General features: G+C 69.1%; 401 protein-coding genes, 18 tRNA genes, 3 rRNA genes, 1 other RNA gene, 19 pseudogenes and 1 riboswitch (2 of these 443 cut by a window edge). Of the genes and pseudogenes, 225 read left to right on the forward strand and 217 right to left on the reverse strand.

Annotated elements, in window-relative coordinates; genetic code table 11:
* A pseudogene (locus FHX80_RS36580) lies at positions 1-153 on the forward strand (transposase); its annotated part reaches 114 nt to the left of the window's first position; the annotation flags it as partial.
* Positions 154-721: 568 nt separating this feature from the next.
* Here the strand turns inward: FHX80_RS36580 and FHX80_RS13705 are convergent.
* From FHX80_RS13705 to pdhA (FHX80_RS13725), 5 genes and pseudogenes are all read right to left on the reverse strand, one after another.
* Complete coding sequence (locus FHX80_RS13705; protein ID WP_244318255.1) at positions 722-1,144, reverse strand: DUF6193 family natural product biosynthesis protein; 423 nt, start codon at positions 1,142-1,144, stop codon at positions 722-724.
* Between the two features lie 221 nt (positions 1,145-1,365).
* Positions 1,366-1,449 (reverse strand): annotated as a pseudogene (locus tag FHX80_RS13710) (IS5/IS1182 family transposase); the annotation flags it as partial.
* Between the two features lie 61 nt (positions 1,450-1,510).
* A complete protein-coding gene (locus FHX80_RS13715; protein WP_145764455.1) occupies positions 1,511-2,977 on the reverse strand; it encodes a dihydrolipoamide acetyltransferase family protein in 1,467 nt (488 codons plus the stop codon).
* Between the two features lie 10 nt (positions 2,978-2,987).
* On the reverse strand, positions 2,988-3,968 hold the full coding sequence (locus tag FHX80_RS13720; RefSeq protein WP_145764456.1) for an alpha-ketoacid dehydrogenase subunit beta: 981 nt from the start codon (positions 3,966-3,968) through the stop codon (positions 2,988-2,990).
* Between the two features lie 2 nt (positions 3,969-3,970).
* Entirely contained in the window at positions 3,971-5,134 is a 1,164-nt protein-coding gene (gene pdhA / locus FHX80_RS13725) for a pyruvate dehydrogenase (acetyl-transferring) E1 component subunit alpha (RefSeq protein ID WP_145764457.1), read from the reverse strand.
* A 339-nt stretch (positions 5,135-5,473) separates the two neighbouring features.
* Here pdhA (FHX80_RS13725) and FHX80_RS13730 point away from each other — a divergent pair, with 339 nt between their 5' ends.
* From FHX80_RS13730 to FHX80_RS13740, 3 genes are all read left to right on the forward strand, one after another.
* A complete protein-coding gene (locus FHX80_RS13730; RefSeq protein ID WP_145764458.1) occupies positions 5,474-6,133 on the forward strand; it encodes a response regulator in 660 nt (219 codons plus the stop codon).
* A 169-nt stretch (positions 6,134-6,302) separates the two neighbouring features.
* On the forward strand, positions 6,303-6,740 hold the full coding sequence (locus FHX80_RS13735; RefSeq protein ID WP_145764459.1) for a pyridoxamine 5'-phosphate oxidase family protein: 438 nt from the start codon (positions 6,303-6,305) through the stop codon (positions 6,738-6,740).
* A gap of 58 nt (positions 6,741-6,798) precedes the next feature.
* A complete protein-coding gene (locus tag FHX80_RS13740; RefSeq protein ID WP_145764460.1) occupies positions 6,799-7,791 on the forward strand; it encodes a phosphotransferase in 993 nt (330 codons plus the stop codon).
* 41 nt (positions 7,792-7,832) lie between these two features.
* Here FHX80_RS13740 and FHX80_RS13745 read toward each other — a convergent pair whose 3' ends face one another.
* The gene (locus tag FHX80_RS13745) at positions 7,833-9,473 is read right to left on the reverse strand and encodes a protein kinase domain-containing protein (protein ID WP_145764461.1); all 1,641 of its coding nucleotides are present in this window, start codon (positions 9,471-9,473) and stop codon (positions 7,833-7,835) included.
* 293 nt (positions 9,474-9,766) lie between these two features.
* Here FHX80_RS13745 and FHX80_RS13750 point away from each other — a divergent pair, with 293 nt between their 5' ends.
* From FHX80_RS13750 to FHX80_RS13775, 6 genes are all read left to right on the forward strand, one after another.
* Positions 9,767-11,416 carry a protein kinase domain-containing protein gene (locus FHX80_RS13750; RefSeq protein ID WP_145764462.1) on the forward strand — a complete coding sequence of 550 codons (1,650 nt, stop codon included), beginning with the start codon at positions 9,767-9,769 and terminating at the stop codon, positions 11,414-11,416.
* Between the two features lie 254 nt (positions 11,417-11,670).
* On the forward strand, positions 11,671-12,453 hold the full coding sequence (locus FHX80_RS35675) for a hypothetical protein (protein WP_244318256.1): 783 nt from the start codon (positions 11,671-11,673) through the stop codon (positions 12,451-12,453).
* Positions 12,454-12,536: 83 nt separating this feature from the next.
* Positions 12,537-13,139, forward strand: a complete 603-nt coding sequence (locus FHX80_RS13760; RefSeq protein WP_145764463.1) for a PadR family transcriptional regulator — start codon at positions 12,537-12,539, stop codon at positions 13,137-13,139.
* A 123-nt stretch (positions 13,140-13,262) separates the two neighbouring features.
* On the forward strand, positions 13,263-14,030 hold the full coding sequence (locus FHX80_RS13765; protein ID WP_145764464.1) for an ABC transporter ATP-binding protein: 768 nt from the start codon (positions 13,263-13,265) through the stop codon (positions 14,028-14,030).
* The gene (locus FHX80_RS13770) at positions 14,027-16,876 is read left to right on the forward strand and encodes an FtsX-like permease family protein (RefSeq protein ID WP_145764465.1); all 2,850 of its coding nucleotides are present in this window, start codon (positions 14,027-14,029) and stop codon (positions 16,874-16,876) included. Before FHX80_RS13765 ends, FHX80_RS13770 begins: the two co-directional genes overlap by 4 nt.
* 153 nt (positions 16,877-17,029) lie before the next feature.
* Positions 17,030-17,584: a bacterial proteasome activator family protein gene (locus FHX80_RS13775; RefSeq protein WP_145764466.1), complete on the forward strand. Its 555-nt coding sequence runs from the start codon at positions 17,030-17,032 to the stop codon at positions 17,582-17,584.
* Positions 17,585-17,802: 218 nt separating this feature from the next.
* Here the strand turns inward: FHX80_RS13775 and FHX80_RS13780 are convergent, their stop codons facing one another.
* The 7 genes from FHX80_RS13780 to pdhA (FHX80_RS13810) all read right to left on the reverse strand — a co-directional run bounded on the left by FHX80_RS13780 (position 17,803) and on the right by pdhA (FHX80_RS13810) (position 26,440).
* On the reverse strand, positions 17,803-18,792 hold the full coding sequence (locus FHX80_RS13780; RefSeq protein ID WP_145764467.1) for an NAD(P)H-quinone oxidoreductase: 990 nt from the start codon (positions 18,790-18,792) through the stop codon (positions 17,803-17,805).
* Positions 18,793-18,964: 172 nt separating this feature from the next.
* Positions 18,965-20,038, reverse strand: coding sequence for a potassium channel family protein (locus FHX80_RS13785; RefSeq protein ID WP_145767280.1), 1,074 nt, complete (start codon positions 20,036-20,038; stop codon positions 18,965-18,967).
* Between the two features lie 20 nt (positions 20,039-20,058).
* A complete protein-coding gene (locus tag FHX80_RS13790) occupies positions 20,059-21,834 on the reverse strand; it encodes a molybdopterin molybdotransferase MoeA (RefSeq protein WP_244318257.1) in 1,776 nt (591 codons plus the stop codon).
* Positions 21,831-22,679: an NTP transferase domain-containing protein gene (locus tag FHX80_RS13795; RefSeq protein ID WP_145764468.1), complete on the reverse strand. Its 849-nt coding sequence runs from the start codon at positions 22,677-22,679 to the stop codon at positions 21,831-21,833. Before FHX80_RS13795 ends, FHX80_RS13790 begins: the two co-directional genes overlap by 4 nt.
* Before the next feature lie 175 nt (positions 22,680-22,854).
* Entirely contained in the window at positions 22,855-24,249 is a 1,395-nt protein-coding gene (locus FHX80_RS13800) for a dihydrolipoamide acetyltransferase family protein (protein WP_145764469.1), read from the reverse strand.
* Entirely contained in the window at positions 24,249-25,280 is a 1,032-nt protein-coding gene (locus tag FHX80_RS13805) for an alpha-ketoacid dehydrogenase subunit beta (RefSeq protein ID WP_145764470.1), read from the reverse strand. The genes FHX80_RS13800 and FHX80_RS13805 overlap by 1 nt, the downstream gene beginning before the upstream one ends.
* Positions 25,277-26,440, reverse strand: a complete 1,164-nt coding sequence (pdhA, locus tag FHX80_RS13810) for a pyruvate dehydrogenase (acetyl-transferring) E1 component subunit alpha (RefSeq protein WP_145764471.1) — start codon at positions 26,438-26,440, stop codon at positions 25,277-25,279. The genes FHX80_RS13805 and pdhA (FHX80_RS13810) overlap by 4 nt, the downstream gene beginning before the upstream one ends.
* Positions 26,441-26,704: 264 nt before the next feature.
* Between pdhA (FHX80_RS13810) and FHX80_RS13815 the strand changes: the two genes are divergently transcribed.
* A complete protein-coding gene (locus tag FHX80_RS13815) occupies positions 26,705-27,211 on the forward strand; it encodes an Lrp/AsnC family transcriptional regulator (RefSeq protein ID WP_145767282.1) in 507 nt (168 codons plus the stop codon).
* Between the two features lie 54 nt (positions 27,212-27,265).
* On the opposite strand, the gene FHX80_RS13820 is transcribed toward FHX80_RS13815, so the two are convergent.
* A complete protein-coding gene (locus FHX80_RS13820) occupies positions 27,266-27,856 on the reverse strand; it encodes a TetR/AcrR family transcriptional regulator (protein WP_145764472.1) in 591 nt (196 codons plus the stop codon).
* A gap of 123 nt (positions 27,857-27,979) precedes the next feature.
* Here FHX80_RS13820 and paaN point away from each other — a divergent pair, with 123 nt between their 5' ends.
* Positions 27,980-29,680, forward strand: a complete 1,701-nt coding sequence (gene paaN, locus FHX80_RS13825; RefSeq protein WP_145764473.1) for a phenylacetic acid degradation protein PaaN — start codon at positions 27,980-27,982, stop codon at positions 29,678-29,680.
* Positions 29,681-29,783: 103 nt separating this feature from the next.
* On the opposite strand, the gene FHX80_RS13830 is transcribed toward paaN, so the two are convergent.
* The 3 genes from FHX80_RS13830 to FHX80_RS13840 form a co-directional block, all read right to left on the reverse strand.
* Positions 29,784-30,443: a TrmH family RNA methyltransferase gene (locus FHX80_RS13830; protein ID WP_145767283.1), complete on the reverse strand. Its 660-nt coding sequence runs from the start codon at positions 30,441-30,443 to the stop codon at positions 29,784-29,786.
* A gap of 158 nt (positions 30,444-30,601) precedes the next feature.
* Positions 30,602-31,948 carry an HTTM domain-containing protein gene (locus tag FHX80_RS13835; protein WP_145764474.1) on the reverse strand — a complete coding sequence of 449 codons (1,347 nt, stop codon included), beginning with the start codon at positions 31,946-31,948 and terminating at the stop codon, positions 30,602-30,604.
* Positions 31,945-32,880 carry a DUF5819 family protein gene (locus FHX80_RS13840; protein ID WP_208764650.1) on the reverse strand — a complete coding sequence of 312 codons (936 nt, stop codon included), beginning with the start codon at positions 32,878-32,880 and terminating at the stop codon, positions 31,945-31,947. The genes FHX80_RS13835 and FHX80_RS13840 overlap by 4 nt, the downstream gene beginning before the upstream one ends.
* Positions 32,881-32,994: 114 nt before the next feature.
* Here FHX80_RS13840 and paaA point away from each other — a divergent pair, with 114 nt between their 5' ends.
* The 6 genes from paaA (at position 32,995) to FHX80_RS13870 (ending at position 37,966) form a co-directional block, all read left to right on the forward strand.
* Entirely contained in the window at positions 32,995-33,999 is a 1,005-nt protein-coding gene (paaA, locus tag FHX80_RS13845) for a 1,2-phenylacetyl-CoA epoxidase subunit PaaA (protein ID WP_145764475.1), read from the forward strand.
* Positions 33,996-34,286, forward strand: coding sequence for a 1,2-phenylacetyl-CoA epoxidase subunit PaaB (paaB, locus tag FHX80_RS13850; RefSeq protein ID WP_145764476.1), 291 nt, complete (start codon positions 33,996-33,998; stop codon positions 34,284-34,286). Before paaA ends, paaB begins: the two co-directional genes overlap by 4 nt.
* A complete protein-coding gene (gene paaC / locus FHX80_RS13855) occupies positions 34,283-34,984 on the forward strand; it encodes a 1,2-phenylacetyl-CoA epoxidase subunit PaaC (protein WP_145764477.1) in 702 nt (233 codons plus the stop codon). The genes paaB and paaC overlap by 4 nt, the downstream gene beginning before the upstream one ends.
* Positions 34,978-35,484, forward strand: a complete 507-nt coding sequence (gene paaD / locus FHX80_RS13860) for a 1,2-phenylacetyl-CoA epoxidase subunit PaaD (RefSeq protein ID WP_145764478.1) — start codon at positions 34,978-34,980, stop codon at positions 35,482-35,484. The genes paaC and paaD overlap by 7 nt, the downstream gene beginning before the upstream one ends.
* A complete protein-coding gene (locus FHX80_RS13865) occupies positions 35,485-36,543 on the forward strand; it encodes a 2Fe-2S iron-sulfur cluster-binding protein (protein ID WP_145764479.1) in 1,059 nt (352 codons plus the stop codon).
* 133 nt (positions 36,544-36,676) lie between these two features.
* Positions 36,677-37,966 carry an acyl-CoA dehydrogenase family protein gene (locus FHX80_RS13870; RefSeq protein ID WP_145764480.1) on the forward strand — a complete coding sequence of 430 codons (1,290 nt, stop codon included), beginning with the start codon at positions 36,677-36,679 and terminating at the stop codon, positions 37,964-37,966.
* 186 nt (positions 37,967-38,152) lie between these two features.
* Here the strand turns inward: FHX80_RS13870 and FHX80_RS13875 are convergent, their stop codons facing one another.
* From FHX80_RS13875 to FHX80_RS13890, 4 genes are all read right to left on the reverse strand, one after another.
* On the reverse strand, positions 38,153-38,497 hold the full coding sequence (locus FHX80_RS13875; protein WP_145764481.1) for a rhodanese-like domain-containing protein: 345 nt from the start codon (positions 38,495-38,497) through the stop codon (positions 38,153-38,155).
* Between the two features lie 46 nt (positions 38,498-38,543).
* Complete coding sequence (locus tag FHX80_RS13880) at positions 38,544-39,590, reverse strand: J domain-containing protein (protein WP_145764482.1); 1,047 nt, start codon at positions 39,588-39,590, stop codon at positions 38,544-38,546.
* A gap of 58 nt (positions 39,591-39,648) precedes the next feature.
* A complete protein-coding gene (locus FHX80_RS13885) occupies positions 39,649-41,100 on the reverse strand; it encodes a DUF2252 domain-containing protein (protein WP_145764483.1) in 1,452 nt (483 codons plus the stop codon).
* Positions 41,101-41,264: 164 nt separating this feature from the next.
* Positions 41,265-41,609, reverse strand: a complete 345-nt coding sequence (locus FHX80_RS13890) for a winged helix-turn-helix transcriptional regulator (RefSeq protein ID WP_145764484.1) — start codon at positions 41,607-41,609, stop codon at positions 41,265-41,267.
* 141 nt (positions 41,610-41,750) lie between these two features.
* On the opposite strand from FHX80_RS13890, the gene FHX80_RS13895 reads away from it, so the two are divergent.
* On the forward strand, positions 41,751-42,362 hold the full coding sequence (locus FHX80_RS13895) for an FMN-dependent NADH-azoreductase (RefSeq protein ID WP_145764485.1): 612 nt from the start codon (positions 41,751-41,753) through the stop codon (positions 42,360-42,362).
* A gap of 262 nt (positions 42,363-42,624) precedes the next feature.
* On the opposite strand, the gene FHX80_RS13905 is transcribed toward FHX80_RS13895, so the two are convergent.
* Positions 42,625-42,707 (reverse strand) — tRNA-Leu (locus FHX80_RS13905).
* Between the two features lie 317 nt (positions 42,708-43,024).
* Between FHX80_RS13905 and FHX80_RS13910 the strand changes: the two genes are divergently transcribed.
* From FHX80_RS13910 to pknB, 6 genes are all read left to right on the forward strand, one after another.
* Positions 43,025-43,918, forward strand: a complete 894-nt coding sequence (locus FHX80_RS13910; protein WP_145764486.1) for an FhaA domain-containing protein — start codon at positions 43,025-43,027, stop codon at positions 43,916-43,918.
* A gap of 10 nt (positions 43,919-43,928) precedes the next feature.
* Positions 43,929-44,444: an FHA domain-containing protein FhaB/FipA gene (locus FHX80_RS13915; RefSeq protein WP_145764487.1), complete on the forward strand. Its 516-nt coding sequence runs from the start codon at positions 43,929-43,931 to the stop codon at positions 44,442-44,444.
* A 129-nt stretch (positions 44,445-44,573) separates the two neighbouring features.
* Positions 44,574-46,070, forward strand: coding sequence for a Stp1/IreP family PP2C-type Ser/Thr phosphatase (locus FHX80_RS13920; RefSeq protein WP_145764488.1), 1,497 nt, complete (start codon positions 44,574-44,576; stop codon positions 46,068-46,070).
* A 23-nt stretch (positions 46,071-46,093) separates the two neighbouring features.
* Positions 46,094-47,551, forward strand: coding sequence for an FtsW/RodA/SpoVE family cell cycle protein (locus FHX80_RS13925; RefSeq protein ID WP_145764489.1), 1,458 nt, complete (start codon positions 46,094-46,096; stop codon positions 47,549-47,551).
* A gap of 330 nt (positions 47,552-47,881) precedes the next feature.
* Positions 47,882-49,354 (forward strand): peptidoglycan D,D-transpeptidase FtsI family protein, encoded by a 1,473-nt coding sequence (locus FHX80_RS13930; protein ID WP_145764490.1) that lies wholly within the window; start codon positions 47,882-47,884, stop codon positions 49,352-49,354.
* 167 nt (positions 49,355-49,521) lie between these two features.
* Positions 49,522-51,513, forward strand: a complete 1,992-nt coding sequence (gene pknB, locus FHX80_RS13935; protein ID WP_145764491.1) for a Stk1 family PASTA domain-containing Ser/Thr kinase — start codon at positions 49,522-49,524, stop codon at positions 51,511-51,513.
* A gap of 112 nt (positions 51,514-51,625) precedes the next feature.
* On the opposite strand, the gene FHX80_RS13940 is transcribed toward pknB, so the two are convergent.
* From FHX80_RS13940 to FHX80_RS13965, 6 genes are read right to left on the reverse strand one after another with little or no spacing between them, the layout of a single operon-like run.
* Positions 51,626-52,354 carry a class E sortase gene (locus FHX80_RS13940; RefSeq protein ID WP_145764492.1) on the reverse strand — a complete coding sequence of 243 codons (729 nt, stop codon included), beginning with the start codon at positions 52,352-52,354 and terminating at the stop codon, positions 51,626-51,628.
* 34 nt (positions 52,355-52,388) lie between these two features.
* Positions 52,389-53,852: a class E sortase gene (locus FHX80_RS13945; protein ID WP_145764493.1), complete on the reverse strand. Its 1,464-nt coding sequence runs from the start codon at positions 53,850-53,852 to the stop codon at positions 52,389-52,391.
* Positions 53,849-54,487, reverse strand: a complete 639-nt coding sequence (locus FHX80_RS13950) for an aminodeoxychorismate/anthranilate synthase component II (RefSeq protein WP_145764494.1) — start codon at positions 54,485-54,487, stop codon at positions 53,849-53,851. Before FHX80_RS13950 ends, FHX80_RS13945 begins: the two co-directional genes overlap by 4 nt.
* Complete coding sequence (locus FHX80_RS13955; RefSeq protein WP_145764495.1) at positions 54,484-54,666, reverse strand: hypothetical protein; 183 nt, start codon at positions 54,664-54,666, stop codon at positions 54,484-54,486. Before FHX80_RS13955 ends, FHX80_RS13950 begins: the two co-directional genes overlap by 4 nt.
* 56 nt (positions 54,667-54,722) lie before the next feature.
* On the reverse strand, positions 54,723-55,466 hold the full coding sequence (locus tag FHX80_RS13960; RefSeq protein WP_145764496.1) for a class E sortase: 744 nt from the start codon (positions 55,464-55,466) through the stop codon (positions 54,723-54,725).
* Positions 55,467-55,491: 25 nt separating this feature from the next.
* On the reverse strand, positions 55,492-56,259 hold the full coding sequence (locus FHX80_RS13965; protein ID WP_145764497.1) for a DUF881 domain-containing protein: 768 nt from the start codon (positions 56,257-56,259) through the stop codon (positions 55,492-55,494).
* A gap of 143 nt (positions 56,260-56,402) precedes the next feature.
* Between FHX80_RS13965 and crgA the strand changes: the two genes are divergently transcribed.
* Positions 56,403-56,657: a cell division protein CrgA gene (gene crgA / locus FHX80_RS13970; protein ID WP_145764498.1), complete on the forward strand. Its 255-nt coding sequence runs from the start codon at positions 56,403-56,405 to the stop codon at positions 56,655-56,657.
* A 298-nt stretch (positions 56,658-56,955) separates the two neighbouring features.
* On the opposite strand, the gene FHX80_RS13975 is transcribed toward crgA, so the two are convergent.
* Together FHX80_RS13975 and FHX80_RS13980 are read right to left on the reverse strand one after the other, a co-directional pair.
* Positions 56,956-57,855 (reverse strand): rhomboid family intramembrane serine protease, encoded by a 900-nt coding sequence (locus FHX80_RS13975; protein WP_145767285.1) that lies wholly within the window; start codon positions 57,853-57,855, stop codon positions 56,956-56,958.
* Between the two features lie 156 nt (positions 57,856-58,011).
* A complete protein-coding gene (locus FHX80_RS13980; RefSeq protein WP_145764499.1) occupies positions 58,012-58,539 on the reverse strand; it encodes a peptidylprolyl isomerase in 528 nt (175 codons plus the stop codon).
* Between the two features lie 372 nt (positions 58,540-58,911).
* On the opposite strand from FHX80_RS13980, the gene FHX80_RS13985 reads away from it, so the two are divergent.
* Positions 58,912-59,637: a DUF5324 family protein gene (locus tag FHX80_RS13985; protein ID WP_145764500.1), complete on the forward strand. Its 726-nt coding sequence runs from the start codon at positions 58,912-58,914 to the stop codon at positions 59,635-59,637.
* Between the two features lie 201 nt (positions 59,638-59,838).
* Here FHX80_RS13985 and FHX80_RS13990 read toward each other — a convergent pair whose 3' ends face one another.
* The gene (locus FHX80_RS13990) at positions 59,839-61,380 is read right to left on the reverse strand and encodes a UvrD-helicase domain-containing protein (RefSeq protein ID WP_145764501.1); all 1,542 of its coding nucleotides are present in this window, start codon (positions 61,378-61,380) and stop codon (positions 59,839-59,841) included.
* A 459-nt stretch (positions 61,381-61,839) separates the two neighbouring features.
* Between FHX80_RS13990 and FHX80_RS34705 the strand changes: the two genes are divergently transcribed.
* Positions 61,840-62,397: a hypothetical protein gene (locus FHX80_RS34705; RefSeq protein ID WP_167523533.1), complete on the forward strand. Its 558-nt coding sequence runs from the start codon at positions 61,840-61,842 to the stop codon at positions 62,395-62,397.
* A 512-nt stretch (positions 62,398-62,909) separates the two neighbouring features.
* On the opposite strand, the gene FHX80_RS14005 is transcribed toward FHX80_RS34705, so the two are convergent.
* Positions 62,910-62,982: transfer RNA gene (locus tag FHX80_RS14005), tRNA-Ala, on the reverse strand.
* Positions 62,983-63,151: 169 nt separating this feature from the next.
* Between FHX80_RS14005 and FHX80_RS14010 the strand changes: the two genes are divergently transcribed.
* The gene (locus tag FHX80_RS14010) at positions 63,152-63,700 is read left to right on the forward strand and encodes a helix-turn-helix domain-containing protein (protein ID WP_145764503.1); all 549 of its coding nucleotides are present in this window, start codon (positions 63,152-63,154) and stop codon (positions 63,698-63,700) included.
* A gap of 111 nt (positions 63,701-63,811) precedes the next feature.
* Positions 63,812-65,269: a serine/threonine protein kinase gene (locus FHX80_RS14015; protein WP_145764504.1), complete on the forward strand. Its 1,458-nt coding sequence runs from the start codon at positions 63,812-63,814 to the stop codon at positions 65,267-65,269.
* A gap of 73 nt (positions 65,270-65,342) precedes the next feature.
* Here FHX80_RS14015 and FHX80_RS14020 read toward each other — a convergent pair whose 3' ends face one another.
* Positions 65,343-66,707 (reverse strand): hypothetical protein, encoded by a 1,365-nt coding sequence (locus FHX80_RS14020; protein ID WP_208764651.1) that lies wholly within the window; start codon positions 66,705-66,707, stop codon positions 65,343-65,345.
* Positions 66,708-66,723: 16 nt separating this feature from the next.
* The gene (locus FHX80_RS35175; RefSeq protein ID WP_208764652.1) at positions 66,724-67,128 is read right to left on the reverse strand and encodes a hypothetical protein; all 405 of its coding nucleotides are present in this window, start codon (positions 67,126-67,128) and stop codon (positions 66,724-66,726) included.
* Positions 67,129-67,373: 245 nt separating this feature from the next.
* On the opposite strand from FHX80_RS35175, the gene FHX80_RS35180 reads away from it, so the two are divergent.
* Positions 67,374-67,640 (forward strand): hypothetical protein, encoded by a 267-nt coding sequence (locus FHX80_RS35180; protein ID WP_208764653.1) that lies wholly within the window; start codon positions 67,374-67,376, stop codon positions 67,638-67,640.
* A gap of 296 nt (positions 67,641-67,936) precedes the next feature.
* On the opposite strand, the gene FHX80_RS35680 is transcribed toward FHX80_RS35180, so the two are convergent.
* On the reverse strand, positions 67,937-68,071 hold the full coding sequence (locus tag FHX80_RS35680) for a DLW-39 family protein (RefSeq protein WP_003958712.1): 135 nt from the start codon (positions 68,069-68,071) through the stop codon (positions 67,937-67,939).
* A 373-nt stretch (positions 68,072-68,444) separates the two neighbouring features.
* Between FHX80_RS35680 and FHX80_RS14035 the strand changes: the two genes are divergently transcribed.
* Positions 68,445-68,816 (forward strand): DUF6344 domain-containing protein, encoded by a 372-nt coding sequence (locus tag FHX80_RS14035; protein WP_145764506.1) that lies wholly within the window; start codon positions 68,445-68,447, stop codon positions 68,814-68,816.
* A gap of 655 nt (positions 68,817-69,471) precedes the next feature.
* Here the strand turns inward: FHX80_RS14035 and FHX80_RS14040 are convergent.
* Positions 69,472-69,942 carry a hypothetical protein gene (locus FHX80_RS14040; RefSeq protein WP_145764507.1) on the reverse strand — a complete coding sequence of 157 codons (471 nt, stop codon included), beginning with the start codon at positions 69,940-69,942 and terminating at the stop codon, positions 69,472-69,474.
* 267 nt (positions 69,943-70,209) lie between these two features.
* Between FHX80_RS14040 and FHX80_RS14045 the strand changes: the two are divergent.
* Positions 70,210-70,644, forward strand: a pseudogene (locus FHX80_RS14045) (tyrosine-type recombinase/integrase); the annotation flags it as partial.
* A 55-nt stretch (positions 70,645-70,699) separates the two neighbouring features.
* On the opposite strand, the gene FHX80_RS14050 reads toward FHX80_RS14045, so the two are convergent.
* The 9 genes from FHX80_RS14050 to dnaA all read right to left on the reverse strand — a co-directional run bounded on the left by FHX80_RS14050 (position 70,700) and on the right by dnaA (position 83,484).
* Positions 70,700-70,776: transfer RNA gene (locus FHX80_RS14050), tRNA-Ile, on the reverse strand.
* 70 nt (positions 70,777-70,846) lie between these two features.
* The gene (locus tag FHX80_RS14055; protein ID WP_145764508.1) at positions 70,847-71,455 is read right to left on the reverse strand and encodes a DUF3566 domain-containing protein; all 609 of its coding nucleotides are present in this window, start codon (positions 71,453-71,455) and stop codon (positions 70,847-70,849) included.
* 93 nt (positions 71,456-71,548) lie between these two features.
* The gene (gene gyrA, locus FHX80_RS14060; protein ID WP_145764509.1) at positions 71,549-74,200 is read right to left on the reverse strand and encodes a DNA gyrase subunit A; all 2,652 of its coding nucleotides are present in this window, start codon (positions 74,198-74,200) and stop codon (positions 71,549-71,551) included.
* A 46-nt stretch (positions 74,201-74,246) separates the two neighbouring features.
* Complete coding sequence (gene gyrB / locus FHX80_RS14065) at positions 74,247-76,334, reverse strand: DNA topoisomerase (ATP-hydrolyzing) subunit B (RefSeq protein WP_145764510.1); 2,088 nt, start codon at positions 76,332-76,334, stop codon at positions 74,247-74,249.
* A gap of 392 nt (positions 76,335-76,726) precedes the next feature.
* On the reverse strand, positions 76,727-77,320 hold the full coding sequence (locus tag FHX80_RS14070; protein WP_145764511.1) for a DciA family protein: 594 nt from the start codon (positions 77,318-77,320) through the stop codon (positions 76,727-76,729).
* Positions 77,317-78,483 carry a DNA replication/repair protein RecF gene (gene recF, locus FHX80_RS14075; protein ID WP_145764512.1) on the reverse strand — a complete coding sequence of 389 codons (1,167 nt, stop codon included), beginning with the start codon at positions 78,481-78,483 and terminating at the stop codon, positions 77,317-77,319. The genes FHX80_RS14070 and recF overlap by 4 nt, the downstream gene beginning before the upstream one ends.
* Before the next feature lie 84 nt (positions 78,484-78,567).
* A complete protein-coding gene (gene gnd, locus FHX80_RS14080; protein ID WP_145764513.1) occupies positions 78,568-79,446 on the reverse strand; it encodes a phosphogluconate dehydrogenase (NAD(+)-dependent, decarboxylating) in 879 nt (292 codons plus the stop codon).
* Between the two features lie 132 nt (positions 79,447-79,578).
* Positions 79,579-80,709: a DNA polymerase III subunit beta gene (gene dnaN, locus FHX80_RS14085; RefSeq protein WP_145767286.1), complete on the reverse strand. Its 1,131-nt coding sequence runs from the start codon at positions 80,707-80,709 to the stop codon at positions 79,579-79,581.
* A 978-nt stretch (positions 80,710-81,687) separates the two neighbouring features.
* Entirely contained in the window at positions 81,688-83,484 is a 1,797-nt protein-coding gene (gene dnaA / locus FHX80_RS14095; RefSeq protein WP_145764514.1) for a chromosomal replication initiator protein DnaA, read from the reverse strand.
* A 381-nt stretch (positions 83,485-83,865) separates the two neighbouring features.
* Between dnaA and rpmH the strand changes: the two genes are divergently transcribed.
* The 9 genes from rpmH to FHX80_RS14140 all read left to right on the forward strand — a co-directional run bounded on the left by rpmH (position 83,866) and on the right by FHX80_RS14140 (position 90,640).
* The gene (rpmH, locus tag FHX80_RS14100) at positions 83,866-84,003 is read left to right on the forward strand and encodes a 50S ribosomal protein L34 (protein WP_030930485.1); all 138 of its coding nucleotides are present in this window, start codon (positions 83,866-83,868) and stop codon (positions 84,001-84,003) included.
* Positions 84,004-84,024: 21 nt separating this feature from the next.
* A complete protein-coding gene (gene rnpA / locus FHX80_RS14105) occupies positions 84,025-84,396 on the forward strand; it encodes a ribonuclease P protein component (protein ID WP_123460437.1) in 372 nt (123 codons plus the stop codon).
* Positions 84,393-84,752, forward strand: a complete 360-nt coding sequence (gene yidD, locus FHX80_RS14110; RefSeq protein WP_145764515.1) for a membrane protein insertion efficiency factor YidD — start codon at positions 84,393-84,395, stop codon at positions 84,750-84,752. Before rnpA ends, yidD begins: the two co-directional genes overlap by 4 nt.
* A 3-nt stretch (positions 84,753-84,755) precedes the next feature.
* Positions 84,756-86,018, forward strand: a complete 1,263-nt coding sequence (gene yidC / locus FHX80_RS14115; RefSeq protein WP_145764516.1) for a membrane protein insertase YidC — start codon at positions 84,756-84,758, stop codon at positions 86,016-86,018.
* 14 nt (positions 86,019-86,032) lie between these two features.
* Positions 86,033-86,542, forward strand: a complete 510-nt coding sequence (locus tag FHX80_RS14120; RefSeq protein WP_145764517.1) for a Jag family protein — start codon at positions 86,033-86,035, stop codon at positions 86,540-86,542.
* 108 nt (positions 86,543-86,650) lie between these two features.
* Positions 86,651-87,367 (forward strand): 16S rRNA (guanine(527)-N(7))-methyltransferase RsmG, encoded by a 717-nt coding sequence (rsmG, locus tag FHX80_RS14125; protein WP_208764654.1) that lies wholly within the window; start codon positions 86,651-86,653, stop codon positions 87,365-87,367.
* Positions 87,368-87,658: 291 nt separating this feature from the next.
* Complete coding sequence (locus FHX80_RS14130; protein ID WP_145767288.1) at positions 87,659-88,735, forward strand: ParA family protein; 1,077 nt, start codon at positions 87,659-87,661, stop codon at positions 88,733-88,735.
* Positions 88,732-89,823: a ParB/RepB/Spo0J family partition protein gene (locus tag FHX80_RS14135; RefSeq protein ID WP_208764655.1), complete on the forward strand. Its 1,092-nt coding sequence runs from the start codon at positions 88,732-88,734 to the stop codon at positions 89,821-89,823. Before FHX80_RS14130 ends, FHX80_RS14135 begins: the two co-directional genes overlap by 4 nt.
* Positions 89,824-90,022: 199 nt before the next feature.
* Complete coding sequence (locus tag FHX80_RS14140) at positions 90,023-90,640, forward strand: GNAT family N-acetyltransferase (protein WP_145764519.1); 618 nt, start codon at positions 90,023-90,025, stop codon at positions 90,638-90,640.
* A gap of 82 nt (positions 90,641-90,722) precedes the next feature.
* Here FHX80_RS14140 and trxA read toward each other — a convergent pair whose 3' ends face one another.
* From trxA to FHX80_RS14175, 7 genes are all read right to left on the reverse strand, one after another.
* Positions 90,723-91,055, reverse strand: coding sequence for a thioredoxin (gene trxA, locus FHX80_RS14145; protein ID WP_145764520.1), 333 nt, complete (start codon positions 91,053-91,055; stop codon positions 90,723-90,725).
* Positions 91,056-91,099: 44 nt separating this feature from the next.
* Positions 91,100-92,062: a thioredoxin-disulfide reductase gene (gene trxB / locus FHX80_RS14150; protein ID WP_145764521.1), complete on the reverse strand. Its 963-nt coding sequence runs from the start codon at positions 92,060-92,062 to the stop codon at positions 91,100-91,102.
* A 134-nt stretch (positions 92,063-92,196) separates the two neighbouring features.
* Entirely contained in the window at positions 92,197-93,132 is a 936-nt protein-coding gene (locus tag FHX80_RS14155) for an anti-sigma factor family protein (RefSeq protein ID WP_145764522.1), read from the reverse strand.
* Positions 93,129-93,848: an RNA polymerase sigma factor SigM gene (gene sigM, locus FHX80_RS14160; RefSeq protein WP_145764523.1), complete on the reverse strand. Its 720-nt coding sequence runs from the start codon at positions 93,846-93,848 to the stop codon at positions 93,129-93,131. The genes FHX80_RS14155 and sigM overlap by 4 nt, the downstream gene beginning before the upstream one ends.
* Before the next feature lie 84 nt (positions 93,849-93,932).
* Positions 93,933-95,645 (reverse strand): protein kinase family protein, encoded by a 1,713-nt coding sequence (locus tag FHX80_RS14165; RefSeq protein WP_145764524.1) that lies wholly within the window; start codon positions 95,643-95,645, stop codon positions 93,933-93,935.
* Positions 95,646-95,773: 128 nt separating this feature from the next.
* Positions 95,774-97,930 (reverse strand): murein biosynthesis integral membrane protein MurJ, encoded by a 2,157-nt coding sequence (gene murJ, locus FHX80_RS14170; protein ID WP_145764525.1) that lies wholly within the window; start codon positions 97,928-97,930, stop codon positions 95,774-95,776.
* A 49-nt stretch (positions 97,931-97,979) separates the two neighbouring features.
* Positions 97,980-100,277 carry a DUF6049 family protein gene (locus tag FHX80_RS14175; RefSeq protein ID WP_145764526.1) on the reverse strand — a complete coding sequence of 766 codons (2,298 nt, stop codon included), beginning with the start codon at positions 100,275-100,277 and terminating at the stop codon, positions 97,980-97,982.
* Positions 100,278-100,457: 180 nt separating this feature from the next.
* On the opposite strand from FHX80_RS14175, the gene FHX80_RS14180 reads away from it, so the two are divergent.
* Positions 100,458-101,900: a CCA tRNA nucleotidyltransferase gene (locus FHX80_RS14180; RefSeq protein WP_145764527.1), complete on the forward strand. Its 1,443-nt coding sequence runs from the start codon at positions 100,458-100,460 to the stop codon at positions 101,898-101,900.
* A 213-nt stretch (positions 101,901-102,113) separates the two neighbouring features.
* Here FHX80_RS14180 and FHX80_RS14185 read toward each other — a convergent pair whose 3' ends face one another.
* From FHX80_RS14185 to FHX80_RS14195, 3 genes are all read right to left on the reverse strand, one after another.
* Positions 102,114-103,382 carry an MFS transporter gene (locus FHX80_RS14185; RefSeq protein WP_145764528.1) on the reverse strand — a complete coding sequence of 423 codons (1,269 nt, stop codon included), beginning with the start codon at positions 103,380-103,382 and terminating at the stop codon, positions 102,114-102,116.
* Between the two features lie 124 nt (positions 103,383-103,506).
* Entirely contained in the window at positions 103,507-104,589 is a 1,083-nt protein-coding gene (locus tag FHX80_RS14190) for an inositol-3-phosphate synthase (protein ID WP_145764529.1), read from the reverse strand.
* A gap of 61 nt (positions 104,590-104,650) precedes the next feature.
* Positions 104,651-105,355, reverse strand: a complete 705-nt coding sequence (locus FHX80_RS14195) for a PadR family transcriptional regulator (protein ID WP_145764530.1) — start codon at positions 105,353-105,355, stop codon at positions 104,651-104,653.
* Between the two features lie 400 nt (positions 105,356-105,755).
* On the opposite strand from FHX80_RS14195, the gene FHX80_RS14200 reads away from it, so the two are divergent.
* The gene (locus FHX80_RS14200; protein ID WP_145764531.1) at positions 105,756-108,509 is read left to right on the forward strand and encodes a transglycosylase domain-containing protein; all 2,754 of its coding nucleotides are present in this window, start codon (positions 105,756-105,758) and stop codon (positions 108,507-108,509) included.
* 135 nt (positions 108,510-108,644) lie between these two features.
* Positions 108,645-110,141: a glycosyltransferase family 87 protein gene (locus FHX80_RS14205; RefSeq protein WP_145764532.1), complete on the forward strand. Its 1,497-nt coding sequence runs from the start codon at positions 108,645-108,647 to the stop codon at positions 110,139-110,141.
* 75 nt (positions 110,142-110,216) lie between these two features.
* Here FHX80_RS14205 and FHX80_RS14210 read toward each other — a convergent pair whose 3' ends face one another.
* The 3 genes from FHX80_RS14210 to FHX80_RS14220 all read right to left on the reverse strand — a co-directional run bounded on the left by FHX80_RS14210 (position 110,217) and on the right by FHX80_RS14220 (position 112,993).
* Entirely contained in the window at positions 110,217-111,248 is a 1,032-nt protein-coding gene (locus FHX80_RS14210) for an alanine racemase (protein ID WP_145764533.1), read from the reverse strand.
* A gap of 118 nt (positions 111,249-111,366) precedes the next feature.
* Positions 111,367-112,485, reverse strand: coding sequence for a lipid II:glycine glycyltransferase FemX (locus FHX80_RS14215; protein WP_145764534.1), 1,119 nt, complete (start codon positions 112,483-112,485; stop codon positions 111,367-111,369).
* Between the two features lie 190 nt (positions 112,486-112,675).
* Positions 112,676-112,993 carry a hypothetical protein gene (locus FHX80_RS14220; protein ID WP_145764535.1) on the reverse strand — a complete coding sequence of 106 codons (318 nt, stop codon included), beginning with the start codon at positions 112,991-112,993 and terminating at the stop codon, positions 112,676-112,678.
* A 280-nt stretch (positions 112,994-113,273) separates the two neighbouring features.
* On the opposite strand from FHX80_RS14220, the gene rpsF reads away from it, so the two are divergent.
* The 4 genes from rpsF to rplI all read left to right on the forward strand — a co-directional run bounded on the left by rpsF (position 113,274) and on the right by rplI (position 115,014).
* Complete coding sequence (gene rpsF, locus FHX80_RS14225; RefSeq protein WP_018101872.1) at positions 113,274-113,564, forward strand: 30S ribosomal protein S6; 291 nt, start codon at positions 113,274-113,276, stop codon at positions 113,562-113,564.
* Between the two features lie 74 nt (positions 113,565-113,638).
* Positions 113,639-114,268 (forward strand): single-stranded DNA-binding protein, encoded by a 630-nt coding sequence (locus FHX80_RS14230; protein WP_145764536.1) that lies wholly within the window; start codon positions 113,639-113,641, stop codon positions 114,266-114,268.
* 44 nt (positions 114,269-114,312) lie between these two features.
* On the forward strand, positions 114,313-114,549 hold the full coding sequence (gene rpsR / locus FHX80_RS14235; RefSeq protein WP_003967857.1) for a 30S ribosomal protein S18: 237 nt from the start codon (positions 114,313-114,315) through the stop codon (positions 114,547-114,549).
* Between the two features lie 18 nt (positions 114,550-114,567).
* Entirely contained in the window at positions 114,568-115,014 is a 447-nt protein-coding gene (rplI, locus tag FHX80_RS14240) for a 50S ribosomal protein L9 (RefSeq protein ID WP_145764537.1), read from the forward strand.
* Positions 115,015-115,202: 188 nt separating this feature from the next.
* Here rplI and FHX80_RS14245 read toward each other — a convergent pair whose 3' ends face one another.
* Positions 115,203-116,540: an MATE family efflux transporter gene (locus FHX80_RS14245; RefSeq protein WP_145764538.1), complete on the reverse strand. Its 1,338-nt coding sequence runs from the start codon at positions 116,538-116,540 to the stop codon at positions 115,203-115,205.
* Positions 116,541-116,999: 459 nt separating this feature from the next.
* Between FHX80_RS14245 and dnaB the strand changes: the two genes are divergently transcribed.
* The 5 genes and pseudogenes from dnaB to FHX80_RS14270 form a co-directional block, all read left to right on the forward strand.
* Complete coding sequence (gene dnaB / locus FHX80_RS14250) at positions 117,000-118,478, forward strand: replicative DNA helicase (RefSeq protein WP_145764539.1); 1,479 nt, start codon at positions 117,000-117,002, stop codon at positions 118,476-118,478.
* A gap of 47 nt (positions 118,479-118,525) precedes the next feature.
* Entirely contained in the window at positions 118,526-118,852 is a 327-nt protein-coding gene (locus tag FHX80_RS14255; protein ID WP_145764540.1) for a transposase, read from the forward strand.
* Between the two features lie 5 nt (positions 118,853-118,857).
* Positions 118,858-119,616: an IS3 family transposase gene (locus tag FHX80_RS14260; RefSeq protein ID WP_244318574.1), complete on the forward strand. Its 759-nt coding sequence runs from the start codon at positions 118,858-118,860 to the stop codon at positions 119,614-119,616.
* 198 nt (positions 119,617-119,814) lie between these two features.
* Positions 119,815-120,885 carry an IS110 family RNA-guided transposase gene (locus FHX80_RS14265; RefSeq protein WP_167523537.1) on the forward strand — a complete coding sequence of 357 codons (1,071 nt, stop codon included), beginning with the start codon at positions 119,815-119,817 and terminating at the stop codon, positions 120,883-120,885.
* A 16-nt stretch (positions 120,886-120,901) separates the two neighbouring features.
* Positions 120,902-121,123 (forward strand): annotated as a pseudogene (locus FHX80_RS14270) (integrase core domain-containing protein); the annotation flags it as partial.
* Positions 121,124-121,197: 74 nt separating this feature from the next.
* Here the strand turns inward: FHX80_RS14270 and FHX80_RS14275 are convergent.
* Together FHX80_RS14275 and FHX80_RS14280 are read right to left on the reverse strand one after the other, a co-directional pair.
* Positions 121,198-121,608: a RidA family protein gene (locus FHX80_RS14275; RefSeq protein WP_145764543.1), complete on the reverse strand. Its 411-nt coding sequence runs from the start codon at positions 121,606-121,608 to the stop codon at positions 121,198-121,200.
* Positions 121,609-121,860: 252 nt separating this feature from the next.
* A complete protein-coding gene (locus FHX80_RS14280) occupies positions 121,861-122,616 on the reverse strand; it encodes a dienelactone hydrolase family protein (protein ID WP_145764544.1) in 756 nt (251 codons plus the stop codon).
* A 395-nt stretch (positions 122,617-123,011) separates the two neighbouring features.
* Between FHX80_RS14280 and FHX80_RS14285 the strand changes: the two genes are divergently transcribed.
* Entirely contained in the window at positions 123,012-124,394 is a 1,383-nt protein-coding gene (locus FHX80_RS14285) for a serine hydrolase domain-containing protein (protein WP_145764545.1), read from the forward strand.
* Between the two features lie 36 nt (positions 124,395-124,430).
* On the opposite strand, the gene FHX80_RS14290 is transcribed toward FHX80_RS14285, so the two are convergent.
* Genes FHX80_RS14290 through FHX80_RS14300 form a run of 3 tightly spaced genes read right to left on the reverse strand, consistent with a single transcriptional unit; the run spans position 124,431 to position 126,583 of the window.
* Positions 124,431-125,594, reverse strand: coding sequence for a winged helix DNA-binding domain-containing protein (locus FHX80_RS14290; RefSeq protein WP_145764546.1), 1,164 nt, complete (start codon positions 125,592-125,594; stop codon positions 124,431-124,433).
* A gap of 30 nt (positions 125,595-125,624) precedes the next feature.
* Positions 125,625-126,077: a GNAT family N-acetyltransferase gene (locus FHX80_RS14295; protein WP_145764547.1), complete on the reverse strand. Its 453-nt coding sequence runs from the start codon at positions 126,075-126,077 to the stop codon at positions 125,625-125,627.
* Positions 126,078-126,124: 47 nt separating this feature from the next.
* A complete protein-coding gene (locus FHX80_RS14300; RefSeq protein WP_145764548.1) occupies positions 126,125-126,583 on the reverse strand; it encodes a MarR family winged helix-turn-helix transcriptional regulator in 459 nt (152 codons plus the stop codon).
* Positions 126,584-126,725: 142 nt separating this feature from the next.
* Here FHX80_RS14300 and FHX80_RS14305 point away from each other — a divergent pair, with 142 nt between their 5' ends.
* From FHX80_RS14305 to FHX80_RS14315, 3 genes are all read left to right on the forward strand, one after another.
* Entirely contained in the window at positions 126,726-127,937 is a 1,212-nt protein-coding gene (locus FHX80_RS14305; protein ID WP_145764549.1) for an MFS transporter, read from the forward strand.
* 86 nt (positions 127,938-128,023) lie between these two features.
* Entirely contained in the window at positions 128,024-128,449 is a 426-nt protein-coding gene (locus tag FHX80_RS14310) for a GlcG/HbpS family heme-binding protein (protein WP_145764550.1), read from the forward strand.
* Between the two features lie 70 nt (positions 128,450-128,519).
* On the forward strand, positions 128,520-129,149 hold the full coding sequence (locus tag FHX80_RS14315) for a hypothetical protein (RefSeq protein WP_145764551.1): 630 nt from the start codon (positions 128,520-128,522) through the stop codon (positions 129,147-129,149).
* Between the two features lie 124 nt (positions 129,150-129,273).
* Here FHX80_RS14315 and FHX80_RS14320 read toward each other — a convergent pair whose 3' ends face one another.
* The 4 genes from FHX80_RS14320 to FHX80_RS35185 form a co-directional block, all read right to left on the reverse strand.
* The gene (locus FHX80_RS14320; protein WP_145764552.1) at positions 129,274-130,179 is read right to left on the reverse strand and encodes a GNAT family N-acetyltransferase; all 906 of its coding nucleotides are present in this window, start codon (positions 130,177-130,179) and stop codon (positions 129,274-129,276) included.
* 320 nt (positions 130,180-130,499) lie between these two features.
* Positions 130,500-130,979, reverse strand: coding sequence for an NUDIX domain-containing protein (locus FHX80_RS14325; RefSeq protein ID WP_145764553.1), 480 nt, complete (start codon positions 130,977-130,979; stop codon positions 130,500-130,502).
* A 63-nt stretch (positions 130,980-131,042) separates the two neighbouring features.
* Entirely contained in the window at positions 131,043-131,939 is an 897-nt protein-coding gene (locus FHX80_RS14330; RefSeq protein ID WP_145764554.1) for a LysR family transcriptional regulator, read from the reverse strand.
* 102 nt (positions 131,940-132,041) lie between these two features.
* Positions 132,042-132,407, reverse strand: a complete 366-nt coding sequence (locus FHX80_RS35185; protein WP_208764656.1) for a hypothetical protein — start codon at positions 132,405-132,407, stop codon at positions 132,042-132,044.
* Between the two features lie 231 nt (positions 132,408-132,638).
* Here FHX80_RS35185 and FHX80_RS14340 point away from each other — a divergent pair, with 231 nt between their 5' ends.
* Positions 132,639-133,400 carry a hypothetical protein gene (locus FHX80_RS14340; RefSeq protein ID WP_145764555.1) on the forward strand — a complete coding sequence of 254 codons (762 nt, stop codon included), beginning with the start codon at positions 132,639-132,641 and terminating at the stop codon, positions 133,398-133,400.
* Positions 133,401-133,450: 50 nt separating this feature from the next.
* Here the strand turns inward: FHX80_RS14340 and FHX80_RS14345 are convergent, their stop codons facing one another.
* Positions 133,451-134,677 carry a DNA cytosine methyltransferase gene (locus FHX80_RS14345; protein ID WP_145764556.1) on the reverse strand — a complete coding sequence of 409 codons (1,227 nt, stop codon included), beginning with the start codon at positions 134,675-134,677 and terminating at the stop codon, positions 133,451-133,453.
* A gap of 300 nt (positions 134,678-134,977) precedes the next feature.
* Between FHX80_RS14345 and FHX80_RS34710 the strand changes: the two genes are divergently transcribed.
* The gene (locus FHX80_RS34710) at positions 134,978-135,154 is read left to right on the forward strand and encodes a hypothetical protein (protein WP_167523539.1); all 177 of its coding nucleotides are present in this window, start codon (positions 134,978-134,980) and stop codon (positions 135,152-135,154) included.
* Positions 135,155-135,672: 518 nt separating this feature from the next.
* Here FHX80_RS34710 and FHX80_RS14350 read toward each other — a convergent pair.
* Positions 135,673-136,803 carry a cystathionine gamma-lyase gene (locus FHX80_RS14350; protein WP_145764557.1) on the reverse strand — a complete coding sequence of 377 codons (1,131 nt, stop codon included), beginning with the start codon at positions 136,801-136,803 and terminating at the stop codon, positions 135,673-135,675.
* 66 nt (positions 136,804-136,869) lie between these two features.
* On the reverse strand, positions 136,870-137,247 hold the full coding sequence (locus tag FHX80_RS14355) for a phage holin family protein (RefSeq protein WP_145764558.1): 378 nt from the start codon (positions 137,245-137,247) through the stop codon (positions 136,870-136,872).
* 68 nt (positions 137,248-137,315) lie between these two features.
* Between FHX80_RS14355 and FHX80_RS14360 the strand changes: the two genes are divergently transcribed.
* The 4 genes from FHX80_RS14360 (at position 137,316) to FHX80_RS14375 (ending at position 139,627) form a co-directional block, all read left to right on the forward strand.
* Complete coding sequence (locus tag FHX80_RS14360; RefSeq protein WP_145764559.1) at positions 137,316-137,633, forward strand: cupin domain-containing protein; 318 nt, start codon at positions 137,316-137,318, stop codon at positions 137,631-137,633.
* A 145-nt stretch (positions 137,634-137,778) separates the two neighbouring features.
* Positions 137,779-137,991, forward strand: coding sequence for a DUF5326 family protein (locus FHX80_RS14365; RefSeq protein ID WP_145764560.1), 213 nt, complete (start codon positions 137,779-137,781; stop codon positions 137,989-137,991).
* A 326-nt stretch (positions 137,992-138,317) separates the two neighbouring features.
* Positions 138,318-139,088, forward strand: a complete 771-nt coding sequence (locus tag FHX80_RS14370; RefSeq protein ID WP_145764561.1) for an IclR family transcriptional regulator — start codon at positions 138,318-138,320, stop codon at positions 139,086-139,088.
* 101 nt (positions 139,089-139,189) lie between these two features.
* On the forward strand, positions 139,190-139,627 hold the full coding sequence (locus FHX80_RS14375) for an SsgA family sporulation/cell division regulator (protein WP_145764562.1): 438 nt from the start codon (positions 139,190-139,192) through the stop codon (positions 139,625-139,627).
* 81 nt (positions 139,628-139,708) lie between these two features.
* On the opposite strand, the gene FHX80_RS14380 is transcribed toward FHX80_RS14375, so the two are convergent.
* The gene (locus FHX80_RS14380) at positions 139,709-141,040 is read right to left on the reverse strand and encodes a YibE/F family protein (RefSeq protein WP_208764791.1); all 1,332 of its coding nucleotides are present in this window, start codon (positions 141,038-141,040) and stop codon (positions 139,709-139,711) included.
* A gap of 211 nt (positions 141,041-141,251) precedes the next feature.
* Between FHX80_RS14380 and thiC the strand changes: the two genes are divergently transcribed.
* From thiC to FHX80_RS34715, 3 genes are all read left to right on the forward strand, one after another.
* Positions 141,252-143,087 (forward strand): phosphomethylpyrimidine synthase ThiC, encoded by a 1,836-nt coding sequence (gene thiC / locus FHX80_RS14385; RefSeq protein WP_145764563.1) that lies wholly within the window; start codon positions 141,252-141,254, stop codon positions 143,085-143,087.
* A 496-nt stretch (positions 143,088-143,583) separates the two neighbouring features.
* Complete coding sequence (locus FHX80_RS14390) at positions 143,584-145,275, forward strand: DUF885 domain-containing protein (protein WP_145764564.1); 1,692 nt, start codon at positions 143,584-143,586, stop codon at positions 145,273-145,275.
* A gap of 18 nt (positions 145,276-145,293) precedes the next feature.
* Positions 145,294-145,449 (forward strand): hypothetical protein, encoded by a 156-nt coding sequence (locus FHX80_RS34715; protein ID WP_167523335.1) that lies wholly within the window; start codon positions 145,294-145,296, stop codon positions 145,447-145,449.
* Positions 145,450-145,544: 95 nt separating this feature from the next.
* On the opposite strand, the gene FHX80_RS14395 is transcribed toward FHX80_RS34715, so the two are convergent.
* From FHX80_RS14395 to FHX80_RS14405, 3 genes are all read right to left on the reverse strand, one after another.
* A complete protein-coding gene (locus tag FHX80_RS14395; RefSeq protein ID WP_145764565.1) occupies positions 145,545-146,381 on the reverse strand; it encodes a hypothetical protein in 837 nt (278 codons plus the stop codon).
* A gap of 182 nt (positions 146,382-146,563) precedes the next feature.
* Entirely contained in the window at positions 146,564-147,622 is a 1,059-nt protein-coding gene (locus FHX80_RS14400; protein ID WP_145764566.1) for a metallophosphoesterase, read from the reverse strand.
* 173 nt (positions 147,623-147,795) lie between these two features.
* A complete protein-coding gene (locus FHX80_RS14405; RefSeq protein ID WP_078617615.1) occupies positions 147,796-148,908 on the reverse strand; it encodes a LacI family DNA-binding transcriptional regulator in 1,113 nt (370 codons plus the stop codon).
* Between the two features lie 371 nt (positions 148,909-149,279).
* Between FHX80_RS14405 and hisC the strand changes: the two genes are divergently transcribed.
* The 5 genes from hisC (at position 149,280) to FHX80_RS14435 (ending at position 158,707) form a co-directional block, all read left to right on the forward strand.
* On the forward strand, positions 149,280-150,359 hold the full coding sequence (hisC, locus tag FHX80_RS14410; protein WP_145764567.1) for a histidinol-phosphate transaminase: 1,080 nt from the start codon (positions 149,280-149,282) through the stop codon (positions 150,357-150,359).
* A gap of 307 nt (positions 150,360-150,666) precedes the next feature.
* A complete protein-coding gene (locus tag FHX80_RS14415) occupies positions 150,667-152,175 on the forward strand; it encodes a cytochrome ubiquinol oxidase subunit I (RefSeq protein WP_145764568.1) in 1,509 nt (502 codons plus the stop codon).
* Between the two features lie 18 nt (positions 152,176-152,193).
* On the forward strand, positions 152,194-153,195 hold the full coding sequence (cydB, locus tag FHX80_RS14420; protein WP_145764569.1) for a cytochrome d ubiquinol oxidase subunit II: 1,002 nt from the start codon (positions 152,194-152,196) through the stop codon (positions 153,193-153,195).
* Positions 153,196-153,241: 46 nt separating this feature from the next.
* Positions 153,242-156,775: a thiol reductant ABC exporter subunit CydD gene (cydD, locus tag FHX80_RS14425; RefSeq protein ID WP_145764570.1), complete on the forward strand. Its 3,534-nt coding sequence runs from the start codon at positions 153,242-153,244 to the stop codon at positions 156,773-156,775.
* 153 nt (positions 156,776-156,928) lie between these two features.
* Complete coding sequence (locus FHX80_RS14435) at positions 156,929-158,707, forward strand: GAF domain-containing sensor histidine kinase (RefSeq protein ID WP_244318260.1); 1,779 nt, start codon at positions 156,929-156,931, stop codon at positions 158,705-158,707.
* Between the two features lie 144 nt (positions 158,708-158,851).
* Here FHX80_RS14435 and FHX80_RS14440 read toward each other — a convergent pair whose 3' ends face one another.
* Positions 158,852-159,718 carry a Cof-type HAD-IIB family hydrolase gene (locus FHX80_RS14440; protein ID WP_145764571.1) on the reverse strand — a complete coding sequence of 289 codons (867 nt, stop codon included), beginning with the start codon at positions 159,716-159,718 and terminating at the stop codon, positions 158,852-158,854.
* A gap of 296 nt (positions 159,719-160,014) precedes the next feature.
* Here FHX80_RS14440 and FHX80_RS14445 point away from each other — a divergent pair, with 296 nt between their 5' ends.
* Positions 160,015-160,857 (forward strand): isocitrate lyase/PEP mutase family protein, encoded by an 843-nt coding sequence (locus tag FHX80_RS14445; protein ID WP_244318261.1) that lies wholly within the window; start codon positions 160,015-160,017, stop codon positions 160,855-160,857.
* Positions 160,858-161,113: 256 nt separating this feature from the next.
* Here FHX80_RS14445 and FHX80_RS14450 read toward each other — a convergent pair whose 3' ends face one another.
* From FHX80_RS14450 to FHX80_RS14480, 7 genes are all read right to left on the reverse strand, one after another.
* Positions 161,114-162,007, reverse strand: coding sequence for an LLM class flavin-dependent oxidoreductase (locus FHX80_RS14450; protein ID WP_145764573.1), 894 nt, complete (start codon positions 162,005-162,007; stop codon positions 161,114-161,116).
* A gap of 114 nt (positions 162,008-162,121) precedes the next feature.
* Positions 162,122-162,484, reverse strand: coding sequence for a hypothetical protein (locus FHX80_RS14455; RefSeq protein ID WP_145764574.1), 363 nt, complete (start codon positions 162,482-162,484; stop codon positions 162,122-162,124).
* 81 nt (positions 162,485-162,565) lie between these two features.
* Positions 162,566-163,801, reverse strand: a complete 1,236-nt coding sequence (locus tag FHX80_RS14460) for an SWIM zinc finger family protein (RefSeq protein ID WP_145764575.1) — start codon at positions 163,799-163,801, stop codon at positions 162,566-162,568.
* Positions 163,798-166,659: a DEAD/DEAH box helicase gene (locus FHX80_RS14465; protein ID WP_145764576.1), complete on the reverse strand. Its 2,862-nt coding sequence runs from the start codon at positions 166,657-166,659 to the stop codon at positions 163,798-163,800. Before FHX80_RS14465 ends, FHX80_RS14460 begins: the two co-directional genes overlap by 4 nt.
* Positions 166,660-167,363: 704 nt before the next feature.
* The gene (locus FHX80_RS14470; protein WP_145764577.1) at positions 167,364-168,332 is read right to left on the reverse strand and encodes a MerR family transcriptional regulator; all 969 of its coding nucleotides are present in this window, start codon (positions 168,330-168,332) and stop codon (positions 167,364-167,366) included.
* Positions 168,329-170,110: an SDR family oxidoreductase gene (locus tag FHX80_RS14475; RefSeq protein ID WP_145764578.1), complete on the reverse strand. Its 1,782-nt coding sequence runs from the start codon at positions 170,108-170,110 to the stop codon at positions 168,329-168,331. Before FHX80_RS14475 ends, FHX80_RS14470 begins: the two co-directional genes overlap by 4 nt.
* A complete protein-coding gene (locus FHX80_RS14480; protein ID WP_145764579.1) occupies positions 170,107-170,958 on the reverse strand; it encodes a M24 family metallopeptidase in 852 nt (283 codons plus the stop codon). Before FHX80_RS14480 ends, FHX80_RS14475 begins: the two co-directional genes overlap by 4 nt.
* A gap of 260 nt (positions 170,959-171,218) precedes the next feature.
* On the opposite strand from FHX80_RS14480, the gene FHX80_RS14485 reads away from it, so the two are divergent.
* From FHX80_RS14485 to FHX80_RS14510, 6 genes are all read left to right on the forward strand, one after another.
* Positions 171,219-172,253, forward strand: a complete 1,035-nt coding sequence (locus FHX80_RS14485; protein ID WP_244318262.1) for an ABC transporter ATP-binding protein — start codon at positions 171,219-171,221, stop codon at positions 172,251-172,253.
* The gene (locus FHX80_RS14490) at positions 172,243-173,151 is read left to right on the forward strand and encodes an ABC transporter permease (RefSeq protein ID WP_145764580.1); all 909 of its coding nucleotides are present in this window, start codon (positions 172,243-172,245) and stop codon (positions 173,149-173,151) included. Before FHX80_RS14485 ends, FHX80_RS14490 begins: the two co-directional genes overlap by 11 nt.
* On the forward strand, positions 173,148-174,059 hold the full coding sequence (locus tag FHX80_RS14495) for an ABC transporter ATP-binding protein (RefSeq protein WP_145764581.1): 912 nt from the start codon (positions 173,148-173,150) through the stop codon (positions 174,057-174,059). The genes FHX80_RS14490 and FHX80_RS14495 overlap by 4 nt, the downstream gene beginning before the upstream one ends.
* Before the next feature lie 30 nt (positions 174,060-174,089).
* Entirely contained in the window at positions 174,090-174,809 is a 720-nt protein-coding gene (locus FHX80_RS14500; RefSeq protein ID WP_145764582.1) for an ABC transporter permease, read from the forward strand.
* Positions 174,810-175,106: 297 nt separating this feature from the next.
* Positions 175,107-175,802: a hypothetical protein gene (locus tag FHX80_RS14505; protein ID WP_145767294.1), complete on the forward strand. Its 696-nt coding sequence runs from the start codon at positions 175,107-175,109 to the stop codon at positions 175,800-175,802.
* Positions 175,803-176,071: 269 nt separating this feature from the next.
* A tRNA-Ser gene (locus FHX80_RS14510) sits at positions 176,072-176,159 on the forward strand.
* Between the two features lie 93 nt (positions 176,160-176,252).
* Here FHX80_RS14510 and FHX80_RS14515 read toward each other — a convergent pair.
* The 9 genes from FHX80_RS14515 to FHX80_RS14555 form a co-directional block, all read right to left on the reverse strand.
* The gene (locus FHX80_RS14515) at positions 176,253-177,050 is read right to left on the reverse strand and encodes an HAD family hydrolase (RefSeq protein ID WP_145764583.1); all 798 of its coding nucleotides are present in this window, start codon (positions 177,048-177,050) and stop codon (positions 176,253-176,255) included.
* A complete protein-coding gene (gene serS / locus FHX80_RS14520; RefSeq protein WP_145764584.1) occupies positions 177,047-178,336 on the reverse strand; it encodes a serine--tRNA ligase in 1,290 nt (429 codons plus the stop codon). Before serS ends, FHX80_RS14515 begins: the two co-directional genes overlap by 4 nt.
* Positions 178,337-179,010: 674 nt before the next feature.
* A complete protein-coding gene (pheA, locus tag FHX80_RS14525; protein WP_145764585.1) occupies positions 179,011-179,946 on the reverse strand; it encodes a prephenate dehydratase in 936 nt (311 codons plus the stop codon).
* A gap of 27 nt (positions 179,947-179,973) precedes the next feature.
* On the reverse strand, positions 179,974-181,299 hold the full coding sequence (gene efeB / locus FHX80_RS14530; RefSeq protein ID WP_145764586.1) for an iron uptake transporter deferrochelatase/peroxidase subunit: 1,326 nt from the start codon (positions 181,297-181,299) through the stop codon (positions 179,974-179,976).
* A gap of 8 nt (positions 181,300-181,307) precedes the next feature.
* On the reverse strand, positions 181,308-183,383 hold the full coding sequence (locus tag FHX80_RS14535; RefSeq protein WP_145764587.1) for a copper resistance CopC/CopD family protein: 2,076 nt from the start codon (positions 183,381-183,383) through the stop codon (positions 181,308-181,310).
* Between the two features lie 14 nt (positions 183,384-183,397).
* On the reverse strand, positions 183,398-183,847 hold the full coding sequence (locus tag FHX80_RS14540) for a copper chaperone PCu(A)C (protein WP_145764588.1): 450 nt from the start codon (positions 183,845-183,847) through the stop codon (positions 183,398-183,400).
* Positions 183,844-184,497, reverse strand: a complete 654-nt coding sequence (locus tag FHX80_RS14545; protein ID WP_145764589.1) for an SCO family protein — start codon at positions 184,495-184,497, stop codon at positions 183,844-183,846. Before FHX80_RS14545 ends, FHX80_RS14540 begins: the two co-directional genes overlap by 4 nt.
* Before the next feature lie 49 nt (positions 184,498-184,546).
* Positions 184,547-185,287 carry a YcnI family copper-binding membrane protein gene (locus FHX80_RS14550; protein WP_145764590.1) on the reverse strand — a complete coding sequence of 247 codons (741 nt, stop codon included), beginning with the start codon at positions 185,285-185,287 and terminating at the stop codon, positions 184,547-184,549.
* 164 nt (positions 185,288-185,451) lie between these two features.
* Positions 185,452-186,270 carry a hypothetical protein gene (locus tag FHX80_RS14555; RefSeq protein WP_208764657.1) on the reverse strand — a complete coding sequence of 273 codons (819 nt, stop codon included), beginning with the start codon at positions 186,268-186,270 and terminating at the stop codon, positions 185,452-185,454.
* Positions 186,271-186,528: 258 nt separating this feature from the next.
* On the opposite strand from FHX80_RS14555, the gene FHX80_RS14560 reads away from it, so the two are divergent.
* On the forward strand, positions 186,529-187,131 hold the full coding sequence (locus tag FHX80_RS14560) for an ATP-binding protein (RefSeq protein WP_145764591.1): 603 nt from the start codon (positions 186,529-186,531) through the stop codon (positions 187,129-187,131).
* Positions 187,132-187,182: 51 nt separating this feature from the next.
* Here FHX80_RS14560 and FHX80_RS14565 read toward each other — a convergent pair whose 3' ends face one another.
* Positions 187,183-188,646 (reverse strand): aminopeptidase P family protein, encoded by a 1,464-nt coding sequence (locus tag FHX80_RS14565; protein WP_145764592.1) that lies wholly within the window; start codon positions 188,644-188,646, stop codon positions 187,183-187,185.
* 123 nt (positions 188,647-188,769) lie between these two features.
* Positions 188,770-190,257, reverse strand: a complete 1,488-nt coding sequence (locus FHX80_RS14570) for a PP2C family protein-serine/threonine phosphatase (RefSeq protein WP_208764658.1) — start codon at positions 190,255-190,257, stop codon at positions 188,770-188,772.
* Between the two features lie 481 nt (positions 190,258-190,738).
* Here FHX80_RS14570 and FHX80_RS14575 point away from each other — a divergent pair, with 481 nt between their 5' ends.
* Positions 190,739-191,449 carry a bifunctional DNA primase/polymerase gene (locus tag FHX80_RS14575; protein ID WP_145764593.1) on the forward strand — a complete coding sequence of 237 codons (711 nt, stop codon included), beginning with the start codon at positions 190,739-190,741 and terminating at the stop codon, positions 191,447-191,449.
* 756 nt (positions 191,450-192,205) lie between these two features.
* Here FHX80_RS14575 and FHX80_RS14580 read toward each other — a convergent pair.
* From FHX80_RS14580 to FHX80_RS14590, 3 genes are all read right to left on the reverse strand, one after another.
* Positions 192,206-193,171 (reverse strand): DUF5926 family protein, encoded by a 966-nt coding sequence (locus FHX80_RS14580; RefSeq protein ID WP_145764594.1) that lies wholly within the window; start codon positions 193,169-193,171, stop codon positions 192,206-192,208.
* A 238-nt stretch (positions 193,172-193,409) separates the two neighbouring features.
* A complete protein-coding gene (locus FHX80_RS14585; RefSeq protein WP_244318263.1) occupies positions 193,410-193,991 on the reverse strand; it encodes an ATP-binding protein in 582 nt (193 codons plus the stop codon).
* Between the two features lie 131 nt (positions 193,992-194,122).
* Entirely contained in the window at positions 194,123-194,941 is an 819-nt protein-coding gene (locus FHX80_RS14590; protein ID WP_145767297.1) for a glycerophosphodiester phosphodiesterase family protein, read from the reverse strand.
* Between the two features lie 232 nt (positions 194,942-195,173).
* Between FHX80_RS14590 and FHX80_RS14595 the strand changes: the two genes are divergently transcribed.
* From FHX80_RS14595 to FHX80_RS14605, 3 genes are all read left to right on the forward strand, one after another.
* On the forward strand, positions 195,174-196,658 hold the full coding sequence (locus tag FHX80_RS14595) for a S1C family serine protease (RefSeq protein ID WP_145764596.1): 1,485 nt from the start codon (positions 195,174-195,176) through the stop codon (positions 196,656-196,658).
* A gap of 49 nt (positions 196,659-196,707) precedes the next feature.
* Positions 196,708-196,794: transfer RNA gene (locus FHX80_RS14600), tRNA-Ser, on the forward strand.
* Between the two features lie 461 nt (positions 196,795-197,255).
* Positions 197,256-197,954, forward strand: coding sequence for a hypothetical protein (locus tag FHX80_RS14605; RefSeq protein WP_145764597.1), 699 nt, complete (start codon positions 197,256-197,258; stop codon positions 197,952-197,954).
* On the opposite strand, the gene FHX80_RS14610 is transcribed toward FHX80_RS14605, so the two are convergent.
* Together FHX80_RS14610 and FHX80_RS14615 are read right to left on the reverse strand one after the other, a co-directional pair.
* Complete coding sequence (locus FHX80_RS14610) at positions 197,912-199,072, reverse strand: DNA cytosine methyltransferase (protein ID WP_244318264.1); 1,161 nt, start codon at positions 199,070-199,072, stop codon at positions 197,912-197,914. The two genes, FHX80_RS14605 and FHX80_RS14610, sit on opposite strands and share 43 nt — an antisense overlap.
* A 731-nt stretch (positions 199,073-199,803) precedes the next feature.
* Positions 199,804-200,685, reverse strand: a complete 882-nt coding sequence (locus FHX80_RS14615; protein WP_145764599.1) for a bifunctional DNA primase/polymerase — start codon at positions 200,683-200,685, stop codon at positions 199,804-199,806.
* Positions 200,686-200,996: 311 nt separating this feature from the next.
* Here FHX80_RS14615 and FHX80_RS14620 point away from each other — a divergent pair, with 311 nt between their 5' ends.
* From FHX80_RS14620 to FHX80_RS14660, 8 genes are all read left to right on the forward strand, one after another.
* Complete coding sequence (locus FHX80_RS14620) at positions 200,997-201,308, forward strand: hypothetical protein (RefSeq protein WP_145764600.1); 312 nt, start codon at positions 200,997-200,999, stop codon at positions 201,306-201,308.
* A gap of 265 nt (positions 201,309-201,573) precedes the next feature.
* Positions 201,574-202,749 (forward strand): acyl-CoA dehydrogenase family protein, encoded by a 1,176-nt coding sequence (locus FHX80_RS14625; protein ID WP_145764601.1) that lies wholly within the window; start codon positions 201,574-201,576, stop codon positions 202,747-202,749.
* Positions 202,749-203,837, forward strand: coding sequence for a bifunctional MaoC family dehydratase N-terminal/OB-fold nucleic acid binding domain-containing protein (locus tag FHX80_RS14630; protein ID WP_145764602.1), 1,089 nt, complete (start codon positions 202,749-202,751; stop codon positions 203,835-203,837). Before FHX80_RS14625 ends, FHX80_RS14630 begins: the two co-directional genes overlap by 1 nt.
* A 1-nt stretch (position 203,838) precedes the next feature.
* Positions 203,839-204,921, forward strand: coding sequence for an acyl-CoA dehydrogenase family protein (locus FHX80_RS14635; RefSeq protein ID WP_145764603.1), 1,083 nt, complete (start codon positions 203,839-203,841; stop codon positions 204,919-204,921).
* Positions 204,918-205,313, forward strand: a complete 396-nt coding sequence (locus tag FHX80_RS14640; RefSeq protein ID WP_145764604.1) for a MaoC family dehydratase — start codon at positions 204,918-204,920, stop codon at positions 205,311-205,313. The genes FHX80_RS14635 and FHX80_RS14640 overlap by 4 nt, the downstream gene beginning before the upstream one ends.
* Positions 205,310-206,476, forward strand: a complete 1,167-nt coding sequence (locus tag FHX80_RS14645; RefSeq protein WP_145764605.1) for a lipid-transfer protein — start codon at positions 205,310-205,312, stop codon at positions 206,474-206,476. The genes FHX80_RS14640 and FHX80_RS14645 overlap by 4 nt, the downstream gene beginning before the upstream one ends.
* 350 nt (positions 206,477-206,826) lie before the next feature.
* On the forward strand, positions 206,827-207,375 hold the full coding sequence (locus tag FHX80_RS14655) for a SigE family RNA polymerase sigma factor (protein ID WP_145767298.1): 549 nt from the start codon (positions 206,827-206,829) through the stop codon (positions 207,373-207,375).
* A 221-nt stretch (positions 207,376-207,596) separates the two neighbouring features.
* Positions 207,597-209,246: a long-chain fatty acid--CoA ligase gene (locus tag FHX80_RS14660; protein WP_145764606.1), complete on the forward strand. Its 1,650-nt coding sequence runs from the start codon at positions 207,597-207,599 to the stop codon at positions 209,244-209,246.
* Positions 209,247-209,390: 144 nt separating this feature from the next.
* Here the strand turns inward: FHX80_RS14660 and FHX80_RS14665 are convergent, their stop codons facing one another.
* Positions 209,391-214,010 (reverse strand): PAS domain-containing protein, encoded by a 4,620-nt coding sequence (locus tag FHX80_RS14665; RefSeq protein WP_145764607.1) that lies wholly within the window; start codon positions 214,008-214,010, stop codon positions 209,391-209,393.
* A 212-nt stretch (positions 214,011-214,222) separates the two neighbouring features.
* Complete coding sequence (locus FHX80_RS14670; RefSeq protein WP_145764608.1) at positions 214,223-214,690, reverse strand: SSI family serine proteinase inhibitor; 468 nt, start codon at positions 214,688-214,690, stop codon at positions 214,223-214,225.
* A 223-nt stretch (positions 214,691-214,913) separates the two neighbouring features.
* Here FHX80_RS14670 and FHX80_RS14675 point away from each other — a divergent pair.
* Together FHX80_RS14675 and FHX80_RS14680 are read left to right on the forward strand one after the other, a co-directional pair.
* Positions 214,914-215,004, forward strand: a tRNA-Ser gene (locus FHX80_RS14675).
* A 216-nt stretch (positions 215,005-215,220) separates the two neighbouring features.
* Positions 215,221-215,293 (forward strand) — tRNA-Arg (locus FHX80_RS14680).
* A 225-nt stretch (positions 215,294-215,518) separates the two neighbouring features.
* Here the strand turns inward: FHX80_RS14680 and FHX80_RS14685 are convergent.
* The 3 genes from FHX80_RS14685 to FHX80_RS14695 all read right to left on the reverse strand — a co-directional run bounded on the left by FHX80_RS14685 (position 215,519) and on the right by FHX80_RS14695 (position 218,671).
* Positions 215,519-215,833 carry a hypothetical protein gene (locus tag FHX80_RS14685; protein ID WP_145764609.1) on the reverse strand — a complete coding sequence of 105 codons (315 nt, stop codon included), beginning with the start codon at positions 215,831-215,833 and terminating at the stop codon, positions 215,519-215,521.
* 579 nt (positions 215,834-216,412) lie between these two features.
* Positions 216,413-217,615 carry an NAD(P)/FAD-dependent oxidoreductase gene (locus tag FHX80_RS14690; RefSeq protein WP_145764610.1) on the reverse strand — a complete coding sequence of 401 codons (1,203 nt, stop codon included), beginning with the start codon at positions 217,613-217,615 and terminating at the stop codon, positions 216,413-216,415.
* A gap of 108 nt (positions 217,616-217,723) precedes the next feature.
* Positions 217,724-218,671: an RNA polymerase sigma-70 factor gene (locus FHX80_RS14695; RefSeq protein WP_145764611.1), complete on the reverse strand. Its 948-nt coding sequence runs from the start codon at positions 218,669-218,671 to the stop codon at positions 217,724-217,726.
* Positions 218,672-218,788: 117 nt separating this feature from the next.
* Between FHX80_RS14695 and FHX80_RS14700 the strand changes: the two genes are divergently transcribed.
* The 4 genes and pseudogenes from FHX80_RS14700 to FHX80_RS14715 all read left to right on the forward strand — a co-directional run.
* Complete coding sequence (locus FHX80_RS14700) at positions 218,789-219,697, forward strand: DUF2797 domain-containing protein (RefSeq protein ID WP_145764612.1); 909 nt, start codon at positions 218,789-218,791, stop codon at positions 219,695-219,697.
* Positions 219,698-219,806: 109 nt separating this feature from the next.
* Positions 219,807-220,691, forward strand: coding sequence for an amidohydrolase family protein (locus tag FHX80_RS14705; protein ID WP_145764613.1), 885 nt, complete (start codon positions 219,807-219,809; stop codon positions 220,689-220,691).
* 152 nt (positions 220,692-220,843) lie between these two features.
* Positions 220,844-221,584, forward strand: coding sequence for a response regulator transcription factor (locus tag FHX80_RS14710; RefSeq protein ID WP_145764614.1), 741 nt, complete (start codon positions 220,844-220,846; stop codon positions 221,582-221,584).
* A 4-nt stretch (positions 221,585-221,588) separates the two neighbouring features.
* Positions 221,589-222,188: pseudogene (locus tag FHX80_RS14715) on the forward strand (two-component sensor histidine kinase); the annotation flags it as partial.
* Between the two features lie 59 nt (positions 222,189-222,247).
* Here FHX80_RS14715 and FHX80_RS14720 read toward each other — a convergent pair.
* The gene (locus FHX80_RS14720; RefSeq protein ID WP_145764615.1) at positions 222,248-223,111 is read right to left on the reverse strand and encodes an endonuclease/exonuclease/phosphatase family protein; all 864 of its coding nucleotides are present in this window, start codon (positions 223,109-223,111) and stop codon (positions 222,248-222,250) included.
* Positions 223,112-223,252: 141 nt separating this feature from the next.
* Between FHX80_RS14720 and FHX80_RS14725 the strand changes: the two genes are divergently transcribed.
* Both FHX80_RS14725 and FHX80_RS14730 read left to right on the forward strand, forming a co-directional pair.
* Positions 223,253-224,776 (forward strand): MFS transporter, encoded by a 1,524-nt coding sequence (locus tag FHX80_RS14725; RefSeq protein WP_145764616.1) that lies wholly within the window; start codon positions 223,253-223,255, stop codon positions 224,774-224,776.
* Positions 224,777-224,868: 92 nt separating this feature from the next.
* On the forward strand, positions 224,869-225,630 hold the full coding sequence (locus FHX80_RS14730) for a TetR/AcrR family transcriptional regulator (RefSeq protein ID WP_145764617.1): 762 nt from the start codon (positions 224,869-224,871) through the stop codon (positions 225,628-225,630).
* A gap of 104 nt (positions 225,631-225,734) precedes the next feature.
* Here FHX80_RS14730 and FHX80_RS14735 read toward each other — a convergent pair whose 3' ends face one another.
* The 4 genes from FHX80_RS14735 to FHX80_RS14750 form a co-directional block, all read right to left on the reverse strand.
* Positions 225,735-226,205, reverse strand: a complete 471-nt coding sequence (locus tag FHX80_RS14735; RefSeq protein ID WP_145764618.1) for a PPOX class F420-dependent oxidoreductase — start codon at positions 226,203-226,205, stop codon at positions 225,735-225,737.
* A gap of 67 nt (positions 226,206-226,272) precedes the next feature.
* Complete coding sequence (locus FHX80_RS14740) at positions 226,273-227,091, reverse strand: YceI family protein (protein WP_145764619.1); 819 nt, start codon at positions 227,089-227,091, stop codon at positions 226,273-226,275.
* A gap of 177 nt (positions 227,092-227,268) precedes the next feature.
* Positions 227,269-229,692: an MFS transporter gene (locus FHX80_RS14745; RefSeq protein ID WP_483025192.1), complete on the reverse strand. Its 2,424-nt coding sequence runs from the start codon at positions 229,690-229,692 to the stop codon at positions 227,269-227,271.
* A gap of 101 nt (positions 229,693-229,793) precedes the next feature.
* A complete protein-coding gene (locus FHX80_RS14750) occupies positions 229,794-230,315 on the reverse strand; it encodes a MarR family winged helix-turn-helix transcriptional regulator (protein WP_145764621.1) in 522 nt (173 codons plus the stop codon).
* 573 nt (positions 230,316-230,888) lie between these two features.
* Between FHX80_RS14750 and FHX80_RS14755 the strand changes: the two genes are divergently transcribed.
* The gene (locus FHX80_RS14755) at positions 230,889-231,101 is read left to right on the forward strand and encodes a hypothetical protein (RefSeq protein ID WP_145764622.1); all 213 of its coding nucleotides are present in this window, start codon (positions 230,889-230,891) and stop codon (positions 231,099-231,101) included.
* Between the two features lie 30 nt (positions 231,102-231,131).
* Here FHX80_RS14755 and FHX80_RS34720 read toward each other — a convergent pair whose 3' ends face one another.
* The 9 genes from FHX80_RS34720 to FHX80_RS14800 form a co-directional block, all read right to left on the reverse strand.
* Positions 231,132-231,998, reverse strand: coding sequence for a hypothetical protein (locus tag FHX80_RS34720; RefSeq protein WP_167523541.1), 867 nt, complete (start codon positions 231,996-231,998; stop codon positions 231,132-231,134).
* 57 nt (positions 231,999-232,055) lie between these two features.
* Positions 232,056-232,922, reverse strand: a complete 867-nt coding sequence (locus FHX80_RS14770; RefSeq protein WP_145764624.1) for an RNA polymerase sigma factor SigF — start codon at positions 232,920-232,922, stop codon at positions 232,056-232,058.
* Positions 232,923-233,156: 234 nt separating this feature from the next.
* Positions 233,157-233,963, reverse strand: a complete 807-nt coding sequence (locus FHX80_RS14775) for an RNA polymerase sigma factor SigF (RefSeq protein WP_145767299.1) — start codon at positions 233,961-233,963, stop codon at positions 233,157-233,159.
* Between the two features lie 434 nt (positions 233,964-234,397).
* On the reverse strand, positions 234,398-234,691 hold the full coding sequence (locus FHX80_RS14780; RefSeq protein WP_145764625.1) for a Dabb family protein: 294 nt from the start codon (positions 234,689-234,691) through the stop codon (positions 234,398-234,400).
* Positions 234,692-234,700: 9 nt separating this feature from the next.
* Positions 234,701-234,865: a hypothetical protein gene (locus tag FHX80_RS34725; protein ID WP_167523543.1), complete on the reverse strand. Its 165-nt coding sequence runs from the start codon at positions 234,863-234,865 to the stop codon at positions 234,701-234,703.
* Positions 234,866-235,325: 460 nt separating this feature from the next.
* Positions 235,326-235,410 (reverse strand) — tRNA-Ser (locus FHX80_RS14785).
* 78 nt (positions 235,411-235,488) lie between these two features.
* Positions 235,489-235,917, reverse strand: coding sequence for a tRNA adenosine(34) deaminase TadA (tadA, locus tag FHX80_RS14790; protein ID WP_244318265.1), 429 nt, complete (start codon positions 235,915-235,917; stop codon positions 235,489-235,491).
* Positions 235,918-236,010: 93 nt separating this feature from the next.
* A complete protein-coding gene (locus FHX80_RS14795) occupies positions 236,011-236,568 on the reverse strand; it encodes a tRNA adenosine deaminase-associated protein (RefSeq protein WP_145767300.1) in 558 nt (185 codons plus the stop codon).
* Between the two features lie 187 nt (positions 236,569-236,755).
* Complete coding sequence (locus FHX80_RS14800) at positions 236,756-237,010, reverse strand: hypothetical protein (RefSeq protein ID WP_145764627.1); 255 nt, start codon at positions 237,008-237,010, stop codon at positions 236,756-236,758.
* A 103-nt stretch (positions 237,011-237,113) separates the two neighbouring features.
* On the opposite strand from FHX80_RS14800, the gene upp reads away from it, so the two are divergent.
* Complete coding sequence (gene upp / locus FHX80_RS14805; protein WP_145764628.1) at positions 237,114-237,749, forward strand: uracil phosphoribosyltransferase; 636 nt, start codon at positions 237,114-237,116, stop codon at positions 237,747-237,749.
* 79 nt (positions 237,750-237,828) lie between these two features.
* Here the strand turns inward: upp and FHX80_RS14810 are convergent, their stop codons facing one another.
* From FHX80_RS14810 to FHX80_RS14835, 6 genes are all read right to left on the reverse strand, one after another.
* Positions 237,829-238,428 carry a LytR C-terminal domain-containing protein gene (locus tag FHX80_RS14810; RefSeq protein WP_145767301.1) on the reverse strand — a complete coding sequence of 200 codons (600 nt, stop codon included), beginning with the start codon at positions 238,426-238,428 and terminating at the stop codon, positions 237,829-237,831.
* Between the two features lie 144 nt (positions 238,429-238,572).
* Positions 238,573-238,869, reverse strand: coding sequence for a type II toxin-antitoxin system VapB family antitoxin (locus tag FHX80_RS14815; protein ID WP_073736427.1), 297 nt, complete (start codon positions 238,867-238,869; stop codon positions 238,573-238,575).
* Positions 238,870-239,135: 266 nt separating this feature from the next.
* A complete protein-coding gene (locus FHX80_RS14820; protein ID WP_145764629.1) occupies positions 239,136-239,792 on the reverse strand; it encodes an HhH-GPD-type base excision DNA repair protein in 657 nt (218 codons plus the stop codon).
* Positions 239,793-240,016: 224 nt separating this feature from the next.
* The gene (locus FHX80_RS14825) at positions 240,017-240,934 is read right to left on the reverse strand and encodes a phosphorothioated DNA-binding restriction endonuclease (RefSeq protein ID WP_145764630.1); all 918 of its coding nucleotides are present in this window, start codon (positions 240,932-240,934) and stop codon (positions 240,017-240,019) included.
* Between the two features lie 485 nt (positions 240,935-241,419).
* Complete coding sequence (locus FHX80_RS14830) at positions 241,420-242,664, reverse strand: ATP-grasp domain-containing protein (RefSeq protein WP_244318266.1); 1,245 nt, start codon at positions 242,662-242,664, stop codon at positions 241,420-241,422.
* Complete coding sequence (locus FHX80_RS14835) at positions 242,603-243,832, reverse strand: MFS transporter (RefSeq protein ID WP_244318267.1); 1,230 nt, start codon at positions 243,830-243,832, stop codon at positions 242,603-242,605. The genes FHX80_RS14830 and FHX80_RS14835 overlap by 62 nt, the downstream gene beginning before the upstream one ends.
* Positions 243,833-244,746: 914 nt before the next feature.
* Here FHX80_RS14835 and FHX80_RS14840 point away from each other — a divergent pair.
* The 12 genes from FHX80_RS14840 to FHX80_RS14890 are packed head-to-tail and all read left to right on the forward strand — an operon-like array spanning position 244,747 to position 255,802.
* Positions 244,747-245,883 carry a DUF6421 family protein gene (locus tag FHX80_RS14840; RefSeq protein WP_244318268.1) on the forward strand — a complete coding sequence of 379 codons (1,137 nt, stop codon included), beginning with the start codon at positions 244,747-244,749 and terminating at the stop codon, positions 245,881-245,883.
* Positions 245,876-246,973, forward strand: coding sequence for a branched-chain amino acid aminotransferase (locus tag FHX80_RS14845; RefSeq protein ID WP_145764631.1), 1,098 nt, complete (start codon positions 245,876-245,878; stop codon positions 246,971-246,973). The genes FHX80_RS14840 and FHX80_RS14845 overlap by 8 nt, the downstream gene beginning before the upstream one ends.
* A complete protein-coding gene (locus FHX80_RS14850; protein ID WP_145764632.1) occupies positions 246,970-247,572 on the forward strand; it encodes a bacilysin biosynthesis protein BacA in 603 nt (200 codons plus the stop codon). Before FHX80_RS14845 ends, FHX80_RS14850 begins: the two co-directional genes overlap by 4 nt.
* On the forward strand, positions 247,569-247,718 hold the full coding sequence (locus FHX80_RS34730; RefSeq protein WP_167523545.1) for a hypothetical protein: 150 nt from the start codon (positions 247,569-247,571) through the stop codon (positions 247,716-247,718). Before FHX80_RS14850 ends, FHX80_RS34730 begins: the two co-directional genes overlap by 4 nt.
* Positions 247,712-248,965, forward strand: a complete 1,254-nt coding sequence (locus tag FHX80_RS14855; protein ID WP_145764633.1) for an ATP-grasp domain-containing protein — start codon at positions 247,712-247,714, stop codon at positions 248,963-248,965. The genes FHX80_RS34730 and FHX80_RS14855 overlap by 7 nt, the downstream gene beginning before the upstream one ends.
* The gene (locus FHX80_RS14860; RefSeq protein ID WP_145764634.1) at positions 248,962-250,044 is read left to right on the forward strand and encodes an aminotransferase class IV; all 1,083 of its coding nucleotides are present in this window, start codon (positions 248,962-248,964) and stop codon (positions 250,042-250,044) included. Before FHX80_RS14855 ends, FHX80_RS14860 begins: the two co-directional genes overlap by 4 nt.
* 14 nt (positions 250,045-250,058) lie before the next feature.
* Entirely contained in the window at positions 250,059-250,373 is a 315-nt protein-coding gene (locus FHX80_RS14865) for a 4Fe-4S dicluster domain-containing protein (RefSeq protein ID WP_145764635.1), read from the forward strand.
* 23 nt (positions 250,374-250,396) lie between these two features.
* Positions 250,397-251,932 (forward strand): coproporphyrinogen-III oxidase family protein, encoded by a 1,536-nt coding sequence (locus FHX80_RS14870; RefSeq protein ID WP_145764636.1) that lies wholly within the window; start codon positions 250,397-250,399, stop codon positions 251,930-251,932.
* A gap of 7 nt (positions 251,933-251,939) precedes the next feature.
* Positions 251,940-252,221, forward strand: a complete 282-nt coding sequence (locus tag FHX80_RS14875; RefSeq protein ID WP_145764637.1) for an acyl carrier protein — start codon at positions 251,940-251,942, stop codon at positions 252,219-252,221.
* Positions 252,222-252,234: 13 nt separating this feature from the next.
* On the forward strand, positions 252,235-252,804 hold the full coding sequence (locus FHX80_RS14880) for an RBBP9/YdeN family alpha/beta hydrolase (RefSeq protein ID WP_145764638.1): 570 nt from the start codon (positions 252,235-252,237) through the stop codon (positions 252,802-252,804).
* Positions 252,801-254,387: an amino acid adenylation domain-containing protein gene (locus FHX80_RS14885; RefSeq protein WP_145764639.1), complete on the forward strand. Its 1,587-nt coding sequence runs from the start codon at positions 252,801-252,803 to the stop codon at positions 254,385-254,387. The genes FHX80_RS14880 and FHX80_RS14885 overlap by 4 nt, the downstream gene beginning before the upstream one ends.
* Positions 254,384-255,802, forward strand: coding sequence for a S8 family serine peptidase (locus tag FHX80_RS14890; protein WP_145764640.1), 1,419 nt, complete (start codon positions 254,384-254,386; stop codon positions 255,800-255,802). The genes FHX80_RS14885 and FHX80_RS14890 overlap by 4 nt, the downstream gene beginning before the upstream one ends.
* Positions 255,803-255,828: 26 nt before the next feature.
* On the opposite strand, the gene FHX80_RS14895 is transcribed toward FHX80_RS14890, so the two are convergent.
* Positions 255,829-256,914 (reverse strand): branched-chain amino acid aminotransferase, encoded by a 1,086-nt coding sequence (locus FHX80_RS14895; RefSeq protein ID WP_145764641.1) that lies wholly within the window; start codon positions 256,912-256,914, stop codon positions 255,829-255,831.
* Between the two features lie 148 nt (positions 256,915-257,062).
* On the opposite strand from FHX80_RS14895, the gene acpS reads away from it, so the two are divergent.
* Together acpS and FHX80_RS14905 are read left to right on the forward strand one after the other, a co-directional pair.
* Positions 257,063-257,458: a holo-ACP synthase gene (gene acpS / locus FHX80_RS14900; RefSeq protein WP_244318269.1), complete on the forward strand. Its 396-nt coding sequence runs from the start codon at positions 257,063-257,065 to the stop codon at positions 257,456-257,458.
* 241 nt (positions 257,459-257,699) lie between these two features.
* Positions 257,700-257,855: pseudogene (locus FHX80_RS14905) on the forward strand (YdcF family protein); the annotation flags it as partial.
* A 176-nt stretch (positions 257,856-258,031) separates the two neighbouring features.
* On the opposite strand, the gene FHX80_RS14910 reads toward FHX80_RS14905, so the two are convergent.
* The 3 genes and pseudogenes from FHX80_RS14910 to FHX80_RS36755 all read right to left on the reverse strand — a co-directional run.
* Complete coding sequence (locus FHX80_RS14910; RefSeq protein ID WP_145764642.1) at positions 258,032-258,307, reverse strand: hypothetical protein; 276 nt, start codon at positions 258,305-258,307, stop codon at positions 258,032-258,034.
* Between the two features lie 1,182 nt (positions 258,308-259,489).
* Positions 259,490-261,007, reverse strand: a complete 1,518-nt coding sequence (locus FHX80_RS14920; protein WP_145764643.1) for an FAD-binding oxidoreductase — start codon at positions 261,005-261,007, stop codon at positions 259,490-259,492.
* 526 nt (positions 261,008-261,533) lie between these two features.
* Positions 261,534-261,623 (reverse strand): annotated as a pseudogene (locus tag FHX80_RS36755) (aminoglycoside phosphotransferase family protein); the annotation flags it as partial.
* On the opposite strand from FHX80_RS36755, the pseudogene FHX80_RS35685 reads away from it, so the two are divergent.
* From FHX80_RS35685 to FHX80_RS14940, 4 genes and pseudogenes are all read left to right on the forward strand, one after another.
* Positions 261,614-262,212 (forward strand): annotated as a pseudogene (locus FHX80_RS35685) (tyrosine-type recombinase/integrase); the annotation flags it as partial. The pseudogenes FHX80_RS36755 and FHX80_RS35685 sit on opposite strands and share 10 nt — an antisense overlap.
* 619 nt (positions 262,213-262,831) lie before the next feature.
* Positions 262,832-264,871, forward strand: coding sequence for a PrsW family intramembrane metalloprotease (locus tag FHX80_RS14930; RefSeq protein ID WP_145764644.1), 2,040 nt, complete (start codon positions 262,832-262,834; stop codon positions 264,869-264,871).
* On the forward strand, positions 264,868-265,383 hold the full coding sequence (locus FHX80_RS14935; protein ID WP_145764645.1) for a hypothetical protein: 516 nt from the start codon (positions 264,868-264,870) through the stop codon (positions 265,381-265,383). The genes FHX80_RS14930 and FHX80_RS14935 overlap by 4 nt, the downstream gene beginning before the upstream one ends.
* Before the next feature lie 252 nt (positions 265,384-265,635).
* A pseudogene (locus tag FHX80_RS14940) lies at positions 265,636-265,968 on the forward strand (HD domain-containing protein); the annotation flags it as partial.
* Between the two features lie 246 nt (positions 265,969-266,214).
* On the opposite strand, the gene FHX80_RS14945 reads toward FHX80_RS14940, so the two are convergent.
* Positions 266,215-266,943, reverse strand: coding sequence for a hypothetical protein (locus tag FHX80_RS14945; RefSeq protein ID WP_145764647.1), 729 nt, complete (start codon positions 266,941-266,943; stop codon positions 266,215-266,217).
* 172 nt (positions 266,944-267,115) lie between these two features.
* On the opposite strand from FHX80_RS14945, the gene FHX80_RS14950 reads away from it, so the two are divergent.
* The 6 genes from FHX80_RS14950 to FHX80_RS14975 all read left to right on the forward strand — a co-directional run bounded on the left by FHX80_RS14950 (position 267,116) and on the right by FHX80_RS14975 (position 273,759).
* Positions 267,116-268,411: a competence protein CoiA family protein gene (locus FHX80_RS14950; protein WP_244318270.1), complete on the forward strand. Its 1,296-nt coding sequence runs from the start codon at positions 267,116-267,118 to the stop codon at positions 268,409-268,411.
* 617 nt (positions 268,412-269,028) lie between these two features.
* Positions 269,029-270,003 (forward strand): LysR family transcriptional regulator, encoded by a 975-nt coding sequence (locus FHX80_RS14955; RefSeq protein ID WP_145764648.1) that lies wholly within the window; start codon positions 269,029-269,031, stop codon positions 270,001-270,003.
* Positions 270,004-270,282: 279 nt separating this feature from the next.
* Complete coding sequence (locus FHX80_RS14960) at positions 270,283-270,975, forward strand: PrsW family glutamic-type intramembrane protease (protein WP_167523547.1); 693 nt, start codon at positions 270,283-270,285, stop codon at positions 270,973-270,975.
* Positions 270,911-272,386 carry a CdiA C-terminal domain-containing protein gene (locus tag FHX80_RS35690; protein WP_244318271.1) on the forward strand — a complete coding sequence of 492 codons (1,476 nt, stop codon included), beginning with the start codon at positions 270,911-270,913 and terminating at the stop codon, positions 272,384-272,386. The genes FHX80_RS14960 and FHX80_RS35690 overlap by 65 nt, the downstream gene beginning before the upstream one ends.
* Positions 272,387-272,394: 8 nt before the next feature.
* Positions 272,395-272,763, forward strand: a complete 369-nt coding sequence (locus FHX80_RS14970) for a hypothetical protein (protein ID WP_145764650.1) — start codon at positions 272,395-272,397, stop codon at positions 272,761-272,763.
* 432 nt (positions 272,764-273,195) lie between these two features.
* On the forward strand, positions 273,196-273,759 hold the full coding sequence (locus FHX80_RS14975; RefSeq protein WP_145767307.1) for an HD domain-containing protein: 564 nt from the start codon (positions 273,196-273,198) through the stop codon (positions 273,757-273,759).
* Here the strand turns inward: FHX80_RS14975 and FHX80_RS14980 are convergent.
* On the reverse strand, positions 273,747-274,214 hold the full coding sequence (locus FHX80_RS14980; protein ID WP_097921667.1) for an NUDIX hydrolase: 468 nt from the start codon (positions 274,212-274,214) through the stop codon (positions 273,747-273,749). The two genes, FHX80_RS14975 and FHX80_RS14980, sit on opposite strands and share 13 nt — an antisense overlap.
* Positions 274,201-274,974 (reverse strand): XRE family transcriptional regulator, encoded by a 774-nt coding sequence (locus FHX80_RS14985; protein ID WP_145764651.1) that lies wholly within the window; start codon positions 274,972-274,974, stop codon positions 274,201-274,203. The genes FHX80_RS14980 and FHX80_RS14985 overlap by 14 nt, the downstream gene beginning before the upstream one ends.
* 98 nt (positions 274,975-275,072) lie before the next feature.
* Between FHX80_RS14985 and FHX80_RS14990 the strand changes: the two genes are divergently transcribed.
* The 4 genes from FHX80_RS14990 to FHX80_RS15000 all read left to right on the forward strand — a co-directional run bounded on the left by FHX80_RS14990 (position 275,073) and on the right by FHX80_RS15000 (position 277,423).
* Positions 275,073-275,765 carry an HAD family hydrolase gene (locus tag FHX80_RS14990; protein WP_145764652.1) on the forward strand — a complete coding sequence of 231 codons (693 nt, stop codon included), beginning with the start codon at positions 275,073-275,075 and terminating at the stop codon, positions 275,763-275,765.
* Positions 275,766-275,872: 107 nt separating this feature from the next.
* Positions 275,873-276,334: a radical SAM protein gene (locus tag FHX80_RS35695; protein ID WP_244318272.1), complete on the forward strand. Its 462-nt coding sequence runs from the start codon at positions 275,873-275,875 to the stop codon at positions 276,332-276,334.
* Complete coding sequence (locus FHX80_RS35700) at positions 276,331-276,774, forward strand: hypothetical protein (RefSeq protein ID WP_244318273.1); 444 nt, start codon at positions 276,331-276,333, stop codon at positions 276,772-276,774. Before FHX80_RS35695 ends, FHX80_RS35700 begins: the two co-directional genes overlap by 4 nt.
* Positions 276,767-277,423 carry a P-loop nucleotide/nucleoside kinase family protein gene (locus FHX80_RS15000; protein WP_244318274.1) on the forward strand — a complete coding sequence of 219 codons (657 nt, stop codon included), beginning with the start codon at positions 276,767-276,769 and terminating at the stop codon, positions 277,421-277,423. Before FHX80_RS35700 ends, FHX80_RS15000 begins: the two co-directional genes overlap by 8 nt.
* A gap of 6 nt (positions 277,424-277,429) precedes the next feature.
* On the opposite strand, the gene FHX80_RS15005 is transcribed toward FHX80_RS15000, so the two are convergent.
* Positions 277,430-277,517, reverse strand: a tRNA-Ser gene (locus tag FHX80_RS15005).
* A gap of 120 nt (positions 277,518-277,637) precedes the next feature.
* On the opposite strand from FHX80_RS15005, the gene ffs reads away from it, so the two are divergent.
* The 6 genes from ffs to FHX80_RS15035 all read left to right on the forward strand — a co-directional run bounded on the left by ffs (position 277,638) and on the right by FHX80_RS15035 (position 286,467).
* Positions 277,638-277,734, forward strand: an RNA gene (gene ffs / locus FHX80_RS15010) — signal recognition particle sRNA small type.
* A 118-nt stretch (positions 277,735-277,852) separates the two neighbouring features.
* Positions 277,853-280,063, forward strand: coding sequence for a DNA polymerase III subunit gamma and tau (locus FHX80_RS15015; RefSeq protein WP_145764653.1), 2,211 nt, complete (start codon positions 277,853-277,855; stop codon positions 280,061-280,063).
* A gap of 106 nt (positions 280,064-280,169) precedes the next feature.
* On the forward strand, positions 280,170-281,420 hold the full coding sequence (gene purD, locus FHX80_RS15020) for a phosphoribosylamine--glycine ligase (protein ID WP_145764654.1): 1,251 nt from the start codon (positions 280,170-280,172) through the stop codon (positions 281,418-281,420).
* Positions 281,421-281,828: 408 nt separating this feature from the next.
* Complete coding sequence (locus tag FHX80_RS15025) at positions 281,829-283,664, forward strand: hypothetical protein (protein ID WP_145764655.1); 1,836 nt, start codon at positions 281,829-281,831, stop codon at positions 283,662-283,664.
* A gap of 264 nt (positions 283,665-283,928) precedes the next feature.
* The gene (locus tag FHX80_RS15030) at positions 283,929-285,392 is read left to right on the forward strand and encodes a N,N-dimethylformamidase beta subunit family domain-containing protein (RefSeq protein ID WP_145764656.1); all 1,464 of its coding nucleotides are present in this window, start codon (positions 283,929-283,931) and stop codon (positions 285,390-285,392) included.
* Positions 285,393-285,552: 160 nt separating this feature from the next.
* Positions 285,553-286,467, forward strand: a complete 915-nt coding sequence (locus FHX80_RS15035) for a phosphoribosylaminoimidazolesuccinocarboxamide synthase (RefSeq protein WP_145764657.1) — start codon at positions 285,553-285,555, stop codon at positions 286,465-286,467.
* A gap of 60 nt (positions 286,468-286,527) precedes the next feature.
* Here the strand turns inward: FHX80_RS15035 and FHX80_RS15040 are convergent.
* The 7 genes and pseudogenes from FHX80_RS15040 to FHX80_RS15075 form a co-directional block, all read right to left on the reverse strand.
* Positions 286,528-286,600, reverse strand: a tRNA-Gly gene (locus FHX80_RS15040).
* Positions 286,601-286,622: 22 nt separating this feature from the next.
* Positions 286,623-287,234 (reverse strand): response regulator transcription factor, encoded by a 612-nt coding sequence (locus FHX80_RS15045; RefSeq protein WP_145764658.1) that lies wholly within the window; start codon positions 287,232-287,234, stop codon positions 286,623-286,625.
* 254 nt (positions 287,235-287,488) lie between these two features.
* Positions 287,489-288,262 (reverse strand): annotated as a pseudogene (locus tag FHX80_RS15050) (sensor histidine kinase); the annotation flags it as partial.
* Positions 288,263-288,457: 195 nt separating this feature from the next.
* Positions 288,458-289,444 (reverse strand): ABC transporter ATP-binding protein, encoded by a 987-nt coding sequence (locus tag FHX80_RS15060; protein WP_145764659.1) that lies wholly within the window; start codon positions 289,442-289,444, stop codon positions 288,458-288,460.
* A gap of 147 nt (positions 289,445-289,591) precedes the next feature.
* Positions 289,592-289,664, reverse strand: a tRNA-Gly gene (locus FHX80_RS15065).
* Positions 289,665-289,745: 81 nt separating this feature from the next.
* A tRNA-Gly gene (locus FHX80_RS15070) sits at positions 289,746-289,817 on the reverse strand.
* Between the two features lie 166 nt (positions 289,818-289,983).
* Complete coding sequence (locus FHX80_RS15075; RefSeq protein WP_208764659.1) at positions 289,984-290,319, reverse strand: histone-like nucleoid-structuring protein Lsr2; 336 nt, start codon at positions 290,317-290,319, stop codon at positions 289,984-289,986.
* A gap of 477 nt (positions 290,320-290,796) precedes the next feature.
* Here FHX80_RS15075 and purS point away from each other — a divergent pair, with 477 nt between their 5' ends.
* From purS to purM, 7 genes are all read left to right on the forward strand, one after another.
* On the forward strand, positions 290,797-291,063 hold the full coding sequence (gene purS / locus FHX80_RS15080; protein ID WP_145764660.1) for a phosphoribosylformylglycinamidine synthase subunit PurS: 267 nt from the start codon (positions 290,797-290,799) through the stop codon (positions 291,061-291,063).
* Positions 291,060-291,740: a phosphoribosylformylglycinamidine synthase subunit PurQ gene (gene purQ / locus FHX80_RS15085; RefSeq protein ID WP_145764661.1), complete on the forward strand. Its 681-nt coding sequence runs from the start codon at positions 291,060-291,062 to the stop codon at positions 291,738-291,740. The genes purS and purQ overlap by 4 nt, the downstream gene beginning before the upstream one ends.
* Positions 291,737-293,986 (forward strand): phosphoribosylformylglycinamidine synthase subunit PurL, encoded by a 2,250-nt coding sequence (purL, locus tag FHX80_RS15090; RefSeq protein ID WP_145764662.1) that lies wholly within the window; start codon positions 291,737-291,739, stop codon positions 293,984-293,986. The genes purQ and purL overlap by 4 nt, the downstream gene beginning before the upstream one ends.
* Before the next feature lie 540 nt (positions 293,987-294,526).
* Positions 294,527-295,165: a TetR/AcrR family transcriptional regulator gene (locus FHX80_RS15095; protein WP_145764663.1), complete on the forward strand. Its 639-nt coding sequence runs from the start codon at positions 294,527-294,529 to the stop codon at positions 295,163-295,165.
* A gap of 136 nt (positions 295,166-295,301) precedes the next feature.
* Positions 295,302-296,102 carry a maleylpyruvate isomerase family mycothiol-dependent enzyme gene (locus FHX80_RS15100; protein WP_145764664.1) on the forward strand — a complete coding sequence of 267 codons (801 nt, stop codon included), beginning with the start codon at positions 295,302-295,304 and terminating at the stop codon, positions 296,100-296,102.
* Positions 296,103-296,580: 478 nt separating this feature from the next.
* Positions 296,581-298,107, forward strand: a complete 1,527-nt coding sequence (gene purF / locus FHX80_RS15105) for an amidophosphoribosyltransferase (RefSeq protein ID WP_145764665.1) — start codon at positions 296,581-296,583, stop codon at positions 298,105-298,107.
* 59 nt (positions 298,108-298,166) lie between these two features.
* Entirely contained in the window at positions 298,167-299,240 is a 1,074-nt protein-coding gene (gene purM / locus FHX80_RS15110; RefSeq protein ID WP_145764666.1) for a phosphoribosylformylglycinamidine cyclo-ligase, read from the forward strand.
* Between the two features lie 142 nt (positions 299,241-299,382).
* On the opposite strand, the gene FHX80_RS15115 is transcribed toward purM, so the two are convergent.
* Both FHX80_RS15115 and FHX80_RS15120 read right to left on the reverse strand, forming a co-directional pair.
* Entirely contained in the window at positions 299,383-299,640 is a 258-nt protein-coding gene (locus FHX80_RS15115; RefSeq protein WP_145764667.1) for a DUF3073 domain-containing protein, read from the reverse strand.
* A 314-nt stretch (positions 299,641-299,954) separates the two neighbouring features.
* Positions 299,955-301,055 carry a Leu/Phe/Val dehydrogenase gene (locus FHX80_RS15120; protein WP_145764668.1) on the reverse strand — a complete coding sequence of 367 codons (1,101 nt, stop codon included), beginning with the start codon at positions 301,053-301,055 and terminating at the stop codon, positions 299,955-299,957.
* Between the two features lie 182 nt (positions 301,056-301,237).
* On the opposite strand from FHX80_RS15120, the gene FHX80_RS15125 reads away from it, so the two are divergent.
* Together FHX80_RS15125 and bldC are read left to right on the forward strand one after the other, a co-directional pair.
* The gene (locus FHX80_RS15125) at positions 301,238-302,083 is read left to right on the forward strand and encodes a DUF8083 family protein (protein ID WP_145764669.1); all 846 of its coding nucleotides are present in this window, start codon (positions 301,238-301,240) and stop codon (positions 302,081-302,083) included.
* 511 nt (positions 302,084-302,594) lie between these two features.
* Complete coding sequence (bldC, locus tag FHX80_RS15130; protein WP_003949541.1) at positions 302,595-302,801, forward strand: developmental transcriptional regulator BldC; 207 nt, start codon at positions 302,595-302,597, stop codon at positions 302,799-302,801.
* Between the two features lie 507 nt (positions 302,802-303,308).
* On the opposite strand, the gene FHX80_RS35710 is transcribed toward bldC, so the two are convergent.
* The 3 genes from FHX80_RS35710 to hrpA all read right to left on the reverse strand — a co-directional run bounded on the left by FHX80_RS35710 (position 303,309) and on the right by hrpA (position 307,987).
* The gene (locus FHX80_RS35710; RefSeq protein ID WP_145764670.1) at positions 303,309-303,722 is read right to left on the reverse strand and encodes a DUF6274 family protein; all 414 of its coding nucleotides are present in this window, start codon (positions 303,720-303,722) and stop codon (positions 303,309-303,311) included.
* Between the two features lie 140 nt (positions 303,723-303,862).
* Positions 303,863-303,937 (reverse strand) — tRNA-Asp (locus FHX80_RS15140).
* Positions 303,938-304,051: 114 nt separating this feature from the next.
* The gene (gene hrpA, locus FHX80_RS15145; protein ID WP_145764671.1) at positions 304,052-307,987 is read right to left on the reverse strand and encodes an ATP-dependent RNA helicase HrpA; all 3,936 of its coding nucleotides are present in this window, start codon (positions 307,985-307,987) and stop codon (positions 304,052-304,054) included.
* Between the two features lie 198 nt (positions 307,988-308,185).
* Between hrpA and FHX80_RS15150 the strand changes: the two genes are divergently transcribed.
* The 3 genes from FHX80_RS15150 (at position 308,186) to FHX80_RS15160 (ending at position 310,558) form a co-directional block, all read left to right on the forward strand.
* Entirely contained in the window at positions 308,186-308,596 is a 411-nt protein-coding gene (locus FHX80_RS15150) for a hypothetical protein (RefSeq protein ID WP_145764672.1), read from the forward strand.
* 115 nt (positions 308,597-308,711) lie between these two features.
* Complete coding sequence (locus tag FHX80_RS15155; protein ID WP_145767311.1) at positions 308,712-309,605, forward strand: DsbA family protein; 894 nt, start codon at positions 308,712-308,714, stop codon at positions 309,603-309,605.
* Positions 309,602-310,558 (forward strand): cytochrome c biogenesis CcdA family protein, encoded by a 957-nt coding sequence (locus FHX80_RS15160; RefSeq protein ID WP_244318275.1) that lies wholly within the window; start codon positions 309,602-309,604, stop codon positions 310,556-310,558. Before FHX80_RS15155 ends, FHX80_RS15160 begins: the two co-directional genes overlap by 4 nt.
* Before the next feature lie 38 nt (positions 310,559-310,596).
* Here the strand turns inward: FHX80_RS15160 and FHX80_RS15165 are convergent.
* From FHX80_RS15165 to FHX80_RS15180, 4 genes are all read right to left on the reverse strand, one after another.
* Positions 310,597-310,673: transfer RNA gene (locus FHX80_RS15165), tRNA-Phe, on the reverse strand.
* Positions 310,674-310,695: 22 nt separating this feature from the next.
* Positions 310,696-310,770, reverse strand: a tRNA-Asp gene (locus FHX80_RS15170).
* 46 nt (positions 310,771-310,816) lie between these two features.
* Positions 310,817-310,889, reverse strand: a tRNA-Glu gene (locus tag FHX80_RS15175).
* 80 nt (positions 310,890-310,969) lie between these two features.
* Positions 310,970-312,532, reverse strand: a complete 1,563-nt coding sequence (locus FHX80_RS15180) for a metallophosphoesterase family protein (protein ID WP_145764673.1) — start codon at positions 312,530-312,532, stop codon at positions 310,970-310,972.
* An 85-nt stretch (positions 312,533-312,617) separates the two neighbouring features.
* On the opposite strand from FHX80_RS15180, the gene FHX80_RS15185 reads away from it, so the two are divergent.
* From FHX80_RS15185 to FHX80_RS15230, 10 genes and pseudogenes are all read left to right on the forward strand, one after another.
* A complete protein-coding gene (locus FHX80_RS15185; protein WP_208764661.1) occupies positions 312,618-312,968 on the forward strand; it encodes a metallopeptidase family protein in 351 nt (116 codons plus the stop codon).
* 195 nt (positions 312,969-313,163) lie between these two features.
* Positions 313,164-313,724, forward strand: coding sequence for a hypothetical protein (locus tag FHX80_RS15190; RefSeq protein ID WP_145764675.1), 561 nt, complete (start codon positions 313,164-313,166; stop codon positions 313,722-313,724).
* A gap of 209 nt (positions 313,725-313,933) precedes the next feature.
* Positions 313,934-316,207, forward strand: a complete 2,274-nt coding sequence (locus FHX80_RS15195) for a DEAD/DEAH box helicase (protein ID WP_208764662.1) — start codon at positions 313,934-313,936, stop codon at positions 316,205-316,207.
* 269 nt (positions 316,208-316,476) lie between these two features.
* Complete coding sequence (locus FHX80_RS15200) at positions 316,477-319,494, forward strand: FG-GAP-like repeat-containing protein (protein WP_145764676.1); 3,018 nt, start codon at positions 316,477-316,479, stop codon at positions 319,492-319,494.
* A 152-nt stretch (positions 319,495-319,646) separates the two neighbouring features.
* Positions 319,647-321,788: an FG-GAP repeat domain-containing protein gene (locus tag FHX80_RS15205; RefSeq protein WP_145764677.1), complete on the forward strand. Its 2,142-nt coding sequence runs from the start codon at positions 319,647-319,649 to the stop codon at positions 321,786-321,788.
* Between the two features lie 77 nt (positions 321,789-321,865).
* On the forward strand, positions 321,866-323,476 hold the full coding sequence (locus tag FHX80_RS15210) for an amino acid permease (RefSeq protein WP_244318276.1): 1,611 nt from the start codon (positions 321,866-321,868) through the stop codon (positions 323,474-323,476).
* A gap of 91 nt (positions 323,477-323,567) precedes the next feature.
* Positions 323,568-323,640, forward strand: a tRNA-Lys gene (locus FHX80_RS15215).
* Positions 323,641-323,722: 82 nt separating this feature from the next.
* Positions 323,723-323,947 (forward strand): annotated as a pseudogene (locus FHX80_RS35715) (hypothetical protein); the annotation flags it as partial.
* A gap of 271 nt (positions 323,948-324,218) precedes the next feature.
* Positions 324,219-324,641 (forward strand): secondary thiamine-phosphate synthase enzyme YjbQ, encoded by a 423-nt coding sequence (locus tag FHX80_RS15225; protein WP_145764678.1) that lies wholly within the window; start codon positions 324,219-324,221, stop codon positions 324,639-324,641.
* Between the two features lie 31 nt (positions 324,642-324,672).
* Complete coding sequence (locus FHX80_RS15230) at positions 324,673-325,008, forward strand: hypothetical protein (RefSeq protein WP_244318277.1); 336 nt, start codon at positions 324,673-324,675, stop codon at positions 325,006-325,008.
* A gap of 227 nt (positions 325,009-325,235) precedes the next feature.
* Here FHX80_RS15230 and FHX80_RS15240 read toward each other — a convergent pair whose 3' ends face one another.
* The 4 genes from FHX80_RS15240 to FHX80_RS34740 all read right to left on the reverse strand — a co-directional run bounded on the left by FHX80_RS15240 (position 325,236) and on the right by FHX80_RS34740 (position 327,708).
* Positions 325,236-326,204: a hypothetical protein gene (locus FHX80_RS15240; protein WP_145767314.1), complete on the reverse strand. Its 969-nt coding sequence runs from the start codon at positions 326,202-326,204 to the stop codon at positions 325,236-325,238.
* A 370-nt stretch (positions 326,205-326,574) separates the two neighbouring features.
* Positions 326,575-327,060, reverse strand: coding sequence for a hypothetical protein (locus tag FHX80_RS15250; RefSeq protein ID WP_145764679.1), 486 nt, complete (start codon positions 327,058-327,060; stop codon positions 326,575-326,577).
* A 21-nt stretch (positions 327,061-327,081) separates the two neighbouring features.
* A complete protein-coding gene (locus tag FHX80_RS15255) occupies positions 327,082-327,228 on the reverse strand; it encodes a hypothetical protein (RefSeq protein ID WP_208764663.1) in 147 nt (48 codons plus the stop codon).
* A gap of 321 nt (positions 327,229-327,549) precedes the next feature.
* Positions 327,550-327,708 carry a DUF7848 domain-containing protein gene (locus FHX80_RS34740; protein ID WP_446447084.1) on the reverse strand — a complete coding sequence of 53 codons (159 nt, stop codon included), beginning with the start codon at positions 327,706-327,708 and terminating at the stop codon, positions 327,550-327,552.
* A gap of 407 nt (positions 327,709-328,115) precedes the next feature.
* Here FHX80_RS34740 and FHX80_RS15265 point away from each other — a divergent pair, with 407 nt between their 5' ends.
* The 3 genes from FHX80_RS15265 to FHX80_RS15275 are packed head-to-tail and all read left to right on the forward strand — an operon-like array spanning position 328,116 to position 329,745.
* Positions 328,116-328,376 (forward strand): hypothetical protein, encoded by a 261-nt coding sequence (locus FHX80_RS15265; protein ID WP_145764681.1) that lies wholly within the window; start codon positions 328,116-328,118, stop codon positions 328,374-328,376.
* Positions 328,348-328,872, forward strand: coding sequence for a DUF6879 family protein (locus tag FHX80_RS15270; RefSeq protein WP_145764682.1), 525 nt, complete (start codon positions 328,348-328,350; stop codon positions 328,870-328,872). The genes FHX80_RS15265 and FHX80_RS15270 overlap by 29 nt, the downstream gene beginning before the upstream one ends.
* An 18-nt stretch (positions 328,873-328,890) precedes the next feature.
* On the forward strand, positions 328,891-329,745 hold the full coding sequence (locus FHX80_RS15275; RefSeq protein WP_145764683.1) for a helix-turn-helix domain-containing protein: 855 nt from the start codon (positions 328,891-328,893) through the stop codon (positions 329,743-329,745).
* Positions 329,746-329,937: 192 nt separating this feature from the next.
* On the opposite strand, the gene FHX80_RS36390 is transcribed toward FHX80_RS15275, so the two are convergent.
* Together FHX80_RS36390 and FHX80_RS15285 are read right to left on the reverse strand one after the other, a co-directional pair.
* Positions 329,938-330,063, reverse strand: a complete 126-nt coding sequence (locus FHX80_RS36390; RefSeq protein ID WP_280118783.1) for a hypothetical protein — start codon at positions 330,061-330,063, stop codon at positions 329,938-329,940.
* Positions 330,064-330,368: 305 nt separating this feature from the next.
* Entirely contained in the window at positions 330,369-330,779 is a 411-nt protein-coding gene (locus FHX80_RS15285) for an SHOCT domain-containing protein (RefSeq protein ID WP_145764685.1), read from the reverse strand.
* A gap of 209 nt (positions 330,780-330,988) precedes the next feature.
* Between FHX80_RS15285 and FHX80_RS15290 the strand changes: the two genes are divergently transcribed.
* Positions 330,989-331,210 carry a hypothetical protein gene (locus FHX80_RS15290; protein ID WP_145764686.1) on the forward strand — a complete coding sequence of 74 codons (222 nt, stop codon included), beginning with the start codon at positions 330,989-330,991 and terminating at the stop codon, positions 331,208-331,210.
* A gap of 40 nt (positions 331,211-331,250) precedes the next feature.
* Positions 331,251-332,459: an SPFH domain-containing protein gene (locus FHX80_RS15295; RefSeq protein WP_145764687.1), complete on the forward strand. Its 1,209-nt coding sequence runs from the start codon at positions 331,251-331,253 to the stop codon at positions 332,457-332,459.
* A gap of 27 nt (positions 332,460-332,486) precedes the next feature.
* Here FHX80_RS15295 and FHX80_RS35190 read toward each other — a convergent pair whose 3' ends face one another.
* A complete protein-coding gene (locus FHX80_RS35190; protein ID WP_208764664.1) occupies positions 332,487-332,990 on the reverse strand; it encodes a hypothetical protein in 504 nt (167 codons plus the stop codon).
* Between the two features lie 468 nt (positions 332,991-333,458).
* Here FHX80_RS35190 and FHX80_RS15305 point away from each other — a divergent pair.
* The 6 genes from FHX80_RS15305 (at position 333,459) to FHX80_RS15330 (ending at position 340,310) form a co-directional block, all read left to right on the forward strand.
* Positions 333,459-333,532, forward strand: a tRNA-Met gene (locus tag FHX80_RS15305).
* A 203-nt stretch (positions 333,533-333,735) separates the two neighbouring features.
* On the forward strand, positions 333,736-334,899 hold the full coding sequence (locus FHX80_RS15310) for a PP2C family protein-serine/threonine phosphatase (protein ID WP_167523550.1): 1,164 nt from the start codon (positions 333,736-333,738) through the stop codon (positions 334,897-334,899).
* Between the two features lie 295 nt (positions 334,900-335,194).
* A riboswitch (cyclic di-AMP (ydaO/yuaA leader) is annotated at positions 335,195-335,348 on the forward strand.
* 11 nt (positions 335,349-335,359) lie between these two features.
* Positions 335,360-336,559, forward strand: coding sequence for a M23 family metallopeptidase (locus FHX80_RS15315; protein ID WP_244318278.1), 1,200 nt, complete (start codon positions 335,360-335,362; stop codon positions 336,557-336,559).
* A gap of 296 nt (positions 336,560-336,855) precedes the next feature.
* On the forward strand, positions 336,856-337,800 hold the full coding sequence (locus FHX80_RS15320) for an aldo/keto reductase (RefSeq protein ID WP_145764689.1): 945 nt from the start codon (positions 336,856-336,858) through the stop codon (positions 337,798-337,800).
* A gap of 253 nt (positions 337,801-338,053) precedes the next feature.
* A complete protein-coding gene (locus tag FHX80_RS15325) occupies positions 338,054-339,181 on the forward strand; it encodes an SPFH domain-containing protein (protein WP_145764690.1) in 1,128 nt (375 codons plus the stop codon).
* Between the two features lie 13 nt (positions 339,182-339,194).
* Entirely contained in the window at positions 339,195-340,310 is a 1,116-nt protein-coding gene (locus FHX80_RS15330) for a TFIIB-type zinc ribbon-containing protein (RefSeq protein WP_145764691.1), read from the forward strand.
* Positions 340,311-340,374: 64 nt separating this feature from the next.
* On the opposite strand, the gene FHX80_RS15335 is transcribed toward FHX80_RS15330, so the two are convergent.
* The 4 genes from FHX80_RS15335 to FHX80_RS15350 form a co-directional block, all read right to left on the reverse strand.
* On the reverse strand, positions 340,375-341,952 hold the full coding sequence (locus FHX80_RS15335) for a PrsW family intramembrane metalloprotease (RefSeq protein WP_145764692.1): 1,578 nt from the start codon (positions 341,950-341,952) through the stop codon (positions 340,375-340,377).
* 98 nt (positions 341,953-342,050) lie between these two features.
* The gene (gene trmB / locus FHX80_RS15340) at positions 342,051-343,001 is read right to left on the reverse strand and encodes a tRNA (guanosine(46)-N7)-methyltransferase TrmB (protein ID WP_145767316.1); all 951 of its coding nucleotides are present in this window, start codon (positions 342,999-343,001) and stop codon (positions 342,051-342,053) included.
* Between the two features lie 4 nt (positions 343,002-343,005).
* Positions 343,006-344,262: an L-2-hydroxyglutarate oxidase gene (lhgO, locus tag FHX80_RS15345; RefSeq protein WP_145764693.1), complete on the reverse strand. Its 1,257-nt coding sequence runs from the start codon at positions 344,260-344,262 to the stop codon at positions 343,006-343,008.
* A gap of 240 nt (positions 344,263-344,502) precedes the next feature.
* The gene (locus FHX80_RS15350) at positions 344,503-346,152 is read right to left on the reverse strand and encodes a collagen-like triple helix repeat-containing protein (RefSeq protein WP_145764694.1); all 1,650 of its coding nucleotides are present in this window, start codon (positions 346,150-346,152) and stop codon (positions 344,503-344,505) included.
* A 1,480-nt stretch (positions 346,153-347,632) separates the two neighbouring features.
* Between FHX80_RS15350 and FHX80_RS15355 the strand changes: the two genes are divergently transcribed.
* Entirely contained in the window at positions 347,633-349,750 is a 2,118-nt protein-coding gene (locus tag FHX80_RS15355) for an asparagine synthase-related protein (protein ID WP_145764695.1), read from the forward strand.
* Positions 349,751-349,883: 133 nt separating this feature from the next.
* Here FHX80_RS15355 and FHX80_RS15360 read toward each other — a convergent pair whose 3' ends face one another.
* Both FHX80_RS15360 and FHX80_RS15365 read right to left on the reverse strand, forming a co-directional pair.
* Positions 349,884-352,037, reverse strand: coding sequence for a sigma-70 family RNA polymerase sigma factor (locus tag FHX80_RS15360; protein WP_145764696.1), 2,154 nt, complete (start codon positions 352,035-352,037; stop codon positions 349,884-349,886).
* Between the two features lie 521 nt (positions 352,038-352,558).
* Positions 352,559-353,545: a TetR/AcrR family transcriptional regulator gene (locus FHX80_RS15365; protein ID WP_244318279.1), complete on the reverse strand. Its 987-nt coding sequence runs from the start codon at positions 353,543-353,545 to the stop codon at positions 352,559-352,561.
* Positions 353,546-353,882: 337 nt separating this feature from the next.
* On the opposite strand from FHX80_RS15365, the gene FHX80_RS15370 reads away from it, so the two are divergent.
* Together FHX80_RS15370 and FHX80_RS15375 are read left to right on the forward strand one after the other, a co-directional pair.
* A complete protein-coding gene (locus FHX80_RS15370) occupies positions 353,883-355,277 on the forward strand; it encodes an NAD(P)/FAD-dependent oxidoreductase (protein ID WP_145764697.1) in 1,395 nt (464 codons plus the stop codon).
* Between the two features lie 317 nt (positions 355,278-355,594).
* Positions 355,595-357,295 carry an ATP-binding SpoIIE family protein phosphatase gene (locus FHX80_RS15375; protein WP_145764698.1) on the forward strand — a complete coding sequence of 567 codons (1,701 nt, stop codon included), beginning with the start codon at positions 355,595-355,597 and terminating at the stop codon, positions 357,293-357,295.
* A gap of 40 nt (positions 357,296-357,335) precedes the next feature.
* Here the strand turns inward: FHX80_RS15375 and FHX80_RS15380 are convergent, their stop codons facing one another.
* A complete protein-coding gene (locus tag FHX80_RS15380; RefSeq protein ID WP_145764699.1) occupies positions 357,336-358,637 on the reverse strand; it encodes an MFS transporter in 1,302 nt (433 codons plus the stop codon).
* A 156-nt stretch (positions 358,638-358,793) separates the two neighbouring features.
* Between FHX80_RS15380 and FHX80_RS15385 the strand changes: the two genes are divergently transcribed.
* The 5 genes from FHX80_RS15385 to FHX80_RS15410 all read left to right on the forward strand — a co-directional run bounded on the left by FHX80_RS15385 (position 358,794) and on the right by FHX80_RS15410 (position 365,860).
* Entirely contained in the window at positions 358,794-359,348 is a 555-nt protein-coding gene (locus FHX80_RS15385) for a MarR family winged helix-turn-helix transcriptional regulator (RefSeq protein WP_145764700.1), read from the forward strand.
* A gap of 689 nt (positions 359,349-360,037) precedes the next feature.
* Positions 360,038-361,563: ribosomal RNA gene (locus FHX80_RS15395) — 16S ribosomal RNA — on the forward strand.
* A 299-nt stretch (positions 361,564-361,862) separates the two neighbouring features.
* Positions 361,863-364,987: ribosomal RNA gene (locus tag FHX80_RS15400) — 23S ribosomal RNA — on the forward strand.
* A 79-nt stretch (positions 364,988-365,066) separates the two neighbouring features.
* A 5S ribosomal RNA gene (rrf, locus tag FHX80_RS15405) occupies positions 365,067-365,183 on the forward strand.
* The 16S, 23S and 5S rRNA genes sit together here, the layout of an rRNA operon.
* 119 nt (positions 365,184-365,302) lie before the next feature.
* Positions 365,303-365,860: a GNAT family N-acetyltransferase gene (locus tag FHX80_RS15410; protein ID WP_145764701.1), complete on the forward strand. Its 558-nt coding sequence runs from the start codon at positions 365,303-365,305 to the stop codon at positions 365,858-365,860.
* A gap of 13 nt (positions 365,861-365,873) precedes the next feature.
* Here the strand turns inward: FHX80_RS15410 and FHX80_RS15415 are convergent, their stop codons facing one another.
* The 7 genes from FHX80_RS15415 to FHX80_RS15445 form a co-directional block, all read right to left on the reverse strand.
* Positions 365,874-367,472, reverse strand: coding sequence for a type IV secretory system conjugative DNA transfer family protein (locus FHX80_RS15415; protein ID WP_145764702.1), 1,599 nt, complete (start codon positions 367,470-367,472; stop codon positions 365,874-365,876).
* 1 nt (position 367,473) lies between these two features.
* Positions 367,474-368,892, reverse strand: coding sequence for an ATP-binding protein (locus FHX80_RS15420; protein ID WP_145764703.1), 1,419 nt, complete (start codon positions 368,890-368,892; stop codon positions 367,474-367,476).
* Between the two features lie 40 nt (positions 368,893-368,932).
* Positions 368,933-370,483, reverse strand: coding sequence for an SCO6880 family protein (locus FHX80_RS15425; RefSeq protein ID WP_145764704.1), 1,551 nt, complete (start codon positions 370,481-370,483; stop codon positions 368,933-368,935).
* A complete protein-coding gene (locus tag FHX80_RS15430) occupies positions 370,480-371,838 on the reverse strand; it encodes a hypothetical protein (RefSeq protein WP_208764665.1) in 1,359 nt (452 codons plus the stop codon). Before FHX80_RS15430 ends, FHX80_RS15425 begins: the two co-directional genes overlap by 4 nt.
* On the reverse strand, positions 371,828-372,700 hold the full coding sequence (locus FHX80_RS15435) for a DUF8175 domain-containg protein (RefSeq protein ID WP_145764705.1): 873 nt from the start codon (positions 372,698-372,700) through the stop codon (positions 371,828-371,830). Before FHX80_RS15435 ends, FHX80_RS15430 begins: the two co-directional genes overlap by 11 nt.
* 182 nt (positions 372,701-372,882) lie before the next feature.
* A complete protein-coding gene (locus tag FHX80_RS15440; RefSeq protein ID WP_024493027.1) occupies positions 372,883-373,191 on the reverse strand; it encodes a hypothetical protein in 309 nt (102 codons plus the stop codon).
* Positions 373,192-373,506: 315 nt separating this feature from the next.
* Positions 373,507-374,157, reverse strand: a complete 651-nt coding sequence (locus FHX80_RS15445; protein WP_145764706.1) for a ribonuclease FAU-1 family protein — start codon at positions 374,155-374,157, stop codon at positions 373,507-373,509.
* Between the two features lie 441 nt (positions 374,158-374,598).
* Between FHX80_RS15445 and lacZ the strand changes: the two genes are divergently transcribed.
* Positions 374,599-377,763, forward strand: a complete 3,165-nt coding sequence (gene lacZ / locus FHX80_RS15450; RefSeq protein ID WP_145764707.1) for a beta-galactosidase, LacZ type — start codon at positions 374,599-374,601, stop codon at positions 377,761-377,763.
* A gap of 18 nt (positions 377,764-377,781) precedes the next feature.
* Here lacZ and FHX80_RS36395 read toward each other — a convergent pair whose 3' ends face one another.
* The 4 genes and pseudogenes from FHX80_RS36395 to FHX80_RS15470 all read right to left on the reverse strand — a co-directional run bounded on the left by FHX80_RS36395 (position 377,782) and on the right by FHX80_RS15470 (position 379,636).
* Positions 377,782-378,033, reverse strand: coding sequence for a DUF397 domain-containing protein (locus FHX80_RS36395; protein WP_145764708.1), 252 nt, complete (start codon positions 378,031-378,033; stop codon positions 377,782-377,784).
* Positions 378,026-378,217 carry a DUF397 domain-containing protein gene (locus tag FHX80_RS15460; RefSeq protein ID WP_145764709.1) on the reverse strand — a complete coding sequence of 64 codons (192 nt, stop codon included), beginning with the start codon at positions 378,215-378,217 and terminating at the stop codon, positions 378,026-378,028. The genes FHX80_RS36395 and FHX80_RS15460 overlap by 8 nt, the downstream gene beginning before the upstream one ends.
* A 10-nt stretch (positions 378,218-378,227) precedes the next feature.
* Positions 378,228-378,824 (reverse strand): annotated as a pseudogene (locus FHX80_RS15465) (DUF5753 domain-containing protein); the annotation flags it as partial.
* A gap of 239 nt (positions 378,825-379,063) precedes the next feature.
* Positions 379,064-379,636 (reverse strand): dihydrofolate reductase family protein, encoded by a 573-nt coding sequence (locus FHX80_RS15470; protein WP_145764710.1) that lies wholly within the window; start codon positions 379,634-379,636, stop codon positions 379,064-379,066.
* 598 nt (positions 379,637-380,234) lie between these two features.
* Between FHX80_RS15470 and FHX80_RS15475 the strand changes: the two genes are divergently transcribed.
* On the forward strand, positions 380,235-381,434 hold the full coding sequence (locus tag FHX80_RS15475; RefSeq protein WP_145764711.1) for a hypothetical protein: 1,200 nt from the start codon (positions 380,235-380,237) through the stop codon (positions 381,432-381,434).
* Positions 381,435-381,492: 58 nt separating this feature from the next.
* On the opposite strand, the gene FHX80_RS15480 is transcribed toward FHX80_RS15475, so the two are convergent.
* Entirely contained in the window at positions 381,493-381,639 is a 147-nt protein-coding gene (locus tag FHX80_RS15480) for a P-loop NTPase family protein (RefSeq protein ID WP_244318280.1), read from the reverse strand.
* 82 nt (positions 381,640-381,721) lie between these two features.
* A complete protein-coding gene (locus tag FHX80_RS15485) occupies positions 381,722-382,459 on the reverse strand; it encodes a transposase family protein (RefSeq protein WP_145764713.1) in 738 nt (245 codons plus the stop codon).
* A 637-nt stretch (positions 382,460-383,096) separates the two neighbouring features.
* On the opposite strand from FHX80_RS15485, the gene FHX80_RS15490 reads away from it, so the two are divergent.
* From FHX80_RS15490 to FHX80_RS15500, 3 genes are all read left to right on the forward strand, one after another.
* Positions 383,097-383,840 carry an IPT/TIG domain-containing protein gene (locus tag FHX80_RS15490; RefSeq protein WP_145764714.1) on the forward strand — a complete coding sequence of 248 codons (744 nt, stop codon included), beginning with the start codon at positions 383,097-383,099 and terminating at the stop codon, positions 383,838-383,840.
* Positions 383,841-384,126: 286 nt separating this feature from the next.
* On the forward strand, positions 384,127-385,179 hold the full coding sequence (locus tag FHX80_RS15495) for an IPT/TIG domain-containing protein (RefSeq protein WP_145764715.1): 1,053 nt from the start codon (positions 384,127-384,129) through the stop codon (positions 385,177-385,179).
* A 169-nt stretch (positions 385,180-385,348) separates the two neighbouring features.
* Positions 385,349-385,846 carry an Ig-like domain-containing protein gene (locus tag FHX80_RS15500; RefSeq protein ID WP_145764716.1) on the forward strand — a complete coding sequence of 166 codons (498 nt, stop codon included), beginning with the start codon at positions 385,349-385,351 and terminating at the stop codon, positions 385,844-385,846.
* Between the two features lie 335 nt (positions 385,847-386,181).
* On the opposite strand, the gene FHX80_RS15505 is transcribed toward FHX80_RS15500, so the two are convergent.
* Positions 386,182-386,490 carry an immunity 53 family protein gene (locus FHX80_RS15505; RefSeq protein ID WP_123465949.1) on the reverse strand — a complete coding sequence of 103 codons (309 nt, stop codon included), beginning with the start codon at positions 386,488-386,490 and terminating at the stop codon, positions 386,182-386,184.
* Between the two features lie 69 nt (positions 386,491-386,559).
* Here FHX80_RS15505 and FHX80_RS15510 point away from each other — a divergent pair, with 69 nt between their 5' ends.
* Positions 386,560-387,681, forward strand: a complete 1,122-nt coding sequence (locus FHX80_RS15510) for an IS630 family transposase (protein ID WP_145764717.1) — start codon at positions 386,560-386,562, stop codon at positions 387,679-387,681.
* A 210-nt stretch (positions 387,682-387,891) separates the two neighbouring features.
* Here FHX80_RS15510 and FHX80_RS15515 read toward each other — a convergent pair.
* Together FHX80_RS15515 and FHX80_RS15520 are read right to left on the reverse strand one after the other, a co-directional pair.
* Positions 387,892-388,749 (reverse strand): annotated as a pseudogene (locus FHX80_RS15515) (IS1380 family transposase); the annotation flags it as partial.
* 140 nt (positions 388,750-388,889) lie between these two features.
* Positions 388,890-389,150 carry an IPT/TIG domain-containing protein gene (locus tag FHX80_RS15520; protein WP_167523552.1) on the reverse strand — a complete coding sequence of 87 codons (261 nt, stop codon included), beginning with the start codon at positions 389,148-389,150 and terminating at the stop codon, positions 388,890-388,892.
* A gap of 90 nt (positions 389,151-389,240) precedes the next feature.
* On the opposite strand from FHX80_RS15520, the pseudogene FHX80_RS36760 reads away from it, so the two are divergent.
* The 6 genes and pseudogenes from FHX80_RS36760 to FHX80_RS15550 form a co-directional block, all read left to right on the forward strand.
* Positions 389,241-389,403: pseudogene (locus FHX80_RS36760) on the forward strand (IS5/IS1182 family transposase); the annotation flags it as partial.
* A 400-nt stretch (positions 389,404-389,803) separates the two neighbouring features.
* Positions 389,804-390,067 (forward strand): hypothetical protein, encoded by a 264-nt coding sequence (locus FHX80_RS15530; protein ID WP_145767319.1) that lies wholly within the window; start codon positions 389,804-389,806, stop codon positions 390,065-390,067.
* Positions 390,064-391,875 carry an alpha/beta hydrolase gene (locus tag FHX80_RS15535; protein WP_145764719.1) on the forward strand — a complete coding sequence of 604 codons (1,812 nt, stop codon included), beginning with the start codon at positions 390,064-390,066 and terminating at the stop codon, positions 391,873-391,875. The genes FHX80_RS15530 and FHX80_RS15535 overlap by 4 nt, the downstream gene beginning before the upstream one ends.
* The gene (locus FHX80_RS15540) at positions 391,872-392,432 is read left to right on the forward strand and encodes a hypothetical protein (RefSeq protein ID WP_244318281.1); all 561 of its coding nucleotides are present in this window, start codon (positions 391,872-391,874) and stop codon (positions 392,430-392,432) included. Before FHX80_RS15535 ends, FHX80_RS15540 begins: the two co-directional genes overlap by 4 nt.
* A gap of 96 nt (positions 392,433-392,528) precedes the next feature.
* Positions 392,529-393,521 carry a C40 family peptidase gene (locus FHX80_RS15545; protein ID WP_167523553.1) on the forward strand — a complete coding sequence of 331 codons (993 nt, stop codon included), beginning with the start codon at positions 392,529-392,531 and terminating at the stop codon, positions 393,519-393,521.
* Positions 393,522-393,790: 269 nt separating this feature from the next.
* Positions 393,791-394,519, forward strand: coding sequence for a phosphatase PAP2 family protein (locus FHX80_RS15550; protein ID WP_145764721.1), 729 nt, complete (start codon positions 393,791-393,793; stop codon positions 394,517-394,519).
* A gap of 178 nt (positions 394,520-394,697) precedes the next feature.
* Here FHX80_RS15550 and FHX80_RS15555 read toward each other — a convergent pair whose 3' ends face one another.
* The gene (locus FHX80_RS15555) at positions 394,698-396,302 is read right to left on the reverse strand and encodes an FAD-binding oxidoreductase (protein WP_145764722.1); all 1,605 of its coding nucleotides are present in this window, start codon (positions 396,300-396,302) and stop codon (positions 394,698-394,700) included.
* Positions 396,303-396,353: 51 nt separating this feature from the next.
* Complete coding sequence (locus tag FHX80_RS15560) at positions 396,354-396,539, reverse strand: hypothetical protein (protein ID WP_145764723.1); 186 nt, start codon at positions 396,537-396,539, stop codon at positions 396,354-396,356.
* Positions 396,540-396,672: 133 nt separating this feature from the next.
* Here FHX80_RS15560 and FHX80_RS15565 point away from each other — a divergent pair, with 133 nt between their 5' ends.
* A complete protein-coding gene (locus FHX80_RS15565) occupies positions 396,673-397,650 on the forward strand; it encodes an SCO4651 family lipoprotein (protein ID WP_145764724.1) in 978 nt (325 codons plus the stop codon).
* A gap of 141 nt (positions 397,651-397,791) precedes the next feature.
* Positions 397,792-397,986 (forward strand): hypothetical protein, encoded by a 195-nt coding sequence (locus FHX80_RS15570; RefSeq protein WP_145764725.1) that lies wholly within the window; start codon positions 397,792-397,794, stop codon positions 397,984-397,986.
* 19 nt (positions 397,987-398,005) lie between these two features.
* Here FHX80_RS15570 and FHX80_RS15575 read toward each other — a convergent pair whose 3' ends face one another.
* Complete coding sequence (locus FHX80_RS15575; protein WP_145764726.1) at positions 398,006-398,401, reverse strand: metal-sensitive transcriptional regulator; 396 nt, start codon at positions 398,399-398,401, stop codon at positions 398,006-398,008.
* Positions 398,402-398,601: 200 nt separating this feature from the next.
* Here FHX80_RS15575 and FHX80_RS15580 point away from each other — a divergent pair, with 200 nt between their 5' ends.
* Together FHX80_RS15580 and FHX80_RS15585 are read left to right on the forward strand one after the other, a co-directional pair.
* A complete protein-coding gene (locus tag FHX80_RS15580) occupies positions 398,602-399,222 on the forward strand; it encodes a DUF47 domain-containing protein (RefSeq protein ID WP_024493297.1) in 621 nt (206 codons plus the stop codon).
* 5 nt (positions 399,223-399,227) lie between these two features.
* The gene (locus FHX80_RS15585; RefSeq protein ID WP_145764727.1) at positions 399,228-400,226 is read left to right on the forward strand and encodes an inorganic phosphate transporter; all 999 of its coding nucleotides are present in this window, start codon (positions 399,228-399,230) and stop codon (positions 400,224-400,226) included.
* A gap of 178 nt (positions 400,227-400,404) precedes the next feature.
* Here FHX80_RS15585 and pstB read toward each other — a convergent pair whose 3' ends face one another.
* The 12 genes from pstB to FHX80_RS15645 form a co-directional block, all read right to left on the reverse strand.
* On the reverse strand, positions 400,405-401,181 hold the full coding sequence (pstB, locus tag FHX80_RS15590) for a phosphate ABC transporter ATP-binding protein PstB (RefSeq protein WP_145764728.1): 777 nt from the start codon (positions 401,179-401,181) through the stop codon (positions 400,405-400,407).
* 22 nt (positions 401,182-401,203) lie between these two features.
* The gene (gene pstA / locus FHX80_RS15595) at positions 401,204-402,289 is read right to left on the reverse strand and encodes a phosphate ABC transporter permease PstA (protein WP_145764729.1); all 1,086 of its coding nucleotides are present in this window, start codon (positions 402,287-402,289) and stop codon (positions 401,204-401,206) included.
* Entirely contained in the window at positions 402,286-403,278 is a 993-nt protein-coding gene (pstC, locus tag FHX80_RS15600; protein ID WP_145764730.1) for a phosphate ABC transporter permease subunit PstC, read from the reverse strand. The genes pstA and pstC overlap by 4 nt, the downstream gene beginning before the upstream one ends.
* Positions 403,279-403,431: 153 nt before the next feature.
* Positions 403,432-404,568, reverse strand: coding sequence for a phosphate ABC transporter substrate-binding protein PstS (pstS, locus tag FHX80_RS15605; RefSeq protein WP_145764731.1), 1,137 nt, complete (start codon positions 404,566-404,568; stop codon positions 403,432-403,434).
* Positions 404,569-404,832: 264 nt separating this feature from the next.
* Complete coding sequence (locus FHX80_RS15610; protein ID WP_145764732.1) at positions 404,833-405,282, reverse strand: NUDIX hydrolase; 450 nt, start codon at positions 405,280-405,282, stop codon at positions 404,833-404,835.
* The gene (locus FHX80_RS15615) at positions 405,279-406,280 is read right to left on the reverse strand and encodes a CHAD domain-containing protein (RefSeq protein WP_167523555.1); all 1,002 of its coding nucleotides are present in this window, start codon (positions 406,278-406,280) and stop codon (positions 405,279-405,281) included. The genes FHX80_RS15610 and FHX80_RS15615 overlap by 4 nt, the downstream gene beginning before the upstream one ends.
* Positions 406,267-408,516, reverse strand: coding sequence for an RNA degradosome polyphosphate kinase (locus tag FHX80_RS15620; protein WP_145764734.1), 2,250 nt, complete (start codon positions 408,514-408,516; stop codon positions 406,267-406,269). Before FHX80_RS15620 ends, FHX80_RS15615 begins: the two co-directional genes overlap by 14 nt.
* A 419-nt stretch (positions 408,517-408,935) precedes the next feature.
* A complete protein-coding gene (locus FHX80_RS15625) occupies positions 408,936-409,907 on the reverse strand; it encodes an ABC transporter permease subunit (protein ID WP_244318282.1) in 972 nt (323 codons plus the stop codon).
* Entirely contained in the window at positions 409,904-410,806 is a 903-nt protein-coding gene (locus tag FHX80_RS15630; protein WP_145764735.1) for an ABC transporter ATP-binding protein, read from the reverse strand. Before FHX80_RS15630 ends, FHX80_RS15625 begins: the two co-directional genes overlap by 4 nt.
* Entirely contained in the window at positions 410,803-411,213 is a 411-nt protein-coding gene (locus tag FHX80_RS15635; RefSeq protein WP_145764736.1) for a GntR family transcriptional regulator, read from the reverse strand. Before FHX80_RS15635 ends, FHX80_RS15630 begins: the two co-directional genes overlap by 4 nt.
* A 119-nt stretch (positions 411,214-411,332) precedes the next feature.
* Positions 411,333-412,268, reverse strand: coding sequence for a mycothiol synthase (gene mshD / locus FHX80_RS15640; RefSeq protein WP_145764737.1), 936 nt, complete (start codon positions 412,266-412,268; stop codon positions 411,333-411,335).
* A gap of 106 nt (positions 412,269-412,374) precedes the next feature.
* Positions 412,375-412,713 carry a PDDEXK nuclease domain-containing protein gene (locus FHX80_RS15645; protein WP_145764738.1) on the reverse strand — a complete coding sequence of 113 codons (339 nt, stop codon included), beginning with the start codon at positions 412,711-412,713 and terminating at the stop codon, positions 412,375-412,377.
* A gap of 197 nt (positions 412,714-412,910) precedes the next feature.
* Between FHX80_RS15645 and FHX80_RS15650 the strand changes: the two genes are divergently transcribed.
* Together FHX80_RS15650 and FHX80_RS15655 are read left to right on the forward strand one after the other, a co-directional pair.
* A complete protein-coding gene (locus tag FHX80_RS15650) occupies positions 412,911-414,788 on the forward strand; it encodes a bifunctional metallophosphatase/5'-nucleotidase (RefSeq protein WP_145764739.1) in 1,878 nt (625 codons plus the stop codon).
* A 221-nt stretch (positions 414,789-415,009) separates the two neighbouring features.
* A complete protein-coding gene (locus tag FHX80_RS15655) occupies positions 415,010-415,903 on the forward strand; it encodes a phosphatidylinositol-specific phospholipase C (RefSeq protein ID WP_145764740.1) in 894 nt (297 codons plus the stop codon).
* 15 nt (positions 415,904-415,918) lie between these two features.
* On the opposite strand, the gene FHX80_RS15660 is transcribed toward FHX80_RS15655, so the two are convergent.
* Positions 415,919-417,004 (reverse strand): cell wall protein, encoded by a 1,086-nt coding sequence (locus FHX80_RS15660; RefSeq protein ID WP_145764741.1) that lies wholly within the window; start codon positions 417,002-417,004, stop codon positions 415,919-415,921.
* 226 nt (positions 417,005-417,230) lie between these two features.
* Positions 417,231-417,692 (reverse strand): ATP-binding protein, encoded by a 462-nt coding sequence (locus FHX80_RS15665; protein ID WP_145764742.1) that lies wholly within the window; start codon positions 417,690-417,692, stop codon positions 417,231-417,233.
* A gap of 238 nt (positions 417,693-417,930) precedes the next feature.
* Between FHX80_RS15665 and FHX80_RS15670 the strand changes: the two genes are divergently transcribed.
* The 3 genes from FHX80_RS15670 to FHX80_RS15680 all read left to right on the forward strand — a co-directional run bounded on the left by FHX80_RS15670 (position 417,931) and on the right by FHX80_RS15680 (position 419,696).
* Positions 417,931-418,782 (forward strand): helix-turn-helix domain-containing protein, encoded by an 852-nt coding sequence (locus FHX80_RS15670; RefSeq protein WP_145764743.1) that lies wholly within the window; start codon positions 417,931-417,933, stop codon positions 418,780-418,782.
* 13 nt (positions 418,783-418,795) lie between these two features.
* Complete coding sequence (locus tag FHX80_RS15675; protein WP_145764744.1) at positions 418,796-418,990, forward strand: DUF397 domain-containing protein; 195 nt, start codon at positions 418,796-418,798, stop codon at positions 418,988-418,990.
* Between the two features lie 292 nt (positions 418,991-419,282).
* Entirely contained in the window at positions 419,283-419,696 is a 414-nt protein-coding gene (locus tag FHX80_RS15680; RefSeq protein ID WP_145764745.1) for a hypothetical protein, read from the forward strand.
* A gap of 205 nt (positions 419,697-419,901) precedes the next feature.
* On the opposite strand, the pseudogene FHX80_RS15690 reads toward FHX80_RS15680, so the two are convergent.
* The 3 genes and pseudogenes from FHX80_RS15690 to FHX80_RS15700 all read right to left on the reverse strand — a co-directional run.
* Positions 419,902-420,498 (reverse strand): annotated as a pseudogene (locus FHX80_RS15690) (transposase); the annotation flags it as partial.
* A gap of 170 nt (positions 420,499-420,668) precedes the next feature.
* Positions 420,669-421,055: a hypothetical protein gene (locus FHX80_RS15695; protein ID WP_244318284.1), complete on the reverse strand. Its 387-nt coding sequence runs from the start codon at positions 421,053-421,055 to the stop codon at positions 420,669-420,671.
* 323 nt (positions 421,056-421,378) lie between these two features.
* A pseudogene (locus tag FHX80_RS15700) lies at positions 421,379-421,471 on the reverse strand (IS5/IS1182 family transposase); the annotation flags it as partial.
* A 91-nt stretch (positions 421,472-421,562) separates the two neighbouring features.
* Between FHX80_RS15700 and FHX80_RS15705 the strand changes: the two are divergent.
* The 3 genes and pseudogenes from FHX80_RS15705 to FHX80_RS15715 form a co-directional block, all read left to right on the forward strand.
* A complete protein-coding gene (locus tag FHX80_RS15705; protein WP_145764746.1) occupies positions 421,563-422,117 on the forward strand; it encodes a hypothetical protein in 555 nt (184 codons plus the stop codon).
* Between the two features lie 17 nt (positions 422,118-422,134).
* On the forward strand, positions 422,135-423,016 hold the full coding sequence (locus FHX80_RS15710) for a type 2 periplasmic-binding domain-containing protein (RefSeq protein WP_145764747.1): 882 nt from the start codon (positions 422,135-422,137) through the stop codon (positions 423,014-423,016).
* A gap of 19 nt (positions 423,017-423,035) precedes the next feature.
* Positions 423,036-423,158, forward strand: a pseudogene (locus FHX80_RS15715) (IS5/IS1182 family transposase); the annotation flags it as partial.
* Positions 423,159-423,655: 497 nt separating this feature from the next.
* On the opposite strand, the gene FHX80_RS15720 reads toward FHX80_RS15715, so the two are convergent.
* The 5 genes from FHX80_RS15720 to FHX80_RS15740 form a co-directional block, all read right to left on the reverse strand.
* Positions 423,656-425,071 carry a sensor histidine kinase gene (locus FHX80_RS15720; protein WP_145764748.1) on the reverse strand — a complete coding sequence of 472 codons (1,416 nt, stop codon included), beginning with the start codon at positions 425,069-425,071 and terminating at the stop codon, positions 423,656-423,658.
* Positions 425,068-425,799: a response regulator transcription factor gene (locus FHX80_RS15725; protein WP_145764749.1), complete on the reverse strand. Its 732-nt coding sequence runs from the start codon at positions 425,797-425,799 to the stop codon at positions 425,068-425,070. The genes FHX80_RS15720 and FHX80_RS15725 overlap by 4 nt, the downstream gene beginning before the upstream one ends.
* A 125-nt stretch (positions 425,800-425,924) precedes the next feature.
* On the reverse strand, positions 425,925-427,061 hold the full coding sequence (locus FHX80_RS15730) for a S1C family serine protease (RefSeq protein ID WP_145764750.1): 1,137 nt from the start codon (positions 427,059-427,061) through the stop codon (positions 425,925-425,927).
* A gap of 251 nt (positions 427,062-427,312) precedes the next feature.
* On the reverse strand, positions 427,313-428,365 hold the full coding sequence (locus FHX80_RS15735) for a LacI family DNA-binding transcriptional regulator (RefSeq protein WP_145764751.1): 1,053 nt from the start codon (positions 428,363-428,365) through the stop codon (positions 427,313-427,315).
* 24 nt (positions 428,366-428,389) lie between these two features.
* Positions 428,390-429,193, reverse strand: coding sequence for a response regulator transcription factor (locus FHX80_RS15740; protein ID WP_145764752.1), 804 nt, complete (start codon positions 429,191-429,193; stop codon positions 428,390-428,392).
* A gap of 303 nt (positions 429,194-429,496) precedes the next feature.
* Between FHX80_RS15740 and FHX80_RS15745 the strand changes: the two genes are divergently transcribed.
* From FHX80_RS15745 to FHX80_RS15775, 8 genes are all read left to right on the forward strand, one after another.
* Entirely contained in the window at positions 429,497-430,393 is an 897-nt protein-coding gene (locus tag FHX80_RS15745) for an alpha/beta hydrolase family protein (protein WP_145764753.1), read from the forward strand.
* 55 nt (positions 430,394-430,448) lie between these two features.
* Positions 430,449-430,703: a MoaD/ThiS family protein gene (locus FHX80_RS15750; protein WP_145764754.1), complete on the forward strand. Its 255-nt coding sequence runs from the start codon at positions 430,449-430,451 to the stop codon at positions 430,701-430,703.
* A gap of 10 nt (positions 430,704-430,713) precedes the next feature.
* Entirely contained in the window at positions 430,714-432,369 is a 1,656-nt protein-coding gene (locus FHX80_RS15755) for a hypothetical protein (protein WP_145764755.1), read from the forward strand.
* Between the two features lie 188 nt (positions 432,370-432,557).
* Positions 432,558-433,247: an LmeA family phospholipid-binding protein gene (locus tag FHX80_RS15760; protein ID WP_145764756.1), complete on the forward strand. Its 690-nt coding sequence runs from the start codon at positions 432,558-432,560 to the stop codon at positions 433,245-433,247.
* Between the two features lie 340 nt (positions 433,248-433,587).
* Positions 433,588-433,695, forward strand: a complete 108-nt coding sequence (locus FHX80_RS36765; protein ID WP_353962123.1) for a putative leader peptide — start codon at positions 433,588-433,590, stop codon at positions 433,693-433,695.
* Between the two features lie 144 nt (positions 433,696-433,839).
* The gene (locus FHX80_RS15765; protein WP_145764757.1) at positions 433,840-434,685 is read left to right on the forward strand and encodes a sulfurtransferase; all 846 of its coding nucleotides are present in this window, start codon (positions 433,840-433,842) and stop codon (positions 434,683-434,685) included.
* Positions 434,686-434,820: 135 nt separating this feature from the next.
* Entirely contained in the window at positions 434,821-435,108 is a 288-nt protein-coding gene (locus FHX80_RS15770; protein WP_018490348.1) for a DUF1416 domain-containing protein, read from the forward strand.
* 159 nt (positions 435,109-435,267) lie between these two features.
* Complete coding sequence (locus tag FHX80_RS15775) at positions 435,268-435,567, forward strand: DUF3099 domain-containing protein (protein WP_145764758.1); 300 nt, start codon at positions 435,268-435,270, stop codon at positions 435,565-435,567.
* A 13-nt stretch (positions 435,568-435,580) separates the two neighbouring features.
* Here the strand turns inward: FHX80_RS15775 and FHX80_RS15780 are convergent, their stop codons facing one another.
* Positions 435,581-435,943 (reverse strand): DsrE family protein, encoded by a 363-nt coding sequence (locus tag FHX80_RS15780; RefSeq protein ID WP_145764759.1) that lies wholly within the window; start codon positions 435,941-435,943, stop codon positions 435,581-435,583.
* Here FHX80_RS15780 and FHX80_RS36770 point away from each other — a divergent pair.
* The 4 genes and pseudogenes from FHX80_RS36770 to ygfZ all read left to right on the forward strand — a co-directional run bounded on the left by FHX80_RS36770 (position 435,942) and on the right by ygfZ (position 439,154).
* Positions 435,942-436,686 (forward strand): annotated as a pseudogene (locus FHX80_RS36770) (hypothetical protein). The gene FHX80_RS15780 and the pseudogene FHX80_RS36770 sit on opposite strands and share 2 nt — an antisense overlap.
* A 290-nt stretch (positions 436,687-436,976) precedes the next feature.
* Positions 436,977-437,549, forward strand: coding sequence for a heme-binding beta-barrel domain-containing protein (locus FHX80_RS15795; RefSeq protein WP_145764761.1), 573 nt, complete (start codon positions 436,977-436,979; stop codon positions 437,547-437,549).
* A 117-nt stretch (positions 437,550-437,666) separates the two neighbouring features.
* Positions 437,667-438,164 (forward strand): Fur family transcriptional regulator, encoded by a 498-nt coding sequence (locus FHX80_RS15800; protein ID WP_145764762.1) that lies wholly within the window; start codon positions 437,667-437,669, stop codon positions 438,162-438,164.
* A 21-nt stretch (positions 438,165-438,185) separates the two neighbouring features.
* Complete coding sequence (gene ygfZ / locus FHX80_RS15805; protein ID WP_145764763.1) at positions 438,186-439,154, forward strand: CAF17-like 4Fe-4S cluster assembly/insertion protein YgfZ; 969 nt, start codon at positions 438,186-438,188, stop codon at positions 439,152-439,154.
* A 111-nt stretch (positions 439,155-439,265) separates the two neighbouring features.
* Here ygfZ and dtd read toward each other — a convergent pair whose 3' ends face one another.
* On the reverse strand, positions 439,266-439,715 hold the full coding sequence (dtd, locus tag FHX80_RS15810) for a D-aminoacyl-tRNA deacylase (protein WP_145764764.1): 450 nt from the start codon (positions 439,713-439,715) through the stop codon (positions 439,266-439,268).
* Positions 439,716-439,829: 114 nt separating this feature from the next.
* Between dtd and FHX80_RS15815 the strand changes: the two genes are divergently transcribed.
* The 3 genes from FHX80_RS15815 (at position 439,830) to FHX80_RS15825 (ending at position 442,966) form a co-directional block, all read left to right on the forward strand.
* Positions 439,830-440,453, forward strand: coding sequence for an RsiG family protein (locus FHX80_RS15815; RefSeq protein ID WP_208764668.1), 624 nt, complete (start codon positions 439,830-439,832; stop codon positions 440,451-440,453).
* A gap of 46 nt (positions 440,454-440,499) precedes the next feature.
* Positions 440,500-441,483: an asparaginase gene (locus FHX80_RS15820; protein ID WP_145764765.1), complete on the forward strand. Its 984-nt coding sequence runs from the start codon at positions 440,500-440,502 to the stop codon at positions 441,481-441,483.
* A 229-nt stretch (positions 441,484-441,712) separates the two neighbouring features.
* Complete coding sequence (locus FHX80_RS15825; RefSeq protein ID WP_145764766.1) at positions 441,713-442,966, forward strand: GNAT family N-acetyltransferase; 1,254 nt, start codon at positions 441,713-441,715, stop codon at positions 442,964-442,966.
* Between the two features lie 57 nt (positions 442,967-443,023).
* On the opposite strand, the gene FHX80_RS15830 is transcribed toward FHX80_RS15825, so the two are convergent.
* A complete protein-coding gene (locus FHX80_RS15830) occupies positions 443,024-443,812 on the reverse strand; it encodes an ATP-binding cassette domain-containing protein (protein ID WP_145764767.1) in 789 nt (262 codons plus the stop codon).
* Here FHX80_RS15830 and FHX80_RS15835 point away from each other — a divergent pair.
* Positions 443,769-444,083, forward strand: a complete 315-nt coding sequence (locus tag FHX80_RS15835) for a TetR/AcrR family transcriptional regulator C-terminal domain-containing protein (protein ID WP_326592652.1) — start codon at positions 443,769-443,771, stop codon at positions 444,081-444,083. The two genes, FHX80_RS15830 and FHX80_RS15835, sit on opposite strands and share 44 nt — an antisense overlap.
* 139 nt (positions 444,084-444,222) lie before the next feature.
* Positions 444,223-444,906, forward strand: a complete 684-nt coding sequence (locus FHX80_RS15840; RefSeq protein ID WP_145764769.1) for a TetR/AcrR family transcriptional regulator — start codon at positions 444,223-444,225, stop codon at positions 444,904-444,906.
* A 39-nt stretch (positions 444,907-444,945) separates the two neighbouring features.
* Here FHX80_RS15840 and FHX80_RS15845 read toward each other — a convergent pair whose 3' ends face one another.
* Positions 444,946-445,404: a DUF2199 domain-containing protein gene (locus FHX80_RS15845; protein WP_244318585.1), complete on the reverse strand. Its 459-nt coding sequence runs from the start codon at positions 445,402-445,404 to the stop codon at positions 444,946-444,948.
* A 137-nt stretch (positions 445,405-445,541) separates the two neighbouring features.
* Between FHX80_RS15845 and FHX80_RS15850 the strand changes: the two genes are divergently transcribed.
* Positions 445,542-445,733 carry a hypothetical protein gene (locus FHX80_RS15850; protein ID WP_145764771.1) on the forward strand — a complete coding sequence of 64 codons (192 nt, stop codon included), beginning with the start codon at positions 445,542-445,544 and terminating at the stop codon, positions 445,731-445,733.
* Positions 445,734-445,748: 15 nt separating this feature from the next.
* Here FHX80_RS15850 and FHX80_RS15855 read toward each other — a convergent pair whose 3' ends face one another.
* The gene (locus FHX80_RS15855; protein ID WP_145764772.1) at positions 445,749-446,429 is read right to left on the reverse strand and encodes a sigma-70 family RNA polymerase sigma factor; all 681 of its coding nucleotides are present in this window, start codon (positions 446,427-446,429) and stop codon (positions 445,749-445,751) included.
* A 75-nt stretch (positions 446,430-446,504) separates the two neighbouring features.
* Between FHX80_RS15855 and FHX80_RS15860 the strand changes: the two genes are divergently transcribed.
* Complete coding sequence (locus FHX80_RS15860; protein ID WP_145767324.1) at positions 446,505-447,332, forward strand: alpha/beta fold hydrolase; 828 nt, start codon at positions 446,505-446,507, stop codon at positions 447,330-447,332.
* A gap of 407 nt (positions 447,333-447,739) precedes the next feature.
* On the opposite strand, the gene FHX80_RS15870 is transcribed toward FHX80_RS15860, so the two are convergent.
* The 5 genes and pseudogenes from FHX80_RS15870 to FHX80_RS15890 all read right to left on the reverse strand — a co-directional run bounded on the left by FHX80_RS15870 (position 447,740) and on the right by FHX80_RS15890 (position 451,089).
* Positions 447,740-448,819 carry a MerR family transcriptional regulator gene (locus FHX80_RS15870; RefSeq protein WP_145764773.1) on the reverse strand — a complete coding sequence of 360 codons (1,080 nt, stop codon included), beginning with the start codon at positions 448,817-448,819 and terminating at the stop codon, positions 447,740-447,742.
* 155 nt (positions 448,820-448,974) lie between these two features.
* Positions 448,975-449,266, reverse strand: a pseudogene (locus FHX80_RS35730) (N-acyl homoserine lactonase family protein); the annotation flags it as partial.
* A 176-nt stretch (positions 449,267-449,442) separates the two neighbouring features.
* Positions 449,443-449,703, reverse strand: a complete 261-nt coding sequence (locus FHX80_RS15880; RefSeq protein ID WP_145764774.1) for a hypothetical protein — start codon at positions 449,701-449,703, stop codon at positions 449,443-449,445.
* Positions 449,704-449,945: 242 nt separating this feature from the next.
* On the reverse strand, positions 449,946-450,740 hold the full coding sequence (locus FHX80_RS35735) for a TnsA-like heteromeric transposase endonuclease subunit (RefSeq protein WP_244318587.1): 795 nt from the start codon (positions 450,738-450,740) through the stop codon (positions 449,946-449,948).
* An 82-nt stretch (positions 450,741-450,822) separates the two neighbouring features.
* Positions 450,823-451,089 (reverse strand): hypothetical protein, encoded by a 267-nt coding sequence (locus FHX80_RS15890; RefSeq protein ID WP_127832453.1) that lies wholly within the window; start codon positions 451,087-451,089, stop codon positions 450,823-450,825.
* 57 nt (positions 451,090-451,146) lie between these two features.
* Between FHX80_RS15890 and FHX80_RS15895 the strand changes: the two genes are divergently transcribed.
* Entirely contained in the window at positions 451,147-451,740 is a 594-nt protein-coding gene (locus tag FHX80_RS15895) for a DUF4240 domain-containing protein (protein ID WP_145764775.1), read from the forward strand.
* Between the two features lie 18 nt (positions 451,741-451,758).
* On the opposite strand, the gene FHX80_RS15900 is transcribed toward FHX80_RS15895, so the two are convergent.
* Positions 451,759-452,172 carry a DUF5958 family protein gene (locus tag FHX80_RS15900; RefSeq protein ID WP_145764776.1) on the reverse strand — a complete coding sequence of 138 codons (414 nt, stop codon included), beginning with the start codon at positions 452,170-452,172 and terminating at the stop codon, positions 451,759-451,761.
* A gap of 402 nt (positions 452,173-452,574) precedes the next feature.
* Here FHX80_RS15900 and FHX80_RS15905 point away from each other — a divergent pair.
* Positions 452,575-453,707, forward strand: a protein-coding gene (locus FHX80_RS15905) for an IS3 family transposase (protein WP_145764777.1) whose coding sequence is annotated in 2 segments (ribosomal slippage) — positions 452,575-452,794 and positions 452,794-453,707 — 1,134 coding nt in all. Because the reading frame shifts where the segments join, the coding sequence is not laid out codon by codon here.
* Positions 453,708-453,730: 23 nt separating this feature from the next.
* Here the strand turns inward: FHX80_RS15905 and FHX80_RS15910 are convergent.
* Together FHX80_RS15910 and FHX80_RS15915 are read right to left on the reverse strand one after the other, a co-directional pair.
* On the reverse strand, positions 453,731-453,973 hold the full coding sequence (locus FHX80_RS15910) for a hypothetical protein (RefSeq protein WP_244318285.1): 243 nt from the start codon (positions 453,971-453,973) through the stop codon (positions 453,731-453,733).
* Positions 453,974-454,029: 56 nt separating this feature from the next.
* On the reverse strand, positions 454,030-455,139 hold the full coding sequence (locus FHX80_RS15915; RefSeq protein WP_145767325.1) for a barstar family protein: 1,110 nt from the start codon (positions 455,137-455,139) through the stop codon (positions 454,030-454,032).
* A gap of 244 nt (positions 455,140-455,383) precedes the next feature.
* Between FHX80_RS15915 and FHX80_RS15920 the strand changes: the two genes are divergently transcribed.
* The 3 genes from FHX80_RS15920 (at position 455,384) to FHX80_RS15930 (ending at position 456,959) form a co-directional block, all read left to right on the forward strand.
* Positions 455,384-455,839 (forward strand): helix-turn-helix domain-containing protein, encoded by a 456-nt coding sequence (locus FHX80_RS15920; protein WP_145764778.1) that lies wholly within the window; start codon positions 455,384-455,386, stop codon positions 455,837-455,839.
* A 27-nt stretch (positions 455,840-455,866) separates the two neighbouring features.
* Positions 455,867-456,508, forward strand: a complete 642-nt coding sequence (locus FHX80_RS15925; protein WP_145764779.1) for a hypothetical protein — start codon at positions 455,867-455,869, stop codon at positions 456,506-456,508.
* Between the two features lie 115 nt (positions 456,509-456,623).
* Positions 456,624-456,959, forward strand: coding sequence for a DUF2516 family protein (locus FHX80_RS15930; RefSeq protein ID WP_145764780.1), 336 nt, complete (start codon positions 456,624-456,626; stop codon positions 456,957-456,959).
* Here the strand turns inward: FHX80_RS15930 and FHX80_RS15935 are convergent.
* Positions 456,941-457,611, reverse strand: partial view of a PP2C family protein-serine/threonine phosphatase gene (locus tag FHX80_RS15935; RefSeq protein WP_145764781.1) — the 3' end only. The gene runs 673 nt beyond the window's last position; only the last 671 of its 1,344 coding nucleotides appear in the window; its start codon lies beyond the right edge, outside the window — the gene reads right to left on this strand; it ends in the stop codon at positions 456,941-456,943. The two genes, FHX80_RS15930 and FHX80_RS15935, sit on opposite strands and share 19 nt — an antisense overlap.

Below are 457,611 nucleotides of genomic sequence, written 5' to 3' on the forward strand. Positions count from 1 at the left end.
GCCTACGCGATGCGCGAGATCGTGAACGCGATCCTCTACCAGGGCCGGACCGGTTGCCGGTGGGCCTACCTCCCGCACGACCTGCCGCCGAAGAGCGCGACGTACTACTGCTTCGCCGCGTGGCGGGACGACGGGACTGACCAGGTCATCCACAGGTCATCCATGAACTCCTGCGCTGTTCATGCCGACGTATCGCCCGACCGTGATCCACCACACGGGATTATCTCAAAATGCAACCGAGGATCGGGTCTCCGCACGTCGGCCGCGGAGGAGCCAGAGCCCTCCGGCCGTGGCCAGGCAGATCAGGCCGGAGCCGACGCTCATCAGGGCCTGGAACGAGCCGCTCCAGAGAAAATAGGAGATGAGGTTGAAGAGGAAGGCGGCCAGTAGTAGCAGCCAGAGCAGGACCTTCACAGTGGGGCTCCCTTGGGGCGGAGGGGGTGAGTGATCGTCACGACCACCGTATGTGAGTGGCTCATCGCGCCGTACGCCAGCCCGGCCATCGCGGCATTGCCGCATTACCTCGAACGTAATCGACCGGCACCGGCCGCCCCGGCAGGGTTGAGGTCACTGGGCCTCGGGCGGCGCACCTCGGCGGTTCAGCAGCCGGAAGAAGACTCCCATGTCCCGCTCCGCGCAGGCCGCGAGGAACCGCTCGTCGCTGAGCAGCCCAGCGGTGACATGACGCAGGTCCTGCGGCTGACGACCGACACCGCCGTGATCAGCGAGCCTGGCCCGGAGCCAACCCGGAAACGGACATCAGCTCATGTGTGGCGAGTTCCTCGGGTGTGCCGTTGAACGCTGGGCCACGGTTGGACGGCAGTCGCTCAACGACCATTGCGACCGCCTCCCGCGCTGTACCAGCTCTACCGATCTTCTGAGTCCGCGAAGGCCCCTCGACGTAGTACGGCCCGGCATGGTCCGGACCGGCCGCCGCTGGGCCGATGTAGGGCACGTCCCACGTCCAGCGCTGCTCAGTACAGCGACTGAAATGCAGCTCCCACATACCGATCCAGGGGAATAGCTGCCGTAGCCGTGGCTCGGCGTATGCCGCCACGACCAACTCAGCGCTCACCCGGTCGGAGTCGAGCAGCTCCTGCCATGCCGCTTCCACCGTGTCTGTACCTGAGCCGTTCGTCGTCATGTCCGGATTCTCCACTGCGGCCCGGTCGAGCGGGTGTGGTGAGACACCCCCCTCGCGGTCTCCGATCGGCGGAACGAAGACGGGCACGTTCCGCAGTAGAAGCTGAGCTCGAAGGCAGGCCCGTCGTCGACCATGAGCAAGCGGCGCCGCGTCCCGCCGTCGGCCTCCTGCCATTCCGGGTCGAAGCGCAACCGCGCCTCGGGGGCAGGGAGGCTCGAGACCACGCCCTCGCCCTTGAGACAGCAGTCGCGGAGGATCTTCCGGGTCCCCATCCGGGCGCAGGCACGCTCGACGCGGGTGCGGACATGACAGCGGGCCCGCGCGCACTTCGCACGGGCCCACCTCACACACCTGCCGCAGGGGCGACTACGCCCAGGTGATCAGGCGCTTCGGCTGTTCCAGGATCGCGGCGACGTCCGCGAGGACCTTGGAGCCGAGCTCGCCGTCGACCAGCCGGTGGTCGAAGGAGAGCGCCAGAGTGGTGACCTGGCGGGGCTTCACCTTGCCCTTGTGGACCCACGGCTGGAGCTTGATCGCACCGACCGCGAGGATCGCGGACTCGCCCGGGTTGAGGATCGGCGTACCCGTGTCGACACCGAAGACGCCGACGTTGGTGATGGTCACCGTGCCGCCCGCCATCGCCGCCGGGGACGTCTTGCCCTCGCGAGCCGTCGAGACCAACTCACCGAGTGATGCGGCCAGTTGGGGGAGCGTTTGCTCGTGCGCGTCCTTGATGTTCGGCACGATCAGTCCGCGCGGGGTGGCCGCGGCGATGCCCAGGTTCACGTAGTGCTTCTGCACGATCTCCTGGTTCGCCTCGTCCCAGGCGGCGTTGACCTCGGGGTGCCGCTTGATCGCGACCAGGAGCGCCTTGGCGATGATCAGGAGCGGGTTGACCCGCACCCCGGCCATCTCCTTGTCCTCCTTGAGCTCCGCGACCAGCTTCATCGTGCGCGTCACGTCGACCGTCACGAACTCGGTGACGTGCGGCGCCGTGAACGCGCTGCCGACCATCGCCTGCGCGATGGCCTTCCGTACGCCCTTGACGGGGATACGGGTCTCCCGCGCACCCGCCGAAGCGACCACGGCCGGGGCCTGCGCCGGGGCCGGTGTCGGAGCCGGAACCTCGTCCCGCACCGGCGCGGGGGCCGGAACCGGGGCCGGTGTCGCCGCCGCGTGGACGTCCTCGCGGGTGATGACGCCGCCCGCGCCGGTCGGGCTGACCGTCGCCAGGTCGATGCCCAGGTCCTTCGCCAGCTTCCGTACCGGAGGCTTCGCGAGCGGCCGGGTCCCGGAGACGGCAGAGACGGCGGTGACCGCAGGGGCTGCGGGGACGGCGGAGGTGCCGTGCCCGTTCATCTCGCCCTGGATCGCGACGGACGCGGCGGCGGGCGCCGCCTCGGTGCCCTTGCGGGCGCGCCGCTTCGTGGAGGACTCGGCCACGCCGTAGCCGACCAGGACCGGCGTACGGCCCTTCGGCGCCTCGGCCTCCGGCTCGGCGGCGGGCGCGGGGGCCGAGGCCGGGGCAGAAGCCGCAGCCGCAGCCGCGTCGCCGCCGCCCGGCGCCACGTCCACCGCGATGATCACCTGGCCGACGTCGACGGTCGTGCCCTCGCCGAAGCGCAGCTCGTGCACCACCCCGTCGAACGGGATCGGCAGCTCGACGGCCGCCTTCGCCGTCTCGACCTCGCAGACGACCTGGCCGTCGGTGACGGTGTCGCCCGGCTGGACGAACCACTTGAGGATCTCGGCCTCGGTCAGTCCCTCGCCCACGTCGGGCATCTTGAACTCACGGAAGCGAGCAGCGTTGGAAGTGTCGGTCATCGTAGTCACGCCCCAGTCCTCAGTACGCCAGCGAGCGGTCGACGGCGTCGAGCACACGGTCGAGACCCGGCAGGTACTCGTCCTCGAGCCGGGCCGGCGGGTACGGGACGTGGTAGCCGCCGACCCTCAGCACGGGTGCTTCGAGGTGGTAGAAGCACCGCTCCGTGATGCGAGCGGCGATCTCCGCGCCGGAGCCGTAGAACACCGGCGCCTCGTGGACCACGACCAGCCGACGGGTCTTCTCGACCGACGTCTGGATGGCGTCGAAGTCGATCGGGGACATCGAACGCAGGTCCAGGACCTCGATCGACTTGCCCTCCTCCTGGGCGGCCGCGGCGGCCTCCAGGCAGACCTTCACCATCGGGCCGTACGCGACCAGCGTGAGATCCGCGCCGGCACGGGCGACGGAAGCGCGGTGCAGCTGGCCCGGGATGGACTCGGTGTCCACCTCGCCCTTGTCCCAGTAACGGCGCTTCGGCTCGAAGAAGATGATCGGGTCGTCGCTCTGCACGGCCTGCTGCATCATCCAGTAGGCGTCCGACGCGTTCGAGGGCGAGACCACCTTCAGGCCCGCGACGTGCGCGAACAGCGCCTCGGGCGACTCGCTGTGGTGCTCCACGGCGCCGATGCCGCCGCCGTACGGAATCCGCACGACGACCGGCAGCTTGATCTTGCCGAGCGAGCGGGCGTGCATCTTCGCGAGCTGCGTGACGATCTGGTCGTACGCGGGGAAGACGAAGCCGTCGAACTGGATCTCCACGACCGGCCGGTAGCCGCGCAGCGCCATGCCGATCGCCGTACCGACGATGCCGGACTCGGCGAGCGGGGTGTCGATCACCCGGCCCTCGCCGAAGTCCTTCTGGAGACCGTCGGTGATCCGGAAGACCCCGCCCAGCTTTCCGACGTCCTCACCCATGATGAGGACCTTGGGGTCGGTGTCGAGGGCCTTGCGCAGCGACTCGTTGAGCGCCTTCGCAAGGGACATCTTTTCCATGGCCATGACTACTTGCCTTCCTCGGCGAACGATGCCTGGTAGGCGGCGAACTGGGCGCGCTCCTCGTCGACGAGCGCGCTCCCGTCGGCGTAGGCGTGGTCGAAGATCGCCAGCCGGTCCGGGTCGGGCATGGCCCGTACCGCTTCGCGCACCCGCTTGCCGAGGACTTCGCTCTCCTCGTCGAGGCCGGTGAAGAACGCCTCGTCGGCCGCGCCCTGCTTCTCCAGGTACGTACGCAGGCGCAGGATCGGGTCCTTGGCCTCCCAGGAGACGCGCTCCTCGTCGGCCCGGTACTTCGTCGGGTCGTCGGAGGTGGTGTGCGCGCCCATCCGGTAGGTGAACGCCTCCACGAGGGTGGGGCCCTCGCCGCGACGGGCCCGCTCCAGGGCGGACCGGGTGACGGCCAGGCAGGCCAGCACGTCGTTGCCGTCGACCCGGACGCCGGGGAAGCCGAAGCCCTGGGCGCGCTGGTAGAGCGGCACCCGGGTCTGCTTCTCGGTCGGCTCGGAGATCGCCCACTGGTTGTTCTGGCAGAAGAACACGACCGGGGCGTTGTAGACCGCGGAGAACGTGAACGCCTCGGCAACATCGCCCTGGCTGGAGGCGCCGTCACCGAAGTACGCGATCACGGCCGAGTCCGCGCCGTCCTTGGCGACACCCATGGCGTAGCCGGTGGCGTGCAGGGTCTGCGAGCCGATGACGATCGTGTACAGGTGGAAGTTGTTGGTGTTCGGGTCCCAGCCGCCGTGGTTCACACCGCGGAACATCCCGAGGAGATTGGTCGGATCGACCCCCCGGCACCAGGCGACGCCGTGCTCCCGGTACGTCGGGAAGACGTAGTCGTCGTCGCGCAGTGCCCGGCCGGAGCCGATCTGGGCGGCCTCCTGGCCCAGCAGCGAAGCCCACAGCCCGAGCTCGCCCTGGCGCTGGAGGGCGGTGGCCTCGGCGTCGAAGCGGCGGGTCAGGACCATGTCCCGGTACAGGCCGCGCAACTCCTCCGCGGTCAGGTCGATCGAGTAGTCCGGGTGCTCGACGCGCTCGCCCTCGGGCGTCAGCAGCTGTACGAGCTCGGGTCCGGAAGTCTGTGGCGACTTCGCGGGCGCCTTCGCGGCGCTGGTCCGCTTGCTGCTGCGTCGCGGTTTGCGCGCGGCAGCAGTGCTCTCCACGGTCACGTGCGTGCTCCTCCGTCGGTCCGGCCCCCGGGGTCTGCCGGGAGACCAGTGCGGCTCGCCTGTGTCCGTACCCGTGCACGGGGTGGGTGCCGCTCGGTCCGGGAACAGGCGTGACAGGTGCCCCGGCGAGCACCCTGTACAAGGCACGTTACCCAGTGCCTCACGTAACTGCGACACCCTATCTGACCTGCGATTTTGCTTGGATATCCAAGTAAATCGCAGAATTCGGGAACTCTCGCTGGTCACAGCACTGGAAACAGCCTCGCAGGCCGCCGGAACAACGGCACGTTATCCCGCCCGACACCGGCAGGGAAGAGGGGAGTGTGTGAGACTGCGTTTGTGCGCAAAGAAGGAAAAATCACTGTTTTTCTGCTGGACGACCATGAAGTCGTCCGCCGCGGAGTCCATGAGCTCCTCTCGGTGGAGGACGACATCGAGGTGGTCGGCGAGGCCGGTACGGCACAGGACGCACTGGTCCGCATCCCCGCGACCCGGCCCGATGTCGCCATCCTCGACGTACGGCTGCCCGACGGCAGCGGGGTGGAGGTCTGCCGGGAGATCCGGTCGCAGGACGAGTCCATCAACTGCCTGATGCTGACCTCGTACGCCGACGACGAGGCGCTCTTCGACGCGATCATGGCGGGAGCCTCCGGATACGTGCTCAAGGCGATCCGGGGCAACGAGCTGCTGAACGCCGTACGGGATGTGGCGGCTGGAAAGTCGCTGCTCGACCCCGTGGCCACCGCACGGGTGCTGGAGCGCCTGCGCGACGGCAAGAAGGGCCGCGGCGACGACAAACTCGCCGGCCTCACGGATCAGGAACGCAAGATCCTGGACCTCATCGGTGAGGGGCTGACGAACCGGGTGATCGGGGAGCGGCTGCATCTCGCCGAGAAGACGATCAAGAACTACGTCTCCAGCCTGCTCTCCAAGCTCGGCATGGAACGCCGCTCGCAGGCCGCCGCCTATGTGGCGCGGCTCCAGGCCGAGAAGCGCTGAACGGCACCGGAGCCGGAAACCGGACGGAACGGGAAGTGCGACCCGTGCGCGTCCGCAGGAAAACCGTGCGGAAGAGGCCGCGGCCCGTGGCGGACTAGGGACTTTGGTCCCCCGGCGCCCGGGGCCGCAGCCTCTTATTCTCTCCGCCGCGGTGACGGACAGTTGGGTCATGTCCACCGAGGAAGAACTCCAAGCGATCGACCTGCTCGGCCGGGTCCCCTACGGCCGGCTGGCGACGAGCATGCGGGCCCTTCCGTTCCTGACGGTGGCCCGCCACATCGTGATCGACGGCCGGGTCGTCCTCCGGATGCACAGCGGCCTCGGCTACCACGACGCCTGCAACGGCACGGTCGTGGCGTACGGGGCGGACAACTTCAACGCGGCCACCTCGGCGGGCAGCCGGGACCTGTGGTCCGTGCAGTTCACCGGGCCCGCGGAGACCGTGGAGCCGACCCCCGCCCAGCGCGAGCTCTTCGGTCCCGTCCCCGTCGAGGTGAACGGGGAGCCCTTCACCCCGGCCTTTCTCCGGCTCGACCCGCATTTCGTCAGCGTGCACACTCTGGACTTCAACGCAACTCGACACAGCCCGCAACACAGCGTGATCTAACATCTGGCGAGTGCCGCGCTCATCTGTAACATTCCCGCCTGTTCCCCCGGTCTGCGAGGTGCTTCGCCGCTACCCCAACACAGGTGAGCCGCTCACCTGCAAACCCCTGGACCAGGGCCTGCTCAACCACGGATACCGGGTCTCCACCACCCGCGGTTCCTACTTCCTCAAGCACCACCTGGACGACTCCACCGGCGACCGCGCCACGATCGTCCGCCAGCACCGCGCCACCAAGCGGCTGCAATCACTCGGAGTACCCGTCGCCCCGCCCCTCGAGGACACCGAGGGCGGCACCGTCACCGAGATCGGCGGCCGCCGCTACGCCCTGCACCCCTGGGTCGACGGGCTGCACCGGGCCGGTGCCCAGCTCACCATCGCCCAGTCGGTACGGCTCGGGGCGCTCCTCGGAGCCGTACACACCGGTCTTGAACAGGTGATGGAGACGGGCGCGGGGGCCGCGGGCCGACCGCCCGGACATGCGAGCCCGGACCCCGCCGACACCTTCGCGCTGATCGACGAGCTGCTGACCGCGGCGCGCGGCCGGCGGCCCCGGGACTCCTTCGACGAACTGGCCGAGCACCGGCTCCTGGAGCGGCGCACCCTGCTGGACCAGCACGCGGGCCGCCGGCCGCCGCCGCCCGGGGTTCCGGCGACCGGCTGGGTGCACGGCGACTTCCACCCGCTGAACGTGCTCTACCGGGGCGCCGACCCGGTGGCGATCCTCGACTGGGACCGGCTCGGCGTGCAGCCCCGGGCGGAGGAGGCGGTGCGGGCGGCGGCGATCTTCTTCGTCCAGCCGACCGGTGAGCTGGAGCTGGCGAAGGTGCGGGCGTACGCGCGCGCCTACCGGCGGGCGGCCGGGGCCGGGGCGGCCGAGCTGGCCGCCGCGGTGCACCGGGTGTGGTGGGAGCGGCTCAACGACTTCTGGATACTGCGCTGGCGGTACTGCCTGAACGACCGAAGGGCCGACCCGCAGTTCCCTGCGGTGTCGGCCCTGGCGGTCTGGTGGACCCGTGAGTACGACGCGGTGTGCGAGGCGTTCACGGGGTGAGGCTGCGGGTGCGGGTGCTTACGGGGTGAGGCCGCGGGTGCTTACTGGGTGCCCGCGGTGACCGCGGAGCCCGCTGAGCCCGCGGTGGTGCCGGTGCTGGCACCCTCCGCGGTGCCGCCCGGCTCTCCGCCCGCTCCGCCGCCCGTCGCCGTGCCGCCCGACTCGCCGCTGGTGCCGCCGTCGGTCGTCGCGCCCGTCGTGTCGGTGCCCGTACCGCCGTCCGTCGACGTTCCGCCATCGTCGGTGCCCGTACCGCCGTCCGTCGTGGTGCCCGGGGCCGTTTCCGACTCGGTGGGCGTGGGGGGCTCGGCGGTTTCGCTCGGTGTGAACGACCTGGTGTGCGAGGGCCTCGGCGGCGGCTCCTGCTGGTTGCCGGTGGAGGTCCCGGGCTGCTCGGTGTCCTGGGTCTGCTCCTCGGTCGGCGAGGCCGAACTCTTCTTCGGAGACGGGGAGCTGGACGTCGACGCCGGCTTCTTCTCGTGCTTGTCGCCGCTGCCGTTCGCCGCGCTGAGCGCGATGGCGATGCCCGCACCGATCGCGATCAGCGCCAGCACGACGAACAGCCACAGCTTGCCGCGACCGCCACCGCCCGGCCGGCCACCGCCGTCGTATCCGCCGTCGTCAGGGTTCATCGGCGGCAGGATCGGCCCCTGCGAGGTGTCCCCGTGCTGCGGGTACCCCATCGCACGGGTGGCGCCGGTCATACCCCGGGGCGGGGTGGCACCGCCCTCGTGCGTCACGACCGGGCCCGTGTTCCACGTACCGGTGTGGCCGCCCTGCACCTGAAGCATCTGCAGGCTGTACTGGACGAGCCCGCGCATCTCCTCGGCGCTCTGGAACCGGTCGTCCGGGTCCTTCGCGAGCGAGCGCATCACCAGCCCGTCGAGCTCCGCGGGCACCGCGTCGGAGACCTCCGACGGCGGGACCGGAATGTCCTGGACGTGCTGGTACACGACGGAGAGCGGCGTCTCACCCGTGAACGGGGGCCGCAGCGCCAGGAGTTCGTAGAGCAGACAGCCGGTGGCGTACAGGTCGGAGCGGTGGTCGACGGCCTTGCCCAGCGCCTGCTCCGGGGAGAGGTACTGCGGCGTCCCCATGACCATGCCGGTCTGCGTCATCGTCGACTGCGCGCCGTGCAGCGCGCGGGCGATGCCGAAGTCCATCACCTTGACCGCGCCGGAGTGCGTGATGATCACGTTGGCGGGCTTGATGTCCCGGTGCACGATGCCGTGCTGGTGCGAGTAGGCGAGCGCCTCAAGTACCCCGGAGACAATGATCAGCGCCTGCTCCGGAGGCGGGGCCTCGGCGTTGAGCAACAGGTCACGGATGGTGCGGCCCTCGACGAGCTCCATCACGATGTACGGGACGGTCTGGCCGCCCACGGTGTCCTCGCCGGAGTCGTACACCGCCACGACAGCATGGTGGTTGAGCCCCGCGACCGACTGGGCCTCACGCGTGAACCGGGCCTTGGAGACCGGGTCCTCGGCGAGATCGGAGCGCAGCAGCTTCACCGCGACCGTACGTCCGAGCCGGACGTCCTCGGCCGCGAAGACCTCGGCCATACCGCCGGAACCGAGCCGGTGGGTCAGCCGGTACCGTCCGTCGCCGACAACACCTCCGAGGCCCGAGGCGTCGGTGTCATCCGGAACTCCGCCGCCGTTTGCTTCGGGTTCGGGTGCCATCAGTCCTCGCCGTCGTATATGTCCGCGCGTCCGCGGGTTCTCACGGTGCCTTGCTGCATTGCCACGTCACGCTACAGCCTTCGTCGGACACACCGTTTTCGAGAGGGACCGGCCATCAAACCGGCTGGTGCGCCGCCCGCGCAAATTCATGCGCTTCCTGTAACGCTTCCGAGACGCTTCTTGTGCGTAGGGTCACGGAACGGGCACCTGGCTTGACGTGTCGTACCCCTCGGGCAGACTGGCCCGTAATACGGATCTTCGCGTGAGTCGCGCGCCCGAGGGGGAAGCAAGTCATGAGCCACGACGGCGCACAAGGGGCCCAGGGGCGCTATGCGGGCGGTTCGGTCGCCGGTGGCCGCTACCAGCTGCGTGACCTGCTCGGCGAGGGCGGGATGGCGTCCGTATACCTGGCGTACGACTCGGCGCTCGACCGGCAGGTCGCGATCAAGACCCTCCACACCGAACTCGGACGCGAGCAGTCCTTCCGCGAGCGGTTCCGGCGCGAGGCCCAGGCCGTCGCCAAGCTCCAGCACACCAACATCGTCTCCGTCTTCGACACCGGCGAGGACGAACTCGGCGGCGCGCTGATGCCGTACATAGTCATGGAGTACGTGGAGGGGCAGCCGCTCGGCTCCGTGCTCCAGTCGGACATCCGCAGTCACGGTGCCATGCCCGCCGACAAGGCGCTCAAGGTGACGGCCGATGTGCTGGCCGCCCTGGACACCAGCCACGAAATGGGCCTGGTCCACCGCGACATCAAGCCCGGCAACGTGATGGTGACCAAGCGCGGTGTCGTGAAGGTCATGGACTTCGGCATCGCCCGCGCCATGCAGTCGGGCGTCACGTCGATGACGCAGACCGGCATGGTCGTCGGCACCCCCCAGTACCTCTCCCCCGAACAGGCCCTGGGCCGTGGGGTGGACGCGCGCTCCGACCTGTACTCGGTCGGCATCATGCTGTTCCAGCTGCTGACCGGCCGCATCCCGTTCGACGCGGACTCACCCCTGGCCATCGCGTACGCGCATGTGCAGGAGGAGCCGGTCGCGCCCTCCACCATCAACCGGTCGATCACCCCGGCGATGGACGCGCTGGTCGCCCGCGCGCTGAAGAAGAACCCGAACGAGCGCTTCCCGAGCGCCGCCGCAATGCAGGACGAGATCGCCCGCGTGCTGAGCGCGAGCGGCCGGACGGGCGCCCCGGTGATCATCGCCGGGGCCGGCGCCCCGGCGAACAGCGGCTCGGGTGTCGGTTCGGCGGTCTTCCCGCCGGTCGACCAGTCCACCGCCGCTCCGCAGAACGTCCAGACGCCGTACCAGCCCGGCCCGTACCAGTCGCAGCAGCAGCCCGGCCCCTACGGTCCGCCGACGCCCGCCCCGTCGTACGGCTATCCCCAGTCGGCCCCGGCGTACCAGGGCCAGGCGCCGATGTCGCCGATGTCCCCGATGCAGCAGCAGACCCCGCAGCCGTACTCGCTCTCGCAGCCGACGTCCGCCGCTTCGGGCGGTGGCGGCTCCAAGCGGAACCTGCCGGTGATCATGGGCTCGATCGTCGTCGCCCTGATCGCGATCGGCGGCCTGATCACGGTGCTCTCGATGAAGAACGAGGACAAGGGCGGCGGCACCGACGCCTCGTCGAGCGTGTCCCCGGCCGGTGAGCACCGCGGTCCGGAACGGAACCGGACGATGGACACCGAGAAGTGCACGGACGCGATGGAGGACTCCGACGACCCGAGCAAGGTCGATGCCCCGAGGTTCATCTTCAAGGACATCCTTTCGGCGAGGGCGTGCGCGGACGCGGCGGGCTGGACCGTCAAGATCATCAAGGAGCCCGGGAACGCGTACGCCGAGGACCAGGTCGTCGACCAGTTCCCGACGTCCGGAACCGCGGTCTCGAAGGTCGGAGCACACTTCGAGCTGAAGGTCTCGACCGGCGATCCGGCCTAGTTTCAGCGGGTACCCGGCAAGCACTTCATCGGCAGTACCCAAGCGTCATCGCGGAGGAACCGGACTCCGGACGCGCACCCGGCCGACGGCGCCCACGGCATCGGCGGACAGCCGCGACGAGTCATGGGGTACGCCGAACGGGCAGCCGGCGCCAGGGAGCAGACGTCAGCCGGCGCAACGGCTCCCGTGATCCGACAGGGCGAACGCGCATCGTCCGAGATGCCGGACATACCGTCACATGTGACGCTGGCCTCATGGCTTCAGGACATCCCTCCTCACGACCCTCGCTGTGCACGGCCTGCCTGGTACTGACCGCGGTCGCGGCACTGGGGGCCATGACCGGTGGCGAGGCGCACGCGGACGAGCGCGCGGCCGCCGGGGCCCCGGCGGCGGTCCACGCTTTCGTGGCACCGGTCCACACCTCCGTGGCGCCGGCCCACGCTCTCGTGGCGCCGCGCACGGCGGCGGTCGCCGAGCCCTCCGTCACCGTGCCCGGTCCGTCCGGCTCCCCGTCCGACGTGCCACCGTCCGCCACCCCCTCCGCGCCGCCTCCCGGCGCCCCGTCCGCCCCGCACCGACCCGGCACATCCGCGGGCCCGGCGGCCGCGCCCGCGCCTCCCGCACCCCTGCCGTCCGCACCCTCGGGCGCCCCGTCCGACGACGCCGGGCCGCCCTCGCCGAGCGCCGGGTCGCCGCGGTCCCAGGACAAGCAGTCGCCGTTGGCGGGGCGGCCCGCCGGGGAGGGCCGGGAGCGCCCCGGGCGACAGCTGACGCCCCAGGAGATCGCACAGGCGGACGACGCCGCCGAATCAAACAAGAACGATCCCACCGCGACGATCCCCACCCCGACGGACCCCGCCGCGGTGCCGGTCACCGTTCCTGACGCGAGCACGTCGCCCGAGGCCGGCCGGTACTCGCGGCAGGCCGTCGGCGAAGGGGCCGTAGGACAGGTCCAGGAGCTGTCCCTCGGCGTGGGAATCTCCCTGGTCGGACTGGGTATCGGCTTCCTCGCCATGCGCATCCGCCGCCTCGGCTGACCGCCGCACCCAGGCCGGCCCGCCCACTCCGTACCAGTCAACGGAACTTGCGTGCGGCGACATACTCGGTATACATACTCAGTATGTCGATCCGTCACGGGCTACTTGCCCTACTGGAACGGGGGCCGCGCTACGGCTCTCAGCTCCGGACCGAATTCGAGTCCCGCACCGGCTCCACCTGGCCGCTCAACGTCGGGCAGGTGTACACGACACTGAGCCGGCTGGAGCGTGACGGCCTGGTCGCCCAGGACGCCGAGGACGACCAGGGGCACTCGCTGTACTCGATCAGCGACGAGGGGCGTGCCGAGCTGCGCAACTGGTTCGAGACCCCCGTCGACCGCAGCAGTCCGCCGCGGGACGAGCTGGCCATCAAGCTCGCCATGGCCGTCGGCGCCCCCGGTGTGGACATCCGGGCCGTCATCCAGTCCCAGCGCCACCACACCGTGAAGGCGATGCAGGACTACACGCGCCTCAAGGCGCTCACCGACGCACCCACCAACCGCGACGAGGTCGCCTGGCTGCTCGTACTGGAACAGCTGATCTTCCAGGCCGAGGCGGAGGCCCGCTGGCTGGACCACTGCGAGTCCCGGCTGGTCCGTCTCGCCCAGGCCGCCGCCACGGAGCCGGAGGCCAAGACGTCCGCGCCCGGCCCCGCACGTACCGCCAAGGCCCGCGCACGCCGCTGAAACAGCACCCGCACACAGCTGAGCCACGGCCCCGGCGGCCCCACACCGCCGAGCCACGGCCCCGGCGACTCGTCCGCTCGCCGGACACCGACCGCAGAACCGTTCCGAGGGGGAACAACCGTCATGTCACTGCACGCCCCGTCCTCAGCAGCCCCGCCCCTGCCGGTGGATGCGCCGGTGCTCGAACTCCGCGCGCTCACCCGCACCCACGGCACCGGCATCGCCGAGGTGCACGCCCTGCGCGGCATCAACCTGTCGGTGCACGCCGGTGAGCTCGTCGCCGTGATGGGCCCGTCCGGCTCGGGCAAGTCCACCCTGCTGACGATCGCCGGCGGTCTCGACGCCGCGACCGCGGGCCAGGTCATCATCGAGGGCCAGGACATCTCCACGCTCGGCCGCAAGGGCGTGGCCGCGCTGCGCCGCCGCAGCGTCGGCTACGTCTTCCAGGACTACAACCTGATCCCCGCCCTGACCGCCGCCGAGAACGTCTCCCTGCCCCGTGAGCTCGACGGCTTCTCGGTGCGCAAGGCACGCAAGGAGGCCCGGGCCGCGCTGGAGGAGATGAACCTCCTGGAGATCGCCGACCGCTTCCCGGACGAGATGTCCGGCGGCCAGCAGCAGCGCGTCGCGATCGCCCGCGCGCTGGTGGGGGACCGCCGACTGGTGCTCGCCGACGAACCGACCGGGGCACTCGACTCCGAGACCGGCGAGACCGTCCTCGCGCTGCTGCGCAACCGCTGCGACCAGGGCGCGGCCGGTGTGATGGTGACGCACGAACCCCGTTACGCCGCCTGGGCGGACCGGGTCGTCTTCCTGCGGGACGGCTCGATCGTCGACCAGACGCTGTCCACCGACGCCAACTCGCTGCTCGCCGCCGAGGGCGCCCGGTGAAGATCTTCACGGGCTGGCGCGCCGCCCTACGAATAGCCCGGCGCGACGCCATGCGCGCCAAGGGCCGCAGCGCACTGGTGGTCGCGATGATCGCCATACCCGTGCTCGGCGTCACCGCGCTCGACGTGACGTACCGCAGTGTTGAGCTCACCCCGGCCGAACAGCTGATGACTCAGATGGGCTCGGCCGACGCACTGTTCAGCGACCCCGGGACGGGTCCGACGGAACAGTCGGCCAACGGAGACAACTACAGCCCCGTCAGCGACATCCCGCTGCCCGAGGACGCGCCCCCGCTCGACCTGCGGACCGCGTTCCCCCAGGGTGCGCGAGGAATCAGCATCCAGACCGTGCCCGCGAGCGTCACCACCAGGTACGGCGTCGCGGACGCGGAGATCTTCGAGTTCCGGACCTCGGACCGGATGGCCCGCGGAAAGCTCGACCTCGTCGACGGCGCGTTCCCCAAAGGCGCCGGCGAGATGGTCGCCACCGAGCCGTTCCTGAAGTTGTCCGGCCTGCACATCGGTTCACCCATCACCCTGCGCGGGCCCGAGCAGAAGTACACCATCACCGGCACCGTCGAGCAGCCGGAGAATCTGAAGGCCAGGGCCCTGTACGCCGATCCGGGCGCGGTCATCGCCCCGTGGAAGGCCACCGCCGCCCAGGACAAGAAGGTGCTGCCGCCGAACGCCGGCCCGTTGACCTGGCTGGTGAAGGGCAAGGACGGACAGGGCGTCAGCTGGCCCGACGTGATGGCGGCCAACAAGAAGGGCGCCGTCGTCGTCTCCCGGCAGGTCGTCCTCGACCCGCCGCCGGACTCCGAGGTCCCGTTCGCCAGAAAGCTGGGCGACAACACCACGCGCAGCTCCTCCACCGAGCTGAGCGCAGCCCTCGTCACGGTCGTCTCCATGGCGGTCCTGGAGATCGTGCTGCTCGCCGGACCAGCCTTCGCCGTCGGTGCGCGCCGCTCACGCCGTCAGCTCGGACTCGTCGGCACCTGCGGCGGGGACCGGCGCCATGTACGGGCCGTGGTCCTCTCCGGCGGGCTGGTGCTCGGCGGCGCCGGAGCCGTGGTGGGGGTGGTGGCCGGACTGGTGCTGACCATGGTGTTCCGGCCGCTGATCGAGAACCAGGCCGGACAGCGCTTCGGCTCGCTCGCCCTGTATCCGAAGGAACTGCTGGCCATCGCCGCGATCGGGCTGGTCACCGGTCTGCTGGCGGCGTTCGTCCCGGCGGTCGTGGCGAGCCGTCAGTCCGTACTGGAGTCGCTCACCGGACGCCGCGGCGTCCGTCGCAGCTCCCGGGTCCTGCCGATCGTGGGCGTCTGCGTCCTGGCCCTCGGCGTCGTGATCGCCGTCCTCGGCGGCACCTCGGGCAGCTCCGGCCAGGTCGCCGCCGGCTCGGTGATCGCCGAACTGGGGCTCCTCGGCTGCATCCCGGTAATCGTCGGGCTGCTCGGCCGGCTCGGCCGCAGGTTCCCGCTCTCGCCCCGGATGGCGCTGCGCGACGCGGCCCGCAACCGCGGCAGGACCGCTCCGGCGGTCGCGGCGGTCATGGCCGCGGTCGCGGGATCGGTGGCCATCGCCACGTACGTGTCCAGTAGTGCGGCCGGGTCGGACTTCGACCGCACGCCGATGCTCAGCGAGAACTCGGTCGTGGTGTCCAGCCTGGATGCCAAGGGCACCGAGCAGCTACCGCTGGCAGGGGCGGCGGTGGAGCGGAACATGACGCCCACGGGCCGGCCCGCCGGGATCACCCGGGTCTGGGCGGGCAGCGACTGCAACGTCTACTACGAAGAGGAGAACGGCTGCGGCACGCTCGAACTGGTCAAGCCCACCGGCAAGGGGCACAGCTGCCCGCTCAACACCAAGGGCGCCAAGGAGCTCGCCGAACGGATGAGCGGCGAGGAGCACCGCAGCATGATGCACTCCCCGGAGTGCGTGGACGAGCGCTTCACCCTGGACACGTTCAGCTCCGGCGGGAGCAACATCGTCGTGGGCGACGCGTCGCTGCTGAAGACGTACGTGAAGCTCGACGACCCGGCCGCCGCCAAGGCACTGGACGCGGGCACCCCCGTGCTGCTCAACCGGGCGTACGCGAAGGACGGCCAGGTCACGATCAAGGCGACCCACCGGTACAGCGACAAGGACAAGAAGAACCGCGCCCTGCACCCGGGACCGGCCAGGACGACGACGGACCGGCTGAAGGTGTACGTCGCTGACGCCGAGTACGCCGGGACACCCGGACTCCGCATGATCATGCCGGCGAAGAGCGCACAGCGGATCGGCCTGCACACCTCGGTGTACGGCAGCGTGTACAACGTCTCCCGCCCGCCGACGGACGCCGAGACCCAGCGGACCGATGCCGCGATCCAGCAGGCCGGTGGAGACGTCTACATACAGGTCGGAAGCGGATCCGATGAGCAGCGCCAGAGCACCATGCTGCTGGTGCTGACGCTGTTCGCCGGGGTGGTGACCCTGGGTGCGGCCGCGATCACGACCGGGCTGTCCAAGGCCGACGCGGAGGCCGACCTCACCACACTCAGCGCGGTGGGCGCGCCCCCGCGGGTGCGGCGGACCCTTTCCGGGTTCCAGTGCCTGGTGGTGGCGCTCACCGGGGTGCTTCTCGGCACGGCCGCGGGGCTGGTGCCCGCGGTGGCGCTGCGCCTGATCGACCTGCACAAAGCGGTGGAGGAGATGCGGCTTCGTCCCATGGAGTCCGCGTACACCCCGATCGTCTTGCCCTGGGCGACCCTGGGGTTGCTGGCTGTCGTGGTCCCGCTGCTGGCCGGGCTTCTGGCAGCGGTGTTCACCCGCTCCCGGCTGACGCTGTCCCGGCGCGTCGGATGACCGGGCGGGAGGCAGCGGCAGCGGGCTGACCGGCTGCTCAGGAGTTCTTCCGGTGCCGGATCGGTGCCGGTCCGGTGCCCTCGGAAACGGTGGATCACACGTTTCCGGGGGCACCACCGTGTTGTACGGCAGGTGTGCGAGACAATGGGCGGCATGGAGATGCCGAGGAATGAACGGTCGCAGGAGCACCCCCAAGTCCTCGTAGTGGGACAGGACGGAATGGCGATCGGCGGCGGTGGCGGTGGCACTACCGACGAGTCGCGCGAGATCCCGGTGACGGAGATGGTCGAACAGCCCGCGAAGGTCATGCGCATCGGCAGCATGATCAAGCAGCTCCTGGAGGAGGTCAGGGCGGCTCCTCTCGACGAGGCGAGCCGTGTACGCCTCAAGGAGATCCACGCCAGCTCGGTGAAGGAGCTGGAGGACGGCCTCGCGCCGGAGCTGGTGGAGGAGCTGGAGCGGCTCTCGCTGCCGTTCACCGAGGAGTCCGTTCCCTCCGAGGCGGAACTCAGGATCGCGCAGGCCCAGTTGGTGGGCTGGCTGGAGGGCCTCTTCCATGGCATCCAGACGGCGCTGTTCGCCCAGCAGATGGCGGCCCGCGCGCAGCTGGAGCAGATGCGCCGCGCCCTGCCGCCGGGCAGTGGTCACGAGGAGGAGGAAGGCGGAGCGGACCCGCACGGGGCAATCCGCTCCGGCCCCTACCTGTAGCCCGGACCCTGAACCGGACCCACAGCCCCGCACCCGCACCCGCACCCGCACCGATCAGCCAGGACGTCCGAAGGGCCCGCCACACGATCTTCGTGTGCCGGGCCCTTCGGGTTCGGGTCCTTCGGGTTCGGGTCCTTCGGGTTCGGGTCCTTCGGGTTCGGGTCGAAGTGGCTGTTGAGACGGCTCCGGCCGGATTCAGGCAGTCGGCCGCGTCCGGCTCAGGCCGCTGCGGGCGACCGGAGGAGCACCTTGCCGATGTGCGCGCTGGATTCCATCACCCGGTGCGCTTCGGCCGCGTCCTGCATCGGCAGCGTGCGGTCCACCACCGGCCGCACGACGCCGTCGGCGATGAGCGGCCAGACGTGTTCACGTACGGCCGCGACGATCGCGGACTTCTCGGCGAGCGGACGGCTGCGCAGCGCGGTCGCCGTGACGGCGGCCCGCTTGGCCAGCAGGGCCGCCAGGTCGAGTTCGCCCTTGGCACCGCCCTGGAGGCCGATGATCGCCAGCCGGCCGTTGACGGCGAGCGCCTGCACGTTCCGGTCCAGGTACTTCGCGCCGATGATGTCGAGGATGACGTCGGCGCCCGCCCCGTCCGTCGCCCTGCCGAGCTCCTCCACGAAGTCCTGTTCCCGGTAGTCGATCAGGATGTCGGCACCGAGTTCCGCGCAGCGCGCCAGCTTCTCGGGTCCGCCCGCGGTCACCGCGACACGGGCGCCGACCGCCTTGGCGAGCTGGATCGCCATGGTGCCGATGCCGCTGGACCCGCCGTGCACCAGCAGCGTCTCGGCGGGGCGCAGATGGGCCACCATGAACACGTTGGACCAGACGGTCGCGGTCACCTCGGGCAGCGCGGCGGCGAGGACGAGGTCCAGTCCGGCCGGTACGGGGAGCAGTTGCCCGGCGGGGACGGCGACCTTCTCCGCGTAACCGCCGCCTGCCAGCAGCGCGCACACCTCCTCGCCGACCGACCGGCCGGTGACGCCGGGGCCGATGGCCGAGATCCGGCCCGAGCACTCCAGGCCCGGGTAGGGGGAGGCGCCGGGCGGCGGGTTGTAGAAGCCCTGCCGCTGGAGCACATCCGCACGGTTGACCGCGCTGGAGACGACATCGACGAGAACCTCCCCCTCACCGGGTACGGGGTCGGGTACCTCGGCCCACACGAGCGCCTCGGGGCCACCGGGTTCGGGGATCGTGATCGCATGCATGGCCGCGAGGCTACTCCGTGCCATGCCGTGCAGACGGCCGCCACGAAGCGCTGCCCGCCGGGTTTGCCGACGGGCGGCGCGGCTCGGCTCAGGGGCGGGGGGAGGCTGGTGGCTCGCCTCAGGGGTGGGGGCTGTCGGCGGGTAGCGGGGTTCGGGTCGGGTCAGGGGCGCTTCAGGGGCGGGGGGCGGTCGGCGGGGTGTGGTTCGTGGGCTGTTCGTTCGTGGCCCGCACGATGCTGATCAGCCGGTCCGTCAGCTGGAGGGGACTGGCCAGCGGATCGTCGTAACCGAGCAGCCGGTGCCCGCGCAGAACGCTGACCACGAGATCGTCGGTCTCCCGGACGTTCTTGCCCACCTCGGCCTTTATCACCGGTCGTTCGACCAGATCGAGCCCACTGCCCTGCTGGATCAGGTCCTCCATCACCGTGCCCGCGCTCGGGCTGAGCACGGAGAGGCCGAGCAGCCGGCCGGCCGCGCTGGCACTGGTGATCACGGCATCGGCACCGGACTGCCGCAGCAGCGGGGCGTTCTCCTCCTCGCGCACCGCGGCGACGATCTTCGCGCCGCGGTTGAGCTGGCGCGCGGTCAGCGCGACCAGTACCGCCGTGTCGTCGCGCTGGGTGGCGATGATGATCTGACGCGCCTTCTGCAGCTCGGCCCGCAGCAGCACATCGCTGCGCGTCGCGTCACCGAGCACTCCGGTGTACCCCTCGGCGTTGGCGATCTCTATCACCTTGGACGCCGGGTCGACGATGACGATCTGTTCCTTCTTCAGGCCGGTGGCGCAGAGGGTCTGAATGGCCGAGCGGCCCTTTGTGCCGAAGCCGACGACAACGGTGTGGTCACGCAAGTTGGTTCTCCAACGCTTCAGCCGGAAGTCCTCCCGGGTCCGCTCCGTGAGGACCTCAAGGGTGGTGCCGACCAGGATGATGAGGAAGAGCACGCGCAGCGGTGTCACGAGCACCACATTGCTGAGCCGGGCCCCGTCGCTGTACGGGGTGATGTCGCCGTACCCGGTGGTCGAGAGAGTGACCGTCGCGTAGTAGACCGCGTCCAGGAGGTCGACCTTGGTGTCGGCCGCGTCGTGGTAGCCGCCGCGGTCGATCCAGACGATCAGCACCGTGGCCGCAAGCACTATCAGAGCCATCATCAGCCGCTTGGCGACCTGGCGCGCAGGTCCGTCGACGACTCGGCGCGGGAGCATCACCCGGGTGGGTACGACATGCTCATCGGCGCGCCTGGCCATCGCGTCATGGCCGGGAAGTTTCACGTGAAACACCCTTCAGTCCACGGCGTCGCCGGGGACCACGGTAGATCGAGGATCTCCACCTCGGTGCCGGACCGTACCCCGCCCGGCTCCACCACGGCCAGCCCGTCCGCGGCGGCGATCCCGCGCAGCATGGCCGGACCGTTGTAATGCAGAGGTACGACGTGATCGGCCCCGCCGCCGGTTGCGGCGCTGGCGCGGCAAGCGAAATCGCGGGTACCGGCGGTGCGATGGACCACGGGGACCAGCCGGGTGTCGTGCGGATGGCCATGCACTTCATCGCGGACCGCGACGCGGTAGAGGTCCTGCGAAGCCCGGCCCGCCAGTCCGCTGAGCAGTGGCTCGGCAAGCGTGAGCAGCCCGGACACGGCGGCCAGGGGGTTGCCGGGCAGCCCCACGAGATACGGCCCCGCGGCACCGAGCCGGGCCAGCAGCATGGGGTGGCCGGGACGCACGGCGACACCGTCGACGAGCAACTCGGCCCCGATTCCGGCAAGGACGGGGTGCACATGATCGACCGGCCCCGCGGCGGTGCCGCCGGTGGTGATGACCAGATCGGCAGCGGAGTCGACGAGCGCCTTCCGGAGGGCTTCCGCGTCGTCGCCGAGGCGGCGGGGCGCGGAGACCTCGGCGCCCAGCGCGCGCAGCCAAGGGCCGATCATCGGGCCGAGTGCGTCACGGATCAGACCGTCGTGGGGCAGCCCGGCCGTCAGCAGTTCGTCGCCCAGGACGAGGACGTCGACGCGCGGCCGGGGACGGGTGAGCAGCTCGTCGTACCCGGCGGCAGCGGCCAGGCCGAGAACGGCGGGCGTCACCAGCGTTCCGGTGGGAAGGAGCTGTTCGCCGGACCGGCACTCCTGTCCGCGCGGCCTGATGTCCTGCCCGGGGTTCACTTGTCGCTGCGCGTACAGCAGGCCCGTGGCCTCGTCGGCGTGGGCGTGTTCGCTGCGGATGACGGCGGTGGCGTCGGCCGGGACACGGGCGCCGGTGGCGATGCGTACGGCGTCGCCGTCGGGCAACGGCGTGGGAGCCGCATGACCGGCGAGGACGCCCTCGTTCTCCCGGAAGTTCCACGGACCCGGTCCTGCGACGGCCCAGCCGTCCATGGCGGAGGTGTCGAAGGACGGGAGATCGGTGAGCGCGGCGAGCGGCTCGGCCAGCACGTGTCCGAGCGCGCGGTCGAGGGGGAGGCGGCCGGTGCGGGCCGGAACCCTGCGACCGGCGCGGGCTGCGACGGCACGGGCCTCGCGCCAGGGGGTCGCGTGGGTGCGCCGCCGCTCATGCGCGGCGGTGTGCCGTTCGTCCGGGGAGGGGCGGTCGGCGGCCGGGTCGGTGGCCCGGTCAGTGGCCCGGTCGGTGCTGCGCGAGGAGCTGGCGGGAGTGGGGGCCGTGGCGGTGGCGGTGGCCGTCGCGGTGGCACTTGGGCCGGGCTCCTTGACAGGTTCGAACCCAGGACCCGGGTCGCGGTACGGCTGTCGGCCGACCAGTGCGAGGGCCTGCGCAATGGCCCGCTCCTCGTCGGCTGCGGCCTTGGCTGCGGACCTGGCTTTGGCCTCCGCTGCGGACCTGGCTTTGGCCTCCGCTGCGGCCTTGGCTTTGGCATCGGCTGCGCGGCGTGCTTTGACGTCAGCGGGATCGAGAGGCTCAGAGGGCTCAGAGGACTCGGGGGACTCGGGGGACTCGGGGGCGGACTTCCCGTCGTCCGGGCCCTGCCCCATGGCCGGGTTCTTCGCGGCAGCCGCGGGCCGCCCGGTACTGCCGCTGCGGCCCGTCATGGTGTCCCGGTCTCATCCGCCCACCGGAGAGCGAGCGCGACGGCCTTCCGGGCCGCCTCGGCCACCGCCTCGGGTCCGCCCCCGTCGCTGCTCGCCTTCCCCGCCGCGTACCCGACCAGGAAGGTCGTCAGAGGTGCGGCGGGCCTGGCGACACCGTGGGCGGCATCACGGGCGAGGTCGAGCAGGACGGCGGTGTCGACGTCGAGCTCGATGCCCAGTTCGTTCTTGACTGCGGTGATCCATTCGTCCAGCACGATCCCATGTTCTCTGATCCGGGCCCGGGCCGAAGCGATGTCCTCCCAGGTGTCGCAGTCGAAGGAGGCGAGCGGGTCCGCCGCCACCCGGGCAAGCCGCAGCTCGTGCGTCAGCAACCGCAGGGGCAGTCCGGCGAGTCCACCGTGCTCCGCGGCGAGCAGTGCCAGTTCGCGGCGCAACGGCTCCGCCCGGTAGACGGCCACCAAGGGCTGGTCCCGGCCGTCCTGATCAGTGCAGACAGCGCCCTCCAGATCGCCCCGGCCGGCCGCTGCCAGCAGGGGCCCGACCGTGTCCGCCCCAAGGAACGGCAGATCGGCGGAGAGCACGAGAAGGCGCTCCGCCGCCGTGTGTCGTACCCCGGCACCGAGCGCGGCCAACGGACCGCCGCCCTGAGGTTCTTCGCGCGCCCAGGTCACGGCGCGCACGGTGGGACGCCTGCCCCCCACCACCACCGTGGTCCCGGCGTCGGAGCAGGCCGCGAGCACCCGGTCGAGCAGCGCGCGGCCACCGATCCGGAGCCCCGGCTTGTCGGCCCCGCCGAGCCTCTTGGCGGCACCTCCGGCGAGAACGATGGCGTCATACGCGGTCATGCCCCGAGTATGCGTGCCGTCCGGACCGGCGGGCCCTCCCCGTCCGCGATCCCGTGGATCAACACGGAACGGAACAGGGAGAACCACAGGAACCAAGGCACCCGGCACCGGCACCCGAAGCGCACTGAAGCGCACCGAAGTACGCCGAAGTACGCCGAAGTACGCCGAAGTACGCCTAAAGCATCCGCAGGAGCAGCGCCGGCTGTTCCACGCAGTCGGCCACGTAACGCAGGAACCCTCCCGCGGTGCCGCCGTCGCAGACCCGGTGGTCGAAGGTCAGCGAGAGCTGGACCACCCGCCGCACGGCCAGTTCGCCCTCATGCACCCACGGTTTGGGGACGATGCGACCGACGCCGAGCATCGCCGCCTCGGGGTGGTTGATGATCGGGGTGGACCCGTCCACCCCGAACACCCCGTAGTTGTTGAGCGTGAACGTGCCCCCGGTCAGTTCCGCCGGCTTCAGCGTTCCCGTCCTGGCGGCCTCGGTGAGCCGGGTGATCTCGGCCCCGATCGACTCCGTGTTGCGCGCCTGCGCGTCCCGTACGACCGGAACGACGAGCCCCCGCTCGGTCTGGGCCGCGAACCCGAGATGGACACCGGACAGCCGCACGATCTCCCGCGCTTCCTGGTCCACCGTGGAGTTGAGTTCGGGATACCGGGCCAGGGCGGCCGTGCAGATGCGGGCGAGCAGTGCGAGCACCGACACCTTGGGCCCGGCACCGGGACCACCGTCGCCGTTCATCGCCGCTCTGGCCGCCATCAGCTCGGTGGCGTCCGCGTCCACCCAGCAGGTGGCGTCGGGGATCTCGCGCCGGCTGCGTGCCAGCTTGTCGGCGACCGCGCCCCGTACACCGCGCAACGGAACCCGTTCACCGGAGGTACGTGACGGTTCCTCAGCCTTCTGCGGGGCCGTGGCCCCGGACCGGATGGCGGACTCCACGTCGGCCCGAAGGATCAGCCCGGCGGGCCCGGAGCCCGCGAGCTGCCGCAGATCGAGGTCGTGCTGCCGCGCGAGCTTGCGCACCAGCGGGGAAACGACGGCGACCGGCCCCCGCGCCTCCTCCGGAACAGTGGCCGCCGCAACCGGCGCAGCCGCAACGGGAGTAACGGGAACAGCGGGAACGAAAGCCGGAGGAGCAGCGGGAGCGGTGGCGGGAGTGGCAGCGGTGGCGGGTGCCACAAGCCCCTCCGGCCGGACCCGCCTCCGGCGCACCGGCGGTGCGCCGGTCCCGTACCCCACCAGCACATTGCCGGACCCGGACGACTCCGCCTCGGCGGCCCCCGTACCGGACCCGGATTCCGCCGTTCTCCCGGACGGATCCTCGGACCCGACGGCGACCGTCAGCAACGGTGCCCCGACCGGAAGTTCCGTACCCTCTTCGCCGAACCGGGCGGTCACCACGCCCCCGTACGGGCACGGCACCTCCACCATGGCCTTGGCCGTCTCGACCTCGACGACGGGCTGATCGATGGCGACGACCTCGCCGACCTCCACCAGCCAGCGCACGATCTCGGCCTCGGTCAGTCCCTCGCCGAGATCCGGAAGCCTGAACTCGAATACCTGCGGCATCAGTGATCCGCCTCCCACTGCAGTCGTGCGACGGCGTCGAGCACCCGGTCCACACCCGGCAGGTGGTGTCGCTCCTGCATCGGCGGCGGATACGGGATGTCGAAACCGGCGACGCGCAGCACCGGCGCCTCCAGGTGGTGGAAGCAGCGCTCGGTGATCCTGGCCGCGATCTCGCCGCCGGGACCGCCGAAGCCGCTGGACTCATGGACGACCACCGCGCGGCCGGTGCGCCGCACGGAAGCGGCCACCGTCTCGTCGTCGAAAGGCACCAGTGAGCGCAGATCGACGACTTCGAGGTCCCAGCCCTCCTCGACCGCGGCCTGCGCGGCCTCCATGCAGACGGGCAGCGACGGCCCGTACGTGATCAGCGTCGCGCTGCGGCCGGACCGGCGCACGACGGCGCGCCCTATGGGCTCCACGGCCGCGGGCGCCTGCGGCGACCAGTCCGCCTTCGACCAGTAGAGCCGCTTGGGCTCCAGGAAGACCACCGGGTCGTCGGAGGCGATCGAGGCCCTCAGCAGCCCGTACGCGTCATCGACGGTGGCGGGCGTGACGACATGGAGACCCGGGGTCGCCATGTAGTACGCCTCCGAGGAGTCGCTGTGGTGCTCGACGCCGCCGATTCCGCCGCCGTACGGCACCCGGACCGTGATCGGCAGCGGCATCGCGCCCCCGGTCCGGTTCCGCATCTTGGCGACATGGCTGATGAGCTGCTCGAACGCCGGATAGGCGAAGGCGTCGAACTGCATCTCCACGACGGGCCGAAGCCCGTACATCGCCATGCCGACGGCCGCCCCGAGGATGCCGGCCTCGGCCAGCGGGGTGTCCGTGCAACGGTCCTCGCCGAACTCCTTCGCCAGGCCGTCGGTGATCCGGAAGACGCCGCCGAGTGTCCCGACGTCCTCCCCGAGGACGTGCACGGAGGGGTCCTCGGCCATCGAGTCGCGCAGCGCGCGCCCGAGGGCCTGCGCCATGGTGGCGGGCCTGGCCTTCGCCGTCCGCTCTCCGGCCGTGGCCGCTGCGGTGGTCATCGCCCTGCTCCTCCGTCGTCCGTGCCGTGCTGCTCGTTCTCCGCGTCCAGCTCGACGCGCAGACGGGCCGCCTGCTCGCGCAACTGGGTCGTCTGCTCCGCGTACACATGGGCGAAGAGGTCCATCGGGTCGAGGACCGGATCCGCGTTCATCCGCTCACGCAGCCCTGCCGCCATCCGCTCGGCGGCCTCCCGCGCCTCCTCGATGGCGTCGTCGCCGAGCAGTCCGCGCCCGGTCAGCTCCCGCTCCATGAGCTGGACCGGATCGTGCGCCCGCCACGCCTCGACCTCGCTGTCGCCGCGGTAGCGGGTCGCGTCATCGGCGTTCGTATGCGCGTCCATCCGGTACGTGATGGCTTCCACGAGCGTCGGGCCGCCGCCGCTCCTGGCCCGCTCGACCGCCTCGGAGAGCACCTGGTGCACGGCCGCCGCGTCGTTGCCGTCGACCAGCCGGCCCGGCATCCCGTAGCCCACGGCCTTGTGCGCCAGGGATGGTGCCGCGGTCTGCTTGGCCAGCGGTACCGAGATGGCGAAGCCGTTGTTCTGTACGAGGAAGACGACCGGGGCCTTCCAGACGGCCGCGAAGTTCAGCGCCTCGTGGAAATCGCCCTCGCTGGTGCCGCCGTCGCCGACCATGGCGAGCGCGACCACGTCGTCGCCCTTGAGCCGCGCCGCGTGCGCAAGGCCCACGGCATGCGGCAGCTGGGTGGCCAGGGGGGTGCAGAGCGGGGCGATGCGGTGCTCGCGCGGGTCGTAGCCGGTGTGCCGGTCACCGCGCAGCAGGGTCAGCGCCTCGACCGGGTCCAGCCCTCGTGCCACGGCCGCGAGCGTGTCGCGGTAGCTGGGGAAGAGCCAGTCCCGCTCTTCGAGCACCAGGGCGGCCGCGATCTCGCAGGCCTCCTGCCCTGTGCTCGACGGATAGACGGCGAGCCTGCCCTGCTTGGTGAGGGCGGTCGCCTGGGTGTTGTAGCGCCGGCCGCGCACCAGCTCGGCGTAGAGCCGAAGGAGCAGCTCGGGGTCTGCGGCGGCCGCGGCGTCCGTACCGAGCACGCGGTACGGCTCGGGGTCCGGGAGCAGCGGCGCCGGGTCGGTGAGCGGCTTCCACGCCGGGGGTGGCGTGGGCCGGTAGGCGGCCGCGCCGGGCAGCTCTTGGACCGTCATGACAAGCACCTCCTGGCATCGAGGGGTATCGAGCGGCATCTGTCGGCATCGGGGGGTGCCCCGATATCGAGGGGTGTCGAAATATGTCGAAATATCAATGACTACGTGAGGCGCGACTGTGGTGCGCCTCACCTACCGATTGTTCGGTCGCGAGCGCATTTTGGCTACAGGCACCGTCAGCCTGTGGACAAACGGTTCTGCACAGCCTGGGATGGAGACAGCTCGTCCAGGACAGGGAGGCGCGGGAACATGGCAGCTGAACAAATGGCCGACGGGGGCGAGGACCCCGGCCGGATTCCTCCGGCACGCCCGCTCGACTCCATCGACCGCGCCATCCTCCGGTTGCTCCAGACGGACGGCCGAGCCTCGATACGTTCGGTGGCCGATCGCGTTCACGTGTCGCGCGCCAACGCCTACGCCCGGATCAACCGGCTCATCGACGACGGGGTGATCCGCGGCTTCAGCGCGCGGGTGAACCACGAACGGGCGGGGCAGGGGGCCTCCGCCTACATCACGCTCAAGATCGTCCAGAATTCCTGGCGCACCGTTCGCAAGCAGCTCCAGGCGCTGCCGGGAGCCACCCACATCGCGCTGGTCAGCGGCGATTTCGATGTCCTGCTGCTGGTGCACACGCAGGACAACCAGTCACTGCGCGATCTGGTGCTGACCAGGATCCAGTCCATCCCGGAGGTGCTCTCCACCCGCACCCTGCTGGTGTTCGAGGAAACGGACCTGGCCCCGGGCCCGGACCGCCCCACGGAGCTCACCTGAGGCGCGGCAAAAGCAACCGGCCCAGACGCTCAGCGGCCGGTCCTCATCCCGACTTCATCCCGCCTTCATCCCGTCGAAGGCGAGGCGCACAACCGTGTCCGCGAGCTGGTCCCGCTCCGCACCGCCGTCCGGCAACGGCCGGTACCACTCCACCAGGGAGTTGACCATGCCGAAAAGCAGCCGGGTCGCAAGCCGTATGTCCACGTCGGAGCGGAGATCACCGTCCGCGACCGCGGCCTTCAGCAGATCACCCACCCGCTGGTCGAACTCACGCCGCCGCTCCAGCGCCCAGCGCTCGGTCTTCGTGTTGCCCCGCACCCGCAGCAGCAGCGTGACGTAGGGCAGTTCGGCTATCAGCACCTCGACGGTACGACGGGTGACGTACTCGACCCGCCCGATCGCGCGACCTCGCGTCGCACCCGATTCGCCGAGGATTCCGAAGAGCCCGTCCAGCGCCCGGCTGACCGCGCGCCGCAGCAGCTCTTCCTTGCCGGCCACATGGTGGTAGATGGACGACTTGGAGATTCCCGCCGCCTTCGACAGGTGCTCCATGGACGTGCCGTCGTAGCCGCGCTCGTTGAAGACACGGACAGCGACGGTGAGCAGAGTCTCCGGGGTGTACGTGTCCCGCTTGGCCGTGGTCATGCCAGCGATCCTCCCCTACGAGTTGTCCACAGGTTTCGTGGGGCCCCTTGTCCCGACCGATCGTTCGGTTACTCTAACTCTGTCCGCCCGTCCCTGCCCAGCTCGATGAGGAGTTGGTCCGTCATGGCCGCCGAGCTCTCCCCGCACCTGCTGACCGAGAAGCACCGCCCCACGCTCGACCGGGCCCTCGACGCGATCCGCTCGCGTGCGTACTGGTCCCCGCACCCCGAGCACCCGAAGGCATACGGCGAGGGCGGCTCCCCGGGCAGCCTGGGCGCCGCCGACGGCAAGGCCGCCTTCGACGCCGTGCTGAACACCCGTATCGACCTCGGCCAGCCGGGCACCGACGGATGGACGGGCGGGGAGGTCTCCCCGTACGGGCCGGAGCTCGGCGTCGAGTATCCGCACGCCGATCCGGACGTCCTGATTCCGGCGATGCGCGCGGGGATGCCGGCCTGGCGCGACGCGGGACCCGAGACCAGGGCCCTGGTCTGTCTGGAGATGCTGGCTCGGATCAGTGCCCGCACCCATGAGTTCGGCCACGCGGTGATGCACACCAGCGGACAGGCCTTCCTGATGGCGTTCCAGGCCGGTGGCCCGCACGCCCAGGACCGCGGTCTGGAGGCGGTGGCGTATGCGTACGAGGAGCAGATCCGCGCGCCGAGGACCGCGGACTGGTCCAAGCCGCAGGGCAAGCGCGACCCGATCGAGCTGCACAAGACGTTCACCGCGGCGGGCCGTGGCATCTCACTGCTGATCGGCTGCAACACCTTCCCCACGTGGAACGGCTATCCGGGCCTCTTCGCCTCGCTCGCCACCGGCAATCCCGTCCTGGTCAAGCCGCATCCCCGTGCGGTGCTTCCGCTGGCCCTCACCGTTCAGCTGGCGCGCGAGGTGCTCACCGAGGCGGGCTTCGACCCCAACCTGGTCGCCCTGGCCGCCGAACGGCCGGGCGAGGGCATCGCCAAGTCCCTGGCGATCCGCCCTGAGATCAAGATCATCGACTACACCGGGTCCACGGCGTTCGGTGACTGGCTGGAGGCCAACGCCCTCCAGGCACAGGTCTATACGGAGAAGGCCGGGGTCAACACGATCGTCGTCGACTCCACCGACGACTACCGCGGCATGCTCTCCAACCTGGCGTTCTCGCTCTCCCTCTACAGCGGCCAGATGTGCACCACCCCGCAGAACCTGCTGATTCCCCGGACCGGAATCACGACGGACATCGGCGAGAAGACGTACGAGGACGTGGTCGGCGACATCGCCGCAGCGGTCACCGGACTCCTGGGTGACGACGCGCGGGCCAACGCGCTGCTCGGCGCCCTGGTCAACCCAGAGGTGCGGGCCCGCCTGGAGAAGGCCGCGCAGCTCGGCGAAGTCGCCCTGACCTCAAGGGAAGTGGCCAACCCCGACTTCCCGGAGGCGGTGGTCCGTACGCCGCTGATCGTCAAACTGGACGGCACCAAGCCGGACGACGAATCGCCCTACCTTTCGGAGTGCTTCGGCCCGGTCTCGTTCGCGGTCTCGGTCGACTCGACGGCGGACGCCGTGGAGCTGCTGCGCCGCACGATCCGCGACAAGGGCGCGATGACGGTGGGCGCGTACACCACGTCTCCGGAGGTGGAGGGCGCGCTGGTGGACGTCTGCCTGGACGAGTCGGCCCAGCTCTCGCTGAATCTGACGAGCGGGGTGTACGTGAACCAGACAGCGGCGTTCTCCGACTTCCATGGCTCGGGCGGCAACCCGGCGGCCAACGCGGCCCTGTGCGACGGGGCCTTCGTGTCCAACCGCTTCCGCACCCTGGAAGTCCGCCGCCAGCGCTGACGGGCGCGCCCGTCACCCGCACTCTCGGCTCGTCCGACGTTGGGGGGCCGGGGGCCCGGGGCGGAGCCTCCGGATACGTGTGGGCGGCGCCCCGTGGCGCCGCCTACACCCCCGCCTCAGGGATATCCGCGTACCGCTGCACCCACGCGTGCATCGCGATCGCCGCCGCCGCCCCCGCGTTGATCGACCGTGTGGACCCGAACTGCGCGATCGAACACACCATCGACGCGTGCTTGCGGGCCTCCTCGGTCAGTCCGGGCCCCTCCTGCCCGAACAGCAGCACACATCGCCGCGGCAGCTCGGTCCGCTCCAGCGGCACGGCGCCGGGCAGATTGTCGATGCCGATGATCGGCAGCCCCTCGGCCTCCGCCCAGGCGGTCAGATCCGTGGTGTCGGGGTGGTGGCGGACATGCTGGTAGCGGTCGGTGACCATCGCCCCGCGACGGTTCCAGCGCCGCCGCCCCACAATGTGGATCTCCTTGGCGAGGAAGGCGTTCGCGGTGCGCACCACCGAACCGATATTGAAGTCGTGGCCCCAGTTCTCCACCGCCACATGGAAGTCGTGCCGCCGCAGATCCAGATCGGCGACGATCGCCTCCCGGGTCCAGTACCGGTACGCGTCGCCCACATTGCGCCGGTCGCCGTGGGCGAGCAGCTCGGGGTCGTACCGCTCGTCCTCGGGCCAGGGCAGTGGGTGCGGCCCGACGCCGATCTCCGCTCCGAAGCCGTCGTCGTACTGAGCCGGCTCGGCCGCACCGGACATCTCGCCCACGGCGGACGCCTCGCCCACCACGGACCGCCCGCCCACCGCACGCGTCTCGCCCACCACGTCCGGCTCGTGCGCTCCGGGCGGCGCGGCCGTCGCGGACTCATCGGTCGACGGATTCCTGCTGGTACTGCCGGTGCTGCCGGTCTCACTGCTCACCCGACGAGCGTATGGCCCCCGCCGCCGTTGTGCTGCGGTGCCTCCCCGCCCCCGGCCGCATCCCCGTCCCCGGCGGCGTCTCGGTCCCCCGCGGCGTCCTGGCTGTCGGCGGCGTCCCGGGGCCCCGGTACCTTGCCGCGCCCCCGGAACAGCAGCTCCCGGCCGAGCGCCGCCCGGCCCCCCAGCCACACCAGGAAGACGGTCGGCAGGAAGACGGCGTCCGCGGCGATCATGGCCATCGAGAAGAAGGGCAGCCCCAGCAGCAGGGCGATGCCGGCGTGCTCGCAGATCATCACGACGAGCAGGACGTTCTTGACCCGCCGGTTGAACAGGGTGAACGGGAACGCGACCTGCACGATGACCGTGGCGTACGTCAGCACCATCACCATCACGCCGCTCGACGCGAGGATGTCCGAGAGGCCGGGCCATGGCGTGAAGTAGTGCAGCTTGAGCGGGTAGTACAGCGCCGTGCCGTCCTGCCACCTCGAACCCTGGATCTTGTACCAGCCCGCGGTGGAGTAGATCAGGCAGACCTCGGCCATGATCACTACGAGGGTGGCGTTGTGGGCGAGATTGGCGACGACATCGAGCAGGGTGCGCGGCTCGCTGTGCGGTGCGTACCGGTTCACGGCCCACCAGGCGCCGTGGCCGGTCCACAGAATCCAGAACAGCGTCGGCAGCCAGACGGTTCCGCCCAGGTTGTCCGTCACGGTGGCCCAGAGAAGAACGGCGCCGAACGCCACCCACAGCAGCGGACCGGCCACGTCCCCCCGCACCGGACGCCCGCCGCCGGCCTTCCCGACCGGCTCCCCGCCGCCGTCCGTACCCCGGGCCGCCCGGGCTCCACGCGCCGCACGGCGGGCGTCCAGCGACCAGACCTGACCGCACCGGGTCAGCACCAGATAGATCGCCATCAGATGGATGACGTTGTCGCCGCCGTCGCCCATGAAGATGCTGCGGTTCTGGAGCGAGAGCACTCCGACCATGAACAGGACGGACATGGCGCGGGTGTGCCAGCCCACCAGCAGCAGCGCGGCCGAGAGCAGGGCCAGCCCGTACACGATCTCGAACCAGACGGTGCTGTCCGACCACATGAGTGTGGTGAAGGCCTGGTTGTTCGATATCAGCCGCTCCGCCATGTCCCAGCGCCACGGGGCGTGGGGGCCGTACATCTCGTGCCGGTGCGGCAGCTCCCGCAGCAGGAACAGCAGGTACGTGGCGGAGAAGCCGATCCGGATGACGGCGCTCTGGTACGGGCCGAGGGACGAAGCGGTGATGCGCTGGATTCCGCGGGCGAGCCTGCGGTCGGGGCCGGGGCCGGGGCGGGGGCGGGGCGTGCTCACTGGTCCGTCTCCTTCTGGTCCGTCTCCTTCTGGTCCGCCGAGCCCTCGGGGAGGTCGGCCGCGGCGACGGTCCACCAGGGCAGCACCCGGTAGGACGGTTTCGTGCTGATCTTCTCGGTGCTCCACGGAGGCGCCGCGACGGACCGCACCTCGGAGCGGACCTGGATCCGTTCGACGGTGCCGCCGTAGTCGTGCTCACCGAGGCGCAGCATCACTATGCGGCGGATGTACTGCTCGGAGAGCGTGCCGCGCAGCCCGTTGGCCCGGTTCTGGCTGTCGTGCGAGCCGAGGTAGAAGTCCCAGCCCCGCCGGAGTTCGTTCTGCTGGACGTGGCTGGGCAGCGGATTGCCGCGTATCGCCTTGCCGTCCTCGCCCGAGAGGTTCATCCAGGGGGTGGTGCGACGGCCGTCGGCACCGGCGATCTCAGCACGTACGTACACGGCGATGTTCTGCTGGAGCGGATTGGGGGCGAAGAGCTTCCAGTTCTGCTCGAACTCGGGATAGACCCATTCGTCGATCCCCTTGCCGTGCTGCTTGGTCAGCGTGTTGGAGGGGGCGACATGTAGAAACACCATCGCCAGCTGAACGCATGTGACCAGCCCGATCACCGACAGCGCCACAGCGGCGACGACCTGGTACGGGAACGACAGCCCTGCCATTCCGGCACGCGGCTCGGCCCTTCCGACACCGCGCTCGGGCTGATGCTGGGACTCGGGGTCGGGGTCGGGGTCGGTACGAGGCTCCGGATCGGTACGCACGTCAGGCTCAGCATGCGGCTCGGGCTCGGGGTCGATCCCGGTACGAGGCTCCGGATCAAGCCGGGTACGAGGCTCCGGATCGGGCTCGGTACGCGGTTCAGGAACCGCCCCCGAATCGGGACCGGCAACTCGTCCGTGCCCGCCGCCGACGCCCCTGTCGTCGTACGAATCCATCCCGCCCCGATCCCCGTCGATCCCGGTCAGTTATCCACAGGGTTGACACCCTACGGGCCGCAGACTCACCATTGAAGACAATGAACCGAACGATCGGTCGGTAGGGAGTCCGGGATGGCGGCAGTGACTGCGAGCCACACAACGCAGGCGACAGCGGGCAGCACCGATGGGGCGGACGGGGCCCTGGCGGCGGCTTTCGACGCCGCGGTGGCGGCCGAGGAGCGCATCGAGCCGCGTGACTGGATGCCCGATGCCTACCGAGCCTCACTGGTCAGGCAAATGGCCCAGCACGCCCACTCCGAAATCATCGGCATGCAGCCCGAAGCAAACTGGATCACCCGCGCGCCCTCGCTGCGCCGCAAGGCCATCCTGATCGCCAAGGTGCAGGACGAGGCGGGACACGGCCTGTATCTGTACAGCGCGGCCGAGACCCTGGGCACCGGCCGCGAGGAGCTGCTCGACAAACTCCACGCGGGCCGTCAGAGGTATTCGTCGATCTTCAATTACCCCACCCTGACCTGGGCGGACGTGGGCGCGATCGGCTGGCTCGTGGACGGCGCCGCGATCACCAACCAAGTACCTCTGTGCCGCTGCTCCTACGGCCCCTATGCCCGCGCGATGGTCCGTATCTGCAAGGAGGAGTCCTTCCACCAGCGCCAGGGCTACGAGCTGCTGCTGGCCCTCAGTAACGGCACGGCCGCACAGCACGAGATGGCCCAGGACGCGGTGAACCGCTGGTGGTGGCCGTCCCTGATGATGTTCGGACCACCGGACGACGCCTCTTCGCACTCCGCCCAGTCGATGACCTGGAAGATCAAGCGGCATTCCAACGACGAGCTGCGGCAGCGCTTCGTCGACATCTGCGTCCCGCAGGCAGAGGTCCTGGGCCTCACCCTCCCCGACCCGGATCTCCGGTGGAACGAGGAGCGCGGTCAGCACGATTTCGGAGCGATCGACTGGACGGAGTTCCAGGAGGTCCTGAAGGGCAACGGCCCGTGCAACGAGCAGCGCCTCACCCAGCGCCGCCGGGCACACGAGGAAGGCGCCTGGGTCCGCGACGCCGCCGCCGCCTACGCACAGAAGCAGACAGTTGTACCGAACGGGGAGGCGACAGCATGAGCAGCTCGACCGACTGGCCATTGTGGGAGGTGTTCGTGCGCTCGCGGCGCGGTCTGTCCCACACCCACGCCGGCAGCCTGCACGCCCCGGACGCCGAGATGGCCCTGCGCAACGCACGCGATCTGTACACCCGCCGGTCCGAGGGGGTCTCCATCTGGGTGGTGCCGTCCAACCAGATCACGGCATCCTCGCCGGACGAGAAGGACACGTTCTTCGAGCCGGCCGGCGACAAGCCCTACCGGCATCCGACGTTCTACCAGATCCCGGACGGGGTGAAGCACCTGTGACCGCGACCCTCGCCCTCGGCGACGACGCGCTGGTGCTGTCGCACCGGCTGGCGGAGTGGGCGGGCCACGCCCCCGTGCTGGAGGAGGAAGTGGCCCTCGCCAACATCGCCCTGGACCTGCTGGGCCAGGCCCGCCTGCTGCTCTCCCTGGCCGGGGACGAGGACGAGCTGGCGTATCTGCGCGAGGAGCGCGCCTTCCGTAACGTCCAGCTGGTCGAGCAGCCGAACGGCGACTTCGCCCACACCATCGCCCGCCAGCTCTACTTCTCCGTCTACCAGCACGGCCTGTACGAGCAGCTGTCGGCCGGCGACGGCGAGTTCGCCGGGCTCGCGGCCAAGGCGGTCAAGGAGGTCGCCTACCACCGCGACCACGCCGAGCAGTGGACGCTGCGCCTCGGTGACGGCACGCCGGAGAGCCACGACCGGATGCAGCACGCGGTGGACGCACTGTGGCGTTTCACCGGCGAGCTGTTCCAGCCCGTCGAAGGCGTGGAGGTGGAGTGGAAGACCCTGCGGAACGACTGGCTGGCCTCCGTCACCGCCGTACTGGAACGGGCCACACTGACCGTACCGGCCGGACCACAGTCCGGTGGCTGGACGGCCGGGGCGGGCCGTCAGGGCATCCACACGGAACCTTTCGGCCGGATGATCGCCGAGATGCAGCACCTGCACCGCAGCCACCCGGGGGCGTCATGGTGACCAGGACGGCACTGGAGGAGGAGCTGCGCAACCTCGCGGGCTCCGTCCCCGACCCGGAGCTGCCCGTACTGACCCTGGAGGAGCTGGGCGTGCTCCGGGGGGTGGAGGTGCTCGCACCCGGCCGCGTCACGGTCCAGCTCACCCCCACCTACACCGGCTGCCCCGCGATAGAGACCATGTCCGCGGACATCGAGCGCGTGCTGCTCGACCACGGCATGACCGAGGTCTCCGTGGTCACCGTCCTCGCACCGGCCTGGTCCACGGACGACATCAGCGCGGAAGGACGGCGCAAGCTCACAGAGTTCGGCATAGCGCCGCCTCGGCCGCACGACGCGGCCTCCCCCTCCGCCGGGCCCGTGCCGCTCACCCTGTCGGTGCGCTGCCCGCACTGCGGCTCCACCGACACGGAGCTGCTGAGCCGGTTCTCGTCCACTGCCTGCAAGGCCCTGCGCCGGTGTGTGGCATGCCGCGAACCATTCGATCACTTCAAGGAGTTGTAGATGTTCCATCCGCTCCGGGTCAGCGCGATCGAACGGCTCACGGACGATTCGGTGGCCGTCGACTTCGCCGTGCCGCCGGAACTGCGCGAGACCTTCCGCCATCAGCCCGGCCAGCACCTCAACGTCCGCTACACCGTCGACGGTGAGGAGGTCCGCCGCTCGTACTCGATCTGCGCACCGGCCACCGAGCAGCCTGCCGACCCGGGGCTGCGGGTGGGCATCCGGCTCGTCGACGGCGGCGCGTTCTCCACGTACGCGCTCAAGGAGTTGGCCGTCGGCGATCAGGTCGAGGCGATGCCTCCGATGGGCCGCTTCGTGCTCACGCCGCGCGCCGGGCGGTTCGCGGCGGTCGTCGGCGGCAGCGGCATCACCCCGGTGCTGTCCATCGCGGCGACGCTGCTGGCCCGGGAGCCCGACGCATCGTTCTGCCTGATCCGCAGCGACCGCACCGCTGCGTCGACGATGTTCCTGGACGAGGTCGCCGACCTCAAGGACCGCTATCCGGACCGGTTCCAGCTGGTCACCGCACTCTCCCGGGAGGAGCAGCAGGCCGGTCTCCCTTCGGGCCGGCTGGACCGCGAGCGGCTCACCGATCTGCTGCCCGCACTGCTCCCGGTGGCCGAGGTGGACGGCTGGTATCTGTGCGGCCCGCTCGGCCTGGTCCGGGCCGCCGAGGACGCGCTGCACGGTCTGGGCGTCGCGCGGACCCGTGTCCACCAGGAGATCTTCCACGTCGACGACGGGCCCGGCACGTCCGTACGGCCCCGGATCGAGAGCCCGTCCGGCAGCACGCTCACGGCGACCCTGGACGGCCGCTCGGGCAAGTGGCCGGTACAGGACGGCGAATCGCTGCTGGAGACGGTGCTCCGCAGCCGCTCGGACGCACCGTATGCCTGCAAGGGCGGCGTGTGCGGGACCTGCCGGGCCTTCCTGGTTTCGGGCGAGGTGCGGATGGACCGCAACTTCGCACTGGAGCCGGAGGAGACGGGGGCGGGCTATGTGCTGGCCTGCCAGTCCCATCCGGTGACCGGGGAGGTGGAGCTCGACTTCGACCGGTGACCGGGTGCGCGTCGCCGCGCCCGTGCATCGAACCGCCCCGCCCCGCACCTGTTCCGTTCTTGTAGAACCTGTTCTATCTTGACGACCCGTCAGGTCTGGGTACGGGCAAAGCGGTTCGCGGGAGGCCAGGACAGTGGACTTCAACTTCACCGAGGAACAGCAGGCAGCCGTAGAGGCGGCACGAGCGGTCTTCTCGGGCGTTGTGCCCGACGCGGTTCCCAGCCCCGCACTCGTACCGGGTGCGGTGGCCGAGGACATCGACAGGCCGCTGTGGGCAGCTCTCGCCGCCGGGGATCTGCTGAGCCTGCCGCTGTCGCCCGAGCACGGCGGGGCCGGCCTCGACCTGATCGCGCTCTGCCTGGTGCTGCGCGAGTCCGCGAAGGTCCTGGCGCGGGTCCCTGTACTGGAGACGTGCACGGTCGCGATGGCGATCCAGCGGTACGGCGACGAGGCACTGGCAGCCGAGCTGCTGCCCGCCGTCGGCCGGGGTGAGCTGGTCCTCACCGTCGGGGCCAATGGGCGCTCCGGCCACGATCCGGCCGAACTCGCCGTCACGGCCCGCCTGGACGACGACGCGAGCAGGGCCGCAGGGAGCAGGGCCGACGGCGACGCGAGCAGGGCCGCAGGGAGCAGGGCCGACGGCGACGCGAGCAGGGCCGCAGGGGGCACGAGCGGGACCACAGGGGACACGAGCAGGGCCGACGGCGACGGCGGCAACAGCTGCGAGGCTGTCTGGGTACTCGACGGTGTGCAGTCGGCCGTGCCGTGGGCGCAGACCGCGAACTGGATCGCGGTGCCCGCCCACACCGGGGAGGGCCGGGCCGTCCTGGCCCTGGTCAGCCGCGGCCAAGACGGTGTCACCATTGCCGAGCAGGTATCCACCAACGGCGAGCTGTTCGGCGAGGTACGGCTGGACGCGGTACGGATCAGGCGCCGCGAGCTGATCGACGCCGCCGGTGCCTGGGAATGGCTGCACGCGCTGCTCACCACCGGAACCTGCGCACTCGCGCTGGGACTGGGTAAGGCCGTACTGGCCATGACGAGCCAGTACACCGGAAAGCGCGAGCAGTTCGGCTTCCCCGTGGCGACCTTCCAATCCGTCGCCGTGCAGACCGCCGACCGCTACATCGATCTGCGGGCCATGGAGGTCACCCTCTGGCAGGCGGCCTGGCGGATCGCAAGCGGCGGGAGCGGCACGCTGCCGCCTGCGGGCGATGTCGCGGTGGCGAAGATCTGGGCATCCGACGGGGTTCGCCGGGTCGTGCAGACGGCACAGCACCTGCACGGTGGCTTCGGCGCGGACACCGACTACCCGCTGCACCGCTTCCACGCCTGGGCGAAGCAGATCGAGCTCTCCCTCGGCCCGGCCGCGGCCCACGAGGAGGCACTGGGCGACCTACTGGCCGCACACTCCCTCGACTGAACGCACCGAGGAGCCGGACGGGGCCCGGGCCGAAAGACTCCCGGGAACGGGGTCCAAGAGGCCCCGGTGGCAGGGTCGCAACCCAAGAGGCCCCGGTGGACGGGGCCCCGTTGGAAGAGACCCGGGCCGAAGAGACCGGGGCCGAAGAGACCGGGGCCGAAGAGACCGGGGCCGAAGATGTTCCGGTCAGGCGACGAAGGCCGGGTTGCCGCTGTCGGCGACCATCGGGCGCCCGGCACCGTCCCAGGCGAGCATTCCGCCGTCGATGTTCACGGCGTCGATGCCCTGCTGCACCAGGTACTGGGTGACCTGGGCGGACCGGCCGCCGACCCGGCACATCACATACACGCGGCGGCCGTCCTCGGCTGCCGCGGTCAGCTCACCGAAGCGGGCCACGAAGCCACTCATCGGAATGTGCAGGGCGCCGTCGACGTGCCCGGCCGCCCATTCGTCGTCCTCCCGGACGTCCAGCACGAAGCCGTCCACCGGCACCGCCGCGACATCGACCGTGGGAAGCGGGCCGTAATTCATGGGTCATGCCTTCTCTCGTGAATACGCTCCGAAGTCAACGGAAACGCTACTGCACCAGACCTGCCAGTTCCGCCTCACGCTGCGACACCTCGCCCAGCAGCTGATCGGCGATCTCTTCGAGCAGGTGATCCGGATCGTCCGGGGCCATCCGCAGCATGGCGCCGATCGCGCTCTGCTCCAGCTCCTGGGCGAGCACCGTCAGCAGTTCCTTGCGCTGGGTCAGCCAGTTCAGCCGGGCGTAGAGCTCGTCGGCCTCGCCCAGCTCCGCTTCCGGAGCGGCCGGACCGGCCGCCCACTCCTGGGCCAGCTCCTTGAGCAGTGCCTCGTCCCCGCGCCCGTACGCGGCGTTGACGCGGGTGATGAACTCGTCCCGGCGAGCCCGCTCCTTCTCGTCCTGTGCCAGATCCGGATGGGCCTTGCGGGCCAGCTCGCGGTACAGCTTGCGGGCCTCCTCGGTCGGCCGGACCCGCTTCGGCGGCCGGACGGGCTGCTCGGTCAGCATCGCGCTCGCCTCGGGGGACAGCCCCTCGGAGTCCATCCAGTCGTGGAACAGCTCGTCGACACCCGGCATGGGCATCACGATCGCCCGCGCCTCCTGCGCCTTGCGCAGATCCTCGGGATCGCCGGTCCTCGCGGCCCGTGCCTCCGCGATCTGCGCATCGAGCTCGTCGAGACGCGCGTACATCGGGCCCAGCCGCTGGTGGTGCAGCCGGGAGAAGTTCTCCACCTCGACCCGGAAGGTCTCCACCGCGATCTCGAACTCGATCAGAGCCTGCTCGGCCACCCGCACAGCGTGCGCGAGCCGCGCCTCGGGCCGCGCCTCGGGCCGCGCCTCGGGCCGCGCCTGCTCAGCGATTCCGCCGCCGCCGCCGTCAGCGTTTCCGCCACCAGCTCCTCCGGCCTCTGCGGCGTCGGCTGCCGGGGCACCGTCTGCCGGGGCACCGTCTGCTGCGGCACCGGTGGCCGGGGCCTCGGTGGGAGCGGCCTCCGCACGTGCGTCGGCAGGGCGGCCGGACTGCTCGTGCTGACGGTCGTGGTCCTGCCGGTCATCGTCGTTCCGGGTGGTCGGCACCCCGGCGGCTTCGTGGGTCACCCGTCCAGCGTATGGCCACCGCCCACGCCCCGGGGACGCGCGGTCGGCGGAACGGGCGTCACACCCCCGGCTCGACGGCTATGCGCCCCGCGCCTATCGCCCGCACGAGCTCGGCGTGGTCCGCCTCCGTACGGTCCGCGTAGGTCACGGCGAACGCCGCCACCGCCTCGTCCAGCACGTCGTTCTTGCCGCAGTAGCCCGCGATCAGCCTCGGATCGGCGCTGTGTGCGTGAGCGCGGGCCAGCAGCGCGCCGGTCATCCGGCCGTAGTCGTCGACCTGTTCGGCCATCAGGGCCGCCGGGTCGACGCTGCCCTTGCGGTTCCTGAACTGCCTCACTTGGAAGGGCCGCCCGTCCACGGTCGTCCAGCCCAGCAGGATGTCGCTGACGACCTGCATCCGCTGCTGCCCGAGCACCACCCGACGCCCCTCGTGTCCCACCTCCGGCACCTCGAAACCCGCGGCGGGCAGATGGGGCGCCAGCACCGAGGCCCTGGCCTCCTTCACCTGCAGCACCAGCGGCTCGCCCCGGTGGTCCAGCAGCAGCACCACATACGACCGGGTGCCCACACTCCCTGTGCCGACCACCCGGAACGCCACATCGTGGATCGCATACCGGGCGAGCAGCGGAACCCGGTCCTGCGAGACGGTGCCCAGATACTCGCCGAGCCCCGCCGCCACGGACGCGGCCTCCGCGTCCGGCACCCGGCGCAGCACCGGCGGTGCGTCGACGAACCGGCGTCCGCCGTCCCCGAAGTCCTCCGTGGACTTGGCCGCGAAGCGGGCGCTGGTGTTGTTACGGGCCTTCTCCGCGACCCGCTCCAGCGTGCCGAGCAGATCCCGCGCGTCCGTGTACGAGACGAGCTCCTCGTCGGCGACGGCATTCCAGGCGTCGAGCGCGGGCAGCTTGGCCAGCAGCCTCATCGTCCGCCGGTAGGCGCCCACCGCGTCGTACGCACCCCTGCGGCACGTTTCCTCGTCCGCGCCCGCCTCGCGGCCCGCGAGCACCAACGAGGTGGCAAGGCGCTTGAGGTCCCACTCCCACGGCCCGGCCACGGTCTCGTCGAAGTCGTTCAGGTCGATGATCAGGTTGCCCCGCGCGTCGCCGTACAGCCCGAAGTTGGCCGCATGCGCATCACCGCAGAGCTGGGCTTCCACTCCGGTGACGGGAGTGCCCACCAGGTCGTGGGCCATCAGCCCGGCCGAACCCCGGAGGAAGGCGAACGGGGTGGCAGCCATGCGCCCCACCCGGATCGGCGTGAGCGCGGGCACCCGGCCCCGGTTCGACTCCTCGACCGCCCGCACCGCGTCGGGCCGGCCCGCGGGCAGGGCCAGCGACTCGTGCGAGGAGCGGGGCACACGCTCACGCAGCGCCTTGCCCGCCTCTCTGGGCGGTTGCGGGTCACCCCGGTCCTTCGGGTGAGCGCGGCGGGCGAACCCGGGCACGACCGGAAGCCGCGGATCATCCTTCACAGCCCGCTGTACCGACTCTTCCGCTTCGGTCTCACCCATGGCGCACAGCTCTCCTGCCCCCGCCCAAAGCCACCGGGCACCGCACGCCCTCCGGCGGCCGGCGTCCGACATCCCGGTCCAACATCAACTACGGACGACGGTACCGCCGTTCAACGGCGGCCGTCTGCTCCTGTGGATGACGAACCGGGCCCGCCTGTGGACAACTAACAGCCGCCACCATCCTTCAGATGCGTCTCCGCCCAGCGTCCCAGCTCCTTGAGCGCGGGCTCCATCGCGGCACCGGCTTGCGTCAGGCGGTACGAAACCCGCAGCGGGGGCCCCTCGTCCACCTCACGGACCACCAGACCCGCCGCCCCCAGTTCGGAAAGCCGGTCCGAGAGCATGCGCTCGCTGATGCCCGGAATCGCTCGCCGCAGATCAGCGAAGTGCACGGGCCGCTGAAGCAGCACGGAGACGATCGGCCCCGTCCAACGCTTGCCGAACAGCTCGAAGACGCGACTGATGCTCCCGTCGACCTGTCGGCACGCCTGCTCGCTGTGATCCGCCATGAGCCCAGGGTACTGCGTGAGCGTGGGGAGCTTACGATTAGTAAGCCACTATGTTATTACTAGGTGCGCACAAAAAAGTACCTTGCCTCGCCGATCCGCCGCCACCTCCCCCCTCCCCTACCAAAACCCGTGGAGACCCCCATGGCCACACTGCTGCACCTCGACTCCGCCGTATTCCCCCAGGGCTCCGCGTCCCGCGAGGTCACCGCCGCATTCGTGCGGACCTGGCGCGAACAGCACCCCGACGGACAGGTCGTCTACCGCGATCTCGCCGCCGAGCCGCTGCCGCACCTGAACGCCGCGGCCGTCGCCGCCGGCGTCGAGCACCCGCTGCGTGGCGAACTCGCCGCCGAGCTGGCCGCCGCGGACGCGGTCCTGATCGGTGCGCCGATGTACAACTTCACGATTCCGTCGACCTTGAAGGCATGGCTCGACCACGTGATCATCGCCGGCCACAACGTCGGCCCCGACAGCCCGGTGGCCGACACCCCGATCACGGTCGTCGCCAGTCGTGGCGGTTCCTACGCTCCCGGTACCCCGCGCGAGGACGCCGAGTTCGTCCAGAACTATCTGGCGAAGCTGCTGACGTCGATGTTCGCCGCCGAGGTCGACTTCATCGTCCCGGAGCTGACCCTGGCCCGCACCAAGCCGGAGATGGCCGAGCTCATCCCGCTCGCCGACACCTCCCGCGCCAAGGCGTTCAGCGAAGCCGCGGAGAAGGCCAAGACCCTCGCGTCCCGGCTCGCCGCCTGAGGCGCGCCGAAACCATCGCCCGAGCCCAACGCAACCGGCAGCACCAGCACCAGCTCCAGCTCCAGCTCCAGCTCCAGCTCCAGCTCCAGCTCCAGCTCCAGCGAGAACCAATCGGGCGTTTCACGTGAAACCAAGCCCGGCACCAATCCCCTGGCAACCGGCCCCAATCTCCACATAGACCAGCGCCAACCCCCACCCGCCCCGAGCCGGAGAGCAAACCGAAGAAGCCCCGCAGACCGTGGTCTGCGGGGCTTCTCTCTTGTGCGCGAGGGGGGATTTGAACCCCCACGTCCCTAAGGACACTGGCACCTGAAGCCAGCGCGTCTGCCGTTCCGCCACTCGCGCATGAGTGGTGTTTCCAGAATCTCTCACTTTTCGGTGCGAGCCCCTGGCGACATCCGGAAGATTAGCACGCTGGGCAGGGTGGATTCACATCCGTTTGTTTCGCCGAACGCATGACGGGAAACGGGAACCCGGAGCGGCCGCCCCCCACTCCTCCTGAGTGCACCCAAGGTGCGGGACACTGTCAGGAGGCCGCCTCTACGATCCGTGTGAGGGGGGACACTCATCTGCAGTGCAGACAAGGGGAACCAGCCGATTTCCCGACGCGTGGATACGATCAGTAAGCAGTACAGGGACGACGACACCGGAGGAGGTGCCCCGTGGGAGTCATGAAGCGTTTCGAGCAACGTCTCGAAGGTCTCGTCAATGGCACTTTCGCCAAGGTCTTCAAGTCCGAGGTGCAGCCTGTCGAGATCGCGGGAGCCCTCCAGCGGGAGTGCGACAACAACGCCACCATCTGGAACCGCGAGCGGACCGTCGTCCCGAACGACTTCATCGTCGAGCTCAGCGCCCCCGACTACGAGCGGCTCAGCCCGTACTCCGGCCAGCTGGGCGACGAGCTCTCGGGCCTGGTGCGCGACTACGCGAAGCAGCAGCGGTACACCTTCATGGGCCCCATCAAGGTCCATCTGGAGAAGGCCGACGACCTCGACACCGGTCTCTACCGGGTACGCAGCCGCACTCTGGCGTCGAGTTCCTCGCAGCAGGGCCAGCCCGACCAGCACGGGTTCCAGAACCAGCCCGGACAGCCCGCCCAGCCCACGCGTCCCGGCCAGGGGCGCCCCGCCGCCCCGCAGGCCCCCGGTGGCTACGGCTATCCGCCCACCTCCGCCCCGCCCATGCCCGCGACCCCACCGCCGGGCGCCGGGCGGCCCGCGGCACCCGCATCCGACCGGCGCCCGCCGGCCACCCCCAGCCCCCTGCCGAACACGCAGGTGCGACGCTGGATCGAGATCAACGGCACCCGCCATCAGATCTCCCGCCCGACGTTGGTGATGGGCCGCAGCACCGACGCCGACGTGCGGATCGACGACCCCGGCGTTTCCCGCCGGCACTGTGAGATCCGGACCGGAACGCCCTCGACGATCCAGGATCTCGGGTCTACCAACGGCATCGTGGTAGACGGGCAGCACACAACCCGCGCTACGCTCCGCGACGGCTCGCGGATCGTCGTGGGCAACACCACCATCGTTTACCGGCAAGCCGAAGGGTGAAGCGGGGGCAATGTCAGAGCTGACCCTTACGGTCATGCGGCTAGGATTCCTGGCTGTTCTGTGGCTGTTCGTGATCGTGGCCGTCCAGGTCATCCGCAGCGACCTGTTCGGAACGCGCGTGACGCAGCGCGGCTCACGCCGCACTGCCACCGACGCGCGCCCGCCACAGGCACGCCAAACCGCCGCGGCACCACCGCAGCAGCGCCAGCAACCCGGCCGCCAGCGCCGTGGGGCACCGACCAAGCTGGTCGTGTCCGAGGGCACCCTGACCGGCACTACGGTGGCGCTCCAGGGGCAGACCATCTCGCTGGGCCGGGCCCATGATTCAACGATCGTGCTGGACGACGACTACGCGTCCAGCAGGCATGCCAGGATCTACCCCGACCGTGACGGTCAGTGGATCGTCGAGGATCTCGGGTCCACCAACGGCACGTATCTGGACCGGACCCGTCTCACCACCCCGACGCCTGTTCCGCTGGGCGCGCCGATCCGGATCGGCAAGACCGTCATCGAGCTGCGGAAGTAGTACGACAATGAGCGAGCGGAGCGAGCGAGCCGCGGCGGCCCGGGCATCGGACCCGTGCGGGCTCCCGACCGGAGGGTGGGCAGTGTGGCTCGAGACCGGCTGTACCCCGAACCGACGGGCGAGGTGCGCATGAGTCTTTCCCTGCGCTTCGCCGCCGGATCGCACAAGGGCATGATCCGGGAAGGCAACGAGGACTCCGGCTATGCCGGACCACGTCTTCTCGCCATCGCCGACGGCATGGGCGGCCAGGCAGCCGGTGAGGTCGCCAGCTCCGAGGTGATCTCCACGCTCGTCCAGCTGGACGACGACGTACCGGGCTCCGACATCCTCACTTCGCTCGGTACGGCGGTCCAGCGGGCCAATGACCAGCTGCGCATGATGGTCGAGGAGGACCCGCAGCTGGAGGGCATGGGCACCACGCTCACCGCCCTTCTCTGGACGGGCCAGCGTCTCGGCCTCGTGCACGTCGGCGACTCACGCGCGTACCTGCTGCGTGACGGTGTACTGACCCAGATCACGCAGGACCACACCTGGGTCCAGCGCCTGGTCGACGAGGGCCGGATCACCGAGGAGGAGGCCACCACCCACCCGCAGCGCTCCCTGCTGATGCGCGCACTGGGCAGTGGCGACCACGTCGAACCCGACCTCTCCATCCGTGAGGTCCGGGCCGGCGACCGTTACCTGATCTGCTCCGACGGCCTTTCCGGCGTCGTCTCCCACCAGACGATGGAGGAGACGCTCGCCAGCTACCAGGGCCCTCAGGAGACCATCCAGGACCTGATCCAGCTCGCCCTGCGCGGCGGCGGCCCGGACAACATCACCTGCATCGTCGCGGACGTCCTCGACGTCGACAGCAACGACACCCTGGCCGCGCAGCTCAACGACACCCCGGTCATCGTCGGCGCGGTCGCGGAGAACCAGGCCGCCCAGCTGAACGACGGCGGCGCGATGGAGACCCCCGCCGGACGCGCGGCCGGCCTCGGCCGCCCCGTCCCGCCGCCCTCGGGCGGCTTCGGCCCTCCCGGCAGCGGTGACGACGGCGGCTACGACGGAATGCCGGACGGGTCCTTCGGGTCCTACTCCGACGACGACTTCGTCAAGCCAGGCGGCCGCAGGTGGCTCAAGGGCTCGCTGTACGTCGTGCTCGCCCTGGCCGTCATCGGCGGCGGTCTGTACGGCGGATACCGCTGGACCCAGACCCAGTTCTACGTCGGCGCGAAGAACGACAACGTCGCGCTGTACCGGGGCATCAGCCAGGACCTCGCCTGGGTCTCGCTCTCGAAGGTGGAGAACGACCACCCCGAGATCGAACTCAAGTACCTCCCGCCCTACCAGCGCAAGCAGGTCGAGGCGACCATCGCCGAGGGCAGCCTCGCCGACGCCCGCGAGAAGATCACCGAACTCGCCACCCAGGCGACCGCCTGCAAGAAGGACGCACAGCGCCGCGCAGCCGAGAAGAACGCCCCCAGCGACGAGGGCCAGGCCGGCAGTACGGACACGGACGCCACCAAGACGTCCTCGTCGTCCGGCGCCACCAAGACCAAGCAGACTTCAGCGACTCCCACTCCTGGTCCCAGCCTCTCGGAGGAAGAGAAGAAGCTGGTCCCGCAGTGCGGTAAGCAGTAAAGCCGTAGGGGGCCTTCAGCACCATGAGCGTTGTCACCAACACGACCACCATCGGCGCGATCGACGCACCGAGCCGGCGCAACACCGAACTGATGATGATGGTCTTCGCCATCGCCATCTCGGTGTTCGCCTACGCCAACGTGGGCCTCGCCATCGACGGGAGCCTCCCGTCCGGCATGTTCGGTTACGGAGCAGGACTCATCCTGCTCGGCGGCGTTGCTCACCTCGTGGTGCGCAAGTTCGCCCCGTACGCGGACCCGCTGCTGCTGCCACTGGCCACACTGCTCAACGGGCTGGGGCTGGTGGTCATCTGGCGGCTTGACCAGTCCAAGCTGCTGCAGACCATCCACCAAGCCGGCTCGACGGCGTCCCGCCAGCTGATTTACACGGGGTTGGGGATCGCGCTGCTCGCGGCCGTGCTGATCTTCCTCAAGGACCACCGGGCCCTGCAGCGCTACACGTACATCTCCATGGTCGGCGCGCTGATCCTGCTGCTACTGCCGCTGGTACCGGGCCTCGGCGCCGAGCTCACCTACGGCGCCAAGATCTGGATCTCGGTCGCCGGATTCTCCATCCAGCCCGGTGAGTTCGCGAAGATCGTGCTCGCGATCTTCTTCGCCGGCTATCTGATGGTGAAGCGGGATGCGCTCGCCCTGGCCAGCCGCCGCTTCATGGGCCTGTACCTGCCGCGCGGCCGCGACCTCGGGCCGATCCTGGTCGTGTGGGCGATCTCGATCCTCATCCTGGTCTTCGAGACCGACCTCGGTACGTCGCTGCTGTTCTTCGGAATGTTCATCATCATGCTGTACGTCGCCACCGAGCGGACCAGCTGGATCGTCTTCGGTCTCATGATGTCCGCGGCGGGAGCGGTTGGCGTGGCCAGCTTCGAACCGCACGTGCAGGGGCGTGTCCAGGCCTGGCTCAACCCGATGGGCGAGTACAAGCTCAGCCGGATGGTGACCCACGACGGCTTCTTGCACTCCGACCAGCTCCAGCAGGCGCTGTGGGCCTTCGGATCCGGCGGCACCCTCGGCTCCGGCCTCGGCCAGGGCCACTCCGATCTCATCAAGTTCGCTGCCAACTCCGACTTCGTCCTCGCCACCTTCGGCGAGGAGCTGGGTCTGGCCGGCCTCATGGCGATCCTGCTGGTCTACGCCCTGATCGTGGAACGCGGCATACGCACCGCCCTCGCCGCCCGCGACCCGTTCGGCAAACTGCTGGCCATCGGCCTGTCCGGTGCCCTCGCGCTCCAGGTCTTCGTGGTCGCCGGCGGCGTCATGGGGCTCATCCCGCTGACCGGTATGACGATGCCCTTCCTGGCCTACGGCGGATCCTCCGTCATCGCCAACTGGGCACTGATCGGCATCCTGCTGCGCATCAGCGACACGGCCCGCAGACCGGCTCCGTCACCCGCCCCCAGCCCCGACGCCGAGATGACGCAGGTGGTCCGTCCCAGCAACTCCGGCCCCACTGCAGTGTGATCATTGCCACATCCCTCAAGATCCTTTGTGATGGTGTCACTCGTTTTCCGGGTGTCCGGCGGCGCCTCCGTGCCGAAGTGCTGAGCAGCGCCTCGGCAACCTCCTAACAAAGCGGCTTCCGGCCCGGCGTGCGCTGAGCTGGAAGCCGTTTGCATATCCCGGAACCCTCTGAGCATCTGGTGCGTCTACCGGTGAGCGACTGTCACGGGTCTGCCTGCGCCCATAGCCACTACCTCTAGACTGATAAGCAGCCAAGGATGAGCGCCTCAGACCAGCGCCCCGAGAAACTGAAGCAACAGGCGCGCCTGTTGGCTTGTGGAAAGGCCGGACGTGAACAAGCCCCTGCGCCGGATCGCTATCTTCTGTGGCTTCTTGATTCTCGCGCTGCTTGTCCGCGCCAACTGGCTCCAGTACGTCCAGGCCGACAGCCTCAAGAGCAACGAGAACAACCGCCGCGTCAACATCGCCCGCTACGCCGCCCCGCGCGGCGACATCACCGTCGGCGGCACCCCGGTCACCGGGTCGACGGAGACCAAGAGCAACGGGCTCAACGATCTGAAGTACAAGCGGACATACAAGGATGGCCCGATGTGGGCGCCCGTCACCGGCTATGCCTCGCAGGCGTTCGGCGGAAACTTCCTCGAGGGAGTTGAGGACGGCATCCTCACCGGCAACGACGACCGGCTCTTCTTCCGCAACACCCTGGATATGCTCACCGGCAAGCCGAAGCAGGGCGGCAACGTCGTCACCACGCTGAACTTGGCGGCACAGAAGGCGGCGTACGACGGCCTCAAGAACCGCGGCAAGGGTGCCGTCGTCGCCCTGGAGCCGTCCACCGGCAAGATCCTCGCGCTGGCCTCCTACCCGTCGTACGACCCATCGTCGATCGCCGGCTCCTCCAACGCCGACGGCGAGGCCTGGAAGAAGCTGCGGAAGGAGAACAACCCCAGCGACCCGATGCTGAACCGGGCGCTGCGCGAGACCTACCCGCCGGGCTCCACCTTCAAGGTGGTCACCGCGGCTGCCGCGCTGGAGAACGGCAAGTACACCTCGGCCGATCAGCACACCGACTCCCCACTGCCGTGGACCATGCCGGGCACCAACACCCAACTGACGAACGAGAACAACATCCCCTGCAAGAACGTCAGCATGCGTGAGGCGCTGCGGATGTCCTGCAACACCGTCTTCGGCAAGATCGGCGCCGACCTCGGCAACGACAAGATGCTCGAGGAGGCGGAGAAGTTCGGCTTCAACGAGGAGCAGTTCACCCCCGTTCGCTCCAACGCCTCGGTGTTCTCCAAGGACATGAACAAATCGCAGACCGCGCTGTCCTCGATCGGTCAGTTCAACACCGCCGCGACCCCGCTGCAGATGGCCATGGTCGTCGCGGCGATCGCCAACGACGGCAAGCTGATGAAGCCGTACATGGTCGACAAGGTCCAGTCGCCCAGCCTTGACACCCTGGAGCAGACCGCCCCGGAGGAGCTGAGCCGCCCGCTCACCTCGGAGAATGCCCAGATCCTGCAGTCGATGATGCAGACGGTCGTCCAGGACGGCACCGGCAAGAACGCCCAGATCCCCGGCGTCACCGTCGGCGGCAAGACGGGTACGGCGCAACACGGCCTCAACAACAGCGAGAAGCCGTACGCCTGGTTCATCTCGTACGCCAAGACCGACAAGGGCTTTCCCGTCGCCGTGGCCGTGGTGGTCGAGGACAGCGATGCGAACCGGGGCGACATCTCCGGTGGCGGTCTGGCCGCCCCGATCGCCAGGGCCGTCATGAAGGCCGTCACCGACAAGTGATGACCGCCACACCAGGCGTCATACCTGTGTCTTCGGATACCGGTCGGATATCAGGTCCGGACTCCGGACCGATCAGGTAGTGCGCGGCCGGTAGCGTATGCGCGAACAGCACACCGCCGGACCGCACACCGGTGCGGTCAGGACTGACGGAGAGGGCTGGAACAGTTATGGAAGAGCCGCGTCGCCTCGGCGGCCGGTACGAGCTGGGCTCGGTGCTCGGCCGTGGTGGCATGGCCGAGGTCTACCTCGCTCACGACACCCGGCTCGGACGCACCGTCGCTGTGAAGACGCTGCGGGCGGATCTCGCCCGTGACCCGTCCTTCCAGGCCCGGTTCCGCCGTGAGGCCCAGTCCGCCGCCTCGCTCAACCATCCGGCGATCGTCGCGGTCTACGACACCGGTGAGGACTACGTCGACGGGGTCTCGATCCCGTACATCGTCATGGAGTACGTCGACGGCTCGACGCTCAGAGAGCTGCTTCACTCGGGCCGCAGACTGCTGCCGGAGCGCACCCTCGAAATGACGGTCGGCATCCTCCAGGCGCTGGAGTACTCGCACCGCGCGGGCATCGTCCACCGTGACATCAAGCCGGCCAATGTCATGCTGACGCGCACCGGCCAGGTCAAGGTCATGGACTTCGGCATCGCCCGTGCCATGGGCGACTCCGGTATGACGATGACCCAGACCTCGGCCGTCATCGGCACCGCCCAGTACCTCTCCCCGGAGCAGGCCAAGGGCGAGCAGGTCGATGCGCGATCGGACCTGTATTCGACGGGTTGCCTGCTCTACGAGCTGCTGACGGTCCGGCCGCCGTTCATCGGCGACTCACCCGTCGCGGTCGCCTACCAGCACGTACGGGAAGAGCCGCAGACCCCCAGCAACTTCGACCCCGAGATCACGCCCGAGATGGACGCGATCGTGTTGAAGGCCCTGGTCAAGGACCCGGACTACCGCTACCAGTCGGCCGACGAGATGCGCGCCGACATCGAGGCGTGCCTCGACGGCCAGCCGGTCGCCGCCACCGCGGCCATGGGCGCGGCCGGTTATGGCGGCTACGACGGTTACGGCAACGACCAGCCCACCGCCGCCCTGCGCCCCGCGGACCAGAACGGCGCCCCGACGTCGATGCTGCCCCCGGTCAATCCGGACGACGGCGGCTACGGCTACGACGACCGGCCCGACCGCCGCCGGCAGAAAAAGAACAACACCTCGACGATCCTGCTGGTCGTCGCGGGCATCCTGGTGCTGATCGGGGCAGTCCTGATCAGCAAGGCGGTCTTCGGCGGTGACGGCGAGGACAACAGCGCGTTCAAGGCGCCCAATATGGTCGGCTCCAACTTCAAGGAAGCGCAGAAGCTCGCCGAGAACAGCACCATCGTGCTCAAGGCCGGTCCGAAGGAAGCGTGCAAGGACCAGCCCAAGGGGAAGATCTGCCGTCAGACCCCGACGACGGACGAGATGATGAAGGAGGGCGACACCCTCACGGTCTTCGTCTCCACCGGTGCGCCGAAGGTCACCGTCCCGGACGTCACGGGCAAGTCCAAGGACGACGCGCGCAAGACCCTTGAGGACCAGGGCTTCACGGTCACCATCGATTCGGTCGAGTCCGCCGACGAGACGCCGGACACGGTCCTGGAACAGTCCCCGAAGGGCGACGCCAAGGCCGAGAAGAACTCCGAGGTCAAGCTGTCGGTCGCGACGGAGAAACTGATCGTCGTGCCTGATGTGAGCAATAGCGACCGGTCGTACGATGAAGCGGTCACCCAGCTCAACGGCAACGGGCTCACGAACATCGCCAAGCGCGAGGTCGACTCCGACAAGCCGGCGAACCAGGTGGTCAACCAGAACCCGGCGCCCGGCAAGCGGGTCGCCAAGTACACCGCCATCATCCTGGAAGTGTCCAAGGGTCCGCCGGAGCCGGAGCAGGTCACCATCCCCGGTGACATCACCAACAAGTCCTACCAGGAAGTGAAGGCCCAGCTGGAGGGCATGGAGCTGGCGGTCACGCTCGCTCCCAACTCGGTCGACAAGCCGGATGCCAAGGTGGTCACGAGCATTCCGGGCCCCAACACCCCGGTCGACAAGGGCAGCACGGTCCAGCTGGTCACCATCGAGGGCGGCGGCAACATCTTCGGCGGCCCCGCCGGCTTCCGGCACTGAACCACGTCCCACCCGCCCGTGCTCACACCACGGACAACAGCACAGGGCCCCGGCACCGCAACGGTGACCGGGGCCCTGTGCTGTTGACCGGACGGGTCAAGGAGGACGCGCGTCAGCGCAGCTCCGCCGGCTTCGTACGGTCGCGGTCGACCTTCTCCGTACGGACCAGCTCGCCCCACACGACGTAGCGGTACTTCGACGTGAAGACAGGCGTGCACGTCGTCAGCGTGATGTAGCGGCCGGGCTTCTTCTTGCCCGAGCCCTCCGGGACCTCCTGGAGCACGTCGACGTTGTACTTCGACGTCTCGGGCAGTTCCTTGAAGACCTTGTAGACGTACCAGGTGTCCTTGGTCTCGAAGACGACCGCGTCCCCGGTCCGTACCTTGTCGATGTTGTGGAACTTCGCCCCGTGGCCGTCCCGGTGGGCGGCCAGCGTGAAGTTGCCCTGCTTGGCCGAGGGGAGCGCCGACTTCACCGGGTCGGTGTAGTAGCCGGCGACGCCGTCGTTGAGGTTCTCGGTGTCGGTGCCCTTCTTGACGAGCACCTCACCGTTCTTCATCGACGGAACGTGCAGGAAGCCGATGCCGTCCTTGGTGTCCAGCGCCCCCGGGCCGTCGGCCCAGCGGTCGCGGACGGTGTGGCCCTGTTTGGTGGCCTCGCGGTCGGCGAGCACGTTCGTCCACCACAGGGAGTAGACGACGAAGAGCCCGAGCACCAGGCCTGCGGTGATCAGGAGCTCACCGAAGCCACTCACCGCGGTCGCGACGGGATGGCGGCGCCTGCGCCGCACCGGGGGCGCGGACTCGCCGGTCTGCTCTAGGTCCTCGGTCCTCGCTGCCACCGCACCGTCCCCGTCCTGATGATGTTCGGCCCGTTCAGCCCACGAGCGCGTCGGGCTTTCCCTTGCTGCGCGGCCGTTCGTCGACCATCTTGCCCCAGACGATCAATCGGTACGTACTCGTGAATTCGGGTGTACAGGTCGTCAAGGTGATGTACCGCCCAGGCTTGGTGAATCCCGACTGCGGCGGCACCGGGCCGATCACCGACACGTTGGAGGGCGAGGTCTGGGGCAGCACGCTCGTCATCTCGTACGTGTAGTAGGCGTCCTGCGTCTCGACCACGATCGGGTCGCCGGGGCGCAGCCGGTTGATGTAGCGGAACGGCTCGCCGTGGGTGTTGCGGTGGCCGGCCAGTGCGAAGTTGCCCTGCTTGGCCGACGGCATCGCCGTGCGCAGCGGCGTCTCGCCGTAGTGGCCGACCATGCCGCGGTCGAGGACCTTGTCCTTGCTGATGCCCTCGGCGATCGGGGTGACCACGTCCAGTTTCGGGATGTGGATGATGGCGAATCCCTGCCCGGCCTCGAAGGCACCGGGGGCGCGTTTGCCGCTGGCCCAGTCGTCCTGGATCTTGTGCGTCTCGTTGCCGGCGATCTGGTCGGCGCGCACGTTGGTCCACCACAGCTGGTACGTGACGAACAGCAGCATCAGGACGCCCAGCGAGATGAACAGCTCGCCGACCACCCGGCTGACCACGACGGCCGGGCTGTCCTTGGCCGCCCGCGCCGCCCGTCGCGCCTCGACGCGCGACATCGGCTTCGCGGGGGCGGCCGGCTCGGACGCCGTGGCCGACGCCGGCCCGGAGGCCGGTCCCGGCTGCGGGTCGGCACGCCTGCGGCCGTGGCCCTTGGCGGCCGCACGGCGTCGCTCGGCCCGGCCTCCGGTACTCGGCGCGGCGTCGGCCGCGCCCGTCCCCGGACCCGCGCCGCTTCCGCCACCGGCACCGGTCTCATCGGTGCTCCTCGGCCCCTCTTCCGCGGATTCCACAGGTTCCGCGGCTGATCCGGACGGTACGGCTGCCATCACTTGCATGACTTCCGTGGCGTCTTCGGCCGCCGAACCGCGTTCCGGTTCCGTGCGGTGTGCCGTCCGCGCCCGGGGGACCGTTCGCCGGATGTCCGGCGCCCGCAGTGCGACGGTCTCGTCGTTGGGGGGAAGCACTTCGGCCGGGGCCACCCGCACAGGCTCCTGGTGGCCGTACCAGTCCCGTTCGAACCCCTCGGGGTCGTACCACTCGCGCGGAGGGTCCTGAGCCGCCTGCGGCCCGTGTGGCGCCTGCGCCGACGGCGTACCGATGCCGGCCGCGCCGCCGCCCGCGTCCGCCGTCCCCGCGGAGACGTCCTCCGCCCGGAACCAGGGTGCGGCGTGCTCCCCCGGCAGCGGATCGTTCAACGGGTCCGCCAACTGGCCGACCGCCGCCTCGAACGCGCCCGCCGCCCCGTACGTCCCCTCTTCGTGCGGGCCGTCCTGACCGGCGTCGCGACCGTGGCGGGGTGGGGTCACGCGACGGCCTTGCCCACCACCGGCGCGAGCCCCGCCGACCTCTCGACGGCTCCGGCGTCACCGCACTGCGCCAGCCAGTTCGCCAGCATCAGATGGCCGTGCTCGGTGAGCACCGACTCCGGATGGAACTGCACTCCCTCGACCGCAAACTCCCGGTGCCGCAGACCCATGATGATGCCGTCGGCCGTGCGCGCGGTGACCTCCAGCTCCTCGGGAATCGTGTCCGGTTCGGCGGCCAGCGAGTGGTAGCGGGTCGCGATGAAGGGGGAGGGCAGACCGGCGAAGACGCCCTTGCCCTCGTGGGTCACCGGGGACGTCTTGCCGTGCAGCAGCTCGGGGGCACGGTCCACCACACCGCCGTACGCCACCGCCATCGACTGCATCCCGAGGCAGACCCCGAAGACCGGGACGCCGGTCGCCGCGCAGTGCCGCACCATCTCGACGCAGACGCCCGCGTGCTCGGGAGTGCCGGGGCCCGGTGAGAGCAGGACGCCGTCGAAGCCGTCCTGGGCGTGCGCGGTGGTCACCTCGTCGTTGCGCAGCACCTCGCACTCCGCGCCCAGTTGGTAGAGGTACTGGACGAGGTTGAAGACGAAGCTGTCGTAGTTGTCGACGACCAGGATGCGAGCACTCATCGGACGACCCCCGTCGGGCCCGCGCTGTCGACCGTCACATCGCCGAACGGAAGCAGCGGCTCCGCCCACGGGAAGACGTACTGGAACAGCACGTAGACAACCGCCAGGGCGAGCACGAGTGAGACGAAACCTCGCACCCACGTGTTGCCCGGCAGATGACGCCAGATCCAGCCGTACATGCTGACCCCTCCATTCGGTACGGGACCAGACTAAAGGGCCGGGGCAGGGCCGTGGGTCAGCTGTGGAAAGCTGCCGGCCTTCCATCGGTCACGGGCTGGGTCGCGTCCAGGTGCGCCCAGGCGATCAGGCGGTGGCTGCTGCCCCACTCGGGGTCGCAGGTGGTCAGCGTCAGATAGCGGCCGGGCCCGTCGAAGCCGGACTTGCGCGGGACGGGGTCGATGACGCCGATATCGCTCGGCACCGTGCGGTAGGGCCTCTTGTCGATGCGGTACGTGAACCACGTCGTCCCGTCCGTCAGCAGCACCGGGTCCCCGGGGCGCAGCTTGGGGAAGTCCTTGAAGGGATCGCCGTAGGTGCGGCGGTGGCCGGCCACCGCGAAGTTGCCGGTCGCTCCGGGACGGGCGGTGCCGCGGTAGTGCCCGAGGCCCTTCTGCAAGGTCTTGACCTCGGTGTTCTCCAGGACGGGCCACTCCCAGCCCTTGCCGAAGCGGGGTATGTAGAGCATCGCGAACGGCTTCCCGTCGCGGTACGCCTTGGGAGCCGGGCTCTTCGGACCCGGCGATGACGGCGCACTCGGTGATGATGGTGATGCTGACGGTGATGTCCGCGATGCCGACGGGGCGGGTGCGGACACCGTCCCCCGCGCCCACTGGCGCTGCAGATCATCGATCTGCCCCTCGGTCGCACCGGCGGCCTTCACTCCGGTCCAGAACAGCACATACACCACAAACAGTACGATCAGGGCACCGATCGTGATGCACAGTTCGCTGAACGTCCTGACGATCAGTCGCACCGACACCGGTCGGCCTCCCCGCGTCTGCTCACTACTTCACCGGCTCCGCATAATGGAGATCCACTGTGCCCGAGTAGCCGGGAAGAGTCACCGCCTGGCGCTCGTCGACTTTCCAGCCGAGCCCGTACGCCTTCACGTACAGCAGGTAGTTCTGGATCGCCGAGGAGGCGTTGAGTGCCCGCTTGAGCTTTCCGGGGTCACCGACGGCGGTGATCTTGTACGGCGGCGAGTAGACCCGGCCCTGGAGGATCAGGGTGTTGCCGACGCAGCGCACCGCACTGGTGGAGATCAGCCGCTGGTCCATCACCTCGATACCGGCGGCTCCGCCCTCCCACAGGGCGTTGACGACCGCCTGCAGGTCCTGCTGGTGAATGACCAGGTCATTGGGTTGCGGATCGGGGTAACCGGGGTTCGCGGTGGCGTTCGGCGGGGCGTCGTCGAGGGTGACGGACACGGCATGGCCGGAGAGCTTCGTGCTGCCGGCGGCCCGCTCCAGCGCCTTGAGCCGGGCGTCCTGCGCGTTGGTGCCGCCGTCGTCACGCCGGGCAAGGGTGTCGATGTCCTCGCGCACGGATGCGGCGGATTCCTCCAGGCCCGCGTTCTTCTCGCTGCGCTGCTGAATCAGGTCGGAAAGCTTCAGCAGCGAGGAGTCGGTGCGGATGTTGGTGCCCTTGGCGGTGTTCGCGCTGGTGACGAAGATGAGGCCGGCCAGGGCGAAAACGGCAGCGGTGAGCACTCTGACCGGGTACCGGAGGGTGCGCCGGACCGGCCCGGGGGGAGAGTCGGCAGAATTGCTCAACGTACCCTTATCTCCTTCGGCGCCATGGAAGCACTACGCTAACGGACGCCCGGGGGAGGCAGGATTTCCCCCTCGCGCCACGCCCCGGCGTCAGCCAACAGTTCCCTGCGCGGTAACGCAGCGCATCGACAGGAGAGTTCCTCGTGCCGAAGTCACGTATCCGCAAGAAGGCCGACTTCACGCCCCCTCCGGCGAAGCAGGCAACCAACATAAAGCTGACCAACCGCAGTTGGGTGGCGCCGGTCATGCTGGCGCTCTTCCTGATCGGTCTGGCCTGGATCGTCGTTTTCTATGTGACCGACGGCGACCTGCCGATCAAGGCACTGGGGAACTGGAACATCGTCGTCGGCTTCGGCTTCATCGCAGGCGGCTTCGGCGTCTCCACGCAGTGGAAGTAGCTCCGCGGAGCGCGTAGTACGACAGCGGGCACCGGCCCCGCAACCCTTGCCCTGAGTTACCCACAGCGTTATCCACAGGCAGGGGAAAAGGTCAGACGATCTGTGGATAACTCCTCGAACGTTGACGCCGGTGTGACTGCATCCACCCCTGTTCGGGGCGGCACGCCCCTTGTCCCTGCTGGAAAAAGCCAGCTCAGCGACAAGGGGCGCAGTTATACCCACTGAATGCACAAGATCAGGTGCACGCTGTGGACAACTTCGATCACAAACGGTCCACATCGAGCTGACGGCGTGCTTCCTACGTCAGTGAGGCTGTTCTGAGGACCACGATCAGGACCACCACGACCAGGGCCACGGCGCAGGTGCCGTACTGCACCGCGTTCCGCCGCTCGCGCGGGGCGTGCACCATACCGATCGCGATCAGCGTGCCCGCGATCAGCCCGCCGACATGTGCCTGCCAGGCGATTCCGCCCCAGGGGTTGAAGGTGATGACCAGGTTGATCGCGAGGAGCGCGAAGACCGGGCGCATGTCGTAGTTCAGTCGGCGCATGAGCACCGCGGTGGCACCCAGCAGGCCGAAGATGGCGCCCGAGGCGCCCAGCGAGGGCTGGTTCGGCTCGGCGAGCCAATAGGTCAGGGCGCTGCCCGCCAGGCCCGAGAGCATGTAGAGCGTGATGTAGCGGGCGCGGCCGAGGGCCGCTTCCAGCGGGCCGCCGAGCCACCACAGCCCCAGCATGTTGAAGGCGATGTGCCACACCTCCTGGTGCAGGAACATCGACGTCACCAGCCGGTACCACTGGCCTTCCGCGACGCCCTCGAGCGGACCGTAGTCGGAGAAACGGGCCCGGCCCAGCAACACCAGATCGTCGAGAAGCGCACCCTTGGCCAGCACCGCGACGAACACCGCGACATTGATCCCCAGCAGGATCTTGGTGATCAGCCGGGGGTCCGCCGCGACCGTGCCGCCGGCGATCGTGCGCGGCCGGCTCGCGGCCGGGCTGTGTCCCGTACCGGATCCCTGGCGGACGCAGTCCGGGCACTGGAAGCCGACCGAGGCGCTGACCATGCAGTCGGGGCAGATCGGGCGGTCGCAGCGGGTGCAGCTGATCGATGTCTCACGGCCCGGATGCCGGTAACAGGTGACCGGGCCTTCCACGGGGACGGGCGGGGGCTGCTCGCCCGGCGGCTGCTGGTCCATCGGTCCAATCACTTCCCGGTCCCCTCGATCCTCGTCATCGCGGCAGAGCACACGAAGCCGCCCTGCACGTCCGTTCTGTCATCAAGTACGGATGGGCAGGGCAGTTTGTTCCCGGACGCTCCGATCAGAGCGTGACCGGAAGACGACGTTCGGCGATCAGCGGGTCTCGACGACGACCGACTCGATGACCACGTCCTGCACCGGACGGTCGGTGCGCGCGTTGGTCTGCGCGGCCGCGATGGTGTCCACGACCTTCTGGCTCGCCGGGTCCACCACCTCGCCGAAGATGGTGTGCTTACCGGTCAGCCAGGCGGTCGGCGACACGGTCACGAAGAACTGCGAGCCGTTGGTTCCCGGACCGGCGTTGGCCATGGCCAGCAGATACGGCTTGGTGAAGGCGAGGTCGGGGTGGAACTCGTCACCGAACTCGTACCCGGGGCCGCCCGTGCCGTTGCCCAGCGGATCGCCGCCCTGGATCATGAAGCCGCTGATGACGCGGTGGAAGACGGTGCCGTCGTACAGCCGGTCCTTGGACTTGTTGCCGGTCGCGGGGTGAGTCCACTCGCGCTCACCGGTGGCGAGCTCGACGAAGTTCTTGACCGTCTTGGGCGCGTGGTTCGGCAGGAGCCGGATCTCGATGTCGCCCTGGTTGGTCTTCAAGGTGGCGTAAAGCTGCTCGGCCACGATCTGCCTTCCGTAAGTCTTCGATGACGTTCACCGATCCTCGCACGGACCACACCCCTCGGCGTCCGGCCCGCCCGGGCCGCACGGGCCGTTTGCCCTCCGCCACCCGCCTCCCGGACCCCCGCCTTCGGCAACCGCTGCCGTGTCCGGCGGGAACGAATGCGGCCAAGTGCGTGACGAAGCGGCGCGTGCCGGGCCGAACCGTGGCATTGTCGTCAGCAGGCTCCCCTTGCACCTCATTGCCCAAGGGTGTCCCTCATGACCTGAATGACCCGGATGCCCGCCCCGCGTGCCGCACAAGCCCCTTGTAGGCATGATCTCGAACTGGGTGGAAAGGCGGAGTACCAACCCGCCACCAAGGAGGAGGATCCCGTGACCCGCATCGACAGCGTGCGCGCCGCAACCGACTCGGCGAGGGACAGCGTGCAGCACGCCGCGGAAGTGGTGGCCCCCTACGCCGACACGGCCAGGGAACAAGCCGTTCACTACGCACAAGAGGCCCGTACGCTGCTCGCACCGACGATGTCGAAGGCAGCTCAGCAAGCGCGCGACCAGTACGACGCGCACCTAGCACCACGTATCGAACTCGCCCTCACGCACGTGCCCCCCAAGGTCGACGAAGCCGCGCAGCGTGCCGCGCTCCGCACCCGGCAGGCCGCCCGGAGCGCCGCGGACTACACCGTCCCGCGCTTCGAGCAGGCGATGGCCGTCGCCCAGCCGGTCGCCGAGGAGGCCGGCTCCCGCAGCGCCGCCGCACTGGCCGCCCTGCGCGGGCAGGTCACGGCGAAGGAGATCAGGAAACTGGCCCGGAAGCACGAGCGGCGGGCCAAGGCCGGCCAGGCTCTCAAGGTGCTGGTCGTGACCGGCATCCTGGCGGGCGGTGCCTGTGTCGCCTGGCGCTGGTGGGACAAGCAGGCCAACCCCGACTGGCTGGTCGAGCCGCCCGCCCCCACCGAGGTCGACGACCGTGCCCCGCTGACCTCGGTCGACGGAAGCGGCTCGACGGTCCTCGACCCGGACGCCCGGGACGAGCAGTCCGACGCGGAGACCGACGGGCCGGACGCCGTGGACGGCACCGACCTGGACGACCGCCCCTGACCTCGGCCGACGGCCGAGCAGCACGGGCGCAACGGACGGACAGCGAACGGACAGCGAACGGGCGCCGGTGGGCCATGAGGCCTTCCGGCGCCGGTCCGTTGTACCCGTGGGAGTGTGCCCGTGCCCGTGTGCGTGTACCCGTGGACGTGTGCCCGTGCCCGTGTGCATGTACCCGTGCCCGTGGACGTGTACCCGTGCTGCTCAGAAGTCCCACGGTGAAGAGAGCGGCTTGGGTCCGGAGCCCTGCCCCGGGCGGATGCCGCCCGGATTGCCGCCCGGATTGCCGTCGGGGTGCTGGTTGATCCAGCCCAGGCCGCCGATGTCCAGCTGGTGACGGGCCCGGGTGACCGCCACGTAGGCCAGACGGGCCTCGGCGTCGTCGATGTCCCCGGGCAGCGGGTTGCCCTCCGCGTCCGTCTCCTCCTGGTCCGCCGGTTCGGTGAAGTCCTCCCCGATGCGGACAGAGGCCCACTCGCGCCCCTTGGCCTTGTGCGCGGTGGACACCACGAGGTCCGCGCCCTGTTCGTCGGACAGCTTGTCGACCGCCTCAAGGATGACGTCGACGCCGTGTTCGTCGACCAGGTCGACAAGAGGCAGCAGATCACGGCCGGAGGGGTCGTACTCGGCGTACTCCTGGAGCTCGCCCCACGACTCGAAGAGGATCAGCTCGGGGTGGCTGCTGCGCTTCCCGGCCTTGAGGTCCCTGGCGGCTCGTGCGAGGGCCCGCAGCGCCTCGCCCCCGCCGACCAGGGCGACCCGACGGCCGCCCTCCAGCAGCCGCATCACTTCGAGCATCGAGCCGACGTTGGAGCGGCACAGGATCGCGTCCGGCTCCTCGACCCGTTCCAGCCGCGTACTGATCGCGGGAGTTCCCGTGAGCCGGATCGGGGAGTCGACGATGTGCAGCCACCGGTTCGCCTCCTCGGCGAGCGCCGAGCCGAAACGGAAGGACTGGGAGAGCGCCAGCTGAGTGCCGTCGAAATCACTCATCACGTCCCGCGCCCCGCGCCAGCCGTAGATGGCCTGAGCCGAATCGCCGACCATCACCAGCTGTGTGTGGTGACGCTGGTCGTTGAAGATCCCCTCCACGACGGGATTGGTGTCCTGCGCCTCGTCGAGCAGCAGGAAGTCCGCCTTGACCACGGGATCGGTCAGGGCCCAGATCTTCAGGTAGTGGTCGTGGTCGAAGCGCACCACGCCTTCAAGAGGGTTCTGCAGGTCCTTCCACGCCTTGGCCGCGTACGGCAGGACGATTTCGACGAGCTGGGCGTGCAGATCTCCGGCTTCGATACCGCGTAGGTGCGGGACGTGGTGGCCCTGGAGGGTGCGGTCCGCGGACTGGCAGAACCGGGTGACGGTCCGCAGCACGGTGTAGGAGAGCGCCTTGTTGGTCACGTTCCGCTCGCCGATACGGACACGCATGTGGCCGGCGATGCCCAGCTGGAGACCGGTCTTCCAGCCGGGGACCCGGGGAGCGTCCATCCGCGAGGCGTAGCTACGGCCCACGGCGCCGAAAGCGAGCGAGTGCGCCGTTTTGCACAGCACGTTGCCGGGGAACTTGCGGGCCGCGTCGCCGGCGATGGCCTTGTTGAAAGCGATGTAGCGGCCGCGCCCTTGGGTCGCCGCGGCGAGCATGGCCAGCGTCGTGGTCTTCCCGGTCCCGGCTCCCGCCTGCAGGACGACGTGCTCTCCGCGCCGGAAGGCCTCGACGGCCGTGTACTGCTCGTCGGTGGGGGTGGGCATCGCACTCCTCAAGGGGTGACCGCGGCTTCATTGCGCGACACCACGGTGGCACAGCGGCATTGTGCGTGTCCGGCGATCACCGACGCCGCCACGCCTACGGCGGGACGGCCCCGCGCAGCATCTGCCCAGGTCGCACTCCGTGGCCCGGCACCGCTCCGGAGCAGCGGGAGCTACGCCTGTACGGGCGCGAGGATGGTGCAGATACCGTCCGCGTCGCAGGCCGCGGGGTCGGTGGTGGCGGCGCGGCCCTTTCGGCACCACTTTCAGCACCACTTTCAGCACCCCGATTTTGACATCACATCAGAAATGCCGGGATATGCGCCGAGGGAAACGATTGCACCCGATCAGCATCCTGATGTCACACTTTCAGTTGTCCCGATATGACAGCAAAAGAGCTGATAACTACGTTCGTCGTAGGTCGGCTGTCGAGCTGACATCTCTGAGACAGAGAGAAGTGACATGCCCTCGCGAATCTTCGCCGTGTCCGCCGCCGCGGTAGGCGCAGCGGTCTTTGCCACCACCGGCATCACCTATGCCGCACACACCGAATCCCCCCAGGCCGCTCCGCCGGCCAAAAGGGCCGCCCCTGCGGCCAAAAAGGCCGCCCCGCCGGTCAAGCAGGCCGCCCCTGCGGCAGCTCCCCTTGGTACCGGCAGCGCCGGGGGCAGCGAGGATGAGGACCGCGGCCATGAGGACCGTGGCCATGAGAACCGCGGCCACGGCGGCGGGGAGGAGGGACGAATCCACTTCAACGACCGGACCTATTCCGCCCCTACGGAGGGCTGCATCGCCGCGGCCAGTGGGCTGGGCTCAACCAGCTTCAGCATCTACAACGAAAGCGAGGAGACCGTGGAGGTCTACCGCGGGTTCAACTGCGACAGCGGTTCTCCGGTGGCCACGGTCGGCCCCTACGGCGCCACCCACGGTGTCGCCCCCCGGACCGGCCAAGGAAGCGTCTTCGTCGACGACGGGGTCGTGGCCAGTTTCCGGGTGATCGGCCACCACGACGCGTGGTGACACCACCGCCTCGAGCACGTGGGATCTCCGGCCCGTCGGAATCGGTCCGGTGTCTCCGGCTTCGCCAAGGCCCCCGGTGGACCCGGCCGTCAGCACGGCAGGCGGGCGTCTGCCTTCAGCAGTGCCGTCGGACTGGCTCCGGACTGTCCAAGCCCTCTGCACGCGGATGGCGGGGCGGCCGTTGCGCCGAGGGAGGTCACGGGGCTGAAGCGCGGTCGCCTCGCCCCACCGAAAGCCTGTCTCCGGGATGGTCTCGCCAAGATCCTGGGCATCGCCGCGAGACATTCGTAGATTCAGGGTCCTCGAAGATCTCCGACTCCTGCTTGCTGGTGCGGGCACCACCGGCTCTCCACATGACGATGCGGCTCGCCGTTCCGTCGCTCTTGCCCCATGTCTTGATGTGCGCCATGGAAGCCACCGCCAATCAGACCGCTGCCGACACGGTGCCGACGTCATGAACGCGAGAACCCCCTTGATCTGCGTTTCCGCAGGTCAAGGGGGTTCTGATGATGTGGAGCCTAGGAGATTCGAACTCCTGACATCTGCCTTGCAAAGGCAGCGCTCTACCAACTGAGCTAAGGCCCCGAAAAGTAGGCAGCACCCGACGCATCGGCATCGTGGTCACCGCCGCAGACCAGAGTACCGGTTGATTCGCCGAATCCTCCAAAAGACGGGGGCTCCCGGTCGACGACCACGCTCCGTAAGATGCTCGTCGTGGTTCGCAGCAGCGAAGCCGCAGCGAAGGGGAGACGCAATGGATGCAGCGCAGCAAGAGGCAACGGCCAGAGCCAGGGATCTTCAGCGCAGTTGGTACGGAGAGCCGCTGGGGGCGCTCTTCCGTCGGCTGATCGATGATCTCGGCCTGAACCAGGCCCGGCTCGCCGCAGTACTCGGACTCTCCGCTCCCATGCTCTCCCAGCTCATGAGCGGTCAGCGGGCGAAGATCGGCAATCCGGCCGTCGTCCAGCGCGTCCAGGCACTCCAGGAGCTGGCCAGTCAGGTGGCGGACGGCAGCGTCAGCGCGGGAGAGGCCGCCGACCGCATGGAAGAGATCAAGAAGTCCCAGGGCGGCTCCGTGCTCACCAATACCGGTCAGACGTCAACGACCGGCGGGGCACCCACCGTGCGCCGTGTGGTCCGCGAGATCCAGTCGCTGCTCCGGTCCGTCGCGGCCGCCGGTGACATCATCGATGCCGCGGACTCCCTCGCCCCGACGCACCCGGAGCTGGCAGAGTTCCTCAGGGTGTACGGGGCAGGACGCACCGCGGACGCGGTGGCGCACTACGAGGGGCACCAGAGTTAGGGCCTGATCCGAACGGCAGGCCCTTGACCGGGTACGGACCCGGCAGCCGCAGTATCCGGGCCCGGGCACGTGCTCGGGCCAAGTGCAGGAACGGGGAGCGAGCGCAGCGCAATGGGTGAGGTCTTCGCTGGTCGGTACGAGCTGATCGATCCGATCGGACGTGGTGGGGTCGGCGCTGTCTGGCGTGCCTGGGACCACCGGCGTCGCCGCTATGTGGCGGCCAAGGTGCTGCAGCAGAGCGACGCACACACGCTGCTGCGCTTCGTCCGCGAACAGGCACTGCGGATCGAGCATCCGCATGTGCTCGCTCCGGCCAGCTGGGCCGCCGACGACGACAAGGTCCTGTTCACCATGGACCTCGTCAGCGGCGGTTCGCTGGCCCATGTCATCGGTGACTACGGCCCGTTGCCCCCTCGGTTCGTCTGCACACTGCTCGACCAGTTGTTGTCCGGGCTGTCGACGGTGCACGCCGAGGGGGTGGTGCACCGGGACATCAAGCCCGCCAACATCCTCATGGAGGCGACCGGCACCGGCCGGCCGCATCTGCGGCTGTCCGACTTCGGTATCTCCATGCGCAAGGGCGAGCCGCGCCTCACCGAGACGAACTACGTGGTGGGAACGCCGGGTTACTTCGCGCCCGAGCAGATGATGGGCTCGGAGCCGGACTTCCCCGCGGACCTCTTCGCGGTCGGCCTGGTCGCCCTGTATCTGCTCCAGGGGAAGAAGCCCGACTCGCAGGCACTCGTCGAGCACTTCGCCTCGCACGGCACGCCCAGCGCTCCGCAGGGCATTCCCGAGCCGCTCTGGCAGGTGCTCGCAGGGCTGCTGCAACCGGACCCGCAGGCCCGCTTCCGTACGGCCACGGGCGCGCGCAAGGCGCTGACGGCCGCGGTCGAGATGCTGCCCGATCCCGGCTTCGACGACGAGCCGGTGGAGGTCTTCGACCAGATCGGCCCGCTGCCCGAGGGCTTCGGTCCCGCAGGGCCCATACCGGCCACCCAGCTACCCGGCCGCCCGGATCTCCAGCAGGCACAGGCGACGCAGGGACTCACGCAACAGGCCGTACAGCAGACCGGCCAACAGACCGGCCAACAAGCCGTACAGCAGTCGTACGCGCAGCCTCCGGTCTCGATGTCGGAGACGGGCAGCTTCCACCTCCCGCCGCCCCCGCAGTACCCCGCCCCCACGCCTCAGGCTGCGCAGCCCGGCACTCCCACCCCGCCCGGCACTCAGCATCCGGCGCACCCGGCGTCCCCCTTCCCCGCTTCCGCCGCACCGGACCTTTCACAGGCCCCCACGTCCGCGCTGCAGCACGAGCAAGCTCTCACTCGTGCCTACACCGCTCAGCATCTGCAGGTTCCCGCTGCCGGACCGGGAGTCTCCGGGGCCGGGGCTCCGCCGTACTTCGGCCAGCCGCCGTCGTCGTCGTCCCAGGTAACGCCGCCTTCGCGCACCGCGGCGCACGCTCCGGACAAGCGGCCGGGACCGTCCACGAAGGTGGCGGTCCCGGTGCTGCTGGTGGCGCTGATCTGCTTCGCCGTGGGGATCTGGGCGCTGACCCAGGCCTGAGCGACAGAAACTCCCGTCCAGCAGTCCGCCCGCCCGGACGGGCGCCCGGACGCCCGGCCATCGGACCATCCGGCTACCAGGCCTGCGGCGGCCCCCCGTACGGCTGTTGCTGTCCGACGTCGCCCGTCCCGGCCGGTGTCGCGGCCGCTGCCTGCCTGCGCCGTGCGAGCAGCGTCCACCCGCCGAGCCCGAGCACCAGCACGGCACCCGCCCCGATGCCGGCCGCGCCGAGCAGCTTCATCCTGCTGCTCCTGCTCTCGGCGGCCTGCGCGCCGCTCTGCCCGCTCCTGGCCATGTCCTGGTCGTCCTGTGTGACGCCGAAGATGCCCGCATCGCCCTCGTACGGCGTGGGCCCTGCCGTCCCCTTGACCGTGACCGTGAGGGTCAGCGGGAACGGCTCGGAGCCGTAGAACTTGCCGACCTCCGGGTTCAGCGTGACGGACAGGTAGTACCAGCCGGCGAAGCGCATCGCGCTGACGCCCGTGGCGGAGGCGAACCTGTTCCGGTACGCCACCGGAGGCACCGGATCCAGCGACACGGAGGCCGGTTTGCCCGAGTAGGACATGGGGGACGCGGCGTCCACATGGCCTTGCGCCGGGTTGTCCAGAGACATCGCGAGCGCGCTGCTGATGTACTCGTTCTCGTCCGGGAGGGTGCTGTTGCCGAGACCCGCGGTGGCGAAGATCTGCTGCCCCCAGTCCACCGGAACCCGGTAGAAGAGGGTCTGTCCGGGCTCGACCTCGTCCTTCCACTCACCGGTTGTCAGGCTCGTCGCGTCGTAGTAACCGCTGCCGCCGTGCCGTCGGTTGTCGCTGGCCGCGGTGGGCGGGGTCGGCGATGCGGACGGCCACTCGTCCGGCGCCTCGGTCCCCGTCGACGCACCCTTCGCGAGCTGCGGCTCAGACACGTACCGGATTTCCAGCTCCCAGTCCCCGCGCCCCGAGGTGTCCTTGCTCTCCCGCTCGATCAGGACGTTGTACGCACCGGGATCCTTGCAGATGCTGCTGTCCTTCTTCACGTTCCGGTAGGCGTACGCGGCGATGGGACGCGGGTACTCGGCGGACTGGAACCGGGCGTTCTGCGAGCCGCATTCCAGGTTCGACTGGTCCCTGATGCTGATCGTGATGCCGTCCCCGTAGGCGACCTTGTCGCCCCTCTTGGGCACGACGACGGCCGAGACGTACGCGTTCGTCGTCTCGTCCAGGTTCAGCCGGTAGTAGAGCTTCTCACCGAACTTGATCGAACTCCGGTAGACCGAACCGGTCTTGAGCTCCGCCGCTTCGGTATTGACCGCAGCACCGTTCACCGCCTTCGCCTGCGGAGCGAAGATGTACGTGGTGGACTCACCGGCTCCGTACGCCTGTCCCGGCAGCGCCGCCACCGCGCACATCGCCGCGACCACGGCCAGCGTCGCCCGGCCCCTGCTGCGCTGCCTCATCACGCGCTTCCCCTCGTCATCCGTGCGGCTGCCCCGCGGCGGTTGCGTACACATACGAACACGGCGACCAGCACAGCCATGACGGCAGCCCCGGCGGCAGCCGCGATGCCGGTCCATCCTGCCTCTCCGGCACCACCGCTGTCTCCGGACGCCGTCGGATCGCCCTTCTTGTGCAGAAACCGCCCCCGGCATGCACCGGCCGCACATTGTTCCGGCCCTCGTGGCGGTTGGTCCAGGAGACCGGAACTCCGCCCATCCGTAGGGCCGAAGGGCGGCCGTTGTACATCGTGGCCGAGGTGAACTCACCGCTGCCGGTGAGCGGGTAGCGGGCCGGTGTGCAGAGCCGGGTCGCCCCGTAGGAGTACGTGGTGGAGGTGCGGTCCACCGTGGGCTCGTTCGCGAACTCCACGTCGTAGCGCACCCGCCGGAACCTTGTACCAGCGTTCGGGACGGCAGGATCCGGTCGCGCCACACGCCCTGCCCGATCTCCCTGGCATCGTTGAAGCCGGTGCCGCGCCGGGCGTCGCGGGGATCGCCCACCGGCAGCGTGGCCTCCTTGCCACCGGCCGTACTCCGCCTGGGACCGGGCGGTGGCCACGCCCCTCGCCAGCGGCGTCCGACCCGTACAGGAGCTCCAGCGGCCGGCGCGCGGCAGCGGAGCCCTTCTTGCTCTCCCGCTCCACCACCAACCGGTACCGGCCCGCACGATCGCAGTCGCGGGTGCCGCCCTCGGAGCGGATACGGGCGACCGCCGATGCCAGCGGGGCCACGCCCGCCTTCTGGCGGAAGCGCTGGGTGTCCGCCCCGCAGGAGCCGTGCTCCTCGTACTCGATCCTGGCGCTCAGCGCGTCGAACGTGTCGACGGCCGCCCCCGGCCGCCGCACCACCGCCGCGAGGTCCACGGTGGACAGGGCGTCCAGATCAACCGCGTAGTACCGCTTCTCGTGCCCACGAAGCGGCGGGAGCCTCCCCGGGCACCGCCACAGCCAGCTGCGCGCTTGCCACCAGGGGTACAGCGCCCCGCCGACGCTGATCGATGTCGCCGCCCGTGCCCCTCGGTGATGACGGTGTGCCCTCATCCGTGGCCCTCGACCGAAACTCCCAGCCGCTTTGCTCAAGCAAGCTCTTGATGTGCACAAGCGAACTCAAGGGCACAGGTGCCACGGTCCCGCAACAGCACGAGGCCCCGGCCGCTCAAGCGACCGGGGCCCGCAACAGACTGTTCTGCCTCACACACCCGAACCTGCGGGCACGGAGTCAGTCGCCTCCGTCCACAGATCCTGCTCGGCGCGATCCGCCTGGATCTGGCGGTACACGAGGAGCCCGCCGATGGCGGCCAGTGCGACCAGGAGAAGCTTCTTCACCGCGCGACCTCGTCTTTCCTTGGCGTAGGGGACTTCTGCCGCCCGACTATACACACCGGCCGATATCGACCGGTGACCTCCCCGCAACCCAACTGGGGCCTATGGAAAAGCGATCGTCGGAGGATCGGGCCGCCCCCACCACCGACCCGTCACCACCCCGCGACGACTCCCGCCACCGCCCCCGGAGCGAACACCGGAGAGGGCCCGGAGAGGCCCCTGAGAGGCACCGCGCGCGGCCGATCCGGACCGGTTGCACCATACGAGTGGTGTTCATCCGAACATCGGCACATCGGCAGCGTCGGTCCGTGAATTCGCGAGCCGGATCCACATCATCAGAAAGGTAAGCAAACCGGACCACCGAAAGTGAGGGGCCATGAGCACCTACAAGGCCAAGAACATCTGGACCGCCTTCATCACCGCGTTCTTCGCACTTCTCGCCGCACTGGGCCTCGCAGGCTCCACCGCCTCGGCCACGGAAGCCACGGTCACGGAGCCGGCGGCCACGAACCACGAGCACACGGGTGCGACCGCGGCAACCGCGACCACTCCGTCGGTGCGATGGACCCTTCCGCGCGACCGGGCGCTGCCACCCACGATGAAGCAGCGCATCCGCGCCGAGGCGCACGGCTCCTCACCCGCCACCCGCCATCTGTCCGCAGACACGACGGACACCGCGAACACCACCAGCACCGCCCGCGCCTCACACGGTGCCCCGGCGGGCGACGCATCCCTGCTGCCACCCTGAGAGCGGCGCACCTGACCTCCAGAGCCCCTGGGCCGGTTCACACCGGACGGGGGCTTCTCCGTGCGCCCACCACGGCGCACCCGCCACAGCACCACATCGGCCCGAACCCGCCACCGGAGCGGCCGGAGTGACCGGGCGCCTGACGAAGTGACCGAAGCGACCGAAGCGACCGAAGCGGCTGAAGCGACCGAAGTGACCGGGTGACCGGACGCCGGGAGCCAGAGCGGCACACACCAGACGCCAGACACCAGGCAGCGGCGCCAGGCACTGAACATGGGCGCCAGGCACCAGGCACCAGGCACTGAACGCTGGACGCCGGGCACGGACGCCAGGCGCCGGAACCGAAGTTCACGGACGGGAGCTCCCCGAACCCCCACCCAATCCCCCACCCCGTCCCACTCCGCAAACGCAGAAGGCCCGGTCTCTCCGAAGAGAGACCGGGCCTTCTGTTGTCACTGTGGGGCTAACAGGATTTGAACCTGTGGCCTCATCCTTATCAGGTCGATCGAGGTGGTCTGTCGACCGCGATGAACGTCCGCTGGACCCTGGTCCGGCTGCCGCTGAGGTTCGGCGTTGGTCGGCGCCGTACGCGCTTGTTGGTGTCAGGCGTTGGTGTCAGACGATCCAGGCGCCCTTGACATGAAGACAGTTTGGGTCAGCTCCGGGACACCAGCTCGATGGTCAGCGGGGCCGCTGAGTCAAGGTCGATCGTGTCTCCTTCGTCCTCGGAGAGAGCCTCGTCGGGGTAGTCGGCAGGCACTACGACCAGCATCGTGTGTGGGCGGGGAAGCCAGCCCACATCCTGTGGAGGGTCGTAGCGGCCGATATCAATGATCCGCACCAGCGTCTCAGGTATGCCCACGAGGCAGCTGTCACCAACGTGCAGGTTCCACGGCTCAGGGTTGGTCTTGAACAGGCTCATGGTCCATTCCGAGGAGTCGGCCGACACCGCGAAGGCTCTCCGGCCATTCCACCTGACCTGAGATTCCGGATCGATCTCGGCCCATGGCCACTCGACCGAGGCATAGAAACGAGACACTTCGGCCACTCGACCCTGCGTCTGCGGGCAGCTCACACGCAGGACGTCGCCGACCCGGAAGTCTTGATGCGGTGCGTTCTCGCCCATGTTGTCCCTGTCGTCGTCCGCTCCGAGAGCTGCACGGTACCGATAGCCTCACTCACCACTCACCCCAGCTCCCATCCCGTCCGCCTTCGACCCACACACCGTGGAGCGGTCGTGGTTCAGGGCGTCAAGGTGGAGCGCGCCACTGTACGAACGACCTTGACGCCCTGGGCCGCGACTGCTCGGCTCTGCCTGGGTCGAAGGTGGTCGGCATGGGAGCCCACAACGCTCACCACGAATCCGCCGGCACCCGCGAACGGCGCCCCTCCCATCAAAGACCTCAAGACCGAGTCCTCCCACGCGGTGCTGCCGCTGCCTGAGTTCTGCGCCCGCGCCCTGGAGGAGCGCCGGACGCTGCAAGACCTGGAACGGAAGATCGTGGGGGACCAGTGGCACCAGAAGCCGGGGGAAGAGCTGATCTTCTCTTCCGAGCGCGGCGGCCTGATCGACCCTGTGGGCTTCTCCCGCAGCTTCAACGCCCTGGTGAAGCGCGCCGGCGTCCGCCGGATCACCGTGCGCCTGGCTCGCCACACCTGCGGCACCCTGCTGGCCTTCCTCAAGGTGCACCCCAAGGTCGCCCAAGCGATCCTCCGGCACAGCCAGATCAGCATGACCATGGACGTCCACACCCACGTAGTGGGCGACGGAGAGCGGGAAGCCGTGACGCTGCTCGCCGAACTGCTGGAAGATCCATTGATCGGCTGATGTCAGCCGTAGATGTCAAAGGCCCCCCACCGTTGCCGGTGGGGGGCCTTTGGACTGGTGGGGCTAACAGGATTTGAACCTGTGGCCTCATCCTTATCAGGGATGCGCTCTAACCAACTGAGCTATAGCCCCGCCGCGCTGTGCGCTGACTTCTGAAGATTAGCGCACGTCGTGGCCAGTCCCAAAATCGATGCCCTCGCGGCTACTCGTCCTCGGCCAGCGTGAGCTCGACACCGCCCACGAAGCCGGCCGACAAGTTGTAGATGAAGGCACCCAGCGTGGCCAGTGCGGTCGCCAGCACCACATCGATCACCGCGATGACCGAGGTGAAGACGAGGACCCGCGGCAGCGACAGGAACGCCTGCAGATCGAAGCCGTTGCCCTCGTTCGAGCCGGTTGCCTCGCTGATCGTGCCGCCCACGGTGTCGAAGACGCCCATGGCGTCCATCACCATCCACAGGACCGCCGACGCCACCACCGTGCAGATGCCGAGCGCGATGGACAGCAGGAAGCTGACCTTCATCACCGACCACGGATCGGCCTTGGCCACCCGCAGACGCGCCTTACGGGTACGCGGAGTGGTCCGCGCCCCCGTCCGCGGTTTACGGGACGCCTGTGCAGTGCCCACGCCCGGCGCGGAGCCCTGCTGGGCCCCGTGGGGCCGGCCACCCTGTGTCCCGCCCGGAGGCGAGGGGTAGGCCTGCGGCGGGTGGTACGGCCCCGCCTGGCCCGGTGCGGGTTCCCGCTCGCCGGGCAACGGCCCGGCTGCGTAACCCTCGTACTGGGGTTGAGGACCCCGGGTATCCGTCACAGTGCCCCCTTGGGAGTCCGTGGCAGGGCCACGGGCACCGTTCGCGCCGGCTCCGGAAGCGGCCGAACCGGCGCCCGTGGCTCCACTCACGCTTTACTCCTCGTGCTCCCCGGTCGAGGACGTCGTGCCCTCGACAGTGCTCTCACCAGCCGCCTCGGCCGTGGTGGCCTCAGCTGTCACTGCCTCGGCAGTCTCGCCGTCGGCGTCGTCGGGACCGTCGACCTCTTCGGCCTCGCGACCCGCCTCGGCGTTACGGGCGATGCCAACAACGGCATCGCGCTTGCCCAGATTGATCAGTTGGACGCCCATGGTGTCACGGCCCGTCTCCCTGACTTCATTGACTCGCGTACGAATCACACCACCGCCGAGCGTGATGGCAAGGATCTCATCCGTAGCCTCGACCACCAGCGCACCGACCAGTGAGCCCCGGTCCTCCACGATCTTGGCGGCCTTGATACCCAGGCCGCCACGACCCTGAACGCGGTACTCGTCGACGGGAGTCCGCTTCGCGTACCCGCCGTCAGTGGCAGTGAACACGAAAGTACCGGGCCTGACGACATTCATCGAGAGAAGTTCGTCTCCCTCACGGAAACTCATGCCCTTCACACCCGAAGTGGCACGGCCCATCGGGCGCAGCGCCTCGTCCGTCGCAGTGAACCTGATCGACTGGGCCTTCTTGCTGATGAGCAGCAGATCGTCCTTGGACGACACCAGCTCCGCACCGATCAGCTCGTCGTCCGAGCCGTCCGCCGTCTCGCGCAGGTTGATGGCGATGACGCCACCGGAGCGGGGCGAGTCATAGTCCTTCAGCGCGGTCTTCTTCACGAGACCGCCCTTCGTGGCCAGAATCAGGTACGGCGCGGCATCGTAGTCACGGATCGCCAGGATCTGCGCGATCTGCTCGTCCGGCTGGAAGGCCAGCAGGTTGGCCACGTGCTGACCGCGCGCGTCCCGGCCGGCGTCCGGGAGCTCGTAGGCCTTCGCCCGGTAGACGCGGCCCTTGTTGGTGAAGAACAGCAGCCAGTGGTGCGTCGTCGACACGAAGAAGTGGTCGACGATGTCGTCTTCCTTGAGCTTCGTGCCGCGCACGCCCTTGCCGCCGCGCTTCTGCGAGCGGTAGTCGTCCGTCTTCGTGCGCTTCACGTAGCCGCCGCGGGAGATCGTGACGACGATGTCCTCCTCGGCGATCAGGTCCTCGATGGACATGTCACCGTCGAAGGGCACCAGCTTGGAGCGCCGGTCGTCGCCGAACTTGTCGACGATCGCCGCCAGTTCCTCGCTGACGATCTGCCGCTGCCGCTCGGGCGACACCAGGATGGCGTTGTACTCGTTGATCTTCGCCTGGAGCTCGTCGTGCTCGGCGGTGATCTTCTGGTGCTCCAGGGCGGCCAGCCGGCGCAGCTGCATCTCCAGGATCGCGTTCGCCTGGATGTCGTCGATCTCCAGCAGGCCCATCAGGCCCTCACGCGCGATCTCCACGGTGTTGCTGCGCCGGATGAGGGCGATGACCTCATCGATGGCGTCCAGGGCCTTGAGCAGGCCGCGCAGGATGTGCGCCCGCTCCTCCGCCTTGCGCAGCCGGAACTTCGTGCGCCGGACGATGACCTCGATCTGGTGCGTCACCCAGTGGCGGATGAACGCGTCGATCGACAGGGTGCGCGGTACCCCGTCCACCAGCGCCAGCATGTTGGCGCCGAAGTTGTTCTGCAGATCGGTGTGCTTGTACAGGTTGTTCAGGACGACCTTGGCGACCGCGTCCCGCTTGAGGACGACGACCAGGCGCTGACCCGTACGCGACGAGGTCTCGTCACGGACGTCCGCGATCCCGCCGATCTTGCCGTCCTTCACCAGGTCGGCGATCTTCTGCGCGAGGTTGTCGGGGTTGGTCTGGTACGGGAGTTCCGTGACGACCAGGCACTGGCGGTTCTGGATCTCCTCGACCGCGACGACCGCGCGCATCGTGATCGAACCACGGCCCGTGCGGTACGCGTCCTCGATGCCCTTGCGGCCCACGACGAGCGCGCCGGTCGGGAAGTCCGGGCCCTTGATCCGCTCGAGCAGGGCGTCCAGGAGCTCCTCCTGCGAGGCCTCCGGGTGCTCCAGGTACCACTGGGCACCGGACGCGACCTCGCGCAGGTTGTGCGGCGGGATGTTGGTCGCCATACCGACCGCGATCCCCGCCGAACCGTTGACCAACAGGTTCGGGAAGCGCGCCGGCAGAACCGTCGGCTCCTGGTTGCGGCCGTCGTAGTTGTCCTGGAAGTCGACGGTCTCCTCGTCGATGTCCCGGACCATCTCCATGGACAGCGGCATCATCTTGCACTCGGTGTACCGCATGGCCGCGGCCGGGTCGTTGCCCGGGGAACCGAAGTTGCCGTTGGAGTCGACCAGCGGCATGCGCATCGACCAGTGCTGCGCCAGGCGCACCAGTGCGTCGTAGATCGAGGAGTCGCCGTGCGGGTGGTACGTACCCATGACGTCACCGACGACGCGGGCGCACTTGTAGAAGCCCTTCTCGGGCCGGTAGCCGCCGTCGTACATCGCGTACAGGACCCGGCGGTGGACGGGCTTCAGGCCGTCCCGCACGTCGGGCAGCGCACGCGACACGATGACGGACATCGCGTAGTCGAGGTAGGAGCGCTGCATCTCCGTCTCGAGCCCGACGGGCTCGACACGCATGCCCACGCCCTCGACGGGCGGGACCTCTTCGGGCGTCACGGGGACAGGGGTGTTCTCGTCGGCCATTGCTGGTCATAGTCCTTTCGCGCTGCGGCTTGCTTGTACGGCCGACTCAGATGTCGAGGAAGCGGACGTCCTTGGCGTTGCGCTGGATGAACGAGCGCCGCGCCTCGACGTCCTCACCCATCAGCACCGAGAACAGGTCGTCGGCCTGCGCCGCGTCGTCCAGCGTGACCTGGCCGAGCACGCGGTGGTCGACGTCCATCGTGGTGATGCGCAGCTCCTCGGCGTTCATTTCGCCGAGGCCCTTGAAGCGCTGGATCGAGTCGTCCTTGATCCGCTTGCCGTTCTGCTTGCCGAGGGCGACCAGGGCGTCGCGCTCACGGTCCGAGTACGCGTACTCGAAGTCGTCCCGGCCCCACTTGATCTTGAACAGCGGCGGGCGCGAAAGATAGATGTGCCCCTGCTCGACCAGCGGGCGCATGAAGCGGAACAGGAACGTCAGCAGCAGGGTGTTGATGTGCTGGCCGTCAACGTCGGCGTCAGCCATCAGAATGATCTTGTGATAGCGGAGCTTCTCGAGGTCGAAGTCCTCGTGCACCCCGGTACCGAACGCCGAGATCAGCGCCTGGACCTCGGTGTTCTGGAGGATCTTGTCGATCCGGGCCTTCTCGACGTTCAGGATCTTGCCGCGGATCGGCAGGATCGCCTGGTACATCGGGTTACGGCCGGACTTCGCCGAACCACCGGCGGAGTCACCCTCGACGATGAAGATCTCGCACTTCGTCGGGTCGTTGGACTGGCAGTCGCTCAGCTTGCCCGGCAGCGAGGCGCTCTCCAGGAGCCCCTTGCGACGGGTCAGGTCACGCGCCTTGCGCGCCGCCACCCGGGCGGTCGACGCGGCGATGCCCTTGCGGATGATGTCGGCGGCCTCGTTCGGGTTCCGGTCGAACCAGTCCGTCAGCTGCTCGTGGACGACCTTCTGCACGAAGGTCTTGGCCTCCGTGTTGCCCAGCTTGGTCTTCGTCTGACCCTCGAACTGCGGCTCGCCCAGCTTCACCGAGATGATCGCCGTCAGGCCCTCGCGGACGTCCTCACCGGTGAGGTTGTCGTCCTTCTCGCGCAGCAGCTTCTTGTCGCGCGCGTACCGGTTGACCAGCGAGGTCAACGCCGCACGGAAGCCCTCCTCGTGCGTACCGCCCTCGTGCGTGTGGATCGCGTTGGCGAAGGAGTAGACCCCCTCGCTGTACTGCGTGTTCCACTGCATGGCGATCTCGGCCGAGAGGAGACGGTCCTTGTCCTCGGCCTCGATGTCGATCACCGACTGGTGGATGACATCGCCCTTGCGGGAGTTCAGGTACTTCACGAAGTCGACGATGCCGTTTTCGTAGTGGTACGTGACCGTCCGGGTCGACTCCTCCTCGGGGACGTCGACCGCCTCGGCGCTGTCCGCGCCGATCGTCGCCTTCGCCGACTCCCGCTCGTCGGTGAGATTGAGGGTGAGGCCCTTGTTGAGGAAGGCCATCTCCTGGAAGCGGCGCGAGAGCGTCTCGAAGGAGTACTCGGTCGTCTCGAAGATGTCGCCGTCGGCCCAGAAGGTGACGGTCGTGCCCGACTCGTCGGTGGCCTCGTTGCGCTTCAGCGGGGCGGTCGGGACACCGAACTTGTAGTCCTGGGTCCAGCGGTAGCCGTCCGCCTTGACCTCCACGGCCACCCGTGTGGACAGGGCGTTGACCACGGAGACACCGACGCCGTGCAGACCGCCGGAGACCGCGTAGCCGCCGCCTCCGAACTTGCCGCCCGCGTGCAGCACGGTGAGTACGACCTCGACGGCCGGCTTGCCTTCGGACGGCACGATGCCGACCGGGATGCCACGACCGTTGTCGATCACGCGCACCCCGCCGTCGGCGAGGATCGTGACGTCGATCGTGTCCGCGTGCCCGGCCATCGCCTCGTCGACCGAGTTGTCGACGACCTCTTGGACGAGGTGGTGGAGACCACGTTCACCGGTCGAGCCGATGTACATGCCAGGTCGCTTGCGGACCGCGTCCAGGCCCTCCAGCACGGTGATCGCGCTGGCGTCGTACGAGGCTGTCACCTCGCCCGGGGCGGGAGCGGCGCCGCTCTCGCCCGGGGTGGACGGAATGTTCTCGTTGGGGTTGCCGGAATCGGCCACGAAGCGCCCTTTCTGGCACAGCACAGGCCGTCTCCGGGCAGGCGGGAGCGGCTGCGTCCTTCGGCTTGTATCGACGAATCCCGCAAGGACGCGGGATTGTCCATCAGTCTACCGGTAGCGCCGACCCGAATGGGGGTTTGCCGGTACCTGAGTCCGCATGTGCCGCCCTGAATGAGCGGCTGACGACTCCCCATATTCGGGAAGGGGCCTCAAGAGGCTCACACGGGCGTTGAGCGCTTCGGCCTGTCAACCTCCCGCTACCGTGAGGGACGCCCGCTCGGCGCCGTACGGTTTCGACCACCGCACGCCCGCACACCATGGAGTCCGCAGGCATCGGGGACAGCCGGGGCACACCCCCTCGCGACCCCCTCCGACAGAGCCGGCACACCTCCCTCAGGAAGGGGTATAAGGCCAGGTCAGCCGTATGTGTCGCCCGGTCCCTTACTCCCCGGCGCACGCAGCGGACCGAACCTGCGCTGCGGGCCGCCCGGCCCCAGCACCTTGATCATCCGTACGGTGCCGTGCCCCAGATCCGCGTTCAGCCGGGCCACCAGCTGCGGCGCCAGCAGCCGCAGCTGAGTCGCCCACGCCGTCGAATCGCACTGCACCGTGAGCACCCGCTCCGCGGGATCCTCGTCGTAACGCAACGGCACACAATGATTGGCCAGATCATCACCTACGATCTGCGGCCAGCGGCCCATCACACCGCCCACCGCCGCCGGCGCCTCCCAGCCGCGTTCGGTGATCAGCCGGTTGATCGCCGCACCCAGCGGCAGCGGATCGCGGCCGTCCGCCCGCGCCCCGGACCGCAGCCCGCCACCCCGCCGGGCCTGCTTCTTCTGCTGCGCCGCCGCACCGCGCGCCCGCGCCTGCTCCTTCGCCGCGCGCAGCGCCACCCGCGCCAGGTCCACCCCGGACGGCTCCGGCGGCTTCGCCCCCTCGGAGGACGGCTCGGCCCGGCCGGCCGGGCCCTCCGGGAACGGCTCCGGGCTGCCCTTGCCGCTGTTCACAGCCGCTCCACCTGGCCCGCGGACACCGCGTACCGCGTCCCTGCGAGCACCCCCGGGACGTCGTCGTCCACCGCGGCCGTCACCAGCACCTGTTCCCCCGGAGCCACCAGCTCGGCCAGCCGCTCGCGGCGACGTGCGTCCAGCTCGGCGAAGACATCGTCCAGCACCAGCACGGGCTCGTTGCCCTCCGAGCGCAGCAGGTCGTACGAGGCCAGCCGCAGGGCCAGCGCGTACGACCAGGACTCCCCGTGGCTCGCGTACCCCTTGGCCGGCATTCCGCGCAGCCCCAGCACCAGATCGTCCCGGTGCGGGCCGACCAGCGTCACACCCCGGTCGATCTCCTGCTTGCGCACCTCGGCGAGGGCCGCGATCAGCTGCGCGTACAGCTCCTCACGGGTACGGGCGGGGTCCGCCCCCGCGCCGGCCCCCGTCCCCGCCCCGACACCGACCTCGGTACCGACCGAACTCCGGTACTCCAGCGTCACCGGCCCGCCGCCGGGCGCCACGTCCCCGTACGCCTTGTCGGTCAGCGGCTGCATCGACGCGATCAGATCCAGCCGCTGCGCCAGCAGCTCGGCACCCACCCGGCCCAGATGCTGGTCCCATACGTCGAGCGTCGACAGGTCCATCGAACGCCCACCGTGCCTGCGCGCCATCGCCGCCGACTTCAGCAGTGTGTTCCGCTGCTTCAGCACCCGCTCGTAGTCCGAACGCACCGCGGCCATCCGCGGCGAACGCGCCGTGACCAGCTCGTCCAGGAACCGGCGCCGCTCACCCGGATCGCCCTTGACCAGCGCCAGATCCTCCGGCGCGAACAGCACGGTCCGTACGATCCCGAGCACGTCACGGGGCCTGACCTGCGACGATCTATTGATGCGGGCGCGATTGGCCTTACCCGGATTCAGTTCGAGCTCGATCAGCTGCGAGCGCTCGCCCTGGGTGACGGCAGCCCTGATGACAGCTCGTTCCGCGCCCATGCGCACCAGCGGCGCATCGGAGGCGACCCGGTGGCTGCCGAGCGTCGCGAGATAGCCGACGGCCTCGACCAGATTCGTCTTGCCCTGGCCGTTGGCCCCCACGAACGCGGTGACGCCCGGATCGAGAGGCACCTCGACCCGGGCGTACGAGCGGAAGTCGGCCAGCGACAGATGCGTGACATGCATGGTGTACGCCGACCTTTCCGGCTTCCTGCTCCGTGCTGCGTGTGGCGGGACGGACACTCCGGTCCGGCCCGCTCCTCGTTGCTGCTACTTCTTGTTCTCGACCGCGTGGCCACCGAACTGGTTGCGCAGCGCGGCGATCATCTTCATCTGCGGGGAGTCGTCCTGGCGCGAGGCGAACCGCGCGAAGAGCGACGCGGTGATCGCGGGCAGCGGCACCGAGTTGTCGATCGCGGCCTCCACCGTCCACCGGCCCTCGCCGGAGTCGGCGGCGAAGCCGCGGAGCTTGTCCAGGTGCTCGTCGTCGTCCAGCGCGTTGACCGCCAGGTCGAGCAGCCAGGAACGGATGACCGTGCCCTCCTGCCAGGAGCGGAATACCTCGCGCACGTCGGTGACGGAGTCGACCTTCTCCAGGAGCTCCCAGCCCTCGGCGTAGGCCTGCATCATGGCGTACTCGATGCCGTTGTGAACCATCTTGGCGAAGTGGCCGGCGCCGACCTTGCCCGCGTGTACGGAACCGAAGTCGCCCTCGGGCTTCAGTGCGTCGAAGATCGGCTGGACCTTCGCGACGTTCTCGGCGTCGCCGCCGTACATCAGCGCGTAGCCGTTCTCGAGGCCCCAGACGCCGCCGGAGACGCCGCAGTCGACGAAGCCGATGCCCTTGATGCCGAGCTCGACCGCGTGCTTCTCGTCGTCCGTCCAGCGGGAGTTCCCACCGTCCACGACGATGTCACCGGTCGAGAGCAACTCGGAGAGCTCGTCGATCGTGGACTGGGTCGCGGCACCGGCCGGGACCATCACCCACACGACCCGGGGGCCCTTCAGCTTGCCCACAAGCTCTTCGAGGCTGTGGACATCGGCGACGTCCGGGTTGCGGTCGTAACCGATGACGGTGTGGCCTGCGCGGCGGATGCGCTCGCGCATGTTGCCGCCCATCTTGCCGAGGCCGACGAGACCGATCTCCATCAGAGATTCCTTAAGCGTTGTGCCGATTCGTACCCAGGACCGAGCCTACGCCCGGCCGGGGACAGGACGACGGGCATGCTCGGCGCTGAGCGTGCCCGTCGTGGCCTGCCGTGAACAGGACCGGTGACCGGATCAGCCGGAGAGGCGGACCGGCATGATCAGGTACTTGTACGCGTCATCCGCCTCGGCATCCACGGCCGCACGGCCGCTGAGCAGCGCGGGCTTCGTGGACGTCGTGAAGGAGAGCTGGGCGACCGGGGAGTCGATCGCGCTCAGACCGTCCAGCAGGAAGGTCGGGTTGAAGGCGATCGAGATGTCGTCGCCCTCCAGGACTGCGTCCACGCGCTCCACAGCCTGTGCGTCGTCGCTGGAACCCGCTTCCAGGATCAGCACACCCTGCTCGAAGCTGAGCCGGACCGGGGTGTTCCGCTCGGCCACCAGCGCGACGCGCTTGACGGCCTCGACGAACGGGGCGGTCTCGATGACCGCGACCGTGTTGAACTCGGTCGGGAAGAGCGTGCGGTACTTCGGCAGGTCGCCCTCGAGCAGCCGGGTGGTCGTCCGCCGGCCCGCGCCCTCGAAGCCGATGAGCCCCTCACCGGCACCGGAACCCGACAGCGCCAGCGTCACCGTGTCGCCGCTCGTGAGCGCCTTGGCGGTGTCCAGCAGCGTCTTGGCGGGCACCAGGGCGACGGCGGAGGCGTCGGCGTTCTCCGGCTTCCAGAGGAACTCGCGGACCGCGAAGCGGTAGCGGTCGGTGGAGGCCAGGGTGACGGTGTCGCCCTCGATCTCGATACGCACACCGGTGAGGACGGGCAGCGTGTCGTCACGGCCCGCGGCGATGGCGACCTGGGCCGCGGCCGAGGCGAAGACCTCGCCGGGGACCGTGCCGGTCGCGGTCGGCATCTGCGGCAGCGCGGGGTACTCCTCCACAGGAAGGGTGTGGAGTGTGAATCGCGAGGAGCCGCAGGACACGGTCGCCCGTACACCGTCTGTGGAAATCTCCACCGGCCTGTTGGGCAGGGCACGGCAGATATCGGCGAGCAGCCGGCCGGAGACCAGCACCGTGCCGTCCTCCTCGATCTCGGCATCCACCGAGACCCGGGCCGAGACCTCGTAGTCGAAGCTCGAGAAGCTGAGGGCGCCGTCCTCAGCCTTCAGCAGAAGGCCCGCAAGAACGGGCGCCGGCGGACGGGCCGGGAGGCTACGGGCCACCCAGGCCACAGCCTCCGCGAGTACATCGCGCTCCACCCGGATCTTCACCGGAACCGCCTCCTGCTGTTGCTCGCTCGCCCTGCTGGCCTTCGTCGTCTGGTCGGGTCGCTCCACCGATGAGAGGGGGAGGACGCCGGGGACCAGTCTGACGTACGGCACCGACACTCGGTGCTGCTCGGGGTCAAGTCGCGACAAGAGGTTCGGGGAGCTCCGGCGCCGAGTTGTGCACAGGCCCCACTTCGAAGCAGATTCCGGGCTAACTAGAGGTAGTAGTAGTAGTAGGGCCTGTGGAAACCGTGGATAACGTCGTTTTCGCAGGTCAGGCCCTGTTTTTTGTCCACCGACCCTGTGGGTGGAGACGGTGGAAAACCCGGGGTTTCTGTGGACACCCGAAAGTTCTGCACAACCGGTACACAGGGCAGGGGGGTTTCTCCCCAGGTCTGTCCCCAGCTTTACCCAGCTTCCCCACAGCCCAACCGACCCTCTTGGTGTGACGCCTTTCACTCGGCGCGGTGAAAGCGGGTGTTGCGTTGCCGAACAGTGGACAGAGGTGTGGAGAAGCCTGCGGAAGCTGGGGACAAGCTGGTCCGGCCTGTGGGTCACCGGTGGACAACGACGACGGCCCCCTGTGGACGAAAATCTTGTCCACAGGCTGTGGATGAATGTTGACCACAAATCCCCAGGCCTCTGAGCTGGCCTGATGGAGTATCGGCTGCCGCGCCTGTGGAAGCAGTATGGACAACTTTTCAATCCCCAGGCTGTGGAAGGGGGATTGTGCCCAGATCTGTGGAGAACAGCCCCTCCACAGCAGGTATTCGAACAGCCGGGACGGGCGGGAGTCCCCGAGAATCTCGTGCGCGGCGGTCCGGGACCGCTGCTGGACCGCCTCTTGGCCGCTTTCGACCCCGCAAGCCAGGTGGCTCCGGTCGCGTTCCACAGAACCGAAGAAGGGCGCTCCGGGACCTGATGGGTCCCGGAGCGCCCTTCGGAGCTCGGACATGCGGCTGTGGACGCGGTGGTGGGCCGTCAGCCGTTCTTGATGCGGTTGGTGAGCTCGGTGACCTGGTTGTAGATGGAGCGCCGCTCCGCCATCAGCGCGCGGATCTTCCGGTCGGCGTGCATCACGGTCGTATGGTCGCGGCCGCCGAACTGCGCGCCGATCTTGGGCAGCGACAGATCCGTCAGCTCACGGCACAGGTACATCGCGATCTGGCGCGCGGTCACGAGCACGCGGCTGCGCGATGATCCGCAGAGATCCTCCACCGTCAGACCGAAGTAGTCCGCGGTCGCCGCCATGATGGCCGACGCCGTGATCTCCGGGGCCGAGTCCTCGCCGCCCGGGATCAGGTCCTTCAGCACGATCTCGGTCAGCCCGAGGTCCACCGGCTGACGGTTGAGACTGGCGAAGGCCGTTACCCGGATGAGCGCGCCCTCCAGTTCCCGGATGTTGCGCGAGATGCGGGAGGCGATGAACTCCAGCACCTCCGGAGGAGCGTTGAGCTGCTCCTGCACCGCCTTCTTACGGAGGATCGCGATGCGCGTCTCCAGCTCCGGAGGCTGTACATCGGTGGTCAGGCCCCACTCGAAACGATTCCGCAGCCGGTCCTCCAGGGTCACCAGCTGCTTGGGCGGCCGGTCCGAGGACAGCACGATCTGCTTGTTGGCGTTGTGGAGCGTATTGAAGGTGTGGAAGAACTCCTCCTGCGTCGACTCCTTGCTCGCCAGGAACTGGATGTCGTCGACCAGCAGGATGTCCACATCGCGGTACCGCTTGCGGAAGGTGTCGCCCTTGCCGTCGCGGATCGAGTTGATGAACTCGTTGGTGAACTCCTCCGAGCTCACGTACCGCACCCGGGTGCCCGGGTAGAGGCTGCGGGCGTAGTGCCCGATGGCGTGCAGCAGGTGGGTCTTGCCGAGCCCCGACTCCCCATAGATGAAGAGCGGGTTGTACGCCTTGGCGGGCGCTTCGGCGACGGCGACGGCGGCGGCGTGCGCGAAGCGGTTCGACGCCCCGATGACGAAGGTGTCGAAGAGGTACTTCGGATTCAGCCGGGCGTGCGGCTCACCGGGGCCGGGCGCGGGTGAGGGCTGCGCGCCCATCGGCCCGGGGACCCCGCCGGGCCGGCCGGTACCGCCGCCCTGCCGGTGCTGGGGCTCCTGCATGTCGTGGCGTTCGGGCCGCTGGGACTCGTAACCCTGGTGCTCGGGAGGCTGCTGACGGTAGTCGTGCTGCGGCTGGGAGCGGCCGCCCCCGTACGGCTCACGCCAGTGCTCGCCGGAGGTGTCGCGGTCCTGGAATCCGCCGAGCCGGGGCTGCTGCCAGGAGAGGTCCTCCTGGGTACGGGGCCAGGCGCCGGGCTCGGGGCGCTGCTGCTGGTAGTCGGGGTAGGCGGGCCTGGCGGTCGGCATGCCGTCGTCCGAGGGCCGGTGGCCGTAGCCGTCGTAGGAGTCGTTGTGCTGCCGCTCGTCGTGCTGCGGTCCCTGGTAGCGGTGCTGCTGCGGCTGCTGGGACTGGTGCATCGGCGGCGCCGGCGGGTTCGGCGGCTCGCCGGCGGAGTCGTCGACCGTGATCGCGATCCGGATCGGGCGGCCGCACTCGCGGGTCAGCGTCTCGCTGATGAGCGGAGCGAGCCGGCCCTCCAGGACGCGCTTGCCCCATTCATTGGGGACGGCGAGCAGCGCGGTGTCGGCAACCAGGGCGAGCGGCTGGCAGCGCTCGATCCACTGTTTGTCCTTCGGCTCGATGCCCTGCTGGCCCTCCCCGAGGAGTTGCTCCAGCACTCGTGGCCACACTGCGGCAAGATCGGCAGGTACGTCAGCCACAAGGCACGCTCTCTCGCTGGTCCCACGAATGTGTGTTTCTCGGGACGGGATGGGTCGGGATGGGTGAGGACCGGCAGTCGGGAAGAAATAGAACCGGGGTCCAACCACGGTAGTCAGGCCGACCCGCGTGGTTCAAGTCGTTGTCCACAGGCTGTGCACAATGGAGGCCGCCACAAGGCCGGTTTGACCGGATGGCGCAGCCGCGCGTACCGTGACCAGGTCGAGTTGTCGATGGCTGCTGCCGCCTGCCTCCGATGGGCAAAGATCACGATCTGTGATTGTGAAGCGGTGCACTAGGGCGTTTACGCGAGTCTCTCGTGGGCGCACGGTGACAGCCAGGCGATGTCCCGCCAACACACGAGTCATTTCTGGAGCCCCCGAGTGAGCAAGCGCACCTTCCAGCCGAACAACCGTCGCCGCGCGAAGACCCACGGCTTTCGGCTGCGTATGCGCACCCGTGCCGGCCGCGCGATTCTCGCGTCCCGCCGTGGCAAGGGTCGCGCCAACCTGTCCGCCTGATCGCGTACAGGTCGTTATGACGTGCTGCCTACCGAGAATCGGCTGAGGCGGCGCGAGGACTTCGCGACCGCAGTACGTCGAGGACGCCGGGCCGGACGCCCGCTACTCGTCGTCCATCTACGCAGCGGTGAAACGGACCCGCACGTGACTGGGGAGACTGCTCCCCCGCCGCGTGCGGGTTTCGTTGTCAGCAAAGCTGTGGGTGGTGCGGTCGTCCGCACAGCGGTGAAGCGAAGGCTTCGCCATCTGGTCCGAGAGCGACTGGCCCTGCTGCCCCCCGGTAGCCTGGTCGTCGTACGCGCGTTGCCCGGTGCGGGTGACGCCGACCATGAACAGCTGGCCCGAGACCTGGACGCCGCGCTGCAGCGGCTACTGGGAGGGGGCGCGCGATGAAGTACCCGCTGCTGGCTCTCATCAAGCTGTACCAGTGGACGATCAGCCCACTTCTCGGGCCTGTCTGCCGTTACTACCCGTCGTGTTCCCACTACGGATATACGGCGATCGACCGGCACGGAGCAATCAAGGGAACGGCGCTGACAGCCTGGCGCATCCTGCGATGCAATCCGTGGTCACCCGGCGGCGTGGATCACGTTCCGCCACGCAAACGTCCGCGTTGGCACGAACTGCTGCGAAATCTCTTCCGCGGCGGTAAGGGCGGGGACTCCGCCGCTGATGTGCCTCCCGGGGGATCGGCCACCGATTTCCCGAGCTCGGCCGCAGAGACTTCGCCCAATGCTCAAGGAGCCTGATTAGTGGACACGATTGCCAGTCTGTTCAGCTTCATCACATGGCCTGTTTCCTGGGTCATCGTCCAGTTCCACAAGTTGTACGGGGCGATCTTCGGCCCCGACACGGGATGGGCCTGGGGTCTGTCCATCGTGTCCCTCGTGGTGCTGATCCGTATCTGTCTGGTTCCGCTGTTCGTCAAGCAGATCAAGTCGACGCGGAACATGCAGGTGCTCCAGCCGAAGATGAAGGCGATCCAGGAGCGCTACAAGAGCGACAAGCAGCGTCAGTCCGAAGAGATGATGAAGCTGTACAAGGAGACGGGTACCAACCCGTTGTCCTCGTGCCTTCCCATCCTGGCGCAGTCGCCGTTCTTCTTCGCCCTGTACCACGTGCTCTCGGCCATTGCCTCGAACAAGAAGATCGGTGTCATCGACCAGTCGCTGCTGGACAGCGCTCGTCAGGCACACATCTTCGGTGCTCCGCTGGCCGCCAAGTTCATGGACAGCGCGGACAAGGTCGAGGCGCTCGGCGCCTCGCTGCTGGACGTCCGGATCGTCACCGCGGTCATGATCGTGATGATGTCGGCCTCGCAGTTCTTCACCCAGCGCCAGCTGATGACGAAGAACGTGGACCTGACGGTCAAGACGCCGTACATGCAGCAGCAGAAGATGCTGATGTACATCTTCCCGCTGATCTTCGCCGTCATGGGTATCAACTTCCCCGTCGGTGTCCTCGTCTACTGGCTGACCACCAACGTCTGGACCATGGGTCAGCAGATGTACGTGATCAACCAGAACCCGACGCCGGGCAGCAAGGCCCAGGACCAGTACCTCGGACGTCTGCTGAAGAGCATCACGACCCACGGTGAGGTACGCGGCAGGACCAAGCGCAATACGGTCAAGCGGATCGTCTCCAAGGGCCCGGACCGCAACGACATCGAGCGGAAGTTCGTCACCGGACTGGCCAAGCTCGGTCTCGCGCCCCAGGAAGACGGCTCGGTGGCCAAGAGCGACACCGCTGTGGCCGACGCGGAAGGCGGAGCCGCGCAGCGGCGTCAGCAGCCCAAGCGCCAGACCAAGGCGAAGCGTCATACCAGTGCGGGTCAGCAGACCGGGGCCAAGGACACCGAATCCAGCGAGTCGGAGCCCACGACCTCCCTGCAGAAGAAGGCACCGCAGGACGACAAGCCCAAGCCGGCGGGCAAGCCCGCGTCCGGCTCCTCACGCCAAGCCAAGTCCGGACAGCGCAAGGGCCCGCAGCGGCCCAAGCACCCGTCCAAGAAGTAAGAAGGAGTCCATCCGTGACGGAAGGCACCATCTCCACGGCCGCTGAGGGCAGCGACACCCTGACCCGCCTTGAGCAGGAAGGGGAGATCGCAGCGGACTACCTTGAGGGCCTGCTCGACATCGCCGATCTCGACGGCGACATCGACATGGACGTCGAGGCGGATCGGGCCGCGGTCTCGATCATCAGCGAATCGGCACGTGAACTGCAGAAGCTCGTGGGCCGCGACGGTGAGGTGCTGGAGGCGCTCCAGGAGCTGACACGACTGGCCGTGCACCGGGAAACCGGCGACCGGAGTCGTCTGATGCTCGACATCGCGGGTTTCCGGGCGCAGAAGCGCACAGAGCTTGCCGAGCTGGGTGCCAAGGCCGCGGACGAGGTCAAGAACTCCGGTGAGCCGGTGAAGCTGGATCCGATGACGCCGTTCGAGCGCAAGGTTGTGCACGATGCGGTTGCGGCCGCAGGTCTGCGCAGCGAATCGGAGGGCGAGGAGCCGCAGCGCTTCGTCGTCGTCCTTCCGGCCTGACCGGCCCTTCTCCTGTCGGCCCCGTCTGTTCGCAGGCGGGGCCGATCTTTGTCAGCCTGATAGTCAGCCACCCATGGTGCGGTAATGCGGTATGGAAGGACGGTTCCCGTGACGGAGGAAGTAGAGCTTCCCCAGGCGCCCGAAGAGGCCCGGGAGGTATTCGGTGAGTGCTTCCCTGAGGCCGTCCGATACGCGGAACTGCTGGCCGATGCGGGGGTGAAGCGAGGGCTGATCGGTCCGCGCGAGGTGCCTCGGCTGTGGGAGAGGCACCTGCTGAACTGCGCGGTGCTCTCCGAGGTCGTCCCCGAGGGGGTCACGGTCTGCGATGTGGGCTCGGGCGCCGGACTTCCGGGGATTCCGCTTGCGCTCGTGCGGCCGGATCTGAAGATCACCCTGCTTGAGCCGCTGCTGCGGCGGACGAACTTCCTCCAGGAGGTCGTTGAGTTGCTGGGGCTGGATCATGTGACAGTCGTCCGTGGCCGGGCCGAGGAGGTCCTGGGAACGCTTCAGCCGGTCCACGTGGTGACGGCTCGGGCGGTGGCTCCGCTGGACCGCCTGGCGGGCTGGGGAGTGCCACTGCTTCGCCCGTACGGCGAGATGCTGGCGCTCAAGGGCGATACGGCCGAGGAAGAGATCAATGGTGCGCGGGCGGCCCTGAGCAAGTTGGGTGTGCTGGAGACCGAGGTGCTGCACGTGGGCGAGGGCATCGTCGATCCGATGTCCACCGTGGTGCGTGTGGTGGTGGGTGAGAGCCCGGGTGGTGTGAGGTTCGCCGCAAAGAGAGCCAAGGCCGCGAGGGTCAGCCGGACCCGCCGCCGCCGCTGATCCGACGGTCACGCTGCGCGTACGACCGTTGCGCACCGTTTGGTGCGTGAATCGGTGACGCTTCAGACGGGGAGGTGCATGGTCCCCGCGCGGAGTGTCGTGCCCCTGTAGCTACGCTGCAGGGGCATCGTGTTTCACGTGAAACGTCGCTCTCTGCTGCATGGAATTATCAGCCGCGGTCGTGCGGCTGCCGCGCCTCGCCATCGCAGGCCCGTTAGGGCTACGGAGTTCTCCACAGAAGTGGATTCATCCACAGAAGAGCGGGCCTCGCTGGTTCGCGACCCCGAAAGCATGGCAGGCTCTGCTCATTGCGAGCCTGAAGTCGAGGAGAGTGAATCCTTGCGGTCCGACGCCAACATCGCGGGACCGATGACCGACCCGGTCCCCGGTCCCCGATCCGAATCGGCGGTGGACGGTGTTTCACGTGAAACACCGCCGCCGATGGACGACACACCCATCGGTCGCGCAGCCCAGCTGGCGGTCGAGGCCCTCGGCCGCGCCGGCGAGGGGCTGCCGCGACCTGACCAGACGCGCGTCATGGTGGTGGCCAACCAGAAAGGCGGGGTGGGTAAGACCACCTCGACGGTCAACCTTGCCGCGTCACTTGCCCTTCACGGTGCTCGTGTTCTGGTGGTCGACCTGGACCCGCAGGGGAACGCCTCTACGGCGCTGGGGATCGACCACCACGCCGAGGTCCCCTCGATCTATGACGTTCTGGTGGAGAGCAAGCCGCTCTCTGACGTGGTTCAGCCCGTCCCGGACGTCGAAGGTCTCTTCTGCGCCCCAGCGACCATCGATCTCGCCGGTGCGGAGATCGAGCTCGTGTCGCTGGTGGCGCGGGAGAGTCGACTCCAGCGGGCGATCCAGGCTTATGAGCAGCCGCTGGATTACATCCTCATCGACTGCCCGCCCTCGCTCGGCCTTCTGACCGTCAACGCCATGGTGGCCGGTGCCGAGGTGCTGATCCCGATTCAGTGCGAGTACTACGCGCTGGAAGGACTGGGGCAGCTGCTGCGCAACGTCGACCTGGTGCGGGGGCACCTCAACCCCGACCTTCATGTGTCGACGATCCTGCTCACCATGTACGACGGCCGGACCAGGCTCGCGTCACAGGTCGCGGAGGAGGTGCGCACCCACTTCGGCAAGGAGGTGCTGCGCACCAGCATCCCCCGCTCGGTGAGGATCTCCGAGGCGCCGAGTTACGGCCAGACCGTGCTCACCTACGACCCGGGCTCCAGTGGCTCCCTGTCGTACCTTGAGGCGGCACGTGAGATCGCTCTGCGGGGGGTGGGCCTGCAGTACGAGGCTCGGCAGGCCCATACGGGCAGTCGGAACAGTCAGCAGAATACTTCGGAGGGGATCCAGTGAGTGAGCGTCGTAGAGGGTTGGGGCGAGGGCTCGGTGCCCTGATCCCTGCCGCTCCGCAGGAGAAGCAGCTGCCGGCCACCGGCACTGGTGCATCCTCGTCCGGGACGGCTCCGGTCATGACGGCAGAGCGTGGAGTGGCTGTCGCCAAGGTGACCACGCTCGGTGTGGTGCCGGAGCCGAGCGCGCCCGTTTCGGAGTCGGGCGGAGCCGGCGGGCCGGGCGAGGTGGTGGGTGCGTACTTTGCCGAGATCCTTCTCGACTCCATCACGCCGAACCCTCGTCAGCCTCGAGAGGTATTCGACGAGGATGCGCTTGCCGAGTTGGTCACCTCCATCAAGGAGGTGGGTCTTCTCCAGCCCGTCGTCGTACGGCAGACCGGCTCGGATCGCTTCGAGCTCATCATGGGCGAGCGGCGTTGGAGGGCCTGCCGTGAGGCCGGTCTGGAGCGGATCCCGTCCATCGTCCGGGCCACGGACGACGAGAAGCTGCTCCTGGACGCGCTCCTGGAGAACCTTCACCGGGCTCAGCTCAACCCGTTGGAGGAGGCGGCAGCGTACGACCAGCTGCTGAAGGAATTCAAATGCACGCATGACCAGCTGGCCGACCGTATCGGTCGTTCCCGACCGCAGGTGTCCAACACCTTGCGTCTGTTGAGGCTGTCGCCTCCGGTGCAGCGAAGGGTCGCGGCCGGGGTGCTCTCGGCGGGACATGCGCGTGCGCTGCTGTCGGTCGACGACTCCGATGAGCAGGACAAGCTGGCACATCGCATCGTGGCCGAGGGGCTCTCGGTGCGTGCGGTCGAGGAGATCGTGACGCTCATGGGCTCCAGGCCCACGAGCGCCTCCAAGGCCAAGGGGCCCCGAGCGGGTGCTCGGCTGTCGCCGGCACTGTCCGATCTGGCATCCAGGCTCTCGGACCGTTTCGAGACCCGGGTGAAGGTCGATCTCGGGCAGAAGAAGGGGAAGATCGTCGTCGAGTTCGCCTCGATGGAGGATCTGGACCGCATCCTCGGCAGTCTCGCTCCCGGCGAAGGCCGCGTGCTGGACCGCAGCCCGTCGGAGGAACCGGCAGAGGACGACGAGAGCTGACGTTCTGAGCAGTGCTGGGCGGGCTGTGTTCCGGATTGACGGAACACAGCCCGCCCTTTGCTTTTTCTCGGTGTCGGCTTGATCCCGTGGTGGATACGATGCGTTCTGGTAGGCCACATCCAGTTGATCCACCTCCGCGAACGGAGTGCACCGCCCGTCGCACGTGATGCGGCGGCTAGGGAAGTGAGGAACAGCCTTCATGGGGCGTCGGCTCGCACCGCTCACGCTGGACAACCTTCCTGATCTTCCTGAGCGCTGCCGCTCGTGTGTGTTCTGGGAACTCGATCCGGTGCGTGGGGCAGCTGCGGTCAAGGCCGGTCGGCCGGGTGCGGAGAAGGAAGCCTGGATCTCCGGTGTTCTGCTGGAATGGGGATCCTGTGGCCGCGTTCTCTATGTCGATGATGCCCCGGTCGGCTTCGTTCTCTATGCACCGCCGGCCTACGTTCCGCGGGCGGCGTCCTTTCCGACGAGCCCTGTCTCCCCCGATGCCGTCCAGTTGATGACTGCCTTGATCCTGCCGGGGTACCAGGGGCAGGGCCTCGGCCGGGTCATGGTGCAGACCGTCGCCAAGGATCTGATCAGTCGCGGGTTCAAGGCGATCGAAGCGTTCGGGGACGCACGCTGGAAAGAGCCCGCCTGTCTGCTCCCCGCGGATCATCTTCTGGCAGTGGGCTTCAAGACAGTACGAACGCATCCCTCGCACCCGCGGCTGAGGCTGGAGCTGCGTACGACGCTTTCGTGGAAGGAAGATGTCGAGCTGGCCCTGGACCGACTGCTGGGCGCGGTCCAGAAGGAGCCAGTGCTCCGGCCGCTGTGATCCGCGCGTCCGAGAACGTGAAACGGGCCCATCCCTCAGGGATGGGCCCGTTTCACGTGAAACATCTGAAGGCTGTTCGGCCTTACTCGGTGATGAAGGCTTCGAGGTCGCGGAGGATCGCGGCCTTCGGCTTGGCACCGACGATGGTCTTGGCGACCTCGCCGCCCTGGTAGACGTTCAGCGTCGGGATGGACATGACCCCGTACTTGGCAGCGGTGGCCGGATTCTCGTCGATGTTGAGCTTGACGATCTCGATCTGGTCGCCGTGCTCTGCCGCGATGGCCTCCAGGGAGGGGGCGATCTGGCGGCACGGACCGCACCAGGCGGCCCAGAAGTCCACCAGTACGGGCTTGTCGCTCTTCAGGACGACCTCATCGAACGAGGCGTCGGTCACGTTCTTCAGGGCGCCGGCCACGGCGGCCTCCTTAACTTCGCGGGGGTGTGGGGGTGAGGCGTGGATCAGACGGTTGCTGCGGCAGCCTTCTCGTCGTCGGCGAGCGCGGCAAGGAAGCGCTCGGCGTCGAGGGCGGCGGAGCAGCCGGTGCCGGCAGCGGTGATCGCCTGCCGGTATGTGTGGTCGACGACGTCGCCGGCGCCGAAGACACCAGCGACGCTGGTGCGCGTCGAAGGAGCTTCGACCTTGAGGTAGCCCTCGTCGTCGAGGTCGAGCTGACCCTTGAAGAGTTCGGTGCGCGGGTCATGGCCGACTGCGATGAACAGGCCGGTCACGGGGAGCTCGGAGGTCTCACCGGTCTTGGTGTTGCGCAGGGTCAGACCGGAGAGCTTCTGCTCGCCGTGGACTCCGGCGACCTCGCTGTCCCAGGCGAACTTGATCTTCGGGTCCGCGAAGGCGCGGTCCTGCATCGTCTTCGACGCACGCAGCGAGTCGCGCCGGTGGACGATGGTGACCGACTTGGCGAAGCGGGAGAGGAACGTTGCCTCCTCCATCGCGGTGTCGCCGCCGCCGACCACGGCAATGTCCTGGTCCTTGAAGAAGAACCCGTCGCAGGTCGCGCACCAGGAGACGCCGCGTCCGGAGAGGGCGTCCTCGTTGGGCAGACCGAGCTTGCGGTGCTGCGAGCCGGTGGTGACGATGACAGCCCTGGCGCGGTGCACCGTGCCCGCGGTGTCGGTGACGGTCTTGATGTCACCGCTGAGGTCGACGGAGACCACGTCGTCAGGGACCAGCTCGGCACCGAACCGCTCGGACTGCGCGCGCATGTTGTCCATGAGCTCCGGGCCCATGATCCCGTCCTGGAAACCGGGGAAGTTCTCCACGTCGGTCGTGTTCATCAGCGCGCCACCGGCGGTGACGGCACCCTCGAAGACCAGCGGCTTCAGCGAGGCGCGCGCGGTGTAGAGGGCGGCTGTGTAGCCCGCGGGGCCGGAGCCGATGATGATCACATTACGCACGTCGCTCACGGGTTTCTTCCTCGTCTCTGCAGACTGCCTACTGTCCACGCCTACTGGGGTCGTTTCAACGACTCTCACCCCACCCAACGGATCCTACGGGGGATGCATTCCCGACGTGCCGGATGCGTCTGCCGCCGTGATACTCAGGGGCGAGGGTAGGCGTGGGTCAGCAAGAGCTTTCCCTTGGCCACAGGGTCCGTGCCGACGCATGCCGCATCGACGACGTAGGCCTCGACACGGGTCGTATCGGTGGGGTGAGGAAGGACGACGAGGAACGCATCCGCGCCTTCGTAGGTGCCCTTCTCGACGGCAAGGGCGGCGGTGTTCCGCCCTATGCCCTGCTCAACGCAGGAAGGGATGGCCACGACGGGAGCGCGAAGCGGCGTCTGCGGTGATGCGGAGTCGGGGAGCGCCGTCTTCGGTGAGGACTTCGTATCGACCGACGGGGCCTGTTCCCCGCCGGCTGCTTCCTTTGGAATGGTCGGGTCGGTGCGGGAGCTCAGGAGGCTGTGGACACGATCTTCGAGCGTGGACTGCGAGAACGTTTGTGAGCCGGTCTTCGAAGCGGCTCCGCGGTCTGCTGCTTTGACGCTGTAGGAGCTCTGGGACGCGGGGATGTTCTGCAGCAGGAAGACACTCACACCGACGACGGCGGCGCCCAGTGCGGTGCCCAGTACCGCCGTGCGGCGCCGCCGCCGCACCGACCGGCGGCCGGGTCCGGTGGCGGCACGTGAATGTCCGGCGGGGCGATCCGCCAGTTCCTGCACCGTGGTGGCGGCGTGCTCCGTTTCACGTGAAACATCTGCCTCCAGGTTGGATGCGGCGAGAACGGAACGGGCTTCGTCAGCCAGTGCGGCATCGATGCGGCTCGCTATATCGGCGGGCATGCGCTGCGGGGCAGGCATGGAGCCGAGCAGGCCGCGAATCTCCTCCAGGGAGGCCTGCACGTCGAAGCAGAGCTCACAGCCGTCCATGTGGCGGCGGATATCCGCTGTGCGGGAAGGCGCGAGCAGGCCTTCGGTCAGGTCGGAGATCTCCGAGACGTCCGGATGCTGGGTCGTGTCGCTCGCCGATGTCATGTGCGCCCACCTCCGCCCTTCACTCCAGCTGGATCGCTTGTTCCCGCGCCTCGAGTCCCCGCGTCTCGTGGTCCCGCTGCCGGTGGGACGGATGCTCTCGGCGTCCGGTTCCTCTCCTTGCATCGCTCACCGCTTTCGCCACCCCCGGTTCGGAGATGGATGAGCAGTGGGGCCAGCCGGGCACGGCCCCGGGCACAGCGGCTCTTCACGGTGCCGACGGGGACGTCGAGGATGCGAGCCGCCTCTGCCACCGGGTATCCCTGCATATCGACGAGGACGAGCGCTGCGCGTTGTTCGGCGGGGAGAGTGGCGAGGGCTGCGAGTAGTTCGCGGTGCAGGTCCTGCCGTTCGGCCGGCGCCTCGGCGGACTCGTGCGGTTCCAGGAGCTGGTCCAGCCGGTCCGGGTCATCCACGGGCGAGGTCTTTCGCGAGGATGCTTTGCGGACCCGGTCGAGGCAGGCATTGACGGTGATGCGGTGCAGCCAGGTGGTGACGGCGGACTGGCCGCGGAAGGTGTGGGCGGCGCGGAAGGCGGAGACCAGGGCGTCCTGTACCGCGTCGGCCGCTTCCTCGCGGTCGCCCAGCGTTCGTAGGGCCACGGCCCACAGCCGGTCGCGATGACGTCTGACGAGCTCGCCGAAGGCGTCGGGTTCGCCGGCTGCATGGCGAGCGAGGAGGTCTGAGTCGCTGAGTTGTTCGGACGGCTCGGCGGCCACCTCCCCCTCCCTCCCTCTCTGAGTCAAGGTGCGTCTGTCTATCACGGTTCCCGTGGGGAGGGGGAGAGGGAGGGGCAGAGGCGGTCAGCCGAGAACTGAGATCTCCGAGATGCCCCCGCGGTAGCCGCTGCCGGTGTCGTCCGACGGAAGCTCAGTGATGTGGATGAGGACGTAGCGGGTCCGCACCGGCTTGCTGAGGGTTTCCTTGAGGCTGCTTCCCGCCGTTTTGAGCTGAGTGAGGCGCTGAGGGAAGTCCGCGAGGGACGAGGGTGCGGAGGCACTCTTGTCGGCCGCCAGCACCTCGGCCTTCTGCCCGCTGCGGTACATGGTGATGTCGATGCCCGAGACGTCCTTCACACTCCCCAGGTCAACGACGATGCCGCTGCCGTCCTTACGGGAGGGGAGGTTGCCGAAATTTGCGTAGCCCTGGTAGCGCGGAGTGATCCACGCGGTGCCCGGCTTGCCGTCGATCGTGTTCGGGACCGCCTCCTGCTTGATCCCGGACCCGCTGGGCATGAACTCCGCCGCATCGGTGATCCGCAGGGGCACGGCAGGTGGCGGCGCGACTTCGTTCTTCGGGTTGGTCTGTGTGGTGCCGGGGTCACCCGAGCTGTTGTCCCGGTCCAGGAGCGTCTCGGCGAGCTGCCAGCTGCCGAGGCCCAGTGCGGCGATGAGCAGCGCGGAGACGGCCCACTTGAGTGTCTTGCCCGTGCGGCTCTGGAGCGGGGCCGGCGGTATGGCGTGCACGGACTGGGTGGGCGGGGTGCCGGGTCCGGTAGGGCGGCCGTAGGTGCCCTGCTGGTAGGTGGTCCGCTGGTACTCGGGCGGTGCGGTGAACGTGGGCTCGGGCGGACGGATGCGCGGCATGGCCGCGACGGCCTTGGCCAGTTCGTCGGGGGTGGTGCACGGCTGTTCCTGGCGGGATGCCGTGGCTCCGTCGTTGGCGAGTGCCCGCATGGCGATCTCGGAGAGACCGCGGTGGACTCCGGCCCGCACCTGGTCGGGTGCGATCAGGCCCACGCCCTTGGGGAGCCCGCTGAGGCCGTAGGCGTCGCTCTCGTACGGCCAGCGCTGGGTCAGCGCGGCGTAGAGCAGCGCGCCGATCGCTTCGGTGTCGGCGCGCTGAGGCCCCTCCGAGGTGATGCCCCGCAGCGCGGCGTTCACCGCGAGGCCGCGGATCCGGTACTGACCCGACGAGCTGCGCAGCACCGCTCCGGGAGTGAGCCTCAGATGAGCCAGGCCCTCACGGTGCGCGGCCGCCATGGCCTGGGAGATCTGGCTTACGAGCTGGTACGCGTCATGAGCGTCCATCGGGCCCGTGCCCAGTAGCGCGGTGAGCTCGGTGGCGTCCGGAAGCCATTCGTGGACGACATAGACGAGGTCGTTCTCCTCCACGGCGTCGAGGACCTGCACGAAGCGGGGGTCGCCGAGCAAGGCGGAGGAGCGGGCCGCGGCCAGTACGGAACGCGCTCGCGGGTGATCGGCGGGAAGGAGATGGACACCCACCGCGCGACGCAGTTTCTCGTCGACAGCGCGCCAGCTGCTGAATCCGTCCAGACGGGTGACGCACTCCTCGAGCCGGTAGCGCCCCGCAAGTTTGTGACCGCTGTGCAGATCAGGGGTTGATGCGTTGACTTCGGAGCCTGTCGGCTCGTCCACCACTTCCCGGGGGCCTGCGCCCGTTGAATCCTGAGCTTCTGCCGTGCCGTCGGTCGTGGCCTCGTCCGCCTTGGCGGACAGCGGCTCGTCACCGCTGTTGTCGGCCACGTCGACGGCAGCCGTGCTACGTTCCGCCACCGTCGTTCCTGCCTCCCCATCCGTTGCGCGATGCCAGCCAGCTCTGCACAGTCTCGCCAATTGTGCCCATACTCCGGCACCATGCACGACACGCGGGGACGGGCGATGGTTGTGCGGGCCGGTGATCTTCAGCGGCCGAGTCGTCCCCGGATCATGCCGACCATGCCGTTGATCTCTTCGATCCGCATCCGCTTCGCCGCGACGACGAAGACTCCCAGCAGCACGATTCCACCGCAGACCAGCGCGAGGAGCGAGCCCGATGCGCCGTCGCCGAGCGCGCGGAGAAGGGCGAATCCCACACCGCCGCCGATCAGTGCCGCGGGGATCGCGGCGAGGCACAGCCGGGCGTAGGTGCGCAGGACATGGGCGCCGTCCAGATCGCCGCCCAGACGGTTACGCAGCCGACGCCACGCGATACCGACGCCGACAGCGTAGGCGAGGCCGTACGAGGCGGCCATACCGACCACGGCCCACTGGGCGGGCAGGACGACGTAGCAGATGGCCGAGGCTGCCGCGTTGACCAGAGCGACGATGACGGTGTTGTAGAAGGGCGTGCGGGTGTCCTCGTAGGCGTAGAACCCTCGCAGCACCACGTACTGCACCGAGTAGGGGATGAGTCCGAGGCCGAAGGCCATCAGGATGAATCCCATGGAACGGGCGGCCTCGGGGCCGCTGGAGGAGTAGAGCAGGGTGCACATCGGAACGCCCAGGGCGAGGAACGCGAAGGCGACCGGCACGATGGCAACGGCGGAGTTGCGCAGTCCCTGCGAGATGTCGTCGCGGACCGCGCCCGGGTCGTTGTCGTGGGCGGCACGGGAGATGCGGGGCAGCAGGGCGGCCATGACCGAGACGGTGATGATCGCCTGCGGCATGCCCCAGATCAGCTGGGCGTTGGAGTAGGCGAGGAAACCGGCGCCGTTCCTGCCGGACGCCTTGCCGGCGGAGGTCGCGAGCTGGGTGACGACGAGGACGCCGGCCTGGTTGGCCAGGACGAACAGGACCGTCCACTTGGCCAGCTTGACCGTCTTGCCGAGCCCGTGGCCCCGCCAGTCGAAACGCGGGCGGAAACGGAATCCGGCCTCGCGCAGGTACGGGATCATGGCGAGGGACTGGACGATCAGGCCGAGCAGGGTGCCGATGCCGAGCAGCCGGACGCCCTCCGGCGGGATCGTCTGGACGCCCATGTGGGACTGGTGCGAGGTGCCGTAGACCCAGATGAACATGCCGAAGGTGAAGATCATCACGATGTTGTTGAGGACCGGGGTCCACATCATCGCGCCGAACTTCCCGCGGGCGTTGAGGATCTGGCCCATCACGACGTGCACGCCCATGAAGAAGATGGTGGGCAGGCAGTACCGGGCGAAGGTCGTGGCCACGTTGTTGGCGGCGGCGTCGTCCGCGATGGTCTGCGACATCAGACGGATGAGCCACGGGGCGGCGAAGACCGCGAGGGCGACGATCGCGCCGAGCGCGACCATCACGAGGGTCAGCAGCCGGTTCGCGTAGGCCTCGCCGCCGTCCTCGTCGTCCTTCATGGAGCGGACGAGCTGGGGGACGAACACCGAGTTGAGGCCGCCGCCCACGGTGAGGATGTAGATCATCGTCGGCAGCGTGTAGGCGATGGTGAAGCTATCACCGAGCAGGGCCGCGCCGAGCGCCGCGGTGATCACCAGACTGCGTACGAAGCCGGTGAGCCGCGAGACGAGGGTGCCGGCTGCCATGACCGCACTGGACTTCAGCAGGCCGGATGCCCGGCCGCCGCCGGACTTCGGCGCTACGGGTGCGGGTGCGGGGGCCGGCTCGGGACGGGCCGGACCGGGTGATCCCGCCGGGCCTTCCTGGTCCCGGAAGAGGTGGGCGAACGCATCGGGTTCGTCTCGGCCCGCGGAGGCCTGGGTGACGAGATCGTCCACGCCGACGAACTGAGTGGTCGCGGCGTCGTCGCCGTACGGCAGATGCCGGGACGGACCCCCGGGCTCGGGCGGCGGGGTCTGCGCCCAGATCCGGGGGTCGGGGGCGTACGGGGCCGCGGGCGGCTGCTGGTAGAGCGGATGGGGCTGCTGATAGGTGCCAGGAGGCGGCGGCGGATGCGCCGCGCGGTCGTACAAGGCCTCGCCCACCGGATCCTGGGCGGAGAGGTCCTGGGCCCGGTAGGGGTCGTAGTCGTACGCAGCCTGCAGGTACGGATCGGGGCCCGGGGGCACCTGCTCCGGCCCAGGAGGCCCGCCGGAAGACCCAGCTCCGCCCGTACCCTGACCGCGGTCACCGTCGTACGGCGCGTTCATCGAAACCCCACCTCATCGTCCCCGGCCGACCGGCCACGACAGACATCGCTCAACGGTCCACTTTCTCACCCGTGCCCGATGGCTCCGCGCTTTCGGGACCGGTGTCCGGCGTCGGGTCACTCGGCTGCTCGGGTTCACTGCCGTCATCGCCCGCCGCGCCGCCCGCGTTGGCGCGCTTGCGGTGTGCATACATCCTGATGCCGGCGAGGACCAGCAGCAGCAGCCCGCCCGCGATCACGAGAAGCACGGTCGGCGTGAGCTCCGACACCTTCACGGTGAAGTTCATCGCCGCGCCGTACGGCGTCCCGTCCTCGGTGTACAGCTGGGCGGTCATCTGGACCTGGCCGTTGATGTTGGCCGCGGCGTCGAACTTCACGGACTGACTGTGCCCGCCGGCGATCTGGATCGGCTGCTCAGCGACGGCACCGTCGTCGTTCAGCTTGAGGCGCGTCGCGTTCTCCGACCTCAGCCGCAGCACCAGATGGTCGACGCCCTGCAGCAGCCTGTTCTGCACCGTCACCGGGATCGTGGCGCTGCGGCCGGACAGGGTGACGTCCGACTTCGAGATGAGCTGGACCTCATTGACGAGGCTCTGCAGATAGGTGCGCACCGAGTCCCGGTACTGCTGGGCCTCCAGGGGCTTGCCCCGCCACGACGTCGACATGGAACGGTTGACCGCGTTACCGAAGGGCGTCACCACCCGCTCGGGCTGGGTGAGGATGACCTGGAAGTTGTTGAGGGAGGCCTGGGTGGACTTGATGTCCTGGAAGGCCTGGGTGGGCAGCTCCTGGCTGCGCAGCTTCTTCGGGTACCGGGACGCCGGAGGGACCTCCGTGGTCGCCTTCGCGTCGGGATTCGCCTCCGCCGCCTGGACCAGCCCCTGGGACTGCGTCCAGCGGCCGTCGTCGAGGGTGTGCAGGGCGCTTGCCATCGACTGGGCCTGCGCGATCGTCGGCATCCGCTGGGGTACGACGACGACGCTTCGGTCCTCGTCGGTGTCCTGTTCGGCCAGAGAGAGCGTGAGAGCGAGGAACCTCTGCACGGCGAGCGTGGAGTCGCCGGCCTTCGTCATGTCGCCCTGGAAGGCCGTGGAGAGCCGGGCGTCGGAGACCACGGCGGTCGTACCGCCGCCGATCGGCCGGGCAGCGGTGGGCGTGTACGCCAGGCCGCCGTTTTCCTGAAGACTGTCGCTGCGGGCGATCACGTTGTGGGCACCGGCCGAGGTGGCGACGTCCACGATGGACGGATCGATGGCACCGTCGACCGGCCATGCGAAGTCCGTCGACGGCTTCACATGCAGGATCGTCTGCACCGTCGTCACGGCCACCTCGCTGGCGTTCTGGAGGTGGCTGAGGGTGCCCGACACGTTCTTGCCGCGGTGCGCGATCGATGCCAGATCGGGGTCCCCGAACGGCAGCGCGATGACCTTGCCCTCGGCCACCGCCGCCTCCAGCGAGGTGAGCCACTGCTTCGCCACGTTCTGATTCGTACCGGCGATCGTGGTGTCACCGGACTTGACCCGGTAATCCCGCGTCATCGCGTCGACACTAGCCAGCAGATCCGGGTCGATGACCCAGGTCACGGGCAGTTGCCTGCCCAGCGACACCATCTGTTCCAGACGACCGCCCGGCGCGATCTCGGCGGCCAGGTCATCGTCGGCGAACACCGGCGTCTGCCGGGCGTCGGAGCCGGTCTCCGCGGTGAGATGCGCCGCTGCGATCAGCGGCCAGGCGTAACTGATCCGGGGCTTGGAGTCGCGGTCCTCGCTCTGCCAGGGGAGGAACGTCCGCTTGATCCCGAGCACCTGGTCGTACTGGGCATGGGGCGTCCGGCCCGACAAGGTGACACCGAGCTGGTAGACGCCGTCGTCGCCGAGTCCCAGCTTGCTGACGGGCACGGACAGCGTGAAGTCCTGGCTGATCCCGGAAGGAAGCTTGGCGATCTCGACCGTGTACTTGCCGCCGACCGGATACGGGTCGGCACCGGGCAGATATCCCGTGCGCCGGTTGGCCGCGTCGATCGAGGTCCTGCCGAAGAGCCGGGGTCCCACGCGGAGATCGACCTGGGCCGCGGTGACGGTCTCCTTGCTCTTGTTGATCAGAGTTCCGGAGACGGTGAGTGTGTCCCCCTTCACAGGGGCGCTCGGAGTCACCGTGTCCAGGGACACCGCGACCGTGCCGGAACCCGTCGGGGCCTTGTCCGTCGCGGCGGCCTGCGCCACCGGGGCGGCCGCCCCGGCCAGCAGGGCGGCGACGAGCGGAGCCCCGGCAAGCACGGCGGCTGTGCGCCGCAGCCACCGGCGGGCAGGAGAGGGATTCATCCCCTGGAAGTCTGCCGCCTCGGCCACGCGCCTACCCGTCCCTCGTCGTGAGCTGCTGTCGATCGTTGTCCGTTGCTGCGTCCACGCATGGTAACGATGTGCGCGGGGGCTAAGTGCTGGGGAGTGCGGTACATGATCGGCAGAGTCTCGCAGGGCTGAAGGAAACCATGACGCCCGGGCCGGTCCGGGCACGTACCCTTTTCTGTTGTGCCGAACGCCAATGAAGACAACTCCAGCGCCCTGACCCAGGTGCAGCACCGCGCAGTCAGTGAACTGCTCCGGGTGTCCCCGGTCGCCGACGATCTCGCCCGCCGATTCCAGGATGCCGGATTCAGTCTTGCCCTGGTCGGCGGCTCGGTCCGGGACGCACTTCTCGGCAGGCTCGGGAACGACCTGGACTTCACGACCGATGCCCGTCCCGAGGATGTCCTGAAGATCGTCCGGCCATGGGCGGACTCGGTGTGGGAGGTCGGGATCGCCTTTGGCACGGTGGGCGCGCAGAAGGACGGCTACCAGATCGAAGTCACCACATACCGGTCCGAGGCGTACGACCGAACCTCGCGCAAGCCGGAGGTTTCCTATGGTGACTCCATCGAGGATGACCTTGTCCGCCGTGATTTCACGGTCAACGCGATGGCCGTCGCGCTGCCGCAGAAGGACTTCATCGACCCACACGGTGGCATCGAGGACCTGGCGGAGCGCGTCCTGCGCACCCCCGGTACGCCCGAGGAATCCTTCTCCGACGATCCGCTGCGCATGCTGCGTGCCGCGCGTTTCGCCGCGCAGCTGGACTTCGAAGTGGCTCCCGATGTTGTCGTGGCGATGACGGAAATGGCGGGCCGGATCGAAATCGTCTCCGCCGAGCGGGTCCGGGAGGAGCTCAACAAGCTTCTGCTGTCCTCGCACCCCCGGAAGGGGCTGGCGCTCCTTGTCGACACGGGACTGGCCCAACAGATCCTTCCCGAGCTCCCCGCGCTTCGGCTCGAAAGTGACGAGCATCACCGTCACAAGGATGTGTACGAGCACTCTCTGACCGTTCTGGAGCAGGCGATCGACCTGGAGGAGGACGGCCCGGACCTCGTTCTGCGTCTCGCCGCCCTGCTTCATGACATCGGCAAGCCGAGGACCCGGCGCTTCGAGAAGGACGGCCGGGTCTCGTTCCATCACCACGAGGTGGTGGGCGCCAAGATGGTCAAGAAGCGGATGACCGACCTCAAGTACTCCAACGACATGGTCAAGGACGTCTCGAAGCTGGTGGAGCTGCATCTGCGCTTCCACGGGTACGGCGACGGAGAGTGGACCGACTCGGCGGTCCGTCGTTATGTGCGTGACGCGGGCCCCCTGCTGGAACGCCTGCACAAGCTCACCCGCTCGGACTGCACCACGCGGAACAAACGCAAGGCCGCTGCTCTCTCCCGGACCTACGACGCGCTGGAGGAACGCATTGCGCAGTTGAAGGACAAGGAGGAGCTCGATGCGATCCGGCCGGACCTGGACGGCAACGAGATCATGCAGATCTTGAGCGTCGGACCCGGACCGGTCATCGGTCAGGCGTATGCGTTCCTGTTGGAACTGCGCCTGGAGAACGGGCCGATGGAGCATGACGTGGCAGTGGCGGAGCTCAAGAAGTGGTGGGAATCGCAGGGCTGAGCCCGCGAGGGCTGTCCAGGCCGGAGAGCTGCCAGTCGTGTTTCACGTGAAACACGACCGGCAGTGCATGCACCGAGGGCGCTGTTTCACGTGAAACAGCGCCTTCAGCCGTCCTGTCTCCGGTTCCGGGAGATCAGCCCGCCGGCTCGACCGGTGCGAGGCGGAGTACCGCACTGGTGAATCGTGCACCGCTCTTCTCTCGATGCGAACGAGCTACAGGGCCTCGGCGGTCCGACTCCAGCGGAACATGGCCATGGCGACCAGGGCGTAGAGCACGGCGACCCCACTCACCACTGCGGCCGACTTCCCGTCAGGAGGCAGCACCAGGGCGGAGACCGCGGCGGCCCCCACGAAGGCCACGTTGAACAGCACGTCGTAGAGCGAGAAGACCCGGCCGCGGAAGGCGTCGTCCACCGATGTCTGCACCACCGTGTCCGTCGCGATCTTCGCCCCTTGGGTGACGAGGCCGAGGACGAACGCGGCGACGAGCATCGGTGCGGGAGTGAACCACAGCCCCAGCGCCGGTTCGAGGACAGCGGCCGCCGCGGCGCACACCATCATCCAGCGGAACCGGCCGAGCCGCGCCACAGCCCAGGGGGACACCACCGCCGCGGCGAAGAACCCCGCACCGGATACGCCCACAGCCAGCCCGAGCAGCGCCAGACCGTGGGACTCGCTGGTGGCCCAGGCGTACCGGCACAGCATCAGGAGCGTCACCGTCAGCGCCCCGTAACAGAAGCGGATCACCGTCATGGCGGCCAGCGCCCGGGCGGCGTGCTTGCGTTCCGCCAGATGGCGCAGCCCGTCGCCGAGCCCGCGTGCGGTGGTGACCAGAGCCGTGCTCAGGCGGAGGCGGCTGCTGCTCCGCTCCGGTCCGAGAAGTCCGGTGGCAAGGCTCAGGGACGCCACGGCCGAGGCGAGGTAGAGCGCCGCTCCCAGCAGTACCACCGCCGCATCGGAGTCCGCCAGCAGCAGCCGTACGGCGAAGGCGAGGCCACCGCCTGCCGTTGCGGCGAGTGTGCCCGCGGTCGGGGAGAGGGAGTTGGCCAGCACCAGCCGGTCCCGGTCGACGACACGCGGCAGAGCGGCGGAGAGGCCGGCCAGTACGAATCGGTTGACCGCGGTGACACACAGCGCCGAGCCGTAGAAGAGCCAGTCGGGGGCGGAACCGAGGATCAGGAGCGCGGTGCAGCACGCGAGCGCGGCGCGCAGCAGGTTGCCGTAGAGGAAGACCTGGCGGCGGGGCCAGCGGTCCAGGAGCACTCCGGCGAACGGGCCGATGAGCGAGTAGGGCAGCAGGAGTACGGCCATCGCGGAGGCGATGGCGCCCGCCGATGCCTGTTTCTCCGGCGAGAAGACCACGTGTGCCGCGAGAGCCACCTGATAGACCCCGTCCGCCGACTGGGACAGCACCCGCACGGCCAGCAGGCGGCGGAAGTTCCGAAAGCGCAGGAGAACGCGCAGGTCATGCACGACGGGCATGGGAGCAAGGGTCACATACGTTGAGGGTCCCCGGGCAGATTGCCCGGGGACCCTCAACGGTGCGGGAGTCAAGGAGCGTTGCCGCTCCCCGCTGCGCCGCGCCGACGCACCTTGTCAGGTGGCGTCAGTTGGAGACCTCGCCCTTGATGAACTTCTCGACGTTGTCGCGGGCCTCGTCGTCGAAGTACTGGACCGGCGGGGACTTCATGAAGTACGAGGACGCGGAGAGGATCGGGCCGCCGATGCCGCGGTCCTTGGCGATCTTCGCAGCGCGGACGGCGTCGATGATGACACCGGCCGAGTTCGGGGAGTCCCAGACCTCGAGCTTGTACTCCAGGTTCAGCGGAACGTCACCGAAGGCGCGGCCCTCGAGGCGCACGTACGCCCACTTGCGGTCGTCCAGCCAGGCCACGTAGTCCGACGGGCCGATGTGGACGTTGTCCGCACCGAGCTCGCGGTCACGGATCTGCGAAGTGACGGCCTGGGTCTTGGAGATCTTCTTGGACTCGAGGCGCTCACGCTCGAGCATGTTCTTGAAGTCCATGTTGCCGCCGACGTTCAGCTGCATCGTGCGGTCCAGGACAACGCCCCGGTCCTCGAACAGCTTCGCCATCACGCGGTGCGTGATGGTGGCGCCGACCTGCGACTTGATGTCGTCGCCGACGATCGGGACACCGGCCTCGGTGAACTTGTCCGCCCACTCCTTGGTGCCGGCGATGAAGACCGGGAGGGCGTTGACGAACGCGACCTTGGCGTCGATGGCGCACTGCGCGTAGAACTTCGCAGCGACCTCGGAGCCGACGGGCAGGTAGCAGACCAGGACGTCGACCTGGCGGTCCTTGAGGACCTGGACGACGTCGACCGGGGCCTCGGTCGACTCCTCGATGGTCTCGCGGTAGTACTTGCCGAGCCCGTCGTGGGTGTGGCCGCGCTGGACGGTCAGTCCGGTGCTCGGCACGTCGCAGAGCTTGATGGTGTTGTTCTCGCTGGCGCCGATGGCGTCCGAGAGGTCGAGGCCGACCTTCTTCGCGTCGACGTCGAAGGCGGCGACGAACTCGACGTCCCCTACGTGGTAATCGCCGAACTGGACGTGCATCAGACCGGGCACCTTGCCGGCCGGATCGGCGTCCTTGTAGTACTCGACGCCCTGGACCAGCGAGGCGGCGCAGTTGCCCACGCCGACGATGGCTACGCGAACCGAACCCATTCCGGTTGCTCCCTGTGTGTAATGGATGTTCCTGATGAGGCCCCGCGGATCTGCGGGGACCTCACTTGGCGGTGTCGCCGGACGGATCCGGCGGGTTGTCGTCCCGCCGGGGCAGGCCGTCCGGCTCTCCTGCGGTGTTCTGCTGAGCTGAGCCCTCGGGCGAGGATCGTCGCTGATCCCGCCCCGATCGCTCGCTCTCGATGAGCTCGTTCAGCCAGCGCACTTCGCGCTCCACGGACTCCATGCCGTGTCGCTGAAGCTCAAGTGTGTAGTCGTCGAGACGCTCACGGGTGCGGGCCAGAGAGGCGCTCATCTTCTCGAGGCGTTCCTCCAGCCGGCTGCGACGGCCTTCGAGCACCCGCATCCGCACCCCGTGCTCCGTCTGTCCGAAGAAGGCGAAACGAGCAGCGAAGTGCTCGTCCTCCCAGGAGTCGGGGCCGGTGTGCGAGAGCAGCTCTTCGAAGTGCTCCTTACCTTCCGCCGTCAATCGATAAACGATCTTGGCGCGGCGCCCTGCCAGAGAAGAGGCGGGGGCGACCGCACGGCCGGAGCCGGGCGGAAGGTCTGCTGGAGCGTTTCCCGGTTCCTCGATCAACCAGCCGTTGGCGACCAGCGTCTTGAGGCAGGGATAGAGAGTTCCGTAACTGAAGGCACGGAAGATCCCCAGCGATGTGTTGAGACGTTTACGCAGCTCATAGCCGTGCATAGGGGACTCACGGAGCAGTCCGAGGACAGCGAACTCGAGGATGCCGGAGCGTCTGCTCAACCTCGCCTCCTCCTTCTCCGAGTGTTTCCGCTTGTTCCTGTGCCGAGCTGTATGCCGAGCCGATGTACCGAGCTGATGTATCGACTCGATACATCAGCACGATAGATCGGACTCTCCGCCGGAACAAGTGGGGCCTTAGTGAGCGGCGTCACATCGCTAATTCTTAGGAACCGACTTGCGTAATTTGAGGTGAAGTTCGGTCCTGGGAGGGTTTTGACCGTGCGTAGTCTGTGCGGCATGCCGACCACCGGGAACCGCGTGACGCCCGACCGCGTCAGTCTCCGCGGACTGACCGGTTGCACTGCGGACGAGCCTGTCGCAGGGCTGGTCCGTAATTCGGGGGACCGGATCTCAACTGCCGCTTCCAGGCGTTCTCGCCTGCCCGAGGAGTAGTCGTTCGATGAGCGAGCACCGTCGCAAAATGCCGCAACCGCAAGGGGGCGGGCGCGCCGCGGCCAGACGAGCCGCCCCGCAGTCCCCAGGACGCCGCGCGGCACCGTCACGCGGAGTGACTTCTGAATCACCTTCCGGTTCGCACGGCGGGGACACCCCTTACGGCGGGCGTGCCGCCGCGAGACGGGCCGCCCAGCGCGGCGGTGGTGGCCGCGGTGGTTCCGACGGCGGAGGACGGCGTCGTGGCGGTGGCGGCGACGGGCCGGAGGGCCCCGGCCGGGGCCGCGGGCGAGGAAACCAGCGCCCGGTCAAGAAGCGCTTCATCGACTACCCGCGGGCCGGCAAGGATGGCGCGTGGCGCTGGGTGCCGTCGTGGAAGCTGGTCTCCAGCCTGTGCATCGGCTTCCTCGGCCTTCTGATGGGTGTCGCCGGTCTCGCGTACGCGATGGTCGCCAAGCCCGACGTGAAGGCGGCCGCGAAGGCGGAGAACAACGTCTACTACTGGGCCGACAACAAGCAGATGGTCGCCGCCGGCGGTGAGGTCAACCGCCAGGTGATCGGCTACGAGCAGATTCCCGAAGCGATGCGCAACGCCGTCATCTCGGCGGAGAACAAGTCCTTCGACCACGACAAGGGCATCGACCCGATGGGTATCGCCCGCGCCCTGTTCAACATGGCCAAGGGCGGCCAGACACAGGGTGGCTCGACCATCACCCAGCAGTACGTCAAGAACTCGCGGCTCTCCCAGGAACAGACCCTGAGCCGGAAGTTCGAGGAGCTCTTCATCACGCTGAAGGTCGGCAAGGAGGAGAGTAAGAAGAAGGTCATGGCCGGGTACCTCAACGTCTCGTACTACGGACGGGGCGCGTCAGGTCTCCAGGCGGCCGCCCGTACGTACTACGGCAAGGACGCCAAGGACCTGGACCCGAGCGAGTGCGCCTTCCTGGCGACCCTGCTCAAGGGCGCCGGCTACTACGACCCGGCCGGTGTACCGGAGGTCGACGCGAAGGAAGCCACCGCGGCGAAGAATCTGGACCGGGCGACGACGCGCTGGCGCTGGATCCTCGACGAAGAGGTGAAGGACGGCCGGATGAAGCAGTCCGACCGCGACAAGTACCAGGATTTCCCGATGCCCGATCCGCCGAAGAAGGCAGCCCAGCTGGGCGGCCAGACCGGCTACCTGGTCGATCTGGCGAAGGCCTACTTCCTCAACAACAACACCAGGGGCGTCACCGCCGAAATGCTCGACCAGGGCGGGTACGAGATCCACACGACCTTCGACAGGAAGAAGGTCAATCAGCTCAACGCGGCCGTCAAGAGGGTCTACGACGAGAAGATCGACCCCAAGAAGCGCCCCGGCAAGGACACTCACGTCCAGTTCGGTGGCGGGTCGATCGATCCGGAGACCGGTGCCATCAAGGCGATCTACGGTGGCAAGGACGCGACCCAGCACTACACCAACAACGCCGACCCGACGGGCGCGGCGGTCGGTTCGACCTTCAAGCCCTTTGTGCTGGCAGCCGCGATGGAGTATGGAAAGCGAGACCCCGCGGGCACCCAGGACCAGGGGGAGTCACAGCGCACAAAGGTCTCGCCGAAGAGCATCTACAACGCCGACAACAAACTCAAGATCAAGAAGTACAACGGCGACATCTGGACCGACGAGAACGGCAAGGAGTGGCTGCAGACCAACGACGGGAACGAGTCGCACGGCGACATCACCCTTCGTGAGGCCATGCAGTGGTCCGCCAACTCCCCGTACGTTCAGCTGGGCATGGACGTGGGCACCGACAAGGTGAAGAAGGCGGCCATGGCGGCCGGTCTGAAGGACGACAGGAACATGGCGGACTCGAACGTTCCGTCGTTCTCCATCGGTACGTCCTCGCCGAGCGTGATCCGGATGGCCGGCGCGTACGCCACGTTCGCGGCCAGTGGCCAGCAGCGTGAGCCGTTCTCGGTCACTGAGGTGAAGAAGGGCGGCAACACGATCTACCGGCACAAGACGGTCACCAAGCGCGCCTTCGACCCTGTCGTCGCCGACAACGTGACCGACGTCCTCAAGAACGTCGTCGAGAAGGGAACGGGTACGCCCGCCAAGCTCCCGGGCCGCGATGTGGCGGGCAAGACGGGTACGACGGACGACAACCTCTCCGCCTGGTTCGTCGGCTACACCCCGCAGCTGTCGACCGCGATCAGCATGTACCGGCTGGACGACAACGAGAAGCACAAGAACCGCAAGTTCGAGAAGATGTACGGGACCGGCGGTGAGGATAAGATCCACGGCGCCTCGTTCCCGGCCCAGATCTGGCACGACTACATGGCCGAAGCCATGAAGAACCAGAAGGTCGTGGCGTTCCCGAAGGCGGAGCCGATCGGCGAGACGCTCTACGGGGGCGGCGCGAACAGCCCCGAGCCGACGCCCAGCTACACGCCCCCCGAGTCCGAGTCCCCGTCCCCGTCGCCGTCCGACACGTCCTCGCCGAGTGCTCCGGTTCCGCCGTCGCCCGACCCGTCCGAGACCTGCAGCGTATGGGACCGGAACTGCCAGAACGACAGTGGCGGTACGTCTGAGGGCTGGGACAGCGGTGGCACCGGTCCCGGCACGACCGGCGGGGAATCGGGCGGCACACCCGGCACCTCGACCGGTGGGGCGGCTGACGGCGGTGGCGGCTCCAGCCCGCCCCCCGGCGACGGTGGCAATGGAAACGGAAACGGAAACGGCAACGGAAGCACCGGTTTCTTCGGCGGCCCGGCCGGGTAGCGCCCGGCCGGCAGTGCACCCCGCCCGGCCCGCAGGCCGGCGCGAGGTGGTCCGAGAACCATGACGAGGGCCGCCGCACCCCGAGGTGCGGCGGCCCTCGACGTTTGCACGGCCCGGTACGGCAGGATGTGCGGCATGCCAAGTGCAGAGGACACGAGCGTGCATCAGGAACAGTCCGTCGTACGGCCCACGCGCGAGGACGAGATCGCCGCGGCCGGCAGCGAGCTGATCGGCGGGAGGTCGGGCCGCTGGACGCGGCTCGGCAGCACCGCGCTCACCCCCGTGGGCGCCGTCGCGCTGGTGGCGATCGGGATGTTCGCGCTCGGCATGGTGCAGAAGCTGCCCTGTTACAACTGGGCATGGTTCCAGGGCGCCGGCTCCCAGTACACCCACGCCTGCTACTCGGACATTCCGCATCTGTACGCCGGACGCGGCTTCTCCGACGGCCTGGTGCCGTACTTCGACCGGCTGCCCGGCGACATGCAGTACCTGGAATACCCCGTTCTGACGGGGGTGTTCATGCAGATCGCGTCCTGGCTGACCCCGGGCGGTTCGATCCAGCACCAGGAGCAGGTGTACTGGCTGGTCAACGCCGGCATGCTGATGATCTGCACCGCGATCATCGCCGTCTGTGTCGCGCGCACGCACCGCCGCCGCCCCTGGGACGGCCTCCTGGTGGCGCTCGCGCCGGCCTTCGCCCTCACCGCCACGATCAACTGGGACCTGCTGGCCGTCGCCCTCACGGCCGCGGCGATGCTGATGTGGTCCAGGAGCCGCCCGGTGGCGTTCGGCATCCTGATCGGGCTGGCCACGGCCGCCAAGCTGTATCCCGTGCTGCTGCTGGGCCCGGTCTTCGTGCTGTGCTGGCGGGCGGGGAAATGGCGGGAGTTCTGGGTGGCGACGCTCGGCGCGGCGGCATCCTGGCTGGTGGTCAACCTGCCGGTGATGGTGCTCGCGCCCGAGGGGTGGAAGAAGTTCTACACCTTCAGCGAGGAACGCTCGATCGACTTCGGCTCCTTCTGGCTGATCATCACACAGCGCACCGGTGAGCCCATCGAGGTCAGCACGGTCAACACCGTCTCGACCCTGGCGACGGTCGCGCTGTGCGCCGCCATCGGCGCGCTGACGCTGGCAGCGCCGCGCAGGCCGCGGTTCGCGCAGCTCGCGTTCCTCGTCGTGGCGGTGTTCATCCTCGTCAACAAGGTCTATTCACCGCAGTACGTGCTGTGGCTGATCCCCCTCGCCGCGCTGGCCCGGCCGCGCTGGCGGGACTTCCTGATCTGGCAGGCGTGCGAGGTCATGTACTTCCTGGGGATCTGGATGTACCTCGCCTACACGACGAGCGGCGACAAGCACCAGGGGCTGCCGACGGAGGGCTACCAGCTGGCGATCGCCCTGCACCTGCTGGGCACGCTGTACCTCTGCGCCGTGGTCGTACGGGACATTCTGATGCCGGAGCGCGACGGAGTACGGCGTGACGGATCGGACGATCCGTCGGGCGGGGTGCTCGACGGGGCGAAGGACGTCTTCGTGCTGGGGCGCTCGGCCGCGCGTCCGCCGAGCCATGCCGCGTTCGCGGCCGAGGGACCGCGCGTGGAGTGGGGCGCCGGAGGTACGACGACTGCCGACTGAGCACCGGCACGGGGCAGACGTTTCAGGGCCGCCGGAGATCCGGCGGCCCTGGGCGTCTCAGCGGTCGACGGTGTCTCAGTGGTCGACGAGGCGGTCGAACTGCGTGGTGGTGTGGCGCAGGTGGGCCACCAGCTCGTCACCGACCTTCGGCTCCTCGGCGTCCGAGGGCACGAACAGGATCGACACCTGCATGTGCGGCGGCTCGGCGAACCAGCGCTGCTTGCCGGCCCAGACGAAAGGCGACAGGTTGCGGTTGACGGTGGCCAGGCCCGCACGGGCGACGCCCTTGGCCCGCGGCATCACGCCGTGCAGGGCCTTCGGGGCCTCCAGGCCCACCCCGTGCGACGTACCGCCCGCGACGACCACCAGCCAGCCGTCGGAGGCGGCCTTCTGCTGCCGGTAGCCGAACCGGTCGCCCTTGACGACCCGCGTGACGTCGAGCACGGCACCCCGGTACTCCGTCGCCTCGTGATCGCCGAGCCAGAGACGGGTCCCGATGCGGGCACGGAAACGGGTCTGCGGGAACTGCTGCTGGAGCCGGCCCAGTTCCTCGGCCCGGAGATGGCTGACGAACATCGTGTGCAGTGGCAGCCGGGCGGCCCGGAGACGGTCCATCCAGGCGATGACCTCTTCGACGGCGTCCGAGCCGTCCGTACGGTCCAGCGGCAGATGCAGGGCGAAGCCTTCGAGACGTACGTCGTCGATGGCGGCGTGCAGTTGCCCGAGCTCCTCCTCCTTGACGCCGTGCCGCCTCATCGAGCTCATGCACTCGATGACGACCCGGGCGCCCACCAGGGCGTGCACTCCGTCCACGGACGACACGGAACGGATGACCCGGTCGGGCAGCGGCACCGGCTCCTCGCCCCTTCGGAACGGGGTGAGTACCAGCAGATCGCCGCTGAACCAGTCCTTGATCCGGGCTGCTTCGTAGGTGGTGCCGACCGCGAGCGTGTCGGAGCCGAAGCGGATCGCCTCGTCTGCCAGCCGTTCGTGGCCGAAGCCGTAACCGTTGCCCTTGCAGACCGGTACGAGGCCGGGGAACTGGTCGAGCACGGATTTCTGGTGCGCCCGCCAGCGCGCGGTGTCGACGTACAGGGAGAGCGCCATGGCCGGTCCGGAACCTTTCTGGTGGCAGCGGTGTATCAGAGGTATGAGGAGCTCGAGGAGCTTCTTGAAGAGCCCATTGAAACGAATGAAGCCGGTTTCGTCAGCCTTGTCTCACGGATCAGCGGCGGGACATGTAGATGTCGAGCGCCTTGTGCAGCAGCTTGTTGAGCGGGAAGTCCCACTCACCGAGGTATTCCGCCGCCTGACCGCCGGTGCCCACCTTGAACTGGATCAGGCCGAACAGGTGGTCGGTCTCGTCCAGTGAGTCGGAGATGCCGCGCAGGTCGTAGACGGTGGCGCCCATGGCGTACGAGTCACGGAGCATCCGCCACTGCATCGCGTTCGAGGGCCGGACCTCGCGCTTGTGGTTGGCCGAGGCGCCGTAGGAGTACCAGACGTGTCCGCCGACGATCAGCATGGTCGCGGCCGCGACGTTCTCGCCCTCGTGGCGGGCGAAGTAGAGCCGCATCCGGTTGGGGTCCTCGTTGTTGAGGGCCGTCCACATGCGCTGGAAGTAGCCGAGCGGGCGCGGCCGGAAGTGGTCTCGCTCGGCCGTGATCTCGTACAGCCGCTGCCACTCGGCGAGCTCCGCGTAGCTGCCCTGGACGACCTCGACACCGGCCTTCTCGGCCTTCTTGATGTTGCGTCGCCAGAGCTGGTTGAAGCCCTTGTGGACGTCTTCGAGCGAGCGGTTCGCCAGCGGCACCTGGAAGATGTAGCGGGGCTGTACGTCACCGAAACCGGCACCGCCGTCCTCTCCCTGCTGCCACCCCATCTTCCGCAGCCGGTCCGCGACTTCGAAGGCGCGGGGCTCGATATGGGTGGCCTCGACGTCGCGCAGGCGCTTCACGTCGGGGTCCTGGATACCGGCCTTGATCGCGTGGGCGTCCCAGCGGCGGATGACGACCGGCGGGCCCATCTTCACCGAGAAGGCGCCCTGCTGCTTGAGATGCGCCAGCATCGGCTGCAGCCAGTCGGCCAGGTTCGGGGCGTACCAGTTGATGACCGGGCCCTCGGGCAGATACGCGAGGTACCGCTTGATCTTCGGCAGCTGCCGGTAGAGCACCAGGCCGGCGCCGACGAGCTCGCCGCCCTTGTCGAACCAGCCCAGGCTCTCCGAGCGCCATTCGGCCTTCACATCCGCCCATGCCGGGACCTGCATGTGACTGGCCGCGGGCAGACTCTGGATGTACGCCAGATGCTGCTCTCGGCTGATGGTCCTCAGGGTCAGGCTCATGCGGGGCGCTCCTCGGCAGGTGTGTCCCCATCGGTCAGGGGCTCCGGCTCTCGCGCCGAAGCCTACTGTGACCGGGAAGCGCGCGGTCTGGCCCTGTCGTACCCGGACGGTTCCGGCAGCCGGTGCCGGGGGCGGCGTCCGGCCGGTACGCCGCCCCGAGCCCGTGCCGGGACCGCTGATTCCACCGCGCTCAGCCCACCAGACCGCCGAAGAGGCCGCCGTGGGCCATGCCCAGGAAGAACCCGATGGCCGAGGCTCCCATACCGAGGATCAGTACGAACCTCTCCCGCGTCGTCACGGAGATGTACTGCCCGAAGGCACCTGTGAGAATTCCGACGAGCCCGGCCCACGAGCTGATCAGATGCAGGCTGGAGAACATCGCCGTCACGAACGCGAGGACACCGAGAACCAGCGTCACCGCCATCAGGGTTTCCTGAAGAGGATGGGGCCTGCCGTCCGTGGCGAGCAGGGAGACAGAGGGGCGGGGTCGTCGCGCTACGTGTGCCATGGAGTACCTCCTGGCCGAAAGGCGGCGCATCGTGGCGCCGCTCACACCCGATGTGTACAGATTGCGTCCTCTGACCACCGGATTTCAACCGGAAGCCTGTCTACAGGTACTCTGTACGGTCTGCACCGGTGTCTGCCCAGGCCACCACAGGTCAGCCCCTTCTCGAAGGAGGGCGTTGTCAGTGGCGGCTGTTCTACTCGGAGACACTGTTGCTCACGCATCACGACCCTCCTGCCACGGAACGACCGTGGCCGCTGAGTCCAAAGGAGGTGGGTTCCACATGCGTCACTACGAGGTGATGGTCATCCTCGACCCCGATCTCGAGGAGCGAGCAGTCTCCCCGCTGATCGAGAACTTCCTCTCCGTCGTCCGTGAGGGCGAAGGAAAGGTTGAGAAGGTCGACACCTGGGGCCGTCGTCGTCTCGCTTACGAGATCAAGAAGAAGCCCGAGGGCATCTACTCGGTCATCGACCTGCAGGCCGAGCCTGCGGTCGTCAAGGAGCTCGACCGCCAGATGAACCTGAACGAGTCGGTCCTCCGGACCAAGGTCCTCCGTCCCGAGATCCACTGAGCATCTAGCTCAGCGGTTATCGGGTTCGAGTAGCAGCAAGCAGCCAGAAGCAATCCCCGCCGAGAGGTTCACCCATGGCAGGCGAGACCGTCATCACGGTCGTCGGCAATCTCGTCGACGACCCCGAGCTGCGCTTCACCCCGTCCGGTGCGGCGGTCGCGAAGTTCCGCGTCGCGTCCACTCCCCGCATCTTCGACCGGCAGACCAATGAGTGGAAGGACGGCGAAGGCCTGTTCCTCACCTGCTCGGTCTGGCGGCAGGCGGCGGAGAACGTCGCCGAGTCGCTCACGCGAGGCATGCGCGTTGTCGTGCAGGGCCGGCTGAAGCAGCGGTCGTACGAAGACCGCGAGGGCGTCAAGCGCACGGTCTACGAGCTGGACGTCGAGGAAGTCGGCCCCAGTCTCAAGAGCGCCACTGCCAAGGTCACCAAGACCACCGGTCGCGGTGGCCAGGGCGGCCAGGGCCAGGGTGGATACGGCGGCGGTCAGCAGGGCGGCGGCAACTGGGGCGGCGGTCCCGGTGCTGGTGGCCAGCAGGGTGGTGGCGGTGCTCCCGCCGACGACCCGTGGGCCACGAGCGCGCCGTCCGGCGGCCAGCAGGGCGGGGGCCAGCAGGGCGGCGGAGGCGGCTGGGGCGGAAGCTCCGGCGGTTCCGGTGGCTCTGGTGCATCTGGCGGCGGCTACTCGGACGAGCCGCCCTTCTAAGGGCAGCTCGTACCCCCACTTCTTGATCACACAGGAGAAACACCATGGCGAAGCCGCCTGTGCGTAAGCCTAAGAAAAAGGTCTGCGCGTTCTGCAAGGACAAGACCCAGTACGTGGACTACAAGGACACGAACATGCTGCGGAAGTTCATTTCCGACCGTGGCAAGATCCGTGCCCGCCGCGTCACCGGCAACTGCACGCAGCACCAGCGTGACGTCGCCACGGCTGTCAAGAACAGCCGTGAGATGGCGCTGCTGCCCTACACGTCCACCGCGCGATAAGGGAAGGGTGACCGAATCATGAAGATCATCCTCACCCACGAGGTCTCCGGCCTCGGTGCTGCCGGCGACGTCGTTGACGTCAAGGACGGGTACGCCCGTAACTACCTGGTTCCGCGTGGCTTCGCCATTCGCTGGACCAAGGGTGGCGAGAAGGACGTGGCGCAGATCCGCCGCGCCCGCAAGATCCACGAGATCGCCACGATCGAGCAGGCCAACGAGATCAAGTCCAAGCTCGAGGCCGTGAAGGTCCGTCTGGCTGTTCGCTCCGGCGACGCCGGCCGTCTCTTCGGCTCCGTCACCCCGGCCGACATCGCCTCGGCGATCAAGGCTGCCGGTGGTCCGGACGTCGACAAGCGTCGCGTCGAGCTCGGCTCGCCGATCAAGACGCTCGGCGGACACCAGGTGTCCGTGCGTCTGCACCCCGAGGTCGCTGCGAAGCTCGGCATCGAGGTTGTTGCTGCCTGATCAGGCCGCATCCCAGCAGAACAGTGAAGGGCCGCACCTCTTGGGGTGCGGCCCTTCACCGTTTCCGGCTTCTGTTTCCAGTTTCGGCCGCGGCTGCGGTTTTGGCTTCAGTTTCGGCTTCGGCTTCGATTTCGGGAGACTGCTGGATCTCTGCCTGTTTCACGTGAAACAGGCAGAGATCCAGTGGCTCAGCGAGCGGCGCCGGTGACCAGCCACTTGCCCGATCGGGTGCGGAGCCAGAGCGTCGCCATGCGAACGACCATCATCAGAGTCATCGCGCACCACAGCGCCGTCAGCCCGCCGCCGAGGGTGGGAGTCAGCAGAGCCACCGGGGCGAAGACTGCAAGGGTGACGAGCATGGCCCAGGCCAGATACGGACCGTCCCCGGCGCCCATCAGTACGCCGTCCAGAACGAAGACGACTCCCGCGATCGGCTGGGTGAGGGCCACCACCAGCAAGGCGGGGAAGAGAGTGTCCTGGACGGACTGGTCACTGGTGAACAACGGCACGAACAGCGGGCGGGCGAGAACGATCAGTACGCCGAAGACCACGCCGGAGGCGACCCCCCACTGCACCATGCGGTGGCAGGCCTCACGCGCGCCCTTTGTGTCAGCGGCGCCAAGATACCGTCCGATGATGGCCTGCCCGGCGATGGCGATGGCGTCCAGCGCGAAGGCCATCAGGCTCCAGAGCGAGAGAATGATCTGATGCGCGGCTATGTCGGTGTCGCCCAGCCGGGCGGCGACGGCGGTGGCGATGAGCAGGACGGCGCGGAGCGACAGCGTACGGACCAGGAGGGGCACGCCTGCCTGGGCGCTGGCCCTGATGCCCGCGGCGTCGGGTCGCAGAGAGGCGCCGTGCCGTCGGGCCCCGCGGACCACCACGATGAGATAGGCGACCGCCATCGAGATCTGTGCGATCACCGTGCCCCAGGCCGATCCGGCAATGCCGAGTCCGGCGCCGTAGACGAGGCCCGCGTTGAGGGCTCCGTTGGCGGCGAAGCCGCCGATGGCGACATAGAGCGGGGTGCGGGTGTTCTGCAGCCCCCGGAGCACACCGGTCGCGGCCATCACCACGAGCATGGCGGGGATGCCGAGGCTGGAGATCCTCAGATAGGTGGTGGCGTAGGGGGCCGCGGTGTCGGAGGCGCCGAAGACCTCCACGAGCCAGGGGGCCAGGGGGAGCGTCAGGGCGATGACAGCGAGGCCGAGCAGGATCGCCAGCCAGATGCCGTCCATGCCCTGGCGGATCGCGGAGGTCAGGTCCCCGGCGCCGACCCGTCGGGCGACGGCTGCCGTGGTGGCGTAGGCGAGGAAGACGAAGATGCTCACGGCGGTCGTCAGCAGGGCCGCGGCGACGGCCAGGCCGGCCAGTTGCGGGGTCCCGAGATGGCCGACGATGGCGCTGTCGACCATGACGAAAAGGGGCTCGGCCACGAGCGCGCCGAAGGCGGGAACCGCGAGCGCGATGATCTCGCGGTCGTGCCGACGGCGACTGGGTGGCGGGCTCGCCGGTGCCTGGGTCATGAGGGTCAATCTAATCTTCCACAGGTAACAGATGCAACCATCTATTGATCCTTACATTTGTTGGAGTTCGGTGTTCTGCTGCGCAGGGGTTGCCGTGATCTTGCGCCGACTCGGAAAGTTTTTCTCCCCCACAGCCAGTGGATGGGGAACGTGCAGGTCAGACCGGTGTTGGTGAGGGCGCTATGAGTTTGTCCACAGTGCTGTCCCCCGGTCCGTGCACAGGTTCTGCGTGGTTCTCCACAGCATCTGGTCCGTCGTCCACATGCCCTGTGGATAACCAGATTGGCGGACGGTGCCGGGAGGCCTACCGTGGTGCGGCGCCCACACCCCGTTTCGGCCCTGGAAACCCGCAGAAGCCAACACCCCGGAACCGGAGTCGAGCGTCTTGTTTGTCGGTGCCGTGCCGTAAGAAAGAGTGGCACGGCTAGGTCCGCGGAGCGGACGGGAGGAGGTGGCCGGATGAGTATCCCCGAGCCTTTGGACGACCCCTGGGCCGACACCGGTCCCAGTGACCGGCTTCCCGTTTCCCGCCAACGCCGGGGCGAGGGCCGGGACCGTGGTGAGCAGCACGACCGCGGCCAGGAGAGCAACGGCTGGGAAGGCGGTTCCCCGGGATTCGAGCGGGTGCCGCCCCAGGATCTCGACGCGGAACAGTCCGTCCTCGGCGGCATGCTCCTGTCCAAGGACGCCATCGCCGACGTCGTGGAGATCATCAAGGGCCATGACTTCTACCGCCCCGCCCATGAGACCGTCTTTCAGGCGATCCTCGACCTCTACGCCAAGGGCGAGCCGGCCGACCCGATCACAGTGGCGGCCGAACTCGTCAAGCGTGGCGAGATCACCAAGGTGGGCGGAGCCCCGTATCTGCACACCCTGGTCCAGTCGGTGCCGACCGCGGCCAACGCCTCGTACTACGCGGAGATCGTCCATGAACGTGCGGTACTCCGGCGTCTCGTCGAGGCCGGCACGAAGATCACGCAGATGGGATACGCGGCCGACGGCGATGTCGACGACATCGTCAACTCCGCACAGGCCGAGATCTACGCCGTCACCGAGCAGCGGACCAGCGAGGACTATCTGCCGCTCGGCGACATCATGGAGGCCGCACTCGACGAGATCGAGGCGATCGGTTCACGCAGCGGCGAGATGACCGGTGTTCCGACCGGCTTCACCGACCTCGACGCCCTGACCAACGGCCTCCACCCGGGCCAGATGATCGTCATCGCGGCCCGGCCCGCCATGGGTAAGTCCACGCTCGCCCTGGACTTCGCCCGGGCCTGTTCGATCAAGAGCAACCTGCCCAGCGTGATCTTCTCCCTGGAAATGGGGCGGAACGAGATCGCGATGCGGCTGCTGTCTGCCGAGGCGCGGGTGGCACTGCACCACATGCGCTCCGGAACCATGACCGACGAGGACTGGACGCGGCTGGCACGGCGGATGCCGGATGTCTCCGCCGCCCCGCTCTACATCGACGACTCCCCGAACCTTTCCATGATGGAGATCCGGGCGAAGTGCCGTCGCCTCAAGCAGCGCAACGATCTCAAGCTGGTGGTCATCGACTATCTGCAGCTGATGCAGTCCGGTGGCTCGAAGCGCGCCGAGAGCCGTCAGCAGGAGGTCTCGGACATGTCGCGAAACCTCAAGCTGCTGGCCAAGGAACTGCAACTGCCGGTCATCGCGCTCTCCCAGCTGAACCGTGGCCCCGAGCAGCGAACGGACAAGAAGCCGATGGTCTCCGACCTTCGTGAGTCCGGTTCCATCGAGCAGGACGCCGACATGGTGATCCTGCTGCACCGTGAGGACGCCTACGAGAAGGAGTCACCACGGGCGGGCGAGGCGGACCTGATCGTGGCCAAGCACCGTAACGGTCCGACGGCGACGATCACCGTCGCCTTCCAGGGGCATTACTCGCGCTTCGTGGACATGGCGCAGACCTGAACCGCCCCGGGTCAGGTAGAGACTCGATTCCGTGAAAGGATTGAGTCATGGCACGACCTTCCCGTTACCCGCTTGAGCTGCGCCGTCGCGCGGTGCGCATGTTTGCCGAGGTCCGCGGCGACTACCCGACCGAGACGGCAGCACTGCAGTCCGTTGCCGAAAAGTTGGACATCGGTTCCCGAGAGACGCTGCGGAACTGGGTGAAGCAGCACGAGATCGACGCCGGACAGCGGCCGGGGACGACGACGGAGGAGTCCGCCCAGCTCAAGGCGTTGAAGAAGGAGAACGCCGAGCTGAAGCGGGCGAACGACATCTTGAAGGCGGCGGCGTCTTTCTTCGCGGCCGAGCTCGACCGGCCACACACACGCTCGTAGCGTTCATCGACGAGCACCGGGACCGCTTCGGCGGGGTCGAGCCGATCTGCAGAACGCTCACCGAGCATGACTGCAAGATCGCCCCTTCCACGTACTACGCCTGCAAGAAACGCCTCGAAACTCCCTCGGCCCGTTCCGTGCGCGACGAGGGTCTCAAGGAGTGGATCCAGGACGTCTACACGTCCAACTACCGCGTCTACGGCGCGAGGAAGATCTGGCGCGAGCTGAACCGGCAGGGACATGCCGTGGCCCGCTGCACCGTCGAGCGCCTGATGCGCGAGCTCGGCATCCAGGGTGCGGTGCGCGGCAAGCGCGTCATCACCACCCTCCCCGGCGGACAGACCGAGCGGGCTCCCGATCTGGTCGACCGCGACTTCGTCGCCGCCGCCCCGAACCGGTGCTGGGTCGCGGACTTCACCCACGTGAAGACCTGGGCCGGTGTCGTCTACGTCGCGTTCGTCGTGGACACCTTCTCCCGCCGGATCGTCGGCCGGTCCGCCGCGACCGTGAAGGAGACGGTCTTCGTGCTGGACGCCCTGGAGATGGCGATCTGGCAACGCGACCGCGACGAACAGCCCGTCCGGCCGGGTGAGTTGATCCATCATTCCGACGCCGGGTCGCAATACACGAGTTTCCGGCTCGCCGAGCATCTGGACGCCGCCGGCATCGCCGCCTCGATCGGATCGGTCGGCGATGCCTACGACTGTCAGTCTGTTCGTACCGGATCCCGCAAGGATCGGGTAGTCCCGGCCGTGACGGTCTGACTCTTGCTTACGACCGACCCCACGGGTGTCCTGGCGTTGATCTGTCGACCGTCCGGCCGGGCACGCAACAAGCGCTGCCGCCGGACGGACGTGACCTCATAGGAGCCTGGAGCCAACTCGTCAAAGCGTCCCCGTGACAGTCCTGTCCCTCCGGCCGGCGACAGCGTGCACCCCACGCTACCGACCGAAGGGAACGCGGTGGACAACAACGAGCAGCACAGGTCCGGGCACGTCGTGATCGGCGTCGACACACACAAGCATGTGCACGTCGCTGCAGTGATGGACACGATCGGCGGGATCCGGGCGACCTTGACGATCCCCACCGACACCGGCGGATTCCAGCAACTCCTGGACTGGGCAGGCTCATACGGCAGGATTCTGGCCTTCGGAATCGAGGGCACCGGCTCCTACGGCGCCACCCTGGCCTCGTTCCTTCGACGGGCCGGGCACAAGGTGGTCGAGGCCGGCCGCCCGGACCGGCGGCTGCGACGGATGAACGGCAAGTCCGACACCCTGGACGCCGAGAACGCCGCCCGAGCCGTCCTGGCCGGGTTCGCGACGGCCACGCCCAAGAGCGCCGACGGTGAAGCCGAGATGATCCGGCAGCTCAAGATCGCCCATGACCAGGCCGTCGAGCAGCGCTCAGCGGCGATGGTCACCATGAAAGCGATGCTTGTCCACGCTCCTGACCCCTTGCGCAACGAGACCGCGGGCAAAACTCAAATCGCTCTGGCCCGGCACCTGGCGGGCCTGCGTCCTCGGCAGCTGGAGGGCCCAGAGGACGCACTGCGTCACGCCCTTCGAACACTGGCCAAACGGTGGCAGTACCTCGACGCCGAGGCCAAGGAACTGACGAAAATGATCGCTGAGCTGGTCCACCGTGCCGCCCCACAACTCCTCGAACCATTCGGCATCGGTGTGGACACCGCCGCGGAGATCCTCGTCGTGGCCGGCGACAACCCTGAACGCATCAAGTCCGAAGCCGCCCTCGCCAAGCTTGCGGGCATCGCTCCTGTGCCCACAGGCTCCGGCATGACCAGCGGCAGGCACCGCATCAACCACGGCGGCCACCGCCAGCTCAACGCCGCGAACTACCGGACCGTCATAGTCCGCATGCGATTCCACCAACCGACGATCGACTACGTCACCCGCCGCACCGCCGAGGGCAAGACGAAACGCGAGATCATCCGATGCCTCAAACGCTACGTCATCCGCGAGGTCTACCACCTGATCCGACCCGCACCACGGACCGTCCCCACAGTGAGTTGACAACTATAGGAGCGTCAATGCCCTGATGGAAAGCACGATCGGCCTGTTCAAGACCGAGCTGATCAAGCCCCGACGGCCATGGAAGACGCTGCCCGATGTCGAGCTCGCCACCGCCGAGTGGGTCGACTGGTACAACCACCGACGACTCCACGGTGAGATAGGCCACGTCCCACCCGTCGAATACGAAGCCAACTACTACACCGAACTCACGAAACCCCAGGTCATCACCACAATCTGAGATCTCTACCGAACCCGGGGCGGTTCACCGTCTTGGTGGCACGAGCTGGGCATCCGGCTTGGTTTCGAGGGGTCTCAAGAATCGAGTACGGCGGCGACAGCCTCGATCTCGACGAGTTGGTCCTTGTAGCCGAGCACGGTGACGCCCATCAAGGTGCTGGGGACGTCATGGTCAGCGAACGAGTCCCGGACCACCTGCCAGGCGGCCACCAGGTCCTCCTGCCGGGCCGATGCGACGAGGACCCGGGTACTGATGACGTCCTGGAGCGACGCACCTGAGGCAGAAAGAGCGGTGTGCATGTTCTCGATCGCTTTCGCGGCCTGGCCTGCGTAGTCTCCGATCGCCGCAGTGGAGCCGTCATCGTTCAGCGGACACGCCCCAGCGAGGAAAATCAGGCGTGACTCGGCGGGCGCCGTGGCCGCGTAGGCGTACTCGGCGACGTCGGACAGGGAAGCGGAGCGGATCAAAGTGATGGCACGAGCCATGGTCGTGGGGTCCCTTCCTCTCGGGCGTGGAGCGTGAACATCCTGTCAGCGCGCCGTCGGCGTCCGCCTTCCCATTTATCGCCGCCCTGCGGCAACGTCGGCATTCCCGCACGACATTCACCAGCCTCCATACCCTCGCCGCGGGCTTCGACGCGACCGTGGCGCCGTCTCGCCGCTCTCAGCCGAGGCGGGATGTGAAGGCGCGCAGAGCCCCGGTCAGCGAAGAGAGACGAACGCCCCGTGACTGTTGTGTCAAGACGACGGCAGGGCCGACGCAGTGGCCGACTCCGTTACGGGCAGGCACTCGGCGAGCAGGCCGACGATGTCGCGCCAGGCTCGCTGCGCGTGCCGCGGGTGGTAGCCGACGCCGGGGAGTACGACCTGGTCGACCGGCGGGTGGTGGAAGGCGTGGAGGGCTCCGCCGTAGACCACGAGGCGCCAGTCGACGCCCGCGGCCTGCATCTCGGCGGCGAACGCGTCCCGTTGCGCGGGCGGCATGATGGGGTCTTCCGACCCGACCCCGGCCCACACCGGGCAGCGAATGCGTGCCGCCTCGCCCGGCCGGCCGGTGGTGGTTGCGTTGACTGTCCCGATCGCGCGCAGGTTGACGCCGTCGCGACCGAGTTCCAGCGCGATTGCGCCTCCGGTGCCGTAGCCGACGGCGGCGATCCGGTCGGGATCGGTCCGCGGTTCGGCCCGCAACACGTCGAGCGCCGCGTGACCGATGTCCCGCATCCGGTCGGGGTCGGCGAGTAGCGGGGTCACGTGCGCCAGCATCTTCTCGGGGTCGGTGAACCAGCGCCCGCCGTTGATGTCGAAGGCCAGCGCCACGTACCCCAGCTCAGCCAGGGCGTCGGCCCGGCGGCGCTGGAAGTCGTTCAGCCCGGTCCCCTCGGGCCCGACCAGGACCGCGGGCCGAAGGCCGGCGCCGGCCGGGAGCGCGAGGTGCCCGGTCATCGTCAGGCCGTCTGCCGGGTACTCGACCGTGCGCGTTTCAACCGTCGTCATGAGACAGGACAGTAGCGATGACCGAGTTCGTTCGAGCCGGTCTTCACCGTCGGCAGAACAACGCGGGTGTGGCGCCAGGGCCGCGCACTGTGGAGGGCTCTGACACCGGTGAAGTACATCGATACCGTTGCGAGCCAGGCCGCGGAGCCGGCAAACATCGCACCTGCCGCACCTGCACCGCTCCGAGCCAGGCCGCGGAGCCGGCGAACGCCGCACCTGCTGCGCCTGCACGGTTCAGGGCGGCGGGTAGCCACCTGCAGAATGCGAAGCGAGTTCCCACGCCGGTCACAAAGATGCCTGCCACAGCTGGAGTTCCCCGACCATGCCCGACGTCAATCTTGTGTGGGCCGCAAAATGAGGTCGCCCCTGGCGATTCGGGGCGGTAGTTGTTGAGGATGACTTCTTCTGTTGAACAGTTGCTTCCGGGTACGCAGCGGGCTCTGCTGCACCGCATCGCCACCGCCCAGGCCGACGGTCGTTCCCCCGCTCTGGTCGCCGCGGTGCAGCGGCAGGGGCAGACCGTCTGGAACGGTTCCCGCACCTGTGTCGACGGCCATGGCCCCGATGCCGACACCCAGTTCAGAATTGGCTCCCTCACCAAGACGTTCACTGCTGTGCTGGTCCTGAGGCTGCGTGACGAGGGCCTGCTGGATCTGGCCGATCCGCTGGAGAAGCACCTGCCCGGAACCGGGGTGGGTGAGGTCACCATTCATCAGCTGCTCTGCCACAGTGCGGGGTTCGGCGCGGAATCGCCCGCTCCGTGGTGGGAACGGACACCGGGCAGCCTGCGGCCCGAGCTCGCCGACGTGCTCGGCGAGCAGACCCGGATGCACCTTCCCGGCCGTCGGCACCACTACTCCAACCCGGGGTACACGGTGCTCGGAGCGCTGATCGAGGCCGTGCGCGGAGCGTCCTGGGCGCAGGTTCTGCGGAGCGAGCTGCTGGAGCCACTGGGGATGCACCGTACGGGTCCGCAGCCGGAAGCGCCGCATGCGGGGGGCTGGGCCGTCCATCCGTGGGCGGATGCCATGCTGCCCGAACCGGCAGAAGACCTCGGACTGATGGCGCCGGCCGGACAACTCTGGTCCACCACCGCCGATCTCCTCCGTTTCGCCGCCTTCCTTGCCGAGGGAGACGACCGGGTGCTTTGCGCCGCTTCCGTGGACGAGATGAAGGAGCCGTCCGCGCCGCCCGAGGTGGGGGACTGGGAGGGAAGTTACGGTCTGGGTCTGCAGCTGGTCCGGAGGAACGGCCGCACGCTCATCGGGCACACGGGGTCGCTCCCTGGATTCCTGGCAACTCTGTGGTTCTGCGCCGAGGAAGATGTGGCCGCGGTCGTGTTCGCCAATGTCACCTCGGGACCACTGATCGGTGAGGTGGCCGCCGAGCTCGTGGATATCGTCGCCGAGGCCGAGCCCCGTATTCCGGAGCCGTGGCGCCCGCTGCCCGAGGTGGACGTGGAGCTTCTTGCCCTGACCGGCCCCTGGTACTGGGGCACGCGTACCAACATCCTGCGCCTGAACCCTGATCGGGGACTGGAGCTCCGCACCATTCGCGACGGTGGCCGCGGTGCTCGCTTCACCGCCCGGCCGGACGGGACCTGGATCGGGCTGGACGGCTATTACGCCGGGGAGACGTTGCGGATCGTCCGGAACGAGGACGGGAGCGTGAACCATCTGGACCTGGGCTCGTTCGTCTTCACGCGTGAGCCGTACGATCCCGCGGCGGCCATTCCGGGCGGGGTGGACGAGAACGGGTGGCGCGGCCTGGGAGGTTGAGCGTCCTGTTTCACGTGAAACAGGGCAGTGGGCCGGTCAGGTCGTCAACTCCCGTTCCAGCGGGGTGCGGAAGCGTGGCGTGATCCGCGCTTCCCCCACCCAGCCCGCCAGCCTGGATGCCTCCTCCTCGATGGCCGCGGTGGCATCCAGGCCGGTGTCGGTCAGCAGTCGCCACACCGGCTCGCCGTTGGCATGCTGTGCCCAGCCGCCGACGATGCGGCCGTTCCACCACACGGTGGGGCCGATGTTGCCGGAGCGGTCGAAGAGGGCCGCCCGGTGTTCGGCAGCGAGGTGGAAGCCGCGGTCGGCCCAGCCCATCGCACTCGGGTCGAGCGCGGGCAACAGAGCCGCCCAGGGCTCGGGCGCCGGTTCGAACGCGGTGTCGCCCGGTGCGACCCAGGCGGTCGAGCCGTCGTCGAGCCGTACCTCCTCGGCCTCGACGGCTGCCAGTGCCTTGCGGACCTGCCCGAGCCCCCAGCCCGTCCACCACTTGAGGTCGGCCTCGGACGCGGGGCCGTACGAGCGGAGCCAGCGCAGGGCCAGTTCCGCTTGCGCCTCGGCGGTTGCCAGTACGGGCCGGGGTTCGGCAGCCGTCCAGCGGAACTGGCTGGACGTCCAGGAGCCCCGTGGCCGGTCCCGGCGGATCCGGCCTTCCGCCGCCAGCACGCGGATGACCCGGGAGGCCACCCCCTGCTCCGCCTCGTACTTCTTGCCGGGAAAGACCGTGATCTTCGTACGCAGGGCGGGTACGGCTGCGGAGAGCTCGCTGCCGGTGGCCGTGCCGCGGGCGGTCAGGGCCGCGAGGGCGGCCTCCTCCGTGTCGTTCAGCCAGCGCTCGTCCAGCCCCTTGCCGTCCTCGGCCAGGTGCTTCAGGAAGGTCCGGCGTTCCTTGGCCGCCACCGCGCGCGCGTTCGAGGCCTCGACCTGTGGGGCCAGCGCTTCCGACACGGTGAAGAGGGTGTTGCGCATGGAGAGGAGCCGGACCAGCGAGACGTCCTCGTACAGCGGTTTCTCCACTGCGGCGACGTTCGGTGTGCGGAGCCGGGCGCAGACGGAGAGGAAGACGGTGGCCGCGTCGGTGGCATGCAGCGCGACGACGGCGTCGGCCACGGCCACCGGGGAGTCGGTCCGCAGGGCGGGTGTCAGGAGATGACGCCTGGCGAGCCTGATGCGCCGCTGTTCGTCGCTGATGTGATGCACCGTTGACCCCCTCGGATGCCGGTCTGCGGGTCAGAGAGCGAGTTTGAAGCCCACATGACTGGCGACGAAGCCGAGCCGTTCGTAGAAGTGATGTGCGTCGGCCCGGGTCGCGTCCGACGTCAGCTGGACCAACTGGCAGTCCTGGCGACGGGATTCGTCCACTGCCCACTGGATCATCCGGGTGCCGAGTCCGCTGCCGCGTTCGTCCGCGTGGATACGGACGCCCTCGACCACGGAGCGCGTCGAGCCGCGTCGGGAGAGGCCTGGGATCACCGTCAGCTGGAGTGTGCCGACGATCCGGCCCGTGCGCACGGCGACCATCAGGTGCTGGTTCGGATCCTCGGCCAGCCGCTGGAAGGCCGCCCGGTACGGTGCGAGGTCGTCCGGAGACTCGCGCCCGGCGCCCAGCGGATCGTCGGCGAGCATGGCCACGATCTCGGACAGGTCATCGACGCCCGCGGCACGTATCTTCAGATCGCTCATGATCAGCAGCTTACGCAGCGGCCTCGGGCGATGAGGCGGCAAGCGGGCTATACGGGGACTTTGAGCTCTTCGACCGCCCGCACGAGCGGTACCAGCTCAGGGTTCTTGGCGGCGTCGTCGAGCGCTGTGCGCAGGGCGGTGTCATTGGTCGGCCTGGCCTCGGCGAGCAGGGCGAGACCGGCTTCGGTGACATCGGTGTAGATGCCCCTGCGGTCGGTGTCGCAGAGATACCTGGTCAGCAGACCGCGGTCCTCGAGGCGGGTGACCAGGCGGGTGGTGGCGCTCTGGCTGAGCACGACGGCGTCGGCCACCTGCTTCATCTGCAGATGTCCGCCCGGTCCGCTGTGCTGTCGGCTCAGGACGTCCAGCAGTGAGTACTCCCTCACGCTGAGGCCGTGCCCGCGCTGCAGGGCGCGCTCGATATGGGCCTCGATCTTCCCGTGGAGCAGGGAGAGCGCGCACCAGCCCTGAGAAAGGGCGGTCAGTGCCGGGTCCGTCGCTGTCATGGATCTCTCTCCTTCGTGCCGGAGCTGTTTACCTACAGGATAGGCGACGTGCGCAATAGTCCGCGCTTGCGATCAGTAGGCGTCTGCAATTATTGTGCTCGCTTGTAAGACGCAGGCGCAATCTCCAGGGAAGGTGTAATCCATGCCGCTCGCGCTCCTCGCCCTCGCCATCGGGGCATTCGGTATCGGGACCACCGAGTTCGTGATCATGGGGCTCCTGCCCGAGGTTGCTGCGGACTTCCAGGTCTCGATCCCGACCGCCGGCTTCCTCGTCACGGGCTATGCACTCGGTGTCGTCCTCGGCGCCCCGCTGATGACCGTTCTCGGCACCAGAGTCGCCCGCAAACGCATGCTGATGATCCTGATGGGACTGTTCGTCATCGGCAACGTGGTGTCCGCGACCGCACCTGTCTTCGACGTGATGCTCGCGGGCCGGGTCATCGCCTCGCTCGCCCACGGTGCCTTCTTCGGTATCGGATCGGTCGTGGCGGCCGATCTGGTCGCCCCGCACAAGAAGGCCGGTGCGATCGCGATGATGTTCACCGGCCTCACCGTCGCGAACGTCGTCGGTGTCCCGCTCGGCACCTACATCGGGCAGAGCGTGGGCTGGCGGGCCACGTTCTTCGCCGTCGCCGCCCTCGGGGTCATCGGCCTTCTCGGGGTTGCCGGGCTTGTCCCCGATCAGCCCCGTGCCGAAGGTGTCCGCCTCCGCCACGAGCTGGCCGCGTTCCGCAATGTGCAGGTCCTGCTCGCCATGGCGATGACGGTGCTGGGCTTCGGCGGAGTCTTCGCGGCGATCACCTACATCACGCCGATGATGACCGAGATCGCCGGCTACTCGGCTTCCTCGGTCACCTGGCTGCTGGTCCTCTTCGGGCTCGGCATGGTCGGCGGCAACCTCCTCGGCGGCAAATTCGCCGACCGCCATCTGATGCCCCTGCTGTACGTGTCCCTGGGCGCGCTCGCCGTGGTGCTGTCGCTGTTCACCCTGACCGCCCACAACAAGATCGCGGCAGCCGTCACCATCGTGCTGATCGGCGGCCTGGGCTTCGCGACCGTGCCCCCGTTGCAGAAGAGGGTGCTCGACCAGGCGGCAGGCGCCCCGACCCTCGCCTCCGCCGTGAACATCGGCGCCTTCAACCTCGGCAACGCCCTGTCGGCATGGCTCGGCGGCGTCGTCATCGCCGCTGGTCTCGGCTACACCGCACCCAACTGGGTCGGCGCGGTCCTCGCTGCCTCCGCCCTGGTTCTCGCCGTCGTCTCCAGCACCCTGGAGCGCCGCACGGCAACCCGGAGCCGCCTCATCGCCACCCACATCCCTGAGCCGGCCGCTGTACCCGCGGCCCAGCACTGATCCCCCACACACATCACCCCGCACGTCCCCCGCGTACCCACCGCACCGCATTGCGCTGCACCGCACCGAACCAAGGAGCCATCCCCATGAGCACCCTCACTGCCGCCGTAGCCCCGCTGACCACGCAGGACGCGGAGACGCTCGTCGAAGCGGCCCGTACGGCCGCCGAGGCCGCAGGCGTCGCCGCGGCGGTCACGGTCCTCGACGCGGGCGGCCATCTGCTGGTCTTCCGCCGCGACGACCGGGCCGTTCTCATCGCCGGCGAGACCAGTACCCGCAAGGCCTACACCGCACTTCAGCTCAACGCCCCCACGGCCGACCTGGTTGACGCGGTTCAGCCGGGCGGACACTTCCACACCCTGCCGACCGCGTTGGACCGGCCGCTGCTGTTCATCGCCGGCGGTGTCCCGGTCCACCGTGAGGGCCGGCTGATCGGCGCCATCGGCGTCGGTGGCGGGGCGCCCGAGCAGGACCACGGGTTCGCGACAGTCGCGGCGGAGAGCCTCGTCTGAGCTCCCATCTTCCTTGCGGAAAAGGTAATTCATTGGTGTCAGCTCCCAAGCGGCCGGAGAATCTCCGCACATGGGAGCTGATATCCATGGATTCATCGAGTGCCGAGCTCGTTGGACGGGTCCGGAGGGCGAGTGGGCGGCGGCCGTCGATCTCGACCTGCTGTACGTGGGCCGGAGCTACGACGCATTCGGTTGCCTGTTCGGCGTGCGCAACCACGCAGGTTTCGTTCCGCTCGCAGCGGAGCGCGGACTGCCCGAGCTGATGTCCGAAGCCGCACGCACGGAGTTCGATGACTGGGGCGGCACGGCGCACAGCCCCAGCTGGATCGGCTGGAACGAACTGAAGTGTGTCGACTGGGACGAGCAGGCAGAGATCACGGACCGGCGGATCCACGAGTACGAAGCGGTGAACGGTACCTGGGTCCTCGTCTCCAAGGCGGCCTGGAGCGCGCGGTTCGCCGCACTGGCCGGGCTCCCGGTCGATCCCACGACCGGTGTGATCGATGGCTACGGCCGGAGGGACTGGCCGGAGGGCACGGAGTGGCGGGACGGTGACCGCCTCTACCGGGTGGAACGGATGATCCGGCGTGATGCCGTGCCGCAGGAGGGCGAGTGGAAGCCGGTGTGGTCCGTGATGGAAGCCCTCGCAGCCGTTCACGGTGACGGGAATGTCCGGCTCACCGTGTGGTTCGACAACTGACCAGAGGGCGTCGGTCCCGGCGGTTCGGTCCTCCACCTGCCTGTCTGCCGTCCTGCCGCCCGCCCGCCACCCGACCGGAACTGCCGGAACTGCCGGAACTGCCCGAACCGAGCGAGGCCTCGGGTCAGCCCGTAGCCACGCTCAGCGGCGCGAAGCGTTGGGTCCAGTCCCCCGGCTGCCGCTCCCCGAGGCTCATCACCGTGGTCCCCGAGCCGGGCTGAAGGCCGCGCTCCCCGAGCCAGCCGAGCAGTTCCTTGTGACGGGCGTCGATGTCGGCGCGCAGCGGCCGGTCGGTCGCGTCGGCCAGCGAGGACACGAGCAGTTTCGCCGTGGCGGTGTCCCGCGCGATCAGTGGGCCGACCGCGTGGCTGCCCGAGCTCGGCCAGAGCGCCGCGTAGCCGACCAGTTCGCCGCCCTCCTCGGCCACCCGCAAATGGTCGGCGAAGGCCGGGAGGCGTGCCAGTAGGTGTGTGCGGTCGAGGCCGAACGCGTCCGCGTCCAGCCGGAGCATGGCCTGAAGGTCCCCGGCCGAGGCAGGGCGAACGGTCAGGCCGGGGCGAACCTCAAGGTCTGGGCCGGCAACCGCGTCCGGACCGCCGGGTTCTGCGGTCGGCCGGAAATGGCCGCTCATCCGCTCGGTCCGGCCCACCTCGGCGAATCCGAACTTCTCGTAGAGCGGTTGGCCCGATGCCGTCGCGTAGAGGCTGAGGGGAGCGCCCCCGGTCGATTCGATCACCTGGTGCATCAAGTGCCGGGCGACCCCCTGTCGGGCATAACGGCCGGCGACCAGCAGCATGCCGATGGCAGTCAAGCGCGGCCCGTAGGAGGTCGTCACACAGGTCGCCATCAGGCCCTTGCCGTCGGGGCTGTCGATGCCGAAGCCCACTCCCGCCGCAAGGAGCAGCCCCCATCGGTGCTCATCACGCGGCCAGTCGCGGTCCTCGCAGAGGTCGGCGCAAGGGACCAGATCGTCCCGGGTGAGACGCCGGACGGGCAGACCGGCGAGCGGGCGGGGCAGTGAGCTGGGCATGAGGGTCAGGCTGTCCGACGCAATGATCGCTCGTCCACCGTTTTAACGGATCTGGCCGAGACCCGCAGACGTCGACGACGCCGGGGCGGCCTCATGGCTTCAGTACCGAGACGGCTGTGATGCGGAGACAGGGCACCGTGAACACCGACGGAGCGACGACCGTCGGTCGCGAAAGCGGCGGTGTCGAGCGTCAGCAGACCAGCAGACCAAACGGTGCCGAGCGTCAGTAGATTTAACGGTGAGGCGGAGCCGGCTGACGGATACCACGACATGCGCGACTGGCGGGTGCGGCGGTTGAGTGGTTTCACGTGAAACACGGATCAGCCCAGGTCGGTTGCGTGCATCGCTCGGACGCCCTCGATGTTGCCGTCCAGGTAGTGCCGCAGTGACAGCGGTACGAGATGCACGGCAGCGATCCCGACCCTGCTGAACGGCACCCGTACGACGTCGTACTCCCCGCGGGGGGCGTCGATCTCGGGTCCATGGCGCAGGGACAGGTCCATCGAGTCGAGCCGGCAGACGAAGAAGTGCTGGACCTTGACACCCTTCACGCCGCTGCCCTCGATGTGTTCCACGGTGTCGACGAAACAGGGGACCACATCAGTGATCTTGGCGCCGAGCTCCTCGTCCACCTCGCGGTGCAGGGCGTCGACGACGGTCGCGTCCTCGGGCTCGACCCCGCCGCCCGGCGTGAGCCAGTAGGGATCCACCCCCGGCTTGGTGCGTTTGATGAGGATGAGGTCGTTGCCGTCGAGCAGGATGGCGCGTGCGGTGCGCTTGACCACGGGACGTTCGGTCATGGCAAGAGAGTGGCCCGCTGGACCCGTTCTGAAACACCCGAGGGCCGCCGGACCGCTCTGAGGTCACCAGTCGGCTGCGGCGCGCAGCAGCCACTCGTGCGCACGAGCGAGATGCGGCAGCGCGAGCGTGCCGGTCCGTGCGGCGAGGAAGTAGGTGCGCAGTGGTGGCACGGGAGGGTCGAGGAGTGCCACCACCTCGCCCCGCTCCAGTGCGCCCTCGCAGAGATAGCGGGGCAGTACGGCCAGCCCGGCGCCCGCTGCCGTGCATTCCAGGACGGCCCGAAGATCCGGTGCGATGACCGCCCCGGCGGCGGCGGGGCGGCTGTCGAAGACCGCGGCCCAGTAGCGGGAAACGAGCGGCAGGCTCTCGTGCACCTCCACCACCGGCAACTGCTCCAGGACCACCGGACCGTTGCGCCGCAAGGTCCCCGGACCGAGACGCCCGGCCCAGCGGGGTGCGGCGACCAGCACGTGCTCCTCGTCGCAGAGCGGGGTCGCGGTGAGCAGCCCGCCGCGCGGGCGGGCCGTCACGATGGCCAGGTCGTGGTGTCCGGCGGCCAGGCCGTCCAGCGTCGCGTCGGTGTCCGCGGAGAACGTGCTGCGCAGGGCGAGGCCCTGGGTGATGAACGGCGTGAGCGCGGGCAGGGCCCGCAGCGAGATGAACTCCGGTGGACCCGCCAGATGCAGTGTCCGTACGCCAGACCCCTCGTCGAGTTCAGTCTCGGCGATCTCCACCAGCGCGTCCAGGTGGGGAGCGGCCCGGTGCGCGAGTTCGTCCCCGATGGTGGTCGGGGTCACGCCGCGGGCCCTGCGCAGGAAGAGCGGGCGGCCCAGTTGCCGCTCCAGGGTGCGTATCTGCGAGGTCACGGCGGGCTGGGAGAGGCCGAGAAGTGCGGCGGCCCGCGTGAACGAACCGGCCCGGTGCACGGTGACGAACGTGCGCAGCAGGGACAGGTCCATGTCCCGTCCCCTCCCGCCCTTGTGCCTTGTCGGACCCGGACAACCATAAATATGTCGATAGGTCGCTGCCACTACTGTGATTGGACACTGACTCAGAGTCAACTAGCCTTGACGAGGCGGTTCTTCGTGCGGAGAACACGGAGGGCCGGGACGGTCCGAGCCACGAGGGGGGAGGCTCGGACCGTCCGTTGTACGTACCCCGACCAGCTGCGGTTTCTGGTCGGGGTACGTCTTCCAGGTCAGGCCGGGGGAGCGCCTGGGGAGTATGAGCGTCCGGGGAAGCTTGGCGGTCGCGGGTGGGCTGAGCAGGCCGTTCACCGCGCCCGCGCCCTTGGTCCCCGACTGCGGGATGAAGTGGGCGTAGTAGTCGAAGGTGATCGTCGGTGTCTCGTGGCCGAGCCAGTGCGACACGGTGACGATGTCCTCGCCGGCCTTCCGTTGCTCTCGTGCCTGTACCTCGTCGCTCACGAGCGACGCGTCCGAGAGCTCCAGCGGGAGCGCCGCGACTGCAAGATCGTTGGCGGAGTTGCTTTGGCCAGCTGTTCCGTTGCCTGTGGCTGCGTGGTGAGCGCGCCGAGATTCCGGACTCGGCGGCGCGGAGATCGTCACACAGCGTAACCGACACCATTTTCAGTGGTTGACAGCCTTGTCAGATCGGTGTTCCCCTTAGCGCCCGTTGACGTAGCGCGAGGTGGCTGAGTGGGGATTGAACAGCTGACGGAACAGGCGCGGCAACTGGATGACTCGCAGATTCAGCTCCTGTGTGAGATGGCCGAGTCATTGAGAGGCCCTTGTGATGTGTGGGTAAATCATGATTCCGATTTGGTTTCGGAACGGTTCAGTGATGCAATGTTGAATCGCCTGAAACTCCACCATGCGACGTCGGAAGAGAAGTTCAAGAAGGCTTCATTCGAGTACGCATTTGTGTCTGCCGCAAGGTATGCGGGAGCCTCTTCCTATAAAACGCGTTCGCAGACCTTTCAAGGTGCAGACGTAGTTGTGGACGGTGTCAGATGGTCCTTGAAGACTGAAGCGTCCGCGAAGATGAGTGAGTCGAATATCGCGGTCTCTAAGTTCTCCGAGGCTCGCTGGATACGCGATTGTTTTACTCCCGAAGATTTTGCCAACGAATGCGTTCCGCGCTTTCTCAAGCACTTGGGTGAGTATGATCGAGTGGTTACCCTCAGGGCTTTTGATGCGCCGGCTGATCGCGTTCGTTATCACTTGGTGGAAATCCCGAAGGGGCTCCTCGCGCTGGTCGGGCAGCTTAAACCGGACGACTTTTCAGCCAGGACGAGAAATGGGGGAAGTTCTGCACTAGTCTATGATTCTTCAGGAATTGCCTTCCGTGTAGTTCTTGATGGCAGTGTCGAGAAAGTGACGCTCGCGCGTATTTCAGTCGACCGCTGTGTGCAGCACGCCATTTGGACGGTGCCCACTATTCCTGATTCTTCGCAGTAGTTATGGATGAAGCGGAGGGGGTGTGCGATTCCATCGCACACCCCCTCCGCTTAAGCAGCGGCGAGCCCCAGTTGAATCGGATTTTCGGATGTCATGATATCTTCCGCTCGCAAGCTGGTTCCTGGCAGGATTACTGACTTGAGTTCAGGCCGTTCGCCGGTGAGGACCCACTCCGCCACCTTCGCCAGTTGATGAGAAATCATGGGAGGTACAGCGTCTCCGATGTGGCGGTACATGTTGGACACCGCCCCAGCCTTGAACTGGTAGTGCTCTGGGAAGCCTGAGAGTAGGGCCAATTCGCGCACAGTGCAGAGTCGATCCTGTTCGGGATGGGAGTACCGGCCATTTCCGAAATGCGAACACTCGCGCTTGATGGTCGGGGACGGTCGATCCCACCAGAGGCGTCCATAAATGTCTGGGTACGATCCGAACTTTCCTGCGGCGATTGTTCTCTTCATTGCAGGGGTGAGCACGACATCTGCATCAGGGTGATCGAGCATGTCGATCCACGACCCGCCATCGTGGGGTGTCGCCTGGAGCCGACGCCGGGTGACTTCGGTGCCGATTGATGGGGAAACATGCATCGGGTCCAGGGGGTGGACCTGGCCGGCGGCAACTTTGGGGAGGTGCTCGATCGCGTGGCGGACAGTCAAAGCGTCGGGCTGGACACGGTCTCCGTTCCACAGCTCCTCGAGTGTATGCAACTCGCGGTCTCGGCGAACGGCAATGACCAAAGCGCGTTCACGCTGTTGTGGAAGCCCAAAGCTTGAGAGCATGTGAATTCCGGAATGTACCTTGTAGCCCATGTCGCGAAGGTCGCTCTGCAAAGCGTTGAAGTGATGCTGGAAGTTGCCTTGGAGCATCTCCCGGGCATTCTCCATCACCACTACAGAAGGTGTCAGCTCGGCTACGAACTCGGCTGTCTTGGCGATCAGCGAGTTTCTGGAGTCGTCTTCCATGTGATTCTTGGGATTTGCCCTGGAGAGGCCCGTGCACGGGGGACACGCGCTCAGTACATCCAGGTTGCGGCCGTTGAGCTTCCCCTCCAGCAACCTGCGCAATTCGGGACCGGAGAGCGCGGCGATGTCCCGCTCAAATGGATCAATTCCCATGTTGGCGGCGTACGTCTTGTTGCATTCGAGAGTTCCGCGGCCGCTGCTGGGCTTCCCAACCTGTGCGTCCACGGCGCCCACGATTTCGAAGCTGCCATGTGCGTGGAAGCCGTAGCTCATGCCACCAGCCCCGCTGAACAGGTCGGCGAAAGTCCATTGCTGCATCTCTGTGCCTTCTCTCTGCCTAGCTGGCACGCCTGGAGGATCGTAGCGCGTGAGTCCGACATGCATCTACTGCCAGCTCTTAGGCCGGCCTGGCAGTGAGGATACGCACGAGGTTGGCGATGTTTTCCCTGGTCAGAGGATCGATCGAGGAAATATTGGAAGGGGCGTGTGGGTGAGGCAGCTGCACTGCCGCAGAACAGTTGCGGGAACGCGTGACCGCGCCTACGACATCAGGGGCGATTGCGTATTGAGGCTTCGTCCGGTTTCGGGACACGAACCCAACATGCGTTTGAGGGCCTGTTGATCGTCGTCGAGGGCATCGGGGTGATCGGCGAGGTGGTTCGTGGCCTGGCGGACGCGGCTGCGTACACAGACGTGGCGCACTGCCAACCGTCGCTGCTGCCGCAGTTGGTAGCGCCCCGGCTGGCAGCGGCGCTCGGCCGGAACGCCTTCTGCGCGCGCACCTTGTGCTCGTAGACGGTGGTGGAGGTGGTATCGAAGAAGTACAACGCTAGTACGTGCACCAAGCCCGAGCAGTCCGAGCATGCTGTCACCCAGCGTGAACGGAACGCCCTCCTTGTGTTGCGGCCAACTGTTCCGAACGACCGCTCCCTATGCCTGGCCAGCCAGTGACGGCAGCCAGAAGTGGCCGCAAGAGAAGGCGCTGGCTTTTGGGTTCTGGGCGTGGGGCGGCAAGCAGAGTCATCCTTCATTTGGCTCGGACATGCTTCTGCTTCGGAAGGGCCGGACGGCGGCCGTTTCACCGCGTTTCCCAGGGAGTCCCTGGGGAGTCCGGGGAGCCGTAGGGGAGCGCGGGCCCCATCGAACGCGCAACACGGGCAACGCCATGAAACGCATGTCTGTGCAGGTCAGCGCCGTTTATGGCCCCTCCTCCCCGGCCTCCCAAGCCTGGCCCGAGCCACGAGGGGGGAGGCTCGGACCGTCCGTACCGCACCGGCCGCTGCCGGTACGGCCGCTCAGCTTCCGACGGCGGTTCAGCGCGCGTCGAGCGACTCGGCCAGCGCCCGTTCCACGTCGGCCACCAGGTCCGCCGGGTTCTCGGCGCCGACCGAGAAGCGGATGAAGCCCTCCGGCACTGAGTCGCCGCCCCAGCGGCCCCGCCGCTCGGCGGTGGAGCGCACACCGCCGAAGCTGGTCGCGTCCTCGGCCAGCCGGAGTGCCAGGAGGAAGCGCTCGGCGGTCTCCCGGTCGGCCAGCACGAACGACACCACGGAGCCGAAGCGCCGCATCTGCCGTGCGGCGGTCGGGTGCGACGGGTCGGTGGGCAGCCCGGGATATCGCAGCCCGGTCACCTCCCGGTGCCCGGCGAGCACTTCGGCGAGGGCGAGGGCGTTCGCGCACTGCCGCTCGATCCGCAGTTCCAGGGTGGCCAGCGAGCGGTGTGCGAGCCAGGCCTCCATCGGTCCCGGGATCGCGCCGACGACCTTGCGCCAGCGCCGTACTTCCGCAGCCAGCTCGGGATCGAGGCAGGCCACGTGGCCGAGCAGGATATCTCCGTGCCCGGTCATGCCCTTGGTGTCGCTGGCCACCGAGAAGTCGGCGCCCAGCTCCAACGGGCGCTGGCCGAGCGGGGTGGCGAGGGTGTTGTCCACGGCCACGAGCGTCCCGCCCGCGTGCGCGGCCTCGACGAGCCGCCGCACGTCACAGACGTCGAGCCCGGGATTGGACGGGGTCTCGATCCACAGGAGCTTGGCACCCTCCAGGGCGGCCAGTTGGGCATCGCCCCCGGTCGGGGCGGTCCGCACCTCGACCCCGTAGGCCTCCAGCTGCGCCCGTACCAGCGGAAGCGCCTGGTACCCGTCGTCGGGCAGCACGATCACGTCACCGCTGCGTGCCTGGGAGAGCAGCACAGCCGAGACCGCCGCCATGCCGGAGGCGAAGACGGTGGTCTCGACACTCTTCCCGGGGGCTTCGAGCTCGCCGATGGCCCGTTCCAGATGGGTCCAGGTCGGGTTGGTCTCACGGCCGTAGGTGTACGGGCCGGTCGGCTCGCCGGAGAGGTGGAAGTGTGCGGCGAAGACCGGACCGGGGAGAGTGGGTTCGTACTGCTCCGGTTCCGGAAGGCCGGCACGTACCGCGCGGGTTCCGTCGCCCATGGTGCTCATTCTGCTTCCTCGCTTCTCTCCCCGGCCTGTCACCGGTCCTGCCTGCACTTTTCCAGGGGCACGCGGTCAGTCCTCGTCGGGCAGGACGACGTTCAGCGCCCAGGACACGATCGAGATGATCAGTCCGCCGAGGACGGCGGTCCAGAAGCCGTCGACGTGGAAGCTCAGATCGAACTTGTCGGCCAGCCAGGAGGTCAGCATCAGCATCAGTGCGTTCACCACCAGGGTGAACAGTCCCAGGGTGAGGATGAAGAGCGGCAGCGTGAGCAGCTTCAGGATCGGCTTCACGAAGAAATTGACCAGGCCGAAGATCAGCGCGACCAATATCAGGGTCAGTACTTTGCGTCCCGTGCTGCCGCCGGTCAGCGTGATGTCCTGGAGCAGGGCGATGGCTACGGCCAGTGCACCCGCGTTGGCGATCGTCTTGACTACGAAATTCTTCATGTGTCTGATCGTGGCAGACATGATCGGTGGCGGACACCGGCTGGGCAGAGGCAAGGGGCGGACGGGCCATGAAGGCATTCAGACTGGACGAGTTGGAGGCGGAACGGGCCGCCAACGACGGGGCGTATCTGCAGTTCGTGCGAGAACGGAACATGTCTGTCGGTCTCTACGCGCTGGACGCCGGTGAACTCGACCCGCAGCAGCCGCACGAACAGGACGAGGTCTACTTCGTCGTCAGCGGGCGCGCGTCGATCACCGTGGGCATGGAAACCACGCTGGTGGGCAGAGGAAGTGTCGTGTACGTACCGGCCGGCACCGCCCACAAGTTCCACCACATCACCGAGGACCTGCGGGTGATGGTGGTCTTCTCGCCGCCCGAGGGCTGAGCGGTCCGGGAGGCGGAGCCGCCTCTCGGGGATCCCTAAGGGTTCGATCAGGGGAGTTCAGGGGCTGCGATGTCCCCACCGACCACCCCCGCGCCTCTAGCATCGAAGCAGGAGAACTCACAGAGACGAGGTATGGACGATGGCCGTGCGGGAGATATTCGCGGGAATGCCCTGGTGGGTGAAGTGGATCGCGGTGCCCGTCATCGCGATCGTCGTGTTCGGCGGTCTGATCGCCAGCGTGGTCGGCTTCGTGGTCTGGCTGCTCTTCAAGGTCCTGATCTTCGTGATCCTGGTCGGCGGGGTTGTCTTCCTCGTGAGGAAGTTCATGTCGTCCTCCTCCTCGCGCAGCGACTGGTAGCCGCACGACCGGTCACGGTTGGCCCAGCTGAGCCAAGCGGAGGGCGAAACGGCACCCTCCGGTTAGCCCAGCTGAGCTAACCGAAGGATGAGTCGACACCCTCTCCGGTTAGCCCAGCAGAGCTAACCGGAGGACGAGTTGGCACCCCCCTCGGGCGCTCCGGATACAGTGGAGGTCCCCTGCCGTCGACTGGGAAGACACCGTCAGTCACCACCTGACCAGTGGTTTGTACGGCATCCGGCCTCCGGACCCAGGCCTGCGGCAGACATGTGGAGGCGGCCTCCACGGGCGGGCTCACCACCCGTCAACATGCCTGGGGGTGACCGTTGACCACGGCATCGAGTACCGCCGTACCGACGTTGATCGGATCGGTACAGCGGGCGCTGAGGCTACTGGAGGCCGTGGGCGCCCATCGCGACGGGGCGCCGGCCAAACAGCTCGCACGGGAGGCGGGGCTTCCGCTGCCCACCGCCTACCACCTGCTGCGCACCCTGACCCATGAGGGATACCTGCGCCGGGAGAACGGCGTCTTCCTCTTCGGCGCCGCCGCCGAGCGGCTGGTCGACGACGGTGCTCTGCACAACCGTCGCAGCCGGATGGCCCAGTCACTGGGCCGCTGGCGGGACATCATCGGGACCCCGGTGTACTGCGCCGTCTATCGCGACGGTGAGATCGAACTCGTCGCGGTCGCCGACACCCCGGCCGCGCCCGCGGTGGACGAGTGGGCCGCCTTCCAGGAGACCGGGCACGCCCACGCCATCGGCCAGTGCCTGCTGAGCCAGCTCGACGAGAAGGCCCGCGAGGACCACCTGGACCGGCATCCGGTGCGCCCGCTGACCCGGTACTCCGTACGCGACCGCCCGGCGCTCCTTGAACGGCTGCGGTCGCTGGAGCGAATGGAACCTGTCATCGAGCGACAGGAGTACGCCCTCGGGACGGTCTGCGCGGCCATCCCGATCACGGCCGGTTTCACGGCTGCGGCGATGGCCATTTCTGTACCCCTCGACCAGGAAGATCGGTTGCTCCCCGCGATCGAACGACTACGTGGCGAAGTGGCCAGCCTCTTGCGTTCGTTCGTTTTCTCTATCAGTATCTGAAAAATCACTCCTTGTGATCTGCTATCGAGTGCACCACGATGGCGTCAATAGGGCCATGGGGGATCATTCCTGGCCAGATTCATCTACTGCGGGGTTGAACGATGCGCGAGTCGGTTCAAGCTGAGGTCATGATGAGCTTCCTCGTCTCCGAGGAGCTCTCTTTCCGTATCCCGGTGGAGCTCCGGTACGAAGTGCGCGATCCGTACGCGATCCGGATGACCTTCCATCTGCCCGGCGACGCCCCCGTCACCTGGGCTTTCGGCCGCGAGCTGCTGCTCGACGGTCTCAACAGCCCCAGTGGTGACGGTGACGTGCACATCGGGCCGACCGAGCCCGAAGGGCTGTCCGACGTCCACATCCGGCTTCAGGTGGGGGAGGACCGCGCTCTCTTCAGGGCAGGTACGGCACCGCTTGTTGCGTTTCTCGACCGAACGGACAAGCTGGTCCCCCTCGGGCAGGAGTGCACGCTGGGTGACTTCGAGGGCAATCTGGAAGAGGCATTGGGGCGAATTCTGGCCGAGGAGCAGAACGCCGGCTGAAGGGATCCGTGTCCCGCGCCCCGGGTGCCGGTCGAACACCACACCTGCCGAACGGGTGAATCACGCTCCGTGTGCGGTCGTTCAGGACCTTGTCCGTCGGCGGCGTCCTCTGCCAGTCCGTACGGGTGCCGAAGCCAAGGCTTCCGCGCCGAGCCCCGTACGGTCCGCGGAGACGACCAGCGCCGCGAGCGCGGTGGTCACCGGCACCGAGGCAACGAGCCCGATCGAGCCGACCAGCGTACGCACGATCTCCTCCGCCACCAGTTCGCTGTTGGTCACCGTTCCCACGCTGCTCTGAGCGATCGAGAACAGCAGCAGCAACGGAAGCGCGGCGCCCGCATAGGCGAGCACCAGGGTGTTGACCACTGAGGCGATGTGGTCCCGCCCGATTCTGATACCTGCCCGGTAGAGCTGCTTCGCATGCATCGTGGGGTCCGCCTGGTGCAGTTCCCAGACCGCCGACGTCTGGGTGACCGTCACATCGTCGAGTACCCCCAGGGAACCGATGATGACGCCGGCCAGGAGCAGACCGCTCATGTCGATGTGCGGATACAGGCCGTGGATCAGGCCGGTGCTGTCGTCGGTGTTCCCGGTCAGGCTCGCCCAGCCGATGAAGAGCGAGCCGAGCAGCCCGATCAGCAGCAGTGAGATCAGGGTGCCGATGACGGCGACCGAGGTGCGGGCGGTCAGCCCGTGGCAGATGTAGAGGGCGATCAGCATGATCGCGCCGGCCCCGACGACCGCCACGAGCAGCGGATTCGAGCCCTGCAGGATGGCCGGGAGGATGAACAGGGTCAGCACGGCGAACGACAGGGCGAGCGCCACCAGCGCCATGACCCCGCGCAGTCTGCCCACGACGACCACCACCACGGCGAAGATCCCGGCCAGCAGCGCCATCGGGAACTTCCGGTTGATGTCCGTGACCGAGTACTGGAGGTCATGGGGCGCGGCGGGGGCGTAGGAGACCACCACCCCCTGCCCCTCCCGCAGCTGTCGCGGTGCGTCGGGCTGGACCACCTCGATGAATGTGCGCCCTCTGTCCTTGCCGCTCGTGACCTCGATCGTGGCCTTCCCGCAGAGGCGGGCCCCGCTGTCACCGGTGACCGGGTCCCCCGCCGGAGACGTGGTCTCGCCGCCGGCGGGCAGCTGGGCCGCGTTCACGTCCTTGCAGTCGACCTGGTCGACATTCACCACCTTGCCCTGCTGGGTCTGCCGGTCGAAACCGACACCGGTGCGTTCGTGCGCCGGCGCACCACCGGGCCAGAGCAGGGCGAGACCGACGACGACCGCGGCCGCGAACGGGATCAGCACGGCGGCGATCACCTTGCGCAGGTGCTTGGACACGGGTGCGGCGGGGCCGTGCGCGTGGGCGTGGGAGTGGGTGTGCTGATGACCCGACTGCTCGGGAACCATATGGGGGGACGTCACCGGCCGATCATCGCAAGAGGAGCGGGGCCCTCTGTTCAGCACACCCGCGAGGGCGTTAGCGTGGTGGCACCTTTGCACACGCGGGAGCTCGGAGCACCGGGCTGAGAGGGCGCTGATCTCCGTACATCCGTACGGGACAAGCTGCGCCGACCGCCGAACCTGTTACCGGGTAATGCCGGCGTAGGGAGTAGGTCTCATGACCACAGCGGACGCACGCACGCCTGCCTCCAATCAGAACGACGAGGCCGGGAAGTCCATCGGCTGGCACAAGGGATACGTCCAGGGTTCGCGCCCGGACCTCCGGGTGCCGGTCCGTCAGGTGCACCTCACCAACGGCAAGGACGTGACGCTGTACGACACGTCGGGGCCGTACACCGATCCCGCCATCGACACCGATGTCCGCCGCGGACTCGCACCTCTGCGGGAGAGCTGGATCACCGGCCGGGGCGATACCGAGGAGTACACCGGCCGCGCCGCGCGGCCCGAGGACGACGGGCTCAAGCACACCTCGCCGCGCAGGTCTCCCCTGCCCGAGCGAAGCGGAGAGGGTGGGGAAGGACTGCGCAATCTTGACGCGGTCTTCCCCGGCCGTCCGCGCCGGCCGCGGCGCAGCCGGGACGGGCGCCCGGTGACCCAGCTCGCGTACGCACGCCGGGGCGAGATCACCCCCGAGATGGAGTACGTGGCGATCCGGGAGAACGTCGCGCCCGAGGTGGTGCGCGAGGAGATCGCCGCGGGCCGGGCCGTGCTGCCGGCCAACGTCAACCACCCGGAGATCGAGCCGATGATCATCGGCAATCGGTTCCTGGTGAAGGTGAACGCGAACATCGGCAACTCCGCGGTCACGTCCTCCATCGAGGAGGAGGTGGACAAGATGACCTGGGCGACCAAGTGGGGCGCCGACACGGTCATGGACCTTTCCACCGGACGCAACATTCACACCACCCGTGAGTGGGTTCTGCGGAACTCCCCGGTGCCGATCGGCACCGTTCCCCTCTACCAGGCCCTCGAAAAGGTCGACGGCAGGGCGGAGGAACTGTCCTGGGAGATCTACCAGGACACCGTGATCGAGCAGGCCGAGCAGGGTGTCGACTACATGACGGTGCACGCCGGCGTGCGCCTGCCTTATGTGCCGCTGACAGCCCGTCGCAAGACCGGCATCGTCTCCCGGGGCGGCTCGATCATGGCCGCCTGGTGCCTGGCACACCACAAGGAGTCGTTCCTCTACGAGCACTTCGAGGAGCTCTGCGAGATCCTCGCCGCGTACGACGTGACGTACTCACTGGGCGACGGGCTGCGCCCCGGCTCGATCGCGGACGCCAACGACGAGGCGCAGTTCGCTGAACTGCGTACGCTCGGCGAACTGAACTCGGTCGCCAAGCGGTTCGGGGTCCAGACGATGATCGAGGGCCCGGGGCACGTGCCGATGCACAAGATCAAGGAGAACATCGACCTCCAGCAGGCGATCTGCGAGGAGGCGCCGTTCTACACGCTCGGCCCGCTGACCACCGACATCGCGCCGGCGTACGACCACATCACCTCGGGCATCGGCGCCGCGATGATCGCCTGGTGGGGGACGGCGATGCTCTGTTACGTGACGCCCAAGGAGCACCTCGGCCTGCCCAACCGGGACGATGTGAAGACCGGGGTCATCACGTACAAGATCGCCGCCCATGCGGCGGACCTCGCCAAGGGGCACCCGGGGGCGCAGGAGTGGGACGACGCGCTGTCGGACGCCCGGTTCGAGTTCCGGTGGGAGGACCAGTTCAATCTGGCGCTCGATCCGGACACGGCACGGGAGTTCCACGACGAGACGCTGCCGGCGGAGCCGGCGAAGACGGCGCACTTCTGCTCGATGTGCGGCCCGAAGTTCTGCTCGATGAAGATCTCCCAGAAGATCCGCGATGAGCACGGCGCCGGGTCCACGGCCGTCGACACCGAGTTCGACGCGGAGGCGTTGGCCGGCATGGCGGAGAAGTCCGAGGAGTTCGCCGCCCGGGGCAACCGGGTGTACCTCCCGCTGGTGGACTGACACCCGCACGCACAAGCGCTGTTCCGGGTGGGCGGAAAGAGCCATCCGGAACAGCGCTTCGACGTGCCGGGCCGACTTCCTGCCGGAGCCGCTCGACTCCGCCTGGCTAGTTGCCTCCGGGTTCCAGGCTGTGGTTGTCCAAGTACCCGGGCGCCCAGGTCTGTTCGGTGGGCTCGGAACGGCGCCGAAGCACGCCGTCCTGTGGTACTCGGCCCCCTCCGGGCCGTCCTCGGGACCGAGGTCCGGTTCAGGTGCGGCGCCTCAATGACGCGCTCCGTGACCGTTTCCTTGAAGGAGCGGCCTGCGGTCCGCTCGATGAGCTTGTCGGCGATGCGGAAGCCGAGCGAGTCGCGCTCCTGCTTGGTGCCGTGGGCGTCGGCCGCCCATTGCCGGGAACAGACCGTGCCGGTATCTCCGCGCAGGGAGCGGAAACGACTTCGGATCCGAGGGTCCGATCGTCATGAGGGGCGAGCAGACGGTACGTCAGGATGTATATATGGCAAAGGAATCGATCACCCCGCGCGGCATTGCCGACAGCCACCTCGACCAGGTGGCCGCACACGACCCGATGACCTCCGCATGGCTGGGCCTGAACCGGGGCGATGACCGGCAACCGGACCTCTCGCCGGATGGCTTCGAGGCTCACGCCGAGTTGGCCCGCCGCAGTCTCGCCGCACTCGAAGCCGCCCCCGCATCGGACGACCGCGCTGAACAGGCCTGCGCCCGGCTGCTGCGGGAACGCCTCACCGCTGAGCTCGCGATGCACGACACCGGCGAGAACTTCCGACAGCTGCGTACCGTGGGCGCGCACGTCGACCAGGTGCGGACGATCTTCACCCTCATGCCCACCACCACCGACGAGGACTGGGCCGCGGTGGCCGGACGGCTGCGCAACCTCCCCGGCGCGCTGGACGGTTACCGGGCCACTCTTACCGAGGGGATCTCCCGCGGCCACCTCGCTGCTCCCCGGCAGGCCGCCGGGGTGATCGGCCAGCTCACCGACTGGACCGGGGAGGCCGCCGGACAGCACGCCGGCAGCGCTGCGGGCTGGTTCGCCGACTTCGTTGCGGACGGCACCGACCGGCTGCGCCCCGAGCTGGACGCCGCCGCCCGCCAGGCCACTACCGCCGTCTCCGAGTTCCGCGACTGGCTGCGCGACACCTACGTCCCCGCCACGGCGGACACCCCGGACGCCGTCGGCCGAGAGCGCTACCTGCACGCCGCCCGCTACAACACCGGTGCCGAGCTCGATCTGGACGAGGCCTACGCCTGGGCCTGGGACGAGTTCCACCGGACGCTTGCCGAGATGCGCGTCGAAGCCGAGCGCGTCCTGCCCGGCTCCACCCTCCTTGAGGCCATGCACCACCTGGACGAGCACGGTCACGCGGTCAAGGGCGAGGAAGCCGTCCGCGACTGGTTGCAGCAGCTGATGGACGAGGCGATCAGCGCCCTCGACGGCAGCCACTTCGACCTCTCCGGCCCGATCCGCAAGGTCGAGTCCCGGATTGCGCCCGCGGGCAGCGCCTCCGGGCCCTACTACCAGGGCCCGAGCCTCGACTTCAGCCGCCCCGGACGCACCTACCTGCCCACTCTCGGGCAAAACACCTTTCCGACCTGGCAGCTCGTCAGCATCTGGTACCACGAGGGCGTCCCCGGCCATCATCTCCAGCTCGCCCAATGGGTCGCGGTCGCCGACCGGCTCAGCCGCTACCAGGTCACTGAGGGCATGGTCAGCGCCAACATCGAGGGCTGGGCCCTGTATGCCGAGCGTTTCATGGACGACCTGGGCTTCTTCTCCGAACCCGCGCGCCGCATCGGCTTCCTGGACGGGCAGATGCTGCGCACCATCCGGGTGATCGTCGACATCGGTATGCACCTCGAACTCGCCATCCCAGCCGACTCGGGCTTCCACCCCGGCGAGCGCTGGACCCCGGAGCTCGCCACGGAGTTCATGGCCGCCTACAACGGCAGCCCGGCTGCCCGCCGCAACGGAGAAATCGACCGCTACCTCGGCTGGCCCGGCCAGGCCATCGGCTACAAGCTCGGCGAACGCGCCTGGCTCCAGGGCCGCGCGGCCGCGAAGCGCCGCCATGGTGCCGCCTTCGACCTCAAGGCGTGGCACATGAAGGCACTCTCCCAAGGTTCGCTCGGGCTCGACGACCTGGTCGGCAACCTCGCGGCGCTGTAGAGCCGGAGACGTCCCGCCGTGCTGGTTCTGTTGAAGTACTGCTCGATGAAGATCTCGCACGACATCCGGCGTGAGCACGGCGGTTCGCAGTCGTGGATCGAGGCAGGCATGGCGGCGAAGTCCAAGGAGCGCGCGGCCGCGGGCAACCGTGTCTATCTGCCGATTGCGGACTGACGCACGGCGCGTCGTACCGGCCGCTGGGCTCACACCGGCCGGTACGACGCACTTCCGCGCTCCCGGAGATCCGGGTGACGGGTGCTCCGGCCCGGTCAGTCCAGTTCGTGTTCCGGCCCGCCGAAATCGGGGCTGGTGAAGTCCGGGCTGGTGAAGGTCGGCCGGGGCGCGGCCGCCGGGCCGTCGTCCGGGCTGGAGAAGTCCGGTCTGCTGTAGCCGATCTTCGGGATGCGGTTGGCCGAGCGGTACGGGGTGCGGGCGGCGGGCGCGGTGTCGGGGTCGGCGAGCGCGTCCCGCAGGAACGGCAGGATGCCCCGTTCCAGCAGTGCGTGTCGCCAGGCCTCCCTGGCACGCGCCACGTCCTCCGGCAGTTCCTCGCCGGGGTCCTCGGCGGACATGGACGTGGAGCCGTTGCGCAGGGCGGCGATGAGAAGACCGATGGCGGCGATCAGGATGGCGGCCGCGGTGACCGCGGCGAAGAACCAGCCCACGCCGACCATGGTCCCCGCGAAGGGCGGCGGCGGGCTGAGCATCTTCAGGATGTAGCCGACCAGCAGGAAGATCACCGCGGCAGTGCCCGCCAGCATGGGGGCCAGGACGGTGACGACGGCTCCTATGCCGGCGCCCGGCCGGCCGGGATCGTCGGCGGCGGTTCCCCAGGCCGTCTCCCGGTCGGTGTCCTGGTCCTGGGTGGCGGCCGTGGCGCGCAGTTCCTCGCGGGCCTTCACATAGTGCTCGTACTCGGTGGCGGCCGTGGCGGTGATCAGGGCGGTGGCAGCCATGGCCATGGTGCGCAGCTGCACTGGGTTGAGCCGTTCGCCGACTGTGGCCAGATCCGGTCGTTCATGGGCGTGACGCAGCGCGTCATCGAGGATCCGCTCGTATTCGGGGCGGTCCTCGGTCAGCAGGTGCGGAGCGCTGTTCATGTGCATCCCCCGATGCTCCGTAAGGCCGGTATGCCCGATCGGACCGGGCAGTTGGGCGGAAACGGAGGAGAGCCTGCTACTGATACGCCGATGGTAGAGCGCCCACGGCACAGGGTGACAGGGGGTTTCCGAAAATAGGCCCAGTGGTCGGCACGGTCACGTCGTGGATGCGTCTTCCCCGAAGACCGTCAGTCATGCAGCGGCAGCTGGACGACCAGTAGCTTTCCGGCCATGGTCACTCCGCCGTCCATGGCGATGGCGAGCCCGTCCGCGTACACATGGGGGCCGTCCACCAGCGGGCCGGCGTTGTCCTCGCCGTCCTCGGAGCCGACCTCGCCGAGCAGGTACGGAATGGGGCTGTGACCATGGACGACGCGTCGGCCGCCGTAGGCCGCCATCAGCTCCTGGACAGCCTGCGGGCCTGCCTCGTCACGGAAGGCGAACCGCTTGGTGAGCTTGCGGAAGAGGTCCCAGCACTCATCGGCGTCGTTCCGCGTCAGGATGGCGTGCACCGTTTCGTTGACGTCCTCGATGGTGGTGCCGTAGTCGAGGTACGCCGTCGTGTCCGAGTGCATCAGCAGATGCCCGTCCTCCTCGACGACCGCGTCGAGCCGGGACATCCACTGGAGGTGGACGTCCTGGAGCCGTTCCATATCCGTCTTCTGGCCGCCGTTGAGCAGCCAGGCGGCCTGGAAGGTGGCGGTGCCGGCGCCCGAGTTCACCGGGGTGTCGCTGAACCGCTTGGCGCCGATGAGCAGCAGTTCGTGGTTGCCCATCAGGGCCTTGCAGTAGCCACCCGCGGCCGCGGCCTCGGCGGACAGCCGCATCACGAGGTCGATGACGCCGATCCCGTCGGGGCCCCGGTCGGTGAAGTCGCCGAGGAACCAGAGCCGCGCGTTGCCCGCGGACCAGTTGCCCTCGCCGTCGATCAGGCCCTGTTCCGCGAGTGCGGCGTGGAGCTCGTCCAGATAGCCGTGGACGTCGCCGACCACGTACAGCGGTCCGAGTCCCGGGTCCTGGGCGGGCCGCGGTTCCGGCACGGCCCGCACCTGGGCGGTGTCGTCGAGGCTGATCACCGGAAGGTCGCGCTCGGTGGGTGTGTACCCCTCCGGCGGCTCACCCTCCGGGAACGCGTTTCCCGGGTGCGGGGCCGCAGGCGGCGCCGGGGACTGCGCATAGGGCGGTACGCGGAAGTCGCGCAACGTCGCCGTCCGCACCGCTGGTTCCTGACCGGCCCCCTGTGTCATCGACCCCTCCACCACCGTCGCGCCGCCGTACACCGTACGGGCCCTGCTGGTCGGGGTGGTCCGCGGTGTCGTTCGCCCATCATAGGAATGCGAATCGTGCTCTGTGATGCACCAGGGGTGGTGAATCCGAACGCGCGCCGGGTTCACCGGCCGATTAATCCCAATTGGTCTGATCAATCCCCCGCCGGAGAGCGCGGCGCGCTGACCGTGGTGCGGGGCGGACGGCGTTGCGAGGAGGTCCGGACGATGAGTTCCGTCGGTATCACCTGCTCCACCGGGCCGTCCTGGTCGACTCCTTCGATGGCGTCGATGAGCAGTTGTACGACCGCTGTGCCGATCCGGCGCGGTTTGAGCGAGAGCGTGGTGATGGGCGGCTCGGTCGTCGCGTAGACGGTGGATTCGCTGCAGCAGACCAGAAGCAGGTCCTCCGGGACGCGCAGACCGTACCGGCGGGCCGCTGCGAGCAGATCGGTGCCGTTGGGGTCGAAGAGTCCGTAGACGGCGTCGGGGCGGTCCGGGCGGGCCAGTAGTCGGTCGGCCGCCACCGCGCCCGCGCACGGGTCGTGGGCGGGGTAGGACTCGTACACCGGGTCCTGGCCCACCCGCTCGCACCAGTGGAGGTACGCGGTGGTGGACAGCCGGGTGTACGTGTCGGTGGTGGTGCCGGTGAGCAGCCCGATACGGCGGGCTCCGGCGGCGGCGAGGTGGTCGAGGAGGTCGAGCACGGCGGCCCGGTGGTCGTTGTCGACCCAGGCGGTGACCGGGAGGGTCCCGGCCGGCCTGCCGTCGGAGACGACGGGCAGCCCCTGGCGGACGAGTTCGGTGACGACCGGGTCCTGGTCGGAGGGGTCGATGACGACGGTGCCGTCGAGGGCGACGTTCGACCAGACGTCGTGGCGTGAGGTGGCGGGCAGGATGACGAGGGCGTAGCCGCGGGCCAGCGCGGCGGAGGTGGCCGCTCTGGCCATCTCGGCGAAGTACGCGAACTCGGTGAAGGTGAAGGGTTCGTCCCCGTAGGTCGTCACGGTCAGGCCGATCAGGCCCGACTTGCCGGTGCGGAGGGTTCGGGCCGCGGCGGAAGGGCGGTAGCCCAGGCGCTCAGCGACCTCGCGGACATGGCGACGGGTGGCGTCCGGGAGCCTGCCCTTGCCGTTGAGCGCGTCGGAGACGGTCGTGATGGAGACTCCGGCGGCGGCGGCCACATCCCGGATTCCTGCTCGTCCTCGCCTGCCGCCGCGCCGGGGGGTCTCCGTCCGGCTCACCTGGTGCTTTCCTGCTGCTGTCATGGCGAGCCGATAGTAGGGCTCGCGCGGCCAGTTGGTCCGATCGCATATTCACGCGTTGACAGGCACGTTTCTGCATGATCATCAGGGGGCAATCACCTTGTGAATCAAGGGCTTTGCCTGGCTCAACCATCATGAGTCGGGTGTCGTACCGGATAGGCCTGCCAGAGGGGTGATGTCTCGAAGAGGTCTCAACTCACCTCTTCGAGGGACGCGCGCCACGGAGTGAGCCACCGGCGCGCGTCGGCGAGAGGAGCGCTCCCCCTCATTCCGGGGCCCACCGGACGAATCCCCGGTCCTGCCGTTCGCAGCGGTGCTCAATCCTCATATGGTGAGCAGTATTGATGTGTACAGACGGTCGAGGAGGACCTGCGGTGAGCCAGACGAGCCCCAAGTTGCGCGCCGAGCTGGACGGCGTTCCCGCCTATGTGCCGGGCAAGCCGGCCGCGGCGCACGGACCGGTCGCGTTCAAGCTGTCCTCCAACGAGAATCCGTATCCGCCGCTGCCGGGGGTGATGGAGTCCGCGATGGCCGCGGTCGCGAACTTCAACCGCTACCCGGACATGGCCTGCACCGGTCTGATGAACGAGCTGTCCGAGCGTTTCGGTGTGCCGGTCTCGCACCTCGCCACCGGCACCGGCTCGGTCGGGGTGGCGCAGCAGCTGCTGCAGGCCACCTCGGGCCCGGGCGACGAGGTCATCTACGCCTGGCGCTCCTTCGAGGCGTACCCGATCATCACGCAGGTCAGCGGTGCGACGTCGGTGAAGGTGCCGCTGACCGACGGTGAGGTGCACGACCTGGACGCGATGGCGGACGCGATCACCGACCGGACCCGGATGATCTTCGTCTGCAATCCGAACAACCCGACCGGCACCGTGGTGCGCAGGGCCGAGCTGGAGCGGTGCCTGGACCGGGTGCCGGGCGATGTCCTGGTGGTGCTGGACGAGGCGTACAAGGAGTTCATCCGCGACGCCGACGTGCCGGACGGCATCGAGATCTACCGGGACCGGCCCAATGTGGCGGTGCTGCGGACGTTCTCCAAGGCCTACGGTCTGGCCGGGCTGCGGGTCGGCTTCGCCGTGGCGCACGAGCCGGTGGCGGCAGCGCTGCGCAAGACCGCGGTGCCCTTCGGTGTCAGCCAGCTCGCCCAGGACGCGGCGGTGGCGTCGCTGCGCGCCGAGGACGAACTCCTGGGCCGTGTGGGCTCCTTGGTGTGCGAGCGTCAGCGGGTGTACGAGACGCTGGTACGGCAGGGGTGGACGGTGCCGGAGTCCCAGGCGAACTTCGTCTGGCTGCGGCTGGGGGACCGTACCGCCGACTTCGCCGCGGTCTGCGAGAAGGCCGGTGTGGTGGTCCGGCCGTTCGCGGGCGAGGGTGTGCGGGTCACGATCGGCGAGGACGAGGCTAACGACCTGTTCCTGAAGGTGACGGAGTCGTACCACAAGGAGCTGTAGCGGACCGCCGCCGGACGCGCCGGGCGGCCGTGGCCGCACGCATCCGTACGAAGGCAGGCCCTGTACCTCGTTCGTCAGGTACAGGGCCTTCTGCGTGCCTCGTCCCGGTGGCGGAGCGGTGTCTGCTTCGGGGGGAATGGTCAGTACGTCCCCAGGGGGTACCCCGGCCGATAGTTCGATTTCTCTGTGCGTCATAATTGCTTGTGAATGTGAACGCGTTCACAAGCGTGCCTGCTTTCTCCCATGATCAGTCGGATTCAAGGGACAAACTGCCGGTGCGACGACGGCGACGTAAGGAGAAGACGACGTGGAGCTAGCTCTGGCGCCGGAGACCCTGGCGCGATGGCAGTTCGGAACGACCACCGTCTACCACTTCCTTTTCGTTCCCCTGACGATCTCGCTCGCCGCGCTCACCGCCGGCCTGCAGACCGCCTGGGTGCGGACGAACAATGAGAAGTACCTCAGGGCCACCAAGTTCTGGGGAAAGCTTTTTCTGATCAACATCGCCATGGGCGTCGTCACCGGCATCGTCCAGGAGTTCCAGTTCGGCATGAACTGGTCGGACTACTCGCGGTTCGTCGGAGACATCTTCGGTGCCCCGCTCGCGTTCGAAGCGTTGATCGCGTTCTTCTTCGAGTCCACCTTCATCGGCCTCTGGATCTTCGGCTGGGACAAGCTGCCGAAGAAGATCCACCTCGCCTGCATCTGGATGGTCTCGCTCGGCACCATCCTCTCCGCGTACTTCATCCTGGCGGCCAACTCCTGGATGCAGCACCCCGTCGGCTACCGCATCAACAAGGAACGCGGACGCGCTGAGCTCACCGACTTCTGGCATGTGCTCACCCAGAACACCGCGCTCGCCCAGTTCTTCCACACCATCACGGCGGCTTTCCTGGTCGGCGGCGCGTTCATGGTCGGCATCGCGGCCTTCCACCTGGCCCGCAAGAAGCACATCCCGGTGATGCGGACCTCGCTGCGGCTGGGACTCGTCACCGTGGTGGCCGCCGGTCTGCTGACCGCCATCAGCGGTGACCAGCTCGGCAAGGTGATGTTCAAGCAGCAGCCGATGAAGATGGCCGCGGCCGAAGCGCTGTGGGACGGGCAGAACTCCGCACCCTTCTCGATCTTCGCGTACGGGGATGTCAGCAAGGGACGCAACTCCGTGGAGATCTCGGTCCCCGGAGTGCTGTCCTTCCTCGCCGACGGCAACTTCAACTCGTACGTCCCCGGCATCAACGACATCAACAAGGCCGAGCAGGAGAAGTACGGGCCCGGCGACTACCGGCCGAACATCCCCGTCGCCTTCTGGAGCTTCCGGTGGATGATCGGCTTCGGAATGGCGTCCTTCGCCCTCGGGATCCTCGGACTGTGGCTGACCCGGAAGAAGTTCCTGCTGCCACCGGGGATGCGGACCAGTGAGGACGAGGTGCCGCACCTGGTTCTGTTCAGGAACAAGGCGCTGAGCCCGAAGCTCGCCAGGTGCTACTGGATCGTCGCCCTGTGGACCCTGCTCTTCCCGCTGATCGCCAACTCCTGGGGCTGGATCTTCACCGAGATGGGCCGCCAGCCCTGGGTCGTCTACGGCGTACTCCAGACCCGCGACGCGGTCTCCCCCGGCGTCTCGCAGGGCGAGGTGCTCACCTCGATGATCCTCTTCACACTGCTCTACGCGGTGCTCGCCGTGATCGAGGTCAAGCTGCTCGTGAAGTACATCAAGGCCGGGCCCCCGGAGCTCACGGACGACGACCTCAACCCGCCCACCAGGATCGGCGGCGACCATGACGACGCCGACCGGCCCATGGCCTTCTCCTACTGAGACCACAGGAGCCGAGAGATGGAACTCCACGACGTCTGGTTCGTGCTCATCGCCGTCCTCTGGACCGGCTACTTCTTCCTGGAGGGATTCGACTTCGGGATCGGTGTCCTCACCAAGCTGCTGGCCCGCGACCGCAAGGAACGACGGGTCCTGATCAATACGATCGGGCCCGTCTGGGACGGCAATGAGGTCTGGCTGCTCAGCGCCGGCGGAGCGACCTTCGCTGCCTTCCCCGAGTGGTACGCCACGTTGTTCTCCGGCTTCTACCTGCCGCTGCTGATCATCCTGCTCTGCCTGATCGTGCGCGGTGTCGCCTTCGAGTACCGGGCCAAGCGGCCCGAGGACAAGTGGCAGACCAACTGGGAACACGCGATCTTCTGGACCTCGCTGATCCCGGCCCTGCTCTGGGGTGTGGCCTTCGGGAACATCGTGCGCGGCGTGAAGATCAACGCGGACATGGAGTACGTGGGCAACTTCTGGGACCTCCTCAACCCGTACTCGATCCTCGGCGGACTGGTCACGCTCTCCCTCTTCACCTTCCACGGGACGGTGTTCGCGGGGCTCAAGACGGTCGGGGACATCCGGGTCAGGGCGCGCAGGCTGGCCCTGAAGCTGGGCGTGGTCACCGCGGCGCTGGCGCTGGGGTTCCTGATCTGGACCCAGGCCGACAACGGCGACGTCTGGAGCCTGATCGCGATGATCATCGCCGTGGTGTCCCTGGTCGGGGCGATCGGCGCTGTCGCGGCAGGGCGCGAGGGCTGGTCCTTCGCTCTCTCCGGCGTGACCATCACCGCCGCGGTCGCGATGTTGTTCCTGACGCTCTTCCCGAACGTCATGCCGTCCTCGCTGAACGATGCCTGGAACCTCACGGTCACCAATGCCTCGTCCACCCCGTACACGCTGAAGATCATGACCTGGTGTGCTGGGATCGCCACCCCCGTGGTGCTGCTGTACCAGGGCTGGACCTACTGGGTGTTCCGCAAGCGGATCGGTACGCACCACATCGCCGACGCGCACTGAACACAGTGACTGCCTTGACCGAGCCGAGCCCCCTGGGGTGTTTCACGTGAAACCGATCGACCCGCGCCTGCTCCGCCACGCCCGTGCCACCCGCTTCTTCCTGGTCGCTGTGGTGGTACTCGGACTGGCCGGGGCGGCGCTGGTCATCGCCCAGGCCATGCTCGTCGCCGAAGTGGTGGTGGGCGGTTTCGAGGACGGGCTCACCGGGTCGGGACTGCGCACCCCGCTCATCCTTCTCGCGGCGGTCGCACTCGGCCGGGCCCTGGTCGCCTGGCTCACCGAGCTGGCCGCCTACCGGGCCGGTGCGGCCGTCAAGTCGGAACTGCGCGGACGGCTCCTCGACCGGGCGGCTGCGCTGGGACCGGACTGGCTGAGCGGGCAGCGCACCGGCTCGCTGGTGACGCTCGCCACCCGGGGGATCGACGCGCTCGACGACTACTTCGCGCGCTACCTGCCGCAGCTCGGGCTCGCGGTGGTGGTTCCGGTGGCGGTTCTCGCCAGGGTGGTCACGGAGGACTGGGTCTCGGCGGCGATCATCGTCGTCACCCTGCCGCTCATCCCGCTCTTCATGATTCTGATCGGCTGGGCGACGCAGTCGCGGATGGACCGTCAGTGGCGGCTGCTCTCGCGGCTCTCCGGGCACTTCCTCGACGTGGTCGCCGGACTGCCGACGCTGAAGGTCTTCGGCCGGGCCAAGGCCCAGGCCGAGTCCATCCGCACCATCACCTCGCAGTACCGGCTGGCGACCATGCGCACTCTGCGGATCGCCTTTCTGTCGTCCTTCGCCCTGGAGCTGCTGGCGACGCTCTCGGTGGCACTCGTCGCCGTCACCATCGGCATGCGGCTCGTCCACGGTGAACTCGACCTCTACACCGGCCTGGTGGTGCTGATCCTCGCGCCGGAGGCGTATCTGCCGATCCGGCAGGTCGGGGCGCAGTACCACGCCGCCGCCGAGGGCCTCGCCGCCGCGGAGGAGATCTTCGCGGTCCTGGAGACCGAACCGCGTGCGGGCGGTACGCAGGAGGTCCCGCAGTCGCTGCGGCTGGAGCTGGAAGGCGTGACCGTCCGGCACGCCGGGCGCACCGAGCTCTCGCTCGCCGCGGCCTCGCTGGTGGTGGACGAGGGTGAGACCGTCGCCCTGGTCGGCCCGAGCGGTGTGGGCAAGTCCACCCTGCTGAACGTGGTGCTGGGATTCGCGGCACCCGACGAGGGCCGGGTGCGGGTCGGCGGCACCGATCTGGCGGCCCTTGCCCCCGAGCGCTGGCGCGAGCGGATCGCCTGGGTTCCGCAGCGCCCGCATCTCTTCGCCGGCACGATCGCGGAGAACGTTCGGCTGGCCCGGCCGGAGGCGGACGACAGTGCGGTGACGGCCGCGCTGCGCGACGCCGGGGCGTACGACTTCGTGACGGACCTGCCGGACGGCGTCGGCACTCGCCTCGGGGAGGACGGTGCGGGCCTCTCCGCCGGGCAGCGGCAGCGCCTCGCGCTCGCCCGCGCGTTTCTCGCCGACCGGCCGGTGCTGCTGCTCGACGAGCCGACCGCGAGCCTGGACGGCGAGACGGAAGCGGGCATCGTCGAGGCGGTACGCAGGCTGGCGGCGGGCCGGACCGTGCTGCTGGTGGTGCACCGGCCGGCGCTCCTGTCCGTCGCCGACCGGGTGGTCAGGCTGGAGCCGGGCGTGACGACCGAACCGGCCGATGCGGCGGAGCCCGCGGTGTCCGCCGTGGTGCCGAGCCCGGCGAGCGCACCCGATGACCTCACCGGCATCGAGGCGGAGCTGGAGCCCGAGGTGCTGCGGGACACCGCGGCCCGGACCGGGCACGTGCTGGCCCGGGTCAGGGAGGCCGCCGGGGCACAGCGCGGCCGGCTCGCGCTCGCACTGCTGCTGGGCAGCCTGGCGCTGGGCTCGGCGGTCGGTCTCATGGCCGTCTCCGGCTGGCTGATCTCCCGCGCCTCCGAACAGCCCCCCGTGCTCTACCTGATGGTCGCGGTGACGGCGACCCGCGCCTTCGGCATCGGGCGGGCGGTCTTCCGCTACGCCGAACGCCTCGTCTCGCACGACGCGGTGCTCAGGATGCTCGCCGAGCTGCGCGTCGCCGTCTACCGGGGCCTGGAACGCATCGCGCCCGCGGGCCTGCGCCGGACCCGGCGGGGGGACCTGCTCTCGCGGCTCGTCGCCGATGTGGACGCCCTGCAGGACTACTGGCTGCGGTGGCTGCTGCCCGCCGGGACCGCGGTCCTGGTCGGAGCGGCTGCCGCCGGATTCGCGGGCTGGATGCTGCCGGAAGCGGGCGCCGTGCTCGCCGCCGGACTGCTGCTGGCCGGGATCGGGGTACCGCTCGTCAGCGGCGCCTGTGCCCGGCACATCGAGCGGCGGCTGGCGCCCGCCCGCGCCGATCTGGCGACCCGGATCACCGACCTGCTCGGCGGCACCGCCGAACTGACCGTCGCGGGCGCCCTCCCGGGCCGCTCTGCGAGGACCCGGGAGGCCGACGGCGTCCTGACCCGGATCGCCTCCCGGGCAGCGACCGCCACCGCGCTCGGCGGCGGACTCAGCGCCCTGATCGGCGGCCTCACCGTCGTCGCCACCGCACTCGTGGCCCTTCCCGCGCTGGCAGACGGGCGGCTGGCCGGCGTGGAACTCGCCGTCGTCGTCCTCACCCCGCTGGCCGCCTTCGAGGCCGTGACCGGTCTGCCGCTCGCCGTGCAGTACCGGCAGCGGGTCAAGCGGAGCGCGGAGCGGGTGTACGAGGTGCTGGACGCCCCGGTGCCGGTGCGCGAACCCGCCACTCCGGCCGAGGCGCCCGCGTCGCCCTTCCCGCTGGAGGTACGGGGACTCTCGGCCCGGTACGAGGGAGCACGGCACGACGCCCTGGACTCCGTGGACCTCACGCTGGAGGCCGGCCGGCGCATCGCGGTCGTGGGACCGTCGGGTTCCGGGAAGACCACGCTCGCCCAGGTCCTGCTCCGCTTCCTGGACGCCCGGGCGGGGACGTACCGGATCGGCGGCGTGGAGGCGTCCGCACTGGACGGGGACACGGTCCGGCGGTTCGTCGGGCTGTGCGCCCAGGACGCCCACATCTTCGACAGTTCCATCCGGGAGAACCTGCGGCTGGCCCGTACCGGGGCGACCGACGCGGAACTGCGCGACGCCCTCGCACAGGCCCGGCTGCTCGACTGGGCCGAGGCACTGCCGGAGGGTCTGGACACCCTCGTCGGCGAACACGGCGCCCGCCTCTCCGGCGGCCAGCGTCAGCGGCTCGCGCTGGCCCGTGCGCTGCTCGCGGACTTCCCGGTGCTCGTGCTGGACGAGCCCGCCGAGCACCTCGATCTGGCGACTGCCGACGCCCTCACGGCGGACCTGCTGGCGGCAACCCGGGGGCGTACGACGGTGCTGATCACTCACCGGCTCGAAGGGCTGGACGCGGTCGACGAGGTGGTGGTCCTGGAGGCGGGTGCGGTGGTGCAGCGTGGCCGCTACGCGGCTCTCGTGGCGGTGGACGGTCCGCTGCGCCGGATGCTGGAGCGCGAGCGGGAGACCGTACGGGGGCCGGGCGAGGTCGTGAACGCACGGGCCTGAGGCGTTCGGGCCGGGTCCCGGCCCTTTTAACGGACCGGGCCCCGGCCCCTCCAAGGGACCGGGCCCCGGCCCCTCCAAGGGACCGGGCCCCGGCCGTCCTCACGGATCAGCTCTCGACTTTCCGCAACAAAAGGGACTAACTACTCTCTGGGTATGTCAGAGCAGGGCCCGAAGCACCCGAAGCACCCGAAGCACCCGAAGTACCCAAAGCCCCCAAGGCCCCCAAAGGACTCAAGGCACCCGGAGGACTCGCTCGAAGCCGCGACGGAGGCGACCCGCAGCCTGCAGGGCCCGTCCACCGAACTCACCGCCCGTGTACCGCAGCTGCTGGATGCCATGCGTTCCGTCGGCACCGGGCTCGAACTGCACACCACCCTTGACCGGATCTGTGAGACAGCGGCCGAACTGTCCCACGCCCGCTACGCGGCCATCGGTGTCGTGGACGAGGAGGGAGAAGGGCTCTCGGACTTCGTCACCCATGGAGTCCCGGAGCAGGTGGCGAACGAGATCGGCCACCGGCCGGACGGGCACCGGGGTCTGCTCGGTGCCCTGATCCACGACCCCCGCCCCGTGCGGCTCCCCGATCTGACGGCCGATCCGAGGTTCGCCGGATTCCCGCCGGGCCATCCCCCGATGCGGACCTTCCTCGGCGTACCGATCCGGGTCCAGGGCGAGGTCTTCGGCAATCTCTATCTGGCCGAGAAGGACGGCGGCGGCGAGTTCACCGACTACGACCTGCACATGGTGCGGGTGCTGGCCACCGAGGCCGGTATCGCCATCGGCAACGCCCGGCTGTACGAGGCCGCCCGGCAGCGAGAGCGGTGGATCGACGGCTCGGTGGCCGTGACCACCGCCCTGCTCTCCGGCGGGGACGCCGACGACGCGCTCGCGGTCGTCGCCGAGCAGGCCCGCCACCTCGCCGCCTCCGCCGCCGGGATCGTGCTGCTGCCCGCCGAGGACGGCGGACTGGAGATCGTTGCCGTGTCCGCGGAGGAGCCGACTTCGGCGCTCGGGGTGATCATCCCGGCGCAGAGCCCGGTGGTGGGGATGCTGCTGGGTGGCGAGGCCGTCTTCGTGGACGACTCGGCCACCGACCCCCGCATGGTCACCAGACTGGCGGACCGGTTCGGGCCGAGCATGCTGCTTCCGCTGCGCAGCGGGGGCCGAGTGCTCGGCGCGCTCGTCACCCCGCGCGCCCGGGGCGGCCGGCCGTTCACGGAGACGGAGCGGACCCTCGCCGCCCAGTTCGCCTCGCAGGCCGCGCTGGCGCTGATGATGGCCGAGGCGCAGCGGGACCGGGAACGGCTCGCGGTCTACGAGGACCGCGACCGGATCGCCAGGGAGCTGCATGACCTGGTCATCCAGCGGCTGTTCGCCACCGGGATGATGCTGGAGAGCGCTCAGCGCCGCTCGGACGTGCCGGAGGTGCAGTCCGGCGTCGGCCGGGCGGTCGACGAACTCGACGTGACCATCCAGGAGATCCGTACCGCCATCTTCGCGTTGCAGCAGGAGCCGGCCGAGGCGCCGTCCGGGCTGCGCACCCGGGTGCTGCGCGAGATCAACATGGCGGCCGTCCCGCTGGGCTTCAAACCGGCACACCACTTCCTCGGCCCGGTCGACTCCCTGGTCGGCGAGCTGACCGGCAAGAACCTGATCGCGGCGCTGCGGGAGGCGCTGTCCAACGCCTTCCGGCACGCCGACGCGTCCCGGATCGACGTGGTCGTGGACGCGACCGCCACGCTTCCCGACGGGCGGGACGCGGTACGGCTCACGGTCGCCGACGACGGTGTGGGCATCCCGCGGGGCGGCAGGCGCAGCGGGCTCCGGAACCTGGCCCGCCGGGCGGAGTCGCTCGGCGGGGCCAGCTGGTTCGGGCCCGGCCTCGGGGAGGCCGGCGGCGGTACGACAGTGGTGTGGCAGGCGCCCCTCTGACGCCGCGTGAGGCACGCCGCGTGAGGCACGCCGCATGAGTCATGCCGGGCGAGTCATGCCGGGCGAGGCACCTTGCGCGAGGCACGCCGTGCGAGGCACGGTTCGCGCTTCGGCAGATGCGTCGGTCGCGTGGGGCGCGTGGGTTCAGGGCGCCGTGCGGGACAGTGCCCGCTCGGCGATGATCCGCTCGATGACGAGCGCGACGCCGTCCTCGTTGTTGGTGATGGTACGGCCGGTGGCCGCCGCCAGGGCTGCCGGGTGGGCGTTGCCCATCGCGTACGAGGTGCCGGCCCAGCTCAGCATCTCCACATCGTTGGGCATGTCGCCGAACGCGACGACCTCGGCGGGGGAGATGCCGCGCTCGGCGCAACAGAGCTCCAGCGTGCTGGCCTTGGAGACGCCCGGTCCGCTGACCTCCAGGAGGGCGGTCGGGCTGGACCGGGTGAAGGAGGCGCGGTCGCCCGCGGTCGTACGGGCCAGGGCGAGGAAGTCGTCCGGGGCCAGCTCGTCGTGGTGGGCGAGGAGCTTCAGCACGGGGGCGCCGGTGCCCGGCGCCTCCTCGTGGAGCAGCTTCTCGGCGACGGCCACGGTGGCGCCGGGATCGAGGTGGAAGGGCGGGTAGGCCGGTTCGTAGTGGATACCGGTGGCCAGCTCGACGGCGAACGAGGTGCCGGGGGCTGCCGCGCGCAGCGTGTGCACGACGTCGAGGGCGGTATCGCGCTCCAGTGCGCGGACCTTCAGCAGCCTGCCGCCATCGTGCAGGTCGGCGACGGCGGCGCCGTTCGCGCAGATCGCCAGCCCGTGGCCGTGGACGTGGTCGCTGACGACATCCATCCAGCGGGCGGGGCGGCCGGTGACGAAGAAGACCTCGATCCCGGCCTCCTCGGCGGCGGCGAGCGCCGCGACCGTACGGTCCGAGACGGTCTTGTCGTCGCGCAGGAGCGTGCCGTCCAGATCGGTGGCGATCAGCCGGGGAACGGCAGGAAGAGGGGAATCGGTAGCTGAGGTCACCGCCCCATTCTCGCGTACCAGGGTGCACGGGCGTGCGCAGGGGCGCACATCTGAGTGGGTACGCGCCTGAGCAGGGGAAGATTCCACTGGCATATGCCGGGGGATTCGCCTGCGCCGCGACCAAGGGATTGGCTGCCGGAGTCCGGCACAGCCGCTTCCCGGACCGGCCCGCCGCCCGGCCGATGTGCTGATTGCATCGGTGGGTGGCGGCGCGCGTGCCGCGCCTCGGTGGGACATCCTGTCGAGGTGATCCGAGTACCTGATGGGGAGGGCGACCGTTGATGGGGAGAGTGACCGTGCGACTGTCCGAGAGCGAGTTGCGGTCCAGGGGCGCCGCGTTCCGGGAACTGCACGACGGACCCGAACCCTTCGTGATCCCCAACCCGTGGAACGCGGGCACCGCCCGGATTCTGGCCGGGCTCGGCTTCCCGGCGCTCGCGACGACCAGCGCCGGTCTAGCCGTTTCCCTCGGGCTGCCGGACGGCGCCAATCTGCTGGACCGTGAAACGGTGCTCGCGAACGCCCACGAGATCGTTACCGCGACGCCGCTGCCGGTCTCCGCCGATCTGGAGAGCGGATTCGCCGAGACCCCGGAGGGCGTCGCCGGGACCGTTCGCGCGGCGGCGGACGCGGGGCTGGTGGGCGGCTCGATCGAGGACGCGACGGGACTGCCCGGCGACCCGGTCCGTCCACTCGCGGAGGCGGTGGACCGGGTGACGGCGGCGGTGGAGGCCGCGCGCGGACTGCCCTTCCCGTTCACCGTCACCGCACGCGCGGAGAACTTCCTCTACGGGCGTCCCGACCTCGACGACACGATCCGTCGGCTACAGGCCTACGAGGAAGCGGGTGCCGACGTGCTCTACGCGCCCGGACTGCCGTCGGCCGACGCCGTGCGCGCCGTCTGCACCTCGGTCGGGCGGCCGGTCAACGCCCTTGCGGGCAGCCAGCAGCCGGCACTGGACGTGGCCGCGCTCGCGGCCTGCGGCGTGCGCCGGATCAGCCTCGGTTCGACCCTGTCCCGGGCGGCGCTGGGCGGATTTGTCCGGGCGGCCCGGGAGGTGCTCGACCACGGGACCTTCGGGTTCGTCGCGCAAGCCCCGCCCTACGGAGACGTGAACCAGTGGATGACGCATGGATGACTCATTTACCTCTCCGGTCTCCCAACTCCCAGGAGGGGTCCCACGCTTCCAGGCTGTGTGCTGCCCCGGAGGGAACCGACTTGTCCCTGGTGGCCATCAGCCAGTACTTCACGAGCCCTCCTGATTTCCGCTTCCGGCTCCATGCTGCCGATAGGTACTGACAGGCCGCCTGTGGCGCAGTGCTCGATGGGCGCGTGGGACGCCCCCCCCGCGATTCTTTTGAGGGCCTCTGGCCTGCTAATCGGCCGTATTCGGCTCAACCAAGCTGCATGGAGGCTTCCGTGGCGATCTTCTCGAAGGCGTCTTGGCTCGTGGCGAAGTCGGAGTTGGGGATCGGCCAGTGGAGCACGATCTCGGTGAAGCCGAGTTCGCGGTGACGGCCGGCGAAGTCGACGAAGGCGTCCACGGACTGCAGGGGACCGTTCCGGTCCGGGGTGAAGCCGGTCAGCAGGATCTTGTCGAGATCGGCCACGTCGCGGTCGATCTCCGCACACGCCTTGCCGAGCTTCTCGATCTGGCCGCGCAGGGCCTCCACCGACTGCTCCGGGGTCCCTTCTTCGAAAAGCTGCGGGTCGCCGGTCGTCACCCACGCCTGCCCGTATCGTGCGGCCAGCTTCAGTCCGCGTGGCCCGGTCGCCGCCACTGCGAAGGGCAGCCGGGGCCGCTGCGCGCAGCCGGGGATGTTGCGAGCCTCCTCGGCGGAGTAGTGGGCGCCTTGGTCCGTCACCGCGTCCTCGGTGAGCAACCGGTCGAGCAGCGGAACGAACTCGGCGAACCGGTCCGCCCGCTCCCTCGGCGTCCATTGCTCCTGCCCGAGCGCCGTCGCGTCGAAGCCGTTGCCACCTGCTCCGATACCGAGGGTGATGCGCCCACCGGAGATGTCGTCGAGCGAGATCAGCTCCTTGGCGAGCGTCACCGGGTGCCTGAAATTGGGCGAGGTGACGAGGGTACCCAGTCGCATACTGTGCGTAACGGTCGCCGCCGCGGTCAGGGTGGGAACCGCCCCGAACCACGGCTCGTCCCGGAAGCTGCGCCAGGACAGGTGGTCATAGGTGTAGGCGGCGTGGAACCCAAGGTCTTCCGCACGCCGCCAGATCTGTTGTCCCTTGCTCCAGCGGTGGATGGGAAGGATTACGGTGCTAAGTCGCATGACTGCGACCCTATGTTCTTGTGACCGCGAGCGACCAGGGAGAGCAGATGTCACCGGCTGCGGCCGCGTCGGTACGCGTCGCGTCCGTGCACTCCGGAGCGGTGCCACGGCCCTTCAGCTCTCGCGGTAGCGCGCGAAGACGCGGGCGCGCTCCTCTTCCCAGGTCCAGTCCGCCGCCCTCCGGTGAAACGGGGCTCCGCTCGCCAACTCGAAGAACTGGCCCGCCGGCCTGGAGGTCGCCTTCAGGATCACGATGGAAGAGAGCATCGGCTCGATCCCTTCGCTGTCACGCCGACAGGCGTCACTGAGCAGGTGGCTGATGATCGGGCCGCGGTAGTGGACGTGGTGGCCCTTCGCCTTCAGTCCTTCGCTCAGGGACTTGTACCAGCCATCGGTACGACCTTCCCGCGCCCAGCACCGAAGGATTTCCATCGTCTCGTCCAGCGCTGCCTCGTATTCGGCGTCGCCCTGTCGCATTCGGACCTCCCCATCCGCGGTGGTTGCCCACCGTATGCCGGTATCCGGTATCGGCCAATGCCGTGCTCACCACCGCCGATGTCACGTCCCGGTCTGCCTCCAGACCGAGGTGAGCGCGGCGACCGGGTCGGCATCCGGCGACGCTGCGGGCCACCATTGGCCGTCATCGTCCCGGAGACAGGGGTACCAGCGGGCGTCGGGGCCCAGGCGGAGCTGAATGCCGTGGTCGGTGAGGGTGAGGCGGTTGCGCCAGGCACGGAGAGGGGCGGGGCCGGCGGCCATCTCGACGAGGGCCGCGGTCAGGGCGGTGCGGGCGGCCGTCATCACCACCGGATCAGGGGTGTGCGGCTGTTCGGCGACGATCAGTCCGGTGGGGCCGCCGTGGCGCCAGGCGCGGGTGAGGCGGGCGAACGCGATCGGTCTGGTGCCGGTGTTCTGGACCAGGCGGTGGAACCATTCGGGTCCGGGGCCGCTGGCGGCGATCCGCACCGCGTCCTGGTGCTGGGTCAGGTGCAGGCCGGCGGTGTCGCCCGCGAGAAGCCGCGCTGCGCGTGCGGCGGTGTCGGTCATGAGGCGTTCCAGATCCGTGGTGGACAGCCCGGTGCCGGAAGGCGGAGTGACGGGGAGCGCGGCGGCGTGGGCGGCCGGGGCGAGGGGTTCGGGAAGCCGTGGGGTGTGTTCGGCCCAGCGGGTGTAAGCGGCGCTGGCCGGGATGCCCGTCGGGGCCGATGGGGCGGCAGTCTCCTGCTTTGCCGTACGGCGTGCGCGCAGCTCGGCGAGGACCTCTTCCCGCCTGCGGCCGCGCAGCGTGAAGAGCACGAACGGGTCGGCGTCGATGGTGGCGGCGATGGCGTAGCAGAGCGCGGCGGCGTGCTTGCAGGGGTACCCCCAGTCGGGGCAGGAACACTCGGGGTCGAGTTCGGTGGGCTGCGGGAGGAGGGGGACGCCCGCTTGGCGGGCGTCGTCGACGAGTTCGGCGGGCATCTCGTCGTCGAGGAGCGCGGCGAGATGGCCGGCGCGGGCCGCGATGGTGTCGAGCAGGGTGTCCCACTGGGTGTCGGTGAGGACGGGCAGGTGGACGGAGGAGCGGTACGGGCGCGGCTGGCTGCCCCGGACGGCGGCCTTGACCTGGCCCGGGGCGACGGTGGTCGGGCCGACCATGCCCTTGCGGGTGTAGGTGCGGCCGCGTGACAGGCGCCCGGTGTCCAGGCTGGAGTCCTCCAGGGCGGTGACCCATGCCTGGCCCCACCAGGTGGCGGCGAAAGCGCGCTTGCCGCGGGCGGGCGCACGGCGCGGGCCGGGGACCGAGGGGCTCATGACTGCCTCCCCAGGGCGACGAGTTCGGCAAGGTCGGCGTCGGACAGTTCCGTCAGGGCGGCCTCGCCGGAGCCGACGACGGCGTCGGCGAGCGCGCGCTTGGAATCGAGCAGTTTCGCCACCTTGTCCTCCACGGTTCCCTCCGCGATGAGCTTGTGGACCTGGACGGGCTGGTCCTGGCCGATGCGGTAGGCGCGGTCGGTGGCCTGGTCCTCTACAGCCGGGTTCCACCAGCGGTCGTAGTGCACGACATGGGTGGCGCGGGTGAGGTTGAGTCCGGTGCCCGCCGCCTTCAGCGACAGGAGGAACACCGGAACCTCACCGCGCTGGAAGCGTTCCACCATCTCCTCGCGCCGGGTGACGGGGGTGCCGCCGTGCAGGAAGAGGGTGGGGGTGCCGCGCTCGGCGAGATGGCTCTCCAGGAGGGCAGCCATCTGCTTGTACTGGGTGAAGACCAGCACCGATTCGCCCTCGGCGATGATGGTGTCGACCAGTTCGTCGAGGAGATCGAGCTTGCCGGAGCGGCCGGCGAGCGACGTGGACCGGCTCAGGTTGTGCTCCTTCAAGTACTGGGCAGGGTGGTTGCAGATCTGCTTCAGCGCGGTGAGCAGTTTCAGCACCAGGCCGCGTCGGGCGATGCCCTCGGACTCCTCGATCTTCGCCATGGTCTCGCGGACCACCGCCTCGTACAGGCTGGTCTGCTCGGCCGTCAGCGAGACGACGCGGTCGGTCTCGGTCTTGGGCGGCAGTTCGGGTGCGATGCCAGGGTCGGACTTCTTGCGGCGCAGCAGGAACGGGCGGACGAGACGTGACAGGCGCTCGGCGGCCGCCGAGCCCTCGCCGTCCCCAGCCCCCGTCTCGATGGCGCGGGCGTGCCGGTCGCGGAAGGCGGACAGCGATCCGAGGAGCCCTGGGGTGGTCCAGTCGAGGAGCGCCCACAGTTCGGAAAGGTTGTTCTCCACTGGCGTACCGGTCAACGCGACGCGGGCACGGGCCGGCAGGGTACGCAGTTCGCGGGCGGTGACGGCGTAGGGGTTCTTGACGTGCTGGGCCTCGTCGGCGGCGATCAGTGACCAGGCGGTCTCGGCGAGGACGTCACGGTCGCGCCGCAGCACCCCGTAGGTGACCAGGACGATCTCGTCGCCGGCCAGGTCCTCGAGGTGGCGGTCGCCGCCATGGTAACGGCGCACGGGGACGGTCGGCGCGAACCTGGCGGCCTCGCGCTGCCAGTTGCCGAGCAGGGAGGTGGGGCAGACGACGAGGGTGGGGCCAGCGGTGGCCGGGGCGGTCTGGCGGTGGAGATGCAGGGCGAGCAGGGTGATGGTCTTGCCCAGGCCCATATCGTCGGCGAGGCAGCCGCCGAGGCCGAGTTCGCACATCTCGGCCAGCCAGGCGAGTCCCCGCTTCTGGTAGTCGCGCAACGTGGCCTCGAGAGCGGCGGGCTGGGCTGCGGGAGTGCGGGACTCGGGATCACGGATCCGGGTGACAAGATCGCCGAGCGCGCCGACGGCCTCGCTGACGAACGTCTCCCCGTCCCTCTCCACCTCACCGGTCAGAGCGGCGCTCAGCGCCTCCATAGGGGTGAGCGGTTCCATCCGGCGGCGCTTCGCGCGGGCCACCAGCTTCGGGTCGGCGACAACCCATTGGTCGCGTAGCCGGATCAGAGGGCGGCGCGCCTCGGCGAGGTCGTTCATCTCGGCCTCGGTGAGAGGCTCGCCGCCGAGCGAGACCTGCCAGCGGAAGTCGAGCAGGGCGTCGGCGTCGAGCAGGCCGCCCGCGCTGGAGCCGGGAGCGGCGCGCTGCCCGATCTCCGCGGTCGCGGTGAGCGCCTTGACCAGTGCGCGCGGCCAGTGCACATCGATACCGGCCGCACGCAGCGCGTCGGTTGCTTCGCCCAGCAGGTCGAAGGCTTCGTCGTCGGTCAGCCGGAGCTCTTCGGGAGCGGCGTCCGCCAGCAGTCGCTGGAGCGGGGGCCAGACGCGGGCACCGCGGCGCAGCGCGAGCAGTGTCTCGGTTTCGGCGCGTGGGCCGAGCAGCCTCTCCACCTCACCGGGCTCGCTCCATAGCCGTGCGGCCTCCACGACGAGCGCCGGATCCGCCGCGGTGCGCAGTTGAAGGACGGCCCGGAACTGCCGTCGTCGACCCTCGGGCACGTCGACACGCAGCGAGACGCCGACCTCGGCGGTCAACGCGGCAGTTGTCTCCTCGGCCCAATCGCGCAGCGCGGGCACGGCCCGGGTATCGCGCCAGACGTACGGCACCGCTCCCACGGCGAGAGGCGCGGCCGGAGTACGGACCAGGTCGTCGGCGACCGCGTCGCAGAACTGGCGGACCAGCGCCGCCGGTTCGGCGATGCGTACCGGAGGCGGGCCGGGCTCGGGAAGGCAGTGGGCATGGGGTGGGAAGGCTGCGGCGAGGGCGTCCAGTGCCTGCCGCTGGGCAGCGGTGAAGGGGCCCGCCCGCCAGGTGTCGTAACCGGCCGGAGTGAGGGCCGGGTGGAGGCGGCCGTCGGCGAGCAGCCGCAGGGCGAAACAGGCGGCGCCCTGCCAGGCTGCCGCGGACGGGTGTGGTGGCTGAGCCCCGGTCAGAGCGGACACGGCGACCGCGACCGGCAGCGCGTAGCCGTCCACCCTGCGTCGTCTGACCGAGCGGCCATGCGGCAGCACCAGTTCCACCGAGTCGGTTTCCACACCCGCCGGCACGTCACCGCCCCCGGCGACCGCCCCGGCGGGCTGCCACAGCAGGAGCCGCCCGAGGCGGGCCGGCTCTCCGGGCAGGAACACCGCCGCCCAGCCCCTGTCGAGAAGCTCCCGCGCCCACGCGGCCGCCTCGGGTGCGGCAAGCGGTGATGCGCTCATCACGCCCGAGCCCGTGCTCACTTCTCGTACGACGACCCGTGCCACTCGTTTCCGTCCTAGCGCCATCCGGGGGCTCCCGAAGGTGGCCCCGCCCACCACCGGACTCCACCACGTGCTGTCACCCACCGGCAAGCCCTGGCCATGCCTTCACGGGTGGGAACGGGACTCCTACCGCAGGCACCGTATGTGTCAGGCGGAGGATCACCGCGGCCCGGTCCACGTCCGCCCTGGGCGCCGATTTCGTCATCAGAGCGAACAGCGTCAGGGAGGTCAGCCATGCACGGGTGAACGTGCCTCGACTGCCACGTACGCGACCGTCCGAGATGGCACTGCGCCGACCGGGCACGGTTGCCATGCCGACCTCGGCGTCGACGACATGGCCCACCCGTGCGGCGGCCGTGTACGGCTCTTCGATATCCGACCGGGCAACTGTGCTCGCCGACCGAAGGGAATCCTCGTAGCTCAGGCCGTGATAGGCGAAAAAGGCTTGACTGACGTGACGAGGGTGCCCAAGCGCAGGCGGTCCGTGGCCGTCGCGGCGGCGGCGAGGGTGGGCAGAGCACGGGTGCCCTCGGCATCGTCTCCGGCGCATCCGGATTTCGTTCAGGATTCACAGCGGCAATTTTTGTCCACAGGTTTGATCCACAGCCAACTCGGGTTATCCACAGGTAATTTGACGATTCTGTGGACAAGCGCCTTGGGATTTAGTCCATTTGGTCAATTTGACCTGTATTTTTATGAGATGAGGCAAGGGCGTCCAATGCTCTTGCTTGTAGCTCTCGTTCAGCGGCAGCGGTGATGAAGGCAGCAACGTGCTCTCGGCCAACCAGCCCCTCCACAGCTGTGATTGTTACGGCCGGCAGAGTGATCGGAACCGGTGGAAGCGAGGAGTCGCCCGAGGTGAAGGGCTTCTCCGCGGTGAGGTGGTGCTCCAGGTGCCGGGTGGCGAACGTCCGCATCGCACGCGCGAGTTCGGCGTCCACCGTCTGCTGGGCGAGTGGGCGGAGTCGGCGGACCATCGAGGCGGCCTCGGCCGCGCCCGCGTCCGCCGGCGGCCGATGGCCGAGATAGCGGGCGAAAACATGCTCCGTGGTGAACTCCAGGAAACGGGACGCTATCTGCTCGACCTGACCCCGAAGCTCCCTCAGATGGCCGGAGATCGCATTGAGCGGAACGCCCGCGGCATACAACTCCACCGCGACCGCCAGCTCTTGAGGACTCGGCACCAGGAACTCGTCGTCGCGGCCGGGGATTCGTTCGAGCACCCCGAGGTCCACCGCCTCGGCGACGGCCTGCTCGTCGGAAGTCCCGCCGAACTTCACGTCCAGTTCGGCCCGGGTGATCCGGTCCGCCCGCTCGTCGGTCCAGGGCCCGTGCACCTCGGCGACGAGTCCGAGCACCCCACCGAGGCCGCGGCCCGCGTCCCATGCCTCCAGCAACTCCTTGATGCTGGCCAGGGTGTAGCCGCGGTCGAGCAGGTCGGCGATCTGGCCGAGCCGGGACAGATGGGTGTCCCGGTACACATTCGCCCGGCCCCGCCGCTCCGGCGTCGGGAGCAGTCCGCGGTCCTGGTAGGCGCGGATCGTGCGGACCGTGGCGCCGCTGGCGTGCGCCAGGTCCTCGATCCGGTACTCCGCGCCCGCCCGCCCGGCCGACGGCCCGGGGCCGCTCACAGCGGCGGCTTCAGCCGGGCGATACCGCGCAGCACGCCGGGGCTGAGCCGGGACAGGAACCGGGCGGTATGGGACTCCGGCGTCACCGGGACGACGGCCTGGTTACGGACGACGGCCCGCAGGATCGCCTCGGCGACCTTCTCCGGCGGGTAGTTGCGCACTCCGTACAGCTTGCTCGTCCGATTCCGCAGCCGCTTCTCCTCCGCCGCGTCGGTCCCGGCGAAATGGGTGGTCGCGGTGATGTTCGTATGGACGATGCCGGGACAGATCGCGCTGACCCCGATCGACTTCTCGGCGAGCTCGGCGCGCAGGCATTCGCTGAGCATCAGCACGGCGGCCTTCGACGTGCTGTACGCGGGGAGCGCGCGCGACGGCTGATACGCGGCAGCGGAGGCCGTGTTGACGATATGGCCGCCCTGCCCGCGCTCGGCCATCTGCCCGCCGAAGAGCCGGCAACCGTGAATGACACCCCAGAGATTGACGTCGAGGACGTTCTTCCAGTCCTCGCTGGTCGTCTCCAGGAACGAGCCGGACAGCCCGATCCCGGCATTGTTGACCAGCACGTCGACGGTCCCGTATTCGGTGGCGACCTTCTCGGCCAGCTTCTCCATGGCCGCCTCGTCGCTGACGTCGACCGTCTCCCCCCAGGCGGCCGGGGCGCCGATCAGCCGGGCCAGCTCCGCCGTTCTGGCCGCACCCTCCGCATCCCGGTCCACGGCGATCACCCGGGCGCCCGCCTCGGCGAAGGCGAAGGCCGTGGCCCGGCCGATGCCGCCGGCCGCGCCCGTCACCAGGACGAGCTGTCCGCCGAACCGGTCCGCGTACGCACCCTTCGGCGCGGTGTCCCGCACCGGGATGCCCCCTTGCAGGGCCGCCTCGTTGGCGGCGGCGAACTCGTTGATCCAGGAAGCCAGCTGGTCCGGCCTGGTGCGCGGTACCCAGTGCTTGGCGGGCAGCGAGCGGCGGGTCAACTGCGGCACCCATGTGTCGAGTTCGTCGTAGAGGTGCTCCGACAGGAAGATGTCACCGGTCGGCGTGATCAGCTGGACCGGCACATGCGCGTAGGCGTCGGGGCGGGGTCTGCGCAGCCGGGCCCGGACATTGTCGCGGTACAGCCAGGCTCCGTGCGCCGCGTCGTCCGGCAGGGACGCCGTCGGGTAGTCGCCCGGCGGCACCTTCTCCAGCCGCTCCAGGATGCCGGGCCACCGCTTGCCGAGCGGGCCGCGCCAGGCGAGCTCCGGCAGCACCGGCGTATGCAGCATGTACACGTACCAGGACTTGGCGCCCTGGCCCAGCAGCTGGCCGACCCGGCGCGGAGTCGGCCGGGCCATCCGCCGCTTGATCCAGTGCCCGAAGTGGTCCAGGGAGGGGCCCGACATCGCGGTGAAGGAGGCGATCCGGCCCTCGGTGCGGCTGACCGTCGCGAACTCCCAGGCCTGGACCGAGCCCCAGTCGTGCCCGACCACATGCACCGGCCGGTCCGGGCTCACCGCGTCGATGACGGCCAGGAAGTCGTCGGTCAGCTTCTCCAGGGTGAAGCCGCCGCGCAGCGGAACGGGTGCCGTCGAACTGCCGTGACCGCGCACGTCGTACAGCACGACATGCCACCGCTCGGCCAGCTGCCGGGCGACCTGCGTCCAGACCTCCTTGCTGTCCGGGTAGCCGTGCACGAGCACGATCGTCGGACGCGTCGCCTCGCCCAGCTCGACGACGCACAGCTCGATACCGCCCGTGGCCACCCGGCGCTCGCGCGCCCCCGGCAGATCCCGCAGACTCATGCCGCCACCCTTTCCTCGGCCCAGCGCCGCACATGCGGCAGATCGTCGTCCAGCCAGAAGGCGCTCTGCTCGGGGTCCCGTGAGTCGGTCACGACCAGGATCTCCTCGAACTTCGCGCCGGTACCCCGGAATCCGAGGTGCGGTTCGACCGCCCACAGGCCCGGCCGCGGGGGATGACCGGAGAAGCGGTGCGGACTCCAGAGCGGCGACCAGCCGTCCCGGTGCCCGTGGACCGCATCACTCAGCAGGCCCTTGAGCGACTGGGTGCCGAACCCGAACACCTGCGGCGACCAACGGCGTTCGGCGACGCGGCCGACCTTGTGGGCGATGACCCCGAAGGGATACGCCCGATGCCGGTTGGCGTAGCCCTGCCTGATCATCAGGCGCTCCACGTCCTCGTATATCTCACGCAGTGGGCGCCGTTCGCGTATCTCGCGCAGGATCAGCTCGCGGTGCACCTCCAGGTCGGCGAGCAGCTTGTCGTGCAGGGGGTTCAGCCCCAGCCAGCCGGAGTAGCCGATGCCAGCGGTGAATCCCTTGTACACCGGAGCCACGTCGAGGATGAACGGCATCCCCGGCTCCAGTTGCCGGTTGGTCGGGAAGAACTGCAGCGGCACCTTGAAACCGGTGAACGCCGTACGGTCCCCGAACCAGGCGAAGGGGAGATGGAACCAGTCCCGCACCCCGCGCTCCCGCAGCCACTCGCGCTGCATCCCGGCCGCTTCCCGCTCGGTCACCCCCGGCCTCAGACGGGCGGCGACCGCTTCCGCGCAGGCGTACGCGAGACGCTGCACGTCTCTGAACCCCGGTAACTCCGGGGCCCGTTCGTCGATCACCCGCGAGGCCATGCCACCGTCCGTTCCCTGCCGATTGCGGTACGTGCCCGTAACGTGACACTGATGAATGTGACAATGTCCGGCGGCTACGTCAAGGGGTGCGCCGGACCTGTGGACAACTCCGCGGACCACCCGGCGCGGCGGCCCGAAACGGACTGCCGGGCTCCTCCTTCAAGGGGTCCCCCCCTACGGGTCCGTACATCTGGAGTCTGACGAGAAACCAGCCGCCAGGTCTGACGACCGGTGTGGCCCGCGCCACTACCGTCGATGAGGTGACTGTCATTGCGACCGAAAGCCTGAGCAAGCGGTTCCCCCGGGTGACCGCGCTTGACCGGCTCTCCTTGGACATCGGCCCCGGTGTGACCGGGCTGGTGGGCGCCAACGGAGCCGGCAAGTCCACGTTGATCAAGATCCTGCTGGGTCTGTCTCCCGCCACCGAGGGCCGGGCCGCAGTGCTCGGGCTCGATGTCTCGACCAGCGGCGCCGCCATCCGGGAACGGGTCGGCTACATGCCCGAGCACGACTGCCTGCCGCCCGACGTCTCGGCCACCGAGTTCGTCGTCCACATGGCCAGGATGTCCGGACTGCCGCCCACCGCGGCACGCGAACGCACCGCGGACACACTGCGCCACGTCGGCCTGTACGAGGAGCGCTACCGCCCCATCGGGGGCTACTCCACCGGTATGAAACAGCGGGTGAAGCTGGCCCAGGCCCTGGTCCACGACCCGAAGCTGGTCCTCCTTGACGAGCCGACCAACGGCCTGGACCCGGTCGGCCGCGACGAGATGCTCGGTCTGATCCGGCGGGTTCACACCGACTTCGGCATCTCGGTCCTGGTCACCTCGCACCTCCTGGGCGAACTGGAACGCACCTGCGACCACGTCGTCATCATCGACGGCGGAGCCCTGCTGCGCTCCAGCTCCACCAGCGATTTCACCCAGAGCACCACGACCCTCGCGGTCGAGGTCACCGACAGCGACACCCACCCCGACGGCACCGACGCCCTGCGCCGTGCCCTCACCGCCACGGGGATCAAGCTGGTGGGCCTCGACGGTCTGGACACCGAGGGACTGCCGGGAGCGGGCCGCATCCTGCTGATCGAGGCGACCGGCGAGGAGACGTACGACATCGTCCGCGACAGCGTCGCCGGCCTCGGGCTCGGCCTCGTCCGGATGGAACAGCGCCGCCACCACATCGCCGAGGTCTTCCGTACCGAAGAGGCACCGGCAGCGCAGGCCGTGACGCAGAACGCGTCCGTGGCCGCCGGGGCCGTACAGCAGAAGGGGAGCGGCAGCGATGAGCACTGAGACCGGCATCGCGACCGGGAGCGAGACCTCCCGGATCCACAACATCGGCTACCGCGCCTACGACGGACCGCGCCTCGGCCGGGCCTACGCGCGCCGCTCGCTCTACTCGCAGTCCCTGCGCGGTTCCTTCGGGCTCGGCCGTTCGGTCAAGTCCAAGGTGCTGCCTATGCTGCTGTTCGGCGTGATGTGCCTGGTGGCGGCGATCATCGTGGCGGTGGCCATCGCCGCCCCCGACACGACGAAGCTGCCGGTCAAGTACACCTCGTACGCGGTCTACCTCCAGGCGGTCATCGGCCTGTTCCTCGCCTCGCAGGCACCGCAGTCGGTCTCCAGGGACCTTCGTTTCAAGAGCGTGCCGCTGTACTTCTCCCGGCCGATCGAGCGGGGCGACTACGTCATCGCCAAGTTCGCCGCCATGGCCTCCGCACTCTTCGTCCTCACCGGTGCGCCGCTCGTCATCCTCTACGCGGGCGCGCTGCTCGCGAAGTTCGACTTCGGCGACCAGACCAAGTGGTTCGCCCAGGGAATGGTGTCGGTGGCGCTGCTCTCCGTACTCTTCGCAGGCCTCGGCCTGGTGATGGCCGCCCTCACCCCGCGCCGGGGCTTCGGCGTCGCCGCGGTGATCGCGGTGCTCACCATCTCCTACGGTGCGGTCTCCACCGTCCAGGGCATCGCCTGGTCGACGGGGTCCGCCGGATCCGTCCCGTGGCTGGGGCTCTTCTCCCCGATCACCCTGATCGACGGTGTGCAGACCGCGTTCCTCGGAGCGACCTCCGCCTTCCCCGGCGGACACGGCCCGGGAGCCGGTGCCGGAGTGGTCTATCTGATCGTTGTCCTCGCGCTCATCGCCGGTTCGTACGCCGTACTGATGCGCCGCTACCGGAGGGTCGGGCTGTGACCACCATCGAGATCGACCACACCTCCCGCTGGTTCGGCAATGTGGTCGCCGTCAACGACGTGAGCATGACCGTGGGACCGGGCGTCACCGGTCTGCTGGGCCCCAACGGTGCCGGCAAGTCCACGCTGATCAACATGATGGCCGGATTCCTCGCTCCGTCGACGGGCACGGTCACGCTCGACGGCAAGGCGATCTGGCGCAACGAGGCCGTGTACCGGGAGATCGGCATCGTGCCCGAGCGGGAGGGCATGTACGACTTCCTGACCGGCCGCGAGTTCGTGGTGGCCAACGCGGAACTGCACGGTCTCGGCGACGCCGAGGCGGCCGCAGCGCTGGCCACGGTCCAGATGGAGTACGCGCAGGACCGCAAGATCTCGACGTACAGCAAGGGCATGCGCCAGCGCGTGAAGATGGCGTCCGCCCTGGTCCACAACCCGTCCGTGCTGCTGCTCGACGAGCCGTTCAACGGAATGGACCCGCGTCAGCGGATGCAGCTGATGGATCTGCTGCGACGGATGGGAGGGGAGGGCCGCACGGTTCTCTTCTCCTCCCACATCCTCGAAGAGGTCGAGCAACTCGCCTCGCACATCGAGGTGATCGTGGCCGGACGGCACGCCGCGTCCGGTGACTTCCGGAAGATCCGCCGGCTGATGACGGACCGCCCCCACCGCTATCTCGTACGGTCCAGCGACGACCGCGCGCTCGCTGCCGCGCTCATCGCTGACCCGTCGACGGCCGGGATCGAAGTGGACCTGACCGAACAGGCCCTGCGCATCCAGGCGGTCGACTTCGGGCGTTTCACCACGCTCCTGCCGAAGGTGGCACGCGAGCAGGGCATCCGGCTGCTGACCGTTTCGCCGTCCGACGAATCCCTCGAATCGGTCTTTTCCTATCTCGTAGCGGCCTGAGTAGTGGCCGATAAGGAGCTGTGAAGCGTCATGTACGACCCCACAGTCGCCCGGCTCACCTACCGGGCCCTGCTCGGCCGGCGCCGGGCCGCCATCCTCTTCATCCTGCCCGCACTGCTGGTGATCATCGCAGTGGCGGTACGGATGTTCGCCGGGGCCGATGACCAGGTCGCCTCCGACGTGCTGGGCGGCTTCGCCATCGCCACCATGGTGCCGCTGATCGGCGTGATCGCCGGTACCGGAGCGATCGGGCCGGAGATCGACGACGGATCGATCGTCTACCTGCTGGCCAAGCCGGTGACCCGGCCGGCGATCATCTTCACCAAGCTGATCGTGGCGATCGCCGTGACGATGGTGTTCTCGGCGGTGCCGACCCTGGTCGCCGGCCTGATCCTCAACGGCAACGGCCAGCAGATCGCGGTGGCTTACACGATCGCCGCCCTGGTCGCCTCGATCGCCTACAGCGCGCTGTTCCTGCTCCTGGGCACGGTCAGCCGGCACGCGGTGGTCCTCGGACTCGTCTACGCGCTGGTCTGGGAGGCCCTCTTCGGCAGCCTGGTCCCCGGTGCGCGCACGCTCAGTGTCCAGCAGTGGTCCCTCGCGCTGGCCGAGAAGGTCGGCGGGGGCGGCGCCATCACCTCCGACGTCGGACTGCCGCTCGCGACGGTGCTGCTGATCCTGGTCACCGTGGCGGCGACCTGGTACGCGGGCCAGAAGCTGCGCACCCTGAAGCTCGCCGGCGAGGAGTGAGCGCAGGCATCCTGCGATACGACAACCCTCGTCCGACGGACGGGGGTTGTCGTATGTCGGACAGTCATACGCGTAACGGTACGGATATTGGTTCGTTGCTCAGGTCGCGTGGAGGCAACTGGCATCTGTGGCGTCGAGCTTTCGTGAATTCGGGGAATGCCGATGCCGATGGGACACGTCTACGGGCGAGACCCATCGGGTCGGCCATTGAGCAAGTGGCAACCGTGAGCGTCCTCCGCCCCTGAAGCCCGGGGAGAGGGCCGTCCCCCGCCGCTTTCACGATCGGAAGGCATGTCCATGCCCACGGAAGTCGCCCTGCTCGAATCGCGCGCGCTGCGCGTCGAGCAGATGGGGCGCGTCGACGCCCTCGACAAGGTCAAGAGCCTTGTCATGCTCCCGGATGGAGTTCACGTTCGCACAGAGGACGTGGCTCGTTACTTCGAAGTATCCACAGAGGTCGTCAAGAAGGTGATCCAGCGCCACCGCGCGGAGATGGAGGAGAACGGCCTCAGGCTGCTGCGGGGTGCTGACCTGCGCATTTTCAATAGGGACATGATGTCCCTATTGGGCGGCGGGCAGGGTGAAAGTTATCCACAGGCGCACGCGCAGCTCACGCTCTACACCCGCAGGACCGTCCTCAACGTAGCGATGCTTCTTCGCGACAGCGACATCGCGCGCTGCGTCCGTACGTACCTCCTCGACGCCGAGCAGGACCTGCGGGCGGGATACGCCTCGCTCGAACACCGCGTCACCCGGGTCGAAAGCTGCCTGGCCGGTGTCGGTACCGCTCTGCAGGAGCTGGGGCCGGTGCTCAACCGGATGTCGTTGCGGCTCGACAGTCTCGACCGGAGGCTGGAGGTCACGCAGCAGGTGGTCGGTGGCATGAGCGTGTGGCTGGGCGGGGTGTCCGAGGACATCGTCCGGCTCGACGGGCGGATGGACGAGCTCGCACGCGACCTGAAGGATCTGAGCCGCCGCAACAGGAGTCGCTGAGCAGGCCCTGATGTCCGGTGCCGCCCGCCACCCGTAAATGAGTGGCACCGGGCGTCGAGGGAACGGCACAGTGGGCGGTACGGCACACGCCGGGATCGGCACCACAGACCGGGAGAGGAGCGCGGCGATGACCGAGAGTCCGAGTCCGCCGAGCTCCCACCAGGGCGTGGCCGAGCGGGCACCGGAGTAGTCAGCGACTGCTCCGCCGAGCCGCTTCGAGCAGTACGCCCGGGCGGCCGTCCACGCGCATCGCGCACGGCCGCCCTCCCGGAGGATTGGCCGAGTGGTAAGGCAGCGGCTTGCTAAGCCGTCGTCGGGGCCGTAAACCCCGCGCGCGTTCGATCCGCGCATCCTCCGCCTCAGGCAGCCGGCCCCCGCAGGCTTCCGGATGATCTCTCGGTTTGGAACCGGCCGGACCCCACGAGCCCGGCACGACCCGAACGAGCGACCCTAGAGCAACTGCTCCAGCGCCACCGCGATCCCGTCGTCCTCGTTCGACGCGGTGATCTCGTGGGCCACGGCCTTCAGGTCCTCGTGCGCGTTGGCCATCGCCACGCCGTGCTGCGACCAGGCGAACATCGGGATGTCGTTCGGCATGTCACCAAAGGCGATCGTGTCCGCCGCCTTCACTCCCAGCCGACGCGCGGCCAGCGAGAGGCCGGTGGCCTTGCTGAGCCCCAGCGGCAGGATCTCCACGACCCCCGGGCCGGCCATGACCACGTCGACCAGATTGCCGACCGCCGCTCGCGCGGCCTTCGCCAGTGCGTCGTCGTCCAGATCCGGGTGCTGGATGTAGACCTTGTTCAGGGGGGCAGCCCACATCTCGGCCGTGTCCTGCACGAAGACGGCAGGCAGCGGACCCTCCTGCACGCGGTAGTCCGGGCCGACCAGCACCTCGCCTTCGAGCCCGTCCCGGCTGGCCGCCAGCGCCAGCGGGCCGACCTCTGCCTCGATCTTGGAGAGCGCGAGACCGGCGAGCTGCCGGTCCAGCGTCAGCGAGGTCAGCAGTTTGCGCTCGCCCGCGTGGTAGACCTGCGCACCCTGGCCACAGACCGCCAGGCCCTCGTAGCCCAGGTCGTCCAGGATGTGCCGGGTCCACGGGACGGCGCGGCCGGTGACGATGATGTGCGCCGCACCGGCCGCGGTGACCGCGGCCAGTGCCTCGCGGGTGCGCCCGGAGACCGTGTCGTCGTCACGCAGCAGCGTGCCGTCGAGATCGGTCGCGACGAGCTTGTAGGGAAAGGTCACTTGGCGACCGGTTCCAGAACCTCACGCCCGCCCAGGTACGGACGGAGCACCTCGGGCACCCGTACCGAACCGTCGGCCAGCTGGTGGTTCTCCAGGATCGCCACGATGGTGCGCGGGACGGCGCAGAGCGTGCCGTTCAGCGTGGACAGCGGCTGGAGCACCTTCTTGCCGTCGCGGGTGTCACGCATCCGGACGGACAGCCGGCGTGCCTGGAAACCGTCGCAGTTGGACGCGGAGGTCAGCTCGCGGTACTTGCCCTGGGTCGGGATCCACGCCTCGCAGTCGAACTTCCTGGAGGCCGAGGCCCCCAGGTCGCCGGTGGCGACATCGATCACCTGGAAGGGCAGCCCGAGAGCGGTGAGCCACTGCTTCTCCCAGTCCAGCAGACGCTGGTGCTCGGCCTGGGCGTCCGCCGGGTCGACGTACGAGAACATCTCGACCTTGTCGAACTGGTGGACCCGGAAGATGCCGCGGGTGTCCTTGCCGTACGTACCGGCCTCGCGGCGGAAGCACGGCGAGAAGCCGGCGTAGCGCAGCGGCAGCTTGGCCGCGTCGATGATCTCGTCCATGTGGTACGCCGCGAGCGGTACCTCGGAGGTGCCGACCAGGTAGAAGTCGTCCTTCTCCAGGTGGTACACGTTCTCCGCGGCCTGGCCGAGGAAGCCGGTGCCCTCCATGGCGCGCGGGCGGACCAGCGCCGGGGTGAGCATCGGGATGAAGCCGGCCTCGGTGGCCTGGGCGATCGCCGCGTTGACGAGGGCGAGCTCCAGCAGCGCGCCGACGCCCGTCAGGTAGTAGAAGCGCGAGCCGGACACCTTGGCGCCGCGCTCCATGTCGATCGCGCCGAGCGCCTCGCCGAGCTCCAGGTGGTCCTTGGGCTCGAAGCCCTCGGCACCGAAGTCGCGGATGGTGCCGTGCGTCTCCAGGACGACGAAGTCCTCCTCGCCACCGACCGGCACGTCCTCGTGGACGATGTTGCCGAGCCGCAGCAGCAGGCTCTTGGTCTCCTCGTCGGCCTCGTCCTGTGCGGCGTCGGCCGCCTTGACGTCGACCTTGAGCTGCTCGGCCTTCTTCAGGAGCTCGGCGCGCTCCTCCGGAGAGGCCTTGGGGATGAGCTTGCCGAGCGATTTCTGCTCGGAACGGAGTTCGTCGAACCGAACCCCGGACGACCTGCGCCGCTCGTCGGCGGAGAGAAGGGCGTCGACGAGTTCGACGTCCTCTCCACGGGCGCGCTGGGAGGCGCGAACACGGTCGGGGTCCTCACGAAGCAGGCGAAGGTCAATCACCCCTCCAGGCTACCGGTGTCGGCTTCCCCAGCTCGAACCGATATCGGCAAGCGTGTCACTTTGCCCGAATTGCCGGTATTAGTAACGCTGGAGGGGAATCCCTGGCGAGCCCGACGGATGTCGCCGTCAGTAAAGAGGCCCTATTCCCCTAAATGGGGCAGAAGGGTTCATGTGCCTTGACGTACCCGCCTTGCCCGCAAGGGGAGTTGGCCGACGCTTGTCCACAGGGGGTGGTGGTTCCCAAAAGTTATCCACAGGCTGTGAGGAAGATCTGTGGACATGGGGAGATCATTCCGAAAGCGGCGTGAAGGTTCATGGGGTCCCACCTCAAACCCGCCTTGCGTGCTCGTTCGGGTGGGAATTCCTCGCCTAAAGAGTTGATCAATGGAATTGGGGTGACACGGGGCGCCCTGCCGGCCTGTGGATGGATCTGGGCGGGCTGGGGGAGATTTGTCGACCATGTCGCATTGCGGTGTCGACTTGTCCCCAGGTCGAGACTCGCTCCTGTGGATAACTTTGCCGACGATGACAATCTGCTGATCGCACCAGAGAGAGGGGTGCGCGGAGGGGCAGGGTCGCGAGGGCGAATGGACGTGAGAGTGCGAGAGCGTGAAGGGGTGTGCGAGGGCGTGAGGGTGTGAAGGGGTGAGGGTCCGACGGGCGGCCGGGGGCCGTCAGGGCCGCCCGTCCTGGTTCCGGGCCAGCCAGTCGGAGGCCACCGTGAACTCCGAGTCCGACGTACCCGCACGCAAGGGGCCAACGTCCGCAGGCGTCACGCCGGCCCGCGGATAGGAGCCGAGGAAGCGGACGTTCGGGCAGATCCGCTTCAGCCCCATCAGCGCCTCACCCACCCGCCGGTCGGAGATGTGGCCTTCGGCGTCCACCGCGAAGCAGTAGTTCCCGATGCCCGCGCCCGTCGGCCGGGACTGGATCAGCATCAGGTTCACCCCGCGCACCGCGAACTCCTGGAGCAGTTCGAGCAGCGCACCGGGATGGTCGTCGCCCAGCCAGATGACCACCGACGTCTTGTCCGCACCGGTCGGCGCCGACGGCCGGGCCGGGCGTCCCACCAGCACGAAACGGGTCTGGGCGTTCTCCGCATCGTGGATCTCGGTCACCAGTGGTTCGAGCCCGTAGGTCGCCGCGGCGAACTCACCGGCGAAGGCGGCGTCGTACCGCCCCTCCTGCACGAGCCGCGCACCGTCCGCGTTGGACGCCGCCGACTCCCATACGGCCTGGGGGAGATGGGCTGCCATCCAGTTGCGCACCTGCGGCTGTGCGGCCGGGTGCGCGGTGACCGTCTTGACGTCGGACAGCTTGGTGCCGGGGCGCACGAGCAGCGCGAAGGTGATGGAGAGCAGCACCTCGCGGTAGATCATCAACGGTTCACCGCTGGTCAGCTGGTCGAGCGTGGTGGTGATGCCGCCCTCGACGGAGTTCTCGATCGGTACGAGTGCCGCGGCGGCCGTGCCGTTGCGCACCGCGTCCAGGGCCGCGGGTACGGACACCATCGGGACGAGCTCGCGGGTCGCGGCTTCCGGGAGCGTACGGAGGGCGACCTCGGTGAAGGTGCCCTCGGGGCCGAGATAGGCGTAGCGCGTGGCGGACATACCGTCACCCTAATGCGCCGGGGTGGCTCAGGACTCCAACAACCGCTGGCCCACGTACTCCCCGCTCGCCGCACCGCCGGGCACCGCGAAGAGGCCGCTCGCCTCGTGGCGGAGGAAGGGCGACAGGGCGTCTCCCCGGTCGAGTTTGCGCTGCACCGGTACGAAGCCCCGCAGCGGATCCGCCTGCCAGCAGATGAACAGCAGCCCGGCGTCCGGGGTGCCGTCCGCGGCGATGCCGTCGTGGTACGAGAACGGGCGGCGGAGCATGGCCGCTCCGCTGTTGCGCTCGGGGGACGAGATCCGGGCGTGGGCGTTGTCGGGGATCAGGAGTCTGCCGTCGGGGCCCGCCTTGTCGAGGTCCATTTCGGTGGTCTCGGTGCCGCCGCTCAGGGGTGCGCCGTCCGCCTTGCGCCGGCCGATGACCCGTTCCTGACGTTCCACCGGGAGCTTCTCCCAGTCGTCGAGCAGCATCCTGATCCGCCGGACGACCGCGTACGAGCCGCCGGCCAGCCATTCGTACTTCGCGTCGTCGGCGCCGGACGGGACGAAGACGCGCCGGTCGAAGTCGTTGTCGGCCGGTTTCGGATTGCCGGTGCCGTCGATCTGGCCCATCAGATTGCGGGCGGTCATCGGCTTGGCGGTGGCGCCGGGCGTGCGGTTGAAGCCGTTCATCTGCCAGCGCACGGTGGCCGTCGAAGCGGCCTCCTTCTGTACGGCTCGCAGCGCGTGGAAGGCGACGAGTGCGTCGTCGGCGCCGATCTGCACCCAGAGGTCGCCGTTGGAGCGGGCGGTGTCGAGGTGGTCGGCGGAGAACGGCGGCAGCGGGTCGAGTCCCGGTGGCCGGCGCCCGGCCAGGCCCGTGCGTTCGAAGAATGTGGCGCCGAAGCCGAAGGTGACGGTCAGCGAGGACGGTCCGGCGTCCAGTGCGATGCCGGTGTCGTGCCCTGTGCCGTCCGCCGCGCCACCCGCGGTGGGTTCGCCGGCCATCAGCCGCTGCGCGGCGGCGGACCAGCGGCGCATCAGGGCGGCCGCCTCCTTCCGCCCGGCGCCGGGGGCCAGGTCGAAGGCGATGAGATGGCCGCTCGCCTGAAGCGGGGTGGTGATCCCCGGTTGATGTTTCCCGTGAAACATCACCTCGGATGAGCCGATGGAGGCCAGCGCGGTCGGCGCGTCGTCCCGCGTCGCGGCGTAGCCGGTCGCACCGCCGGCCGCCCCGATCATCAGGCCGGTGGCCCCGGCCGCGCCCGCGGTGCCGAGCAGCCGCCGCCGGGAGAGGGCGCCGGTGGTCCCGGGCCCGGTCCCGGCCTCGTCGCCGGTCTTCTTGGTCTCGGTGTGTGTGCTGTTTCCGCTCACGATCCCGCTCAGCCGATCTTCACGTTCTTGTCGACCGTCGTCTGGTCGATGTCCGATGTCCGCACGGTCGCCGAGACGTTCCAGTTGCCCGCCATCGGGATCTGGACACCGCCGGCTATCCAGTGCCCCTCGGTCAGCCGGACCGGGACCACCGGAAGGGGGCCGATGTCCTTGGACTTCAGGGTGAGGGCGAGCTTCACCTCGGGGACGTCCATGGCCTTCCCGCTGATGTCAGCGATCCAGATGTGGAGCTCATTGGCCCCGGTACGGCCCGGGGCGATGTCCATTCGGACCGTGCCCCTGCCGTTCTTGCCGCCGGTGCCGAAGGGCAGCGTGAGGTTGACGGGACCGCTCGACGCAGGGGCGGCGGCCGCGTTCGACGCGCGGGCCGCCTCCTCCTCGGTACGGCCGGGCTCGGTCGAGGTCAGGATGGTGGTCACCGCCAGCAGGGCCACCGCGACGCCGACTTCGGCCAGCACCGAGCGGCGGAGGCCGGAGCGGTCGGGGTCGGCATCACGCACCCGCTTCTTCTCAGCGGTTGCCACGGCGGCCTTCTGGCGGGCGAGCTGGACGGCTCGCGCGGGGTCCTGCGACACCGGGTCCTGCGACACCGGGTGCTGCGACACGGGGTCCTGTGACACCGAGTCCTGCGACACCGAGTCCGAATCGGCCTTGGTCTCGGTAGCGGCTTCGGTAGCGGCCCCGGCCCTGGCCTCGGCCATGACTTCGGCCTCGACTTCGGCCTCGACTGCGGTCTCGGCTTCGGCCTCGACTGCGGCCACCGGCGCCGCAGCCGCGCCACCGCCGGCCGCCAGCCGTGCCGTCCACCGGCGTGAGATCGACGCGACCCCGACGAGGACCGCGACGAGCCCCACCTTCACGAGCAGCAGCTGCCCGTACCCGGTGTCGGTCAGCGCGGACCAGGAGCCCAGCTGACGCCAGGACTGGTAGATCCCGGTGGCGGCGACCACGAGGACACTGCCGAACGCGATCCGGGAGAAGCGCCGTACCGCGTCGGCGGTGACGTCGGGCGTGCGGTACAGCGCGACCAGCAGGGCCGCGAGCCCGCCCAGCCAGGTGGCTACGGCCAGGAGATGGAGCACGTCGACCGGCATGGCGACCCCCGGCTGGATGCCGGTCGACGCGTGCTCGGCGAGCGCCCAGGTCCCGGCGATCCCGGCGGCGATGACCGCCCCGCCGATGGCGAGGCCGAAGGTGAGGTCCTTCTTCTCGCGTTCGTCCTCGCGCTTCGCGTACGTCCCGAACAGCACGGCGATGAACAGCGCACTGGCTCCGAGCAACAGCAGCCGCGAGACGAGTGCGGCGCCGGGCTTGGTGTCGAGGACCGCCGTCAGCCCGTCGAGGTCGAAGGCGTCCGCGAGCTTCCCGGAGCCGGTGTAGGGGTTGCGCAGCAGCAGCATGGCGAGAGTGGCCGCGGTGAGGGTCGTCCAGCCGCGCACCACGAGGCGTTGCAGCGGGCGCGCGCCCGCCCCGCGCTGCCAGCAGGCGAGCACGAAGGCCGCGCCGCCCACGAGCACGATGAAGCCGGCGTACGCGGCGTAGCGCGCGATGCCGTAGAGCGTGCCGACGAGGCCGCCCCCGGCCTCGTTGTCCGGGAGGGCGACGGTGGTCTTCGAGGGGGCGCCGATGGAGAAGGTGAAGGCTCCGGAGACCGGATGGCTGTCGGCGGAGACGGCCTGCCAGGCGACGGTGTACGTGCCGTCGGGCAGGCCGGCGTGCAGGGCGACGCCGTATTGCACGGTGGAGCCGCTGTGCAGGTCGAGCGGGGCGGCCTCGGTGTCGGCGCGCTTGCCGTCGGGGTCCAGGACCCGGATGGATCCCTCGCCCATGGCCACCTGCTCGGAGAAGGTCAGCGTGACCTGTTTGGGTGCGGTGTCGACCACCGCCCCGTCCTGCGGGTCGCTCCCGGTGAGTGCGGCGTGAGCCGACGCGGGACCCGCTACGGCCAGCAGCAGGCCGAACACCATGCCGATCAGAGCGGCGAGGAGTCCGGCCGCGGCGAGCGGCCGGCGTATGGCGGGTACGGACGGGGGCGGCCCGAAGTGCGGGGCGGTGGCTGTCATGGTCTGTCAGTCCCTCACTGCTTCTTCGGGTTGTGGGTGGTCTCCTTCACGGGAAGGTCGACCTTGATCGGGCCGGCCTTCTCGAAGTGCAGCTCCATGGACACCTTCTCGCCCTGCTTGGGCTGCTGCTTGAGCTTCATGAACATGATGTGGTTTCCGCCGCGTTCCAGGTCCAGCTCACCGCCCGCGGGTACGGCGAAGGACGTCACCATGCGCATCGCCTGGTTCTTCGTCTCGTGGATCGTGACGTCGTCCGAGAGCGGGCTGGTGACAGAGGTGAGCCGGTCGGAGCTGCCGCCGCTGTTCTGCACGACGAGGAAGGCGGCCGCCATGTCGTTGACGGGCTGCGGCATGAACGCGCCGATGACCTTCAGCTCCGGCTCGCTGCCCGAGGAGGAGCACCCCGCCAGCGTCAGACCCGTGGAGAGGGCCAGGACGCCGGCGAGGGTGGTGCGGCGGTTCAAGGCTTCTCCCCCTTGATGAGCTTGGGGAGGTCCTTGGTGTAGTCGTCGGGCGTGGTGTCCTCGCTGTACAGCACGTATCCCTGGTCGGTCTTCGGGGAGAACGCGATGACCTGCGAGCCGTGCATCGAGACGATCGTGCCGTCCTTCTCCTTCTTCGGTGCGTCGATACCGATGCCGATCTGCCGGGCGCCCGCCTGGATGGTCGGGAAGTCGCCGGTGAGACCGGTGAAGGACGGGTCCTGGGACTTGAGCCAGCTGCCCAGTGAGGACGGAGTGTCCCGCTCCGGGTCGGTGGTGACGAAGACGACCTGGAGCTTGTCCCGGTCGGCCTCGGGGAGGGACTTCTTGGCGATCGCGATGTTGCTCATGATGAGCGGGCAGACGTCGGGGCAGTTGGTGTAGCCGAAGTAGATGAGCGTCGGCCTGCCCTTGGTCTTCTCACGCAGGTCGTACTTCTTGCCATGGGTGTCGGTGAGGACGAGATTCGGCTTGGTGAACGGCTGGTCGAGCACCGTCGCGGCCTTGGTCTTCGCCTCCATCGACACGTCGGCGATGGGCTTCTTGCTGTCGTTGTCACTGCCGCCGCAGGCGGACAGGGTGAGCGCGGCCGCGGCGACGAGCGCCGCGGCCAGCACAGACTTCTTAACCATGGAGCACTGATTCCTGATGGGTCGGTGTGGCGGGTGGGGCTTTGGACGGTCAGGCGGTACGCCGACGGCCGGCCAGGACGCCGAAGGCGACACCCGCGACGCCGATGACGATGCCGACGATGCCGAGGACGCGGGCCGTGGTGTCGCTGGAGGAGCCGGACGAGGACGCCGAAGCCGTCGTCTTCTCGTCCTTCGCGTGGTCTGCGGAATCGCTCGTGTCGCCGGAGGCGGCCGCCGCGCCGTGCGCGCCGTCGGTGGCGGCCGTCAGCTTGAGGACCGGAGCGGGACTCTCGGGCTCCTCGGCCCCGTCCTTCTGCTCCTCGATCCAGCGGACGACTTCCTTGTTGTCGTACGTCTGGATGGCCTTGAACACGAGCTGGTCGGCGTCCTCGGGGAGCTGGCCGACGGAGAGCGGGAACTGCTGGAAGCGGCCGGGCTCGATCTTGCCGCCGTCCGCGGTCCAGGTGACCTTGGAGACGGCCTTGTCGATCTTCTTGCCGTGCATGTCGAGCGGCTTGGCCAGCTTGCTCGTGGTGACGTCGATCTTCCAGCCGGGGATTGCCTCGGGCTGGACGGAGGCCAGCGGGTGGTCGGTCGGGAAGTTGACCTCGAGCTTGGTCGTCGCGGCGTCGTCACGCTCGTTGGGGACCTTGAAGTTGATGACGGCGTAACCGCCCTTGGCGGCCTCGCCCTGCGGCTGGACGCTGACGTGGGCGGAAGCCGTACCGGCCAGGATCAGCACGGTGGACGCGGCGACGCCGCCGACGAGGGCGATGCGAGAGACGTTCATGTCAGGAATCACTCCACGAAGCACGAAGGAAGGGTGCTCCGCCGCACGGGTGCGCGACGGAATCGCGACACCTCTTCCCTCACGAGCGGAATGTGTGCGCCGACCCGTACCGGCACCGGAGAGGTACCTGCGAGGGGCGCGTGCATCGAGTGGAGGGTGTCGCGTCAGGCTGCGAGGGCGAGTACGGGTGGCGGCCCGCGCCTGATCACCATGTGCTGCAAGGGATCCCCGGTGGCCGGGGATGGTGCGTCCACAGCCGTACGGAGGATGCGCGGCCCGGTCGTCGGTCCGCCCGGAAGACCCGCGCGCAGGGCGGACACGAGGACGAGTGCCGCGCGCAGCGCCCGCAGCCGGGCCCCGGCCGCCACCTGCTGGGCGCCGTGCGCCGACAGCCGGGCGAGCCGGAAGAGGGCGATCTCGCCGCGCCGCAGCAGCCAGCCGGTGGCCAGCGCGGCCAGCAGGTGGCCGAGCAGCATGGGCAGGCTGGGGAACATTCCGGCGAGGCCGGCCGCTCCGGTGCCGAGCATGCTCCCGGAGGGGGCGGCGGCCATGTGCTGATGGGCCTGCTCGGTCACCGACGCCGGGTCGATGCCCGCGGTGGTGACGATGCGATGGGCGTCGGTGGCGTTCAACTGCGCCGGGCCCGCCCCGCAGACGAGGCTCGCCGCGAACCGGATCAGTGAGTCCTCGCCGGCCGGCGGCTGGGGCGTCGCGGTGTGCGTACCCACACCGAAGAGCGTGTGCAGTGCGATCTGTCCGCCGGCCAGGCCCGCGGCGATCGACGGCAGCGAGCGTTCGCGTCCGGCCAGCGGTACCGCCACCGCGAGGATCCCGAGGAACCCGGCGAGCAGTGTCCATCCGGGCACCGCCGTGCAGGAGGCCAGTGCGTGTCCGGCCGCGGACAACGCGACGCAGACCGCGGCGAACACCGCGGCCCTCAGAAGCCGCAGACCGGCTCCGGCGCGTCCCACAGACGTAGACATGGCCGGGTCATCATCGCATTGCGCACCCAGCCGCCGTACGGCAGGTCCGGAAGGTCGCCTTCCGCCCGATTGGCTGCGAGCCGGGCTGTTGAAGGTGGTTGCGGATGGGGTAGGAACCGCCTTGTGGGCCGGGCAAGCACAGGTGTCGCGAGCCCGGGTATCCGCCGAATGAGCGGTCTCACATCCCGTCTGTGCTTACGAACGGCACCGGGCGGCAATACGTATCGGTATGTCGAGCCGCAGCCAGGAGGCTGGAGCATGAGCATGTGGTGGTCACTCCATCTGCGGCGCGAAGCTGCGAGCGTTCCGCTCGCCCGTCGGTTCCTGCTCGGCACGATGGAATCCGCGGGCGTGGACCCGGACATCTCCTACGACCTGTCGGTCGCGCTCAGCGAGGCGTGTGCGAACGCCGTCGAGCACGGCGGGGCGCATCGTGTTCCGGATGATGTCGGGGAGATCTGGGACGCGTGGGGAGAGCCGTCGGGTACGGCCTGCGGGCAGTACCAGGTCACCGCATATCTCAATGGCGAGAGATGCCGTATCGAAGTCGCCGACTCGGGCCCCGGCTTTCCCGCCAGACGCACGCTTCGCGATGCCGCACACCAACAACACCAAGCGCAGCAGTACGACCCGCACCAGCAGGATCCATATCGTCATGAACCGTGGCAGTTCCAGCCACAGCCGGCCGGGCAGCAGACCGGACATCCGCCGCTCGCCGCCGAGAGCGGGCGGGGCCTGTGCCTGATCGAGCAGCTCGCCGACCACGTCCACTTCGGCAACCGGCCGGGGCGCGGTGGCGCGGTGGTGAGCTTCGACAAGGTCCTGAAATGGCGGGAGGGCGCCCTGCTCATGGTGTCCTGAGCAGAGCGCCCTCCGGCGCGCGTCGACGGCCGGGAACCGGCCGTCGGCAGGTCAGCCCTTGAGCCGGGCCATCCACGCCTCGACCTCGTCGGCCTGCCGGGGCAACTGGTCCGAGAGGTTCCGGTTGCCGTCCTCGGTGACGAGGATGTCGTCCTCGATCCGGACGCCGATGCCGCGGTACTCCTCGGGGACGGTCAGGTCGTCGGCCTGGAAGTAGAGACCGGGCTCGACGGTGAGACACACCCCCGGCTCCAGCGTTCCGTTGACGTACGACTCCGTCCGCGCGGCGGCGCAGTCGTGGACGTCCATGCCGAGCATGTGTCCGGTGCCGTGCAGGGTCCAGCGGCGCTGCAGACCCAGCTCCAGGACCTCTTCCACGGACCGGTCGCCGAGCAGACCCCACTCGACGAGCTTCTCGGTGAGGACGAGCTGTGCGGCGACGTGGAAGTCACGGAAGCCGGCGCCGGGCTTCACCGCCGCGATACCGGCCTCCTGCGCCTCGTACACCGCGTCGTAGATCTTCCGCTGCAGCGGCGTGAACGTGCCGCTGATGGGAAGGGTGCGGGTCACATCGGCCGTGTAGAGGTCGTTGGTCTCCACGCCGGCGTCGAGCAGCAGCAGCTCGCCGGAGCGCACCGCGCCGTCGTTGCGCACCCAGTGCAGGGTGGTGGCGTGCGGTCCCGCGGCGCAGATCGAGCCGTAGCCGATGTCGTTGCCCTCGATGCGGGCCCGCAGGAAGAACGTTCCCTCGATGTAGCGCTCGCTCGTCGCCTCGGCCTTGTCGAGGACCTTCACGACGTCCTCGAAACCGCGGGCGGTGATGTCGCAGGCCTTCGCCAGCTCGGCGATCTCGAAGGCGTCCTTGACCACGCGTGCCTCGGAGAGGAAGACCCGCAGCTCCTCGTCGCGCTCCGCGGTGACCTTGTCGGTCAGCGCGGCCTCGATGCCGGCGTCGTGACCGCGGACGTTACGGACCGGGCCGGTGGCCTCGGCCAGCGCGGCGGGCAGCTCCCGTACGTCCTTCGCCGGGATGCCGAGCAGCTGCTCGGCCTCGGCGAGGGAGTGGCGGCGGCCGACCCACAGCTCGCCCTGGCCGTCGAGCCAGAATTCGCCGTTCTCACGGTTCGAGCGCGGCAGCAGGTAGACGGTCGCCTGGTGGCCGTCGTCCTTCGGCTCCAGGACGAGGACGCCGTCCTGGGTCTGGTCGCCGGTCAGGTACGCGTACTCGGTGGAGGCGCGGAAGGCGTACTCGGTGTCATTGGAACGGGTCTTCAGCCGGCCCGCGGGAATGACCAGCCGCTCGCCGGGGAAGCGGGCGGAGAGCGCGGCGCGACGGTCGGCGGTGTGTCCGGCCTGAGCGATCGGCTCCAGCCCGTGCAGCTCGGTGTCGGCCCAGCCGGACTTCATGCTCGCGGCGAGTTCGTCGGAGACGCCCGGGTACAGGCCGTTCTTCCGCTGCTTGACCTGCTCTGCCTCTTCGGTCTCCGGGTTCTCCGGGGTGAGCTCCTCAGACACGACTTGTCTCTCCTTGATACGACGCTGGACCCCCTCCATCGTACGGGCGTACGGAAGGGGTCCCAGGGCCGGAAGACCTCTTACAACCGGCGGCACCACGGAGGCGGGGCGCCGGGCGGCGGCTCAGTCGAACCGGGCCGCCAGCAGAACCACGTCTTCTGTGCCGTCACCCTGCTCGGGCCCGTCGGGCAGGACGGTGCGCAGCACATGGTCGGCGACCGATCCGGCGTCGTGGCGCAGCGCCTTGGGGACGCTCGCCGCCGCCGAGTGGAGCCGTGCGAACGCCCGGTCCATCGAGTCGCCTGCCCGGCGCAGGAGGCCGTCGGTGTACAGCAGCACGGTCTCGCCGGGCGCCGGGGCGACCTCCACGCTGGGCGCCTCCCAGCAGGCGAGCATGCCCAGCGGCGCGGACAGGGTGGTCTCGACGTACTCGGTACGCCGGTCGCCGACGATCAGCGGCGGGGTGTGACCGGCCCCGGCCAGCACGATCCTGCGGCGGGTGGGCTCGCAGTAGGCGAAGAGCGCGGTCGCGGAACGGGTCGGCTCGGTCAGCCGCAGCAGGAGCTCAAGATCGGAGAGTACGGCGACCGGGTCCTCGCCCTCCATCACCGCGTACGCCCGCAGACTGGCGCGCAGCCGCCCCATCGTGGCCAGGGCGGTCGGCCCGGAGTCGCTCACCGAGCCGACGGCGAGGCCGAGCGCGCCCTCCGGGAGTGCCAGCGCGTCGTACCAGTCGTTGCCGCCCTGCGGTGCGGTGTGATGGCGTACGGCCAACTCCACGCCGGGGACCCGGGGCAGCCGGCTGGGCAGGAGCTCCTCGGTGACGGTGGCGACATCGGTCCTGGCCCGTTCCAGTTCCAGCAGCCGGGCCAGGTGCTCGGCGGCGTACCCGGCGTACATGCCGACCAGGTGGCGCTGGCGCTCCAGCGGCTCGGCGGGTTCGTCGTAGAACCAGACGGCGGCGGCGAGCCGGCCGGTCCGGGCGGTGGTGATCGGCAGTGCGTAGCTGGCGGCGTAGCCGAGTCGGGCGGCCACCTCGCGCCTGCGGGGGTCCAGGCCGGTGTCGCCGAGCAGGTCGGGGGTGGCCAGCGGGCCTTCGGCGCCGGGCAGACCTTCCAGGATGCGCCCGTAGGACGTGGCGCTGCGGGGCACCGTCTCGATCTGGCCGAGTTCCGCGCGGGCCAGTCCGAGGCCGATGGTGCTGACGGGGCCGCGGCGGTCGGACGGTTGGAACGCGATCAGCCCGCGGCGGGCTCCCACCAGAGCGGCACCGGCTTCGAGCAGTTCGTGAAGTGCGTCGTCCAGAGTGCTGGTACCGGCCAGCCGCTCGGTGAGCTCGTGCAGCGTGGTGAGCTCGGAGACCCAGCCCGCCAGACGGTCCTGGATGAAGGCGCCGGGCGCGGCGGGCACCTCTGTGAGAGGCCCGTCAGTGTGCGTCGAAACCGGAACTGTGGGATCGATTCCAGCCACTTTCGGCAGGTGTGGGGCGCTCATGGTCGCCTGCTTTCCGACTGGTGTTTTTCGTCGAATAGCATCGCAAACTCCCATGCCATTCTGCGCCACTATCAATGCATCCACATGTACACGCACAAGCGAGGCGATGTCCAGCATTGTCCACACAGGATTTGTGGTGTCCAGGCGGCAGCCAACTTGGCCAAAAATTGCACCCTGTGGCAGCGATTGGCGGTCGACTGGGTCCGCTCGGCAGGGATGTCCTCGGGGTGAAGCCCCGAGGGGAGCGTCATTCCGGGCATGCTGGGTACGTAATCGGCAGATGACCAGGGGTGGTTCCCGACCGCTCCCGGAACCTGGCAGCGGGCCCGGACGTCCTCATCTGTGACGGCCACGCCCCACCCCCGAGTGGCGAGGTCGTACGCAAGGGCGGCAGGCGCGATACGCGCCCTGCGCCTCGCCATGATTTCGACTGGAACCGGCTCGATTCGGCTCAGCACAGCTCACGCTCGGTACCGACGATCAACCCGTACCGCAGGCTCGACGAGCATGCACACACAGTGAAATTCCGCACACGCGATGTGACGCACGCGTGGTGTGATGTGGACCCTCGGCGTTCAACGGAAAGGAACGAGCGCTCATGCGCGAGATCCTCGGAAGGCGACGCAGGCTCCGGCTCCGGGACAGGCCCGCCCAGCTCGACGCGGCTCTGACCTGTGCCACCGAGTGGCAGTGGCCCGTACTCCCGGGAGTGGGGCTGCAGCCGGCCGACGGTCGTGGTGAGCGTGGCTGCGCCTGCCCCGACCCCGAATGCGCCGTGCCCGGCGCGCACCCCTGCGACCCCGGACTGCTCGCGGCGACCACCGACCCGCGGATGGTGCGCTGGTGGTGGACGAACCGGCCCACCGCACCGGTCGTGCTGGCCACCGGCGGGCAGGCGCCGTGCGCCCTGAGCCTGCCGGCCGTGGCCGGTGCGGGGGCGCTGGCCGAACTCGACCGGATGGGGATGCGGCTGGGTCCCGTGGTGGCGACGCCGACCCGGTGGTCGCTGCTGGTCGCCCCGTACACCCTCGAACGGCTCGGTGAACTGCTGCACGCGCAGGACTGGGTGCCCAGTTCACTGCGGTTCCACGGCGAGGGGGGCTATCTCGTCCTTCCGCCGTCCGAGACCGGCGCGGGGCAAGTGCGCTGGGAGCGGGCGCCGGACAGGGTCTCGCGGCTGCGGCTGACCGGTGGAGCGCCCGTCGCGGTGGCCGCCTCGCCGTGGCTGCCGGATGTGGGGGCGGTTCTGGACGCGCTGGTCGAAGCGAGCAACAGCGCCCCGGACGGGGGAAGCCGGCTCGCCTACTGACGGGCGGGCGGGCGGTGGCATCGCGCCGGAGTTCGCGCCGCCGGAGTTCTCGGCGCATCGTCACGAATCGCTTCACGCCGGGCGGCCGGGGCCACCGGGGAACACTCGGAACGCGTGTTCCGCCGTATCTTCCGGGCCCGTCGGCCGCCGTCATGGCCTCGTGCCGACTGTGAAAAGGCTGCCGGTGCAAAGGTGTTCGACGGCGGTTTTCTGATGCATTTTCCGAAACGTGTTCGAGGAATGTTCGAGTATCCCTTTCGGGCTCTCCTCGGCCCCTCTTCGGAGTCACCGGACTGTCTCCGGACGGCCATCGGGCTTCCCACGGGCTGCCTACGGACTGGCTGCGGGATCTTCCCGGGAGCTCTTCCGGCGTTGCCCGAACGCAATCAGTTTTCTCCCGAGCCGGGTTGGCGCAGTGCCTCGGCCTGCTGCCGCCCGAGCTGTCGGGAGAGCCGTGACCTGATGGAAGGTCGGGTGGCCGACGGCGGGGGCTTGTGTCACTGAGGGGCTCGTCCGGGGACCTGTGCCAGGTCTGTGCGCTGGTTCGTGCGCCGTGCGGTACGCCGTGGGCGCCGTACCCGGAAATGAGGATGCCCGATCGCTGGCGACGGGGGATGCACCAGCGACCGGGCTTCTAGAACGGTAACAAGAGATCTGCCGTTCGCAAATTCGATCTCGTGTATTCGGACAGCGATTTACCTGTCAGTACGGCGAGTTGTGACGCGAGTCACCGTACGGTCCTGGTGATGGTCACTGTCAGCTGAGTGTCACCTGGCGGTTGGTGAGCCCGCCGCGCGCCCGTCGCTCCTCGGGGGTGAGGGGCGCGTCCGAGGCGAGCGCCGTGGCCAGTTGCTCCGCGAACACGGCGGCGGGCTTCTCGCACTCCTCGGCCCCCATCGCGCTCGGCAGATCCCAGACGGGAACCATCAGGCCGTGCGCGCGGAAGGAGCCGACCAGCCGGGTCCCCTCGCCGAGGGACGAGGCTCCGGCGGCGTGCAGCCGGGCGAGAGCGTCGAGGAGCTGCTCCTCGGGGTGCGGCATGACCCACCGGAGGTGGTTCTTCTCCGGCGTCTCGCACCAGTAGGCGGCGTCCACCCCGGTGAGCAGGACGGTCGGGATCGCGGCGTCGTTCGCGCGCTCCAGGGAGGCGGACACCTCGGCCGTGGCGTTCTCCGCGTCCGGTACCCAGAACTCGAAGCCGGAGTGCACGACGGGCGCGAAGGGCGCGTCCGGGTCCAGGACATCCTGCAGCCGAGGCCCGTCGGCCGGAACGCGCCGGGCGGCAACGGGCGAGCCGGGCTCGGTCTCCAGCGCCCGCTGCAAGGTGTCGGCGAGGTCCCGGCTGAGGTCACCGGAAGAGGTGTCGTTCTGCAGCGCGAGCAGAACCGAGCCGTCGTCGCGACGCAGCGCGGGCCAGGCCATCGGGAGCACGGTCGCGAGCGTCACGGACGGCACGCCCTCGGGCAGCCCGCCCTTCAGCGTCAGCTCGACCGTGGCGGCGGGGACCAGTTCGCGCAGCGCGACCCAGTCGCATTCGCCGGTCAGCCCCTCGAAGGGGCGCTGGACCAGCTCGGTCACGGCCTGGGCGGCGGCGCGGCCGTGACAGGCCTTGTAACGGCGGCCCGAACCGCACGGGCAGGGCTCGCGAGCCCCGACCACCGGGATCTCGCCGTCCTTGAGTTGCTGCTTCCCGGCCTTGGTCTGAGGGCGCTTCTTGGCCATGGTGGGCTTTCTCCCGGTTGCGACGGTTCCGACAGTGCGGTCTCGGCCGCGAGCCTAGCCGCCCGTACGGTGTCCGGGGCGCAGCCGCCCTCGCAGTCCGCGGGTACGGGCGTCCTCCGACGATGCCCCGGGGAGCCTTCCGGGTCCGGCAGCGCCTCGCCCGCGCTTCGCCCGCGTGCCGGCCTGCGCGTCAGCCCAAGTGTCAGTCCGCGCGTCAGCCCAAGTGCCGGCCTGCGCGTCAGCCCGCGTCGTCGAGGGCGTCGGCGAGATCCAGCCCGTCGAGTCCCGGTACGGCGGACGCTCCGGTCGGGCCCGGCCGTGTGGTCTTGCCCGTTGCCCGCCCGTTGCCCTGTCTGCCCGGTACCCCGCCGGGGCGGGGCGACTCCTCGTTGACCTGCACCCAGACCGTGACCTCGCCGGATGCGTCGTCGCGTACGCCCCACTTCTCGGCGAGCGCGCTGATGATGTTGAGCCCCCGGCCGCCGCGAGCGGATACCGATGGAGTGGCCGGAACCGGCCGGGTCGGGCCGCCTCCGTCCGTCACCTCGACGGTCAGCCCGCCCGTTCTGTCGACGCGCCAGGCGGCGCGCACGTCGCCGTCTCCCACGTCGCTGTGTCGGCCCAGTGGCCTGCCGTGCCGGCAGGCGTTGCTGAGCAGTTCGGAAAGGATCAATACAGCATCGTCGACGACCGAATCCGACACTCCGTGGCTGCGCAACTGCTCACGCATCCGGTGTCGTGCCTGACCCACGCCCGCAGGGCCATGGGGTACGGCCATGCTCGACGACGTGGGCACTTCTTGTGCCACCACCAACGCCACCCCCGAGACCTCCTTTGCCCCACGCCACGGAGTGGATGCCCCCCTGGGCTGGGCCGGAAACCGGCCAGTGGTCTGCCAGTGACGCACTCGTAACGATCGAGTACCGCTCGAATGCGCCGGTGCACTCCCTGTCACTGATACGAAGAACGTCTCAGTTGTTCCAGTACCTGCCTCGGACGATTCGTGATGATTGCCTCAACTCCGAGCCGGACGCAGAGGTCGACGTCCTCCGGTTCGTTGACCGTCCAGACGTGGGCCCGGTGCCCCGCGCGGTGCAGGCGTTCGATGTAGCCGGGGTGGCTGCGCACGATCCGCATCCCCGGTCCGGCGATCCGGGCACCGGCCGGCAGCCGCCCGTCGCGCAGTCGCGGGGAGACGAACTGCATCAGATATACGGTGGGCAGATCCGGTGAGGCGTCCTGAATGCGGTGCAGGGAACGGGCCGAGAAGCTCATGATGCGGACCGGTGAGGGGCCGTCGGCCGGCGGCACGTCGAGCTCGAAGCGCTTCAGCAGGTGCAGCAGCCGCTCCTCGACCTGGCCCGCCCAGCGGGTCGGGTGCTTGGTCTCGATGGCCAGCTGGAGAGGGCGTCCCGCGGCTCTTGTCTCGACGAGCAGTTCGAGCAGCCGTTCCAGGGTGAGTACGGAGGCGAGCTCGCCCGGTACCGGGTCCCAGTCCGGGGACTCCGATTCCTCGCGGTCCTTCCACGAGCCGAAGTCGAGGGCGGCGAGCGCGGAGAGCTCCAGGGCGGAGACCGCGCCGCGGCCGTTGGACGTGCGGTTCACCCGGCGGTCGTGTACGCATACGAGATGGCCGTCGGCGGTGAGCCGTACATCGCACTCCAGGGCGTCGGCGCCGTCCTCGATCGCCTTCCGGTACGCGGCCAGGGTGTGCTCGGGGGCGTCGTCGGACGCGCCGCGGTGCGCGATGACCTGGATGGGATGCTGCATGGTGTGCTGCTGCCGTGCTTGGGTCACCGCGTCATGGTGTCACCGGCGGGCCCGCAGGTGCGAAAACCGTGCGACGCGGGACCGTTTTGCCCGATGTAAAGGCCGGTGCGCGGATGCACAGGTCCTGCTTACAGTGGTCTGACGTGCTGTGGGAAAAGCTGACCACAGACACGTACACGTACGCAGCGGATCTCTTGCCGAATCATGATGTGGAACCGAGGAGTATAGAGCTGTGAGCACAGAGAACGAGGGCAACGAGGGCACTGCGGCCGAGGCCGCCTCGTCCGTTCCGTCCGCACCTCCAGTGCCGGCCGATGCTCCCCAGGGGCCCCCTGGAAGCACGCCCCCGGCCCCGCCGCAGCCGGACGCGACGGCCGTGCAGCCCCAGGTCTCCCCGGCGTACGACCCGGCGACCACGCCCATGGCCCAGGTTCCGGCGGCGCCGCAGCCCCAGTCGCCTCCTCCCGCACCGCAGTCGGCGGCGGATGCCGGCTGGCCCCCGCCCCCGCCGGCCGTTCCGGCCTACGCCCACGGCGCGCAGGGCGGCGGCCCCGTGTGGGGCCCGCCCGGTCAACTGCAGGCACCCGGCGCCCCCCGTAAGAGGGGCGCGGGCGGTCTGGTGGCCGCGGTGGTCGTGGCGGCGCTCGTGGCGGGCGGAATCGGTGGGGCCCTCGGCTACTGGGCCGCGGACAGCAACGACAGCTCCAACTCCTCCGGTTCGACCACGATCACGGCGTCGGCCAACCCGCAGGACCTCAAGCGCGACCCGGGCACGGTCGCGGGCGTGGCGGCCAAGGCGCTGCCCAGTGTGGTCACCATCGACGCGCAGGGCGGCGACGGCGAGGGCGGCACCGGCACCGGCTTCGTATACGACAAGGAGGGCCACATCCTCACGAACAACCACGTGGTGGCCTCCGCGGCGGAGAACGGTCAGCTCACGGTGACGTTCTCGAACGGCAAGAAGTACGGCGCCGAGGTGATCGGCCGGGCCGAGGGCTACGACGTCGCGGTCCTGAAGCTGAAGAACCCGCCGCAAGGACTCACCCCGCTCGAGCTGGGTAACTCGGACCAGGTGGCGGTCGGCGACTCGACGATCGCCATCGGAGCCCCGTTCGGCCTGTCCAACACGGTCACCACGGGCATCATCAGCGCGAAGAACCGCCCGGTCGCCTCCGGTGACGGCTCCGGCGGCAGCAACTCGTACATGAGCGCCCTGCAGACCGACGCCTCGATCAACCCGGGCAACTCCGGCGGCCCGCTGCTGAGCGCCGGCGGCGCGGTCATCGGGATCAACTCGGCGATCCAGTCGACCGGCAGCACCGGTCAGAGCCAGGCGGGCTCCATCGGCCTCGGCTTCGCGATCCCGATCAACCAGGCGAAGAACGTCGCCCAGCAGCTGATCAAGACGGGCCGGCCGGTCTACCCCGTCATCGGCGCCACGGTGACGATGGACGAGAAGACCGGCGGCGCGGTCATCTCGGACCAGGGCACGGGCGGCACGGACGCCGTCCCGAAGGACAGCCCGGCGGGCAGGGCCGGTCTCAAGCCGGGGGACATCATCACGAAGTTCAACGACACCGTGGTCGACAGCGGCCCGACCCTGATCGGCGAGATCTGGACCCACAAGCCGGGCGACAAGGTCACGCTGACCTACAAGCGCGGCGGCAAGACGTCGACCGCCGAAGTCACCCTGGGGGAGCGCAAGGGCGACAGCTGACCGGCTAGGCTGTCCTCGCGTCGAAAGCGGTCGTTGACCGCCGATGCGGGGTGGGTTGCCCGAGCGGCCTAAGGGAACGGTCTTGAAAACCGTCGTGGCAGCGATGTCACCGTGGGTTCAAATCCCACACCCACCGCAGGTGAACGGCCCCTGACCAGGTAAATCGGTCAGGGGCCGTTCTGCTATCCGGTGCCTGTCGGTGACCGCTGTTCCCCGTGGTTTCCCGCCATGTCGGGCATGGTTGGGGCACGGCGCCGTGGGCTCCTGCTTCGGGGTGATCGATGGTGCCGCAACTGGTCCAGACAACAAAGAAGCCCCCGGCCGCTGGCCTGGGGCTCTTTCGTGGAGCGGGTGACGAGACTCGAACTCGCGCTCTGAGCTTGGGGATCACTGATCGCTTGAGCGCCAAGGCGTGCGTTGAAGCCACGCTCGACCACTTGGCGGGCCGGCAGATTTCACCCTTCAACCGGAGCTTTCGGCGCTCCGTTGCTGCAAAGCGTCCCGTATCAGCCAACCATTGCAATGGAAACCATAGTAAAACGGTCGCTTTGCTTTAAGTTATAACCGCATCCGTCCACCTATGCCATGATGCCGGTCATGAGCGTGCAGGATGACAGGCGTGAAAGTCAGATGGTCGACCGCTTCAACCTTGAGGTCCCCGAAGACCGTAAAAGGTCGGATATTGATGCTTCGCTGACCATTGACGGCCAAATCGTAAACTTTGAGCTCAAGTCTGCGACCAGTAAGGGCGTCTCAACCGTTCGCGATTTGGGCCCTGGGCACTTCGCTAAATGGAAGACGATCCACTGGCTTTTCGGTGTCTATGATAGGCGAGGCGAACGCCTGCTTTATAGCCACTATGCCTCTCCTGAGGATATGGTCGAATGGATCTCGGGGAAAGAGGCGTACATTCGACCTGACATCTCTCTGGCTCACCATGCTGCGATGGGAGTATCGGTGGATTCGGTTATCGACATCCTCGGAGAGAAGGAGTTCTATACGCGAGAGGAGGCGAAGTGGATTATGAAAAACCAATGGTCAAGGGCTCAGTACGATGACGAAGCAGACTTGATTTCGGGAAACGAACTTGGCTACTCCTTGTATCGCATGGTGGAGATTATGCAAGAGCGCTGCCGGTACGTTATGGCCAGAGGGGCTACGCTCAATAACCCTCATATTCCGATGGGATACATCGACAAGCTTCCCAAGATTACATCGGAGCCAGCTATGAATCTGCGTCTGCTAGTGCGCGACTACCTGGACAGGACGTCCATGACGGAGGACGCAACAGCGTAGGCGAGCGGCGGCGGAACCGCGTTTCCAATCTGACCAAGAGTCATATAGGTGGCGCCCACGAATGGCCAGTCCTCCGGGAAGCCTTGAATCAAGGCAACGTCCGGGACGGACAGACGAAAATGCCCGTTCTTTGCGACAAACGCTCGGGCGGAAGCGCGGTCTGCCGCTACCCCGTTCGGCCAAATCTCCAAGCTTTCAAACCTGCGCTGCGCTGCCACACTATTGAGGATTGAAGTTGTGTGTCGTGGCCCGGTCAGGCTACTTCTGATAGTGGGAGAGAGGTCGTCGAAGCCGATATCTGGCAGGCCGAGCGCCTCGCGGAGCCCCATGCACCGGGCTCCACCGGTAATCGCCGCGTCACCCCACTGGTGAGTGGGTTCTGGTGCTTGCCATTGGTTAGCCATTTTCTTGGTTCGGAACCCGACAAAGAAAACGCGGCGCCGAACTTGAGGAACGCCGAAATCGCTGGCTTGGAGGATTACTTTTTGGATGTGGTAACTGCCTGCGAGCGGACTCATGATGTGTTCAGTGACGTATTCAGAGAATTTTGGGCTTGCAAGGGCCGGAACATTCTCACCTACAAATGCGGCTGGCCTGGTCTCTTTTACGGCCCGCACGAATTGGGGCCACATGTCACGTTCGTCCAGGTGTCCTTGCTGGCGCCCAGCATTTGAAAATGGTTGGCAAGGCGGGCCCCCGTGCAACAGGTCAACCCTTCCGCGCCATTGTTTAAAATCAACTCCTCGGACATCTCCATCTTGCCCGCTGAAAACGGCCCATTGATCGCGCGCCTTGCGCAGTGTGTCACCAGCCTCGGGCATCAGTTCGAATGAGGCGGTGTGGGAAAAGCCAGCCCGTTCAACCCCGAGGTCCAACCCTCCTCCGCCACTGAAAAGTGAAAGGGCGGTCCTGCCGCCACCGTCACGCTGAGGCATCAGATCCAGTGGGTGAAATTTCGGCGAGTTAATCTCGTGTAGCGGATCCGGACCTTCGCCAGCCAGAGCGGATCGTCGAGCTTCCCGCGAATCGCGCGACATCTTCCTGAATTTCTCACGCTGCGCTTCTGTAAGGTCGCGCGGCTGGTGAAAGGGAGAGGTCGTTTTGATTCTGCTCGGCACAGCTAGCTCCGCCGCCCCTCCTGGTGAGTCGGTGGGGCGGAATAGCTCTTGCGGCTGAACTGGATCTACGGGCATGCGTGAATCCTACGAGAAGTGAGGGCTTTTGTCAGCTGCCTGGTGATCCATGATGCCTGACCTGGGCTTATGTGGTGTGGCGGGCGGTGGCGGCTCGGTCGTCGACCACCACAATCCACCACTCACCCCAGCTCCCATCCCGTCCGCCTTCGACCCACACTCCGTGGAGCGGTCGTGGTTCAGGGCGTCAAGGTGGAGCGCGCTACTGTACGAACGACCTTGACGCCCTGGGCCGCGACTGCTCGGCTCTGCCTGGGTCGAAGGTGGTCGGGATGGGAGCCCACAACGCTCACCACGAATCCGCCGGCACCCGCGAACGGCGCCCCTCCCATCCCGGAGTCTGAGCGCCCCCGCCGGAGGCATGATTTGAAGCCGCGGGTTTGGTTCTCGTCTCATGCCCTCGGGCCTACACAGCGGGCGCGCGTCGGCGGCGGCAGCGCCGAGCGGGCCGCAAGCAGGAGCGCGGGCGCAGCCAGAGCCGGGAAGCGCGCCCGGCGGAGCGGAGCGCAGCCGGGTGCCTCGATGAGGTAGAGAAAACCGTCGTGGCAGCGATGTCACCGTGGGTTCAAATCCCACACCCACCGCAGGTGAACGGCCCCCGACCGAGGGAATCGGTCGGGGGCCGTTCGCGTGTTCGTGCACCGGAGCCCCCGGCGTCACCTCGGGGGTTCGCAGTGGGGTGAGGTGAGGCGGGCCGCGGAGGCGATGGTTGCGCGGGCCTCGTGTTCGGGGAGGCCGGTGCGGATGGCGGCTTCGGTGAGGGCGTTCGCGAGGTTGTCGCCGAAGCCGTGTTCGTAGGCGCGGCAGGCGGCCCAGAAGAGCCGGGTGTTGCGCTGCCCCTCGGTCGCTGCGAGGACGAACCGGATCAGGCCCCGGCCCCGGTCGTCGGGGTGGCTGTGGTGGCGACGCGTCGGTGCCCGGGGTCTCAGCAACTGGAGGAGGGCGCGGGGGCAAGGGGCCGGCGGGAGGGTGCCGGTGCCGGGTACGAGCCGGTAGGTGCCGTGGGTGGTGGCCGAGCCGGGGCCGACCAGGTAGCCGCCGGTGCCGCGGATGTCGATGCCGGGGGCGAGGCGGCCTGCGGAGTTCGGTACGGCCACTCCGGGTGGGCCGGACAGCCAGATGTGGCGGCCGCCGCTGGGGGTGAGCACCGTGACGGTCGGCGGGATGGTGAACAGATGGTGCAGCGCCAGCTGTTGGAGGGCTGCAACCGAGTCGTACCGGCCGGTGGCGTCGATGTCCAGGTCGATACCGATGAGGTGGTGCGGGGCCCGGCCGCAGGCGATGCCGTATCCGGTGGCCCATGGGGCGGCGGCGAAGAGGGTGCGTACGGCGGCGGGGTCGGTGGTGGCGTCGTGAACGCCGTGTCCGGGCAGCCCGCAGGCACCGCGGCAACTGCTTGGCCGGTCCTCGTCGCGGTGCGGGGAGCGCAGGGCGGGGAGCTTGGTGGCGGACAACGGGAGCACGGGGAGCCCGTGTTCGGCTGCGGACAACGCGTGGGCCAGGGCCAGGGTGGAGGCTCGCCGATCGGGGATGGCCATGCATCTATGTTCGTACGAATGTTCGAATATGGGAAGGGGGCGAGGGTTGCGGGCGAAGGTTCGAGATGTTGCGGCGGAACGCTTCTTCTCCTGCGGGGCAAGGGCTGCGCGTGGGCGTCTGGCTGACCTGGGAGTTTGTGATGCATAGGGGTTTATCTTCTTTTCCTCATGCTTGCGAGGGAATCGAAGAGCATGGGTGGTTCGCCCGGATGGCGGTGGGCAACCTTGATCTCGCGACGTCGTGACCGTCACCCGGGCGGTCGGCCAACCGGCCCGGACCAGTCCTGCTTTCGGTTCCTGGAGGAATAGACATGGCAAGCATCCGTACCGCTCGTGCCCTCGCCGTTGTTGCCGCTCTGCCCCTCGCCGCCGCCCTCTTCGGCGGCGTGGCCCAGGCCGACAACGGTTCGTTCGCGAACGACGGATCGAACGCGGGTGTTGCCGCGATCAGCGGTAGTGGCGTCGGCCGGGACAACTTCGGAAATTCGTCCACCTCGCTGCAGCAGGCCGTGGGGGACGGGGCGTCGAATCACAGCAACTCCGCCCAGGTGAACGGCTCCGCATTCACCGCCATTGACCAGTCCAGCCGCAACCTCGAGGTGAACTTCACCAATCTCTGGTGATCCGGTGCCTGCCGCGGGCCGGGCGGGGGGCCGGGCCGCGGTTGGGGGAACGACGGCCTGCGTGACGTCACTTCGGTGGCGGCGCGCAGGCCGTTCGGCGTTCTCGGGGGACGAAAAGGGGCAAAGGGGTCTGGGGATGGAGGGGGCGGGAAGGGGTGAAAGGGGAAGGGTGGGCAGGGGCGGCTGTCGCGTGCCTTGACAGTTGCGTGGAATCTGACGGACAGTCAGAAATCCGGATCCGAAGGCCCTTTCCCGGGAGACAGCCGTGCACCTGGCCCCTACGGAGCGCCAACTACAGCTGCGCGCCGAACTCCGCGCCTACTTCCGCGCTGTGATGCCGGAGCCCGGCGAACGATCCGTCCCGGAGGCCGAGAGGCCGGCCGAACAGCGGCGGCTGCTGCGCCGCATCGGCGCGGACGGGATGCTGGGACTCGGCTGGCCCGTGGAGTACGGCGGGCAGGGCCGCGGTGCGGACGAACAGTTCGTGTTCTTCGACGAGGCCTACCGGGCGGGCGCCCCGGTCTCGATGGTCACCCTCAACACCGTGGGCCCCACCCTGATGAAGTACGGGACCGAGGCGCAGAAGGAGTACTTCCTGCCGCGGATCCTGGCCGGCGAGATCGTCTTCGCCATCGGCTACAGCGAGCCGGAGGCCGGTACCGACCTTGCCGCGCTGCGCACCAGGGCCGTACGGCAGGGCGACTCGTGGGTCATCGACGGGCAGAAGATCTTCACCAGCAACGCGCAGAACGCGGACTGGATCTGGCTCGCCTGCCGTACCGATCCGGACGCGCCCAAGCACCGGGGCATCTCGATCATCCTGGTACCGACGGACGCGCCGGGATTCTCCTGGACGCCCATCGAGACCGTGGGCGGGCTGACCACGACCGCCACGTATTACGACGACGTACGGGTGCCCGCCACCGGGCTGGTCGGCGCGGAGAACGGCGGCTGGGGACTGATCACCAACCAGCTGAACCACGAACGGGTGGCACTGGCCGCGATCGGGATGCAGGCCGAGGACTTCTACGACGCGGCGCTTACCTTCGCCCGCACACCCGATCCGGTCACCGGGCGGCGCCCGGTTGACGAGCCGTGGATCCGGTCCAGGCTGGCCGAGGCCTATGCCCGCCTGGCGGCGACGCGCCTGCTCAACTGGCGTTTGGTGGGCGACGTAGGGGCCGGTGCGCTGGCCCCCGGGGATGCGAGCGGCGTGAAATTCGTGGGAACCGAAAGCGCCGTAGAGGTGTATCGGATGTGCCAGGAAATCACGGGCGACGCCGGACTGATCCGGGGCGGTTCGCCCGGCTCCTTCGGGGACGGGGAGTTGGAGCGGATGAACAGGGCGGCGCAGATCAACACCTTCGGGGGCGGGGTGAGCGAGGTGCAGCGGGAGATCGTCGCGACGATGCGGCTCGGGATGAAGAGGGGGAAACGGTGATGGGCGGGCAGGGCGTGCGGGACGAACTGTACGAGCGGCTCAGGGCGTACGAGGGGCGGTCGGCCGCCGTCGCCGGTATCGGCAAGGACCTGGTCAACGAGCCCATGATCCGCCACTGGTGCGAGGCCATGGGGGATGCGAACCCGGCGTACGCCGGTCCCGGTGCCGTTGCCCCTCCGACCATGTTGCAGGCGTGGACGATGGGCGGTCTGTCGGGGCACACGGACCGGGGCGAGGCCTACGACGAGCTGTTCGGCCTGCTCGACGGGGCCGGGTACGCCTCGGTGGTCGCGACCGACTGCGAGCAGGAGTACCTGCGGCCACTGCGGCCCGGCGACCGGATCACCTTCGACGCGGTGATCGAGGCGGTGTCGGAGCGGAAGACGACGAAGCTGGGGACGGGCTACTTCATCACCACACGCATGGACGTCCGCGCGCAGGACGAGCCGGCGGGGACGCACCGCTTCCGGATCCTCAAGTTCCGTCCGGCGGCGGCGAGTCCGGCAGGCGCGGGAGCGGGAGCGAGCGCTGGCGCGCTCGCGAGGACGGGCACGGGGAACGTGGTGAGGGTGGGGGCGAGGGCAGACGGGCGGGAGACACGGGGCAAGGAGGCGCTGGGCAGGGAGGCACAGCGCATCGGTTCCGAGCTGCCCGGGGAGCAGCGGGGTCGCCGGATCCTGCGGCCCAGGCCGGTGATCAACCGGGACAACGCCGGATTCTGGAAGGGCATCGCCGCCCACCAGTTACTGATCCAGCGCTGTGGGGCATGCGGCACCCTGCGCTTCCCCTGGCTGCCCGGCTGCAATGCCTGCGGGTCGCCCGAGTGGGAGACGGCCGAGGCCTCGGGCGAGGGCACCGTGTTCTCGTACGTTGTGATGCATCACCCGCCCTTTCCCGCGTTCAGCGAGTCCGACGAGGCCGGGCCGTACGCGGTGGCGCTGATAGAGCTCGCCGAGGGCGTCCGGATGGTCAGCAACGTGATCGGGGTGCCGTACGACAAGGTGCGGGTGGGAATGCCGGTGCGGCTGGAATTCCTGCGTACGGACTCCGAGTTGGAACTGCCGGTCTTCCGGGGGAGTGAGGGCTGACATGGATTTCACACCCACTGAGGAGCAGGCCGCCGCGCAGGGGCTCGCTGGCCGGATCTTCGGGGATCTGTCGACGCACGTCCGTCTGGTCGCGGCCGGTACCGGCACGGACGCCGAGCTCTGGAAGGAACTCTGCGCGGCCGGACTGCCCGGAGCGGTCGAGGAGATCGGACTCCTGGGGCTGGTGCTCCTCCTGGAGGAACAGGGCAGGACGACCGCGCAGGTGCCCTTCGCGTCGAGCTGTGCGTACGGGCTCCTCGCCGTCGCCGAACACGGTACGGACGAACAGCGCGAGCGGCTGCTGCCACAGTTCCGGGACGGTACGGCGGTGGCGACGGGCGCCTTCCCGGCGGGCGGCACCGTACAGGCGGATGCGGAGGCGGGATTGAGCGGCACGGTGCCGATGGTGCCGTGGCTGAGGGAGGCAACCCATGTCCTTGTCGCCGCTGCGGACCGGTCGTTGTGGATCGTGCGGACCGGGGGCGCCGGGGTACTGACCCAGCCGGTGGAAACCACGGCCCCGTGGTCGGCGGGACGGCTCGTGCTCTCCGGAGCACCTGCCGAACGGCTCGGTGAGGCACCTGGTGAGCAGCTTGGCGGGGCACCTGGTGAGCCGCTGGGTGGGGCGCAGGCGTACGAGAAGGTGCTGGCAATGGCCCGGACGGCGTTCGCGGGCCTGCAGGCGGGGGTGTGCGCCGGTTCGTTGGCCCGCGCTGTGGAACACACCAACACACGTGAGCAGTTCGGGCGCCCGCTCTCGACCAACCAGGGGGTGCTGCTGCGCGCCGCCGACGCCCATATGGACACCGAGGCGATACGCGTCACGGCGTACGAGGCCGCGTGGCTTCACGACCGGGCGCTGCCCTGCGCGGCGCAGGCGCTGACCGCCGCGTGGTGGGCGTCCGAGGCGGGGAAGCGGGTCGTGCACGCGGCGCAGCACCTGCACGGAGGTACGGGCGCCGACCTCGACCACCCCGTGCACCGGCACTTCCTCTGGGGACGTCAGCTCGACGCCTATCTCGGCTGCGGCAGTGAAGTGCTTCAGGAACTCGGTGGTCTGCTGGTGAAGGAGGGGTCGCGGTGAAGGTCGGCGAGGAACTGGCACCGCTGGAGATCGCGGTGACCCGCACCCTGATCGTGGCGGGCGCCGTCGCCTCCCGCGATTACCAGGACGTGCACCATGACGCGGAGCTGGCACGGGAGAAGGGCTCCCCGGACATCTTCATGAACATCCTGACGACCAATGGGCTGGTCGGACGCTACGTCACCGACCACTTCGGGTCATCGGCGGTGCTCAGAAAGGTCTCCATCAGGTTGGGTGTTCCGAACTACCCCGGAGACACGATGGTGTTGAGCGGCAAGGTGACCGCACTCGGCAACGACGGTTCGGTCGAGGTTTCGGTCGTCGGCGCCAACCGGCTGGGCAGACATGTCACCGGCACGGTGACCATCAGCGTTCCGGAGGGATCCGCATGAGCGTGCGCAGGGCCGATTCGCTCGGCGGACGGGCGGCCGTGGCCGGGATCGGGGCGACCGAGTTCTCCAAGAGCTCCGGACGCAGCGAACTCAAGCTGGCCGTCGAGGCCGTGCACGCGGCGCTCGACGACGCGGGGCTGAGCCCCGCCGATGTCGACGGACTGGTCACGTTCACCATGGACACCAGCCCCGAGATCACCGTCGCCCAGGCGGCCGGCATCGGTGAGCTGTCGTTCTTCTCCCGCATCCACTACGGCGGCGGGGCGGCCTGCGCCACCGTCCAGCAGGCGGCCCTCGCCGTCGCCTGCGGGGTGGCCGACGTGGTCGTCTGCTACCGCGCGTTCAACGAGAGGTCGGGGCGGCGTTTCGGCTCCGGGGTGCAGCAGCGGGAGCCCACGGCCGAGGGCGCGGCGCTCGGCTGGAACCTGCCCTTCGGGCTGCTCACCCCCGCCTCCTGGGTGGCCATGGCGGCCCAGCGGTATCTGCACACCTATGGGCTGACGCCGGAGGCCTTCGGCCATGTCGCGGTCACCGACCGGCGACACGCCGCGCGCAACCCGGCGGCGTACTTCTACGAGAAGCCGATCACCCTTGCCGAACATGCCGCGTCCCGCTGGATCGTCGAGCCGCTGCGGCTGCTCGACTGCTGTCAGGAGACCGACGGCGGACAGGCGATCGTCGTCACCAGTGCGGAACGGGCCAGGGACCTGCGGCAGCCGCCCGCGGTGATCGTCGCCGCGGCTCAGGGGGCCGGGCGGGCGCAGGAGCAGATGACCAGCTTCTACCGTGACGGGCTGACCGGCCTGCCGGAGATGGATGTCGTCGCCCGCCAGCTCTGGCGGAGCTCCGGCCTCTCCCCCGCCGATATCGACGTGGCGATCCTGTACGACCACTTCACCCCGTTCGTGCTGATGCAGCTGGAGGAGTTCGGTTTCTGCGGACCGGGTGAGGCCGCCGACTTCGTGGCAGCCGACACCTTGCCGTTGAACACCCATGGTGGCCAGCTGGGGGAGGCATACCTGCACGGGATGAACGGCATCGCGGAGGCGGTCCGGCAGATCCGGGGCACTTCGGTGAACCAGATACCCGGGGCGGCCCGGTCCCTGGTCACGGCCGGTACGGGGGTGCCCACCTCGGGCCTTGTCCTGGGCCGGGCGGAGTGAGCGGGGCGGCCGGTCCACGGGGCGCGGGCGCCGGGGCGACCCTGAGCCCGGTGGTACGGCCCCTCCACCTACAGGAGGTGGATGGGGGGCCGGTCCTACACCCTGAGGCGGACCCGGTTTCGGGACCTGGGGGCGATCCCCGGGGCGGCGCCCGCTCCTAGCGTGGAGGCATGACCACGCCAGTCTGCACGGACACCTCCAGGGGAGCCGCTGTCACCGCCGGACGCGCGCCGCACACTCCGCATGCGCCGCTCGCCGGGCACCAGCCGCAGGTAACGACGAGCCCGCGCGCACCGCTCGCGTCGGTCGGGCAGGTCGGGCCGTACGCGGTGCCGCGCACACCGTCCACCGTGCGCACACCGGTCGCCGCGCGTACACCGTACGGCGCACGCGCTCCGTACGTCCCGTACCCGTCGTTCACGTCGTTCGTGAAGGCCCGTGGGCCGGTGCTGTTGCGTGCGGCCCGCTCGCTCACCGCGAATCCCAGCGATGCCGAGGACCTGCTGCAGACCGCCCTCACCAAGACCTATGTCGCCTGGGAGCGGATCGAGGACCACCGGGCTCTCGACGGCTACGTCCGCCGGGCTCTGCTGAACACCCGGACCTCGCAGTGGCGCAAGCGCAAGGTCGACGAGTTCGCCTGCGACGAGCTGCCCGAGCAGGAGACGGTTCCCGGGCCGGACCCCGCGGAGCAGCAGTCGCTGCACGACGCCATGTGGCGGGCCGTGCTGAAACTCCCCGACCGCCAGCGGGCGATGGTCGTCCTGCGCTACTACGAGGACCTCAGCGAGGCACAGACGGCCGAGGTGCTCGGGGTGTCCATCGGTACGGTCAAGAGCGCCGTGTCCCGGGCGCTCGGCAAGCTGCGCCAGGACCCGGAGCTGACACCGGTCAGATGAGGCACCAGACCGGTCATGGACGTGTACGTGGACATGAGCATGGTCCGGTCATGGGCATGGTCATGCCCATGGGGGAGGGCGGAGTTCGGCCATGGCGCACGGGTGGTGTGATTTTGCTGGTCGGCACTGATTCGTACGTCCTGGAGTAGTGACATACCGCTCGGTATGTGCGCAGAATCAGCGGAACCTTACTGCCGCGTAGCGCCCACCGGGAGGACGCCGTGCTCAGCACCATGCAGGACGTACCGCTGACTGTCACCCGCATCCTGCGCCATGGGATGACCATCCACGGGAAGTCGCAGGTCACGACCTGGACCGGAGAGCCCGAGCCGCAGCGGCGCAGTTTCGCCGAGATCGGCCGGCGGGCCACCCAGCTCGCCCACGCCCTGCGGGACGAGCTCGGTATCGACGGGGACCAGCGGGTGGCCACGCTGATGTGGAACAACGCCGAGCACGTGGAGGCCTACCTCGCCATCCCGTCCATGGGCGCCGTGCTCCACACGCTCAACCTCCGGCTCCCCGCCGAGCAGCTGGTCTGGATCGTCAAGCACGCCGACGACAGGGTTCTCATCGTCAATGGCTCCGTGCTCCCGCTCCTCGCACCGCTCCTCCCCCAGCTGACGTCGCTGGAGCACGTGGTCGTCTCGGGACCCGGCGACCGTTCCGTCCTCGACGGCGCGGTGCCTCGGGTGCACGACTACGAGGAGCTGATCGCCGGCCGGGCCACCAGCTACGACTGGCCCGAGCTGGACGAACGTCAGGCCGCCGCCATGTGCTACACCTCCGGCACCACCGGGGAGCCCAAGGGCGTCGTCTACTCCCACCGTTCGATCTACCTGCACTCCATGCAGGTCAACATGTCCGAGTCGATGGGCCTGACCGACAAGGACACCACCCTGGTGGTCGTCCCCCAGTTTCATGTCAACGCCTGGGGTCTGCCGCACGCGACGTTCATGTCCGGCGTCAACATGCTGATGCCGGACCGCTTCCTGCAGCCCGCCCCGCTCGCCGACATGATCGAGCGGGAGAGGCCGAGCCACGCCGCCGCCGTCCCCACCATCTGGCAGGGGCTGCTGGCCGAGGTCACCGCCAATCCGCGCGACCTCACCTCCATGGCGCACGTCACCATCGGCGGCGCCGCCTGCCCGCCGTCCCTCATGGAGGCGTACGACAAGCTCGGCGTCCGCCTCTGTCACGCCTGGGGCATGACGGAGACCTCGCCGCTCGGCACCATGGCCAACCCGCCCGCCGGACTGACCGAGGAGCAGGAGTGGCCCTACCGCATCACCCAGGGCCGTTTCCCGGCCGGCGTCGAGGCACGGCTGGTCGGACCCAGTGGCGAGCACCTTCCGTGGGACGGGAAGTCGGCCGGTGAGCTGGAGGTGCGCGGCTCCTGGATCGCCGGTGCGTACTACGGCGGTGCGGACGGCCAGGTGCTGCGTCCCGAGGACAAGTTCAGCGAGGACGGCTGGCTGAAGACCGGCGACGTCGGGGTGATCAGCGACGACGGCTTCCTCACGCTCACCGACCGTGCCAAGGACGTCATCAAGTCCGGCGGGGAGTGGATTTCGAGTGTTGAACTCGAGAACGTGTTGATGGGGCACCCGGATGTGGCCGAGGCGGCGGTCGTGGCCGTCCCGGACGACAGGTGGGGCGAGCGTCCGCTGGCGACAGTGGTTCTCAAGGACGGCTTGAGCCCCGACTACCAGGCGCTGAAGGCATTTCTCGCGGAGCAGGGCATCGCCAAGTGGCAGCTGCCGGAGCGCTGGTCGGTCATCGCGTCCGTACCGAAGACCAGCGTCGGGAAGTTCGACAAGAAGGTGATCCGCAAGCAGTACGCGGAGGGCGAGCTGGACATCACCCAGCTCTGAGGCGCCAGCCGCCAGCCGACAGCCGGCGGCGGCCGGGGACAGGACAGGACGAGGGCGGTACGGGATCTCTCCCGTACCGCCCTCGTCGTGATCGTCCAGTCCAGTCCGGTTCAGTCCGGTTCGGTGCCGTTCGGTCTGGTTCGTTCAGTTCGTGCCGATCTTCGCGAGCAGGTCGACGATGCGTGACTGCACCTCGTCGCTCGTCGAACGTTCCGCGAGGAAGAGCACGGTCTCGCCCGAACTCAGCTTCGGCAGGTCCGCCTGGGTCATGTCGGCCGAGGTGTAGACGACCAGCGGGGTGCGGTTCAGCTGGCCGTTGGCGCGCAGCCAGTCGACGATTCCGGCCCGGCGGCGGCGTACCTGCATCAGGTCCATCACCACCAGGTTCGGCCGCATCCGGGTCGCGAGCGAGACCGCCTCGCTGTCGGTCGTGGCGCAGGCGACCTGCATGCCGCGACGCTCCAGCGTCTGCGTCAGCGCATACGCGATGTCCTCGTGCTCCTCGATCAGGAGGACCCGGGGCGGGTGCTGTTCGCTGTCGCGCGGGGCGAGTGCCTTCAGGAGTACGGCAGGGTCGGCGCCGTACGCCGCGTCGCGCGACGCCTGCCCCAGACCGGCCGTCACCAGTACCGGTACCTCGGCCGCCACCGCCGCCTGGCGCAGCGACTGAAGCGCCTTACGGGTGATGGGACCGGTCAGCGGGTCCACGAAGAGCGCGGCGGGGAACGCCGCGATCTGCGCGTCGACCTCCTCGCGCGAGTGCACGATCACCGGCCGGTAGCCGCGGTCGCTCAGCGCCTGCTGGGTGGAGACGTCGGGCGCCGGCCAGACGAGCAGCCGACGCGGGTTGTCCAGCGGCTCCGGCGGCAGCTCGTCGTCCACGGGCTGCGGGGAGGGGCGGTTGGCGACCTCGACCGCGCCACCGGGGCCGTCCAGCGGCTCCGGTCCCTCGGCGGCACCTTCGTCGGGTGCCCCGATGGCGTACGCGCGTCCTTCGGCCGCCGGAGCGGACAGCAGCTGCCCCGAGCCCGAGCCCTGCACCGGGCCGCCTGTACCGCCGGGGCCGTTGCCGGGGCCGTGGGCGCCGGTGCCGGACCCGGGCTGCGGGCTCGTCGGCACAGGCGCTGCGGCGGCGGGCGTCGGCAGAGCGGTCGGGTCGGTCTGGTCGGTCGGCTCACTCTCGGGCGGTGCGGCGAGCTTGCGGCGCCGGCCGGCGCCGCCGCCGAGTGTCTGGTTCTGCTGGTGCGCGATGTGCTGGGCGAACGGCACACCCTGCCCGAGCGTCCGCACGCTGAACGCGCGCCCCTGCGTCGAGTCCGAAGACCCCTCGGGCGTGGGCACCTCGGCGGGGAGTGGCTGCTTCCTCGCGCCCGGTCCGGGCACGAGGGTCCGCGGACGGGTCTCGTCGGGACCGGGAACGGGACCAGGACCAGGGAGGCCTACGGGGCCGTCGGGTCCCACAGAGCCAGGGGTGGCAGGGGTGCCAGGGGTGCTGCTGGGGTCATCGGCACGGCTGGAGCCGCGGGCGTTGCTGGTCAGGGCGGTGCCGGTGGTGTGCGTGGTGTGGCCTGCGCCGGGCCACTCCGCGTCGGCCTCGGGCGGCTCCCCGGCAGAACCGGTCGCCGTGGTCGGAGCCGCGGTCGGAGCCGCAGTCGGACTCTGGCCCTGCCTCTGGCCCGGACCCTGAGCCGGGGCGCCGTCCGGTGCCCAGCCGTTGTCCTGCTCCCAGCCACCGTTCGGCTCCCAGGGACCGGGCTGCGCGGGCGGTGTCGGCAGCCCGGACGGGGCAGCCTGCGCGGGCAGGGCGGAGGGAGCCGCGTCCGCGTGCCGGGCCCGGCGCCGCCCGGTCGGGAGCGGGTGGGCCTGCGGCGGGGTGTGGTCGTCGTCCGGCGCACCGGACACGGCGTCATGACGCCCCGGCAGCGAGGCGTCGGCCTCAGCGGCGGGCGGCATCTGAGCAGCGTCGGGCGGCAGCCGGTCGGCGGCGGCGGGCGGCAGGGCGAAGGGGACCCGGGGGCCCGTCGGTTCAGCCTGAGCGGCCCGGTCCTGTGCCGCGGAGAGCGTGCGCCGGGCCCGTCGCCCGGTCGGCTGCTGCCGCGCAGATGAGGGCGCGGATTCCGGAGCGGGCGCCGCCGAACCGGTCTCCTGAGCCGACTCCTGCGTCCGAGCGGCGTCGTCGAGCTCGGCGAAGGCCGCGGGATCCATGGTGTTCATGGGCTCCATGGCGCTCGCGGGCGGCACGGCGCTCGCGAGCGGTGCGACGTTTGCGGACGGCATGGCGTTCGCGGGCGACGCGGCGGCGGGAAGGGCAAGCCGGCTCTGCCCGCCCTGATGTGCCCGGTGTCCGGCGGCCGGGACCGGTGTCGGCGCATCGGCCGGAACGCCCGCGGGCGGCACGGTCTGCCCGCGCTGCGGACGGCCTCCGCCCCCCTGAGCACCCTCGGCCGCCGTCACCACGGACCCCTCGGACGGGGCGGCGGCAGCGGGCAGCGCCAAGGCGTGCCCCGGTCCGTGCCGGCCGTCGGCGGCCTGAGCGCCGGTCTCCGCCGGGCTGGGCCGACCGCGCCTGCGCCCTGAGCCCTGCCGGGCCGGAATCGGTTCGTGCGGGTTCGGCCCGTCGTGCTCAACGGCAGCCGCGGCCGCGGACGGGTCCACTGACTCGGCAACGGTTTCGGCCGCAGGCTGCCTCCGGGCCCGCCGCCGCCCGGTCGGTTCGGCCGCCCCGGTGTCCCCGGTGGCCGCCCCGGGTGCGCCCGCACCCTCGGAACCGCCCACCGGGCTCTCCAGGAAGGCATCCGTGGAGGACCTGCGCGCCCGGCGCCGCCCCCCGCCGCCCTCATGACCGCCCGCGACCCCGGGAGCCACCTCAGCCTGAGGCACCTGAGAGTCCTGAGGAACCTGAAAATCCTGAGGCACGTCAAGAGACATCGAAGCCCCAGGAGCAGGAGGAACCTCCGTAGCCATCGGAGTCCCCAGAACGTCCGGAACCCCGGGAACCTCAGGATTCTCAAGCCCCCCCGGCACCCCTGGCACGCCGGACAGCCCCGGAACCTCCGGCGGCATCGGAGGCATCACAAGCCCCGAGCCCGCGCCCAGCGGTACTTCGAGCACATACGCGCTGCCGCTCATGCCGGGCATCTCGTGTGTCTGGAGCACGCCGCCGTGCGCCCGCACGATCCCGCGCACGATCGGCTCGTGCACCGGGTCTCCCCCGGCGAACGGTCCGCGCACCTCGATCCGTACGACCTCGCCGCGCTGTGCCGCGGCGACGACGACCGTCGAGTCGACGTAGCCACCGCCCGGCATCAGCCGGGCCTTGCCGGTCGAGTCGACCCCGGCGACGTCCGCGACCAGGTGCGCGAGCGCGGTCACCAGTCGCCCCGCGTCGACCTCGGCCTCGATCGGCGGCGCGTGCACCGCGAACTGGGCGCGGCCGGGACCGATCAGCTCGACCGCCGCGTCGATACCGGCCGTCACCACCCCGTCGAGCAGCACGTTCGTCTTGACGAGCGCCTCGGAGCCGCCGTCCAGACGCTGGTAGCTCAGTACGTTGTCGACGAGCGTCGTCATCCGTGCGTAGCCCGCGGCCAGGTGGTGCAGGATCTGGTTGGCCTCGGGCCACAGCTGGCCCGCGGGGTCGGCGGCGAGCGTGGAGAGTTCGCCGCGCAGCTCCTCGAGCGGTCCGCGCAGCGACTCGCCGAGCACGGCGGTCAGCTGGCTGTGCCGGGCGGACAGGTCCGCCAGCCGCCCGGCCTGTTCCGCCATCCGTTCGGCCTGCTCCTCCAGCGCGGAGGCGTGCCGCTCGGTCCGGTCGGCCAGCTCGGCGGCGTGGAGTTCCGTCAGCCTGGTGATCTCGGCGGTGTGCTCTGCGGTCAGTTCGGTCACCGCGGCGGTGTGGCTCGCGGTCAGCTCGGTGACCTCGGCCGAGTGCTGTTCGCCGAGTTCCTCGTACGGCCTGCGGTCGGTGAACGTCATCACCGCGCCGACCAGTTGGTCGCCGTCCCGGACGGGCGCCGTGGTCAGGTCGACCGGCACCTGCGCGCCGCTCTTGGACCACAGGACCTGCCCGCGCACCCGGTGCTTGCGCCCCGACTTGAGGGTGTCGGCCAGCGGCGATCCCTCGTACGGGAACGGCTCGCCCTCGGCCCGCGAGTGCAGGATCAGCGGGTGCAGCTCCTTGCCGCCCAGATCGGTGGCGCGGAAGCCGAGGATCTGCGCGGCGGCGGGGTTGACCAGGACGACCCGGCCGTCCGTGTCCGTACCGACGACACCCTCGGACGCGGCCCGCAGGATCATTTCGGTCTGGCGCTGGGAGCGGGCCAGCTCGGCCTCGGTGTCGACGGTGCCCGACAGATCGCGCACGACGAGCATCAGCAGCTCGTCACCCGTATAAGTGCCGTTGTAGCCGGCCTGGACGTCGTTGTACGCGGCCTGCCCGTCCTCCAGGCTGGCGCTCGTCACCTCGACGGGGTACTCGTTGCCGTCGGTCCGCCGCGCGGTCATCCGCGTGGGCTTGGTCCGGCCTCGCTCGTCCGCAGCTTCCGGCCTTCGCATCGACCCCGGGATCAGCTTGGAGTCGAACTCCGGCAGCAGATCGAGCAGTCCGCGACCGACGAGCGCGGTGCCCGGCGTCTCGAACATTTCGAGGGCGATGGTGTTGGCGTTGACGACGGTGCCGTTGCAGTTGACGAGCAGAAGCCCGTCCGGCAGGGCGTCGAGTATGGCTGCGAGGCGAGCAGCGCCTCGGGATGGCCTGCTGCTCACGACGACGCTTCCTCCCTGATTACTGCATCTTGCCGACAGCGGCCCCATCTTGCCCCTCGGGCCTCAGGCTGTCACTGGAGGAGTCTAAAGGCAGGGGAGGGGCAAGAGGCGGCGGATGAGGGGGAGCTCTCACCAAGGTTCTGTGCATACGGTGTACGACTCTGGCCCATTACGCGCCCCGCGCGCCTCCCCCTGACGTGTGCAGCCGCTGCTCAGCGGACGTTCGGGAGCACCGGACGCAGGCTGTTCCAGCGCCCGATCTCGCACCCGTTGGTCCGGTCGAACGTGGCATCGATGCTTCGCCCCCGCCAGCTACCGGTGACCCGGGCGGTGGCCGGCCCGCCGAACTGCTGCGTGCACATCGCGTCCCGGGGCACCGGGGTGAACGGGTCCGCACCCTCGCCGGGCAGCTGCGCCAGCCGGTCGCAGGCCTGCCGCGCCACCGGATGGCTGCCGCCCGCCGGCTCGCACTCCAGCTCGTAGCTGCCGTCCGCCGCCGGGTTCCCCGACCCCGAGACGACCACGGTCAGATGCGTCCGGCCGTCGTCGCCCTGGAGTACGGGGAGCGGCAGCAACTGCAGCGGCAGCGGCAGTGGGCCGGCCGAGGCCGTTGCGGCGGGGGCGGCGGCGGACAGCGCGGCGAGGGACACGACGGCGGTGAGGGCGAGGCGACGCAGCATGCGAGCTCCTGTGGTCGTGCACGTCGGCGGCAGGGCCGACGACGGAGGGGAACGGCAGGGGCGGCGCCCCCGCATGACTAACGCTCCGCACGCCACGGCGTTGCGCAACCGCAGCGCTTTGCTCTCGCGGCCAACGGCCTAGTAACGTAGGCAGCGATTGGTGACGCAGCACGCAGCTGTGTCATCATCTGCACGCACCACTCGCGCTCGCGCGGGGTGTGCTGGAGGCGTCGCCTAGTCCGGTCTATGGCGCCGCACTGCTAATGCGGTTTGGGTCTTAAAGCCCATCGAGGGTTCAAATCCCTCCGCCTCCGCTTGATCACCGAAGCCCCGTGCCACTGGCCGGGGCTTCGGTCGTTCCCCAACCGGAAACGGGGCGGAACGGGTCGGAACCGGCCTGGGGTCGGACGCGGCCAAACCGGCGTTTCCACAGCTCAGCGGCGGTACGGCTAATGGATTTCGCGTGACGGCGCAGGTCATGTAATGTTGTTCTCGCAACGCAGACGGGGCAGAAAAGCCCGGGACGCCAAGCACTCGTAGCTTAACGGATAGAGCATCTGACTACGGATCAGAAGGTTGCAGGTTCGAATCCTGCCGAGTGCACAGCAGGCCAGAGGCCCTCAGGAGAGATCCTGGGGGCCTCTCGCGTTGGCTGTACAGCAGCGAAGTACGGCAACCGCACCAATCCAGCAGATACTTGCGGCGGCTCAGCTGGCCATCCGCAAATCGGGATATCTGTACTTCGTCGGAGACTAGTACTCCAGCCGGACTTCTAAATTGTTGCCGGTCAACGGCTTGGAAGTGGGAGAGTTTCGCGAGACGCCCCTCTCAGGGCGTGCCACTGCCCTGCCGATTACCGCCCGTGCGATAGCTCAGCATCATCACGATGAGGCCGGTCAGCAGCAGCGCGCTGCCGCTCAGTGACCCCCACTGGCGGGTGCCGGGGGCGTTGGGCACCCAGAAGAAGACCTGTTGCGAGCACAGGGCGCAGGCAGCCAGCAACTGGCCCCAGCCGTAGAGGCGAGGATGGTGGACCGTTCGCCGGTTCGTGGGGAGTACCCAGCCACGCGTGATCGCCGCTATGCCGGAGGCGGCGATGAGAAACGCCAGCAGAACAACAGGTATGGCGACGTAGAGCTTCATGGCCCCTCCCTGCGCACCGGGCTCGCGCCGGACGCCATCGTGATCATGACACCCGGCGCGCTGCGCGTCCACGCGCTTCCCCGCAACCCTCATGATCGGCCGGACAGATCCTCTACCGGGCGAAGTCACGGCACCTGCCCGAGTCGGCTGGTAAGAGGCCGTTCACGTGCGGTGGGTGTGGGATTTGAACCCACGGTGACATCGCTGCCACGACGGTTTGCTACTTCGTGTCCACGCAGGGGCACTGCCCCCGTTGGCCCCGCGTGTCCCTGGGCAACCTCAATCCGCACTTCTGACAGTGGGATGTGCCCTTCCGTATGTCACGCGACGGAGGCGTATGGGCTTTACCTTTCGGACGCTCGACGGGATGGTCCGGCCCGGCCCAGCTCGAACGGGTCGGCCCCCTCCACAGCGGGCCGGAACTGAGGGCCTCTCGGGTTGTCCGTACCGCAGCGAAGTACGCGAAGTGCGGCGTCCATGCCCGCCGGTGCGGCCCACTCGATGCCGCCCGCGAGGTTCGCCCGGGTGTTCGGGGATCTCGGCGGTGCGGCATCGCGTGTGCCTGGTCCGGGGTGTGGGTCAGGCCTGTGCCTGGATGGCCGAGCTCTCCCGGGCCGGCTGGCGCACGATGCGGCGGCGCCGGGTCGGGATGCCGAGGGTCGGGTTGGCGACGCCCCAGACCGCGCCCTTGCAGACCAGCTCCTTGTAGACGGCGGCGAGCCGTCCGGTCAGGGCCGCGCGGACGGCGCGGTCGTCGGCGGTGACGTACTGGATCACGCCTTCCTTGCGGCCCAGTGAGATGCACTGGTTGAAGTAGCGGATCGGGGCGTTCGGGAGCTTGCCGCCGGTCAGGCGGGCCGCGATGGAGTCGGCGGCGTGCCACGCGCTGGGGGTGCCCGAGGCGCACGACATCCGCAGGGGCTTGTCGCCGGGGCCCATCGCCATGGCCGCGTCGCCGATGGCGTACACGTCGGGGTGCGAGACCGAGCGCATGGTTCCGTCGACGACGATCCGGCCCGTGCCGGTGACCTCCAGGGTGGTGGCCTTCGCGATCGGGTGGACCGCGAAGCCGGTGGTCCACACGGTGACCGCGACCGGGAGGGAGCGGCCGTCGGAGGTGGCGACACGGTCGGGCTCGACGGCGGTGACGGCGGTGTGTTCGTGCACGGTGATGCCGAGCTTGTCGAAGACCTGCCGCAGGTGGCGTTGGCCCTTGGGTGAGAGCCAGTCGCCGAGCCCGCCGCGGGCGGCGAGGGTGATGTCGAGGTCCGGGCGGGCCTCGGCGAGCTCCGTCGCGGCCTCCAGCCCGGTGAGGCCGCCGCCGACGACGACCACGGGCTGTCCCGCGTCCAGGCGGGCCAGGCGCTCGCGCAGCCGGAGTGCTCCGGGGCGGCCGGCGATCTCGTGGGCGTGCTCGGTGGTGCCGGGCACGCCCTGGTTGTTCCAGCTGCTCCCCAGGGCGTACACGAGGCTGTCGTACTCCAGTTCCAGCTCCTCGGCGCTGTTCGTGTCCATGACGGCGACCGTCTTGCGGTCGACGTCGACGCCGGTGACCTCCGCGAGCCTCAGTTCGACGCCGGTGCCCGCGAACATCTCGCTGAACGGCCGCGGCCTGAGGTCCTGGCCGGCTGCCAGCTGGTGCAGCCGGACCCGCTCGACGAAGTCGGGCTCGGCGTTGACGAGGGTGATGGCGACGTCTTCGCGGTGCAGTCGCTTGGCGAGGCGCCCGGCGGCGATGGCTCCGGTGTATCCGGCTCCGAGAACGATGATTCGGTGCTGCATGTCCCTGCTCCTGTCTCGTGTCTCGCGGGTTCGCCCCTTGAACCGGGCAGCCCGCCGTTTCCTGACAGGAGTGGGATGTGATGCACCTCACGTGGGGGGCGGTGGTGCTCAGAAGGCGGTGAACAGGGGGTCTCCGTGGTCGCCGGCGGCCGCCCAGTGCTGGGTCGCGCGTTCGAGCTTGTCGGGGTTGGCCTGATTGCGGATCGCGGCGATGCCCTCGGCGGTGATCTCCATGCACATGACGCCGATGACCCGGCCCTCGAAGACCGCCACGACGGCGGGGGCGCCGTTGGCGGTCGTGATGTGGATCTCGGGTGAGCCGCCGACCAGGGCGCGTTTGGCCTTGCCGGGTTTGAACAGGCCCCGCATGAACGTCGCGACCGCGAGAGCACCCTCGAACGCCTTGGCACGGGCCGGGACCTTCCCGCCGCCGTCGCCGATGGAGATGACGTCTTCGGTGAGCAGCCGCACGAGCGGCTCGGTCCGGCCGCTGGTGGCGGCCGCGAGGAACTCCTCGACGATCCGCCGGGCGGTGGCCTCGTCGACCTCGGTGCGGGTCCTGCCCTCCGCGACGTGCTTCCCGGCGCGGTGGTGGATCTGCTGGCAGGCGGCCTCGGTGATGTCGAGGATCTCGGCGATCTCGCGGTGCCGGTAGCCGAAGGCCTCCCGCAGCACGTACACCGCCCGCTCGTTGGGGGAGAGGCGCTCCATGAGGGCGAGGACCGCGTACGAGACCGATTCGCGCTGCTCGGCGGTGTCGGCGGGGCCGAGCATCGAGTCCCCGGCGAGCAGCGGCTCGGGAAGCCATTGGCCCACATAGGTTTCGCGCCGGGCGCGGGCCGAGGTGAGCTGGTTGAGGCACAGGTTGGTGAGGACCTTCGTCAGCCAGGCCTCGGGGACCTCGATACGGTCGACGTCGGCGGCCTGCCAGCGCAGGAACGTGTCCTGCACGGCGTCCTCGGCCTCGCTCGCGGAGCCGAGGAGGCGGTAGGCGATGGCCTCCATGCGGGGCCTGGAGGCCTCGAACCGCTCCACGTCGTTCACGGTCAGGGGCATGGCCCGGATCCTAGCTCCACGGCGCGAGGCCGCCGGGCGAAATCCTGGCGGCCCCGCGCACGTTGTCCGTACAGCAGGCGCATCCGTACGCAGTCACAGCAGCCGGGGAGTTCGTCCATGGAATGGCAGTGCACCGGGCTTCGGTGGCCCGAGGAGCGGGGCGGTCCCGTGCTCGGGTGGCGGAAGGGGCGCGAGGTTCGGGGGAGTGCGCTGGCTTACGGGACGGAGTTCGGGTTCCGGGCCGAGGGGGTGCGGGGCTGTTCCGGGGCTCGGGGGAATGTGTGTCCGGTGGGGGCCGTGGTGGCGGCGCGGAGCACGGGCGGGCGGTGTCCGGAGTGCGGGCGGCTGGACCGGGCGCACTCGGTGGCAGCCGACACGATTCCCGATGATCCGCGCACGTACCGCGTGTACCTGGCCTGGTTCGGGCCCGGGCTGGTGAAGGTGGGGATCACCGGCGAGGAGCGGGGTGCGGCCCGGCTGCGGGAGCAGGGGGCGGTGGTCTTCAGCTGGCTGGGGCGGGGGCCGTTGATGGCGGCGCGCCGGGCCGAGGAACTTCTGCGGGCCGCGCTCGGCGTGCCGGACCGGATTCCGTACGCGCGAAAGCGGGCGGTGCGGGCGGAGCTTCCGGGGGCGGCCGAGCGGGCCGGTGAGGTGGCGGAGCTGTACGGGCGGGCGGTGGCGCTCGACGGGGGCGGCTGGCCCGAGGCGCTGGAGCGGTTGCCGTTCGAGGCCGCCGACCATGCGGGGATCTTCGGGATCGGTGGGGGTGGTGAGCGCGCTGGGGGCGGTGGGCCGGTCGGGGTGGTGCGGGCGGTGACCGGGCTGGTGGGCGGGGGCGCGGTCGCGGGGCGGCTGGTCGCGGCGGCCGGGCCGGATCTGCATCTGGAGACCGGTGCGGACGGCGTCGTCGTGGTGGACACCCGGCTCATGACCGGATGGGCGCTCGCCGCGGCCGGCCCGGACGCCGGGGTGAGTGTGCCGACCGTCGCGGTCGGGGGTGGCGCGTCGCAGGACGGGCTGTTCTGAGATCGTCGGGCGAAGGGTGAAAAGACGAATAGGCGAATAGGCGAAAAGACGACTGCGGGATCGTGTGAAAAGGCGACCGCGGCGTGTGACGAACAGGAGAGGGTGCCGGATGAGTGATGACCTCGGTGGCCGCGACGACGTGGTGCGGTTCTGGGAGCGGCTCGGGCTGCCGGGACTCATCGACGTCCATACGCACTTCATGCCGGAACAGGTGCTGCGCAAGGTCTGGGCCTACTTCGACTCCGCCGGTCCGCTGACCGGCATGGAGTGGCCGATCGCCTACCGGCACGAGGAGGACGAACGGCTGGCGCTGCTGCGCTCGTTCGGCGTGCTCCGGTTCACCTCGATGCTCTACCCGCACAAGGCGGGCATGGCGGCCTGGCTGAACGGCTGGGCGGCCGGGTTCGCCGACCGGGTGCCCGACTGCCTGCACACCGCGACCTTCTTCCCGGAGGAGGGCGTGGAACGGTACGTGGCGGAGGCGGTCGGGGCCGGGGCGCGGGTCTTCAAGTCACACCTCCAGGTCGGGGCGTACGACCCGAACGATCCGTTGCTGGAACCCGTGTGGGGGCTGCTCGCCGAGGCGGGGGTCCCGGTCGTCATGCACTGCGGGTCCGGGCCCGCGCCAGGGAAGCACACCGGGCCGGAACCGGTCGGCAGGCTGCTCGCCCGGCATCCCCGGCTGCGGCTGATCGTGGCGCACATGGGGATGCCGGAGTACGCGGAGTTCCTGGCGCTCGCGGAGGCGTACCCGCAGGTGCGGCTCGACACGACGATGGCGTTCACGGACTTCATGGAGGACTTCACCCCGTTCCCGGTGGCGGATCGGGGGCGGCTCGCGGCGCTCGGGGACCGGATCCTGCTGGGGACGGACTTCCCCAACATCCCGTATCCGTACGCCCACCAACTGCGCGCCCTGGAGCGGATGGAGCTCGGGGACGACTGGCTGCGGGCGGTCTGCCACGACAACGCGAAGGCGTTGTTCGACTGCTGAGGCGCTGAGGCGCTGAGGCGCTGAGGCGCCGAGACGGCCCAGGGCGGCCCGGGGCGGTCCGGGGCGGTGAGGTCCCGGGCTCCCGTGTCTTTCTCAGGGAATACACAGAATCGGAAAAGAACTCTCTCAGGGGCGTCTCACAGGGTTGGGGCATGACGACGACGACCGCGCCCCAGGGGCGTACCGAACTGCTCAGGCCGGACCGCAGCCCCGTCCGGGTTCTGGTCGTGGACGACGAGGCCCCGCTGGCCGAGCTGCTCTCCATGGCGCTGCGTTACGAGGGCTGGGAGGTGCGCAGCGCCGGGGACGGTGCCGGTGCCGTCCGTACCGCCCGTGACTTCCGGCCCGACGCGGTGGTCCTCGATGTGATGCTGCCCGACATGGACGGGCTCGCCGTCCTGGGCAGACTGCGCCGGGAGCTCTCCGACGTACCCGTGCTGTTCCTGACCGCGCGGGACTCCGTCGAGGACCGGATCGCCGGGCTCACGGCGGGCGGCGACGACTACGTCACGAAGCCGTTCAGCCTGGAGGAGGTCGTGGCCCGGCTGCGCGGGCTGATCCGGCGGTCCGGTACGGCGGCGGTACGCAGCGAGTCGACGCTCGTCGTCGGCGACCTGATGCTGGACGAGGACAGCCACGAGGTGAGCCGGGGCGGTGCCCACATCCATCTCACCGCGACCGAGTTCGAACTGCTGCGCTTCCTGATGCGCAATCCGCGCCGGGTGCTGAGCAAGGCGCAGATCCTGGACCGCGTCTGGCACTACGACTTCGGCGGCCAGGCCAACGTCGTCGAGCTCTACATCTCGTATCTGCGCAAGAAGATCGACGTCGGCCGGACCCCGATGATCCACACCCGGCGCGGGGCGGGATATCTCATCAAGCCCGGTGAGTAGCGGTATGAAGCTGCTCGGGAAGGGGCCGTGGACGCTGCGGACCCGGCTCGTCGTCTCCGCGGTGACGCTGATCGCGGTCGTCGCGGCCGTGATCGGTTCGGTCACCGCCATCGCCTTCCGCAGCTACATGTACAGGAAGCTGGACGACCAGCTGCGCGACATCGCCGTCCGGGCCGAGCACCTGTCGGGTGCGCCCGTTCCCGGTGGGTTCAAGAACAAGGAGCCGCTCGGATTCATAGGCGGGGGAGGCCGGCCCATCAATACGTTCGGCGTCGTCCTCACGGACGGCGCCGTCACCGATTCGGTGGTCGTGAGAGACGGCGGGCCCGGCGCGCAGCCCAGCAACGTGCCGCTGACCGGCACGCAGCAGGACGCCCTGGAGGCGGCCGGGGTCCGCGCGGACCGGCACGCGTACGACGTCGAGCTGCCCGGACTCGGCGGCTACCGGGTGGAGGCCGTCCCCGTGAGCGACGGCGCGACCGTCCTCGTCGGGATTCCCACCGCCGAGGTGAGCAAGGCCCTCAGCACCCTGATCCTCGTCGAGGTCTGCGTGACCGGGGCCGGGCTCGTCGCCGCCGGGACCGCGGCCTCCCCCACGACAGGCAGCCGATCCCACATCAGGTCGCCCATCCCTCAGCAGGCTGCTGACGCCGCAGCGGGCACCTAACGCCGCAGCAACAGGTCCGCGACAACAGGGCGGTGGTCCGAGGCAAGCGTCTCGGCCACCGCCGCGTCGCGTGCCCGCACGGTGTCCGTCGACACCGCCACGTAGTCGATCCGCTGCACCGGGTTCAGCGCCGGGAAGGTGGGGCCGCCCGGTTCGATGTCCGTCAGGTTCTCCCACAGCGGGGCCAGCTCGGGAGCGGTCGGCGCCGCGTTGAAGTCGCCGAGCAGGATCTGCCGCACCGGCCGCCGCTCCGACTTCTGGTCCTCGGCCATGATCCGGCGGGTGTCGGCCACCTGGGCGATCCGTACGGAGGGGTCGCCGCGGTAGTCGAGGTGTGTCGCGTACACGTGCACGGGCAGCCCCTTCACCCGGAGCACCACCTCGCCGAAGCCGGGCGCGGGCGCCGGTGTCGGGTTCGGGTCCTGGGTGGAGAGCCGGGTGATGTCGTGGTTCTCGGCGCTCACGATCTTGTACCGGGACAGCACCGCGACCCCGAACTCGCGCCGCGGCGCACCCGGCGTCGTCGGATCGAGGCTGTAGATCGGGGCGAACGACACCCGCATGCCGAGCCGGCCGGCCAACTCACCCGCCAGGTCCCGCCACTGGCTGCGGGTGTCCCAGTGGACGTCGACCTCCTGGAGCCCGATCACGTCCGCGTCCAGCGAGCGAAGCTCGGCCACCTGCCGGTCGAGATCGAAGACGTTGTCCATGCCGGCGCCCGCGTGGATGTTGTACGTGGCGACACGCAGGGGCACCAGTCGTTCCTGACCGTGCCCCGCGGCCGTCGCGGGAGGCACGAGCGTCGTCCCCAACAGGCCTGCGGCAAGCAGAACTTCCACCGTACGGCGACGCAGTGACATACCACTCCAGCCCTTGTCGGATCAGCGATCGGCACCGTATCGCGGGTAAGTCGGTTGTACGCCGGTCCGGAGCGCCTTTACGGTGTACAGCAACTTCCCTGTACACCGTATAGGGCCATGAGCGAACGTCCGGGAGTCCGTATGACGGCGACAGCCGCCGAGCAGAACCACCTCTCGCCGACGAGCCATCCCCAGCGCTGGCTGATCCTCGGTGTCATCTGCCTCGCACAGCTCACCGTGCTGCTCGACAACACCGTCCTCAACGTCGCGATCCCCTCCCTCACCCGGGAGTTGGACGCCTCCACCGCCGATGTGCAGTGGATGATCAACGCCTACTCGCTCGTCCAGTCGGGTCTGCTGCTGACCGCCGGCAGCTCGGCCGACCGCTACGGCCGCAAGAAGATGCTGATCACGGGGCTCGCGCTGTTCGGCATCGGCTCGCTGGTGGCCGGGCTCGCCCAGTCGTCCGCGCAGCTGATCGCCGCGCGGGCCGGCATGGGCATCGGCGGTGCGCTGCTGATGACCACGACGCTGGCTGTCGTCGTCCAGATCTTCGACGACACCGAGCGGGTGAAGGCGATCGGCGTCTGGTCGACCGTCAGCTCCCTCGGCTTCGCCGTCGGCCCGCTGATCGGCGGGGTCATGCTCGACCACTTCTGGTGGGGCGCGATCTTCCTGATCAACATCCCGGTCGCCGTGATCGGACTGGTGGCCGTGGCACGGCTGGTACCGGAGTCCAGGAGTTCGACCGGGGAGCGCCCCGACCTGCTCGGCGCGCTGCTGTCCACCATCGGCATGGCCGCGGTCGTGTACGCGATCATCTCCGGTCCGGGGCACGGCTGGGCGTCCGGGCAGGTGATGCTGACCGCCTTCATCGGGGTCGCCGTCCTGACCGGCTTCGTGCGGTGGGAGCTGCACATCCCGTATCCGATGCTGGACATGCACTTCTTCCGCAACCAGCGGTTCATCGGTGCGGTGGCGGGCGCGATCCTGGTCGCGTTCGGGATGGGCGGCTCGCTCTTCCTGCTCACCCAGCAGCTCCAGTTCGTGCTCGGTCACGGTCCGCTGGAGGCGGGTCTGCGGACGGCCCCGCTCGCCGTGAGCGTCATCGTCCTCAACCTCACCGGGCTGGGGGCACGGCTGGTGCCCAAGCTCGGCACGCCCGTCACCATCGCCGCCGGGATGGGGCTGCTGGCCGCCGGTCTGGCCGCGATCGCGCTGCTCGGCCGGGACGGCTACGGCGGCATGCTGCTCGGCCTCGTCGTGATGGGCGCGGGCATCGCGCTCGCCATGCCCGCCATGGCCAACGCGATCATGAGCGCGATCCCGCCCGAGAAGGCGGGCGTCGGCGCCGGGGTCAACGGGACCCTCGCCGAATGCGGCAACGGCCTCGGGGTCGCGGTGCTCGGCGCCGTGCTGAACTCCCGGTTCGCCGCTCTCGTTCCGACGGCCGTCGGAGCCGCCTCGCTGCCCGCCGCACTGGCCGCCGCGAGCGGCGAGGGGGAGCGCCGGCGCATCACGGACGCCTTCGCCTCGGGGCTGGAGACGAGCCAGTTGGCCGGGGCGGCGGCGGTGCTGGCGGGCGGGCTGCTGGCCGCGGTGCTGCTGCGCCGTGCGGAGCGAGGAGAATCGGCTCGGGCTGATCCGGCCGCGGCAGCGGCATAGCATCGGGTGGGACGTACCGGACCGTACGACTCCGTTTTTTGGCATGGAGCACATACCCGGTACGTCCCGCCGGCGAGACAAGGGAGTGCGCCATGGTGTCCGCGGCCGATCGCGTGAACAACCCTGCCAGGACCAGTGTGTGGCTCGACGGCAGGTCACCGACGCGCAGCCGGAAACCGGACCAGCCGGCCGGGCTGGACCGGGAGAGGATCACCGCAGCGTCGGTCCGGCTGCTGGACGCCGAGGGCCTCGCCAAGTACTCCATGCGCCGCCTCGCCGCCGAGCTGAACGTCACGGCGATGTCCCTCTACTGGTACGTCGACACCAAGGACGACCTGCTGGAGCTGGCCCTGGACTCGGTGTTCGCCGAGATCGCGCCCCCGCGCACGGACGCCGACTGGCGCGAACGGCTGCGCGAACTGGCCACCAGCTACCGGAACATGCTGGTCCGGCACACCTGGGCGTCGGCGCTGGCCGGGAACTTCCTGAACATCGGCCCGCACTCGATGCTCTTCTCGTACGCCATGCAGGACGTCGTCCGGGCCACCGGACTGCCGCTGCGGCACCAGACGGGCGCGATGTCGGCGGTCTTCCAGTTCGTGTACGGATTCGGCACCATCGAGGGCCATGTCGTGCAGCGTTCCGCGGAGGCGGGGCTCAGCCAGGACGAGTTCTACCAGCAGGCGCTGGGCACGATCAGTGCCCAGCCGCAGCTGACGGAACTGATGGCGGCCTCGCAGGGCCTGATGGAGGCGCGTGGCGGGGACACCGTCGAGGAGATGCGCGAACGGGACTTCACCTTCGCCCTCGACCTGCTGATCGCGGGCATCGAGGCGATGCGCGGCCGCGGGTAGCCCCGGCCGGGCTGCCCGCGCCCGCCGTCACCGCCCGGCCGACCGGGGGTGCCCGGCCGACAGGGGCTGCCCGGTCGGCCGGCGAGCCCCCGCCCGTCACCGGGTCAGCCGTCGGACGCCAAGCGGGCCGGGAAGCCGCCCGTCGCGACCGGGCTCCACCGCTCGGGAGTGATCCTGATGATCGACTTCCCCTGCTTCACCATCGCCGCCCGGTACTCGTCCCAGTCCGGGTGCTCACCCGAGATGTTGCGGAAGTACTCGACGAGCGGCTCGACCGATTCCGGTGAGTCGATCACCTCGGCCGAGCCGTCGATCTGCACCCACGGCCCGTTCCACTCGTCGGACAGGACGATCACGCTCACCCGTTCGTCCCGCTTGGCGTTGCGGGTCTTGGCCCGTTCGGGGTACGTCGAGACGACGATCCGTCCCGCGTCGTCGACGCCGCAGGTGAGCGGGGAGCCCTGGGGGCGGCCGTCGGACCGGGTGGTCAGCAGGATCGCCCGGTGCCTGGGCCGTACGAAGGCCAGCAATTCGTCGAGTTCCACGTTGGTGTTGGTCGCGATGTCGGATGCCATGGAACAGACCCTACGGCCGCGGACGGCTACGCGGCCGGAAGGAAACAGACCTTCCGGCCGTGGACGGCTACGCGGCCGGAAGGGACTCGCCCTGCACGGCCTGGATGTCGAGCTCCACCCGCAGCGTCGTGCCGATCGCCGAGATGCCCGCCTGGACCACCTGGTTGTAGTTCATGGCGAAGTCGTCGCGGCGCAGCTCGGCCGTCGCCCGGAACGCCGTGCGCACCCCGCCCCACGGGTCGGGGCCGGTGCCGAGGTAGCTCAGGTCCAGGTCGATGGGGCGCTCCACCCCATGCATCAGCAGCTGGCCGTGCACGGTCCACCGGTCGGGGCCGGCCGGGGTCAGTCCGCTGGAGCGGTACGTGATCTCCGGGAACCGGTCCGCGTCGAGGAAGTCCGGGGAGCGCAGGTGCTTGTCCCGCATGCCGTTGCCGGTGTCGATGCTGGCCGCGCTGATGACCGCGTCCACCCGGGACCGCTGCACGTCCTCGGTGATCTCGATCCGGCCGCCGAACTCGGTGAACCGGCCGCGCACGCTGGAGATCCCCAGGTGCTGGGCGACCGCGCCCACCGAGCAGTGCGCCGGGTCCAGCGACCAGGCGCCGGGCGGCGGCAGCTCCACTCCGCCCTGGCGGGCCAGCACCACCGTGCCGGCCTCGATCCGGCCGCTCGCCGTGACGAGGGCGGTCGAGGCGACGGGGGCGTATCCGACCGCCGTCACGATCACGGTGTACGCGCCCGCGGACAGCGGGGTGTCGGACCACACGGCCCCGTCCTCGTCGGTGGCGGTCCGCAGCACCTGCGTACCGGTCATGTCGGTGACCGTCACGACCGCGTGCTGGACGGCCCAGCCGTCCCGCGTCCGTACCTGTGCGCGAAGTCCCATCCCGTTTTCTCTCCTTGCTCAATGACCCGTCCGCTCACGGAACAGGTCACTCAATGAGTCGGGCCCCGGGGCGGGGACGGCAGGCCGTCCCCTGCCTGCCGTCCCCGCCGCCGGGGCCCATTTCCACCGGCGGGGACAGCCTCTCCGCTAGAAGTGCTGTCCCGCCAGGGGTCTTGACTACTCGCCGGGGTGAACGAGTTCGATGTCGTGGCCGTCGACCCCGCGACCGGCGACGGTCAGGGTGCCTGCCACCGGCGGGTAACCGGTCGCGACGACCGAGTACTCGCCCGCGTCCAGGTCGGTGAAGGCGTACGCCCCGTCCTCCCCGGTCGTCGAGCTGGCGATCACGTTGCCCGCCGCGTCGATCAGCGTGACACGGGCGTCCGGCAGCGGCCGCAGGCCGGTACCGGCCCGTACGACGCCCTGCACCAGCGCACCGGCCCGCAGCGCGGCGTCGACCCGGGTGACACCCTGGCCGCCGACCTCCACGGGCAGCGCCATCGGGCGGAACCCGACCGCGTTCACCGCGACGGTCACCGCACCGGGGACCAGCTCACCGAAGGTGAAGTCGCCCGTCTCGCCGGACTTGCCGGTGGCGAGCACGTCGCCGCGCACATCGGTCACGATGACCATGGCGTCCGCGACCGGCGTGCCGTCCTCGTCGGCCAGCACGGTTCCGGCCAGCCCGCTCGTACCGGAGAGCAGGATGTCGTACGTGAGCGCCTCCTCGGCGACGACCACGGTGGACGCCTGCGGCTGGAAACCGTCGGCGGACGCGATCAGCACGTACGAACCGGCGCCAGGGGCGCCCAGGCCGTAGCTGCCGTCCGCCTGCGAGACCGAGATGCCCAGCTGCCGGCCGTCCAGCGAGATCAGGGTGACGGCGGCCTGCTCGACGGGTGCGCCCTCGGCGCCGCGCACCACACCGTGTACCGCGGTGCCCTGCACGGTCGCCACCGGAGCGGCCTGAAGGGTCGGGACGGCGGTGACGCCGGCCGTTCCCTCGGCGACCAGTGCGGCGGTACCGGACGGGACCTCGGCGAGCACCGCCGCGTCCACCGGTGCGTCGACCGGTGCCGCAGCCTCGGACGCGGCCGGGGAGTCGCTCGCGGCAGTCGTCCGCAGCGCGACCTCCTTGATGAAGATCGTGATCAGGAAGGCGAGCAGTGCGGCCGGAGCCGCGTACAGGAAGACGTCGCCGACGCCGTGCCCGTAGGCGCTCTCCACGACCGTACGGATCGGGGCGGGCAGCTTGTCCAGATCGGGGATGCCCCCGCCGCCGGCGCCCATGGACCCGCCCTGGGGACCGAGGTCCGCCAGGCCGTCCTTGACGTAGTGGGTGACGCGGTTCGCCATGACGGCGCCCAGTGCCGAGACACCGATGGCCCCACCGAGCGAACGGAAGAAGGTCACGACGGAACTGGCCGAACCGAGGTCCGAGGGGTCGACCTGGTTCTGGGTGGCGAGCACCAGGTTCTGCATCATCATGCCGACGCCGAGACCCATCACGAACATGTAGACACCGATGTGCCAGTACGTCGTGTCGTAGCGGATCGTGCCGAGCATGCCGAGACCGGCCGTGACCAGGAAACCACCGCTGACCAGCCAGGCCTTCCAACGGCCCGTCTTGGTGATGATCTGGCCCGAGACGGTCGAGGAGATGAACAGACCCGTGATCATCGGGATCGTCATCACACCGGACATCGTCGGCGACTTGCCGCGCGCCAGCTGGAAGTACTGGCTGAAGAAGACGGTACCGGCGAACATCGCGATACCGACGAACAGCGAGGCGAGCGAGGCGAGCGTGATGGTGCGGTTACGGAACAGCCGCAGCGGGATGATCGGCTCGCTGGCACGGGACTCGGTGATGACGAAGAGCACGGCGAGGAGCACGGAGCCGGCCAGCATCACGCCGGTCTGCCAGGACATCCAGTCGTACTTGTCGCCCGCGAAGGTCACCCAGAGGAGCAGCAGCGAGACCGCGGCGCTGATGAAGAAGGCGCCGGTCCAGTCGACCTTGACCTTGCGCTTGACCACCGGGAGCTTCAGGGTCTTCTGCAGCACGATGAGGGCGATGACCGCGAACGGCACACCCACGTAGAAGCACCAGCGCCAGCCCATCCAGCTGGTGTCGGTGATGACACCGCCGAGCAGCGGACCGCCGACGGTGGCGACGGCGAAGACCGCGCCGATGTAGCCGCTGTAGCGACCGCGCTCGCGCGGGGCGATCATCGCGGCCATCACGATCTGGGCGAGGGCGGAGAGACCGCCGACGCCGATGCCCTGCACCACACGGCAGGCGATCAGCATGCCGCTGCTGGTCGCCATACCGGCGACGACCGAGCCCGCGACGTAGATGACGAGTGCTATCTGGACCAGCAGCTTCTTGCTGAACAGGTCGGAGAGCTTGCCCCACAGGGGGGTGGTCGCCGTCATCGCCAGCAGCGAGGACGTGACGACCCAGGTGTAGGCGCTCTGACCGCCGCCGAGGTCGGAGATGATCTCCGGCAGGGCGTTGGAGACGACAGTGGACGACAGGATCGCGACGAACATGCCGAGCATCAGCCCAGCGAGTGCTTCCATGATCTGCCGGTGTGTCATCGGCGTGCCGTCGGAGGAATCGCTCCCTCCGTGCTTGGCGTGGCCGCCCCGCACACCGGTCGGTGTGGTCGTAGCCATTTAATTCCTTGTCTTTGCTCCCGTTACACGGGTGTGCCGGTGTACGAGCTGTCTTGACTGTCGGCCGGCCGGGAGCGGCAGTCGCCGCTGTGCCCTCCGGGGGCGCGCCCGACGGATCCGCGACAGGAGAAGCTGTCGCGCAACCGGGCCAACAGTGTGTTGAGCTGCCCGACTTCTTCGTCGGACCAATCCTGGAGATGGTGGGCGAACATTTCGGTGCTCCGGCAGTTCAGGTCGTCGAGCACGCCCTCGCCCGCGGGGGTCAGCCGCAGGATCCGGGAACGCTTGTCCGCCGGGTCCGGGGACCGTTCGATCCAGCCGCGCTCCGCCACGTGGGCGACATGTCGGCTGGTCACAGACATGTTGACGTCGAGCAGTTCGGCCAGTCTGCTGATCCGTATCTCGCCGTGCCGACTCAGCAGGGCGAGTACGGCCGCGGAGCCCGCGGGGCATTCGGCCGGCAGGATGCGGGCGAGTCCTCGCTTCACGGCGCCTATGGCGCTGAGCTGCCGGGCCAGTTCTTCGTACTGACTCCGTGCAGCCACGGGACCCCCAGACATCTCACACTCGTCATCTTGTTGCTTAGGGCAACCATAGAAGTCGTTGATTACCGCAGGCAAACGAAAAAGGGCTTGCATAAGTAAAGGAACGCCAAAGGCTGCGTAGGCCTTGAGTCAAAGCCCCAGCGTGTGCGGTGCGAAAGTGGCGGATGTGTCTCGCGCCACACGGGAGGCGTGGGTGGAGCGGTCCGGGGCCCGGTTTCCGGGTGAGTCGGTTCGCTCGGGGGCCGATACCGGGCCGCCCGCGAGCGCCGCGCCATCGCCCCTCGCGCTTATATACGGGAGCGCTGCGCGGTGGGAGCCCACATGACCCCCAACTCGCCTGGGAGGTGCGGGCGTTGCGCGGGGCGTGCGATGTGCTGCCGGGTACGGGGTTCGCCGGGCAGGGAGGATTCCCCGCGCCTCGCTCGCCCCTTCAGCGCCGTTCCCCGCTCCTCTCCCGACTCCTCGCCCCGCTCCTGCCTCCACTCCTCTCCCACCGGTTCCCCGGCTGCGGCCTCGCGCCTTCACCGCCCCGGGGGTTGGGCACTCCCGCCGAGTTCGCTAGGGTCCTGCGACATGGCACACAACCCCCACGCCCCGCAGGGTCCCGAGGGCACAAGCGACCCGGCAGGCAACACGCAGATGTTCCGCGCCTTCGTCGACGAGGGCGAGCCGCAGCGCCGGCAGCAGCCCGCGGCCGTGTCGTCCGGACCGAGGACCGGACTGATCGCCGTGGTCGTCGCGGTGGTCGTCGTCCTCGGCGCGGTCGCCTGGCTCGCGCTCAGCTGACCGGACCGCCGGTCACCCCGTCCTCATCCGTCACTTCCAGACGGCGGTGACGTCCCGGGTATCGACATGCATGCCCAGGGGCACCCGCCAGGCGTCCACACAGACGGTGTACGTCTTCTTCCGCGCCGCTCCCGCGTCGATCGGCGCGGGCAGCGGCGCTGTCGATTCCCGGGTCGCCCAGTCGATCCCCAGCCCGCCGATGATGTGCGTGGCGAAGGTGACGGTGCCCGAACGCACCGGTGATCCACCGGTGTTGCGGAACGCCACGGTCACCTTCTCGCACCAGCGCTCGTCCGCCGCCGCGCGCTCGGGTGCGCCCACCTTCAGCAGGGCCGCCCCTGCGGGGGCGGAGGAACCCGGCGCGGACGGGGTCACGGGGCCGGTGGAGCCGCCGGAACCGGAGCCGGAGCCGCCGGAACCGGAGCCGGAGCCGCCGGAACCGGAGCCGCCTGTGGGGCTCGCGTTGCCGGTGGGGCTGGTGTTGCCCGTGGCGCCGGACCCGTCCGACGTACGACCCGGCGCACCGGGCCGCCCGGCATCGGTGCCGCCCGCACCGCCGTCCTCGGCGCCGCTCGTCCCGTGGACCGCGGCCGAGGAGCCCGGCGAGGGCGAGCCGCCCCCGCGTCTTCCGACGCCGTCGAGGCCCCCGCGCTCGTCGCCGTTCCCGGCCCTGCCCCCGTTCCTGTCGAGCGGGATCAGCGTGACCTTCCCCGAGGGCGCCACCGCCCCTGAGGGCGCCTTTCCGGCGGCCGCCTGCGCCGCGCCGACGGCCGTGTAGCCGTTGCCGCCCGTCCCGTCGCCGCAGCGTGCCAGTGTGCCGCCCAGGCACAGCACGGCCGCCGAGGCGGCGATCACGGTGCCCCGGCGGCCGTGCGGGCCGAATGTCTGACGTCGCATCGCGCCAGTGTGGCTGACGGTCCGTCAATTCGGAACCCTTGCGCGGCTGCGCGCAGGTCAGTCGGCGATGAGCCCCTCCCTGAGCTGGGCGAGCGTGCGGGTCAGCAGGCGCGAGACGTGCATCTGCGAGATGCCGACCTCCTCGCCGATCTGCGACTGGGTCATGTTGGCGAAGAACCGCAGCATGATGATCTGCCGTTCCCGGGGCGGGAGTTTGGCCAGCAGCGGCTTGAGGGACTCGCGGTACTCGACGCCCTCCAGCGCCGCGTCCTCGTATCCCAGCCGGTCGGCCAGCGAGCCCTCGCCGCCGTCGTCCTCGGGTGAGGGCGAGTCCAGCGAGGAGGCGGTGTAGGCGTTGCCGACGGCCAGGCCGTCGACAACGTCCTCCTCGGAGACCCCGAGCGCCTTGGCCAGTTCCGGCACGGTCGGCGAACGGTCGAGCTTCTGGGCGAGCTCGTCGCTGGTCTTGGTGAGGGCGAGCCGCAGCTCCTGAAGCCGGCGAGGCACCCGCACCGACCAGGAGGTGTCGCGGAAGAAGCGCTTGATCTCGCCGACGACGGTGGGCATCGCGAACGTCGGGAACTCCACGCCGCGCTCGCAGTCGAACCGGTCGATCGCCTTGATCAGGCCGATCGTGCCGACCTGGACGATGTCCTCCATCGGTTCGTTACGGCTCCGGAACCGCGCCGCGGCGTAACGCACCAACGGCAGGTTGAGCTCGATGAGTGTGTCCCGTACATAGACGCGCTCCGGGCTGTCCGTTCCATCGGGACCCGGTGCGGGACCCAGTGCGGCGAGCCGCACGAACAGCGAGCGGGACAGCGTACGGGTGTCGATGGCTTCCGACGAGCTGGTGAGCACAACGGGTGCGGGTGCGCTCTTGGTGAGCGTGAGCACCTTCGAGCTGCCCTGTTCTGCGGACATGCCACCCCCTTGAGGTCGCGGACGGTCGCGGTGGCCGCGACCATCGGAGGAACGCAGCCTCCACCTGAATACCGGAGGGGAGGCGGCGGCAAACGCGGTTCCCGCAGAATGTCACATGTCGGCAACGCGCTGTAGTGACTTGTCGACAACTCTCGGGGGAGTCTGTGCGCTTAACAAGTGGTGTGTCGCATTTGATCCGACGGGTTCGAACTGGGAGCGGATTACCCGTTTCGGTTACGCCTCGATCCTGTTTGCGGATCGAAGTCGGGCAAAGCTTCTGGCGAGGAGCCTTGACACATGCATCTGGGAGACCCCGAGTTCGGCGCTGATCTGGGACTGCGTCAGATTGCTGTAGTAGCGCAGAAGCAGGATCCGCTGCTCGCGCTCGGGCAGCTGGACGAGCAGGTGCCGGACCAGATCGCGGTGTTCGACCCCGGCCAGGGCCGGGTCCTCGTAGCCGAGCCGGTCCAGCAGGCCGGGCAGGCCGTCACCCTCCTGGGCGGCCTCCAGTGAGGTCGCGTGGTACGAGCGCCCCGCCTCGATGCAGGCCAGCACCTCGTCCTCGGAGATCTTCAACCGCTCGGCGATCTCCCCGGTGGTGGGGGAGCGGCCGTGAGCGGTCGTCAGGTCCTCGGTGGCGCCGGTGACCTGGACCCAGAGCTCGTGCAGCCGGCGCGGGACGTGGACGGTCCGCACGTTGTCCCGGAAGTACCGCTTGATCTCGCCGACCACGGTGGGCATCGCGAAGGTCGGGAACTGGACGCCCCGTTCGGGGTCGAACCGGTCGATCGCGTTGATCAGGCCGATCGTGCCGACCTGGACGACGTCCTCCATCGGCTCGTTGCGGCTCCGGAACCGCGCCGCGGCGTACCGCACGAGGGGAAGATTCGCCTCGATCAGCGCCGTCCGGACCCGGCCGTGCTCCGCGGTACCCGGCTCCAGCCCCTTGAGCTGCCCGAACAGCACCTGGGTGAGCGCCCTGGTGTCCGCGCCCCGGGTCCTGGCGGGCGTGACGGTGTCGTCGGGCGTCTCCGTCTCGATCGTCTGCGCCTGCTGGGCCGACTGGGCCGACTGGGCCGACTGGACGGGCTGGACGGGCTGGACGGTCTGGACGGGCTGAGCCGACTGGACAGGCTGGGCCGACGGAATCACCTGCGCCGCCTGCGCCGGCTGCGCCGACTGGATCGTCTGCTCCGTACGGGCGGTCGGTGCCGTCTGGGCGGCCGGTGCCGTCTGGGCGGCCGGTGCCGTCTGGACGGTCTGGGGAGGCACTTGAGGCGCTGCACTGGCCGGCACGATGACGCCACCCCTTCGCGGTCAATTTCGGTCAACTCATCCATCAAAAGCGGTCATAGCATCACAAGACATGTCCACTATGCGCAAGCACCCCATCGCGCCGTGTTGGCGTCGAATCGGTTTAAACACAAAGAAAAGCCCCTCACCGCTGTGGTGAGGGGCTCGCAGGGCCGAAGGGGTCAGAATGGGTAGTCGGCGATCACCCAGGTGGCGAATTCGCGCCACTGACCGGCTGCCGCCTGGTGGGCCGGATGCTCGATGTAGTTCTTCAGCGCGGCCTCGTCGGCGACGGCGGAGTTGATGGCGAAGTCGTACGCGATCGGCCGGTCGGTGATGTTCCAGGCGCACTCCCAGAACTCCAGCTCCGGGACCTTGTCCGCCAGTTCCTGGAAGGCCAGGGCCCCCGCGACGACCCGCGGGTCGTCCCGCTCGACGCCGTCGTTCAGCTTGAACAGGACCAGATGGCGGATCACGGGGTACTCCTACTTCACGAGCTCGGACATGAAGTCACCGACGCCCCGCGCGGCACTCGAAACGCCTTCGAACCCTACCAGGACGAGATCTGCTGCCCGTTCCGGTGACGTGATGATCGTGTAGAGCACGAAGACGACTATCAGGTAGAGAGCGGTCTTCTTCGCTTGCACCATCGGCCCCTGACTCCCCTTCGTTCCCCTGTGCAGTCGGGCGAGTCTATCCGCACGAATGGCCGTATCCGCCTGCTGTTTCCGATCACTCATCCGAACTTTAGGGACCAAGGGCCTGACGGTCTGAGTCCTTTGTCCTGCCGTGCGGCTTCTGCGGGGAGGCAGGATGGATGGCGAGCCCGGCGGATGTGGAATTCCGCAGGGCGAGGAACAGGGCCGCTCTGTGGGGTCCTCGCCGCGGCAATCCCCCGATCGCGGCGAGGGCTGGTCGGACCTGTTCTCATCGGGGGGAGCGGTTTGTCCCCCCGATGCCGCTTCCCCCGACCTGAACGCACGTACAACAGGCAGGCCCCGGCTCGTTCCCGAGCCGGGGCCCGCGTCGTATCGCCGGGGCGCCGCCCGGCTGCGTCCCGACACGCAGAGAAGGGACCGACCCAAACGGGTCGGTCCCTTCATTTACCTGCGGTAGCGGAGGGATTTGAACCCTCGGTGAGTTTCCCCACACTCGCTTTCGAGGCGAGCTCCTTCGGCCGCTCGGACACGCTACCGAGAGAGAGCTTAGACCATCCCGGCCGTCCTTCGAAATCCGATTCCCGAAGGCACCCCCCGGACGCGGGGATGCCAGGTCAGCGGTCGCGGAAGAAGGCGGTGAGGCGGGCCGCGCAGTCGGCCTCCAGGACTCCGGGGATCACCTCGGGGCGGTGGTTGAGCCGACGGTCGCGTACGACGTCCCAGAGCGAGCCGGCCGCCCCGGCCTTCTCGTCCCGGGCCCCGTAGACGACCCGGGCCACCCGGGACTGCACCAGCGCGCCCGCGCACATCGTGCAGGGCTCCAGTGTGACCACCAGGGTGCATCCGGACAGCCGCCATTCGCCGAGTGCCGCGGCGGCCCGGCGGAGGGCGAGGATCTCGGCGTGGGCGGTCGGGTCGCCGGTCGCCTCGCGTTCGTTGTGTCCCGTGGCGAGCAGTGCGCCGCCCGGGGCGAGGACGACGGCGCCGACCGGCACATCGCCGGCCGCCGCCGCCCGGTCGGCCTCGTCCAGGGCATGGCGCATGGGCGCCCGCCACGGGTCGCGTACGGGATCGTGCGGTGGATCGTGCGGTTGGGGCGGGTCTTGCGGGTGCGGTGCTTCGGTCACCCGCGGACCTTAACGGACGGTCTCCAGGACCTCGGCCGCTCCCAGCGCGTCCGCGATCTCCACCAGTGCGTCCGTCCGCAGCATCAGCAGCTCCGCCTCGGGGAGACCGAGGTCGGACAGGACCCCGGTGTCACCGAGGGGGCCTGCCGGTACGGCGTCGAGCCCGTCGTCGTCGTTGTCTTCGATGGTGTTGTCGTTGTCGGGGGTGGCGTCCGGCTCGCCGTCCTCAGTACCGTCGAGGCCGACGAGCTCTTCGAGGGCGGCAATCGAGTCCTCGGCCCCGGGTTCGCGGCCGAGCAGTTCATCGGTGAGCAGGATCTCCCCGTACGAGGAGCGGGCGGCGGCGGAGGCGTTCGAGACGTAGATACGCGGGTCCTCCTCACCGTCCACCCGGATGACGCCGAACCAGGCGTCCTCCTGCTCGATGAAAACGAGCACCGTGTCCTCGTCCACCGAGGCTTCACGGGCCAGATCCGTCAGATCGGACAGGGTCTCCACATCGTCGAGATCCGTGTCGCTCGCTTCCCACCCGTCTTCGGTGCGCGCGAGCAGTGCGGCGAAGTACACCGTGACTCTCCCACTGGTCATAGGGGTGTCGGTCCGGCGGGAGGGCAGTCGGTGGTCCGGCTGCCCTGCGTCCCGCCCACCGGAATCGTGGCAGAAAGGAGGGCTTCGCGAGAGCAGTTCGGCCGTTGCGTCGGCCACCAGTTCTCCCGGACACGGCCACTGGAGGGTTCTTCCGCAGGCCGGACGGCTACCAGCGAAACGTCCGCATCCGCATGGCCTGGCGCATTCGGGCGGCCTTGACCCGCCGCGGCTGGACCCGGTCGCGCAGCGCCTTGGCCTCGTGAAGCTCGCGGAGGAAATGGGCGCGGCGTCTCCGGCGCTGCGCGTCGGTCTCCTGCGCGTCGGCTTCTTGCGCACCGGATTCCTGTGCGTCGGTGTCCCGCGCGTCCTGCGGCTCGGGCGGGGCCACCCCGTCCCGTTTCCGTCGTGCCCCGTCCGGCATCGGCTCATCACCCCAAGGCTGGATCCGTATGCCCCCACCTTCCCTCCGAACGCGTGGTTGATGCCAGCGCACGGGTACGGGAGGCGCGGCTACTGTGGGGGCCATGCGGATCCACGTCGTCGACCACCCGCTGGTCGCGCACAAACTCACCACTCTGCGCGACAAGCGCACCGACTCCCCGACCTTCCGGCGCCTCGCCGACGAGCTGGTCACCCTGCTCGCGTACGAGGCCACCCGCGATGTGCGCACCGAGCAGGTCGACATCGAGACCCCGGTGACACCCACCACCGGCGTGAAGCTGTCGTACCCGCGGCCCCTGGTCGTGCCGATCCTGCGGGCCGGCCTCGGCATGCTCGACGGCATGGTGCGGCTGCTGCCGACCGCCGAGGTGGGCTTCCTGGGCATGATCCGCGACGAGGAGACGCTCCAGGCGTCCACCTACGCGACGCGGATGCCGGAGGACCTTTCGGGCCGCCAGGTGTACGTCCTGGACCCGATGCTGGCCACCGGCGGCACCCTGGTCGCGGCCATCCAGGAGCTGATCAAGCGCGGTGCGGACGATGTCACCGCCGTCGTGCTGCTTGCCGCGCCCGAGGGCGTCGAGGTGATGGAGCGCGAGCTGGCGGGGACGCCGGTCACCGTGGTCACCGCCTCGGTCGACGAGCGGCTCAACGAGAACGGCTACATCGTGCCGGGCCTCGGCGACGCGGGCGACCGGATGTACGGCACCGCAGGCTAGGGCCCGCCCCGAACGAGAGCCCCTGGCGAGAGAACCCGGGGCCTGCGCCGAGAGCGGCCCCGCCCGCGTCGTCCCCTCCTCAGCAGGTGGACGGCGCGGGTGACGGCTTTGTCAGGGCGGACAGGGCGGCGGAGGCCGCCTGCGGCGTGCTGAACGCCTTGAACTTCGTACCGATGATCAGATCGACGTCCGTGGACTTGCGGGCGTCGGTCTTCGTCGTGGCCCCCGGCAACTGTGTGCCGAGCACCGGGAACGTGCCGTTGACCGCGGTCGGAGCGCCCAGCAGCATGCCGGTCCCGGCCACCTTCTTGTCGTACGCGGCGGTGGCGTTGCCGACCTTGCCGATGGTGAAACCGCGCTTTTTCAGCTCGTCGGCCGCCGCCTTCGCGAGGCCGCCGCGCGGTGTCGCGTTGTAGACGTTGACCTTGATCTTCTCGGGCTTCGGCAGCGCCACGGCGGGCGCGGACGGCTTGGCGGACGGGCAGTTCGCCTTGCGGTCGGCGGCGCTGGCCGTCTTGTCGCCGCCCGTGAAGACATCGATGAGCTGCAACGTCCCCCATCCGGCCAGCCCTAGAGCGACCACGGAGGAGATGGTCACGAGGACCAGTTTGCTGCGGCGGCGGCGGGGACGCCGCATGCGCGGGTACTTGTCACCCGTGATGCGGTACTTTCCGCCCATGCCGGGGGGAGTGAGCATGGTCATGGGCGCAGCGTAATGCGGCCCGGTGATGATGCCTACTAAATGATCAATGGATCGCACCCGTCCGAGTGGGAAAACACCCGAACGAACCCCGCAGGATCCGGTGTGGAGCGGTGGGGTGTCTCAGCCGAGTTCGAGCACGCGGGCGTGCAGTACCTGGCGCTGCTGGAGCGCGGCACGGACCGCGCGGTGCAGTCCGTCCTCCAGGTAGAGGTCGCCCTGCCACTTCACGACGTGCGCGAACAGGTCGCCGTAGAACGTGGAGTCCTCGGCGAGGAGGGTTTCGAGGTCCAGCTGGCCCTTCGTGGTCACGAGCTGGTCGAGGCGGACCGGGCGCGGCGCGACATCCGCCCACTGTCGGGTGCTTTCCCGGCCGTGGTCGGGATAGGGCTGCCCATTTCCGATGCGCTTGAAGATCACACGGAAAGCCTACCGGTCAAGAGACTCCGGGCGCAGCCATGGGAGGGACTGCGCTGCCGGCCGCGACCGCATATAAGCGTCCATTCCGGAATTGACGCCGTGACGAGTGAGAGCGCCGGCGCGGGCGGGGCGCGCTCGGGGGCGTGAGGGTGGTGCGAGCGGTGCCACGGACGGCTGGACGGAGGACGGCAGGCGGCGGGCGGTAGCGGGATGGCGGACGCGGGGCCGTTCCGGGTGAGTGGGGGGCTTCGGAGCGGGTGGGCCACTCACCTGACCTTGGCGCCGGCCTTGGCATCGGCTTTGGCATCAGCCTTGGCGTCGGCCTTCGCGGCCTTGGTGGCCTCTTTGGCCGCCTGCTTGTACATGCGGACCTCGGCGAGCGATTCGGGTCCGGTGATGTCGGCGACCGAGCGGTGCGAGCCGGCCTCCCCGTACGGCCCCGCCGCCTCCCGCCAGCCCGGCGGCTGGACGCCGAACTGCTTGCCCAGCAGCGCGAGGAAGATCTGCGCCTTCTGGGTGCCGAACCCGGGCAGCGCGTTCAGCCTCTTCCGCAGCTCGGCCCCGGTGGCGGCGTCGCTCCACACCGCGCTCGCCACACCGTCGTACTGCGCCACCAGGAACTGGCACAGCTGCTGCACCCGCTTGGCCATGGAGCCCGGATAGCGGTGCAACGCGGGTTTGGCGGTGAAGAGCTCGGTGAACGCCTCGGGGTCGTACGCGGCGATCTCATGGGCGTCCAGATCATCCCCTCCCATCCGCTGCGCAAGGGTGTACGGGCCGGAGAAGGCCCACTCCATCGGCACCTGCTGGTCCAGCAGCATGCCCACCAGGGCGGCGAGCGGACTGCGCCCGAGAAGCTTGTCCGCCTCCGGCTCCTGGGCGATGTGGAGAGTGATGTCCTGGCCGTTGTCGCTCTTGGTCATGCCCCGATCATCGCGAGCGCGGGGTGCGACGGCCAGCACCATCACCGTCGGCGGAGTTGTTCGCGGACAATTGCAGCCATTTGCCGCTGTTTGTTGCTGCCCGTGGCCGATTCCGCTCCTCGACAGGCCCCTGGGTGAGCCCCTTCGGTGAGCCTCCTGGGTGAGCCCCCCGGACGTCCGCCGCCCCCCGTCCGGGTTGCCGGCCCGTTCCGGCAGGTGGGCGGTCAGGCGGTCGTGGCGGGGCGTGGGCTGCCGTGGAAGACCTCGCTCGTGTGCCAGGAACGGTGGGCGGCGGCGATGGGGCGGACGCCCGGCTGGGGGCCGATGACCGGACGGCCGGCGAGCGCGACGACGTGCTCGCGGGCGGCGGTGCTGCGGCCGACGAAGCTCTGCGAGACCAGGATGCGGTGGCCGTCCCCATGACCGTCCCCATGACCGTCGCCGAGGCCGAGTACGCCTTTGTCGAACAGCTTGTGGTGCAGCGAGCACAGGCACAACCCGTTCTCGACGTCGTCCGGTCCGTCGAACGCCCACCAGCGCACATGGGCGGCCTCAAGTCCGACCGGCACCGAGCCGATCCTGCCGTCGTACCCGCAGAAGGCGCACTGGTACGCGTACGCGGTCAGGACCACCTCCCGCATCCGCCGGTCCCGCTGCCTGCGCGCGGCCGGGAGCAGCCCGGTCCCGGCCTCCTCCAGCTCCAGGCCGACGGCTTCGCACAGCTCGGCGTGGAGGGAGGGCGGGAAGTTCAGATCGAGCAGTACCCGTGCCATCCGGCCGAGCAGGGACGGCGCCCGCCGCAGTGCTGCCCGTAGCTCCGGCGTCAGCCGCCCGGCGGCGCCGGTTGCGCGCAGCTCCCTGACCCCGGTTCCGGGGCTGCCCGGCCCGCGCTCGGTGCGCACCTCCCACACGCCGTCGCTCACCAGGTGGTGGAAGGGGTAGGCGGGCGTCGTCCGGTTGCCGGGACCGTATTCGGTGAGCAGCCGCCGCAGGTCCTCCTCCACCGCGCTGTACCGCAGCTCGTCGTCGGCGGCCTGCTGGAACCGGCTGAGCGCGTACAGGAACAGCAACGGCTTGTGCGGAGCCCGCACCCCACTTCTCGTCCACTGCCTCAACTGCGCGGTGCGTGCGACCCAGTCCATGGTCGGCGATCGTAGTGGCGGCTCTTCGCCGCGCTCGATCGCGGGGCATCGCCGTCTCGGCGGCCGTCCGAACACGGAGCACGGGATCGGAGGTCAGGCCCTCCACGATCTTCGCGAAGACGCTCCAGTCCGAGGTGGAGTCCGGCGCCTTCTGCTGACTCACCCACAGGTTGTCGTCGGTGCCACACACGGGTTTCCCTTGGGTTCCAACGGCGGTCCCCACGGTCCTCGCAACACCCGCGATCTGTGGGAGTCGCGAGGACCGTGGGCGCTGAGCGTGGTGATCTCGCGGAGTTGAGGAAACGTTTCCTTCCGCACCTGGCGGCCGGTCACCGCACAGCCGCTCGGCAAGTTCCTCGTCCTGCACCCGTTCCGCCTCGCCACCGCCCCGGGTGCGGCCACCACCGGCACACCGCTGCTCTGCCGCAGCGCCCACGTCGGCCCCGGCGGCGACGCCATCCAGACCATTCGCCTCTGATGTCCGGTCAGTTGGCCGATTCCTCACCGGAAGGCTTCTCGGGGGCGACGGGTTCAACGCGTATGGAAGAGAAGGCGTCACGGAGGAAACGGTCGAGTTCGGCCGAGTCGGCAGGGCCGACGATGCCGGCCAGAGGAATGTCGGTGTCCGCGTAGCTGAGCGTCGTCTTGATCGGCTCGTCCTCGGACCGCTGGCTCCACCGGTGAGCGAGTGGGCTCTCGCGGAATTCCGCTTCACCGCTGATCCGGCAGAAATCGGCGCCGAGTTGATGGCTCGGCCAGACGAACCAGCCGTAGCGGGCCCCGTCGCCCTCGGGCCGGGGCTGCGCCTCGACGTCTGCGCCGTCGGTGATCAACTGCAAGAACCGGGAGGGCAGGTGCAGTCCGGTGGCGAGCTCGAAGGTGTCCACCACGTCCGCGCCGCCGAAGCGGGCTCCGACCTCAAGGAATACCGGTCCGTCCGCGGTCTCGATGCCTTCGAGGTGAAAGAGGCTGGTGGTGATGCCGACGGCGGCGAGGCAGTCGGTGGTCCAGCGGCTCAACTCCGGCGTCAGCTCGATCTGTACCGAGCCGAGCGGAGTTCCCTCCGCGTATCCCAGGCAGGTGCCGACATAGCGGCTGGCCTCGATCGCCACGGGCTTGCCGTCTATCAGCATGCCGTCCACGTGGATGATCGGGCCGGTGATGAACTCCTCGACCTCGAAGCCCTCCAGCTCAGTACCGCCGGGCACCCCGACCTCGCGCACCGCGGCCAGGGCCTCGGCCGGCGTCGGGTAGACGTGAACGTTCAGGCTCGCCGCGCCATCCAGCGGCTTGAGCACTGTCTCGCCTGCCCAGGGCAGTTCACCGGGCTCGGCGTCGAGCGCTTCGGGCAGGGACAGGAACCTGGGGACCCGCAGACCCGCCGCGGCGGCCGCGGACTTCATGACCACCTTGTCGCGCCAGGGCAGGATGTCCGCCTCCCGGTCACCGGCCACGCCGAGGGCGGCCCGCACCCGGGCGCCGGCTATCAGGTCGAACTCGGAGAGCGCGATCACCATGTCGAAGGAGGGAAGCCCGGCGACAGCGGCCAGCACCTCCGCCGTGAGGTCACCGGTATCGGGGCGCTCGATGAGCGTGCAGCGGAGGCCGGGCGGAAGGGTGGCCAACCGGTCCGCAGGGCCGACGTAGGTGACGTCGTGTGCCGCGTGGTCAATTCCGGTCGCGTAGCGGATCATCTTGTCCGTGACTCGGTGCAGGACCAGGATGCGCATGGAAATTCCTTAGATGGGCGAGAAGCGGAACGAGTAGGACGACGGCGCAGGCGGAGCCGATGACGGAACCCAGAATAATATTCTGGGGGCTGAAGGAAGTGGTGAGGAGCGTGACCAGGAATCCGGCTATCGGCAAGGACAGCTGATTGAGGAGAATGATGATGGCGATCGTTTTGGCGAAGTGCTCGCGCGGAATTCTTCTGACCCGCTCGGTGCGTATGATGACATTAAAGAATCCGACGGTCCCGAGCAGGACCGCGTAGCTCACCGCGTACTCCGCGAACGTGTTCGCCAGACCTACTCCGATGCCGCCCAGGCAGATCAGGGAGTATGACGTCATCAGGGCGGCGAATGGATTCATCCGCTTGGCCAGTTTCGGGACGACGAAGAACGTCAGGATGCCGACGATCCCGGCCCCGGTGCTCAGGATTCCGTAGTACTTATCCGGCTGGCGGAACACGCCTACGGTGGTGGCGGCGCTGGTGGCCATGCCGATACCGACCATGAGATTGACGGTCATGGTCAGTCCGACCAGGCCCAGGATCGCGGGCAGCTTCCGCAGGGTTGACACACCCTCGCCGATGCCGGTGATCACCGAACGGAACGTGGTGGGTTCGGCGGCCGCACCGGCGAGCGATTCGGTCCGCAGCCAGCGGCGCAGGGACAGGGTGTTGAGCGTGGTCAGCCCGTACACCACGCCGATGACCGCGAGCAGACTGGTGGTCGGCAGTGCCGAGGCGAGCAGCGCTGCCAGCACGGGGCCCGCCACCTCGCTGGTCTGCTCCGTCCCTTGGATGATGGACTGGGCCCGGATCATCTGGTCCATCGGGATGAACCGGGGGAGCGTGGCCTCCAGCGCGACGTACGACTGCGCGCCACCCAGTGACATGCCGGCGGCCAGCACGCACAGCGTAAGAAACTTACCGTCGGGTATCACATACATCAGGGTGAACGCGGTCAGCGCCAGCCCGGAGCGGACGATGTCCGAGCCGATGTACAGGATGTAGCTGTGGATACGATCCGCGAACACCCCGGCCACGGGCAGGAAAATTACTCGGGGAAGCCATTCGACCAGGAAGATCAGCCCGGTTTGCGAGGCGCTTCCGGTCAGCTTGTAGGCGAGTAGCGGAATGGCGAACAGCAGGAACTGGTCGCCGAGTGCGGCCAATCCGCGACCGCCCACGAAACGCGCCACCTGAGGGCCCGGCATATAGGCGTGTCCAGGCTTCCCCGTATCGCCAGCGCCGGGCTTCCTGTTCCCCCCGGTCGTGCTCTCCCTTGCTTCGCGGCTCATACTCCCCCGTATTCCACGTCACCAAGTTCGTTGAACAGATTTTCAATGATCAAGGTCGGCCGGAGGGGCGAACCCATGACCATGTCCGCATTCCGAGATGGTGGCGAACGCGCTCACTCGCAGGGCGGGGCCAGAGTATAAGCAATCGGAAGGGTTGTGTGTATCGCACCCTGAATAAAGTTGGTTTTAATGTGCTTTGGGTTGGTTTGCAGTTCTTTGAATTCGGTACCCGGTCGGCCGGTGAAACCCGTACGTTCAGATGCTGAAAATCCTGCTGGAGTGCTTGCGTGCCGGCTGGTTCCGGGCAGGTCGTGGGAGCCGGCCGTGCCGTGCGTGAAACCGCAGATGTCCGTCTCCGGCTGCCGGTGCCGCGCGGAGAGCGCCGGCCGGTGCTTGCCCCCCACCACCCGTCCCTGCCCGTGCTGTTGCCCGCACACTGTCCGCAGCCGTGGCATCCACCCGCGCGACGTCCCCCGTGCCCTTTTCGGCGGCAACCCCTGGATGTCGCTCCGGCGGACATAGCCCGATGAACCGTCACGTGTGACGTGTCAGTATTCGAAACACCCCTTGCTGTACAGGAGTTCGGGAGCTAGCTTCCCTGATCGAGACACTTCGGGTGAGCTGCGAGCGACGCATTTTTGCCCTGTGGGTCTCATCTGGAGCCACTTACAGGGGGTGTTGTGGAGCCACGTGCTGTTGCCGAACTTCTGGAGTTCGAGCGAAGCGTCATCCCTGCGGTGAACCGTCTCCGGGAGTTACGGAGCGGGCCTCGCGGGGGCGACGGAGGGGTGCGCGGCAGCTCTCCGGTCGGATCCGACGAGGAGATACGTCTCGCCGTCGACGCCATCCGTGGGGCTGTCGAGGGTCTGCACGGCCTGATGTCGGAGCGGCAGATCTCGGCCACCTGCGAAGACCTGCGAGCCTGGCAGGAAACCGGCTGTGAGGGCGTGCCGCATTTCGACCGCACCCGGGACGTGGTGCCCGCGCCCGAGGACGGCGAGGCTGCCGCATACGTGGGACCCGTGACACTTCCCAACAGCGACCGACACGACGTCCAGATCGAGGCGTTCTCCGTGATCCGCCAGGACCCGGACAGCACGCCCCTGCTGCAGGCCGCCTACCCGCACCCCAAGGCCGTCTTCCAGTCGACCCGACTGCTGTCCGCCTCCCGCGGCCTGCGGGAGGGCAACTGTGTGGTGTTCTTCCCGGAGAACATCCCGGCCGCCACGCCCTGCACGGACCAGAGCTTCGCGTGGTTCTTCTTCAACCGGCACACCGAGATCTACGCCCACACCCTGTCGATCACCGAGCGTCTGTGCGGGCCCGGTTCGCCCTTCATGGGCGAGGACGAGCTCGTCTCCGTGGGAGTGGACCCGGAGGACACGTACCAAGCGCGGTGTGTCTGGGGGTACTTGCACGACTACTTCCATCACATCGGCCCGCGCCCCCTCGACCAGCATCTGGCGATCAAGACGACCTGGCGGCCCGGGCTCCTGGAGGAGCTCAAGGTCGACATGAAGTCGGCGATCGCCTGCTTCGAGGAAGAGGTCCCGTACGGCCCGATCGTCTTCGAGTACATCCTCCTGGAACGGCTGTTCCGCTACCCGGCGCAGCCCGAGCCGCTTCGCAACTTCGATGCCGGCACCGGCTTCGCACTGGGCACCTGGCTCGCTTCCCAGGGGCTGTTCACCCAGGACGATCAGGGGCGCCGCATCCTCGGGACGAAGGCCCGGATCGTCCAGTCGGTACGTGAACTCGTGCGTCTGATCGAGGAGATCGAGCGCATAGAGGATGACGCCGCCTATCGGGCCGGTGCCGTGGACTTCCTCTTCGGCACGTTGCTTCGTCGCCCCGCGACCAAACCCGACCGGTACGGCGGCCCGATCGCGCCGCTCGACCTGTGGGGCTCCGAAGTCCATGTCTGAGCCGCACCGCACCGCGGAGCTCGAAGCGATCCTCAAGGACCCGGGCTTCTGCCGTCACTCCACCGGACACACCGCCGTCGTCGACTGGGACGCCGACACCGGCTGGTCGGACCCGCGCGTCGAGCCCTGGCGCGATCTGGCGATGGACCCGGCCACCCTCGGGCTCCACTACGGGCAGGCGGTGTTCGAGGGCCTGAAGGCATTTCGTGCCATGGACGGATCGGTGCACCTGTTCCGGCCCGAGGATCATGGGCGACGACTGGCTCGGTCCGCCGCACGGCTCGCGATGGCTGAGATGCCCGCCGAGTTGTTCGCGCGGGCGTGCGCCGCCCTGGTCGCGGGCGACGAGCGGTGGGTGCCGGACGGCTACGGGCAGAGCCTCTATCTGAGACCGCTGCTCATCGCTACCGAGCCCGACCTGGGACTCCGGCCCTCGAAGCGCTACCGGTGCGTGATCCTCGCCTACCCCGCGGACCCCTGTTTCGGGGCCGGTTTCCGTCCGCTGTCGGTGACCACCTCGACCGAGACGGTGCGGGCCGTACGGGGCGGCACCGGCGAGGCCAAGTGCGCCGGGAACTACGCCGTCAGCCTCCTCACCCGCTCCGAGGCGCAGGCTTCCGGGTACGACGAGGTGCTGTGGCTCGACGGGCTCGGTCGGAGAAGGATCGAGGAACTCAGCACCATGAACGTCTTCCTCGTCTGGCGCGACGGGACGGAGCCCCGGGTGACGACCCCGCCGTGCGACGGGACCATCGTCCGCGGCCTGACCCGCGACTCGCTGCTCACCCTGGCCACGGATCGGGGGATCGCGGTCGCGGAGGAGCACACCACGATCGACGCCGTCCGCGCCGGCCTCCGCTCCGGTCGGCTGGCCGAGGTGTTCGCATGCGGCACAGCCGGTGTGGTCGTCCCGGTGGGCCGGCTCGGTATCGGTGGCGAGGACATGACCGTCGACGACGGGGGAGAGGGACCGATGACCGCGCTGCTACGGAACAGCCTGCTCGACGTCCAGCACGGACGTACGCCCGACGCACATGGCTGGCTACAGACCATCCTGCGGGCCGATGAGAACGGGGGACGTCGCGTATGAACGACAACAGCACCGACCTGAAGCACGACGCAGAGCGCGCACTGTCGAGGGTCACCGTGATCCACACCCTGGGCCCTTCGGGCACCAACCTGGAGAAGGCCGCCCATCACTGGCTCGCAGAGCGGGGGACCGCCGGGAAAGTGGTGCTCCACGCCGAGGTGGAGGACGGTCTCGACGCGATGGCTTTCGACGGCACCGAGGCCATCCTCGCCTGCGCTGTCTACCCCCGGCTGCATGACCTCGTCTTCATGAATCTGCGCCGCCTGGAAATGGTCGACAGCTTCATCCTCGACACCCACGACATGGTCCTGGCCGGGCGCCCGGACCACGCCGCCATGACCACGATCGTCAGCCACCCGGCGCCCAGCAGCCTGGTCGCAGAGCTCGGCGACGTCACGCTCACCAGCAGCAACTCCCTCGCCGCGGCGCTGTGTGCGGCCGGGCAGTACGACGCCTGCGTGACAACGGGAGCTGCCGCGGCATCCGAGGGACTGCGGCTGATCGAGAACTTCGGCCCCGTGCCCATGGTCTTCACTCTGCACGTCGGCCGGGCCTTCGCAGGCGACCCCAGCAGCGGCGCAGGGATCGGACAAGCATGAGGGAGACCACCCCTGCGCGGGACGGCCGGCCGGTCGCCCTCGCGTTCGGCACCGTCCACGGCCGGACCCCGTCCATGCGGGTCTTCGGCCGCGGCGACGCCGAGCGGTTCCTCATCGGTGCGTTCTCGGAGGTCCTGCCGTGCTGATCGTCGTCCAGCCCCTGTCGGCGGGGATCCGGCTCACCGCCCGGATGGTGGCCGCCGGGGTTCCCTGCCTCGTCCCGACCCAGTTCCCCGAGCTGCTGCCGCCCGAGGTGCGGTCCGGTGCGACCGTCGTCGACTGGCACCCCGACGCGGGCGTGGCCGGGCTGATCGGCCTGGTCGAGAAGGCCGTCGCGGACGCCGGTACCGCGCCCACCGGGGTGATCGCCGGCTTCGAGTACGCCGTGCCGGAGGCCGCCGAACTGGCCCGGACCCTCGGGCTGCCCGCGCTCGGCGCCGGGGCGGCCGAGGCCGTGCGGCAGAAGGACGTCATGCGGCGGCGGTGCGAGGAGCGAGGAGTCGCCGTCCCGCGCTCGGTCGTGGTCGGCCCCGGTACGGCGGGCCCCTGCCCGTTGCCGTTCCCGGTCGTGGTCAAGCCGGTCGACTGCGGCGGCAGCCTGATGGTGAGCCTCTGCCACGACCAGGAGGAGTACGCGCGGGCCTGCGCGGTCGTGCACGACCCCGGGGAGGACGTGCTGTTCCACCCGAATCCGCGCCGGACCGCCCTGGTCGAGGAGTACGTGGAGGGCCCCGAGTTCTCCCTCGACGGCTGGGTCGACGCCAACGGCCCGCACCTCGCGAGCGTCACCACCAAGTTCCTCTCCGCCCCGCCGGACTTCTTCGAGATGGGCCACATCGCCACGGCGCCGGAGCGCTCGCCGCACGGCGATGTCCTGGAGCGGTTCGCCCGCGAGGTCGTGGCCGCCTTCGACCTCACGGTGGGCCCGTTCCACATCGAGACCCGGATCGACCGCGACCGCGGCCCCGTCCTGATCGAGGTCGGGGCCCGGCTCGCCGGCGACAACATCCCCGAACTGGTGCTCGCCGGACCCGGCGTGGACCTGTGCGCCGCCACGGCGGACGCCGCGCGCGGGGTGCGGCACGACCCCGGCGCGCTGTCGCCGGTGAGCGCGGGTCTCGCGTTCGTCACCACCGACCGGCCCGGCACCTTCGCCGGAACGCTCACCGGTATCGGGCCCTTCACCCGGGCGGCCGAGTTCCGCGGCCTCCTCCCGGAGGCGGAGCCGGGGACGGTGCTCGACCCCGGCGACATCTTCAGCAACCGGGTCGCCCGTATCCACTTCGAGGGCGATCTCGACCGGGTCGAGCACCTCGTCGCCTCGGTCCTCGCAGACGTAAGGGTCGACGTCGACAGCGTCGGCCACCAGGACAAGGAAGGTGTCCGCGCATGAGCAACGAACTGACCGTCACCCCCACGACCACCCCACGCCCGAGGCCTGACGCGGACACGGCGGCCGGGACCGTCCTCACCGACCACGCGTTCTTCATGCGGTCCGGCAAGCGGCGCGGCTGGCAGGGGATGACCGTGGCGGACCGGGACAGCATCCCGGCGCTGCGGCCCACGGCTGCCGCCGTGCTCTCCGGCCAGACGGTCGTCGGCGAGTTCGCCGCGTACCGGCTCGCGGACGGCACGGTCGCCGTGTTCCGTCCCGACAGCCACATCAAGCGGCTGAACAACGGGGCCCGCCGGCTCGCGATGCCGCAGGTCGACTTCGACCGGGTGTGGAGCTCGGTCCGGGCGATGATCGAGCTGGACGAGGGATGGCTGCCGCAGGAGGCGGGTGCTTGCCTGCGGCTGCGGGCGGTGCTCGCGGCCGACGGCACGGGGCTGGCCGCCGCACCCGCGGACGACTGCCTCTTCTACGTGCTCGGGTCGCTGCCGGCCGCCACGGAGGCGAAGCCGCTGAAGGCCATGACCCTGGACGGGTACGTACGGGCCTGGCCCGGCGGCACCGGTGACCTCAACACGGCGGGCGGTCGCGCGGCGGGCGTGGTGCCCGGCGAGATCGCCGCCAACTACGGCAACGACCACGTGCTGTGGCTCGACGGCCCGCAGGGACGTTTCGTCCAGCAGATCGGCGAGCTGAACGCGTTCTTCGTGATCGACGGCGTGCTGACCACCCCCGCACTCGACCGCACCGTCCTGCCCGGCGTCACCCGGGACTCCGTCGTGAAGCTGGCCCGGGACGCGGGGATCACCCCTGTCGAGCGGCCGGTGGAGCTCGCCGAGGTCCTCAAGGGCATCGCCGACGGCTCCGTCACCGAGTGCTTCGCCACCGGCACGGCCGCTGGGGTGGCCCCGGTGGTCTCCCTCGGCCACCAGGGCGAGGAGTACCGGCTCGGGTCGGAGGAGGCCGGTCCGGTGACCGCCCGCTTCCGGGACCTGCTGACCGGCATCCACCGGGGCGAGTCCGTCGACCGGTTCGGCTGGATGCGGCGGATCACCGAAGTGGCACCCGTCCACGCCTGAGGGAGGAGAGAACCATGGCGTATGTCGTCACCGACGAATGCGTGGGCTGCAAGTACACGGACTGTGTGGACGTCTGCCCCGTGAGCTGTTTTCACGAGGGTCCCGACATGCTCTACATCAACCCCGAGGAATGCATCGACTGCAACGCGTGCGTCTCCGAATGCCCGCCCGAGGCGATCTGGGTGGACATCGACCTGCCGGAGGACAAACTCCAGTGGATCGAGATCAACGGCGAGATGAGCAACAAGTACCCGGTCATCTTCGAGAGCCGGGGCACCAGGGGCGAGCCCACCGAGGCCCCCACCGAGCCTTCCAGCCAGCCTTCCTGACCGAAAGAGCGGGAGCCGAGGTCATGACGACCCACGTCGAGAACCCCTTCATGCTTGGCCTCGACTCGAACTTCTATCTGAAGGACGAGTTCGAGAGCCCCGAGAAGCGCACCAACGTCACCTGGTTCTACCCGAAGATCTGCGCCTTCCAGGACGCCCTCGACTCCGCGGGGAAGAAGGCGGAGTACTTCTCCTTCCTGGACCGCCAGTCCCACCCGGAGCAGACCGACATCCTGCTCTACTTCCACATCCCGTTCTGCGAGGCCTTCTGCAACTTCTGCGCCTGCTTCAAGGAATCGGCGGCGAAGTACCAGGGTGAGCGGCAGAAGCGCTTCGTCCAGGCGATGGTCAAGGAGATCCAGCGCAACGCCCGCTCGAAGTACTTCGAGGGAACGAAGGTCAAGTACGTCCAGTTCGGCGGCGGCACCCCGTCCGCCCTGGAGCAGGAGTCGATGGCCACCATCCTGGAGGCCGTCCACCGCGAGTTCGATCTGAGCGAGGTCGACGGCATCTCCCTGGAAGGCAGCCCGCTCGGGCTTTCCAAGGACGGCTACATCGAGATGCTGAAGTCGCTCGGCATCACCCGCATCTCCTACGGCGTGCAGACCCTCGACGAGGACATCCGCCGCAAGCTCACCATCAAGGCCAGCGTCGAGCAGGTTCACCAGACCGCCGAGAACATCCGCAAGGCCGGCATCCGGACCTTCGCCCTGGACCTCATGTACAACCTGCCGGCGCAGGACGACGAGATCCTCGCCCGGGACCTGGAGGGCATCTGCAACGAGCTGCGCCCCAGCTTCGTGCAGACGTACCGCTTCAACCAGTGGGAGGGCACCCGCCTCGACCAGCAGATCCGGGCCGGCAAGGTCGCCGACGTGAAGCCGTCGGGCGCCATCGAGCGGGAGCAGTACCGGCAGATCAAGGACGGTCTGGCCGCGTACGGCTACGACAAGCAGCTCCTGATCAACTTCTTCACCCACCTCGACGACGCGGGCGAGATCGGCCTCAACCACGCCTGCGGCGGCAACGGTTACCGCGCCAGCTACACCCTCGGCATCGGCCCGGCCGCCGAGAACTACATGGGCGAGCGCAGCTACCGCAACCACACCGACGTCGAGCGGTGGATGCGGGAGGTCGAAGAGGGCGTCATCCCGATCGAGCAGGGCCGCATCTGCTCCGAGGACGAGGTCGAGAACCGGGTCATGGTCTTCTTCCCGGTCTTCGGCAGCGTCCGCAAGGCCGACGTCGCCAACTTCGAGAAGTACCGCCGCGAGGTGGACTGGCTGGTCGAGGGCGGCTACGCGATCGAGACCGACGAGGAGCTGACCCTCACCCAGGTCGGCCGGGAGAACGCCGGCAACATCGCGTTCCTCTTCTACTCGGACGAGGAGAAGGCCCGCGCCCGGCGCACGATGTACCTGTCGCTGAAGAACAAGCGGAACCCCTTCCACCAGGACGCGCAGAACATCCCGCGGACCCCGCTCTTCCTCCAGACCCGCCCGAAGACGGCGCAGGAGACCACCCAGGAGAGCACCTCCGCCAAGCCCGAGGGGAGCTGAACCACCGGTGGACGCCCGCAAGACCCAGACGGAGATCGAGGACGATCTCCGCACGGTGATCGCCCAGATCTTTCCGCAGAAGCAGGTCGAACTCGACTCCGACACCCCGCTGTTCAACGGCGGTCTGTCGCTCAACTCGACCCAGATGATCGAACTGACCCTGGGCTTCGAGACGTTCTACGACATCGAGCTCGAACCCGAGCTGCTGACGACGGAGAACTTCGCGACCCTGAGTTCCCTCTCCGGTCTCCTGGAGGAACTCCTCAGCGACGAGGTGTCCCCTGTCTGAGATCCGTTCGGACGTGCGCGTGGTACTGATCCACGGGAACGCCGGAGCGAGCGTCGAGGGCATCTGGTTCCCGTACGTGAAGCGGGAACTGGACGCCCTCGGCGTCGAGGTGGTGGCCGAGACCTTCCCCGACCCCATCAAGGGCCGGATGCGGTACTGGCTGCCGTACCTCACCGACGTCATCCGCCCGGACGAGCGGACGGTCATCGTCGGCCACTCGTCCGGCGCGCTGACCGCCTTCCGGTACGCGGAGACCGCACCGCTCCTCGGCACCTTCGCCGTCGCCGGCCACCACCACGACTGCGGTTTCGAACTGGAGCGGCGCAGCGGCTTCTTCGACACCCCGTGGGACTGGGACGCGATCCGCGCCAACCAGCAGTTCATCGAGCAGTTCCACTCGAAGGACGACCCCTGGGTGCCCTTCGAGGTCGCCGAGGAACTGCACGAGCTGACCGGGAGTACGTTCACCGCCATGCACGGCATGGGCCACTTCGGCTCGTACGACCAGCAGATGGACACCTTCCCGGAACTGCTGGAGGCGATCCGCCGCCGCCTCGAAGAGGCCCCGCGGGAGGAACGATGAACGTCATGTTCGCCGACGAACTGCTTGAGCGGCGGCGGGACAGCGCGGCCACGGCCGTCGTCGACCTGGAGACCGGCGAGCAGGTCTCGTACCGGACCCTCGCCCGGCGCGTCCAAGCCCTGACCGACCTCCTCACCGGGCTCGGCGTGGGCCGGGGCGGGTCCGTCGCGATGGTGATGGACAAGTCCGCCGCCTCGGTGGCGGTCATGTGGGCCACACTGCGCCTCGGCGCCCGCTACGTACCGCTGGACGAGTCGCTGCCGGCGGCCCGGATCGCCCTGATGCTCGGCACGTGCGCGCCCACGGCCACCCTGGTCCAGCCCTGCTACCGGGAGCTGATCGACGGGGTGCCGGCCGGGGCGGTGGTCACGGTGGGCGCGGGCCGCGTGGACACCGGCACCGGCTGGGACCCCGTGGCCGAGACCGAGCCGAGGCCGGCCGGCAGGTCCGGCCGGAGCCCCGACGACCACGCGTACGTCGTCTTCACCTCCGGCTCGACCGGCTCCCCCAAGGGCGTCGTGATCAGCCACCGGTCGATGTGCTCCCTGCTGACCGGGGTGCAGGAGACCGTCGGCTTCGAGGACGGCATGCGCTTCCTCAACGTGGCACCGCTCTTCTTCGACGCCTCCGTCGTCGACCTGTGGTCGACCTTCCTGGTGGGCGGCAGCGTCCATCTGATGCCCCGGCTGCGCATGCCCACCCAGATCACCCGGGCCATCGAGGAGTGGCGGATCACCGATGCGCTGCTCGTGCCGTCCGTGATCCGGATGCTGGTGGGCCGGTTCAGCGACGCCGGGCGGCGCGACCTCGGCTCGCTGCGGCGGCTCTGGTTCGGCGGCGAGTCGTGCCCGGTGTCGGTCCTGGAGGCGTTCGCCGCCCTCGTACCGGGACTGCGCTACGTGCACGGGTACGGGCCCACCGAGACCACGCACAGCGCCACGCTCTTCCTCACCGACACACCCGGCAAGCACGGCGAGGAGTTCTTGCCCATCGGCCATCCACTGCCGGCCGTCGACGTGCTCGTCGTCGACGACGAACTGCGGCCGGTGGACGACGGGGAGACGGGCGAACTCCTCATCGGCGGACCGCAGGTGATGGTGGGCTACTGCGGCGAGCCGGAGCGTACGGCCCGGTCCGTCGTCGAACTCCCGGCCGGCGCAGGGGGCCGCTACTACCGCTCCGGCGACTACGTGTGCCGGCGGCGGGAGGACGGCGCCCTGGTCTTCCTGGGCCGACGCGACGACGCCCTGAAGATCAACGGCAATCTCGTCCACCTCTCCGAGGTGGAGGCGGCGACCCTGGCCGTCGGCTGGGTGACGGACTGCTGCGCGGTCCCGGTCGCCCACCCGCTGACCGGCCGCGCGATCACGCTCTTCGTGCTGGGCCGGCAGGACGGCGGCACGGGCCCGCGTGAGGAGGAGCTGCGCCGTGAACTCGCGCTGCGGCTGCCCGAATACATGCTGCCGGCCCGGATCGAGTTCCTGGCCGACGGGGACGTGAGCCTGACGCCGTCCGGCAAGCTCGACCGCGCCCGGCTGCGGACGGTCGCGGACGCGAGCGGGAAAGGGACGGAGTCCAGTTGACGGACGCGGAGCTGGCCCGCTTCGAGCGGTGCGGCGTGGTGACGGTCGTGCCCCGCTCGGCCACCGGGCTCGCGCTCGGCGACGATCCCGCGCTGCTCCTGCGGCACCGGGTGGCGGAGTTCCTCCCGGCGCCCGGCACCGTGGACCGGCTGGCCGGCGCGTACGCCCGCGAAGGGCTCACGGTCGAGGCACGGACCGAGGTCGGCCTCACCGTCTCAGGTGACCCCACCCTGCTCGCGGAGGTCTTCGGCCACCCGGTGCGCCCGGTGCGGAACAAGTACATCCGGGGCACGGTCCGCTACGAGTTCGCCGCGGCGGGCCCCCTCCGCTCCCGGCTCCACACCGATCTGGTCGAGGAGGTACGGGTCCCCCGAGCGGGCTTCGAGCTGAGCGCCCGGGCCCCGGCCCCGGGCGGTGTCGCCGCGACCCCGGCCGCGCCTGTCGGCGCCACCCCGCCCCTTGCCCACGACGCGCGGTACCTGTGGCTGCCCGAGGACGCGGTCCGCGTCGCGGGGGCCGGCCGACCGCACGCGGCCGGGATCCGGGGCGGCGGGGTCCGGGTCGTGATGGTCGACACCGGCCTGTACGACCATCCGCACCACCGCGCCCACGGCTACCGCACGACGGTCGTCCCGGCGCTGTCCGCCCTCGATCCCGCCGTGGACGAACGCGGCCACGGCACCGCCATGTCGGCGCTGCTGCTCGCGGTCGCACCGGAGGCCGCGCTCACCATGGTCAAGATGGCCTGCGAGAGCTTCTCCTTCCCGGTGGCGGCCTTCCAGCGGGCGGTGGAGCTGGCGCCGGACGTCATCTCGTGCAGCTGGGGCACCCTGCGCGCGGAGCCGCACCTCCACCTGGAGGTCGCGAACGCGGTGCGGCGCGGGATCACGGTCCTGTTCGCCGCCGGGAACGGCTCCACGGACCGGCGTACCGCCATGTTTCAGTCGGTGGCGACGCCGGGCGCGATCACGGTGGGCGGGGTCCACGTCGGGCCGGACGGACGGAGGCGGGCCGCCGACCTGGCGTCCAGCTACCGCTCGGACGTCTTCCCCGGCCGACGGGTCCCCGACCTGTCCGGGCCGTGCGGCATGCTGCCGAACGGCGACTACGTCGTGTTCCCGACCCAGCCGGGGTGCATGTTCGACCGCCGCAACAGCGCGTACGACGGGACCGCCCCCGACGACGGCTGGCTGGTGTCCAGCGGGACGTCGGGGGCGACGGCGTACGCGGCCGGGGTGGTGGCGCTCGCGGTGCAGCAGGGCATCGGCAAGGGTCGTGCACTGACCACGGCGGACCTGGCGGACGCCTGTCTGCCGGTGACGGAGGGGCTGACGACGACCGGCGACGACTGCGGCGGGGTCTGCCCGAACGAGGCGGTGGGCCACGGCCTGCTCACGGCCTCGCCCACCGCCTGAGTGCCCGCTGCCCGGAACGCACGGGGTCAGACGAGGCGTCGCATCCAGCCGTAGTGATCCTCGGCGCGCCCGAACTGGATGTCGGTGAGGCTGCGGCGCAGCCCCATGGTGACCGAGTCCTCGGCGCCGGTGTCCGGGGCGGTCACCTCGCCGTCTTCCCAGACGAGGCGGCCGACGGGAGTGACGACCGCGCCGGTGCCGCAGGCGAACACCTCACGGATGTCGCCGGTGCGGGCGCCCTCCTGCCACTCGCGGATGTCGATGGGCCGCTCCTCGACGTCGAGGCCGAGATCCTTGGCGAGGGTGAGGACGGATGCGCGGGTGACGCCCTCCAGGATGGTGCCGAGCTCGGGAGTGATGAGACGACCGTCGCGGGTCACGAAGTACAGATTCATGCCGCCGAGTTCCTCGACGTACCGTCCCTCGGCGGCGTCCAGGAAACAGACCTGGTCGCAACCGTGCTCATCGGCCTCCAGCATGGGCGCGAGGCTGGCGGCGTAGTTGCCACCGCACTTCGCGGCGCCGGTGCCGCCGCGCCCGGCCCGGGCGTACTGGCGGGAGAGCCAGATGGACACGGGCTTGACGCCACCGGAGAAATACGGGCCGACCGGCGAGGCGATGACCATGTACGTGACCTCGGCGGCGGGCCGCACACCGAGGAACGCCTCGGAGGCGAACATGAACGGCCGCAGGTAGAGGCTCTGTTCGTCCTTGTCGGGTACCCAGTCGCGGTCGGCGCGCACAAGCTCGGTGACGGAGTCGAGGAAGACGTCGACAGGCAGCTCGGGCAGGGCCAGGCGGCGGGCCGAGCGGTTGAAGCGTTCGCCGTTGGCCTCGGGCCGGAAGGTCCACACCGAGCCGTCCGCATGGCGGTAGGCCTTCATTCCCTCGAAGATCTCCTGCGCGTAGTGCAGGACGGCGGCGGCCGGGTGCATGGGAATGGGGGCGAACGGCACGACGGCGGCGTCTCGCCAGCCACCGTCCTTCGTCCACACGGCACGGGCCATGTGATCGGTGAAGTACTGCCCAAATTTGGGATCTTCCAGGATCTCGGCGCGACGGGCGCGACTCACAGGGCTGGGGTTGGCCTCGAACGCGAACCGCACACTCATCGCGGGGACCCTCTCGGTTCCGTGGTGCATTGTTGGGCAGCGGCAGGCACCCTAGCCTGCGACCGGTCGTGCAGCAAGGAGATTGGATCTCGGAGTGGCGCCTCACCTGACATGGACAGAAGGCCTGGTCGGCAGGCGGGTTCTGTGCGTGGGCACGGACTTGATGGACGTGGCGGAGATGCGGGGCGTCCTCTCCCGCCAACCGTCCTTCATGGCAAAGGTGTTCACCGATGCGGAGCGCGCCTACTGCGACATGCTGGACGACCCGGCGGAGCGGTACGCGGTCCGGTTCGCGGCGAAGGAGGCGGTGTTGAAGGCACTGGGTACGGGCCTCGCCGGTTCGGCCCTCACGGACATCGAGGTCCGGCGGGCCCCGACGGGCAAGCCCTCCCTCCACCTCACGGGCCGCGCGGCGGCGCTCGCGGAAACGGCGGGCATCCGCTCCTGGCTGATCAGTCTCACCCATACGGCGACATTGGCGCACGCCTTGGTGGCGGGGGTGGGGGATGTGGGGGATGAGGCCGGCAGGGAAGTGTCCCCGTGACCATGGATGCGTTCTCGCTGCGCCGCGGGAGACCGTTCCTGCTGGTGGCGCAGGTGTGCAGGCGTGCGGGCGTGCCTCGTGGGGCGCGAGGGAGCCCAGCGGATGTGCTTACGCGGGCTGCGACGGCCGGTGCGCCGGGTGTGGCCGAGGACGCCGTGCTCGCGGGCGACGTCGGTCATCGTCCGTCCCGAAGAGCACACAAGTTCGATCGCGTCCCGCTTGTGCCGGTCTTGTACTCGTCCGAGTGCTGCTGGTCTCCAAGCCCCACATGGAACGGCGGTCGTTCGCGACCGCCCGCAAGCTGTGGCCCGACGTCGAGATCCTCTGCGCGTCGGAGCCGCTGGAGTTCGACGACTACGTGATGTCCATGGGCGGCGAGAAGCACGTCCTGGACATGCCGACGAAGTTGTTCGCGGCGGACTTCTGGAGGGAGTGCGAAGCGACGGACGGCAAGCGAGGCATGCTCGCGGATCCGGCCTCAGCAGCGGCCAGGGCGCGCGTACACCGTGATCTCCGAACCGCCGACCGATTGCTCGCTGCACGCCTCGAAGCGGTCGGCGAGTGTCTCCCGCTTCACACGGGGCATGGGGTCGTCCTCCACAACGACGCCGGGTGGTGAGGCGACGGCGCTGATCCGGTGGCGCGCGAGCATTCGAGCGCGGAGCTCGCGGGGCCCACTTCGGTGCCGTACAGGCTGTGCGAGGCGAGCGGGTTGTGCGCCCGTGCGAGATCCCACCCCGCGATGGGCGCCGTATCGGCGAGTTCCCAGGCCCTGCGCTTCACGGACAGGTAGACCACGCCGTCGTCGGGCTGGGTGGTCTCGCGCAGGACGGCGGCGAGTGCATTCATGTTGTCCGAGCGGCTCGCGGAAGTTCGCAGCTCAAGGGCAGTCGGCGTCAGTGCCGCGCAGGCGAGGACGCCCACGACGATCGCGCCCGCACGGATCCCGCGCCCGCACCCGCGCCGTGCAGGCCGCGACCCGCGCACCGCGACTTCGAGGACTCCACCGAACCCGACGATTCATGTTGTTGGCGACAACTTCAACCTCACTTATCCATAGGGGGATCCATGAGCATCAGCCACACCATCTTCATTAGCCCCGGCCAGCCAGTAGAAAGACTTATTTCCGACATCGGGTCCGCGTGCGGGGCCCTGCTGCATGTCAAGACGCCCGGATATATTGACGTCGCCGAGTTCGCCCGCGGCGGTCTGCCCGCAGCGGCGGACACCCACGACGGCAACACCTGGACCGATGGGCACTGCTGGCTCTACTGCGGTCAGGGCTGGACCCGCGTTCTGTGGATCGGCCCCGTGAGTGTGGCCAGCGGCCAGGAGGCCATGTACGCCTGCGGACCGTGCATCCGCGCCCTACAGGAACAGGTCTGGCAGTCCATACTCCTGCACGATGAACCAACTCGTCTGGCACCTCTGAGCACTTCCGTGGCGGCCGAGCAGTCTGCCGGATGCCGCGTGGGGAGGCATCGAGCGCGGGGCGGTCTGTTGCGTCGCGGGTGGGGCCGGCGGGGGAATCCTGTCCGTGCAAGTCCGCAGTGTCTGTTCTGTGCAACTGAGACCAACACTGAGACCACATACGTCGAAGGCCCCCGCAGCGAGCTGCGGGGGCCTTCGACGTATTGCCCGGTGAGAGCAATGGCGGAGGATACGAGATTCGAACTCGTGAGGGGTTGCCCCCAACACGCTTTCCAAGTTTGTTGGTCCGGTCCGGGACTCTGTCCGGCCTCGTTCACCTGCGTTCGGCTGCGTTCGGCTGCGGTCGATTGACGGGCGGCCTCTCGCTTCCGACCTCTCCCGAACGGGCCTGACCGTCGCTGAATGAGACGGAAACTGAGACGGTGCTCCCCATGAGCGAGACACCAGACCCCGGCAACCCGAACGGCCTCCAGGGATCGTCAGCAAGCTGACGATCCCTCATGCAAGATCGAGGCTAACGACACCCCTTCGACTGCGTCGGGCCCTTCTGCGTGAAAGGCCGAGCCTGACCGGGGCGGGGCTCCGACGGCGCACTGTCGATCAGCGTGACGCGGGCGGGATGCTCTGCTCGTACTGGAAGACGTTGTAGGGGTCGTACTTCGCCTTGATCTCGCGCAGCCGCTCGAAGTGGCGTCTCCCCCAGTAGGCGGTCTCCCACTCCTGCATGCCGACGTTCGGCACGTTGACGTAGGCACCGTCCACGAAGCTGCGCATCGCCTGGCTGAATTCGGCGGTCCAGGCCTGGCACGTCGAGGTGAGCGGGTCGCAGACGCCTGGTGTCGTTGAAGGAGTCCCCCAGGCTGCGCCGATCTCGCCGTAGAAGATCGCGTCGCGGTGCACGAACGCGGTGCCGCCGCGGGGCTCCTTCTTGATCGCCCCGCCGAAGGCATCGACGAAGTAGTTGCTGTCCTCCGTGGGAGCGTTTCGCATGTAGTAGCCGATGACGTCGATCGCCTTCTTCGGGAACAGCTTCTTGGCGAACTGTGAGAAGAACTTCACGTTGGCGGGCTCCTGCGAGCGCGGGACCTGGGCTCCGGCAAAGATGGGGCCCCAGTTACCGACCTGCACCTTCACATCGGGCGTGCCGATCGACAGGATCGGGCCCAGCATCTTCCTGGCCTCTGCCGCCGTGCCCTCCGCGAGCCACGCGAACAGCAGGATCTGGGACTTGTGGATCTCGACTTCGGATCCGAGGCGGTTGTCGGCGAACGGTACCGTACGCTGCCATGCATCGAAGATCCCATGCAGGTCCGTAAGGCCGTCCCAGGTCGCCTGCACATAGGCGATGCGCTTGAGCGGGCGCACCTTGTAGGTGAGTTGCGTGACGATTCCGAAGTTGCCGTTTCCCGCCCCACGGAGCGCCCAGAGCAGGTCTGAGTGGTCCTTCAGGTCGGCATGGATCACCTTGGCGCAGTCGCGACCCGACGGGACGACGACCTCGGTCCCGATCAGGCTGTCGCAGGCCATGCCGAGCCAGCGGTTGAGGGGGCCAAGGCCGCCGCCGACCGTCGCACCGACCAAGCCGACGCTGCCCTCGCTTCCGGTCGTGACCGCGAGGTCCTGCTTGGCGAGCGTCGTCACCGCTTCCAACTGGGTCAGGCCGGCGCCGACCTTCGCGATACGAGCGTCGGTGTCGATGTGGACCGACTTGAGCTGGCTGACGTCGATCACGATGCCGTTGTCGATGTTCGACCAGCCCTCCAGGGCGTGGCGGCCGCTGCGTACCCGCAGTGCGACGTTGTGCTGCCGCGCCCAGGTGAGGGCGTTCACCACGTCCTGGGTCTTCTGGGCGAAGACGATGACCAGCGGGTAGTGAGAGAACAGCTGGTCGTAGTCGATGCGATCATCCGTGTACGAGGCGTCACCGGGGCGGACGATGTGACCGGTCAGCTTCGCCGGCGACGACCCTTTAGTCGGGTCGCTCGCGGCCAGAAGGCCCGAGGTGCTCGCGGCCGCAATGTCCGGCGCGCCTGCGGCCATAAGGCCCGGGACGACGATCGCCCCAGCGCCGGCGGCCGCTGACGCCCTGAGCAGGTGGCGGCGGGAAAAATCGCTCAAGGTCCAGATCCTCTCGATCGGGCTACGCCGGTACGCGGCTGAGGAAGCCTTACCCGCCGGCCGCCGGGCAGCCCTTTGTGGTTGACCCCCGCACGGTAACGGGGCGACCATGCGGTGTTTCCCGACACGCCAATTGAGGACGATGACGCCAGTCTGAAGGAGTAACTCAGCGGGATCCCGTCATAATCGGTTTGGGATGCACCGACTCGGCCACTCTCGCCATCACACAGTCGTCTTGGTCCGGATCATCGAACCCGCAAGCAAGCTGCGCCGCGACTGAGTCGTTCGCCGGTGTGTGCTGCAAGTTCGAGTTGCAGCACACACCCATACCTCCGCCACCTCATCCCGGCTTCCATCCCGTCTGCCGTCGGCCCACACACCGTGGAGCGGGCGTGGTTCCTGGCGTCCAGGTGGAGCGCGCCACTGTACGAACGACCTGGACGCCAGGGGCCGCGTCTGCTCGGCTCTGCCTGGGTCGATGGCAGACGGGATGGAAGCACCCCCCACGCACGCCCCCGCGGGCCGGCACTCGCGCCGCGCCCCGGCCGTCCCAGTGGGCGAGCGCGGCGCGCTCGGTCTCCGGGCGGGCCCGCTGCGGCGCCAGCGCTCGGGCTGCACTGGGAAGACGTCGACCTTGGCGCGGGTTACATCCGTGTCCGTAAGAACCGGCTGCGCCCGAAGTACGCGCATGGCTGTGGCGCGGACCCGTGTGGTCGGAAGGCGGGGTACTGCCCCAAGCGTGAGCAGACGCGGCGCGAGCACAAGTCGACCAGTCGCGTGCCGGGCGCCGCACGATCGGGCTGCCTGCCCCGCTGATCAAGATTCTTTGCCAGCACCAAGAGGCACAGGTACGAGAGCGGATTGCGGCCGGTGTCGACTGGGAGGGCAAGGGCTACGTCTTCGCCTCGCCGGTCGGCGGGCCGCTGAGCCCGAACACCGACTTCCACGTCTGGAAGCGGCTTCTCCGAGACGCGGACGTACGAGATGGGCGCTTGCATGACGCTCGGCACACCGCGGCGACCGTGCTCCTGATCCTCGGCGTCCCTGACGTGGTGATCGACTCGATCATGGGTTGGGAGCCTGGGGGAGCGGCGAGGATGCGCGCCCGGTACATGCATGTGACGGGAGCCATACTCCGCAAGGTCGCTCAGCAAGTCGGGGACGCGCTCTGGATGCCATCCGGCACCGAGGAAGAAGCCGACTGAGACGGAAACTGAGACGGACAACGTCGAAGGGCCCCACCGCGAACGGTGGGGCCCTTCGAGTCGTGCCCGGTGAGAGCAATGGCGGAGGATACGAGATTCGAACTCGTGAGGGGTTGCCCCCAACACGCTTTCCAAATGTTCGTCTGGCTGTCCGGTGCGAGCCGCGCCCGTCCTGACCTGCGGCGCAGTACACGAGGCAGCCCCTTCTGGGCAGTCTCGGACGAAGGTGAACGAGACCACGAATGAGACCAGCTTTGGGCGCCTGCCAGTGATCACTACGGGACGATCAGCCGAGTAGGAGATACCAACCTCCGTGGCCAGAAGATCTGGTGAGAGGCGTCGGAGCAGGAAGACGACGAGATCACTGCCGTCGAGCAGGGATCGATCCCGGACACGCTCGGGCATCCTGCTCAAGGACCCGAGTGAGGCACGCGGGCAACGGGCCAAGCCGCTAACGCCGTTCAGGACCTGCCCCGCCGGTCTGAGGCAGGAGACTGATTGGGAATGAGGCGCATCCAGCCGACCGAGACCCATTGGATCTGCCTCTTGCCCTCCGCCAAGCACTTTCATAGCATTTTGTTCGCTACTGCGAACTGGATCTGTCTGTGGGGGTTGTGTCGTGGCGTTGTTAATGGTGGCGGCTGCCGTGTGGGGTGTGGTGCAGCTGTTTGCGTTGGCGTGGCCCACGCGGTCGGTGCGGTTGTCTACGGTGTTGCTGGCCCTGATGGTGGGTGTGTACGGGTGCGGCGTGGTGGTGGCGCTTGTGGAGGTGGCCTACACGCGCCTGTATGCGGATGGTTCAGGGCTTCCGGTGGCAGAGGTGGTAGGCACCGCCAGTTACACGGTGGCGCCATGGGTGGAGGAGTTGATCAAACTCTGTCCGTTGTTGCTGGCCGGGCTGTATGCCAAGGTGCGTCGGCAGTGGGGGCTGGCGGACTTCGTGGTGCTCGGCTCAGCTCTGGGGGCCGGGTTCGGGCTACTGGAGGCTTTGCTGCGATTTGCAGCTGAAGCCAAGCGGGCCATCCCCCGAGCCCATGGCGGCTGGGTGATCCCCGACGGGCTGTCCCCACCGTATGTGCCCGGCCCACACCAGGTGTTCACCAGCTGGCTTCCGGCCCCGTTCGCAACCTTGGAGATGGGCCAGGAGGCCGCCTCTGCGACGTTCTCGCATCTGGTATGGACGGCCCTGGCGGGCTTTGGCGTTGGGGTGTTGCTGCGAGGCCGCGGCTGGATACGGCTGTTGGCGGTGGTACCGGTAGCGGCCGCGATCGGGTATCACACGCTGAACAACTACGTGGCCCAGCACTATGACGCCACCGGCGCGGCGGATTGGCTGGAGAAGCTGGACGCAAAGTCGTGGCTGATGCCACTGATCTGCCTGTCCCTGGCCATGATCGTTGACCTGCGCCAACTGCACCACGGTAAGAGCCGAATACCGGGCGTGCTGCTGGCCGGCGAACGCGAGGCCGGCGACAGCCCCGCTGCCCTCATCCGCTACGCCGCCTGGCGCCTGCCTTGGACCGTGCTGATCGCTGTTCGTTTCGTACGGCTGCGCCGCGCGTTGTGCTACATGACTGCCCTCGCCTCATCTACGGAGACCGAGGAACTGCGTCGCCTGACCGCGAGCATCGCCGCCCGCATCGACACCTCTGACCGTGAAGATGCCTGGCAAGGCTTGGACATCCGCAGCCTGCTGAAGAAGACCCGTGCCGACAGCGGACGTTGGAGATGGCAACTGGTCGTTCCCTGTCTCCTGGCTCTGCCCTCTCTGATCTTCCTAGGTATCGGATCGTTCCACTCCGCCTCTGGTCTGCAGACGTATATCGCCACTGGACCGCGTCCTGAGATCCTTCTCTACTGCGCTCTAGCGGCCCTGGCCTGGATCGCCTGGCAGCTGACCGCCCTGCTCCGTACCTGGCGGGCTACGGCGGCCCAACCCATCGGTGAGCAAGTTGCCCTGCACCGCTTCCGCATCGCCACTGCCTTGGGTTCCGGCGCCGCCGGAGCATTCATGCTCTACCGCGGTCTGGGTGGCGCCGACGTCACCACCGACACGCTTCTCTCCCCGGCCCATCTACTGGAAGCCCTCGACCAGACCCTCTTCTGGGTCGGACTCCTGCTTCTTCTGCTCTCCCTGGCCGCACTCATCGGACCTGGTGCCGGTCTGGCCCTCGCAGGCGGGGGTGCCTTGGCCGGCCTGACTGTCGAAGCCGCAGCCAACGCAGCTCTCCTGGGCTCAGCGGGCATCGTGCTCATGGGGGCCAGTGCCAACGGAGGCTTCGGCGACAGCGGGACAGACGGGCAGGGTTCGCAATCATCGGGTGGGGGGGAAGTCAACTGGAAGCCGGCCAGCACCAAGACGTTCGGGCACACCTTCAAGACGCACGGCCGGAAGCGCACTCTCCAGCAGATGGCGGATCGAGCGCGAGGGAAGGGAACGCCCCAAGGTCAATGGCTTGACGACAACGCGGCCGCCGACCTGTTGCGCCGAGAACATCGCCCCGGCCTGACAGGAACGGAGGATTCATACATCGTTCAAATCCCCAAGGGGATGGGCAGGGTTGTATTCGAAGACGAAACCTGGAAAGAGGCAACTCACGCTATCCTCGTTCCGGGGCGAAATGGCCTGTTCAGGTCCGCCTATCCAATAATTCCATGAGGAGAAAAGTGTTTCACTTTCAATTTGAGGGGCCTTCGGGGGTCGTTTCGGGGCAGAGGCCGGAAGGGGGGCTGGAGGACAATGATGACTATCAGTACCTGGTCATCGAAGGGTGCTCCTCTCTGTCGGAGACTGATTGTCGGTTCGTGATTGGTGGATTCGGGCAGGACGACTGGAGGTTCGACATCGAATACGACATGTCTTCCTTCCTTGAATGCCTCCCCGAGCTACTCGCGGCACTTGAATCGGGTCGAGCCGTGGCGATAGACCTCTATCCGCAAGGGGTCGAACGTGTTCTCACGTTCACTCCCCAGGGTGATGCAGTCAGCGTTGAGTGCACATCGCGAACGTCGTGGACCCCAGATCCTCGGATGGAATACCATGACTTGGCCGAGCTTCTCAGAATGGCCAGGAAGCTGGCAACAGACTTCTCTGAAGCGGTGAGTGTTGCCGCGCCGGAGATCGGGAGGCTAGAGCCATTCACGTCATGGAGGGCTGGGCAGTTCAACTAGAGGTATCTCGGCGTGACGCAATGCGAGGGGGGTGGGGCTGTGTGGGGAAATCCACTCCGCTCGCGGCCGAGGACGCGGCGGGCCGGAATTCGGTAAGCATTTCGCGGACCGAAAATGGAGAGACCATGGCTCGCTGATCTGCTCGGTAAGCGCACTGAGTTTCTTCCATGAGTGCAGGGTTTCGGCGGTCCGTGATGTTTCGTCTGATTGCACGTTTCAGATGGGCGGCCCTCTACCCGGAAGGATTCACCTATGGACGAAGCAGCAGCAAGGCGAGCGTTCCAGGTGGCGGCAGCAGAGTTGTGTGAGCCGCTTCCGCGTCGATGGGCTCACTCCCAAGGAGTCGCTAAGCGCGCGGTCGAGTTGGCTGCGGTTCTGGGATCAAACGCCGAGCTGATGCTGTCTGCGGCCGTATTGCATGATGTCGGCTACGCTCCGCGGCTGGCCCTTACTGGCTTTCATCCGCTGGATGGCGCCCGGTTTCTTCGTGACGTCCATGGCGCGGATCGACGGCTGGTCCGGTTGGTAGCGAACCACTCGCTGGCCTTGCTGAAGGCTGAGGAGCGCGGCCTGCGGGACATCCTGGGGGCTGGGCTTTGCCCCGCTACGTCAACATGAGAGGGCGCCAACACAACTGGTGGGCGCCCTCTGTCATGGGCGGATCGCACTGGATCAGCGCTTGTTCTTCCAGTTTCGGATGGCCTGGTCGAGCTGCGAGCGCAGCCGCCTAGCGGCATCAGTGCCCGGCAGTAGTTCGGGGTACGACTCACTCGGGCGCCCAGCGATCAGGGCCCCCAGATTGGTGGAACTCTGCGACGGAAAAACGAGCGATCACTTCTTCGCACCCATTTCCTGGGCCAGCCCGAGGAACCCCCTGCCGACGCCAAGAGGAGGTGAGGAGCTGTAGCGCTTCGCTTCGATCGCCGCGACGAGCTTGCCGGTCCGTGGGTGCACCCTGGCCTGCCGGCTCCGCTCGGCTTCCTTGTAGTCGATGATGGCGACGTCGCATTCGTGTGCAACCTTAGAGTTGGCGGTGACGACGTACACGCCGAGGTGGACCTCCAGTTGCTTCCGGATGCCGGGGAAGCTGACCAGGATGTAGGTGAAGGTGCCCGACCAGAGGTTTCCCGGGGACCTGCGAAAGCGCAGCGCAGTGGCTGGAGTCGTGCCGTCCTGCGTGAGCATCGTGGTCCCGCCGGCCGCCCTCGCGGCATCGAGGCACAGCGTCAGCCCCGGGTCACCGAACTCGATGGTCAGCTCCATCCCGTGAGCCTCAGCTACGTCTAGCGCGGCCTTGCGCGATGCGTACATGGTCTCGGCGAGCGTCAGGAGGGCCCCACGGATGAGTTCGATGTTCTCGTCGTCCGTGTACGGAATCACCGCGACGTCGGACTCCTCAAGGCGTAGCAGTTTCCTCTCCGCCAGCCGACTGGCACGTGCCGCGTACTGGCTCGCCTGCTCCTGCTTGAGCTTCTCCTCCGAGACTGCCCGACCCTGCCGGACTTCTTGATCCAGCTGACTCGCCAGATCCCCCAGCTCGGCCTCTTTGAGCTGCTCCATGATGTGTGTACTGATCGCTTCCGAAAGACACGCGGTCCCTCCCCAAGTCTCCTTCCAGGACTGTACTCAGGGGCACCGACAGGCGAGGGCGGGTTGATCGACATCAGCCGATCGGGGCCGGACGCCTCCGGCGGAAGCGCGAGCGAGCCGCCGCCTTTCACCACGCACTCTGTTGGAGACTCACCGCCGTTCCTATGGTGGAGAAATGGCAAATGTGGTGTGGCACACCGGATATGGCCTAGAGATCAATCTGTCACTGTCTGACCTCGGTCACCCGGGGCGTCCCGATCTGTTGCGGGAGATCACCGCGAGCGTCGCCGAACGCGACCCGCAGCTGCTCGAATGCCTCGCGCACCATGACGGCCGCGACTGTCTGTCGGAGTCGGGCGGCAAGTCGCCGTGGATGTTCATCCGCCGAGGCCGCGTCGGGGGCCGTCGGCCGCTCGTCGCCTCGCACCTGCCGGTCACGCACAAGGCCACACCGGCGGAGAGCGAGCAGCACAAGGCCACGAAGGAGCGGGTCGTCGAGACCGCCTCGCGCTACGGCCTGGACGCCGATGCCGAGGTGCCTACGGCAAACCGCCGGAGCATCTCCGACGCCCTCGTCACCGGCCCCGGAGGTATACGCATCGGGTGGGAGATCCAGTACCACCACCTGAGCCCGAGCAGCGTGCACCGTCGCTCGGCCAACGCCGTGCAGCAGGACATCACTCCGTTGTGGGTCGCGAAGGACCGGACGGCTTCCCTTATAGACCGGGCGCCCTGGGCACGCGTGGACGACATGCCCTGGAGGGATATCGCCGGCGGGAAGGAGATGGTGATCCGCGGTGGCTACCGCCACCTCCAGGTCTGGAAATGCGTGGCCAGCAGCGAGCGCCACTGTCTGTTGACCGATGGCGCCGGTCACTGTGGCGAGGTTCACTCGGACTGGTTCCTGCCCGCCCTGTGCCTGCCGGAGAAGAAGGCGGTGCACCTCGAAGACCTTGTGCTGTCGAGCGCGACGGGGGAGAGCGTTCCGGTCTACGTGCCCAATCGGGGGAGCGGCCGGTCAGGGCGGCACATGTGGGTCTCGGCGGCCGACTGCGAGCGCTGGCTGGAGATGGTCGGCGAGAAGACTCCTCTTCCCGAGGCGCCGGGGCAAGAAGATGACGACAAGATCACCTTCGACGAGCAGGAGATCGACCTAAACTGCCGAGCGGGTGAGGAGGGTTGGTTCGTCAGCGACGCACGGCCCATTCGAGACCTGGGGCAGCCGACCGGCGGATTCACCCTGCCTCGGATGCCGGCACGGCGGTCGCGGAACCCCATGCTGATCTTGCCCGTCGAGCGGGCTGCTGCCTCTGCGGCACTGGGCTGTCCGCCGTGGGAGCTGGGGCCGTGCACGCGATGTGACCAGCTGATGCGCCGGTACGGGCGGGACGCGGCCATGTTCTGCGGCGTGTGCCGTGAGCTCCTGAACGCTCGGTAGGCCGCGGCGGCCTGCTGGCGACAACTGCAACCAAAACTGCAACCACCAACGTCGAAGGCCCCCGCAGCGAGCTGCGGGGGCCTTCGACGTATTGCCCGGTGAGAGCAATGGCGGAGGATACGAGATTCGAACTCGTGAGGGGTTGCCCCCAACACGCTTTCCAAATGTTCGTCTGGCTGTCCGGTGGGGGCCGTGCCAGTCCTGGCCTGCGGAGGAGTACACGAGCCGGCCCCGTCCGAACAGGCTCGGACGAAGGTGAATGAGACCACGAATGAGACCAGCTCTGGCCGGCTGCCAGTGATCACTGCGAGCGGAATGCGGTGACGAGCAGGCGGCGGATCCAGGCACTGCCCCTCCCAGTCCGGCTCGTGTTCCCGGACTGCTGATCTGGTTGGTCGGAGTCGCGGTCGCAGCGGGTCGCAGCGGCGGCAACGAGCATCTGCCCGCTGACCGCCAGCAACAGGGGAGACGGCGCCAAGGGGCTATCACGTCGGGGAAGTTCGTGGTGGGGCATGGCGTCTACGCTCGCCCGCGGCGCCCGCTGCGGTCCAACACCTGTCCCGTCCGCATTCACGCACTTGCGTTGTCAGTGCCGTCCGCGACGGTAGATTGCCCGGGTGTCCCGCGACTTCGACCCCCGTCTCCTGCGCGCCTTCGTCACCACCGCCGAGGAACTCCATTTCACGCGCGCCGCCACCCGGCTGTACGTGGCTCAGCAGGCACTTAGCCGGGACATCCGCCGTCTCGAACACGAGCTGGGCGGCGCGCTGTTCGTACGCACCACTCGCCACGTCCGCCTCACCGCCGAGGGAGCGCGGCTGCTGCCGTACGCCAGGCGCGTGCTCGCCGCACACGAGGCGTTCTCCATCGCCGCCTCGGCGCGCGAGCAACGGCCGCTCCTCGTCGACGTCGGAGCCCGGGCGGCCACCGGGCACGAGGTGCTGGAGGAGACCCGGCGCGCCCACCCCGAACTGGAACTCGTCGCCCGCTTCCACAGCGGCCTCACCGGCGCCGCCCAGGAAATCCTCGACGGCCGTCTCGACGCCTCCTTCGGGCGGTTCGCCGGAATTGCCCCCGTCGTGGCCGCACGGCTCGACCACCTCCCGGTCCGTTACGAGCGGATGGCCGTGCTCCTGCCCGACGACCATGCCCTGTGCGCGAGCGACCGCATCCCGCTGAAGGCTCTCGCCGGCCGGACCCTCTACGCGGCGGCGGGCAACCAGTCCGCCGCCGAGTGGACCGACCTCGCCACCCGGCTGTTCGCCGGGCACGGCATTCATCTGGCGGATCCCTTCCCGGAGATCGAGGGCCCGGAGGAGTTCATGCGCGTCGTACGGAAACGGGGCTGGTGGGTGCTGGCGAGCACGGAGTTCATCGACGTCCCCGGCATGGCCCTGCGCCTACTGAGCGACCCCGTGCCCCTCTCGCCCCTCTCTCTGGTCTGGCGCGCCGGCCTCGACCACCTGGCCCTCGACGCCCTCGCCGACACCGCACGGCGGCTCGCGCGAGAGCACCACTGGCTTGACCTGCCTTCGAACGCATGGCTGCCACCGGAGGACAGGACGGCCATGCAGGACGGTGTCGTGCTCTAGAGCGAGAGGCGCCGGGGCCGGAGGACGACGCCGAGATCACCTTCGCCGAGCGCGAGATCGACCTGGGACACGCTGAGGCATCCTGCTCGAGGACCTGGTGGAGCCAAGCCGCCAACGTCCTTCCAGCACCTACCCGCCGGTCTGAGGCAGGAGACTGATTGGGAATGAAGCGCATCCAGCCGACCGAGACGCATGGGATCTGGCTCTTGCCCTCGACCAAGCACTCCCATAGCATTTCGTTCGCTACTGCGAATTCAATCTAGCTGTGGGGGGTGCGTCGTGGCGTTGTTAATGGTGGCGGCTGCCGTGTGGGGTGTGGTGCAGCTGTTTGCGTTGGCGTGGCCCACGCGGTCGGTGCGGTTGTCTACGGTGTTGCTGGCCCTGATGGTGGGTGTGTACGGGTGCGGCGTGGTGGTGGCGCTTGTGGAGGTGGCCTACACCCGCCTGTATGCGGATGGTTCAGGGCTTCCGGTGGCAGAGGTGGTGGACACCACCAGTTACACGGTGGCGCCATGGGTGGAGGAGTTGATCAAACTCTGCCCGTTGTTGCTGGCCGGGCTGTATGCCAAGGTGCGTCGACAGTGGGGGCTGTCGGACTTCGTGGTGCTCGGCTCAGCACTGGGGGCCGGGTTCGGACTGTTGGAGGCTTTGCTGCGATTTGCAGCTGAAGCCAAGCGGGCCATCCCCCGCGCCCATGGCGGCTGGGTGATCCCCGATGGACTGTCCCCGCCGTATGTGCCCGGCCCACACCAGGTGTTCACCAGTTGGCTTCCGGCCCCGTTCGCTACCTTGGAGATGGGCCAGGAGGCTGCCTCTGCGACGTTCTCACATCTGGTGTGGACGGCCTTGGCGGGCCTCGGCGTTGGGGGTGTTGCTGCGCGGCCGCGGCTGGATACGGGTGTTGGCGGTGGTGCCGGTAGCGGCCGCGATCGGGTACCACACGCTGAACAACTATGCGGCCCAGCACTATGACGCCACCGGCGCGGCGGATTGGCTGGAGAAGCTGGACGCCAAGTCGTGGCTGATGCCACTGGTCTGCCTGACCACGGCCATGATCGTTGACTTGCGCCAACTGCACCACGGTAAAAATCGAATACCTGGCGTGCTGCTGGCCGGCGAACGCGAGGCCGGCGACAGCCCCGCTGCCCTCATCCGCTACGCCGCATGGCGCCTGCCTTGGACCGTGCTGATCGCTGTTCGTTTCGTACGGCTGCGCCGCGCGCTGTGCTACATGACCGCCCTCGCCCCGGCTACGGAGACCGAGGAGCTGCGCCGCCTGACCGCGAACATCGCCGCCCGCATCGACACCTCCGACCGTGAAGATGCCTGGCAAGGTCTGGACATCCAGGGGCAGTTGAAAAAGACCCGCGCCGGCAGCGGACGCTGGAGATGGCAACTGGTCATTCCCTGTCTCCTGGCTCTGCCCTCTCTGATCTTCCTAGGTATCGGATCGTTCCACTCCACCTCTGGTTTGCAGACGTATATCGCCACTGGACCGCGCCCTAAGATCCTTCTCTATTGCGCTATGGCGGCCTTGGCCTGGATCGCCTGGCAACTGACCGCCCTGCTCCGCACCTGGCGGGCTACTGCGGCCCAACCCATCGGTGAGCAAGTGGCCCTACACCGCTTCCGCATCACCACTGCCCTGGGTTCCGCCGCCGCCGGAGCATTCATGCTCTACCGCGGCCTGGGTGGCACCGACGTCACCACCGACACGCTCCTCTCCCCGGCCCATCTACTGGAAGCCCTCGACCGGACTCTCTTCTGGGTCGGACTCCTTCTCTTTCTGGTCGCCCTGGCCGCACTCATCGGCCCTGGTACCGGTCTTGCCGGTCTGGCCCTCGCCGGCGGGGGCGCCTTGGGCGCCCTGACCGTCCAGGCCGCAGTCAACGCAGCTCTCCTGGGCTCCGCGGGCATCGTCCTCATGGGGGCAAGCGCCAACGGAGGCTTCGAAGGCACGGAAGGCGAGCGGGCGGGGAGGGGTAGTGAAGGGAAGGGCAGCAGAGAGGGCAGCATCGATGAGACGGAAAAGAAATTCGATCCAATGGAACGAGAGGTAGCTGAACTACTGAAATCCGAAGGGAGGCATGTCCGGGCGCAAGTGGAAGCTACTGAGGATGGAGTGCGACGAGCTGATGCATTCGTGGACGGGGTTGAGACTGAATTCAAGAGTCTCGATCCTGGAGCAAGCTCAGGTACGGTGAAGAATCAACTTAACAAGGCCAAGGGGCAGGCGCGTCATGCAATTATTGACGCACGAGGAAGTGGTCTTAGCGAGGAAGCCGCCAGGGAGGGGGTCGGCAAGTTTTTCCGTAACAACCCGCCGGGTCGAATGGATGGCATTCGTGTCGTCGGTGACAACTTCAACCTCACTTATCCATAGGAGGATCCATGAGTATCACCCACACCATCTTTATTAGCCCCGGCCAGCCAGTAGAAAGGCTGATTTCCGACATCGGATCCGCTTGCGGGTCCCTGTTGCATGTCAAGACGCCCGGATATATTGACTACAGTGTCTCTCTTGGTCATGCAGCTGTTGAAGTGGAGCTGTCACATGATTACGAAGAGGACCACGGTATCCGATTCGAGGACTATGACGCGCTGATCACTGTCCGGGACTTCGACAGCGACGTTCAGCGACAAGAGCAGATCGCAGCAGATATCTTTCGAAATCTGACACGCCTCGACACGTATCGCATGGTCCTCGTTCGGGACTTCCAGCGACTTCTAGATTCGGCGACGCCTTCTCGGCTCCGTTGATTCCGAAATCGTTGAATGGGGCTGTTGACGGCGTGCGGCTGGGGAACCTATACAGTGCTTCTGGTTACCGTTCGCGGCGCATCCGGCTGCTGCGTCGAATGTGTGTCCACAGCATTGAGGCCACTTGGGGCAGCAGCCGGATGCGTCGAATTCTCACGAGTGATGCTGTGGAACTGTGCTCCACCCTCCAGTAGTCCTGAGAATTCTGCGCTCGCCGAGTCAGTGAAGGCGAAAATGGAGGCGACAGCTTAGGTCAGATGCCTTGAACGAGTACAGGGAGGAATGCCGGTGGTTACGACCAACGATAGCGCGCAGCCGATCATGAGGTGTTGGCCCGGCTTGAAAGCACACTGCCTTGGCCAGCGCGGTTGCAAGTTCCCGGGTCGTGCGGAGAGCAATGCTCAAGGGATTCCGCTGGGGCACGTAATGAGCATGAACGGATCGATGGCGAAGTGGGCATGTTCGGTGGCCGAGGCGGAGCTGCGTGAGTCCCTTCCTCGTCGATGGATGCACTCGCAAGGGGTTGCGCGGCGCGCGGCCGAGCTGACTGAACTCCTGGGTGGTGACGCGGACCTGCTGGCTTCTGCCGCCGTGCTTCACGACGTGGGCTACGCACCGCGGCTGGCAGCGACAGGCTTTCATCCGCTGGATGGTGCCCGGTTTCTTCGTGACGACCATGCTGCGGATGAGCGGCTGGTGCGGTTGGTGGCGAACCACTCGTTGGCGTTGCTGGAGGCGGAGGAGCGCGGGCTACGGGGCGATCTGGAAGCCGAATTTCCGCTGCTCGACGACCACCGGCTCGTGGATGCCTTGGTGTATTGCGACATGACGACGACGCCTGACGGGAACGGCACGTCTGCCGAGGGCCGGCTGGAGGAGATCATGGATCGTTACGGTGCGGACAGCCTGGTGGGGCGGTTCATCCGTCGAGCGTCGTCGGACATCCTCGCGGCCGTGGGGCGCGTGGAGGCGGCGTTGGCGGCTCAGCCCAGGTAGGGGTAGGTGCCGGCGAGGTAGTCGCCGATCTGCTGGCGCATGCTCGGGTGGATGTCGTACTGGTCCAGGTCGCTCGGCTGGACGTAGCGGACGCCGTCGGCTTCGTCGTTGATCGTGGGTTCGCCGCCTACGGGGCGGCCGATGTAGGTGTTCTCGTACTGCTGGCGGATCTCGCCGTCGGTGTAGGCCACGATGTGGTTCGGGTTCGTGTAGACCCCCAAGAATCCGGTGATCTCGGCGATGATCCCGGTCTCTTCCAGGCATTCACGCACGGCGCACTGGGCGGCGGTCTCGCCGATGTCCTGGGCTCCTCCGGGCAGGGCCCATTGGCCGGTGTCCCGGCGGCGCTGGAGGAGTATGGCGCCGTTGTCGTCGACCACGAGCAGGTTGTTGGCGGGGATGAGCGTGTTCGCCTTGGGGGCCTTGGGGTCGTTGTAGTACTCAGTCCTGCCCATGTGGCGAGGGCCCCTCCTGGTCGGGTGTCCAGGGCCGTGCGGTGGCCCAGACAGCTTCGAAACTCTGAGCGTAGTTGTCGAACCAGCCCGCCGTGTCTGCTCTGCGGAGATGGAGGAGGGGGTTGGCGCTGGCCGGCTGGCCCCAGACGTGCGGGTTGATCAGAAGGTCATCGTCGTACCGGAACATGGAGGTGTAGAGCGTGGTGTCGTGCAGGCGCACCTCGCAGCCGGCCTCGGACAACAGGGGCCGGTAGTAGGTGAGGGAAGCGCGGATTTTGGCGGCGAGTGTGTCGCCGATTCCTTCTTCGTGGCCGCGGATTGCTGCGGCCTGGCCCTTCGAGTCGCCGAGGCAAAGCCGCACTCGCACCCCGCTCGATGCGCGCTCGGCGAGCATCTTGGCGACGTGAGGGTTGGACTGGGCGAAGAAGGTGCCGGAGAAGACGAGGACGCTGATCTGCTCCTGGGCGCCATTGAGTAGCGACAGCCACGTGTCTCGCGGGACGCTCGCCCGATTCTGGTAGGTCCCGACCAGCTCCTGCCCTGACTCTGCGAGCTGCTGCGCAGTGCTCGGCACCGGTGCGGGCCAGAGGAACAGTTCCTCGACCCGTAAGTGCTTGGCGAGACGGAAGCGGTGGCGAGGATGGGGAACGCGCCCGCCGAGCCACCGGCCAACGGTCTTGGGGTCCACCTCGCAGACTTCGGCGAGTGACTCAGGTGGGATTCCGCGCTGGGCGAGCACGGAGTGCAATCGCTCGTTCACAGGGGCCATACAAGCCGAGACGGCCAGGAGCGGCAAGGACGTTTCGGGACGTTCCACAGAAGGAAGGGGGTCATGACCGCTGTATTTACGCTGGATGCATGGAGCTCATCGTCCTGTGGGACATCGACCACACCCTCATCGAGAACGCCGGGGTCAGCAAGGAGATCTACGCCGCCGCATTCACAGCCCTGACGGGAAGGGCGCCCGCGGGGCCGGCGCGGACAGAAGGGCGTACGGACCGGCTGATCATGCGCGACATGTTCCAACGGAACGGCCTGGCCGAGCCGGACTGGACAGCTATCGAGGTGGCACTGTCCGGCGCAGGGGCGGCACGTCTCCAGGACCTCAGCCGCCGGGGGACAGCCCTGCCCGGCGTGCGGGAAGTCCTGAAGGAGGTGTCCGTGCGCAGCAGTTGGGTGTCGTCGGTGCTCACCGGCAATATCGAGGACAACGCCCGCGTGAAGGTCGCGGCCTTCGGCCTTGAGCCCCTTCTCGACCTGCCGGTTGGCGCTTACGGGGCCGATGCCCTTCAACGCCCCGACCTGGTCGCTGTCGCCCGGGAGCGTGCCCAGCGGCTGCGGGGCGCCCCGGATGGCGTGCCGGTCGTGCTTGTCGGAGATACCCCGAGGGACGTGGAGGCCGCCCTCGCTACGGGCTCCGAGATCATCGCGGTTGCCTCCGGCGTACACAGCACCGAAGAACTGGCAGACGCCGGTGCCCGCACGGTTCTGCCCGATCTGATGGACACCGGCCGTGTACTCGGGATTCTGGACGCGCTCTCCGCACGCTGAAAACGTCCCAGGACGTCCTCGGAGCGTCCCGATACGCGGTGACGAGGTCCGTATCCACCCCGCCAATATCAGGTCTCCCACCAGGCAAGCGCCCGAAGGAGACCCTCGTGATCAGCGAAGTCACCGGGATCCGCAGGATCCGGATGCTGTACTTGCAGCTGCTCTACCGCTGCAACTTTGAATGCCTGCACTGCTTCCACGGCAAGCGGCTCCAGCACGCCGACGCCTTCACCACGGACGAGGCGGTCAACCTCCTCACACTGATGCGTGACGAGTACGGCACTGAGGCGGTCACCCTGCTGGGCGGCGAGCCGTTCGTGTACCGCGACCTCGCCCAGGTAGTCCGGTACGCCAAGCGGGACCTGGGTATGCGAGTCGAGATCTGCACCAACGGCTACCGGATCGAGCGCCGGCTCACCGAGATCGCTCCCGACCTGGACTTGCTCCGGGTATCGCTGGAGGGCATCGGCACGACCAACGACAAGATCCGCAAGTTCGGAAGCTACCGGAGTGCCCTGAGGGCCTCGAAATCGCCCAGCAACTCGGCGTCCGGGCCGGCGCGACCATGACGGTCACCTCACGCAACATCGACGAGGTCCTGCCGCTCGCCCGCACGTTGCAGCACCACGGGGTGGAGCAGCTGAAACTCCATTGCCTTCGGCCTGTTGGCAACGCAGCGGATCACCCCGAGCTCCTCGTGAACGACGCCACGGCCTACACCCGTCTGCGGGAGGGCCTGGCCTCGGCCGAGCTGGACATCGAGGTGATCCTCGACGAGGACCTGTCCGAGCTGGGTGCGCCGGACGCCTGCCTCCCTGCCGGGGGCCCTGTGGAGATCGAGCGGATCGAAGCCGACCCGCGCGGCGCGCTCACCATGTCCTGCAAGGCCGTTGGCAAGGACTCGCACGCCTTCTGGTACGACAAGCTCACCGATCACATCGACCACCGGCCGTCCGCCACCGACGAACTCACACTCGCAGTGCCGGACGTGGTGTACGGACGTGTCTGACCCGGCGTCGTTCGAGAGCGTTGAAGGGCTCCGCGGCACCGGCAAGTCGACGCTCGCCCCCCTGCTCGCGGCCGCTCGTGGCGCGGTACTGGTCCCGACCGTGCCGCCCGCCTACCAGGCACTGCGGCGGGAGGTCGATCGGCTGGGCAACGTAGAGGCCCGCATGTGCTTCTACCTCTCGGCCGTGCTCACCGCAGCCGATCAGATCCAGCGGTACCTGTCCGCCGGCATCCCGGTCGTCGTCGAAAGCTACTTCGCACGGTGCCTGGCCAACCACCGCGCTTTCGGAGCCAACCTCTCCGTGTCCCTGCCGCCGGGCATCCCTCGTCCCATCACCTATCACCTTGTCTGCGCAGAGGACGAGCGTCAGCGCCGACTCGCCAGGCGCGACAAGCCTGTCTCGCGTTGGGACGCCCTCGCCGAGATCACCGCAGACAAGATCACCGACGCCTACGCCTCGTTCCCGATGCACCGAGTGAACACCACCGGTCTCACCCCTGACGAGGTACTCCGAGCCGTCCTGAGCACCCACCCGCAAGGAGAGCAAGCCCGTGCAGACACCCAGCATGTGGCGGCACACCCTTACCTTCTTCCAACGTCGAAGGCCCCCGCAGCAAGCTGCGGGGGCCTTCGACGTATTGCCCGGTGAGAGCAATGGCGGAGGATACGAGATTCGAACTCGTGAGGGGTTGCCCCCAACACGCTTTCCAAGCGTGCGCCCTAGGCCACTAGGCGAATCCTCCGCGGCAAACAATACAAGACGTTGAGGAGTGCTCGCGAACCCGTTCCCCTTCGGTGGTCCCGGTGGGTTCCTGACGGGTGGGGAGGTGGACTTGCGGGGGCGGGGATCGGCTAAGGTGGGCTTCAGCCCCTCACGTGGCGCTATCTGACTGAACTCCCCCAGGGCCGGAAGGCAGCAAGGGTAGGTTGGCTCTGGCGGGTGCGTGGGGGGTCCTTACGTTTCCGGGGTCGTCCGGCAGATGTCCGGGGCGCCGGTTTACGGGTGGGTGTGCTCTCGGGGCCGGTGGTGTGCCCGGCCCGGGGCCGGTTGTCGGTCCGCCCCTATAGCCTCGTATGTGTGTCGTCCCTTGCGCTGTACCGCCGCTACCGCCCCGAGTCGTTCGCCGAGGTCATCGGGCAGGAGCATGTCACTGACCCGTTGCAGCAGGCCCTGCGGAACAACCGGGTCAATCACGCGTACCTGTTCAGCGGCCCGCGCGGCTGCGGCAAGACGACCAGTGCGCGCATTCTCGCCCGCTGCCTGAACTGTGAGCAGGGGCCGACGCCCACGCCCTGCGGGGAGTGCCAGTCCTGCCGGGACCTCGCGCGCAACGGGCCGGGGTCGATCGACGTGATCGAGATCGACGCCGCTTCGCACGGTGGTGTGGACGATGCCCGTGATCTACGGGAGAAGGCGTTCTTCGGGCCCGCGTCGAGTCGTTACAAGATCTACATCATCGACGAGGCGCACATGGTCACGTCGGCGGGGTTCAACGCCCTGCTGAAGGTGGTCGAGGAGCCGCCGGAGCACCTCAAGTTCATCTTCGCGACCACGGAGCCCGAGAAGGTCATCGGCACCATCCGGTCGCGCACCCATCACTATCCGTTCCGGCTCGTGCCGCCGGGGACACTGCGCGACTATCTCGCCGAGGTGTGCGCCAAGGAGGACAGCTTCGTCGAGGACGGGGTGCTTCCGCTGGTGGTGCGGGCCGGCGCAGGTTCCGTGCGTGACTCGATGTCGGTCATGGACCAGTTGCTGGCCGGTGCGGCCGATGACGGTGTGACGTATGCCATGGCGACGTCACTGCTCGGCTATACGGACGGCTCGCTGCTCGACTCCGTCGTGGACGCCTTCGCGTCGGGCGACGGGGCCGCGGCGTTCGAGGTCGTGGACCGGGTGGTCGAGGGCGGCAACGACCCGCGGCGCTTCGTCGCCGACCTGCTGGAGCGGCTGCGCGACCTGGTGATCCTGGCCGCGGTGCCGGATGCCGGGGAGAAGGGGCTCATCGACGCCCCCGCCGATGTCGTCGAGCGGATGCAGGCCCAGGCGTCCGTCTTCGGAGCCGCCGAGCTGAGCCGCGCCGCCGACCTGGTCAACGAGGGGCTCACGGAGATGCGCGGGGCGACCTCGCCGCGGCTCCAGGTCGAGCTGATCTGCGCCCGGGTACTGCTGCCCGCGGCCTTCGACGACGAGCGCTCACTGCAGGCACGGCTGGACCGGCTGGAGCGTGGTGCGTCCTTCGCCACCACCGGCCCGGGGCCCGCCATGGGGTACGTCCCCGGGCCCGAGGCCCTGGCCCACGCCCCCGTCGCGTCGCAGGCACCGCAAACGCCTCAGCCCTATCAGGCCCCGCAGGCACCACAAGCGCCTCAGGCCTATCAGGCGCAGCCGTCCCCCGGCTCGGGGCCCGCCGCCGCGCGTGCCGCCGCACGCGGGGACGTGCCGCCCACCGCCCCGGCACAGGCGGCCCGGCCCGCCGACCCCGTACAGCCGCCGCCCGCGGAGGCTGCCGCAGCCGGTCAGCGGCCCGGCGCCTGGCCCGCAGCGGCCGCGCCCGAGCAGGGGCGCCGGCCCGGAGGCTGGCCGACCGCGTCCACCCCCGGCCAGGCGCCGGCCCCGCAGGCCGCCCCGGCACCGGCTGCCCCCGTACCGGCCGCGCCCGCTGCACCCGCTCCGGGGCCCGCCGTTCCGGAACCGGCCCCGGGCATGACGCAGGGCGCCGGGCAGGTGCGCAACATGTGGCCCGACATCCTGGAGGCGGTCAAGAACCGCCGCCGGTTCACCTGGATCCTGCTCAGCCAGAACGCCCAGGTCACCGGCTTCGACGGCACCACCCTCCAGATCGGCTTCCTCAACGCGGGTGCCCGCGACAACTTCACGAGCAGCGGCAGCGAGGACGTGCTGAAGCAGGCACTGGCCGAGCGGTTCAACGCCCAGTGGAAGGTCGAGGCGATCGTCGACCCGTCCGGCGGCGCCGGACAGCCCCCGCAGCCCGGCGGCGGCCGCCCCTTCACCCCGCCCGCACCGCAGCGCCCGGCGGCGCCCTCGCCGCAGCAGTACGAGCCCCGGCCGGCCCCGGAGCGGCAGCAGCAGCCGGGGGGCGGCGAACCCGCCGCAGGGCCCGCAGCGCCCCCGTACACCGCCCCCGAGCCGCCCCGCTCGGTCGCCCCGGAGGACGACACCCCCGAGGCCGACGACCCGGACCTGGTCGACTCCGCCCTCTCCGGCCACGACCTGATCGTCCGCGAACTGGGCGCCACGGTCGTCGAGGAGTTCACCAACGAGTAGGGCGCGTCGCGGGGCAGCGTCCCGGTGCCGTCGCGGGGCAGCGGCCCGGTGTCCACGGAGCGGCGCCCGTCAAGGCCGCTCCGCCCCGGCGGCTAGGCTGCACCCCGTGAAGGTCCTCGTCATCGGCGGCGGCGCCCGCGAACACGCCCTGTGCCGCTCTCTCTCCCTCGACTCCGATGTCACCGCTCTGTACTGCGCCCCCGGCAATGCCGGCATCGCAGAGGTGGCCGAACTGCACCCGGTCGACGCACTCGACGGCGCTGCCGTCGCGCGCCTCGCCACCGAACTGGGCGCCGAGCTGGTGGTCGTCGGCCCGGAGGCACCGCTTGTCGCCGGGGTCGCCGACGCCGTGCGCGCCGCCGGCATCCCCTGCTTCGGCCCCTCCGGCGAGGCGGCCCGGCTGGAGGGCTCCAAGGCGTTCGCCAAGGACGTGATGGCCGGGGCAGGCGTCCCGACCGCCCGTAGCTACGTCTGCACCACCGCCGCCGAGATCGACACGGCCCTCGACGCGTTCGGTGCCCCGTACGTCGTCAAGGACGACGGACTCGCCGCAGGCAAGGGCGTCGTCGTCACCGATGACGTCCAGGCGGCTCGTGCCCACGCGCTGGCCTGCGACCGCGTGGTCATCGAGGAATTCCTCGACGGCCCCGAGGTGAGCCTCTTCGCGATCACCGACGGCACCACCGTGCTGCCTCTCCAGCCCGCCCAGGACTTCAAGCGCGCCCTCGACGACGACGAGGGCCCGAACACCGGCGGCATGGGCGCGTACTCGCCGCTGCCGTGGGCCGACCCCAAGCTGGTCGACGAGGTCATGCAGTCGGTGCTCCAGCCGACCGTCGACGAGCTGCGCCGCCGCGGCACGCCCTTCTCCGGGCTGCTGTACGCGGGTCTCGCGATCACCTCGCGCGGTGTACGGGTCATCGAGTTCAACGCGCGCTTCGGTGACCCGGAGACCCAGGTGGTCCTGGCCCGTCTGAAGACCCCGCTGGCCGGTGTCCTGCTGGGCTCCGCCAACGGCACCCTGGACGAGCTGCCTCCGCTGAAGTGGCGCGACGACGCCGCCGTCACCGTGGTCATCGCCTCCCACAACTACCCGGACACCCCGCGGACGGGTGACCCGATCGAGGGTCTCGACGAGGTCGCGGCACAGGATGCGCCGCATGCGTACGTCCTGCACGCCGGAACCCGGCGGGACGGCGACGCGGTCGTCAGCGCGGGCGGCCGGGTGCTCTCCGTGACCGCGACCGCCAAGGACCTCGCGGGCGCCCGCGAGCGCGCCTACGCGGCGGCGGCCCGGATCCGGCTCGACGGCTCCCAGCTCCGCACGGACATCGCGAAGAAGGCCGCGGAGGCCTGAGCCCCGCGGTCCCGATCGAAGTCTCCTCCGCGGTCCCGAACGCGGTCCCGAACGCGGTCCCGAACGCCGTCCCGATCGAGATCCCGAACCCGAACCTGAATCGCGATCGAGATCGAGATCCCGATCGCGGTCCTGATTCGTCCCGCGGTCCTGATTCGTCCCGTCAGTGCCGTCCCACCTCCGTCGACGCGCCGCTGACCCATGGACAGCGGCGCGTCAGCAGCTTTACCCAAAGCCATTCCATCGAGTGACGGCTGAGCCATCCGGATGACGCCCGCCGAAGCCCCAACTAAGGTGCGGCGCAAGCATTCCGGCACTTGGCCCACCGGCATTGCGATGTCAGTGACGGGTGCCACAGTGGGGGAGTGAGCAACACCGCCGCGAGGGCAGAGGGGGTGACATCCAGCCGTGTCCGGTACCAGCGCAGGTGAGGAGTTGGGTGCGCAGGCCGCGCGCGCCCGGGCTCTTGCCCTGCTGCGCATCCGCAGCAGGGCAACGGCAGTGGCACTGCTGCCCGCGGCCGTCGCCGTCGTGCTGTTCGCCGCGGGCGTGCAGGGTTTCGCCGACGGCAGCGGCTGGGATGCGGCGCGCTGGGCCGTGACGGCCTGCGCCGTCGTCGTCCTGCTGGTCGCGGCAGCCGTCGCGATCGCGGTCGTACGGGCGAGGCCGGCGATCAGCCCGACCGTCCCGCTCAGCGAGAAGGCGGCCCCGGACCTCTACCGGCTGGTCCGTGATCTTGCCGAGCGCCTCGATGTGCCCGCGCCCTCGGCCATAGCGCTGACGCCCGACTGCGACAGCTGGCTGGAGGACCGCACCCATCCCGCCGCCGACCGCGCGGCCAGGGAAGCTGCTCGCCGGGACGCCGACGGGCCGGGGACCGGTCCAGGAGCCCGCCGCCGGGTGCAGGCCGCGCCCGTGCTGGTGATCGGTTCGCCGTTCCTCTGGTGGATGCGGGTCGCGGAGCTGCGGGCCGTGCTCGCCCCGGTCGTCGCGGGCACGGGCCCCTCCGCCCATCCCGACATAGCCGCGGCCCGGCGCTTCGTACGGGGACTGGACGGAGTCGTCGCCGACGCGGCCGTGCCCGTCCAGGGGCCGGTGCGCAAGGTTCTGCGGCTGCCGCGCGCCCTCGTCGGCCGGATCGCCCGGCTGCTGCTGCGCAGCTGTCACAGCCACGCCGCGGAGATGGAGCGCGGCGTCGCCGCTGCCGCGTCCACCCGTGCCCAGGCGGTGGACTACGGGCTGCGGATCGTCGCCCAGGAGCAGGTCGGGCTCGCCTACGCGGGCTGGGACCGGCTGCTCACCCGGGTCGCGCTGCCCGCCTGGCGGATGGGGCGCTGGCCGTCCCGGCTCGACGCCGGTGTCGTCTCCGCCCTCACCGAGCTCTCCCGGCGCGACCGGCTGGCCGACGGGTTCACCTCCCGGCTCGGCGAACGCCCCGCCTGCGACCTCCTGGAGGAACCGGGAGCGGCCGACGAGGCGGCGTCCCTGCTGGCCGCCAGGCTCTTCCACGGCGGTCCCGCGGAGACGGGGCCCGGCTGGTCCCCGGTGGACTGGCAGCAGTACCCGGAAGAGGTCGTCGACCGGAAATGGCGCACCGAGGCGGCCCGTCTGCACCGCGTCCTGGACGACATGAGTGTGCCGCCCGCCTCCGCCGCCGGTATGTCCGGCATGGCCGGTGCCGCGGTGCCCACGCTGGCCCGCGTCGTCGAGCATCTCGCCTCGGGCAACGGCAGCGGTCTGGAGCTCGCGGCAGGGATCAGTGCCGCGGTGGCCCGTGACGAGGCCCAGGCACAGGTCCAGAGCCCACAGCAGGTACCAGGCAGTGCAGGCGGTGCAGGCGGTTCAGGCAGTACAGGTGGTGCAGGTGGTGTCAGCAGTTCCGGCGGGCCCGGTGGTTCCGGTGGTTCCGGTGGGTCCAGCGGTTCCGGAGGTTCCGGTGGGGACGTGCTGGACTTCTGGGGGCCCGACCCCCTCCCGCTGTTCCCGCTCCAGCCACCACGTACGGGGACCGAGCTGCTGGCCGACCATGTCGCGGCGATGGTCTGCTGCGCCGCCGTCGACACGGCGGGCGCGGCCCCCGGACTCGACTGGCTCGACGGGCCCGCGCTGCTGGTCGACGGCGAACGCAGGTCCGATCTCGGCACCCCGGTTCTCAGCCTCGTCGAGGACGGCGACGCCGGCCCCCTGCACTCCTGGCTCGCCTCGGTCGGTGTGCGTACCGACAAACCCGTCCGTCTCGTCTGAACAGCTACGGGACCGGGCGCGTCCGCCATATCCGGTGCGTAGTCGAGGCGCTCCGACGCTCTCCCACGCACTCCGAGGTGCAACTGGGGCGCAATTGCGGCATATCACCCGCCTGAGCGCCCAACGCCCGGAAACTCAGGTTCCGTTAACGTCGATTCGCGACGAACGGTGACGGGGTGGATGCGTTATGTGATGTGCTGGGGATCGGCGCTGACAGCCGGCGCACCACTGTTGTTCCGGGGGCCTGAGAGAGGGAAGCGCGTTATGGGGGCGGAGCAGATTCGTCGTTGGGAATCAGGTGCCCTCGCGCACGCAGTCACCGACCCCTTCGGACAGGGGCCCCTCCCGTGGCTGCGCGGCAGCGAGAACTACCTCGACGACACCGGCCATGTGGTGCCCTGGTACGCCGACCCCACACTGCCCCGCGGCTCCACCGGCGGCGGCACCCGTACCGCCGACGACGTGCACCGACAGATCAAGGGCTTCAGCTCCACCGGTGCCGCGGCCCCCGGTGAGGCGATCGACTTCCACATCACCGTGGACCCGCCCCGGCAGTTCTCCGTGGACATCTACCGCATCGGCCACTACGGCGGCGACGGCGCGGCCAAGATCACCACGAGCCCGCGGCTCTCCGGCATCGTCCAGCCCGCCCCCCTCGCGGCCGACCGCACGGTCTCCTGCCACCACTGGTGGCAGTCCTGGCGCCTCCAGATCCCCGCCTACTGGTCGATCGGCGCATACGTCGCCGTGCTCACGACGATCGACGGATACCGCTCGCACATCCCGTTCACGGTCCGCGATGACCAACCGGCCGATCTGCTGCTGATCCTCCCGGACATCACCTGGCAGGCGTACAACCTCTACCCGGAGGACGGCCGCACCGGTGCCAGCCTCTACCACGCCTGGGACGAACAGGGCCGGCTGCTCGGCGAGGAGGACGCGGCGGTCACCGTCTCCTTCGACCGCCCCTACGCGGGCGCGGGCCTCCCGTTGCACGTCGGTCATGCCTACGACTTCATCCGCTGGGCCGAGCGCTACGGGTACGACATCGCCTACGCGGACACCCGCGACCTGCACGCGGGCCGGATCGACCCGACGCGTTACCGGGGCCTGGTCTTCCCGGGCCACGACGAGTACTGGTCGGTCCCCATGCGCCGCACCACCGAACGTGCCCGCGACAACGGCACCTCCCTGGTCTTCCTGTCCGCCAACACCATGTACTGGCAGGTCAGCCTCGCCCCGTCGGCGTCCGGTGTCCCCGACCGGCTGCTCACCTGCCGCAAGCGGCGCGGCCCGGGAAAGCCCGCTCTCTGGCGCGAGGTGGACCGCGCCGAGCAGCAGCTTCTCGGCATCCAGTACGCGGGCCGGGTCCCCGACCCCCACCCCCTGGTCGTGCGGAACGCGGAGCACTGGCTCTGGGACGCGACGGGTGCGGGTGAGGGCGACGAGATCGACGGCCTGGTCGCGGGCGAGGCCGACCGCTACTTCCCGCGCACCACGCTTCCCGAGCACGAAGACCGCATCCTGCTGGCCCACTCCCCGTACCAGGACAGCGAAGGTGTGACGCGCCACCAGGAGACGTCCCTGTACCGGGCCCCGTCCGGCGCGCTCGTCTTCGCCTCCGGCACCTTCGCCTGGTCCCCGGCCCTGGACCGCCCCGGCCATGTGGACCCGCGCATCCAGCGGGCCACCGCCAATCTCCTCGACCGCATCTGCAAGCGCGCCTGAGGACCACCGGAACCCCGCCCCGTTCCCCGCCCCACCCCCTGTCCATCCCCTCGGACACCCCCGTATCCGCCGCCACCCCCTCCGCGACCCCTCCGCAGCCGTCCGCACCCGGATACGGGACAATCGGAACGACTCCTGGATCAACCTACGCGGAGGCAGCGTGTCCGGATTTGTAGAAAAGCCCGAGCCCGTGCAGGTACCGGGTCTCACCCACCTGCACACGGGCAAGGTGCGCGACCTGTACCGGAACGAGGCCGGTGACCTCGTGATGGTCGCCAGTGACCGGATGTCCGCGTACGACTGGGTCCTGCCCACCGAGATCCCGGACAAGGGCCGCGTCCTGACCCGGCTCTCGCTGTGGTGGTTCGATCAGCTCGCCGATCTCGTACCGAACCACGTCCTGTCCACCGAGTTGCCCGCCGGTGCCCCCGACGACTGGGCCGGCCGCACGACGGTCTGCAGGTCGCTGCGGATGGTCCCCGTCGAGTGCGTCGCCCGCGGCTATCTGACCGGCTCCGGTCTGGTCGAGTACAACGCCTCGCGCACCGTCTGCGGTCTCGGCCTGCCCGAGGGCCTCACCGACGGCTCCGAGCTCCCGGCGCCGATCTTCACCCCGGCCACGAAGGCGGCCGTCGGCGACCACGACGAGAACGTGAGCTACGAGGAAGTGGCCCACCAGGTCGGTGCCGAGACCGCCGCACAGCTGCGCCGGATGACGCTGGACGTGTACGGCCGGGCCCGCGACATCGCGCGCGAGCGCGGGATCATCCTCGCGGACACGAAGTTCGAGTTCGGCTTCGCGCCCACCGCCGACGGCGGCGAGGAACTGATCATCGCGGACGAGGTGCTGACGCCGGACTCCTCGCGTTTCTGGCCGGCCGCCACCTGGGAGCCGGGCCACGCCCAGCCGTCGTACGACAAGCAGTTCGTGCGCGACTGGCTGACCTCGCCGGCCTCCGGCTGGGACCGGAAGAGCGAGCAGCCGCCGCCGGCGCTCCCGCAGGAGATCGTGGACGCGACCCGCGCCAAGTACGTGGAGGCGTACGAACTCCTCACCGGTACGCCCTGGCAGTAGCCGCCCCGCGGCACACGAAGAAGCCCCCGGCCGAAAGGCCGGGGGCTTCTTGCTGAAACGAGCGGACGACCAGGTTCGAACTGGCGACCTCAACCTTGGCAAGGTTGCGCTCTACCAACTGAGCTACGTCCGCGAGCGCCGAAGCGCGAGGACCACTATACCCAACCCCGCTCCCGCGCGAGACGCACTGCGGTGTGACGGTTCTCGGCGCCGAGCTTCGAGGCCGCCGCCGAGAGGTAGTTCCGTACCGTTCCCTGTGACAGCGAGGCCCGTTCCGCGATCTCCGCCACGGGCGCCCCGTCCGCCGCCAGTTCCAGCACCTCGGCCTCGCGCGCGGTCAGCGGCGAGCCCCCGGCCGCGATCGCGTCGGCCGCCAACTCCGGGTCCACGTAGCGGTTTCCGGCGTGCAACGTACGGATGATCCCGGCCAGCCGGCGGGCGCTGACGGTCTTCGGCACGAACGCCCGCACGCCCGCCGCGAGGGCCCGTTTCAGATGTCCGGGCCGGCCGTGGCTGGTCACGATCATGGTGCGGCAGCCCGGGAGTTCGGACCGCAGCGATGTGGCGACGCTCACACCGTCCGCCCCGGGCATCTCCAGGTCCAGGACCGCCACATCGGGACGGTGCGCACGGGTCATGGCGAGCGCCTCGGGCCCGGTCGCCGCCTCCGCGACCACGATCAGGTCGTTCTCCAGCGCGAGCAGCGCGGCGAGCGCGCCCCGGATCAGGTGCTCGTCGTCGGCGAGCAGCACCCGCACCGCAGTCATCGTCGCTCCTCCAGAAGGGCCGTACGGATGCCCGTACGCGATACGTCACCGGCGTCCTTCGCACCGGCCCGGTCCAGGTCCTTCGCGCCGGCCCGGTCCAGGTCCTTCGCACCGGCCCGGTCAAGGTCCTCCACACCGGCCCCGTCAAGGTCCTCCACACCGGCCCCGTCCAGGTCCTCCGCGCCGACCCCGTCCCGGACCTTCGCACCGGCCCCGTCCCGCGCTCCCGGGACGGGGCCCGTGCCCGGCACGTCACCGGACTTCCCGCGCGGGTCCGGGCGGGGCAGCGGGATTCTCGCGGTCAGCCGGAAGAGCCCGTTGCCCGCTGTTCCCGAGTCCAGCGAGCCGTCGAGTGCGCCGAGCCGTTCACGCAGTCCGGTCAGCCCGGAACCGCTCCCGCCGAAACCGTGCTCCCCGGAACAGCTGCCCCCGGTCGCGGGTGTCGTCGACGCGCCGTCGTTCTCCACGTTCAGCACCCCCTCGTCCGCCGAGGCGGTGAGCCGGATCGTGCAGCGTCGCGGGTCGCCGTGCCGCAGTACATTGGTGGCCGCCTCCCGCACCACCCAGCCGAGGGCGGCCTGGACGGGCGCGGCCAGTTCGGTGCCGCTGTCGCCCAGCACCGCGCACTCGATGCCGGCCGCCCGCAGCACGCCCTTCGCCTCGGCCAGTTCCGTACTCAGATCGGCTTCCCGGTAGCCCCGTACGACGTCGCGCACCTCCTGCTGGGAGGCGCGGGCGATCCGTTGCACCTCGACCATCTGGTCCACCGCCTGGGGCCTGCCGCGCTGGGCCAGTTCGACCGCCAGCCCGCTCTTGAGGGCGATCACGGCGAGATTGCCGCCCAGCACGTCGTGCATGTCCCGCCCGAACCGCAGCCGTTCCTCGGCGACCGCGAGCCGGGCCTGCATGTCCCGTGCCTCCTCGGCCTGCCACGTCACGCTCAGGCTCCACACACTGGGACGTACGGAGATCAGGACCAGCAGACAGCCGAAGAGCGTGGCCGGCACCACGCCGACCAGGGTCCCGCCCGCCGAGATCCATCTGCTCGAACGTCGACCTCATGGCGGTGACCATGGCGGCGGGCATCAGCAGTGCGACGAAGACGGCCGTCCGGTTGCGGGCGAGCAGCGTCAGCTCGGCCCGTCCGAGAGCGGTCAGCCGGCCCCGGACCGTCGTGGCCGGGCCTTCGGCCGGCGCGGTGTTCGCGCGCGTTGTTGCGGTGCTCATGCCACAGTCACCTTTGCCTTCACGTTCTCGTCCCCGATCGTGTTCTCGTCCGCGTCCCCGGTCTTCGCCGCAGACCTCGCGATGTCGAGGAAGGCCTCTTCGAGCGAGGCCGACCGGGCATCGAGTCCGATCAGCTGGACGTCCGACTCCGTTGCCCAGCGCAGCAGTTCGGCCAGTGACTCCTGGAGGTGGTGGGTACGGATCTCGACCCGCGGGCCGTCGGCCGCGGCGCGCAGAACCAGCGGCAGCCGTCCCGCCGCGGTCCCGTGGGGCAGTTCGAACCGAATCCGGGACGGGCGCTCGGCCGTCACCTCCGCGGTGGTGCCCGAGGTCACGGCCCGTCCCCGGTGCATGATCGCCAGCCGGTCGGCGAGCGCCTCGGCCTCCTCCAGGTAGTGCGTGGTGAGCAGCACGGTGATGCCGCCCTCCTGGAGCCGGCGCACCAGCGCCCAGGTGTCGCGCCGCCTCTCGGCGTCGAGACCGGTGGTCGGTTCGTCGAGGAAGAGCACCTCGGGCCGGCCGAGAAGGGCCAGCGCCAGGTCCAGCCGCCGTCGCTCACCGCCGGAGAGCTGCTTCACCCGGACGCGCGCCCGGTGGCCGAGCCCGACCAGTTCCAGGGCCTCGCCGATGGGCCGGGCCCCGCTGGTGCACCCCGCCCACATCCGTACCGTCTCGGTGGTCGTCAGATCGGACGGGAAGCCGCCATCCTGGAGCATCACCCCGATCCGCGGGCGGACGGCGGCGCGTTCGGCGTATGGATCACGGCCGAGCACCCGTGCGGTGCCGCCGTCGGGGCGGGCCAGCCCCTCCAGCAGCTCGACGGTGGAGGTCTTCCCGGCGCCGTTCGTGCCGAGCAGTGCGAACAGCTCGCCGCGTGCCACGGAGAAGGAGACGCCGGTCACGGCCTCGAAGCTGCCCGCATAACTGCGTCGGACACCGTCCGCCTCGATCACGCACTCATGGGGAGTTTCGTCGAAGGTCATGACTCAAGGCTTCCTCCCGCACGGGGCCGGGAGCGGTGCGTGCTGTCATCGCAGTGCATGACAAACGTCATGGGGGATGCGGATATGACCGGGATCCGAATACGAAGAAGCCCCCGGCCGGAAGGCCGGGGGCTTCTTGCTGAAACGAGCGGACGACCAGGTTCGAACTGGCGACCTCAACCTTGGCAAGGTTGCGCTCTACCAACTGAGCTACGTCCGCATTGCCACCACTCGGCTTTCACCGGTGGAGCGAGCACTATTCTACCTGATCCACCGGAGTGGTCGAGGAAGAATGATGCAGAGCGGGTGACAGGAATTGCACACTGCGCCTTCCCCCTGGAAGGGGGATGTTCTACTACTGAACTACACCCGCACGCTGCTTCGGGTCCGGCTTTTCGGCCTTGCCCTTCGGCGTGCTCCAGACTCTAGCCGACCTGCAGGGGTGTAGCGCAAGTCGGCTCCCACGGGGTGTCGCCGAGGAGGCCGGCGACGGGCGGTCTGTTGCCCTCCGCCCGGGCCCGGCCGCCCGGCACTTCCGCTCAACTGGCTTCTCGGAACGCCTCGTAGACCTTCTTGGGAATCCGGCCGCGGGCCGGCACCTCCATCCGGTGCGACCGGGCCCAGGCGCGCACGGCCGCGGGGTCGGGCGCGAGCGAGGTGTGGCGGTATGAGACGGGAACCTTGCCATGCTTACTGGCATTTGTCTGCTTTCGGCCGGCCGCCATGTACGGGGCCAGGACCTTGCGCAGTTTCTTTGCATTGGACGGGTTGAGGTCGATCTCGTACGACTTCCCGTCCAGGGCGAAGGTGACCGTTTCCGCCGCTGCTCCCCCGTCGATGTCGTCGGAGAGTGTGACCACTACACGCTGAGCCACGGATATCGGTCCTTTCCTGCGGCACCTGCGCGTCTGACATGCGCGGATGCCGGCCTTCCGGCTGAGAGCGCGGATGAGGGCCGACTGGTGTCGGCCGTTCCGGGGCAATGTCGCTTTCCCCGGTAATCATTTGTACAGCGATGGGCACCGCATTGTGAAGCCCACCCAATTACCTGCGCGTGTCAGCGGGCTATGTGTGCTGCGGTTGAAGATGTTTTGCCGCAGGATTTAGCGCATCCGCTCTCTCATCCACTCTCGCAGCCGGTCTTGCATCCGCCCTCTCGTCCGGTCTCTCATCCGGTGCCGTATCCGTTGTTGAGTCCGTTGTCGCATCCTCCGTCGCGTTCAATATCCCGGCGTGATCCGGCCTACTCGATATCTACCCGCGTAGAATTTCTGGACGGGTAGGCTGAGGGGACCCGCGGGGGTCTGGGGAACCCCCCGGAGAAACAGCCGCACCACACCACCACACCGGGAGTGCCAGTGGCACGCGTCGTAGTCGACGTCATGCTCAAGCCCGAGATCCTCGACCCGCAGGGACAGGCTGTGCAGCGTGCGCTGCCCCGTCTCGGCTTCGAGGGAATCGCGGACGTACGTCAGGGAAAGCGCTTCGAGCTGGAGATCGAGGGACCGGTCGACGAGGCCGCCCTCGGCCGTATTCACGAGATGGCCGAGACGTTCCTCGCCAACACCGTCATCGAGGACTTCACCGTGAAGGTGGAGAAGGCCGAGGAGTCGAAGTGACTGCTCGTATCGGAGTCGTCACCTTTCCGGGCACCCTCGACGACCAGGACAGCCTGCGGGCCGTACGGGTGGCGGGCGCCGAGCCCGTTTCGCTCTGGCACCGCGACAAGGATCTGCACCAGGTCGACGCGGTCATCCTGGCGGGCGGTTTCTCCTACGGCGACTATCTGCGGGCCGGAGCCATCTCCCGCTTCTCGCCGGTCATGGAGACCGTGATCGAGCAGGCGAAGGCCGGCATGCCGGTTCTCGGTATCTGCAACGGCTTCCAGATCCTGACCGAGGCACATCTGCTGCCCGGCGCGATGCTGCGCAACAACCACCTGCACTTCATCTGCCGCGACCAGAAGCTGCGCGTCGAGAACACGGAGACCGCCTGGACCTCGGACTACTCCGAGGGCCAGGAGATCTCCGTACCGCTCAAGAACATGGACGGCCGCTACACCGCCGACGATCACACGCTCGACGAGCTGGAGGCCGAGGGCCGTGTCGCGTTCCGTTACGTGGACGTGAACCCCAACGGCTCGCTGCGCGACATCGCCGGCATCTCCAACGCCGCGGGCAACGTCGTCGGTCTGATGCCGCACCCGGAGCACGCGGTCGAGCCGCTGATCGGCACCGGCCGTACCGACGGTCTCGGTTTCTTCACCTCGATCATCAAGAAGCTGGTCAACGCATGAGCCTGGACACGGTCAAGCACGCGGCCGAAACCCCGGACACCGAGCAGCCCTGGAAGGAGCTCGGCCTCAAGGAGGACGAGTACGCCAAGGTCCGCGAGATCCTGGGCCGCCGTCCCACCGGCGCCGAGCTCGCCATGTACTCCGTGATGTGGTCCGAGCACTGCTCCTACAAGAGCAGCAAGGTCCACCTCAAGCAGTTCGGCGAGAAGGTGCCCGACAACGACGCGATGCTCGTCGGCATCGGCGAGAACGCCGGTGTGGTCGACGTCGGGCAGGGTTACGCGGTCACCTTCAAGGTCGAGTCGCACAACCACCCCTCGTACATCGAGCCCTACCAGGGCGCGGCCACCGGAGTCGGCGGCATCGTCCGCGACATCCTCGCGATGGGCGCCCGCCCGGTCGCGGTCGTCGACCCGCTGCGCTTCGGCGCGGCCGACCACCCCGACACCAGGCGCGTCCTGCCGGGCGTCGTCGCGGGCATCGGCGGCTACGGCAACTGCCTGGGCCTGCCGAACATCGGCGGCGAGGTCGTCTTCGACGCCTGCTACCAGGGCAACCCGCTCGTCAACGCCGGCTGCATCGGCGTGATGAGGCACGAGGACATCCACCTGGCCCAGGCCTCCGGCCCCGGCAACAAGGTCATCCTCTACGGCGCCCGCACCGGCGGCGACGGCATCGGCGGCGTCTCGGTGCTGGCCTCGGAGACGTTCGAGTCGACCGGCCCGGCCAAGCGCCCGGCCGTCCAGGTCGGCGACCCGTTCCAGGAGAAGCTCCTCATCGAGTGCACCCTGGAGATCTTCAAGGAGAAGCTCGTCGCGGGCATCCAGGACCTCGGCGGTGCCGGGCTCTCCTGCGCCACGAGCGAGCTGGCCTCCGCGGGCTCCGGCGGCATGCGCGTCGAGCTGGACACCGTGCCGCTGCGCGACTCCTCCCTCTCGCCCGAGGAAATCCTCATGAGCGAGTCGCAGGAGCGCATGTGTGCGATCGTCGAGCCGCAGCACGTGGACCGCTTCCTGGAGATCTGCGAGAAGTGGGACGTCATCGCCACCGTCATCGGGGAGGTGACCGAGGGCTCGCAGCTGGAGATCTTCTGGCACGGCGAGCAGATCGTGGACGTGCCGCCGCGGTCCGTCGCCCACGAGGGCCCGACGTACCACCGCCCGTACGCCCGCCCGTCCTGGCAGGACGCGCTGCAGGCCGACGACGCCGGCAAGCTGGCCCGTCCGGTCAACGGCGCCGAGCTGCGCGAGCAGGTCCTGCGGCTGGTCTCGTCCCCGAACCAGGCCTCCAAGTCCTGGATCACGGACCAGTACGACCGCTTCGTGCAGGGCAACACCGTGCTCGCGATGCCCGAGGACGCCGGCATGGTCCGGATCGACGAGGAGTCCAACCTCGGCGTGGCCATGGCGACCGACGGCAACGGCCGGTACACGAAGCTCGACCCGTACACCGGTGCGCAGCTCGCGCTGGCGGAGTCGTACCGCAACGTCGCCGCCTCCGGCGCCAAGCCGCTCGCCATCTCGGACTGCCTGAACTTCGGTTCGCCCGAGGACCCGGACGTCATGTGGCAGTTCGCCGAGGCCACCCGTGGTCTGGCCGACGGCTGCCTGGAGCTCGGTACCCCGGTCACCGGCGGCAACGTGTCGCTGTACAACCAGACCGGCGACACGGCGATCCACCCGACGCCGGTCGTGGCCGTGCTCGGCGTGATCGACGACGTCACCCGGCGTACGCCGGTCGCCTTCGCGGAAGAGGGCCAGCTCCTCTACCTGCTCGGCGACACGCACGAGGAGTTCGGCGGCTCGGCCTGGTCCGAGGTCGTCCACGACCACCTCGGCGGCATGCCGCCCAAGGTGGACCTCGGCCGCGAGAAGCTGCTCGGCGAGATCCTGATCTCAGCCTCCCGCGACGGCATGATCGACGCGGCGCACGACCTGTCCGACGGCGGTCTGATCCAGGCGGTCACCGAGTCCTGCCTGCGCGGCGGCAACGGTGCCCGGCTGGTCGTGCCGGACGGACTGGACGCGTTCACCTTCCTGTTCTCCGAGTCGGCGGGACGCGCGATCGTCTCGATCCCGCGCAGCGAGGAGCTCCGCTTCAACGACATGTGCGGGGCGCGCGGTCTGCCCGTGGCCCGGATCGGTGTCGTGGACGGCGAGGAGATCGAGATCCAGGGCGAGTTCAGCATCCCGCTGAGCGAGCTGCGTACGGCGCACGAGGGGACGATCCCCGCGCTGCTCGCGTAGTTCTTCCCGAGCGGTGCCGCTCGCGTGACACTGTTCGGCGGGCACGTTGGCCGGCTGTCACAGAAGTCCCGCCCGAACGGGCGGGACTTCTGTGCGTTGCCGACCGGCACGACGGGGCAGGGACGGTACGAGGCCCGGTGTCCGGGTGGTGCCGCCGGGGGTGTTCCTCACGCGCTCAGGTTCTGAGGAACGCGTACGAGGAAAACTCATGCGGGAAAGCACGCGCGAGGAAAACGGGTACGAGGAAAGTACGGAGAAGTAAGCGTGCGATCCGAGAAACACGTACGACGAAAAGACGATCCATGGGGAAATCGTGCCCGTCCGCAAAGCGGCCATGGTGCTGTACCGGGTCTGCTGGATCGCCTCCTTTGTGAGGGTTGCCATCAGCGTCCTCGCCGGGCCGCCGGGAAGGGCCTTTTTCGGGCCTGCCGGGGCTCCCTCCACCGCGGCACGGTGCCGCTGCGGAAAACCGCTCCAAAAGAAAATGAACCCGGTCAAATGTTCATCCAGGAATAAGTTTCATCCTGGTACAGTGATGCCATGACCGAGGGGCCGGGGCTGCGAGAGCGCAAGAAGATCCAGACGCGACGGCGTCTGCTGTTCGAGGCCGCAAAGCTCTTCACCGAGCGAGGCTTCGAACAGGTCTCGGTGGCGGAGATCGCCGAGGCGGCCGATGTGTCGAAGATGACGGTATTCAACTACTTCGACAGCAAAGAGGACCTGGTCTTCGCGCCGATGGAGGAACACATCGGCGACGTCGCCGATGTGGTGCGGAACCGGGCGCCCGGTGAGTCCGCCGTGGCCGGTGTGCGCCGCCATTTCCTGGCCGCCATCGAGAACCGGGACCCCTCGGTGGGTGTGAGCGATTCGCCGGTGGCGCTCGGACTCCTTCAGCTGATCCAGCAGACGCCCACGCTGCACATCAGGGCCCACGCCTTCTTCGGCCTCTCCCTCAACCAACTGACCGAGGTTCTCGTCGAGGAGGGGGAGGAGCCGACCATCGCGCGTATCGCGGCCTCCCAGCTCATCGGTACCCGCAACGCCCTGATCACGGAGAACCACCGGCGGCTGCTGGCCGGGGAGCCGATCGAGGAGATCGCCGCGGACGCCGTGGTGATCGCCGGGCGCGGGTTCGACCTGCTGGAAAAGGGCCTGGGCGACTTCGCGACCCGGGTCTAGCCAGGGCGAGAGCCGAAAGCCCCGCCTGCCCCCTGCTCCGGCCCCTGGCCCGTATCCCGCCAGGACCTGCCCCGCACCCCCGAGCCCTCGTCTCGTCCCCCGCAGGCGCCGGGGGCGACACCGTAGGCTCCTCGTCATGCCGCCGTCCCAGAAGCGCGCCCGCCGCTACGACCCGGTCAGGACCCGCACCGCGGTCCTGGCGCAGTTCGCCCATGTCCGGGAAGCCGTCGGCGCCCTGACGCCCCAGCAGCTCGAAGGGCCGAGCGGTCTCGGCGACTGGGCGGTGCGTGAGCTCGCCGTCCATCTGGCCATGGCGCTCTCGCACGTCAGCCGGAACCTGGAGCTTCCCGAGCCGGCCCTCGCCAAGCCCGAGGTCACGCTCCTGGAGTGGCCGTTCTCGACCGCCGGGCGGGCCGAACGGATCGCGGCCGACACCGCGGACCTCGCCACCGGCCACCCGGATGTGGACGCGCTGTACGCGGAGGTCGCCGACCGGTTCGAGTCGCTCGTCACCGATGCCTCCGCGGACCGGCTGCTGCCCACCCGGGTCGGTGTGATGCGGCTCGGGGACTTCCTGGTCACCCGGACCGTGGAGCTTGTGGTCCACACGTACGACCTCAACGAGGCGGCCGGGCTCGACATCCCGTACGACCGCCAGGCGCTCGCCGCCTGCACCCGGTTGCTCACCGACGCACTTGCGGAGAAGGCGCCGGGCGGTTCGGTCGAGGTGCGGGTCCCGCCGTTCGCCGTCGTCCAGTGCGTCCAGGGCCCGAAGCACACCCGGGGCACCCCGCCCAATGTCGTCGAGACCGATCCGGTCACCTGGTTCCGGCTGGCCACCGGGCGTACGCGGTGGGCGCAGGCTCTCGACGCGGCGAAGGTCAGCGCCGGCGGCGAGCGGGCGGACCTCGCCGCGCTGCTGCCGCTGATGGGCTGACGGGAACCGGACCGGTCGGTCGTACGGGACCGAGCACCACACCCTGTCCCGTGAGACCGGCCGATACCGGTCGGTCGCACGGGACCGGGCACCGCACCCCGTCCCTCGCCGCCCCCGGCGGTAAACGCACTCGCCGGCCCGGCCCCCGAGGTGCCCCCTACCGGTCCCGCCGATGTGAGGCTCACCACGAAACGAGCGTTCGGCCACCCCGCCGCGTGCCCCCTGGGGCGGGTTCACTGAGCGCCACGAACCGGTCCGCCGAGTCCCCGGCCCACCGGCCGGAACCAGTCGTTATCCGGCCGTTGATCCGGGCGACGACTGCCCTGCGGCCCCTGCCGCCGCCGCCCGCCCTCGCGCCCTGATCACTCCGTGTGACCGTTCCGGACGCGTCCGGGGGAGGCTGCGGGGGCGCTTCCCCCGTGCTCCGGCAGGGTGTCCCCATTCGGACCAGTGGTTGATCTCGCCTACACTCGGTGGTGTGCCTCGTGGTGATGGACGACTCAACCACGACCTGCTCCCCGGAGAGAAAGGCCCCCAGGACGCATGTGGCGTCTTCGGTGTCTGGGCTCCGGGCGAAGAGGTCGCCAAGCTCACCTATTTCGGACTGTATGCCCTGCAGCACCGTGGACAGGAGTCCGCGGGCATCGCAGTGAGCAACGGGTCCCAGATCCTGGTCTTCAAGGACATGGGACTGGTCTCGCAGGTCTTCGACGAAACTTCTCTGGGATCGCTCCAGGGTCATATCGCGGTCGGTCATGCCCGCTACTCCACCACCGGTGCCTCGGTGTGGGAGAACGCGCAGCCGACGTTCCGTGCGACCGCGCACGGCTCGATCGCCCTGGGTCACAACGGCAACCTGGTCAATACGGCCCAGCTCGCCGAGATGGTCGCCGACCTTCCGCGCAAGGACGGTCGCGCCACCCAGGTAGCCGCGACCAACGACACCGATCTGGTGACCGCGCTGCTCGCCGGCCAGACCGACGACGAGGGCAAGCCGCTCACCATCGAGGAAGCCGCCACCAAGGTGCTCCCCGAGGTGAAGGGGGCCTTCTCCCTCGTCTTCATGGATGAGCACACCCTCTACGCTGCCCGTGACCCGCAGGGCATCCGCCCGCTGGTTCTCGGCCGGCTGGAGCGCGGCTGGGTGGTGGCCTCCGAGTCCGCCGCCCTGGACATCTGCGGCGCCAGTTTCGTCCGCGAGATCGAGCCCGGCGAGCTCATCGCCATCGACGAGAACGGGCTGCGCACCTCCCGGTTCGCGGAAGCGAAGCCGAAGGGCTGCGTCTTCGAGTACGTCTATCTGGCCCGCCCCGACACCGACATCGCCGGGCGGAACGTCTACCTCTCCCGGGTGGAGATGGGCCGCCGACTGGCCGCCGAGGCCCCGGTCGAGGCCGATCTGGTCATAGCGACGCCGGAATCCGGTACGCCCGCCGCCATCGGTTACGCGGAGGCCAGCGGAATCCCGTTCGGCGCCGGACTGGTCAAGAACGCCTACGTCGGCCGGACCTTCATCCAGCCGTCCCAGACCATCCGCCAGCTGGGCATCCGCCTCAAGCTGAACCCGCTCAAGGAAGTCATCAAGGGCAAGCGCCTGGTGGTCGTCGACGACTCGATCGTCCGCGGCAACACCCAGCGCGCACTGGTCCGGATGCTCCGCGAGGCCGGCGCTGCCGAGATCCACATCCGGATCTCGTCCCCGCCGGTGAAGTGGCCCTGCTTCTTCGGCATCGACTTCGCGACCCGCGCCGAGCTGATCGCCAACGGCATGACCGTCGACGAGATCGCCACGTCGATGGGGGCCGATTCGCTCTCGTACATCTCGCTCGACGCGATGATCGAGGCGACGACCATCGACAAGCCGAATCTGTGCCGCGCCTGCTTCGACGGCGAGTACCCGATGGAGCTTCCGGACCCGGAGCTGCTCGGCAAGCAGCTGCTGGAGACCGAGCTGGCGGCAGGCCCTGCGGCGACCGCCGCGGCCGACGCGCTGCGCCGTCCGTGACCCGGACCGTCCGGCAGCCTTCCCCCAGCCCCGTATCTCCACACGAAAGATCCCAGGCAATGTCTGAGACAACAGGTGCTTCCTACGCGGCAGCGGGCGTCGACATCGAGGCCGGCGACCGTGCCGTCGGGCTGATGAAGGAGTGGGTGAAGAAGACCCAGCGCCCCGAGGTCGCGGGCCTCGGCGGCCTCGGCGGCTTCGCCGGACTCTTCGACGCCTCCGCCCTCAAGCGTTACGAGCGTCCGCTGCTCGCCTCCGCCACCGACGGCGTCGGCACCAAGGTCGACCTCGCCCGCCAGATGGGCGTGTACGACACGATCGGCCACGACCTCGTCGGCATGGTCGTGGACGACCTGGTCGTCTGCGGCGCCGAACCGCTCTTCATGACCGACTACATCTGCGTCGGCAAGGTGCACCCCGAGCGTGTCGCGGCCATCGTGAAGGGCATCGCCGAAGGCTGTGTGCTCGCGGGCTGCGCCCTGGTCGGCGGCGAGACCGCCGAGCACCCCGGACTGCTCGGCCCGGACGACTTCGATGTCGCCGGCGCCGGTACGGGCGTGGTGGAGGCCGACCGCATGCTGGGCCCCGACCGCATCCGCAAGGGTGACGCGGTCATCGCGATGGCGTCGTCCGGTCTTCACTCCAACGGGTACTCACTCGTCCGCCACGTCGTCTTCGACCGGGCCGGCTGGACGCTGGACCGCAAGGTCGAGGAGTTCGGCCGGACGCTCGGCGAGGAGCTCCTGGAGCCCACCAGGATCTACTCGCTGGACTGCCTGGCGCTGACCCGTACGACCGAGGTGCACGCCTTCAGCCACGTCACCGGCGGCGGCCTGGCCAGCAACCTGGCCCGGGTCATCCCGGACGGACTGCACGCGACGGTGGACCGCTCCACCTGGACGCCCGGCGCGGTCTTCGACCTGGTGGGCAAGGCCGGTCAGGTCGAGCAGCTGGAGCTGGAGAAGACGCTCAACATGGGCGTCGGCATGATCGCGATCGTCCCGGCGGAGTCGGCCGACGCGGCCCTGACGACGCTGGCCGACCGCGGCATCGACTCCTGGATCGCCGGCGAGATCACGGACCGCGGCGCGCACCTGACGGGCGCGGAGCTCGTGGGCGGGTACGCGCGCTGAGCGCGGGCACGGAAAACGCCACCGGACGCCGGGCGGGTCGAAAGGATCCGCCCGGTGAACGGGGACGGCACGCTCTCCGGATCGGGACAGCACAGAACCCGGTCCGGGACAGGCCCGGACCGGGTTCTGAATCAGCGCGAGGTCAAGCGCCGCGGCGCTGTGACGACGGACCGGACTGGCCGTCCTCGTCCTCGTCATCGTCGTCGTTGTACAGATCCGCGTACTGTGCGTACGGGTCATCTTCCTCGTCGTCGTCCTCGAACGGCTCTGCGTTCGGTGGTTGACTCGAAGGTGATGCGCCCAGCTCATTGGCCAGACGCGACAGGTCAGTCCCGCCGCTGCTGTACTTCAGCTGGCGGGCGACCTTTGTCTGCTTGGCCTTTGCCCGGCCGCGCCCCATGGCTCGACCCCCTCGGTGACGGGGCTCGACGGCCCCAGAGTCTTGACACGCGTTCATGTTTCAGGACGGACTCTCGGCAGAGAGACCGTGCCTGTAGAGCTTTAACGGTACCTGCTTCCGCGGCCATACGGTACGCCGCCCGCATCACACGCCCCGGAAGAGGACCCGCGAGAAGCCCCGTCCTCGCTGGTCAACCGCGATTTTAACCTCTTCTGGGCATGCGACCCGCCGACCGGGGTGAGGCATGTCTCCCCGGCCGGTGGGTACAGCTGGCCCTGTGCAGGGAATGACGCCCCGTAGGGCCTCCTGCGCGGTCAGCGACGGAGGGCGTCGGCCATCCGCTGCTCGGCGATCCGGTCGGCCGCGGCAGCCGGCGGAATTCCATCGCTCTTCGCACGTGCGAATATGGCCAGCGTCGTGTCGAAGATCTTCGTCGCCTTGGCCCGGCACCGGTCGAAGTCGAAGCCGTGGAGCTCGTCGGCGACCTGGATGACACCGCCGGCGTTCACCACGTAGTCGGGCGCGTAGAGGATCGAGCGGTCCGCCAGGTCCTTCTCGACGCCCGGGTGCGCGAGCTGGTTGTTGGCCGCGCCGCACACCACCGAGGCGGTGAGCACCGCGACGGTGTCGTCGTTCAGCGCGCCGCCGAGCGCGCACGGGGCGTAGATGTCCAGACCCTCGGTGCGGATCAGCGCATCGGTGTCCGCAGCCACGGCGACCTCGGGGTGCTTCTCGGTGATCCGGCGCACGGACTCGTCCCGTACATCGGTGATCACGACCTGGGCGCCGTCCGACAGCAGGTGCTCGACCAGGTGGTGGCCGACCTTGCCGACTCCGGCGACCCCCACTTTTCGGCCACGCAGCGTCGGGTCCCCCCAGAGGTGCTGGGCCGAGGCCCGCATGCCCTGGAAGACGCCGAACGCGGTGAGCACCGAGGAGTCGCCGGCGCCGCCGTTCTCGGGGGAGCGGCCGGTGGTCCAGCGGCACTCGCGGGCCACGACGTCCATGTCGGCGACGTGCGTGCCGACGTCGCAGGCCGTCACGTAGCGGCCGCCGAGCGAGGCCACGGCCCGGCCGTAGGCCAGCAGCAGCTCGGTCCTGCGGGCGCCCTCGAACGCCTCCGGGTCACCGATGATGACGGCCTTGCCGCCACCGTGGTCGAGACCGGCCAGGGCGTTCTTGTACGACATGCCGCGCGCGAGGTTCAGCGCGTCCGCGACGGCCGCCTGCTCGGAGGCGTACGGATAGAAACGGGTACCGCCCAGGGCCGGACCCAGGGCGGTGGAATGGATGGCGATGACGGCCTTGAGGCCGCTGGCACGGTCCTGACAGAGCACGACTTGTTCGTGGCCACCCTGGTCCGAGTGGAACAAGGTGTGCAGTGCGTCGACAGGCTCGCCGGTCACATCGGTCACTGTGGTGACTCCCAATTACGAAGCGGCGGAAAGACTCTCCTGAAGGTGGGGAGAGCCTCGGACCGACCGGTACGGACGGTCCGTGGGCATGAGCTTAAGGCCGACCGTGCCGCAGGACCGGAGATCCGATCCGGTGCCGTGGATGGCCCACGACCGGAGTACGGGCGTGACACGATCGCTGCATGTCGGTGGTGTCTTCGGTGCTCGTCCCATACGCGTCCTACCTCCGGGTCTACGAGCCACTGGCGGCCTTCCCGGAGGCCGAGCGCGCCCACTGGGCCCGTTATGCGGGCCGTGCCGCCGTCCCCACGGCCCAGGACGAACTGCGCCGCTCGCTGGCCGCTCTGGCGGCGACCCCGCCGGTCGGCGTCCCGGTGCACGAGAGCGCCGACGCGTTCGTCGCCGAGGTGGACGGCGTGGTGTGCGTCTGCCCGTGGCGGACCCGGCTGCGCGGCTGGCTGGCGCTGGACGGGCTGGCGGACATGTTCCCCGGGCCGGTGCTCGACGCGGTGCTGCCGCCGGTGGTGCGCGGGCAGGCCCTCGCGGACCACGAGCGCTGGTCGGAACGCAATCCGGACGCCCGGCCCTGGATCAGGACGGCGGTGTGGCAGGTCCCGGTGCGCTGGTTCGTCCTCGTCTCGGACGAGGAGCGCGAGCACCGGGAGGCGGGCGAGGGCGGTGAGCCGGCCGTGCTGCGGTACCGGACGCCGATGGTCCAGGCCCGCCGCCGACTGGCGCGGGCGCTGAAGACGCTGCGCGAGACGGTGGACGAGGGGCCGCTCACCGAGGGCCTGGTGGACGTCGGCCGCTGGCTGGAGGAGTTCCATCCGCGCGCGCTGGTCGAGCTGGACTACGGCGGGCTGGTGCACGCCCTGCCGGCGAGCCATCTCGCGGGGGACCGGAGCGCCGCCGATGTGGCCGAGGGCATCTCCGCGCTGCGGGCCGGTGACACCGAGGGGGCGAGTGAGGCGTACGCCCGTCTCTCGGAGCGCTGGAGGTCCGTAAGAGATCGTCAGTTCGCGAACTGACAAGCGATGAACCTGCGTCCTGTGTGACACGTGAGGGTGAAGAGGCGGAGCGTACACCTGTTGCGGCAGGACCTACGTCCCGAACCGGGCCTTTGCCTCAACCGTGATGGATAGCACTTACGGGGCTCTTGCGTCCTTACCTACTCCTCGTGCCAAAATAGGACAAGGAGTTCGGGGAGGGATCTATTCGTCCAAGTATGGGCGGAGTGCTCGGCATTGCGTCCTATGGGGGGTCTGACGACTCCTGATCAGTCTGTGACTGATCGTCACGGTGGTGTGACTGTCCGCTATGGCATGGTCCATCGGCTTCCGTCGCTGATGAACACCTGGGAGGGCAATTCCATCGGTTTGGCCGACGTGGCTGGACGGATGGTGTAGTTGTAGTGCCGAGGACAAGCCGTTCGTCCTATAACCGACTCGGCCCGCGTCCGCCATTTCGGGCAACGCGGGTCAAGGTGCAGAATTTAGAGGAAAGAACCGAGAATGTTCGGTTCTCCCGAGGAGGCCGCTCATGACCGCTCGCACCCCTGATGCCGAGCCGCTGCTGACCCCGGCTGAGGTTGCCACGATGTTCCGCGTGGACCCGAAGACGGTTACCCGTTGGGCCAAGGCCGGCAAGCTCACGTCCATCCGCACGCTCGGTGGACATCGCCGGTACCGCGAGGCAGAGGTCCGCGCACTGCTTGCGGGTATTCCGCAGCAGCGCAGCGAGGCCTGACAAACCCCTGTCGGCGCAGCACAACTGGGCTTTTGGGTTCCCCAACCCGCTTGGCCCACCTATAGCTCCATATGACGGGCGCCCGCCCCAACGGGCGCCGTACCTGTGTCATACAGGTCACGTCGTCAGATCGCGCTGGACTCCGCCGGGTCCAGCGCGATCTTTTTTGTGCGCGCGCGGCCGGCCGTGCTCCGGCCCGTGGCCCGCGGCCTGTTCGGGTCGCTGGAAACCGGACGCCCGGTTGGCTCCCGATGGCTCTCGTGCGGGCTTGATCGGGTCTGTGCGGGACTGTGCACCCTCGTCCCGGGAAGGTCGGGCCGGGGCGGTTCGGGGGCTCCTGGGCGGCTCCCGTCCGAGTGGTGCAATTGCACATATTAAATTCGCCAGTTGTAGGAAGGGAGTAAAGTCACCCCTTCTCAAAACTGGTTCGGTGACTCCCGTCACATGGCAGGGCTCTTGCCAAGTACGAGCCTGCCACTGCATAGGGGTGCGATGCCGCGCCATTGGTCACGTGGCGGAGGGACTTTCGTCCTCTGCCCGTCTGCCGTCCCGGACGGCCCCTGGAGCTCCCCGTGGCGGTGTACCGCCGAGCGACGGCGCCTGGGCCCGCACAGGGGCTTCCCAGGGCCCTGTGGGCCCCGTGGGCGGATCGGGCGGACCGGGCGGCTCCTCGGTCGCTCCGGCGGCCGTAGAAGCCGCCACAGGCTCCATGGCGAGCCGCAGCAGCCGGGCACAGACCGCGCAGTGCCGGGTGAGGTGGCGGTAGCCGGTGGCGGCCGCCAGATGGGCACGCAGCAGGGCGCGGATCTCGTGCCGGGGTGTTCTTCGCCCGGCCCGGGGCCGGACAGGTTCCCGAGTGCCGCCCTCGTCGGCCCGGAAAAGTTCGCCGGTCCGGAAACCCTCATCCGTGGATGCCGCCATCCGCGCCACCTCCCGGTGGATGCGCGCTGCCCCGCTCCGAGAAAACAGGGGCAGCCCCTGTTTTCTGAGTACTCGTCGGCGGATGCCGGAGTCAATACGCGCGAAGGCCCGGATCCAGAGGATCCGGGCCTTCGTTACTGCGGTCCTGACGGGATTTGAACCCGCGGCCTCCACCTTGACAGGGTGGCGAGCACTCCAAACTGCTCCACAGGACCAGGTTTTCGCTGCTGCCTTGCGGCTGGCTGCGAAGACAGACTGTACAGGAGGTCAGAGGGTGCGGTCGACCTCGCTGCCGGTGGCCGACCGGTCACCCGGCCACCGGCGGGCCGTTACGGCGCGGCGGCGTCGATCGCCTTCACGATCCGCTTGTCGGAGACGGGGAACGCCGTGCCCAGCGCGTGCGCGAAATAACTGACCCGAAGCTCCTCGATCATCCAGCGGATGTCCAGGACCTCCTGCGGAACGGGCCGGCCCTGCGGCAGCTGTTCGAGCAGCCAGGCGTACTCGTCCTGCATCTCGTGGACCTTCTCCATGCGCGAGGTGTCGCGCTGGACGTTCGTCGGCATCTGCTGGAGCCGGCGGTCCTCTGCGACCAGGTAGCGCATCAGGTCGGGCAGCCTGCGCAGCCCGGTCGCGGTGACGAACCCGGGCGGGACGAGGCGGGCGAGGTGCTCCCGTACATCGGTGACGTTGTTGATCAGGACCAGGCTGTTGGTGGCCTTCAGCCGGCGCTCGCACGCCTGCCAGGCCGCCAGGATCTGCTGTACCTGGCCGATCGTGCGGACGGTGAGGTCCACGAGATCGGCGCGCACCTTGTCGTACAGCTTCCGGAACGACGCCTCGTCCCAGGCCGGGCCGCCGTGTGCGGCGATCAGGCGGTCGGCGGCGGCGGTCGCGCAGTCGTCGAAGAGCGCCTGGATGGAGCCGTGCGGGTTGCGGGACAGGGCCAGCTTCTGCTGGTTCGTCAGCTTGTCCGAGGCGAACTTCGCCGGGTTCACCGGAATGTTCAGCAGGATCAGCTTCCGGGTGCCGCGCCACATCGCCTGCTGCTGCTCGGCCTCGGTGTCGAAGAGCCGTACGGCCACCGTCTCGCCCTGGTCGACGAGGGCCGGATAGGCCTTCACCGGCTGACCGGCCCTCCGCGCCTCGAAGATCCGGTCCAGGGCGCCGATCGTCCAGTCCGTGAGGCCCGAACGCTCGATGGACCCGCCCGTGGGACCCGCGGTCTCCGCGGCGGCCTTGGAGAGGGCCTGCCGGGCCTTGGGGCGCAGCTGGATCTTCAGCGCCTCCAGGTCCTTGTCCTCGGCGACCTTGCGGCGCCGCTCGTCGACGATCCGGAAGGTGATCTTCAGGTGGTCCGGGACGCGGCTCAGGTCGAAGTCGTCCGCCGTGACCGGGACGCCGACCATCCGCTGGAGCTCGCGGGCGAGGGTGACGGGCAGCGGCTCCTGCAGGGGTACGGCCCGGTCCAGGAACTTGTCCGCGTAGTTCGGGGCGGGGACGTAGTGCCGGCGGATCGGCTTGGGGAGCGAGCGGATCAGTTCGGTGACCACTTCCTCGCGCAGGCCCGGGATCTGCCAGTCGAAGCCCTCCGACGTGACCTGGTTGAGCACCTGGAGCGGAATGTGGACGGTCACGCCGTCGGCGTCCGCGCCGGGCTCGAACTGGTACGTCACGCGGAACTTGAGCTTCCCCTGCCGCCAGGAGTCCGGGTAGTCGTCCTTGGTGACGCTCCCGGCCTTCTCGTTGATGAGCATCGAGCGCTCGAAGTCCAGCGCGTCCGGCTCGTCCCGGCGCTTCTGCTTCCACCAGGAGTCGAAGTGCGCGCCCGAGACGACGTGCTCCGGGATCCGCTGGTCGTAGAAGTCGAAGAGCGTCTCGTCGTCCACGAGGATGTCGCGGCGCCGGGCACGGTGCTCCAGCTCCTCGACCTCGCCCAGGAGTTTGCGGTTGTCATGGAAGAACTGGTGGTGCGTGCGCCAGTCGCCCTCGACCAGGGCGTTGCGGATGAAGAGGTCCCGCGAGGTCTCCTGGTCGATTCGGCCGAAATTAATCTTGCGCTGGGCCACGATCGGTACGCCGTACAGCGTGACCCGCTCGTAGGCCATCACCGCCGCCTGGTCCTTCTCCCAGTGCGGCTCGCTGTACGTGCGCTTCAGCAGATGCTGGGCCAGCGGCTCGATCCACTCCGGCTCGACCCGGGCGTTGACCCGTGCCCACAGCCGGGACGTCTCCACCAGCTCGGCCGACATCACGAACCGCGGCTGCTTCTTGAAGAGAGCCGACCCCGGGAAGATCGCGAACTTGGCGCTGCGGGCACCCAGGTACTCGTTCTTCTCGGTGTCCTTCAGCCCGATGTGCGACAGCAGGCCGGCCAGCAGCGAGGTGTGCACCGACTGCTCCGGCGCGTCGTCCTCGTTGAGCTCGATGCCCATCTGCTTGGCGACCGTACGCAGCTGTGCGTAGATGTCCTGCCATTCGCGGATGCGCAGATAGTTCAGGTACTCCTGCTTGCACATCCGGCGGAAGCTGGAGGAGCCGCGCTCCTTCTGCTGCTCGCGGATGTAGCGCCACAGATTCAGGAACGCCAGGAAGTCGGAGGTCTCGTCCTTGAACCGGGCGTGCTGCTGATCGGCCTGTGTCTGCTTCTCGGACGGGCGCTCGCGCGGGTCCTGGATGGAGAGCGCGGAGGCGATGACCATGACTTCGCGGACACAGCCGTTGCGGTCGGCCTCGATGACCATCCGGGCCAGTCGCGGGTCCACCGGCAGCTGGGAGAGCCGGCGGCCGAGCGGGGTGAGCCGCTGCCCCTTCTTCCCCTCCCGGGGGGACTTCTCCTCCGGCTCCAGCGCGCCCAGCTCCTGGAGGAGCTGCACACCGTCGCGGATGTTGCGGTGGTCCGGCGGATCGATGAAGGGGAACCTCTCGATGTCGCCCAGACCTGCCGCGGTCATCTGGAGGATGACGGAGGCCAGGTTCGTCCGCAGGATCTCCGGGTCGGTGAACTCCGGACGGGTCAGGAAGTCGTCCTCGGAGTACAGCCGGATGCAGATGCCGTCCGACGTACGGCCGCAGCGGCCCTTGCGCTGGTTGGCACTGGCCTGCGAGATGCGCTCGATCGGCAGCCGCTGGACCTTGGTGCGGTGGCTGTAGCGGGAGATCCGGGCGTTGCCCGGGTCGATCACGTACTTGATGCCGGGGACGGTCAGCGAGGTCTCGGCGACGTTGGTCGCCAGAACGATCCTGCGTCCCGTGTGGCGCTGGAACACCCGGTGCTGCTCGGCGTGCGACAGACGTGCGTAGAGGGGGAGCACCTCGGTGTGTCTGAGGTTGCGTTTGCCCAGCGCGTCCGCGGTGTCGCGGATCTCCCGCTCGCCGGAGAGGAAGACCAGGACATCGCCGGGCCCCTCCGACTGGAGTTCGTCGACGGCGTCGCAGATCGCGGTGACCTGGTCGCGGTCGGAGTCGTCGCTGTCCTCTTCGAGCAGCGGGCGGTACCGCACCTCCACGGGATACGTACGCCCGCTGACCTCGACGACCGGGGCTTCGCCGAAGTGGCGCGCGAAACGCTGCGGGTCGATGGTCGCCGAGGTGATGACGACCTTCAGATCCGGGCGCTTGGGCAGCAGCCGGGCCAGGTAGCCGAGCAGGAAGTCGATGTTCAGCGACCGCTCGTGGGCCTCGTCGATGATGATCGTGTCGTACGCGAGCAGCTCACGGTCCGTCTGGATCTCGGCGAGCAGGATGCCGTCCGTCATGAGCTTGACGAAGGTCGCGTCCTGGTTCACCTGGTCGGTGAAGCGGACCTTCCAGCCCACCGCCTCGCCCAGCGGCGTCTTCAGCTCCTCGGCGATCCGCTCGGCCACCGTGCGGGCCGCGATCCGGCGCGGCTGGGTGTGCCCGATCATGCCGCGGACGCCACGCCCCAGCTCCATGCAGATCTTGGGGATCTGGGTGGTCTTGCCGGAGCCGGTCTCACCGGCGACGATCACGACCTGGTGGTCGCGTATCGCCTCCAGGATCTCGTCCTTCTTCTGGCTGACCGGAAGCTGTTCGGGGTACGAGAGGGCAGGCAGCCGCCCGGCCCGCAGAGCGAGCCGCCCGGCTGCCTTCGTGGCCTGGGCGGCGATCTCGTCCAGCACGCCTTGCTGGGCCTCGGGCTGACGAATGCGGCGCGCGCCTTCGAGGCGGCGGCCGAGCCGGTGGGCGTCGCGCAGCGAGAGCTGCCCGAGCTGGGACTGGAGATCGGCGAAGGAAGTAGACATACGGGTTCCAGGATCTCACCCGGGCCAGAGGAACCGCGAACGTATTTAGCGCGGGCTCGGTCACGGAGTCGGCACGGTGGGGGAACGGAGCCGGCACGGTGGGGTCGGCGCGATCACAGCACGTACCATTCCGGACAGTTGAACCCCATGAACGCTCATGAACTCCGTCCGTGGAACAGCCCAGGAAGGCCTCTCCCCGTGTCCCGTTCGCAGTGGTGCTGCCTGGTGGCGGCGCTCGCGGTCGTCCTGGGGCTGTTCTGCGGACAGTCGGCGGCGGTCCGGACGGCGGTCACGGCGGCGGTTCCGGTGACGGACGCGGTGTCGGTCCCGGTGGCAGCTCCGGTGTCGGACGCGGCGACGGTCGTGGCCGCCGCCGCGGGCAGCGGGGACGGGGTTCCGGGCTGCGGCAGGGGCGGGAAGCGGGACGGCAGCGAGCCCGCCGTTCCCGGCCGGGCCCGTGCGGCCCAGGACCAGGCGCCGGGCCTCGCCGAATGGGGCCTGCCCGTCGCCACCGGGCCGGGACCGGTCCGGCCGCCCGCACCGACCGCGTTGCACGGGCCCGACGCGTCCGCGCCCACCCCGGTGGAACTCTCCGTACTGAGGGTGTAGACGGCCCCCACCTCCACGGCCGTCCCCTCATCTCTCCCGTATCGCCAGCACGGAGTTCCGCATGCCCACGTCCAAGCCCAAGCCCAAGCCCACGTCCACGTCCACGTCAAAGCCCATGTCCAAGCCGTCCCCGAAGTCCAGCAGGTCCGGCAAGCCGAACAAGCCCGGCAAGTCCAGGAAGCCGTTCGTCTACGGCGCCGGGGTCGTCCTGGCCGCCGCCCTGCTCGGTTACGTCTCCTACCGGGCCACCGCCCCCGAATCCCCGGGCTCCGCCTCCTCCGCGGTCGCCGACGTCACCGCGGACCCCGATGGCGGCGTCTACCCGGAGCTGGCGAAGCTGGCCCGGCGCGATGCCGACGACAAGCTGGCACAAGGCCGGGTGGACGCGCCCGTCGTCCTCATCGAGTACGCCGACTTCAAGTGCGGCTACTGCGCGAAGTTCGCCCGCGACACCGAACCCGCCCTGGTGAAGAAGTACGTCGACAACGGCACCCTGCGCATCGAGTGGCGCAACTTCCCGATCTTCGGCGCCGACTCCGAGGCCGCGGCGCGCGCCGCCTGGGCCGCCGGGCAGCAGGGCCGCTTCTGGCAGTTCCACCGCGCCGCGTACGCCGAAGGGGTCAAGGAGAAGGGGTTCGGCAACGACCGGCTGAAGGTGCTCGCCCAGCAGGCCGGGGTGGCCGACCTCGACCGCTTCGAGGCCGACACGGCCGGCCCGGCGGCCGCGGCCGCGGTGAGCAAGGACCAGGAGCAGGGGTACGGAATCGGCGCGACCTCCACCCCGTCGTTCCTGATCAACGGCCGTCCGATCGCCGGGGCGCAGTCGGAGCAGACCTTCACCCGGGCCATCGAGCAGGCGGCGGAGCAGGCGAAGAAGTCCGGCAACGCGGGCGAGGAAGCCGAGGGCACCAAGGGCACAAAGGGATCCGAGGGCGCCAAGGGCACCAAGGGCGCCAAACCTTCCGAGGGCTCCGACGGCTCCGAGGGCTCCACGGGTTCCGCGAAGTGACGGCGGGCATCGGTTACTTCGCCGCGTTTCTCGGCGGGCTGCTGGCCCTGCTCAGCCCGTGCAGCGCCCTGCTTCTCCCCGCCTTCTTCGCGTACTCCATCAACTCCACCTCACGGCTGCTCGCCCGGACCGGGATCTTCTACGCGGGCCTGGCCACCACCCTCGTCCCGCTGGGCGCGGCGGGTTCGTACGCCGGACGGCTCTTCTACAGCCACCGCGACGCCCTCGTCCTCGGCGCGGGCTGGCTGATCATCGGGCTAGGCGTCGCCCAGATCATCGGTCTCGGCTTCGCCTCGCGGCGGATCGCCGCCCTCAGCGGCCGGATCCGCCCCACGACCGCCGTATCGGTCTACGCGCTCGGAGCCGTCTACGGACTGGCCGGCTTCTGCGCGGGACCGATCCTCGGGAGCGTGCTCACCGTGGCGGCCGTCAGCGGCAGCCCGGCGTACGGCGGACTGCTGCTCGCCGTCTACGCCCTGGGCATGGCGGTGCCGCTCTTCCTGCTCGCGCTGCTCTGGGAACGGTTCGACCTGGGCCGCCGGGCGTGGCTGCGCGGGCGCGTCGTGCGGCTCGGCCGCTTCGAACTGCACACCACGTCGCTGCTGTCGGGGCTCTTCTTCATCGGGCTCGGCGCCATGTTCCTGGCGTACGACGGGACGACCGCGCTGCCCGGACTGCTGGACGTGGACCAGTCGTTCGCCGTGGAGCAGTGGGCCCAGGGCGTCGGCGAGCATGTGCCGGATGGGGCGATGCTGGGCGCGGTGGTGGTCGTGGTGCTGCTGATGCTCGCGGTACGGGCCGGGCGCCGCCGCCGCGCGGACGCCATCGACGCGGCAGGCACAGCAGGCACGACAGACACAGCACGCACGACGGACAGCGCAGACACCACAGGCACCACAGACATCACACCCACCGAGGACGAGCTGAACACCGTTCACCGGGGGGACGCCTGACACGGCGAAGGCCCCGTCCATCGGACGGGGCCTTCGGGTGGTGGCTGGGGCCGGGATCGAACCGGCGACCTATCGCTTTTCAGGCGATCGCTCGTACCAACTGAGCTACCCAGCCACGCAGCTCATACGGGCTGCAGCGGTCCTGACGGGATTTGAACCCGCGGCCTCCACCTTGACAGGGTGGCGAGCACTCCAAGCTGCTCCACAGGACCAAGCAATGTGCGAGACGAGTCAAGAGTCTCGCACACGTTTAAAGCGTGCCCCCAACGGGATTCGAACCCGTGCTACCGCCTTGAAAGGGCGGCGTCCTGGGCCACTAGACGATGAGGGCTAAGGGCCCACCTGCGCGCTTTCCAGCGCGTCGGGGACGTGAGAAGCATATGGGATGGCGGCGGCTATCGCCAAAACGGTTTACCGGGAGGTCGTGGGGGACGTCGGGAGCGGGGTCGGGAGGGCCGGCTTCTCCTCCGGAAGATGACGGCTGACCTCAGCCGTCGTCAGGCCGAGCCCGCCCAGCGTGATCTCGTCCCAGGCCTGCAGCCGACGGGTGGAGCGGTCCAGATAGAGGACCGAGGCGAGCACCTGTTCCGGCTTCTTGTTCTGTACGGCGCGCAGTCCGCCGCCGCCTGTGGAGCCCTCGACCTTCAGCCGGGTGCCGAGCTTCAACACCTCGTTCTGCCGGTGGTGCACATGGCCGGCCAGGACGAGCGGGACCGCGCCGTCCGTCTCCCGGGCCGCCGCCGGCTCATGGGTGACGGCTATGTCGACCGGTGTGCCGGCCCGCTGCTGGTCGCCCAGGGCGGCCGCCAGCCGCAGGCCCGCGGTCCGTTCGACGTCCGCGGCCTGCTCGGGCCCGGTGCGGTCCGGGGTGAACTCCGGGTCCCCGATGCCCGCCACGCGCAGCCCGCCGACGTTCACCGCCCGGCCCTCGTCCAGCACGTGCACGTTCTTGAACCGCTTGGCGTGCGCCAGGTACTTCTGGGTGATCGCGGAGTCGTGGTTCCCGCGGACCCAGACGTAGGGCGCGCCCAGATCGCTGATCGGGTCGAGGAAGTTGTTCTCGACGGCGGTGCCGTGGTCCATCGTGTCGCCCGAGTCGATGATGACGTCGATGTCGTACTGCTCGACGAGCGAACCGATGATGTGCCAGGCCGCGGGGTTCAGGTGGATGTCGGAGACGTGCAGGACGCGGAGCGTGGCGGGGTCCGGGCTGTAGACGGGGAGCGTGGAGGTGGCGTCGTACAGCTTGGTGACGTTGGTGACCAGCCGGGCCAGCTCCCGCTGGTAGACGTCGAAGTCGGTGACGATCGAGCGGGCGTCGCCGACGACGGACGGGGCGCTGGAGAGCAGTCCGGAGAACCGGGGCTCCAGGACCGACTTCGGGTTCCAGGTGGCGTACGCGCTGATCCCCGAGGCGGCCAGCAGCGAGAGCGCGAGCCCGCCGGCCGCGAGTGCGCGGCGGGGCCTGCGGTAGACCGCGAGGCCCAGTGCGGTGGCCCCGGAGACGACCGCGACGCAGGACCGCACGGCGAGCTCGCGGGTGCCGGAGGCGACGTCGCCGGTGACCTCGTCCTCCAGTCCGGACAGCCGTTCGGGGTGCTGGACCAGGGCCTGGGAGCGGACCGGGTCGAGGCGGTCGACATCGACGTCGAGCCGGACCGGGGCGTGGTGCGAGTCCAGTTCCAGGGCGCCGAGCGGGGACACGTTGATCTTGGTGCCGCCGTTGAGGGAGGGGCGCAGGGTCATCGTCGTGTCCATCGGGCCGACGGGCGTACGGACACTGCCGACGGCCAGCAGCCCGAGCCAGGCGCCGAACAGCACGACGCCGACCAGACCCAGCGCGCGGACGAACGGGCGCGGCGGGGCGACGAGCGTCCCGCCGCCGAAGCGGCGGGCGCGGCGGCCGGGGTGGGGCCTGGGGCGGAGGCGGTGCCGGACGCGGGCTGCTGCGGCACGGAACGGGTCGCGGGCCATGGGGCGCCTATGCCCCGGCCGGGACGGAGGTATGCGCTGCGGGCACTTCGGGGCGCGTCCGGCGGCGGTACGTGACAATGACGGGGTGCTGGAGATGACGCGGGAAGAGTTCGAGGAACTGGTCGGCGAGGCCCTGGACCGGATCCCGCCGGAGCTGACCCGCCTGATGGACAACGTCGCGGTGTTCGTCGAGGACGAACCGGAGGCCGGTGATCCGGATCTGCTGGGGCTCTACGAGGGCACGCCGTTGACCGAGCGCGGTGAGTGGTACGCGGGTGTGCTGCCGGACCGGATCACCATCTACCGCGGGCCGACGCTGCGGATGTGCGAGTCGCGCGAGGACGTCGTCGCCGAGACGGAGATCACGGTCGTCCATGAGATCGCCCACCACTTCGGCATCGACGACGAGAGGCTGCACGCGCTGGGTTACGGGTGAGGCCGCGGCTACGTAAGAGGCTGGGTTACGGATGAGGCGCTGGGGCTTCGAGGTGTGAATGAGGTGTGCGGGCCGGGTCCGGGGGCGTGTCCCCGGCGGGTCGGTGGGAGTTGGGCACAGAGCTTCCCGGCTCGTTGCTCCCCGGCTCGTTTCCGTACCGTCCCGTCCTTCTTCGCGCCCTCCGGAGGTGCCCCCGTGCGCCAGTTGTCCGTCCCAGTCCGTTGGGCGGCCGTCACCGCCGTGACGATCGCCGCGTCCACAGGCTGCATGAGTGTCGGCGCCGACGACGAGAAACCGGCGCCCTCGCGGTCCGCCGTACCGAAGGGGCCGGTGACCGCGCCGGACGGCTCCACGGTGGCCGGTACCGGCCGGGGCCGTACCGGTGGCGCCGAGGCGCACTCCGAGCGGGAGGCCGCCGAGTCCGGCGGCCCGAAGGCCTCCGCCGATCCCTCGGTTGGTCCCGGCACGGGGGCCGCCGGGCAGCGGCGGCTCCGGGGCGGTCGGCTGCTGACCCCGACGACGACGTCCTTGCCGTCGGGGCCCGGGGACCCGGAGCCGCCGGTAACCCCGGCTCCGTCCGATCCGCCGGCCCCTGAGCCGTCGGTTCCGCCGGAGCCCGAGCCGGAGCCCTCCGAGCCACCGCCGGTGCCTTCGGCGTCGCCCGCCGCGCAGTTCCGCAACGATGCGATGGGCGCGTTGGACGATGTGGACGAGATGCGGACCCCGGAGGCATCACCGCAGGTGGGACCGGCTTGACGGGACGGTCGGCAGGGGCCGGTTTGCGCAATGTGGGGGACAGTGCGTATGGTAGTAGATCGTTTGATCCATTGCCCGGCGCCGACACAGAAGAGCGCCGTGTGGCGCGTACTCTCCCTTGCCGTGGCTGGACCGCATTGAGGCGGTCGAAATTGCGAATCACGGAGTTACGGGCGCGTGCCGAGACTCCGGAAGGTTTCGCATTTCGCATGTCAATTTCCAGTTCTAACAACACCGTGCTGCCCGAGAACATCGAGAACGACGAGCTCGTCGAGGCCTCTGTCGCCGAGTCCGCCGTCTCCATCGCGGCCTACATCGACGCCCCCCAGGCCGAGCAGGACGACGCTCCCGAGGCCGTCGCCGACGCACCTCAGGCCGAGCAGGCCGACACCGACTCCGCCGCCGACGAGGCCGACGCCGAGCCGACCGTCACCTTCGCCGACCTGGGCCTGCCCGACGGCATCGTCCGCAAGCTCGCGCAGAACGGTGTGACCTCGCCCTTCCCGATCCAGGCAGCGACCATCCCGGACGCCCTGGCCGGAAAGGACATCCTGGGCCGTGGCCGTACCGGCTCCGGCAAGACCCTCTCCTTCGGTCTGCCGACGCTGGCCTCGCTGGCCGGTGGGCACACCGAGAAGAAGAAGCCCCGCGCGATCATCCTCACCCCGACCCGTGAGCTCGCGATGCAGGTCGCGGACGCGCTGCAGCCGTACGGTGACGTGCTCGGCCTGAAGATGAAGGTCGTCTGCGGCGGTACGTCGATGGGCAACCAGATCTACGCGCTGGAGCGCGGTGTCGACGTCCTCGTCGCCACCCCGGGCCGGCTGCGCGACATCATCAACCGGGGCGCCTGCTCCCTGGAGAACGTCCAGGTCGCCGTCCTCGACGAGGCCGACCAGATGTCCGACCTGGGCTTCCTGCCCGAGGTCACCGAGCTGCTCGACCAGATCCCCGGCGGCGGCCAGCGCATGCTCTTCTCCGCCACCATGGAGAACGAGATCGGCACGCTGGTCAAGCGCTACCTGAGCAACCCGGTCACCCACGAGGTCGACTCCGCCCAGGGCAACGTCTCGACCATGTCGCACCACGTCCTCGTCGTGAAGCCGAAGGACAAGGCGCCGGTCACCTCGGCCATCGCCGCCCGCAAGGGCCGCACGATCATCTTCGTCCGCACCCAGCTGGGCGCCGACCGCATCGCCGAGCAGCTCGTCGAGGCGGGCGTCAAGGCCGACGCACTGCACGGCGGCATGACCCAGGGCGCTCGTACCCGCGTTCTTGAGGACTTCAAGAAGGGTTACGTCAACGCGCTGGTCGCGACCGACGTCGCGGCCCGCGGTATCCACGTCGACGGCATCGACCTGGTCCTGAACGTGGACCCGGCCGGTGACCACAAGGACTACCTGCACCGCTCGGGCCGTACCGCCCGTGCCGGCAAGTCCGGTGTCGTGGTCTCGCTGGCGCTGCCGCACCAGCGTCGTCAGATCTTCCGCCTGATGGAGGACGCGGGCGTCGACGCCTCGCGCCACATCGTCCAGGGCGCGGGCGTCTTCGAGCCGGAGGTCGCCGAGATCACCGGCGCCCGTTCGCTCACCGAGGTCCAGGCCGACTCCGCGAACAACGCCGCCAAGCAGGCCGAGCGCGAGGCCGCCGACCTGACCAAGCAGCTCGAGCGCATCCAGCGCCGTGCCGTGGAGCTGCGCGAGGAGGCCGACCGCCTGGTCGCCCGTGCCGCACGCGAGCGGGGCGACGACCCCGAGGCAGCGGTGGCCGAGGTCGCCGCCGAGGCGGAGGCCGCACTCGTGGCCGCCGCTTCCGTGCCGGAGCAGCCGGCCGCGCGCGACGAGCGTCGCGACGACCGCGGCAACTACGAGCGCCGGGACAGCCGCGGCGGCGACCGCGGTGGATACCGCGGCGGCAACGACCGGGTCGGCGAGCGCAGCGGCCGTCCCACCGGTGGGAACGGCTACCGCGGCAGCAGCGACCGTCCGTCGTTCCGTGGCAGCAACGACCGCGGCAACGACCGCGGCGGCCGCTCCTTCGAGCGTCGTGACAACGACCGCCCGGCGTTCAACCGCGACAACGACCGCCCGGCGTTCAACCGTGACCGTCGTGACGAGCGTCCCTCCGGTGGCTTCCGCTCCGGTGGCGGCGACCGTCGTGACGACCGCGGCGGCGACCGTGGCGGCCGTTCTTTCGAGCGTCGTGACAACGACCGTCCGTCGTTCAACCGCGACAACGACCGCCCGGCGTTCAATCGTGACCGTCGTGACGAGCGTCCCTCCGGTGGCTTCCGCGCCGGTGGCGGCGACCGTCCGTTCAACCGTGACCGTCGTGACGACCGCCCGGCGGGCGGCTTCCGCGCCGGCGGCGGCAGCGACCGCCCCACCGGTCGCCGTGACGACCACCGTTCCACGGGAACCGGCACGAGCACCGGCTCCTTCGGCCGCCGCGACGACAAGCCGCGCTGGAAGCGCAACGGCTGATCGTCAGATCGCCTGACTGCCGATCAGGGCCCGTACATCACTTCGGTGGTGTGCGGGCCCTGTTTCGTTTGAACCAGTTCGAATTTCCCTGTCGTCGCCTGTGGGACTGCTGTTAAAGTCGGCCGCACTCGCATGAGGGGTTGGGGCCGGGGGGCTTTCACACTTCGCACAGACCGCGGCACGCTGCCGCGTCCTCCTCATGCTCTTCTGGAAGTTCCCGGGAGGGACTCGGTTTGAGACGCCACACGTTTGTACGCAGTGCTGTCGCGGTGATCGCGGCACTTGGTATCGGGGCGGGGTTCGTGCCCCCCGCGGCCGGAGCCGCAGGCCCGCTGCCCGCCGAACTCGTCATCCCCGTCGAGCAGAACGAGAACCCCGACGCCGGCCGTCTGGTCGGCGCCGGGGCGTCCGGCTATCTGTGGGGGCAGGCCGGTGAGGGCTACAACTGGACCTCGTACGCCGACGGTTCCACCCGGGCGGTGGCGGTCCCGGCCGGCCTGCGGGTGGCCCAGGTGTCCGGTACCGACGTGGTGACCTTCACCGGTGTGTCGAATCCTGTCCAGCGGGACATGAGCACGGGTCAGGAGTGGTCCGTCGTGGTCCCCACGGGCCAGCGGTACAGGGCGATCTACGGCGCCACCGTCGTCACGATCGAGCAGACCGCCGACAGGGTCGCCACCCTTCACCTCCTGACCCGGGAGAACGGCCGGATGGTGGACCGCTCGGTGAGCGGCCTGCCGGCAGGGGCCGTGGCGCTGAGCGTCCAGGGGTACGGCGACCCGGACGGCGTGTTCGTCGAGGCCATGGTGAACAGCCGGCCGGTCGTGTACCGGCTGGACGCATCCGGACTCCGTCCCACGGCGCTCATCGACAACCAGGTGAAGGGGAGCGGCCGGCAGGTGGTCGAGCGGTTCCACAACACGGACACCTACCGGATATGGAACCTGTCCGACCTCTCGAAGCCCGCCCATGAGGTCACCCTCCCCGGTGTGGGTCCGGCACAGATGCTCGGAGTGGTGGGCAACGACGTGCTGTTCACCCGTCCTTCCGCCACGGGCGGTTCCCCGGACCCGTCCGTGGCCGGCCACACCGTCCTGGCGGTCCCGGTGACCGGCGGCCCCGAGCGCGTGGTCCTGGACCGTGCGGCGTCGATCGCGGTGTTCGAACCCGACGGGACCATGCTTCTGGGCAGGGCACCCGAGAAGCAGGGCGCGGCGTACTCCGTGTACGCGCTGCGGGCGGGGGCGGACGGGGCGTTGTCGACGGGCCGGGTCGCCGATGCGCTGTCCATCCCGACCGTGGTCGAGGGCATGAGCATGGCCCAGGGCCGGATGCACACCATCGACAGAATCCCGTTCGGCCGGGCGCGGCTGCGCCGCACCGACATCTCGGTGAGCGGCAGCCCGACGGCTGCGGCGCGCGAGGACCGGGGGTTGTTCAACGACTACGCCGGATGCGACTGGGACTGGTGCGAGGAGCTCCAGTCGACCGGTGACGGCCGGCTCGCGTACCAGGGGATCAACGGCGAGGGGCTGAGCGTTCTCGACGAGACGGCGGCCCTGCCGGCCCGGAAGGTCAACGACCAGTCCACGTACCAGCAGCCGCACGACACCATGCAGGCGTCCGGACGCTACACCGTGGCGAGGATCCCCGGCCCGGCATCCGAGGACTACCGGCCGCGCATCCAGGTCGTCGACCTGGACACCCGGAAGGCGGTCTACACCGGCCCGGCCCAGCAGCAGTACCTGCCGGCCTTCACGATCGACGGAGGCACGCTCTGGGTCGAGGGCTCCACTGCCGGGGCCGTGCAGGCACTCGACGTGCGGACGGGCAAGGCCGTCCGCAACGTCGACGTCGGTGACTGCGACATCACGGATCTGCGGGCGAACGGCACCGACCTCTACTGGGAGTGCGGGGCGAAGACGTCGGGGGTGTACGACACCGTCACGAAGAAGTCGGTCCGGCTCCCGGCCCACCGGTCCGCGATGCTCGGCGACGGATACGTCGGCTGGGAGAAGGACGGCGTCCTGAGCGTGACCGATGTGCGGGGTACCGCCGGAACGCGCACCGTCGGCAGCCCGGCCAATGTCGAGCCGGGCGAGGGCTGGACCGTCGACCGGTTCGGCGGCCCGCTCGCGTACGCCGACAAGGGAGGGAACGTCCATGTCGTTCCCTCCGGGGTGAAGACCTCCGCGCTCTCCGTCCGGGATACGGCCGCCGCCGCGTCGGTCAATGCCGCGAGCGCGTCCTGGTCACCCCGCTGGTGGCTGTCGAAGCCGGCCGCGTCCTGGCAGTTGACGCTGAAGAACAAGGCGACGGGTACGGCCGCCCGCACGCTCACGGGCGGCGAGGCGCGCGGGCTGGTGAAGGCGGGGTGGAACGGAAAGGACGCGGCGGGGCGACCGGTCGCCAACGGCGCGTACACCTGGACCCTCACCGCGAAGCCCGCCGACGGCCAGGGTGCCGCCCTGACGACCTCGGGCACGGTGAAGCTCTCCGGCGGCGCCGCCGTGGCGCGGGACTTCGTCGGCAACGACGGCTTCGGCGACCTGCTGGCGTTCACGTCGGCCGGAGTGGCCGACTGGCGTGCCGGTACGGGTACGGGGACCGGCCGGGTCGAGACGAAGCTCTCCGGCTCCGGCTGGACGGGCGCGAACACCGTGACGGCCGCCGTGCCGTTCGAGGACGTCAGCGGCGACCGCTGCAACGACGTGCTGGTGCGGATGAAGACCGGTGAACTGCGCACGTACAAGCCCGCGTGCGGTGCCGCGCTGAAGCCCACCACCCCGTACACGAAGATCGGTACGGGCTGGAACATCTTCAACGCGCTCACCTCGCCCGGCGATCTGACCGGGGACGGCAGGGCGGACCTGCTCGCCCGCGAGACCTCGACCGGGTCCCTGTACCTGTACAAGAGCAAGGGCAACGGCTTCTTCGAGCCGCGGGTGAGGATCGGCACGGGCTGGCAGAAGTACCTGCTGGCCGGGATGGGCGATCTGAACGGCGACGGCAAGGGCGATCTGCTGGCCCGGGACGGTTCCGGCGTGGTGTGGCGCTACCCGGCCACCGGCAAGGGGACGCTCGGGACGCGGGTCAAGGTCGGCTGGGGCTGGACCATGTACGACGCGATGGTCGGGGCCGGTGACCTGAACGGCGACGGCAAGGCGGATCTGCTGGCGCGGGACACGTCCGGGGCGCTGTGGAGCTACCGGGGCGACGGCAAGGGCGGTCTGGCCGCGCGGGTGAAGGTCGGGGGCGGCTGGCAGATGTACGCCCGGCTCTCCTGATGCGGGCGCGTTCCCAGCATCCCAAGCGTTCCAAGTGCCCCAAGCGTTCCAAGTACCCCAAGCGTTCCAAGTACCCCAAGCGTTCCAAGTACCCCAAGCGTTCCAAGTACCCCAAGCGTTCCGAACCTTTTGTCACCCGGGAGGGGACTTCTTTGACTGCGTTCATTCGTGGCCGTGCCGCACTGGTGGGGGCCGTGGTGGGGGCGACCGTCGTCGCGACGGCCGTCGTTCCGGCCACGGCCGCCCCTGCCGGGGCTCCGGCCACCGTGACGACCAACGGCGTCCGCGGCCTCGACTTCGCCGGTGGGCGGCTGGTCACCGCGGAGCGGAGCGCCGGCGGTGACGCGATGGTCTACGAGCGCCGGGTGTCCGCCGACGGCGTGACCGTGGGGGCGCGGGAGAGCCGGTCGCACGCCGGGCCCTTCGCCAACGGCGCGCACTTCAGGACGGTGCCCTGCGACATGGGCTCCTGCGTGGAGCTGGTCGCCTCGGGCCACGGGGACTACGGCGTCGTGTTCGTCGACGGCGACGACGCCGGCACCGAGAGCGTCCAGTTCTGGGGGCCCGGGAGCTCGTACCACGGGGGCGATGTCCACTACCCCGCGGGCACCGCGAAGATCGTGGACCTGACCGCCCGTGCCACGGTCGTCAACGGCGGCTCCCCGGTCAAGCAGCGGGTCGACATGTACCCGAGCTACTACGCGAACGCCGCCCCCATCGTCCGCACTCCCACCGCCGCCTCCGTCTGGGGCACCTCGCTCTGGGCGGCGACCTCCGCCACCGGCGCGCTCACCGCGACCGACATCGACAAGAACAAGGTCGTGGAGACGGTCGCCACCGGCGCCCCCTGCGTGATCAAGGAGGTCCGTGCGGTCGGACGCTGGGTCTACTGGAACTGCGGGACGACCGGTGCGGCCGGTGTGTACGACCGTACGGCGAAGAAGTCGATCACCGTGCCGTCCGGGCCCGCCCTCGTCGGCGACGGGTACCTCGTCCGGCACGACCGGACCGCCGGGAAGCTGCTGCTGACCGACTTCCACACGGGCAAGGCCGCGACTCCCCGCGTGATGGCCGACCTGCCCGCCGGGAAGACCGCCGACCAGCGGCGGCTGACCTGGGCGGTGGACAAGTTCGGCGGGGACATCGCGTACGTCGATGCCGCGAACTCCGTCCACATCGTGCCCAGCGGGGTGCCCGCGCAGCCCCTCGCGAAGATCGCCTCCGACGTCGGCGACACCTCCATCGACATCAAGGGCGTCAATGGCCTGGACGCGTGGCTCAGCACCTGGCAGTTCAACAAGCCCGTCACCTGGACGTACACCGTCAAGGACTGGACCGGCCGCACGGTACGCACCCTCAAGGGCGCCGGCTCCGGCACCGAGGCGGACGTCGCCTGGGACGGCCGGACGGACGCGGGCGGGTACACGGGCAATGGCCTGCACGCCTGGACCCTGAAGGCGACGGCCGAGGACGGGTCCGGGACGTACACCACCAGCGGAACCATCGGGGTGGGCGGTGGCCGGGCGGGCTTCCACGACCAGGGCCGATACAGCATCGGCGACCTGGTCACCCTCAACTCCTCCGGCGGGCTGACCGTCCAGTTCGGGCAGACCCCGGGCAGCTTCGACGGCAAGAAGTCCGGCTCCGGCTGGCCGGCCGGAACCCTCGCCGTGCCGTTCGCGGACACCGGCAGCGACCGCTGCTCCGAACTGCTCGTGCGAATGCCGGGCGGCGAACTGCGCCAGTACGCCGGTCGCTGCGGCAACTCCGGTTACACGCCAGGCAGCAGCCACACCGTGATCGGCGCGGGCTGGCAGCAGTACGACGTGCTGACCTCGCCCGGCGATCTGAACGGGGACGGCCGGGCCGACCTCGTGGCCCGTCAGACGTCCACCGGTGACATGTACTTCTACGCGGGCTTGGCCGGCGGGAAGTTCGCGCCGAAGGCCAGGATCTTCACCAACTGGAAGACGTACGCCCAGATCACCGGCGTCGGCGACATCACCGGCGACGGCCGCCCCGACCTGCTCGGCCATGACCGCGACGGCGGCCTGTGGCGCTACGACGGCCTGGGCAACGGCAGCTTCGCGCCGCGGGTGAAGGTGTTCTCGGACTGGGGGCGTTCGTACAACTCGATGGTGGGCGTCGGTGACCTGAACGGCGACGGCAGGAACGACATCGTCGTACGCGACTCGGCCGGGAAGCTGTTCCGCAACAACGGCAACGGCAAGGGCTCGTTCGGGGCCCGTACGCAGATCGCCACGGGGTGGCAGACGTACAAGGGGATCTTCTGAGGGGCTGACGGGTCCTCGCCCCACACCGGTCGAGGACCGGTGTATGTCGTGCCCCCGGCGAGGGAATCGCTGGGGGCATGACAATGAATCCGTGCGGTACCCCGCCCGACCCGACGGAGGCCGCTTCCGCTGCCACTGCCGCTTCGGCCCCCGTCCCCATCTCCGTCCCAGCCCCCGCCTCCGCCTCCGCCCCCGTCCCCGTCACCGTCTCCGACGAGGAGCGGCTGGCCGAGCTCGGCTACACCCAGGTGCTCGCCCGCCGGATGTCCGCCTTCTCCAACTACGCGGTCTCGTTCACGATCATCTCGGTGCTCTCCGGCTGCCTGACGCTCTACCTGTTCGGCATGAACACCGGCGGCCCGGTCCTGATCACCTGGGGCTGGGTCGGCGTCGGCCTGATGACGCTGTTCGTCGGCCTCGCGATGGCCGAGATCTGTTCGGCGTACCCGACGTCCGCCGGCCTCTACTTCTGGGCCCACCGGCTGGCCCCGCCGCGCTCGGCGGCGGCGTGGGCGTGGTTCACGGGCTGGTTCAACGTACTCGGGCAGGTCGCCGTGACCGCCGGGATCGACTTCGGGGCGGCATCGTTCCTGGGCGCGTACCTGAACCTCCAGTTCGACTTCACGATCACGCCCGGCCGCACGATCCTCCTCTTCGCCGCGATCCTGTTCCTGCACGGCCTGCTGAACACCTTTGGGGTGCGGATCGTCGCGATCCTCAACAGCGTCAGCGTGTGGTGGCACGTGTTCGGCGTCGCCGTCATCGTCGGCGCGCTGACGTTCGTGCCGGACTCCCACCAGTCGGCGTCGTTCGTCTTCACGGAGTTCGTGAACAACACCGGCTGGGGCAGCGGGTTCTACGTGGTGATGATCGGGCTGCTGATGGCCCAGTACACCTTCACCGGATACGACGCCTCCGCCCATATGACGGAGGAGACACACGACGCGGCCACGGCGGGACCGCGCGGCATCGTCCAGTCCATCTGGACCTCCTGGATCGCCGGCTTCGTCCTCCTGCTCGGCTTCACCTTCGCCATCCAGTCGTACGACGGAGCCCTGGCCTCCCCGACCGGCGCCCCGCCCGCCCAGATCCTCCTGGACGCCCTTGGCGCCACCACGGGCAAGCTGCTGCTCCTGGTGGTGATCGGCGCCCAACTCTTCTGCGGCATGGCGTCCGTGACCGCCAACAGCCGCATGATCTACGCGTTCTCCCGGGACGGCGCCCTCCCGTTCTCCCACGTCTGGCACACGGTCAGCCCCCGCACCCGCACCCCCGTGGCGGCGGTCTGGCTGGCAGCCATCGGCGCGCTGGTACTGGGCCTCCCGTACCTGATCAACGTCACCGCGTACGCGGCCGTCACCTCCATCGCGGTGATCGGCCTCTACATCGCCTACGTCATCCCCACCCTGCTCCGTCTCCTGCGCGGCGACGACTTCCGGCGCGGCCCCTGGCACCTGGGCCGCTGGTCCCGCCCCATCGGCATCGTCGCGGTGGTCTGGGTGGCGGTCATCACGGTGCTCTTCATGCTGCCCCAGGTCTCACCCGTCACCTGGGAAACCTTCAACTACGCCCCGATCGCCGTCCTGGTGGTCCTCGGCTTCGCCGCCACCTGGTGGCTGGCCTCGGCCCGTCACTGGTTCCTCAATCCGGATCACAAGCGCACGATCACCCGCAATACGCCGCGCTGAGCGAGACCGCCACCGGAATGACGGGGCCCGGCAACCGATACCCGATCGGCGGCCGGGTCTCGGCGGGCTATGCTCGGGGGTGATTCGCCGAGGGCCGTTAGCTCAATTGGCAGAGCAGCGGACTTTTAATCCGTTGGTTGTGGGTTCGAGTCCCACACGGCCTACCGATTACAGGCGGGGTACACCCCCTCCGACCTGGCACTAAGCGCCCTTCCTGGTTTCGGCCAGAGGGGCGCTTAGTCGTTTGACCACGTCACCTACTGGCGCACTCTGCGCGGCATGAGCCTTCAGGCATCAAATCTGCGCCACGGGCAGACGGCCTTGAAGCTCGCGGACTCAGCTGCCGAAGCTGCACCCAAGGCCGGCCCGCGGCTGGTGGCGTTCCTGCGAGGACAGCAGGCACACTCGGCAGCCATGGTCGGCGACCGCAAGCAGACATTCACTCGCCTGTGCGAAGCCGAAGCAGCACTCCCAGCAGGACGGCTGACGTGCTCAGCGCGCCACACCGAACCCCCACCATCACCCTGCGCATGCGCCACATAGCAGAATGTCTCCTATGGGCGCCTGTCCAAGCTGCAGCTTCGCGGCAGCCTGTATCCCCCTCACCGAAGGAGCGTCGAAGCCTCGACGGCTGCCTTGCCGCTCACCGCGTTCGCGGCCCGTCGCCGTTACTTGTGGAGTTCCGAAGGAACAACCCATCCGGCCGTTAGCGCTCAGGCTCCGCGATGGGTACCGGTGAATCATGACTGGCACCTTCACCACCCGCACGATCAACATCACAACCGGCTCCACCGAGACCCTGCACGACCTCACGAACGCATGCTCCGCATTCCTCCGAGAGGTGGCTCACGGGCGAAACGGACTGCTGAACATCTTCACCCCCCACGAGACGTCCGGCCTGGCCATCATCGAGACCGGCGCGGGCAGCGACGATGACCTGTTGGCGGTCCTCCGTGACGTTCTTCCCGCGGACGACCACTGGCAACACCGCCACGGCAGTCCTGGCCACAGCAGCGCCCACATGCTCCCGGCTCTGGTCCCACCACACGCCACGTTGCCCGTAGTCGACGGTGAGCTGGAGCTGGGGACCTCGCAGTCCGTCGTACTCGTGAACACCGACCGGGACAACCCAGAACGCCAAGTCCGGCTGTCTTTCCTCAGCTGACCACACGACCCTGCACCTGGTCTTGGCCCCCTTGACGAGGCAATTCTCCAGCCGTCCACCCCAAGGTCTCCTGTGCCCAGATCGAACGTCGAACGTCCGCGTCCTCGATCTGGAGAGCGGCAGGCGCATCAATGTCACGCATGCCGAGGACGCCGCCTTCTGGGAGGGGGTGACCGTTGAGGTCCTGCGGCACTCAGGCGTGCGCATAGAGGAGGCCCTGGAGCTCACCCATCTCAGCATCCGACAGTATCAACGGCCCAACGGCGAGGTCATCGCTTTGCTGGTGGTCGCTCCCTCGAAGAGCGACCGGGAACGCGTCATCCCCATGTCCGCCGAGTTGTTCGCCGTCGTCGCGGCCATCGGGTAGTCCTTGGCCCGTTGCGCCTGGCCGAAGGGGAGCCGTCGCCGACGACCGGCACTCCGATCCCTCAGGCACTGCGGCGGCTGGGCGCCGCAAAGGGCAATCACGTCGGCGAGTTCGCCGCAGTCGGCCTCGGCCGCCACCGCGGCACAGACGACTGGCTCTCACCCAGAAACCGGTCAAGGCCTGTCGAGCCGACCACTTGACTTGATGCAGAGAAGCCGTCAAGCGCCCTAGGTGAGCACCCACTTGGGCGGATGTCGGGGGTCGGCCGGGCAGGTGAAAACGTGCAGGTCCCGGTCCCGGCCGAAGCGGAGCCAGGTGGGTTGGGCAACGGATTGGCCACCCCGGATCGATGCCTTCCCCCTCAGGGTCGGGTCACGGTCCTCCAGCGGCATCCAGCTGTGCGAGCCGGCGTCCATCTCGTAGCCCTCGGCCGTCAGCAGCAGCCGCATGGGGGTTGCGCAGGACGCGCAGTCGATGGCCATCGGGCCCGTCGACGCCCAGCTGGGGAAGCCGCCGACGCGCCAGCCGGGAGGGATCGACAGGTCGTACTGGTAGCTGGGGGCGTTTGGGCCGTGTTCCGCTACCTGGGCGTCGTCCCACGCGTCGATGCGCGCGATCAGCGAGGCGGGCAGCGTATCGTCCTCCGCCCAGGGATAGGTGTTCACCTCTTCCGGGTGCAGGACACATGGCTCGGGGAGTTCGTGCTCCCATCGAAGCAGGGGCACATGGGGCGGATCAGCGAGGAAGCGTTCCGCGTGCTCGGCCTGCCCGGCCAGTCGCCACCGCAGGCGGTAACGGCGCTCCAGGTACGGGCCGTGAGTGAAGGGGCAGCGGAAGAGCTGCACCAGGTCCGCGCCGTCGGGCCCGCAGGCAAGACCCGGGATGTCACGGCGGAAGAACTGGGCCAATCCCACGAAGGGCACCGGCCCGTCCAGTCCGGGAGTTTCTACGGCTGGCCATGGCCGGCTCGGCGGCCAGACCCCGGCGGCCCGGGCGCTGCGGATCTCCTCCGGTGCGTACCCCTTGCTCTCGCGCTGGTGCGGCTCGTGGCAGAGCGGCCACGGTTCGCCGTCCGGCCACAGCATCGGCCCGCCAACGTGACTGTCGTGCATGCCGGGCCGCCCCGGTCTGGGGTGCAACCGGGTTGTCCGGGCTCGGTAGGGGGCCAGCTCCGGGAACACGGCCTCCACAGACACCGGTCTGACCGGCGTGGTCCTCGTCATGCACGGACCGTACGCGGCCGGATAAACGCCACACGAACAGATTGCCGCACCACACGTAGTTCAGAGAAGCCCGCATCCGCTGCCCAATGCTCCACATCGACCCGAAGATGCTCTACCGGCTCGCCGAGATCGAGACCAACCTCCTCAACCGCCGCGAGCGCGCCGAAGCCGAAGGCTGACTCGGTGAGATCGAGGGCATCGACCTCACCATCACCTTTTCAACGGTAAGCGCGAGGAAGCCCTCCGTCTTCGCTGCCAAGAGTCGGGTCGACCTCGGCATGCCTGCCCGCAGAGGGAAGCCGAGATGAGCCTCATGGACATGCGCCAGTGTCCCGCACAGGGCTCACACCAGCAGCCGAATCGACGGAACCTCCGCATCCACCGCGATCTCCGTCTTGCAGCCTCCGCAGTACACACTCGTGGGACGGCGCACGTTCGTCTGGACCGAACCTTCGCTGGACGTCTCCTGGTGAGGGCAGTAGTTGCCGTAGTGCAGGCGAACCCAATTGCTCAACGGCGTTGCGTCGACGCCCCGCTTGGCGTCCTTGAACGGCGCCCACCAGAAGTCCACCACAGTCCGCAGCGCCAGCCGGTCGTCCTGGCTTGTCACGTCGAACGCAGCGATCCGAGCCGCGGCGAAGTGCTGCTCGTTCCTGCCGCTCCAGCAGATGGCCCGCTCGGCCCCCCGTTCCAGCGCGTTGGTTCGTCCGACCCGCTCGCAGACGAAGCAATCCAGGTTGAGCTGGATCGTGGGTTTCCAGAACAACCGATCACGATGAACCTTCTCAAGCCCAGACAGAACCGCCGTGATCTCAAGGCTGCGCAACATCGTGCGATCGTCGCACAGCTGCTACAGCGACACCGCGAGCACCCCGACTTGCAAAGTGCAGAGAAGCCACCGACACCAGCGCAGCAGGTCGTAGGCGTAGCTGCGCACGCTGCCGGTCCGGTTGTCTCGGGCGATGAAGTCGATCAGGAACCTGCGGACCGGTTGCACGATTCTCCCTCCTCATCGAGAACCAGCCAGGGCACGACACCTGGGTCCGTGGCCACCCGCCCCCAGCGCGGGAGATGGATGGCGCGGACGTCACGGGATTGCTCGCTCAACTCCGTTGGGCTCCTTCGTCGTCGGGATACGCAACCTCTATCGAGAGCATGTCTCTGGTCTGGGGCCGCTTCGTGTGGGATGGCAAGTCGGGCGCATGCCCCACCGAAGCGCGAACGATCACGGCATGGAAGAGCCCCGGCCCGCGAGGTCGGGGGTCATCGGCGTGACCCCTTCCCGGCCACCGCCGGCCTCGGGCACGGGGCGGGGAGCTCAGCGCGCCCAGTCCTCCGGCGGTGTCGGACGCTCGGCAGCCTCGGAGGACTCCCGGCACGTGGTGCACTCCGCCTCGTACACGGGGCCCGGGGCGCCGGGCTCGCGGTCGGGGCCGACCGTCCGGTCCGCGTGGCGGATCACGGAGCGGACCGTCATCGGCCCGCCGCCCGGACCCGGCCCGCGCAGGCTATGGAGTCCACGCACTGCCGGGGGAACCACAAGTACGCGGCGCCGGCCGTGGGAGTCACGCGCTGCTGCCCGAGGTCGGTACCGAGCCCGACACCGAGCGGTGCCCGGCACCAGACGCAACACCAACCGCGCTGCTGCTGTTCCGTCAGGTCTCTGACTGGTGGCAAATCCCTCACGGTCATGGCGTGTCCCCGGCTCGTCGGCGGTCAGTGCGCCGACCGTAGGGACCGGCCGTGCACGCACACCAGCTCTGTGCAGAAGTGTGCGCAAGCTGCCCTCTGCCCTGGTCAGTGGCTGCTTCGCGCCCTTGACGGCATTAAGCGTTCGCTGGACGGTGGCGCACAGAACTGCACACCACGTGGACGGAGACCGGCATGTCGTTAGTGTTCATCGGGATCGACCCCAACACCGGGGACAAGCAAAGTCCCACCGTGTGGGTCGACCGGGACAGCAAGGAGCTCGTCTTGCAGGGATGGAAGGCGAGCCCCGAACTCGAAGCAGAAGCAGCCGCGTTCACCGTACCGGGCCACGCCGTGGGCATCCCCGAGAACGAAGCCGTGATCCGTATCCCCGCCAGGATGGTGGAGATGATCAGGGAGGCGTGCGATGCCGTCGAGCGTGCCGACCTTCGATGACCTGATCGCCCGCTGCACAACCGCCGTACACCTGGAGATGCGCGACTTCTACGCCGTCGACTACGAGAGCGGTCCGTTCGCCGACTGGCGCACCGGATTCCGTCACGATCCGGCCGACCGGGCGTCCTGGTGGCGGCCGTGGCTCGACGTGATCCAGGACGCCGTCAGCCGCGGAGCCGTTGTCCGGCGCGCCCGCATCGTGTCCGAACCCGTCAGTGAGTACACCCAGTTCCTCTACGACGGAACGTTCACCAACATCGCGGCAGGCGAGCAGGTGAGGTGGCTGCCGCGCCGGCAGGCATCCGACATCGCTCTGCCCGGCAACGACTTCTGGCTGTTCGACGACCAGTGGGTGCACTGGAACCACTTCGCCGGCGACGGCTCGTCCCTCGGCGAGGAAATCACCGACGCCCCCACCTCGGCCAAGTTGTGCTCCGAAGCCTTCCGCACCGTGTGGAGCCGCGCCTCCCCGCACGACCAGTACTCGATCCACTAGCAGGAGCACCGGCCACCCATGCCCCTCTCTCCGTCATCATCTGCCCAAGCCGCCCGCGACTCCGTGGCGCGCAGACTGCGGGACCTCCGCAAGGGGGCAGGACTGACGGTTGTTGAGCTGGCCGTCCGATGTGGCTGGCACCACGCCAAGACATCCCGTGTCGAGAACGGGCGCACTGCTCCGTCCGCGCTCGACGTGAGGCGCTGGTGTGCTGCCTGCGGTGTGCCGGAGCAGGCCGCCGACATCGTGGCCCAGTCACTCACCGCGGAGTCGATGTACCAGGAGTGGCGACACCAGGTGCGGTCCGGGCTGAAGCAACTCCAGGACAGTTGGGTGGACTTCTACCGCTCCACCCAACTGTTCCGGGTGTACTCGCCGACGCTGGTGCCGGGGTTGCTCCAGTCCGAGGGGTACGCGGCGGCGCTGCTCTCCACCATCGGAGCGTTCCGCGACATCCCGGTCAACGACGGTGCCGAAGCCGGGGCGGCCCGGGTGGAACGCTCCCGCGTTGTTCATGAGCCTGGGCACCGCTTCGTGTTCCTCATAGAGGAGGCCGTGCTGTACTACCGCATCGGTGACGCGGACGCGATGGCCGCACAGCTTGGGTACCTGCTGACTGCCGGTGCTCTGCCGGCCGTGTCGCTGGGCATCGTTCCGGCGGCGACACGGGAGCGTGGCATGTGGCCGCAGGAGGTGTTCCACGTCTACGACGACAACTTCGTGTCCGTTGAACTGCTTTCCGCTCAGGTCAACATCACTCAGCCGTCGGACGTGGAGCTGTACGTGCGGGCGTTCGAGCGGCTGCGCGGCATGGCCGTGTACGGGGCCGACGCGCGGGCCCTGGTCGTGAAGGCGATCGACGCGCTCGACTGACCGCGCACGCACAAAGGCGCCCCCTGCCCCTTCGCACGCACAAAGACGCTCCCTGCCGCCGGCCGTAGCCGGGACAGGGGCGTGATGTGGTGAGCCCGGATGGGTGAGCGACGCGTGAGAGATGCGTGAGCGGACGGGCTGCTGCACGGCCGGACGAAGGCGGATCTCGGGACACGGAGGCGGGCCCCGTGGCTACAAGCGCGAGGCTGCGTCCGCCCAGACCTGCATGTCGAAGCCTTCGCCGGCGGCTTCTTCTTCGTACCAACCGGTGCCGGACAGCCAGACTTCCAGCCACTCGACGAGGCTGCGCGCGTCCACGAACCAGGCGCCGGACAGGTCTTGATCGCGGATCGCGTTCGGACAACCGCTGGACCGGGCTCGCCGACGCGGCCGGGCCGGTGGTCACCGGGCTGGTGGGGACCGGGGACGCGGTCACGTACACCAATCCCACCATGGGGCAGGGAGTGGCACTGGCCGACCATCCGGACTTCACGCCCGGATTCGACGGCCCCGCACGGGAGGACCGGGAGTCGGCCGTGCGGCGTACGGCGCAGGCGGTCTGAAGCGGGCGAGGGGCCGTGGGCGGGCCGACGGGGAGGGGGCGAGCGGGCAGGGGGCGGGCGTCAGACGAGGAGCTTCGTCTTTGCTCGCTGGTACTCCTCGTCCGTGATCGCACCCTTGTCCCTGAGGTCGGCGAGCCTCGTCAGGTCCTCGACGTGGCTGCTCTTCGTCGAGCCGCCCGCGGCGTCCGTGCCCGCCGCGTCTCGCACGTACGCCTTGAAGGCCGCATCCCGTTCCTTCGCGTCCTTCAGATCGCGCGTCCCCATGGACTTGCCGCGGACGATCACGTAGATGAGCACGCCCAGGTACGGCAGCACCAAGGACAGGATCAGCCAGCCGGCCTTGGCCCATCCGCCCAGGTCATCGCTGCGGAAGATGTCCATGATGACGCGGAACAGAAGGAACATCCACATGACCCAGAGGAAGAACCAGAGCATGGTCCAGAAGAGGTTGAGCAGCGGGTAGTCGTCCATCGTCCACTCCAGATCATCGCGTCGAATGAGTGAATGCGAAATAATTCATACCACCGCATTTCGCCCCTCGCCCGGCGAGTTCCGTCAGCGTTGCCGGTGGGGGCGCGAGGAGTAACGTGGACGTGTCGAGGGAGGCGTGGGCCTCCGGGAGGCGGTTCGCCTCGTGACTGTGATGACGTGTCCGAACACGGACCTGCGGCGGTGCGCACGTGCGCGCGGCAGATGAGTCCGGCCGGAGTCCGGTCGGGGCCGTCGGCCGTGTCACGGTGCCGATCCCGCCGGATGGGCCGGGCGAGGTACTGGTGGCCGTACGGGGCGGCTCCGAGGCCTACACCGCATGGTCGGCGACGGCCATCGGCAGGGACGTACGCATCGTGGTCGTCGACTCCGTATCGGCACGCACCGTGGTGGTGGAGCGCTTGCCGTCCTGACCCGAGAAGTGACATCTGATCTCCTGACAGGAGTCCGCTCATGCTGTTCTGGCACGTTCCCGCCCCCAACGAGGCGATGCTCATATCGGGTTCGAAGCGGCAGACGCAGGACACGCAGTTCCGGATCGTCACCGGACACGGGAGCTTCGTCCTTCCGATCAAGCAGAAGGCGCGGATGCTGTCCCTGGCGCTTCGGGAGGCGGAGATCACCGAGGACTGCGTCACCCAGCAGGGCATCCGCCTCACGGTCCGGGCCGTTTCCGTCTTCAAGGTCGGGGACGACGCCGTGTCCATCGCCAACGCGGCACGGCGCTTCCTGTCCGAGCAGAATCAGATGGAGGAGCTCGTCGGCCGGATCTTCGCCGGACACCTGCGGTCCATCGTCGGCGGACTGACCGTGGAACAGATCATCCGGGAACGCAGCCGGGTCTCCCAGGAGGTCATCGCCGGCAGTCACGGTGAGATGGAGAAGCTCGGCATCGTCGTGGACGCCCTCCAGATCCAGGAGATCGACGATGCCACCGGGTACATCGACAACCTGGCCGCCCCGCACGCCGCCGCGGTCGCCGGTCAGGCCCGGATCGCCCGGGCCAAGGCCGATCAGGAAGCCGCAGAACGCGAGCAGCAGGCCGCCGCGCTCAAGGCCGAGTACGAGCGGGACACCGCGATCAAGAGGGCCGGGTTCCTCGCCGAGACGGAGCAGTACAACGCCCGCGCCGCCCAGGCCGGGCCACTCGCGCAGGCCAGGGCCTCGCACGAGGTCATCGAGGAGCAGACCGCGCTGGCCCAGCGCCAGGCGTCACTCGCCGCCCAGCGGCTGGAGGCGGAGGTCGGGCGACCGGCGGACGCCGAGGCCTACCGGCAGCGCACGCTGGCCGAGGCCGCCCGTGACCAGGTGAAGTTCCAGGCGGACGGAAGCGCGTACGCCGAACGGACCCTCGCCCAGGCCCAGGCGGACGCCAACACGGCCCGCGCCGTCTCGCTGCGGGACGGCAACCAGGAACTCATCGCGGCCAACCGCATCGTGGAGAACCTGCCCGCCCTGGCCGACGCCGCCGCCCGCGGGATGTCGGGAGCCAGCCTCACCGTGCTCAACGGCACCGACGGGGTCAACGAGATGGCGGCGGGAGTCGTCGGCCAGGGGCTGGCGATCCTCCAGTCGCTCCAACGCGGTACGGACCCGGCGACAGCCCAGGACGGCGACGACCGGAACCAGGACCCGACGCCCCGTATCGCCGACTCGGAATGACCCGAGCGGAAACGAACGGGACCGGCCCTACTTCTCCGGTACGGAGACGGGGGCCGGGGCCGGGACCGGTACGGAGGCCGGGACCGGGTCGCGGGTCTCGGCGGAACTCTCGGCAGCGGGCTCGGCGGGGCTCACTTCGGCCTCCGATGCCTCGGGCATCTCTGTCCCCTCGGTCGTCTCTGCCACCTCTGCCGTCTCAGTGGGTGCGGCAGCCTCATCAAGTGCGGGAGCAGCTGAAGGCGACAGCGCGGCAGCCTCCGCGCGCGCGGCCGAGGAGACCTTCCGGTGGTGCGCCAGGATCCCCACGAAGCCTGCGAGGAACCCACTGACCAGGCCGGATATCGCATGGTTGACCGCGTTGACCGACTCGCTGTCCGGAATTCCGATGATCGCGTAATTGACTCCCGCGCTCATCACCGCCCCGATCACTCCGCCGATCACACCGCTGATGACGGCACCCCGCAGCGGTGAGGCCGCAGTGGTTGCGGGGGCGGACGCGGGGGCAGGGGCGGGAGTGAGCGGTGCGGTCATCGGCGGAGGCCCTCCAGACAGGCTGCGATGAGAGACCGGGAGCGGCTTGCGGGGCGCGGTGAAATGCGTGCTCCCGGGTCTGCTCGCACGGGCAGCCCACCAGTCCGGGGGATGCAGCAGATACCTTGCGGCAGAACGCGTGTTCCTTGCAACACCTTCTCGTTTTCGACACTTTGACGTTCTTGGTCCGGTCGGCCGAACCCGGTGCGGGACTGCCTCCGCCTGTTCGGTGAGCGATCCAGTCGAATGTCAACTGGTCGACAGAGGTTGGTTGTTGCGCGGGTGGGGGTACTGGTCTCCCTTTTCTCGCAGGTGGTTGGGCCTTTCCCTCGGATGGTCGGGGTCGATCGGGGGAGTCTGTGCGGGGGCGTCATCGGGTGGGCCGGGCGGCGGGGGAGCCGCGCGAGGGGGCGGGCGCGCGGGGTGGTCATGAGTGCGTCGAACATGCCGTAGAGTTGTGTTTACCGACGCGGGGTGGAGCAGCTCGGTAGCTCGCTGGGCTCATAACCCAGAGGTCGCAGGTTCAAATCCTGTCCCCGCTACTGAAGAATCAGGCCAGGCATGCATACTGCATGCCTGGCCTGATTCGTTTGTGCGTTCGCCGGGCCACCGGCCGGTGCGACCCGCACCACGCACGTACTCCCATTGGCCGTCGATGAATCGCCCCGCCACCGTGCTCCGGGAAGTCTGGGGGTGGTGCGCGGTACCGTCCGCGGCCGTGGGCGCACCGGGTAGGAGAGCACAGGTGGGGAAGCGGGAACAGCGGCGGGGGAGGCGCGCGGGCGAGATCCGGAACCGCCGGCTCGTCCGGGCGCTGCCTGGCCTGATCATCGCCGTGGGGTTGGTGTTGGATTTGATCACCCCGCCCGCCTTCACGCCCGTTCCGCTGTTCGCCGCGGCCCCGCTGATCGCCGCGCCGTTCTTCTCGCAGATCGGCACCATCCGGGTCGGAGCCGCAGCGCTGCTGTCCTTGGCCGGGCTGCGGTTCTACGGTGAAACGCTGTTCAATGCCGTGCCGTCGATCGAGCTCCTCACCGTCCTCACCGTCTCGGTCCTCGCGGTCTACATCAACGGGGTCGTACGGCGCAGCAACGAGCAGTTGGCCTCCGCGCGAGTCATCGCGGAGACCGCCATGCGCGCGGTGCTGCCGAAGCCGCCCGACCGGATCGGCGGGCTGCAAGTGGCCGCGCGGTACGAGGCGGCCCAGGCGGACGAGTTCGTCGGCGGCGACCTCTTCTCGGTCACGGACACCCCGTACGGGGTGCGGCTGGTGGTCGGGGACGTGCGCGGCAAGGGGCTGGACGCGGTGGAGGCGGTGGCGGTGATCGTCGGCGCGTTCCGGGAGGCGGCCGAGCAGGAGCGGTCACTGGAGGGGGTGGCTCAGCGGCTGGAGCGTGCGCTGGCGCGGGAATCGGGCCGGCGCGGGGGCCTCGACGAGGCCGAGGGGTTCATCACCGCCGCGCTCGCCGAGATCCCGCCGGGCGCGACCCTGGTGCGGATCGTCAACCGCGGCCACCCCGAGCCGCTGCTGATGTACTCGGACGGGGCGCTGGACGTACTGCAGCCCGAGCTGCCCGCGCTGCCCCTGGGGATGGACCTGGGCGTGTGGCCGGACCGCGCCGACGAGTGGGCGTTGCCCGCCGGGTCGACGCTCCTCCTCTACACGGACGGCCTCTCCGAGGCCCGTAACGCCGACGGGGTCTTCTACGACCCCGCCGAGCGGCTGCGCGGACGGATCTTCCCGGGCCCCGAGGAGCTGCTGTCCGCGCTGACCGACGACGTACGGCTGCACACCGGTGGGGTGACGACCGACGACATGGCGCTGCTCGCCATTGTGCGCCCCGCCGAGGGGCAGCCGGACCGGCGCACAACCGTGAAGATCGTGGGTTTGGGAGGCGGCGCAGGGTGAAGACGAAGGGGCAGACGGGGGAGAGCGTGAGGGAACACGAGGGAATGCGACGGAGCGGACGCGGAAGATGCCACTGTCCGTAACCGTAAGGAACCCCTTCGCATAACATTTGACGCAACGTCAGAAAATAGATAACGATTGAGTGGCGATCAACTCGCCCGGTTCCACCCGGTTGTGTCCCGTAAAGTCCAGGCCGAAGATGTGAATGATCAGCTGGAACGGCTTGGAATCGGACCCGTGTGTCTATTAACGTTCGATAACGCAGCGCGGTCCCAGCCGCCGTCAGAGGCGGCACCGTGCGCGAGCGCCGAATTCCGCAAGGGAACCGGGGAACCACCTACATGGGGTGAATCGGGCATCTCTGTCTCGTTGAGAGGCGGAGGAACCCGTAGGAGACCTTCCTGCTCCGAACCCGTCAGCTAACCCGGTAGGCGAGAAGGAAGGAAAGGAGTGCGCCCCAGTGGCGTCCAACAAGCCTGCCCCCGAAGCCCCCTCATGGTTCGTGCCCGAGCACGGAAATGACTTCGGACCCGGGCCCGGTGCCAGCTACGGCACCAACCACGGAACCGAGTACGGAACCGCTTACGGATCCAGCCACGGGACCGCTTACGGAACCGCCTACGGAACCGATCGGGGCAGCGAGTTCGGCAACGGCTTCCGCGCCGACGAGGCCGAGCCGGACAAGGCGCGGGAGGAATGGAATCCCACCGAGGAGTCCATCCGCCCCGTACGCGGCAAGCACCGCGTCGCCAAGCAGCGCAACGGTCTCGCCCGTAGCTCCACCGTCCTCGGCGTCGGTGTCATCGCAGCCGTCGGCGCGGGCGGCATGGCCTCCGCGCAGAGCAGGCCGCCGGTCTCCATCTCCCTTCCCGACGCCATCTCCGACAACCTCCCCGAGGCCAGGTCCCTCCCCGGCGTCGGCGCACTGTTCTCGGGTGAGTCCGAGGCGGAGAAGGCGAAGGCCGAGACGGTTTCCGCCCCGCTGACGACGGCCGGCATCACCACCGCCGAGGCCGAGCAGGGCGCCACGGACGCCGGCGAGGCGCTCCGCGCCCGCATCCTCCAGCAGGCCGAGCAGCAGCAGGACTCCGCCGACGCCGAGGCCAGGGCGGCCGAGGAGAAGGCCGCCGCGGAGAATGCGTCCGCCGAGGCGAAGAAGCAGCAGGACGCTGCCGAGGCCGAGGTCGCCGCCGCGAAGAAGAAGGCGGCGGAGGAGGCGAAGGAGAAGGCCGAGGCACTGCGGCTCGCCAAGCTCGCCGCCAGCTACGCCATCCCCACCTCCTCGTACACGATCACCTCGACCTTCGGCGAGGCCGGTTCGCTGTGGTCCTCCGGCTACCACACGGGCCTCGACTTCGCGGCGCCGACCGGTACCCCGATCAAGGCCATCCACAGCGGCACCATCAAGTCGGCCGGCTGGTCCGGTTCGTACGGCTACCGCACGGTCCTGGAGCTCGAGGACGGCACGGAGCTCTGGTTCTGCCACCAGTCCTCGATCGGTGTCGGCGTCGGCCAGAAGGTCACCACCGGGGACACCATCGGACGCGTCGGTGCGACCGGCAACGTGACCGGCCCGCACCTTCACCTCGAGGTCCACACCTCGGACGGCGCCGGGATCGACCCGATGTCCTGGCTGCGTGCCCGGGGCCTGACGGTCTGAGCCCGCTGCACGGTCCGGAGGCGGGGTCTCCCGGCCCGCGGCCGTGGGCCGGGTCGGCGTTCCCACGGCCGCGCCGTGCGCTGCGTTGCGCTGTGGTGAGCCCTGTGCCCTCTCCGGCCACTGAACCCCGGCAGTCCTGACGCTCACCCCCCGACGTCAGGGCTGCCGGCCCGTCTGTCCGGCCTCGCGGGACTGCCATCATGGCCATGACGGCAGCCGCAGATGCGCATGGCACGGAATGCCGTAGTTGCACATGGCACGGAATAGCGGAGACGGCGGGTCGGGTTGATCCATATATGACTTCTCTTCGCAGGCTCGGCTCATCCAGCCTTCAGGTCTTCCCGCTCGCCCTCGGTGGCAACGTCTTCGGCTGGACCGCCGACGAGGCACAGTCCTTCGCCGTTCTCGACGCGTACGCGGCGGCCGGCGGCAACTTCATCGACACCGCCGACGCGTACTCCGCCTGGATCCCCGGCAACGAGGGCGGTGAGTCGGAGTCCCTGATCGGCAAGTGGCTCGCAGCGCGGGGCAACCGTTCCGACATCGTCGTGGCCACCAAGGTCGGTGCCCACCCCTCGTACAAGGGGCTCTCCCCCGCCACCATCAAGGCCGCGGCCGAGGAATCGCTGCACCGGCTCGGCACCGACCACATCGATCTCTACTACACGCACTTCGACGACGAGACGGTCCCGGTCGAGGAGATCATCACCGCGCTCGACCAGCTGGTGAAGGACGGCAAGGTCCGCGAGATCGCCGCCTCCAACATCAGCCCGGAGCGGCTCCGCGCCTCGCTGGACTTCTCCGAGCGCGAGGGACTGGCCCGTTACGTGGCCCTGCAGCCGCACTACAACCTCGTCTCCCGGGACACCTACGAGGGCGAGCTCCAGGACACCGCTGCCCGCGCCGGGCTCGCCGCCGTCCCGTACTTCGCACTCGCCTCCGGCTTCCTCACCGGCAAGTACCGCCCGGGTGCGACCGTGGACAGCGCGCGCGCCGGAAAGGCGAGCCAGCACCTGGAGTCGGAGCGTGGGCAGAAGGTCCTCGCCGCGCTCGACAAGGTGGCGCAGGAGCGGAACGCCGAGATCGCGACCGTGGCGCTGGCCTGGCTGGCATCCCGGCCGACCGTCGCCGCACCGATCGCCTCCGCCCGTACGGTCGAGCAGCTTCCCGCACTGGTGGCCGTCGCCGATCTGAGCCTGACGGACCAGGAACTGACCGAGCTCACCGAGGCCTCCGCCTAGACCCGCGAAGTCCGGGCCTAGAGAACTGCTTGTCCCTGGTGACCGGCCAGGCGATGGCGCGTTCGACCGGGAGCCGCCATCCGCGGTATGTCGGTCTGCCGGGCCGGGGCGGTTGTGGCCTGGCAGCGGTCGGCGGCGAGCAGCTCGACGCGGTGGAACCGACCGGGACAAGCCTGGTCAGGCCGCACTTGCGGGTTGCTATCGTTCCCTCGCGTGTCCGGAGAGGACACCATGTAGAGCGGGGGAGGGTCTCATGGGGCTGTTCGACAGCATCCGCGGGGAATTCATTGACATCGTCGAGTGGACCGACGACAGCCGGGACACCATCGTGTGGCGGTTCCCGCGCCATGACAACGAGATCAAGATGGGTGCCCGGCTCGTCGTACGCGAGTCACAGACCGCGGTCTTCGTCAACGAGGGCCGGATAGCCGATGTCTTCCAGCCCGGTACGTACACCCTGGAGACGCAGAACCTGCCGCTGCTGTCCACGCTGAAGGGCTGGAAGTACGGCTTCAACTCGCCTTTCAAGGCCGAGGTGTACTTCGTCACCACCCGCCAGTTCACCGACCTGAAGTGGGGTACGCAGAACCCCGTCATCGTCCGTGACCCCGAGTTCGGCATGGTGCGGCTGCGGGCCTTCGGCGCCTTCGCCGCCCGGGTGGTCGACCCGGCCGCTCTGCTGCGCGAACTGGCGGGTACCGACCCGCAGTTCCGCACCGAGGAAGTACAGGAATACCTGCGGCAGCTGATCGTCAGCAAGCTCGGCACCGCGCTTGCCACCTCGGGTGTGCCGATGCTGGATCTGGCGACCCGGCAGGACGCGCTGGGGGTGAAGCTGGCGGGCGTCCTCACCGAAGAGCTGACGCCGGTCGGCATCGCCGTCCCCAAGTTCATCATCGAGAACATCTCGCTGCCGCCGGAGGTCGAGGAGGCCATCGACACCCGGTCCCGGATGGGGATCGCGGGCAACCTCGACCAGTACACCCAGTTCCAGGCCGCCGACGCGCTCGGCGCGGGGGCGCGAACCCCCGGCAGCGGGGTCGGCGAAGGCATGGGGCTGGGGCTCGGCATGGCCGCCGGTCAGCGGATGGCCGCCGGTCTCGCCCCGCAGTCCCCCGGTCCGGCGCCCGCCGCCGCTCCCGCCCCGGCAGCCGGCCCGCCGCCGCTGCCCGCGCAGGAACAGTGGTTCGTCGGCGTCAACGGCGCCCAGCAGGGTCCGTACGACAGCGCCGGGCTCTCGGCCCTGGTGAGTGAGGGCACCTTGACCCGGGCGACACTCATCTGGCGGGAGGGGATGGCCGGCTGGCTGCCCGCCGACCAGGTACCGGACGCCGGCCGGCTCTTCGGGGCCGTACCGCCGCCGCTGCCTCCGCAGGCATGAGAGCGGGACGACCATGAGCCCCGACGAGCAGAACACCACCGCCACCGGCGCCACCTCCCGTTCCTACCCGTGCAGGGCGTGCGGTGCCACGGTCGAGTTCGCGCCCGGCGCCGACGCGTTGCGCTGCCCCTACTGCGGTCAAGAGCAGCGGGTCACCGCGGTGCCGCGGCAGATACGTGAGCACAGCTTGGACGAACTGGCCACGCTGCCCGCCAAACCACGCGGCTCCACACCGGAGGGGGTCCGGACCTATCTCTGCCCCGGCTGCGGGGCACACACCGAGAGCGACGACCTCTCGGCGCGCTGCCAGTTCTGCGCCACCGCGCTGGTCGCGGAGCCCGAGGCCGACGAGCGGGTGACGCCCGAGGCCGTGATCCCGTTCGGGCTGGACCGCAAGGACGCCCGGGAGGCACTGAGCGCTTGGACGTCGTCCCGCTGGTTCGCTCCGTCGCGCCTGAAGAAGGTCAGCGAGGCGGAGACGTTCAAGGGCAGCTATCTGCCGCACTGGACGTACGACGCGCAGACCGCCTCCCACTACAGCGGTCAGCGGGGCGTGTACTACTACGTCACCGAGACGTACACCACCACGGAGAACGGCCAGAGCGTCACCAAGACCCGCGAGGTGCGTCACACCCGCTGGTACCCGGCCTCCGGCAACGTCAGCCGCGCCTTCGACGATGTCCTCGTCGCGGGCACCGACCACGTCAGCACCGACCAGCTGGACAAGCTCACGCCCTGGCCCCTGGAAGAGGCCAAGCCGTTCCAGCCGGAGTACCTGGCCGGCTTCCAGACCGTCAGGTACAACGTGGAGCCGGAGGACGGGCTGGTCACGGCCAAGGAACGGATGGCCGAGGTCATCACGGCGGACTGCCGCTCCGACATCGGCGGTGACGAGCAGCGGGTGCATTCGGTGGACACCCAGTACTCCGCTCTCACGTTCAAGCTGATGCTGCTGCCCGTGTGGTTCCTGACCTATCTGTACGCGGGCCGGAGCTGGCAGGTCATGGTGAACGCCCGCACCGCCGAGGTGATCGGCGAACGCCCGTACAGCAAGGGCAAGATCGTTGCCGCGGCTGTGTCGGTGCTGGCACTCATCGCGCTCATCGTTTTCCTGGTGATGAGGAAATAGCGGAGCGCCGTCCCCGGGCCGGTGAGGCCCGCGCGCGGCGGCACTGGATGAACAAGCGTGTCCTTCAGGGCTGTTGGCCGTAGGGCGGCCTGTCGTACGGGAACTGTCCGTACGGGAGCTGCCCGTAGGGGGGTTGGCCGTGCGGATACGTGGAGTGCGGGTGCGGGGCGTGGCTGCCGTAGGGCTGGTACGTCCCGTAGCCCCGGTACGCCTCGTGACGCTGGTAGGGCGGGGGCACCGGACGTATGAACCGGGGGCGCAGGCGGCCCGTCGCCTGCGCCGCGTACGCCAGGGCGGGTCCGGCGACCTCCCGGCGCTGCCACAGGTGGTGCAGCAGCTCCAGCTCGCGTTCGGCCAGGTCCGGGCCCGCCGTGCCGCGGCGGGCCCGGCGGCGCAGAAAGGCCAGTGACGTCGCGAACGACTCGTACTCGCCGACCGTACGGGCCGCCGCCTTGCCCCGGGCCTTGGCCAGCGTTTTGGCCTGCGGGCTCATCGGGGCCGGTGCGTAGGCCGGGCGGCCGTACGGGCCGCCTCGCACTGCCGCCGCGTGCCACCGGCGGGCCGTGTCCCTGGCCAGGCCGCGGGCCCGCATCGAGGACAGGGCGAGGGGTTCCGCGGGGGTGAGCCAGCCGGCCGCGGCGTAGGCGGGCAGCTCGACGGCCAGGGTGCGCAGCTCGCGCCGGCGGGCCCAGATCGCCAGCCAGGTCACCAGGCCGAACGCGGGCACCATGAAAGCCCCGTACACCGCGTAGAAACCGTACGGGCCGAACGTCGACGAGCCGTTCCACAGGGCGTGCATGCCCATCGCGAGGACCAGGCCGAGCAGCGGCAGCGCGATGCGGCGGAACCGCTGGTGGCGTGCGCTGCTCGCGGCCATCCCGAAGCCGATGCCGGTCATGACGGTGAAGAGCGGATGCGCGAACGGCGACATCACCGCCCGTACGAAGAACGTCGCGACGGTCACCGCTACGAACCCCGAGCCCATCTGCTGGTCCTCGCCGAAGGCGTTGCCCAGATAGAGGATGTTCTCGGTGAAGGCGAAGCCCGTCGCGGCGAAGCCGGCGACGACCACGCCGTCGACGATCCCGTTGAAGTCCCTTCTTCGGAACAGGAAGAGCAGCAGCACAGCCGCGGCCTTGGCGCTCTCCTCGACGACGGGGGCTATGACCGTGGCGCCCAGGGTGTCCGCGCCGCCCGGGTCGGCGGTGGCCGTGGCGATCCACCGGGTCGCGAAGGAATTCGCGATGATCGCGACGAGGGCGGCCGCGCAGGCGCCCCAGGCGAAGGCGAACAGCATGTTGCGCCAGGGGCCCGGTTCGACCCGGTCCAGCCAGCGGAACGCCGTCAACAGCAGCGGGACCGGAAGGACCGCGAGACCCAGACCGACGAGGAACCCCTGGGTCCCCGTCTGGTCGCGGACCAGAGCGAGGATCACCAGACCGCAGAGGGCCAGCACGGTGAAGACGGCGACGACGCGGAGCGTCCTGCTCCGCCACAGCATGCCGACGCGGCGCGGCCGGTAACGCCACTGGCCCCGCTCCGGCACGGCAGCCAGGATCTCGCCGACCCGCTGCTCCTCGAGCACCGGAACGGCCGGCTGCGACTGCCGCTGCTGGTACGGCTGGACAGAACCGTCGGACACCCCACGACCCTAACGAGGAGGACTGACAACGGCCATGGCGCGTGGCCGGGCCTGCCCCGGTCCCCGTTCCGAGGCGGCGGCGTCGTGGGGGGAACGGATCAGCGGCGGGCGAAGAGCACGTCGTGCACGACATGGCCCTTGTCCAGGCCCTGTCCCTCGAACCGGGTCAGCGGCCGGAACGCGGGCCGTGGTGCGTAGCCGCCGTCCGCCACCGTGTTCTCGAAGCGGGGGTGCGCGGTCAGCACCTCCAGCATCTGCTCGGCGTACGGCTCCCAGTCGGTCGCGCAGTGCAGGACCGCTCCGGGCCTCAGCCGCTGCGCCACCAGGTCGAGGAACTCCGGCTGGATCAGTCGGCGCTTGTGGTGGCGGGCCTTGGGCCACGGGTCGGGGAAGTACACCCGCAGCCCGTCCAGCGAGTCCGGCTTCAGCATCTCCCGCAGCAGGATGATCGCGTCACCGTTGGCGACCCGGATGTTGGACATGCCGTTCCGGTCCGCGAGACGGAGCAGATTGCCCTGGCCCGGGGTGTGCACGTCGACGGCGAGGATGCCGGTGCCCGGGTCGTCGGCGGCCATCTGAGCGGTGGCCTCGCCCATCCCGAAGCCGATCTCCAGCACCACCGGCAGCCCGTCGAACAGCTCGGGCAGATCGAGGACCCGCAGCCCGTCGATGTCCAGGCCCCACTTCGGCCAGAGCCGCTCCAAGGCGTCCTGCTGGCCGGGCGAGACCCGGCTGCGGCGCGGCTGGAAGCTGCGGATCCGGCGCTCGTGGTGCGAGCCGGCGGGATCGGCCGCGGGGCCACCGGGGAAGCGGGGCTCCTGGCGGAGCCTGCGCTGGCGGTCCAGGGCAGCGGCGCGCAGATCGTCCGGGATTCCGGCGGTGGCGGACGCATCGGACGCATCGGACGCGTCGGACGCGACGGGCGCATCGGCTGCGTTGGACGCGCCGGACGCGACGGGCGAGTCCGGCACGGGGTCGGCTCCGGGTGCGGCTGCCGTCGGTTCGGCTCCGGGCACGATGTCGCCGGGCGTCGCGGGGGAGGGGTTCATGGGCTCAGACACAATGCCCTGATTCTACGGCGGGCGGTTTCCACCCTGTCCCCTCTGCCCGAACGAGCGCCCTGCGTGCCACCTCCCGCCCGATGGGCAGCGAGGCCGTGGCGGCGGGCGACGGGGCGTTCAGCACGTGCACCGTGTGCGGGGCCTCGCGGATCAGGAAGTCGTCCACCAGGGTGCCGTCCCGGAGCACCGCCTGGGCCCTGACCCCGGACGGGGCGGGCCGCAGATCGGCCTCCGTCACGTCGGGCAGCAGCCGCCGCACGGCCGCCGTGAAGGCGTGCTTCGACAGTGAGCGGTGCACCTCGCCCACCCCGTACCGCCAGTGTCTGCGCGCGATCCGCCAGGAGCCCGGCCAGGTCAGCGTGTCCACCAGCTCGCGGGGGCGCACGACCGGCCAGCCGTAGCCCTCGCGGGCCAGCGCCGGCACCGCGTTCGGCCCGACGTGGACACTGCCGTCGTGGCCGCGGGTCAGATGCACGCCGAGGAACGGGAACGCCGGATCCGGCACCGGATAGACCAGCCCGCGCACCAGATCGGGCCGGGCCAGCTCGTAGTACTCCCCGCGGAAGGGCACGATCCGCATCCCGGGGTCGTCGCCCGCCAGCCGCGCCACCCGGTCGCAGTGCAGCCCCGCGCAGTTGACCAGCACCCTGGCCCGCACCACCAGGCCGTCCGCCGTCCGCACCGCGACGCCCCACGGCCGCCGGTCGATCGCGGTCACCTCGGCGCCGAACCGGATCAGCCCGCCGCCGTCCCGTACCTCGGCGGCGAACCGCTGGGCAACCGCACCGAAGTCGCACACCCCGGTCGTGTCCACCCGGATCGCGGCGAGACCGCGCACCCGCGGTTCGTGCTCCGCGATCTGCGCCGGTCCCAGCTCGCGCACCGGCAGCCCGTGCTCGCGGCCGCGCTGCACCAGCGCGTGCAGCCGGGGCAGCTCGGAGCGCCCGGTCGCGACGATCAGCTTGCCGGTCACCGCGTGCGCGATGCCGTACTCCTTGCAGAAGTCGACCATTTCCGCGGCGCCGCGCACCGCGTACCGCGCCTTGAGCGAACCCGGGCGGTAGTAGATTCCGCTGTGGATCACCCCGCTGTTGCGCCCCGTCTGGTGGCGGGCCGGGCCCCACTCCTTCTCCAGCACGGTCACCCTCGTGCCCGGGGACGACCGCGTGATCGCATACGCGGTCGACAGACCGACGATCCCGCCACCGATCACCAGCACATCGCAGTCGTACGCCGCGTGCGTCATCATCACGCCACCTCCCACCCCGATAGTGCACTGACCCACTGACAACCCGCTCAAACCCCGCGAGGCCCGCGTGGCGCCCAAAATTTTTGGCGGTACGGGTCCTGCGTGGGTTCGGTACGGGTCCGGTACGGGGACCAGGCACGGCGGCCGGACACGGGGGGCCGTGCCGGGGCCCGGCACGGCGGCCCTGCCCCGGGCCCGAAACCGTGCCGGTACGGGGGCCGGGGCCGTCCACAGGGCCGGTCAGGCAGGGGCCACCAGCAGCGGGCGGGCGCGTTCCCGCAGCTCGGCGACGCGCGGCTCGTCCCCGTAGGGCTCCAGCCGGTGCAGCAGGTCGCGCACGTACTCGGTGGTCCGCGCCGACGAGATGCGGCCCGCCACCTCCACCGCGCGGGTCCCCGCCGCGCAGGCCGCGTCCAGATTCCCCGACTCCAGCTCGGCGACGGCCGACACCACGAGCCGCAGCCCGTGTGAGCGGACGAATTCCTCGGTCGGCCTGGACAGGGCCTGCTCGGTGAAGCGCCGCACCTGCCGCGGCGCCTTCAGGTCGAGGTGGCACTCCGCGGCGTCGGCAGCGAATCGGTCGTACGAGTAGAAGCCCAGCCACGCCGGGTCCGCGTCGCCGTCCCGGGAACGCTCCAGCCACCCCTCGGCGGCCTTCAGCGCGGCCCCCGCGGCCGGTGCGTCGCTCGCCTTGGCGTGGGCCCGGGCCTCCACCAGACGGAAGAAACTCATGGTGCGCGCCGTCGCGAGCCCGCGGTTGCGCTCCACGGCCGCCTGCGCGAGGTCGACGCCCTCGTCGGCGAAGCCGCGGTAGGTCGCCTGGAGCGACATGGAGGCGAGGACGTAGCCGCCGAGCGGTACGTCGGCCGCGGCGCGCGCCAGGCGCAGCGCCTGGATGTAGTAGCGCTGTGCGGCCTCCTGCTGGCCGGTGTCGAAGGCCATCCATCCGGCGAGCCTGGTCAGTTCGGCCGCGGCGCCGAAGAGCGCCCGGCCCACCTCGTCGCTGTACGAACCCAGCAGCAGCGGTGCGGCGTCGACCCGTAAGCACTCCGGGACCATGGACGAACGCCAGTCCCCGCCGCCGTACTTGGAGTCCCAGCGGCGCGCGTCCTGGGCGGCCTCGCGCAGTTTGGACACATCGCTGTGGCCGACCCGCAGCGGCGAGACGGCGTGCACGGAATCGGGTCCCGGCTGGGCCGGGATCGACACGCTGTGCCCCGGCGCCGGTGGCGCGCCGTGCCCGTGAACCGGCGGCGCCCCCGTCTGACCCGGTACGAGCGGTGTTCCGGTCAGGATCTGCCGCCCCGGCGCGCCAGGCAGCGCCGCGGCGCCGGATGCACCCGGCGAGCCCTGCGCCCCCATTGCGCCCCGTGCGCCCTGCGTGCCGAGCACCGCCGCCTCGGCGGCCGCCGAGGCACGGGCGACCGACGGGTCGGCGGGGGATATCAGCCAGCGGGACGCGGGAGTGGCGTACGCACTCACCGAGAACGAGCCGGCCAGCGACTGCCAGATACCGCCACTGCCGGCCCGCCGCCCGGCCAGATCCAGCCGGTACAGCTCGGTCGCCGAGCGGACCGCCTCACCCACATCGCGCGGAAACGTCAGACCGACCTCCGGCGCGGGGTCGGCGTCGGCCAGCCCGATCTCGTGCAGCGGGACCGGCCGGCCGAGCTTGGCGCCGATCGCCGCAGCGATGAGATGGGGCGCGGCGCCCTGCGGCACCATGCCCTTGGAGACCCACCTGGCCACCGAGGTCTTGTCGTACCGAAGTGTCAGTCCGCGCTGCGCCCCGAGGTCGTTGACCCGCCGGGCGAGCCCGGCGTTGCTGATTCCCGCGAGGGCGAGAACGGTTCCGAGCTTCTCGTTCGGCCCGCGTTGCTCCCTGGACATGCGCCACCCCTCGACACACAGACGGCAGCCGCGTCACCGTTGAGGCGCGCGGCATTCGTACCGTGTTCTCCCCAGGGACGAACCCCGGCACTCCGGCCGCACACGCATTTGGCCGAGCCCCGAGGAATATGCCGCTCTGCTGAGAACATCAGTCAACCCAGCGTAGTTCGCCGCATCCCTACCGTTAAGGGGCAGGCGTCCGTATGGCGGGATTGTTGTCGGCTCGGAGTCTTCGGGCGGGGAGCGGCGGCGATCGGTGGGGAGCCCGAAGGCGCGAGGGGCTGCCGGGGCGGTTGTGGTGGGCGGGAGACGGAGGAAAGGTGAAGGTCGGGGGGAGGGAAAGCGGGGGAAGGGGGAGGGGAGGCGCGATCCGCCGGACGCCCGCGAAGGGGTGCGGAGGAGGGGTCGGGGAGGGGGCGGGAAGGGGTTCCGGAAGAGGTTCGGGGGAGGGCTTCGGGGAGGGGCGGCGGGAAGGGCGCCGGGGGTGGCGCCGGGATAGTGCGGGGCGGGAGGGAGGCCGCGTGATTGGTTGGTCCCGGCGTGCTGACCAGGCCGGACTCGTGCTCGGGGGGCTGTGACCGCCCCCGGTTCGCGAGGTGCGGCCGGCCCTTGCGGGGGCTCCGCCGGAGGTGTCCCGGCGTGCTCCTCGCGTGTGGCTGTGCGCCTGGCCGTGCGCTCTGGCCCCTTCCGTGCGGAAGCGTTTGCATGGGTGCTGCGTGGGTCGGCCCGTCGCACTGGACGCTGCGGGCTGGGGGAAGCCGCCGCCTCATTCCCCGCAGGCGGTGGACCGGTCCGGGAGGTGAACTGCGCCTCCCGGACTGTGCGTCGGGCCGGAAGCGAGGGCTCGCGGCCGGTGTAGGGACCGGCGAAAGCCGCCTTCGCGAGGGGTCCGTGAGGGGGTCGCGTGGGAGCTCGGGTAGGGGGTACGTGCGGAACTTCGGGTGGTGGTTCGTAAGGGAGTTCGTGTCGCTCCGTCGAATCGTTCCGGTGCTCCGCGGCAGTCTGTGGCAGCTCGCGGTCCTGTCCGATGCAGGCCGGAACAAAATATGACGAAAATGCATGAAGGAGGCCAGGTTCTTCCGGTCGCCAGGTTCCAACACGCACTGAGATTGGCCGAATATCGACGGTCGAGCGAGGTTGGGCCGACGGATTCGAGGACATCTCGTCAGCCGTCCGTGCGGGGTGTGCGCGGTGGCCCGATCCGGGCCGTCGAAGTGGTGCACGCAAGGGAACTCAACACGTCGAATCCGTAACTCCGTTGCCGTCGGTGCCGACGCGCGCGGGCGATGCGCCGGCCGATGCGGCCGACGGCCCGGCTCCGGCCTTTGCCAGGGGCGCATGCGCTGACGACGTGCGCCGTACGTAGCCACTCCTGCACGCCGTTGTCGTGGCAGCATGTGCGCAACGGCGCCGCGCGTTAGCGGAGTTCTCCCGATACCGCCCTGCCGCGCCGTTTTGTCCACAGCCTGTGGAGGCGGCGATGCGTTGGTTGGTGGGTTGGAGCAGTATCGCCGCGAGCTTCGGCACGGTCGGAGCGGTCGGCGCAAGCGACGAGGGGCGCACGATGCACCCCGTGGGTTCCCAACTCCTCTGGGGGGACCCGGATCCGCTCTGGGCGGTCGGTGACTGGCGGCCGGACGAGATCCGCACCATCAGGGTGGACACGGCCGAGGGGGCGCCCACGGTCCGGCTCGCCGTACTCGGCTGCTGCGGCGCCACCGACGAACAACTGCGCGTCGGACTGCTCGCCGCACGCGGCGGAGCCCTGCGCCACCTCACCGCATGGACCGGCAGCTACACGGCCGTCGTCCAGATAGGCCGACGGATCACCGTGGTCGGTGACCTCGCCGGAGCCCGCCCCGTCTTCTACACGCCCTGGGCCGGCGGCACGGCGTACGCCACCGCCGCGCTGCCGCTCGCCGACCTCATCGAGGCGCAGCTCGACATCGGTCACCTCGCCGCGCTGCTCGCCTGCCCCGAAACCCCGGAGGCGCTGCGCGACGGCACTCCGTACGCCGGGGTGAAGCGCATCCCGCCGGGGCACGCGCTGATCCTCCGCGAGGGTTCACGGGAGATCACCGGGTACGAGGCGGTGGCCTCCCTCGCCGTGGCCGCGCCCGAGCTCGATCCGGTGAGCGCCGTCGACGGGGTGCGCGACGCCCTGGTCGAGGCCGTGCGCGCCAGGCTGCTGGCGCCGCGCCACGCCCCGGAGACCCTGCCGCCCGACCCCGGCCCGGTCCCCGGCATGGGCCCCGCCGAACGCCGCGCCGCCCGGGGCGCACCCGTCCCCGGAATCGGCTCCGACCTCTCCGGCGGCAGCGCGTCGGCCACCCTCGCCCTGCTCGCCGCCGGGCTCCCCGGACTGCCCGGCACGCTCCTCGGCCACCGCACGGGAGCGGGTGAACGGCTGCTCGCCGTCACGTTCAACGACCTGACCACCCGCGCCCACGAGGACGAGCTCGAACGCGCCCGCGTCATCGCCGCCAACCCGCGGCTGCACCATGTGGTCGTCGCCGCGGGCGAAGAGGCCCTGCCGTACGCCGAGCTGGAGAACGGCCCCCTGACCGACGAACCGGCCCCGTCCCTCGTCGTCGCCGAACGCCATCGCCGCCGGCTCTCCGCGGGCAGCGCCGACCACTTCGTGGGCGACGGCGCCCGGCAGGTGCTCGACGCCCACCCGGCCCGCCTCGCCGACCTGCTGATCGACCGCCGCCGACGCCATCTGCTGCGCCCGGTCGCCGCACTCGCCAAGGCCGAAGGCCCCTCCGCGCACTCCCTGTTCGTCCCGCTGACCGTCTACCGGGCGGCCCGGCGCCTCGCCCGTACGTCGTACCGCACCGGCCTCGAAGCGGCGGCCGGCCGCCTTCCCGACGCCAACCGCCTCACCCCCGACCTCGACACTCCCGCCGACGCCTCGCTCGCCGCGCTGACCTGGTCGCGTCCGGGGCCCGCCGCCCGCTGGCTGACCGGGGAGGCGCTCGCTGAAGTATCGGTTCGCCTTCAGGAGGCGGCGATCCGCCCCACGTCCGTCCAGCGCCCCGGCGAGGCCCGTGCCAGGGCCGCGCTCGCCCGGAACGCCGCCGACCACCGGATCCTGGAGCAGGCCGCCGAGGTCCGCAGCCAACGGCTGCACGCCCCCTTCCTCGACAACCAGGTCGTACGCGCCGCCCGCGCGCTCCCCGAGTCCCTCCGGGTCCAGCCGGGCGCCCGCGCGGCGGTCCTGCGCCGGGTCCTGGCGGGCGCGGGCATCCACGAGCTGCCGCCCGGCTGGGGCGCCCACGCACCCTCCCAGGCCACCTCGACCGCGGTCACCCGTACCGGTCTGCGCACCGCGCTGCCCGAGCTGATCGCCCTCTTCGACGCCCCGCTGCTCGCCGACGCGGGCCTGGTCGAGGCCCGCGTCGTACGGAAGGCGCTGCGCGCGGCCGCGGAGGGCGAACCCCTCCCGCTGGACGGCCTCGCCGACCTCGCCTCCACCGAGCTGTGGCTGCGCCGTCTCATCTCGCGCCGAGGCACCTGCTGGACGGGCACGGCGGCACCGCGCCAGCGCGCGGTCGCCGGCGGGGTGGTCCCGGCCCGACGGACGCTCCAGCCGTAGACGGGGCGACGGGCGGGGGCCGCGTTCTCATCCGTGGACGCGGCGTGCGCCGAATCGTCGGGGTACCGAAAGGCCCCGACCCAGCGCACCCCAGCCCAGCCCGGTCCCCCCAGCCCGGTCCGCCCCGCCCCGGTCAGCGGCAGCTGATGCTGGACGCGGCCCAGTCCGCGAGGGCCACGCCGCCGAACTGGTTCGCCGGCTCCACGACGAGCCGGATCCGGTCCTGGCCCTCGATGCCGACGCCGACCGGCACGGCGGGATCGTTGCCGTTCATCACCGGGGACCGCCACAGCCGCGCCCCGTCGCCGTTGAACACGGAGAAGCGCACGGACCCGAGCCCCGTGGTCAGGTCGTCGACGCCGACCATCGCCTCGTAACGGGTGCACTGGCGGTTCAGCTCGATGACGACCGACGAGCGGCCGTGGACGGTCACTCCGTGGGCGTACCGCGTGCCACCGATCGACATCCCGGAACGCTGCCAGACCCAACTGCTCTCACCGAGCACCACCTCGGGGCCGGTGTGGTCGCCGAAGAGGCTGTAGCGCAACTCATTGAGCCGGAAGACCTCCGGCGCCGGTGTGGGTGACGGCGGGGAAGACGGCGTAGGCGTCGGCTTCGGGGCGGGCGGCCGCGGGACGGGAACCGACGGTGTGGGCTTCGGCTTCGGGGTGGGCGTCGGTGTGGGCTTCGGTGTCGGGGTCAGGGTCGGCGTGGGCGTGGGCGTGGGCGTGGGTGTCGGGGTCGGCGTGGGCCTCAGCGTGGGTGTGGCTGTCGACTTCTGCTTCGGGGTCGGCGTCGGGGCCGGCTTCGGCGGTACGGGAACGGGCGGCGCGACAACAGGCGGTGCGACAACAGGCGGTGCGACAACGGGCGGTGTGGGCTTGGCGGGCGCGGGCTTGGGGGGCGGGGTGGGCGCCGGCTTCGGCGGTGCGGGCGACGGCACCGCAGGCGCCACGGCCGACGGTCTGGTCGCCGGCTTCGCCTCGATCCGCGGCTGGTCGTCGCCGACCAGCGCCCACGTCAGCCCGGCCGCTGCCGCGACGGCTACCGCCGCCACGATGCCGACCTTCGCCGGAGCGCCGAGTGCCTCGGAGGCCGCGGCGCCACCGGCCGACCCGGCGGACGAACTCCCGCCGGTCGCCGCGGCCGCGGCCCCCGCACCCGCGGCACCGGCTGCGCCGCCCGCCACGATCCCGGCGGCCTTGAGCACGTATCCGGCGGCGAACCAGCCGATGACCGCGATCGGGAGCAGTGCGGGAATCCCGGCATTCACGTGGGCCAGTTCGCCCGCCGCCATCCGGCACTTCACGCATTCGTCCAGGTGCCCCCGCAGCCCGCGCTCGGCCCGCATCCGCAGCCCGCCACGGGCATAGGCGCCGAGCCGGTCGGCGTAGCGCGCGCAGTCGCCGCCGGAGGTGAGCGCCTGGCTCACATGGGCCTGCAGATACGCCTGCTTGAGCCCTTCGCGGGCACGGCTGGCCAGCACCGACGTGGCATTGGCGGTGAGCCCGAACAGCGGGGCGACATCGCTGGGCGACTCCTCCTCGACGGTGGTGTGCCACAGGACCGCCTGCCAGCGCTCCGGGAGACTGCGGAAGGCCTGCATCGCCATCGACTGCTCGGCCTCGTGCATCGCCATCACATCGGCGCCGATATCGAGGGTGTCCGTGTCCGACATCTCCGAGGAGCGCGACGCCTGAGCGGCGAACGCCGCGAAGTCTTCGACCAGTTGCTCCCGCTTCGCAGTTTTCGTCCATGCGGCGCCAACGTGCCGGACCGCCGTCATCAGGTAGGCGCGCACCGCCTCTTCGGGCCCCTTGCCGCCCCGTACCGCCTGCAGTGTCCGGGCGAAGACCTCGGCCGTCAGGTCGTCGGCGGTGTGCGTGTCCCGGCAGCAGGTGCGCGCGTACCGGCGCACCGCGTCCGAGTGCCGGCGGAACAGCTCCTCGTACGCGAGGTCGTCGCCGTCCCGCATCCACTGGATCAACTGGGCGTCGGAGGGGGCGAGACCTGAGGCATCCGTGGCGGACGAGCTGCCGCCCATCCGCTGCATGGGGACCGCGGCCGCTGCCGCGTCATCGTTCGCGTCCGCCGGTGCGGGACTCCCGGCCGGCGCGGGGGGCCACTGGCCGGGCAGGACCGTGCCGCCGCCCTCTTCGCCGGTGCTCTGACGCCGGCGATCCGCCTGGCTCGGCACCTGCTCCGAGGGCGGGCCGCCCGTGCCGGTGCCGCCGCCCGTGGCGGAGACACCGTCGAACGACTCCTGCTGCTGCCCGTCACCGCTCATCGCGGACGCCCCCGTATGCGCTCTCGGCCCCGAACACCGGGTAAGCGTGCCACAGAGGGCAGGAGCGGCGGCCCCTCAGCCCCGCCAACCACTCATCCGGGGCTTTCCCCCCGAATGTGAGCGCTAGCGGACACTCATTCGGGGAAGCAACAACAGGATTTTTTGATAAGGCAGTTGAGCGCGGTCGCGCCGAAGATGACAACAGAGGCCGCAGTCCGGCCCGCCGGCACACCCCGCGACTACGGGGCCACACCGACCCGCCGACCGGTACGCAGCGACCTCCACCCGCCGACCGGTACGCAGCGACCTCCACCCGCCTACCCGTACGCACCGACCCGCGCGAGCGAGAAACCCGCCGAGCCAGGCCATCCAGCCGCCAGGCCGACCGAGCCCGACCAGCCGAGCCGGACGAACTACCGGTCCGCCCGGCTCACGCAGCCAACCCGCCCGCACAGCCCTTCACGTAGCCAACCCACCCGTGCAGCCCGTTGCCCGCGCAGCCCTTCACGTAGCCAACCCGCTCACGCAGGCCGCGAGCGCAGCCCCTCCAGCAGGATGTCCAGCAGCCGGGCGGAAGCCGCCGCCTGCTGAGCCGCGTCCGGCAGCGAGGGTGCCGCCGTCGCGATGACCAGCAGTACATCGGCCACCGTCACATCGCGGCGCAACTCACCGGACGTCCGCGCCCGGTCGACCAGCCGGCCCACGACCTCCAGCAGTTCAGCCGCTCCGCTGCCTATGTCGTCGATCTCCGACTCCGGCACAGACCGCGGCTCGGACGCCCGTGGACCGCTCTGAACGGCCTCCTGCCGCTGCTGGGGCACGCGGGGTTCGCCCCGGCCGTCACCGGCCGAACCCTGCCCCGCCGCTCCCGCCGGCTCCGTTGCCCTTACGGCGCCCGGATCGCCGACCACCGTCGAGTCGTCGGTGTTGACGCCGACCCGCAGTATCTGCGGAGGCAGCAGCCGCCCGGCTCCCGAGGCGACCGAGGTCCGCAGGAAGCGCGACAGCGCCGACCACGGCTCCTCCTCCTGGCCCAGCGCGGACCGGGCCTGGTCGGTCAGCCGGGAGGTCTCCTCCTCGGCTATCCGCCGCACCAGCACGTCCTTGCTGGGGAAGCGCCGGTACACCGTGCCGACACCGACCCGGGCGCGACGCGCCACGTCCTCCATCGGAGCGCCGTACCCGAGCTCGCCGAACACTTCGCGTGCTGCCCGCAGCACATGCTCCAGATTGCGCTGCGCGTCCACGCGCAGCGGCGCCGAGCGGCCATGCGCTGCGCCTCCGACGGCACCGACACCTCCGGCGGCTCCGACCGCCCCGACAGCGGCGGAGCCGAGTGCGGCACCCAGCGTGCTCACTGTTCCGGAAGACGCGGTGGCCCCGGACGACCCGGCACCGTTAGCCGTGCCGACTGCACCACCCGCACCGCCCGCGCCGAGTGTGCTGATTCGCCCGTTTGCTTCGGATGTGACGGCAGCAGCCGGCCAATGCGTTTCCTGAATATGCATAACTTTTCCCCCGGTTATGACGTCTCCCCCCGGAGACTCCCGCCGTGTCTGTCGGGTTGAGCGATGGTCCTCACCCGACGCCCCGACGACACACGAACATAGTTGAGCGAGGGTCAATTCAGAAGGGGGCAGTTCCGCATGGAGCGCCCCCTGATCGGAACAAGGACCGGTTGGTCACCGATTCGCCCGCCGCCCGTGCCCCCCACCGCAACCCCTGACCTGCGGGGCTTCCGAAATGCCGGAACGATCACCAGGACCGGCCCGCACGAAAGCTCCGGTCACACAATTTGCCGGGGCTGTGGACAAACTCCGGAGCGCGATGCGTCATGGGGTGGTGATGGCTTCAGATTCCGGGGGAACACCCCCCGGCCCCCCGCCGAGTGTGCGCATTCTCGTCGTCGGCGGCGGCTACGTCGGGATGTACACCGCGCTGCGCCTCCAGCGGAAGCTGAAGCAGCGACTGAGAAGCGGTGAGGCCGAGATCGTCGTCGTCACCCCTGATCCTTATATGACGTATCAACCGTTCCTTCCCGAAGCCGCCGCCGGTTCGATCTCACCGCGCCATGTGGTCGTGCCGCTGCGCCGGGTCCTGCCGCACTGCACGATCGTCCTCGGTGAGGCGCAGCGCATCGATCACACCAAGCGCACCGCGACCGTCACCACCCTGGCCACGGGCGAGGACGGCACCGGAGCCATCGAGATCCCGTACGACGAGATCGTCATCGCGCCGGGCTCCGTCTCGCGCACCCTGCCGGTCCCGGGCCTCGCCGCCCACGGCTTCGGCTTCAAGACCATCGAGGAGGCCATCGGGCTGCGCAACCACGTGATCGAGCAGATGGACATCGCCTCCGCCACCCGCGACCTCGCCATCCGCGACGCCGCCCTCACCTTCGTCTTCGTCGGCGGCGGCTACGCGGGAGTGGAGGCGCTGGCCGAGCTGGAGGACATGGCCCGCTACACCGCGCGGTACTACCACAACATCAAGGCCGAGGACCTGAAGTGGATCCTTGTCGAGGCCACCGGCCGCATCCTGCCCGAGGTCGGTGAAGCGATGGGCAAGTACGCCGTACGGGAGCTGCGCGGCCGCAATATCGACGTACGTCTCGACACCCGGCTGGAGTCCTGCGAGGACCGGGTGGCCGTGCTCAGCGACGGCGCCCGCTTCCCGACCCGCACACTCGTGTGGACAGCGGGTGTGAAGCCCGCGCCGCTGCTCGCCGCCACCGGCCTCCCGCTCAACGAACGCGGCAGGCTCATCTGCACGGCGAGCCTCACCGTCGAAGGGACCGAGCACGCCTGGGCCGCCGGGGACGCCGCCGCCGTCCCCGACCTGACCTCCGACGAGCCAGGCAGGGAGACCGCGCCCAACGCCCAGCACGCGGTCCGCCAGGCCAAGGTCCTCGCGGAGAACATCGTCGCGGCGATGAACGGCGAACCGCTCAAGGAGTACCGGCACAGCTATGCGGGCTCCGTCGCCTCGCTCGGTCTCCACAAGGGCGTCGCGCACGTCTACGGACGCAGGCTCAAGGGCTATCCGGCCTGGCTGATCCACCGCATGTATCACCTGAGCCGGGTCCCGACGTTCAACCGCAAGGCCCGCGTGCTGGCCGAATGGACCCTCGCCGGCCTCTTCAAGCGCGAGATCGTCTCCCTCGGCTCACTGGAACACCCCCGGGCCGAGTTCGAACTCGCCGCAGGTAGGCATCCGGGTCCCGATGACGACGGTCGTTAAGGACCGGGCACAACGACTGTCGTCAAGGACCGACGACGGCGACTGTCGGTAGGGTCCGTCGGCGACGATTGTCAGTAGGGTCCGACACACTGGACGTGTGACCATAGGTGGGCTCACATCTGCACAGAGTGACCCGGCAGGCAGCGACCGAGAGCGACCAGCAGAGACCGGCTCCGGCCGCGCCTTCCCGGCGTTCCGGGCCCCGAACCGGCGAGAGAGAACCGGAAGGAAGAACCGGAAGCGCACCCGGCAGAGGACCCGGCAGAGGAAGCAGCCCGCCCGAGCGGACCAGACCGACACACGAGGCCAGAAATTCCGTGAACTTCACGCGTTGGAGCGCCCGCCTACCCGGTACGCAGCGTCGCGCGGCCCGGGACGACCACAGCGCCGTACCGGCGGCCCGCGCCGAGTGCGCACAGGACGAGACCGGATCCGGCCCGCCGGGCGGTGAACCGGACGGCGCCGCACCCCGCCCCCCGGCGCTCGCCCTGGAGGACCTCTCCGCCCGCGACATCCTCGGCCGGCTGCCCGCCCTCGTCGCCCTGGTGCACGGACCCGACCACCGCATCGCGTACGTCAACGACGCCTACGTCGCGGCCTTCGGCCCCCGCCCGTCCGGTGTCCCCGCCGCCGAGGCGATGCCCGAGCTCACCGAGCTCAGCCTGCTCCCCCTGATGGACCAGGTCCTGCGCAGCGGCACGCCCCGCACGGTCAAGTCCCGCAAGGCCGGCAGCGGCAACTCGTACACCGTGACCTGCACCCCCATCCGGCATGACAAGGAAAACGGCAAGGACAACGGCAAGGACAACGACAAGGACACCGGGCACGAGGGCGGAGTGCTCGTGTACGCCGCCGACGTCACCGACCACGCCGAAGCGGCCGAGCGCCTGCGCACCAGCGAACGGCGCCACCGCGAAACGGCCGTCACCCTCCAGCGCTCACTGCTCCCGCAGGAGCTGGAGCAGCCCGACGACCTGCGGATCGCCGCCACGTACCAGCCGGGCGGCACGGACGCCGCGGTCGGCGGTGACTGGTACGACGTCATCACGCTCGGCGCCGGCCGCACCGCCCTGGTCATCGGGGACGTGATGGGCCGCGGGGTGCGCGCCGCCGCCGTGATGGGCCAGCTGCGCACCGCGGTCCGGGCCTACGCCCGCCTGGACCTCCCGCCGCACGAGGTGCTCCAGCTGCTCGACGGACTGGCGGCCGAGATCGACGCCAGCCAGATCGCCACCTGCGCCTACGCGGTCCACGATCCCAACGAGGGCCGGCTGGTCTACTCCTCCGCCGGTCACCTCCCGATCCTGGTGCGCGACGAGGACGGCACGGTGCACCGCGCCGAGGGCCCGACCGGGCCTCCGCTCGGCACCGGCGGCTGGACCCACACCTCCGGCACGATCGCGCTGCCGCCCGGTTCCACCGCCGTCCTCTATACGGACGGCCTGGTCGAGCGCCGCAGCGAGGACATCGACGAGGGCGTGGCCGCGCTGGAGCGCGCGCTGTCCGGTGCGAAGGGAGCGCCGCAGGTGGTCTGCGACCGTCTGATGCGCTCCCTGAACATCACCGCGGAACACGACGACGACGTGGCGGTACTGGTGGTTCAGCACCCCGCCCGCACGGGGCCGACCGCGGAGCTGTTCCACAACGCCTCGCTCGATCTGCTCGGCGGCATCGAAGCGGCTCCGCGTGCCCGCGCCTTCGCGAGCGGCGTCCTGACGTCGTGGCGCTTCCCGGTGGAGCTGTGCGATCTGGGCGTCCTGGCCGCAGGCGAGCTGGTCGCCAATTCCCTCCAGCACGGGACACCGCCGATGCGGCTGGGGCTGCGGCGCACCGACCGCCGGCTGATCATCGAGGTGACCGACGGCGACGACCACTTGCCGCGCCGCCGCCGAGCCGACCCGGCGGACGAAGCGGGCCGGGGCATCTCCATCGTCGCGACGATCGCCACGTCCTGGGGCAGCCGCCGCACACCGGGCGGCGGTAAAGCGGTCTGGTGCGAATTCGCCCTGCCGCGATAGCGGTCCGGCGCCGCGGTGGGAGGCCGCGGCGCCGGGACCCTCAGTGAACGGCGGCGACCCGCGCCGGCACGTCGGCCGACGTGCTCTCCGGCAACGACACGGCCACCACCCGCGACGGCACCGCCGCGAGCGAAGGCTGGTCCTGTACGGGCGTGAGCCGTCGGCCGAGCCGCAGCGCGAGCACCGTGATGCCCAGCGAGAACAGCACGAACGTCACGATGTACGGCCCGTGCAGCGACGCCCCCATGGGACCGCCCACGGCGGGCCCGACCGCCAGCGCCAACTGCTTGCACAGGGCGAAGGCCGAGTTGTACTGCCCGATCATCGACTCCGGCGCCAGATCGGCGACCAGCGGCGCGACGGTCGGCGAGAGCATCGACTCACCGAGCCCGAACAGCGCGTACGTGGAGATCATCGCGGCCGTCGCCATGGTCTGGCTGCCTTCCCCGAGCCCCGCGTAGCCCGCCACGATCCAGGCGAACGCCCAGATCAGGCCGACGGCGGCGATCACCCGGCTGCGCCTGCGGCGCTCCACCAGACGAAGCACCACGAACTGCGCCACGACGATGACCGCGGTGTTGGCGGCCAGCGCGATCCCGAGTGTCGACGGCTTGATCCCGGCGGCCTCGGTGCCGTACGCGGCAAGCCCGGACTCGAACTGTCCGTAGCAGGCGAAGAACAACACGAACCCCAGCACGCACAGCTGCACCATGGCCCGGTGGGAGAGCAGTACCCGCATCCCGCCCCGCGCGGCCGCCCCGGCAGCCTCCGCGGCGACGGCGGGGACACGGGGCATCCGCACGGTCGCCGAGATGGCGCCGAGCACGAGGAACATCACCGCTTCGATCAGGAACAGCAGGGTGAAGGACGCCGGCCGCTCCGTGTCGACGATCTGCCCGCCGACCAGTCCACCGATGCCGAGCCCCAGGTTCTGCAGGAAGAACTGTGTGGCGAAGGCGCGCGTACGGGTACCGGTGTCGGAACACCGGACGAGCATGGTGGCGAGGGCCGGCTGCATGACGGCGGTCCCCGCACCGAGGACGGCGGCCGACAGGACGGCGGCGGTCACCTGTGAGGAGAAGCCCAGAGCGACGGCGCCCAGGCAGGCGACGACCGAGGCGACGACGAGTACGGGAAGCGGCCCGCGACGGTCGATGACCCGGCCGGTGAACGGCAGGACGGCGAGCGCTGCCATGGCAAAGACCGCCAGCACGACTCCCGCCGTACCGGCACCCAGATCCCGTACCTGCGCCACATAGACGTACAGATACGGAACGGTGAACCCCAGCCCGAACGCGCTCAGCGCGCTCCCCAGCTGGATCCGCCGCAGTGCTGCACCCATTTCCCTGGTCACACTCACCTACCTCAAGCTCTCGAAGCCATGTGATCGAACGAACCGTACGACTCGAACCCGAAGACTTTAGCACTAAAGTTAGAAGCTCAACAATACATATTGAAGGACTTCGACGACCGTGGGTGGCGTGCCATACTGCGCGCCATGTCTGACACCACCGGGCCCGGCCTCCAGGAGCCGAGCCTCGACGAGCAGATCGCCGCCTACCAGCGCGAGTTCCGCGACCTGGACCCGCAGGTCGAGCAGGTCGTCTCGGCCCTCGGCCGGCTGAACCGCCGCATGAACGTCGCGTACGGGCGCCAGGTCGCCGCCCTCGGCATCAGCAACGCCGAGTGGGAGGTCCTCAAGACCCTCGTGCTGGCGGGCGCCCCGTACCGGTTGGGTCCCGGGGAGCTGGCCAAGCGGCTCGGACTCACCCCGGCTGCGATGACGCACCGCATCGACCGCATGGCGGGCGAGGGCCTGGTCACGCGCGCCCGCGACGAGAACAACCGGGTGCGCGTCATCGTCGAGCTGACGGACGAGGGCCGTACGAAGTGGCTGGAGGCGATGCGGATGGCCACGGACTTCGAGGAGGAGCTGCTCCAGGACCTCTCGGGCGGCGAGCGAGGAGCCCTCGGCGAGATGCTGATCCGGCTCCTGCGCCGGGTGGAGCACGCCCAGCCGGACGCCGGCGGCCGCCTCACCGACCTGGACTGACTCGGCCCCGCCGGGGGCGGCCGGGGAGGGGTTGACACGTCCCGCCGCGATCCGTAAGGTTCTTCGAGTTGTCACGGAGCCGGAACGGTTCCGCGGCAGCCGATCCGCCGCGAATGCGGCAACCAAAACTCAGTACGATCTCCCACTCGGGAGAATTTCGGCGTGCCGAAATTGATTTCGAAGGCTCGATTATGAGTCGCCGGGAAGATCCGCTAGAGTTTTGAACGTCGGAACGGCCCAACAGCCGGGAAGACAAGCCCCACTGACTGGGAATCGGGCCCGAAAGGATCTGATAGAGTCGGACTCGCCGGAAAGGGAAACGCGAAAGCGAAGAACTGGAAAGCGAAAATGCGAAACCCGCTTCGACCGGGAATCGGACACGAAAGAGTCTGATAGAGTCGGAAACGCAAGACCGAAGGGAAGCGCCCGGAGGAAAGCCGCAGAAAATGTTCTGCGGTGAGTACAAAGGAAGCGTCCGTTCCTTGAGAACTCAACAGCGTGCCAAAAGTCAACGCCAGATATGTTGATACCCCGACCTGCTTCGGCAGGTTCGAGGTTCCTTTGAAAGTCCTGGCAGATTCCTTACGGGTCTGGCAGGCAATGCACATAGCGAGGACATAGTGGACGATCGGTCTTATTCCGACTTGATTGTTCCGCTCTCGTGGTGTCATCCCGATTACGGGAAAACATTCACGGAGAGTTTGATCCTGGCTCAGGACGAACGCTGGCGGCGTGCTTAACACATGCAAGTCGAACGATGAAGCCCTTCGGGGTGGATTAGTGGCGAACGGGTGAGTAACACGTGGGCAATCTGCCCTTCACTCTGGGACAAGCCCTGGAAACGGGGTCTAATACCGGATAATACTTTCCCTCTCATGGGGGAAGGTTAAAAGCTCCGGCGGTGAAGGATGAGCCCGCGGCCTATCAGCTAGTTGGTGGGGTAATGGCCTACCAAGGCGACGACGGGTAGCCGGCCTGAGAGGGCGACCGGCCACACTGGGACTGAGACACGGCCCAGACTCCTACGGGAGGCAGCAGTGGGGAATATTGCACAATGGGCGAAAGCCTGATGCAGCGACGCCGCGTGAGGGATGACGGCCTTCGGGTTGTAAACCTCTTTCAGCAGGGAAGAAGCGAAAGTGACGGTACCTGCAGAAGAAGCGCCGGCTAACTACGTGCCAGCAGCCGCGGTAATACGTAGGGCGCAAGCGTTGTCCGGAATTATTGGGCGTAAAGAGCTCGTAGGCGGCTTGTTGCGTCGGTTGTGAAAGCCCGGGGCTTAACCCCGGGTCTGCAGTCGATACGGGCAGGCTAGAGTGTGGTAGGGGAGATCGGAATTCCTGGTGTAGCGGTGAAATGCGCAGATATCAGGAGGAACACCGGTGGCGAAGGCGGATCTCTGGGCCATTACTGACGCTGAGGAGCGAAAGCGTGGGGAGCGAACAGGATTAGATACCCTGGTAGTCCACGCCGTAAACGTTGGGAACTAGGTGTTGGCGACATTCCACGTCGTCGGTGCCGCAGCTAACGCATTAAGTTCCCCGCCTGGGGAGTACGGCCGCAAGGCTAAAACTCAAAGGAATTGACGGGGGCCCGCACAAGCAGCGGAGCATGTGGCTTAATTCGACGCAACGCGAAGAACCTTACCAAGGCTTGACATATACCGGAAAGCATCAGAGATGGTGCCCCCCTTGTGGTCGGTATACAGGTGGTGCATGGCTGTCGTCAGCTCGTGTCGTGAGATGTTGGGTTAAGTCCCGCAACGAGCGCAACCCTTGTTCTGTGTTGCCAGCATGCCCTTCGGGGTGATGGGGACTCACAGGAGACTGCCGGGGTCAACTCGGAGGAAGGTGGGGACGACGTCAAGTCATCATGCCCCTTATGTCTTGGGCTGCACACGTGCTACAATGGCCGGTACAATGAGCTGCGATGCCGCGAGGCGGAGCGAATCTCAAAAAGCCGGTCTCAGTTCGGATTGGGGTCTGCAACTCGACCCCATGAAGTCGGAGTTGCTAGTAATCGCAGATCAGCATTGCTGCGGTGAATACGTTCCCGGGCCTTGTACACACCGCCCGTCACGTCACGAAAGTCGGTAACACCCGAAGCCGGTGGCCCAACCCCTTGTGGGAGGGAGCTGTCGAAGGTGGGACTGGCGATTGGGACGAAGTCGTAACAAGGTAGCCGTACCGGAAGGTGCGGCTGGATCACCTCCTTTCTAAGGAGCATCTAGATTCCGCAAGGAATCCAGAGCCACTACGTCGGCAAATGATCGACGGTGGTCAGCTCATGGGTGGAACGTTGACTATTCGGCACGACAGGTTGTTTTTCACTAGTACTGCTTCGGCGTGGAATGTGGGAAGTGATCGGTCGGGTCGGGCACGCTGTTGGGTATCTGAAGGTACGGCCGTCATTGGTCGTCCTTCGGTTGCCGGCCCCGGTAAAGCATCGTGTATGCGGTGTGTGACGGGTGGCTGGTCGTTGTTTGAGAACTGCACAGTGGACGCGAGCATCTGTGGCCAAGTTTTTAAGGGCGCACGGTGGATGCCTTGGCACCAGGAACCGATGAAGGACGTGGGAGGCCACGATAGGCCCCGGGGAGCTGTCAACCAAGCTTTGATCCGGGGGTGTCCGAATGGGGAAACCCGGCAGTCGTCATGGGCTGTCACCCACTGCTGAACACATAGGCAGTGTGGAGGGAACGAGGGGAAGTGAAACATCTCAGTACCCTCAGGAAGAGAAAACAACCGTGATTCCGGGAGTAGTGGCGAGCGAAACTGGATCAGGCCAAACCGTATGCGTGTGATACCCGGCAGGGGTTGCGCATGCGGGGTTGTGGGATCTCTTTTTCACGGTCTGCCGGCTGTGAGACGAGTCAGAAACCGCTGATGTAGGCGAAGGACATGCGAAAGGTCCGGCGTAGAGGGTAAGACCCCCGTAGCTGAAACATCAACGGCTCGTTTAAGAGACACCCAAGTAGCACGGGGCCCGAGAAATCCCGTGTGAATCTGGCGGGACCACCCGTTAAGCCTAAATATTCCCTGGTGACCGATAGCGGATAGTACCGTGAGGGAATGGTGAAAAGTACCGCGGGAGCGGAGTGAAATAGTACCTGAAACCGTGTGCCTACAAGCCGTGGGAGCGTCGCGCATCGAGCTTGCTCGGTGCGTCGTGACTGCGTGCCTTTTGAAGAATGAGCCTGCGAGTTTGCGGTGTGTTGCGAGGTTAACCCGTGTGGGGAAGCCGTAGCGAAAGCGAGTCCGAATAGGGCGATTTAGTAGCGCGCTCAAGACCCGAAGCGGAGTGATCTAGCCATGGGCAGGTTGAAGCGGAGGTAAGACTTCGTGGAGGACCGAACCCACCAGGGTTGAAAACCTGGGGGATGACCTGTGGTTAGGGGTGAAAGGCCAATCAAACTCCGTGATAGCTGGTTCTCCCCGAAATGCATTTAGGTGCAGCGTCGTGTGTTTCTTGCCGGAGGTAGAGCACTGGATAGGCGATGGGCCCTACCGGGTTACTGACCTTAGCCAAACTCCGAATGCCGGTAAGTGAGAGCACGGCAGTGAGACTGTGGGGGATAAGCTCCATGGTCGAGAGGGAAACAGCCCAGAGCATCGACTAAGGCCCCTAAGCGTACGCTAAGTGGGAAAGGATGTGGAGTCGCAGAGACAACCAGGAGGTTGGCTTAGAAGCAGCCACCCTTGAAAGAGTGCGTAATAGCTCACTGGTCAAGTGATTCCGCGCCGACAATGTAGCGGGGCTCAAGCGTACCGCCGAAGTCGTGTCATTCACATATATAGGGCCAACGCCTGTGTGGATGGGTAGGGGAGCGTCGTGTGCCGGGTGAAGCAGCCGCGGAAGCGAGTTGTGGACGGTTCACGAGTGAGAATGCAGGCATGAGTAGCGATACACACGTGAGAAACGTGTGCGCCGATTGACTAAGGGTTCCTGGGTCAAGCTGATCTGCCCAGGGTAAGTCGGGACCTAAGGCGAGGCCGACAGGCGTAGTCGATGGACAACCGGTTGATATTCCGGTACCCGCTTTGAAACGCCCAATACTGAATCAGGCGATGCTAAGTCCGTGAAGCCGGCCCGATCTCTTCGGAGTTGAGGGTAGTGGTGGAGCCGACGAACCAGACTTGTATTAGGTAAGCGATGGGGTGACGCAGGAAGGTAGTCCAGCCCGGGCGGTGGTAGTCCCGGGGTAAGGGTGTAGGCCGTGTGGTAGGTAAATCCGTCACACATTAAGGCTGAGACCTGATGCCGAGCCGATTGTGGTGAAGTGGATGATCCTATGCTGTCGAGAAAAGCCTCTAGCGAGTTTCATGGCGGCCCGTACCCTAAACCGACTCAGGTGGTCAGGTAGAGAATACCGAGGCGTTCGGGTGAACTATGGTTAAGGAACTCGGCAAAATGCCCCCGTAACTTCGGGAGAAGGGGGGCCATCACTGGTGATCCGATTTACTCGGTGAGCTGGGGGTGGCCGCAGAGACCAGCGAGAAGCGACTGTTTACTAAAAACACAGGTCCGTGCGAAGCCGTAAGGCGATGTATACGGACTGACGCCTGCCCGGTGCTGGAACGTTAAGGGGACCGGTTAGCTGACTTTCGGGTCGGCGAAGCTGAGAACTTAAGCGCCAGTAAACGGCGGTGGTAACTATAACCATCCTAAGGTAGCGAAATTCCTTGTCGGGTAAGTTCCGACCTGCACGAATGGCGTAACGACTTCTCGACTGTCTCAACCATAGGCCCGGTGAAATTGCACTACGAGTAAAGATGCTCGTTTCGCGCAGCAGGACGGAAAGACCCCGGGACCTTTACTATAGTTTGATATTGGTGTTCGGTTCGGCTTGTGTAGGATAGGTGGGAGACTTTGAAGCGGCCACGCCAGTGGTTGTGGAGTCGTCGTTGAAATACCACTCTGGTCGTGCTGGATGTCTAACCTGGGTCCGTGATCCGGATCAGGGACAGTGTCTGATGGGTAGTTTAACTGGGGCGGTTGCCTCCTAAAGAGTAACGGAGGCGCCCAAAGGTTCCCTCAGCCTGGTTGGCAATCAGGTGTTGAGTGTAAGTGCACAAGGGAGCTTGACTGTGAGACCGACGGGTCGAGCAGGGACGAAAGTCGGGACTAGTGATCCGGCAGTGGCTTGTGGAAGCGCTGTCGCTCAACGGATAAAAGGTACCCCGGGGATAACAGGCTGATCTTCCCCAAGAGTCCATATCGACGGGATGGTTTGGCACCTCGATGTCGGCTCGTCGCATCCTGGGGCTGGAGTCGGTCCCAAGGGTTGGGCTGTTCGCCCATTAAAGCGGTACGCGAGCTGGGTTTAGAACGTCGTGAGACAGTTCGGTCCCTATCCGCTGTGCGCGTAGGAATATTGAGAAGGGCTGTCCCTAGTACGAGAGGACCGGGACGGACGAACCTCTGGTGTGCCAGTTGTCCTGCCAAGGGCATGGCTGGTTGGCTACGTTCGGAAAGGATAACCGCTGAAAGCATCTAAGCGGGAAGCCTGCTTCGAGATGAGTATTCCCACCCTCTTGAAGGGTTAAGGCTCCCAGTAGACGACTGGGTTGATAGGCCAGATGTGGAAGCCCGGTAACGGGTGGAGCTGACTGGTACTAATAGGCCGAGGGCTTGTCCTCAGTTGCTCGCGTCCACTGTGTTAGTTCTGAAATAACGAACGGCCGTGTTTTGTTCCGGTGTTGGTTAATTTCATAGTGTTTCGGTGGTCATTGCGTTAGGGAAACGCCCGGTTACATTCCGAACCCGGAAGCTAAGCCTTTCAGCGCCGATGGTACTGCAGGGGGGACCCTGTGGGAGAGTAGGACGCCGCCGAACTCCTTTTGATAGTTAAGCCCCGTGCCCTTGTGGCACGGGGCTTTTCTGCGTTCCGGACCAGAACCTGCCGGACCAGAATCTGTTTGCACGGGTGCGGGGCGACGGGTCAAGATCGGCGCATGGACTACGTGATACGCCCGGTGCGTGCCGAGGAGTGGCAGCCCGTGAAGGAACTCCGCCTGGCCGCGTTGCAGGATCCAGCGGCCCCAGTGGCATTCCTGGAGACATACGAGCAGGGCCTGGAGCGCTCCGACGATTTCTGGCGGCAGCGGGCTGCCGACGGGTCCGAGGAGGGGGACGGCGGGGTGCGGCAGTTCGTCGCCGAGGCGCCGGACGGAAGCTGGGCGGGTTCGGTGACCGTGCTGATCGAACGGCCGGACGGGGAAGTGGGCTTCGGCACGGCGGCCGACGTCCACCAGGCCCATGTGGTCGGGGTGTTCGTGCGCCCCGAGGCACGGGGCGCGGGAGTGGCCGAGGCACTGTTCCGGGCCGGCATGGACTGGGCCTGGTCCTTGGACGAGCCGCGGATCGAACGCGTACGGTTGTACGTGCACGAGAACAACCCGCGGGCCTCGGCGCTCTACCGTCGGATCGGATTCGTGCCCACCGGGGAGACGGTGCCGATGCAGGGAGACCCGACGGCCCGTGAACTGGAGTACGCGGTGGTGCGGCCGTAGCGGTCCGGGTGTGTCAGGGCGCGCTCGGCGTTTGGAGCGGCTGGGTCCAGCGGGCGCGGCCCTGCTCGGGCGAGCGGAGCAGGGCGATGGTGGGCAGACCGTGGGCCTGACCGGTCGCCAGCAGCTCGGGCAGCCGCGGCAAGGGGGCCACGGCTGCGACATCGTCGAGGACGAGCGTCATGGGTGGGTCGAGCCGGCCGGCGGGTGACCGTGCGGCCATGCGGCGGCCGTGCTCGACCACGTCTGAGGTGAGCGCCGTGAGCAGGGGCATGGCTCCCGGGCCCGATCGGGGGCTCTCGATGGGTTCACCCACCACATAAAGGGTGCCCCCCTCGTCCACAAAGGATTCCAGCGCGAGCGCATCGGCTCGGTTGGGGGTGCAGGCGTCGCGGATGTGGACCGAGGAGAGCGCGCCGAAGGCCCGTACGGTGAGTTCCTGTGCCATCTCGCGGCGTTCGGGGTGGGCGGTGAGCGCGGACTCCAGCAGTCCGGCGAGTCCGGATGCGGCCTTGGGGTGGGTACGCAGCAGCCGCACCGGTTCGTGGGCGCTGCCGCCCAGTGCCCAGCGGTGGACCTGGCGGAAGGGGCGGCCGTCCACGGCGGCGGCGTGCAGCCAGCACTGCAGGAGCGTTTCGGCGGTGTCGGCCGTCGCCGCGTCGATGTCGGCCTGCGGCCGGACCGGGGCGAGGAGGGCGGCGGCGCGGGCAGCCGCCCGGTCGGGCAGCTCACAGCCGACGGTGGGGGCCCAGTGGAGCCGGGCCGGGGTGTCGCAGAGGTGGCCCGGGTCGTAGACGAGGACGGGGCCCAGCTTGGCGCGGACGTCCTTGGTCTCGGCCCAGACGCTGGGGTCGGAGGTGACGACGAGCGCGGGCCCGTCCGCCTCGCGGATGGCCTGGACGACGGTGGGCCGGCGGGTGGCTGCCGGCCCGTAGACGACGAGGCGGGCGCGGGGAGAGGGCACGGTGGGCGGCGGAACGGTCGCGAGGGCGTCGGCGGTGTCGGCGGCGGCGTGGACCGGGTTCGCGGGATGCGGATACGGATGCTGCGGCTCGGTGAGGTGTTCCGTGGCGACGAGGGTGGGCTCCTGCGGGGCGGTGCGGGATGCCGGGGCCGGTTTCGTCGCGGGGTCGGGAACCGGGGCCTCGTACGCGTACTCCTGTCGCGTTCCTTGATCGGGCTGCCGCTGGAGTTCCTCCTGTTGACGTTGCTCCAGTTGCTCCAGCCGTTGGGCGCGTTGCCAGGACCGTACGCCGCGCCAGCGCGCGACCACTCCCATCACGAACACGGTCAGCACCACCAGCACCATCAGTTCGCCTATGAACAGGCCCCAGAACAGGCCGTACCCGGAGAGCTCCCCCGCGGGTGTGGCCGGCCAGGCGGCCGGCAGGTCGTGCGGGGCTTCCACCAGTCGGCGTATGGCCAGCGGGGTCTCGGCGAGGGTGACGCCCTGCGGCCAGGCGCCGTGCGTGAGGAGTCCGGCCAGACCGGTGGCCGTCCAGGCCAGCAGTGTCAGCCCGAGCAGGAAGACCAGCAGACCGATCAGCAGCCCGTCGGGGATGCCGCCGGTGCCGTCCCGGTTTCTGCCGGGCTGTGCCCCGCCGTGCCCTGTCATGTCATGCCACCGTTGACTCGGACGACTCGTTGAGCCGCTGTTGGTTCTCGATCCGGGCCGCGCGTTGTTCCGCCTCCAGTTCGGCGGCGCGTACGTCCTCCGGGAGCAGGTCGGTGGCGGAGGACTCCGTCATGGCGCGGTCGGTGAAGACGAGGGGCCGTTCGGCCTCGGTGATCAGGTGTTTGACGACCTGTACGTTTCCGTTGACGTCCCAGACGGCGATGCCCGGGGTGAGCGTGGGGATGATCTCGACCGCCCATCGGGGCAGCCCGAGCACCCGGCCGGTCGCCCGCGCCTCGTCGGCCTTCTGAGCGTAGATCGTGCGGGTCGACGCCATCTTGAGGATGGCTGCCGCCTCCCGCGCCGCGGCCCCGTCGACCACGTCGCTGAGGTGGTGGACGACGGCGACGAAGGACAGCCCGAGCCGTCGGCCGAACTTCAGCAGACGCTGAAAGAGCTGGGCCACGAACGGGGAGTTGATGATGTGCCAGGCCTCTTCGACCAGGAAGATGCGCTTCTTCCGGTCGGGCCTGATCCAGGTGTGTTCCAGCCAGACGCCGACGATCGCCATCAGGATCGGCATGGCGATGGAGTTGCGGTCGATGTGCGAGAGGTCGAAGACGATCAGTGGGGCGTCCAGGTCGATGTCGGCGGACGTCGGTCCGTCGAACATGCCGCGCAGGTCGCCGTCGACGAGCCGGTCCAGGACGAGGGCGACGTCCAGGCCCCAGGCCCGTACGTCGTCTATGTCGACGTTCATCGCCGCGGCGGAATCGGGCTCCGGGTGGCGCAGTTGGTCGACGATGTCCATGAGGACGGGCTGGCGGTCGGTCTTCGTCTCGTTCACGAAGGCGTGCGCGACCTTGAGCGCGAAGCCTGACCGTTCGTCGAGGCCGTGCCCCATGGCGACTTCGATGATCGTGCGGAGCAGGGCGAGCTGCCCGGTCGTGGTGATCGCGGGGTCGAGCGGGTTGAGACGGATGCCACCGTTGAGCGCGGAGGTGGGGTCGAGGCGGATGGGGGTCAGGCCCAGTTCCTGAGCGATGAGGTTCCATTCGCCGACACCGTCCTCGCCCTGCGCGTCCAGGACGACGACCTGGCGGTCGCGGAAGCGGAGCTGGCGGAGCACGTACGTCTTCTCCAGCGCGGACTTGCCGTTCCCGGACTCGCCGAGCACCAGCCAGTGCGGGGCGGGGAGCTGCTGGCCGTACAGCTGGAAGGGGTCGTAGATGTAGCCCTTGCCGGAGTACACCTCGCGGCCGATGATCACGCCGGAGTCGCCGAGGCCGGGGGCGGCGGTGGGCAGATAGACCGCCTGGGCCTGTCCGGTCGAGGTGCGGACGGGCAGCCGGGTCGTCTCCACCTTCCCGAAGAGGAAGGCGGTAAAGGCGTCCGACATCGCGGACAGCGGATCTCGCATGGCGTGACCGACCTCCCTTTCGTCTCTCGGTCGTGTGGGGCTAGCGGCGGATGCCGGTGGCGAACGGCAGGGTGTTCACGAACGCGCGGTGGTGCTCGCGGTCGCACCACTCCAGCTTCAGGTACGACTTGCCGGCGGAGGCCCGGATCGTCCGCTTGTCGCGGGCGAGGGACTCGGGCGAACGCGACGACACGGTGATGTACCCCACCAGGTTCACCCCGGCCGCTCCGCTCGCGAGATCTTCACCCCGCTGGTCGAGCCTGCCGTGGGCGGCGATGTCGCGGGGGTCGACGGTGCGGTTCATCTTGGCCTGGCGGCTGGCCTCGGCCTCGTCGTTGGTCTTCTCGGTGAGCATCCGCTCGATGGCCACCTCGGTGGGTTCGAGGTCCATGCAGACCGCGACCGTACGGATCACATCGGGGGTGTGGACGAGGAGCGGGGCCAGGAAGTTGACGCCGACGGGCGTCATCGGCCACTCCTTCACCCAGGCCGTGGAGTGGCACCAGGGCGCACGGGTGGACGACTCACGGGTCTTGGCCTGGAGGAACGTCGGCTCGATCGCGTCCAGTTCGGCCGGCCAGGCGTTGCGCTTCGTCATGGCCTGGATGTGGTCGATGGGGTGGTCGGGGTCGTACATCGAGTGCACGAGAGAGGCCAGGCGGCTCTGGCCGAGCGGCTGGCGTACCCGGATGTCGGCCTCGGCGAGGCGGGCGCAGATGTCGGTGAGCTCGCGGGCCATGACGACGGCGAGACCCGCGTCCCGGTCGAGCTTGCGGCCGCCGTGGGGGCGGGCGGCGCGGGCCATGGCGTTGGCCTCGGCGGCGAGCTCGCGGTCGAACTCCATGCAGGCGACGAGGTAGGCGCGGTGCTGCTCGCTGGAGGTGGAGACCATCGACTGGAGCTGGTCGTAGGACTCCTGGAGCCAGCCCGGGGAGGCCTTGTCGCCGCGCTGGGCGACGTCCTTGGCGTGTGCGTCCGGGTCGGCGGGCAGGGTGCGGGCCAGCATCTGGATGCGGGTCACGAAGCCGTCGCCGTTGGCGACGTGCTTGAGCAGCGTGCCGAACCGGTCGACGAGTGCTTCCTGGTCCTCGCTGTCGCGCAGCCCGACGCCGGGCCCCTCGATCTCGATCGCCGCGGTGACGGTACGGCGGTCGGCGTGCAGCAGTACGGCGATCTCGTCCGGCCCGAAGGGCGCGGCCAGCCAGTTGATCCGGCCGATGCCGGGGGGCGGCCCGATCTCGACCTCACGCCCGTCGGCGCTGACGCCGGCCTCCATGGCGCCGGACTTGTACGTGGTGCCGCGGCGCAGGGAGCGCTTGTAGCTGCGGTTGATCTCGAACCACTTGTAGAAGGTCCGGTGCTTGTACGGGACGTAGACGATCGCCAGGGCGAGCATCGGGAAGCCGGTGAGCAGCACGATCCGCATGGACAGGACCGGTACGAGCAGCCCGCTCATCATGCCGAGGAACGCCCCGGCGATGATCAGGGCGATCTCGCCGGTCTCGCGGTTCTTGCCGACCATCGCGTTGGGCCTGGCCCGGCCGATGAGATACGTACGGCGGGGCGCGATCGGATGGGACTGCGTGCTCAACGCCCGCCACCTCCTGTGCTGTTGTTACCTGAGCTGCCTGATCCGCGGCGCGGGCCGCGGCTGCTGTGCGGGGTTCCGGAGGTGGGGCCCGACCCGCTGCGGGGCGGAGGTGCGGCGGAGGGGACAGATCCGCCGCCGACCCCGCTCCCGGAGTTGCGGGAGCTGTGGGCGGCGACACCGCCGCTGACCGGGTTGGCGGGGCGTCCGCCGCCGCTGTTGCCTCCGCCGCCGTCCTGGCCGCCACGGCTGCTGTGGGTCTTGATGCCCTGGGAGACGAGAGCCGCGGGCGAGCTGATCATCGCGGCGGCCTGGGAGCCGTCGGTGGCCTGCTTGCGGTTGGTGCGGGCGCCCTGGATCTCGTCGCCGAAGCCGGGGACGAAGCGGTAGATCATGCCGGAGGCGAAGATCGCCAGCAGGATGATGGACAGCCCGGACACGACGGCGGAGAACGCGTCGGGCCCGTCGTCCGAGGACAGTGCGCCGGCCAGGCCGAGCACGACGACGATGACCGGTTTCACCATGATCACCGCGATCATGATGCCTGCCCAGCGGCGTACGTGCCCCCACATGTTCTTGTCGACGAGCCCCGCGTACACGGCGGTTCCGAGCAGGGCGCCCACGTACAGCAGGGCGGCCCGGATCACGAGCTCCAGCCAGAGGATGCCCGCGGCGAGGATCGACACCAGTGAGACGACGATCAGCATGATCGGCCCGCCGCCGATGTCGGAGTCCTTCTTGAGCGCCTCGGCGAACGACCCGAAGAAGACGTCTGTCTGCCCGCCGGAGGACGAGGCGATGACATCGGTGACGCCGTCGGTCGCGGAGACGATCGTGTAAAGGATCAGGGGCGTGAACGCGGACGCGAGGACCGTCAGCCACAGGAAGCCGATGGCCTCGGAGATCGCGGTGGTGAGCGGCACACCGCGGATGGCGCGCTTGGCGACGGCGAGCAGCCACAGGACGAGGGTCAGCACGGTGGAGGCGGCGAAGACGATCGCGTACTGCTGGAGGAACCGGGTGTTCGTGAAGTCGACGTTCGCGGTGCTTTTGACGGCGTCGCTGAGCTTGCCCACGATCCACGCGGCGGCGTCGGCACAGCCGCGGCCCAGGGAGGTGAGGGGGTCGAGGGCGGGGTCGGTGCTTTTGGGGAGAGTGGATTTGGGGGAGGCGTCGCCGTCCTCGCAGTACTGCTTGGCGGGGCCGATGAGTAGATCGCAGGCTTTGTTGCTCGGACTTGGTGAGGGTGAAGGGGTGGGAGCAGCAATCGCACGCGCAGAGAAGACGACAACGGCTGTCTGCACTGCTGCCAGCGCGGTGAAGATGGAGCGGACGTGGAGCCGAGGGCTATCGGGCATAAGTGAAACCTCCGTACTCCTCGACGGCCTTGCTGATTTCGTCCGAGCTGGAAGCTGCAACATCTCCAGGGACCGGAGCCGGTCCGTCCCTCTGGGAGTCCGTTACGGCCTTCCAGTCCTTGTCCGCCCAGGTGAGTTCGACGGTCCAGGTCTTCCAGGCGGTGCGGACCGGGTCGGTGGACCCAGGACCGGACATACCAATCAGACCCATGTACCAGACCGAGACCTTGGCTGTGCTGGCGTCGAAGGACTCCAACTTGGTACCTACCGGCACTGTTCGAGATACGAATGTGCTGCCTTGCGGCGCATTCCCGTTGGCATCGAGCCCGAGCTTGTCGAGGAACGCGGGAGAGTAGGCAGTATCCTGCGGGTCTCTGAGCTTCCCCGCTGCTTCAGGCGTGTAGATGCTGTCCACGATTGTGTGCCGGCTGTCCTTCTTGAACATCTCGACGGACCCGAGCGCCACCGCGAAGTTGGACGCCGCGCTCTGCGCCCCCTGCTCGTCATGCGCGAACCCGGAGGCGATCTCGCCGTTCTTCCCCGTCACCGGCTTCGTCCCCGTAGCCGCCGTCGGTGCCGAGCCGGTCTTCTTGCCGTTGCTTCCCGAGGTGCCGTCGCCGCCGTTGCCGCCGTCGCCCCCGCCCATGTTCGCGAAGGCGATAGCGGCCAGGAGCAGGACCACCACGCCGATGACCGTGAAGAGCGAGCGGGATTTGCGGGCCGGGCGGCGGGGGCCGTAGCCGTCGCCGCCCTGGCTGTCGGGGAGGCGGGTACGGGTCTGGCGCGTACCGCCGAGGGTGCTGTAGCCGTCGCTCGAACGGCCGGAGTCGTTGCCGTAGCCGTCCTCGTCGCCGAGACTCATGCCGCGTACGCCCCCTCAACCGTTGCCTGAACCGCGTCGTAGTACGACGGTAGCCGTGCTGGTTCCCGCGTGGACGCGGTGTGGTGACTCGACATCAGGGAGACGCAACCTCTGCCGGTGGGCACGACGGGCGGATGGTGGGGAAGGGGCGGGATTGCCCCCGGGCGCGGGCTGACGGCCGGTTAGACGGCCATCCCGTAGACGATGGTGAACAAGGTGCCCAGCGATCCGATGATGAACACACCGGTCAGACCGGCGACGATCAGCCCCTTGCCCTGCTCCGCGCTGAATGTGTCGCGCAGAGCAGTCGCGCCGATCCGCTGCTTCGCCGCGCCCCAGATCGCGATGCCGAGGCAGAGCAGGATGGCGATCGCCATCACTACCTCGATCATTACGCGGGCCTCGTTGCCCAAGGTCCCGAACGGGCCCCAGTTCGGGGCGATTCCGCCGATGATGGTGGTGATGTCGCCCTTCTCAGCTGCCAGGATCATGTAAGTCACCGCCCCTGTTGGGTAGTTCAGTGCCCGTGCCGCACGGCACGAGTCGCCCTCTATCTTCGCTGATGAAACTGCCTTCGTACGACGACTTGACGGCTCTCTTTACCCGAATCTCGCACATTTGACCGGCTTGGCCGCCCTGACCTGCGGATCGAATCGGTGTCTGAGCGAATTACGTATCGTTACTCTGTGTATCACGGAGCGTGACGCCGGGCAATGATTGTCATCGCGCCACCCTGGCCGAGACCCGCATCAGGGCCCGAACCGCACCCATCAGGGCATGTGTGGCGTGGTGGGCGTACGCGTAGTTCAGAGGATCGAGCGGCGGGGATGGGGCGGGCGGGGCGGTGTCGTCCAGGCCGGCGGCGGCCGGAAATCACACCAGGAGCCGTCGAAGGGAAACGTTCCGGCCTCGGCGAGCCGGGCCACCGTGTCGCCCTCGGTCCGGATGGCGGCGGCTTCTTCGGCCGTCCAGTACGCGGGGTGGCCGGTCTTCTCGGCGAAGGACTGCTCGTCCTTCCACTGCCAGGTGCGGTCCGGCGCCACGTTGAGGTCGAGTTCGTGGTCGGCGATGTCGATGTCGTCACCGTGGTGGACCCGGCGTTCCAGATTGACGTACCAGCCACGGAATTTCTGTCTGCGCCCGAAGAGCCATAGGACGGAGTGGGCTGCGCCGGTCGGCTGGTAGAAGAGGGCGTTGCCCATCGGCCACCGGTCGGCGACCACCGGGTAGCCCTCGGCGGGGCGCTCGTGCGGTGCGATGTCCCGCAGGTGTGTGCCGTGCGGGAGGGCCGAGCGCCACATGGGCGTGCCGGTCTTCATCCACACCAGCTGACCCGTGGTCGTACGTTCGACGAGGCGCACGGGTACGGAGGCGCTCAGATGGCCGCCAATGAAGAAGTTCCAGTGCAGGATCTGCCCCGGCTTGTCGCTCGCGCCTTCACCCATGGCCTCGTTCATGCCGATGATCATGCCCACGGCGGGGCGTCGGGACACGTGGCCGGGACATCTGTCGGTAGCCTGCCACGGTCGGCCCCGTCGGCCGGCGACGGCGCCACGGGCCGCCAGGGCCTCGGCCGACCCGGTGACTGGCGGTCTCACCCGTACCGGACGGGGCTTCGGGCATTGCCAGGGCGGGGCGTCCCGGTGGTGGTCATCCGAACCGCACGGTTCTGATCTGCCGTCGGGTCGGTGTGGCGGCAGCCGTAGCTGCAGCGGGACCGGGCCATCGCGTACTTTCGGCCACCTTCGGCGGTACCCCGCCGCTCTTTGATGTGGTCAGGCCTCTGATGCCGGGGCCGCCTCGGCCGCGACGCGCGCCGATCCCGCGCGGAGTCTTGCGTGTTGAGTGATTTCGTCTGATGGTGATGGTTCTTGTTGCCTTCCGTACGGAGTCGCTTCATGAGCGCATACCGTCCGAGCCGTCGTTCCGTCCTTTCGACCGGCGCAGCCCTCGCGGGCTGGGCCGTCTTCTCAGCACAGAGACAGGCTTTCGCCGCGGACGGCCCCGAGTGGGACGCGGAGCCGAGAGTCTTCCAGGTCGGCAGAGAGGCGGCGCGGGCCCGGCTCTTGCCGTACGCGAACGGCTCCGACGCACTGCGCGGACGCATGGAGAAGTCGCCCTACTTCCGCTCCCTGAACGGCACGTGGCGCTTCAAGTGGTCCAGGAACCCCGACGCCCGCCCGGCCGGTTTCGAGGCACCCGGTTACGACGACGGCGACTGGGACCGCATCCCCGTACCGTCGAACTGGGAGATCGAGGGCTACCCGGAGCCGATCTACCTCAATATCCGCTATCCGTGGGTCGGCTACGAGACTCCCGAACCACCTGCGGTTCCGCACGACTTCAACCCGGTCGGCTCCTACCGCCGCACCTTCACCGTGCCGCGCGACTGGTCGGGCCGGCGCACCCTGATCTCCTTCCAGGGCGTGAAGTCGGCGTTCTTCCTCTGGGTCAACGGCAAGCGCGTCGGTTACAGCGAGGACAGCTACACCCCCGCCGAGTTCGACATCACCGGCCATGTGCGGCCGGGCGACAACACCCTGGCCGTCGAGGTCTACCGCTGGTCCGACGGCAGTTGGCTGGAGGACCAGGACATGATCGACCTGTCCGGGATCTTCCGTGACGTCTATCTGTACGCGATCGCGCCGGTCCATGTGCAGGACCTGTTCGTGCGGACCGCGCTGGATGCCGCGTACCGTGACGCGGTCCTCACGGTCACCGCGACCGTACGCAACCGGGGCGCCGCCGGGGCCGCCGGCGGTCACCGGATCGAGGCGGTGCTGTACGACGACCGGGGGCGCCGCGTCGGCCGCCCCCTCACCGGCGACGTCTTACCGCAGGGCGCGGGGGACACGGAGGTGACGCTGAAGGCGGACGTCGCCGCGCCCGCGCTGTGGTCGGCCGAGGACCCGAACCTGTACACCCTGGTCGTCACGCTCACCGACGGTTCGGGGCGTGCGGTCGACATCCAGCGGACCCGCACCGGCTTCCGCGAGGTCGAGTACGGGCCAGGCAGGCTCACCGTGAACGGCAAGCCCGTCATGTTCCGCGGCACCAACCGCCACGAGTCCGACCCCGACCACGGTCAGGCGATCCGCGAGCCGCGGATGCTCCAGGACATCCGGCTGATGAAGCAGCACAACATCAACGCCGTGCGCACCTCGCACTACCCCAACAGCCCGCGCTGGCTGGAGCTGTGCGACGAGTACGGCCTGTACGTCATCGACGAGACGAACCTGGAGACCCACGGCGTGCGCGACACCGTGCCGTCCTCCCTGCCGGAGTGGACCGACGCCTGTGTCGACCGGCTCCGCTCCATGGTCGAGCGCGACAAGAACCACCCGTGCGTCGTGGTCTGGTCGCTGGGCAACGAGGCCGGTGGGGGGTCCAACTTCCAGGCCATGGCCGACTGGGTGCACGCCCGGGACGCCTCCCGGCCCGTGCACTACGAGGGCATGAACGCCGTCGCCGACCTGCACAGCGAGATGTACACCAGGCCGGCGGGCGTGGAGGCGTACGGCAAGTCGGGCAATCCGACGCCCTTCATGCTCTGCGAGTACGCGCACGCCATGGGCAACAGCAGCGGAAACCTCAAGGAGTACTGGGACATCTTCGAGCGCTACCCGAATCTGCACGGTGCGTTCGTGTGGGACTGGGTCGACCAGGCGATCCGGCTCCCGGTGCCGGGTGACTCGAAGCGCAGCTACCTGTCGTACGGCGGGGACTGGCACGACGGGTACCCCACCGACGCGAACTTCTGCTGCAACGGCCTGGTCGCGGCGGACCGTACGCCGCACCCCGGTCTGCTGGAGCTCAAGAAGGTCTACCAGCCGGTCGCCGTCCTCGCGGCGGATCTCGCGGCCGGGACGGTCACGGTGCGGAACAAGCACCTGTTCAGCGGCCTGGACGCGTACGAGCTGCGCTGGGACGTGACCTGCGACGGCCGGAGCGTGCAGCACGGCGGGCTCGCGGCGCCGGATGTGGCGCCCGGCGGCGAGGGCACCGTGCGCATCCCCTGCCGCAAGCCGCGCACGCCCGTGCCGGGTGCCGAGTACTGGCTGAACGTGTCGTTCGTACTGAAATCGGCGACCGATTGGGCCGATGCGGGGCACACCGTGGCCGCCGAACAGCTCGCTCTCGACTGGCACACCCCGGCCCCCGCCGACCCGGCCCCGGACACGCTGCCCGCTCTCACCCTCGACGAGACGGACGCGCGTGTCCACATCAGTGGGCGGGACGTGGAAGTGGTCCTGGACAAGAACACCGGAACGCTGGCGTCGTACCGGGTGAAGGGGCGGCTGCTGCTGGCCGGCGGCCCGGTGCCGAACTTCTGGCGCGGGCCCACCGACAACGACATCGGCCGCGGCGCCCAGAACTCCCTGCGGACCTGGCGGGCCGCCGGCACCGACCGCGAGGTCACCTCCGTCAGGACCGGCCGACCGTCGCCCGGAGTGGTCACCGTAGAGGTGCACTGCACCCTGCCCACCGCCCCCGCGGCGTCCACCTGGACCACGGTGTTCACCGTGCGCGGAGACGGCGAGATCCGGGTCCGGCACACCCTGGAGGCCCCCGCCGGGCTGCCCGATCTGCCCATGGTGGGAGCCCTGCTGACGATTCCGGAGGGCTTCGAGCAGATCGACTGGTACGGGCGCGGCCCGCAGGAGAACTACTGGGACCGGCACACCGGCGCGTTCGTGGGCCGCTACCGCTCCACGGTCGACCAGCAGGTCGCGCCGTACATCCGGCCCGAGCAGACCGGCAACATGACGGACGTGCGCCATCTGTCGGTGACGGACCGGTCGGGCACCGGACTTCTGGTGCGGGCCGATCCGGACGAGGGCGAGCCCATGCTGGAGACGAGCGTCCTGCACTACTCGCCGTCCGACCTGGACGGACCGAGGCACCCCTACGAACTGAAGCGCCGCGACGAGACGATCCTGGGCGTCAACCACCGTCAGATGGGAGTCGGCGGCAACGACTCCTGGGGAGCCCCGCCGCTCGCGGAGTACCTGCTGCACGCGGGTCGCACCTACACGTACGCGTACCGGCTGCGGTCCGCGTAGACCCGCGTCCACGGTCCGTCAGCTGATGCGGGCCCGTCCTCTGGTTGACGGCCCGATGCTGCCGTCCGGGTCGGCGAAGTGGTCGAACTCGCCGGCCCGGACGCCCTTGGTGAAGGCCTCCCATTTGGTGCGGGTGGTGGTGACGATGTTGTCGGGGTCGCTGGTCTCGCGCAGGTGGACGGTGTCGCCGGGCCCGAAGGCGATCTCGATCCAGGGGCCGGGTCCCGGGGCGTCCTCGGGGGCGGCGCGGATCCAGGTGAGGTCAGTCATGGGGGTGGGCCTCCTTGAGGGTACGAAGGAGGGCAGCCCAGGCGGTGGGGGCGGCCTGGATTATTGCGCCGGTGGGGTCGCCGCTTTCGGTGAGGTTCACCGTTCCCGGAGTGAGGGCGGCGACGTGGATGCAGGAGTTGCCCTGGGCACAGTAGGAGGACTTCTGCCAGGTGGGGGCTGTCATCTTGGTTTCCTCACAGACTGTGGGCGATGTCGTGGATGAAGGCACGGGACTCAGTCTCGCCGAGTGCTGTGGACTCCATGCGGCCGAGGAGGACTCGGTATTTCTCCAGTTGTGCAGCGGAGTCGAGAAAGACGGGTCCGTGCGACTGGTCCAGGTTGACCGTATCGAGCCGGGACACAGCGCCGGCGAAGTAGTAGATCGACTGGCCCGATCCCGCGAAGGTTCCGGCGGCGAACGGAATCACCCTGATGCCGATGTGTTCACGTTCGCTCGTGTCGAGTAGATGGCGAAGCTGCCGACGGGTTACGTCGGCTCCGCCGAACTGCATCCGGAGGGCCGCCTCGTGCACCACTGCCTGGTGTGGCGTCGGAGTGCTCCTGAACAGGACCGCCTGACGCTTGATCCGGAACGAAATGCGGTGCTCGATGTCGGGCGGAGACAGCTCGGGCACATCCTGGCGGAACACCTCGCGTGCGTACTCCGGAGTCTGGAGAAGGCCGGGAATGTGCACGGTGACGGCCGTACGGAGCCTGCGGGCGTGCTGCTCGACCTCGGCGAGGTCGAGCAGCGGTCCGGGAAGCACCTCCCGGTACTCCTCCCGGCGCCGATGGTGGCGGTGCGCTTGCGGTTGCGGTTGCGGATCGTACGCATGAGATTCCCCGTGACGGTCGTGTGGCGGTGAAGTGTGACGGTGCAGCCACGGCCCGGAACTTGCGGCGGCGAACCGCTCCCCCTCCTGACCTGCTGACACCTGAACCTTCTCGCCCGCCGCTCATGTTCTGCTAACGCCTCCCTGTCGTCCCGCTAACGTCCCCGGAAGCCGCGCTTCCGGGAGGTTCGACGTCGTCAGCGGACGACGTCGAAGATGTTCATCTGCAGGCCGTTGGCGTATGCCTTGTGCTCGACGAGCTTCAGCTTCTGGGTGTCCTTGTCCGTGTCGCTGAACAGGCGCTTGCCCGCGCCGAGGAGCAGCGGGAAGACGAGGAGGTGGTAGCGGTCGATCAGGCCGGCGTCCGAAAGGCTCCGGTTCAGGGCGGCGCTGCCGTGGACGATGATCGGGCCGCCCTCGGTCTCCTTCAGCGCGGCAACCTCGTCGAGGGAGCGCAGGATCGTGGTCGTGCCCCAGTCCGTGACGAGGTCGTCCTCGGTGAGCGTGGTGGAGACGACGTACTTCGGCATCACCTTGTAGTCGGCGAATTCCTCCATGCCGGGCCACACCGGGCTGAACGCCTCGTAGCTGACCCGGCCCATCAGCATCGCGGCGGCTTCCGTCTGCTCCCGGCCCTTGATCTCGAATGCCTCGGGGAGGAACTCCATGTCCTTGAAGGTCCAGCCCGAGTTGCGGTAGCCGGGCTCGCCGCCGGGGGCCTCCACGACGCCGTCGAGCGAGACGAAGGCGGTGCTGATCAGGGTACGCATCGAGATCTCCGAGATTGTTGTTGGGCCGGTGTTCTGCCAGTGCTCTGCGGGTTCGGGCGGTGCACGTTCTGACCGCTCCGCGGACGTAGCGCACGGTCGTAGTGCACAGACGTAGTGCACCAAGTTATGACTGTCAGACTCTGGATCGCGGAGAGACTCATCGGTCGGCGGCCACCTGTTCGAAGTGGGTGCGACCATACGGATCACAGGAGCGCGGTGGTCCTGACGAGCTCGGGCGTGCCGGTGCGGCAGACGTGCACACGGAACCAGTGGTGCGGCACGGCGGCACGGCCTGGCGGAAGTCGACGAGCGGTCCGGCGTACCCGCCGTGGGCGTTGAGTCGTCCCTGACGCGGTTGTGCCCTGTGCGCGTTCTGCTCCGTGGGCCGTGCGGATGGCTGCTGGAAGGCACGCGTCACCGTCGAGCCGAGCAGTGTACCCACGACCGCGATGATGCTCGTGACAATGGCATCCATAAGGCACCATGCAACCAGACGCCCGCTACCGTGCGAGGTCCGTCGACGAGCGCCGTTCCCAGCCGCTCGGCCGTGCGTCACGATGGTCGTGACCCCGGCGGGCGGGTCTACGTTAGGTGTGATGTGCCCAAGTCTGCCGACGCAGTTGAGACTGCCGCCCCGCCGTCCTCGAAGCCGGTACCGCCGCCCTTCCTGCTGACGCCACGCCAGGGGGAGGCGGCGCGTGCGCTCCTCTCGTACGTGGTCGAGTTGCCCCTCGTCTCCGTCGACGCACAGCTGCTCGCCGTCGTCGTGGCCATCCGGGCCGCGCGGGGCGGGATCGGCAACCTCACGGGCACCGACCTGCGGTCGTTGCGGCTGGAGAACCCGGAGCGGGCCGTCGCCGAACTGGCCACCGCCGGGTGGCAGGTGCCCGAATCGCTGATCGGCGGGGACCCGGACGAGCCGGCGGGGATCGTGGTGCCGGAGCTGGCGCCGGGGCCGGGCCACCCGATGCCGTTGGGCAAGGGCACACGGTCGCGGGTGTCGGGATGGGCCATGCGCACGCGGGTCGCCAAGCCGGTCAGGAAGACCACACCGGCTGCCCGGCTCGCCGCCCTGTTCCTGGCCGCCCACAGCGCCGCCGATCTCTCCGGACACATCCCCGCCGGGCTGCCCGGGGACTGCTGCGACGCGCTGCCCGAACTCCTCGCCAAGGGGTTCCTCGCCGACGTGTCCGGTGACGCCTACCGGCTGGGGCCGGTGGTGGGTCACCTGGCGGGCATGTTCCGCACCCCCGAGGAGCTCGCGGAACTCGCCGAGCAGGAGGCGGCGCAGCGGGCGGCGCGCGAGGCGGCGGCCGCCGCCGAACCTCCGGAGATCACCCCGGCCCGGTGGGCCGAGTGGAAGTCCGGGATCAGTCCGGCTCTGCTGCGTCACGTGGAGGCGGTGGAGCAGTGCCCCTTGTGCCGGTTCTCCTTCGGACGGGTCGCGAACGCGTTCGCGACCTCGCCCCCCGAGGTCCCCGTTCCCCGGTCGGTGTTCAGCGCCTACGAGACGTGGAGGGACGCGCACCCCGACTGCGGCAGGGAGGCCGCCGCGTTCACCGTGGCCTTCCGCGCGGAGCACGGCCACGGTCCGTCGTACGGTCAGCTGTGCAAGGGCCTGGGCTGGAAGAAGCTGCCGCGGTCGCTGCGTGGCTTCGTCGTGCACCGGATCGTCGCCGAGGACTGGTTGACCGACACGTCCCCGGTGCCGTGGACCCTGCGACCGGGGAAGGTCGCCCAGACCCACGGCATCGCGCTGCCGGCGCAGGCGGTCCGCGTCAGTCGCAGCAGCCGCTGAAGCCCACGGTGTGGGTCGGCCCGGCCTTGTGGGCTCGGGCTCTGCCGGGGGCCTTGGTTCAGTGATCGAGCGGGGTGAGGGCTGCCAGACCGGTTTCGGTCATGATGCGGTCCGTCGTGCCGGCCAGGCTGTCGGCGGCGCCGATCAGCGATTCCGCGCGGCCGGGGAGCAGGTCGCGAGGCCGGTACCAGTCGCGTAGCTCCACCTCCCCGTACTCATCCGCCTGGGGCTTCGTGGCGTGCCGCCGCACCGTTTCGGCGAAGTCGATGTCCAGGTAGTGAGCGTTTTCAGCACTGCCTCTTCAGGGTGAGGACGGCTTTGGCGATTGACGTCATGCGGTTGGGGCTGATCCGTGATCTTCGGAAGATCCGCCAGGACTTGAGTCGTGAGATGCCGCGTTCGACGGGTGCTCGGGGCGTGGCCAGTGCCCGGTTGATCGTCTGCTGTGTTGGGGTCAGCTGCCCGCCAGGTGGGCGTCTGCGCCCGGTGGTGACCCAGGGGCCGGCGCGGTCAGCCAGGATGGGAACGCCCTGACGTTCGCAGATCCGGATGATCCGGTGGGTGCGAGCGGCGCTCAGGTCGTGGCACCGGCCCGGCTGGACCGGCGAGATCCACAGCACCTGACCGATCGGCTCAGTCACGACCTGCACGTTCACGCCGTGGCGGCGGTGCTTGTGCGAGTAGTCGGCCCGGCCGTTGCCGACCCGGTCGCACTCGGCGAGCGTCCCGTCGAGCAGGACGTACTCCGGTTCGTGCTCGCGCAGGACCTTGAGCAGGCCGGGTGCGCGGGCGGCCAGGAGGTCGATCACCGCGGTGGTGTAGGCGTGGGCGGTGCCGACCGAGGTACCGAAGCCAGCGGCTATCTGGGACAAAGTGTCGTGCTTACGCAGGTACACCAGGCCCACAAGCGCACGTTGGTGCGGCGGAAGCTTGCGGCGGCGGTCACCCTCGCGGGTGACGACGAGCATGGTGACCCACTCGACCAGCGCATGAGGAAGGTCAAGTGCGGCAGGGTAGCCAACCAACAAGGCACCTGCGCTGACGAGTTGAGACTTCGAACATCTCCCTCAACGGCTCAGGTGCCTCGTGCGTTGCGCCCACGTCGGCGTCACCCCATCGGTGGCCACTCTGAAAACGCTCAATCAAGTTACCGCTTCCAGAGCTGAAGAATGGGGCCGCCTGACATCCAGCTCTTCCTCGCGCCGGTCGACCACGAACCAATGCAACGGAATTGATGGGGCATCGGGTAGCTCCGGCCCCCTAATGCAAATTGCTATAACCACTTTTATGTATGCGCCACTGGGGTGCTGCAATACACGGCTGGGCGCTCGACCGAATGGGTGACATCTCGTCGGAACCCTTGTGACCGCGACACTCGAATGGGTTAATCAAGGTATCCATTCAGATGGATTGACTCTCCGAGCGATGCGAGCAAGTCGCTGATCCAGCGCCGACCAGCGCTGGATGCGCGGTGTACTTCGATGGCCCTGCATATCAGGCAGGCGGCCGATACCGCCAAGTGCACGCCATTGCAGGGCCACCGAGATACCACCTGGCCAGTGGGCACGAGACACAGTTCGCACCGATTGAGGTGTCCGCGAATCCGAACGCCCCATCACTGCTTGGCAATGTACCGCATTGCCTAGCGAGGAGGAATCTCTCATGCCAATCAGCCCGAACCAAGGGTCAAGTGGCGGCGGAACACTCGTCACCATCACCGGTACCGGCCTCAGCGGCACCACCGCGGTGCGCTTCGGCACCCGGTCCGCCACCGCCGTCACCAACGTCTCGCCCACCCAGGTCACCGCCGTCTCACCGTCGGGCAACGGATCGGTCGGCGTCACCGTGACCACGCCGGGAGGAACGAGCAACCCCATCCCGTTCTTCTACGTCGGGGCGCCGTTCAAGCAGTCCCTGAGCCCGACTTCCGGGTCGACGGCGGGCGGTGGGACCGTCACCATCAACGGCACAGGCCTGTCCACTGCCAGCAGTGTCGCCTTCGGTGCCAACACGGCGGTACCGACGGTCGTGTCGGACGGCCAGATCACGGTCTCCGCGCCGGCCGGCGCGGCGGGATCGGTGGGGGTCAGTGTCACCACGGCGGGCGGCACCAACAACGGGCTGTCGTACACCTACGTCGCCGTCCCGACGGTGACGACGTTGACCCCTGCTTCAGGACCGACGACGGGCGGCACGACCGTGACCGTGGCCGGTACCGGCCTCACCAGCACGAACGAGGTCACCTTCGACGGCAACCCCGCTCCCTTCACCGTGCTCTCCGACACTTCGGTGTCGGCCGTCACGCCCCCCGGAGCGGCCGGCGCCGTCGACGTCGTCGTGACCAATGACGCAGGCAGCGCGACCGCAGTGGGCGCGTACACCTACCTCGCAGGTCCCGGCATCTGACCAACCCTCAGGAGGGTTTCGGTCGCCGCCGGTGGCGGCGGCCGAAACCCCACCGAAGTGGAAACGCCCCGACCACAAAGGGTGCGTGCCCGCCCCCAGAAAAGCCCCGGTCCGGGAAGTTCCTCCCGGACCGGGCGCACGACTCGTCTGACCAATCGCCACGCTCCCACTCGGCCAGGAACGTTCCTTTCGCCCGGCTGGAGTCTGCGTGACGGGTGGTGGCGGGTGGACCCGGCCCATCATCTGCCGCCCTCCTCCGGGCGGAGCCACACCCTACGGAGACACCGTGGAAAACAGTGAGTGTGCGGCGCGAGCGGTACGGCCCAGCGTGGTCGCTGCCGCCCCTCTCCTCAGCTCAGTCGTACCCAACACCGGCCCTGCGGCGGGCAGCAGCACGGTCACGTTGAACGGCAACAGCTTCACCGGAGCGACCGCGGTCATCTTCGGCACCGCCCCAGCTCTCACCTACTCGGTCGACAACTCCACGAAGATCACCGCAGTGACACCGCCCGGGACCGGCGCCGTCCCGGTCACCGTGAAAACCCCCGGGGGGACGAGTAATTCGGTCACCTACACCTACGCGGCCGCACCGGCCCTCACCGCTGTCTCTCCCAACCAGGGTCCGGCCTCGGGTGGCACCACCGTTACGCTCACCGGCGCCGGCCTGACCGGAGCCACCGCGGTCACCTTCGGCAGCAACCCCGCGACCACCTACACGGTCAACTCCGCCACCCAGATCACCGCCGTCACACCCGCGGGAACAGGAGCGGTACCCGTCACCGTCACCACCCTCGGCGGCACCACCGGGCCCGTCTACTTCTTCTACCTGACCGCACCGGCCCTCACCGCTGTCTCTCCCAACCAGGGTCCGGCCTCGGGTGGCGCCACCGTCACGCTCACCGGCGCCGGCCTGACCGGAGCCACCGCGGTCACCTTCGGCAGCAACCCCGCGACCACCTACACGGTCAACTCCGCCACCCAGATCACCGCCGTCACACCCGCGGGAACAGGAGCGGTACCCGTCACCGTCACCACCCTCGGCGGCACCAGCAACACCGTGGTCTACACCTACGTGCCCGCACCGGTCCTCACCGCGCTGACCCCCACCCAGGGACCCACGGACTCAGGAGCCGGCATCACCCTCACCGGTACCGCTCTGACCACCACCAGCACAGTCTCCTTCGGCGCCACACCAGCCGCCTTCACCGTGCTGTCCGACGTCACCGTCGTCGCGCAGGCACCGGCCGGACCGGTGGGGACCGTCTCTGTCAACGTCACCACTGCCGGTGGCGTCAGCAACTCCCGCACCTACACGCGCCTATCACCCCCAGGAATCTAGGCGAACCCATACATATCGGGAGGCGGGACCGGCGCATCGGGGGGAATCTTCTTGGCGCATTCAACCGATAGACCGGATGTGTCACGTAACAGCCCTATTCGCAATCTAATGTGACGCTCTCGGGGCAGCGTGTACGCCTCGGCAAGTGACCGATCAAGGAGTCGAATCAATGACACGTTGGCAAGATCGGGCAGCGGCTTGGAAGCTGGCGCCCATCGCTGCTTTGGCCACCGTATTGGCCTTTGCCGCACCGGCAGCAGCGGCAGATCAGTCAACAACTGTGGCCCAGGCGTCACCTTCAGCCGTGACAATCGGTCAACCGGTGAATTTGACGGCAACCGTGAGCTGCCCGGGCGATCCCAGCGGCGGCCTCGGTATGACGTTCTTCGACGGCGGAGACCTTCTGGACACCGTGCCCGTATCCGCCGACGGGACCGCCGCCTACACGGCCCATCCGACCACCGTCGGCACCCACACGATCACCGCCGCTTACAACGGCAACGACAACTGCGGTGCTTCGCATGACGAAACAACGGTTGTGGTGTCAGCAGCGCCAGTACCCCCGACGACGCCGTCGACCGGGCCCTGCCTCCTCGCTTGTGGCGGCCTGATCAGCTACAACATCGGCGACATCCACAACGAGGTCAATATCTACCGCGGGAGCTAGCCTCCGCGGTTCACTGGGGCGCCGGCGATGGTTTCGGCCTGACGTTCGGAAAATGCGGCGCTTCCCGATTCGTCGGGCAGGACAGCAAGACGGGCAACGGCGTTCGCCGTTCATGGCACCAGAGCCATGGGGCGGCGATTCGCAGATGGGGCGACGACCGCCGCAGGCGATGAGATTCGAGGTCGGCAGCGGTCGTCAGCTCCAGCGTGCGGTATCAAAGGCGGATTCGCGGGAGAAAAGGGTCCGAAACCAGTGGTCCTGCCGCAGCGGATGCGGTCACTAGTGCTCTGACCGCAAAGGTTCACCGGTTTGGGTATCTCCGGCCCTGCACCCGCTCAGGAGGCGGTCGTTGTTGCCCAGGTTCGGAACAGGGTGAGGGCCTCGGTGAGGTTTCCGGGACCGCACGCGGCGTGGAAGGTCTTCTCAGCTATCCAGGTGCGGACCCAGTCCTGCGTGCCGCGGTTGACCTCCTGGAGGTTGTAGTCGCGTCCTTCCAGGTCCGTCTCCGTCAAATCGATCTCGATGGTCCAGCCGGGATTGTCGAGCGTGGCAATCTTCACGCCCCACTCGTGCTCCCAGTCGCCGTCGCACTGCTGCGTGTACCAGTTCTGCAGCCAGTCGAGAAGGGACTCCGAATCGCTCATGGCAGGAGATGCTAGGCGAGTCGCGCGCCGGGTTCGGGCGGGACTGGTCCGTCCTGCAGGGGAGAAGCGATGGCGGAACCGGTGCGAGTACGCAGACTGACCGACCAGGAGGGGCAACGACTGCAGCAGATCGTGCGCCGGGGCAGCACCAGCTCGGTGCGCTACCGCCGCGCGATGATGCTGCTGGCGTCGGCCGGCGGGAACCGGGTGCCGGTCATCGCCCAGCTCGTGGCCGCTGACGAGGACACCGTGCGTGATCTCATCCACCGCTTCAACGAGATCGGCCTGGCCTGCCTGGACCCTCAGTGGGCGGGAGGCCGTCCCCGCCTACTCAACGCTGACGACGAGGACTTCGTCATCGCGATGGCCACCACCCGCCCGGTCAAACTAGGCCAGCCCTTCACCCGCTGGTCGATCCGCAAACTTGCCGCCTACTTGCGCAGAGTCCCCGACCGCGTGATCCGCATCGGCCGCGAGGCCCTGCGCATACTCCTGTCGCGACGCGGCGTTACTTTCCAACGCACCAAGACCTGGAAGGAGTCCACCGACCCGCAACGAGACGTCAAACTGGACCGCATCGAGCACGTTCTGGAGCACTTACCAGACCGTGTTTTCGCGTTCGACGAGTTCGGGCCGCTCGGCATCCGCCCCACCGCAGGATCCTGCTGGGCGCCACGAAACCGACCCCAGCAGATCCCGGCCACCTACCACCGCACCCACGGCGTCACCTACTTCCACGGCTGCTACTCCATCGGTGACGACGTCCTGTGGGGCGTCAATCGCCGCCACAAGGGCGCCGCGCAGTCCCTGGCCGCGCTGAAGTCGATCCGCGCTGCCCGGCCCGATGGCGCCCCCATCTACGTAATCATGGACAACCTGTCCGCCCACAAAGGCGCCAAGATCCGGGCCTGGGCGAAGAAAAACCGTGTTGAGCTGTGTTTCACCCCGACCAACGCCTCCTGGGCGAATCCGATCGAGGCCCACTTCGGGCCCCTACGACAGTTCACCCTGGCCAACTCCCACCACCCGAACCACACGGTTCAGACGCGCGCACTGCAGGCATATCTACGCTGGCGCAACACCAACACCCGCCACCCCGACGTCCTCACAGCCCAGCGACGAGAACGCGCCCGAATACGCAGCGAGAAGGGCATGCGCTGGGGAGGACGCCCCCTCGCCGTCGCAGCATGACCTGCAAACCCGGTGAACCTATGCGGTCACAGCACTAGCCTCGATCGTTCATGAGTCCTTGTAGGTGTGCTGACGGGGACTCTGTGTTTGCGGGGTGCGGTCTTTTTGGGGCTGGGGCAGGTCAAGGGCCCGGCCGTCGCGTCGGGTGGGCGCCGGGTTCCACTTTCCCGGTCTGGTGGTGCGGTTTGTCGGGGCGGTCGGTGTGGCTGGTCAGCCGGGGTTCGGCAAGGCGTTGAGCTGGTCGATTGCCCGGGTGATCTCGTGGGTCCAGGGCCATCGGGCCGTGAAGCGGAGCCATTGGCGGCGGCCGGTGGTGGCGAGCTGTGCGGCGGTGGAGAACAGTCGCAGGCGGAGCTTCTTGGGTTCCCAGCGGCGGGTTTGGCCGGTCAGGGCGAGCATGGGCATCCAGGCGAGGAGGTCGAGAGCGAGGGAGACGATCTCCAGCCAGATCCGGTTCTGGGCGGTGTCGTGCAGGGGCAGGTTGCGCAGGCCGGTGTCGCGGGCGTTTCGGATGCGGTCCTCGCAGCGGGCCCGGCGGCGGTGACGCAGTTCGGGGTCGGCGAGCTGGCCGCCCTTGGTGTTGGTCGCGAAGCAGGTCAGCCGCAGTCCGTCGAGGTCGGTGAAGCGCAACTGGGCGCCGGGGTGCGAGCGTTCCTTGCGCACGATCAGCCGCATCCCCTTCGGCCAGGTGCTGAGGTCGGGCATGTCGGTGATCTCCGCGACCCAGGCGCCCACCCGCTCGGTGCCGTCGGCGTCGTAGGCCGGTGTCCATGCCTTCTTCGGGATCTTCAGGACGGCCTGGTGGATGGTGTCGGTGATGGTCATTCCGACGGAATACGACAGCCACCGGCCTGGTCGGGTGAGCCAGTCGAGGAAGGCGTGGGTGCCGCCGGTGGAGTCGGTGCGGATCAGTGTCTGTCGTCCTCGCCGCAGGTGTGTGGGGAGTTGGGCCAGAGCGAGCCGGGTGGTGGTGATGTGATCGTCGGTGGTGTTGGAGCCCGTGTTGCCGGGCCGCAGCAGCGCGGCCACCGGTCCCCCGGATCCGGCCTGGCCGTGGTCGACGAACGCGACGACTGTCGTGACGGTTGGTGGTACCTCGTCAACACGCCCCGCCGCGGATCACGGCACACAAGCCTTGCATGTGCCAACGCGCCGGTGGACCTGACGGTGCTGGCCGACTGCCGCCACGGAGACGGCGCGCTCCCTGCTCACCAGGGGCGGGTGATGATGTTGGTGTCCAGGGTTACCGAGCCGCCGACGACTCCGGTACCTCCGGGCGTGGTCACGGAAACGGGCACGGGGCCTTGGCCGGAGGGCGTGATGGTGGCGGTGGTGCTGTCGCTGAGCACCATGAAGCTGGTGGCCTGGCGGGAGCCATAGCAGACACCGTTGGTACCGGTGAAGTGGCTGCCGGTGAGGGTGACCGCGTCATCGCCGCCGGTGGATCCCTGGTTCGGTGAGACCGGCATGGGGACCCCTGAATCCATCGGGTCGACTGACGGAGCGTTTCGGTTCAGCCGGTCTCGTCGACCACCGCAACTGTTCGTTACGGGAAGTAGCCCACCGACGAGAAACTGTGGCAAGGGCCAGGACGCTGTTTCACCCGGAGGGGTGAGCACCACGGCCTGACGGCCGCCCGCACTCACCGGATCATGCGGATCTGCGAACGCCAAGACGTCCCCCTTCTTTGCCGACCGCGCCTACCAAGGCGTCGGCCCCTGGGGTCCACCGCGGCGGCCGTACCGCACGGCTTGCCGCGGTGGACCCGAGGGCGCACGGCACGTAGGGCGCGGTGCCCCGGTCCTTCGTTCGGGTGATCCGGGAGTGATGGGGCTTCGTTGGGAGGCCAGGGGGAGCGGGGGACTGCCCGCTCCCCGCCGCCGGGCTCTCGGCGTGTCGCGGTTGCCGGGTTTGGCACAGTGCCGCTCCACGATCAAGGAGCGGGGTGAGCGGTGTGGCCGTTGTAGGGCAGCCCGGGGGGCTGCAGAGGCTGAGCGACCTGGCTGGCGGGGCCGGCAGTTCTCGCGGGACGGGCGGGGCTGGTGGGGCTGGTGGGGCTGGTGGGGATCAGCTTCGGCACAGCGACGGGGTGTGGGTGCGGGCTGCCGGGGGCGCGGAGGAGATGGGCGTGCACCTCGGCCCCGTGAAGACGGAGCTGGTGACGGCGCACGAGGGCCTCCTGGCCGGTACGGCCGGACTGAGCGCGCTCGCGGAGCTGGGGACCGTACGGGAGTCGTGGGAGCGGCGCTTCGAGTCCGCGCGCCGGGAGTGCGGGTCACTGGCCGGGGGTCTGCGCTCCGTCGCGCGGGCCCAGGGCGAGACGAACGAGACCGTGAGCTCGTCGTTCGCGCCCGTGGCGCGGCGCACGAATGGGGTCGAGCGATGACACCGGCGGCCTCTCCGCTGACCTGGGGCCAGTTACGTGACCTGAGGTGCGCCGAGCTGGAGGGCGCGGCCGACGGCTGGGGAAAGGCGAGCAACCGCGCCGACGCCGGACGGGACCGGATCGAGAAGCAACTCCTGAACGGCTTGCGCGAGACCCAGCAGGGCGCGGCGGCGGACGCGGCGGTCGGCAGGCTGCGACAGCTGGGCCGGAACCTGCAGTACGTGTACACGGAATGCGGCCTGGTCCGTACGGCACTGAACAGCCTCGCGTACGAGATGCGGGCCCAGCAACGTGTGTTGCGGGACGCCTTGGACGATGCGGAGGCGATGAGGTTCACCGTGCACGCGGACGGCTCGGTGACGTACCCCGCCGCCGGGGAGGGCCTGATCGACGGGAAGCCGTTGGCGGGCGGCACGGCGTCGGTGGGGGCGGCGGCGCCGGGACTCCTCCCGCCGTCGGGGCTGGTCGCCCCGAACCCGAACGCCGCGAAGGCGCAGGACATCGCGGACCGGGTGGCGAAGGCGGTACGGACGGCCGCTGAGATCGACTGGCGGTTCGCCGGAATCCTGCGAAAGCTCAAGGCCGAGGAGGGCCTGAAGGTCCCGGACCGGACATGGACGGACGCGGCGGGCGACGCGGCATCGGTACGGGACGCGGCGCGTGGCTACCTGAAGGCGGGCATCCCCCTCGACGCGAGTCCGGCGGGGCGCCGTGCGTGGTGGGCGGGCCTGACGGACGAACTGCGCGAGGAGTACCTCGCGGTCTACCCGGACCAAATCGGCAACCTGGACGGCATCCCGGCCCTGGTCCGCGACGCGGCGAACCGCGACAACCTCCAGCTGCTGATCGGCAAGCTGGAGGGGCGGGACGACGCGGGGTCGGAGACCCAGTTGGCGGGGATGCGGGAGATCGACCGGCAACTACAGGCGGGCCGTCGGCCGGGAGAGCCGCCCATGTACTTGCTCGGCATTGGAGATGAGGGGAACGGTCGGGCGATTGTTTCGTTTGGTAATCCAGATTCGGTTAGGAATGTTGCTGCGTACGTGCCAGGATTGAACACTTCCCTTGATAAGGAGTTCGCTGATAGCGACCTGAAGCGGGCTCGTGATACGGCGATTGGTGCTCGATATTACGATCAGTCGAGTGCAGCAATCGTGTGGCTTGGTTACGACGCGCCGCAGTCGCCAGATGGGATTGACAGTCTCGATGTGATGGGTGATGAGCGGGCCGAAAGAGGCGGAAGTTCCTTCAATCACTTCATGGCTGGCCTTTCTGCCACAAATGAGAACGAGGACCCGCATATGACGGCAATCGGTCACTCGTACGGTTCGCGAACTGTTGGAGCGGCGACACAGCAAGGAGGTGGTATTCCGGGAGTAGACGACATTGTTCTGGTCGGAAGCCCGGGAGTTGGTGTGGACCGCGCGGAGGACCTTGGAGTAGGCAAGGAGCATGTATTTGTCGGTGCGGCAGAGAACGACATCGTGACCAAACTTCCATCGAAGCAGCAGGCCGCGGTTGGTGCCGTCGGCTGGGCTGTCGCGGGTCCTGTTGGCGCGCACCTTCTTGGGGAGGTGGCGGATCAGGACGATGATGATCTCTGGTTCGGTAGAGACCCTGCAAGCAGAGCGTTCGGCGCTCGACGTTTCCAGGTGGACGAAGGGCCCAAGCTAGTAAGTGCCGAAGGCGTTTCGATTGACGCGCACTCTCGCTATTTTGATCCAAATAGAGATGCAGTGTCTGCGAATAATATTGCTCTTGTGGCAGCGGGGCGACCGGAAAAGTTGAAGGCCGAGGAGTACCGATGACAGGCGGCATTGCTAGAGTGTTTATGGTACTGGCTTCGTGTGCTTTAATCTCTTCTTGTGTCGGTGATGTTGGGCAATTGAATGGACGTGGTGGGAGCGGCATGGATATGCAGGGAGCTGCCGAGCGTGCTGATGCACTGCTTGATGACGTCCTTGAAGAGATCCGCCCAGAAGTGCAGTGGACGCACGGTCCGACCACTACTGGGAGCTGCGATGTGACCCGCAGAAGGGCGGTCATGACCATCATCTCCGCAGAGCGTCGTGGAAGCTTCTTGGGTCTGGTTGATCGATTCTGGAGAAAGAGTGACTACAGGATCAAAGCCGTCAATGATGATGTTGATGTGCCAGCAATCTTTGCGCAGACGAGAGATGGCTTCGGGGTGAGCCTGATCGTTGGAGGCAAGGGGCAGGCTTTCTTCGAGGTCGATAGCCCATGTGTCCGAGAGTCAGGGGTTGCCGAGCCTCTGGCCAAGCCGAACGGGCCGAGCTACGCGGATGCTGCAGTCATTCCCCGCCCCAACATCCACTCCGACTTCTGGTCCGCCGGAGCTTCCTGATGACGCGTCAGTGCACCCAATGACTCGCACACACCGTCGAAACCACCCATGAACCCGTCCCCGATGGGGGATGGTTGAGGGGTGCGGAAATTTTGGATGGCAGGTGGGATCGGCGTCGGGGCCGCCATGTGCTTCGTTGCGCTGCTCGTCGTCGGTACGTACTCCGCCGCCGCCGGCCTCGGGGGCGGTGGCGGTGGGGCCGTTGGGCTGGCCAAGGGAGCCGTGCCGGCCAAGTATCAGCCGCTTGTGGAGAAGTGGGGCAACCTCTGCCCCGCCATCAACCCGGCCCTCCTGGCCGCCCAGCTGTACCAGGAGAGCGGCTGGAACCCGCGCGCCGTGAGTCCGGCTGCCGCGCAGGGCATCGCGCAGTTCATCCCCGGGACCTGGGCCGGGCACGGGATCGACGGGGACAACGACGGTGACCGGGACATCTGGGATCCCGCCGACGCGATTCCGTCCGCCGCCTCGTACGACTGCGAACTGGCCGGGTACGTAAAGAATGTGCCGGGGGATCAGACGGACAACATGCTGGCCGCCTACAACGCCGGCGCGTACCGGGTGATCCAGTCGGGCGGGGTTCCGCGCATCGCGGAGACGCAGAACTACGTCAAGATCATCCGTTCCCTGGAGAAGAGCTTCGCCAAACCCGTTGGCCGGGTCCAGCCCTCGCAGCAGGCCGCGGGTGCCATCTACTTCGCGCAGAAGAAGCTCGGCACGAAGTACCTCTGGGGCGGCAACGGTACGCCGGAGCAGGGTGGGCGGTTCGACTGTTCGGGGCTGACGCAGGCCGCGTACCGGACGGTGGACATCGAGCTGCCGCGCGTGGCGAACGACCAGTACAACGCCGGGCCGCACCCCTCGCGTGACGAGCTGCTCCCCGGTGACCTGGTGTTCTTCTCCGACGATCTGGCCAACTCGCGGGCCATTCACCACGTCGGCCTGTACGTCGGCGGCGGATACATGATCAACGCTCCGTACACTGGTGCCGTCATCCGGTTCGACAAGATCGACACGCCCGACTACTTCGGTGCGACACGCGTTACCAAGGACGGTGCCGCGGCCCTTCCGACCACGCAGCCGGCGGCCTGACCGATGGGTGGCGGTGGCCGGAACTCTCTGTGAAGCCTGTGCCCTGAGCTGCGACGATGAGTCTCTCTTCGATAACGTCATGGTGATCATTCGGTGGAGAGTGGAACGTACGCGCGGGACGCGTCGTTCTCTGGTTGGACCGGGGTCGCGGCCACTGACCGAGTGTCGTGCCACGTATGTGATCGAAGCGAACACGGGGGTTCGTCAGCGCGGTGCACACGGGCGTGTGCCGCAGTAGCAACAGCAGACAAGGCAAGGGGCCGCGGCAGATGGCTGGACTCGCACTGGATGGGTCGAACCCCGACGTCAGCCTGCTCTACGACATCAACGGGCTCGCCAAGTCCGCTCCCGACTGGTTCGACCGGGTCATGGAGTTCATCGGTGAGTACGGGATCATGCTCGGCATGGTCCTGGTGGTCCTGTGGTGCTGGTGGAGTGCACGCCGGCGCGGCACGCCCGAGGATTCGGTGACGGCTGTCTCCGGAATCGTCTGGGCGCCGCTCGCCGCGGGGATCGCGCTGCTGATCAACATCCCGATCCGCGGATTCGTCGAACGGCCACGGCCGTTCAAGGATCACCAGGGGCTGGACGTCCTGGTGGACGGGAAGAACGACTTCTCCTTCGTGAGCGACCACGCCACGATGGCGATGGCCCTCGGCGTCGGACTCTTCGTGGCGAACCGCAAGTTCGGCATCGCGGCCGTCGTGCTCGCGCTGCTGGAGGGTTTCTGCCGGATCTACATGGGTGTTCACTACCCGACCGACGTCATCGGCGGTTTCGCCCTCGGTACGGCTGCAGCGCTGCTGCTCGCGCCGCTCGCGATGATGCTGCTGACGCCCCTGATGGGTGCCGTCTCACGGTCTCCCCGGGTGGGCCGGCTCGTGCGGTCGCAGCGGCCGGTGTCGGCGGCCGGGGACCGTGGCGAGGCGCTCGGGATTCCCGAGCCGCGGCCCGGGTCGGGCGGCGGCGGGGACGGCGAGAAGGGCCTCGCGGCTTAGCCTTCGCGGCGTAGCGCGCCGCAGGCGTCCGAAGGAGTCCTGGGGGAGTCTCGAGGGAGCCTGAGGTAGTCCTGAGGGAGCCTGGGTGCAGGTGGTGTTTCTTCGGCCGCCGCTCCCGCCCGCCGGGCACCGCGAGAGCGGTCCGGTGGGGGGAGCGGCGGCCGTTCGTTCTCGTAGCTCAGAGTGACTGCTGGAACGTGAAGAAGCCGTCCGGGTCGTACTGCTTCTTCACCTCGCCGAGGCGGGCGGCCGCAGTCCCGTAGTAGGCGTCCCGCCAGCCGGTCAGCGTCGGGTCCGCGTAGTTCTGGTACGCCGCCCCGGATGCGTGACGGCGCAATGCGGAATGGGTGTTTTTCAGCCAGTTCTGTTGTGCGCTGCCCGATGTGCCGGCGCGCCACGCGCCGATGTACTGGGCGAGCATCCTTGAGCGCCGGTGGACGAATGCCGTCGCCTGCGGGTCGACCCGGTTGATGGCCCCGCCCAGCGCGGTGAGCGCGATCGAACCTCCACCGCCCTGGCTCGCGTCGAGCCGGGTGAACGCCTCGGTCCGGTCGAGGAGGGCCTGTACGCCGGCCGGGGGCAGCGACCGGTCGTAGAAGTCGGATGCGGCCGCGTACGTCTCGCGCTGGAGCGTGCCCTGCGAGGTGCGGCCCGGCGTGGTGCCCGGGAGGTGGCACTGCGCGTCGGTGATGCCCGAGCAGCCCGCGTACACGAGCATCGCCTCCTGGTAGCTGCGGCGGCGCAGCGAGACCGAGGAGGCCGAGGCGCCGATCCGGTCGGCGAGGCGGTCCACGGCGTTCTGCAGATCGCCGTACGTGCCGAGGCTGAAGGCCGCGACGGACACGGTCGGGTTTCCGCCGCCGGGGCCCGACGCGAGGTGCACGGAGGACCAGATCTCGTCCGGCTGGTCCGGGCCCCACTCCTGCCAGGCCGTGAGGACGGACCGGGCGCGCGACCACGGCCAGGACATGTACGCGGTGACGGTCTGCGGGGCGGGGCGGGTGCGGAAGCGGAGTTCGGTAACGACGCCGAAGTTGCCGTTGCCCGCGCCGCGCAGCGCCCAGAAGAGGTCCGAGTGGTGTGTGGCGTCGGCGGTGAGGGTCTTGCCGTCGGCCGTGACGATCGTCGCGGCGGTGAGGCTGTCGCAGGTCAGGCCGTACGCACGGGCTGCGACGCCGTGGCCGCCGCCGAGGGTCAGGCCGGAGATGCCGACCGTGGGGCAGGAGCCGCCGGGGATCGTCACGCCGTGGGCGGCGAGGCCTTGGTAGACGTCGAGGAGCCGGGCTCCCGCGCCTATCGCGCCGTTCTGGCCGACGCGGGAGAGTGACGAGACGTCAACGACGAGCCTGCCGTCGCCACTCGACCAGCCGCCGTAGGAGTGGCCGCCGCTGCGGATCGCGACGGGTGTGGAGCTGCGCCGTGCGAAGGCCAGGCACTCGCGGATGTCGGCCTCGTGCCTGACGTAGGCGACCGCGGCCGGCTTCTGGCCGTCGTAGCGGGTGTTGTAGAGCTGACGGGCAGTCGGGTAGGCGGCGTCGTCGGGGCGTACGAGGGATCCGTCGAGGCTCTCGCCCAGCGCGGACCAGTCCGCCGGGCCGGAGGGCGCGGTCGTCGACGGGGCCGCGGACGTGCCGGTGGCCGTGGGCGTGACCGTCGGTGTGGCCGGGGTGGAACCGCCGGTGGGGGTGCTGGTTCCGGTGTCGTCGCAGGCGGTGGCGGTGACGCCGGTGAGTACGGCTGCGACGCCCGCGGTCAGGACGGTGCGCCGGTTCGGCAGGGTCATCGGACCTCCGGGGTGGGGGACGAGTCCTCGTGGGGCGTGGCGGGCGGCCGGTCAGGGGGCTGTGCGGTGCGCTTCGGCGTCGGTGCGGGCCCGGTCGCGGGATCTGCGGGCCGGGCCGGACCAGCCGCAGCCGCATCGGGCGGTGCAGAACGAGCCGCGTTCGGTGGTGGTGGGTTCGTGGGAGGACCGGCCCGGAGGGACGGCTGGCGGGACCTCGGCGGTGTGTTGGTCGTACACGCGTCCACGGTACTGGGCGGGGCCGTCCGGCGGTGAGGGGTGGGTGAGCGGCGTTACGGGGGGCAGCGGCCGTCGTTATCCGGAACGGGTGGGGGGCTCGGGCAAGCGGTACGGCGTTGGGGGTTGGCAGGCGATGGTGGTGCAGCAGAACAGATCCGGAGGCGGGGCGCGCGCCGTGTGCGCCCTCGTCGCGATGGGCGTGATGGCGGCGGCCGCCGGTTGCTCGGGTGGTGGCGGGGACCGGGCCGCGGCCGATGACCGGTCCGGCGCCGGGGCCGTCGAAACGGTGCGGCGCGCGGCGGCGGTGCTCACCGGCACGGGCACCGGCAGCGCGTCCCCCTCGGGCGCGGGAAGCCCGGGCGCGGGAAGCCCGGGCGCGGGAAGCCCGGACAAGGCAGACCCGGACAAGGCAGACCCGGACAAGGGAAGCCGGTCCGTGGCCGGAACCGCCCAGGTGAGTACGTCGATGGAGACGGCGGCGGGCGGCACCCGGGTGACGATCAGGGGCAAGGGGACGTACGACTTCCGTACCCAGTCCGGCCGGCTCAGGGTCGTGCTGCCGCAGGACGCCGCCGGTCAGGAGGAGCACCTCCCCATGACGGAACTGCTGGCCCCCGGCGCGCTCTACATGATGAACCGCGGCGCCGGGGTGCCCAGGAACAAGTGGGTCAGGATCGACACGACGGCCCTGGCGGACGGCAACCTGGTGACCGGTGGGGCGACCGATCCGATGGCCGCGGCCGAGCTGCTGCTCGGGGTGCGTGCGGTGACGTACGTGGGCGAGAGCGATCTGGCCGGGGTGACGGTGCGGCACTACCGGGGGACCACGGACATCGCGCGGGCCGCGCGGCAGGCGTCGGCCCTGTCGCGGGGTGCGCTGAGGGCGGCGGCGAAAGGCTTCAGCACGGACACGGTGTCGTTCGACGCCTATCTGGACGAACAGGGGCGGCTGCGCAAGGTGCGGCACCGGTTCAGCTTCGCCAACAAGGGGCCCGCCGTCGAGGTGGTGTCGACGACGCTGCTGTACGGGTTCGGGGTGCCGGTCTCCGTACCGATGCCGGCCGAGCGTGACATCTACACCGGTGAGATCGAGCAGGGGCGGCAGACATGACCGCCGTGGGCGGCCCGGAGCCGCTGGGCGGGCGTTCTCCTAGGCATCTCGACGAGGCGAAATGGTCCGTCCGTGCCATGCGCGGCGTGTGTTGCGCTCCCTACCCTAGGAAGTCGGCGACGGCAGTGAGAGGTGAGTGACGTGGTGACGCTCAGCGCACGGACCGTATCGGACCATGTGGCACTCGCCGAGATCGAGCTGTGCGGGGAGCTGATGATCGCGGCGTCGGCGGCGATCGGGGAACGGCTCAGCGCGGATCGCATCGACGAGGTGCTCGACGTCCAGGTGGAAAGCGAACGCGCCACCGTCCCCCGGCAGGGAGACCGCCGGGGGTGACGGGGGGCGTAGTCGTTCCTCAGGTACGCAGGAGCCGGGCGATGGCCTTGGTGGCCTCCTCGACCTTCGCGTCGATCTCCTCGCCGCCCTTGACCGCCGCGTCGGCGACGCAGTGGCGCAGGTGCTCCTCCAGCAGCTGGAGTGCGAAGGACTGGAGTGCCTTGGTGGATGCCGAGACCTGGGTGAGTATGTCGATGCAGTAGACGTCCTCGTCGACCATGCGCTGCAGGCCGCGGATCTGGCCCTCGATACGGCGCAGGCGCTTGAGGTGTTCCGCCTTCTGGTGGTGGTAGCCGTGTACGCCCCGGTCGTGATCGGTGACGATCGTGTCCGCGGGAGCTGTGGCGTCCGCCGGGGTCGTGGCGTCCGCGGTGTCCGGCGACCGGTCCGCCCCGGTGGCCTCGGTGGTGGTCATTGCTGCCTCCCGTTTTCCCTTTACCCTGCCGTTTATATACCCCTGGTGGGTATATCTTAACGAATTCAGCTGAAACGTGACCGGGGCCCCGTGTTGATCACTGTGCCCGATGCGCGACACTGAAGAATGCCGGTTAGCCGTGGCCGGATGATGCGCCTAGCATCAGCCTGACCGAATCCAAAGCATCCCGAGGACCCCACGTGCGCTTTCGTCTGACCCCCAGGGAGACGAGCTTCTACGACATGTTCTCCGCGTCTGCGGACAACATCGTCACGGGCTCGAAACTCCTGATGGAACTGCTCGGGGCGGATTCTGCCTCCCGAGTCGAGATCGCGGAGCGTATGCGGGCAGCGGAGCACGCGGGGGACGATGCCACCCACGCGATCTTCCACCAGCTGAACTCCTCCTTCATTACGCCGTTCGACCGCGAGGACATTTACAATCTCGCGTCGTCGCTCGACGACATCATGGACTTCATGGAGGAGGCAGTCGACCTCGTCGTGCTGTACCAGGTCGATGAGCTTCCCAAGGGTGTGGAGCAGCAGGTCGAGGTTCTGGCACGGGCGGCGGAACTCACCGCCGCGGCCATGCCGAATCTGCGGACCATGGACAACCTCACCGAGTACTGGATCGAGGTCAACCGCCTGGAGAACCAGGCCGACCAGATCCACCGCAAGCTGCTCGCCCAGCTCTTCAACGGCAAGTATGACGCCATGGAGGTGCTGAAACTGAAGCAGATCGTGGACGTACTGGAAGAGGCCGCCGACGCATTCGAGCACGTCGCCAACACGGTGGAGACCATCGCGGTCAAGGAGTCCTGAACCACGTGGACACCTTTGTACTGGTCGTGACCATCGGCGTCGCGCTCGGCTTCACGTATACGAACGGCTTCCACGACTCGGCGAACGCCATCGCCACCTCGGTCTCCACCCGCGCACTCACCCCGCGTGCGGCACTGGCCATGGCGGCGGTGATGAACCTCGCCGGCGCCTTCCTCGGCAGCGGGGTCGCCAAGACCGTCAGTGAGGGTCTGATCGCGACGCCCGAGGGTGACAAGGGGATGGGAATCCTCTTCGCCGCGCTGGTCGGCGCGATCATCTGGAATCTGGTCACCTGGTACTTCGGTCTGCCGTCCTCGTCCTCCCATGCCCTGTTCGGCGGCATGGTCGGCGCGGCGCTCGCGGGCGGCACGCTGGTGCACTGGAGCGGGGTGCTCGACAAGGTCGTCATCCCGATGTTCGTCTCGCCGGTGGTCGGCCTGGTGGTCGGCTATCTGGTGATGGTCGCCATCATGTGGATGTTCCGGAAGTCCAACCCGCACAAGGCCAAGCGCGGTTTCCGGATCGCGCAGACGGTCTCGGCCGCGGGCATGGCGCTCGGTCACGGTCTGCAGGACGCGCAGAAGACGATGGGCATCGTGGTGATGGCCCTGGTCATCTCCGGCCACGAGACGTACAGCGAGCCGATCCCGGTCTGGGTGAAGCTCGTCTGCGCGCTGATGCTCTCGCTGGGTACCTACGCCGGTGGCTGGCGCATCATGCGGACGCTCGGCCGCAAGATCATCGAGCTGGACCCGCCGCAGGGCTTCGCCGCGGAGACGACGGGGGCGTCGATCATGTTCGGTTCGGCGTTCCTGTTCCACGCGCCGATCTCGACGACGCATGTCATCACCTCGGCGATCATGGGTGTGGGCGCCACGAAGCGGGTGAACGCGGTGCGGTGGGGTGTCGCGAAGAACATCATCCTGGGGTGGTTCATCACGATGCCGGCCGCGGCGCTGGTCGCCGCGGCGAGCTACGGAGTGGTCGTGTTGTTGTTCGGCTGACGTTGACCGGGAACCGGGTGCGCCCGGTGGGCGTTCTGCCCTCGATCTCCGGACGGGCCTGATGCGGCCGGTCCCACAGGCTGTGCAAACGGGTCCGCCCCGCTCTCTTCTCGGAGAGCGGGGCGGACCTCTGCCTTGCGGTGGCACCGCCATGCAGCACCTCAAGGCCGTCTGGGGATCAGCCGAAGCGGCCGGAGATGTAGTCCTCCGTGGCCTGGACCGACGGGTTGGAGAAGATGCGTTCCGTCTCGTCGATCTCCACGAGCTTGCCGGGCATGCCGACCGCCGCGAGGTTGAAGAACGCCGTCCGGTCCGAGACGCGGGCCGCCTGCTGCATGTTGTGCGTCACGATGACGATCGTGAAGCGCTCCTTCAGCTCGCCGATCAGGTCCTCGATGGCGAGGGTGGAGATCGGGTCGAGGGCGGAGCACGGCTCGTCCATCAGCAGGACTTCCGGCTCGACCGCGATGGCGCGGGCGATGCACAGACGCTGCTGCTGACCGCCGGAGAGACCGGAGCCGGGCTTGTTCAGCCGGTCCTTGACCTCGTTCCAGAGGTTCGCGCCGCGCAGCGACTTCTCCACGATGTCGTTCAGGGCGCTCTTGCGGTACTTGCCGTTCAGCCGCAGGCCCGCCGCGACGTTGTCGAAGATCGACATGGTCGGGAACGGGTTGGGGCGCTGGAAGACCATGCCGACCGTGCGGCGCACGGTGACCGGGTCGACGCCGGAGTCGTACAGGTCCTCGTTGTCCAGCAGCACCTTGCCCTCGACGCGGCCACCGGGGGTGACCTCGTGCATCCGGTTCAGGGTGCGCAGGAAGGTGGACTTTCCGCAGCCGGACGGGCCGATGAAGGCGGTCACGGAGCGGGGCTCCACCGTCATCGAGATGTCGTCGATCGCCTTGTGGGCGCCGTAGTAGGCCGACAGGCCGCTGACGTCGATGCGCTTGGCCATCTGAATCACTGCTTCCGTGGCCTCAGCGGCCGGTCTTCGGGGCCTTCCAGCGGGCGATGCCGCGGGCCACCAGATTGAGGATCATGACGAAGGCGATCAGGACCAGGGCGGCTGCCCAGGCGCGGTCGTAGGACGCGCTCTCGCCGATCTTGTACTGCTCGTAGATGTAGAACGGCAGTGAGGACTGGGCGCCTTCGAAGGGGTTCGGGTTGATCAGCTGACTGCCGAAGACCAGCAGGATGATCGGTGCGGTCTCTCCGGCGATACGGGCGATGGCGAGCATGACGCCGGTGGCGATGCCGCCGATCGCGGTCGGCAGGACCACCTTCAGGATGGTCCGCCACTTCGGGATGCCGAGGGCCAGGGAGGCCTCGCGGAGCTCGTTCGGTACGAGCTTCAGCATCTCCTCGGTGGAGCGCACCACGACCGGGATCATCAGGATCGTCAGGGCCAGCGCGCCCATCAGTCCGGAGGGTTCGAGTCCCGCGATCAGCATGATCGAGAGGATGAACAGACCGGCCACGATGGACGGGATGCCGGTCATCACGTCGACGAAGAAGGTGACGGCCCTGGCGAGCGGGCCCTTGCCGTACTCCACCAGGTAGACCGCGGTGAGCAGACCGAGCGGTGCGGAGATCACCGTGGCGATGCCGACCTGCTCCAGCGTGCCGATCAGCGCGTGGTAGACACCGCCGCTGGCCTCGGACCCGAGGACACCGGCCATCGAGTGGGTCAGGAAGTAGATGTCCAGGCGGCCCGAACCGCGGCTGACGGTCGTCCACAGCAGTGACGCCAGCGGGACGACGGCGATCAGGAAGCACACCCACACGAGGCTGGTGGCGAGGCGGTCCTTGGCCTGCCGCCGGTTCTCCACGACGCTCGTCGCGACGTACGAGATCACCAGGAAGAGCAGCGCGGCGATCAGGCCCCACTGGACGCGGCTGTGCCAGCCGGCGGCCGCACCGATGCCGACGCCCAGGGCGATCGACACGGCGGCGAAGCCGAGCGGTGCCAGCCGGGGCAGCGTGCCGCTGCTCAGGCTGTTGCCGGGTGCGGGCGGCGGTGTGGGCGCCGGGTGCTCCTGGACGCCGGTGGATGCGTGGCTCATGCGTTGGCCCCCGAGTACTCCTTGCGGCGGGCGATGATGAGCCGCGCGGCGCCGTTGACCAGCAGGGTGAGGACGAAGAGGACCAGGCCGGAGGCGATCAGGGCGTCGCGCCCGAACGCGTCGGCCTCGCCGAACTTCGCGGCGATGTTCTGGGCGAACGTCCCGCCGCCCGGGTTGAGCACGTGCAGCGAGATGAGGAAGCTCGGCGACAGGACCGTGGCGACGGCCATCGTCTCGCCGAGCGCGCGGCCCAGGCCCAGCATCGACGCGGAGATCACGCCGGAGCGGCCGAACGGCAGCACCGAGAGGCGGATGACCTCCCAGCGGGTGGCGCCGAGCGCGAGTGCGGCTTCCTCGTTCATCTTCGGGACCTGGAGGAAGACCTCGCGGCTGACGCTGGTCACGATCGGCAGGATCATGATCGCGAGCAGGATGCCGACGGTGAAGAGCGAGCGGGCGACGCCGACCTCGGTCTTCTCGAAGATGTACGTCCAGCCGAAGAACTGGTCGAGCCAGAGGTTGAGGCCTTCGAGGTACGGCACGAGGACGAGCGCGCCCCAGATGCCGTAGACGATGCTGGGCACCGCGGCGAGCAGATCGACGACGTACGCGATCGGGGCGGCCAGCCGGCGCGGTGCGTAGTGCGAGATGAAGAGGGCGATGCCGACAGCGATCGGAACCGCGATGACCATCGCGATGATCGAGCTGACGACGGTCCCGAAGAGCAGGACCGCGATGCCGAAGACGGGGGGGCTGCCTGCCGGGTTCCAGTCGAAGGTGGTGAAGAAGTTGCCTTCGTCCTTGGAGATGGCGATGGCGGCGCGGTAGCTGAGGAACACGGCGATCGACGCCATGAGCACGAGCAGCAGGATGCCCGAGCCCTGTGACAGGCCCAGGAAGATCTTGTCGCCGAGGCGACCGGTCGGCCTGGGGCGGGAGCGCCCGCCCGGCCGGGCCGGTGGTATCTCTGTCTGTGTGGTGGAAACCATGGTCTTTCCGGTCTGTGTGGGGGAGCGGAGGGCTCCCCTGGCGGCGGTGCACCGGATGGGGGTGAGGGTGGCCGGCCGGTCCGGAGGGGTGTACCGGACCGGCCGCCTGTTGCGTGTGTTCGCGCGGTTGCGCCTGTGTCGTGCGGGGTTCGGTTACGAGAGGGAGGCGACCGTCTCGCGGACCTTGGCGTTGATCGCCTCGGGGATCGGGGCGTAGCCGGCCTCGGTGAGGAGCTGCTGGCCCTCGTCGGAGGCGGTGTAGGTCAGGAAGGACTTGACGGTGCCGAGGGTGTCGGCCTTGTTGCCGGTGTCGCAGACGACCTCGTACGTCACCAGGACCAGCGGGTAGGCGCCCTCGGCCTTGGTGGTGTAGTCGAGGTCGAGCGCCAGGTCCTTGCCGGTGCCCTTGATCTTGGCGGCGGCGATGGCCTTGGAGGCGTTCTCCGAGGAGGCCTTGACCGGGGCGGCGCCGCCGGTGTTGATGTCGACGGTGGTGATCTTCTGCGAGGCGGCGAAGGAGAGCTCGAAGTAGCCGATCGACCCGTCGACCGCCTTCACCTGGGAGGCGACACCGGAGGAGCCGGACGCGGCCTGGCCACCGGGGGCCGGCCACTTCTTCTCGGCCTCGTACTTCCAGTCGCTCGGGGCGGTGGCGGCGAGGTACTTGCCCAGGTTCTGGGTGGTGCCGGAGTCCTCGGAGCGGTGGAAGGGCTGGATCGCCTTGTCCGGGAGCTTGGCGCCCGGGTTGAGCTTGGCGATCGCCTGGTCGTTCCACTTCTTGATCTTGGTGTCGAAGATCTTGGCGAGCGTGGGGGCGTCCAGCGTCAGGCTGTCCACACCGTCGAGGTGGAAGCCGACCGCGATCGGGCCGCCGACCATCGGGAGGTTGATGCCCTGGCCGGTCTTGCAGATCTTCTTCGAGTCGGCGATCTCCTCGGGCTTCAGCGCCGAGTCGGAGCCGGCGAAGCCGACGGTGCCCTGGTTGAAGGCGACGATGCCCTCGCCGGACGAGGAGGAGTTGTAGTTGATCTCCACGCCGGAGCAGGCGGCCATGTAGTCCTTGACCCACAGGTCCATGGCGTTCTTCTGGGCGCTGGATCCGGAGGCGCGCAGCTGACCCTTGGCGCCGTCGCACTTGACGTTCGAGGCGGCCTTCGTCTGGCCGCCGTTCCCGCCGGTGTCGCCGCCGCTGTTGTTGTCCGAACCGCACGCCGTGAGGACCAGGGCGCCGGAGACGGCGAGGGCACCGAGCGCGGTGGCACGAAGCCGGTTCTTGCGCTGAAGCTTCACTTTCGGGTGTTCCTTCCAGGAGCCGCCGAGGTTGTTTTCGTTCTACGACGGCGTGCGAAGTGGTGGGTGGTGCGGAAGTCGTGGTCGGTGCGGTCTGTGCCTCGCACCGTGCACTGCCGAAATTAGGCAGTACAGGTGAAGCGGTTTGCGGGGGTGGGTGAACGGGAGGTGAACCGTGTCGGGCGGCCTGGTTCCGGGCCGCGAGTGGGTTCGGGGGGGCGGGTCCGTCCTCGAACGCCGGACGGGCCGGAACGGCCGGCCCGGTTACGCGTTCGGGAGAGTCGGGAGGGTGGGGAGGGCCCTGTCCAGCAGGGCACGGTCGCGGGGGTGGGTCAGACGGGCGCGGGCGGCCTCCGACGGGAGCCACAGCACGTCGTCCACCTCGCGGTTCGGGACGAAGGCACCCGCCGTGGCCTCGGCGGACCAGTACGTGACCTCCTTCGGGCGTCCGTTCGCCAGGTACCGGACCATGGGGAGCACGGCGCCCGGCACACAGTGGTGGCCCGTCTCCTCCAGGACCTCGCGCAGAGCCGCGTCCCGCGGGGACTCGCCGCGTTTCAGCTTGCCCTTGGGGAACGACCAGTCGTCGTAACGCGGCCGGTGCACGAGGCAGAACTGCACAAGGTCCGGGCCGGTCGCGCCACCCGCGCCGGCCGCGCTGCGTGGCGGGCGGCGCCAGAGCACGCACCCCGCCGCCCGCACCGTGCCGCTCATCGCGCGGTCACGGCGGTCGCGTACGGCCAGGTGTCCCGGAACACCGCGCGCGCCGCCCCCACCTCATGGCGCTGGTCGGCGTGGAGCACCCCCAGGGCGTACGCGGTGGCCGGTGCGATCCGCGGGGTGCGGGCCGCCGAGGCCGCCGCGGCGGCCGCCTCCGCCGCGTCCCGGTGCAGATCGAGGGCGTGCCCCGGGCCGGCCAGGACCGGGTCGGGGGCGCCGCGCACCACCTCGTGGGCGTACCGGTGCAGCCGCAGCAGCAGCCGGGTCTGGTGCCAGGGCCCGTCCTGCGCCTCGTTGTACGGCTCGGCGCTCCCGTCCGGCGAGAGGGCCGCCACCGCGCCGAGCAGGCGTTGCTCCGCCCGGTCCGCGGGCTCGCGCAGCAGTTCGCCGGCCGGTGCCGCGGCCAAGGGGGAGAGGGGGACCTCGGAGGCGAGCAGCGCGACGGCGTCGGCCACCGCGTGGAAGCGGGACGAGCCGAGCGCCTGGAGCGCCGCGGAGTGGGCGCGGGTCCGGGCGAGGGTCAGCCGGCGTTCCAGCAGTGCCCCGGCGCGGGCCGCTCCGACGCCGAGGCCGGCGCGGTCCTTGTCGGGGGTCGCGCCGCCGAGGCCGTCACCGGACTCCGTGCGGGCCGCGGGCAGCGGTGTTCCCGACAGCCCGTGCAGGGCGTCGAGGAGCCGGTTCAGCCGGTCCGCGTAGGCGTGCTCGCGGGCGAGGGTGCCGGACAGCCAGGCGAGTTCGGTGCGCAGCTGCTCGGCCCAGAGCGGGTCGAGCGCGGTCCGGAAGGTGTGCAGGGTGCCGCTGATCCGGCGGGACGAGCGGCGGAGCGCGCCGGTGGCCTGTTCGGCGGCCTGCGGTCCGGCGTCCGTGGGGGCACTGTTCTCGCGGTGCAGGCGCAGGCTCCGAAGGAAGTCCGCGGCCTGCGCCCGGAGGTACGGTGCGAGCACCGCCCCCGCGGTCACGTCCGTCTGGGTCTGATGGTCAGGGCGTCGCACGCCGGCGCCTCCGGGCGTCAATGAGCATTTCCTGTACGTGCCGCAGCGGCCGGCCCTCCGCGTCCGTGGCGTGCCGGGTCCAGTTCCCGTCGGGGCCCAGGTGCCAGGATGAGGTGGTGTCGGCCATGCCCGTTTCCAGGAGGCGGCTGAGCGCGGCCCGGTGGGCGGGGTCGCTGACCCGGACCAGGGCCTCGATCCGGCGGTCGAGGTTCCGGTGCATCATGTCGGCGCTGCCGAACCAGACTTCGGGGTCGCCGCCGTTGCCGAACGAGAACACCCGGGAGTGTTCGAGGAAGCGGCCCAGTATCGAGCGGACCCGGACGTTCTCGGAGAGTCCGGTGACGCCGGGGCGGATCGCGCAGATGCCGCGCACCCAGATGTCGACGGGGACACCCGCCTGCGCGGCCCGGTAGCAGGCGTCGATGATCGCTTCGTCGACCATCGAGTTGACCTTGATGCGTACGTAGGCGGGGCGGCCGGCCCGCTGGTTCGCGATCTCCTTGTTGATCCGGGAGATCAGTCCGTCGCGCAGTGACTTCGGGGCGACCAGCAGGCGGCGGTAGGTCTCTCGGCGCGAGTAGCCGGAGAGGCGGTTGAAGAGGTCGGAGAGGTCCGCGCCGACCTGCGGGTCCGCGGTGAGCAGGCCGAGGTCCTCGTACAGCCGGGCCGTCTTGGGGTGGTAGTTGCCCGTGCCGACGTGCGAGTAGCGGCGCAGGATGTCGCTCTCCTGGCGGACGACGAGCGAGAGCTTGCAGTGCGTCTTCAGGCCGACGAGCCCGTAGACGACGTGGCAGCCCGCCTCCTCCAGCTTGCGCGCCCACTTGATGTTGGCCTGCTCGTCGAACCGGGCCTTGATCTCGACGAGTACGAGGACCTGTTTGCCGGACTCGGCGGCGTCGATGAGCGCGTCGACTATCGGGGAGTCGCCCGAGGTCCGGTACAGGGTCTGCTTGATGGCGAGGACGTCCGGATCGCCCGCCGCCTGTTCCAGGAAGGCCTGGACGGAGGTGGAGAAGGAGTCGTACGGGTGGTGCAGCAGCACATCGCGTTCGCGCAGGGCGGCGAAGATGTCGGGCGCGGAGGCGGACTCGACCTCGGCGAGGTCGCGGTGGGTGCCGGCGATGAACTTGGGGAACTTCAGCTCGGGCCGGTCCAGCGACGCTATGCCGAACAGTCCGGTGAGGTCGAGCGGTCCGGGCAGCGGGTAGACCTCGGCGTCGGACACCTTCAGTTCGCGGACCAGCAGGTCCAGCACGTACGGGTCGATGGCCTCCTCGACCTCCAGGCGGACCGGCGGGCCGAAGCGGCGCCGCATGAGCTCCTTCTCCAGGGCCTGGAGCAGGTTCTCGGCGTCGTCCTCCTCGACCTCCAGGTCCTCGTTCCTGGTGACCCGGAACATGTGGTGGGCGAGGACCTCCATGCCCGGGAAGAGCTCTTCCAGGTGGGCGGCGATGACGTCCTCGATGGGGACGTAGCGCTGCGGGGAGGCCTCCAGGAAGCGGGTCAGCAGCGGCGGGACCTTGACCCGGGCGAAGTGGCGGTGGCCGCTGACCGGGTTGCGTACGACGACGGCGAGGTTCAGCGAGAGGCCGGAGATGTACGGGAAGGGGTGCGCCGGGTCGACGGCCAGGGGGGTCAGTACGGGGAAGACGCGCTGGCGGAAGAACGTGAAGAGGCGGGCCTGCTCCTTCTCGGTCAGCTCGGGCCAGCGGATCAACTGGATGCCCTCGTCGGACAGGGCGGGGGCGACGTCCTGCTGGTAGCAGGCGGCGTGCCGGGCCATGAGTTCGCGTGAGCGGGTCCAGATCAGGTCGAGGACCTCGCGGGGCTGGAGTCCGGAGGCGGAACGGGTGGCGACACCGGTCGCGATCCGGCGTTTCAGGCCAGCCACCCGGACCATGAAGAACTCGTCCAGGTTCGAGGCGAAGATGGCGAGGAAATTAGCCCGTTCGAGGAGGGGGGTCGAGGGGTCCTCGGCCAGTTCCAGAACACGTTCGTTGAACGCGAGCCAACTGCGTTCCCGGTCCAGGAACCGGCCCTGCGGCAGCTCGTCACCGTCGGTATCGGGCTCGTACGTGTCCGCGTCGGCGTCGATGTCGGGGTCCAGGTCGGCCGCAGTGGACAGGGCGGCGCCGTTGGAGGAGGCGACGGCATGCGGCCGGTGTGCGGCGAGGGAGCCGACGGACGGCTGAGCGGCGGGCGGGACCGGGACCTCGGAGCTTGGCTGCTGGCTCATGGACCCATTCTTCCGCGCGGAGTGCTCCGGGGGCGCGTCGGAGGGGTGCGAGATCGCGGGGATCGCGGAGATCGCACGGTCTGCGCGTTCTCTGCCGGGAATTCTCCCGTTGCGGGGGGACGGCACAGCTGGCTGCATCCTGAGAGGGTCGCAAGGGCGTCTGAATGCCCGGTAACGGCGACATGACATGCAGGAAGCGGTGTGGCCGTGTCCGGGGGCGGGTCAGGCCCCCCGGACACGGCTGCGGGGCGGGTCGGGGCCTGTCGGGTGAGCTCTGATCGGGCAGCCACGCCCTGGCGCGCACGCTTCCCGCGTTGTCGAAACGCCCTGGTAGCTCCGCTACGCGGGCCTTCCGACGCCTTGGAATCGCACGCACCGGACCGCGTCCGCCTTCCGATCGAAGGTCACCCGACAGGCTCTCAGTCGTGGCGGCGGCGCAGCACCCGGAAGGCGACGGCGACCAGAGCCGCTGCGACGACGAGCAGGATGCCGGTCTCGACGAGCTGGAGCGGCCAGAAGTGCGCGGCGGGGTGGTAGTCGAGATACTTCGAGGTGGCACCGTGGCGGGCCATGCACGCGTTGACGTCGGTGGCCTCGATGCAGGTGGCGTCGCCCAGCCGGGAGCCGCCATCGGTCATCCAGCCGACGGCGACGTCGGAGGCCGCCGACGGGTACCGGAACTCCGTCCCGAGGGCCGTGGTGTCCGTCCGCATCGGCCACAGTCCGCTGCGGACGGAGTTCATGACCACGGCCGCTGCGACGTAGGCGGCCGCGGTGACGGCCATCGCGGGCAGCGTGCGCCGGATCAGCACCCCGGCGAGTGCGCCGACGGCGAGGCAGAGCAGGGCGTAGCCCACGGGGGCGGGGCCCATCGCCCCGTACGCCTCCGGCTCGAACCACTGGGTCGCGTAGTTCGTGCCGCGCCCCCGGGACCAGGCCCAGGCGTACACGGCCGACAGGACGGAGACCCCGGCCACGGTGAGGACGGCGGGCACGGCGAGCTTCGCGGCCAGCCAGCGGGTGGGAGTGACGGACTGGCTCCAGGAGAGCCGGTAGGTGCCGTCCTCCAACTCCCGGCCGATCAACGGGCCGGCGACGAACAGGCCGATGACCGCGGGCAGGACCAGCATGGCGATGCCCGCGTACACGAGCAGCCGAGAGAAGTGCAGCTCGACGCTGAGGACATGGCGAACGGCGGTGCCGCAGCCCTGGACGGTGTGCCGGACCGAGCAGCCGGTGTCGGCGAAGGTGTCGGCGGCGTCGGACAGCACCCACCGGGCCACGGCCATCAGGGCGATCCCGGTGAGCGCGAGCGCCCCGGTGATCCACAGGGCGCGGCGGTGCTGGCGTACGACGATGCGGGCCGGGCCGCGCAGGGCGAGTGCGCTCATGCCGCGCTCACCGCCTCACGGGTCCGCGCGTCCGCGCTCGGCGTGAGCAGTGCGGGTGCCTCGGGGGAGCGGAGATGCGCCAGCAGCAGGTCCTCCAGCGATGGTTCGACGGTCTCCCAGTCGGCGGGGTCCACCGGGCCCTCCTTGCGGACGAGTGCGGTCAGCTGCCGTCCCGTGGTGCGGGATTCGACCACGGTGTGCGGGGCGAGGTCCCGCACGGGGCCGGTGAGCAGGGTGTGCGCGGCGAGCAGTTCGTCCGTCTCGCCAGCGAGGCGGATGCGGCCGCCGTCGACGAGCAGGAGATGGTCGCAGACGCCCTCCAGCTCGTTGAGGATGTGCGAGGACATCACGATGGTGGTGGCGTGCTCGGCGGCCTCGGCCATCAGGGCGCCCATCAGCTGGTGACGGGCGAGCGGGTCGAGGTCGGCCATCGGTTCGTCCAGCAGCAGGATTTCGGGCCGCTTGCCCAGTGCGAGGGCCAGGGCGAGCCGGGTGCGCTGCCCGCCGGACAGGGTGCGGACCTTCGCGGTCGCCGGGAGCGGTTCGGCGATGCGCCGGGCGGTGTCCCGGTCCCAGATCCCGGGGTTCAGTTCGGCGCCCGCCCACAGCATCTCGGCGACCGTCAACTGCGGGTACAGCGGCTTCTCCTGGGCCACATAGGCCATCCGGGTCCGGGCCCCGGCAGGTGTCGAGCCCAGCACCCGTATCGCCCCCTCGGTCGGCCGCAGGAAGCCGGCGGCGAGGGCGAGCAGGGTGGACTTCCCGGCTCCGTTGGGGCCGGCGAGCGCGCAGACGGCGCCCGCGGGCAGCCGGAACGAGCAGTCGCGCAGCGCCCACCCGCCGCCCCTGCTCCGGTACTTCATGCCGAGGCCGTCGGCCTCCAGCGCGGTCCCTGTCATCGTTCCTGGTTCCCCTCGAATGTGCTGTCCAGTACTGCGGTGAAGAGCGCGCTCACGTCGTCCTTGTCCAGTCCGGCCGCGCGGGCGCGGCGGGCCCAGTCGGCGAGTTCGGCGCGCAGCGGGGCGTCATCGGCCGCCGCAGCGCTGCCGAGGGTCCGGGTGACGAAGGTGCCCAGGCCGCGCCGGCCCTCCACGAGGCCTTCGCGTTCCAGCTCCCGGTAGGCCTTGAGCACGGTGTTCGGGTTGATGGCGGTGGCCTCGACGACCTCGCGTGCGGTGGGCAGCCGGTCACCGGGCTCCAGCAGACCCAGGCGCAGGGCCTGTTTGGTCTGCTGGACGATCTGGAGGTACGTGGCCACGCCGCTGCGTCGGTCGATGCGGAACTCGACCGCTGCGGACTCTGCCATCTTTCACCCTTTCACTAGTTGAGTAGTGAAAGGGTGACGTAAGGAAGGGGCGGCGTCAAGTGACGCCGCCCCGAGTGGGTGGCATCAACCGATGCCGACCCCGGACGAGTCGTGACCGCTCAGGACTCCGTGCGGTACATCAGGTCCACCTCGTGCGTGATGAAGCCCATCCGCTCGTAGACCGTCACCGCCGCGGTGTTGTCCGCGTCGACGTAGAGCATCGCGGTCGGCAGCCCCTCCGCGGCGAGATGGCGCAGCCCGATCGCGGTGAGCGCCTTGCCCAGGCCGCCGCCCTGCGCATCGGGCCGGATGCCGACCACGTAGACCTCGCCGAGCTGCTCGTCGGCGTGCACCTTCGTCCAGTGGAAGCCGATCAGCTCGGTGATGCCGTCCTTCTCGCGCTCGGCGAGGAAGAAGCCCTTCGGGTCGAACCAGGGCTCGGCCTTGCGGTCGTCGAGGTCGCGCTGGGTCAGCGAGCCCTGCTCGGGGTGGTGGGCGAACGCGGCGCGGTTCACGGCCAGCCAGGCGGCGTCGTCCTGACCGGGGACGAACGTACGGATGGAGACATCCGGCGGCAGTACCGGCTCGGCGATGTTCAGCGGACTCAACGGGCGTCGCAGCTGCCGCAGTTCGCGGAAGAGCGAGAGGCCGAGAACCTGCGCGAGATGGCGCGCCGCGGACCTGCCGCCGTGCGCCCAGGCCCGCAGCCGCTTACCGGTGGCGGCCAGCAGCGCCGCCCCGAGCGCCCGCCCGTGCCCGTGCCCGCGGTGCGAGGGATGCACGACCAGCTCGGCGGCCGGCGCCTCCACGGGGTCGGTGTCCTCCAGCTGCGCGTACCCGACCAGCACGCCCCCGGCGGTCAGCAGGAAGTGCCGCACACCTTCCCGGTGCCCGCCCCGCAACTGCAGCCGCCCCTGCTCGGACACGGCCTGCCTGCCGTCGGACCTGGCGGCCTCGGCGAGGAGCGCGAGGACGGCTTCCGCCTGCTCGGGGGAGAGGGTGTCGAGCGTCTGGATCTCGCGTCCGGGGGCGGGGAGGGGTACGTCAGTCGTCATGGGTACGAGCGTACGGGGGCGGGGACGGGCGGGGGGTGGTGCGGGGCGGTCCCGGGGACTTTCGGCGCTCGGCCGGTGGTGCGGTGCTCGACGCGTGGTGCGGCGCTCATCCGGTGGGGTGCGAGGGGGTCGGTACGCCGTCCGCGATGCGGGCGAGATCATCGGCGGCGGGCAGCGGCTCGCGCACCTTCTCCGGCAGGCCCGCGTAGGTGCTGACGGCCAGGGGCTGGTTGTGGCCGCGCAACGCGTACTCGACCATCGACCGGTCGCGGCTCTCGGAGATGAGGATTCCGATGGTGGGACCGTCGTGCTCCTTGTCCCGGACCAGGTTGTCGACCACCGGGACGTAGAAGCCCAGCTGTCCGAAGTGCTCGGGGTGGGCCTTGCGGGTGCATCCTCGAGATCCCGCTCGGAGGGCCGCCCGTCCAGCTCTGGCGAACGATATTTGTTCCGCATATGTGCGCGGTGACGTCCTTGCTCACATATATGAACGATATGCCTGAATGGCCCTTTTCTGATCAGGTGGCAACCAGTTCGTAACCCCGAACACCTGTCGCGCTACGCGCGTTGACTCTAGGCTGCGGCTCGCAGTCTCCGGACTTTTCATCTCTCAAACCTCCCGCTGAACCCACAAGGGGACCGATGTCAGCGACACCGCAGAAGAACCGCGCGTCCCGGCGGGTGCTCGCCGCCGCAGCCGGTCTTGCCACCGTCGGAGCGCTCGTCGCGGCCATGCCGGCCGGGGCGCAGGAGCGCGGGCACGGCAAGGACCACGGCCATCACGCGCCGGACCGGACCGTCGATGTGCAACTGCTGTCCTTCAACGACCTGCACGGCAACCTGGAGCCGCCGGCCGGCTCGGCCGGCATGGTCAACGAGACGCAGGCCGACGGCACGACGAAGGCCATTCCGGCCGGAGGCGTGGAATACCTCGCCTCCTCGCTGCGCACCGCGCGCAAGGGCCACCCGTACTCGATCACCGCGGCCGGCGGCGACATGGTGGGCGCGAGCCCCCTGCTGTCGGGGCTCTTCCACGACGAGCCGACCATCGAGGCGCTCAACAAGATCAACCTCGATGTGACGACCGTCGGCAACCACGAGTTCGACGAGGGCGCCACGGAGCTGGCCCGCCTCCAGAACGGCGGCTGCCACCCGGTCGAGGGGTGCTACGAGAAGGGCAAGAAGTTCAAGGGTGCCGACTTCCCGTACCTCGCGGCCAACGTGACGAGCGAGAAGACCGGCAAGCCGATCCTCAAGCCGTACACGGTGTGGAAGAAGAACGGCGTCAAGATCGGCTTCATCGGGGTGACCCTGGAGGGCACGCCGAACATCGTGACGGCCAACGGCGTCAAGGGCCTGAAGTTCCACGACGAGATCGAGACGGTCAACAAGTACGCCAAGGAGCTGGACCGCCAGGGCGTCAAGTCCATCGTCGCGCTGATCCACGAGGGTGGCCTGCCCGCCTCGACGTCGTACGACTACGACTGCGACAGCCCGGCCGCCGGTGACGGCATCTCCGGACCGATCACCGACATCGCCAAGGGCATCTCGCCGAAGGTCGACGCCCTGGTGACGGGCCACACCCACCAGGCGTACGTGTGCACCATCCCGGACCCGGCGGGCAACCCGCGCCTGGTCACCTCGGCCTCGTCGTTCGGCAAGCTGTACACGGACACGACGCTCACCTACGACCGTCGCACCAACGACATCGTGCGCACGGCGGTGAAGGGCTCCGGTACGTCGAAGTCCTCGAAGCACCAGCAGCACCCCGCGCCCGCGAACCCGGTCTCGACGAACCACATCGTCAACAGGGACCAGGCCCCGGCCACGGACATGACGGCCCTCATCGCGCGCTGGAACACCCTCGCGGCGCCGATCGCGAACCGGCCGCAGGGCTTCATCTCGGCCGACATCAACGGCCGCGGCTCCACGGCCCCGGAGAAGCCGCTCGGCAATCTGATCGCGGACGCGCAGCTGGAGGGCCTGGCCCCGGCGGACAAGGGCGGGGCGGTCGTCGCCTTCATGAACCCGGGCGGCATCCGTGCCGACCTGGTGTACAAGGCGTCGGGCAGTGAGGGCGACGGCGTGGTGACGTACGGCGAGTCGTTCACCGTGCAGCCGTTCACCAACATGATGAACGTCCTCGACCTGACCGGTGCGCAGCTCGTCAGCGCGCTCCAGCAGCAGGTCAGCGGCTCGAACGAGGCCAGCCCGAAGATCCTTCAGGTGTCGAAGGGCCTCACGTACACCCTGGACATGACGAAGTCGGGCGCTGCCCGGGTGGTCACCGACACGATTCTGCTGAACGGCGAGGCGATCGACCCCGCCAAGACGTACCGCGTCGCGATGAACGAGTTCCTGGCGGGCGGCGGCGACGGCTTCGCGGCTCTTGGCCAGGGCACCAACAAGCTGGTCGGCGCCTCCGACCTGGACCTGTTCAACGCCTACCTGGCCGCGCACTCCACGGCCGCCGCGCCGATGACGCCGCCGGCGACCGACCGGATCACGATCATCAAGTAGCTCCAGCCACGAGGGATCGTCCCTGCGCCCGAGCGCTCGGCCGCTCGGACCGAGTTCGAAAACCGACGGCCCGCCACGGGTCTTGAGTTCTAGTGGCGGGCCGTCGGCCCATCAGGCCGGTCCGGGCTGGTGAAATCGCCGCCATTGCCATCTGTTCCCCGTGACGTGCACCGGTCATAATCTGACGGCTGACCCCACACGGCACCCGGAGGCGTCCCCGCATGAGCCCGTACACAGCCAACCGCCGGAACTTCCTGGCCGGCGCACTGGCCGTCTCCGCCACCGCCCTCCTGGGCGCGGCCCCCGCCCATGCCTCGGCCCGCCAGGCCCTCACCACCCAGGACTGGATGAGCGGCATCACGGACGGCACCGCGTTGCAGCGGCTCACCATCCCCGGCTCGCACGACTCGGGCGCCCGCTACGGCGGACCCTGGACCGAGTGCCAGAACACCACGATCGCGGAGCAGCTGAACAGCGGGCTGCGCTTCCTCGACGTACGGTGCCGGATCACCGGCGGCTCCTTCGCGATCCACCACGGGGCCTCGTACCAGAACCTGATGTTCGGCGATGTCCTGGGCGCCTGCTGGGACTTCCTGGCCGCGCACCCCACCGAGACCGTGCTGATGCGGGTCAAGCAGGAGTACTCGCAGGAGAGCGACGCGGCGTTCCGGGCGGTCTTCGACGACTACCTCGACGGCAGGGGCTGGCGGCCGCTGTTCCACATCGACTCCGCCCTGCCCGCACTGGGCGGGGCGCGCGGCCAGGTGGTGCTGCTCGCCGACAACGGCGGTCTGCCCGGGATTCGTTACGCCGATCCCGGCCTCTTCGACATCCAGGACGACTACATGGCGGAGCCGTTCGCCAAGTACCCCAAGATCGCAGCCCAGTTCCGCAAGGCGGCCGGGCAGCCGGGCAAGCTCTTCATGAACTACGTCTCGACCGCCGCCCTGCTGCCGCCCCGGGGGAACGCGGACCGGCTCAACCCGCAGGTCCAGTCGTTCCTCGACGGCTCGGAGGCGTCCGGCTGGACCGGTCTCGGCATCGTCCCGCTGGATTTCCCGGCGACCCGGTCCGGGCTGGTGGAGTCGCTGATCCGGCACAACCCGGGGGTCTGAGCGGGGCGTTCCGGGTCACGACCAGGAGCCGACGGCGCGTGCGGCCCGTTTGACGGCGTAGGCGCACAGCCGGGTTCCGTAGAGGTCCAGGGCGTCGTCGGGATCGTCGTCGTAGTGGGTGGCCACTTCGTGCCACCGGTCCCACGCGTAGAGCCGGGCGTGGCGGCGGTCGTCGTCCGTGCGGTCCGGTTCGTCGGTCCGGCGGCTGTTCAGCCACTGCTGCCACTCCTCGTGGGCGGCGGGGTCGGCCGAGAGCTCGCCTTCCGGTGCGGCGGGCCGGTCCCTGGCGAGTGCGGCGGTGATGTACGCGGCCGGGCGTGCGGGGCGCCATCCGACGGCCATCCCGATGAGTTCGGCGGTGATGTCGTGGGCCTCCAGGCCCCGGTCGATCAGCGGACGCAGTGCGAAGGCCAGACGGCGCAGCCCCTCCGGCTGGGTCCAGCCGACGAGCGGCCGGACCTGCCGGGCGATGCGGACGTCCCGGGCGACCTGCCACGGGCTCCGGCGCGGCGGACTGCCGCTGTTGCCTCCCCTGTTGCGCGCTCTGGCCCTCGCGCGCGGCGCGCACGTGCGCGAGGTGTAGTTGAACCACCCGTCCGGATCAGCAGTCGGTACGTTGTGGTGCCGCCCAGGAGAATGGGGTGCAGGCTGCGGGCAACCATGCGTTCGGGAAGGCCTGTTGTCCGCAGAGTGTCGCTTCGTCCGGACGGCGGACTTCGCCGCGAGCGCCCGTCCCTCGTCCGTCACTCCGGCCACCCGGGCCCGGTACCCGGAGCCGTCGAGCCGGTGCCCCATCGCCTCGTCGTACGAGGCAGGGATCGTTGCTGCGTAGATCGTCGCCGTAGCGGTGTACGGGCGGCCGGGGAGCCGGAGGTTCTTCTTCGTGCCGTGCCGGTGCCACGCCAGTGCGCCCAGTTCCCGCAGCACCCGGACGTGACGTTTCACGGTGGCCGTTGACACCCCGCATCGAGCGGCTGTGCCTTCGAGGTCGTACAGGACGAAGCCCAGCCGGTAGTCCATCCTGGCTGCCAAGTCCTGGGCCACGGTCAGCGTCGTCTCTGTCGCGCGTGGGTGCAGACGGGCGCCGACCAGCCACGTCACGGCAGGCAGCCACGCCCGGGGCTGACTGTGCCGAGCGGACGTCGAGTCGACCTCTTGCATGGCGCGGGGAACGGGGGTCCATGCCGGATCCGGGCATGACGGAGGAGCGCAGCGCGAAGCCGCGCCGGTGGTGGTACGGCGCATGACGGTCCGTCGAGGTAGGCGCAGGCCGGGGGCGGCGGGTCGGATGGTCCGCCGCCCCCGCGTGTGTGGTGTGCCGGGACGGTTACGCCCGGCCGTCGTCGAGGACGGGCCGCCCAAGCGTGAACCAGACGACCTTGCGGCCGGGGTGATGCTCGCCTGCCGTGTTCGCTCCCCACGCGAGGGCGAGGCTCTCCACGATCATGAGCCCCCGCCCGCGCTCCTGTTCGGGTCCCACGCACAGTGCGTGCAGGAGCGGCGGAGCGGCGGGCCCGTCATCCGCGACGGCGACGGTGACCCGCTTGCGGTTGACGGCCACGTGGACGCGGATCAGAGGCGTAGAGGTGTGGCGGTGGGCGTTGGTGACCACTTCGGTGACGCAGATCTGCGCGTCCTCGACCAGGTCGTGGTGTCTGCTGACGCCCAGCAGTGAGGTGACGAAGTCACGCGCGAGTTTGGCCGCGCTGGCGGTGTTCGGCAGGGTGAGCCGGTAGGTCTCGCCGCCGAGCGGATTGCTGGGCCGGGGAGTTGTAGTGGCGTGGCTCATGTCGTTCTCCCAACGCGCTGCGGTCTGAACGGGTGTGTCGCTCGTTGAACGGTGGCAGTCGCCGTACGGGGCAACCCAGTTTTGTACGAATGCACTTCCGTTTTCCTGCGTGCCGATCCGGTGTAGGTACTACCGTAGAGATGTGTATCAAGTGTTGTGGAATTACTCATAACTAGAGCGCGAAATAGACCCCTTCGAGGGATGCAGCCACACTGGATTTCGACAAGAGGAGAGGCTGATGCCACCGAGGAAGCCCCCTACCGCGCGGCAGTGCCGACTGGGTGCGGAGCTGCGCAAGATGCGCGAGCGGGCCGGTTTGCTGCCCACCGAAGCCGCTGCCCTGTTGGGTACGGACCGCACCACGATCAGCAACACCGAGTCGGGGAGGTTCGGAGTGAGCGGCACGCGCGTGCGTACGTGGGCCGCTGCCTACGCCTGCCCCGACGCGGCTTACATCGACGCGCTTGTCGATATGGCTGAGGAGCGGATAAAGGGGTGGTGGGAGGACTACCGCGGTGAACTCTCAGTGAGTGCACTCGACCTGGCGGAACTGGAGCACCATGCGGCCGGTTTCCGGTCCGTGCAGATCATGCATATGCCCGGGTTGCTCCAGACCGAGAGCTACGCACGTGCTGTCTACGCGGAAGCGCTTCCTGCGCCGACCCCAGCCGGTCTGCGGCGGAGGCTGTCGCACCGACTCAGGCGGCGGGACGTTCTGGACCGTCCGGATCCTCCCACGTGCGTCTTCCTGATCCATGAGGCGGCTTTGCGGATGCAGTACGGAGGGCGCAAGGTCGCGGTCGGCCAGCTCGACCACCTGTTGAAGGAGTCGGAGCGGGACAATGTCACGGTGCGAGTGATCCCGTTCTCGGCGGGTGGCTTCCCGAACTCTGGGAGTTCCACCCACTATGTCTACGGTCCGGTCGCGCAGCTCGACACGGTGCAGACGGACACGCCGAGTGGCTCCGGCTTCGTGGATGCCGAGGCGCGTCTTCTGACCTTCCGTGCGGTGCTTGACCGGACGGAAGGCCGATCACTCGATCCGCAGAGTTCAAGAGACTTCATCAAGGAAGTCGCAGAGCAAGTATGAAGGCGTGAGAACCATGGATATTCAGTGGCGAAAGTCGTCCAAGTCCGCCGATGCCGACGGCGACAACTGCCTGGAGCTCGCTGAGAGTGAAGGGGAGATCCTCATACGGGAAAGCGACAACCCGGATGTGGTCGTCCGTACGACCCGCGTGAAGCTGCGGGCGTTCCTGGGCGGCGCGAAGGCCGGCGAGTTCGATGACCTGGCGTAGCTGACCGCGTCTCGTCCGTTTCGGGTGGCTCCCACCGGCGCAGGGTGGGGCCACCCGTTCTGCTGCCTGTCGTGTGTGGAAGGTCTGTCGTCTCACTCGTTAGACGTCAAACGCTTGATACGCATCAGCATCACGCACTAGCTTGGTCGCGTGGCCACGGGATGACTCCTTGGCCGCCAACACCTCTGGGCCCTGTGCGGGTTGGGGGTTCTGAGGGGCCCTCTCTGCTCGTCGCTCGTCACGCCGGTTGCGAGCAGGGAGGTCTGTTGTGTGAGCGTCAGGAGGCGACGTGTTGAGCGTTCCCGAACCCGCGGCCCCCGCCGCGCAAGCGTTCTGGTGTGAGCGGGTCACGTTCCGGACGATAGAGGCGGACGAGATCGCGGAGGTCCGCCGCTCGTCCACCCCGAGGCCGGCGGACGCGATCCGGCAGATCCGGGTGGACGTTCGCTCACTGGCCCCCGAGCTGCCGCCCCTGGAGCGGCACCGGGCTCTGAGCTGGGTCGACGGCGGAGGCTGCATCGGTGCTCTCGGGGCCCTGCATCGGGGGGAGCCCTGCGGATTCTCGCTCAGTCATCGCGGTACGTGGATCGAGTGGACCGTTCGCCCCTACGCGGCCATCCATGTCGGCGGCAGGACCCGACTCCCCGTTCTCGGGGGCGGGGTCGGCACCGCTCCCGTTGTGGCGTGCACCCGTGATCATGCGTGAGCCGGCCCCGCGCGGCGCGGGGCCGAGGGGAACCGCGCGGCGGGTGTTGGCAGGCGGTGGCCGACGCTGATCGCGCATGACTGCTGTCAGTGGAGAGCTGGGCAAGGCGGTTACGGTCGCCCGGTGAACGCGACGCTGACCACGCAGGAAGCCGCGGATCTGCTGGACATCAGCCGACCGGCGTTCGTCAAGATCCTTGATGAGGGCGAGGTGCCCTATTCAGCTGGCCGTTGGGCGGGCGTCTGCGTCCGGTGGTGACCCGGGGGCCGACGCCCGTGTAGGCGCGGTCGGCCAGGATGGGGACGCCCTGGCGTTCGCAGATCCGGATGATCCGGTGGGTGCGGGCCGCGGTCAAGTCGTGACACCGGCCGGGCAGGGCCGGTGAGATCCACAGGATCTGGCCGGCCGGGTCGGTCACGACCTGCACGTTCACGCCGTGGCGGCGGTGCTTGTGCGAGTAGTCGGCCTGGCCGTCGCCCACGCGGTCGCACTCGGCGAGCGTCCCGTCGAGCAGCACGTACTCCGGGTCGGTCTCACGCAAGACCTTCAGCAGGCCCGGGGACCGGTCGGTCAGGAGGTCGATGACCGCGGTGGTGTAGGCGTGGGCGGTGCCGACCGATATGCCGAAGGCCGCGGCGATCTGGGCCAGAGTGTCGTGCTTGCGCAGGTACACCAGAGCGACGAGCGCGCGTTGGTGCGGCGGGAGTTTGCAGCGGCGTTCACCCTCGCGGGTGACGATGAGCATCGTGACCCACTCGACCAGCGCATGAGGCAGGTCGAGTGCGGCAGGACAGGGAACCAACGAGGCACCAGCACTGATGAGTTGAGACTTCGAACATCTCCCTCAACGGCAACGGCACGGTGTGAGTACCAGTACTCAAGTCTGGTACTCACCACGCAGGTCAGGACAACCGCCTCGCGAATTGCGGGACGTGCTCCGAATCCGGGACCAGGGCCGTCAGCCGGATCGATTCAGGAAACGTGGCTCACCATGTAGGCGGTGCCTACCCCGTCTTCCTCGGGTGAGTCCGCCTGGATCGCGAGACTCGGCCCGGCTGTAGTGAAGTCGAACCCTTTCGTCATCGGCTGCGTGCAGTCGACGCGTTCAGCTGTCCTGGCGGCGCCTGAGGAGACCGTGAAGGTGACCGAGCCCTCCCCTGCACACGCCACCTCTACCCGCAGGGCCGTGCCGGACTCGATGGTCTCGTCCAGGTTCTGCCCGGGCACTGCGAGGGTTCCCGCCGAGACCAACCCCTTCTCGTCCGACTCCAGGCGCTCCGCCATGCTGAGCAAGTTGCGGGCCTCCTCGTTCAGCTGCTCCCTGCCGGACCGGGAGGGCGGCTGCACTATGGGAGCCACGGTGGAACTCGCCGCCCTCTCGGGCTGCGAAGCCTTGGACGCCGGAGGCGAGTCAGAACAGGCGGATGCCATGCCGGTAATCAGCGCGACGGCAGTCAGAGCACTGCCCGTGCGGCGGGTGAAGCGGTACAAGAGGTCCCCCGAAGTGCACTCAGAAGCCAAACAGGTGTACAGAACAAGGTGATCATCCCGTGTGGACACTCGCGTCACCCCTGCGGTCTGGGCATCCGCACCAGATTGGTACACAGGTGCGGCGTGCTTCTCCCGCAAGAGGCTGTCCCATACTGGCCGCAGCCATCCCGGGCGCGACGGCGATGTGGGGTGAGAGTGTCGTGACGGTGCAGGTACTCGAGTGCGACGACAGCCCGTTGGTGCGGTGAGAGCTTGCAGCGGCGGTCACCCTCGTGGGTGACGACTGCTCCCTCAACGGTACGGGAGAATACGATCATTGGCACCGCTCTCGCCGCTGTCGTCCTCACTGCCGTCTCTCTGGGCATGTGGCGGGCCGTGGCACTCGGAGCCGACGGCATCGCCGCAGCGGCTCTGATCCTGTCCGCGACAACTTTGCTGTCTTCGGCGATCATCGCTTATCTGGCAGCGGCTTGGCAGAAGCAGAGCGACCTTCTCCTTCCCGCCTGGCGACCGACAGTCGTCGCACTCGCGATAGCTCTCTGCGCCACTCTCGTCTTAGGAACGATCGGCCAGAGCTACTATGCGAACCAGCCGGTCGACGTCACCGAGAAGATCAAGTGGCCTACCGATCCCGACAAGTGGAGGCCGACTGAGAAGGCGACGCTCACTGTCCCCAAGACCCTGGACCGCTTGGCCGTGCGCGTCCTGTTGATCGATCTCAACCCGGGTATTGGTGACTGCAGTGAGTCCAGGTTCGATGTCCGGCGCCTTGGTGCCGCCCGCCCCACGAATCCCGTCAAGTCGGATGGAACGGTTGAAGTGGAGGTGCCGAAGGGAATCCGGCGTCTCGAAGTTGTGCTGACCATATATCCCCAGCGCAACTGTGAGCTGTCCCCACACATTGAGACAGCTGTTTTCCATCAGAGTTGAACAGGGAGAGCGAAGCCATGATCGTACGCTTGCGCCACAGGCGCACCCTGGCGGCCTCTGCAGTCCTTGCATTGTTGGTCGTGGAACTTTCGGGATGCCACGGTGGCACCTCTGAAGAACCTCTCCCGAAAGATCATTCACAAATCCTTGTGGGAGTCAAGAACAACCAGCCAGGCCTGAGTCAAACCCTGCAAGGGGAAACTTTGGCCGAAGGATTCGAGCCGTCCCTGGCGGAGAAACTAATTCCTCCGTACAAGTCCACGCAAACGATGCTGAACGCCGACACCTGGCGGGAATCCCTGCGAGGTAAGAGAAGCGACATAGCGTTTTCGTCGATTTCGGTGAACGATTCCCGAAGAAAAGAGAGGTTCATCTTTGCCGGGCCATACCTCAAGTCACCCCTGGGTGCCCTCGCCTTGAGGGGGAAAAAGGTAGAACCGAACACGCTTCGCAAGCTTAATGTGTGCTACGTGAAGAATACTACGGCCGCAAAACTAGTAGAAGATGAACGGAAGAACGATGTCTCCATCGGGGGTATTCAGAAAGATACCACCCAAGGTTGCCTGGATGCACTCTTAAACGCGGCAGACATCTTTCTGTCGGATGAGGTCATCCTGGTCGGCCTGATCGAGCACCCGGACAAGGGGAAATCATCTCCATATAAATTAATTGATGAATCGAGTTTGCGCAACGCATCCGATCAATCATACGGCATCGCGTTACGGTCACAGGAAAAGCCGCTTTGCAGGAAGTTGAGCCAGAAGCTGAACAAGGTTCTGCAGAATCCCACAAACGAGTGGGCAGAAATCTTCAGAAGTACAGTCGCCAACGGGAATTATACCGTCGACGAGGCTATCAAGTTCAAGCCCGACGGGGTCAACCCGGAATGGTGCGAATAAAAGTGGTCCGAGTGATCGGACCAAGGCGTTCGTGATCCTGAGCGGCACCCTCCTGCCGATCGACCGGATCGCCGCCGACACTCCGTACTACTCCGGGAAACGCAAGCGCCACGGCATGAACGTCCGGGTCCTCACCGATCCGTTCCGCAGCAGAACCCAGGGGATCAGTTGTCCGAGTAACACGACGTCGTCCGGCCAGGGATCGACCCCGCGGGCTCGTCCACGGCGGGCCCCATGTTCGCCGCGTTTCATGGCGAGCTGGTCCCGCACCCGTGGCGCGACCCTGAGTCCGAGCATGACGCTTACCAGCTGTTCCACCAGCGGTCGGTGGCCATGGGCCGGCTCGACGAGCAATCGAGCGCCGCAGGAGACGAACGCGCGTCCAGGGTGTCCGCGGGATGTTGCCACCATCCTGGACCAGCGGCAGATCGTACGACACGGAGGAGCTCCGTCGGCTCCGCACGACGACTTCAGCCCATCCAGGCACGCCGACAGGCCACAAGGCGCATGCCCGTCCGGCTTGACCTGCGCACCCAGACCACCCGGGATGCCGGCCGTGACTCCCGCCCATGCCCGACGGGATGGCATTCGGCTTCCGGTGTGGGGTCGTAATTCACCCGACAGGCTCTGAGGCCGCCCTCACCCCCGCGGCGCGTCCGGCGGCGGCTGCGGGGCACCCGGGAGGCGGATCGCGGCTTCCGTGCCGCCGCCCGGTGCCGGGAGCAGGACGATCTCGCCGCCCGCCTGCTGGACCGTACGTGCGACGATCGACAGGCCCAGGCCGGAGCCGGGGAGCTGGCGGGCGGACGGGGAGCGCCAGAAGCGCTCGAAGACGTGCGGGAGTTCGTCGGCGGGGATACCGGGGCCCCGGTCGCGGACCGTCAGTTCGCCGCTGTGCAGGCCGACGTCGATCGTGCCGCCCGCCGGGCTGAACTTGACCGCGTTGTCCAGCACGTTGACCACCGCCCGCTCCAGCGCGGCCGGTTCGGCGCGTACGTACCAGGGGTCCAGGTCCGCCGTGATGGTCAGCTCGGGGCCGCGCAGACGGGCGCGTTCCAGGGCGGTGCGTGCGATGTCGTGGAGTGCGACCACCTGGAGCGGGCCCGGGCCGGCGGCTTCCGGGCGGGCCAGTTCCTGGAGGTCGCCGATGAGCGAGGCCAGTTCGGTCATCTGGGCCTTGACGGAGGACATCAGTGCCTTGCGGTCGTCCGGCGGGATGGCGCGGCCGGTCTCGTCGCTGCGGGCGAGGAGCTCGACGTTCGTGCGGAGCGAGGTCAGCGGGGTGCGGAGCTCGTGGCCCGCGTCCGCGATGAGCTGCGACTGGCGGTCGCGGGACGAGGCCAGCGCGGCGGTCATCGAGTTGAACGAACGGGAGAGGCGGGCGATCTCGTCCTCGCCCGCCACCGGGATGCGGACCGTCAGGTCCTCGGTGCGGGCGACGTGCTCGACGGCCTCGGTGAGTTCGTCGACCGGGCGCAGCCCGGAGCGGGCCACCCACAGACCGGCGGCGCCCGCGCCGATGACGCCGATGCCGGAGACGATGAGGAGGACCAGGGCCAGTTCGTTGAGGGGGCCGTTGACCTGGTCCATCGGCATGGCAACGGACACGGCGAGGCCGGGCGGGCTGTTCGGCGGGCCCGGGCGCGTGTAGACGCGCATCTCGGTGCCGTTCTTGGCATCGGTGGTGTGGACGGCGCTGTCGCGCAGTCCGGCGGCGACCGCACGGTCGGCGGTCTGGATGGGGATCGCGGACTTGTCCGGCTGGGTGCAGGGGTCCGTGCCGGTCGCCGAGACCAGCTGGAGTGTGTACGGGGTGAGCAGGCGGACGTCGGTGGGCAGCCGGCCGGTACAGCCCAACTGGAGCCACCGGATGTCCTCGATGGTCGGTTTGACCTGGCTCAGGGTCGTGTCGAGCTGTTCGGTGAGCCGGTCACGGGTGGTCACCCAGCAGGCCGCCGCGACGGCCGCCACCGCCACCGCCACCGCCGTCGCGACCAGCAGCGCGAGCCGCGAGCGGAGCGGCAGGGCGTGGAGGCGGTGCAGGGGCCCCGTCATCCGTCCCCACCACCCGACCGCAGCGCGTACCCCACACCCCGCACCGTGTGGACGAGGCGCGGTTCGCCGCCCGCCTCCGTCTTGCGGCGCAGGTACATCACGTACACGTCCAGGGAGTTGGAGCTCGGCTCGAAGTCGAAGCCCCACACCGCCTTCAGGATCTGCTCGCGGGTCAGCACCTGGCGCGGGTGCGCGAGGAACATCTCCAGCAGGGTGAACTCGGTGCGGGTCAGCTCGACGCGGCGGGTGCCGCGGCTGACCTCGCGGGTGGAGAGGTCCATCCGGAGGTCGGCGAAGGCCAGCACGTTGTCGTCGGGCAGGTCGCCGCCCGCCGCGGCCGCGTACGAACTGCGGCGCAGCAGGGCCCGGATACGGGCGAACAGCTCGTCCAGCTCGAAGGGTTTGACCAGGTAGTCGTCGGCGCCCGCGTCGAGTCCGGTGACGCGGTCGCCGACGGTGTCGCGGGCGGTGAGCATCAGGATGGGCGTGGTGGTGCCCGTGGCGCGGATGCGGCGGGCGGCGGTCAGCCCGTCCATCCGCGGCATCTGGATGTCGAGGACGATGAGATCGGGATCGTACGACTCCGCCTTGGTGAGGGCGTCGAGACCGTCGACGGCGACCTCGGTGCCGTATCCCTCGAACGCGAGACTGCGTTGCAGGGCCTCGCGCACGGCGGGCTCGTCGTCGACGATCAGGATGCGCTGCGGATCGTCTTCGGCGGGGCTCATCGCTGCTTCGTCCTCTTCTTCGCGTCTGGGGCGGGGTGCGGATGCCGGGTGCTGGTGGTTCTCAGCCTCGCACGCTCGTGGCGCGTCGGCGTCGCGGCTCCCGGACCCGGCCCCGCGCGCCGCCCTCAGGAGCTGTTGCCGGCCCGCAGGGTGCCGAGGTCGGCCTTGAGGGTGTTCACCGGGATGGCGAAGCCGAGGCCGACGCTGCCCGCGCCGGAGCTGTTCGAGCTTCCGGAGGAACTCGCCGAGTACATCGCGGAGTTGATGCCGATGATCTCGCCGTTCATGTTGATCAGCGCGCCGCCGGAGTTGCCCGGGTTGAGCGAGGCGTCGGTCTGGAGGGCCTTGTACGTGGTGGTGGAGTTGCCGGTGTCGCCGTTGAACTGCTGACCGCCGAACTCGAACGGCCACTGCTGTCCGCCGCCCTGACCGCCCTGCCCCTGGCCGCTGTCGCCTTCCTTGGCGACCGTGACGTCCCGGTCGAGCGCGGACACGATGCCGCTGGTGACGGTGCCGGTGAGGCCCTCGGGCGAGCCGATCGCGACGACCTGGTCGCCGACGGCGACCTTGGAGGAGTCGCCGAGCGTGGCCGTCTTCAGCCCGCTCGCACCCTGGAGCTTGATCAGCGCGAGGTCCTTGTCGGGGTCGGTGCCGACGACTTCGGCGGTGTACGTCTTGCCGGTGCTGAGCGTCACCTTGACCGGGGAGGAGCCCGCGACGACGTGGTTGTTGGTGACGATCTCGCCGTCGGAGGTGATGATCACGCCGGAGCCGGTGGACTTGCCCGCGGTCGACGTCGCGTTGATCTCGACGATCGTCGGCGACAGGGCCGCCGCCACGCCGGAGACGGTGCCCTTGCTGCTCTGCGAGACGGTGGTGCCGGGGATGATGCCGCTGCCGGTGCTGTTGGTGCCCTGGTCGGTGAGCTGCCCGATCACGGTGGCGGTGCCGCCACCGACGACCGCCGCCGCGATGGCCACCGCCGCGAGGAGCGCGACCGGGCGGCGGGCCCGGCGCCGGGACGCGGGCGGCTCGGGCGCGGGCTGCGGCAGCCCGGGACTGTGGAGCCCGTCACCGCCGCCGTGCCCCGAACCGCCGGTGTGCCCGTCGGCCGCTCCGGGGGCGGGCCACATGGTGGTTCCGGGGCCCGTGCCGACCGGCTGCGCGGGCTGGTATGACGGCGGCGGCGGGTAGGCCGCGTCGCCGTTGCCGTACGAGGGGTACGTCGGGTACTCGCCGCTCGGGCGCTGGCTCTCTGTCATGTCTACGAGAGTGTCCAGCGAAGATGAGAGGAGCGTGAGTACGCCCTGAGAAGCCCGGCAGAACCTCGTATGCCCGATATAAGGACCGGTCGCACGGGCTGATCACGGACCGGACGCACGGGACTGATCACGGACCCGGCGCACGGCCCGATCGAGAACCGGGCCCACGGCCCAAGCGACCGGCCCACAACCCAAGCGACCGGCCCACAACCACGCGACCGGTACAAGCCCTACGGCGACCGGTACAAGCCCTACGCGAGCGGCGCCCGCGCCGCCGTGGGTTCACCGCAGCCGCACGAGCGCCGCACCACCAGCGCCGAGGGGAACTGCTTCAGCCGCTCCCGCCGCGAGCCCGACACCCGCAGCGAGTCGTCGAGCACCAGGTCCACGGCCGCCCGCGCCATCGCCGGGCGGTCCGAGAAGACCGTCGTGAGCGGCGGATCGGTCAGCCCGGCTTCCTTCACGTCGTCGAATCCCGCCACCGCGAGCTCGCCCGGCACATCGATCCGCAGTTCGCGCGCGGCCCGCAGCACCCCGATGGCCTGGTCGTCCGTCGCACAGAAGATCGCCGGGGGACGGTCCGGACCCGCGAGGAGACCCAGCGCCACCCGGTAGGCGTCGTAACGGTTGTACGGGGCCTGGAAGAGCCGGCCCTCTGTCGATCGCCCCGACTCGTGCATCGCCCGGCGCCAGCCCTCGACGTGGTCGGCGACCGGGTCGCCGACCACCGGGGTCGACTCCACACCGCCGAGGCACGCCACGTACTCGTTGCCGTGTTCCAGCAGGTGACGGGTGGCGAGTTGGGCGCCGCCGACGTCGTCCGTGACGACCGCGACGTCGTCGATCGCCTCGGGCCGCTCGTGCAGCAGCACGACCCGGGCGTCCCACGCCTCTATCTCGGCCGCGGCCCGCTCGCTCGGGCCCTGGCTGACCAGGATCAGTCCGGACACCCGCATGCCGAGGAAGGCCCGCAGATAGTGGACCTCGCGCTCGTCGCGGTAGTCGGAGTTGCCGACGAGCACCATTTTTCCGCGCTCGGCGGCGGCCTGTTCGACCGCGTGCGCCATCTCCGCGAAGAACGGCTGCCGCGCGTCCGGCACGATCATCCCTATGAGATCGGTCCGCCGTGAGGCCATCGCCTGGGCGACCCGGTCGGGCCGGTAGCCCAGCTCCTTGATCGCGGCGAGTACCCGCTCGCGCGTGGCCGGGGCAACCGGCCTGGGTCCGTTGTTGATGACGTAGCTGACCACCGCGGTCGACGTCCCCGCCAGTCTTGCCACATCGTCCCGCGTCACCTTGGCCACGCGCGGCAGTCTACGCGGATGGACCTACCTCTTGGCAGGCCGGACCGGGGCTTCTCCCGAGACGTCGGTTACCGCCGGCTGCTCCGAACGGGTGAGGGGTTCGGCGGCAGCCTTCGCAGCTGCCGCTTTGGCCTCCTCGGCGGCCGCCCGCTCCACCTTTTCCGGTGCGACGAAGCGGTATCCCACGTTGCGTACCGTGCCGATGAGCGACTCGTACTCGGGGCCGAGCTTGGCGCGCAGCCGCCGGACGTGTACGTCGACCGTCCGCGTGCCGCCGAAGTAGTCGTAGCCCCAGACCTCTTGGAGCAGTTGGGCACGGGTGAAGACCCGTCCCGGGTGCTGCGCCAGATACTTGATCAGTTCGAATTCCTTGAAGGTCAGGTCCAGGACCCGGCCCTTGAGCTTGGCGCTGTACGTTGCCTCGTCGATCGACAGATCGCCGTTGCGGATCTCCATCGGGGAGTCGTCGGAGGTGATCTGCTGCCGGCCGGTGGCCAGTCGCAGCCGCGCCTCGACCTCGGCCGGCCCCGCCGTGTCCAGCAGCACGTCGTCGATCCCCCAGTCCGCGGTGACGGCCGCGAGGCCGCCCTCCGTGACGACGAGGATCAACGGACAGCCGGGTCCGGTGGACCGCAGCAGCTGACAGAGCGAGCGGACCTGAGGCAGGTCGCGCCGTCCGTCGACGAGGATGACGTCGGCACCGGGGGTGTCGACGAGAGCGGGGCCTTCGGCGGGCGCCACCCGCACGCTGTGGAGCAGGAGGCCGAGCGCGGGAAGCACCTCCGTCGACGGTTGGAGGGCATTCGTCAGGAGCAGCAGTGAAGTCATCGCCGCCCACCTGCCTGGGTCGTCGGTCGATGATCGTGCACGGTTGGCTCGCCCATTACGTCGGTCCTCCTCGTTCCCTGCGAGAGGGGCACTCCCGGGCGGGGCCCGGGGGAGTATGTGGCACTGCTTCGTACGCTTATTCGTGTTGTGCCGTATGACGTTTCGTCATACGGGTTTTACGGTTGCGGCCCCGCGCCCAGGACCGCTGAGCTTGTTGAAACGTCGCCGTAACAACGCGCGGAAAGCACAAAAGGACCCGGGGGCTGCATTGCCCGGATCCTCTTCCACAGGAGAATAGCCCACATGAGTTCTGTGTCCGAGGGGCGATTTCGGAGTTCCTCTGTTCCCTTGATCACGCGCGGGCCGTCGCGGACCACGTTGCGGGCCGATGACGGGGTCCGGATCGAGGCGGTGTACGACCCGTGTACGGCGGATGACGGCGTGGGCACGGAGACCGGCGACGCCGGTACGGCGATCGTCGTCGCGCACGGTTTCACCGGTTCGGCGGACCGCCCCGCGGTTCGGCGTGCCGTGGAGGTGTTCTCCCAGCGTGCGGCGGTGATCACGTTCTCCTTCCGGGGGCACGGTGGCTCCGGCGGACGGTCCACGGTGGGCGACCGCGAGGTGCTGGACCTGGCGGCGGCGGTGGCCTGGGCACGGTCGCTCGGGCACCGGCGTGTCGTTACGGTCGGGTTCTCCATGGGCGGTTCCGTGGTGCTCCGGCACGGGGCGCTGTATATGGATCCCGTGGCGGACGGCGAGGGCGCCAGGGCCGTTCCGGTGCGCGGGGGGCGCACGGAAGCGTATGTGGAGGCGCACGCGGATGCGGTGGTGTCCGTGAGTGCCCCGGCCCGGTGGTACTACCGGGGTACGGCCCCGATGCGTCGCCTGCACTGGGTGGTCACCCGTCCCGCCGGCCGGCTGGTCGGCCGGTACGGCTTCGGGACCCGGATCGACCGCAACGACTGGGACCCGGTCCCGCTCTCCCCGGTCGCGGCGATCCCGCGGATCGCACCGGCGCCGCTGCTGATCGTGCACGGCGACAAGGACCCGTACTTCCCGCTCGACCACCCGAGGATGCTGGCCGACGCCGCGGACGGGGCCGCTGAGCTCTGGCTGGAGCGCGGCATGGGGCACGCGGAGAACGCGGCGGACGAGCCCCTGCTCATCCGCATCGCCGACTGGGCGACGAGCCGATGACGCGGTGAACGATGATGGACAGCCGACGCGAGACGAGACGAGAGGAGCCGCCGCCATGCCTGCGGGAACGATCCGGTTCTGGGCAGCCGCCAAGGCCGCTGCCGGAACGGCGGAGGAGTCGTACGCCGCTGCGACGCTCGAGGAGGCGCTCGACGCGGTGCGCGAGCAGCACCCCGGCGAGCTGACCCGAGTGCTGCAAAGGTGTTCGTTCCTCATCGACGGTGACCCCGTCGGGACCCGGAGCCATGAGACCGTACGCCTTGCCGAGGGCGGCACGGTCGAGGTGCTCCCGCCGTTCGCAGGAGGGTGAACCGCAGAACATGAGCAGCAGCGATCAGCAACATCCGTACACGCATCAGCCGCATCAGCCGCAGGAGCCGTACGGCCAGGAGCCGCAGCCCCCGCAGCCCCCGCAGCCCTCGTACGGGCAGCAGCAGCCGTACGTGGATCCGGCCGATCCGTCGTACGGCGGGCAGGCATACGGTGACCAGACGTACGGAGGCGCGGGCTACCCGGATCCCGCGTACGGGCAGCAGCAGCCCCACGGCGGTCAGCCGTACGGCGAACCCTCCCACGGGCAGCAGGCTCCCCACGCGGGCGACGCGGCCCCGTACGCACCGCAGGCGCCGCAGGGCACGTACGAGCCGCAGCAGGCCGCACAGCAGCCGTACCGGGCCGCGCACCAGACCCACCAGGCCGTACAGCAGCCGTACGAGCCCCAGCAGGCGCAGCAGCCCCACCAGGCTCCGCAGCACCATCAGCCGCACTCAGCCCCACAGCCCCACCAGGCTCCGCAGCCGCACCAGGCTCCGCAGCCGCACCAGGCTCCGCAGCCGCACCAGGCTCCGCAGCCGCACCAGGCCCCGCAGCCCCACCAGGCTCCGCAGCCGCAGCCCGGGGACGACTGGCCGGCCCGGGAGCAGGGTGTCGCGCAGACCTGGGAGGGCCAGACCTGGGACACCCAGTACCAGCCGACCATCCAGCCGAGGCGGCAGCCCGCGCAGCCGGTGCAGCCGGTGCGGGGCGCCGAGCCCGACGGCCGGCCCGTCCAGCCCGCCGTAGACGCCGCCGGTCTGCCGCCGCGGGGCGCGTCCGGCGCGTACCCGCTGCCCCCGGAGGTCCGGGCGGCTCCCGCCGCTCACGCTCCGGCGGCCGCCTCCGCCGACGCCGCGCAGGCCGACAACGGGTACAGCGCGCCCACCACACTGGGCAACAGCCGCATCACGGACGCCCAGCGCGCCCGCGCCGAGGGCCGTTCACCGATCATCGCGCCCGGGATGCAGCCCGCCGCGATCACCGCGGGGCTCGGGCTGCTGCTCGCGCTCGGTGCGGCCGTGGGCTCATACGCCCTGGTCGTTCCGCTGGTGCTGCTCCAGGCGGTGACCGCGGCCGGATGGTTCCGGCTCAACGGCATGTGGCCGGCCCGACAGGGCATCGCGCTCGCCTTCGCCGGTGGCTTCGTCGCCGACGTGGTGCTGCTGGCCGCGGGCCGGGAGAACGGCCCGGCCGCGATCCTCGGCACGCTCGGTGTCTGGGTGCTGCTCACCGTCGTACTCCAGCTGCGCAGCCATGCGGGCGCCGACGAGCGGATGCAGGGGCTGATGGCCACCGTCGCCTCGGCCGCGCTCGCGGTCCTGGCCGCCGGGCACCTCGCGGCCGTCCCGGACGCCGTGACGGTCGGCGGGGTCGCCGTCGCCCTCGCGGTGCTCGCACGGGCGCTGCCGCTGCCCGGACCGGCTTCCGTCGGGGCGGCGCTGATCGTCGCCGCGGGCGCCGGTGCCGCTGCGGGCGCCGTCACCGATCTGGGGGCGAAGGGTGCGCTGCTCGGCCTCGCCGCCGGTGTCTGCGCGCTGATCGGGCTGCGGGTGGCCAGCTATGACTACCCGTCACGCTTCGTGCACATGACCGCCGGAGTGGCCCTGCCGCTCACCGCGGCCGCGCCGGCCGTGTACCTGATCGGCCGCGCGATCTCGTAACCCGCAACCCGTAACCGTCACGTCTCACGCGTCTCGCGCGTCACATGCGTCACAGTCGGGCCGAAGCCCCCCGTCGGGGAACCGGTGGGGGGCTTCCGCTCGTCGATCACACGGGGTGTGGCGTGTGGCCGCAGTAGGCTCACGGGCGCCACGGGTCCGAACGGACGCGGGTGGGGGAGAGAACGGGCATGCGTGCGCTGCGAATACTGCTGGTCTTCGTCGTGATTCTGGGCGGCGTGTTCATCGCCGTCGACCGTGCGGCGGTGTATTTCGCCGAGTCGCTGGTGGCGGACCGGGTGAAGGTCTCCGGGGCGGAGATCGGCTCGACGGACGTCTCCATCAAGGGCTTTCCGTTCCTGACCCAGGTCGCCGGATCGGAGCTCGACGAGGTCGACGTGAAGATCAGCGGCATCGAGACCAGTGCGAACGGCCGCAGTCTCCGGATCAACAGGATGAACGCCGAACTGCACCAGGTGCGGCTGACCAACGGCTTCTCCGGCGTCACCGCCGCACGGGCGACCGGCACGGCCGTCGTCTCGTACGAGGACCTCACCAAGGCGGCCGGCGAGGACGTCGCCATCGAGTACGGCGCCAACGGCAAGGTGAAGGTGACCGGCGCGGTCACCGTGCTCGGCCGCACGATCTCGCGCAGCGTCCTGTCCACCGTCAGCTTGACCGACGGCCACACCGTCCGGTTGCACGCCGACAAGGTGCCGGGCGAGGGAATCCCCGGCCTCGAGCGCGTGGTGCGCGAGAGGACCGACTTCGAGCGCGAGATCGGCGGACTGCCGAGCGGCCTCAAGCTGGAGACGATCCGGCCGACCGCCGCGGGCCTCGAGATCTCGGTGACGGGCACCGACGTCGCACTCGCCGGATAGTTTCTCGCCGGACAGCTCCCGCTGGACAGCTCCCCGCCGGACAGCATTCGCCGGACAGCTCCCGCCGCGCGACAGGGCGGCGGCCCGGTGCTCGGGGCCCGCACGCGGTCTCCGGCGCGCTTCCGTAGCCCCGCGTCACATCACGTCACATCAGGTCACAGCCCCGGGCCGCATACTGAGACGGTCGTGTCCGTTCCGTAGATGCCCGACGGGCGGCCCGCTCCGGGAACCCGCCCCGGAGCGCGCCGGATCCGTCTCGTATCTCGCATGGTGGATGATCGTGTCTCATTATGTGACACAACGGTGACATGTCCGCCCGTACGTCCCTACGATCGGTCCCATGCAGTGCTCTATTAGCGGTCTCCCACAGCGGGGACGGGCGGATCTCACGAAGCGGCGGGCAGTGGACCTGTGCCGTGTCGCCGCCATGCTCTGTCGCACTGTCTGAGCGGGATACGTCGATTTCCCGCATTCCCGGCCCTTCGACCATGCGTCGGGGCCATCCCGATGCCCCTGTGCACGCGCCGAACCCGCGCCCCGTACATCCGCATCCCGCACCAACTCGCCGCAGACTGCCCCGGAGGAGAACACAATGAGCCGCAGTGACGTCCTGGTCGACGCCGACTGGGTCGAGGCCCACATCGACGACCCGAAGGTCGCCATCGTCGAGGTCGACGAGGACACCTCCGCGTACGAGACGAACCACATCAAGAACGCGATCCGGATCGACTGGACCAAGGACCTCCAGGACCCGGTCCGCCGCGACTTCATCGACCAGGCGGGCTTCGAGGAGCTGCTGTCCGGCAAGGGCATCGGCAACGACACCACGGTCGTCCTGTACGGCGGCAACAACAACTGGTTCGCGTCCTACGCGTTCTGGTACTTCAAGCTCTACGGCCACCAGGACGTCCGCCTGCTCGACGGCGGCCGCAAGAAGTGGGAGCTCGACGCCCGCGAGCTGGTCGACGGCGACCAGATCCCGTCCCGTCCGGCCGCCGACTACAAGGCCCAGCCGCAGGACGAGTCGATCCGCGCCTACCGCGACGACATCCTGAAGGCGATCGGCAACCAGAACCTGGTCGACGTGCGGTCGCCCGACGAGTTCAGCGGCAAGCTGCTCGCCCCGGCCCACCTTCCGCAGGAGCAGTCGCAGCGCCCCGGCCACGTGCCGAGCGCCCGCAACATCCCGTGGTCGAAGAACGCCAACGACGACGGCACCTTCAAGTCGGACGAAGAGCTGAAGGCCCTCTACGAGGCCGAGCAGGTCGACCTGGCGAAGGACACCATCGCCTACTGCCGTATCGGCGAGCGCTCCGCGCTCACCTGGTTCGTGCTGCACCAGCTGCTCGGCCAGGAGAACGTCAAGAACTACGACGGCTCGTGGACCGAGTACGGCTCCCTCGTGGGCGTGCCGATCGAGCTCGGCGCCAGCAAGTAGCTCTTCGCGCGACGCCGTAGGTGCGTACCTCCGGAGGTACGCACCTACGGAGGCGGGCGACTCCGGAGGTGTGCGACCCCGTGGGTACGCGGACTTCCCGACCGGCACGACCCCCGACCAGAAGGACAGAACACCATGTGTGGAGCAAAGGCCGGCGGCCCCGACGCTTCGACCATCAAGCCCGGTGAGACCACCATCCAGGGCAGCGTGACCCGCGACGGCGAGCCCGTCACCGGCTACGTCCGCCTGCTGGACTCGACCGGTGAGTTCACCGCCGAGGTCCCGACCTCGGCGACCGGACAGTTCCGCTTCTACGCGGCCGAGGGCACCTGGACGCTGCGCGCCCTCGTCCCGGGCGGCAGTGCCGACCGCACGGTCGTGGCACAGACGGGCGGCCTCTCCGAGGTGGCCATCGCCGTCTAGGACCTGGCGCCGCTCAGCGGATGACGGACCGGCCGAAGGGCCGTACCCCAGGGGGTTGGACGCCCTACTGAACCGGGGTACGGCCCTTCGTGCCGTCCGGGCGGAGCCCCGTCCGGTCCAGGAGCGGCTGGCTCGGCGGATCGGGCCTACGCTGGATTTATGTACGCTCGACGCCGTCGCGCATATTTCCTGATGATGGGCGGATGTCTCGTCCTCTTCGTCTCGGCCTGGGCCTTCGTGAGGCTCTGGTCGGTTCCGGCCGCCATCATCATGTGTGTGATCGCCATGGTCATCCCGCCCGTCGCGGCCATTGTGGCCAACCGGAAGGGGCCGGAGGACCGCTGGTGGGACGAGCCGGACCCGGACATCCGGGAGCGGCTGAAGAAGGAGAACCCCACCGGCGACCAGGAGTCCGACGAGTGGTGGGACGAGCTCGACGGCAAGAAGCGCCGCCGTTGAGGGACCGGCTCGATCAGTAGACGAGGGCCTGGACGCCGTCGGCCATGATCTCGCTGACGAAGACCTGGGCCCCGGCGATCCGCACGCCTTCCAGGACGTCCTCCTCGGTGATGTCGCGACGGGCCGCGCACTGGGTGCAGAGAGTGATGAGACCTCCAGCCTGGATCGACTCGATCAGATCCGGCAGCGGTGCGGAGTGCGGGAGTTCGAACTCGGCGGCCCTCCCCGGCAGGGCGAACCAGGCGGATTCCCCGGTCAGCCAGAGCGAGACCTCCACGCCACTGGCGACGGCGACCGCCGCCACCGTGAACGCCTGCGAGCAGCGCTCGGCGGAGTCGGCACCTGCGGTCACCTTGATCACGAGCTTCTTCTGCATGCGCCGAACTGTAATCCTTGGCCGCACAACCCCGCTGGTGCTCGGCGGCCTCGGCGCGGGTACGGCGCACACGATCATTTTGACGGAGCGCACCGACGTACCAGGGCTGGCCACCGAGGGCGACGGGCGCTGGGACTTCCCCCGGCTGAGCCTGCCCGCGCTCCCGCCCGGCGCGCCCCGCCCGTTCAGTGACGGCAACACCGCCGAGGTCCACCACGCCGACCTGCGCAGGCTGCTGCTCCCGGCCCGGCCGGAGCAACGCCGGACAAGAAGCTGACAGGCGGCTGGGTCAGCACGGAGCAGCTCGTCTCCGAGAAGGGAAGAGCGCCCGCCCCGCTGTCGGCGACCAGCTGATGGAGTCCGCCCTCCGGCACATCGCGGCACGCGGCTGGACCATGCCGGACGGCACGTCGAGCAGGATCTATCTGCTCCAGTTCAACTCGACGGCCTACGCCGACGCGTTCCGCGACGGCCGCCACATCGGCGCCTCGGCAGGGGATCCGCTGACCGGCGCCGCCCGGATGGACCTGGACGAGACATGGTCGGGCGGCGGGAAGGTGGAGAACACCACGTCCTACGTGGCCGACGAGCCGAAGCCGTTCGGCGCCGCCCAGGTCCGGCAGGCGTACCTGGTCGCCGGGGACACCGTCGCCCTGCTCGTCCAGTCCCGCCGGGGCGCCGAGGGGACGGAGCGCATCCCCTTCCACCAGACGGTGATCCTGCAGAACCAGCTGCTGGGCTGACCCGCCTCGCGGCAAGCCCCGAACCGACGGGCCGGGCCCCCACCCATTACGCTGGGACCCGGCCCGTACTGCTGCCATACCGCTCGTTCGAGGAGCTCCCGTGCTTGAGGCATTCTTCACCACCCTGCTGGTCCTGGTCTGTATCGGCACCCTCGCCTTCGCCGGCCTGACCGTGAAGAAGCTGTACCAGGGTCAGCGCTGACACCTCTCCTGCGTGCCTCCGCGCGGTGCCGGTTCCCCGGTGTCCGCGCTTCCCCGTCCCCCCGCCTCACAGATCGTCTGAGCCGCTCATGATCGAGATTCCGTCCGACCTCCACCCGGACCTCGTCCCGCTGGCCTTCCTCCTGGGCAACTGGGCGGGCGCGGGTGTGTCCGACTTCCCCGGCGCCGAGAAGTGCAACTTCGGCCAGGAGGTCTCCTTCAGCCACGACGGCCGGGACTTCCTGGAGTACGTCTCGCACACCTGGGTGCTCGACGCCGACGGCGAGAAGGTCCGGCCGCTGGAGTCCGAGTCCGGTTACTGGCGGATCGACAAGGACCGCAAGGTCGAGGTCGTGATGGTCCGCGACCAGGGCGTCATCGAGATCTGGTACGGCGAGCTGGCCCACCAGAAGCCGCAGATCGACCTGGTCACCGACGCGGTGGCCCGGACCGCGGCCTCCGGCCCGTACAACGGTGGCAAGCGGCTCTACGGCTATGTGAAGAGCGACCTGATGTGGGTCGGCGAGAAGTCCACGCCCGAGGTGGAGCTGCGGCCGTACATGTCGGCGCACCTGAAGAAGGTCGTCACCCCCGAAGAGGTCGCGGCGATGGCGAAGAGCCTCGGTGACCTGCCGGACGACGGGATCGCGTTCTTCAAGTAGGGCGCGAGCGGTCGCCCCGAACCCCACTCGGGGCTCCGGTTCCGCTTTCTGCTTTCCGCGTTCCGCTTTCCGTATTCCGCTGGGGGCGGGCCGCCACCCGGACCTACACTGGGGGCTGTGGTGAGCACCGACTGGAAGACCGATCTTCGGCAGCGCGGCTACCGGCTGACGCCGCAGCGGCAGCTTGTCCTGGAAGCCGTCGACACGCTGGAACACGCGACGCCCGACGACATCCTGTCCGAGGTGCGCCGGACCGCGTCCGGGGTGAACATCTCGACCGTCTACCGGACCCTGGAGCTCCTGGAGGAGCTCGATCTGGTCAGCCACGCCCATCTGGGCCACGGAGCCCCGACGTACCACCTGGCCGACCGCCATCACCACATCCATCTGGTCTGCCGGGACTGCACGAACGTCATCGAGGCCGATGTCGACATCGTCTCCGAGTTCACCGAGAAGCTGCGCGGCACGTTCGGGTTCGAGACGGACATGAAGCACTTCGCGATCTTCGGCCGCTGCGCCGACTGCGCCGCGAAGGCGGCCGGCCGGTCCCCGGAGCCGGCCCCGGGGCCCGACGCCCGGATGGCTCCGGAACGGACTCCCGGACCCGGGCAGTAGCCGGAGTCGTACGCTGGTCGCATGAAGAGCCCCCTGCTGTCCCTGCCCGGCGCCGTCCCCGCCGAGGGCCGCGACGAAGGCGTCGCCGCGCACTACGGCGACCTGTTCCGCGAGCAACGTGCCCTTGCCGACGGCTCCGGCCTCGTCGACCTGTCGCACCGCGGCGTCGTCACCGTTACCGGGAGCGACCGGCTGGCGTGGCTGCACCTCCTGATCACCCAGCACGTCACCGACCTCGCACCGGGGCAGGCGACCGAGTCCCTGATCCTCACCGCGAACGGGCACATCGAACACGCCCTGTACCTCGTCGACGACGGCGAGACCGTGTGGATGCACGTCGAGCCGGACACACAGGGCGAGTTGATCGCCTACCTGGAGTCGATGAAGTTCTTCTACCGGGTCGAAGTCGCCGACCGCACCGAGGACTTCGCGGTCGTGTACCTGCCGGCCGGTTCCATCGCCACGGTGCCGGACGGAGTCACCGTACGGGAGACGTCGTACGGCCGTGACCTGTTCCTGCCGCGCGCCGGTCTGGAGGAGTACGCGGCGGAGAACGGCCCGGTCGCCGGGGTCCTGGCCTACGAGGCGCTGCGCATCGAGGGGCACCGTCCGCGCGTCGGTTTCGAGACCGACCACCGCACCATCCCGCACGAGCTGGGCTTGATCGGCACCGCCGTCCACCTCCAGAAGGGCTGCTACCGGGGCCAGGAGACCGTGGCCCGGGTGCAGAACCTGGGCAAGCCCCCGCGCCGCCTGGTCTTCCTGCACCTGGACGGCAGCGAGGTGCTGCTCCCCGGGCACGGCACCCCGATCCGGCTCGCCGCGGACGGGGCCGAGGGCCGTCAGCTGGGCTTCATCACCAGCTCCGCTCGCCACCACGAGCTGGGGCCGATCGCCCTGGCCCTGGTGAAGCGGAACGTGGCGGTGGACGCGGAGCTGCTGGCGGGGGAGAACACGGCCGCGGCCCAGGAGACGGTCGTCGAGCCGTAGCGGGGCGCGCGGCAGTGCGCTGCCGGCCCGTGCACTGCCCGCCCGTACACCGACCGCCCGTACACCGGCCGCCCGTGCACCGGCCGCCGGAGCGGAGTCCTGCCCGCCGGATCAGACCTCGACGATGACGGTGAACGGGCCGTGGTTCGTGAGCGAGACCCGCATGTCCGCCCCGAACCGGCCCGTCTCCACCTGCGCCCCCAGCGCCCGCAGCCGCGCGACCACCTCGTCGACCAGCGGCTCGGCGATCTCGCCGGGGGCGGCCGCGTTCCAGGTGGGCCGGCGGCCCTTCCGAGCGTCCCCGTAGAGAGTGAACTGCGAAATCACCAAGAGCGGCGCATTCACGTCGGAGCAGGACTTCTCGCCCTCCAGGATGCGGACCGACCAGAGCTTGCGGGCGAGTTGCGCCGCCTTCTCCGAGGTGTCCCCGTGGGTGACTCCCACCAGCACACACAGGCCCTCGCCGACGATCTCACCGACCACCGCGGGGCCGCTGCCCTCGCCGTCCGCGTCGGACACCGTGACGCTCGCGCCGTCCACTCTCTGTACCACTGCACGCATACAGACCAACCTATCTTGGGCTGAACGGGTACAGAACACCTCCACCGGCACCCTCGGAGTGGCACGATGCTCGGAGGCGGTGCGCCGACGCACCGGTCGAGGGGATGGACAAGCATGAGCACCCATGGAACCGGGCAGTCCCCGGGTACCGTGCCGGTCACGCGTGCCGGTGTCAACAGCAGTGCGGGTACCGGTCCGAGCACCTTGCGGCCACCCGTGCAGCGGACCGGACACGACTCCGACGACGGCCCTGCCGCGCCCCCACCCGATCTGCGCGCCCTGCGGCTGCCGGAGCTGCGCACACTGCGCCGCGACGCGCAGCGCGACGAGGCCGACCTCAGCTATGTGCGGCGGCTGGTCCAGGGGCGCATCGACATCCTGCGGGCCGAGCAGGCCCGGCGGCGGGACCCCGAGTCGCCGGTGGTGGACCGGCTCTCGGAGATCCTCGCCGACGCCCCGTCGCTGCACCGCTCCTCCGCCCGGCACGTCACGCTGAGCACACCGCGCAGCGACGAGTACCGGCAGCTGGCGGCCGAGACGCTCGCCGAGGTCGAACTCTCCGACCTCGACGCCCGTACGGACGAAGAGCTGCACACCGCGATGGGGCGCCTGGTCCGCTACGAACAGCAGGTCTCCCGGCGCCGTCACCGGCTTCAGCGCACCGCGGACGACTGTGGTGGGGAGATCGCCCGCAGGTACCGTGACGGGGAAGCACAAGTAGACGACCTGCTCGCCTGAGGCAATCCCTCCGGGGGCGGGTCCCGCCCGTCCCCGGAAGGCCACCATGACCTCCAGCGCAGCCCCGTCCGCCATATCCGACCCGGTCCCCGCCCCACCCGTGCTGGCCGAGGTCGTACGGTCCGGTTTCGTCGAGGGCCACCATCGCGGCTCGCTGGTCGTCCTGGCCGCCGACGGCAGCGTCGAGCTGACCCTGGGTGATCCGGCGGCGCCGGTCTTCCCCCGGTCGTCGAACAAGCCGATGCAGGCCGCGGCCGTGCTGCGGGCCGGGCTCGACCTGTCCGGGGAGCGGCTGGCCCTGGCCGCCGCGAGCCACTCGGGTGAGGGTTTCCACCTCGATCTCGTACGCAAGATGCTCGCCGAGCACGGACTGTCGACCGACGACCTCCAGACCCCGCCCGATCTGCCGCTGGACCCGGCCGAGGCGGAGACGTATCTCGCCGCGGGCCACGTCCGGGAGCGGATCACCATGAACTGCTCGGGCAAGCACGCGGCGATGCTCGCGGTGTGCGTGCGCAACGGCTGGGACCCCGCCACCTACCTCGACCCGGCGCACCCGCTCCAGCGGCTCGTCCATCAGGTGGTCGAGGAGGCGGCGGGCGAACCGGTCGCCGCGGTCGGCACGGACGGCTGCGGGGCGCCGCTGATGGCGCTCTCCCTGGTGGGTCTCGCGCGGGCGTTCCGCACGTTCGTCACGGCGGCGCCGGGCACGGCGGAGCGCCGGGTGGCGGACGCGATGCGCGCCCACCCCGAGTACGTGGCGGGCACCCGCCGCCCCGACACCTGGCTGATGCGCGAGGTGCCCGGCACGCTGTCCAAGATGGGTGCGGAGGCGGTCCAGGCGGTGGCGCTCGCGGACGGCAGGGCGCTGGCCTTCAAGATCGACGACGGCTCGACCCGGGCGCTCGGCCCGGTGCTGGCGCGGGTGCTGGGCCTGCTCGGTGTGGACTCCCCGGTGGTGTCGCGGATCGGCCGGGCGCCGCTGCTGGGCGGCAGCGTGGAGGTCGGGGAGATCCGGGCGGCGTTCTGACCCGGCGCACCGGCCGGGTGGGGACCGCGTCCGGTCCCTGACCGCGTCCCGCGTCCCTGACCGCGTCCCGCGTCCCTGACCGCGTCCCGCGTCCCTGACCGCGTCCCGCGTCCGGGACCGCGTCCCGCACCCGGTCCCCGGCCGCGCTCCCGCACCCGGTCCGGGACCGCGTCCCGGACACCGGGAAAAGCGGGCGACATCCCGAACCGCCGTGTCTAGCGTGGGGCGCATGAACAGCCTTGAGGCCCGTCCCGTCACCGAGTCCGAGTTCGCCGACTGGCGGCGCGCCGTGAACACCGGTTTCCTGCGTGCGCCGACCCCGTCGGACGAGGAGGTGGCGGGGCGGCTGCCTCATATGGATCTGGCCCGCGTCCAGGGGGTGTTCGACGCCGGGCGGTGCGTGGCGACGTTCCGTTCGTTCGCGCAGGAGCTGACGGTCGTCGGCGGGGCGACGGTGCCGGCCGACGCGATCACCAACGTCACCGTGTCGCCCACCCACCGCCGCCGCGGGCTGCTCACCCGGCTGATGGCCGCGGACCTGGCGGCGGCCAAGGAGCGCGGCGATGTGGCCGCGACCCTGATCGCCGCCGAGTACCCGATCTACGGGCGCTACGGCTTCGGCCCCGCGGCCTGGACCACCGAGTGGGAGATCGACATACCCCGGGCGGGCCTCGACCCCCGGCTGTCCGGCGCGTCCGCGCGGGACGGCGGCCGGATCGACCTGGTGGACACGCCGGAGGTGCGCAAGCTGGGGCCGGCCCTCCACGACCGGCTGCGGGCCCGGCAGCACGGGGTGGTGAGCCGCGGCGACCGCTGGTGGGACCTGACGACCGGCAACGCGCTCTTCCCGAACGACAACTGGACCGAGCCCTTCCATGCCGTCCACCGTGACGCCGAGGGCACCGTGGACGGTCTCCTCGTCTACCGCGCCGACGACCACTGGGGCGATGCCAAGCAGCCGCTGAACCGGGCGACGGTACGCAGCATGATCGCGACGACCCCGGCGGCGGAGCGGGCGCTGTGGCACTTCCTCTGCTCGGTCGACTGGGTCACCACGATCCGCACCGGCAACCGCGCCCCCGACGATCTCCTCCCGCTGCTCCTCCCGGACCCGCGCGCGGCCCGCGTGGTGACGCACGCGGACTTCCTGTGGGTGCGCGTCCTGGACGTCGTACGCGCACTGGAGGCCCGCACCTACGCGGTCCCCGGCTCCCTGGTCCTGGACATCCACGACGCCACCGGCCTCACCGCCGGCCGCTTCCACCTGGACGCCTCCCCGGCCGGCGCCACCTGCACCCCGACGACGCGCAACGCGGATATCGCGCTGGACGTAAGGGAGTTGGGGACGCTCTACCTGGGCGACGAGTCGGCCCTGCGGCTGGCGGCCCTGGACCGCATCGAGGAACTGACCCCGGGCGCGGCGGCGCTGGCGGACGGGGTGTTCCGGGCGGGGCGGCGGGCTTGGTGCCCGGACGTGTTCTGAGCCGGATGCTGCCGAGCGACGTGCCCGGCTCCGCCGTTACCCCGCCCGGCTCCGCCGTCACCGCGTCCGCACCCTGAACAGCGCGCCCGACAGCGCCATCGCCACCAGCAGCAGTCGGTGGGCAACTCGCCCTGGATCGCGCTGACCTGGGAGCAGGAGGCCGCGCAGGGACTCGATGGCCGGGGTGATCGGCTGGTGGCCGGCGAAGCCGTGAGGCCAGGCGGGCATGACGAGGTCCAGGCGGTGTCCCCCGACGCGTGACTTCAGCGCGTCCGCGGTGCCCTCGGCGACCTTCCGGCCCCGGTCGAGGACGGCGATGCGGTCGGCCGGCCGGTCGGCCTCCTCCAGGTACTGGGTGGTGAGCAGTACCGTGGCGCCCTTGGCGGCGAGGTCGCGGAGCACCTGCCAGAGCTCCTGCCGGCTGCGCGGGTCGAGACCGGTCGTCGGCTCGTCCAGGAAGAAGACCTCCGGCTGCGGGCTGCCGACCAGTCCGGCCGCCGGGTCGAGTCTGCGCCGCATCCCGCCGGAGTACGTGCGGACGGTGCGGCGGGCCGCTTCGGTGAGGCCGAAGCGTTCGAGGAGTTCGGCGGCCCGTCGGCGCGCGTCAGCCCGGGAGCGGCCGGTCAGCGGGGCCATCATGCGCAGGTTCTCCTCGCCGGTCTGCGTCTCGTCGACGGCGGCGTACTGCCCGGTGAGGCTGATCGCGCGGCGCACCCGGCTCCGGTCGGCCACGACGTCGTACCCGGCGATGCGGGCCGTACCGCTGTCGGCGGTGGTGAGCGTGGCCAGGATGCGTACGGCGGTGGAAGGCAGCGGTCTGGGGCCGGGCGACGCGGTCTCCGTCATCCTTCTGGTCGGTGGTTTCGTGCGGAACGCGGCGCTGCTGATGGGTGATCTGGACGCCGCCGTCGAGGCGCGCGGCGTACCGGCGCAGGAGGTGATGGAGGGTTATGCCCGCACGCTGAGCCGGCTGGTCGACCCCGAGCGCCACCCCGCGCTCTCCCGGCTGATGGCGTCCGGCGCGCTGTGGGGCCCGGAGGAGCCCGACCACGAGTTCCGCTTCGGCCTCGAACGGGTGCTGGACGGGATCGACGCGCTGGTCCGGGAGCGGGGGTAGGGGAGACGCCCCGGCGGCGCACCGGAAGGCGCCCCGGTGTGCGGCGGACGGGCAGCGTTCAGGTGACGGCCGGGCGGTGGGCGGGCGGGCGGACGGGCGGCGGGCGTCAAGTCCGGTTGACGTCAAAGGCGTACGCTTCATGGTCATGAGCGGAGAGAAGCCCGGGCCCGGCGCGGCGGCGGACGAGGACGCGTCCCGTGGGCCGAACGCTCCGACGAGCCTGCGTGAGCGGAAGAAGCGGCTGACGTACCAGGCCGTCTCCGACGCCGCGATCACGATGTTCCTGGAGCGCGGCTTCGACAAGGTCTCGGTGGCCGAGGTCGCGGCCGCCGCGGACATCTCCAAGCCGACGCTGTTCCGGTACTTCCCGTCCAAGGAGGACCTGGTCCTGCACCGGTTCGCCGATCACGAGGACGAGTCCGCCCGGGTGGTCGCGGCCCGCGCGGACGGCGAGTCCCCGCTGGACGCGCTGCGCCGCCACTTCCTGGACGGCCTGGAGCGGCACGATCCGATCACCGGCCTCTGCGATGCGCCCGAGGTGCTGGCGTTCCACCGGCTGCTGTACGGGACGCCGTCCCTGGTGGCCAGGCTCTACGCGTACCAGGGCCGCTCCGAGGCCGCTCTCGCCCGCGCCCTGGGCGACGGGTTGCCCGACCGGCTGGCCGCGGGCCAGATCGTCGCGGTCCTGCGCATCCTGGCCATGGACAACTGGCGGCGGATCAGCGAGGGGCAGAGCGCGGACCGGATCCACGGGGACGCCGTCGAGGCGGCGGAGCGGGGCTTCGCGCAACTGGGGTCGGGACTGCGGCCGGGGCGGGAGTAGGGGCAGGAGCGGCGGGCTGCGGGCGCGGCCGAGAGGTTCCTAGCGGCCGTCCTCGGCGTGCTGCACCGCTTCGGCTATCTCCCGCACCCGGTCGAGCGTGATCCCGTTCCGCTGCTCCACGGCCAGCGGATGGTCGGTGGGCTCCAGTTCGATGAGCGGGCGCCGGCCGATCGGGCGGGTGTGCGCGTTGGTCTTGAGGTTGGTCGTACGGGGGGAGTAGAGCCCCAACTCGGTGGTCAGCCAGCCGAAGTACGGCTTCTCGGACTCCCGGCCCGGGGTCTCCCACACATCGAGGGCGCGGCCGAAGTTCTCCCGGCTCAACGACACCCAGACGCCCCAGGAGAACGGTTCCTTGCTGCCCGCCACGGGTATCTCGATCAGGCCCTTGATGAAGTAGTGCTCGTGTCTGACGATGCACTGGTCCGTCGAGAGCATGCTGTCGGGGTCGCTCTCCAGGCTCGCGTCCCAGACATCGGGTGCCATGGTCGAGTACCCCATCGGGAGTTCCGTGTGGTGTCCGCCGCAGCGGGAGCAGGTGTAGCCGGGGTCGGGTGCCATGGGCGGGATCCTAGAGCCTCCCCGCCGCGCGCAGGTGCGGCATGGGTCGTCAGGGGTGGCCGCGAAGGCCGTCGGCGATGACATCAAGGGCCGTCGGCGGTGACCCGCGGGCCGGTGGTGGCGGCTCACGGGCCGCGTGTTCACTCCGCGGCGGGGTCCTCGAAGCCGGGGGTCAGGGGGAGCGGTTCGCGGCTCACCGCGTCACCGGGTTCGGCGGCCGGATGCGATACCTCGGCCCGGCCCTCGCCGCCCGCGCCCGCAGCGGCTGAAACCCGCCCGAGGGCTCAGGAGCCGTCCCTGAGCCGGTCGCGCTGGATCCGGTGGGCGAGGGTGCGGCGTGCGGAGGGCGAGCCGAGCGGGGCGGCGGCGGCCGGGGCGCTGGCCGGATCGGCCGCCTGACCGGCCGACTGCCTGGACGGTACGTCGAGACCGCGGCTGATCTCGTCGTACGCGTCCCGATGGGCACGGGACAACGCCTTCGCGTCCGGGTGGGCATCGGACACTTCCCTGTCGTACCGCCGCAGGTCGTCCTCCACGAGCCGCCGCAGTTCGTCGACGTTCTCCGGGGTGAAGTGCTTCCTGCCCCGGGCGAGGGCGCTGACGCAGCGGGTGCAGCGGGCCGTGTCGGCGTACGTCTCGGAGATGTCCTCGGCCAGCCCCCACAGGCGCCCCTCGAGCCACGGAACGTCGTGCTGGTCGAGGGAGAGGTCCATCGGGGGTGCCGGATCGGCGGAGCGGTGCTTGTTCACCTGTTTGGACACGGCGGGCTGGCTCATGTCGGTGAGCCGGGCGATACGGTCCTGGGTCCAGCCGAAGCCGATGAACATCTGGATCATCTCGGCGCGGAGCCCGCGCATCTCCTCGCCCGCGCGGATGACGTCGTTCATCCCGGCGAGCATCCGCTCGGCCTGTTCCTCGGTCAGCGCCCCGGGGCTGTGCCGCGTGTCCTTCTCTCCACCTGCCACAACCAAGTTATATACCCTGACCACCTCTCCATAACCAGGTTGTACAACCTGGTTATGGCTGTCAGGATCGCTCGTATGACCACCTTCTGCGCGTCCGACGGAACCCGGCTCGCCTACCGCGTGTACGGGGACGGCGATCCGCTCGTCTGCATCCCGGGAGGCCCTGCGGACTCCCGCTACCTGGGCGAACTCGGCGGCCTGTCCGGTCACCGCCGCCTGATCGTCCCGGACCTGCGCGGCACCGGAGGGTCCGCGGTCCCCGAGGATGCCTCGTCCTACCGTTGCGACCGCCTCGTCGACGACGTCGAGGCCCTGCGCGAACACCTCGGCCTTCCCCGGACGGATCTGCTCGCCCACTCGGCCGGTACGAACATCGCGACGCTGTACGCGGCCCGGTTCCCGCAGCGCGTCGGCAGACTCGCCCTGATCACCCCCAGCACCCGGGCCGTCGGCATCGAGATCACCGGGGAGGAGCGCCGCGAGCTCGCTGCGCTCCGCAAGGGCGAGCCGTGGTACCCGGCCGCGTCCACCGCGCTGGAGGCGATCACCCGGGGAACGGACGGCGACTGGGCGGCCGTGGCCCCGTTCTTCTACGGCCGGTGGGACGACACGGCACGGGAGCACTGCACGGCGAGCCGGCCGGAGAACCCGGAGGCCGCCGCCGGCTTCGGGGCGGAGGGCGCCTTCGGCCCGGACACCACCCGTGCGGCGATCGCCGGCTTCGGGGCCCCTGTCCTGCTGCTCGCCGGGGAGTTCGACCTGAACAGCCCGCCTCGGGCGGTGGCCGGATTCGCCGCGCTGTTCCCCGAAGCCGCGCTCGTCGTGCAGTCGGGGGCGGGGCACTACCCGTGGCTCGACGACGCCGACCGCTTCACCGCGGCTGTCGCGGCGTTCCTGGGGTGATCCGGCCGGGTGAGTTTGATGGCCACGGCGTCGAGGACCCAGTCCAGGCCGGTTGCGAAGGATGTCTCAAACGCCTCGTGAGCCCGGACCCCGCCGAAGCCCTCGCACTCTTCGACCAAGTCCAGCCATCCTGACTGCCGAGCGCGAGAGCACCAGCACCAACAGCTCGCCACGGCTTCACGGGACAGGTCGACGGTCAGTGTCCCGCTCAACTGTAGGCAGCGTGATGGTTCACCCGCGGAGCCAAGCCAGCAGGCGCCGTGGAGTCGGTCGCCATGTGCTGGCCCGAATGGATCGGGGAGCCGATTCGGCTCTCCTGACTTGCTGAGCGAGTCGGTGTTCGTCCGCCTCGCGAATGAGTTCATGAGAGCGGATCTGGTGCAACTCGAAGTGCATGCCGCTCGCTCCTACTGCTGGAGCTCCGTGACGTCGGCGACCACGCAGCTGACGTTGTCGGGGCCGCCGGAGCCGTTGGCGAGGGCGATGAGTTCGCTGACGGCCTGCTCCGGATCGCTGATCTCGGAGAGCACCCGGCGGATTTCTTCGGTCGGCACGACGGTGGACAGACCGTCGGAGCAGAGCAGGTAACGGTCTCCCTGCTGGGCGTCGTGAAGACGCATGTCGGGGGTGGCGTCGGCTCCTTGGCCCAGGGCTCGTATCAGCAGTGACCGCTGGGGGTGGGAGGCGGCTTCTTCCGGGCTGAGGCGTCCTTCGTCGACCATCGACTGCACCATGGTGTGGTCGTGCGTGATCTGGAACAGTTCTCCGTCGCGCAGGAGGTGGACGCGGGAGTCGCCGATGTGAACGAGGGCCAGTTGCGAGCCGGTCCAGAGCATCGCGGTGAGCGTGGTCCCGGCCTCTTCGGAGCAAGAGCCGGCCCCGGAGACGCCGTGCACCGCCTGTTTGGCCTGTTCGATGGCGTCGTCGAGGACATCGAGGAGATTGCCTGCCGGGATGCTGTTGGTTTCGAGGTGCTTGAGCGCGTCGACGGCGGCTGCGCTGGCGGGGGCTCCTTGACTGCCGAAGCCGTCGGCGACGGCGAGCAGACGGGACCCTGCGTAGACGGTGTCCTGGTTGCTCTCGCGGACGAGGCCGGTGTCGGAAAGAGCGGCGTAACGGATGCCCAGGGGCTTGGCGATCGGGGACATGGCTGGGTCCTTCCAGGAGAGGTGGTCGATGAGGAAGGTGGCCAGGTCCCGCCGTGCGGCGGTATCGGCTTCGACCTGGGCCCAGAACGCGCGGATCTCCTGGGCCGCCGAATCCGCCTCCAGCGTGCAGATGTGCTGGATACGGGCCAGGGGCATCCCCAGGCGTCGGAGCCAGGCGACCAGTCGGGCCTGGTCCAGTTGCTCCGGTGCGTAGAGGCGGTAGCCGGTCACCGGGTCGACGCGAGCGGGGGTCAGCAGGCCGAGTTCGTCGTAAAGACGCAGAGCCTTCGGCGACAGCCGGGACGCTTTCGCGAACGTTCCGATGGTCAGCAATTCCATGCTCGCTCCTCCTCATGCCGAGCACATCGCCCGGCCCCACCGATGCTGTGGGCTCCCCCAAGGTGAAGGTCAACCAAGGCTTCTGCTTGGCCCTGTCCCACCGGGACTCGCTACGTCTACCGGGAACGGACATCCGGCATGACGAGTGTCCGGTTTCAGCGGCCTTCGGCCTCCGGCGGTTCCCAGAACCGAGCAGTCGTGGGCGAAGAGCACACGTCGTGGGTCGAAGTCGGCGAGTCGATCCAGCCAGTGCCGATACGGAGGAAGCGGCTGCTCCACGCCGTGAAGTGCCGCGCGGCGGGCCAGTTGCTCGGACGCGAAGTGGGAAGCGAAGGCGTGTGCCTGACCGGCAAGGACTACTGTGCCGTCGCGTTGCCGGAGGACCAGCGACTGATGCCCTTGGGTGTGCCCGGGCGTCGGGATGATCCAGATTCCGGGCCAGATGTCCGTTCCCAAAAGATCTGGATCGAGGAGGTGTATCTGACCTGGGCCTTGTCAGTTCTGCTGGGACGGGTTGGAAGCCGGGCGGCCCAGTGGATCTGGACGTTGCTGCGCCTGCTTTAGCGCGAGCTGAGACGGTCCCATTTGTTCTGTCGGACGGTACGGCCGTGGCCTGGTGTCTTTCAGTTCTGGTGGGACTCATCCCGTAGGGCGTCGTAGTCGTCCGGCGTCGTCACCAGCATCAGTGATCGTCCCAGGGAGTCGGTCCAGCGAAAGAGGGGGGCGTTGGAGAAGGCGTGGGGACGGAGCTTCTCGCGGAGAGTGGGGACGTTCAGCCGGTGCTCGGCCTCTGTGTAGACGGAGTCGATGGTGCGCCGGTGCTGGCTGAGGCTCGTCCATCGGCCAGGTTCCCGTAGTGCCCGCCAAGCAGGATCGGCCAGCATGCCCAGCAGCGTGACGAACTCTGGATAGGTGGCGATGTACTCCCGCTCGTCGACGCGTCGCCTGATGATGTTCCCGTAGATGGCTTCCTTTGGAGGAAGCTGGGCGAGGCGGTCGTTCCAGCGTGAGAGCAGATGAGGTTTGCTTCTTGTTCAGGAGCCATGAGCGGACCAAGTGCTGCGCTTCCTTCGTCGCTGCTTCCAGGGTGTCGGGGAAGCGCCGGGCGATCCGTCGGTGTCGGTGCTCAGCGGTACCGAGCTCCGGTAGGTGACCGACACGGTAGTGGCGGTTGCCGTCTACCCAGATGCCGTGCCGTCGGCAGAGCTGGAGATCTGCGGGGCGATGGGCGAGGACTGGCCTGGTGATCCCGCGCCTCGACCGCCTTGGTGCCCGCTGGCCGCAGCACCGCCGCGCAGATTGTCCGGGTCGCCACGTCAACGGCGATAGTCAGTTCCGGACGACCGCTCACCCCGTCCTCCAGGATCACGAGCACATCCAGTGGAGTCGTGTCGATCTGCACCAGCTCGCCCGGTCGGCAGGCCGCGGACGGCGTGAACATTCCCTCGGGCCGACGAGCTTGGGAGCGGCGGGAAGCAGCCGAACCGAAGGCGTGCGTGCCCGCGCTCACTGCCTCGACAAGCCGGTAGAACGTCGTCTTCGACGGCATCGGCACCACCCCGGCCCCGTGCTGCTCGGCAAGCAGGGCCTCGACCCGGCCCTTGTCGTTCTGCCAGAACAGCCACAGCGGCTGCGACAGCAGACCAGTCACCTCGGGTGTGAAGTCCAGCAGCATCGCGTGATCCCGCTCCAGCCACGACTCGAACCCCACATGCCCGCCTGTTGTGGCCGACCAGTACAGGCCCGGGAAGTTCCGCTGGCCGCGGTATGAAGGGAAGCCACGTACTGGCAGTCCCGTCTCGAACTCGACCTCCTCCGCCTCACTCAGCGGTCGGCGGTGTTCACCTTTGGCATCCCGCCAACCGACTTCGAATCCGCCCACGTCCAGCGGTGCCGTATCACTCGTCCCACCCAACCCCATGGACTTCACTGTCCAGAATCAATGGGAATCCACCAGAAGTTTTGGGCTGAAACCCCTCATGTGAGTGATGCTGCGAGCCAGCTCAGTCAGAGTCTTCGTGATCACTGGCGAGATCGTCTGAGGCGGGTCGAAGCCTGCGACGCGCCGCGTCCAGGCGTTCGCCATAGTCCGCTGCGAAGATCCCAGGCAGGGACTTGTCGAGCGTTCCGGCCAGCCTATGAATGGGCGCCCAGACTGCCTCGTCGTCGACGAGACGGCTGAGGTCCGTCATCTGCACTCGCTCCAGCCAGTCCGACAGGACCAGCGCTTCATCAGAGGTGAGCTTGATGATGATCTCCGTGTTCTCCACTGCTCGAACATAGTTCGCCGACCCTGCGGTGTCAGAGGTGCCTGGCACAGTGCCGCCGTGGACATCGATTCCTTCTGGAAGCTCATCGAAGAGTGCCGACGGCAGACGCGGGGCCGGGACGAACGGCTGGCGTGGTTGCGTGACGAATTGTCGCGGAGGCCGCTGACAGAGATCGTGCAGTTCCAGGTTCGCCTGGACGAAGTGACGCGTGAAGCCTTCACCTGGGATCTCTGGGCTGCTGCGGAGCGGATCTTCGGCGGCTGGTGTTCGGACGACGGATTCTGCTACTTCGGCCTGTGGATGGTGGGGATCGGTCGGGAAGCCTTCGTGCGGGCAGTGATCGATCCCGACTCTCTGGCCGACACTCCAGAGGTTCAGTGCCTGGTGGGTCGCCCTCGGGAGCTCTGGAACGACGACTGGCCGGAGTGGGAGTCTCTCGACTACGTCGCCATGGAGGCGTATGGACTACAGACCCGCGCGGATGACGACTGCGGCGACGCATTCTATGAAGCCGTCGAAGCCGAGCAGGGCGCTGTAGGCGGCAATCCAGGGCCGCGCGGCGAGCAGTGGGACGTGCGATGCGAAGACGAGGCGATGCGCAAACTGCCGAGGCTGAGCGCGATGTTTCCCCTCCGGCCACTGGCCCGGTAGCCGCGAAAGCGCGAGGGATCAGGCCGAGGCTTCGGGGGTGTCGACAGACAGGCGATGCCACGCGTGGCCGCAACCGTCGGAGCAGAAGCGCTCTCGTCGGCGTTCGTCGGCGACGGCCAGCACCGCGATCAGTAGCCGGAATGACTTGAGTCGCTCGTCGTGCGGGGTGAGACTGGCGATCTTCCCGAGTTGCTGGTCGATCCGCCCTCGTGTGATCAGAACTGCCGGTGTGTGCGTGGCGCGGAGCCCGGCGCGTCGGATACTTTCCGGGCCGTCCTCGGCGGTAGCGCGGGCCCGAATGCAGAAATGTGACAGGAGGCGCAGGGTGTTGGACTGCTCCTCAGTCGAGAGGCCCTCGAACCACTCGATTCCCTGTGGCATCGGTCGAAGCTCTTGGGCGAGTTCGTTGAGAATGATGTACGGATCAGCCATCCTCACGCCCCCGTTGCGCTCGATTCACAGACTTTCCCGGTCATCCAAGCAGACCTCGGATGCCTAGAAAGGCAGTTCGTCGGCTTCCAACGGCTCTGAGTACCCACGTACCCAGTGGCCGGGGAGGGCGGCGCAGAGCGACTCCAGGTCGGCGAAGGTACTTCCCCGAACGTGCAGCCAGCTGTGGTCACTCAGTCCGTCGAGCCGCAAGAGCTTCCCCGGCGCGGAAAACCAGCACACGGGTGACTCTTCCTTCCCCGTCCACATCGGGTACTCGGGAAACTCGGGGGTTAGCCCTTGATCGTGGACACCCTGATCATTGGATCGTGAGGATCCGAAGAACAGGAGTTCCCGTTGGGGACGTCGAAGTAGTCGCCTGAGTTCCGGGCTGATGCCGTCGCGCTGTACCACGCCAGCCCGGGTGGGACGTACGCGTCGGTGGCCAAGGACCTGGGCGTCAACCACGAGACGCTCCGCACCTGGGTGCGGGATGCCGAGCAGGCCGCCCGGCCCGGCGCCGGCGAGGCCAGCGCGATGGAGAAGGAGAACCGGCAGTTGCGGGCGCGAGTGAAGGAACTCGAGCTCGAGCGGGAGATCCTGCGGAGGGCCGCGAAGTATTTTGCGGCGGAGACCAGCTGGTGAGCAGTCGCTTCCAGTTCGTTGACGATCATCGTGGCGCCTTCGGCGTCAAGCGGCTGTGCCGGATCCTGGCCGTCTCGCGGTCCGGGTTCTACCGTTGGATCGCCGGCGCGGACGCGCGGGCCGGGCGGGTCAGGGCGGATGCCGACCTCGCCGAGCGGATCACCGCCATCCACGCCGAGTCCGACGGGACTTACGGCGCCCCGCGGGTCACCGCCGAGCTTCGCGACGCCGGAGTACGCGTCAATCACAAACGCGTCGCACGGGTCATGCGTGCGCGAGGCATCGTCGGCTTCCACCTGCGCAAGAAGGTCCGCACCACCATCCCCGAGCCGTCGGCGACACCGGTTCCCGACCTGCTACGGCGCGACTTCACCGCGAAGACGCCGAACACGAAGTACGTGGGTGACGTAACGTATCTCCCCGTCGGGAGCGGCCAATTCCTTTACCTGGCAACGGTGTTGGACCTGTGCTCGAAGCGCCTGGCGGGCTGGTCGATCGCCGACCACATGCGCACCGGGCTGGTCACCGACGCGCTCAAGGCTGCGGCGGCGGTCCGGGGCGCCGACGGCCTGCGCGGAGCGATCTTCCACAGCGACAACGGGGCGCAATACGCCTCGAAGGAGTTCGCCCAGGTCTGCACCGACCTCGGCGTAGTTAGATCGCGCGGTGCGGTGGGCACGAGCGCGGACAACGCCGCCGCCGAGTCGTTCAACGCGACCATGAAACGCGAGACGCTTCAGGGAAAGAATCGCTGGTCAGATGCCCGATCGGCCCGCCTCGCGGTCTTCCGATGGGCCACCCGCTACAACACCAGAAGGAGGCACTCCAGCATCGGCCAGATCAGCCCGAACGCCTTCGAACAACGATCAGTTACGCTGACCACCGCCGCATGACAACCGGTGTCCACGATCCCGGGTCAAGCCCCGATGCCGATCTCGACACCGTGGAAGGTGCGGGTGAGATCCGCCAGCGGCGTGAAGACCGCCGCCTGCACGTCCTCAAGGGCCGCGTCGGTGGGCATCGCGACCTTGCCGCATCCGCCACCCGAGTCGTCGGCGATGAACGTGTAGGGCCATACGTCCTGCCCCGACAGCAGGATGATCTCCCGCGGTATACCGAAGGGAGGCCACTTCTTCTTCGTCTTGTGTCGTCTCGCCACGGCGCCATCCAACCCGACGGACCGCGAGGTCAGAAGTCAGATCCGCCAGCGCGAGCTCATGCCAGAGTGACATCCATGCCACCCTGGTCCAGGGCCTCAAGGACTGCGGAGAACAGGTCGTAAGGCTGGCCATCCGGTGTCAGGGCGTGGGACAGGTACTCGCGTGCGGTCGCGGCGTCTCGCCAAAGCAGAGTGGCGGGGGCGGTGTAGCCGAAGGTGCCGCGCAGGCAGTCGTCAAGGGCGGCGAGACAGCCGCCGAAGTAACCGCCGGGCCCGTTGATAGCCTCGCCGAGTGCCAGGTAGAGGGCTGGTTCGTCGGTGATGTGCTGGCCGTCTAGTTCGTAGGGGTGACCGGTTGGCCGGTCGCAGTGGGTGCGCCGACAGGCCCGCTCTCGGACGAGGTCATGCCAGGCCCCGCGGCGGCGGGTATCGAGGCCGGCCCAGGCGTTCACGGCGTCCGGCGGCCCGGAGAGCCACTGCTCCCAGATGGGCCGGGCGTATTCGGGAACGGGTGTGAAGCGGCCTCCGTCGAGCTCCAGGTCGATCAGGTCGGCTCCGCAGGCGGACGGGCGCCAGCCACTGACTGTGGCCCACAGCAGCCGATCAGTAAGTAGCTCACCTTCGCCGTCCCGTATCTCCAGAGCAGCCTCCTCCAGATCCAGCGCCCGCCGGGTGCCCTTCATCAGCGCCACTCTCAGCTGATCACTCTGGGCGAGCCCCCGTAGGACCAGCGGGGGCGGCACCTGCTCGGGCGACAGGACACGGGTGAATTCCCGGCAGGAGCCCAGCCAGCGGTGCCCGTCGTGCAGGCGAACGCGCCCTCTGTGCCCCCCCGGCGGACCTTCATAGTCGTCCATGCCGGTGAGCAGCAGACTGTCCGTCCCGGGGAGTTGCTCCAAGCCCTCTGCGTCCTCCAGTAGCCAGGCGTCGAGTGCCTCATCGTCCGGCACCAGCCACACCCGGCTGCCGACCCAAGTGGGTACGCCTGATTCCTCCGGAACCCAACCGAACAGCTCGTACGTCCCGCGCTGGGATTCCCTGAACATTCCCTCCGCCTCGGCGCAGACGCCCCAGACATGGCCGTTCTCAGTCTCGGTCAGCGTGTACCGCGCGCTCACGCGCTTGTTCTCGTCCTCATGCACAGCGGAATCATGCCCCGACCACATTCCGACGACGGAGTCGGCCGTCGCTGGCCAGCTGCGCACGTGCTCGGTGTCAGCCAGCACGACTCGATGTCATCTATCTCGAAAAGTCGCAAGCGCGCAGGAGTCCGCCAAGCCGATCGGTGACAGTTGTCCTGCTCAGGTGACAACTAGCTTGCTCAGGCACAACGGGCCCGTACGAGTGGTTCGGAACACTTTTGCAAGCGTCTGCTTGCAAAAGTTAGCATCGAGGGTCCACCATCGACGTATGGCATCACTCAACGTCGGCAATCTCGGCGAGTACCTGCGTGAGCAGCGGCGTACCGCGCAGCTGTCGCTGCGGCAGCTCGCCGATGCCGCCGGGGTGTCCAATCCCTACCTCAGCCAGATCGAGCGCGGGCTGCGCAAGCCCAGTGCCGAGGTGCTGCAGCAGGTCGCCAAGGCGCTGCGGATCTCCGCCGAGACCCTTTACGTACGGGCCGGGATCCTGGACGAGCGGGAGCGGGACGAGTTGGAGACGCGGGCGGTGATTCTGGCCGATCCGTCGATCAACGAGCGGCAGAAGAGCGTGCTGCTGCAGATCTACGAGTCCTTCCGCAAGGAGAACGGGTTCGAGGACGAGCCCGGGGGTGAGGAGGGGAGTGCGTCCGGTGCGGACGCGCCCTTCAATGCCGACGGCAGTGCTGCCGATACACCTTCAAAGCGTTCAAAACCCTCACACTGAGTCTGATGATCCGGGAGGACCACAGTCATGGCCATCACCGATGACCTGCGCAAGACCCTCACCGACCCGACCCCCCTCTACTTCGCCGCCGGTACGGCCGATCTCGCCGTGCAGCAGGCGCGCAAGGTTCCGGCACTGATCGAGCAGCTGCGGGCCGAGGCGCCGGAGCGCATCGAGGCCGTGCGCAACACCGACCCCAAGGTCGTCCAGGAGAAGGTGACCGGGCAGGCCAAGGAGGCGCAGGCCACCCTCCAGGCCAAGGTCACCGAGGTGATCGGGGCGTTCGACACCGATCTGAAGAAGCTGGGCGAGAGCGCCCAGGACCTGGCGCTGCGCGGCGTGGGCGTGGCCGCGGAGTACGCGGTCAGGGCCCGGGAGACGTACGAGAAGGTTGCCGAGCGCGGCGAGCAGACCGTGCGGACGTGGCGTGGCGAGACCGCCGAGGAGATCGTCGAGATCGCCGTCGTCGTCGAGCCGCGCAAGGAGTCCAAGCCGGCGTCGAAGCCGGAGGCCGCGGCGGGGACCAAGGCCGCGCCGAAGCCGGTCGCCAAGCCCGCGCCCGCCGCCAGGACCGTCAAGGCGGAGGCCAAGCCGTCGCCCGCGCCCGGCAAGAAGGCGCCCGCGCGCAAGCCCGCCGCCAAGAGGACCACGCCGCCCACCGCCAAGTAGCGCGATGGCCGACAGGTGTGCCGGGAGAACGGGTGGGCACCTTCTGGGGTGTCCCGGTCGTTGTCCCGGTACCTTGGCCGCGAGGCGCTCATCGACGTACTAGGCGGTGCACATCATGTTGCTCTCAGGCTTCAACTCATTCCTCGGGCTGATCTACACGGCAATGCTCGTCCTCGCCGTGGTCGCCCTGATCATGGCCGCGGTCGCTCGCGAGGACGCCTACCGGGCCGCCGACAAGCAGACCAAGACGTTCTGGCTGATCATCCTCGGCATCACGGTGGTGGTGAACCTCTGGGTGCCCATCATCTTCGTGCAGATCGCCGGCCTGGTCGCGACCATCGTGTTCTTCGTGGACGTACGGCCCGCGCTCAAGGCCATCACGGGCGGCAGCAATCGCCGCGGCGGCTCGAGCAGCGACGGGCCGTACGGGCCCTACAACGGCGGGCGTTGAGCGCCTGCGGGTGACACCTGTCCGGGGCAGGGGCGCGGAATGCTCCGGCCCCGGTCGCCGTTGTGCGCCGGGCGGCGCATGACCTCCTGGTCGCGGTCGAGCAGCAGGACCGCGACATCGTCGGTCAGCTCGCCGCCGTTCAGCTCGCGGACGTGGGTGACGGCCGCCTCCAGCAGCTCCTCGCCGGTCAGCCCCTCGGCCAGCTGACGGTTGATCATCGCGACCATTCCGTCCTGCCCGAGGCGCTGCGTACCGTCTCCGATCCGGCCCTCGATCAGTCCGTCCGTGTACATCATCAGGCTCCAGGAACCGCCCAGTTCCACCTGTCGGCGCGGCCACCGGGCGCGCGGCAGCAGGCCGAGCGCCGGGCCGCCGTCCTCGTACGGAAGCAGCTGCGCCACCTGTCCCCGGCGGGCGATCAGCGGTGCCGGGTGACCCGCCAGGCAGAGGCCCGCGCGGCGGCCGTCGGGGGCGATGTCGACCGTGCAGAGGGTCGCGAAGATCTCCTCGCTCTCCCGTTCGTGCTCCAGGACCTGCTGGAGCGTGGAGAGCAGTTCGTCGCCGCAGAGTCCGGCCAGTGTCAGCGCCCGCCACGCGATGCGCAGCTCCACGCCGAGCGCCGCCTCGTCCGGGCCGTGCCCGCAGACGTCGC

The organism is Streptomyces brevispora, from assembly GCF_007829885.1.
GTDB classification, from domain to species: domain Bacteria; phylum Actinomycetota; class Actinomycetes; order Streptomycetales; family Streptomycetaceae; genus Streptomyces; species Streptomyces brevispora.

Coding starts and splice junctions, on each gene's coding strand:
- FHX80_RS13705 (WP_244318255.1), bottom strand. CDS start 1,144: ATGACGACGAACGGCTCAGGTACAGACACGGTGGAAGCGGCATGGCAG.
- FHX80_RS13720 (WP_145764456.1), bottom strand. CDS start 3,968: ATGGCCATGGAAAAGATGTCCCTTGCGAAGGCGCTCAACGAGTCGCTG.
- FHX80_RS13735 (WP_145764459.1), top strand. CDS start 6,303: ATGTCCACCGAGGAAGAACTCCAAGCGATCGACCTGCTCGGCCGGGTC.
- FHX80_RS13745 (WP_145764461.1), bottom strand. CDS start 9,473: ATGGCACCCGAACCCGAAGCAAACGGCGGCGGAGTTCCGGATGACACC.
- FHX80_RS13750 (WP_145764462.1), top strand. CDS start 9,767: ATGAGCCACGACGGCGCACAAGGGGCCCAGGGGCGCTATGCGGGCGGT.
- FHX80_RS35675 (WP_244318256.1), top strand. CDS start 11,671: ATGGCTTCAGGACATCCCTCCTCACGACCCTCGCTGTGCACGGCCTGC.
- FHX80_RS13760 (WP_145764463.1), top strand. CDS start 12,537: ATGTCGATCCGTCACGGGCTACTTGCCCTACTGGAACGGGGGCCGCGC.
- FHX80_RS13765 (WP_145764464.1), top strand. CDS start 13,263: ATGTCACTGCACGCCCCGTCCTCAGCAGCCCCGCCCCTGCCGGTGGAT.
- FHX80_RS13775 (WP_145764466.1), top strand. CDS start 17,030: ATGGAGATGCCGAGGAATGAACGGTCGCAGGAGCACCCCCAAGTCCTC.
- FHX80_RS13780 (WP_145764467.1), bottom strand. CDS start 18,792: ATGCATGCGATCACGATCCCCGAACCCGGTGGCCCCGAGGCGCTCGTG.
- FHX80_RS13785 (WP_145767280.1), bottom strand. CDS start 20,038: ATGGCCAGGCGCGCCGATGAGCATGTCGTACCCACCCGGGTGATGCTC.
- FHX80_RS13790 (WP_244318257.1), bottom strand. CDS start 21,834: ATGACGGGCCGCAGCGGCAGTACCGGGCGGCCCGCGGCTGCCGCGAAG.
- FHX80_RS13795 (WP_145764468.1), bottom strand. CDS start 22,679: ATGACCGCGTATGACGCCATCGTTCTCGCCGGAGGTGCCGCCAAGAGG.
- FHX80_RS13800 (WP_145764469.1), bottom strand. CDS start 24,249: ATGCCGCAGGTATTCGAGTTCAGGCTTCCGGATCTCGGCGAGGGACTG.
- FHX80_RS13805 (WP_145764470.1), bottom strand. CDS start 25,280: ATGACCACCGCAGCGGCCACGGCCGGAGAGCGGACGGCGAAGGCCAGG.
- pdhA (WP_145764471.1), bottom strand. CDS start 26,440: ATGACGGTCCAAGAGCTGCCCGGCGCGGCCGCCTACCGGCCCACGCCA.
- FHX80_RS13815 (WP_145767282.1), top strand. CDS start 26,705: ATGGCCGACGGGGGCGAGGACCCCGGCCGGATTCCTCCGGCACGCCCG.
- FHX80_RS13820 (WP_145764472.1), bottom strand. CDS start 27,856: ATGACCACGGCCAAGCGGGACACGTACACCCCGGAGACTCTGCTCACC.
- paaN (WP_145764473.1), top strand. CDS start 27,980: ATGGCCGCCGAGCTCTCCCCGCACCTGCTGACCGAGAAGCACCGCCCC.
- FHX80_RS13830 (WP_145767283.1), bottom strand. CDS start 30,443: ATGTCCGGTGCGGCCGAGCCGGCTCAGTACGACGACGGCTTCGGAGCG.
- FHX80_RS13840 (WP_208764650.1), bottom strand. CDS start 32,880: ATGGATTCGTACGACGACAGGGGCGTCGGCGGCGGGCACGGACGAGTT.
- paaA (WP_145764475.1), top strand. CDS start 32,995: ATGGCGGCAGTGACTGCGAGCCACACAACGCAGGCGACAGCGGGCAGC.
- paaB (WP_145764476.1), top strand. CDS start 33,996: ATGAGCAGCTCGACCGACTGGCCATTGTGGGAGGTGTTCGTGCGCTCG.
- paaD (WP_145764478.1), top strand. CDS start 34,978: ATGGTGACCAGGACGGCACTGGAGGAGGAGCTGCGCAACCTCGCGGGC.
- FHX80_RS13865 (WP_145764479.1), top strand. CDS start 35,485: ATGTTCCATCCGCTCCGGGTCAGCGCGATCGAACGGCTCACGGACGAT.
- FHX80_RS13875 (WP_145764481.1), bottom strand. CDS start 38,497: ATGAATTACGGCCCGCTTCCCACGGTCGATGTCGCGGCGGTGCCGGTG.
- FHX80_RS13885 (WP_145764483.1), bottom strand. CDS start 41,100: ATGGGTGAGACCGAAGCGGAAGAGTCGGTACAGCGGGCTGTGAAGGAT.
- FHX80_RS13890 (WP_145764484.1), bottom strand. CDS start 41,609: ATGGCGGATCACAGCGAGCAGGCGTGCCGACAGGTCGACGGGAGCATC.
- FHX80_RS13895 (WP_145764485.1), top strand. CDS start 41,751: ATGGCCACACTGCTGCACCTCGACTCCGCCGTATTCCCCCAGGGCTCC.
- FHX80_RS13915 (WP_145764487.1), top strand. CDS start 43,929: ATGTCAGAGCTGACCCTTACGGTCATGCGGCTAGGATTCCTGGCTGTT.
- FHX80_RS13920 (WP_145764488.1), top strand. CDS start 44,574: ATGAGTCTTTCCCTGCGCTTCGCCGCCGGATCGCACAAGGGCATGATC.
- FHX80_RS13925 (WP_145764489.1), top strand. CDS start 46,094: ATGAGCGTTGTCACCAACACGACCACCATCGGCGCGATCGACGCACCG.
- pknB (WP_145764491.1), top strand. CDS start 49,522: ATGGAAGAGCCGCGTCGCCTCGGCGGCCGGTACGAGCTGGGCTCGGTG.
- FHX80_RS13950 (WP_145764494.1), bottom strand. CDS start 54,487: ATGAGTGCTCGCATCCTGGTCGTCGACAACTACGACAGCTTCGTCTTC.
- FHX80_RS13955 (WP_145764495.1), bottom strand. CDS start 54,666: ATGTACGGCTGGATCTGGCGTCATCTGCCGGGCAACACGTGGGTGCGA.
- FHX80_RS13975 (WP_145767285.1), bottom strand. CDS start 57,855: ATGGACCAGCAGCCGCCGGGCGAGCAGCCCCCGCCCGTCCCCGTGGAA.
- FHX80_RS13990 (WP_145764501.1), bottom strand. CDS start 61,380: ATGCCCACCCCCACCGACGAGCAGTACACGGCCGTCGAGGCCTTCCGG.
- FHX80_RS34705 (WP_167523533.1), top strand. CDS start 61,840: ATGCCCTCGCGAATCTTCGCCGTGTCCGCCGCCGCGGTAGGCGCAGCG.
- FHX80_RS14010 (WP_145764503.1), top strand. CDS start 63,152: ATGGATGCAGCGCAGCAAGAGGCAACGGCCAGAGCCAGGGATCTTCAG.
- FHX80_RS14015 (WP_145764504.1), top strand. CDS start 63,812: ATGGGTGAGGTCTTCGCTGGTCGGTACGAGCTGATCGATCCGATCGGA.
- FHX80_RS14020 (WP_208764651.1), bottom strand. CDS start 66,707: ATGAGGCAGCGCAGCAGGGGCCGGGCGACGCTGGCCGTGGTCGCGGCG.
- FHX80_RS14035 (WP_145764506.1), top strand. CDS start 68,445: ATGAGCACCTACAAGGCCAAGAACATCTGGACCGCCTTCATCACCGCG.
- FHX80_RS14040 (WP_145764507.1), bottom strand. CDS start 69,942: ATGGGCGAGAACGCACCGCATCAAGACTTCCGGGTCGGCGACGTCCTG.
- gyrA (WP_145764509.1), bottom strand. CDS start 74,200: ATGGCCGACGAGAACACCCCTGTCCCCGTGACGCCCGAAGAGGTCCCG.
- recF (WP_145764512.1), bottom strand. CDS start 78,483: ATGCATGTCACGCATCTGTCGCTGGCCGACTTCCGCTCGTACGCCCGG.
- gnd (WP_145764513.1), bottom strand. CDS start 79,446: ATGGAGATCGGTCTCGTCGGCCTCGGCAAGATGGGCGGCAACATGCGC.
- yidD (WP_145764515.1), top strand. CDS start 84,393: ATGAAGTACCCGCTGCTGGCTCTCATCAAGCTGTACCAGTGGACGATC.
- FHX80_RS14130 (WP_145767288.1), top strand. CDS start 87,659: ATGGCAGGCTCTGCTCATTGCGAGCCTGAAGTCGAGGAGAGTGAATCC.
- FHX80_RS14140 (WP_145764519.1), top strand. CDS start 90,023: ATGGGGCGTCGGCTCGCACCGCTCACGCTGGACAACCTTCCTGATCTT.
- FHX80_RS14155 (WP_145764522.1), bottom strand. CDS start 93,132: ATGACATCGGCGAGCGACACGACCCAGCATCCGGACGTCTCGGAGATC.
- murJ (WP_145764525.1), bottom strand. CDS start 97,930: ATGAACGCGCCGTACGACGGTGACCGCGGTCAGGGTACGGGCGGAGCT.
- FHX80_RS14185 (WP_145764528.1), bottom strand. CDS start 103,382: ATGCCCGTCGTGCATGACCTGCGCGTTCTCCTGCGCTTTCGGAACTTC.
- FHX80_RS14190 (WP_145764529.1), bottom strand. CDS start 104,589: ATGGGTTCGGTTCGCGTAGCCATCGTCGGCGTGGGCAACTGCGCCGCC.
- FHX80_RS14200 (WP_145764531.1), top strand. CDS start 105,756: ATGAGCGAGCACCGTCGCAAAATGCCGCAACCGCAAGGGGGCGGGCGC.
- FHX80_RS14205 (WP_145764532.1), top strand. CDS start 108,645: ATGCCAAGTGCAGAGGACACGAGCGTGCATCAGGAACAGTCCGTCGTA.
- FHX80_RS14210 (WP_145764533.1), bottom strand. CDS start 111,248: ATGGCGCTCTCCCTGTACGTCGACACCGCGCGCTGGCGGGCGCACCAG.
- FHX80_RS14215 (WP_145764534.1), bottom strand. CDS start 112,485: ATGAGCCTGACCCTGAGGACCATCAGCCGAGAGCAGCATCTGGCGTAC.
- FHX80_RS14220 (WP_145764535.1), bottom strand. CDS start 112,993: ATGGCACACGTAGCGCGACGACCCCGCCCCTCTGTCTCCCTGCTCGCC.
- rpsF (WP_018101872.1), top strand. CDS start 113,274: ATGCGTCACTACGAGGTGATGGTCATCCTCGACCCCGATCTCGAGGAG.
- FHX80_RS14230 (WP_145764536.1), top strand. CDS start 113,639: ATGGCAGGCGAGACCGTCATCACGGTCGTCGGCAATCTCGTCGACGAC.
- rpsR (WP_003967857.1), top strand. CDS start 114,313: ATGGCGAAGCCGCCTGTGCGTAAGCCTAAGAAAAAGGTCTGCGCGTTC.
- rplI (WP_145764537.1), top strand. CDS start 114,568: ATGAAGATCATCCTCACCCACGAGGTCTCCGGCCTCGGTGCTGCCGGC.
- FHX80_RS14245 (WP_145764538.1), bottom strand. CDS start 116,540: ATGACCCAGGCACCGGCGAGCCCGCCACCCAGTCGCCGTCGGCACGAC.
- dnaB (WP_145764539.1), top strand. CDS start 117,000: ATGAGTATCCCCGAGCCTTTGGACGACCCCTGGGCCGACACCGGTCCC.
- FHX80_RS14255 (WP_145764540.1), top strand. CDS start 118,526: ATGGCACGACCTTCCCGTTACCCGCTTGAGCTGCGCCGTCGCGCGGTG.
- FHX80_RS14275 (WP_145764543.1), bottom strand. CDS start 121,608: ATGGCTCGTGCCATCACTTTGATCCGCTCCGCTTCCCTGTCCGACGTC.
- FHX80_RS14280 (WP_145764544.1), bottom strand. CDS start 122,616: ATGACGACGGTTGAAACGCGCACGGTCGAGTACCCGGCAGACGGCCTG.
- FHX80_RS14285 (WP_145764545.1), top strand. CDS start 123,012: ATGACTTCTTCTGTTGAACAGTTGCTTCCGGGTACGCAGCGGGCTCTG.
- FHX80_RS14295 (WP_145764547.1), bottom strand. CDS start 126,077: ATGAGCGATCTGAAGATACGTGCCGCGGGCGTCGATGACCTGTCCGAG.
- FHX80_RS14300 (WP_145764548.1), bottom strand. CDS start 126,583: ATGACAGCGACGGACCCGGCACTGACCGCCCTTTCTCAGGGCTGGTGC.
- FHX80_RS14305 (WP_145764549.1), top strand. CDS start 126,726: ATGCCGCTCGCGCTCCTCGCCCTCGCCATCGGGGCATTCGGTATCGGG.
- FHX80_RS14310 (WP_145764550.1), top strand. CDS start 128,024: ATGAGCACCCTCACTGCCGCCGTAGCCCCGCTGACCACGCAGGACGCG.
- FHX80_RS14315 (WP_145764551.1), top strand. CDS start 128,520: ATGGGAGCTGATATCCATGGATTCATCGAGTGCCGAGCTCGTTGGACG.
- FHX80_RS14320 (WP_145764552.1), bottom strand. CDS start 130,179: ATGCCCAGCTCACTGCCCCGCCCGCTCGCCGGTCTGCCCGTCCGGCGT.
- FHX80_RS14325 (WP_145764553.1), bottom strand. CDS start 130,979: ATGACCGAACGTCCCGTGGTCAAGCGCACCGCACGCGCCATCCTGCTC.
- FHX80_RS14330 (WP_145764554.1), bottom strand. CDS start 131,939: ATGGACCTGTCCCTGCTGCGCACGTTCGTCACCGTGCACCGGGCCGGT.
- FHX80_RS14345 (WP_145764556.1), bottom strand. CDS start 134,677: ATGCAGCAATGGACTTTCGCCGACCTGTTCAGCGGGGCTGGTGGCATG.
- FHX80_RS14350 (WP_145764557.1), bottom strand. CDS start 136,803: ATGAGCACCATGGGCGACGGAACCCGCGCGGTACGTGCCGGCCTTCCG.
- FHX80_RS14355 (WP_145764558.1), bottom strand. CDS start 137,247: ATGAAGAATTTCGTAGTCAAGACGATCGCCAACGCGGGTGCACTGGCC.
- FHX80_RS14360 (WP_145764559.1), top strand. CDS start 137,316: ATGAAGGCATTCAGACTGGACGAGTTGGAGGCGGAACGGGCCGCCAAC.
- FHX80_RS14375 (WP_145764562.1), top strand. CDS start 139,190: ATGCGCGAGTCGGTTCAAGCTGAGGTCATGATGAGCTTCCTCGTCTCC.
- FHX80_RS14380 (WP_208764791.1), bottom strand. CDS start 141,040: ATGGTTCCCGAGCAGTCGGGTCATCAGCACACCCACTCCCACGCCCAC.
- thiC (WP_145764563.1), top strand. CDS start 141,252: ATGACCACAGCGGACGCACGCACGCCTGCCTCCAATCAGAACGACGAG.
- FHX80_RS14390 (WP_145764564.1), top strand. CDS start 143,584: ATGGCAAAGGAATCGATCACCCCGCGCGGCATTGCCGACAGCCACCTC.
- FHX80_RS14395 (WP_145764565.1), bottom strand. CDS start 146,381: ATGCACATGAACAGCGCTCCGCACCTGCTGACCGAGGACCGCCCCGAA.
- FHX80_RS14400 (WP_145764566.1), bottom strand. CDS start 147,622: ATGACACAGGGGGCCGGTCAGGAACCAGCGGTGCGGACGGCGACGTTG.
- FHX80_RS14405 (WP_078617615.1), bottom strand. CDS start 148,908: ATGACAGCAGCAGGAAAGCACCAGGTGAGCCGGACGGAGACCCCCCGG.
- cydB (WP_145764569.1), top strand. CDS start 152,194: ATGGAACTCCACGACGTCTGGTTCGTGCTCATCGCCGTCCTCTGGACC.
- FHX80_RS14435 (WP_244318260.1), top strand. CDS start 156,929: ATGTCAGAGCAGGGCCCGAAGCACCCGAAGCACCCGAAGCACCCGAAG.
- FHX80_RS14450 (WP_145764573.1), bottom strand. CDS start 162,007: ATGCGACTTAGCACCGTAATCCTTCCCATCCACCGCTGGAGCAAGGGA.
- FHX80_RS14455 (WP_145764574.1), bottom strand. CDS start 162,484: ATGCGACAGGGCGACGCCGAATACGAGGCAGCGCTGGACGAGACGATG.
- FHX80_RS14460 (WP_145764575.1), bottom strand. CDS start 163,801: ATGAGCCCCTCGGTCCCCGGCCCGCGCCGTGCGCCCGCCCGCGGCAAG.
- FHX80_RS14465 (WP_145764576.1), bottom strand. CDS start 166,659: ATGAGCGCATCACCGCTTGCCGCACCCGAGGCGGCCGCGTGGGCGCGG.
- FHX80_RS14475 (WP_145764578.1), bottom strand. CDS start 170,110: ATGAGTCTGCGGGATCTGCCGGGGGCGCGCGAGCGCCGGGTGGCCACG.
- FHX80_RS14480 (WP_145764579.1), bottom strand. CDS start 170,958: ATGGCCTCGCGGGTGATCGACGAACGGGCCCCGGAGTTACCGGGGTTC.
- FHX80_RS14490 (WP_145764580.1), top strand. CDS start 172,243: ATGAGCACTGAGACCGGCATCGCGACCGGGAGCGAGACCTCCCGGATC.
- FHX80_RS14500 (WP_145764582.1), top strand. CDS start 174,090: ATGTACGACCCCACAGTCGCCCGGCTCACCTACCGGGCCCTGCTCGGC.
- FHX80_RS14505 (WP_145767294.1), top strand. CDS start 175,107: ATGCCCACGGAAGTCGCCCTGCTCGAATCGCGCGCGCTGCGCGTCGAG.
- pheA (WP_145764585.1), bottom strand. CDS start 179,946: ATGTCCGCCACGCGCTACGCCTATCTCGGCCCCGAGGGCACCTTCACC.
- FHX80_RS14535 (WP_145764587.1), bottom strand. CDS start 183,383: ATGACAGCCACCGCCCCGCACTTCGGGCCGCCCCCGTCCGTACCCGCC.
- FHX80_RS14545 (WP_145764589.1), bottom strand. CDS start 184,497: ATGGTTAAGAAGTCTGTGCTGGCCGCGGCGCTCGTCGCCGCGGCCGCG.
- FHX80_RS14550 (WP_145764590.1), bottom strand. CDS start 185,287: ATGAACGTCTCTCGCATCGCCCTCGTCGGCGGCGTCGCCGCGTCCACC.
- FHX80_RS14555 (WP_208764657.1), bottom strand. CDS start 186,270: ATGTCTACGTCTGTGGGACGCGCCGGAGCCGGTCTGCGGCTTCTGAGG.
- FHX80_RS14560 (WP_145764591.1), top strand. CDS start 186,529: ATGAGCATGTGGTGGTCACTCCATCTGCGGCGCGAAGCTGCGAGCGTT.
- FHX80_RS14570 (WP_208764658.1), bottom strand. CDS start 190,257: ATGCTGGACATCGCCTCGCTTGTGCGTGTACATGTGGATGCATTGATA.
- FHX80_RS14575 (WP_145764593.1), top strand. CDS start 190,739: ATGCGCGAGATCCTCGGAAGGCGACGCAGGCTCCGGCTCCGGGACAGG.
- FHX80_RS14580 (WP_145764594.1), bottom strand. CDS start 193,171: ATGGCCAAGAAGCGCCCTCAGACCAAGGCCGGGAAGCAGCAACTCAAG.
- FHX80_RS14590 (WP_145767297.1), bottom strand. CDS start 194,941: ATGCAGCATCCCATCCAGGTCATCGCGCACCGCGGCGCGTCCGACGAC.
- FHX80_RS14605 (WP_145764597.1), top strand. CDS start 197,256: ATGAGCGTGCAGGATGACAGGCGTGAAAGTCAGATGGTCGACCGCTTC.
- FHX80_RS14615 (WP_145764599.1), bottom strand. CDS start 200,685: ATGGCCATCCCCGATCGGCGAGCCTCCACCCTGGCCCTGGCCCACGCG.
- FHX80_RS14620 (WP_145764600.1), top strand. CDS start 200,997: ATGGCAAGCATCCGTACCGCTCGTGCCCTCGCCGTTGTTGCCGCTCTG.
- FHX80_RS14630 (WP_145764602.1), top strand. CDS start 202,749: ATGGGCGGGCAGGGCGTGCGGGACGAACTGTACGAGCGGCTCAGGGCG.
- FHX80_RS14635 (WP_145764603.1), top strand. CDS start 203,839: ATGGATTTCACACCCACTGAGGAGCAGGCCGCCGCGCAGGGGCTCGCT.
- FHX80_RS14645 (WP_145764605.1), top strand. CDS start 205,310: ATGAGCGTGCGCAGGGCCGATTCGCTCGGCGGACGGGCGGCCGTGGCC.
- FHX80_RS14670 (WP_145764608.1), bottom strand. CDS start 214,690: ATGCTGCGTCGCCTCGCCCTCACCGCCGTCGTGTCCCTCGCCGCGCTG.
- FHX80_RS14685 (WP_145764609.1), bottom strand. CDS start 215,833: ATGAAGCTCTACGTCGCCATACCTGTTGTTCTGCTGGCGTTTCTCATC.
- FHX80_RS14690 (WP_145764610.1), bottom strand. CDS start 217,615: ATGCAGCACCGAATCATCGTTCTCGGAGCCGGATACACCGGAGCCATC.
- FHX80_RS14695 (WP_145764611.1), bottom strand. CDS start 218,671: ATGCCCCTGACCGTGAACGACGTGGAGCGGTTCGAGGCCTCCAGGCCC.
- FHX80_RS14700 (WP_145764612.1), top strand. CDS start 218,789: ATGGAATGGCAGTGCACCGGGCTTCGGTGGCCCGAGGAGCGGGGCGGT.
- FHX80_RS14705 (WP_145764613.1), top strand. CDS start 219,807: ATGAGTGATGACCTCGGTGGCCGCGACGACGTGGTGCGGTTCTGGGAG.
- FHX80_RS14710 (WP_145764614.1), top strand. CDS start 220,844: ATGACGACGACGACCGCGCCCCAGGGGCGTACCGAACTGCTCAGGCCG.
- FHX80_RS14720 (WP_145764615.1), bottom strand. CDS start 223,111: ATGTCACTGCGTCGCCGTACGGTGGAAGTTCTGCTTGCCGCAGGCCTG.
- FHX80_RS14725 (WP_145764616.1), top strand. CDS start 223,253: ATGACGGCGACAGCCGCCGAGCAGAACCACCTCTCGCCGACGAGCCAT.
- FHX80_RS14730 (WP_145764617.1), top strand. CDS start 224,869: ATGGTGTCCGCGGCCGATCGCGTGAACAACCCTGCCAGGACCAGTGTG.
- FHX80_RS14735 (WP_145764618.1), bottom strand. CDS start 226,205: ATGGCATCCGACATCGCGACCAACACCAACGTGGAACTCGACGAATTG.
- FHX80_RS14740 (WP_145764619.1), bottom strand. CDS start 227,091: ATGGGACTTCGCGCACAGGTACGGACGCGGGACGGCTGGGCCGTCCAG.
- FHX80_RS14745 (WP_483025192.1), bottom strand. CDS start 229,692: ATGACACACCGGCAGATCATGGAAGCACTCGCTGGGCTGATGCTCGGC.
- FHX80_RS14755 (WP_145764622.1), top strand. CDS start 230,889: ATGGCACACAACCCCCACGCCCCGCAGGGTCCCGAGGGCACAAGCGAC.
- FHX80_RS34720 (WP_167523541.1), bottom strand. CDS start 231,998: ATGCGACGTCAGACATTCGGCCCGCACGGCCGCCGGGGCACCGTGATC.
- FHX80_RS14770 (WP_145764624.1), bottom strand. CDS start 232,922: ATGTCCGCAGAACAGGGCAGCTCGAAGGTGCTCACGCTCACCAAGAGC.
- FHX80_RS34725 (WP_167523543.1), bottom strand. CDS start 234,865: ATGGTGCAAGCGAAGAAGACCGCTCTCTACCTGATAGTCGTCTTCGTG.
- tadA (WP_244318265.1), bottom strand. CDS start 235,917: ATGCGCCATGCCCTGGACGAGGCCGACCGGGCGGCGGCGGCCGGCGAT.
- FHX80_RS14800 (WP_145764627.1), bottom strand. CDS start 237,010: ATGCCGGACGGGGCACGACGGAAACGGGACGGGGTGGCCCCGCCCGAG.
- upp (WP_145764628.1), top strand. CDS start 237,114: ATGCGGATCCACGTCGTCGACCACCCGCTGGTCGCGCACAAACTCACC.
- FHX80_RS14810 (WP_145767301.1), bottom strand. CDS start 238,428: ATGGGCGGAAAGTACCGCATCACGGGTGACAAGTACCCGCGCATGCGG.
- FHX80_RS14820 (WP_145764629.1), bottom strand. CDS start 239,792: ATGACCAAGAGCGACAACGGCCAGGACATCACTCTCCACATCGCCCAG.
- FHX80_RS14825 (WP_145764630.1), bottom strand. CDS start 240,934: ATGGACTGGGTCGCACGCACCGCGCAGTTGAGGCAGTGGACGAGAAGT.
- FHX80_RS14830 (WP_244318266.1), bottom strand. CDS start 242,664: ATGCGCATCCTGGTCCTGCACCGAGTCACGGACAAGATGATCCGCTAC.
- FHX80_RS14845 (WP_145764631.1), top strand. CDS start 245,876: ATGTCTGAGCCGCACCGCACCGCGGAGCTCGAAGCGATCCTCAAGGAC.
- FHX80_RS14850 (WP_145764632.1), top strand. CDS start 246,970: ATGAACGACAACAGCACCGACCTGAAGCACGACGCAGAGCGCGCACTG.
- FHX80_RS34730 (WP_167523545.1), top strand. CDS start 247,569: ATGAGGGAGACCACCCCTGCGCGGGACGGCCGGCCGGTCGCCCTCGCG.
- FHX80_RS14860 (WP_145764634.1), top strand. CDS start 248,962: ATGAGCAACGAACTGACCGTCACCCCCACGACCACCCCACGCCCGAGG.
- FHX80_RS14865 (WP_145764635.1), top strand. CDS start 250,059: ATGGCGTATGTCGTCACCGACGAATGCGTGGGCTGCAAGTACACGGAC.
- FHX80_RS14870 (WP_145764636.1), top strand. CDS start 250,397: ATGACGACCCACGTCGAGAACCCCTTCATGCTTGGCCTCGACTCGAAC.
- FHX80_RS14885 (WP_145764639.1), top strand. CDS start 252,801: ATGAACGTCATGTTCGCCGACGAACTGCTTGAGCGGCGGCGGGACAGC.
- FHX80_RS14895 (WP_145764641.1), bottom strand. CDS start 256,914: ATGAGTGTGCGGTTCGCGTTCGAGGCCAACCCCAGCCCTGTGAGTCGC.
- FHX80_RS14910 (WP_145764642.1), bottom strand. CDS start 258,307: ATGAATGCACTCGCCGCCGTCCTGCGCGAGACCACCCAGCCCGACGAC.
- FHX80_RS14935 (WP_145764645.1), top strand. CDS start 264,868: ATGAGGAGAAAAGTGTTTCACTTTCAATTTGAGGGGCCTTCGGGGGTC.
- FHX80_RS14945 (WP_145764647.1), bottom strand. CDS start 266,943: ATGGAGCAGCTCAAAGAGGCCGAGCTGGGGGATCTGGCGAGTCAGCTG.
- FHX80_RS14970 (WP_145764650.1), top strand. CDS start 272,395: ATGAGTATCACCCACACCATCTTTATTAGCCCCGGCCAGCCAGTAGAA.
- FHX80_RS14975 (WP_145767307.1), top strand. CDS start 273,196: ATGAACGGATCGATGGCGAAGTGGGCATGTTCGGTGGCCGAGGCGGAG.
- FHX80_RS14980 (WP_097921667.1), bottom strand. CDS start 274,214: ATGGGCAGGACTGAGTACTACAACGACCCCAAGGCCCCCAAGGCGAAC.
- FHX80_RS14990 (WP_145764652.1), top strand. CDS start 275,073: ATGGAGCTCATCGTCCTGTGGGACATCGACCACACCCTCATCGAGAAC.
- FHX80_RS35700 (WP_244318273.1), top strand. CDS start 276,331: ATGACGGTCACCTCACGCAACATCGACGAGGTCCTGCCGCTCGCCCGC.
- FHX80_RS15030 (WP_145764656.1), top strand. CDS start 283,929: ATGGGGGCGGAGCAGATTCGTCGTTGGGAATCAGGTGCCCTCGCGCAC.
- FHX80_RS15045 (WP_145764658.1), bottom strand. CDS start 287,234: ATGACTGCGGTGCGGGTGCTGCTCGCCGACGACGAGCACCTGATCCGG.
- FHX80_RS15060 (WP_145764659.1), bottom strand. CDS start 289,444: ATGACCTTCGACGAAACTCCCCATGAGTGCGTGATCGAGGCGGACGGT.
- purL (WP_145764662.1), top strand. CDS start 291,737: ATGAGCCTGGACACGGTCAAGCACGCGGCCGAAACCCCGGACACCGAG.
- FHX80_RS15095 (WP_145764663.1), top strand. CDS start 294,527: ATGACCGAGGGGCCGGGGCTGCGAGAGCGCAAGAAGATCCAGACGCGA.
- FHX80_RS15100 (WP_145764664.1), top strand. CDS start 295,302: ATGCCGCCGTCCCAGAAGCGCGCCCGCCGCTACGACCCGGTCAGGACC.
- purM (WP_145764666.1), top strand. CDS start 298,167: ATGTCTGAGACAACAGGTGCTTCCTACGCGGCAGCGGGCGTCGACATC.
- FHX80_RS15115 (WP_145764667.1), bottom strand. CDS start 299,640: ATGGGGCGCGGCCGGGCAAAGGCCAAGCAGACAAAGGTCGCCCGCCAG.
- FHX80_RS15125 (WP_145764669.1), top strand. CDS start 301,238: ATGTCGGTGGTGTCTTCGGTGCTCGTCCCATACGCGTCCTACCTCCGG.
- bldC (WP_003949541.1), top strand. CDS start 302,595: ATGACCGCTCGCACCCCTGATGCCGAGCCGCTGCTGACCCCGGCTGAG.
- FHX80_RS35710 (WP_145764670.1), bottom strand. CDS start 303,722: ATGGCGGCATCCACGGATGAGGGTTTCCGGACCGGCGAACTTTTCCGG.
- hrpA (WP_145764671.1), bottom strand. CDS start 307,987: ATGTCTACTTCCTTCGCCGATCTCCAGTCCCAGCTCGGGCAGCTCTCG.
- FHX80_RS15155 (WP_145767311.1), top strand. CDS start 308,712: ATGTCCAAGCCGTCCCCGAAGTCCAGCAGGTCCGGCAAGCCGAACAAG.
- FHX80_RS15180 (WP_145764673.1), bottom strand. CDS start 312,532: ATGGCCCGCGACCCGTTCCGTGCCGCAGCAGCCCGCGTCCGGCACCGC.
- FHX80_RS15195 (WP_208764662.1), top strand. CDS start 313,934: ATGTCAATTTCCAGTTCTAACAACACCGTGCTGCCCGAGAACATCGAG.
- FHX80_RS15210 (WP_244318276.1), top strand. CDS start 321,866: ATGACAATGAATCCGTGCGGTACCCCGCCCGACCCGACGGAGGCCGCT.
- FHX80_RS15225 (WP_145764678.1), top strand. CDS start 324,219: ATGACTGGCACCTTCACCACCCGCACGATCAACATCACAACCGGCTCC.
- FHX80_RS15250 (WP_145764679.1), bottom strand. CDS start 327,060: ATGTTGCGCAGCCTTGAGATCACGGCGGTTCTGTCTGGGCTTGAGAAG.
- FHX80_RS34740 (WP_446447084.1), bottom strand. CDS start 327,708: ATGACGGTCCGCTCCGTGATCCGCCACGCGGACCGGACGGTCGGCCCC.
- FHX80_RS15265 (WP_145764681.1), top strand. CDS start 328,116: ATGTCGTTAGTGTTCATCGGGATCGACCCCAACACCGGGGACAAGCAA.
- FHX80_RS15270 (WP_145764682.1), top strand. CDS start 328,348: ATGCCGTCGAGCGTGCCGACCTTCGATGACCTGATCGCCCGCTGCACA.
- FHX80_RS15275 (WP_145764683.1), top strand. CDS start 328,891: ATGCCCCTCTCTCCGTCATCATCTGCCCAAGCCGCCCGCGACTCCGTG.
- FHX80_RS15285 (WP_145764685.1), bottom strand. CDS start 330,779: ATGGACGACTACCCGCTGCTCAACCTCTTCTGGACCATGCTCTGGTTC.
- FHX80_RS15295 (WP_145764687.1), top strand. CDS start 331,251: ATGCTGTTCTGGCACGTTCCCGCCCCCAACGAGGCGATGCTCATATCG.
- FHX80_RS35190 (WP_208764664.1), bottom strand. CDS start 332,990: ATGACCGCACCGCTCACTCCCGCCCCTGCCCCCGCGTCCGCCCCCGCA.
- FHX80_RS15320 (WP_145764689.1), top strand. CDS start 336,856: ATGACTTCTCTTCGCAGGCTCGGCTCATCCAGCCTTCAGGTCTTCCCG.
- FHX80_RS15325 (WP_145764690.1), top strand. CDS start 338,054: ATGGGGCTGTTCGACAGCATCCGCGGGGAATTCATTGACATCGTCGAG.
- FHX80_RS15330 (WP_145764691.1), top strand. CDS start 339,195: ATGAGCCCCGACGAGCAGAACACCACCGCCACCGGCGCCACCTCCCGT.
- trmB (WP_145767316.1), bottom strand. CDS start 343,001: ATGAACCCCTCCCCCGCGACGCCCGGCGACATCGTGCCCGGAGCCGAA.
- lhgO (WP_145764693.1), bottom strand. CDS start 344,262: ATGATGACGCACGCGGCGTACGACTGCGATGTGCTGGTGATCGGTGGC.
- FHX80_RS15350 (WP_145764694.1), bottom strand. CDS start 346,152: ATGTCCAGGGAGCAACGCGGGCCGAACGAGAAGCTCGGAACCGTTCTC.
- FHX80_RS15355 (WP_145764695.1), top strand. CDS start 347,633: ATGCGTTGGTTGGTGGGTTGGAGCAGTATCGCCGCGAGCTTCGGCACG.
- FHX80_RS15360 (WP_145764696.1), bottom strand. CDS start 352,037: ATGAGCGGTGACGGGCAGCAGCAGGAGTCGTTCGACGGTGTCTCCGCC.
- FHX80_RS15365 (WP_244318279.1), bottom strand. CDS start 353,545: ATGCATATTCAGGAAACGCATTGGCCGGCTGCTGCCGTCACATCCGAA.
- FHX80_RS15370 (WP_145764697.1), top strand. CDS start 353,883: ATGGCTTCAGATTCCGGGGGAACACCCCCCGGCCCCCCGCCGAGTGTG.
- FHX80_RS15380 (WP_145764699.1), bottom strand. CDS start 358,637: ATGGGTGCAGCACTGCGGCGGATCCAGCTGGGGAGCGCGCTGAGCGCG.
- FHX80_RS15385 (WP_145764700.1), top strand. CDS start 358,794: ATGTCTGACACCACCGGGCCCGGCCTCCAGGAGCCGAGCCTCGACGAG.
- FHX80_RS15410 (WP_145764701.1), top strand. CDS start 365,303: ATGGACTACGTGATACGCCCGGTGCGTGCCGAGGAGTGGCAGCCCGTG.
- FHX80_RS15415 (WP_145764702.1), bottom strand. CDS start 367,472: ATGACAGGGCACGGCGGGGCACAGCCCGGCAGAAACCGGGACGGCACC.
- FHX80_RS15420 (WP_145764703.1), bottom strand. CDS start 368,892: ATGCGAGATCCGCTGTCCGCGATGTCGGACGCCTTTACCGCCTTCCTC.
- FHX80_RS15430 (WP_208764665.1), bottom strand. CDS start 371,838: ATGCCCGATAGCCCTCGGCTCCACGTCCGCTCCATCTTCACCGCGCTG.
- FHX80_RS15435 (WP_145764705.1), bottom strand. CDS start 372,700: ATGAGTCTCGGCGACGAGGACGGCTACGGCAACGACTCCGGCCGTTCG.
- FHX80_RS15440 (WP_024493027.1), bottom strand. CDS start 373,191: ATGATCCTGGCAGCTGAGAAGGGCGACATCACCACCATCATCGGCGGA.
- FHX80_RS15445 (WP_145764706.1), bottom strand. CDS start 374,157: ATGAACGAGGCCATGGGTGAAGGCGCGAGCGACAAGCCGGGGCAGATC.
- lacZ (WP_145764707.1), top strand. CDS start 374,599: ATGAGCGCATACCGTCCGAGCCGTCGTTCCGTCCTTTCGACCGGCGCA.
- FHX80_RS36395 (WP_145764708.1), bottom strand. CDS start 378,033: ATGACTGACCTCACCTGGATCCGCGCCGCCCCCGAGGACGCCCCGGGA.
- FHX80_RS15460 (WP_145764709.1), bottom strand. CDS start 378,217: ATGACAGCCCCCACCTGGCAGAAGTCCTCCTACTGTGCCCAGGGCAAC.
- FHX80_RS15470 (WP_145764710.1), bottom strand. CDS start 379,636: ATGCGTACCCTGATCAGCACCGCCTTCGTCTCGCTCGACGGCGTCGTG.
- FHX80_RS15490 (WP_145764714.1), top strand. CDS start 383,097: ATGCCAATCAGCCCGAACCAAGGGTCAAGTGGCGGCGGAACACTCGTC.
- FHX80_RS15500 (WP_145764716.1), top strand. CDS start 385,349: ATGACACGTTGGCAAGATCGGGCAGCGGCTTGGAAGCTGGCGCCCATC.
- FHX80_RS15505 (WP_123465949.1), bottom strand. CDS start 386,490: ATGAGCGATTCGGAGTCCCTTCTCGACTGGCTGCAGAACTGGTACACG.
- FHX80_RS15510 (WP_145764717.1), top strand. CDS start 386,560: ATGGCGGAACCGGTGCGAGTACGCAGACTGACCGACCAGGAGGGGCAA.
- FHX80_RS15520 (WP_167523552.1), bottom strand. CDS start 389,150: ATGCCGGTCTCACCGAACCAGGGATCCACCGGCGGCGATGACGCGGTC.
- FHX80_RS15530 (WP_145767319.1), top strand. CDS start 389,804: ATGGGCGTGCACCTCGGCCCCGTGAAGACGGAGCTGGTGACGGCGCAC.
- FHX80_RS15535 (WP_145764719.1), top strand. CDS start 390,064: ATGACACCGGCGGCCTCTCCGCTGACCTGGGGCCAGTTACGTGACCTG.
- FHX80_RS15540 (WP_244318281.1), top strand. CDS start 391,872: ATGACAGGCGGCATTGCTAGAGTGTTTATGGTACTGGCTTCGTGTGCT.
- FHX80_RS15545 (WP_167523553.1), top strand. CDS start 392,529: ATGGCAGGTGGGATCGGCGTCGGGGCCGCCATGTGCTTCGTTGCGCTG.
- FHX80_RS15550 (WP_145764721.1), top strand. CDS start 393,791: ATGGCTGGACTCGCACTGGATGGGTCGAACCCCGACGTCAGCCTGCTC.
- FHX80_RS15555 (WP_145764722.1), bottom strand. CDS start 396,302: ATGACCCTGCCGAACCGGCGCACCGTCCTGACCGCGGGCGTCGCAGCC.
- FHX80_RS15565 (WP_145764724.1), top strand. CDS start 396,673: ATGGTGGTGCAGCAGAACAGATCCGGAGGCGGGGCGCGCGCCGTGTGC.
- FHX80_RS15575 (WP_145764726.1), bottom strand. CDS start 398,401: ATGACCACCACCGAGGCCACCGGGGCGGACCGGTCGCCGGACACCGCG.
- pstB (WP_145764728.1), bottom strand. CDS start 401,181: ATGGCCAAGCGCATCGACGTCAGCGGCCTGTCGGCCTACTACGGCGCC.
- pstA (WP_145764729.1), bottom strand. CDS start 402,289: ATGAGCCACGCATCCACCGGCGTCCAGGAGCACCCGGCGCCCACACCG.
- pstC (WP_145764730.1), bottom strand. CDS start 403,278: ATGGTTTCCACCACACAGACAGAGATACCACCGGCCCGGCCGGGCGGG.
- FHX80_RS15610 (WP_145764732.1), bottom strand. CDS start 405,282: ATGAGCGGCACGGTGCGGGCGGCGGGGTGCGTGCTCTGGCGCCGCCCG.
- FHX80_RS15620 (WP_145764734.1), bottom strand. CDS start 408,516: ATGAGCCAGCAGCCAAGCTCCGAGGTCCCGGTCCCGCCCGCCGCTCAG.
- FHX80_RS15625 (WP_244318282.1), bottom strand. CDS start 409,907: ATGAGCGCACTCGCCCTGCGCGGCCCGGCCCGCATCGTCGTACGCCAG.
- FHX80_RS15630 (WP_145764735.1), bottom strand. CDS start 410,806: ATGACAGGGACCGCGCTGGAGGCCGACGGCCTCGGCATGAAGTACCGG.
- FHX80_RS15635 (WP_145764736.1), bottom strand. CDS start 411,213: ATGGCAGAGTCCGCAGCGGTCGAGTTCCGCATCGACCGACGCAGCGGC.
- mshD (WP_145764737.1), bottom strand. CDS start 412,268: ATGACGACTGACGTACCCCTCCCCGCCCCCGGACGCGAGATCCAGACG.
- FHX80_RS15650 (WP_145764739.1), top strand. CDS start 412,911: ATGTCAGCGACACCGCAGAAGAACCGCGCGTCCCGGCGGGTGCTCGCC.
- FHX80_RS15655 (WP_145764740.1), top strand. CDS start 415,010: ATGAGCCCGTACACAGCCAACCGCCGGAACTTCCTGGCCGGCGCACTG.
- FHX80_RS15665 (WP_145764742.1), bottom strand. CDS start 417,692: ATGAGCCACGCCACTACAACTCCCCGGCCCAGCAATCCGCTCGGCGGC.
- FHX80_RS15670 (WP_145764743.1), top strand. CDS start 417,931: ATGCCACCGAGGAAGCCCCCTACCGCGCGGCAGTGCCGACTGGGTGCG.
- FHX80_RS15675 (WP_145764744.1), top strand. CDS start 418,796: ATGGATATTCAGTGGCGAAAGTCGTCCAAGTCCGCCGATGCCGACGGC.
- FHX80_RS15710 (WP_145764747.1), top strand. CDS start 422,135: ATGATCGTACGCTTGCGCCACAGGCGCACCCTGGCGGCCTCTGCAGTC.
- FHX80_RS15720 (WP_145764748.1), bottom strand. CDS start 425,071: ATGACGGGGCCCCTGCACCGCCTCCACGCCCTGCCGCTCCGCTCGCGG.
- FHX80_RS15725 (WP_145764749.1), bottom strand. CDS start 425,799: ATGAGCCCCGCCGAAGACGATCCGCAGCGCATCCTGATCGTCGACGAC.
- FHX80_RS15730 (WP_145764750.1), bottom strand. CDS start 427,061: ATGACAGAGAGCCAGCGCCCGAGCGGCGAGTACCCGACGTACCCCTCG.
- FHX80_RS15740 (WP_145764752.1), bottom strand. CDS start 429,193: ATGACTTCACTGCTGCTCCTGACGAATGCCCTCCAACCGTCGACGGAG.
- FHX80_RS15745 (WP_145764753.1), top strand. CDS start 429,497: ATGAGTTCTGTGTCCGAGGGGCGATTTCGGAGTTCCTCTGTTCCCTTG.
- FHX80_RS15750 (WP_145764754.1), top strand. CDS start 430,449: ATGCCTGCGGGAACGATCCGGTTCTGGGCAGCCGCCAAGGCCGCTGCC.
- FHX80_RS15755 (WP_145764755.1), top strand. CDS start 430,714: ATGAGCAGCAGCGATCAGCAACATCCGTACACGCATCAGCCGCATCAG.
- FHX80_RS15760 (WP_145764756.1), top strand. CDS start 432,558: ATGCGTGCGCTGCGAATACTGCTGGTCTTCGTCGTGATTCTGGGCGGC.
- FHX80_RS36765 (WP_353962123.1), top strand. CDS start 433,588: ATGCAGTGCTCTATTAGCGGTCTCCCACAGCGGGGACGGGCGGATCTC.
- FHX80_RS15765 (WP_145764757.1), top strand. CDS start 433,840: ATGAGCCGCAGTGACGTCCTGGTCGACGCCGACTGGGTCGAGGCCCAC.
- FHX80_RS15770 (WP_018490348.1), top strand. CDS start 434,821: ATGTGTGGAGCAAAGGCCGGCGGCCCCGACGCTTCGACCATCAAGCCC.
- FHX80_RS15775 (WP_145764758.1), top strand. CDS start 435,268: ATGTACGCTCGACGCCGTCGCGCATATTTCCTGATGATGGGCGGATGT.
- FHX80_RS15780 (WP_145764759.1), bottom strand. CDS start 435,943: ATGCAGAAGAAGCTCGTGATCAAGGTGACCGCAGGTGCCGACTCCGCC.
- FHX80_RS15795 (WP_145764761.1), top strand. CDS start 436,977: ATGATCGAGATTCCGTCCGACCTCCACCCGGACCTCGTCCCGCTGGCC.
- ygfZ (WP_145764763.1), top strand. CDS start 438,186: ATGAAGAGCCCCCTGCTGTCCCTGCCCGGCGCCGTCCCCGCCGAGGGC.
- dtd (WP_145764764.1), bottom strand. CDS start 439,715: ATGCGTGCAGTGGTACAGAGAGTGGACGGCGCGAGCGTCACGGTGTCC.
- FHX80_RS15815 (WP_208764668.1), top strand. CDS start 439,830: ATGAGCACCCATGGAACCGGGCAGTCCCCGGGTACCGTGCCGGTCACG.
- FHX80_RS15820 (WP_145764765.1), top strand. CDS start 440,500: ATGACCTCCAGCGCAGCCCCGTCCGCCATATCCGACCCGGTCCCCGCC.
- FHX80_RS15825 (WP_145764766.1), top strand. CDS start 441,713: ATGAACAGCCTTGAGGCCCGTCCCGTCACCGAGTCCGAGTTCGCCGAC.
- FHX80_RS15830 (WP_145764767.1), bottom strand. CDS start 443,812: ATGACGGAGACCGCGTCGCCCGGCCCCAGACCGCTGCCTTCCACCGCC.
- FHX80_RS15840 (WP_145764769.1), top strand. CDS start 444,223: ATGGTCATGAGCGGAGAGAAGCCCGGGCCCGGCGCGGCGGCGGACGAG.
- FHX80_RS15845 (WP_244318585.1), bottom strand. CDS start 445,404: ATGGGGTACTCGACCATGGCACCCGATGTCTGGGACGCGAGCCTGGAG.
- FHX80_RS15850 (WP_145764771.1), top strand. CDS start 445,542: ATGACATCAAGGGCCGTCGGCGGTGACCCGCGGGCCGGTGGTGGCGGC.
- FHX80_RS15860 (WP_145767324.1), top strand. CDS start 446,505: ATGACCACCTTCTGCGCGTCCGACGGAACCCGGCTCGCCTACCGCGTG.
- FHX80_RS15870 (WP_145764773.1), bottom strand. CDS start 448,819: ATGGAATTGCTGACCATCGGAACGTTCGCGAAAGCGTCCCGGCTGTCG.
- FHX80_RS15880 (WP_145764774.1), bottom strand. CDS start 449,703: ATGCTGGCCGATCCTGCTTGGCGGGCACTACGGGAACCTGGCCGATGG.
- FHX80_RS35735 (WP_244318587.1), bottom strand. CDS start 450,740: ATGGGGTTGGGTGGGACGAGTGATACGGCACCGCTGGACGTGGGCGGA.
- FHX80_RS15900 (WP_145764776.1), bottom strand. CDS start 452,172: ATGGCTGATCCGTACATCATTCTCAACGAACTCGCCCAAGAGCTTCGA.
- FHX80_RS15915 (WP_145767325.1), bottom strand. CDS start 455,139: ATGTGGTCGGGGCATGATTCCGCTGTGCATGAGGACGAGAACAAGCGC.
- FHX80_RS15920 (WP_145764778.1), top strand. CDS start 455,384: ATGGCATCACTCAACGTCGGCAATCTCGGCGAGTACCTGCGTGAGCAG.
- FHX80_RS15925 (WP_145764779.1), top strand. CDS start 455,867: ATGGCCATCACCGATGACCTGCGCAAGACCCTCACCGACCCGACCCCC.
- FHX80_RS15930 (WP_145764780.1), top strand. CDS start 456,624: ATGTTGCTCTCAGGCTTCAACTCATTCCTCGGGCTGATCTACACGGCA.